The 461373-nt window shown below is 64.5% G+C and carries 434 protein-coding genes, 8 tRNA genes, 3 rRNA genes, 7 pseudogenes and 4 riboswitches (2 of these 456 only partly in view); of the genes and pseudogenes, 293 read left to right on the forward strand and 159 right to left on the reverse strand.

Going from position 1 to position 461373, the window contains the following annotated elements:
* The 4 genes from WJ542_RS03555 to WJ542_RS03570 all read right to left on the reverse strand — a co-directional run.
* Positions 1–130 carry the 5' portion of an Ac45/VOA1 transmembrane domain-containing protein gene (locus WJ542_RS03555; protein ID WP_411187892.1) on the reverse strand. Its footprint begins 35 nt before the window's first position, so 130 of the gene's 165 nt are visible here — the first part of the coding sequence; the start codon lies at positions 128–130; the stop codon falls past the left edge of the window.
* 64 nt (positions 131–194) lie between these two features.
* Positions 195–356: a hypothetical protein gene (locus WJ542_RS03560; protein ID WP_027793128.1), complete on the reverse strand. Its 162-nt coding sequence runs from the start codon at positions 354–356 to the stop codon at positions 195–197.
* 169 nt (positions 357–525) lie between these two features.
* The gene (locus tag WJ542_RS03565; RefSeq protein ID WP_411187894.1) at positions 526–1152 is read right to left on the reverse strand and encodes a LysE family translocator; all 627 of its coding nucleotides are present in this window, start codon (positions 1150–1152) and stop codon (positions 526–528) included.
* A gap of 242 nt (positions 1153–1394) precedes the next feature.
* Positions 1395–1670 carry a hypothetical protein gene (locus WJ542_RS03570; RefSeq protein WP_411187896.1) on the reverse strand — a complete coding sequence of 92 codons (276 nt, stop codon included), beginning with the start codon at positions 1668–1670 and terminating at the stop codon, positions 1395–1397.
* Between WJ542_RS03570 and sap1 the strand changes: the two genes are divergently transcribed.
* Together sap1 and WJ542_RS03580 are read left to right on the forward strand one after the other, a co-directional pair.
* The gene (gene sap1 / locus WJ542_RS03575) at positions 1669–2010 is read left to right on the forward strand and encodes a surface attachment protein Sap1 (RefSeq protein WP_411187898.1); all 342 of its coding nucleotides are present in this window, start codon (positions 1669–1671) and stop codon (positions 2008–2010) included. The genes WJ542_RS03570 and sap1 overlap by 2 nt on opposite strands.
* 235 nt (positions 2011–2245) lie before the next feature.
* Positions 2246–2800, forward strand: a complete 555-nt coding sequence (locus tag WJ542_RS03580; RefSeq protein ID WP_411187900.1) for a YaeQ family protein — start codon at positions 2246–2248, stop codon at positions 2798–2800.
* A gap of 24 nt (positions 2801–2824) precedes the next feature.
* Here the strand turns inward: WJ542_RS03580 and WJ542_RS03585 are convergent, their stop codons facing one another.
* Complete coding sequence (locus WJ542_RS03585; RefSeq protein ID WP_411187902.1) at positions 2825–3235, reverse strand: VOC family protein; 411 nt, start codon at positions 3233–3235, stop codon at positions 2825–2827.
* 474 nt (positions 3236–3709) lie between these two features.
* Here WJ542_RS03585 and ada point away from each other — a divergent pair, with 474 nt between their 5' ends.
* The 4 genes from ada (at position 3710) to WJ542_RS03605 (ending at position 8340) form a co-directional block, all read left to right on the forward strand.
* Entirely contained in the window at positions 3710–4891 is a 1182-nt protein-coding gene (gene ada, locus WJ542_RS03590; RefSeq protein WP_411187904.1) for a bifunctional DNA-binding transcriptional regulator/O6-methylguanine-DNA methyltransferase Ada, read from the forward strand.
* On the forward strand, positions 4888–5883 hold the full coding sequence (locus tag WJ542_RS03595) for a DNA-3-methyladenine glycosylase family protein (protein ID WP_411187906.1): 996 nt from the start codon (positions 4888–4890) through the stop codon (positions 5881–5883). The genes ada and WJ542_RS03595 overlap by 4 nt, the downstream gene beginning before the upstream one ends.
* A 233-nt stretch (positions 5884–6116) precedes the next feature.
* Positions 6117–7739, forward strand: a complete 1623-nt coding sequence (gene gshA, locus WJ542_RS03600; RefSeq protein ID WP_411187908.1) for a glutamate--cysteine ligase — start codon at positions 6117–6119, stop codon at positions 7737–7739.
* A 142-nt stretch (positions 7740–7881) separates the two neighbouring features.
* A complete protein-coding gene (locus WJ542_RS03605; protein ID WP_411187910.1) occupies positions 7882–8340 on the forward strand; it encodes a hypothetical protein in 459 nt (152 codons plus the stop codon).
* A 44-nt stretch (positions 8341–8384) separates the two neighbouring features.
* Here WJ542_RS03605 and WJ542_RS03610 read toward each other — a convergent pair whose 3' ends face one another.
* Complete coding sequence (locus WJ542_RS03610) at positions 8385–9947, reverse strand: DHA2 family efflux MFS transporter permease subunit (protein ID WP_411187912.1); 1563 nt, start codon at positions 9945–9947, stop codon at positions 8385–8387.
* Between the two features lie 149 nt (positions 9948–10096).
* Complete coding sequence (locus WJ542_RS03615; RefSeq protein WP_411187914.1) at positions 10097–10615, reverse strand: MarR family winged helix-turn-helix transcriptional regulator; 519 nt, start codon at positions 10613–10615, stop codon at positions 10097–10099.
* A gap of 15 nt (positions 10616–10630) precedes the next feature.
* On the opposite strand from WJ542_RS03615, the gene WJ542_RS03620 reads away from it, so the two are divergent.
* Together WJ542_RS03620 and WJ542_RS03625 are read left to right on the forward strand one after the other, a co-directional pair.
* Complete coding sequence (locus WJ542_RS03620) at positions 10631–11188, forward strand: hypothetical protein (RefSeq protein WP_411187916.1); 558 nt, start codon at positions 10631–10633, stop codon at positions 11186–11188.
* 179 nt (positions 11189–11367) lie between these two features.
* Positions 11368–12906, forward strand: coding sequence for an efflux transporter outer membrane subunit (locus WJ542_RS03625; protein WP_411187918.1), 1539 nt, complete (start codon positions 11368–11370; stop codon positions 12904–12906).
* Between the two features lie 39 nt (positions 12907–12945).
* Here the strand turns inward: WJ542_RS03625 and WJ542_RS03630 are convergent, their stop codons facing one another.
* The 8 genes from WJ542_RS03630 to gspG are packed head-to-tail and all read right to left on the reverse strand — an operon-like array spanning position 12946 to position 18949.
* Positions 12946–13725, reverse strand: a complete 780-nt coding sequence (locus tag WJ542_RS03630) for a type II secretion system protein N (RefSeq protein WP_411187920.1) — start codon at positions 13723–13725, stop codon at positions 12946–12948.
* A 38-nt stretch (positions 13726–13763) separates the two neighbouring features.
* Entirely contained in the window at positions 13764–14270 is a 507-nt protein-coding gene (locus tag WJ542_RS03635; RefSeq protein ID WP_411187922.1) for a type II secretion system protein M, read from the reverse strand.
* Positions 14267–15667: a type II secretion system protein GspL gene (gspL, locus tag WJ542_RS03640; protein WP_411187924.1), complete on the reverse strand. Its 1401-nt coding sequence runs from the start codon at positions 15665–15667 to the stop codon at positions 14267–14269. Before gspL ends, WJ542_RS03635 begins: the two co-directional genes overlap by 4 nt.
* 34 nt (positions 15668–15701) lie before the next feature.
* Positions 15702–16847 carry a type II secretion system minor pseudopilin GspK gene (gene gspK / locus WJ542_RS03645; protein ID WP_411187926.1) on the reverse strand — a complete coding sequence of 382 codons (1146 nt, stop codon included), beginning with the start codon at positions 16845–16847 and terminating at the stop codon, positions 15702–15704.
* Positions 16844–17542, reverse strand: a complete 699-nt coding sequence (locus WJ542_RS03650; RefSeq protein WP_411187928.1) for a PulJ/GspJ family protein — start codon at positions 17540–17542, stop codon at positions 16844–16846. Before WJ542_RS03650 ends, gspK begins: the two co-directional genes overlap by 4 nt.
* Positions 17520–17924: a type II secretion system minor pseudopilin GspI gene (gene gspI / locus WJ542_RS03655; RefSeq protein ID WP_411187930.1), complete on the reverse strand. Its 405-nt coding sequence runs from the start codon at positions 17922–17924 to the stop codon at positions 17520–17522. The genes WJ542_RS03650 and gspI overlap by 23 nt, the downstream gene beginning before the upstream one ends.
* Before the next feature lies 1 nt (position 17925).
* On the reverse strand, positions 17926–18444 hold the full coding sequence (locus tag WJ542_RS03660) for a GspH/FimT family pseudopilin (RefSeq protein WP_411187932.1): 519 nt from the start codon (positions 18442–18444) through the stop codon (positions 17926–17928).
* Positions 18445–18460: 16 nt separating this feature from the next.
* Positions 18461–18949 (reverse strand): type II secretion system major pseudopilin GspG, encoded by a 489-nt coding sequence (gene gspG / locus WJ542_RS03665; protein ID WP_411187934.1) that lies wholly within the window; start codon positions 18947–18949, stop codon positions 18461–18463.
* Between the two features lie 170 nt (positions 18950–19119).
* Here gspG and WJ542_RS03670 point away from each other — a divergent pair, with 170 nt between their 5' ends.
* The gene (locus WJ542_RS03670) at positions 19120–19533 is read left to right on the forward strand and encodes a hypothetical protein (RefSeq protein ID WP_411187936.1); all 414 of its coding nucleotides are present in this window, start codon (positions 19120–19122) and stop codon (positions 19531–19533) included.
* A gap of 20 nt (positions 19534–19553) precedes the next feature.
* Here the strand turns inward: WJ542_RS03670 and gspF are convergent, their stop codons facing one another.
* The 3 genes from gspF to gspD are packed head-to-tail and all read right to left on the reverse strand — an operon-like array spanning position 19554 to position 24732.
* Entirely contained in the window at positions 19554–20771 is a 1218-nt protein-coding gene (gspF, locus tag WJ542_RS03675; RefSeq protein WP_411187938.1) for a type II secretion system inner membrane protein GspF, read from the reverse strand.
* A gap of 44 nt (positions 20772–20815) precedes the next feature.
* The gene (gspE, locus tag WJ542_RS03680; protein ID WP_411187940.1) at positions 20816–22339 is read right to left on the reverse strand and encodes a type II secretion system ATPase GspE; all 1524 of its coding nucleotides are present in this window, start codon (positions 22337–22339) and stop codon (positions 20816–20818) included.
* Positions 22336–24732, reverse strand: a complete 2397-nt coding sequence (gspD, locus tag WJ542_RS03685; protein WP_411187942.1) for a type II secretion system secretin GspD — start codon at positions 24730–24732, stop codon at positions 22336–22338. Before gspD ends, gspE begins: the two co-directional genes overlap by 4 nt.
* Positions 24733–25176: 444 nt before the next feature.
* Between gspD and WJ542_RS03690 the strand changes: the two genes are divergently transcribed.
* Both WJ542_RS03690 and zigA read left to right on the forward strand, forming a co-directional pair.
* Positions 25177–25626, forward strand: a complete 450-nt coding sequence (locus tag WJ542_RS03690) for a lytic transglycosylase domain-containing protein (protein WP_411187944.1) — start codon at positions 25177–25179, stop codon at positions 25624–25626.
* A 124-nt stretch (positions 25627–25750) separates the two neighbouring features.
* The gene (gene zigA / locus WJ542_RS03695) at positions 25751–27013 is read left to right on the forward strand and encodes a zinc metallochaperone GTPase ZigA (protein WP_411187946.1); all 1263 of its coding nucleotides are present in this window, start codon (positions 25751–25753) and stop codon (positions 27011–27013) included.
* A 63-nt stretch (positions 27014–27076) separates the two neighbouring features.
* Here zigA and WJ542_RS03700 read toward each other — a convergent pair whose 3' ends face one another.
* Complete coding sequence (locus WJ542_RS03700) at positions 27077–27370, reverse strand: HU family DNA-binding protein (RefSeq protein ID WP_462880602.1); 294 nt, start codon at positions 27368–27370, stop codon at positions 27077–27079.
* Between the two features lie 445 nt (positions 27371–27815).
* On the opposite strand from WJ542_RS03700, the gene mnmC reads away from it, so the two are divergent.
* From mnmC to WJ542_RS03735, 7 genes are all read left to right on the forward strand, one after another.
* Positions 27816–29777 (forward strand): bifunctional tRNA (5-methylaminomethyl-2-thiouridine)(34)-methyltransferase MnmC2/FAD-dependent 5-carboxymethylaminomethyl-2-thiouridine(34) oxidoreductase MnmC1, encoded by a 1962-nt coding sequence (mnmC, locus tag WJ542_RS03705; RefSeq protein ID WP_411187948.1) that lies wholly within the window; start codon positions 27816–27818, stop codon positions 29775–29777.
* Positions 29778–30740: 963 nt separating this feature from the next.
* Positions 30741–31946, forward strand: a complete 1206-nt coding sequence (locus tag WJ542_RS03710) for a cation:proton antiporter (RefSeq protein ID WP_411187950.1) — start codon at positions 30741–30743, stop codon at positions 31944–31946.
* Between the two features lie 100 nt (positions 31947–32046).
* Entirely contained in the window at positions 32047–33162 is a 1116-nt protein-coding gene (locus WJ542_RS03715; RefSeq protein WP_411187952.1) for a YbdK family carboxylate-amine ligase, read from the forward strand.
* A 668-nt stretch (positions 33163–33830) separates the two neighbouring features.
* The gene (locus WJ542_RS03720; RefSeq protein ID WP_411187954.1) at positions 33831–34469 is read left to right on the forward strand and encodes a MarR family winged helix-turn-helix transcriptional regulator; all 639 of its coding nucleotides are present in this window, start codon (positions 33831–33833) and stop codon (positions 34467–34469) included.
* Between the two features lie 129 nt (positions 34470–34598).
* Positions 34599–35330: a glutamine amidotransferase gene (locus tag WJ542_RS03725; RefSeq protein WP_411187956.1), complete on the forward strand. Its 732-nt coding sequence runs from the start codon at positions 34599–34601 to the stop codon at positions 35328–35330.
* A gap of 145 nt (positions 35331–35475) precedes the next feature.
* Entirely contained in the window at positions 35476–36588 is a 1113-nt protein-coding gene (locus WJ542_RS03730) for an NADH:flavin oxidoreductase/NADH oxidase (protein ID WP_411187958.1), read from the forward strand.
* A gap of 155 nt (positions 36589–36743) precedes the next feature.
* Positions 36744–37253: an SET domain-containing protein gene (locus tag WJ542_RS03735; protein ID WP_411187960.1), complete on the forward strand. Its 510-nt coding sequence runs from the start codon at positions 36744–36746 to the stop codon at positions 37251–37253.
* 107 nt (positions 37254–37360) lie between these two features.
* On the opposite strand, the gene WJ542_RS03740 is transcribed toward WJ542_RS03735, so the two are convergent.
* On the reverse strand, positions 37361–38896 hold the full coding sequence (locus WJ542_RS03740) for a sensor histidine kinase (protein WP_411187962.1): 1536 nt from the start codon (positions 38894–38896) through the stop codon (positions 37361–37363).
* Between the two features lie 203 nt (positions 38897–39099).
* Positions 39100–39786 (reverse strand): response regulator transcription factor, encoded by a 687-nt coding sequence (locus tag WJ542_RS03745; protein WP_027793094.1) that lies wholly within the window; start codon positions 39784–39786, stop codon positions 39100–39102.
* 127 nt (positions 39787–39913) lie between these two features.
* On the opposite strand from WJ542_RS03745, the gene WJ542_RS03750 reads away from it, so the two are divergent.
* The gene (locus WJ542_RS03750; protein WP_411187964.1) at positions 39914–40144 is read left to right on the forward strand and encodes a DUF3717 domain-containing protein; all 231 of its coding nucleotides are present in this window, start codon (positions 39914–39916) and stop codon (positions 40142–40144) included.
* Between the two features lie 73 nt (positions 40145–40217).
* Here the strand turns inward: WJ542_RS03750 and WJ542_RS03755 are convergent, their stop codons facing one another.
* Together WJ542_RS03755 and WJ542_RS03760 are read right to left on the reverse strand one after the other, a co-directional pair.
* Entirely contained in the window at positions 40218–40523 is a 306-nt protein-coding gene (locus WJ542_RS03755) for a 4a-hydroxytetrahydrobiopterin dehydratase (protein WP_027793092.1), read from the reverse strand.
* Positions 40524–40708: 185 nt separating this feature from the next.
* Positions 40709–41206, reverse strand: a pseudogene (locus WJ542_RS03760) (phenylalanine 4-monooxygenase); the annotation flags it as partial.
* Between the two features lie 119 nt (positions 41207–41325).
* Here WJ542_RS03760 and WJ542_RS03765 point away from each other — a divergent pair.
* On the forward strand, positions 41326–41817 hold the full coding sequence (locus tag WJ542_RS03765) for an Lrp/AsnC family transcriptional regulator (RefSeq protein WP_411190467.1): 492 nt from the start codon (positions 41326–41328) through the stop codon (positions 41815–41817).
* 54 nt (positions 41818–41871) lie between these two features.
* On the opposite strand, the gene WJ542_RS03770 is transcribed toward WJ542_RS03765, so the two are convergent.
* Both WJ542_RS03770 and WJ542_RS03775 read right to left on the reverse strand, forming a co-directional pair.
* Complete coding sequence (locus tag WJ542_RS03770) at positions 41872–42396, reverse strand: class IV adenylate cyclase (RefSeq protein WP_411187966.1); 525 nt, start codon at positions 42394–42396, stop codon at positions 41872–41874.
* A gap of 229 nt (positions 42397–42625) precedes the next feature.
* Positions 42626–43513 (reverse strand): LysR family transcriptional regulator, encoded by an 888-nt coding sequence (locus tag WJ542_RS03775; RefSeq protein ID WP_411187968.1) that lies wholly within the window; start codon positions 43511–43513, stop codon positions 42626–42628.
* A 148-nt stretch (positions 43514–43661) separates the two neighbouring features.
* Between WJ542_RS03775 and WJ542_RS03780 the strand changes: the two genes are divergently transcribed.
* The 26 genes from WJ542_RS03780 (at position 43662) to WJ542_RS03905 (ending at position 73540) form a co-directional block, all read left to right on the forward strand.
* Entirely contained in the window at positions 43662–45182 is a 1521-nt protein-coding gene (locus WJ542_RS03780; protein WP_411187970.1) for a CoA-acylating methylmalonate-semialdehyde dehydrogenase, read from the forward strand.
* Positions 45183–45220: 38 nt separating this feature from the next.
* Complete coding sequence (locus WJ542_RS03785) at positions 45221–46942, forward strand: GMC family oxidoreductase (RefSeq protein WP_411187972.1); 1722 nt, start codon at positions 45221–45223, stop codon at positions 46940–46942.
* Between the two features lie 385 nt (positions 46943–47327).
* Positions 47328–48107 carry an ABC transporter ATP-binding protein gene (locus WJ542_RS03790; protein WP_411187974.1) on the forward strand — a complete coding sequence of 260 codons (780 nt, stop codon included), beginning with the start codon at positions 47328–47330 and terminating at the stop codon, positions 48105–48107.
* Complete coding sequence (locus tag WJ542_RS03795; RefSeq protein WP_411187976.1) at positions 48104–48862, forward strand: ABC transporter ATP-binding protein; 759 nt, start codon at positions 48104–48106, stop codon at positions 48860–48862. Before WJ542_RS03790 ends, WJ542_RS03795 begins: the two co-directional genes overlap by 4 nt.
* 133 nt (positions 48863–48995) lie before the next feature.
* Positions 48996–50213, forward strand: coding sequence for an ABC transporter substrate-binding protein (locus WJ542_RS03800; protein ID WP_411187978.1), 1218 nt, complete (start codon positions 48996–48998; stop codon positions 50211–50213).
* Positions 50214–50332: 119 nt separating this feature from the next.
* On the forward strand, positions 50333–51217 hold the full coding sequence (locus WJ542_RS03805) for a branched-chain amino acid ABC transporter permease (protein WP_411187980.1): 885 nt from the start codon (positions 50333–50335) through the stop codon (positions 51215–51217).
* On the forward strand, positions 51217–52188 hold the full coding sequence (locus WJ542_RS03810) for a branched-chain amino acid ABC transporter permease (RefSeq protein WP_411187982.1): 972 nt from the start codon (positions 51217–51219) through the stop codon (positions 52186–52188). Before WJ542_RS03805 ends, WJ542_RS03810 begins: the two co-directional genes overlap by 1 nt.
* A 590-nt stretch (positions 52189–52778) precedes the next feature.
* Positions 52779–53945 carry an ABC transporter substrate-binding protein gene (locus WJ542_RS03815; RefSeq protein WP_411187984.1) on the forward strand — a complete coding sequence of 389 codons (1167 nt, stop codon included), beginning with the start codon at positions 52779–52781 and terminating at the stop codon, positions 53943–53945.
* 174 nt (positions 53946–54119) lie between these two features.
* Entirely contained in the window at positions 54120–55175 is a 1056-nt protein-coding gene (locus WJ542_RS03820) for a branched-chain amino acid ABC transporter permease (protein ID WP_411187986.1), read from the forward strand.
* A gap of 4 nt (positions 55176–55179) precedes the next feature.
* Entirely contained in the window at positions 55180–56967 is a 1788-nt protein-coding gene (locus tag WJ542_RS03825) for a branched-chain amino acid ABC transporter ATP-binding protein/permease (RefSeq protein WP_411187988.1), read from the forward strand.
* Complete coding sequence (locus WJ542_RS03830; protein WP_411187990.1) at positions 56967–57722, forward strand: ABC transporter ATP-binding protein; 756 nt, start codon at positions 56967–56969, stop codon at positions 57720–57722. The genes WJ542_RS03825 and WJ542_RS03830 overlap by 1 nt, the downstream gene beginning before the upstream one ends.
* Before the next feature lie 219 nt (positions 57723–57941).
* Complete coding sequence (gene mnmG, locus WJ542_RS03835; RefSeq protein ID WP_411187992.1) at positions 57942–59900, forward strand: tRNA uridine-5-carboxymethylaminomethyl(34) synthesis enzyme MnmG; 1959 nt, start codon at positions 57942–57944, stop codon at positions 59898–59900.
* Positions 59897–60586 (forward strand): 16S rRNA (guanine(527)-N(7))-methyltransferase RsmG, encoded by a 690-nt coding sequence (gene rsmG / locus WJ542_RS03840; protein WP_411187994.1) that lies wholly within the window; start codon positions 59897–59899, stop codon positions 60584–60586. The genes mnmG and rsmG overlap by 4 nt, the downstream gene beginning before the upstream one ends.
* A 65-nt stretch (positions 60587–60651) precedes the next feature.
* Entirely contained in the window at positions 60652–61422 is a 771-nt protein-coding gene (locus WJ542_RS03845) for a ParA family protein (RefSeq protein WP_411187996.1), read from the forward strand.
* A gap of 59 nt (positions 61423–61481) precedes the next feature.
* Complete coding sequence (locus tag WJ542_RS03850) at positions 61482–62369, forward strand: ParB/RepB/Spo0J family partition protein (RefSeq protein ID WP_411187998.1); 888 nt, start codon at positions 61482–61484, stop codon at positions 62367–62369.
* A gap of 34 nt (positions 62370–62403) precedes the next feature.
* Positions 62404–63543: an SLC13 family permease gene (locus WJ542_RS03855; protein ID WP_411188000.1), complete on the forward strand. Its 1140-nt coding sequence runs from the start codon at positions 62404–62406 to the stop codon at positions 63541–63543.
* A gap of 328 nt (positions 63544–63871) precedes the next feature.
* Positions 63872–64396, forward strand: coding sequence for an ATP synthase subunit I (locus WJ542_RS03860; protein WP_411188002.1), 525 nt, complete (start codon positions 63872–63874; stop codon positions 64394–64396).
* 110 nt (positions 64397–64506) lie between these two features.
* The gene (atpB, locus tag WJ542_RS03865) at positions 64507–65355 is read left to right on the forward strand and encodes a F0F1 ATP synthase subunit A (RefSeq protein WP_411188004.1); all 849 of its coding nucleotides are present in this window, start codon (positions 64507–64509) and stop codon (positions 65353–65355) included.
* A 114-nt stretch (positions 65356–65469) separates the two neighbouring features.
* Entirely contained in the window at positions 65470–65760 is a 291-nt protein-coding gene (gene atpE, locus WJ542_RS03870) for a F0F1 ATP synthase subunit C (protein ID WP_156954257.1), read from the forward strand.
* Between the two features lie 195 nt (positions 65761–65955).
* Positions 65956–66426, forward strand: a complete 471-nt coding sequence (locus WJ542_RS03875; RefSeq protein ID WP_411188006.1) for a F0F1 ATP synthase subunit B — start codon at positions 65956–65958, stop codon at positions 66424–66426.
* A 2-nt stretch (positions 66427–66428) separates the two neighbouring features.
* On the forward strand, positions 66429–66968 hold the full coding sequence (locus WJ542_RS03880) for a F0F1 ATP synthase subunit delta (RefSeq protein ID WP_411188008.1): 540 nt from the start codon (positions 66429–66431) through the stop codon (positions 66966–66968).
* A gap of 59 nt (positions 66969–67027) precedes the next feature.
* Positions 67028–68569 (forward strand): F0F1 ATP synthase subunit alpha, encoded by a 1542-nt coding sequence (gene atpA, locus WJ542_RS03885; RefSeq protein ID WP_411188010.1) that lies wholly within the window; start codon positions 67028–67030, stop codon positions 68567–68569.
* A gap of 84 nt (positions 68570–68653) precedes the next feature.
* Entirely contained in the window at positions 68654–69535 is an 882-nt protein-coding gene (atpG, locus tag WJ542_RS03890) for a F0F1 ATP synthase subunit gamma (protein WP_411188012.1), read from the forward strand.
* A gap of 70 nt (positions 69536–69605) precedes the next feature.
* Positions 69606–71000, forward strand: a complete 1395-nt coding sequence (gene atpD, locus WJ542_RS03895; RefSeq protein ID WP_411188013.1) for a F0F1 ATP synthase subunit beta — start codon at positions 69606–69608, stop codon at positions 70998–71000.
* An 87-nt stretch (positions 71001–71087) separates the two neighbouring features.
* A complete protein-coding gene (locus tag WJ542_RS03900; RefSeq protein ID WP_027793064.1) occupies positions 71088–71513 on the forward strand; it encodes a F0F1 ATP synthase subunit epsilon in 426 nt (141 codons plus the stop codon).
* 284 nt (positions 71514–71797) lie between these two features.
* Entirely contained in the window at positions 71798–73540 is a 1743-nt protein-coding gene (locus WJ542_RS03905; protein ID WP_411188015.1) for an AMP-binding protein, read from the forward strand.
* A gap of 756 nt (positions 73541–74296) precedes the next feature.
* On the opposite strand, the gene WJ542_RS03910 is transcribed toward WJ542_RS03905, so the two are convergent.
* Positions 74297–75064 (reverse strand): transporter substrate-binding domain-containing protein, encoded by a 768-nt coding sequence (locus WJ542_RS03910; RefSeq protein WP_411190468.1) that lies wholly within the window; start codon positions 75062–75064, stop codon positions 74297–74299.
* A gap of 241 nt (positions 75065–75305) precedes the next feature.
* Between WJ542_RS03910 and hemE the strand changes: the two genes are divergently transcribed.
* The 4 genes from hemE to WJ542_RS03930 all read left to right on the forward strand — a co-directional run bounded on the left by hemE (position 75306) and on the right by WJ542_RS03930 (position 84804).
* Positions 75306–76397, forward strand: coding sequence for a uroporphyrinogen decarboxylase (hemE, locus tag WJ542_RS03915; protein WP_411188017.1), 1092 nt, complete (start codon positions 75306–75308; stop codon positions 76395–76397).
* 478 nt (positions 76398–76875) lie between these two features.
* On the forward strand, positions 76876–79164 hold the full coding sequence (locus tag WJ542_RS03920) for a primosomal protein N' (protein ID WP_411188019.1): 2289 nt from the start codon (positions 76876–76878) through the stop codon (positions 79162–79164).
* Positions 79165–79598: 434 nt separating this feature from the next.
* On the forward strand, positions 79599–83555 hold the full coding sequence (putA, locus tag WJ542_RS03925; protein ID WP_411188021.1) for a trifunctional transcriptional regulator/proline dehydrogenase/L-glutamate gamma-semialdehyde dehydrogenase: 3957 nt from the start codon (positions 79599–79601) through the stop codon (positions 83553–83555).
* Between the two features lie 100 nt (positions 83556–83655).
* On the forward strand, positions 83656–84804 hold the full coding sequence (locus WJ542_RS03930; RefSeq protein ID WP_411188023.1) for a branched-chain amino acid ABC transporter substrate-binding protein: 1149 nt from the start codon (positions 83656–83658) through the stop codon (positions 84802–84804).
* Between the two features lie 157 nt (positions 84805–84961).
* On the opposite strand, the gene WJ542_RS03935 is transcribed toward WJ542_RS03930, so the two are convergent.
* From WJ542_RS03935 to WJ542_RS03970, 8 genes are all read right to left on the reverse strand, one after another.
* Positions 84962–86674, reverse strand: coding sequence for a thiamine pyrophosphate-binding protein (locus tag WJ542_RS03935; protein ID WP_411190470.1), 1713 nt, complete (start codon positions 86672–86674; stop codon positions 84962–84964).
* 55 nt (positions 86675–86729) lie between these two features.
* Positions 86730–88118 carry an L-serine ammonia-lyase gene (locus tag WJ542_RS03940; protein ID WP_411188025.1) on the reverse strand — a complete coding sequence of 463 codons (1389 nt, stop codon included), beginning with the start codon at positions 88116–88118 and terminating at the stop codon, positions 86730–86732.
* A 91-nt stretch (positions 88119–88209) separates the two neighbouring features.
* Complete coding sequence (locus WJ542_RS03945) at positions 88210–89265, reverse strand: alginate lyase family protein (protein ID WP_411188027.1); 1056 nt, start codon at positions 89263–89265, stop codon at positions 88210–88212.
* Between the two features lie 250 nt (positions 89266–89515).
* Complete coding sequence (gcvP, locus tag WJ542_RS03950) at positions 89516–92491, reverse strand: aminomethyl-transferring glycine dehydrogenase (RefSeq protein ID WP_411188029.1); 2976 nt, start codon at positions 92489–92491, stop codon at positions 89516–89518.
* Between the two features lie 73 nt (positions 92492–92564).
* Complete coding sequence (gene gcvH / locus WJ542_RS03955; RefSeq protein WP_411188031.1) at positions 92565–92945, reverse strand: glycine cleavage system protein GcvH; 381 nt, start codon at positions 92943–92945, stop codon at positions 92565–92567.
* Between the two features lie 102 nt (positions 92946–93047).
* Entirely contained in the window at positions 93048–94166 is a 1119-nt protein-coding gene (gene gcvT / locus WJ542_RS03960; protein ID WP_411188033.1) for a glycine cleavage system aminomethyltransferase GcvT, read from the reverse strand.
* Between the two features lie 79 nt (positions 94167–94245).
* Positions 94246–94394: riboswitch (glycine riboswitch) on the reverse strand.
* 57 nt (positions 94395–94451) lie between these two features.
* A riboswitch (glycine riboswitch) is annotated at positions 94452–94554 on the reverse strand.
* Positions 94555–94625: 71 nt separating this feature from the next.
* Positions 94626–94973 carry a hypothetical protein gene (locus WJ542_RS03965; RefSeq protein ID WP_411188035.1) on the reverse strand — a complete coding sequence of 116 codons (348 nt, stop codon included), beginning with the start codon at positions 94971–94973 and terminating at the stop codon, positions 94626–94628.
* A gap of 253 nt (positions 94974–95226) precedes the next feature.
* On the reverse strand, positions 95227–96276 hold the full coding sequence (locus tag WJ542_RS03970) for an oxidoreductase (protein ID WP_411188037.1): 1050 nt from the start codon (positions 96274–96276) through the stop codon (positions 95227–95229).
* Between the two features lie 152 nt (positions 96277–96428).
* Between WJ542_RS03970 and WJ542_RS03975 the strand changes: the two genes are divergently transcribed.
* Positions 96429–98519: a UvrD-helicase domain-containing protein gene (locus tag WJ542_RS03975; protein ID WP_411188039.1), complete on the forward strand. Its 2091-nt coding sequence runs from the start codon at positions 96429–96431 to the stop codon at positions 98517–98519.
* A gap of 125 nt (positions 98520–98644) precedes the next feature.
* On the opposite strand, the gene WJ542_RS03980 is transcribed toward WJ542_RS03975, so the two are convergent.
* Positions 98645–99568, reverse strand: coding sequence for a c-type cytochrome (locus WJ542_RS03980; protein ID WP_411188041.1), 924 nt, complete (start codon positions 99566–99568; stop codon positions 98645–98647).
* Between the two features lie 307 nt (positions 99569–99875).
* On the opposite strand from WJ542_RS03980, the gene WJ542_RS03985 reads away from it, so the two are divergent.
* Together WJ542_RS03985 and WJ542_RS03990 are read left to right on the forward strand one after the other, a co-directional pair.
* A tRNA-Arg gene (locus WJ542_RS03985) sits at positions 99876–99951 on the forward strand.
* A 51-nt stretch (positions 99952–100002) separates the two neighbouring features.
* Positions 100003–101004: a site-specific integrase gene (locus WJ542_RS03990; RefSeq protein ID WP_411188043.1), complete on the forward strand. Its 1002-nt coding sequence runs from the start codon at positions 100003–100005 to the stop codon at positions 101002–101004.
* A 57-nt stretch (positions 101005–101061) separates the two neighbouring features.
* Here WJ542_RS03990 and WJ542_RS03995 read toward each other — a convergent pair whose 3' ends face one another.
* The 9 genes from WJ542_RS03995 to WJ542_RS04035 all read right to left on the reverse strand — a co-directional run bounded on the left by WJ542_RS03995 (position 101062) and on the right by WJ542_RS04035 (position 108133).
* The gene (locus WJ542_RS03995; RefSeq protein WP_411188045.1) at positions 101062–101535 is read right to left on the reverse strand and encodes a hypothetical protein; all 474 of its coding nucleotides are present in this window, start codon (positions 101533–101535) and stop codon (positions 101062–101064) included.
* Between the two features lie 276 nt (positions 101536–101811).
* Positions 101812–102285 carry a hypothetical protein gene (locus WJ542_RS04000; protein WP_411188047.1) on the reverse strand — a complete coding sequence of 158 codons (474 nt, stop codon included), beginning with the start codon at positions 102283–102285 and terminating at the stop codon, positions 101812–101814.
* A gap of 10 nt (positions 102286–102295) precedes the next feature.
* On the reverse strand, positions 102296–102844 hold the full coding sequence (locus WJ542_RS04005) for a hypothetical protein (protein ID WP_411188049.1): 549 nt from the start codon (positions 102842–102844) through the stop codon (positions 102296–102298).
* Between the two features lie 3 nt (positions 102845–102847).
* The gene (locus tag WJ542_RS04010; protein ID WP_411188051.1) at positions 102848–103297 is read right to left on the reverse strand and encodes a hypothetical protein; all 450 of its coding nucleotides are present in this window, start codon (positions 103295–103297) and stop codon (positions 102848–102850) included.
* Positions 103298–104128: 831 nt separating this feature from the next.
* Positions 104129–105943, reverse strand: coding sequence for a VapE domain-containing protein (locus tag WJ542_RS04015; protein ID WP_411188053.1), 1815 nt, complete (start codon positions 105941–105943; stop codon positions 104129–104131).
* 105 nt (positions 105944–106048) lie between these two features.
* Positions 106049–106243, reverse strand: coding sequence for a hypothetical protein (locus WJ542_RS04020; RefSeq protein WP_411188055.1), 195 nt, complete (start codon positions 106241–106243; stop codon positions 106049–106051).
* Between the two features lie 150 nt (positions 106244–106393).
* The gene (locus WJ542_RS04025; protein WP_411188057.1) at positions 106394–106666 is read right to left on the reverse strand and encodes a hypothetical protein; all 273 of its coding nucleotides are present in this window, start codon (positions 106664–106666) and stop codon (positions 106394–106396) included.
* A 285-nt stretch (positions 106667–106951) separates the two neighbouring features.
* Complete coding sequence (locus tag WJ542_RS04030) at positions 106952–107155, reverse strand: hypothetical protein (protein WP_411188059.1); 204 nt, start codon at positions 107153–107155, stop codon at positions 106952–106954.
* 12 nt (positions 107156–107167) lie between these two features.
* Positions 107168–108133 carry a baseplate hub protein gene (locus WJ542_RS04035; RefSeq protein WP_411188061.1) on the reverse strand — a complete coding sequence of 322 codons (966 nt, stop codon included), beginning with the start codon at positions 108131–108133 and terminating at the stop codon, positions 107168–107170.
* A gap of 25 nt (positions 108134–108158) precedes the next feature.
* On the opposite strand from WJ542_RS04035, the gene WJ542_RS04040 reads away from it, so the two are divergent.
* The 13 genes from WJ542_RS04040 (at position 108159) to WJ542_RS04100 (ending at position 117352) form a co-directional block, all read left to right on the forward strand.
* On the forward strand, positions 108159–108755 hold the full coding sequence (locus WJ542_RS04040; protein WP_411188063.1) for a hypothetical protein: 597 nt from the start codon (positions 108159–108161) through the stop codon (positions 108753–108755).
* Between the two features lie 27 nt (positions 108756–108782).
* Complete coding sequence (locus WJ542_RS04045) at positions 108783–109064, forward strand: hypothetical protein (RefSeq protein WP_411188065.1); 282 nt, start codon at positions 108783–108785, stop codon at positions 109062–109064.
* Entirely contained in the window at positions 109064–109486 is a 423-nt protein-coding gene (locus WJ542_RS04050; RefSeq protein WP_411188067.1) for a hypothetical protein, read from the forward strand. The genes WJ542_RS04045 and WJ542_RS04050 overlap by 1 nt, the downstream gene beginning before the upstream one ends.
* Positions 109487–109491: 5 nt before the next feature.
* Complete coding sequence (locus WJ542_RS04055) at positions 109492–111594, forward strand: transglycosylase SLT domain-containing protein (RefSeq protein WP_411188069.1); 2103 nt, start codon at positions 109492–109494, stop codon at positions 111592–111594.
* 11 nt (positions 111595–111605) lie between these two features.
* Positions 111606–112139 carry a hypothetical protein gene (locus tag WJ542_RS04060; RefSeq protein ID WP_411188071.1) on the forward strand — a complete coding sequence of 178 codons (534 nt, stop codon included), beginning with the start codon at positions 111606–111608 and terminating at the stop codon, positions 112137–112139.
* Positions 112140–112241: 102 nt separating this feature from the next.
* Positions 112242–112535, forward strand: coding sequence for a hypothetical protein (locus tag WJ542_RS04065; protein ID WP_411188073.1), 294 nt, complete (start codon positions 112242–112244; stop codon positions 112533–112535).
* A gap of 7 nt (positions 112536–112542) precedes the next feature.
* Positions 112543–113091 (forward strand): hypothetical protein, encoded by a 549-nt coding sequence (locus WJ542_RS04070; RefSeq protein WP_411188075.1) that lies wholly within the window; start codon positions 112543–112545, stop codon positions 113089–113091.
* A gap of 170 nt (positions 113092–113261) precedes the next feature.
* Positions 113262–113714, forward strand: a complete 453-nt coding sequence (locus WJ542_RS04075; RefSeq protein WP_411188077.1) for a hypothetical protein — start codon at positions 113262–113264, stop codon at positions 113712–113714.
* Between the two features lie 27 nt (positions 113715–113741).
* Positions 113742–114200, forward strand: a complete 459-nt coding sequence (locus WJ542_RS04080) for a VOC family protein (protein WP_411188079.1) — start codon at positions 113742–113744, stop codon at positions 114198–114200.
* 353 nt (positions 114201–114553) lie between these two features.
* Positions 114554–114817 carry a hypothetical protein gene (locus tag WJ542_RS04085; RefSeq protein ID WP_411188081.1) on the forward strand — a complete coding sequence of 88 codons (264 nt, stop codon included), beginning with the start codon at positions 114554–114556 and terminating at the stop codon, positions 114815–114817.
* 141 nt (positions 114818–114958) lie between these two features.
* A complete protein-coding gene (locus tag WJ542_RS04090) occupies positions 114959–115357 on the forward strand; it encodes an H-NS histone family protein (RefSeq protein WP_411188083.1) in 399 nt (132 codons plus the stop codon).
* Positions 115354–115620: a hypothetical protein gene (locus WJ542_RS04095; RefSeq protein ID WP_411188085.1), complete on the forward strand. Its 267-nt coding sequence runs from the start codon at positions 115354–115356 to the stop codon at positions 115618–115620. The genes WJ542_RS04090 and WJ542_RS04095 overlap by 4 nt, the downstream gene beginning before the upstream one ends.
* 967 nt (positions 115621–116587) lie before the next feature.
* Entirely contained in the window at positions 116588–117352 is a 765-nt protein-coding gene (locus WJ542_RS04100; RefSeq protein ID WP_411188087.1) for a hypothetical protein, read from the forward strand.
* Positions 117353–118035: 683 nt separating this feature from the next.
* On the opposite strand, the gene WJ542_RS04105 is transcribed toward WJ542_RS04100, so the two are convergent.
* The 8 genes from WJ542_RS04105 to WJ542_RS04140 form a co-directional block, all read right to left on the reverse strand.
* On the reverse strand, positions 118036–118518 hold the full coding sequence (locus WJ542_RS04105; protein ID WP_411188089.1) for a hypothetical protein: 483 nt from the start codon (positions 118516–118518) through the stop codon (positions 118036–118038).
* Positions 118519–118617: 99 nt separating this feature from the next.
* Complete coding sequence (locus WJ542_RS04110; RefSeq protein ID WP_411188091.1) at positions 118618–119469, reverse strand: phytanoyl-CoA dioxygenase family protein; 852 nt, start codon at positions 119467–119469, stop codon at positions 118618–118620.
* 19 nt (positions 119470–119488) lie between these two features.
* Positions 119489–120211 (reverse strand): phytanoyl-CoA dioxygenase family protein, encoded by a 723-nt coding sequence (locus WJ542_RS04115; protein ID WP_411188093.1) that lies wholly within the window; start codon positions 120209–120211, stop codon positions 119489–119491.
* Between the two features lie 10 nt (positions 120212–120221).
* On the reverse strand, positions 120222–121172 hold the full coding sequence (locus WJ542_RS04120) for a glycoside hydrolase family protein (RefSeq protein WP_411188095.1): 951 nt from the start codon (positions 121170–121172) through the stop codon (positions 120222–120224).
* Positions 121173–121183: 11 nt separating this feature from the next.
* The gene (locus tag WJ542_RS04125; RefSeq protein WP_411188097.1) at positions 121184–121843 is read right to left on the reverse strand and encodes an acetyltransferase; all 660 of its coding nucleotides are present in this window, start codon (positions 121841–121843) and stop codon (positions 121184–121186) included.
* The gene (locus WJ542_RS04130) at positions 121843–122475 is read right to left on the reverse strand and encodes a class I SAM-dependent methyltransferase (protein WP_411188099.1); all 633 of its coding nucleotides are present in this window, start codon (positions 122473–122475) and stop codon (positions 121843–121845) included. The genes WJ542_RS04125 and WJ542_RS04130 overlap by 1 nt, the downstream gene beginning before the upstream one ends.
* Positions 122472–123182 carry a WbqC family protein gene (locus WJ542_RS04135; RefSeq protein WP_411188101.1) on the reverse strand — a complete coding sequence of 237 codons (711 nt, stop codon included), beginning with the start codon at positions 123180–123182 and terminating at the stop codon, positions 122472–122474. Before WJ542_RS04135 ends, WJ542_RS04130 begins: the two co-directional genes overlap by 4 nt.
* Positions 123172–124302: a DegT/DnrJ/EryC1/StrS family aminotransferase gene (locus WJ542_RS04140; protein ID WP_411188103.1), complete on the reverse strand. Its 1131-nt coding sequence runs from the start codon at positions 124300–124302 to the stop codon at positions 123172–123174. The genes WJ542_RS04135 and WJ542_RS04140 overlap by 11 nt, the downstream gene beginning before the upstream one ends.
* 366 nt (positions 124303–124668) lie before the next feature.
* Here WJ542_RS04140 and WJ542_RS04145 point away from each other — a divergent pair, with 366 nt between their 5' ends.
* Positions 124669–126399, forward strand: a complete 1731-nt coding sequence (locus WJ542_RS04145; protein WP_411188105.1) for a methyltransferase domain-containing protein — start codon at positions 124669–124671, stop codon at positions 126397–126399.
* 88 nt (positions 126400–126487) lie between these two features.
* Here the strand turns inward: WJ542_RS04145 and WJ542_RS04150 are convergent, their stop codons facing one another.
* Positions 126488–127306: a hypothetical protein gene (locus WJ542_RS04150; RefSeq protein ID WP_411188107.1), complete on the reverse strand. Its 819-nt coding sequence runs from the start codon at positions 127304–127306 to the stop codon at positions 126488–126490.
* 306 nt (positions 127307–127612) lie between these two features.
* Here WJ542_RS04150 and WJ542_RS04155 point away from each other — a divergent pair, with 306 nt between their 5' ends.
* Positions 127613–128944 (forward strand): ATP-grasp domain-containing protein, encoded by a 1332-nt coding sequence (locus WJ542_RS04155; protein ID WP_411188109.1) that lies wholly within the window; start codon positions 127613–127615, stop codon positions 128942–128944.
* 17 nt (positions 128945–128961) lie between these two features.
* On the opposite strand, the gene WJ542_RS04160 is transcribed toward WJ542_RS04155, so the two are convergent.
* From WJ542_RS04160 to WJ542_RS04185, 6 genes are all read right to left on the reverse strand, one after another.
* The gene (locus WJ542_RS04160) at positions 128962–130329 is read right to left on the reverse strand and encodes a sulfotransferase family protein (protein WP_411190471.1); all 1368 of its coding nucleotides are present in this window, start codon (positions 130327–130329) and stop codon (positions 128962–128964) included.
* Positions 130330–130350: 21 nt separating this feature from the next.
* Positions 130351–133191: a tetratricopeptide repeat protein gene (locus tag WJ542_RS04165; protein WP_411188111.1), complete on the reverse strand. Its 2841-nt coding sequence runs from the start codon at positions 133189–133191 to the stop codon at positions 130351–130353.
* Between the two features lie 187 nt (positions 133192–133378).
* Positions 133379–133702 (reverse strand): flagellar protein FliT, encoded by a 324-nt coding sequence (gene fliT / locus WJ542_RS04170; protein ID WP_411188113.1) that lies wholly within the window; start codon positions 133700–133702, stop codon positions 133379–133381.
* Positions 133703–133717: 15 nt separating this feature from the next.
* Complete coding sequence (gene fliD / locus WJ542_RS04175) at positions 133718–135292, reverse strand: flagellar filament capping protein FliD (RefSeq protein WP_411188115.1); 1575 nt, start codon at positions 135290–135292, stop codon at positions 133718–133720.
* A 118-nt stretch (positions 135293–135410) separates the two neighbouring features.
* Positions 135411–136910, reverse strand: a complete 1500-nt coding sequence (locus WJ542_RS04180; protein WP_411188117.1) for a flagellin N-terminal helical domain-containing protein — start codon at positions 136908–136910, stop codon at positions 135411–135413.
* Positions 136910–137314: a hypothetical protein gene (locus tag WJ542_RS04185; RefSeq protein WP_411188119.1), complete on the reverse strand. Its 405-nt coding sequence runs from the start codon at positions 137312–137314 to the stop codon at positions 136910–136912. The genes WJ542_RS04180 and WJ542_RS04185 overlap by 1 nt, the downstream gene beginning before the upstream one ends.
* Here WJ542_RS04185 and WJ542_RS04190 point away from each other — a divergent pair.
* The 3 genes from WJ542_RS04190 (at position 137305) to rpsU (ending at position 140793) form a co-directional block, all read left to right on the forward strand.
* Entirely contained in the window at positions 137305–139134 is a 1830-nt protein-coding gene (locus tag WJ542_RS04190; RefSeq protein WP_411188121.1) for a tetratricopeptide repeat protein, read from the forward strand. The genes WJ542_RS04185 and WJ542_RS04190 overlap by 10 nt on opposite strands.
* Positions 139135–139212: 78 nt before the next feature.
* On the forward strand, positions 139213–140154 hold the full coding sequence (locus WJ542_RS04195; protein ID WP_411188122.1) for an aldo/keto reductase: 942 nt from the start codon (positions 139213–139215) through the stop codon (positions 140152–140154).
* A gap of 426 nt (positions 140155–140580) precedes the next feature.
* On the forward strand, positions 140581–140793 hold the full coding sequence (gene rpsU / locus WJ542_RS04200) for a 30S ribosomal protein S21 (protein ID WP_006401410.1): 213 nt from the start codon (positions 140581–140583) through the stop codon (positions 140791–140793).
* A 148-nt stretch (positions 140794–140941) separates the two neighbouring features.
* Here the strand turns inward: rpsU and WJ542_RS04205 are convergent, their stop codons facing one another.
* Positions 140942–141538 (reverse strand): DNA-3-methyladenine glycosylase I, encoded by a 597-nt coding sequence (locus WJ542_RS04205; protein WP_411188125.1) that lies wholly within the window; start codon positions 141536–141538, stop codon positions 140942–140944.
* A gap of 178 nt (positions 141539–141716) precedes the next feature.
* On the opposite strand from WJ542_RS04205, the gene WJ542_RS04210 reads away from it, so the two are divergent.
* Together WJ542_RS04210 and WJ542_RS04215 are read left to right on the forward strand one after the other, a co-directional pair.
* Positions 141717–142610, forward strand: coding sequence for a glucosamine kinase nucleotide-binding domain-containing protein (locus tag WJ542_RS04210; protein WP_411188127.1), 894 nt, complete (start codon positions 141717–141719; stop codon positions 142608–142610).
* Positions 142611–142749: 139 nt separating this feature from the next.
* Entirely contained in the window at positions 142750–143571 is an 822-nt protein-coding gene (locus tag WJ542_RS04215; RefSeq protein ID WP_411188129.1) for a Cof-type HAD-IIB family hydrolase, read from the forward strand.
* Positions 143572–143584: 13 nt separating this feature from the next.
* Here WJ542_RS04215 and WJ542_RS04220 read toward each other — a convergent pair whose 3' ends face one another.
* Positions 143585–144268 (reverse strand): histidine phosphatase family protein, encoded by a 684-nt coding sequence (locus WJ542_RS04220; RefSeq protein ID WP_411188131.1) that lies wholly within the window; start codon positions 144266–144268, stop codon positions 143585–143587.
* Between the two features lie 69 nt (positions 144269–144337).
* The gene (gene aqpZ / locus WJ542_RS04225; RefSeq protein ID WP_411188133.1) at positions 144338–145081 is read right to left on the reverse strand and encodes an aquaporin Z; all 744 of its coding nucleotides are present in this window, start codon (positions 145079–145081) and stop codon (positions 144338–144340) included.
* Positions 145082–145360: 279 nt separating this feature from the next.
* Here aqpZ and WJ542_RS04230 point away from each other — a divergent pair, with 279 nt between their 5' ends.
* Positions 145361–145657: an H-NS histone family protein gene (locus tag WJ542_RS04230; RefSeq protein WP_411188135.1), complete on the forward strand. Its 297-nt coding sequence runs from the start codon at positions 145361–145363 to the stop codon at positions 145655–145657.
* A gap of 157 nt (positions 145658–145814) precedes the next feature.
* Here the strand turns inward: WJ542_RS04230 and WJ542_RS04235 are convergent, their stop codons facing one another.
* Positions 145815–146882, reverse strand: coding sequence for a glycosyltransferase family 4 protein (locus tag WJ542_RS04235; protein WP_411188137.1), 1068 nt, complete (start codon positions 146880–146882; stop codon positions 145815–145817).
* Positions 146883–147468: 586 nt separating this feature from the next.
* Here WJ542_RS04235 and flhD point away from each other — a divergent pair.
* The 17 genes and pseudogenes from flhD to flhA all read left to right on the forward strand — a co-directional run bounded on the left by flhD (position 147469) and on the right by flhA (position 166100).
* Positions 147469–147786 carry a flagellar transcriptional regulator FlhD gene (flhD, locus tag WJ542_RS04240; RefSeq protein WP_411188139.1) on the forward strand — a complete coding sequence of 106 codons (318 nt, stop codon included), beginning with the start codon at positions 147469–147471 and terminating at the stop codon, positions 147784–147786.
* A 105-nt stretch (positions 147787–147891) separates the two neighbouring features.
* Positions 147892–148434, forward strand: a complete 543-nt coding sequence (gene flhC, locus WJ542_RS04245; RefSeq protein WP_411188141.1) for a flagellar transcriptional regulator FlhC — start codon at positions 147892–147894, stop codon at positions 148432–148434.
* Positions 148435–148654: 220 nt separating this feature from the next.
* Positions 148655–149515: a flagellar motor stator protein MotA gene (gene motA / locus WJ542_RS04250; protein ID WP_027793026.1), complete on the forward strand. Its 861-nt coding sequence runs from the start codon at positions 148655–148657 to the stop codon at positions 149513–149515.
* Between the two features lie 21 nt (positions 149516–149536).
* Positions 149537–150616 carry a flagellar motor protein MotB gene (motB, locus tag WJ542_RS04255; RefSeq protein ID WP_411188143.1) on the forward strand — a complete coding sequence of 360 codons (1080 nt, stop codon included), beginning with the start codon at positions 149537–149539 and terminating at the stop codon, positions 150614–150616.
* Positions 150617–150655: 39 nt separating this feature from the next.
* Positions 150656–151030 (forward strand): response regulator, encoded by a 375-nt coding sequence (locus WJ542_RS04260; RefSeq protein ID WP_411188145.1) that lies wholly within the window; start codon positions 150656–150658, stop codon positions 151028–151030.
* A gap of 59 nt (positions 151031–151089) precedes the next feature.
* Positions 151090–153408 carry a chemotaxis protein CheA gene (gene cheA, locus WJ542_RS04265; RefSeq protein ID WP_411188147.1) on the forward strand — a complete coding sequence of 773 codons (2319 nt, stop codon included), beginning with the start codon at positions 151090–151092 and terminating at the stop codon, positions 153406–153408.
* A gap of 67 nt (positions 153409–153475) precedes the next feature.
* Entirely contained in the window at positions 153476–153991 is a 516-nt protein-coding gene (locus WJ542_RS04270; RefSeq protein WP_411188149.1) for a chemotaxis protein CheW, read from the forward strand.
* Between the two features lie 135 nt (positions 153992–154126).
* Positions 154127–156001 (forward strand): methyl-accepting chemotaxis protein, encoded by a 1875-nt coding sequence (locus WJ542_RS04275; protein WP_411188151.1) that lies wholly within the window; start codon positions 154127–154129, stop codon positions 155999–156001.
* A 157-nt stretch (positions 156002–156158) separates the two neighbouring features.
* Positions 156159–157160, forward strand: coding sequence for a CheR family methyltransferase (locus WJ542_RS04280; RefSeq protein WP_411188153.1), 1002 nt, complete (start codon positions 156159–156161; stop codon positions 157158–157160).
* Positions 157157–157939: a chemoreceptor glutamine deamidase CheD gene (gene cheD / locus WJ542_RS04285; RefSeq protein ID WP_411188155.1), complete on the forward strand. Its 783-nt coding sequence runs from the start codon at positions 157157–157159 to the stop codon at positions 157937–157939. Before WJ542_RS04280 ends, cheD begins: the two co-directional genes overlap by 4 nt.
* 5 nt (positions 157940–157944) lie before the next feature.
* On the forward strand, positions 157945–159072 hold the full coding sequence (locus WJ542_RS04290; protein ID WP_411190472.1) for a protein-glutamate methylesterase/protein-glutamine glutaminase: 1128 nt from the start codon (positions 157945–157947) through the stop codon (positions 159070–159072).
* Positions 159073–159234: 162 nt separating this feature from the next.
* Positions 159235–159630 (forward strand): chemotaxis response regulator CheY, encoded by a 396-nt coding sequence (gene cheY / locus WJ542_RS04295; protein ID WP_028227590.1) that lies wholly within the window; start codon positions 159235–159237, stop codon positions 159628–159630.
* Position 159631: 1 nt separating this feature from the next.
* Positions 159632–160333, forward strand: coding sequence for a protein phosphatase CheZ (gene cheZ, locus WJ542_RS04300; protein WP_411188157.1), 702 nt, complete (start codon positions 159632–159634; stop codon positions 160331–160333).
* 174 nt (positions 160334–160507) lie between these two features.
* On the forward strand, positions 160508–161083 hold the full coding sequence (locus tag WJ542_RS04305) for a DUF2844 domain-containing protein (RefSeq protein WP_411188158.1): 576 nt from the start codon (positions 160508–160510) through the stop codon (positions 161081–161083).
* Between the two features lie 55 nt (positions 161084–161138).
* Positions 161139–162428 (forward strand): DUF3443 domain-containing protein, encoded by a 1290-nt coding sequence (locus tag WJ542_RS04310; protein ID WP_411190473.1) that lies wholly within the window; start codon positions 161139–161141, stop codon positions 162426–162428.
* A gap of 232 nt (positions 162429–162660) precedes the next feature.
* Positions 162661–163848: pseudogene (gene flhB, locus WJ542_RS04315) on the forward strand (flagellar biosynthesis protein FlhB); the annotation flags it as partial.
* A gap of 152 nt (positions 163849–164000) precedes the next feature.
* A complete protein-coding gene (flhA, locus tag WJ542_RS04320; RefSeq protein ID WP_411188159.1) occupies positions 164001–166100 on the forward strand; it encodes a flagellar biosynthesis protein FlhA in 2100 nt (699 codons plus the stop codon).
* Positions 166101–166159: 59 nt separating this feature from the next.
* On the opposite strand, the gene WJ542_RS04325 is transcribed toward flhA, so the two are convergent.
* The 3 genes from WJ542_RS04325 to WJ542_RS04335 form a co-directional block, all read right to left on the reverse strand.
* The gene (locus WJ542_RS04325) at positions 166160–166450 is read right to left on the reverse strand and encodes a type II toxin-antitoxin system RelE family toxin (protein WP_411188160.1); all 291 of its coding nucleotides are present in this window, start codon (positions 166448–166450) and stop codon (positions 166160–166162) included.
* Complete coding sequence (locus WJ542_RS04330) at positions 166437–166679, reverse strand: type II toxin-antitoxin system Phd/YefM family antitoxin (protein ID WP_027793013.1); 243 nt, start codon at positions 166677–166679, stop codon at positions 166437–166439. The genes WJ542_RS04325 and WJ542_RS04330 overlap by 14 nt, the downstream gene beginning before the upstream one ends.
* Positions 166680–166763: 84 nt before the next feature.
* On the reverse strand, positions 166764–167048 hold the full coding sequence (locus WJ542_RS04335) for a hypothetical protein (protein WP_411188161.1): 285 nt from the start codon (positions 167046–167048) through the stop codon (positions 166764–166766).
* A gap of 18 nt (positions 167049–167066) precedes the next feature.
* Between WJ542_RS04335 and flhF the strand changes: the two genes are divergently transcribed.
* The 3 genes from flhF to WJ542_RS04350 are packed head-to-tail and all read left to right on the forward strand — an operon-like array spanning position 167067 to position 170793.
* Positions 167067–169070 (forward strand): flagellar biosynthesis GTPase FlhF, encoded by a 2004-nt coding sequence (gene flhF / locus WJ542_RS04340; RefSeq protein WP_411188162.1) that lies wholly within the window; start codon positions 167067–167069, stop codon positions 169068–169070.
* Positions 169063–170016, forward strand: coding sequence for a MinD/ParA family ATP-binding protein (locus WJ542_RS04345; RefSeq protein ID WP_411188163.1), 954 nt, complete (start codon positions 169063–169065; stop codon positions 170014–170016). Before flhF ends, WJ542_RS04345 begins: the two co-directional genes overlap by 8 nt.
* A 45-nt stretch (positions 170017–170061) precedes the next feature.
* Positions 170062–170793 carry an RNA polymerase sigma factor FliA gene (locus WJ542_RS04350; protein WP_411188164.1) on the forward strand — a complete coding sequence of 244 codons (732 nt, stop codon included), beginning with the start codon at positions 170062–170064 and terminating at the stop codon, positions 170791–170793.
* A gap of 140 nt (positions 170794–170933) precedes the next feature.
* Here WJ542_RS04350 and WJ542_RS04355 read toward each other — a convergent pair whose 3' ends face one another.
* The 3 genes from WJ542_RS04355 to flgA form a co-directional block, all read right to left on the reverse strand.
* On the reverse strand, positions 170934–171380 hold the full coding sequence (locus tag WJ542_RS04355) for a flagella synthesis protein FlgN (RefSeq protein ID WP_411188165.1): 447 nt from the start codon (positions 171378–171380) through the stop codon (positions 170934–170936).
* Positions 171381–171414: 34 nt separating this feature from the next.
* Positions 171415–171771, reverse strand: coding sequence for a flagellar biosynthesis anti-sigma factor FlgM (gene flgM / locus WJ542_RS04360; protein ID WP_411188166.1), 357 nt, complete (start codon positions 171769–171771; stop codon positions 171415–171417).
* A gap of 100 nt (positions 171772–171871) precedes the next feature.
* Positions 171872–173254 (reverse strand): flagellar basal body P-ring formation chaperone FlgA, encoded by a 1383-nt coding sequence (gene flgA / locus WJ542_RS04365; protein WP_411188167.1) that lies wholly within the window; start codon positions 173252–173254, stop codon positions 171872–171874.
* 215 nt (positions 173255–173469) lie between these two features.
* Here flgA and WJ542_RS04370 point away from each other — a divergent pair, with 215 nt between their 5' ends.
* From WJ542_RS04370 to flgL, 12 genes are all read left to right on the forward strand, one after another.
* Positions 173470–173985: a flagellar basal body protein gene (locus tag WJ542_RS04370; protein WP_411188168.1), complete on the forward strand. Its 516-nt coding sequence runs from the start codon at positions 173470–173472 to the stop codon at positions 173983–173985.
* Positions 173986–174069: 84 nt separating this feature from the next.
* Positions 174070–174495, forward strand: coding sequence for a flagellar basal body rod protein FlgC (gene flgC / locus WJ542_RS04375; RefSeq protein WP_411188169.1), 426 nt, complete (start codon positions 174070–174072; stop codon positions 174493–174495).
* Between the two features lie 82 nt (positions 174496–174577).
* A complete protein-coding gene (locus WJ542_RS04380) occupies positions 174578–175297 on the forward strand; it encodes a flagellar hook assembly protein FlgD (protein WP_411188170.1) in 720 nt (239 codons plus the stop codon).
* A 26-nt stretch (positions 175298–175323) separates the two neighbouring features.
* Positions 175324–176556, forward strand: coding sequence for a flagellar hook protein FlgE (gene flgE / locus WJ542_RS04385; RefSeq protein WP_411188171.1), 1233 nt, complete (start codon positions 175324–175326; stop codon positions 176554–176556).
* A gap of 46 nt (positions 176557–176602) precedes the next feature.
* A complete protein-coding gene (gene flgF, locus WJ542_RS04390; RefSeq protein ID WP_411188172.1) occupies positions 176603–177361 on the forward strand; it encodes a flagellar basal-body rod protein FlgF in 759 nt (252 codons plus the stop codon).
* 104 nt (positions 177362–177465) lie between these two features.
* Positions 177466–178254 (forward strand): flagellar basal-body rod protein FlgG, encoded by a 789-nt coding sequence (gene flgG / locus WJ542_RS04395; RefSeq protein WP_411188173.1) that lies wholly within the window; start codon positions 177466–177468, stop codon positions 178252–178254.
* Between the two features lie 31 nt (positions 178255–178285).
* Positions 178286–178978 (forward strand): flagellar basal body L-ring protein FlgH, encoded by a 693-nt coding sequence (locus tag WJ542_RS04400; protein WP_411188174.1) that lies wholly within the window; start codon positions 178286–178288, stop codon positions 178976–178978.
* Between the two features lie 41 nt (positions 178979–179019).
* Positions 179020–180174 (forward strand): flagellar basal body P-ring protein FlgI, encoded by a 1155-nt coding sequence (locus WJ542_RS04405; protein ID WP_411190474.1) that lies wholly within the window; start codon positions 179020–179022, stop codon positions 180172–180174.
* 9 nt (positions 180175–180183) lie between these two features.
* Positions 180184–181182 (forward strand): flagellar assembly peptidoglycan hydrolase FlgJ, encoded by a 999-nt coding sequence (gene flgJ, locus WJ542_RS04410; protein ID WP_411188175.1) that lies wholly within the window; start codon positions 180184–180186, stop codon positions 181180–181182.
* Between the two features lie 189 nt (positions 181183–181371).
* Positions 181372–182130 (forward strand): flagellar brake protein, encoded by a 759-nt coding sequence (locus WJ542_RS04415; RefSeq protein ID WP_411188176.1) that lies wholly within the window; start codon positions 181372–181374, stop codon positions 182128–182130.
* 200 nt (positions 182131–182330) lie between these two features.
* Positions 182331–184373, forward strand: a complete 2043-nt coding sequence (flgK, locus tag WJ542_RS04420) for a flagellar hook-associated protein FlgK (RefSeq protein WP_411188177.1) — start codon at positions 182331–182333, stop codon at positions 184371–184373.
* Between the two features lie 28 nt (positions 184374–184401).
* Positions 184402–185643 carry a flagellar hook-associated protein FlgL gene (gene flgL, locus WJ542_RS04425; protein ID WP_411188178.1) on the forward strand — a complete coding sequence of 414 codons (1242 nt, stop codon included), beginning with the start codon at positions 184402–184404 and terminating at the stop codon, positions 185641–185643.
* 57 nt (positions 185644–185700) lie between these two features.
* Here the strand turns inward: flgL and fliR are convergent, their stop codons facing one another.
* The 13 genes from fliR to fliF all read right to left on the reverse strand — a co-directional run bounded on the left by fliR (position 185701) and on the right by fliF (position 197653).
* The gene (gene fliR, locus WJ542_RS04430) at positions 185701–186492 is read right to left on the reverse strand and encodes a flagellar biosynthetic protein FliR (RefSeq protein WP_411188179.1); all 792 of its coding nucleotides are present in this window, start codon (positions 186490–186492) and stop codon (positions 185701–185703) included.
* A 43-nt stretch (positions 186493–186535) separates the two neighbouring features.
* Positions 186536–186805, reverse strand: a complete 270-nt coding sequence (gene fliQ / locus WJ542_RS04435) for a flagellar biosynthesis protein FliQ (protein ID WP_411188180.1) — start codon at positions 186803–186805, stop codon at positions 186536–186538.
* A 12-nt stretch (positions 186806–186817) separates the two neighbouring features.
* Positions 186818–187675, reverse strand: coding sequence for a flagellar type III secretion system pore protein FliP (fliP, locus tag WJ542_RS04440; RefSeq protein ID WP_411188181.1), 858 nt, complete (start codon positions 187673–187675; stop codon positions 186818–186820).
* Complete coding sequence (fliO, locus tag WJ542_RS04445; protein WP_411188182.1) at positions 187676–188269, reverse strand: flagellar biosynthetic protein FliO; 594 nt, start codon at positions 188267–188269, stop codon at positions 187676–187678.
* Positions 188266–188730 (reverse strand): flagellar motor switch protein FliN, encoded by a 465-nt coding sequence (gene fliN, locus WJ542_RS04450; protein WP_411188183.1) that lies wholly within the window; start codon positions 188728–188730, stop codon positions 188266–188268. Before fliN ends, fliO begins: the two co-directional genes overlap by 4 nt.
* On the reverse strand, positions 188723–189721 hold the full coding sequence (gene fliM / locus WJ542_RS04455; RefSeq protein ID WP_027792989.1) for a flagellar motor switch protein FliM: 999 nt from the start codon (positions 189719–189721) through the stop codon (positions 188723–188725). The genes fliN and fliM overlap by 8 nt, the downstream gene beginning before the upstream one ends.
* Before the next feature lie 108 nt (positions 189722–189829).
* Entirely contained in the window at positions 189830–190336 is a 507-nt protein-coding gene (gene fliL / locus WJ542_RS04460) for a flagellar basal body-associated protein FliL (protein ID WP_411188184.1), read from the reverse strand.
* Positions 190337–190588: 252 nt separating this feature from the next.
* The gene (locus WJ542_RS04465) at positions 190589–192100 is read right to left on the reverse strand and encodes a flagellar hook-length control protein FliK (RefSeq protein ID WP_411188185.1); all 1512 of its coding nucleotides are present in this window, start codon (positions 192098–192100) and stop codon (positions 190589–190591) included.
* Positions 192101–192124: 24 nt separating this feature from the next.
* The gene (gene fliJ / locus WJ542_RS04470; RefSeq protein ID WP_411188186.1) at positions 192125–192577 is read right to left on the reverse strand and encodes a flagellar export protein FliJ; all 453 of its coding nucleotides are present in this window, start codon (positions 192575–192577) and stop codon (positions 192125–192127) included.
* On the reverse strand, positions 192574–194202 hold the full coding sequence (gene fliI / locus WJ542_RS04475; RefSeq protein WP_411188187.1) for a flagellar protein export ATPase FliI: 1629 nt from the start codon (positions 194200–194202) through the stop codon (positions 192574–192576). Before fliI ends, fliJ begins: the two co-directional genes overlap by 4 nt.
* Positions 194196–194894: a flagellar assembly protein FliH gene (fliH, locus tag WJ542_RS04480; protein ID WP_411188188.1), complete on the reverse strand. Its 699-nt coding sequence runs from the start codon at positions 194892–194894 to the stop codon at positions 194196–194198. Before fliH ends, fliI begins: the two co-directional genes overlap by 7 nt.
* Positions 194887–195882, reverse strand: coding sequence for a flagellar motor switch protein FliG (fliG, locus tag WJ542_RS04485; RefSeq protein WP_411188189.1), 996 nt, complete (start codon positions 195880–195882; stop codon positions 194887–194889). Before fliG ends, fliH begins: the two co-directional genes overlap by 8 nt.
* Positions 195872–197653 carry a flagellar basal-body MS-ring/collar protein FliF gene (fliF, locus tag WJ542_RS04490; protein ID WP_411188190.1) on the reverse strand — a complete coding sequence of 594 codons (1782 nt, stop codon included), beginning with the start codon at positions 197651–197653 and terminating at the stop codon, positions 195872–195874. The genes fliG and fliF overlap by 11 nt, the downstream gene beginning before the upstream one ends.
* Positions 197654–197927: 274 nt before the next feature.
* On the opposite strand from fliF, the gene fliE reads away from it, so the two are divergent.
* The 5 genes from fliE (at position 197928) to WJ542_RS04515 (ending at position 201176) form a co-directional block, all read left to right on the forward strand.
* Positions 197928–198257, forward strand: coding sequence for a flagellar hook-basal body complex protein FliE (gene fliE / locus WJ542_RS04495; protein ID WP_027792981.1), 330 nt, complete (start codon positions 197928–197930; stop codon positions 198255–198257).
* Between the two features lie 133 nt (positions 198258–198390).
* Complete coding sequence (gene fliS, locus WJ542_RS04500) at positions 198391–198837, forward strand: flagellar export chaperone FliS (RefSeq protein WP_411188191.1); 447 nt, start codon at positions 198391–198393, stop codon at positions 198835–198837.
* The gene (locus tag WJ542_RS04505) at positions 198834–199166 is read left to right on the forward strand and encodes a flagellar protein FliT (protein ID WP_411188192.1); all 333 of its coding nucleotides are present in this window, start codon (positions 198834–198836) and stop codon (positions 199164–199166) included. The genes fliS and WJ542_RS04505 overlap by 4 nt, the downstream gene beginning before the upstream one ends.
* A 76-nt stretch (positions 199167–199242) precedes the next feature.
* Positions 199243–200772, forward strand: coding sequence for a flagellar hook-length control protein FliK (fliK, locus tag WJ542_RS04510; protein WP_411188193.1), 1530 nt, complete (start codon positions 199243–199245; stop codon positions 200770–200772).
* Positions 200772–201176, forward strand: a complete 405-nt coding sequence (locus WJ542_RS04515) for an EscU/YscU/HrcU family type III secretion system export apparatus switch protein (RefSeq protein ID WP_411188194.1) — start codon at positions 200772–200774, stop codon at positions 201174–201176. Before fliK ends, WJ542_RS04515 begins: the two co-directional genes overlap by 1 nt.
* On the opposite strand, the gene WJ542_RS04520 is transcribed toward WJ542_RS04515, so the two are convergent.
* Together WJ542_RS04520 and WJ542_RS04525 are read right to left on the reverse strand one after the other, a co-directional pair.
* Positions 201154–202638, reverse strand: a complete 1485-nt coding sequence (locus WJ542_RS04520) for a coniferyl aldehyde dehydrogenase (RefSeq protein WP_411188195.1) — start codon at positions 202636–202638, stop codon at positions 201154–201156. The genes WJ542_RS04515 and WJ542_RS04520 overlap by 23 nt on opposite strands.
* 78 nt (positions 202639–202716) lie before the next feature.
* Positions 202717–204396 carry an isovaleryl-CoA dehydrogenase gene (locus WJ542_RS04525; RefSeq protein WP_411188196.1) on the reverse strand — a complete coding sequence of 560 codons (1680 nt, stop codon included), beginning with the start codon at positions 204394–204396 and terminating at the stop codon, positions 202717–202719.
* A gap of 284 nt (positions 204397–204680) precedes the next feature.
* Between WJ542_RS04525 and WJ542_RS04530 the strand changes: the two genes are divergently transcribed.
* Both WJ542_RS04530 and WJ542_RS04535 read left to right on the forward strand, forming a co-directional pair.
* Positions 204681–206336 carry a GMC family oxidoreductase gene (locus WJ542_RS04530; RefSeq protein ID WP_411188197.1) on the forward strand — a complete coding sequence of 552 codons (1656 nt, stop codon included), beginning with the start codon at positions 204681–204683 and terminating at the stop codon, positions 206334–206336.
* A 238-nt stretch (positions 206337–206574) separates the two neighbouring features.
* On the forward strand, positions 206575–208314 hold the full coding sequence (locus tag WJ542_RS04535) for an OmpA family protein (RefSeq protein ID WP_411188198.1): 1740 nt from the start codon (positions 206575–206577) through the stop codon (positions 208312–208314).
* A 51-nt stretch (positions 208315–208365) separates the two neighbouring features.
* On the opposite strand, the gene WJ542_RS04540 is transcribed toward WJ542_RS04535, so the two are convergent.
* Positions 208366–209310: a LysR family transcriptional regulator gene (locus WJ542_RS04540; protein ID WP_411188199.1), complete on the reverse strand. Its 945-nt coding sequence runs from the start codon at positions 209308–209310 to the stop codon at positions 208366–208368.
* 112 nt (positions 209311–209422) lie between these two features.
* On the opposite strand from WJ542_RS04540, the gene WJ542_RS04545 reads away from it, so the two are divergent.
* From WJ542_RS04545 to WJ542_RS04595, 11 genes are all read left to right on the forward strand, one after another.
* Positions 209423–209887 (forward strand): CidA/LrgA family protein, encoded by a 465-nt coding sequence (locus WJ542_RS04545; protein WP_411188200.1) that lies wholly within the window; start codon positions 209423–209425, stop codon positions 209885–209887.
* 64 nt (positions 209888–209951) lie between these two features.
* A complete protein-coding gene (locus WJ542_RS04550; RefSeq protein WP_411188201.1) occupies positions 209952–210674 on the forward strand; it encodes an LrgB family protein in 723 nt (240 codons plus the stop codon).
* Positions 210675–210786: 112 nt separating this feature from the next.
* A riboswitch (S-adenosyl-L-homocysteine riboswitch) is annotated at positions 210787–210924 on the forward strand.
* Positions 210925–210958: 34 nt separating this feature from the next.
* Positions 210959–212377 carry an adenosylhomocysteinase gene (gene ahcY, locus WJ542_RS04555; RefSeq protein ID WP_411188202.1) on the forward strand — a complete coding sequence of 473 codons (1419 nt, stop codon included), beginning with the start codon at positions 210959–210961 and terminating at the stop codon, positions 212375–212377.
* A 116-nt stretch (positions 212378–212493) separates the two neighbouring features.
* Positions 212494–212844 carry a phage holin family protein gene (locus WJ542_RS04560; RefSeq protein WP_411188203.1) on the forward strand — a complete coding sequence of 117 codons (351 nt, stop codon included), beginning with the start codon at positions 212494–212496 and terminating at the stop codon, positions 212842–212844.
* Positions 212845–212866: 22 nt separating this feature from the next.
* Positions 212867–213697, forward strand: a complete 831-nt coding sequence (gene metF / locus WJ542_RS04565) for a methylenetetrahydrofolate reductase [NAD(P)H] (protein ID WP_411188204.1) — start codon at positions 212867–212869, stop codon at positions 213695–213697.
* 293 nt (positions 213698–213990) lie between these two features.
* The gene (locus WJ542_RS04570) at positions 213991–215622 is read left to right on the forward strand and encodes an ABC transporter substrate-binding protein (protein WP_411188205.1); all 1632 of its coding nucleotides are present in this window, start codon (positions 213991–213993) and stop codon (positions 215620–215622) included.
* A 154-nt stretch (positions 215623–215776) separates the two neighbouring features.
* A complete protein-coding gene (locus WJ542_RS04575) occupies positions 215777–216790 on the forward strand; it encodes an ABC transporter permease subunit (RefSeq protein ID WP_411188206.1) in 1014 nt (337 codons plus the stop codon).
* Between the two features lie 54 nt (positions 216791–216844).
* Positions 216845–217762, forward strand: coding sequence for an ABC transporter permease subunit (locus tag WJ542_RS04580; RefSeq protein WP_411188207.1), 918 nt, complete (start codon positions 216845–216847; stop codon positions 217760–217762).
* Between the two features lies 1 nt (position 217763).
* Positions 217764–218801 carry an ABC transporter ATP-binding protein gene (locus WJ542_RS04585; protein ID WP_411188208.1) on the forward strand — a complete coding sequence of 346 codons (1038 nt, stop codon included), beginning with the start codon at positions 217764–217766 and terminating at the stop codon, positions 218799–218801.
* Positions 218798–219853, forward strand: coding sequence for a peptide ABC transporter ATP-binding protein (locus tag WJ542_RS04590; RefSeq protein ID WP_411188209.1), 1056 nt, complete (start codon positions 218798–218800; stop codon positions 219851–219853). Before WJ542_RS04585 ends, WJ542_RS04590 begins: the two co-directional genes overlap by 4 nt.
* Positions 219831–221018, forward strand: coding sequence for a TraB/GumN family protein (locus WJ542_RS04595; protein ID WP_411188210.1), 1188 nt, complete (start codon positions 219831–219833; stop codon positions 221016–221018). The genes WJ542_RS04590 and WJ542_RS04595 overlap by 23 nt, the downstream gene beginning before the upstream one ends.
* A gap of 12 nt (positions 221019–221030) precedes the next feature.
* Here WJ542_RS04595 and WJ542_RS04600 read toward each other — a convergent pair whose 3' ends face one another.
* The 5 genes and pseudogenes from WJ542_RS04600 to pxpB all read right to left on the reverse strand — a co-directional run bounded on the left by WJ542_RS04600 (position 221031) and on the right by pxpB (position 225356).
* Positions 221031–221984 (reverse strand): DUF979 domain-containing protein, encoded by a 954-nt coding sequence (locus tag WJ542_RS04600; protein ID WP_411188211.1) that lies wholly within the window; start codon positions 221982–221984, stop codon positions 221031–221033.
* Positions 221981–222769, reverse strand: a pseudogene (locus WJ542_RS04605) (DUF969 domain-containing protein). Before WJ542_RS04605 ends, WJ542_RS04600 begins: the two are co-directional and overlap by 4 nt.
* A gap of 48 nt (positions 222770–222817) precedes the next feature.
* Positions 222818–223573 (reverse strand): 5-oxoprolinase subunit PxpA, encoded by a 756-nt coding sequence (gene pxpA / locus WJ542_RS04610; RefSeq protein WP_411188212.1) that lies wholly within the window; start codon positions 223571–223573, stop codon positions 222818–222820.
* 62 nt (positions 223574–223635) lie between these two features.
* Positions 223636–224700, reverse strand: coding sequence for a 5-oxoprolinase subunit C family protein (locus tag WJ542_RS04615; protein WP_411188213.1), 1065 nt, complete (start codon positions 224698–224700; stop codon positions 223636–223638).
* Positions 224697–225356 (reverse strand): 5-oxoprolinase subunit PxpB, encoded by a 660-nt coding sequence (gene pxpB, locus WJ542_RS04620; protein ID WP_411188214.1) that lies wholly within the window; start codon positions 225354–225356, stop codon positions 224697–224699. The genes WJ542_RS04615 and pxpB overlap by 4 nt, the downstream gene beginning before the upstream one ends.
* Positions 225357–225616: 260 nt before the next feature.
* Between pxpB and WJ542_RS04625 the strand changes: the two genes are divergently transcribed.
* Entirely contained in the window at positions 225617–226129 is a 513-nt protein-coding gene (locus tag WJ542_RS04625) for a winged helix DNA-binding protein (RefSeq protein WP_411188215.1), read from the forward strand.
* A 25-nt stretch (positions 226130–226154) separates the two neighbouring features.
* On the opposite strand, the gene WJ542_RS04630 is transcribed toward WJ542_RS04625, so the two are convergent.
* Positions 226155–226793, reverse strand: coding sequence for a 5-formyltetrahydrofolate cyclo-ligase (locus WJ542_RS04630; protein ID WP_411190476.1), 639 nt, complete (start codon positions 226791–226793; stop codon positions 226155–226157).
* Between the two features lie 8 nt (positions 226794–226801).
* Here WJ542_RS04630 and WJ542_RS04635 point away from each other — a divergent pair, with 8 nt between their 5' ends.
* The 4 genes from WJ542_RS04635 to WJ542_RS04650 are packed head-to-tail and all read left to right on the forward strand — an operon-like array spanning position 226802 to position 231685.
* A complete protein-coding gene (locus WJ542_RS04635; protein ID WP_411188216.1) occupies positions 226802–228775 on the forward strand; it encodes a lytic transglycosylase domain-containing protein in 1974 nt (657 codons plus the stop codon).
* 36 nt (positions 228776–228811) lie between these two features.
* Complete coding sequence (locus WJ542_RS04640) at positions 228812–229768, forward strand: complex I NDUFA9 subunit family protein (protein ID WP_411188217.1); 957 nt, start codon at positions 228812–228814, stop codon at positions 229766–229768.
* A 34-nt stretch (positions 229769–229802) separates the two neighbouring features.
* Positions 229803–230450, forward strand: coding sequence for a glutathione S-transferase family protein (locus WJ542_RS04645; RefSeq protein WP_411188218.1), 648 nt, complete (start codon positions 229803–229805; stop codon positions 230448–230450).
* On the forward strand, positions 230447–231685 hold the full coding sequence (locus WJ542_RS04650; protein WP_411188219.1) for a multifunctional CCA addition/repair protein: 1239 nt from the start codon (positions 230447–230449) through the stop codon (positions 231683–231685). Before WJ542_RS04645 ends, WJ542_RS04650 begins: the two co-directional genes overlap by 4 nt.
* Before the next feature lie 3 nt (positions 231686–231688).
* On the opposite strand, the gene WJ542_RS04655 is transcribed toward WJ542_RS04650, so the two are convergent.
* Together WJ542_RS04655 and WJ542_RS04660 are read right to left on the reverse strand one after the other, a co-directional pair.
* A complete protein-coding gene (locus WJ542_RS04655; protein WP_411188220.1) occupies positions 231689–231883 on the reverse strand; it encodes a DUF2905 domain-containing protein in 195 nt (64 codons plus the stop codon).
* A gap of 16 nt (positions 231884–231899) precedes the next feature.
* Positions 231900–233102 (reverse strand): class I SAM-dependent methyltransferase, encoded by a 1203-nt coding sequence (locus WJ542_RS04660; RefSeq protein ID WP_411188221.1) that lies wholly within the window; start codon positions 233100–233102, stop codon positions 231900–231902.
* Positions 233103–233115: 13 nt separating this feature from the next.
* Between WJ542_RS04660 and WJ542_RS04665 the strand changes: the two genes are divergently transcribed.
* From WJ542_RS04665 to WJ542_RS04690, 6 genes are all read left to right on the forward strand, one after another.
* Entirely contained in the window at positions 233116–233979 is an 864-nt protein-coding gene (locus WJ542_RS04665; protein WP_411188222.1) for an SDR family oxidoreductase, read from the forward strand.
* A gap of 51 nt (positions 233980–234030) precedes the next feature.
* Positions 234031–234426, forward strand: coding sequence for a dihydroneopterin aldolase (locus tag WJ542_RS04670; RefSeq protein ID WP_027792947.1), 396 nt, complete (start codon positions 234031–234033; stop codon positions 234424–234426).
* A gap of 3 nt (positions 234427–234429) precedes the next feature.
* Entirely contained in the window at positions 234430–235428 is a 999-nt protein-coding gene (gene ttcA / locus WJ542_RS04675) for a tRNA 2-thiocytidine(32) synthetase TtcA (RefSeq protein WP_411188223.1), read from the forward strand.
* A 175-nt stretch (positions 235429–235603) separates the two neighbouring features.
* Complete coding sequence (glmU, locus tag WJ542_RS04680; RefSeq protein ID WP_411188224.1) at positions 235604–236965, forward strand: bifunctional UDP-N-acetylglucosamine diphosphorylase/glucosamine-1-phosphate N-acetyltransferase GlmU; 1362 nt, start codon at positions 235604–235606, stop codon at positions 236963–236965.
* Positions 236966–237037: 72 nt separating this feature from the next.
* Positions 237038–238858, forward strand: coding sequence for a glutamine--fructose-6-phosphate transaminase (isomerizing) (gene glmS, locus WJ542_RS04685; protein ID WP_411188225.1), 1821 nt, complete (start codon positions 237038–237040; stop codon positions 238856–238858).
* A 188-nt stretch (positions 238859–239046) separates the two neighbouring features.
* Positions 239047–239799 (forward strand): SIR2 family NAD-dependent protein deacylase, encoded by a 753-nt coding sequence (locus tag WJ542_RS04690; RefSeq protein ID WP_411188226.1) that lies wholly within the window; start codon positions 239047–239049, stop codon positions 239797–239799.
* Between the two features lie 391 nt (positions 239800–240190).
* Here WJ542_RS04690 and WJ542_RS04695 read toward each other — a convergent pair whose 3' ends face one another.
* The 3 genes from WJ542_RS04695 to WJ542_RS04705 form a co-directional block, all read right to left on the reverse strand.
* On the reverse strand, positions 240191–241117 hold the full coding sequence (locus WJ542_RS04695; protein WP_411190477.1) for a DMT family transporter: 927 nt from the start codon (positions 241115–241117) through the stop codon (positions 240191–240193).
* Positions 241118–241386: 269 nt separating this feature from the next.
* Positions 241387–241671, reverse strand: a complete 285-nt coding sequence (locus tag WJ542_RS04700) for a hypothetical protein (protein ID WP_411188227.1) — start codon at positions 241669–241671, stop codon at positions 241387–241389.
* A gap of 113 nt (positions 241672–241784) precedes the next feature.
* Entirely contained in the window at positions 241785–242555 is a 771-nt protein-coding gene (locus WJ542_RS04705; protein WP_411188228.1) for a Mut7-C RNAse domain-containing protein, read from the reverse strand.
* 99 nt (positions 242556–242654) lie between these two features.
* Here WJ542_RS04705 and WJ542_RS04710 point away from each other — a divergent pair, with 99 nt between their 5' ends.
* Complete coding sequence (locus WJ542_RS04710) at positions 242655–243527, forward strand: NAD(P)-dependent oxidoreductase (RefSeq protein ID WP_411188229.1); 873 nt, start codon at positions 242655–242657, stop codon at positions 243525–243527.
* A 38-nt stretch (positions 243528–243565) separates the two neighbouring features.
* Here WJ542_RS04710 and WJ542_RS04715 read toward each other — a convergent pair whose 3' ends face one another.
* Positions 243566–244861 carry an MFS transporter gene (locus tag WJ542_RS04715; RefSeq protein ID WP_411188230.1) on the reverse strand — a complete coding sequence of 432 codons (1296 nt, stop codon included), beginning with the start codon at positions 244859–244861 and terminating at the stop codon, positions 243566–243568.
* Positions 244862–244955: 94 nt separating this feature from the next.
* Here WJ542_RS04715 and WJ542_RS04720 point away from each other — a divergent pair, with 94 nt between their 5' ends.
* Positions 244956–245864: a LysR family transcriptional regulator gene (locus WJ542_RS04720; RefSeq protein ID WP_411188231.1), complete on the forward strand. Its 909-nt coding sequence runs from the start codon at positions 244956–244958 to the stop codon at positions 245862–245864.
* Between the two features lie 159 nt (positions 245865–246023).
* Complete coding sequence (locus WJ542_RS04725; protein ID WP_411188232.1) at positions 246024–246389, forward strand: response regulator; 366 nt, start codon at positions 246024–246026, stop codon at positions 246387–246389.
* A gap of 270 nt (positions 246390–246659) precedes the next feature.
* Here the strand turns inward: WJ542_RS04725 and argC are convergent, their stop codons facing one another.
* Together argC and WJ542_RS04735 are read right to left on the reverse strand one after the other, a co-directional pair.
* Positions 246660–247607, reverse strand: a complete 948-nt coding sequence (gene argC / locus WJ542_RS04730; RefSeq protein WP_411188233.1) for an N-acetyl-gamma-glutamyl-phosphate reductase — start codon at positions 247605–247607, stop codon at positions 246660–246662.
* Between the two features lie 276 nt (positions 247608–247883).
* On the reverse strand, positions 247884–248432 hold the full coding sequence (locus WJ542_RS04735; RefSeq protein ID WP_411190478.1) for a YbhB/YbcL family Raf kinase inhibitor-like protein: 549 nt from the start codon (positions 248430–248432) through the stop codon (positions 247884–247886).
* Between the two features lie 343 nt (positions 248433–248775).
* Between WJ542_RS04735 and WJ542_RS04740 the strand changes: the two genes are divergently transcribed.
* Entirely contained in the window at positions 248776–249474 is a 699-nt protein-coding gene (locus WJ542_RS04740) for a response regulator (protein WP_411188234.1), read from the forward strand.
* Between the two features lie 116 nt (positions 249475–249590).
* Here WJ542_RS04740 and WJ542_RS04745 read toward each other — a convergent pair whose 3' ends face one another.
* The gene (locus WJ542_RS04745; RefSeq protein WP_411188235.1) at positions 249591–250277 is read right to left on the reverse strand and encodes an orotate phosphoribosyltransferase; all 687 of its coding nucleotides are present in this window, start codon (positions 250275–250277) and stop codon (positions 249591–249593) included.
* 392 nt (positions 250278–250669) lie between these two features.
* Between WJ542_RS04745 and WJ542_RS04750 the strand changes: the two genes are divergently transcribed.
* Both WJ542_RS04750 and WJ542_RS04755 read left to right on the forward strand, forming a co-directional pair.
* Complete coding sequence (locus tag WJ542_RS04750) at positions 250670–251917, forward strand: MFS transporter (protein WP_411188236.1); 1248 nt, start codon at positions 250670–250672, stop codon at positions 251915–251917.
* 284 nt (positions 251918–252201) lie between these two features.
* On the forward strand, positions 252202–254487 hold the full coding sequence (locus WJ542_RS04755) for an NADP-dependent malic enzyme (RefSeq protein ID WP_411188237.1): 2286 nt from the start codon (positions 252202–252204) through the stop codon (positions 254485–254487).
* A gap of 135 nt (positions 254488–254622) precedes the next feature.
* On the opposite strand, the gene WJ542_RS04760 is transcribed toward WJ542_RS04755, so the two are convergent.
* Positions 254623–258231 (reverse strand): indolepyruvate ferredoxin oxidoreductase family protein, encoded by a 3609-nt coding sequence (locus WJ542_RS04760; protein WP_411188238.1) that lies wholly within the window; start codon positions 258229–258231, stop codon positions 254623–254625.
* A 387-nt stretch (positions 258232–258618) separates the two neighbouring features.
* On the opposite strand from WJ542_RS04760, the gene WJ542_RS04765 reads away from it, so the two are divergent.
* Positions 258619–258807: a hypothetical protein gene (locus tag WJ542_RS04765; RefSeq protein WP_411188239.1), complete on the forward strand. Its 189-nt coding sequence runs from the start codon at positions 258619–258621 to the stop codon at positions 258805–258807.
* A 149-nt stretch (positions 258808–258956) separates the two neighbouring features.
* Here the strand turns inward: WJ542_RS04765 and hppD are convergent, their stop codons facing one another.
* Positions 258957–260054 (reverse strand): 4-hydroxyphenylpyruvate dioxygenase, encoded by a 1098-nt coding sequence (hppD, locus tag WJ542_RS04770; protein WP_411188240.1) that lies wholly within the window; start codon positions 260052–260054, stop codon positions 258957–258959.
* Between the two features lie 198 nt (positions 260055–260252).
* On the opposite strand from hppD, the gene WJ542_RS04775 reads away from it, so the two are divergent.
* Positions 260253–260747: an Lrp/AsnC family transcriptional regulator gene (locus WJ542_RS04775; RefSeq protein ID WP_411188241.1), complete on the forward strand. Its 495-nt coding sequence runs from the start codon at positions 260253–260255 to the stop codon at positions 260745–260747.
* A gap of 92 nt (positions 260748–260839) precedes the next feature.
* On the opposite strand, the gene WJ542_RS04780 is transcribed toward WJ542_RS04775, so the two are convergent.
* The 8 genes from WJ542_RS04780 to paaA form a co-directional block, all read right to left on the reverse strand.
* Complete coding sequence (locus tag WJ542_RS04780) at positions 260840–261505, reverse strand: GNAT family N-acetyltransferase (RefSeq protein ID WP_411188242.1); 666 nt, start codon at positions 261503–261505, stop codon at positions 260840–260842.
* Between the two features lie 244 nt (positions 261506–261749).
* Positions 261750–262352: a TetR/AcrR family transcriptional regulator gene (locus tag WJ542_RS04785; protein ID WP_411188243.1), complete on the reverse strand. Its 603-nt coding sequence runs from the start codon at positions 262350–262352 to the stop codon at positions 261750–261752.
* Between the two features lie 13 nt (positions 262353–262365).
* On the reverse strand, positions 262366–263166 hold the full coding sequence (locus WJ542_RS04790; protein ID WP_411188244.1) for a DUF1835 domain-containing protein: 801 nt from the start codon (positions 263164–263166) through the stop codon (positions 262366–262368).
* A gap of 138 nt (positions 263167–263304) precedes the next feature.
* Entirely contained in the window at positions 263305–264393 is a 1089-nt protein-coding gene (paaE, locus tag WJ542_RS04795; protein WP_411188245.1) for a 1,2-phenylacetyl-CoA epoxidase subunit PaaE, read from the reverse strand.
* 1 nt (position 264394) lies between these two features.
* Positions 264395–264925 carry a 1,2-phenylacetyl-CoA epoxidase subunit PaaD gene (gene paaD, locus WJ542_RS04800; protein ID WP_411188246.1) on the reverse strand — a complete coding sequence of 177 codons (531 nt, stop codon included), beginning with the start codon at positions 264923–264925 and terminating at the stop codon, positions 264395–264397.
* Between the two features lie 37 nt (positions 264926–264962).
* Positions 264963–265769, reverse strand: coding sequence for a 1,2-phenylacetyl-CoA epoxidase subunit PaaC (gene paaC, locus WJ542_RS04805; RefSeq protein ID WP_411188247.1), 807 nt, complete (start codon positions 265767–265769; stop codon positions 264963–264965).
* 10 nt (positions 265770–265779) lie between these two features.
* The gene (gene paaB / locus WJ542_RS04810) at positions 265780–266064 is read right to left on the reverse strand and encodes a 1,2-phenylacetyl-CoA epoxidase subunit PaaB (RefSeq protein ID WP_010092957.1); all 285 of its coding nucleotides are present in this window, start codon (positions 266062–266064) and stop codon (positions 265780–265782) included.
* Positions 266065–266143: 79 nt separating this feature from the next.
* Positions 266144–267142: a 1,2-phenylacetyl-CoA epoxidase subunit PaaA gene (paaA, locus tag WJ542_RS04815; RefSeq protein WP_411188248.1), complete on the reverse strand. Its 999-nt coding sequence runs from the start codon at positions 267140–267142 to the stop codon at positions 266144–266146.
* A 255-nt stretch (positions 267143–267397) separates the two neighbouring features.
* Between paaA and WJ542_RS04820 the strand changes: the two genes are divergently transcribed.
* The 56 genes from WJ542_RS04820 (at position 267398) to dsbD (ending at position 313284) form a co-directional block, all read left to right on the forward strand.
* The gene (locus WJ542_RS04820; protein WP_411188249.1) at positions 267398–268657 is read left to right on the forward strand and encodes an SGNH/GDSL hydrolase family protein; all 1260 of its coding nucleotides are present in this window, start codon (positions 267398–267400) and stop codon (positions 268655–268657) included.
* Between the two features lie 454 nt (positions 268658–269111).
* Positions 269112–270642 (forward strand): 16S ribosomal RNA (locus WJ542_RS04825).
* Positions 270643–270708: 66 nt separating this feature from the next.
* Positions 270709–270785, forward strand: a tRNA-Ile gene (locus WJ542_RS04830).
* 37 nt (positions 270786–270822) lie between these two features.
* Positions 270823–270898 (forward strand) — tRNA-Ala (locus tag WJ542_RS04835).
* 300 nt (positions 270899–271198) lie between these two features.
* Positions 271199–274079, forward strand: a 23S ribosomal RNA gene (locus WJ542_RS04840).
* 156 nt (positions 274080–274235) lie between these two features.
* Positions 274236–274349, forward strand: a 5S ribosomal RNA gene (gene rrf / locus WJ542_RS04845).
* The 16S, 23S and 5S rRNA genes sit together here with 5 tRNA genes alongside, the layout of an rRNA operon.
* A gap of 143 nt (positions 274350–274492) precedes the next feature.
* A tRNA-Tyr gene (locus tag WJ542_RS04850) sits at positions 274493–274578 on the forward strand.
* Between the two features lie 57 nt (positions 274579–274635).
* Positions 274636–274709, forward strand: a tRNA-Gly gene (locus WJ542_RS04855).
* Between the two features lie 16 nt (positions 274710–274725).
* A tRNA-Thr gene (locus WJ542_RS04860) sits at positions 274726–274800 on the forward strand.
* A 92-nt stretch (positions 274801–274892) separates the two neighbouring features.
* Positions 274893–276083 carry an elongation factor Tu gene (gene tuf / locus WJ542_RS04865; RefSeq protein WP_411188250.1) on the forward strand — a complete coding sequence of 397 codons (1191 nt, stop codon included), beginning with the start codon at positions 274893–274895 and terminating at the stop codon, positions 276081–276083.
* Between the two features lie 63 nt (positions 276084–276146).
* A tRNA-Trp gene (locus tag WJ542_RS04870) sits at positions 276147–276222 on the forward strand.
* 38 nt (positions 276223–276260) lie between these two features.
* Positions 276261–276641 carry a preprotein translocase subunit SecE gene (secE, locus tag WJ542_RS04875; protein WP_411188251.1) on the forward strand — a complete coding sequence of 127 codons (381 nt, stop codon included), beginning with the start codon at positions 276261–276263 and terminating at the stop codon, positions 276639–276641.
* Position 276642: 1 nt separating this feature from the next.
* Positions 276643–277200, forward strand: a complete 558-nt coding sequence (nusG, locus tag WJ542_RS04880; protein WP_027797944.1) for a transcription termination/antitermination protein NusG — start codon at positions 276643–276645, stop codon at positions 277198–277200.
* A 165-nt stretch (positions 277201–277365) separates the two neighbouring features.
* Entirely contained in the window at positions 277366–277797 is a 432-nt protein-coding gene (gene rplK, locus WJ542_RS04885; protein ID WP_027797945.1) for a 50S ribosomal protein L11, read from the forward strand.
* A complete protein-coding gene (gene rplA / locus WJ542_RS04890) occupies positions 277798–278493 on the forward strand; it encodes a 50S ribosomal protein L1 (RefSeq protein WP_411188252.1) in 696 nt (231 codons plus the stop codon).
* A gap of 312 nt (positions 278494–278805) precedes the next feature.
* Positions 278806–279303: a 50S ribosomal protein L10 gene (gene rplJ, locus WJ542_RS04895; RefSeq protein WP_028229635.1), complete on the forward strand. Its 498-nt coding sequence runs from the start codon at positions 278806–278808 to the stop codon at positions 279301–279303.
* A 78-nt stretch (positions 279304–279381) separates the two neighbouring features.
* Complete coding sequence (rplL, locus tag WJ542_RS04900) at positions 279382–279759, forward strand: 50S ribosomal protein L7/L12 (protein ID WP_027797948.1); 378 nt, start codon at positions 279382–279384, stop codon at positions 279757–279759.
* A gap of 376 nt (positions 279760–280135) precedes the next feature.
* On the forward strand, positions 280136–284242 hold the full coding sequence (rpoB, locus tag WJ542_RS04905) for a DNA-directed RNA polymerase subunit beta (protein ID WP_411188253.1): 4107 nt from the start codon (positions 280136–280138) through the stop codon (positions 284240–284242).
* Between the two features lie 21 nt (positions 284243–284263).
* Complete coding sequence (gene rpoC, locus WJ542_RS04910) at positions 284264–288514, forward strand: DNA-directed RNA polymerase subunit beta' (protein ID WP_411188254.1); 4251 nt, start codon at positions 284264–284266, stop codon at positions 288512–288514.
* A 270-nt stretch (positions 288515–288784) separates the two neighbouring features.
* Positions 288785–289111 (forward strand): hypothetical protein, encoded by a 327-nt coding sequence (locus tag WJ542_RS04915; protein ID WP_411188255.1) that lies wholly within the window; start codon positions 288785–288787, stop codon positions 289109–289111.
* A gap of 152 nt (positions 289112–289263) precedes the next feature.
* A complete protein-coding gene (gene recQ / locus WJ542_RS04920; protein ID WP_411188256.1) occupies positions 289264–291111 on the forward strand; it encodes a DNA helicase RecQ in 1848 nt (615 codons plus the stop codon).
* Between the two features lie 245 nt (positions 291112–291356).
* Positions 291357–291737 (forward strand): 30S ribosomal protein S12, encoded by a 381-nt coding sequence (gene rpsL, locus WJ542_RS04925; protein WP_027797953.1) that lies wholly within the window; start codon positions 291357–291359, stop codon positions 291735–291737.
* Between the two features lie 191 nt (positions 291738–291928).
* Entirely contained in the window at positions 291929–292399 is a 471-nt protein-coding gene (gene rpsG, locus WJ542_RS04930; protein ID WP_006053291.1) for a 30S ribosomal protein S7, read from the forward strand.
* A gap of 134 nt (positions 292400–292533) precedes the next feature.
* Positions 292534–294636: an elongation factor G gene (gene fusA / locus WJ542_RS04935; protein WP_411188257.1), complete on the forward strand. Its 2103-nt coding sequence runs from the start codon at positions 292534–292536 to the stop codon at positions 294634–294636.
* 83 nt (positions 294637–294719) lie between these two features.
* The gene (gene tuf / locus WJ542_RS04940; RefSeq protein WP_411188250.1) at positions 294720–295910 is read left to right on the forward strand and encodes an elongation factor Tu; all 1191 of its coding nucleotides are present in this window, start codon (positions 294720–294722) and stop codon (positions 295908–295910) included.
* A gap of 127 nt (positions 295911–296037) precedes the next feature.
* A complete protein-coding gene (gene rpsJ / locus WJ542_RS04945) occupies positions 296038–296349 on the forward strand; it encodes a 30S ribosomal protein S10 (protein ID WP_017777154.1) in 312 nt (103 codons plus the stop codon).
* Between the two features lie 223 nt (positions 296350–296572).
* Positions 296573–297232 (forward strand): 50S ribosomal protein L3, encoded by a 660-nt coding sequence (rplC, locus tag WJ542_RS04950; RefSeq protein ID WP_027797282.1) that lies wholly within the window; start codon positions 296573–296575, stop codon positions 297230–297232.
* Positions 297232–297852 carry a 50S ribosomal protein L4 gene (gene rplD / locus WJ542_RS04955; RefSeq protein WP_027797283.1) on the forward strand — a complete coding sequence of 207 codons (621 nt, stop codon included), beginning with the start codon at positions 297232–297234 and terminating at the stop codon, positions 297850–297852. Before rplC ends, rplD begins: the two co-directional genes overlap by 1 nt.
* Positions 297849–298163 (forward strand): 50S ribosomal protein L23, encoded by a 315-nt coding sequence (gene rplW, locus WJ542_RS04960; protein ID WP_027797284.1) that lies wholly within the window; start codon positions 297849–297851, stop codon positions 298161–298163. The genes rplD and rplW overlap by 4 nt, the downstream gene beginning before the upstream one ends.
* Positions 298164–298165: 2 nt before the next feature.
* Positions 298166–298993, forward strand: coding sequence for a 50S ribosomal protein L2 (gene rplB, locus WJ542_RS04965; RefSeq protein ID WP_411188258.1), 828 nt, complete (start codon positions 298166–298168; stop codon positions 298991–298993).
* Positions 298994–299003: 10 nt separating this feature from the next.
* Complete coding sequence (rpsS, locus tag WJ542_RS04970; RefSeq protein WP_027797286.1) at positions 299004–299279, forward strand: 30S ribosomal protein S19; 276 nt, start codon at positions 299004–299006, stop codon at positions 299277–299279.
* Between the two features lie 12 nt (positions 299280–299291).
* Entirely contained in the window at positions 299292–299621 is a 330-nt protein-coding gene (gene rplV / locus WJ542_RS04975; RefSeq protein ID WP_004199272.1) for a 50S ribosomal protein L22, read from the forward strand.
* Between the two features lie 11 nt (positions 299622–299632).
* Positions 299633–300424 (forward strand): 30S ribosomal protein S3, encoded by a 792-nt coding sequence (gene rpsC, locus WJ542_RS04980; RefSeq protein ID WP_027797287.1) that lies wholly within the window; start codon positions 299633–299635, stop codon positions 300422–300424.
* 2 nt (positions 300425–300426) lie between these two features.
* On the forward strand, positions 300427–300843 hold the full coding sequence (gene rplP, locus WJ542_RS04985; protein ID WP_027797288.1) for a 50S ribosomal protein L16: 417 nt from the start codon (positions 300427–300429) through the stop codon (positions 300841–300843).
* A 10-nt stretch (positions 300844–300853) separates the two neighbouring features.
* Positions 300854–301048: a 50S ribosomal protein L29 gene (gene rpmC / locus WJ542_RS04990; protein WP_007180130.1), complete on the forward strand. Its 195-nt coding sequence runs from the start codon at positions 300854–300856 to the stop codon at positions 301046–301048.
* Positions 301045–301317 carry a 30S ribosomal protein S17 gene (gene rpsQ / locus WJ542_RS04995; protein WP_028213346.1) on the forward strand — a complete coding sequence of 91 codons (273 nt, stop codon included), beginning with the start codon at positions 301045–301047 and terminating at the stop codon, positions 301315–301317. Before rpmC ends, rpsQ begins: the two co-directional genes overlap by 4 nt.
* Before the next feature lie 360 nt (positions 301318–301677).
* Complete coding sequence (gene rplN / locus WJ542_RS05000; protein WP_027797290.1) at positions 301678–302046, forward strand: 50S ribosomal protein L14; 369 nt, start codon at positions 301678–301680, stop codon at positions 302044–302046.
* A 9-nt stretch (positions 302047–302055) separates the two neighbouring features.
* Complete coding sequence (gene rplX, locus WJ542_RS05005) at positions 302056–302364, forward strand: 50S ribosomal protein L24 (RefSeq protein WP_411188259.1); 309 nt, start codon at positions 302056–302058, stop codon at positions 302362–302364.
* Between the two features lie 16 nt (positions 302365–302380).
* Positions 302381–302920: a 50S ribosomal protein L5 gene (gene rplE, locus WJ542_RS05010; RefSeq protein WP_411188260.1), complete on the forward strand. Its 540-nt coding sequence runs from the start codon at positions 302381–302383 to the stop codon at positions 302918–302920.
* A 7-nt stretch (positions 302921–302927) separates the two neighbouring features.
* Positions 302928–303233 carry a 30S ribosomal protein S14 gene (rpsN, locus tag WJ542_RS05015; RefSeq protein WP_028228152.1) on the forward strand — a complete coding sequence of 102 codons (306 nt, stop codon included), beginning with the start codon at positions 302928–302930 and terminating at the stop codon, positions 303231–303233.
* Between the two features lie 14 nt (positions 303234–303247).
* Complete coding sequence (gene rpsH / locus WJ542_RS05020; RefSeq protein ID WP_411188261.1) at positions 303248–303643, forward strand: 30S ribosomal protein S8; 396 nt, start codon at positions 303248–303250, stop codon at positions 303641–303643.
* Between the two features lie 18 nt (positions 303644–303661).
* Positions 303662–304192: a 50S ribosomal protein L6 gene (gene rplF / locus WJ542_RS05025; RefSeq protein ID WP_411188262.1), complete on the forward strand. Its 531-nt coding sequence runs from the start codon at positions 303662–303664 to the stop codon at positions 304190–304192.
* A 12-nt stretch (positions 304193–304204) separates the two neighbouring features.
* Entirely contained in the window at positions 304205–304570 is a 366-nt protein-coding gene (rplR, locus tag WJ542_RS05030; RefSeq protein WP_042269746.1) for a 50S ribosomal protein L18, read from the forward strand.
* 14 nt (positions 304571–304584) lie between these two features.
* The gene (rpsE, locus tag WJ542_RS05035; RefSeq protein ID WP_027797297.1) at positions 304585–305103 is read left to right on the forward strand and encodes a 30S ribosomal protein S5; all 519 of its coding nucleotides are present in this window, start codon (positions 304585–304587) and stop codon (positions 305101–305103) included.
* Positions 305104–305114: 11 nt separating this feature from the next.
* A complete protein-coding gene (gene rpmD, locus WJ542_RS05040; RefSeq protein ID WP_004202755.1) occupies positions 305115–305297 on the forward strand; it encodes a 50S ribosomal protein L30 in 183 nt (60 codons plus the stop codon).
* Positions 305298–305326: 29 nt separating this feature from the next.
* Positions 305327–305761, forward strand: coding sequence for a 50S ribosomal protein L15 (gene rplO, locus WJ542_RS05045; protein WP_411188263.1), 435 nt, complete (start codon positions 305327–305329; stop codon positions 305759–305761).
* 59 nt (positions 305762–305820) lie between these two features.
* Positions 305821–307167 carry a preprotein translocase subunit SecY gene (gene secY / locus WJ542_RS05050; RefSeq protein WP_411188264.1) on the forward strand — a complete coding sequence of 449 codons (1347 nt, stop codon included), beginning with the start codon at positions 305821–305823 and terminating at the stop codon, positions 307165–307167.
* 8 nt (positions 307168–307175) lie between these two features.
* Entirely contained in the window at positions 307176–307394 is a 219-nt protein-coding gene (infA, locus tag WJ542_RS05055; RefSeq protein WP_004521905.1) for a translation initiation factor IF-1, read from the forward strand.
* Positions 307395–307414: 20 nt separating this feature from the next.
* Complete coding sequence (gene rpmJ, locus WJ542_RS05060; protein ID WP_027797300.1) at positions 307415–307531, forward strand: 50S ribosomal protein L36; 117 nt, start codon at positions 307415–307417, stop codon at positions 307529–307531.
* Between the two features lie 35 nt (positions 307532–307566).
* A complete protein-coding gene (rpsM, locus tag WJ542_RS05065; protein WP_027797301.1) occupies positions 307567–307932 on the forward strand; it encodes a 30S ribosomal protein S13 in 366 nt (121 codons plus the stop codon).
* 28 nt (positions 307933–307960) lie between these two features.
* Positions 307961–308365 carry a 30S ribosomal protein S11 gene (gene rpsK / locus WJ542_RS05070; protein WP_017777173.1) on the forward strand — a complete coding sequence of 135 codons (405 nt, stop codon included), beginning with the start codon at positions 307961–307963 and terminating at the stop codon, positions 308363–308365.
* Positions 308366–308517: 152 nt separating this feature from the next.
* Positions 308518–309141, forward strand: a complete 624-nt coding sequence (gene rpsD / locus WJ542_RS05075) for a 30S ribosomal protein S4 (RefSeq protein ID WP_411188265.1) — start codon at positions 308518–308520, stop codon at positions 309139–309141.
* Positions 309142–309265: 124 nt separating this feature from the next.
* A complete protein-coding gene (locus tag WJ542_RS05080; RefSeq protein WP_411188266.1) occupies positions 309266–310243 on the forward strand; it encodes a DNA-directed RNA polymerase subunit alpha in 978 nt (325 codons plus the stop codon).
* A gap of 143 nt (positions 310244–310386) precedes the next feature.
* Positions 310387–310779 (forward strand): 50S ribosomal protein L17, encoded by a 393-nt coding sequence (gene rplQ / locus WJ542_RS05085; RefSeq protein WP_027797304.1) that lies wholly within the window; start codon positions 310387–310389, stop codon positions 310777–310779.
* Positions 310780–311033: 254 nt separating this feature from the next.
* Positions 311034–311345 carry a divalent-cation tolerance protein CutA gene (gene cutA / locus WJ542_RS05090; RefSeq protein ID WP_411190479.1) on the forward strand — a complete coding sequence of 104 codons (312 nt, stop codon included), beginning with the start codon at positions 311034–311036 and terminating at the stop codon, positions 311343–311345.
* Positions 311338–313284, forward strand: coding sequence for a protein-disulfide reductase DsbD (gene dsbD, locus WJ542_RS05095; RefSeq protein ID WP_411188267.1), 1947 nt, complete (start codon positions 311338–311340; stop codon positions 313282–313284). Before cutA ends, dsbD begins: the two co-directional genes overlap by 8 nt.
* Positions 313285–313398: 114 nt before the next feature.
* Here the strand turns inward: dsbD and hemB are convergent, their stop codons facing one another.
* Positions 313399–314397, reverse strand: a complete 999-nt coding sequence (hemB, locus tag WJ542_RS05100) for a porphobilinogen synthase (RefSeq protein WP_411188268.1) — start codon at positions 314395–314397, stop codon at positions 313399–313401.
* Positions 314398–314720: 323 nt separating this feature from the next.
* On the reverse strand, positions 314721–315392 hold the full coding sequence (gene yihA, locus WJ542_RS05105) for a ribosome biogenesis GTP-binding protein YihA/YsxC (RefSeq protein ID WP_411188269.1): 672 nt from the start codon (positions 315390–315392) through the stop codon (positions 314721–314723).
* A 247-nt stretch (positions 315393–315639) separates the two neighbouring features.
* Here yihA and WJ542_RS05110 point away from each other — a divergent pair, with 247 nt between their 5' ends.
* From WJ542_RS05110 to WJ542_RS05150, 9 genes are all read left to right on the forward strand, one after another.
* Positions 315640–316299 (forward strand): c-type cytochrome, encoded by a 660-nt coding sequence (locus WJ542_RS05110; RefSeq protein ID WP_411188270.1) that lies wholly within the window; start codon positions 315640–315642, stop codon positions 316297–316299.
* 109 nt (positions 316300–316408) lie between these two features.
* A complete protein-coding gene (locus WJ542_RS05115) occupies positions 316409–318676 on the forward strand; it encodes a cytochrome c biogenesis protein ResB (protein ID WP_411188271.1) in 2268 nt (755 codons plus the stop codon).
* Positions 318677–318680: 4 nt separating this feature from the next.
* On the forward strand, positions 318681–319913 hold the full coding sequence (gene ccsB, locus WJ542_RS05120; protein ID WP_411188272.1) for a c-type cytochrome biogenesis protein CcsB: 1233 nt from the start codon (positions 318681–318683) through the stop codon (positions 319911–319913).
* 124 nt (positions 319914–320037) lie between these two features.
* Entirely contained in the window at positions 320038–321039 is a 1002-nt protein-coding gene (msrP, locus tag WJ542_RS05125; protein ID WP_411188273.1) for a protein-methionine-sulfoxide reductase catalytic subunit MsrP, read from the forward strand.
* A gap of 14 nt (positions 321040–321053) precedes the next feature.
* Positions 321054–321785, forward strand: coding sequence for a protein-methionine-sulfoxide reductase heme-binding subunit MsrQ (gene msrQ, locus WJ542_RS05130; protein ID WP_411188274.1), 732 nt, complete (start codon positions 321054–321056; stop codon positions 321783–321785).
* A 196-nt stretch (positions 321786–321981) separates the two neighbouring features.
* Complete coding sequence (locus tag WJ542_RS05135) at positions 321982–322515, forward strand: DUF6431 domain-containing protein (RefSeq protein ID WP_411188275.1); 534 nt, start codon at positions 321982–321984, stop codon at positions 322513–322515.
* Positions 322516–322644: 129 nt separating this feature from the next.
* Entirely contained in the window at positions 322645–323967 is a 1323-nt protein-coding gene (locus tag WJ542_RS05140) for a DDE-type integrase/transposase/recombinase (RefSeq protein WP_411188276.1), read from the forward strand.
* 3 nt (positions 323968–323970) lie between these two features.
* Positions 323971–324765, forward strand: coding sequence for an ExeA family protein (locus WJ542_RS05145; RefSeq protein ID WP_411188277.1), 795 nt, complete (start codon positions 323971–323973; stop codon positions 324763–324765).
* Entirely contained in the window at positions 324762–324986 is a 225-nt protein-coding gene (locus tag WJ542_RS05150) for a hypothetical protein (RefSeq protein ID WP_411188278.1), read from the forward strand. Before WJ542_RS05145 ends, WJ542_RS05150 begins: the two co-directional genes overlap by 4 nt.
* Before the next feature lie 264 nt (positions 324987–325250).
* Here WJ542_RS05150 and lysA read toward each other — a convergent pair whose 3' ends face one another.
* Together lysA and lptM are read right to left on the reverse strand one after the other, a co-directional pair.
* The gene (gene lysA / locus WJ542_RS05155) at positions 325251–326522 is read right to left on the reverse strand and encodes a diaminopimelate decarboxylase (protein ID WP_411188279.1); all 1272 of its coding nucleotides are present in this window, start codon (positions 326520–326522) and stop codon (positions 325251–325253) included.
* 9 nt (positions 326523–326531) lie between these two features.
* On the reverse strand, positions 326532–326864 hold the full coding sequence (gene lptM / locus WJ542_RS05160; RefSeq protein WP_411188280.1) for an LPS translocon maturation chaperone LptM: 333 nt from the start codon (positions 326862–326864) through the stop codon (positions 326532–326534).
* A 35-nt stretch (positions 326865–326899) separates the two neighbouring features.
* Here lptM and cyaY point away from each other — a divergent pair, with 35 nt between their 5' ends.
* Positions 326900–327217, forward strand: coding sequence for an iron donor protein CyaY (cyaY, locus tag WJ542_RS05165; protein WP_411188281.1), 318 nt, complete (start codon positions 326900–326902; stop codon positions 327215–327217).
* Between the two features lie 38 nt (positions 327218–327255).
* On the opposite strand, the gene WJ542_RS05170 is transcribed toward cyaY, so the two are convergent.
* Entirely contained in the window at positions 327256–329709 is a 2454-nt protein-coding gene (locus tag WJ542_RS05170) for a penicillin-binding protein 1A (RefSeq protein WP_411188282.1), read from the reverse strand.
* Positions 329710–329975: 266 nt separating this feature from the next.
* Between WJ542_RS05170 and pilM the strand changes: the two genes are divergently transcribed.
* The 8 genes from pilM (at position 329976) to ugpQ (ending at position 337867) form a co-directional block, all read left to right on the forward strand.
* The gene (pilM, locus tag WJ542_RS05175) at positions 329976–330944 is read left to right on the forward strand and encodes a pilus assembly protein PilM (RefSeq protein WP_411188283.1); all 969 of its coding nucleotides are present in this window, start codon (positions 329976–329978) and stop codon (positions 330942–330944) included.
* A 35-nt stretch (positions 330945–330979) separates the two neighbouring features.
* Positions 330980–331609, forward strand: coding sequence for a hypothetical protein (locus tag WJ542_RS05180; RefSeq protein ID WP_411188284.1), 630 nt, complete (start codon positions 330980–330982; stop codon positions 331607–331609).
* Positions 331610–331938: 329 nt separating this feature from the next.
* Positions 331939–332472: a hypothetical protein gene (locus WJ542_RS05185; RefSeq protein WP_411188285.1), complete on the forward strand. Its 534-nt coding sequence runs from the start codon at positions 331939–331941 to the stop codon at positions 332470–332472.
* A 44-nt stretch (positions 332473–332516) separates the two neighbouring features.
* Positions 332517–334076, forward strand: coding sequence for a type IV pilus secretin PilQ (locus WJ542_RS05190; protein WP_411188286.1), 1560 nt, complete (start codon positions 332517–332519; stop codon positions 334074–334076).
* A 107-nt stretch (positions 334077–334183) separates the two neighbouring features.
* On the forward strand, positions 334184–334735 hold the full coding sequence (gene aroK / locus WJ542_RS05195) for a shikimate kinase AroK (protein ID WP_027797319.1): 552 nt from the start codon (positions 334184–334186) through the stop codon (positions 334733–334735).
* Between the two features lie 25 nt (positions 334736–334760).
* Positions 334761–335843 (forward strand): 3-dehydroquinate synthase, encoded by a 1083-nt coding sequence (aroB, locus tag WJ542_RS05200; RefSeq protein ID WP_411190480.1) that lies wholly within the window; start codon positions 334761–334763, stop codon positions 335841–335843.
* Positions 335844–335967: 124 nt separating this feature from the next.
* The gene (locus WJ542_RS05205; protein ID WP_411190481.1) at positions 335968–337086 is read left to right on the forward strand and encodes a deoxyguanosinetriphosphate triphosphohydrolase; all 1119 of its coding nucleotides are present in this window, start codon (positions 335968–335970) and stop codon (positions 337084–337086) included.
* A gap of 34 nt (positions 337087–337120) precedes the next feature.
* Positions 337121–337867, forward strand: coding sequence for a glycerophosphodiester phosphodiesterase (gene ugpQ, locus WJ542_RS05210; RefSeq protein ID WP_411188287.1), 747 nt, complete (start codon positions 337121–337123; stop codon positions 337865–337867).
* 54 nt (positions 337868–337921) lie between these two features.
* Here ugpQ and WJ542_RS05215 read toward each other — a convergent pair whose 3' ends face one another.
* Both WJ542_RS05215 and WJ542_RS05220 read right to left on the reverse strand, forming a co-directional pair.
* Positions 337922–338299 carry an ElaB/YgaM/YqjD family protein gene (locus WJ542_RS05215; protein ID WP_411188288.1) on the reverse strand — a complete coding sequence of 126 codons (378 nt, stop codon included), beginning with the start codon at positions 338297–338299 and terminating at the stop codon, positions 337922–337924.
* A 331-nt stretch (positions 338300–338630) separates the two neighbouring features.
* Complete coding sequence (locus WJ542_RS05220; protein ID WP_411188289.1) at positions 338631–339356, reverse strand: OmpW/AlkL family protein; 726 nt, start codon at positions 339354–339356, stop codon at positions 338631–338633.
* Positions 339357–339546: 190 nt separating this feature from the next.
* On the opposite strand from WJ542_RS05220, the pseudogene WJ542_RS05225 reads away from it, so the two are divergent.
* From WJ542_RS05225 to thpR, 4 genes and pseudogenes are all read left to right on the forward strand, one after another.
* Positions 339547–340248 (forward strand): annotated as a pseudogene (locus tag WJ542_RS05225) (transposase); the annotation flags it as partial.
* Positions 340249–340786: 538 nt separating this feature from the next.
* The gene (locus tag WJ542_RS05230) at positions 340787–345487 is read left to right on the forward strand and encodes a glutamate synthase-related protein (protein ID WP_411188290.1); all 4701 of its coding nucleotides are present in this window, start codon (positions 340787–340789) and stop codon (positions 345485–345487) included.
* 108 nt (positions 345488–345595) lie between these two features.
* On the forward strand, positions 345596–347062 hold the full coding sequence (locus WJ542_RS05235; protein WP_411188291.1) for a glutamate synthase subunit beta: 1467 nt from the start codon (positions 345596–345598) through the stop codon (positions 347060–347062).
* 121 nt (positions 347063–347183) lie between these two features.
* Complete coding sequence (thpR, locus tag WJ542_RS05240) at positions 347184–347732, forward strand: RNA 2',3'-cyclic phosphodiesterase (RefSeq protein WP_411188292.1); 549 nt, start codon at positions 347184–347186, stop codon at positions 347730–347732.
* A 30-nt stretch (positions 347733–347762) separates the two neighbouring features.
* Here thpR and WJ542_RS05245 read toward each other — a convergent pair whose 3' ends face one another.
* The 3 genes from WJ542_RS05245 to WJ542_RS05255 all read right to left on the reverse strand — a co-directional run bounded on the left by WJ542_RS05245 (position 347763) and on the right by WJ542_RS05255 (position 352379).
* Positions 347763–349121, reverse strand: a complete 1359-nt coding sequence (locus WJ542_RS05245) for a D-amino acid dehydrogenase (RefSeq protein ID WP_411188293.1) — start codon at positions 349119–349121, stop codon at positions 347763–347765.
* Between the two features lie 46 nt (positions 349122–349167).
* Complete coding sequence (locus WJ542_RS05250) at positions 349168–350427, reverse strand: MFS transporter (protein ID WP_411188294.1); 1260 nt, start codon at positions 350425–350427, stop codon at positions 349168–349170.
* A gap of 200 nt (positions 350428–350627) precedes the next feature.
* Positions 350628–352379, reverse strand: coding sequence for an ABC transporter ATP-binding protein/permease (locus WJ542_RS05255; protein ID WP_411188295.1), 1752 nt, complete (start codon positions 352377–352379; stop codon positions 350628–350630).
* Between the two features lie 363 nt (positions 352380–352742).
* A riboswitch (TPP riboswitch) is annotated at positions 352743–352856 on the forward strand.
* A gap of 253 nt (positions 352857–353109) precedes the next feature.
* On the opposite strand from WJ542_RS05255, the gene WJ542_RS05260 reads away from it, so the two are divergent.
* From WJ542_RS05260 to tatC, 28 genes are all read left to right on the forward strand, one after another.
* Positions 353110–354252, forward strand: a complete 1143-nt coding sequence (locus WJ542_RS05260) for an FAD-dependent oxidoreductase (RefSeq protein ID WP_411188296.1) — start codon at positions 353110–353112, stop codon at positions 354250–354252.
* Between the two features lie 65 nt (positions 354253–354317).
* Positions 354318–354515, forward strand: coding sequence for a sulfur carrier protein ThiS (gene thiS, locus WJ542_RS05265; RefSeq protein WP_411190482.1), 198 nt, complete (start codon positions 354318–354320; stop codon positions 354513–354515).
* An 89-nt stretch (positions 354516–354604) separates the two neighbouring features.
* The gene (locus WJ542_RS05270) at positions 354605–355420 is read left to right on the forward strand and encodes a thiazole synthase (RefSeq protein WP_411188297.1); all 816 of its coding nucleotides are present in this window, start codon (positions 354605–354607) and stop codon (positions 355418–355420) included.
* Positions 355417–356529, forward strand: a complete 1113-nt coding sequence (thiE, locus tag WJ542_RS05275; protein ID WP_411188298.1) for a thiamine phosphate synthase — start codon at positions 355417–355419, stop codon at positions 356527–356529. The genes WJ542_RS05270 and thiE overlap by 4 nt, the downstream gene beginning before the upstream one ends.
* Positions 356530–356697: 168 nt before the next feature.
* Entirely contained in the window at positions 356698–357519 is an 822-nt protein-coding gene (locus WJ542_RS05280; RefSeq protein ID WP_411188299.1) for an ABC transporter ATP-binding protein, read from the forward strand.
* Entirely contained in the window at positions 357516–358292 is a 777-nt protein-coding gene (gene mlaE / locus WJ542_RS05285) for a lipid asymmetry maintenance ABC transporter permease subunit MlaE (protein ID WP_411188300.1), read from the forward strand. The genes WJ542_RS05280 and mlaE overlap by 4 nt, the downstream gene beginning before the upstream one ends.
* A 113-nt stretch (positions 358293–358405) precedes the next feature.
* Positions 358406–358936 (forward strand): outer membrane lipid asymmetry maintenance protein MlaD, encoded by a 531-nt coding sequence (gene mlaD, locus WJ542_RS05290; RefSeq protein ID WP_411188301.1) that lies wholly within the window; start codon positions 358406–358408, stop codon positions 358934–358936.
* Between the two features lie 14 nt (positions 358937–358950).
* On the forward strand, positions 358951–359925 hold the full coding sequence (locus tag WJ542_RS05295; protein WP_411188302.1) for an MlaA family lipoprotein: 975 nt from the start codon (positions 358951–358953) through the stop codon (positions 359923–359925).
* Between the two features lie 156 nt (positions 359926–360081).
* Entirely contained in the window at positions 360082–360711 is a 630-nt protein-coding gene (locus tag WJ542_RS05300; RefSeq protein WP_027797339.1) for an MlaC/ttg2D family ABC transporter substrate-binding protein, read from the forward strand.
* Entirely contained in the window at positions 360708–360980 is a 273-nt protein-coding gene (locus WJ542_RS05305) for an STAS domain-containing protein (RefSeq protein ID WP_411188303.1), read from the forward strand. Before WJ542_RS05300 ends, WJ542_RS05305 begins: the two co-directional genes overlap by 4 nt.
* 251 nt (positions 360981–361231) lie before the next feature.
* A complete protein-coding gene (locus tag WJ542_RS05310; RefSeq protein WP_411188304.1) occupies positions 361232–362158 on the forward strand; it encodes an ABC transporter ATP-binding protein in 927 nt (308 codons plus the stop codon).
* On the forward strand, positions 362155–362919 hold the full coding sequence (locus WJ542_RS05315) for an ABC transporter permease (RefSeq protein WP_411188305.1): 765 nt from the start codon (positions 362155–362157) through the stop codon (positions 362917–362919). Before WJ542_RS05310 ends, WJ542_RS05315 begins: the two co-directional genes overlap by 4 nt.
* Before the next feature lie 21 nt (positions 362920–362940).
* Entirely contained in the window at positions 362941–363180 is a 240-nt protein-coding gene (locus WJ542_RS05320) for a BolA family protein (protein WP_322015307.1), read from the forward strand.
* A gap of 114 nt (positions 363181–363294) precedes the next feature.
* Positions 363295–364557 carry a UDP-N-acetylglucosamine 1-carboxyvinyltransferase gene (murA, locus tag WJ542_RS05325; RefSeq protein ID WP_411188306.1) on the forward strand — a complete coding sequence of 421 codons (1263 nt, stop codon included), beginning with the start codon at positions 363295–363297 and terminating at the stop codon, positions 364555–364557.
* Positions 364554–365261, forward strand: coding sequence for an ATP phosphoribosyltransferase (gene hisG, locus WJ542_RS05330; protein WP_411188307.1), 708 nt, complete (start codon positions 364554–364556; stop codon positions 365259–365261). The genes murA and hisG overlap by 4 nt, the downstream gene beginning before the upstream one ends.
* 83 nt (positions 365262–365344) lie before the next feature.
* The gene (gene hisD, locus WJ542_RS05335) at positions 365345–366664 is read left to right on the forward strand and encodes a histidinol dehydrogenase (RefSeq protein WP_411188308.1); all 1320 of its coding nucleotides are present in this window, start codon (positions 365345–365347) and stop codon (positions 366662–366664) included.
* A gap of 187 nt (positions 366665–366851) precedes the next feature.
* Positions 366852–367928 (forward strand): histidinol-phosphate transaminase, encoded by a 1077-nt coding sequence (hisC, locus tag WJ542_RS05340; protein WP_411188309.1) that lies wholly within the window; start codon positions 366852–366854, stop codon positions 367926–367928.
* Between the two features lie 48 nt (positions 367929–367976).
* Positions 367977–368564, forward strand: coding sequence for an imidazoleglycerol-phosphate dehydratase HisB (gene hisB, locus WJ542_RS05345; protein WP_027797348.1), 588 nt, complete (start codon positions 367977–367979; stop codon positions 368562–368564).
* 273 nt (positions 368565–368837) lie between these two features.
* Positions 368838–369479 carry an imidazole glycerol phosphate synthase subunit HisH gene (gene hisH, locus WJ542_RS05350; RefSeq protein ID WP_411188310.1) on the forward strand — a complete coding sequence of 214 codons (642 nt, stop codon included), beginning with the start codon at positions 368838–368840 and terminating at the stop codon, positions 369477–369479.
* A 183-nt stretch (positions 369480–369662) separates the two neighbouring features.
* Positions 369663–370415, forward strand: coding sequence for a 1-(5-phosphoribosyl)-5-[(5-phosphoribosylamino)methylideneamino]imidazole-4-carboxamide isomerase (hisA, locus tag WJ542_RS05355; protein ID WP_411188311.1), 753 nt, complete (start codon positions 369663–369665; stop codon positions 370413–370415).
* 49 nt (positions 370416–370464) lie between these two features.
* Positions 370465–371238, forward strand: a complete 774-nt coding sequence (hisF, locus tag WJ542_RS05360) for an imidazole glycerol phosphate synthase subunit HisF (protein WP_411188312.1) — start codon at positions 370465–370467, stop codon at positions 371236–371238.
* Position 371239: 1 nt separating this feature from the next.
* Complete coding sequence (gene hisI, locus WJ542_RS05365) at positions 371240–371656, forward strand: phosphoribosyl-AMP cyclohydrolase (protein ID WP_411188313.1); 417 nt, start codon at positions 371240–371242, stop codon at positions 371654–371656.
* Entirely contained in the window at positions 371653–372021 is a 369-nt protein-coding gene (locus WJ542_RS05370) for a phosphoribosyl-ATP diphosphatase (RefSeq protein WP_411188314.1), read from the forward strand. Before hisI ends, WJ542_RS05370 begins: the two co-directional genes overlap by 4 nt.
* Before the next feature lie 166 nt (positions 372022–372187).
* On the forward strand, positions 372188–372580 hold the full coding sequence (locus WJ542_RS05375; protein WP_411188315.1) for a DUF4870 family protein: 393 nt from the start codon (positions 372188–372190) through the stop codon (positions 372578–372580).
* 49 nt (positions 372581–372629) lie between these two features.
* Positions 372630–372998, forward strand: a complete 369-nt coding sequence (locus WJ542_RS05380) for a histidine triad nucleotide-binding protein (RefSeq protein ID WP_411188316.1) — start codon at positions 372630–372632, stop codon at positions 372996–372998.
* A gap of 168 nt (positions 372999–373166) precedes the next feature.
* Entirely contained in the window at positions 373167–373406 is a 240-nt protein-coding gene (gene tatA / locus WJ542_RS05385; protein ID WP_027797356.1) for a Sec-independent protein translocase subunit TatA, read from the forward strand.
* Between the two features lie 43 nt (positions 373407–373449).
* A complete protein-coding gene (gene tatB / locus WJ542_RS05390) occupies positions 373450–374010 on the forward strand; it encodes a Sec-independent protein translocase protein TatB (RefSeq protein ID WP_411188317.1) in 561 nt (186 codons plus the stop codon).
* Between the two features lie 40 nt (positions 374011–374050).
* A complete protein-coding gene (gene tatC / locus WJ542_RS05395; protein ID WP_411188318.1) occupies positions 374051–374836 on the forward strand; it encodes a twin-arginine translocase subunit TatC in 786 nt (261 codons plus the stop codon).
* A gap of 112 nt (positions 374837–374948) precedes the next feature.
* Here tatC and WJ542_RS05400 read toward each other — a convergent pair whose 3' ends face one another.
* Positions 374949–376172, reverse strand: a complete 1224-nt coding sequence (locus WJ542_RS05400; RefSeq protein ID WP_411188319.1) for a Do family serine endopeptidase — start codon at positions 376170–376172, stop codon at positions 374949–374951.
* 19 nt (positions 376173–376191) lie between these two features.
* Between WJ542_RS05400 and WJ542_RS05405 the strand changes: the two genes are divergently transcribed.
* The 17 genes and pseudogenes from WJ542_RS05405 to WJ542_RS05485 all read left to right on the forward strand — a co-directional run.
* A complete protein-coding gene (locus tag WJ542_RS05405) occupies positions 376192–376938 on the forward strand; it encodes a Nif3-like dinuclear metal center hexameric protein (RefSeq protein ID WP_411188320.1) in 747 nt (248 codons plus the stop codon).
* A gap of 241 nt (positions 376939–377179) precedes the next feature.
* A complete protein-coding gene (gene petA / locus WJ542_RS05410; protein WP_027797361.1) occupies positions 377180–377800 on the forward strand; it encodes a ubiquinol-cytochrome c reductase iron-sulfur subunit in 621 nt (206 codons plus the stop codon).
* On the forward strand, positions 377800–379185 hold the full coding sequence (locus WJ542_RS05415; RefSeq protein ID WP_411188321.1) for a cytochrome b: 1386 nt from the start codon (positions 377800–377802) through the stop codon (positions 379183–379185). The genes petA and WJ542_RS05415 overlap by 1 nt, the downstream gene beginning before the upstream one ends.
* 18 nt (positions 379186–379203) lie before the next feature.
* Complete coding sequence (locus tag WJ542_RS05420) at positions 379204–379989, forward strand: cytochrome c1 (RefSeq protein WP_411188322.1); 786 nt, start codon at positions 379204–379206, stop codon at positions 379987–379989.
* Positions 379990–380096: 107 nt separating this feature from the next.
* Positions 380097–380708, forward strand: coding sequence for a glutathione S-transferase N-terminal domain-containing protein (locus WJ542_RS05425; protein WP_027797364.1), 612 nt, complete (start codon positions 380097–380099; stop codon positions 380706–380708).
* 83 nt (positions 380709–380791) lie between these two features.
* On the forward strand, positions 380792–381271 hold the full coding sequence (locus WJ542_RS05430; protein ID WP_411188323.1) for a ClpXP protease specificity-enhancing factor: 480 nt from the start codon (positions 380792–380794) through the stop codon (positions 381269–381271).
* Positions 381272–381289: 18 nt separating this feature from the next.
* Positions 381290–381365 (forward strand) — tRNA-Thr (locus WJ542_RS05435).
* A 196-nt stretch (positions 381366–381561) separates the two neighbouring features.
* The gene (locus WJ542_RS05440; protein ID WP_411188324.1) at positions 381562–382761 is read left to right on the forward strand and encodes a tyrosine-type recombinase/integrase; all 1200 of its coding nucleotides are present in this window, start codon (positions 381562–381564) and stop codon (positions 382759–382761) included.
* Between the two features lie 92 nt (positions 382762–382853).
* On the forward strand, positions 382854–383714 hold the full coding sequence (locus WJ542_RS05445; protein WP_411188325.1) for a hypothetical protein: 861 nt from the start codon (positions 382854–382856) through the stop codon (positions 383712–383714).
* Between the two features lie 844 nt (positions 383715–384558).
* Positions 384559–384888 (forward strand): hypothetical protein, encoded by a 330-nt coding sequence (locus WJ542_RS05450; protein ID WP_411188326.1) that lies wholly within the window; start codon positions 384559–384561, stop codon positions 384886–384888.
* Positions 384885–386288, forward strand: a complete 1404-nt coding sequence (locus tag WJ542_RS05455; RefSeq protein ID WP_411188327.1) for a DUF3987 domain-containing protein — start codon at positions 384885–384887, stop codon at positions 386286–386288. Before WJ542_RS05450 ends, WJ542_RS05455 begins: the two co-directional genes overlap by 4 nt.
* A 93-nt stretch (positions 386289–386381) precedes the next feature.
* Positions 386382–387575 (forward strand): hypothetical protein, encoded by a 1194-nt coding sequence (locus WJ542_RS05460; protein WP_411188328.1) that lies wholly within the window; start codon positions 386382–386384, stop codon positions 387573–387575.
* A gap of 809 nt (positions 387576–388384) precedes the next feature.
* Positions 388385–389581, forward strand: coding sequence for a YagK/YfjJ domain-containing protein (locus WJ542_RS05465; RefSeq protein ID WP_411188329.1), 1197 nt, complete (start codon positions 388385–388387; stop codon positions 389579–389581).
* A 681-nt stretch (positions 389582–390262) separates the two neighbouring features.
* Positions 390263–390796, forward strand: a complete 534-nt coding sequence (locus WJ542_RS05470) for a Spy/CpxP family protein refolding chaperone (protein ID WP_411188330.1) — start codon at positions 390263–390265, stop codon at positions 390794–390796.
* 555 nt (positions 390797–391351) lie between these two features.
* Complete coding sequence (locus WJ542_RS05475) at positions 391352–393244, forward strand: SAM-dependent methyltransferase (protein ID WP_411188331.1); 1893 nt, start codon at positions 391352–391354, stop codon at positions 393242–393244.
* A 327-nt stretch (positions 393245–393571) separates the two neighbouring features.
* On the forward strand, positions 393572–395011 hold the full coding sequence (locus WJ542_RS05480; RefSeq protein ID WP_411188332.1) for an AlkA N-terminal domain-containing protein: 1440 nt from the start codon (positions 393572–393574) through the stop codon (positions 395009–395011).
* A gap of 195 nt (positions 395012–395206) precedes the next feature.
* Positions 395207–395611: pseudogene (locus tag WJ542_RS05485) on the forward strand (EamA family transporter); the annotation flags it as partial.
* A gap of 33 nt (positions 395612–395644) precedes the next feature.
* Here WJ542_RS05485 and WJ542_RS05490 read toward each other — a convergent pair.
* On the reverse strand, positions 395645–396925 hold the full coding sequence (locus tag WJ542_RS05490; RefSeq protein WP_411188333.1) for an IS256 family transposase: 1281 nt from the start codon (positions 396923–396925) through the stop codon (positions 395645–395647).
* 23 nt (positions 396926–396948) lie between these two features.
* Here WJ542_RS05490 and WJ542_RS05495 point away from each other — a divergent pair, with 23 nt between their 5' ends.
* From WJ542_RS05495 to WJ542_RS05540, 10 genes are all read left to right on the forward strand, one after another.
* Entirely contained in the window at positions 396949–397524 is a 576-nt protein-coding gene (locus WJ542_RS05495) for a DMT family transporter (protein ID WP_411188334.1), read from the forward strand.
* 264 nt (positions 397525–397788) lie between these two features.
* Positions 397789–398358: a hypothetical protein gene (locus WJ542_RS05500; RefSeq protein ID WP_411188335.1), complete on the forward strand. Its 570-nt coding sequence runs from the start codon at positions 397789–397791 to the stop codon at positions 398356–398358.
* A gap of 158 nt (positions 398359–398516) precedes the next feature.
* Complete coding sequence (locus WJ542_RS05505) at positions 398517–400394, forward strand: DUF262 domain-containing protein (RefSeq protein ID WP_411188336.1); 1878 nt, start codon at positions 398517–398519, stop codon at positions 400392–400394.
* Positions 400395–400772: 378 nt separating this feature from the next.
* Entirely contained in the window at positions 400773–401327 is a 555-nt protein-coding gene (locus tag WJ542_RS05510; RefSeq protein ID WP_411188337.1) for a DUF3455 domain-containing protein, read from the forward strand.
* A gap of 269 nt (positions 401328–401596) precedes the next feature.
* On the forward strand, positions 401597–402310 hold the full coding sequence (locus WJ542_RS05515; protein WP_411188338.1) for a hypothetical protein: 714 nt from the start codon (positions 401597–401599) through the stop codon (positions 402308–402310).
* Between the two features lie 364 nt (positions 402311–402674).
* Positions 402675–403100: a hypothetical protein gene (locus WJ542_RS05520; RefSeq protein ID WP_411188339.1), complete on the forward strand. Its 426-nt coding sequence runs from the start codon at positions 402675–402677 to the stop codon at positions 403098–403100.
* Between the two features lie 349 nt (positions 403101–403449).
* Positions 403450–405975 (forward strand): type VI secretion system Vgr family protein, encoded by a 2526-nt coding sequence (locus WJ542_RS05525; RefSeq protein WP_411188340.1) that lies wholly within the window; start codon positions 403450–403452, stop codon positions 405973–405975.
* A gap of 71 nt (positions 405976–406046) precedes the next feature.
* Positions 406047–408935, forward strand: a complete 2889-nt coding sequence (locus tag WJ542_RS05530) for a hypothetical protein (RefSeq protein ID WP_411188341.1) — start codon at positions 406047–406049, stop codon at positions 408933–408935.
* A 497-nt stretch (positions 408936–409432) separates the two neighbouring features.
* Entirely contained in the window at positions 409433–409888 is a 456-nt protein-coding gene (locus WJ542_RS05535; protein ID WP_411188342.1) for an SH3 domain-containing protein, read from the forward strand.
* 99 nt (positions 409889–409987) lie between these two features.
* Positions 409988–410275, forward strand: coding sequence for a PAAR domain-containing protein (locus WJ542_RS05540; protein ID WP_411188343.1), 288 nt, complete (start codon positions 409988–409990; stop codon positions 410273–410275).
* Between the two features lie 181 nt (positions 410276–410456).
* Here WJ542_RS05540 and WJ542_RS05545 read toward each other — a convergent pair whose 3' ends face one another.
* Both WJ542_RS05545 and WJ542_RS05550 read right to left on the reverse strand, forming a co-directional pair.
* Positions 410457–412268, reverse strand: a complete 1812-nt coding sequence (locus WJ542_RS05545; protein ID WP_411188344.1) for a hypothetical protein — start codon at positions 412266–412268, stop codon at positions 410457–410459.
* 70 nt (positions 412269–412338) lie between these two features.
* Positions 412339–412482: a GntR family transcriptional regulator gene (locus tag WJ542_RS05550; RefSeq protein ID WP_411190483.1), complete on the reverse strand. Its 144-nt coding sequence runs from the start codon at positions 412480–412482 to the stop codon at positions 412339–412341.
* On the opposite strand from WJ542_RS05550, the gene WJ542_RS05555 reads away from it, so the two are divergent.
* On the forward strand, positions 412441–412587 hold the full coding sequence (locus tag WJ542_RS05555) for a hypothetical protein (RefSeq protein WP_411190598.1): 147 nt from the start codon (positions 412441–412443) through the stop codon (positions 412585–412587). The genes WJ542_RS05550 and WJ542_RS05555 overlap by 42 nt on opposite strands.
* 118 nt (positions 412588–412705) lie before the next feature.
* Here WJ542_RS05555 and WJ542_RS05560 read toward each other — a convergent pair whose 3' ends face one another.
* Positions 412706–413395, reverse strand: a complete 690-nt coding sequence (locus WJ542_RS05560) for a hypothetical protein (RefSeq protein ID WP_411188345.1) — start codon at positions 413393–413395, stop codon at positions 412706–412708.
* Positions 413396–413442: 47 nt separating this feature from the next.
* The gene (locus tag WJ542_RS05565; protein ID WP_411188346.1) at positions 413443–413883 is read right to left on the reverse strand and encodes a hypothetical protein; all 441 of its coding nucleotides are present in this window, start codon (positions 413881–413883) and stop codon (positions 413443–413445) included.
* Between the two features lie 641 nt (positions 413884–414524).
* On the opposite strand from WJ542_RS05565, the gene WJ542_RS05570 reads away from it, so the two are divergent.
* A complete protein-coding gene (locus tag WJ542_RS05570) occupies positions 414525–414854 on the forward strand; it encodes a helix-turn-helix domain-containing protein (RefSeq protein ID WP_411188347.1) in 330 nt (109 codons plus the stop codon).
* Here the strand turns inward: WJ542_RS05570 and WJ542_RS05575 are convergent.
* The 15 genes and pseudogenes from WJ542_RS05575 to WJ542_RS05645 all read right to left on the reverse strand — a co-directional run bounded on the left by WJ542_RS05575 (position 414832) and on the right by WJ542_RS05645 (position 428439).
* A complete protein-coding gene (locus WJ542_RS05575; RefSeq protein WP_411188348.1) occupies positions 414832–415470 on the reverse strand; it encodes a hypothetical protein in 639 nt (212 codons plus the stop codon). The genes WJ542_RS05570 and WJ542_RS05575 overlap by 23 nt on opposite strands.
* Before the next feature lie 5 nt (positions 415471–415475).
* The gene (locus WJ542_RS05580) at positions 415476–415772 is read right to left on the reverse strand and encodes a hypothetical protein (RefSeq protein WP_411188349.1); all 297 of its coding nucleotides are present in this window, start codon (positions 415770–415772) and stop codon (positions 415476–415478) included.
* Positions 415773–415884: 112 nt separating this feature from the next.
* Positions 415885–416691: a DUF4942 domain-containing protein gene (locus tag WJ542_RS05585; RefSeq protein WP_411188350.1), complete on the reverse strand. Its 807-nt coding sequence runs from the start codon at positions 416689–416691 to the stop codon at positions 415885–415887.
* Positions 416692–416792: 101 nt separating this feature from the next.
* Entirely contained in the window at positions 416793–417473 is a 681-nt protein-coding gene (locus WJ542_RS05590; protein WP_411188351.1) for a hypothetical protein, read from the reverse strand.
* Positions 417474–417510: 37 nt separating this feature from the next.
* Positions 417511–417735, reverse strand: coding sequence for a hypothetical protein (locus WJ542_RS05595; RefSeq protein ID WP_411188278.1), 225 nt, complete (start codon positions 417733–417735; stop codon positions 417511–417513).
* Positions 417732–418526: an ExeA family protein gene (locus WJ542_RS05600; RefSeq protein ID WP_411188277.1), complete on the reverse strand. Its 795-nt coding sequence runs from the start codon at positions 418524–418526 to the stop codon at positions 417732–417734. The genes WJ542_RS05595 and WJ542_RS05600 overlap by 4 nt, the downstream gene beginning before the upstream one ends.
* 3 nt (positions 418527–418529) lie before the next feature.
* Positions 418530–419852, reverse strand: a complete 1323-nt coding sequence (locus WJ542_RS05605; RefSeq protein ID WP_411188276.1) for a DDE-type integrase/transposase/recombinase — start codon at positions 419850–419852, stop codon at positions 418530–418532.
* A 129-nt stretch (positions 419853–419981) separates the two neighbouring features.
* Positions 419982–420515 carry a DUF6431 domain-containing protein gene (locus WJ542_RS05610; RefSeq protein ID WP_411188275.1) on the reverse strand — a complete coding sequence of 178 codons (534 nt, stop codon included), beginning with the start codon at positions 420513–420515 and terminating at the stop codon, positions 419982–419984.
* Between the two features lie 180 nt (positions 420516–420695).
* A pseudogene (locus tag WJ542_RS05615) lies at positions 420696–421223 on the reverse strand (hypothetical protein); the annotation flags it as partial.
* A 91-nt stretch (positions 421224–421314) separates the two neighbouring features.
* On the reverse strand, positions 421315–421737 hold the full coding sequence (locus WJ542_RS05620; RefSeq protein WP_411188352.1) for a hypothetical protein: 423 nt from the start codon (positions 421735–421737) through the stop codon (positions 421315–421317).
* A complete protein-coding gene (locus WJ542_RS05625; protein WP_411188353.1) occupies positions 421734–422699 on the reverse strand; it encodes a recombination directionality factor in 966 nt (321 codons plus the stop codon). Before WJ542_RS05625 ends, WJ542_RS05620 begins: the two co-directional genes overlap by 4 nt.
* Before the next feature lie 41 nt (positions 422700–422740).
* Positions 422741–423736, reverse strand: a complete 996-nt coding sequence (locus WJ542_RS05630; RefSeq protein ID WP_411190484.1) for a YqaJ viral recombinase family nuclease — start codon at positions 423734–423736, stop codon at positions 422741–422743.
* 76 nt (positions 423737–423812) lie between these two features.
* On the reverse strand, positions 423813–424784 hold the full coding sequence (locus tag WJ542_RS05635) for a DUF932 domain-containing protein (protein ID WP_411188354.1): 972 nt from the start codon (positions 424782–424784) through the stop codon (positions 423813–423815).
* 108 nt (positions 424785–424892) lie between these two features.
* On the reverse strand, positions 424893–425234 hold the full coding sequence (locus WJ542_RS05640) for a hypothetical protein (protein ID WP_411188355.1): 342 nt from the start codon (positions 425232–425234) through the stop codon (positions 424893–424895).
* A 376-nt stretch (positions 425235–425610) separates the two neighbouring features.
* The gene (locus tag WJ542_RS05645; RefSeq protein ID WP_411188356.1) at positions 425611–428439 is read right to left on the reverse strand and encodes a type IIG restriction enzyme/methyltransferase; all 2829 of its coding nucleotides are present in this window, start codon (positions 428437–428439) and stop codon (positions 425611–425613) included.
* A gap of 199 nt (positions 428440–428638) precedes the next feature.
* On the opposite strand from WJ542_RS05645, the gene WJ542_RS05650 reads away from it, so the two are divergent.
* Entirely contained in the window at positions 428639–429772 is a 1134-nt protein-coding gene (locus tag WJ542_RS05650; protein WP_411188357.1) for a methyltransferase, read from the forward strand.
* Positions 429773–429847: 75 nt separating this feature from the next.
* Here WJ542_RS05650 and WJ542_RS05655 read toward each other — a convergent pair whose 3' ends face one another.
* Entirely contained in the window at positions 429848–430168 is a 321-nt protein-coding gene (locus WJ542_RS05655) for a DNA-binding protein (protein ID WP_411188358.1), read from the reverse strand.
* A 366-nt stretch (positions 430169–430534) separates the two neighbouring features.
* On the opposite strand from WJ542_RS05655, the gene WJ542_RS05660 reads away from it, so the two are divergent.
* Positions 430535–431413 carry a class I SAM-dependent methyltransferase gene (locus WJ542_RS05660; protein WP_411188359.1) on the forward strand — a complete coding sequence of 293 codons (879 nt, stop codon included), beginning with the start codon at positions 430535–430537 and terminating at the stop codon, positions 431411–431413.
* On the opposite strand, the gene WJ542_RS05665 is transcribed toward WJ542_RS05660, so the two are convergent.
* Both WJ542_RS05665 and WJ542_RS05670 read right to left on the reverse strand, forming a co-directional pair.
* A complete protein-coding gene (locus WJ542_RS05665) occupies positions 431410–431994 on the reverse strand; it encodes a DUF1415 domain-containing protein (protein WP_411188360.1) in 585 nt (194 codons plus the stop codon). The two genes, WJ542_RS05660 and WJ542_RS05665, sit on opposite strands and share 4 nt — an antisense overlap.
* A gap of 49 nt (positions 431995–432043) precedes the next feature.
* A complete protein-coding gene (locus tag WJ542_RS05670; protein WP_411188361.1) occupies positions 432044–432703 on the reverse strand; it encodes a TetR/AcrR family transcriptional regulator in 660 nt (219 codons plus the stop codon).
* 155 nt (positions 432704–432858) lie between these two features.
* Here WJ542_RS05670 and WJ542_RS05675 point away from each other — a divergent pair, with 155 nt between their 5' ends.
* From WJ542_RS05675 to WJ542_RS05685, 3 genes are all read left to right on the forward strand, one after another.
* Positions 432859–434142 carry an MFS transporter gene (locus WJ542_RS05675; protein ID WP_411188362.1) on the forward strand — a complete coding sequence of 428 codons (1284 nt, stop codon included), beginning with the start codon at positions 432859–432861 and terminating at the stop codon, positions 434140–434142.
* Positions 434143–434246: 104 nt separating this feature from the next.
* On the forward strand, positions 434247–434849 hold the full coding sequence (locus WJ542_RS05680) for a nitroreductase family protein (protein WP_411188363.1): 603 nt from the start codon (positions 434247–434249) through the stop codon (positions 434847–434849).
* 222 nt (positions 434850–435071) lie between these two features.
* The gene (locus WJ542_RS05685) at positions 435072–436346 is read left to right on the forward strand and encodes an Hsp70 family protein (protein ID WP_411188364.1); all 1275 of its coding nucleotides are present in this window, start codon (positions 435072–435074) and stop codon (positions 436344–436346) included.
* Between the two features lie 109 nt (positions 436347–436455).
* Here the strand turns inward: WJ542_RS05685 and WJ542_RS05690 are convergent, their stop codons facing one another.
* Positions 436456–436659 carry a cold-shock protein gene (locus WJ542_RS05690; protein ID WP_027797379.1) on the reverse strand — a complete coding sequence of 68 codons (204 nt, stop codon included), beginning with the start codon at positions 436657–436659 and terminating at the stop codon, positions 436456–436458.
* A gap of 433 nt (positions 436660–437092) precedes the next feature.
* On the opposite strand from WJ542_RS05690, the gene WJ542_RS05695 reads away from it, so the two are divergent.
* A complete protein-coding gene (locus WJ542_RS05695; RefSeq protein ID WP_411188365.1) occupies positions 437093–438688 on the forward strand; it encodes an APC family permease in 1596 nt (531 codons plus the stop codon).
* Between the two features lie 105 nt (positions 438689–438793).
* On the opposite strand, the gene WJ542_RS05700 is transcribed toward WJ542_RS05695, so the two are convergent.
* The 7 genes and pseudogenes from WJ542_RS05700 to WJ542_RS05730 all read right to left on the reverse strand — a co-directional run bounded on the left by WJ542_RS05700 (position 438794) and on the right by WJ542_RS05730 (position 445092).
* Complete coding sequence (locus tag WJ542_RS05700; RefSeq protein ID WP_411188366.1) at positions 438794–439591, reverse strand: DODA-type extradiol aromatic ring-opening family dioxygenase; 798 nt, start codon at positions 439589–439591, stop codon at positions 438794–438796.
* A gap of 146 nt (positions 439592–439737) precedes the next feature.
* Positions 439738–440352 (reverse strand): UbiX family flavin prenyltransferase, encoded by a 615-nt coding sequence (locus WJ542_RS05705; RefSeq protein ID WP_411188367.1) that lies wholly within the window; start codon positions 440350–440352, stop codon positions 439738–439740.
* A gap of 60 nt (positions 440353–440412) precedes the next feature.
* Entirely contained in the window at positions 440413–440724 is a 312-nt protein-coding gene (gene grxD / locus WJ542_RS05710; protein ID WP_411188368.1) for a Grx4 family monothiol glutaredoxin, read from the reverse strand.
* 138 nt (positions 440725–440862) lie between these two features.
* A complete protein-coding gene (gene prmC, locus WJ542_RS05715; RefSeq protein WP_411188369.1) occupies positions 440863–441714 on the reverse strand; it encodes a peptide chain release factor N(5)-glutamine methyltransferase in 852 nt (283 codons plus the stop codon).
* 24 nt (positions 441715–441738) lie between these two features.
* The gene (prfA, locus tag WJ542_RS05720) at positions 441739–442821 is read right to left on the reverse strand and encodes a peptide chain release factor 1 (protein WP_027797887.1); all 1083 of its coding nucleotides are present in this window, start codon (positions 442819–442821) and stop codon (positions 441739–441741) included.
* Positions 442822–443037: 216 nt separating this feature from the next.
* A pseudogene (gene hemA, locus WJ542_RS05725) lies at positions 443038–444303 on the reverse strand (glutamyl-tRNA reductase); the annotation flags it as partial.
* 27 nt (positions 444304–444330) lie between these two features.
* The gene (locus WJ542_RS05730) at positions 444331–445092 is read right to left on the reverse strand and encodes a response regulator transcription factor (RefSeq protein WP_411188370.1); all 762 of its coding nucleotides are present in this window, start codon (positions 445090–445092) and stop codon (positions 444331–444333) included.
* Positions 445093–445279: 187 nt separating this feature from the next.
* Here WJ542_RS05730 and WJ542_RS05735 point away from each other — a divergent pair, with 187 nt between their 5' ends.
* From WJ542_RS05735 to WJ542_RS05745, 3 genes are read left to right on the forward strand one after another with little or no spacing between them, the layout of a single operon-like run.
* Entirely contained in the window at positions 445280–445534 is a 255-nt protein-coding gene (locus WJ542_RS05735; RefSeq protein ID WP_411188371.1) for a hypothetical protein, read from the forward strand.
* A gap of 37 nt (positions 445535–445571) precedes the next feature.
* Positions 445572–447386 (forward strand): aminopeptidase P family protein, encoded by a 1815-nt coding sequence (locus WJ542_RS05740; protein ID WP_411188372.1) that lies wholly within the window; start codon positions 445572–445574, stop codon positions 447384–447386.
* A gap of 23 nt (positions 447387–447409) precedes the next feature.
* Positions 447410–448033, forward strand: a complete 624-nt coding sequence (locus WJ542_RS05745; protein ID WP_411188373.1) for an HAD family hydrolase — start codon at positions 447410–447412, stop codon at positions 448031–448033.
* Between the two features lie 22 nt (positions 448034–448055).
* Here WJ542_RS05745 and WJ542_RS05750 read toward each other — a convergent pair whose 3' ends face one another.
* Both WJ542_RS05750 and ettA read right to left on the reverse strand, forming a co-directional pair.
* The gene (locus WJ542_RS05750; protein ID WP_411188374.1) at positions 448056–449225 is read right to left on the reverse strand and encodes a DUF748 domain-containing protein; all 1170 of its coding nucleotides are present in this window, start codon (positions 449223–449225) and stop codon (positions 448056–448058) included.
* 202 nt (positions 449226–449427) lie between these two features.
* Entirely contained in the window at positions 449428–451092 is a 1665-nt protein-coding gene (ettA, locus tag WJ542_RS05755; protein WP_027797892.1) for an energy-dependent translational throttle protein EttA, read from the reverse strand.
* A gap of 279 nt (positions 451093–451371) precedes the next feature.
* On the opposite strand from ettA, the gene WJ542_RS05760 reads away from it, so the two are divergent.
* A complete protein-coding gene (locus WJ542_RS05760) occupies positions 451372–451644 on the forward strand; it encodes a type II toxin-antitoxin system TacA family antitoxin (protein WP_411188375.1) in 273 nt (90 codons plus the stop codon).
* The gene (locus WJ542_RS05765) at positions 451641–452132 is read left to right on the forward strand and encodes a GNAT family N-acetyltransferase (RefSeq protein WP_411188376.1); all 492 of its coding nucleotides are present in this window, start codon (positions 451641–451643) and stop codon (positions 452130–452132) included. Before WJ542_RS05760 ends, WJ542_RS05765 begins: the two co-directional genes overlap by 4 nt.
* Before the next feature lie 104 nt (positions 452133–452236).
* Here the strand turns inward: WJ542_RS05765 and ychF are convergent, their stop codons facing one another.
* Positions 452237–453331 carry a redox-regulated ATPase YchF gene (gene ychF, locus WJ542_RS05770; RefSeq protein WP_411188377.1) on the reverse strand — a complete coding sequence of 365 codons (1095 nt, stop codon included), beginning with the start codon at positions 453329–453331 and terminating at the stop codon, positions 452237–452239.
* A 209-nt stretch (positions 453332–453540) separates the two neighbouring features.
* On the opposite strand from ychF, the gene WJ542_RS05775 reads away from it, so the two are divergent.
* The 4 genes from WJ542_RS05775 to WJ542_RS05790 all read left to right on the forward strand — a co-directional run bounded on the left by WJ542_RS05775 (position 453541) and on the right by WJ542_RS05790 (position 458343).
* Positions 453541–454713 carry a UbiH/UbiF family hydroxylase gene (locus WJ542_RS05775; protein WP_411188378.1) on the forward strand — a complete coding sequence of 391 codons (1173 nt, stop codon included), beginning with the start codon at positions 453541–453543 and terminating at the stop codon, positions 454711–454713.
* Between the two features lie 225 nt (positions 454714–454938).
* Positions 454939–455667: a DsbC family protein gene (locus WJ542_RS05780; RefSeq protein ID WP_411188379.1), complete on the forward strand. Its 729-nt coding sequence runs from the start codon at positions 454939–454941 to the stop codon at positions 455665–455667.
* A gap of 106 nt (positions 455668–455773) precedes the next feature.
* On the forward strand, positions 455774–457564 hold the full coding sequence (locus tag WJ542_RS05785) for a M61 family metallopeptidase (protein ID WP_411188380.1): 1791 nt from the start codon (positions 455774–455776) through the stop codon (positions 457562–457564).
* 182 nt (positions 457565–457746) lie between these two features.
* Positions 457747–458343, forward strand: coding sequence for an FMN-dependent NADH-azoreductase (locus tag WJ542_RS05790; RefSeq protein ID WP_411188381.1), 597 nt, complete (start codon positions 457747–457749; stop codon positions 458341–458343).
* 111 nt (positions 458344–458454) lie between these two features.
* On the opposite strand, the gene WJ542_RS05795 is transcribed toward WJ542_RS05790, so the two are convergent.
* The 4 genes from WJ542_RS05795 to trpD form a co-directional block, all read right to left on the reverse strand.
* On the reverse strand, positions 458455–459198 hold the full coding sequence (locus tag WJ542_RS05795; RefSeq protein WP_411190485.1) for a uracil-DNA glycosylase: 744 nt from the start codon (positions 459196–459198) through the stop codon (positions 458455–458457).
* 273 nt (positions 459199–459471) lie between these two features.
* Positions 459472–460098, reverse strand: coding sequence for a CYTH domain-containing protein (locus WJ542_RS05800; RefSeq protein WP_411188382.1), 627 nt, complete (start codon positions 460096–460098; stop codon positions 459472–459474).
* Positions 460099–460113: 15 nt separating this feature from the next.
* A complete protein-coding gene (trpC, locus tag WJ542_RS05805; protein ID WP_411188383.1) occupies positions 460114–460899 on the reverse strand; it encodes an indole-3-glycerol phosphate synthase TrpC in 786 nt (261 codons plus the stop codon).
* A gap of 25 nt (positions 460900–460924) precedes the next feature.
* Positions 460925–461373, reverse strand: the end of a protein-coding gene (gene trpD / locus WJ542_RS05810) for an anthranilate phosphoribosyltransferase (RefSeq protein ID WP_411190486.1). Its footprint extends 583 nt past the window's final position; only the last 449 of its 1032 coding nucleotides appear in the window; the start codon falls outside the window, past its right edge; it ends in the stop codon at positions 460925–460927.

The raw sequence follows: 461373 nt of genomic DNA on the forward strand, positions 1-461373 counted from the left end.
CGCCCTCATCCGACGCATCCGGACCGTACCGGCGGCCGCGAGACGGCGAAAGCAGACTCAAGGCGATCGACAGCACCACCAGCACGAAGAGCGAGACGAAGTACGTCATCCAGGGGAACTCGGCTTCCACGAGTGCCTCCTCGGTTCAACGCGTCATCGTGTCTCCGGGGTGCGTCGTGCCCGGACGGCATCCTTCAGTGATGAAGGATGCTGCGCAGCGGATGGCGCCAGTCGATATGCGTTGCTCCCGCTTCCACGCGTTGCCTGTGCTCCTCAAGAATCTCGTCCGAAAACAGAAAGACGACGATCACAAGGGGGATCACCAGAAACGCACCCAGTATTACGTGTTCGATCACGATAACCTCCTGGTTGTCAAGCGGTTGCGATTCTATTGTAGCCGTTACGCGACAGCTTGCACTGTTTGCGAGCACTCACTTGCATTGCGACCCGCGCATCCGCTTTAACGATGGGAGCCGCAGAACGTGTGCCTGCCGTACCTGGCGCCGCTTGCCGGTATTCCGAACCTCAGGCGGCGGCTTTTTTCCACGCCGCGGCGAACAGTCCGGCGCCAATCAGCAATGACCCGCCCGTGCGATTGACGGCGCGCTGTACGCGCGGGTTGCGCACCGCCTTGCGCGCGGCGGCGGCCAGCATGGCATAGCCAAATACGTTGAGCGTCGCGAGCGCGAGAAACGTCGCCTCGAAGACGACGATCTGGGGCAGTGCCGCCGTATGGGGATCGATGAACTGCGGCACGAACGCCACGAAGAAGATGATGCTCTTCGGGTTCAGCGCCGTGACCGCGTAGGCGTGCGCGACGATGCGGCCGGTGCGCGTTTCGGACGTGTCGGGGGCATCGGCGTCCATCACGGGCGCGCGCCAGAGCTTGATGCCCAGATAGATCAGGTAGGCCGCGCCGATCCACTTGAGCATCGAAAAGAGTGCCGCGGAGGCCGCGAGGATCACGCCGAGCCCGAGCATCGAGGCCGTCATCGCCGTGAAGTCGCCCAGCGCGACGCCGGCCGTGGTCGCGAGCGCATAGCGTCGGCCGTGCCCTAGCGCGTAGGAGACGACCAGCAGGACGGTAGGTCCGGGAATGGCGACAAGGATGGCCGAGGCGATCGCGAACGGCAGCCAGTGTGCGAGAGTCATGGGGGTTCTCCAGAAGGAGCTCCGATTTATCCATGAAGTGCCGCAGCGCGCAAGCGATCCCGGTGGCAATCGTCTCTCGGGCAGCGCGGCGCTAATGCCGTGAGCTGGCATCGATTTTGTTTTGCGGTCGACGGATTAATCGCCCATTTTGCAATCGGATCGATTGCGACCTTATGTGCGCCGCGTCATTGGCTCGCGGCGTTGTATTAAACGGTTTAATTCGTCGGCGATTTCCCGGTCGATTAATTCACCTGAATGTAGTGTGCCTTGCCAGACAGGGTCGGCAGCCTGATCGAACGTTTCGGATTGCTCGCTATTCCCGCGGCAAGCGCCGCCAAACCGGCCAACTTCCCCACTGGGGCGTGTCGCTCGCCGTCTGCGGCAATCCGCCGCTGTTGCAGTCGCACACGAGTTGTTCTTGAAGTCTCATCGCGTTCTTCTAGATTGAAAAACGCGTGTTCGAGGTGGAAGTTAAATACATAGCTAACCTGAGTAATTTCACGCAGGAGGCAGAACATGAAAATGCTATCCGCGGTAGCTATCGCCACGGCAGGTTTGTTGTGCACCGCATCCGCACTCGCTCAGGACGCCACCGTCAAGCCGCAGCAAACCGTGCAGTTCAAGCCGGGCTCGTACGGCTGCCTGTCGAAGGACAACCTCGACGCTGTCGCTCAGCACGAGCAGGCAGGCGAGCAGCAGCAGATGCAGGAATATTTCTCCGGCTTCCAGTGCATCTCGACACCCGATAACCAGTCGTTCCGCATCGTGCGCGTGGTCGGTCACGACGTCGAATTCGTGAACGCCGCCAATACCGACCAGCAAGGCCTCTGGACCAGCGATCGCTTCATCAGGCAGTAACCACGCGCGTCCTGCGCGACGCACCCTGATGGGCTTGGCGCATGCTCGCCGGGCTACAGCATTTTCAGGCCTGCGAACGAAGCGGGCGAAGGCCACTCCCCCCCGCTGTCAAACCGCCGTCACCTTCCCGACCCATTATCCGCCTGAGCACGGTACGCCCGCGCGCGTTCGGCATGCCACTTGCTCGCTGAAACTTCGCTATCATGTGCGGCTTTTGCGCAGCCCGGGAATCGGCATGGCACTCAAATCGACCATCTTCAAGGCGGAACTGCAGATTGCGGACATGGACCGGCACTATTACGCCGACCATGCGCTGACGATCGCCTGCCACCCGTCCGAAACCGACGAGCGGATGATGGTCCGCCTCGCCGCCTTCGTGCTGTTCGCACATGAGCGTCTGGAGTTCTGCAAGGGACTCTCCGATACCGACGAACCGGATCTCTGGCGCAAGGACTATACGGGCGCGATCGAAACGTGGATCGAAGTCGGTCAGCCGGACGAACGGCGCATCGCGAAAGCCAGCGGGCGCGCCGAAGAGGTCATCGTGATCGCCTACGGCGGCCGCGGCTCGGACATCTGGTGGCAAGGCGTGCGCGGCAAGGTCGAGCGCTTGCGCAATGTGACCGTCTGGACGCTCGCGGAAGGCGTGGCCGAGGCACTCGGCAAGCTCACCGAGCGCACCATGCGCCTGCAGTGCACGGTGCAGGACGGCACCGCGTGGATCGGCAACGGCAGCAGCGAGCCCGTAGCCGTGGAGTGGGCCGTGCTCAAGGCGCCCGAGAAAGTCTGAAACGAAGCTCGTCCGGCCCGAGGTTCAGGGGGAAGCCGGCGGCCCTTTCAACTCCACCATGTTGCCTTCGGGATCGAACAGATAAAGCGAAGGCCCCAGACCTTCCGCGCCGTAGCGCTCCACCACGTCACCCGGCCGCGCGCCGAACGATTCCAGATGGGCCTTGAGCGCGTCGCCGTCGAACGGCTCGACGCGCAGGCACAGATGATCCATGTTCCGGCCCGCCGGATCGCCTCTGCCGGACTCGCGATCGAGCGGGCCGCCAATTGCCGCCAGATCGATCAGCGAGCGCCCGGCGCGCAACTGCACGAGCCCCAGCTCGCGCTGTTCGCGCTCCACCCGGCAGCCCAGTGCATCGCAATAGAAACGCGTAAGCGCCGCAAGATCCGCGGCGCGGATAACGACGTGATCGATTTCGCGGATCTGGATCTGCATGATGCGCCCCTCCCGACCGGACGACGGCGATGATGATGGCGGTTCCGACTGCATCGTACACAAGCAGGTCGGTGTGCGTGCCGCGAGCAGCGCGGGTGCGAAAAGAGGCGGAAAATCGAGAAAGAATGGCGATGGAAAATCGCTGGACGAAAAAAAGCCCGCTACTGTGAGCGGGCTTAATCCATATCAGGAGGAGACATGGAGGAGACAGGAACCACTATACACAGCCGCCTGACGCGACGCAACAACTTTTTAAGGGAAAACCCGCAATGATGCCATTTTGTCGCATCAATGCCGGGCACAGCTCCCCGAGGCCAAAATGAGGGGCAAAGCGTGAGGAGCAAAGCGGGCTTCAAATCGTGGCGCGGCAGACCGGGCGGGCGCCGGAATGACAGAGCAAGATCCGGCGCGCCGCGGCAGCGCCCTGCGGCTACAGTGGGAACCGTCGAAACTGTTCATTCCTGGAGTCAAGCCATGACCGCCGCTTCGTCCCCGCTTCATGCCCCGGCATCCTCCTTCGCCACCGACGCCGCACGCTGGGAAGCCGTCGCCACGCACGATGCGAGTGCCGACGGCGCGTTCTTCTACGGCGTCCGGACGACCGGCGTGTTCTGCCGGCCCTCGTGCGCGTCGCGGCTGCCGCGCCGCGAAAACGTCCTCTTCTTCGACAGTGCCGACGCCGCCCGCGCCGCCGGCCTGCGCGAATGCAAGCGCTGCCGTCCGGGCGGGCTGCCGCGCGAGCTGGAGATCGTGCGGCGCGCGTGCGCCGCGCTCGACGCCGATCCGCAGGCGCGCCTGACGCTCGCCGAGCTGGGCGACGCGGTGCACCTGAGCCCGTTTCACCTGCAACGCCTCTTCAAGCGCGTGCTTGGCGTTTCGCCGCGCCAATACCAGGCGGCTCGCCGGGGCGCGGCCCTGCGAGAGGCCCTTACCCAAGGCGCGGGCGTCACGCGTGCGAGTGCCGATGCGGGCTTCGGCTCGTCCTCGCGGCTTTACGAGAGCGTACCGGCCGAGCTCGGCATGGCGCCGTCGGCATATCGCCGCAAAGGCGCGGGCCTGACGATCCGCTACGCAAGCGCGCCAACGCCGCTCGGCATCGTGCTCGTCGCCGCCACGGGCCGCGGTATCTGCCGGATCGCGTTCGGCGACGATGCGGCCACGCTCGCCGTCGGCCTCGCTGCCGACTTCGCGAATGCCGACCGCATCGAAGACACCGCAGCCGTCGCGCCGTTCATCGCGCAGATCGATGCCTACCTGCACGGCCGCCGCGACCGCTTCGACCTGCCGCTCGACGTCGCGCCAACGGCGTTCCAGCAGCGCGTATGGGAAGCGCTCCAGCGCATTCCGTACGGCGAGACGCGCAGCTATACGCAGATCGCCGAAAGCCTCGGTGCGCCGCGCGCGGTGCGGGCGGTGGCAAGCGCTTGCGCGTCGAATCCCGTGGCGCTCGCGATTCCGTGCCATCGCGTCGTGCAAAAAGGCGGCTCGCTCGCGGGCTATCGCTGGGGGCTGGCCCGCAAGGCCGCGTTGATCGACGCCGAAGCGAAGGGCCGCGCGGAACACGGCGCCGGGCCGTCGACCGGTGAAACGACCGCGGCCCGAACGCGCGATGGCCGGCGCCCTGCCCGCATAAACGCGCCGGAGACCGCGGCTTGAGCAACGCCAAACCGCGAATCGGCGCACGGGAGCAGGCTAGGGTCGAGGCCAGCGCCACGCTCGAATTGCCGTTCCGGGCCCCCTACGACTGGCCGCGCCTGCTGCGCTTTTTCTCCGGGCGCGCAACGCCGGGCGTCGAAAGCGTCGAGGACGGCACGTGGCGCCGCGCCATCGACTTCCTCGGCGCAAGCGGCACGCTCGCGGTGCGCCGCCATCCGCGGCGGCGCTGTCTCGTCGTCGAGGTCGAAGGTCCGGCGAGCGCGCATGCGGCCGCACTCGCCGCGCCGCTCGCGCGCATGTTCGACGTACAAGCCGACCCCGCTGCCATCGCTGCGCACTTCGCCGCGGATCCGTGGCTCGCGCCGCTCGTCGGCGCCGCGCCCGGCCTGCGCGTGCCGGGTGCGTGGTCGGGCTTCGAGCTCGTGGTGCGCGCGATCGTCGGCCAGCAGGTCAGCGTGAAGGCTGCCACGACGATCGTCGGACGCCTCGTGCAGCGCGTCGGCAAGCCTATCGACGGTCATCCGCATACCGGCACCGCGTGGCGCTTTCCGGCGCCCGCCGACCTCGCCGCCGCCGACCTCGCGGGCATCGGCATGCCGGGCAAGCGCGTCGCGGCGCTGCAGGGCTTCGCCGCGGCCGTGGCGAGCGGCGCGGTGGTGATCGAACGAGGCCCGGAGAAAACGAACCCACCGCAAGGCACAGCCGCAGACACCTCTCCCGACCTCGACGCAATGCGCGAAGCCCTCCTCGCCCTGCCCGGCATCGGCCCCTGGACCGTCGAATACGTCGCAATGCGCGCATGGCGCGACGCGAATGCCTGGCCCGCCACCGACCTCGTGCTGATGCAGGCCATCGCCGCGCGCGACCCCGCGCTCGTGCGCGCCACCCAGCAGCGTGCGCGCAGCGACGCATGGCGTCCGTGGCGCGCGTATGCGGCCATGCATCTGTGGAACGAAATCGCCGATCGCGCAGGCGCCGCACGCGGCGGTTGAGCCGCCAGCGGTATGACGAAACCGGCCAGGCGCGGCCGGGTCACGGGATGCGAACGAGGTACCAGCGGGGTGCCAACGGCACGCTGCGGCCGCCGGATTCACCCTGCGGAGCGGGCCGAATCGACCGCAAGCAGGTCTTACGGCGAGATGTTAAAGTGCCCGCTAACGAAAATATTCAGGCTGGCGCGCGCAGGGGAACATGACGCCGCCGGCTTGCGCCCCGACCTGCCTCAATGCCAGACACGACCTCTACAAGCACGCACGACGTTCTCGCACAGCGCCTTTCCGTGCTGAGTGCCGGGCCGCACCGCGACGCGCTCGCGCGCGGTCTGCGCGGCATCGAAAAAGAAAGCCTGCGGGTGACGCGCGACGGGCAGCTCGCGATGACGCCGCATCCGGCCGCGCTCGGTTCGGCGCTCACGCATCCGTCGCTCACGACCGACTATTCCGAGGCGCTGCTCGAGATCATCACGCCCGCGGAGCACGATCCGTCCATCACGCTCGCACGCCTCGACGAACTGCATCGCTACGTCTACGCCGTGCTCGCGCGCGATGGCGAAGTCCTCTGGAACGAATCGATGCCGGGCCTGCTACCCGCCGCCGACGAGGGCATTCCGATCGCCGAATACGGCGCCTCGAACATCGGGCGCCTCAAGCACGTCTACCGCCTCGGCCTCGCGCTGCGCTACGGCCGCACGATGCAATGCATCGCCGGCATTCACTACAACTATTCGCTCAGCGAAGACGTCTGGCAGGCGCTGCATGCGCATGAGCGGTCGTCGTCCACGCCCGTCGACTATCAGTCGGAACGCTACCTCGCGCTGATCCGCAACTTCCGCCGCACGAGCTGGCTGCTGATGTACCTGTTCGGCGCCTCGCCTTCGCTCGACGCGCGATTTCTGCGTGGCCAGCCGCACAGGCTCGAAACACTGGACAACGAAACACTCTACCTGCCGTACGCGACGAGCCTGCGCATGAGCGACCTCGGCTACTCGAATACGGCGGGCCAGTCCGCGCTGCATGCCGACTACGACACCCTCCCCGGCTATCTCGAGGCGCTGGCCGACGCGGTGAGCCAACCCTATCCGCCGTATGAGGCGATCGGCACGCACCGCGACGGCGAGTGGGTGCAGATCAACACGAACGTGCTGCAGATCGAGAACGAGTTCTACTCGACGATCCGGCCCAAGCGCGTGACGTATCCCGGCGAGCGCCCGCTGCATGCGCTCTCTGCGCGCGGCGTGCAGTACGTCGAGGTGCGCTGCATGGACATCGATCCGTTCGAGCCCACCGGCATCGCGCTCGAGACGACGCGCTTTCTCGACGCCTATCTGCTCGCCTGCGCGCTCGACGAAAGCCCGCTCCTGCCCGCGGCAGCCGGCACCGAAGCCAACGAAAACTTCGGTCTGGTCACGAAAGAAGGTCGGCGCCCGGGCCTCTCGCTCAAGCGCGACGGCAAGGACGTGCCCTTTCAGGAGTGGGCCGAGGAACTCTTCGCGCGCATCGAGCGCACCGCCGCCGCACTCGACGCGCTGCGCGGCGGCGACGAACACGCGCGCGCCGTAGCGGCACAGCGCGCGAAACTGGCCGATGCCTCGCTCACGCCCTCGGCCCGTGTGCTGCAAACGCTGCGCGACGAAAAGCAGACCTTCCTGCAGTTCGCGCTCGCGCAAAGCCGCCACCACGCCGACTACTTTCTCTCGCGCCCGCTCGATGCCGGAACGACTGCGCATTTCGAAGGGCTCGCACGCGCATCGCTCGACGAGCAGGCAAAGCTCGAACGCGAGGAAGTCGGCTCGTTCGATGCCTTCGTCGCGGCCTATCGCGCCTATACGCTCAATCGCTACAGTGTCTGAGCGCTGATTGACGGACATGGCGGGCATGTCGCTTGCTCGAAACGAACGCGCGCCTGCGCGGTCCAATACTTATACCCATGATCGTCGTGCCGGCAGCCACGCAAGGCGCCGCGCGCGGCGCCTGAAGGGAGGACTCCATACCATGAAACGAATCCTGCTGATGCTGCTCTGCGTAACGGCAGCGGCCTGCTCCACGCGCGGCCAGGTGAACCCGGACGTCATGCAGATCGCGACCGCACCGCTCACGTGCCCGGACAAGACACAGTGCGATCTGTGGTGGCAACGTGCGCAGGACTGGGTGCGCACCCATTCGAAGTACGAAGTTCAGACTGTGACCGACACGCTGATCCAGACGTCGGGCCCGGGCGGCGGCAGGCGGCTGCTTGCGTACGAGATCACGAAGACGGCCAACCCCGACGGCACCGCGACGATCGGCTTCGCGGCGCACTGTGACAGTTCGCTCGGCTGCAAGCCCAACCCGTGGGAAGCCGGCGCGGCATTCAAGCAATTCGTGCGCACGGGTGTCGAGACGACCGTTCCCGGCGACGACGCCGACGAAGCGGCAACGACGGGCGGCGCACAACCCTCCACGTCCCCCTGACTTCGGTTCACCGGCGCCAACTTCGCCGGCCCCGCGCGGAACCGTCAATGCCCCATCGACGGTCCGCCGCCTTTCTTCGGTTTCGTGATCCAGACCAGCACCGCCAGTACGAGAAACATCACGCACGAGATGCGGAAGAAGTCGTTGGTCGCCATCATGTAGCCTTGCTGCGTGACGATTTCGTTCAATTGCGCGGTCACGCTCTGGCCCGCGAAGCCGAGGCTCGTCAGCGTGTCGCTATATGAATTGGTGTTCTGCGAATACTGGCTCACCGACTCCGAGAGCACCGCGTGGTGGTAGATCGCGTCGTCTTCCCAGAACGTCGTGCTCACCGCGGTCCCGATCGCGCCCGAGAGCGTGCGTAGAAAATTCGACAGTCCCGAGGCACTCGCGAGCCGTTCGTCGGAGATGCTCGATAGCGTGATGGTCGTCATCGGCACGAAGAAGCACGCGACGCCAATCCCCTGCACGAGACGCGGCTGGATCACGTGACTGAAGGGCACGTCGAGCGTGAAGGTCGAATTCCAGATCGAGACGAACGCAAAAATAAGGAATGCGAAACTTGCGACCATCCTCAGGTCGAGTTTGTGCATGTTGCGCCCGATGAGCGGCGAGAGCACGAGCGCAAGCAGTCCGACCGGGGCCGTTGCGAGACCCGCGATGCCGGCCGTGTAGCCCATCACTGTCTGCAACCAGAGCGGAAAGATCACCACCGAGCCGAAGAACGCCATGAAGCCGAACGAGATGATCAGCGCGCCCAGCGCGAAGTTGCGGTCGCGGAACAGCGATAGGTCGACGACGGGTTCCTTTTCCGTGGCCTCCCAGACCAGCATGAAGGCAATCGACACCGTGGCGACGATGGCGAGCGTGACGATGAACTTCGAGTTGAACCAGTCGCGGTCCTTGCCGAGATCGAGCATCATCTGCAGGCACGACACGCCGATCACGAGCAGCGCAAGACCGACCGCGTCGATGCGCTGTTTCGTGGTTTTCGTCTCGCGTCCGCGCAGCAGCAGGTACGCGCAGGCGCCCGAGAAAAGGCCGATTGGCACGTTGATGTAGAAGATCCACGGCCACGTGTAGTTGTCGGTGATCCAGCCGCCCATCACGGGGCCGAAGATCGGCGCGACGATGACCGTCATCGCCCACAGGCCCAATGCAAGGCCGCGCTTTTCCAGGGGATACGTACGGATCAGGATGGTCTGCGAAAGCGGCACCATCGGCCCGGAGACGAGACCCTGCACGAGACGGAAAAAGATCAGCGTCTCGAAGTTCGACGCAAAGCCGCAAGCCGCCGACGCGAACGTGAACAGCACGACGGAAAGCGTGAAGAGCCGCACTTCGCCCACGCGGCGCGCGAGCCAGCCGGTGAGCGGCACCGCAATCGCGGACGCCACCGAATACGACGAGATCACCCACGTGCCTTCGCTGTTGGCAACGCCCAAGTTGCCGGAGATGGTGGGTACCGCAACGTTCGCGATCGAGGTGTCGAGCACCTCCATGAACGTGCCGAGCGCGAGGCCGACGGTGAGCAGCGCGAGCGTGCCGCCGTGCAGCGGCGCGGGCTCGGCGGCTGCGGCGTCGGGCGCCGTGGTGGAAGCGTTCATCGGTCCTGGATCCTTGTTCGTCGAACCGTCGGCGCCGCTTGCTGCCCAGCGTCTCCAGCTCTTCTATCGATGCCCCGGCATTTTCTGCCCAGACAGTTATTGGCCCGCACAAAGGGCGCTGCTCAGGCGCGCGCCGCCCGTTACGGGGTTCAGCCTTCCGGATGCAACGCCTGCGCCGCCGGGCAGGCGAGTTCTTCGCTGCAAAGCGGGTCGGTAGCCGGATCGTTGGCAATGAAGCGCTGCAACAGGCGCACGAGCGTCGCGACTTCGTCGGCGGCAAAGCCGCGAAGCTGTTCGCTGAGCACCTGCGAGATCAGATCCGGCAGTTGCTGCGCCGCGTCACGGCCAAGCGGTGTCAGCGTCAGTTCGACCACGCGCCGGTCCGCAAGGCTGCGCTGGCGCACGAGGAAGCTTTTCTTCTCCAGCCGGTCCAGCATGCGCGTCATCGATCCCGTGTCGTACGAAAGCACGCGCGACATCTCGTTCGGCGTGCGTGCGCGCTCGAACCACAGCAGCAGGATCACGCCGATCTGCGAGGACGTGAGCCCGAGCGGCGCGACCGCGCGGTCCATTCGCGCGGCCAGCACGTTGCGCGCCGTCGAAAGGAAGTAGCCGAGGCTCGAATCCACACCGGGCTTCGTAGGGACGAAAGGGGCTTCGCTCGTCATGACGCGGGAATCCAGATGCATAGAGGCAATCGGCGTATTTTAGCTGCTCAGGCAGATACGTCAATCAGGAAAGAAGAAGTCATCGCCTGGACAAAAAACAACAGGAAGATTGGTGCAGTGCAAATAAGTTTGTTATTTGATTGCTTAGTCAATATTATGTCAGGCAATCACTTCAACGCCATCACGCCTCATTACGCCTCGGATCGCACCATGCCGTACCTGAAAAATGCGCTCGGCGGCTTTGGCCGCTCCGTTACCGACACCGCCCGGCTCGCGCTCGCGCAAGCCAGCGCGGCGGGTTGGCGCAAGCTCGCGGTCTATGCGGCGGTGTTTGCTTTGCCGGGCGGCTCCCTCGCGGTCCTGCTGTTCATGTGGGCGCAACGCCGGCGGGCAAAGCGCGCCGTGTCGTCCACGCAGGCAGCCCGGGCTATCGTCGCGGCGCCGCTTTGCGCGGACCGCCGGGCCGCGTGCCGCGCGGCTTGCGCCCAGGCGCGCGCGGGCTACACGCCGCGCACGCGGGCGGGCGCCTACGCGCTCGACGCCCTGCGCCGCTGGCGCCGTAACCGCGCGTAATCTGCGCGGCATCGGTCGTAACACACCGCAAGGCAACCCTGCATTAACCTTACGCGTTCCGCGCGGCGCGTGCGCTACCATTCCCGCGACACGACAAACCCGCTGCGTGCCCCCGCGACCGGCCATCCGCTGCGCCTCGCGCGCCTGATGACTCCGGCCGCCTCGACAGGATTGCTTGCATGCCGCGTTCTTCCCACCACGCTGTCCGTCTGCCCGGATTCCCGAAGCGCCGCGCACTCGCCTGCGCCGCGGCCCTGGTCGTAGTCGCGTTCCAGTTGGCCGGCTGCGCGGTCGGCCCGAACTATCAGCGGCCGTCCACGGGCGCCATGCCGGCTTCGTTCAAGGAAGCGCCCGAAGGCTGGAAAGTCGCGCAGCCCTCCGATGCCGCCGACCGCGGCGACTGGTGGACGATCTACAACGACGCCCAGCTCAACGCGCTGGAAGACCAGCTCGACGCGCACAACCAGACCATCGCGCAATATGCCGCCGCGTACCGGCAGGCGCGCGCGCTCGTTGGCGAGGCCCGGGCCGCGTATTTCCCGGTCGTCAGCGCATCGGCCGCCGGTACGCGTTCGCGCACGCCCACGCGCGTGAGCAACGCGAGCGGCAGCTTCCCGAGCGGCACGATCGACAACAACTTCAATCTCGGCCTCGACGCGACCTGGGAGCCCGATCTGTGGGGCAAAGTGAGCCGCACGGTGAGCTCGCAGGAGGCCAGCCAGCAGGGCGCCGCCGCCGATCTGGCCAACGCGCGCCTTTCCGCGCAAGGCACGCTCGCGCAGACCTGGTTCACGCTGCGCTCGCTCGACGCCCAGCAGAAGCTGCTCGACGACACCGTCGTCGCGTATCAAAAGACGCTCGATCTCACGCAAAACCAGTACGCGCAGGGCGTGGCGGGCCGTGCCGACGTGGTCCAGGCGCAGGCGCAACTGCAGTCGGCGCAGGCCTCGGCGATCGACAACGGCGTCGCGCGCGCGCAGAACGAGCACGCGATCGCCGTGCTGGTCGGCCAGCCTGCCTCGACGTTCTCGATCCCGCCGTCGCCCCTCGCGGCCACGCCGCCCACTGTGCCGCTCTCGATGCCTTCGGCACTGCTCGAGCGGCGCCCCGACATTGCTTCGGCAGAGCGCAAGGCCGCGGCGGCGAACGAGCAGATCGGCGTGGCGATGTCGGCGTTCTTCCCGTCGCTCACGATTTCGGCGTCGGGCGGTTTCGAGAGTTCGGTGCTGTCGCAGTTGCTGCAGATGCCGTCGCGCTTCTGGACGCTCGGGCCGTCGCTCGCCGGCACGATCTTCGACGGCGGCCTGCGCAGCGCGCAGACCGAAGCGGCCCGCGCCGCCTACGACCAGCAGGTCGCCACCTACCGCGGCACCGTGCTGGCCGCCTTCCAGGACGTCGAGGACAACCTCGCTTCGCAACGCATCCTCGCGCAGGAAGTCGGCGTGCAGCAGCAAGCCGTGGAGTCGGCGAAGCGTGCGCTCGACATCGTCGTCAACGAATACAAGGTGGGCACGACCGACTACCAGAACGTGCTGTCCGCGCAGACCACGGCGTTCCAGGCCCAGCAGAAGCTGGCGAACCTTGCCGGCGAGCGCATGGTGTCGTCGGTTGGGCTCGTGAAGGCGCTCGGCGGCGGCTGGAGCGTCGCGCAGATGGATCGCGAAACCGGCGCGATGAGCGAAACGGCCAAAGCGGGCGAGGCCGCCAGGGCGGACTAATGCCCTAACGCCCGAACACCCGCCGCAGCGCGGGCCGGTTCAGCGCACGAAGGTCAGCGCGACCGTGCCTGGACCGGTGGGTCGCCCGAGCAGGTTCAAGAGGCCCGCAAGGTTGTCGCGCTGATCGGGCGCCGCGCTCGCGGTGCCTTCGAACGACGTCGACGCGCGCGAGAACACGCCGCGGCCGTTCAGCATTAGCGGACCTTTGCGCGTGGAGAGATCGAGCGTCGACGACGCCCCCTGTGCCTGGATCACCGCCTCGTACGAGCCGAGCGGCTTGACGAGCGAGACCCGCGAACTCATGTCGGCGAGCGAAACGGTGAGCCGGCCGAAGGCGTCGTTGCCGAACGTGCGCCACGGGGTCCACGTCAGACGCACGCTACCGTCGAAATCGAGCGTGTTGAACGGCGCACCCAGCCCCGCGAGCAGCGAGGCGGGCACCGCGATCGAGCCGGCCGTCACGGTGGCGCTCCTCGGCGTGGCTTCGACCACGACGGGGTCGGGCATCGCCTGGGTCTGGCGCATTTGCATGCGCACGCGGCCCGTCAAGAGCGGCCAGAACGCCGTCCGCCATTCGATGCGGCCGGGCAGCAGGGTCGCTCCGGTGTCGTCCTGGCCCGCCGCGAGCATCAGCGTGGCGGAGCCTTGCCAAAGCGAGCCGGCGGGATCGACGAGATTCACGTGGCCCTGCGTCGCGCGCGCGAATTGCGGCGCGATCCAGGCGGCCGGCAGACGGGCGAGCAGCACCATGCCGCTCGACAGCGCGCCCACCAGAAGCCACGGCAACGCGGCGCGCACGCGCCGCATCCAGTACGTCATGCGAGGGTCTCCGGTCCCATACCAGGCGGTCGGCGCATTTACCGCGCGCTCGCCGGCTGCAGCGAGGCGGTCAGGTCGACCTGGCCGTCGGTCTTCAGCGCGCTCATATGCGCTTCGACCACCTGTACCTTGTACTGCTTGCGCGCATCGTCGAGCCAGTTCGTAAAGGCCGGGAACGAGGCGTTCTTCATCTGCACCTGCACCGTCGCGCCGATCAACTGCACCTGCGCACCCTGCAGGCCGTGATCGGCCAACGACGCCGTCAGCGCGTCCTTGAGCGCCTGGCCGTCCGGCGCGACGCTCGCCGCCGCGCCCGAAAGCCCGCGGGCTTCGTTAGCCTCAGCCGTCATTTGCGCGAGCTGCCGCTGCAGTCCCGGCAGGCTCTCGTGCAGACGCGCGCGGCCGTCGGAGGCGGGCGCCCACAGCACCGACCAGCCGATCGCCACGGCCAGCAAGGCGCCGCCCCACGTCAGCATGGTCTGCTCGCGCGGCGAACGCGCCTCCCAGAATTCGGCCCATGCCTCGGTCAAAGCCGTTGTATTCACGATGCGCTCCTGATGGTCCACTTGCCGCTGCTGCTGTCCTGCGTGCCTTCGAGGCCGTTGCGCGCGAGCCGCGCAGCGAGGCCGGCGTCGACGTTCGCGCCTGGCTTGAACGTCACGTCGAGGCGCCGGTCGTGATAGTCGAGCGCGGCGATGCTGTTCGGCGGCACCGGGCCCAGCGCGCGCGCAAAGCCGTCGGAGAGCGCGAGGAAGTCGTCGGCCGAGGGCTCGCCGGCCGCGACACGCAACTGCTGCAACTGGCGCGCCATCTGGCCAGCGGGATCGAGCACGACCGTCGTCTTCGGGAAGGTGTTGAGCAGAAGCTCCGTCATCTGCGTTTCCATCGCGTCGCGCTGGCGCGAAAGCATCAGCCATTGCAGGTTCGCGCCGACGATCGCGATAACGAGCGAGGCCGCGAGGAGCGCGATCGGCAACCGCAGGCGGCGCAGTGTCGCGCGGTCCAGACGCCACGGCTGCGAGGCGAATTCGAACTGGCAGAGGTCGAAGCGGCAAGTCAGTGCGCGGCGCGCAAGCGCTTCGAATGTGAGCGGCTGCGCGCCGGGCAGCCGCGCGATCCCTGCCTTCGATGCGTTGCCCGCCGGTTCGCCCGGCAGGCCGGTCAGCGCGTAGAGCGTCACCGGCGTGTCGCCGGCCAGCGCCTCGATGGTGGCGGCCACGCTCGCCGCGGGCACGGCGAAACCCTGCGCCGTCGCGCCGCGCACGATCGCAAGCTCGAGCGCGACGCCCGGCGCCGAGAGCGCAAGATCGGGCGCGGTGCCCGCAAGCAGTGCAGGCGCGGTCGACATGACCGGGCCGAACACGCAGGCCGTCACCGGCTCGGCAGGCAAGGGCGCGGAAGGCGCAGTTGCAGCCGATCCGGCGGATTCGGCCGTTTTCGCCGCCTCGGGCGGTTCAGCAGTCCCGGTGGTTTCAGCGGTTTTTGCGGTCCCGGCCGTCTCGGGCAGCGGGAGGCACCGCGCGACAGGCACCGCGCGCAAGTTGCGATGGCCGGCGGCAGCGAAACCCTCGACGAGAAAGCGGAACCAGCCGCGATCGATCGCCGCGACCACCTGCCGGTCGTCCGGCAGCGCCTGCGAGTCGAGCGCGAGGTGACAGGTCTGCGGGTCCTGGATCAGTTGATCCTCGACGACGTTCGGCAGTGCCTGGCGCAGCCGCGGCCCCTTGAGCGGCGGCACGGCGGCCGGAATCGTCAGCAGGTCGCGCGCGGCGACGAGCAGGATCGTGGCAGACCCGCGCGGCAGGAGCGCCAGCGCCGCGCGACCCGCGCGCTGGGTGCGGCCCGTCTTGTCGAGCAGCACGAACGGCAGTTCCGGCAACTGCCATTCCTGCGAGTGGACCGCCGGGTCTCGCGGCGGCATCAGGACGATCAGCGTGCTCAAAGGCACCTCGTTTCGATGTTGGACTGAAGCGGTTTCATGGGTCGTCGCTCACGCGCACGACGCGCGTCGTATGGGTGAGCGAGTCGCGCCAGACAAGCGTGGTGCGGTCCAGTTCGGCGCGCTCGTGTTCGACGCGCCCATGAACCAGAAAATAGCTCGTGTTGACGTCGCACAGCGACGTATCGATCGCGGCCTGCGGCACGCCAACACCTTGAAGCGCGAGCTGCACGTCGCCCACGTTGCGGAAGAACACGCTCTGGCGCCGCGCCACGAGCGCCTGCGCGCTCGACAGGCTCATGCCCGGCATGATGGCCGCGATCACCTCGGCGCTTGCCGTGTTCATGTTGACGGGCGTCGTGGTGGGCAGGATCGTCACGAAGGGCCGCAGGCGCGCGAGCACGTCGGGCGTGAAGCCCGGCACGTCGAGCAGTCCGTCCACGCTCGTCATCACGATCGGGGCGGTGGCGCTGCTGTTTTCGGTGTCGTCGAGGCCCGGATTGTCGCTGAACGTCGCGCCGCCCGCGGCGCCTCCCACGACCTGCGGCGTCGTGGTCGGGGCGCCGGGGACCGTGGCGGTCTGAAAGCGCGTCGCGGAATAGGCGAGGCCCGAGCGCAGATAGACCGCCGTGCTCTGCGCGAGCTGGCCGTTGAGGCCGAGCAGTTGCAGGAGTCGCGCGAACGCCTGGATCTGCGTGAGGTCCAGTTGCAGGGCGCCGGGCGCGGGACTCGACACCAGGTTGCGCAGATTGAAGCGCGCTTCGGCGTCCTCGATGGAACCCGAAAGGTAAGTCGTCGCGCCCTGGGCGGAGCGCACGTCGCCGATCTGGCCGAGGAAGTCCGAGAGGCGCGTGCGCGCGAGCGGCACGCCCCAGGTGCCGCCGAGATAGGTGATGCCCGCCGTGGTATCGGCCTCCGAGCGCAGCACGAGACGGGTCCAGTCGAGCGCGCCGCGCGCGATCCACTGCGCCTGCGCGATGAGCCGCTGGTTTTCGATGCGGCGTAGCTGCACCTGCTGGCGCCACAGGATCCCCGAAACGAGAATGGCCGACAGCGCGACCACGAGCAACGCGGTGATGATCGCCGCGCCGCGCTGGCTATGCCGATCCCGCCGGTTAACGAGGCAGGTGGGACGGGCGGGGCGGCGCGGACGGGCCGCAGGAAGGGGCGCGCGCAGGTTCATTCGCCCACCAGAAAAACCCGCGTGACGGGCGACTGCAGCGACGTGGCGCCCACGCGTATCTGGAGCCCCGTCACGGAGCGCGGCATGGGCGCGTTGCCGAGCTGCGGCACCCTCATGCTGTTGATGTTGGCGGTGAGTTGCGCGCGCACGTCCTGCATGTTCGAGGTCCAGCCGACCTTCGGCACGTAGAGGTCCGCGTTGATCGAACCCACGCCGCTCATCATCGGCAGCGCGCTCCAGTTGTCGCCTTCGCCGCCGCGCGTCGCGCGCCGCAGCTCGCCGAGGTTGGCGATGGGCGGCGAGGCATAGCGCACCACGCGGCCCTCGCTCACGCGATAGCGCACGACCTGCAGCCGCGGCGCCGCGCCGGGCGGCACGGCGAACGCGCGCACGATCTGCAGCACGCCGCCGTCGAGCGAGATCGCGGGCGCGCCGGCTTCGTCGTCGGAGGCGGCGCGCTGGCAGTCGATACGCATCTGGTCGAACATCTGCGCGAACACGCGCTCGTCGGCCATCTCGCGCGAGATCGTCTCGCGGCCGCGCATGATCTGGTCGAGCCCGCGCCACGACAGGATCGCCACCACGGCGAGGATCGCAATGGCGACGAGCAGTTCGATCAGCGTGAAGCCGCGCGCACCGGTGCCGCGCGAGGCGCGTGCGGCACGCGCACGGTCACAGCGAGCGGTTCGTCTCATTGGCGACCACCGTGACGAGTTGCGCGAGATTGCCGGCGCGGCCCGGCGTCATGACCGACACCTCCACGCGGCGAAAGACCGGATTGGGCGTGGTGCTCACAGTCTGCACGCAAGTGAGCTCGAGATTGCCCTGCGAGCATTCGAAGCGGCTCTCGCCCACGTCGGGCCACGCGTGCGCGAGATGCAGCTGCGCGAGGGCATTGTCGGCGCTCCAGCCGGCGAGCAGGCGGTCGTGCAGATCGGCTTCGCTCGCGGCGAGGCTGCCCACCGCGCGCATGGAAGCGGCAAGCGCGATGGCGACGATCGCCAGCGCGACCAGCACCTCGATCATCGTGAAACCGCGCGCCGCTCGCGCGCGGGGCAGGCGTCGTGCTTGCCGCATGTCAGCGCACCTCGTAGCGGCCGCTGCCGGTGCCGACGATCGTCGCGCGCCCGGCTGCGGAAAAGAGCGTGACCTCGACCGGCACGTCGACGGCCTCGGTGCCGAACACGAGTCGGCTGGCTCCGTTGTCGTCGTCGCCGCCCGGATAGCTGATCGCAACGCCCGTCACGCCGCCTTCCCACTGGCGCGGACCGAGCAGGTCGTCGCGCAGCGGGCGCCAGCCATCGTCGGTGCGCACGTCGAAGCGAAATCCGCCCTCGACCGGCTGCCAGGCGATGGGGCGTGCGCGCACTTGCGCTTCGTCGCCGGCCGATTCGAACAGGAGCGCAAGGCGCTGGGCCTCTTCGTTGAGGTCGGTGCGCGGATTGCGCGAGAGCGACAGCGACGCGAGCGAAACCAGGATCCCCGCGATCAGCAGCACCACGAGCATTTCGAGCAGCGTGAAACCGCCCGCGCGGCCGCGCGCGAAGGCGCGCGGCGTCGAGCGGGCGGCGTGACGAAGCGGGAAGGGCTGGCGCATGCCTCGCGAGAATCCGCTACTGCCAGGAGCCGATGTCGGCGTCGTTCCCTTCGCCGCCAGGCTTGCCGTCGGCGCCGTAGCTGAACACGTCGATCTCGCCGTGCACGCCCGGATTCAGGTACTGGTACGGATTGCCCCAGGGATCGCTCGGCAGGCGTTCGAGATAGCCGCCGTCCTTCCAGTTATTCGGAACCGGATCGGTGGTCGGCTTCTGGATCAGCGCCTGGAGGCCCTGATCCTGGGTCGGATAGCGGCCGTTGTCGAGACGATAGAGCTTGAGCGCCTGCATGACCGTGCCGATGTCCTGGCGCGCGGCGACGCGCCGCGCTTCGTCGGGACGGCTCATGATCTTCGGCACGATCAGCGCGGCGAGAATGCCGAGAATCGCGATCACGACCATGATTTCGATCAGCGTGAAACCGCGTTGGCGGCGAGCGCGCAGCCCTTCGATTCCGGCACGGTGCTGGTCCCGGCGCTGGTCCCACTTGGTGGCCCACATGGACATGGCTTGCTTCCCTCCTGGCGATGATTTCCCGCGGCGCCCGTCCTGGCGCCGCATCCGACCCTGCGTGTCATGAGGACACGTGGCGGGTCATTGTAATGTCACGCGGTGACGGCTTCCGGGCATACCCGCACGCCGTCGAAAAATTCACAATACTCCGTACAATGGAACGCATGAACGCACTGCAAATCCGACTCGTCTCCCTCGCCGCCTTCGCGGTGCTCTGCGCCACGGCAACGTGGTGGGGTATCACGCTGGCCACGAGCCGCGCGGCACCGATCGTTGCCGCCGCCGCGCACGCGCCCGTTTCGCTCGACGAGGCCTCGACGCTGTTCGGCGGCAAGCTCGACCGCAGCGCGGTGCAGGACATCCACCTCTTCGGCATCCTCGCGCTCCAGCACGGCGCGGCCGCCATCGTCAGCATCGGCGGCGATCCGGCCAGGGCCGTCTCGCTCGGCGGTCCGATCGGCCAGGACGCCACGCTCGCCGAAGTGCGCCCCCGCTCGATCGTCGTCGACCGCCACGGCGTGCACTCCGAAGTCTTCCTGCCGGCCAACGCCGCCGGCCCCACCATCTACGTTCGCTGACGCCGCCTCTGCCGTTATCGCTACTGCACGAGGTTGTTCAGCTCGATGATCGGCAGCATCACCGCGAGCACGATCACGAGCACCACGCCGCCCATCGCCAGAATCAGCAGCGGCTCCAGCAGACTCGTGAGGAACATCGTGCGGCGCTCGAGCTCGCGCGCCTCGCCTTCGGCGGCACGGTCGAGCATCGTCGTCACGTCGCCGGTCGCCTCACCCGACCGGATCAGGTGCACGAGCACCGGCGGAAACGTCTTCGTGTTGCCGAGCGCCCGTGAGAGCGACGTGCCTTCGCGCACGCGCACGATGGCCTCGTCCACGTTCGTGCGCATCGCGCGGTTCGAGAGCGTCTCGCCCGCCGCCTGCAGCGCGCGCAGGATCGGCACGCCGGCCGCGGAAAGAATCCCGAGCGTGCTCGCAAAGCGCACCGTGTTGTAGCCGCGCACGAGCTTGCCCGCGAGCGGCGCGGTGAGCACCCAGCGGTCGAACGAAAGACGCGGCCCCGGCTGGCGCAAAATCGCGCGCACCGTCCACGCAAGTATCGCCACGACGATCAGCACGGCCCACCACCAATGCCTCACGAAGCCGGAGAGCGCCATCATGACGATGGTGAGAATCGGCAACTGCTGCTTCGTGCTCGCGAACACGTTCACCACCTGCGGCACCACGTAGCTCAGCAGGAACGTCACGATGCCGAACGCGATGATCGTGACGATCGTCGGGTAGGTGAACGCCAGCACGATCTTCTGCTTGAGCGCGTTGCGCTGCTCGATGTAGTCGGCAAGACGCGAGAGCACGATGCCGAGCTTGCCCGTATGCTCGCCGGCCGCCACCAGTGCGCGGTAGATGTCGGGAAAGTCGCGCGGATGCTGCGCGAGCGCGTTGGCGAACGAATGGCCGCCCAGCACCTCGGCGCGGATCGCCGCCATCAGCTCGCGAATGTAGTCGCGCTCGGCCTGCTCGGTGAGCACCGCGAGCGCCTCGCCGAGCGGCAGCCCCGCCACCAGCAGGCTCGCGAGCTGGCGCGTGAGGATGGCCTGCTCGCGCTGCGACAGGCGCCGCCCGAGCGCCAGGCGCTGCTGGCGCTCGCCGCGCGTGCGGCTGGCCGCCGGCTCGACGACGAGCGGCGTGAGCCCCTGGCCGCGCAACTGCGTGCGGGCGCTGCGCGCGCTGTCGGCCTCCAGTACGCCTTTTTGCGCCTTGCCCGCGGCGTCGATCGCTTCGAAACGGAATGCCGGCATCTTGCTTAACGCCCTTGCTTAGTGACAAGCCATCGGACGGCCCATCATGCGCCGCCCGTAACGCGCAGCACTTCTTCGAGCGAAGTCGTGCCCGCCTCGAGCCAGCGATCGCCGTCCTCGCGCAGCGTGCGCATGCCCTGCTCACGGCCAGCCTGGAAGACCTCGGCGTCCGCGGCATTGCGGTGGATCAGGGCGCGGATCGGTTCGTCGATGAGCAGCAGCTCGTACACGCCGCGACGGCCCGCGTAGCCCGACTGGCCGCAGCGCTCGCAGCCCACCGGATGCCAGCGCCGGTCGCCATTTTCTTCGGTGCGCTCGTCCTTGCAGTGCGGACACAACTGGCGCACGAGGCGCTGCGCCAGCACGCCGAGCAGCGATGAAGCCAGCAGGTACGGCTCGACACCCATATCGGTCAGACGCGTGACGGCCGAAGCCGCGTCGTTGGTGTGCAGCGTGGCGAGCACGAGGTGGCCCGTGAGCGAGGCTTGCACGGCGATCTGCGCGGTCTCCAGATCGCGGATTTCGCCGATCATGATGATGTCGGGATCCTGACGCAGGATCGAGCGCAGCGCACGCGCGAACGTCATGCCGATACGTTCGTTCACCTGGGTCTGGCCGATGCCCGAAAGGTCGTATTCGATCGGGTCTTCCACGGTCATGATGTTGGTCGTGGCCGTTTCGAGCCGCGACATCGACGCGTAGAGCGTGGTCGTCTTGCCCGAACCGGTCGGCCCGGTCACGAGCACGATGCCGTGCGGCTTCGCGATGAGCTGGTCGAACTTCGCGAGCGTGTCGGTGGCCATGCCGAGCGCCTGGAGATTCAGGCGCTGCGCATCCTTTTCCAGCAGACGCAGCACGGCGCGCTCGCCGTGGCCCGTAGGCAGCGTCGAGACGCGCACGTCCACGGGGCGCCCGCCCACGCGCAGCGTGATGCGGCCGTCCTGCGGCAGCCGCTTTTCGGCGATGTCGAGCTGCGCCATGATCTTGATCCGCGAGATCAGCGCGCCGTGCAGCGCCTTCTTCGGCCGCACGACGTCGCGCAGCGTGCCGTCCACGCGAAAGCGCACCACCGAAGCGTTCTCGAACGGTTCGATGTGAATGTCGGAGGCCTGCTCGCGCGCGGCCTGCGTGAGAAGCGCATTGATCATGCGGATGATCGGCGCATCGTCTTCGGACTCCAGAAGATCTTCCACTTCCGGAATGTCCTGCATCAGCCGCGACAGATCGACTTCGCCTTCCACCTCGCCCACCACTTGCGCGGCGCTGCCGTCGTGGCGCGCGTACGCCTGGTTGATCGCCAGCGCGAGTTCGTCGGCGGGGATGCGCACGAAACGCACGGCGCCGAAATTGCGCGCGACCTCGGCGATCGCCGCGCCGTTCGTGCGCTCGCCGATCCACACTTCGAGGCCGTCGGCGTGCTGCTGCGCAACGAGAATCTGGCCGCTCTTCGCGAAGCCGTAGGGCAGGAGTCGCGCCGCGAGCGGCGAGGGCGCCTCGCGCGGCGCCGCCGCATGCGGGGCGCCCGCCGTGGCCCGCGACTCGCTACCCGGCGTTCGCGGCGTGCTCACTGTTGCACTCCCGGCGTAGTCAGCAAAGGTTGCGCGGGCAACGTCTGGACGGGCACGGCGGGCTGGGACGGCGCCGCGCCGTTGGTGGGCACGGCGTAGCTGCTCGCGCCGCCCGCCGTACCGGCACCGCTCGTGCTGTTCGTGCTGTTCGTGCCGTTCGCCCCGCTGGCAGCGGCGGGCGCCGCGGGCAACATTCGCGTGGCCTGCTCGCGCCGCATCTTGTCGAGATCGAACAGGTTCAGCGCCGATCCGCCTTCGTTGGGACCGACCGGCATCGGCGGCACCACCGGATCGTCATTGTCCTTGATCAGGTTGTTATCGGACTTGTAGGCGCCCGTCATGCCCTGGATGTAGTCGTAGCGGTTCGACGTCACCGCACGCGCCGTGTCGCTGTCGCCGATGATCACCGGACGCAGGAACACCATCAGGTTGGTCTTCGTGCGCGTCTTGTTTTCCGAGCGGAACAACTGGCCGATCCAGGGAATGTCGCCAAGCAGCGGCACCTTGCTGTTGCTGACCTGGTAGTTGTCCTGCATCAGGCCGCCGAGCACGATGATCTCGCCGTTGTCGGCCAGCACGGTCGACTGGATCGAACGCTTGGTGAAATCGGGACCGGCGGGATTGGTCGTCACGTTGGTCGTGCCGGTCACGATCGCCGAGTCCTCGGTGTACAGCGTCAGCTTCAGGATCCCGCCTTCGGTGATCTGCGGCTTGATGTGCAGCGTCAGACCGACGTCGACGCGATCGTAGGTGTTGAACGCCGAGCTCGCCGTGCTGCTCGTGAGGTTCGAATACGAGCCCGTCTGGATCGGCACGTTCGTACCGACGACGATCTTCGCTTCCTGGTTGTCGAGCGTGACGAGGTTAGGCGTGGACAGCACGTTGGCGTCGCTCGTCTGCGACAGCGCCTGCAGCAACGCGCCGAGCCCCTGCACGCCGAACAGATTGTGGACCCAACCTACGTTCAACCCCTGCTGGAGGGTGCTGTTGGCGAGCGCGCCGGCCAGGCCCCCGGTAGCGCCGGCGGCGAGTGCTGCCGACGTCAGGTTGATGATGCTGTTGCCGCCGCCGGTGGCAAGATTGGTGCCGGCCAGCACGTTGCCGCTGCCGATCTGCCACTGGATACCGAGGTTGGCGTTCGTGTCCGAGTTCAGCTCGACGATCAGCGCCTCGATATAGACCTGGGCGCGCCGCGCGTCGAGCTGGTTGATCACGGAGCGCAGGTTGCGGTACACCGCGTCCGGCGCCGTGATGATCAGCGAGTTGGTGGCCGGGTCGGCCTGGATCATGCCGCCCGCCGGGTTGTCGTCGCCCTTGTCCTTGTTGTCGCCGAGGAATGGCGCATCGTCGTTGCCGTTGGCCGAACCGCCGCCCGTCATCGGGTTGCTCGACGACGTACTGCCGCCGCCGAGCGAGCTGCCCGGCAATGGCGGCGTGCCCGACGTGCCGGTCGAGCTGTTGCTGCCGTTGCTGCCGCCGCCCGTGTTCTGGTTGAACGAGTTCGCATTGTTGCCGGACGACGAGTCGTTCCCGCCTTTGCCCATCATCCCGCGCAGCGTCTTGGCAAGCTCCACGGCGTCGGCGTTGCGCAGCCGAACCACGTGGATGTTGCCCGGCATGCTCGTGGGCGCGTCGAGCTGCTTCGCCAGTTGGGTCGCGGCGGCGAGGCGCTGCACGTTCGAGGCGCGCAGCATCAGCGAGTTGGTGCGCGGGTCGGGAACGACCGAGACCTTCAGCGTGGGATCCGAAGCGCCGATCGCGCCCGGATCGAGCATCTTCGAAATGAGCGGCGCGATGTCGAGCGCGTTGGCGTTGTGCAGCGGCACGACCTGGACCTGCTGGCCGGCGGCCGTATCCACACCCGCGATAATCGCGGCGATGCGGCGCACGTTGTCGGCGTAGTCGGTGACGACGAGCGTGTTGTTCGACGGGTAGGCCGCAATCGTGTTGTTCGGCGAGATGAGCGGGCGCAGCACCGGCAGCAGGTTGTTCGCCGACTCGTTCCTCAGTACGAACACCTGCGTGACCACCTGGTCGCCGCGCGCCACCGGCGTGTTGCCGACATAGGTGGGCACGCCCTGCAGCTTGGCGTCGGCCTCGGGCACGACCTTCAGCACGCCATGATCCTGCACGAGCGCGAAGCCCTGCATGCGCAACGCCGACTGCAGCGTCTTGAGCGCCTGGTCCTCGGGAACGGGGTTCTCCGAAACGAGGTTGAGCTGCCCTTTCACGCGCGGGTCGACAATGATGGTTTTGCCGGTCGCGGCGCCAATCGCTTTCGCCACCTGGTCGATGTCGGCATTGACGAAATTAAGCGTCACCTGAGCGTGCGCGACCTGCGCCGAGATGATTCCGCTCACGAGTAGCGCCGTGGCAACGCGGCGCAAAGCCATACGATTTCTTCTCATGGATGTCATATCGAAGCCGATGGCGGGCGTCACCGGCTGTTCGTGCGGAATGAGCGAGCGGCGGTGAGCGCGTGGCGGGCCTGCGCGCCTGCCTGCCTCCACCGGCCGATCCGGGCAGCCGCCTCTCTCGTCCCCTCGGCCACCAATGATCTACAAAAAAACGCAACAGTAGCAGCTTTTCGTGTCGAATTTGTCACAAGGTTAGGCAGTCCGTGGATTTCTTCTACTCTCCTCTACTCGTTTCGCAGACTTAAAAGCATTTTGTAAGCCATTGGGCCGCGTGATCCGCGTTTATCCTTACCGTTCCTTACCGTCTTTTCGGCGGGACCGTGTTTGCCGGGCCTCATCCGGATGGGACAGGCGGCTTGACGCGTCATAAGCGGCCGGTATCATACGGGCGATCCGGATGCCCATATTGCTTGCCCTGCCATGAAGAAGGCCTGGTCCCGCCCGATTGCCCTTGCTGCCGCCGCGCTCGCGCTGGCCGGCGTCAGCACGCTCGCGCGCGCCGACTGCTTCGATGCGGCCGCCCATTATCAGCAGGTCAATCCGCTGATCCTGCGCGCAATCGCATGGCAGGAATCGCATAATCATCCCGACGCAGTACACAGGAATGCTAACGGATCGACCGATTACGGCGTCATGCAGATCAATTCCGTGCACCTCCCCACGCTCGCGCAGTACGGCATCTCGCAGAGCACGCTGATGGAACCCTGCAAGAACGTCTATATCGCCGCGTGGCATCTGCGCCAGCAGATGAACAAATACGGCAACACGTGGGCCGCGGTCGGCGCCTACCATTCGGAAACGCCGACGCAGCGCGACCGCTACGCGCAGCAGATCGCCGCTATTCTTCGGCAGTGGCATTTCCTCAAGTAAGCCGCAACGCCTGCCCGGTCTGAAAGACAGGGCCGATCAGCGCAGGGCGCGCACATGATGCACAATGCGTTCTAGCGCCGCATTCGTGCGGCCCGTCTTTCGTCCTTCTGATTGCCACACTGCGATGAACCAGCCGCCACTGCCCGTCACCGTGCTCGCCGGGTTCCTGGGCGCGGGCAAGACCACGCTGCTCAACCACATCCTCGCGAATCGCGCCGGCCTGCGCGTCGCCGTGATCGTCAACGACCTCGCGGCCGTCAATATCGACGCCGCGCTCGTGCGCGATGCCTCGGCGCTTTCGCACGTCGAGGAAAAGCTCGTCGAAATGTCGAACGGCTGCATTTGCTGCACGCTGCGCGACGATCTGCTCACCGAGATCCGCCGTCTCGCGCAGGAACAGCGATTCGACGCGATCCTGATCGAATCCACGGGTATCGCCGAACCCATGCCGATCGCCGAGACCTTCACTTTCGTCGACGACGACGGCACTTCCCTTGCCGACATCGCACGCCTCGACACGATGGTGACCGTGGTGGACGCGTTCAACTTCCTGCGCGATTACGCCTGCGCCGACGCACTTGCCGAACGCGGTCTCGCCGCCACAGAAGAAGACGACCGCACGCTCGTCGAGCTGCTGATCGAACAGGTGGAGTTCTGCGACGTGCTCGTCGTGAACAAGGCCGACCTCGTGAGCGACGACGAACTCGCGCACCTGCAGCACATTCTTGCGCGCATCAATCCGCGTGCCATCCAGGTCGTGAGCCGTTTCGGCACCGTGCCGCCCGGCGAGGTGCTGAACACAGGGCGCTTCGATTTCGACGCGGCCTCGAGTGCTCCCGGCTGGCTCGCGTCGCTCAACGATCACGATCACCACCACGGCGAAGCCGACGAATTCGGCATTGGCAACTTCGTCTATCGCGCGCGGCGGCCGTTTCATCCCGAGCGCCTGTGGGCGCTGCTGCACGAAGAATGGAAGGGCGTGCTGCGCACCAAAGGCTTTTTCTGGCTCGCGACGCGCAACGACGTGGCCGGTTCGCTTTCGCAGGCGGGCGGCACGTGCCGGCATGGGCCGGCCGGCACATGGTGGGCGGCGCAGCCGCGCGAAACCTGGCCGCAGGACGCGGAGCTCGAACAGGAAATCGCCCACGACTGGTACGGCGACGCGAACGACGCAAGCATCGGCGACCGGCGCCAGGAACTCGTCATGATCGGCGTGGATCTGGATCGCGCAGCGTGGCAGGAGAGGCTCGACGCCTGCCTCTTGTCCGATGCCGAATTCGCGGCCGGCGCACCGGCATGGAGCGCTTTCGCCGATCCGTTTCCGTCTTGGGACCTCGAAGACGATCACGAAGGCGGCGAGAGCGAAATCGTTCACCGACCGGAATAACGCTAAAAACGCGGACGAAAAAAACCCGCCAGGGGGCGGGTGTCAACTTAAAGCGGCAGTACCTTAGCGCTTGTTGACGGCGTCCTTGAACGCCTTGCCAGCCGTGAACTTGACCGTCTTGGCTGCCGGAATCTTGATGGTTTCGCCCGTCTTCGGGTTGCGGCCCGTACGCGCTGCACGCTTGCCCGAACCGAAGCTGCCGAAGCCGATCAGCTGCACGGCGTCACCCTTCGCCACAGCCTTCTTGACCACTTCGAGGAGCGTGTCCAGCGTCTCGCCGGTTTGCGCCTTGCTTGCGCCCGTCTGTGCTGCAACGGCGTCGATCAGTTCCTGTTTATTCATTGAGAAAGTCCTTATCAGTTTAGGTTGACACGAACAGCGCGAACGCGCCGATTATACGGACGCGTGCCGCGCCGTCGAGCAGCGACGGTTCCGGAGCACCCCGGCGTTTTTCGTTGCGGCGCAGAGCGTAGCGCCTCACCGCAACGGCCGTGCTGCCGCTTCCCTGGGCGGCGCTTGCTATGATAGCGCAGCGCAAACCCAATAACGACAAGGGTTTCGAAGATTTGCAGTGGGATTCTCCCGAATTCGCGCTAACGCCTGCATTTTTTGGCCGCAATCCCTCGAAAAGGCCGCTGCATTGACGATTTCTAACAGTCGTGCGTTGCGTCCGGCCAACGCCCCGATGCCGCAAAACCAGGCTGGACGGGGGTTTTGAGAAGTCGAGCCAGGTCTTTGCCGCGCCCTGGTCTCTGGCGCCAGCGCGTTTTTCACTGCACGTTCCAGCCCGTTCGCGTTCCTTATGACCGCCATCCTGACTCCCGCCACACTCGCTTTTCGCGAGGACGGTACGCCGTTTTCTCCCGCATTCGGCGACATTTATCACAGCGCATCCGGGGCATTCGCCCAGTCCGAAGCTGTCTTTCTGCATGGCAACGGCTTGCCCGAACGCTGGCAGGGCCGCCGCATTTTCACCGTGCTGGAAACAGGCTTCGGCATGGGCGTGAACTTCCTCGCCACCTGGTCGGCATGGCGCAACGATCCCGCACGTTGCGAGCGGTTGCATTTCGTTTCGGTGGAAAAGCACCCATTTACATGCGGCGATCTGCGTGCCGTGCTCAATGCGATCGTTGCTCACGCACCTCTTTCGGCGCTCGCGCACGAACTCGCCAACGCCTGGCCGATGCTCGTGCCGGGCACCCATCGGCTCGAATTCGAAGGCGGACGCGTCACGTTGACGCTCGTTTTTGGCGACGCGTCCGAGGTGCTTCCCAAAATGTGGTTACGTGCGGATGCTTTCTATCTCGACGGCTTCGCACCGGCGAAGAATCCCGATCTGTGGTCGCCGGCGCTTTTCAAGGCGCTGGCCCGCGTGGCCGGCGACGACGCAACGTTCTCGACCTGGAGCAGCGCCGGCGAGGTCAAGCGCGCGCTCGAGGCGAGCGGCTTCGAGTACCGCAAGGTCGAGGGCTTCGGGTCGAAACGCGCGATGCTCGTGGGCCGCTTCGCACCACGCTGGCGCGTGCGGCGTTATGAACCGCCGCTGCCGGCCGCGGTGCGCGAGCGCCATGCGGTCGTGATCGGCGCGGGGCTCGCAGGCTGTGCGCTCGTGGAGCGGCTCGCGGCCCGCGGCTGGCGCGTGACCCTCGTCGAACGCCGTGCCGCGCCGGCGCGCGAAGCGTCGGGCAATCCCGCAGGCGTCTTCCATCCGCTGATCTCGCGCGACGACAGCAGCGCGTCGCGCATCACGCGCGCGGGCTTCCTCTACGCACTGCAGCGCTGGGCCGCGCTCGACGCGGCAGGCGAGGGACCCGTGCGCTCGAATTCCGGACTCCTTCATCTCGCCACCGACGACGAATCGCGCGCCGTGGCCGCGGCCCTCGGTTCGTTCGGTTATCCCAACGAATACGCTCATGCGGTTTCGCGTCAGGAAGCCGCGCGAATCGCAGGCATCGAACTCGCTTACGACGGCTGGTTCTATCCGCTCGGCGGCGCAATCGATCCGGCTTCGTTGTGCCGCGCACAATGCGCGGCGGCGGGCACGCTGCTCGACGCGCGTTTCGGCACGAACGCGGCGCGCGTCGAGCGCACGGCAAACGGCTGGGACGTCTTCGACGAAACCGGTGCGCTCATCGCCCAGGCCGAGGTCGTGATCTTTGCGAACGCGCACGACGCCGCGCGCGCGGCGACGCTCGATTACGCCCCGACACGCCTCGTGCGCGGCCAGCTCACGCTCGTCGCGCCCAGCCCGATCGCGCCGCTGCGCGTGCCCGTGATCGGCGACGGCTACGCGGTGCCGCTCGCGAACGACGTCACGCTCGCGGGCGCCACCTACGAAGTCGACGACGCAGGGACCGAGCTACGCGCGGCGGGACACGTGGAGAACCTCGAACGCGTTGCCCGGATGCTGCCCGGGCTCGATGCCGCGCTCGCGTCCGGTCGCGCCGGCGAGCTGGACGGGCGCACCGCATTTCGCTGCGTGACGAGCGACCGGTTGCCGATGATCGGCCAGCTCGGCGACGAGGCCGAGGCGCGGCGCTCTGCAGAGCGTCTCGCCGGCGCGTGGCCGCTCGACCTGCCACGCGTGCCGGGCCTCTACGGCGCTTTTGCCTACGGATCCCGCGGCCTCGTATGGTCGGCGCTGGGCGCCGAACTGATCGCCTCGCAGCTCGAAGGCGAGCCGTGGCCGCTCGAACGCGAGCTCGCGGAACAGCTCGATCCCGCGCGCTTCTTGCAACGCGCGTTGCGCCAACGGAATCTCTAGACATGTTCGATACGCCATCGCGTACCGCGCCAAGGTTATCCACGCCATGTTGTGGATAACCGCGCGGATTGCAGGTGAAGCACGTGTGGAATCGATGTGGACGTAAACGGGGTAACTCGCGGCTCCGCCCAGATGGCCAAAAAGTTGCTCCACGATCCCAGACCACACCTCACATGCTTTGCGACCGGTTGTGCGAGCGCCAAGTCACTGATCTTTTGGAGCTATCCACAGTTGTCCACAGGAAAGAGGCCCCTTTGTTAACTTCTACTATGTATACATACGGTAAACCATAAATTCAAAGCTGACGCCATCGCTATCGGCCGTCATTCCTTTTGTACGGTTTGCTTCGAGATCCCCGTATAGCGGTCAAAATTTCCATCTGTGCCATCAGTCAGACGTAATTACCGCTCCGACAGCCGGCTGCGGCCAGTGGGGACAATTGCAAAAAAGCTATGGCACAATCGCCGTTCTCCCTGCGTCGCGTGCCGTATCTGACGGCCGACGCATCCATGGAACGGATGTCGCTTGTCCTGACTCTTAGTGCTCAGGAGAAGCGGCGGCGTTCGTTCATCCAACGCGGGCGCCGCCATCCACACGTACGCGCCCGCACCGGTTGTCTGCCACTTCCGGCACGCCGGCGCTGTGCTTTCCCGTAGTTGCGCAGTTGAACCCCGCCCGGCGGGGCGCGCACCGTCCGTGGAATTTCGGCCTTGTATTCTGGCCGGCTGCGCCACGCGCCGAATGACGGAAGCCCGGGCTGAGCGCCCCGGTGCGGCACGCGGCTTGCCTGTATTGGCCCGTGCGTGAGCCGTTGTCGATCACCCGCAGTTGGTCGCCTGCAGTCGGTCACCTGCTGTTGATCACCGTCGGACAGCCGGACCGTCTTCCGTGTCGACCCGAGTTGGCGCTCGAGCGCCTCGCTCCGGTCCCATGCAAGACGTTGCACAAGGAGAAGCCACCACGATGAAGTCGGCGTTTTCGTTCTTTCCTGCCTGGCCGCTGCAGCTCGACGGCATTTTCTGGGCGGGCCTCGCATTGCTGGCCGCCGGGCTATGCGGCGAACTCTGCTACCGCGCCTGGCGTTTGCCGCGCATTTCGGGGTATGCCGTCATCGGTCTCATTGCGGGCTCGGCGGGCTTCGGCGTCATCGATGCCGACGTTGCGCGAGCCGCGCGGCCGCTCCTCGACGTTGCGCTCGGCCTGTTGCTGTTCGAGCTTGGAAGCCGGCTCGACCTGCGCTGGATCCGCCGCAATCCCTGGCTGATCCTGTCGAGCCTCGCGGAAGCGACGTTCACGTTCGTGCTCGTGCTGATCGTGCTGCTGTTCCTCAAGGTGCCGCTGATGGTGACGCTCGTGGTCGCGTCGATCGCGATGGCCACGTCGCCCGCCATGGTCATTCAGCTCAAGACCGAGTTGCGCGCCGAAGGCCAGGTCACGCAGCGGCTTCTCACGCTCACCGGGCTCAACAGCATGTACGCGGTGGTGGTGGAAAAACTCGCTTCGGGCTGGTTGCATCAGGAGATCTACGGCAACGTGATCGCGACGATCCTGCAACCGCTTTATCTGCTGGTCGGATCGCTGATCCTCGCGTATCTGCTCGCACGCGCCTGCACCTTGTTCTACCGGCGGCTCAGCCCGCAGGACGAGCATTCGTTCGTCGCGCTGTTCGGCCTCGTGCTGCTCGCTATCGGCATCGCGCATGTGTTCAAGCTATCGACGATTCTGAGCCTGCTCGCAGCCGGCATCATCGTGAAGAACCTCGAAGCGCGGCCGCAATTGTGGCCGCAGCATTTCGGCACGGCCGGCTGGCTGCTCACCGTGATCCTGTTCGTTCTCACACTGACGACTTTCGAGTGGCACGACATTCTCGTTGGCGGCGCGGCCGCGGCCGGACTGATCGTCGCGCGGTTCGTCGGGAAACTGGTCGGTGTGCTGATTTTCGCCAAGCCGAGCGGCCTCGAATGGAAGCAGGGCGCGGCGCTTGGGGTCGCGCTGACGCCGATGTCGGCGCTTGCCTTGCTGCTCATGCAGGACACCTACGAACTCTATCCGAACTTCGATCCGCGGCTGCGCGCGATCGTGATGTGCGCGGTCGTCGCGCTGCAACTGCTCGGACCGTGGCTCGTCTATCGCGCGCTTGCACTAGTGGGCGAGCGGGGCGAAGAATGAAACCGGCGGCGCTGCGGCCACGCCGCGCGCCGCCGCAAGTGGAACACTGCGCACCTCGCCCGCTGCCATCCGGGGCGATGCGCCTGCACTAGGGGACGCCATGTCACTGGAATCATTTGTCGACTCGAAACCGTTCACGTTCGGTATCGAACTCGAAATGCAGATCGTCAACACGCACGACTACGATCTGACGAAGGCCGGCAGCGACCTGATGCGCCTCGTGAAGGATCAGGAGATTCCGGGCAACATCACGCCCGAAATCACCGAAAGCATGATCGAGCTCTCCACGGGCATCTGCACGACGCACGAACAGGCCGTGACCGACCTGCGCAAAATCCGCGACACGCTCGTTGCCGCGGCCGACCGGCTCAACGTGGGTTTGTGCGGCGGGGGCACGCATGCTTTTCAGCAATGGAGCGACCGCCGCATCGTCGATACGCCCCGATTTCAATACCTTTCGGAACTCTACGGATACCTCGCGAAGCAGTTCACCGTGTTCGGCCAGCACGTTCACATCGGCTGCCCCGACGCGGACAGCGCGTTGTTCCTGCTGCACTCGCTCTCGCGTTTCATTCCGCACTTCATCGCGCTTTCGGCGTCGTCGCCGTACGTGCAGGGCGTCGATACCGGATTTCACTCGGCACGCCTGAATTCCGTGTTCGCGTTCCCGCTGTCCGGACGCGCACCGTTCGTGCTGAGCTGGGAGGCGTTCAAGGGATACTTCTCGAAGATGGTGCACACCGGTGTTGTCAACAGCATGAAAGACTTCTACTGGGACATCCGGCCGAAGCCAGGCTTCGGGACCATCGAGGTGCGCGTGATGGACACGCCGCTTTCAGTCGAGCGGGCGGCAGCCATTGCCTGCTACATCCAGACCCTCGCCCGCCATTTGCTCACCGACCGGCCGATCATGCCGCTCGAAGACGATTACCTCGTCTACACCTTCAACCGCTTTCAGGCATGCCGCTTCGGGCTTGCCGGCACCTGTGTCGATCCGCAGACGGGCGAGCGGCGCACGATCTCGGAGGACATCCTGGCGACGCTCGAGCGCATCGCGCCGCACGGCGAGGCACTGGCTTCGACCCGGGCGTTGACCGAGATCGGCACGATCGCCCGCGGCCAGGCCAACGACGCCACCTGGCTGCGCAGCGTGGTGGCCGAGGAAAAATCGCTGCACGAGGCCGTGCGTCAGCAATGTCTGCGCTGGCGCGCTTGAACCGGGAACTGGTCCTGCCAAGAATGGCGGAAGGAGGGCAGCCTGCAGGCTGCCCTTTGCATTTGAACAATCCGATGTCCAAGTCCCGCAACACTATTTTTCGCGGCGTTACGGTTCATTTCGATGTCCTCCAGGATTTTGCTTAGCGTAATGTTTAGGTTTTCGATGCAATCGAAATCGACAAAAGCGGGGGACGTGTCGCCGGCAAGCGAGAAAATGCCTGAAAACTCAAGGGATTACGCTAATGCCGGGAGCGTGAAGCAGTGCGACAACCGTGTAGATTCCAGTTGCGTTTGCGCGAAAAATACGGGATAACCTGCGAAGGTCTGATCAGCGCGCAGGTGTTATCAAGAGCTTACCCACATACTATCCCTGCGCTTATCAACTGGTTATCCACAAACTGCGCGGGATAACTTAGCTGTACGATTTGCTACTCTCGCATAGAATGTCGGTTTGTTGCGGAGGGGCAGGGCAGAAACGATGTCCGAAGCCTCAGCGGCGAGAGAAAAACGACTGTACGAAGCCAGCCGGAGCACGGCGAAGCAAGGCAGGGGTGGTTTGAGATAGTATGCGGTCCGGAATACTGGACGCAGGGTTCCCACAAGGCCGTCGCATTGCGCGGCGGCTGACGATGCAGCGCAAGCTGCCAATAACACCAGCGAAAGACTATGAGCGAAGGCGTATACGGAGAGCAAGCAGCCGGGCGAGTGACCCATAGCCTGCTGCGACTCAGCACGGCGATGCGGAGCCAGGCATGGGACTGGGCCGAAGGGGCGGGACTCACGCCGACCCAGGGCGAAATTCTCGTGCTGCTGATGCAGCGGAAGGGGCCGATGCGCCTCGGCGAAATTGCGCGGGAAACGGCACTGACCGCCGCGACGACCAGCGACGCGGTGAGCACGCTCGAAACCAAGGGGCTCGTCGAAAAGCGTCGCGCACTCGATGACGGTCGCGCCCTCGCGGTGCGCCTCACGTCGCGCGGCCGCACGGCAGCAAAGAAGGCGGCGCAGTGGCCGGACTTCCTGGCCAAGGCCGTCGGCACGCTGCGCGGCGACGAGCAGGCGGGGTTCTACCGCACGCTGCTGAAAACCGTCTATCAGCTCGAAGTTCAGGAAGCCATTCCGCAGCACCGGATGTGCCTGACCTGCTCGAATTTCGAGGTCAGCAAGAACCCGAAGAAGGCGCCGCATCACTGCCGCCTGCTCGGGATCGACATGTCGGACACCGATCTGCGGCTCGATTGCTCGGTGTACGAACAAGCCGATGCGACGACCCAGAAGAAAAACTGGAAGATCTTCGCGGCGTAACACCTGCGGTTTCTGGTCGACTGCGCAGGCCGGCTGCGGGCCGCTTCGATGAGTGGTCCCGCCGTGCGCCGGCGGCTTACGGCTGCCGGCCCGCCTGTTTTTAGCGTGACACGCCCTATGAATCAGCCGATGAATCGCGAAGTATTGGCCGTGCGCCATGTCTATTTCGAGGACCTCGGCAGTTTCGAGCGCGTGCTCGGCGAGCGCGGCCGGCTCGTCCGTTACCTGGACGTGGGCTTTGCGCGCGTCGGTGCGCTCAATCCGGTATCGGCTTCGCTGATGGTGATACTCGGCGGCCCGATCAATGCCTGCGACGACGCACGTTATCCGACACTGGGTGCGCTCGCGGGGTTGATCGAAAAGCGCATCAGCGCGGGCCTGCCCACGCTCGGCATCTGCCTCGGCGCACAACTGATCGCGCGGGTGCTCGGCGCGCGGGTCTACGCGGCGGCGCAGGCCGAGATCGGCTGGACGCCGCTCACGCTCACCGACGCCGGCCGCGCGTCGCCCATACGTCATCTGGACGGCGAAACAACGTCCATGCTGCACTGGCATGGCGATACCTTCGATCTGCCGCAAGGCGCCACGCGTCTTGCCTCAACACCGCTTTGCGAGAACCAGGCGTTTGCGTGGGGCAAGCATGTGCTCGGGCTGCAGTGCCATCCCGAAGTGCGCGCCGACCGCTTCGAGCCCTGGCTGATCGGTCACGCGGCCGAGATCGCGCAGGCGGGTGTCGACGTCAACGCGCTGCGCGCCGATACGGCAAACTTCGCTCCCCGGCTGGAAGCCCAGGCGAGCCGCATGTTCGGCGAATGGCTCGATACCGTCGATGTGACGGATGTCGCGGTGAAGCGCCCCTGAGCGACAGGTAGCCGCACCGTCTCTACCGGTTTGCGAATCGCCTTCCTGCCGGTATTGCCGCCGCGGGATGTCCTGGTTGCGCGTCTGCGCGCGAAAAGTCGGCGTGCTATTCTCAAACGCTCCTTTTTTCGTTCGCGATTTCCTCATGAGCCCGCTCTTCACACCGTTGGCGCTGCGTGGCATGACGCTCGCCAATCGCATCGTCGTCTCCCCGATGTGCCAGTATTCCGCCGACCGCGGCGAAGCCACCGACTGGCATCTGATCCATCTGGGGCATCTCGCGCTTTCGGGAGCGGGGATGCTTTGCATCGAGGCCACCGCGGTGGAGCCGGACGGGCGTATCACGCCGGCCGATCTCGGCTTGTGGGACGACGTGACCGAAGCGGCGCTCGTGCCGGTGCTCGCTGCCATTCGCCGCCATTCGCCGATCCGCGTGGCCATGCAGCTCTCGCATGCGGGGCGCAAGGCATCGAGCCATGTGCCCTGGGAGGGCGGGCAGTTGATTCCGGTGGCCGAAGGCGGCTGGTTGCCTTGCGCACCCTCCGAGCTGCCTCACAAGGACGACGAAACGCCGCCGCTCGCGCTCGACGTCGCGGGCCTGAACCGCGTGCGCGAAGCGTTCGGGGCATCGGCACGGCGTGCGGCGCGGCTTGGCATCGACGCCATCGAAGTGCACGCGGCGCACGGCTATCTGCTGCACCAGTTTCTTTCTCCGCTCGCGAATCAGCGCAGCGACGAGTATGGCGGTTCACGCGAGAACCGCATGCGCTTCCCGCTCGAAGTCTTCGACGTCGTACGCGCCGAGTTTCCCGGCGATCGCCCGGTGGGTGTGCGCGTATCGGCAACCGATTGGGTGGAAGGGGGCTGGACGCCCGACGATACCGTCGCGTTTGCCGAGGCCCTCAAACAGCGCGGTGCGGACTGGATCGACGTATCGTCGGGCGGCGTTTCGCCGTTGCAGAAGATTCCGCTTGAGCCCGGCTACCAGGTGCCGTTCGCGCGCAAGGTGAAGGCGGCAACGGGCTTGCCGACCATCGCGGTCGGGCTTATCACCGATCCGCTGCAGGCGCACCAGGTGATTGCGGACGGCGATGCCGACATGGTGGCCATGGCGCGCGCAATGCTCTACGATCCGCGCTGGCCATGGCATGCCGCGGCGCAGTTCGGTGCGAGCGTGAGCGCGCCGCCACAGTATTGGCGCTCGCAGCCGCGCGATCAGAAGAGCCTCTTTGGCGAGACCACGCTCGGGCAGCGTTGAGGCACGCCGCACGCGTGCGCGCGATGGCTTGAACGAAAACGCTGCGAACGTGTACGATTCCAGTTGTGGCGCGCCTTTAGCGTGGCACGCGCGCGGCGCCTCTTCGGCGCCGCGTTTGCGTGAAGCCTCCCCAGTACTTCACAAGGATTCAATCAATGAGTGTACGCAAGATCGTGGTGCGCCAGTCCGGCGTGCACGGTAAGGGCGTGTTTGCGGCGGTGTCGCTCGAAGCGGGCACGCGCCTGATCGAATACAAGGGCGAGCGCATCTCCTGGAAGGAAGCGTTGCGGCGTCATCCGCACAATCCGGACGAGCCGAATCACACGTTCTATTTCGCGCTCGACGAGGGCGGCGTGATCGACGGCAAGGTGGACGGCAACAACGCACGCTGGATCAATCACTCGTGCGCGCCGAACTGCGAAGCGGAAGAAATCGAGGGGCACGTGTATATCCACGCGCTGCGCGATATCGAAGCCGGCGAGGAGCTGTTCTACGATTACGGCCTCGTGATCGACGCCAGACAGACCAACAAGCTCAAGCGCGAATACGAATGCCGCTGCGGCGCACGCAAGTGCCGCGGCACGATGCTCGCGCCGCCCGAGAAAGACAAGGACAAGAAATCCGGTAAGTCCGGCAAGGCCGCGAAGGGCAAAAAGAAGAAATAAGCGCGGGCGTCAAGCCCGTTAAGCCTGTTGAGCCTGAAACGAACAAGGGCCGCATAAGCGGCCCTTGTTGCATTCGCGTGATGCGCGAGCGGCGCCAGGAGCATGCGTCAGGAGTCGACAGGCGCCTGGTTCGTGGTCCTCTTCGATGACGCGGCCGTCCGCTGTTCGTGTTTTTCGACCGCGGGCGCAACCGGGTTCGTTTCGGCATTCGGGCCTGGGCGGCCCGAGAGCGGTACACGCACGATGAAACGTGCACCGCCTTCCGCAGCGTCTTCGTAATGCACGCTGCCGCGATGGAGCGCCATGATGTCGTGGACGATCGCGAGACCGAGACCCGCGCCGCTATCGACGCCGCTTTCGGTTTGACCGTCGCCGCGGAAGAAGCGCTTGAACAGATCGGCCTGCTGCGCGAGCGGCACACCGCCCCCGTTGTCCTCGACGATGATCTCGGCCATCGACACGTCGTCGTCGACGGTCTGCGTCACCGTCACCGTGATGCGGCCGCCGTCGAGACGGGCGGGCGGTACGTATTTGAGCGCATTGTCGAGCAGGTTCGCGATGACCTCGTGCAGCAGCACCGGGTTGCCGCGCACCATCAACGGCCGGTCGTTCTCGGGCGCATCGAGTCGCTGGAAGCCGAGGTCGACGTGGCTCGCGAGCGCGCGCGGTACCCATTCCGCACCGGTCTCGAACGCGAGCGCGGCCATGTCGATATCGACGAAGCGCGCCGCCTGCTCGCCCGGTTCGGCACGCGCGAGCGAAAGTAGCTGATTCGACAAGCGCACGGCGCGATCGGCGGCCGCGCGCAACTCACGGACCGCATTGTTGACCTGCTGGGGTTCGCGCGCGTTGGCGGCCTGCTCCGCGTGCAGCTTCACGGCCGTGAGCGGCGTACGGAGCTGATGCGCGGCATCGGCGATGAATTTGCGCTGGGCGTCGAGCGCGGTCTTCAGGCGCCCGAGCAGCGCGTTCAGCGCGCCGGTGAGCGGGCGGATTTCGACGGGCACATAGGTCTCGTCCACGGGCTCGAGCGAAGTGTGGGTCTGGCGATTCAGCGAATCGGCGAGGTCCGTGAGCGGGTTGAGCTGCTGGTTCACGACGCGCCACACGATGACCCAGCCCGCGAGCAGCAGGAGCAAAAGCGGCATCATGATCGCGACGAGAAATTCGGCGGCGATCCGCAGGCGGTGATGCACCGGCTGACCGACTTCGATGACGATCGGATTGCCCGAGGGCTGCGGCACGCGCACCTGGGCCACGCGCACCGTTACGCCCTTGTACACGGTTTCGAACACGTAGGCGTAGTGCATGCGGCGCACGTTCGTGCCCTGCAGCGGCAGGTCGTGGTCGCCGGCAATCTCCGCATCTCCGTTGCTGATGCGATAGATGAGGTCCTCGACCGGGTCGGAGAACATGGCTTGCGCAAGCGGCGGCACGGTGATGGGCGCGTCGGGGCCGGCGATCTGGATCTGCTTGGAGATGGCCGTGGCGAGGTCGGCAAGCGAGCGGTCCACGACGTGCTGGGTGTACTGCCACGCGAGCCAGTAGGCGATCAGGCCGCTCATCAGCGCGAGCAGCGACAGCGGGGCGGCCAGGCGGCGCAGCAGCGTACGGCGCAGACTGTTAGCGGCCGGATGAGGCATGGTGGATTCGGGTCATGAATGAATCGAGTGCGCCGGGGTAAACGACACGGCACACCGCACGGCATGCCGTGCGGTAAGAATCCATTCATTGTACGCGGGCGGCCACCCGCGCGGCAGAGGAGGAGGGATTGGGCTGCGCCGCGCCGCAGCATGGCGGCGCGGTGGGGGCAGAGTAGTGGAGCGACAACCCCGCAGCCGCCGCGTCAGGCTGCCTGGCGGATTTCCTGCAGCAGGTAGCCGAAGCCGCGCACCGTGACGATTTCGACACGGCAGTTTTCGAGCTTCTTGCGCACGCGGTGCACATAGACTTCGATCGCCGTGTCGCCGAGATCTCCGCCGAAGTGCGTGAGGTGGTCTTGCAACTGCGCCTTGCTGACGACGCGGCCATGACGCAGCAGCAGCATTTCGAGCACCGCGAATTCGCGCGGCGAGAGCTCGAGCGGCTTGTCGTCGTTGAAGATGCGGCGGTCGACGCCCGAGAGGCGCACGCCGCCCAGCGAGACTTCGGGGCGCGGCACGTCGCCGTGCGGGCCGCTGCGGCGCATCACGGCACGGATGCGCGCTTCGAGTTCGGCAGGCTCGAACGGTTTGAGCATGTAGTCGTCGGCGCCCGAATTCAGGCCCTGAACACGGTCGTTCAGTTCGTCGCGTGCGGTGAGCACGATGACGGGGGTGTGGCGGTTGCTTTGACGGAAGCGCGACAGCAGCGTCATACCGTCGATGCCCGGCAGGCCGAGGTCGAGAATCACGAGTTCATGGCGGTTCTGCGCGAGGGCTTGCTCGGCGAAAATACCGTCGTGGACCATGTCGACCGTAAAGCCGGCTTGTTCGAGGCTGGACTGGATGCCGCGTGCGATGGGGCGGTCGTCTTCGATCAGAAGGAGTCGCATGGGATTCGCTCAAGTACAATGGGTTTAGCGTTTCAGGCACGCAGTTCGCGAAGCGCCGCTCATCTCACCTGATTCGCACAGCGGCTAAACGGCGCCGCGTGCGAGGGTTGCGCGAGTCACGACCAACATGTCCGATATTTCGATTACCGAACTCGAAGCCGCGATCAACTTCTGGCGCAACCGCTCGCCATCGAGCGGCGACGAACTCGCGTTGTGCAAGGAGGCTAGCGCGCTCTCCAAGCCGTATGCGCTGCTGATTGTACAGCGTCAGAACGCCATATCACCTGAACGTTTGGACACGTTGGCGCGAGCGGCCTGGGAATCTTACGTATCCCTCAAGAACGGCCTTCAGCCCTGAAGGTTTGAGCGACTGACGTCCTTCATTATGCTTTCATTTCCGGCTTTTCGCCGCGTTCTTGCCGCGTATTCATTCAAACGCTGAGCGGCCCGGGGGCGATCGAGTCGATAAAACGCGCGAGTGCGATATCGCGCGACGTGAGGCCATTGGCCTCGTGGGTGGAAAGCGTGATCTCGACGCGGTTGTAGACGTTGAACCACTCGGGATGGTGGTCCATCTCCTGGGCCTTGATGGCCACACGCGTCATGAAGCCGAAGGCTTCGTTGAAATCGGCGAAACGGAAAGTGCGCTGGATTGCGTCGCGGCCGGCCACGGCCTGCCAGCCATGCAGTTCGGCGAGCTGCGAGACGCGTTCTTCGGATGTGAGTCGATTGATCATTTCTGCACCTGTCATGAAGCGGGCCCGGCGCGCGCGCGGCGCGGCGGCCGGTCAGGAAGCCGCGGAAACCGGCGTGACGAGTCTGCACGCGGCGCTGTCATCGGCGGCTAATCAGACATTCTTTCACGGATGGCCGTAGGGTGCGAGCTATCCGGGCGGCGCTATTGACGTGAGGGCGAGGCGCTTCAGACGTCGCCTTCGTCGAGCCAGCCCGCGCCCGTGCCGCGCGTGAGGACGGGGTCTTCCGCGAGTACTTCGCTCGCGCCGAACGGCTTGGCGTCCAGCAGCGACGCCGGATCGGCGAGGCGCGCTGCGACGCCCGCGCCTGGCGCGTCGAATAGTTGCTCGAACGAATCGATCACGAAATAGGTCTTCTGGAACGTATCGATGCGGTAGCGCGTGCGCAGTACCCGGTCGAGATCGAAGGCGACGCGATTAGGCGCCGCGCTCTCTACGCTGTAGATCGACTCGCCCCTGCTCGACACGATGCCCGCGCCGTAGATCGTTACGCCGCCGGGCGCGCCGGCATCACGCATCAGCCCGAACTCCACCGTGTACCAGTAGAGGCGCGCAAGCGGCGTGAGCGCGCGCGGATCGCGTGCGTGCGCGGCCAGCGCTGTCTGGCCATAGGCCTCGATGGCATCGGCGAACACGGCGTTGGTGAGCAGCGGCACATGGCCGTACGGTTGCGAAGACGCAAGTGTAGAGCGAGCCGCACGCGGAATGCGCGCGTATTGGGCGTTATATCTTATGAATATGCAATAATCGCGCATCGATTAACGAATCAATGCGAAATCCCTTCATGCTCGAACTCGATCACTTCGATCTCGCGCTGCTCGACGTGTTGCAGCGCTATGGCCGCGCCACCCACCAGCAACTCGGCGAGCAGGTGCCCCTGTCGCCTTCGCAGATCGGCAGGCGGCTGCAGCGCCTCGAAGCGTCGGAGGTGATCGACGGCTATCGCGTCGTGCTGCGGCCCGAGAAGCTGGGCCTTGGTGTCACGGCGTTCACGAGCCTGAAGCTCAAACATCATGGCGATTCGATCATCGAGCAGTTCCAGCAGCAGATCGACGTGCTGCCCGAAGTGCTCGAATGCCATGCGGTGGTGGGCGACGCCGATTATCTGCTGCGGATCGTGGCGCCGGATCTGAACGCGCTGTCGTCGTTCGTGATGAAGAAGCTGATGCGCGTGCCCGGCGTGGACAGCGTGCGCTCGAACATCGTGCTCACGACGTTCAAGCGCAACGGGCCGCTGCCGCTCTCTCACCTGGAGCCGGGCGCGGGTTCGCCCTGACTCCGCGCTTCGATTTCGCGCTTTGGCCCCGAGTCTGGGGCCAAAGCACGCGGCTTACGCGCTAACCGGCGCGTTCAGCAGATCGACGTAGGCCACGGCCACGAGATCGCTTTCATCCACGCCGAGCTTCTTGAACATCGCGTGGGCTTCGGCTTCGCCACCCTGTTCGTCGTCTTCCGGGCCGAGCACGACCTCGAGCTCGACGAAATCGCCCAGGCCGTCCACGCGGTCCAGATGAATGCGCGTGCGGCCCGCCAGATAAACGTGGCGCTCCTTCGAGACGATGCCGCGCGTGGTCAGCGCCGTCGCCAGCAGCGAGTGCATGGCTTCCGCATTGGTGACCGGGCTGCGCGTGTAATACGAGGCCTTCGGGCCGTCGCGGTCGTCGCGCTGATAGAAGATCAGCTCGGGCGGCGTGCCGTCGTCGAACTGGCGCAGCTTCAGGCGCCCGCGCGGGACGTCGTAGAAGAAGTCCTGCTGGCGAAAGATCAGCGGAGCGTCGGTGGCGATCTGGGCGGCGCGCTCGCGCAGCGCGTCGAATTCGCGGGCACGGGCTTTGATTTCGATGTTGCGGGCCATGCAAAGCTCCTGTCGAACGAGAAAAAACGGGAAAAAAACAGGGGAAACGATGAGCGAGAGTCCAGGCTCGCCGCGCGGCTCGCGCGAGGTCGGCAGCGTAGCCGACTGTACGGTGCCAGGCTGGTTTCGCGTGGGCGAAAGCTCAATCTAGCAAATCTTGTGTGACGCTGCTGTTACACCGTGCCACCAGAAGGGACGTTGTGTGCGGCGGCGCCCTCATGAGCGGCGCTCATATCGCCCACTGCGTTTCGATCGCCTTGAGCGCGGCGGCAATGGCGGGCTCGTCGCGGCGCGAGGCGAGGGTGATGAACGTGAGCTCGGTGGGCACCGTCACGCCTTCGACGATGGTGAGCGCGTGGGCGTGCGCCTCCGCAAGGGCGATGGAGTCGCGCGCCAGCGTGAGCCCGACCCCCGACTTCACGAGGTCGAGCATCGACGGTTCCTGGTCCACTTCGGCAACCTTCACCGGTCTCGCGTCCGCGGCTTCGAACAGGCGCGTGAGCAGCCGGTTGTGGGCGGAAGCGGGCGGCGTCCAGATCCACGGGAAGGCGGCCAGCGCGCGCCAGTCGCCGGCGCCTTTCATGCGGTCTTTCCAGCCGGGGGGCGCGAGCACGCGGTACTGGAAGCGCGTGAGGGTGATCGCGTGGAAGCTGGCCGCATCCGGGCCGGGCTGGCCGATGTAATAACCCACGTCGAGTTCGCTCGCACGCACCTGATCGAGTACCCAGCCCGACATGCCATGGCGCAGCGCCGTTTCGATCTGCGGCCAGGTCTCCACGAGCTGCCGCAGAAAGCCGCCCAGGCGCAGGAACGCGGGATCGAGAATCGTGCCGATGCGCAGCCGGCCGCGCACTTCGTGACGCAATGCAGCAGCGGCGCGCTGCACGTCGCCCGCGGCCGCTAGCGCGCGCTCGGCGTGCGGCAGCAGCGCCTGGCCGTCGCGCGTGAGCGCAAGGCCGTGCGAGGCGCGCGTGAAGAGCGTCACGCCCAGCGCTTCCTGCAGATGCTTGATCTGCAGGCTCACGGCGGGCTGCGTCAGATGCAGGTGCCCGGCCGCGCGCGTCAGGTTGCCCTCGCGCGCGACCGTGACGAAGGCGCGGAGCAGGGTCAGGTCCATATCCTGATATTAACGCGTCTTATATCGCAATTGAGCATTAATCATTGGATCGCGATGCGCCCTCGCGATTACGCTTCCTGAATATCCCCGCGGGGCCGCGTGTTCGTAGCTTGCCGGCGCCGCCCACTCATCGACGGCAGAGGGACACATGGGCGAGACACATCTGAACGAAGCGGGCGTCCGCACGCTGACGCACTATGTCAATGGCAAGCCGCAAGGCGGCGCGAGCGAGCGCTACGGCGACGTCTTCAACCCGGCAACCGGCAAGGTCGCCGCGCGCGTGCCCCTCGCGACCGTGGCCGAGGTGGATGCGGCCGTCGTCGCGGCGAACGCCGCATTCTTGGCATGGAGCGAGATGGCGCCCATCAAGCGCGCGCGCATTCTGTTCAAGTTCAAGGATCTGCTCGACCAGCATCACGACGAACTGGCCGAACTCATCACGCGCGAGCACGGCAAGGTGTTTTCGGACGCGAAGGGCGAGGTGATGCGCGGCATCGAGATCGTCGAATTCGCGTGCGGCATTCCGAATCTGCTGAAAACCGACTTCACCGACCAGATCGGCGGCGGCATCGACAACTGGAACCTGCGCCAGCCGCTCGGCGTCGTGGCCGGCATCACGCCGTTCAACTTCCCGATGATGGTGCCGTGCTGGATGTTTCCGGTTGCGCTGGCTTGCGGCAACACGTTCGTGCTGAAGCCTTCCGAACGCGATCCGTCCGCGTCGCTGCGCCTCGCTGAACTGCTCAAAGAGGCCGGCCTGCCCGACGGCGTCTTCAACGTCGTGCACGGCGACAAGGTGGCGGTGGATGCGCTGCTCGCGCATCCCGACGTCACGGCGCTCTCGTTCGTCGGCTCGACGCCGATTGCCGAATACATCTACACGGAAGGCACGAAGCACGGCAAGCGCGTGCAGGCGCTGGGCGGGGCGAAGAATCATCTCGTCGTGATGCCCGACGCCGACCTCGACCAGGCCGTCGACGCGCTGATCGGCGCGGCTTACGGTTCGGCGGGCGAGCGCTGCATGGCGATTTCGGTGGCGGTGGCCGTGGGACACATCGCCGACGAGCTCGTCGAGCGCCTCACGCCGCGCGTGAAAGCGCTGAAGATCGGCAACGGCATGGACAGTGCGTCCGAGATGGGGCCGCTCGTCACGGGCGCGCATCGCACGAAAGTGAGGGGCTATATCGACGCCGGCGTGGCCGCGGGCGCGAAGCTCGTGGTCGACGGCCGCACGCACGCGGTCGATGGCCAGGACGGCTTCTTCCTCGGCGGCACGCTGTTCGACAACGTGCAGACCGACATGACGATCTACAAGGAAGAGATCTTCGGCCCCGTGCTTTCGGTGGTGCGCGTGCCCGATTTCGCGAGCGCGGTGGCGCTCATCAACCGTCACGAGTTCGCGAACGGCGTGTCGCTCTTCACGTCCGACGGCGGTGTGGCGCGTGCCTTCTCGCGGCAGATCAAGGTGGGCATGGTGGGCATCAACGTGCCGATTCCGGTGCCCATGGCGTGGCATTCGTTCGGCGGCTGGAAGCGTTCGCTGTTCGGCGATCATCATGCTTACGGCGAAGAGGGCGTGCGTTTCTACACGCGCTACAAGAGCATCATGCAGCGCTGGCCGGACAGCATCGCGAAGGGTGCCGAATTCACGATGCCGGTCGCGAAGTAGGTTCGCGTGCCGCATCGGACAAGAACCGGGAGACACAGATGCCCACCACGATGGAATCCTCAGGAGGACGTACGTCCTCGCGTCGCCTCGAAGGCGATTTCGACTATGTGATCGTCGGCGCCGGCACGGCGGGCTGCGTGCTCGCCAATCGCCTCACCGAAGATCCGGATGTTTCGGTGCTGCTCCTCGAAGCGGGCGGCCAGGACGATTACCACTGGATTCACATTCCCGTCGGCTATCTGTACTGCATCGGCAATCCGCGTACCGACTGGCTCTACAAGACCGAGGCCGAAGCGGGCCTGAATGGCCGCGCACTGTCGTATCCGCGCGGGCGCGTGCTGGGCGGATCGTCGTCGATCAACGGCATGATCTATATGCGCGGCCAACGTGAGGACTACGATGAGTGGGCGCGCGTGACCGGCGACGCGGCGTGGTCGTGGGACGCCGTGCTGCCCGTGTTCCGGCGCAGCGAGGACTATCACGGCGGCGCGAACGCGTTTCACGGCGCCGGCGGCGAATGGCGCGTCGAGAAGCAGCGGCTCAGCTGGAAGATTCTCGAAACGTTCGCGCAGGCGGCGCAAGAGCAGGGCATCGCCGCCACCGACGACTTCAATCGCGGCGACAACAGCGGCGTGGGCTACTTCGACGTGAACCAGAAGCGCGGCGTGCGATGGAATGCGTCGAAGGCGTTTCTGCGCGCGGCGATGAAGCGGCCGAATCTCACCACCATTACCGGCGCGCTCACGCAACGCGTGATCCTCGAAGGCAAGCGCTGCGTGGGCGTGGAGTATCGCGGCGGCGACGTCGACTACGTGGCGCGCGCGCGCGGCGAAGTGATCCTCAGCGCGGGCGCGGTGAATTCGCCGCAACTGCTGGAGCTATCCGGCATTGGCGACGCGCGCAGGCTCGCGAATCTCGGCATCGGCGTCGTGCAGGATTTGCGCGGCGTGGGCGAGAACCTCCAGGACCATCTGCAACTGCGCATGGCGTATCGCGTGAGCGGCGTGCGCACGCTCAATACGGCCTCCGCGCACTGGTGGGGCAAGCTCATGATCGGCCTGCAATATGCGCTTCTCCAGAGCGGGCCGATGTCGATGGCACCTTCGCAGCTTGGCGCTTTCGCGAAGTCCGATCCGAACGATCCCGCGCTCACGCGGCCCGACCTCCAGTATCACGTGCAGCCACTCTCGCTCGATCGGTTCGGCGAGCCGCTGCATCGCTTCAATGCCTTCACGGCGTCGGTGTGCAATTTGCGGCCGACTTCGCGCGGCAGCATTCATATCGTTTCCGGCGATCCCGCGGCGGCGCCTTCGATCGCGCCCAACTATCTGTCGACCGAGCACGATCGCCGCGTGGCCGCAAACGCCCTGCGCCTCACGCGGCGCATTGCGGCGTCGCAGGCGCTGGCACGCTACCGGCCCGAAGAGATCCTGCCGGGCACGGCGTTCCAGACCGAGGCGCAACTGCACGAAGCGGCGGGCAACGTCGGCACGACGATCTTCCATCCGGTGGGCACCTGCCGCATGGGCCGCGCCGACGACCCCGATGCCGTGGTCGATGCGCGCCTGCGCGTGCGTGGGGTAGAGGGACTGCGCGTGGTCGACGCTTCGGTGATGCCGTTCATCACCTCGGGCAATACGAACTCGCCGACGCTCATGATTGCGGAGCGTGCCGCCGCGATGATGCGCGCGGATCGTCGCGAGGGCGCCGGCGCGCGCACCAATGTGGAGGCCTCCGCACCGCTGACGACGACAGCCTGAGCGCCTGCGCGGTGCACTATCCAGGACGTACACCGGAATGTTCCGGTGCGCGCGCCGCTGCCTGTCCTGACTACCTGGGTGCGTTTTTTCGCATCGCGAATTCGCATGAAATGTGTCGCGATCATGAGGTCATCGTGCGCGTATCTCGCGTCATTCTTGCAAAGTCGATCCGGTCTGGCGGCACGCTTTACCCTAAGTGCAAATCCCAATGATTGCGCTGCATCATTGGCGAGACAATGCGCGAGAACGGGGGCGCGCAACATGCGCCGGTAGCGGACTTCAAGCGCCTTACAACTGGCGCGGCTTCATTGCTTCATCGGCATTCGTGCGGCGGCTCGCGCGAACAACGTGCAGAGTTACGCCATTACTTCGCGTGGAAGGGGACATGATTCTCGGCGACACGATTCTGGAGACGCGCGGTCTCACGCGTCAATTCAAAGGCTTCACCGCCGTGAACGGCGTCAACTTGCGCGTGTGCCGCGGCACGATCCACGCGCTGATCGGGCCCAATGGCGCGGGCAAGACCACCTGCTTCAATCTGCTAACCAAATTTCTCGAACCGAGCGCCGGGCGCATCGTGTTCAACGGCGTGGACATCACGCACGAGCGGCCCGCGCAGATCGCGCGGCGCGGCATCATCCGTTCGTTCCAGATCTCGGCGGTGTTTCCGCATCTCACGGCGCTGCAGAACGTGCGCATCGGCTTGCAGCGCTCGCTCGGCACCGCGTATCACTTCTGGAAGAGCGAACGCACGCTCGCCGAACTCGATGATCGCGCGATGGATCTGCTCACGCAGGTTGGTCTCACCGACTTCGCGGACGTGCCGACCGTCGAGCTCGCATACGGGCGCAAGCGCGCGCTCGAGATCGCGACCACGTTGTCGATGGAACCCGAACTGATGCTGCTCGACGAGCCGACCCAGGGGATGGGCCACGAGGACGTGGACCGCGTGACGGCGCTCATCAAGAAAGTGTCGAGCGGGCGCACGATCCTGATGGTCGAACACAACATGAACGTCATTGCGGGCATTTCCGACACGATCACGGTCCTGCAGCGCGGCGAGGTGCTCGCCGAAGGCAGCTACGCGGAAGTGTCGAAGAATCCGCTCGTGGCCGAGGCTTACATGGGCAGTGCGGACGCGGCCCTTGCCGGAGCCCACCCATGAACACGGTGACGGAAGTCGAACGCGCGGCGGCGGGCGCCGCGGCGCAGGGCGAGCCTGCGCTGGAGATCGCGGGTCTGCAGACGTGGTATGGCGAGTCGCACATTCTGCACGGCGTCGATCTCACGGTCGCGCGCGGCGAAGTCGTCACACTGCTGGGGCGCAACGGCGCGGGACGCACCACGACGCTGCGCGCCATCATGGGTCTCACGGGACGCCGCACGGGATCGATCCGCATTGGCGGGTGCGAGACCATCCAGATGCCCACGTACCGCATCGCGCATTGCGGCGTCGGCTACTGCCCCGAAGAGCGCGGCATCTTCGCGAGCCTGTCCTGCGAGGAAAACCTGCTGCTGCCGCCGTCGGTGAACCCGAACGCCGAGAGCATGTCGCTCGACGAAATCTATGCCATGTTCCCGAATCTCGCGGAGCGCCGCCACAGCCAGGGCACGCGCCTCTCCGGCGGCGAGCAGCAGATGCTGGCCGTCGCGCGCATCCTGCGCACGGGCGCTAACCTGCTGCTGCTCGACGAGATCTCCGAAGGCCTTGCGCCCGTGATCGTGCAGGCGCTCGCACGCATGATCGTCACGCTCAAGTCGCGCGGCTACACGATCGTCATGGTGGAGCAGAACTTCCGCTTCGCCGCGCCGCTTGCCGACCGGTTCTACGTCATGGAGCACGGCCACATCGTCGAGCATTTCGGCGTGGCCGAACTCGATGCCAAGATGCCCGTGCTTCACGATCTGCTTGGCGTTTAGCTTCATTAGCCTGCATGTTGGGGCCGGCCCGGCCGGAGGTGACTTGCCGTGCCGCTCGCAACGTGTCTGCCGTGAATTGTTGTCTCGCCGTATTGCTTCGATAACAACGCAACCAGAAAAGAAGGAGACTGTCATGAAGAAAACGACGTTCGCGCGGCTCGCCACCCTCGTTGCCGCAGTGGCCGCAGCGACGGCGCTCGGCGCGGGGAATGCGCAGGCCGCCGACGATGCGGTGAAGATCGGTTTCATCACCGATATGTCGGGCCTCTATGCCGACGACGACGGCCAGGGCGGCCTCGTCGCCGTCAAGATGGCGGTGGCGGACTTTGGCGGCAAGGTGCTCGGCAAGCCGATCGAGGTCATGTATGCCGACCACCAGAATAAAGCCGACATCGCGGCTTCGAAGGCACGCGAGTGGATGGACCGCGACGGGCTCGACATGCTGCTCGGCGGCACGAACTCGGCCACCGCGCTCTCCATGAATCAGGTCGCGCTCGAGAAGAAGCGCGTGTACTTCAACACCGGCGCGGGCACGGATGCGCTGACGAACGAGCAGTGCACGCCGTACACGGTCCACTACGGTTACGACACGGTTGCGCTGGCGAAGGGCACGGGCCTCGCCGTGGTCAAGCAGGGCGGCAAGACGTGGTTCTTCCTGACCGCCGACTACGCATTCGGCAAATCGCTCGAAAAGAACACCGCCGACGTCGTGAAGGCGAACGGCGGCCAGGTGCTCGGCGAAGTCCGGCATCCGCTTTCGGCTTCGGACTTCTCGTCGTTCCTGCTGCAGGCGCAGGCGTCGAAGGCACAGATCCTCGGCCTCGCGAACGCGGGCGGCGACACGGTCAATTCGATCAAGGCCGCGAAGGAATTCGGCATCACGAAGACGATGAAGATCGCGGCGCTGCTGATGTTCCTGCCGGACGTGAACAGCCTCGGGCTCGAAACGACGCAGGGCCTCGAGCTGACGACCGGCTGGTACTGGGATCAGAACGACGCGTCGCGCAAGTGGGCGCAGCGCTATTACGACCAGACGAAGAAGATGCCGTCCGAACTGCAGGCCGCCGACTATTCGTCGGTGATGACGTATCTGAAAGCGGTGCAGGCGGCCGGTACGACCGATTCGGACAAGGTGATGGCCGAGCTCAAGAAGACGAAGATCGACGACTTCTACACGAAGGGCGGCTATATCCGCGCGGACGGCGTGCTGATTCACGACATGTACCTGGTCGAGGTGAAGAAGCCGTCCGAGTCGAAGCGGCCGTGGGACTACTACAAGGTGCTGGAGACGATCCCGGGCGAGCAGGCGTACACGACGAAGCAGGAATCGCGCTGCGCCTTGTGGAAGTAAGCGTACCAGGTGCAATTGAGCGCAACTGAGCGCGGCGGTGTTTTCGTGGCGCGCGGTACGGCTTTGCCGTGCCGCGTCGCGTACCGCACGAATGCGATCTTGAGGAGATGGCGGCTTTCATGACGATCTTTGGCATTCCGCTGCCGGCTGTGCTGAGCCAGTTGCTGCTCGGGCTCGTGAACGGCTCGTTCTATGCGATTCTGAGTCTTGGCCTCGCGGTGATTTTCGGCATGCTCAACGTGATCAATTTCACGCACGGCGCGTTGTTCATGCTGGGTGCGATGCTCACGTGGATGGGGCTTGCCTACTTCGGCCTGCCGTACTGGGCGATGCTCGTCATCGCGCCGGTGGTGGTGGGGCTGTTCGGCATGGTGATCGAGCGCACGATGCTGCGCTGGATTTACCGGCTCGACCATCTGTACGGACTCCTGTTGACTTTCGGTTTGACGCTCACGATCGAGGGGGTGTTCCGCGCGATCTACGGTTCGTCGGGGCAGCCCTACGACGTCCCCGAGGCGCTTTCGGGCGCGACCGATCTCGGCTTCATGTATCTGCCTAACTATCGCGCATGGGTGGTGGTCGCGTCGCTGGTCGTGTGCTTCGCAACCTGGTTCGTGATCGAGAAGACGCGCATTGGCGCCTATCTGCGTGCCGGTACCGAGAACCCCAAGCTCGTCGAGGCGTTCGGCATCAACGTGCCGCTCATGGTCACGCTGACCTATGGCTTTGGCGTTGCGCTCGCGGCATTCGCGGGCGTGCTGGCCGCGCCCGTGATCCAGGTCTCGCCCCTCATGGGCCAGCCCCTCATCATCACGGTGTTCGCCGTGGTCGTGATCGGCGGCATGGGGTCGATCATGGGGTCGATCGTGACCGGCCTCGTACTGGGCGTGATCGAGGGCTTTACGCGCGTGTTCTGGCCCGAGGCGTCGGCCACGGTGGTGTTCGTGATCATGGCGATCGTGCTGCTGATTCGCCCCGCAGGCCTCTTCGGCAAGGAAAGGTGATGCAAAGAAAAGCGCTTTATGGACTGCTGCTGGTCGCCCTGCTGCTCGCGCCGCTCGCAGGGGTGTATCCGCTCTTCGTGATGAAGGTGCTGTGCTTCGGGCTTTTCGCCGTGGCGTTCAACCTGCTGATCGGTTACACGGGGCTGCTCTCGTTCGGGCACGCGATGTTTCTCTCGACGGCCGGCTACCTCACCGGCTACACGATGCAGTCGCTCAACTTCACGCCCGAGCTCGGCGTGCTGACGGGCACTCTGGCGGCGACGCTGCTGGGTCTCGTAACCGGCATCTTCGCGATCCGCCGCCAGGGCATCTACTTCGCGATGGTGACGCTCGCGCTCGCGCAGATGATCTACTTCGTCTACCTGCAGGCGCCGTTCACGCATGGCGAAGACGGATTGCAGGCGGTGCCGCGCGGCAAGCTGTTCGGCCTCGTGTCGCTTTCGTCGGATCTCGTGCTGTATTACGTCGTGCTTTTCGTCATGGCGCTCGCGTTCCTGTTCATCGTTCGGGTCGTGCACTCGCCGTTCGGACAGGTGCTTGCCGCGATCAAGGAGAACGAGCCGCGCGCCATTTCTCTCGGCTACGACACCGACCGCTTCAAGCTGCTCGCGTACGTGCTCTCCGCAGGCCTCGCGGGCCTTGCGGGGTCGCTCAAGGTGCTCGTGCTCGGCTTCGAGACGCTGGGCGACGCCTACTGGACCATGTCCGGCCTCGTGATCCTGATGACGCTCGTGGGCGGCATGGGCACGCTGTTCGGGCCACTGCTGGGCGCGGCGCTGATCGTTTCGCTCGAGGACCGGCTGGGCGATATCGGCGGCGCGCTGGCCTCGCTGACGGGCGTGAGCTGGTTCAACTCGCTCGGTGAGTCCGCAACGATCGTCACGGGCCTCATCTTCATTGCGTGCGTGCTGGCCTTCCGGCGCGGCATCGTGGGCGAGATCGTCGCGCGCGTGAAGCCCTTGCGAGCGTGACGTGGCGGGCCTGAGCGGCGGACCTGATGGCGGACGCGACGACTGCGGGCTGCGCTGCAGACGAGCGAATTCTCGTGTACGCTTGCGGCCGTTCATCAGCGCTTTTTCCCTAAGACAAAATGGTGTCGGCGCGCCCCAATTCGGTGCTGCGCTGCACCACTAGGGTAAATGCTAGTTGTAGGCCAGGGGCCCGAAGTTTAAAGTCTCTCCTAGTTCTGATGCACCTAATTTGCAGGTGGAGAACGAGGAGACAACTGAGGCACAAAGTGCCCGGACAAGGAAGCGCTGTTGGACAGGAGTCCAACAGCGCTTTTTATTTTAGCCGACGATTTTCCATCCCGGCGGCACTGCGAAACAGCAGTACCCGCGATCGCGAATCCGGCCCGCAGCAGCATCGCCAGAAAGGCACGATGGTTTTCCGTCGTGCCTTTTTTGTTGCGTGCGCAAGCAAGACGCGCACAGGCAGGGAAAACCATGCGTTACACGCGCGATGCCGGTTACTACACTCAAGGGCCGACGCCAATTTACGAAGATATTAGTGATTGGCGCGGGGTCAATCGACACGCAAACCAGGCGTTTGGAGACGCGTAATGAAAACGAAGTGGGCATTGAAGGCGATGAGCGCCGGACTCGCAATGGCGCTGATGGGGAGCGCCGGCGTGGCGCTTGCGCAGGTGAAGATCGGGGTGACGCTTTCGGCAACGGGGCCGGCGGCGTCGCTCGGCATTCCCGAGAAGAACACGATTGCGCTGCTGCCGAAGGAGATCGCGGGCAAGAGCGTGCAATACATTGTGCTCGACGACGCGTCGGACACGAGCAAGGCCGTGCAGAACACGCACAAGCTGATCGACGATGATCACGTGGACGCGATCATCGGTTCGTCGGTGACGCCGAATTCGCTGGCGATGCTCGACGTGGTCGCGCAGGGCAAGACGCCGATGATTTCGCTCGCGGCTTCGACGGCGATCATCCAGCCGATGGACGACAAGCGCAAATGGGCCTTCAAGCCGCCGCAGAACGACAGCCTGATGGCGGATGCGATTGCCGGCTACATGCAGAAGCACGGCGTGAAGACGGTGGGCTTCATCGGCTTCACGGACGCCTACGGCGATAGCTGGCTCAAGGAATTCAGCGCGGCGGCGGCGAAGCACAACCTCAAGATCGTCGAGACCGAGCGCTTCAACCGCACCGATTCGTCGGTGACGGGGCAGGCGCTCAAGCTCATGTCGGCGAATCCGGACGCGGTGCTGATCGCCGGGTCGGGCACGCCTTCGGCGCTGCCCGCGACGACGCTGAAAGACCGCGGCTACAAGGGCAAGATCTATCAGACGCATGGTGTAGCGAACAACGACTTCCTGCGCGTCTGCGGCAAGGACTGCGACGGCGAATTGCTGCCCGCCGGCCCGATCCTGGTGGCCGACCAGTTGCCGGATTCGAATCCGGTCAAAAAGTCGGCGTTGGCCTACAAGGCGGCCTACGAGAAGGCCTACGGCGCCGGTTCCGTCGCGACCTTCGGCGGTCACGCGTGGGATGCCGGGCAGATGCTCGAACGCGCGATTCCGGTTGCGCTGAAATCGGGTCAGCCCGGCACCGAAGCGTTCCGCGTCGCGCTGCGCGATGCGCTCGAAAACATCAAGGAACTGCCGCTCTCGCACGGCATCATGAACACGACGCCTACCGATCACAACGGTCTCGACGACCGCGCCCGCGTGATCGTCGAGGTCGTCGACGGCAAGTGGAAGCTGCAGGGCGACTGATGTCGCTTCCCGCGTGAAAAAGGGGCCGCCCGCGAAGCGGACGGCCCGCCGTGAACGCGCGTTTGCCGCCGCAGGCTGCCGCATCCCGCCGGATGGCGCGTTCGTGCCGTCCTGTTGTTTCGCCTGTCCGTTGCTCGACGTTCCAGGCTGACTGGGTTCCAGGAAGAGGGGTGTATGGATTTATCGATCGCCGCGATCCTCGCGCAGGACGGCATCACCACGGGCGCCATCTACGCGCTGCTCGCGCTTGCGCTGGTGCTGGTGTTTTCCGTTACGCGGGTGATCTTCATTCCGCAAGGCGAGTTCGTCTCCTATGGCGCACTCACGCTCGCGGCATTGCAGTCGCAGAAGTTTCCGGCCACTTGCTGGCTGCTCGTGGCGCTTGGCGCGGCCTGCTTCGTCGTGGAAGCCGCGGGGCTCGTGCGGCACGCCGAGCGGCGGCGGTACGCGGCGCGCACGCTCGTGACGCTCGCGGGCAAGTACCTGCTGTTTCCCATCGCGCTCTACGCGCTGACGCGCAGCGTGGCTGCCGGGCCGCTGCCGATGCTCGTGCAGATCGCGCTCACGCTCGCGATCGTCGTGCCGATGGGGCCGTTCATTTACCGGCTGGCCTACGAGCCCATCGCGGAGGCGACCACGCTGCTGCTGCTCATCGTCGCGGTGGCGGTGCACTTCGTCATGGTCGGGCTCGGCCTCGTGATGTTCGGGGCCGAAGGCTCGCGCACCAATGCGTTTTCCGACGCCACGTTCAACATCGGCAGTCTTTCGATCTCGGGGCAAAGCCTCTGGGTGATCGGCACGGCCGCCGTACTGATCGTTGCGCTGTACGTCTACTTCGACCGCACGATTTCGGGCAAGGCGCTGCGCGCCACGGCCGTGAACCGGCTTGGCGCGCGGCTTGTCGGCATCGGCACGACGCAGGCCGGGCGGCTTGCGTTCACCCTTGCTGCGGGGCTGGGCGCGCTGTGCGGCATTCTCGTCGCGCCGCTCACCACGATCTATTACGACTCAGGCTTCCTGATCGGCCTGAAGGGCTTCGTGGGCGCGATCATCGGCGGGCTCGTGAGCTATCCGCTGGCCGCCGCGGGGTCTGTGTTCGTCGGTCTGCTCGAATCGTATTCGTCGTTCTGGGCCAGCTCCTGGAAGGAAGTGATCGTGTTCACGCTCATCATCCCCGTGCTGCTGTGGCGCAGTTTCGCGACGCCGCACACCGAAGAAGAGGAGGAGTGAGGCGATGAAACGAATCATTCTGCGCAACCGCTTCTTCTGGCTGTTTCTGATCGTCATGTTCGCGCTGCCGGTGCTGCCTGGTCCCGTGCACATGCCGGAATACTGGATCACGCTGCTGAACTACATCGGCCTCTATGCGATCGTCGCTATCGGGCTTGTGCTCCTGACCGGCATCGGCGGGATGACGAGCTTCGGGCAAGCCGCGTTTGTCGGAATCGGCGCTTATGCAACGGCGTATCTCACGACCCAGTACGGCATCTCGCCGTGGTTCGCACTGATCGCGGGCGTAGTGCTGACGGCGCTCGTGGCGCTCGTGCTGGGACTCGTGACGATGCGGCTCTCCGGGCACTTCCTGCCGCTCGGGACGATCGCCTGGGGTCTGGCGCTGTACTTCCTGTTCGGCAATCTCGACGCGCTCGGCAAGTACGACGGCATCAACGGCATTCCGGCGCTCAATGTGTTCGGCATCGAGCTCGATTCGGGGCGCCATATCTATTACCTGATCTGGGTTGTCGTGCTGCTGTCGGTCGTCTCGGTTCAAAATCTGCTGAATAGCCGCGCCGGGCGGGCCATTCGCGCGCTGCGCGGCGGCGGCCTGATGGCCGAGGCGATGGGCGTCAACACGGCGTGGATGCGCGTCGTCATCTTCGTCTATGCGGCCGTGCTCGCGGCCGTTTCCGGCTTCCTGTACGCCCATTTGCAGCGAGCCGTGAACCCGACGCCGTTCGGCCTGAACCACGGCATCGAGTATCTGTTCATGGCGGTGGTGGGCGGCGTGGCGCACGTTTGGGGTGCGGTGCTGGGCGCGGCGATTCTGACCGTGCTGCAGGACTGGCTGCAGACCATCCTGCCGAAACTGCTGGGCGAGAACGGCAACTTCGAGATCATCGTGTTCGGCATTCTGATGGTGCTGCTGCTGCAATATGCGCGACGCGGTGTCTGGCCATTCGTCGCACGATTCTTTCCGCGCGGCTCGCAGGCCCATGTGCCCGATCATGCCGATCCTTTGCCGCAGCGCAGCAAACCCGCCGCCGGCGAGTTGCTGCTCACGGTCGACAAGGCGCGCAAGCAGTTCGGCGGTCTGGTCGCCGTCAACGACGTGAGCTTCGAGGTGCGCGCCGGCCAGATCATCGGCCTGATCGGCCCGAACGGGGCAGGCAAATCGACCACGTTCAACCTGGTGACCGGCGTGCTGCAGCCGACGAGCGGCGAGATCACGTTCCGCGGCGAGCGCATCGACCGGCTGACTTCACGTGAAATCGTCGCGCGCGGAATCGGCCGTACGTTTCAGCACGTCAAGCTGCTACCGACGATGACGGTGCTGGAGAACGTCGCGATCGGTGCGCATCTGCGCGGCCACGCGGGCGTGCTGCGCAGCGTCGCGAAGCTCAACGCTGCGGAGGAAGGGCGGCTCATGGGCGAGGCGGCGAGGCAGCTCCGTCGCGTTGGCCTCGATCAGCATATGTACGAAGAGGCCGGCAGTCTCGCGCTTGGCCAGCAGCGAATTCTGGAGATCGCGCGCGCACTCTGCTGCGACCCGACCTTGCTGCTGCTCGATGAACCGGCGGCCGGCCTGCGTTACCAGGAGAAGCAGCAACTGGCCGTACTGCTGCGCAAGCTGAAAGAAGAGGGGATGAGCGTGCTGCTGGTGGAACACGATATGGATTTCGTGATGAACCTCACCGACCGGCTGGTCGTGATGGAGTTTGGCACGCGGATCGCGGAGGGGCTGCCTGAGGAAGTGCAGAAGGACCCGGCGGTGCTCGAAGCTTACCTGGGCGGGGTGGAGTGATGAAAGCGCCAGTGACTCCTGTACTGGAAGTCTCCCGCCTCTCGGTTCGCTACGGCAAGATCGAGGCGCTGCACCAGGCCGCGATCACGGTGGGCGCCGGGCAGATCGTCTCCGTGATCGGGCCGAACGGCGCCGGCAAGTCCACCTTGCTCAACGCCATCATGGGCGCGCTGCCCGCCACCGGTCATGCGGGCGGGCGGATCGCTTATCTGGGCGAAGAGGTGGGCGCGCTACCGATCGAGGAGCGCGTTGCCCGCGGCATGTGTCTCGTGCCGGAAAAGCGCGAACTGTTCGCGACGATGACCGTCGAGGACAATCTCGTGCTGGGCGCGTATCGGCGCAAGCGGGCGGGCGAGCGCAACTTCCTCGATCAACTCGATCACGTATTCGATCTGTTTCCGCGGCTCAAGGAACGGCGAGCTCAGGCGGCCGGGACGCTCTCGGGCGGCGAACGGCAGATGCTGGCCGTCGGCCGGGCGCTCATGGGCAAGCCCGATCTGCTCATGCTCGACGAGCCGAGCCTCGGCCTGGCGCCGCTGATCGTGAAGGAGATCTTCCATATCATCAGTGCGCTGCGGCAGACCGGCGTGGCGACCTTGCTGATCGAGCAGAACGCGCGCGCGGCGCTGCAGATTTCGGACTACGGCTACGTGCTGGAGACCGGCGATCTGGCACTGGAAGGGCCGGCGAACGAGCTGGCGCAGAATCCCCGCGTTATCGAAACGTATCTCGGCCTGGCGAAAAAGACGGCCTGACGACTCTGTATGTTGTTCACGAAGCGGTGTGTTTCACGTGAAACACACCGTTTTTTTTCGCCCTGGCCTTGCTTGGGCCAGAAGTAAGAGGGCCGAGGCCTTAACTCAGGCCGACAAAAATTCGGGCGTGAGCGGCTCAAAACGCTAAACCGTTATAATTCGCCCATCCCACTTTTTCTGAGAAGGCTCACGCAGGTTCGCCGTGCGTGAGGTCCGGCCATGTTTTATCCCACAGAGTTTGACATAATCGTCGTCGGCGGCGGTCACGCCGGCACCGAGGCCGCGCTTGCCGCCGCCCGCATGGGCGTCAAGACGCTCCTGCTCACGCACAACATCGAGACGCTTGGCCAGATGAGCTGCAATCCGTCGATTGGCGGTATTGGCAAAGGCCATCTGGTGAAGGAAGTCGATGCCCTGGGCGGCGCGATGGCGGCTGCTACCGACGAAGGCGGCATTCAATTCCGTATCCTGAATTCGTCGAAGGGGCCGGCAGTGCGCGCGACGCGCGCGCAGGCCGATCGCATCCTGTACAAGGCCGCGATCCGTCGGCGCCTGGAAAACCAGCCGAATCTCTGGCTGTTCCAGCAGGCGGTCGAAGACCTGATGGTCGAGGGCGACCGCGTGGTCGGAGCGGTGACGCAGGTTGGCATCCGCTTCCGCAGCCGGGCAGTCGTGCTGACGGCGGGGACGTTCCTCGACGGCAAGATTCACGTGGGTCTCAACAACTACACGGGCGGCCGCGCCGGCGATCCGGCAGCGGTGACGCTGTCGGCGCGCCTGAAGGAATTGAAGCTCCCGCAGGGCCGCCTGAAGACGGGTACACCGCCGCGCATCGACGGCCGCACGATCGATTTTTCGGTACTGGAAGAGCAGCCGGGCGACCTTGATCCGGTGCCGGTGTTCTCGTTCCTGGGCCGCGCCGAACAGCATCCGCGCCAGATTCCGTGCTGGGTCACGCATACGAATGAGCGTACGCACGACATCATTCGCGGCGGTCTCGATCGCTCGCCGATGTATACGGGCGTGATCGAAGGGGTGGGGCCGCGCTACTGCCCGTCGATCGAGGACAAGATTCACCGCTTCGCCTCGAAGGAATCGCACCAGATTTTCCTTGAGCCGGAAGGACTGACGACCAACGAGTTCTACCCGAACGGAATCTCGACGAGCCTGCCGTTCGACGTCCAACTGGAGCTTGTGCATTCGATGCGCGGCCTTGAGCACGCGCATATCCTGCGTCCGGGTTACGCAATCGAGTACGACTATTTCGATCCTCGCGGCCTGAAGGCGTCGCTGGAGGCGAAGGTGATCCAGGGTCTGTTTTTTGCGGGCCAGATCAATGGCACGACCGGCTATGAAGAAGCCGCGGCACAGGGTCTGCTCGCCGGGATCAACGCGGGTCTGCAGGTGCAGGGCAAGGACGCGTGGTGCCCGCGCCGCGACGAAGCCTACTTGGGGGTGCTGGTCGACGATCTGGTAACGCGCGGTGTTTCGGAGCCGTATCGCATGTTCACGAGCCGTGCCGAGTACCGCTTGAGCCTTCGCGAAGACAATGCGGATATGCGCCTGACGGAGATTGGCCGCGAGCTGGGCGTCGTCGACGATGTGCGCTGGGAAGCATTCAGCCGCAAGCGCGACGCTGTTTCACGTGAAACAGAGCGCCTGAAGTCGACGTGGGTGAATCCGAAAAGCCTGCCGGCCGAAGAGGCGACGGCGCTGCTCGGCAAGCCGATCGATCGCGAGTACAACCTCGCGGATCTGCTGCGCCGCCCGGGCGTTAGCTACGACGGCGTGTGCGGTTTGCGCGAAGGTGCATGCAGCCCCGAAACGCCGCTGGCCGGCGACGAGATCCTGCTCGCGCAGATCAAGGAACAGATCGAGATTGGCATCAAATATCAGGGTTATATCGATCGTCAGGCCGACGAAATCGAGCGCAACGGCGCGCAGGAGAACACGCGCCTGCCGGAGGGTATCGACTACGCCGAGGTGCGAGGCCTCTCGTTCGAAGTGCGCCAGAAGCTGACGCAGCATCGACCCGAAACTATTGGCCAGGCGTCGCGTATCCAGGGCGTGACGCCGGCCGCGATCTCGCTGTTGATGGTGCACCTCAAGCGCGGCCTTGGCCGTCGGCGTCAGAATCCGGCCGATTCCGGCTCGGACAACACGCCGGTGGCGCAATGACGGGCCGCGCGCGGCAACCCGGCGTCGCGGATCGCGAGGCCTTGGCCCGAATGCTGGAGGAGGGCGTCCAGACGCTTGGCATCGAACTGAGCGAGCGGCAGCATGGGCAATTGCTCGACTACGTTGCGCTACTGGCGAAATGGAACGCGGTCTACAACCTGACCGCGATCCGCGACCCGCGCCAGATGCTGATTCAGCACATTCTCGATTCCCTCTCGATCCTGCCGCATTTGCCTTTGCGCGAGAGTGCCGCGGTGCTGGATGTGGGCTCCGGCGGCGGCTTGCCGGGTATCGTGCTGGCGATCGCGCGGCCGGGCTGGTCCGTGACGCTGAACGACATTGTCCACAAGAAGACAGCATTCCAGTCTCAGGCGAAGGCCGAACTGGGTCTCGCGAACCTGTCCGTGATCACCGGGCGTGTCGAGTCGCTGCGCCCTGGGGTCGAAGTGCCGAAAAAATTCGATCTGATCGTGTCGCGGGCATTCGCGGAGCTCGCCGATTTCGTTACACTGGCCCGGCATCTGGTTGCCGATGGCGGCGCGATCTGGGCGATGAAGGGCGTGCGCCCGGACGGCGAAGTCGAGCGCTTGCCGGACGGTGCGCAAGTGGTGCAGACGATTCGCCTCGATGTACCGATGCTGGACGCCGAGCGGCATCTCCTCGAAGTGACGGTCGAACCGGCGTGACAGCGGCAGTGCAGGCGCGATAACGTAAGCAAACTATCCAAGGCAGTAAAAGGGACACTCGAAAGATGGCAAAAATCTTCTGCGTTGCGAACCAGAAGGGCGGCGTCGGCAAGACGACGACAACGGTCAATCTCGCCGCGAGCCTCGCATCGCAGGGACAGCGTGTCCTTCTCATCGATCTCGACCCGCAAGGCAACGCCACGATGGGCAGCGGCATCAACAAGGCCGCGTGCGAGAACACGGTGTATGAAGTACTGGTCGACGGCGTGACGGTGCTCGATGCGCGCACGCGCCCCGAAGCCGTGGGCTACGACGTGCTGCCGGCCAATCGCGAACTGGCCGGCGCCGAAGTCGAGCTCGTCTCCATGGAGCAGCGCGAGCGCCGCTTGAGGAACGCGCTCGAGCAGGTCGAGGCCGAGTACGACTTTGTGCTGATCGATTGCCCCCCGGCGCTCTCGCTGCTCACGCTCAACGGGCTGTGCGCGGCGCATGGCGTCGTGATCCCGATGCAGTGCGAGTACTTCGCGCTCGAAGGGCTGTCCGATCTCGTCAACACGATCAAGCAGGTCCACGCGAACATGAACCGCGACCTGAAGGTGATCGGCCTTTTGCGCGTGATGTTCGATCCGCGCATCACGTTGCAGCAGCAGGTGTCGGAGCAGTTGAAGGAGCACTTCGGCGACAAGGTGTTCGACGCGGTGATCCCGCGCAACGTGCGCCTCGCGGAGGCGCCCAGCTATGGGCTGCCGGGCGTGGTGTTCGATCGCGCGTCGCGCGGCGCCCAGGCGTATGTGCAGTTCGGTGCGGAAATGATCGAGCGGGTGCGCGCGCTTTGACGCCGTTTTTGACATCGCTTTTGACACACCTCGCGGTCAATGCAGACTGAGGGAGCACGATGAACGCAGTAGCACGGAAGAAAGGACTGGGCCGCGGACTGGAGGCGCTGCTTGGCGGCAGCGCGGACATTACCGAGGCGGTGAAGATCGACAGCGCGCCCAACACGCTGCCGCTTACGAAGATGCAGGCGGGCAAATACCAGCCGCGTACGCGCATGGACGAAGGCGCCTTGCAGGAACTGGCGGCGAGCATTCGCGCGCAGGGCCTGATGCAGCCCATCCTCGTGCGCCCGATCGACACCGACCGTTACGAGATCATCGCGGGCGAGCGGCGATTCCGCGCGGCGCACATTGCGGGTCTGACCGAGGTGCCGGTGCTCGTGAAGGACGTTCCGGATCAGGCCGCGGCCGCCATGGCGCTGATCGAGAATATCCAGCGCGAAGACCTCAATCCGCTCGAAGAGGCGCAGGGCATCCAGCGCCTGCTCGACGAGTTTCGTTTCACGCACGAGCAGGCGGCGGAATCCGTCGGCCGTTCGCGCAGCGCCGTGTCCAACTTGCTGCGTCTCCTGAATCTGGCCGCGCCGGTGCAGACCATGCTGCTCGCGGGCGACCTCGACATGGGCCACGCCCGCGCGCTGCTCGCCGTGGACGCGGCGACGCAGATCACGCTCGCCAACCAGGTCGTCAACAAACGGATGTCGGTGCGCGAGACCGAGAAGCTCGTGACGGCCACGACGAAGGCCACGCCCGTGCTGAAGGCGAAGGCGCCCCATGACGGCGGCCGCGATACCCGGCGCCTCGAAGAGGAGCTCTCCGACCTGCTGTCCGCCACGGTGAAGATCAAGCTGGGCAGGCGAGGGCGCGGGCAGTTGACAGTCGACTTCGGCGACCTCGACGCGCTCGACGGCATCCTGCTGCGCCTGCGCGGCGAAACGGCGGCCTGAGTTCGCTGCCGCAGACGTGCGCGACGGCCAACCCTTGCCTGAAACCCGGCACGCTGCGCGCGGACTCCTGCGCCGTATCGGCGCGCTCGCCGTTTCGGAGCCGGTGCTCGCCATCCTGGTTGCGGCATTCGTGCTGCTCCAGGTGTTCGCCCCGCGCGCCTGGGCCTCGCTGCCCGCGCTGGTCGACTGGCAGACGGTCATGACGCTCGCGGGCCTGCTGATTCTGACGAAGGCGATCGAATATTCAGGATTGCTGACGTGGATGGCCCACCGCCTCGTGCGGCGCATTCATTCCGAGCGCGCGCTGGCCCTGTTCCTGATCGCCCTGGCCGCGGCGCTCGCAACGATCGTGACGAATGACGTAGCGCTGTTCGTGGTCGTGCCGCTCATGCTCTCGCTGCACCGGCTCACCCCGTTGCCTCTCAGACAGCTCGTGATCATGGTTGCGCTCGCGGTGAACGCGGGCTCGGTGCTGACACCGCTCGGCAATCCGCAGAACCTGTTTCTCTGGCAACTGAGCGGCGTTTCGTTCGGCCGCTTCGTTGCGGCTTTGGCGCCGCTATGCGCCATGCTGATGACGATGCTGCTCGTCCTCGCCGTGTTCTCTTTCAAATCCCGGCCGCTCGATCTTTCGACCGACACCGATCCGCACCCGGTCGATCGCCCGCTTGCGAGTGTTGCCGGGGTGCTCTTCGTCGCGTTCGTGCTGCTAGCCGATGCGCATCACGCCGGCATCGCGCTCGCGGGCGTTGCCGCAGGCTTTCTGGTGTGGCGCCCGCGCATCGTGTTGAAGATCGACTGGCTGCTGCTCTGCATCTTCGTGCTGATGTTCATTGTCTTGCGCAGTGCGGCCGCGCTACCGTGGATTCACGGTTTGCTCGGCAGTCTCGCTTTGGAGGCTCCGCTGCGCGGATATGTCGCAGGAGCCGTGCTGTCGCAGATCATCAGTAATGTTCCGGCCGCCATCGTGCTCGCAGGGTTCACGCACGACTGGCGCGCATTGGCTTTCGGGGTGAGCGTCGGCGGCTTCGGATTCGCGATCGGTTCGCTCGCCAACCTGATTGCGGTGCGCCTCGCCGGAGAGCGTGGCATGTGGCTGCCGTTTCACCTTTATTCCATCCCGTTCTGGCTGCTCGCCGGCGCAACGGGCGGCTGGCTGCTGCTGCATCTTTGATCCGGTGTTCCGGGGCGTTGCTCCAGCGTTTTTCCGCCGAGTGGATGAGTGTCGCGCTCTGCGGCAATAGCCACCTCGACGTCCGCTTTAACAATTCGCCTCGCCATTGATCCGCGTCGCATTTTCAGGCGCACGCGAGAACCTTACAGTCGTCGTTTATTCCCCTCGAAAAGGCCGCTTTTTCGCATCATGATGCGCTGTTTCACAGGCGTTACAGAGCGACCTAAAATCTTGAATCACCTGCCACTATCGCTTACAATCTGGCCGGATTGACAGTTTGATGCGCCTGAAGGCCTTGTGTAAGGCGTAGGCCGGACCAAGGATCTGCATGATGCGCAAATCGCCTGACCTGTCGCCGTCTGAGGCGTCAGCTCCGCGGGGGGCGCAGCAGCGCTCCAACGATCGGACATCATCCCCTCGGGATGATTGGGACATCGAGCAAGAAAATACAATTACTCCACTTACGCGGGATGAAGCCAGGAAGTTGTTCGGCCCGAAAGTGGATCGTCCGTCGCGTGTAACGCCGCTGCGGGTCGTGGCAGCACAAATAGCTTTGTCGTTGTTGGTGGCGCTAATTGTCTGGCTGTTTTTTGACCGGTCCATGCATGCCGTCCTGTCGGCCTTGCTTGGCGGCGCCGTGTGCTGGGTTCCGGGCGGCCTGTTCGCGCTGTACCTGAAGCGCTCAGGAGGCCGCTCCAGGATGGCATTGGTGGCGGGCGAAGCGTTCAAGGCCGGCATCACGCTGGCGCTCTTCGTCGCTATCGGCGAGACGTATCATGAGGTGCGCTGGCTGCCGATGTTGGCGGCCTACCTGGTGGGGCTCAAGGCGTATTGGGTCGCACTGGCGTTTTGATCAGTGTCTGTCGAGTTCGGTAATCGTGCGCGCGCCCTGGCGGCCGGCGTGCCGATGAACCGAGGGCGGCAGGCCGAACGTATTTTAATATTGCTAAGGTGTCTGAAAAAATGGCAGCAAGCGAATCGCACCTGCTCGAACCTGCGGAATACATCACGCACCACCTGACGTTCTTCTCGAGCAAGCCGCAATCGAGCGTCGTCGACTTCTCCATCATCAATTACGACACGCTGTTCTGGTCGATCCTGACTGGCCTGGCGACCATTCTCATTCTGTGGCTGGCCGCACGCAAGGCTACGTCGGGCGTGCCGTCGCGCTTTCAATGCGCGATCGAGTGGCTGGTCGAGATGGTCGAGGATCAGGCCAAGAGCATGATCCACGGCAGCCGCACCTTTATTGCACCGCTGGCATTGACCGTGTTCATCTGGGTTGCCCTGATGAATTCGCTCGACCTCTTGCCGGTCGATCTGGCCGGCCGTGTCATTGGTCTGCTTGGCCTTTCCTCGGCGATTCCGCACCAGCGGATCGTGCCGACCGCCGACGTCAACGCGACCTTCGGGATGGCGCTCGGCATCTTCATTCTGATGCTCTACTACAGCATCAAGATCAAGGGCCTGGGCGGCTGGCTGCACGAGCTGATCACGGCGCCGTTCGGCGCCCATCCGCTGCTCTGGATTCCCAATCTCGCGCTGAACATTATCGAATACGTGGCCAAGACGGTTTCGCTCGGGATGCGGTTGTTCGGCAACATGTATGCGGGCGAACTGCTGTTCCTGCTGATCGCGCTTCTGGGCGGCATGTGGGGCTTCGGCCTGGATTTCGGTGTGCTTGGCTTTATCGGGCACGTGATCGCGGGCAGCGTCTGGGCAATCTTCCACATCCTGATCGTGCTGCTGCAGGCGTTCATTTTCATGATGCTGACGCTGGTTTATCTCGGCCAGGCGCACGACAAGCACTAAGGCCGCGCTGCCCGTAGCATCAGGTTGTGGTTTGGGTCTCGCTTTACCGGTTTCTTTAACTGGCTTTCCGGTTTTTTTAAATCAAGTAATCAAGTCTTTTTCAGAGGAATAATCATGCAAGATTTGCTCGCCAACATCCACGCTCTGACCGCTCTCATTCAAGGGCCGACCGCCATCGGTATCGGCATCATCATCGGTCTGGGCGCTTGTGGCGCATGTATCGGTATCGGCATGATGGGCGGCAAGTACATCGAGGCCTGCGCACGTCAGCCCGAATTGATGAACCCGCTGCAAACGAAGATGTTCCTGCTGGTTGGCCTGATCGACGCTGCATTCCTGATCGGTGTGGGTATCGCCATGCTGTTCGCGTTCGCCAACCCGCTGTTGTCGAAGATCGCGGGATAAGTTTCCCTGGATGACCGCGTCTCGCCCATACTGAGATTGGCCGCGAATATTGCACGCGACTCCGGCGTGGAGTTTGCCAAACTGAGTCGGGCCCGGCGCGGGGCCAGTGACGGGATGCCCGGCCGGGGTGGCGATCCACTGGATCCGGCCACCGGTTGCCGGGCATCTCTATAGCAACGTTTGGAAGGAAACACCGTGAATCTCAACGCAACCCTGTTTGCGCAATTGATCGTGTTCCTGATCCTCGCGTGGTTCACGATGAAGTTCGTGTGGCCGCCGATGGTCAACGCCCTCGATGAGCGCTCGAAGAAGATTGCCGACGGTCTGTCGGCAGCCGAAAAGGGGCAAGAGGAACTGGCGGCGGCGCACAAGCGCGTCGAGCAGGATCTCGCGCAGGCCCGTGTTGAAGGCCAGCACCGGATCGCCGAAGCCGAAAAGCGCGCGCAGGCGCTCGCCGAAGAAATCAAGGGCCAGGCGCACGCGGAAGCGGCGCGCATCGTCGCCCAGGCGAAAGCCGACGCCGAGCAGCAGGTCATCAAGGCGCGTGAAGGACTGCGCGCGGAAGTCGCCGCACTCGCCGTCCACGGTGCCGAGCAGATCCTGAAGCGCGAAGTCGACCAGACGGCTCATGCCGACCTGCTGAATCAACTGAAAGCCGAGCTCTGATCATGGCCGAACTTGCAACCATCGCCCGCCCGTACGCAGAAGCCCTGTTCGCCGTGGCCGAAGCGGGTGACGTCGCAGCCTGGTCCTCGCTCGTCGCCGAGCTGGCGCAGGTTGCGGCTTTGCCCGAGGTGCTGTCGATCGCGTCGAGCCCGAAAGTGAGCCACGCCCAGGTCGTCGATCTGCTGCTGTCGGCGGTGAAGTCGCCGCTCAAGGACAGCGCCGAGGCGAAGAACCTCGTGCAGATGCTGGTTGCGGGCCATCGCCTGGAACTGCTGCCGCAAATTCACGAGCAGTTCGAATCGCTCAAGAACGCCAAAGAGGGCGCAGCCGACGCGTTGATCGTCAGCGCGTTTCCGCTCGAAGGCGCACAGTTGAACGACCTCGTCGCCAGTCTCGAACACAAGTTCAAACGCAAGCTGAAGCCTTCCGTCGAAGTCGACGAGTCGCTCATCGGTGGCGTGCGCGTCACGGTCGGCGACGAAGTGCTCGATACCTCGGTCCGCGCGCGGCTCGCCAGGATGCAAGCGGTACTGGCCGCCTGAGCATCGATTGCACGCAGCAGCGGCTGGCACGCAACAGAATTGAACATCAGGAGCGAATAATGCAACTCAATCCCTCTGAGATCAGCGAGCTGATCAAGAGCCGGATCCAGGGCCTTGAAGCGAGCGCAGACGTTCGCAACCAGGGCACCGTGATCTCCGTGACCGACGGTATCGTGCGCATCCACGGCCTTTCGGACGTGATGCAGGGTGAAATGCTCGAATTTCCGGGCAACACCTTCGGCCTCGCGCTGAACCTCGAGCGCGACTCGGTCGGCGCGGTGATTCTGGGCGAGTGGGAACACATCTCGGAAGGCAACATCGTCAAGACGACGGGTCGCATTCTGGAAGTGCCGGTGGGCCCGGAACTGATCGGCCGCGTGGTCGATCCTCTCGGCAACCCGATCGACGGCAAGGGCCCGGTCAACGCGAAGTTGACCGACGCGGTCGAAAAGATCGCCCCGGGCGTGATCTGGCGTGAAGGCGTGTCGCAGCCGGTGCAGACGGGCCTCAAGTCGATCGACTCGATGGTGCCGATCGGCCGTGGCCAGCGCGAGCTGATCATCGGCGACCGTCAGTGCGGCAAGACCGCGGTGGCCGTCGACACGATCATCAACCAGAAGGGCAAGAACCTCATCTGTATCTACGTCGCGATCGGCCAGAAGGCTTCGTCGATCCAGAACGTGGTGCGCAAGCTCGAAGAAACGGGCGCGATGGAGTACACGATCGTCGTGGCCGCCTCGGCTTCGGAATCGGCCGCGCTGCAGTATCTCGCGCCGTACTCGGGCTGCACGATGGGCGAATACTTCCGTGACCGCGGCCAGGACGCGCTGATCATTTATGACGATCTGACCAAGCAAGCCTGGGCCTATCGCCAGATCTCGCTGCTGCTGCGCCGCCCGCCGGGCCGTGAAGCTTACCCCGGCGACGTGTTCTATCTGCACTCGCGTCTGCTCGAGCGCGCCGCGCGCGTTTCGGCCGACTACGTCGAGAAGTTCACGAACGGCGAAGTGAAGGGCAAGACGGGTTCGCTCACCGCCCTGCCGATCATCGAAACGCAGGCCGGCGACGTGACCGCGTTCGTTCCGACGAACGTGATCTCGATTACCGACGGCCAGATCTTCCTCGAAACCGACCTCTTCAACGCGGGTATCCGCCCGGCTATCAACGCCGGCGTGTCGGTGTCGCGCGTCGGTGGCGCAGCGCAGACGAAGATCGTCAAGAAGCTGTCGGGCGGTATCCGTACCGACCTCGCGCAGTATCGCGAACTGGCCGCATTCGCCCAGTTCGCCTCGGATCTCGACGAAGCCACCCGCAAGCAGCTCGAGCGCGGCCGCCGCGTGACGGAACTGCTCAAGCAGCCGCAATACCAGCCGCTGCAGGTGTGGGAGCTGGCTGTCGCGCTCTTCTCGGCGAACAACGGCTACCTCGACGACCTCGAGGTGAAGGACGTTCTGCCGTTCGAAAAGGGCCTGCGCGAGTACCTGAAGACGAGCCACGCCGACCTCGTGAAGCGTATCGAGGACACGAAGGATCTGTCGAAGGACGACGAGAACGCGCTGCATGCGGCTATCAAGGACTTCAAGAAGTCCGGCGCATACTGATCCGTCCGGGAATCAAACACGATAAACGGACTGGGACCCGAGTAAGCGCTAAAGCGCTAACTTGGGTCGACAAAGGAGCAAGTTATGGCTGGAATGAAGGAAATTCGCGGCAAGATCAAGAGCGTGCAGAACACGCGCAAGATCACCAAGGCGATGGAGATGGTGGCCGCATCGAAGATGCGCCGCGCCCAGGAGCGCATGCGCGCGGCTCGCCCGTATGCCGACAAGGTCCGTGCCATCGCCGCGCACATGAGCCGTGCAAACCTGGAGTACCGCCATCCGTTCATGATGGTGAACGAAGGCGCCGGGGCTGCGGGTCTCATCCTCGTTACGACCGACAAGGGTCTGTGCGGCGGTATGAATACCAACGTGCTGCGCGCGACACTGCAGAAGTTCAAGGAGCTGGACGAGAAGGGCGTGAAGATCGAAGCCACCGCAATCGGTAGCAAGGGTCTCGGTTTCCTGAATCGTTTCGGCGCGAAGGTGGTGTCGCAGTCGGTGCAGCTCGGCGACACGCCGCACCTCGAAAAGCTGATCGGTGCCGTGAAGGCGCAGCTCGACATGTATTCGGAAGGCAAGCTGTCGGCCGTCTATCTCGCCTACACGCGCTTCGTCAACACGATGAAGCAGGAGGCGGTGATCGAGCAGCTACTGCCGCTGTCGGCGGAGGACTTCGACGCCAGCGCCGACGACGGCACGCCGAAAGCGTCGTGGGATTACATCTACGAGCCGGATGCGCAGTTGGTCGTGGACGAGTTGCTCGTGCGTTACGTTGAAGCGCTGGTGTACCAGGCGGTCGCGGAAAACATGGCGTCGGAACAGTCGGCGCGCATGGTTGCGATGAAGGCCGCCTCGGACAACGCGAAGACGGTGATCAGCGAACTGCAGCTGTCGTACAACAAGAGCCGGCAGGCCGCGATCACGAAGGAATTGTCGGAGATCGTCAGCGGCGCCGCCGCTGTGTAAGCGGACCGGAACTTGGCTCGAGAGTGCGCCTTTGCGCGACTGAAGAATTCAGGTATTGAAAGGAAAATCGATGAGTACAACTGCTTTGCCGGAAGGCAAGATCGTACAGTGCATCGGCGCCGTGATCGACGTGGAGTTCCCGCGTGAGCACATGCCGAAGATCTACGACGCACTGATTCTCGAAGGCACGGAACTGACCCTCGAAGTGCAGCAGCAGCTTGGCGACGGCGTCGTGCGCACCATTTGTCTGGGTGCGTCGGACGGTCTGCGCCGCGGCACCGTGGTGAAGAACACGGGCAAGCCCATTAGCGTGCCGGTCGGCAAGCCGACGCTCGGCCGCATCATGGACGTGCTCGGCCGCCCGATCGACGAAGCGGGCCCGATCGTCAGCGAAACGACGCGCGCGATCCACCAGAACGCCCCGGCGTTCGACGAGCTCTCGCCTTCGGCGGAACTGCTCGAAACCGGCATCAAGGTGATCGACCTGATCTGCCCGTTCGCCAAGGGCGGCAAGGTGGGTCTGTTCGGTGGCGCGGGCGTGGGCAAGACCGTCAACATGATGGAGCTCATCAACAACATCGCGAAGGAGCACGGCGGTTACTCCGTGTTCGCGGGCGTGGGCGAGCGTACCCGTGAGGGCAACGACTTCTACCACGAAATGAAGGACTCGAACGTTCTGGACAAGGTCGCGCTGGTGTACGGCCAGATGAACGAGCCGCCGGGCAACCGTCTGCGCGTCGCGCTGACCGGTCTGACGATGGCCGAGTACTTCCGTGACGAAGGCCTCGACGTGCTGTTCTTCGTCGACAACATCTACCGTTTCACGCTGGCCGGTACCGAAGTGTCGGCACTGCTCGGCCGGATGCCGTCGGCAGTGGGTTATCAGCCGACGCTGGCTGAAGAAATGGGCAAGCTGCAAGAGCGCATCACGTCGACCAAGAAGGGCTCGATTACCTCGGTTCAGGCCGTGTACGTCCCTGCGGACGACTTGACGGACCCGTCACCGGCCACGACCTTCGGCCACCTCGACGCAACCGTCGTGCTCTCGCGTGACATCGCTTCGCTCGGCATCTACCCCGCCGTGGACCCGCTCGATTCGACCTCGCGTCAGATCGACCCGAACGTGATTGGCGAAGAGCACTACTCGATCACGCGTGGCGTGCAGCAGACGCTCCAGCGCTACAAGGAACTGCGCGACATCATCGCGATTCTGGGCATGGACGAACTGTCGCCGGAAGACAAGCTGGCCGTCGCCCGCGCACGCAAGATCCAGCGTTTCCTCTCGCAGCCGTTCCATGTCGCGGAAGTCTTCACGGGCTCGCCGGGCAAGTACGTGCCGCTCAAGGAAACCATCCGCGGCTTCAAGATGATCGTCGACGGCGAGTGCGATCATCTGCCGGAGCAGGCGTTCTACATGGTCGGCACGATCGACGAAGCCTTCGAGAAGGCCAAGAAGATCCAGTAAAGGTTGAGTTGCTGAAAAAGGGGCGCGGTGCTTCGTTCGCGAGGCGCCACGCCCACGCAACTTACTCAGGATCAGGAGTCGACATATATGGCAGCAACCATCAAGGTAGACGTCGTCAGCGCCGAAGAGAGCATCTTCGCGGGCCGGGCGAAGTTCATCGCGCTACCGGGCGAGGCGGGCGAGTTGGGCATTCTGCCGGGTCATACGCCGCTCATCACGCGTATCCGTCCGGGTGCCGTGCGCATCGTCGCTGAAAACGACGAGGAAGAGTTCGTGTTCGTCGCCGGTGGCATTCTCGAAATCCAGCCGGGCGTCGTGACGGTGCTGGCCGACACGGCGATCCGCGGCGCGGATCTCGACGAAGCGAAGGCCGACGAAGCGCGTAAGCGCGCTGAAGAGGTACTGCAGAACGCCGGCTCGAACCTCGAGTACGCGACGGCGCAGGCTGAACTGGCCTACGCGGTGGCGCAGCTCGCGGCGATCCAGCGCCTGCGCAAGATGAACCAGCATTGAGCTGGCGTACGCGCGCATCAGGCTGGTGCCATCAGGTACCGCGTAGTGCGAAGTGAAATGGGCTCCCAACGGGGCCCATTTTTTTTGCTCGTACTCCCCACTTGACGTTTACGGAAAGGTAATGCGAAATCATGCCTTCGGGAGCGGCGAGGGTGCGTGCCTCGGGACCCGGACGCAGCGTATGCGCTGCGGGTAAAACTTGATGCCGGCGCCTGCGGGCCCGGCGCACAATGTTTTTCAAACGGATTTCAATCGGGATCGAGACTCCCGGGGAGACGGCCATCATGGCAATCGACGCACCCGATGCGCGCGAAGCGCTCATCGCGCCGAAAGACGGGCTTTCCTATGTACGCGGCACGACCGCCGTACCGCTTTCCAATGCCACCCTCGGGGCCTTTCTGCAGGACACCGCGGCGCGGGTACCGGAGCGGCCCGCGGTCGTGTTTCGCGAGCAGGGCATCCGCTGGAACTGGCGTGAATTTGCCGAAGAGGTCGACGTGCTCGCTGCGGGTTTGCTCGCGATCGGCATTCGTAAGGGCGACCGTGTCGGCATCTGGTCGCCCAACCGCGTCGAGTGGCTTCTCACCCAGTTCGCCACCGCGCGCGTTGGCGCCGTGCTCGTCAACATCAATCCGGCTTACCGCCTGGCCGAGCTCGAATACGCGCTGAACAAGGTGGGCTGCAAGGCGATTGTCGCCGCCGAGAGCTTCAAGACATCGAAGTACCTCGACATGCTGCAAACGCTTGCGCCCGAGCTCGCGAGCGCGACCCCGGGCGATCTGCATGCGGCGAAGCTGCCGGAACTGCGCGCGGTGATCCGCATGGGCGACACCGAAACGCCGGGGATGCTGAATTTTAGCGAATTGATCGAAGACGGCCGCGAGCGGCTCGAACGGGGTGGCAAGGTCGAGCTCGATGCGATCGGCGCCACGCTGAATGCCGACGATCCCATCAACATCCAGTTCACGAGCGGTACGACCGGCAATCCGAAGGGCGCGACGCTCACGCATCGCAACGTTGTGAATAACGGCCGCTTCATCGCCATGGCGATGCGTCTTACCGAGGCGGATTCGCTTTGCATCCCGGTGCCGCTCTATCACTGCTTCGGCATGGTGCTCGCGGTGCTCGCCTGCGTTTCGGTGGGGGCGAACATGGTGTTCCCCGGCGAAGCGTTCGATCCGCGCGCGACGCTCGAAGCCGTTTCAGAGGAGCAATGCACGGCCCTGCATGGCGTTCCCACGATGTTCATTGCCGAACTCGATCACCCGGACTTTGCGCGCTTCGACCTCTCGCGCCTGCGCACCGGCATCATGGCCGGCTCGCCTTGCCCGATCGAGACAATGAAGCGCGTGGTCTCGCAAATGCATCTGGCGGAGATCACGATCGCTTACGGCATGACGGAGACGAGCCCGGTGTCGTTCCAGAGTTCGACCACGGATCCGCTCGACAAGCGCACGACGACGGTGGGGCAGATCCAGCCTCATCTCGAGGTGAAGATCGTGGATCCGTTCGGTAGCGTCGTGCCCGTCGGCGAGACGGGCGAGCTGTGCACGAAGGGTTATTCGGTGATGCTCGGCTACTGGGGCGACGAGGCGAAGACGGCCGAAGCGATCGTCGACGGCTGGATGCACACGGGGGATCTGGCGACGCTCGACGCCGACGGTTATTGCAACATCGTCGGGCGTCTGAAAGACATGCTGATTCGCGGCGGGGAAAACATCTATCCACGCGAGATCGAAGAATTCCTGTTTCGGCATCCGAAGGTGCAAACCGTGCAGGTGTTCGGCGTGCCCGACGCGAAATACGGCGAGGAGGTATGTGCCTGGATCGTGCTGCGTTCGGGCGAAGCGGTCAGCGCCGAAGAGATTCAGGCATTCTGCCAGGGGCAGATTGCGCACTACAAGATCCCGAAGTACATCCGCTTCGTGGACGAGTTGCCGATGACCGTGACGGGCAAGGCGCAGAAGTTCGTGATGCGCGCACGCATGATCGAAGAGCTGAAACTCGACGAGCAGAAGACGGCGTGAGCGCCCGCCATATCAATTTGCGACACATGGCCCGCGTTAAAATAGCGAGCCGCGTAGCGGGCCATTGTGTGGCAATGATCGGGAAACCGAAGGATGGGTAACGAACGGAAGCCGTCGGCAACACGCGTCGATCCGGAATGGATGAGAAAAGCGCAGACGAAAAAAAAGCGGGCCTGGAGCCCGCTAAAAACCACACGCTACGGGGTTAGCGCGAGGAGACCAAAGAAGGAGCCGGATAGCTACGTACCGCTGGTGTAACGCCGGTACGGCTCCAACAAGGATGCCCCTTGGAAGGGCTTCGGCAAACTGCCGACCGGCTGGTGGTTCATGTCCGCTCACACTGACACCAAGCCACATCCGTGTTGAAACCGTTGAAGGCATTGTGGGCGAATTGATGGGGGTTCGCGGTAACAAAGTGTTTCAGGTTGTAACGCCCGCCAGGTAAGGCTTCGAGGGATTTTTTGCCATCCTGAATGTTTTTTCGAAGTCATTTTTACCGGCGTGTAGTGTGGCGCACAGACACTCAAATGGGCCGTCGATCTCCTGAATTCACGGTGCATAGACAAACGTCCGTCCCGTGGACATTTGGATGCATTGATCTAAGCAAAGCATGCATGCCATGCACGGATGCGAACCGCATCGCCGTCTTTCGACAACTTTCCATCGACTCGGCACACGCCGTGCTCTGCAATGGTCCGTTGCAACTCTTCGTGCGATTTAATGCCCGGTGAGTCGCGCATCAGAGGGCAAAGCGGCTTACTTGAGCCACTTGTCGTAGATAACCTGGTATTCGCCGCTCGCGCGCAGCAGATGCAGCCACTGATCGACGTACTGCTGGAAGATCACGTCGCCGCGCGGCACCATCCATGCCTTTTCGCCGTACTGGAACGGCTGGTCCGGATGCACGGAGCACAGTCCCGGATTCAGCTTTTGCTGCAGCAATGTCTCCGATGCGTCGGTGACCATCACGTCGGCCTTGCCCGCCAGGATCTGCTTGAAGATCGTCACGTTGTCCGGGTAGACCGTCAGCGTCGCATGCGGGAAGAACTGCCGTGCGAAGCGCTCGTTCGTGCCGCCAGGGTTCACGATCACGCGCGTCGACGCCTGGTCGATCTGCGCCACCGTCTGATACCTGGCAACGTCGCCGCAGCGGACGATCGGTGTCTTGCCGTCCACCTGATACGGCTCGGTGAAGAAGGCGCGCTTCTGGCGTTCGAGCGAGGTCGAAACGCCGCCCACTGCCACGTCGCACTTCGCGAGAAAGTCGCTCGTCAGGTTAGACCACGTTGTCCTGACGAACTCGGTTTTCACACCCAGCGATTTCGCCAGCGACTCCGTCATGTCGATGTCGATGCCTTCGAACGCGCCGTCCGGCCGATAGTACGAATAAGGCTTGTAGTCGCCGGTCGTGCAGGCGCGCAGCGTGCCGCGCGCGATCACTTCGTCGAGCCGGGAGGGCGCGGCGGCGCTTTGCGCCCATGCGGGCACGGCGCAGGCGTTGGTGCAAAGGAGGGTGAACGTCACGAACGTGCGGATAACGGCTCCTTTCTTCTTCACGGAGTCTCCTCGATAGCAATAGGGCGAATGGCCAGCGGGTTCGGAAAGCCGCTCGATGATAGCCCGCGCGTGCGCCACGGGTAAGCGTTGGCCGATCCGAGCGCGCCGGTGTCCCGGTTATGCCGCCCATCACCGCCATCCCGGCACGGCCGCTCCGGTAAAATGACCGCTTGCTCCTGAATCCTGAAGCGCACCAGCGCCCCCGCCCGTGGCTCATACCCTTCTGAACGACACCTTTCTGCGCGCGCTGTTGCGGCAGCCGACCGAGTACACACCGATCTGGCTGATGCGCCAGGCGGGCCGTTATCTGCCGGAGTACAACGCCACGCGCAGCCGCGCCGGCAGTTTTCTGGGCCTCGCCAAGAACCCGGACTACGCAACCGAAGTCACGCTGCAGCCGCTCGAACGCTTTCCGCTCGACGCCGCCATCCTGTTTTCCGACATCCTGACGATTCCCGACGCGATGGGCCTCGGCCTCGACTTCCAGGCGGGCGAGGGGCCGAAGTTCGCGCATCCGGTGCGAACGGAAGCCGATGTCGCGAAGCTCGCGGTGCCGGACATCGGCGCGACGCTCGGCTATGTCACGGACGCCGTGCGCGAGATCCGCCGAGCGCTCACCGACGCACAGGGGCGCCAGCGCGTGCCGCTGATCGGCTTTTCGGGCAGCCCGTGGACGCTCGCGTGCTACATGGTCGAAGGCGGCGGTTCGGACGACTTCCGCACGGTCAAGTCGATGCTGTACGCGAGGCCCGATCTGATGCAGCGCATTCTCGAAGTGAATGCGCAGGCGGTCGCCGCTTATCTGAATGCGCAGATCGAGGCAGGCGCACAGGCCGTCATGATCTTCGACACCTGGGGCGGTGCATTGGCGGACGGCACCTACCAGCGTTTCTCGCTGAACTACATCGCTCAGGTGGTGGCGGCGCTCAAGCGCGAGCATGACGGCGAGCGCGTGCCCGTCATCACGTTCACGAAGGGAGGCGGTCTCTGGCTGGACGAGATTGCGGCGACCGGCGTGGATGCCGTCGGTGTCGACTGGACGGTGAATCTCGGCCGCGCGCGCGAACGCGTGGGCGGGCGCGTCGCGTTACAGGGCAATCTCGATCCGACGGTGCTGTTTGCTCCGCCCGCGGCGATACGCGAGCAGGCGCGCGCAGTCCTCGACAGCTTCGGCCCCCATCCGGGCCACGTCTTCAATCTCGGCCACGGCATTTCGCAATTCACGCCGCCCGAGCATGTCGCCGAACTGGTGGACGAGGTGCATCGTCATAGCCGGACGATTCATACTGGCGCGCATTGACCGTGTATTGACCACGCATTGACCATGGATTGGCCGATTTATTGCCACGGATTCGGTGCGGCGAATTTGATGCAGCGCAATGTACTGGGCTCTGGGCGTCAGGGTGCGGATGGGCCTAAACGGCCAGCGGGAAGCGCTTCCGCCGAAGTCAAGACTTGACTTATGCACACTTTTCTCGTTGCGGCGCGCAAGAGGTAGAAATTGCCGCAGCCGCGCATCCTGACCAGCATCTGGACAATCAGACCCTTGACAGACAAGGCTTTCGCCGCTCCACGGCGATTTGTGCGCTGTCCCACGTAATGGCCCGGCGACGGCCTTTCCGGTGTGCGAGCGGTGAGTTCTCAACAAAGTTATCCACAGGCACAGGGATGAGGGCATGATTGTTCTGCGGAATCCAAAACTTAGCGCTGAATGTGAAGTTTTACTTTAAGTGCGGCCGAATATGCGGTGGCGCACAGATAGCTCTTGGGAGAAACCCGTGACGGCCCGCTTCGTGCGCGTGGCGCTCGATCATCCGTTGCAGGTGCTCTACGACTATCGCTATCCCGAACACGCCCCCGAGCCGCAGCCGGGCATGCTGGTGCGCGTGCCGTTCGGCCGCCGCGACGTCGTGGGTCTCGTCTGTGAAGTGAGCGCTCACAGCGAGGTTCCGCCCGAGAAGCTCCGCGACGTCGGTGCCGTGTGTGCCGCCTGTCCGCCGCTTTCCGCGCCGTGGATCGAGCTGGCGGAGTTCGCTGCCGATTATTACCAGCGTGGGTTGGGCGAGGTCGCGCTACCCGCGTTGCCGCAGGCGTTGCGTGATCCTTCGCGCTGGGACCGCCTGCTGGCGCCGGAGGAGCGCTACCGGCTGCTGCCGGCGGGCCGCGAGGCGCTGCCCGAGGCGCTGCCAGCACGGGCGCAGGCGTTACGGCGGCTGGCGCAGGCGCTCGCCGAACGGGGCGAGCTCGACTTTGCCGATGCACGCGCGCTTCACCCGAAGGCCGCGGCGGCGCTGGAAGGCTGGCGCGAGGCGGGCTGGGTGGAATACGAGCGCGTCGAGTTCGGCATGCGGTCCGCCGGGGGCGCTGCGGTCGCTGCCGTCGATCGAGACCGTACGGCCAGCGTCGCCGCCGAACTGGCCGTACCGGTTCCGACGCTCAGCGACGAGCAGTCGGAGGCCGTCGAAGCGATCGCGGCCGCCCGTGGCTTCACGCCGTTTTTGCTGTTCGGCGTGACGGGCAGCGGCAAAACCGAGGTCTACCTGCGCGCGCTCGCGGCGCTGCTCGAACGCGAGCCCGCCGCCCAGGCGCTCGTGCTCGTCCCCGAGATCAATCTCACGCCGCAGTTCGAGGCGGCATTCCGCACGCGCTTCGCGGCCACGCTCGCCGACGACGCCATCGTCACGCTCCACAGCGGTCTGGCCGAAGGCGAGCGCGCGCGCAACTGGCTCGCCGCGCATGCGGGCCGCGCGCGCATCGTGCTCGGCACGCGCCTCGCGGTGCTGGCTTCGCTGCCGCGTCTCGCGATGGTGGTCGTGGACGAGGAGCACGAGCCCGCCTACAAGCAGCAGGAGGGCCTGCGCTACTCGGCGCGCGACCTCGCCGTATGGCGCGCGAAGCAGCTTGGCGTGCCGGTGGTGCTCGGCTCGGCGACCCCGTCGCTGGAAAGCTGGTGGCAGGCGGAGCGGGGCCGCTATACGCGCCTGACGCTCGCGCGGCGCGCGGTGGCCGACGCTGCGTTGCCCGCCGTGCGCCTGATCGATCTGGAAGAGGAACGGCGGCGCGGGAGAGCGTCGTTCGAAGGGCTCTCGGGGCCGCTGGTCGCAGCCATGAAGGCGCGGCTCGAGCGCGGCGAGCAAAGTCTCGTATTCCTGAACCGGCGCGGCTATGCCCCGGTGCTCTCGTGCGACGCCTGCGGCTGGGTTGCCGGCTGTCCGCGCTGCAGCGCCTACGTCGTGCTGCACAAGCCCGAGCACGCGCTGCGCTGCCACCACTGCGGCTGGGAGTCGCGCATCCCGCGTTCGTGCCCGGAGTGCGGCAACGTCGACATCGCGCCGATGGGGCGCGGCACGCAACGCATCGAGGAAGCACTGGCGAGCGCGGTGCCGGGCGCGCGGGTGCTGCGCATCGACGCCGACAGCACGCGCCGCAAGGGCAGCGCGCAGGCGCTCTTGTCGGACGTGCATGCGGGCGACGTCGACATCCTCGTCGGCACGCAGATGATCGCGAAGGGGCACGACTTCCAGCGCGTTTCCCTGGTGGGCGTGCTGAACGCCGACAATGCGCTTTTCTCGCACGACTTCCGCGCGAGCGAGCGCCTCTTCGCCCAGCTCATGCAGGTGAGCGGCCGCGCCGGCCGCGGGGGCTTGCCCGGCGAGGTGCTGGTGCAGACGCGCTATCCGCGCCATGCGCTTTATCACGCGCTGGCGCGTCATGACTACGTGGGATTTGCGAACGCGCAGCTCGCGGAACGGCGCGACGCGCACCTGCCGCCGTTCGTCTACCAGGCGCTGCTGCGTGCCGAGGGCCGCACGCTGGAGGCGGCGCTTGCATTTCTCGGCGAGGCCGCCGGCGCGCTGTCCGCCATCCCGGACGCGGAACGCGTGACCATCTACGATGCCGTGCCGATGACCATCGTGAAGGTCATGAACGTCCACCGTGCGCAACTGCTCGTCGAGAGCCAGTCGCGCGCGGCGCTTCAGGCCACGCTGCGCGCATGGCTACCGGTGCTGAGGTCGCTGCGCGGCGTCCTGCGCTGGAATCTGGAAGTCGATCCGCTCGATATCTAGCCGCGGTGCCTGGCGCGAGCGCGTCTATCGCTTTCTTTCATATCGCACTCGCTGCATTGCAGGCGCCGACGCGCCTCGAATGAACAGCACTGCGCAAAACGCACACATGATCCAGATTCCCGCCACCACCATGAACTTTTCCATTCCAGGCCTCAACGCTTCCAGTACTTGTTGCTTTCCCCCGTCTTGCTACCTGTATAACGGCGGGAATGCGTTTCGGTGAAGGGCGTCAAAAAAAGTTTGGGTCAGGGAAAATACTGAGTACTACCGGCTTGCCCCGGCTGGCGGGCATTTGCCGCAAACCCAGGCGCTACAAGGGATCGCGAGCGGTGCAACCATCTCTTTGGATGGTTGCACCTTTTTATTTGGAAGGTTACGATGCGCCAACTTTTTGGTCATTGGCCGGTGCGGGTCAGCCGGCAAACGAAGGAATCATGGCTAGCACCACTCTTGGCGTCAAAGTCGACGACCTCCTGCGCTCCCGTCTGAAAGACGCCGCCACGCGCCTCGAGCGCACGCCCCACTGGCTCATCAAGCAAGCCATCTTCGCCTACCTCGAAAAGATCGAGCACGGTCAACTGCCGCCCGAGCTGAACGGGCACGTGGGCGCCACCGATCTGGCGGACGGCGCCACCACCGACGCCGAAGACGACGCGGCGTCGCACCCGTTCCTCGAATTCGCGCAAAACGTGCAACCGCAGTCGGTGCTGCGCGCGGCGATTACGGCCGCGTACCGCCGTCCCGAGCCGGAATGCGTGCCGTTCCTGATCGGCGAGGCGCGTCTGCCCGCCAATCTCACGGGCGACGTCACGAAGCTCGCCACGCGCCTCGTCGAGACGCTGCGCGCGAAGCGCACGGGCGGCGGCGTAGAAGGGCTAATCCACGAGTTCTCACTGTCCAGCCAGGAAGGCGTGGCGCTCATGTGTCTGGCCGAAGCGCTCCTGCGCATTCCCGACCGCGCCACGCGCGACGCGCTGATCCGCGACAAGATCAGCAAGGGCGACTGGAAATCCCACGTGGGCCACGCGCCGTCGCTGTTCGTGAACGCGGCCACCTGGGGCCTCATGATCACCGGCAAGCTTGTCACGACGAACAGCGAGACAGGCCTTTCGTCGGCGCTCACGCGCATGATCGGCAAGGGCGGCGAGCCGCTGATCCGCAAGGGCGTGGACATGGCGATGCGCCTGATGGGCGAGCAGTTCGTCACGGGCGAGAACATCTCCGAGGCGCTCGCCAACAGCCGCAAGTACGAGGCGCGCGGCTTCCGCTACTCGTACGACATGCTCGGCGAAGCGGCCACGACCGAAGCCGACGCGCAGCGCTACTACGCTTCCTATGAGCAGGCGATCCACGCGATAGGCAAGGCGGCGGGCGGCCGCGGCATCTACGAAGGCCCGGGCATTTCGATCAAGCTCTCGGCACTGCATGCCCGCTACTCGCGCGCGCAGCAGGAACGCACGATGAGCGAGCTGCTGCCGCGCGTGCGTGCGCTCGCCGTGCTCGCGCGCCGCTACGACATCGGTCTGAACATCGACGCCGAAGAAGCCGACCGCCTCGAAATTTCGCTCGACCTGCTCGAAGCGCTGTGCTTCGATCCCGAGCTGGCGGGCTGGAACGGCATCGGCTTCGTGGTGCAGGCGTACCAGAAGCGCTGCCCGTTCGTGATCGACTACATCGTCGATCTCGCGCGCCGCAGCCGTCACCGCATCATGGTGCGCCTCGTGAAAGGCGCGTACTGGGACACGGAAATCAAGCGCGCCCAGGTGGACGGCCTCGAAGGCTATCCGGTCTACACGCGCAAGATCTACACCGACGTTTCGTACCTCGCGTGCGCGAAGAAGCTGCTCGGCGCGCCCGACGCCGTGTATCCGCAATTCGCCACGCACAACGCGCACACGCTGTCGGCGATCTATCACCTTGCAGGCAACAACTACTATCCCGGCCAGTACGAGTTCCAGTGCCTGCACGGCATGGGCGAGCCGCTCTACGAAGAGGTCACGGGGCCGCTTGCGGCCGGCAAGCTCAACCGTCCGTGCCGCGTCTACGCGCCGGTCGGCACGCACGAGACGCTGCTCGCGTACCTCGTGCGCCGCCTGCTGGAGAACGGCGCGAACACGTCGTTCGTGAACCGCATTGCCGACGAAACGGTGCCGGTGAGCGAGCTCGTGGCGAACCCCGTCGACGAAGCCGCCAGAGTCGTGCCGCCCGGCGCGCCGCACACGAAGATCCCGCTGCCGCGCGATCTCTACGGCGGCGAGCGCCTCAATTCGATGGGCCTCGATCTTTCGAACGAGCATCGCCTTGCGTCGCTCTCTTCGGCGCTGCTCGCGAGCGCGCATCATCACTGGCGCGCGATGCCCATGCTCGAAGGCAACGAGATTGCCGTGGGCGAGGCGCGCGAAGTGCGCAACCCGGCCGATCATCGCGACCTCGTGGGCACCGTGGTCGAGGCGACGCCGGCGCACGTGAGCGCCGCGCTCGCGCACGCCGTGGCCGCCGCGCCGATCTGGCAGGCCACGCCCGCGGAGGAGCGCGCGGACTGTCTCGCGCGCGCCGCCGACCTGCTCGAAGCGCAGATGCACACGCTCATGGGCCTGATCGTGCGCGAGGCGGGCAAGTCGCTGCCGAACGCCGTGTCGGAAATCCGCGAGGCCGTCGATTTTCTGCGCTACTACTCCACGCAGATCCGCGAGGAGTTCTCGAACGACACGCATCGCCCGCTCGGCCCCGTGGTCTGCATCAGCCCGTGGAACTTCCCGCTCGCGATCTTCATGGGCCAGGTGGCCGCGGCGCTGGCCGCCGGCAACACGGTGCTCGCGAAGCCCGCCGAGCAGACGCCGCTGATCGCCGCCCAGGCCGTGCGCATTCTGCGCGAGGCCGGCGTGCCGGCCGGTGCCGTGCAACTGCTGCCGGGCGACGGCGAGACCGTGGGCGCGGCGCTCGTTGCCGATGCACGCACGAGCGCCGTGATGTTCACGGGCTCGACCGAAGTCGCGCGCCTCATCAACAAGAAGCTCGCGGAGCGCCTCGATTCCGACGGCCGCCCGATCCCGCTGATAGCCGAAACCGGCGGCCAGAACGCGATGATCGTCGATTCGTCGGCGCTCGCGGAGCAGGTGGTGGCCGACGTGCTGCAAAGCGCGTTCGATTCGGCGGGCCAGCGCTGCTCGGCGCTGCGCGTGCTGTGCCTGCAGGACGACGTGGCGGAACGCACGCTCGAAATGCTCACAGGCGCGATGAAGGAGCTTTCGATTGGCAATCCTGATCGTCTCTCGGCCGACGTCGGCCCCGTGATCGACATGGAGGCGCGGCGCGGCATCGACGGGCATATCGCCGCGATGCGCGAAAAGGGCCGCAAGGTCACGCAGATGCCGCTGCCCGAAGGCTGCGCCGCGGGCACCTTCGTGCCGCCGACGCTCATCGAGATCGACAGCCTGGACGAGCTCAAGCGCGAAGTGTTCGGCCCGGTCCTGCACGTGATCCGCTATCGCCGCAGCCAGCTCGACCGTCTGCTCGAACAGATTCGCGCCACCGGTTATGGGCTCACGCTCGGGATCCATACGCGCATCGACGAAACCATCGCGCACGTGGTCGGCCGCGCGCATGTGGGCAACATCTACGTGAACCGCAACGTGATCGGCGCTGTGGTGGGCGTGCAGCCGTTCGGCGGCGAAGGCCTTTCGGGCACCGGTCCGAAGGCGGGCGGCGCGCTCTATCTCTCGCGTCTGCTGGCCAAGCGTCCGGCCGGTCTGCCGCAGTCGCTCGTCCGCTCGCTGGTGGTCGACGCGCCGCAAAGCGAGAGCGGCGAGCGTCCGCAGTCGGCGCCGCAGTCCGCACATTCGGCGCTCGCCGCGCTGCGCGACTGGCTCATCGCCGAGCGCGAGCCGGCACTGGCCGCCCGCTGCGACGGCTACCTCGAATACGTGCTGGCGGGAGCGACCGCCGTGCTGCCGGGGCCGACGGGCGAGCGCAACACCTACACGCTTTCGGCGCGCGGCACGGTGCTGTGCGTGCCTTCCACGGCGACGGGCGCCCGCGCGCAGCTCGCCGTGGTGCTGGCGACGGGCAACCGTGCGCTCTTCGCGGGCGCGGCGGGCGAGGCGCTCGCGAATGCGCTGCCGGCGTCGCTCAAAGCGCATGTGGGAGTACAAAAGGGTGCCGACGCGCAGTACGATGCCGTCCTCTTCGAAGGCGACAGCGACGAACTGCTCGCCCTCGTGAAGGAAGTGGCCAAGCGTGGCGGGCCGATCGTTTCGGTGCAGGGCGTCGCGGCCCACGCGCTGGCGAACGGCGACGAAGACTACGCCCTCGAGCGTCTCCTCACGGAGCGTTCGGTGAGCGTGAACACGGCCGCGGCGGGCGGCAATGCAAATCTGATGACGATCGGTTAAGCAGAGATCGCTATACTCTGCATCGGTCGTCACAGGACAAGGAAGCGGCAAAGCCTTGGGCCCAAGCCGCTCCATCCATACCTGGTACCAAGGAGAAGCTATGCAACACACCATGAAGCAGCTGGCAGGCGCCGCGATCGTCGCGGGCATGTCGCTGGCGGGGACCGCGCACGCGCAGCAAGTCGAGGACGTGAAGATCGGTTTCGCCGGCCCGATGACGGGCGCCCAAGCCCACTACGGCAAGGACTTCCAGAACGGCATCGTGCTCGCCGTGGAAGACATGAACGCCACGAAGCCCGTGATCGGCGGTAAGGCGGTCCATTTCGTGCTGGATTCGGCCGATGACCAGGCCGACCCGCGCACCGGCACGACCGTCGCGCAGAAGCTCGTCGACGACGGCATCAAGGGCATGCTCGGCCACTTCAACTCGGGTACGACGATTCCCGCTTCGCGCATCTACGCGAACGCCGGCATTCCCGAAATCGCCATGGCCACGGCGCCGGAGTACACGCAGCAAGGTTTCAACACCACGTTCCGCATGATGACCTCGGACACGCAGCAGGGTTCGGTGGCCGGCACGTTCGCGGTGAAGAACCTCGGCATGAAGAAGATCGCCGTGGTTGACGATCGCACGGCCTACGGCCAGGGTCTTGCCGACCAGTTCTCGAAGGCGGCGAAGGCGTCGGGCGGCACGATCATCGACCGCGAGTACACGAACGACAAGGCCGTGGACTTCAAGTCGATCCTGACCAAGATCAAGGCCGAGAACCCGGACCTGATCTATTACGGTGGCGCCGACGCGCAAGCCGCGCCGATGGTCAAGCAGATGAAGTCGCTTGGCATCAAGGCCCCGCTGATGGGCGGCGAGATGGTTCACACGCCGACCTTCCTGCAAATCGCGGGCGACGCCGCGAATGGCACGGTGGCATCGCTCGCGGGCCTGCCGCTCGACCAAATGCCGGGCGGCAACGCTTACGTCGAGAAGTACAAGAAGCGCTTTGGCGAGGACGTCCAGACCTACTCGCCGTATGCGTATGACGGCGCGATGGCGATGTTCGCGGCAATGAAGGCGGCGAATTCGACGGATCCGGCGAAGTACCTGCCGTACCTAGCGAAGACCAGCATGCCGGCCGTGACGACGAAGGATCTCGCGTACGACTCGCACGGCGACCTGAAGAACGGTGGCATCACGCTGTACAAGGTCGTGGACGGCAAGTGGACGACGCTGCAAAGCGTGGGCGGCAAGTAATGCGCCTCGCGGCGTGAAGCGCGGGCGGTTTTTGCCGTCTGCCTTTTGCGCCACTGGAAGTCATAAAAAAGCCCTGCAGGGATGTGTTCCTGCAGGGCTTTGTTTTGTCTGGCCGCAACCGTGGCCGTTCGTGGCCTCGAACCCAGATGAAGCGCGCCTAGCCTTGCGCCTTCAAGGCCGTCTCGCGAATTTGCTCAAGCGTCGCGGCGGGCGTGCTCGCATCCTTCGGAATGCGAATTTCGATCAGCGCCGGACCGCCCGCATTGAGGGCTCGCTCCAGCGCGGGCAGAAACGCACCCGTCGATTCGACCGTCTCGCCGTGCGCGCCGAACGATTTCGCGAAGGCCGCGAAATCCGGATTCGTGAGCTGCGTACCATGCACGCGCCCCGGATAGTGGCGCTCCTGATGCATGCGAATCGTGCCGTAATGCCCGTTGTTCACGACGATGAACACCACGGCGAGCCCGTACTGCATTGCGGTCGCGAGTTCTTGCGCGGACATCATGAAGCAGCCGTCCCCGGCGAGCGCGACCACCGTGCGCGACGGATAGAGCGACTTCGCGGCGATGGCAGCAGGCACGCCGTAGCCCATCGCGCCGCTCGTGGGCGCAAGCTGCGAGCGGAAGTGGCGGTACGCGTAGTGCCGGTGCAGCCACGTTGCGTAATTGCCCGCGCCGTTCGTGACGATCGCATCGTCGGGCAGACGCGCGCGCAACTGCTGCATCACTTCGCCCAACTGAACATCGCCAGGCATCGGGCGCGGCTCGCGCCACGCGAGATATGCGTGGTGGGCCTCTTCGGCGGCGCCGTCCCATACGGGCTGCGCCGGTGCTTCGAGCGCCGCGAGCATCGACACGATCTCGGGCAGGCCCGAAACGATCGGCAGATCGGCCGCATAGACGCGTCCCAGTTCCTCTGCGCCCTGGTGCACGTGGATCAGCGTCTGCTTCGTCTTCGGGATGTCGAGCAGCGCGTAGCCGCCTGTTGTCGCTTCGCCAAGACGTGGCCCGAGTACGAGCAGCACGTCCGCTTCGCGGATGCGCTGCCCAAGCGCCGGATTCACGCCGAGGCCCACGTCGCCCGCGTAGTTCGGGTGATCGTTGTTCAGCGTGTCCTGGAAGCGGAATGCGAGGCTGATGGGCAGGCGCCAGTTCTCGACGAAGCGCTGCAGATCGGCGCACGCAGCCGGCGTCCAGCCGTGGCCGCCCGCGATCACGAAGGGCTTCTTCGCATTCGCGAGCAGCGTGCGCAGCCGCTCGATCTGCGCGGCCGAAGGCGACGCCTGCACGCGCTGAGCGGCGGGTGCGACCGCTTGCGCCTGCGAGGCCGGGAACGGCTCGCTCAGCATGTCTTCGGGCAGCGCGAGCACAACCGGGCCGGGACGGCCCGACGTCGCGACGTGGAACGCGTGGCTCAGGTACTCGGGCACGCGGCGCGGATCGTCGATCTGCGCGACCCACTTTGCCATCTGGCCGAACATGCGCCGGTAGTCGATTTCCTGAAACGCTTCGCGGTCCATCTGCTCGCGTGCTACTTGACCGATCAGCAGGATCATCGGCGTCGAGTCCTGGAATGCCGTATGCACGCCGATCGACGCATGCGTCGCACCCGGTCCGCGCGTGACGAATGCGATGCCGGGCTTGCCGGTGAGCTTGCCGGCTGCCTCCGCCATATTGGCGGCGCCCGCTTCATGGCGGCACACGATCGTCTCGATCTGGCCGGTCACGTCGTGCAGCGCGTCGAGCACAGCGAGATAGCTTTCGCCGGGCACGCAGAACACGCGCGTCACATCGTTCGCGACGAGCGCGTCGACGAGCAGGCGCGCGCCCGTGGTGGTTGCGGAAGAAACGGTTTCGTTCGGCTGCGTCATCTCGATCATGTCTCCAGATGTGTGTCGCTATGAAAGGCGTGACGCGCGTAGCGCATCAGCACTCGACGATGTTCACCGCGAGTCCGCCGCGCGACGTCTCCTTGTACTTGGTCTTCATGTCGGCGCCGGTCTCGCGCATGGTCTTGATGACCGAGTCGAGCGAGACGTAATGGGCACCGTCGCCGCGCAGCGCCATGCGTGCGGCGTTCACGGCCTTCACCGAAGCCATGGCGTTGCGCTCGATGCAGGGGATTTGCACCATGCCGCCGACGGGGTCGCAGGTGAGGCCGAGGTTGTGTTCCATGCCGATTTCGGCGGCGTTCTCCACCTGCTGCGGCGTGCCGCCGAGGACGGCGGCGAGCGCGCCCGCGGCCATCGAGCACGCCACGCCCACTTCGCCTTGGCAACCGACTTCGGCGCCCGAGATCGAGGCATTGAGCTTGTAGAGGATGCCGATGGCGGCGGCCGTGAGCAGGAAGTCGATCACGCCCTGCTCGTTCGCGCCCGGCGTGAAGCGCACGTAGTAATGCAGCACGGCGGGGATGATGCCCGCGGCGCCATTGGTGGGTGCGGTGACGACGCGGCCGCCGGCCGCGTTCTCTTCGTTCACGGCGATCGCGTAGAGATTGATCCAGTCGATCATCGAGAGCGGGTCCTGCAGCGCGCGCTCGGGGTTGCCGGTGAGCGCGCGATAGAGCTGCGCGGCGCGGCGCTTCACGTTGAAGGGTCCCGGCAGCGTGCCGTCGGCGTCCGGATTGCCGATGCCGCAGCCGCGCGCCACGCACGACTGCATCACGCCCCAGATGCGCAGCAGGCCCGCGCGGATTTCTTCGTCGCTGCGCCAGACGCGCTCGTTTTCCAGCATCAGCTGCGCGACGCTCTTGCCGGTCGAGGCGCACAGTGCGAGCATCTCGGCGCCGGTGCGGAACATATGCGGCAGTTGCTCGACGGCGGCCAGCACCTTCGTGTTGGGGGCGCCGGCCGTCACGACGAAGCCGCCGCCCACGGACAGATACGTGCTCTCGCGCAGCGTCTCGCCGTTGGCGTCGAGCGCGCGCAGCTTCATGCCGTTCGGGTGCTCGGGCAGCGCCTGGCGATAGAACGCGATGTGCTCTTTCTGCACGAACGGGATCGTGTGGCGCCCGAGCAGCGCGAGCAGGCGCGAGGTGCGCACGGCTTCGAGACGCTCGACGATGGTGTCCGGGTCGACCGTGTCCGGGGCGTCGCCCATCAGGCCCAGCATTACGCCGCGGTCGGTGCCGTGGCCCTTGCCGGTCGCGCCAAGGGAGCCGTACAACTCGACCTTGACCGAGGCAGTGGACGCGAGCAGGCTGTCGCGCTCGAGTCCTTCGGCGAACATCAGCGCCGCGCGCATCGGTCCGACTGTGTGCGAACTGGACGGCCCGATGCCGATTTTGAAGAGATCGAAAACGCTGACTGCCATGATGAGTACTGCTCCTGCTTCAAAAGCTGAAAAACTGTTTCAAACGATCGCGCAATAACCGTGCGCGAGGCGCCGCGTCATCAACGCAACATCAACGCGCGGGCAGCGGCAGGCACACGGCTAGCCACGCGGGTGGCGTGGGCGCGAGCCTGAGCGCGATCGGCGTATAGCGGCCGTCCAGTCGGGCGGCCAGGTGATACAGCTCGGCGGCGTTCTGCGGGTCCCATGCGCCGGCATAGCCGGGCAGGCCCGCTTCGCGCCGCCGCGCGTCGAACGGCACCGTCGAGTGCACGAATTCCTCGTGGGTCTTCTCGCCGAGCGCATAGGGCGTGAGCCAGTCGAGCGCCTTCGCCAGCGTCGCGCCGTTGGCGGCCTTTTCCGGCAGCCAGTTGCGGTTGTGGCGGCGCGCGGCGAGCGCGGCCGTCACGAGCGGCTGCAGGTCGTAGGTCACGTAGTGCAGCGCGTCGCGCTCGCCGAAGTCGAGCGTCGAGCCGTCGGGCGCGACGTTGTCGCCGATGTGCTCGACGAACAGGCGCTGCGCCGCCGCGATCATCTTGCGGTTGTCGAGCGTGAACGCGATCATCGCAATCAGTTTGACCCGATGACTCTGCCAGTTGTTCGCGAACGTGCCTTTCAGCGGCCGCGGCTGCGCGTCCACCTGCGCGATATAGCCGCTGCCCATGCGGTTCAGGAACGCCATCGTCGCGTTGCGCGTCTTCACGGAAAGCGCGCTCGCGGTCATGTCGTACGCGAGGATCAGCGCTTCGAAGTGCGTTTCGTCGATGGGGTTGAAGCTCGGCTGGTAGGTGGCGACCCAGGCGGCGAGGAAACGGTCGACGAGCTTCAGATAGCGGTCGTTGCTCGTGGCTCGCCACGCGAGCGCGGCGTCGCGCATGAGGTCGAGCTCTTTCTCCGCCTCCACGCTCTGGTCGTAGATGCCCTCGTGCGGCAGCGTGCCTTCGGTGTGCAGTTTCGCGAGCGGATGGGGCGCGTCGTTCACGTGCGCCTGCACTTCGGCCACCAGCGCCTTGACGCCGGGATCCGCGCTCGTGCGCTCGCTCGTCTGCAGCGCGGGGGCCGCGCAGAAGTTCATCGCGGCGTGTGCGGTGGAGGTGGCGGCAAGCCAGCAGCATGCCGCAGCCAGCATGGCGGCCAGCCTCACTGGCCTCGCCGGTGCGCAGCCGCGCACCGGCCGGGCCGAGATTCGGGTTGAGACCGGGGCAAAGACCCGGGTTGAGATCCCGATTGAGACCGTTAGCACCTTCCGCGCCATGCGGGACTCCCTGGTTCAAGGCTGACAGGTGTGTGATGGTAACGGTTTGCGGCGCCGAATGTGAGGGCGATGGCTGCCGCCGGCGTCAACTTCCCGCGACGCGCGGCGGCCGTCAAAGCGACGCTCAGGCCTCGTTGGCCTCTTGCGCGGCCTCTGCTGCTTCTGCGTCGCCGTACTCGGCGATCGGCACGCACGAGCAGAACAGGTTGCGGTCGCCATAGACGTTGTCCGCGCGGCCGACCGGCGGCCAGTACTTGCGCGCCACCAGCGAGCGCACCGGGTAGGCCGCCTGTTCGCGCGAGTAGGCGTGCTGCCAGTCGTCGGCGACCACCACGGCCGCGGTGTGCGGCGCGTGGCGCAGCGGGTTGTCTTCCTTGTCCGCGCGGCCGTCTTCCACGGCGCGGATTTCCTCGCGGATCGCGATCATGGCCTCGACGAAGCGGTCGAGTTCTTCCTTCGATTCCGATTCGGTCGGCTCGACCATCAGCGTCCCCGGCACCGGGAAGCTCATGGTCGGCGCGTGGAAGCCGTAGTCCATCAGGCGCTTGGCGACGTCGTCGACGGTGATGCCGCTCGCGTCCTTGATGGGGCGCAGGTCGAGAATGCACTCGTGCGCGACGAGCCCGCCCGGGCCGCTGTAGAGCACCGGAAAATGCGGCGCGAGCTGGTTCGCGACGTAGTTCGCGTTGAGGATCGCGGTTTCCGTGGCGGCCGTGAGGTTGGCCGCGCCCATCATGGCGATGTACATCCACGAGATCGGCAGGATCGAGGCCGAGCCGTAAGGCGCCGCGCTCACCGCGCCGATGCCGTTTTCATCGCGGCGGTAGCCCGTCGAAAGCTGGTTCGGCAGGAACTGCGCGAGGTGCGCGCCCACGGCGACCGGACCGACGCCCGGGCCGCCGCCGCCGTGCGGAATGCAGAAGGTCTTGTGCAGGTTCAGGTGCGAGACGTCGCCGCCGAACTGGCCCGGGGCCGCGAGGCCGACCATCGCGTTCATGTTCGCGCCGTCCACGTACACCTGGCCGCCGTGCGCGTGCACGATCTCGCAGACTTCGCGCACGTTCTCTTCGAACACGCCGTGCGTCGAGGGGTAGGTGATCATGATCGCCGCGAGCTTCGCGGCGTGCTGCCCAGCCTTGGCCTTCAGGTCGGCGAGATCGACGTTGCCCTTCGCGTCGCAGGCCACGACCACCACCTGCAGGCCGGCCATTTGCGCCGAAGCCGGGTTGGTGCCGTGCGCCGATGCGGGGATCAGGCAGACGTTGCGATGCGCTTCGCCGCGCGAGGCGTGGTACGCCTGGATGATGAGCAGACCCGCGTACTCGCCCTGCGAGCCGGCGTTCGGCTGCAGCGAGACGGCGGCGTAGCCCGTGGCGGCCACGAGCATCTGCTCGAGCTGATCGACCATCTCGCGATAGCCGACCGTCTGCTCGGCCGGCGCGAACGGATGGATGCGGCCGAATTCGGGCCACGTGACCGGCAGCATTTCCGAGGTCGCGTTGAGCTTCATCGTGCACGAGCCGAGCGGGATCATCGAACGGTCGAGCGCGAGGTCCTTGTCGGAGAGGCTGCGCAGGTAGCGCAGCATTTCCGTTTCCGAATGGTGGCGGTTGAATACCGGGTGCGTGAGGTACGCGCTTTCGCGTGCGAGCGCGGTCGGGAACGAAGTCGTGCCGGCCTTTGCCAGGGAAGCGTCGAGGGTATCGACCGAGGGCGTTTCGCTCGCGAACGCGGCTTGCGCGAACACGGCGAGCAGATCGGCGAGGTCGGCGCGCGTGGTGGTTTCATCCACCGACACGCCGACGCGCGTTTCGCTCACTCGGCGCAGGTTCATGCCGCGCGCGAGCGCCGCGTCGTGCAGCGCCTGGGTGCGGGCGCCCGATTCGAACGTGAGCGTGTCGAAGAACGATTCGTTCACGAGCGTGTAGCCCAGTTGCTTCGCGCCGGCGGCGAGGATGGCCGCGACGCGGTTCACGCGCAGCGCGATCGTCTTCAGGCCCTGCGGGCCGTGATAGACCGCGTACATGCTCGCCATGATCGCGAGCAGCGCCTGCGCCGTGCAGACGTTCGAGGTCGCCTTCTCGCGGCGGATGTGCTGTTCGCGCGTTTGCAGCGCGAGGCGCAGCGCCGGGTTGCCCTGCGCGTCGACGGTCACGCCGACGAGACGCCCCGGCATCTGGCGCTTGAAGTCGTCCTTCACCGCAAGATACGCGGCGTGCGGGCCGCCAAAGCCCATCGGCACGCCGAAGCGCTGCGAGTTGCCCACGGCCACGTCCGCGCCCCATTCGCCCGGCGGCACGAGCACGGTGAGCGCGAGCAGGTCGGCGGCGGCGATCACGGCGCCGCCCGTTGCGTGGATCGCGGCAGCGAGTTCGCGGTAATCGTGCACGTCGCCGTTCACGCCGGGGTATTGCAGCAGCACGCCAAAGGCGTTGGCCTGCGCGGCGTCAGCGGCCGGACCGACCTTCACCTCGATGCCGATCGGCTTCGCGCGCGTCTTCACGACTTCGAGCGTTTGCGGCAGCACGTCGTCGGCCACGTAGAACACGTTCGACTTCGACTTGCCGGTGCGCTGCACGAGCGTCATCGCCTCGGCGGCGGCCGTGGCCTCGTCGAGCAGCGACGCGTTCGAGATCGCGAGGCCCGTCAGGTCGGTGATCATCTGCTGGAAGTTCAGCAGGGCTTCGAGGCGGCCCTGCGAGATTTCCGGCTGGTACGGCGTGTACGCGGTGTACCACGCCGGGTTTTCGAGCACGTTGCGCAGGATGACGGCCGGCGTGTGCGTGTCGTAGTAGCCCTGCCCGATATAGGAGCGGAACACCTCGTTCTTGTCGGCGAGCGCGCGCAGGCCCGCGAGCGCCTCGGCTTCCGTGCGCGGCGCGCTGAACGGGCCGAGCGGCAGCGTTTCCTGGCGGCGGATCGCGGCTGGAATCACCGCTTCGATCAGCGCGGTGCGCGAGGCGAAGCCGAGCGTGCCGAGCATCGCCTGCTGGTCAGCCGTGTCGGGCCCGATGTGGCGGCCGGCGAAGGCTTCGTGCGTCTCGAGCGCCGCGAGGGTGAGAGAAGTGTTCATCAGACGATCCGGGTGTTCGAGCTTCATGGGCGTTCCTGCGGGCGCGGCGGCCGGGCTGGTACCGCCGCGCGGGTGCGTTGTGCTAAAGGCGCTGGGGGTATCAGGCGCCGATCGCCTTTTCGTAGGCGGCGGCGTCGATCAGGCGGTCGAGCGAGGCGTCCGCAGCCGGCTTGATCTTGAAGAGCCACGATTCGTAGGGCGCGCCGTTCACCTGGTCGGGCGTGTCGACGAGCGTGCTGTTCGAATCGACGATCTCGCCGGCCACCGGCGCGTAGATGTCCGAGGCGGCCTTGACCGACTCGATCACGGCAACGGCGTCGCCCGCGCCGACCGTGCGGCCCGCTTCGGGCAGTTCGAGAAAGACGATGTCGCCGAGCGCTTCCTGCGCGTGGTCGGTGATGCCGACGGTCAGCGTGCCGTCGGTTTCGGTGCGAACCCATTCGTGCGATTCGGTGTATTTCAGATCGGCCGGGATGCTCATAGGATGCTCCAGTGTGTGGTTCGCGGTTGCTTGCAAATGCTTCGGAAGAGGGGAGCGTGCGCGCCGGTCAGGCGACCTGCCAGACGACCCGACGCACGGCGTTCAGGCGGCCAGCACCTTGCCGTTGCGCACGAACGGCAGTTTTACCACGCTTGCGGGAAGGGCTTTGTCGCGGATCTGCACCTGCACGACGTCGCCCGGCTGCACGCCCTGCGGCACGCGCGCGAAGGCGATGGATTCCTGCATGGTCGGCGAGAACGTGCCGCTCGTGATCTCGCCCTCGCCGTGCGGCGTGAGTACTTTCTGGTGGGCGCGCAGCACGCCGCCCGCCTTGCCGTTTTCCTTCTGCAGGATCAGGCCGACGAAGGCCATGCGCGAACCGTTTTTCTCCAGCACGGCGCGGCCGACGAAGTCGCGCGGCTCTTTCATGTCGACGGTCCAGGCGAGGCCCGCGTCGAGCGGCGAGACGTTGTCGTCCATGTCCTGGCCGTACAGGTTCATGCCGGCTTCGAGGCGCAGCGTGTCGCGCGCGCCGAGGCCGCAGGGCTTCACGCCCTGGTTTTGCAGCGCACTCCACAGTTCGCAGACGGCGGCGACGGGCACGATCACTTCGAAGCCGTCTTCGCCGGTGTAGCCGGTGCGCGCGATCGTCAGCTCGCCGAACGGCGTGCCTTCGATCTTCGCGGCGTTGAAGGGCTTGAGCGTTTCGGTGCAACTGCGCGAGGAGGGTGCCACGCACCAGACCCGCTCGCGTGCGTTCGGGCCTTGCACGGCGACGATCGCCAGATCGTTGCGCGGCGTGATGGCGAGGCCGTAGCCGCCTTCGGCGTTGAGCTTTTCGAACCAGGAGATGTCTTTTTCGGCCGTGCCCGCGTTGACGACGGCGCGGAACTCGTCGTCGGCGAAGTAGTAGACGATCAGGTCGTCGATCACGCCGCCTTCGGGGTTCAGCATGCACGAGTAGAGCGCCTTGCCCGGCGTGGCAAGCTTCGCAACGTTGTTGGCGAGCGCGCGGGAGAAGAACTCACGCGCCTTCGGGCCCGCGAAATCGACCACGCGCATGTGCGAGACGTCGAACATGCCGGCGTCGGTGCGCACGGCGTGGTGCTCGTCGATCTGCGAGCCGTAGTTGACGGGCATGTCCCAGCCGCCGAAGTCGACCATGCGGGCATTGAGCGCACGGTGGGTGGCGTTGAGCGGGGTACGTTTCAGTTCGGTCATGGGGCGGCCTCGGCACGGTCGAAAACGAAAAAGGCCATGCATGAGGCTCCGCAGGCCCTGTGCCTGTGGACGCTTCATGCATGGCCCCTCTGTCCTCGGTACCTGAGAGATTGCGCCGCGCGCTGAGTTGAGTGGGTCAGCGTCCGGGCGGCGCGCGCCCCTTCGGTGGGCAGTCTGAACGCGGCCTGTCTTGCCGCCGTTCTGCTGCCGCTCTCCAGAGTGCGGACCTTTTTGCCTTTCCGTATGCCGCGCGCACGGTGGCGCAAGGCTGGCGCAAAGGCGGTCCGGCGCGCACGGTCCTTTTGCCTGAGAGTTTGTGGGTTGCCCCTTCGGCGGCGCCGGCTGCGCTGGAAAGCTGTCAACCGGCGCGCTCTCCCGGCGCGCGCAGCGATTGTGCGCGAGGCGCACAGGGCGTGTCAATCCAGAAAAATTTTGACACGCCCCGCGTACTTCGGGGAATTACTCGCCGATCGCGTGCGCGGCCTGGTCGAGTTCCTGGTTCAGGACGCGCTGCTCGTCGGGCGAGATGCCGCCGCCGTGCTGCGAGGCCATGTTATGCGCTTCGCCGCGAATGTCGTCGAGGCGGTGATGCAGCGCGTTGCCTTGCGGCGGCGGGTAGTAGCCCTGATTCACGTGCGCGTCGATGCGGCGGCCCAGATTGTCGATGCGGCCATCCACCTGATGCAGGCGCTCGACGGCAATCTGGTGCGGCGTCGGGCCGGGCGGGGGCGGCGGCTGGTTGACGACGCAGGCGGCCAGCGTCGAGACGAGGGCGCTTGCAGCAAGCGCACGTGCAATACGGGACATGTAAGACTCCTTTGGTCGTTGTCGCTCTTTTTGGCGTTGTCCGAACGAGCAACGTTTCAGGCGTTTATTGAGATGACAGATTCGCGCGCCAGGACTTGTAACCGTTTGTATTCATCTTTCATCCGTGTCGGAACAATGAAAGGTATGCAGCGGGTCCGCCGGGATATTCGACGATGAGGCCAAGGCGTCTCAAACCCCGACAATGACGCGGGCAAGCCCGCGCCAGCGACGCTTGAGCGCCGCGGTCGGGCTTTCAGTTTCCTCGTGCAAACGGTAGCGTGCGCCCCTCGGCGGCGCTTTGGGTGGCCAGCTCGATTAGGGTCATGACGTCGATGGCGTCCTGCGGACTCACCGGGAAGGGCACGCCCTCGCGGATCGCTGCGGCCAGCGCACGATAGAGGCCGGTGTAGTCGCCGTTCAGCGTGGGCAGGCTGCGTTCGTTTTCGCTGCCGTCCGCGAGCAGCCCAAGCAGCCGCCCCGCCTCGTTGCCCGCGCCAAAGCCTGGCTGGCCCGGACGCAGCCCCGCTTTCAACTGATCCTCCTGAGTGTCGAGCCCGTTCTTCAAATAGCTGCCGCCCGTACCGGTGATCACGAAGCGCGGCGAGAAGGCCGCCAGCGCGCTCGCGTGCAGCACGGCTTCGTGCTGTGCGTAGCCGAGCACGAGATGGGCGTAGTCGGGCGCCGTGGCGTTGTCGCGGCGCGTGCGCACGAAGGCCGTCACCGTTTCGGGCGTGCCGAAGAGCGCGAGCGTCTGGTCGATCAGATGCGGCCCGAGATCGTAGAGCAGGCCGCCGCCGCGCGAGGCGTCTTCGCGCCAGCGCTGGCGCACGAGCGGCCGGAAGCGGTCGAAATGCGATTCGAAGTGCGCGACCCGGCCCAGCTCGCCGCTTTCGAGGAGCGTGCGTACGGTGAGGAAATCGCCGTCCCAGCGGCGATTGTGGAACGGCGCGAACACGAGTCCGCGCTCGGCCGCGAGCGCGGCGAGCGTACGCGCCTCGGCCGAAGTGAGCGTGACCGGCTTGTCGACGAGCACGTGCTTGCCGCGCTCCAGCGTGCGGCGGGCGAGGTCGAAGTGCGTGTCGTTGGGCGTGGCGATCACCACGCATTCCACGTCGGCGAGTGCGAGCAGGGCGTCGAGGTCGGGAACGATCGCGGCTTCGGGAAAGTCGGCGTGGGCGCGCTCCGGCTGGCCGGTGGCGATAGCGGCCAGCTCGACCGCGGGGCAATGCGCGATCACCGGTGCGTGGAAGGTCTGGCCGGCAAAGCCATAGCCCATCAGGCCGAGTTTCAGCGGGGAAGTCATGGGGCAATTCCTGCAAGAGGCGGCGCGGCGGTACGGAACTGCGGCCACGGCCGCGGTGGGCGGGAGGCCGTTATTGTGGCACGCGGCCGTGTTAACATCGCACCTCCCGCGCGGCGCCCGGCCGTCCCACCCGTTTTTCCCATCCAGCAACGATGTCCGCAGGCCTGAATCCCGCCCAAAGTGAAGCGGTGCGCTATCTCGACGGTCCCTGTCTCGTGCTCGCCGGCGCGGGCAGCGGCAAGACGCGCGTGATCACGCAGAAAATCGCGCACCTGATCGAAGCGAAAGGCTTCGAGCCGCGCCATATCGCGGCCGTCACCTTCACCAACAAGGCCGCCGCCGAAATGCGCGAGCGCGTGGGCAAGCTGCTGGAAGGCAAGACGCTCACCACGCCCGGCAAGGAAGGTCGCAAGGTGCCGACCAACCAGCTCACGGTCTGCACGTTTCACTCGCTGGGCGTGCAGATCCTGCGCCAGGAAGCCGAGCATCTGGGGCTCAAGCCCCAGTTCTCGATCATGGATTCGGACGACTGCTTCGCCATGATCCAGGAACAAGTGGGATCGACGGATAAAGGCTTCATCCGCAAGATCCAGTCGATCATCTCGCTCTGGAAGAACGGCCTCGTGATGCCCGAGGAAGCGCTTGCCACCGCTTCGAACGAGGACGAGCACCAGGCGGCCATCGTCTACCGCAACTACGTAGCGACGCTGCACGCCTACCAGGCCGTGGATTTCGACGATCTGATCCGCCTGCCCACCGAGCTGTTCGCGAAGAACGAGCCCGTGCGCGAACGCTGGCAGAACAAGCTGCGCTATCTGCTGATCGACGAGTACCAGGACACCAACACCTGCCAGTACGAGCTGCTCAAGCTGCTGGCGGGCCCGCGCGCCGCGTTCACGGCCGTGGGCGACGACGACCAGGCCATCTACGGCTGGCGCGGCGCCACGATTGAAAATCTGGCACAGCTCGGCAAGGACTATCCGAAGCTGCACGTCATCAAGCTGGAGCAGAACTACCGCTCGACGGTGCGCATTCTCACGGCGGCGAACAACGTCATCGCGAACAACCCGAAGCTCTTCGAGAAAAAGCTCTGGTCCGAGCACGGCATGGGCGACACGATCACGGTCACGCCCTGCAATGACGAAGAGCACGAGGCCGAGTCGGTGGTGTTCCGCCTTTCCGCGCACAAGTTCGAGCGGCGGGCGCAGTTCCGCGACTACGCGATTCTTTACCGCGGCAACTTCCAGGCGCGCATCTTCGAACAGGTGCTGCGCCGCGAGCGCATCCCCTACGTGCTCTCGGGCGGCCAGTCGTTCTTCGACAAGGCCGAGATCAAGGACCTCTGCGCGTACCTGCGCCTGATCGCCAACCACGACGACGATCCCGCCTTCATCCGCGCGATCACCACGCCGCGGCGCGGCGTGGGCAACACCACGCTCGAAGCGCTCGGCTCGTTCGCGGGGCAGGCCAAGGTGTCGCTGTTCGAGGCCGTGTACATGGGCGGCATCGAGGCGCGGCTTTCCGCGCGCCAGGTCGAGCCGATGCGCGTGTTCTGCGACTTCATGCAGCGCCTTGCCGAGCGCGCCGAGAAGGAGCCGGCGACGGTCGTGCTGGACGACCTCATGGAAGCGATCCACTACGAGGCCTACCTGTACGACGCTTTCGACGAACGCCAGGCGCAGTCGAAGTGGCAGAACGTACTGGAATTCCTGGAGTGGCTCAAACGCAAGGGCACGAAACCCGAGCAGGAAATCGGTGAGGATAGCGAGGCCACGGGCTACGACAATGCCGACGGCCTCGCCGACACCGGCAAGAACCTCATGGGCCTGATCCAGACCGTGGCGCTGATGTCGATGCTCGAAGGCAAGGACGAGGACCCCGATGCGGTGCGCCTCTCGACCGTGCACGCCTCGAAGGGGCTGGAGTATCCGCACGTGTTCCTGGTGGGCGTGGAGGAGGGCATCATGCCCCACCGCGGCGGCTCGGAAGACGACGTGATCGACGACGCGCGCATCGAGGAAGAGCGGCGCCTGATGTACGTGGCGATCACGCGCGCGCAGCGCAGCCTGCACCTGAACTGGTGCAAGAAGCGCAAGCGGGCGCGCGAGACGGTGGTGTGCGAAGCGTCGCGCTTCATCCCGGAGATGGGCCTGGACGACGCGCCACCGCCCACGGCGGAAGAAGCGCCGATGACGCCGAAAGACCGGCTGGCGAGCTTGAAGGCGCTGTTGCAGAAGGGCTGAACGCTGCTCGCGGTTGCGGTGCTTGACTACGACGGCAAGGACGCGGTGAAAACGAAAAGGGCTGCATCGTGAGATGCAGCCCTTTGTCTTGGGCTCTCGTGCGCGTGCAGTACGCGAGTGGGCGCTTACTTCGCAGCGCTCACCATGTAATCGACGGCGGCTTTCACGTCGGCGTCCGAGGCGTTCGAGCCGCCCTTCGGCGGCATCTGGCCCTTGCCGTGCAGCGCGTAGTTGTAGATGGTATCCATCGGATCCTTCAGGCGCGGCGCCCAGTCGCCCTTGTTGCCGAACTTCGGCGCACCCAGCACGCCCGCCGCGTGGCAGGCCTGGCAGACCTGCTGATAGAGCGCCTTGCCGGCCTGTGACGCGTCGGCGCTTTGTTCGGCGCTGCCTGCCGCGGGCGCGGAAGCGGGTTGTGGAATAGCCGCGATTGCTGCTGCGGCGGCTGAAGCCTGGCCAGCACTGGCCTCGGCGCCCGACGTAGCGGGGGCACCTGAAGCCGGCGCGGCCGCTGCCGCACCCGATGCACCCTGTGCGGTGCCGGGTGCGGGCATGGGCGGATTCGGGAAGTTCGCGCCGGCGTGATTCGCCATGTAGGCGACGGCGAGGCCGATTTCGTAATCGCTGTAATCGTCGGGGCTCGTGCCGCCGCGCGGCGGCATGGCGCCCTTGCCGGTGAGGGCCGTGTGCCACAGCGTGTCGTAGCCTTGCGCGATGCGCGGCGCCCAGTCGCCCGAGTTGCCGAACTTCGGCGCGCCCGCCGCGCCCGTGGCGTGGCAGGCCGAGCAGACCGCCTGAAAGACCTGCTCGCCGGTCTTGTAGACGCGCGGCGCGTTGGCGTCGCGTACCGAGACCTGCGCGACGGGCGCGATGCGTGCGGTGATTTGCTGGGCGGAAAGCTCATCGGTGCCGGCACCGGTGCGCGTCGTGCTGTCGACGTAGTAGGCGAGCATGATGCAGCAGACGATGGGGATGGCAAACCCGGCGACGATGGCGGCGATCAGCTGGCCGGGCGTTTTGATCGGGGCTCCGTGGGGTGCTTCGCTCATGCTTGTCTCGTCTCCCGTTGGTATTGTGGTGAGCGGTACAACCTGGCGATGGATCAAACACCGACGATTATAGACGCAAGGTTTTGCGGCTGGTGGGCGGCAGCGGGGGTCTTCAGCGGGCGTTTACCCGGAGCGGCGGGGCCGGATGGGTGGGGTTCTGGCGATGCGGCCCTGATTGCAGGACGCGTTGACCGGCCAACCCCCGTGCGGTGGACGGTTTAACCGAAACCGGGTATTCTCTCGGTCTCACTGCGGCGCCGCTTTCCTTCTGTTTTTTCGCGATTGGTGGCAGCGCCAGCGTCTCAATGCGCCCGTAGCTCAATGGATAGAGTACTGCCCTCCGAAGGCAGGGGTTGCTGGTTCGATCCCAGCCGGGCGCGCCATCCTCTTCAAGTGCCTTTCTGTGTCCGTAGGACTTATACGGGACTCAGAAAATGGCGACTTTCACAAAGCGCACCGACTCACGCGGTAACGTCCGTTATCAGGCGAAATGTCGAAGGCGCGACCGCCCGACCCTCAGCAAGACCTTTGTAAGCCTCTCCGACGCGAAGAAGTGGGCGCGTGAGATGGAGCGCGGTTGGGACAACGGTGAAGTTTTCGACGCGAAGCCGCAGGATGACTCGACGCTGGCCGATCTGCTGCGGCGATACCGGGAGGAAGTCTGCCCGACCCTACGCGCTGGCGACCTGACCGTTATGCGGATTAACTTGTGGCTCCGGGAATCGTGGACGAAGATTCCGGTGCGCGATCTAACGCCCGCCATCTTGGCGAAGTATCGGGATGACCGGCTTAAGCAGGTGAAGCCCGGAACGGTCCTGCGTGAGCTAAATATTCTCCGGGCCGCGCTGAACCGGGCGAAGCTCGAATGGGGCATCGACGTTCCAGAGTGTCGGATCACACGCCCGAAGGCTCCGGCACCGCGAGACAGGCGGCTGCAACCCGGCGAGTTCGAACGGCTACGGAAGGGCTGCGAGCAATCGCGGATTCAGCACTTGTGGCCCGCTATCGAACTGGCCGTGGAGACTGCCGCGCGGCAGGGCGAGTTGCTGGCGTTGCGATGGGACAACGTGGACCTTGATCGCAAGATTGCTCGCTTCCCGATGACGAAGAATGGCCGCCCGCGAACGATCCCACTATCGAACCGTGCAGTGGAGATTCTTTCCGGCCTGATTCGGAAGAAGGGCGAGCCACGCGTGCTGTGGGCGTTTGGTAAGGATCAACGATGCTCGCTCAAACACGCGTTCGTGCGGCTGTGCAAGCGCGTTGAGATCGAAGGTCTTCACTATCACGACCTGCGACGCGAGTCGATCAGCCGCATGATCGAGCGTGGCCTGAGCGTCGCGGAGATTCAGGTGTGCTCTGGTCACCGGACGCTCTCACAACTGGCCGTGTACTCCGCGCCCGATCCGGTCGCGATTGCGGCGAAGCTGGGCTGATAGTCCCTTAGAAGTCGCGCGGTGGGTCTCAGCGGCTCGCCGCGCTCTGCATGACGATTAACCGGCAATCCCGCAGATGTATTTCGCCGTTCGATACGTGACTGAGGTTGGGTCCAGCACCTCCATACTCTTCAACGACCATACAGGCTTGCTCTCGTCCCATTCACCAGTCGTTGCAGATAGCGGCGTTACATTCTTGTCGAAGTCCATCCCAGCTACCACGCCGTAGCTCATGTTGCGGCAATTGACCTCGATCTTCTCGATTGTGAATGCTGTATCCGAACCGGAAAACGGATCATGGACGGGTGGCGAGTAAACATCCTTCAAGAATGCTTCGCGACTTCCATCTCCGAGCACTTTGATGCTTGATGGTAGGACGTACTCCACATGCAACCCGGCTTCCGGTCCACTGCCTTCCTGTCCTGATGACGTCTGCAACCACACGCCCTTCGCTACTGCGACAGATGATATTCCGGCAAGTGCGATAGCAGTCGCGACTCGCCGTGACCTTCCCGTTATCTTGAATCGCATTAGACGGTCTTCCTTGTTGTTTTGAAGGAGCCTGATTATCTGGCAATTCCATCTATTGTTGAATCGCGTTCAGTAACGTTACTCCCTCATATCGGGAGTCGCGGGCTGTTGGGCTATGGGAAGAGTGAAGCGCGGGACGGGAGAGGGGCGCGGACGAAGAAAAGCCCGGTGTCCGCTTTTGGCAAACACCGGGCGATTTCCCCTCAACTCACTCCCACGCACCGAACACGCCAACCGTCGAGAAAGCGTGAACAGTGTCGATATTGTACGGATGCGTTATGTACGCCCTGCGTCAAGCGACACGATCCACGCGAACATCGACCACGCGCGGGCTTCCTGTCGCTCACGTTTGGCAGCGCGATTTGCCGCGCTCGTCCGGCCTTCGCCGCGAGCAGCGCGATGGGTCGATAGCTCATACAGACCGTCATCGCGCACGCCGGATCGTGGCCGCATGGCATGTTCGATGCGCTCGCGGCTGGTCGGCTGTACAGGGTTGCCAGCAACGCATGCAACGTCTGCCTGCCGCGCGGCTTGCGCCCGTCCGATCACATCGGCGCGCTCGATGGTCTGTTGGAGTTCCAGCGACGGATCGTAGTTGATGGTGCCTTCATCTTCGCGCCACTTGCGCTGGTCGATTCCCGTTGTGCCGCTGCCCGATGACTCGAAACCGTCGAAGAACCCGGCTGCGGGCTTCTCGTCTGCTTGTTCGGTGTCCTTGGACTTCGCTAGTCTGCTCTTCAAGGTTGCCATGGTTCGCCTCTTACTTCATTTTGCGGATGCGGGTCACTTGCTCTTTCGCTACTTGGCCAAGGTGCGCTGGCGGGTTCGGATCGGGCCAGCGTCGATCACGATTGCGGAGAAGGTAAAGCGCCACAAGGTCGGATTCCGTGAGCGAGTAAACGAAGTTCGCCCATTCCTGCTCGCCGCGCTGCTCAAGTTCTTCCGCGACCGTGCGTAGTTCGTCGTCCGTCTTGTGGGCAAGCGACAGCATCCACCGGCGTGTCGGTGCATCCGACGCGTTCCACCAATCTGTCAGGTTGTTGTCCTTCATCACCCTCCTAGCGGCAATGACCCACGGATTGGAGGCGTAGAACGCGAACCATCCGCACGGATCAAAGTCATTAGCCGGGTTACTTTCGCGTGATCGTTCGTCTTCGGGCAGGTCGCGCTCGTTGCCATAGCACGCGTAGAACATGGACAGATCGGTTGATCCGCGCTCGTCCTTCGACATAGACGAGTAGGCGACGCGGTTTGCGACGCGCCGCCCATGCTCCGCTAGATGGCTTTGATACTCTTCTGTGCCGATCATGGCTTAGTGAGGCTTCGATTCCGAAGGCTTCGCGATGAGGCGTTGGAAGTCCGCGAACGAGTGGCCGATGCGAGTGTTGCCCTTGTCGTCAATGATCGTGATGCCGAACAGCACGTTGAGTTCCTTCGCTGCCGCGATGCGTTCCGCGCGCTTCGCAGATTCGTCCGTGGCGATGGAGAAGAGAACGCGGGCTGCTCGCTGCGCGTCCCAGATGGGGTTGTCTTTCTTGTCTGCGACTGCCGCGACCAGAGTGCGCTTGTACGCGTCCGACGTTTCGATGAGGTTGATGTAAGCGAACGGGTTCATGGTCATGGCGTACTCGTGACCGAAAGCACCCGTCAACGCCGCGATGCTGGTGTGACCATCGGCGCGAAGTTTGACGTAACGCAGCAGCGCTTCCTTGTGAAAGTGCGCGATGAACTCGTTGCTGAATGTGTCGATGTCCGCGACCATGTCTATTGATCCAATGTACTAGGTGTTACGCGAGTTTGACGGGCGCTAGTGTCGTGGTCTAGCTGGCCTTGCAGGAGCCGTTCGCGGGTCGTTCGGGTAGGGTTGTGTGGGCCGGGTCGATGCAGGCGCGTAGGACACGGTTTTCGCTGGGCGCTGCGTGTTCTGCGGTCTTTCGGGCGGGCGGATCGACGCCGGAATATCGCCGCCCGTCCCGCTCGCGTCCCGGCGCTTCGTCACCTCATATCGGGCGTGTGCGCGACAGCCTTATTCGGGCAGGGTGCGCGATTCGGCGTGGGCTGGCGCGCCGTCCCTGTTCGGTCGCCGGGTATGGCCGCGTGCTGATTGGCGCTTGTGGTGAAGGCCGCACGGCCTGAGTGCCCTAGCTGCTGGCCGCAGGACAGAAGCGCACGGAGTGCTGATGCTTGCCGCAGGCCGGTTCCAGTTCGGTTCCCGATAGTTCCAGCCGCAGGCAAATTGGAACTGGTGTCGAAGTCTTATGCTGCAAGGGGTTTCGGTTCTCTAGTTCCAATAGTTCCAATAGTTCCAATAGATAAAGAAGAGTTAGGGTGCAAGTGTGTTGGCCGGGTAGTTAGGGAAACTGTGATTCGACTGGAACTCTGGAACTGAAAACCACGGAACCCAAGCCCCGCTTGCGTTTGCAGGCAGTTCCGGCCTGGAACTAGACTGCCCCGGAACTGGAACTACGGAACTGGAATGGCACCAGAATGAACATAGGCGTCGCCAATCCAGCGACGAACAAAGCAAAAAGGGCCACGAACCGAAGCCTGCGACCCTCGAACAACTCACACCCATTAACAGCAACGTGCGGACTCAAAACGGCTCATGCCTCGCATCGGCCTGATCCGCAGCGGCTTTCGACCCATCATCGTCGGTGAACTTCTTCTTCAGCTTGGCAATCGCCTCATCGCCAGTGAACAGGCTATTCGAGCCATCGTCAGCGATCAACTGATCGACGGCTTCGGCGCGGCCACCACGTTTCTTAACTGAAGTCGTATCCTTGCCGACGCAGAACAGCACGCCCGCTCTTTTCCCGGAGAACTTGCCGATGATGCCGCCGTTCAACTCCGCGAAAGCAAACAGCGCAGCCTTCGTTCGCTCCGAAGTCACCTTTTGCTTCCCGACAACACGGTCCATCGTCTGGATGAACGTGTCAGCGTACACGATGACCCCTTGCGGCACGTCATAAAACTGAGTCTTTTTCTCGGTGCCGGGAATGCTGCACGCCACGCCAGTTTCACGCCAAACCATCGGTGTCGCGGCGAACGCATTCGTGAAAAAGGTCTCAACAACCGGGTCGGAGATGCCGCCGTTGCCCTTCGCCTTCACTTTCTCGTTTGCGGCATTTACTTGCTGGACAACTTCCGACACGAACGCTTCATACTTTTTCTCGCCGTTGTCCGCGAACCAGCGTTGGCACTCTGCCATGATCTGCCACACTTCGTTTTCCAAAGAGTCCCAATGGTTCTGGGCCACTTTGAAATCAGGGTCGTAGGCGATCTTGCCCTGCTCATCCTCCTGCCGACCGCATACCCACAGGATGATGCGCCGCTCGCCGGTATCGTCGCGAAACACACCGTCCAACTTGTTCCCGTCCATCACGGTGATCCACTGGCGCGGTTGTTGCAGCTCACCCTCATACTTGAAGTTAAGGCTGTCCGACTGGCGCGTAATGAAGTCTTTGATCTTGTTAAGGTCGCCGCGCGTAAAGCCGGTCATTTCGCCAGCGTTTGCGATGATCGACTGTCCGGTGATCGCGCGCAGGAAGTGAAGCGGTTCGCCGGCCATGTTAAGCGGTGTCGTGTCGGCTTCCGGGTCGCACATGATGATCTTGCAAAGGGTCTGCGTGAAGCGCGACTTACCGCACCCTTGCGGCCCGAATATCGACAGCATCATCGGCGCGAGCGAACCCGGATACATCACACGCGCATACAGCGACAGCCAGAAGTACTGCGAGCATTTGCGGTGAAATTCAGAAGCAACCTCACCGAACAACTCAATCAGCTTCGTCTCCATGCGTCGCGTCTCGTCCCACTTCGGGATGCGATCCCTCACTTTGTCGATCAGGTCGTTGCGCTCGTCGGGCAGCGCATATTCCTTGATGACCTTTCGCGCAGATTCCAGCGTTACACCCTTCAGCCCGCCAGCGCTAAACGCTTCGACCCAGCGCGTTACCGGATAGAACTCGTCAATCACCTTGCCATTGTGATCCACAATGCGCCCACGGAAGTGATCGCGGTGCGGCTTTGCACGCTCGCCATCGAACAGCGCATTCAGCACGACCAGTTTGTTCTCGTCCGTCATCAGCGGCTGCGTGATGAATGAATCACCTTGCCGAACCTTCTTGACGTCCTTGAAGGCAATCTGCTGCGACTCGAACAGCTTCTTGGCCCGCTTCACAATATCCGGCTCCTTGCGAAGCTCTGCAACAGCAGCTTCGTTCGCCGCTTCGTTCGCAATCAGGCGTGCCCGACTTTGCTCCAATTCTTTATCGGCTTGTTCAAGTGCGCCTTCCATAGCTTCATCGAATCCGTCATACACCTTGCCGATGTTCGCTGACGTGCCTTGATCCGAAAGGGAATTTTCTTCGTGGCTGTTGCCACGGTCATTATTTTCAGCGATACTCATCGTTAAGGACTCCTGTCATTTGATCCGGCTGGTAACCGAATCGTTGTAAGTGATTGGACTCGAAATCTTCAAAGCCGCTCAGGCCCACGCCTCAGCGGCTTTCTTTTATGCAGCCTGCGGAAATCCGCCCTGTTTGCGCATACCGCTCCGGGCGGCCAGTTCGGGCTTCTCCTTGAGGACGTGCATCGTCGCCAAGCGCACGAACTCGCTGGGGGTGATTCCCTTCTCAGCCGCAGCGGCGATCACCTGCGCCCGCAATTCGGACGAGGTGACGAAGGTAAGTTTTGCTTCGCCTTTCATCGGAATCTCCTTGCCTCGAAGTAAGAAGTTGATCCGATTATCTCCGCGCCCAACGTGTTCACTTACGCCACTGTCGAGACACCGCGAGCGAACAAAGGCCCGCAGCACGAAGCCACGAGCCGCCATTGGGCTGTGCGGACGCTTCCCGAATTACGCAGCGACCATCTCAAACCGCACACTGGGCGCGGCCAAGCCGCACGAGTGAAGCGACTCCATCGCGGACGAAACGGCACCGATGATCCTTGAATAGAATTCAGCGCCACGGCACACAATCTGGACGCTTCCGTCTTCCGCCGCGTGATACATCGTGAATGCAAGCGGCTTGCCGTCCAGACTCTCGCACGGCTCATCAGTTTTCAAGTTGATGATCGGAAGGTTTGCTGCGTTCAGCGCCTGAATAATTGCGAACTCGGCTACGTTCATGGTCTTGCTCCGAATTGTGAATATCGAGCGCGCACGAACGCGAGCCGTGCAGCGCGGCGATTAAAGTCAATAGGTGAGTTGTTCGCCACGAGCCATTTGGACCGCGTTGCGCGATCCGGGCGAACTAGACTGGTTTCTGTAGGACAGACGGCGGGGTGTGCCGGTGCTCTCGGAGCAGCGCTAATACTAGATCAGCAATGCTCGCGTCGCAATCTGGCACCATTTAATAAAGTGCTGGAGTAGGTCACTCTTTTGCGCTAACAACACGGACGCCAGCCAGCGCCACTACGCCTCATCGTCATCAAGCAGCGCGTCCGGGTGATCGCCCGACAGCGCCTTTTCTGCTGCGGCTGGTCGTTGTAGCTCTCGAATGCTGTAATGCGCGCGGTCGCATTCCGCTCCGTTCATGCGCGGCTTATCGAACGCGCCAGATACCTTTCCTGAAGACACAAGTTTGCCGCCTACATAGACGCGGGATACATAAGCCATTTTCGCTGTACCTCACTGAACAGAAGCGTTAGCAGGCAGCGCCGCGCCCACGTGCGTGTAGAACGGCTCACCACGGCTCGTCAGGTCGTTCTCGATGCGGTACGGGACGTAATTGCCGTTGAGCGACGGGTTGAGCAAGGATTGGATCGCGACCGCCGTGTGCATACGAATGTCGGTGCGAAAGAGCGTGGTGAAGTCGCACCCGAACTCGTTCCAGTTCGGCATTCCGATGAACTCGTTGACGGCCAGCGGCGTGGAGCCGTCAGCAATCGCATTGCGGTCGCGCACGTAGAGCGTGCCGCTGTCGATGAAAACGTCCACAGGGTTGTTCGCCGGGGCGAGATACATCAGCATCTTCGGCAATTGCCCGACGTTCGTGGCCGTGATGAACGGGTTCGTGATGGTGACGGAGTTGCACGAAGCGGTGCATTGAAGCTGGAGTCCCGCCTGCGCTGCGGCGTACTGCGCTGCGGCAAGGAACGTCATCTGCGCGGCGGGAAGGGCGGCGGGAATTGCCGTCTTGTCCACCTGACGCGTCGCGGCCATGATCTGAATTCCGATATTCGGCGGGCCGCTGAGAAGGCGCGATGAGTACGCTTCGCCGGTGAAAATCTGCGTGCTGTTGTTGCTGGCGGGTTGCGATGAGGGTGCTGCTGAGCTATATCCCGCCATGATCGTGACCGGGACGAACGGCTTGCCGCTGCCGCTCGATTGCGTCAGGTGGTTTTGGTACTCGTTGATGCGCGAGAGGATTTGCAGACGAAGCTGCTCCGACAGGTTGTAAACCTGAATCGAAGCGTGCGCCTGAATGCCGAGTGCTACGGATTGCGTCTGTACGCGCAGGTCCAAGGTCTCGTCCAGCGTTACCACATTGCCGTTGCTCATCGTAAGCTGAACCTGTAATACGCGCTGGCCTAGCATTGATAGGACTCCAATACGTGTGATGCCGCGAGCGTACCCCGACACGAAGGCGTACACCTAACCGAACTCGTTACAGCGTTCGATGCGTGTCGGTTGGACACCGGGATGGCGGACGATACGAACTCGTAACAACGTTCTATCCACCAATCGATTCGGTATCCATATCACTATGAACAGTATTATCGACCGTATCAAGATCACCACGAACGCGTACAACAACACGCTTCTGCCGGAAGACTTCGCATCGCGCAACGTGGCGCGCGCACTGTTCACGCCGCACGAGCGGCACGTTCACGCTTCGCTCCGGGCCATCGGTTACGGCGCGTTCGAATCCTTCGCGGCAGTCTTCGGAAAGCACCTGATCGCCACGCCCGAAGCGCTCGACGCTGCGGCCCGCGTATACGAATCCACGAACGCGTTCCAGCGCGAAGTCGCGGAGATTGTCGTGGCGCTTGGCGAGAAGCGCGACGCGGAATTGAATGCGCGCGTGGCAGAACTGACCCATCACGCGGCAGACGCTGCCCGCGCCATCAGCATGAAAGTTTCCGACCGCATCCACGATCAAGGCCAGCATCGCCAGCCGACCGATTTCGTGATCCTTGGCGGCATCCTCGAAAAGCGCGAGAAGGAAATCAAGTATCAGTCTGACGAAACCCCGCACTACGACAAAGGAGAGTAAGACGTGAGTGACGAACTCATCCAGCGTATGCCCGCCATCATCGCTCGCGCTTCCGCAAACATGACGCACGCGCGGGATACCGGCGAGCTAGTGGTGACGGGCCGTGCCATCCGCGACGCGGCAAAGGCCATCGGCTTCGATCAGGCCATCTCGCCGCGAGCGTTGCGCGCCGCCATGATCGCGTCCGGCGCCACCTTCCACAATCGCGGCCCCGCCTGCGCCAAGTACATCTTCAAGGGCTGTCTTCGCCCGACCGAAGCGATGGACCGCGCGACAGCCAACGTCAAAACCATCAAGGATTCGAAATAATGGAAACGTCCATCCTCAACACGGTCACTCTCGAAGACGGGCGCGAAGCTGTTCTGGGCGCGTTCAACGCTCTGGACGGGTACGAAATCAAGTACAAGTTCATCGACGCGTATGACTCGAAAGATTATGCGTTCAAGCGCGCTCTACTCGTCCAGGTGCTCTCGCACGTCACGCTCGACGGGAAGCCGCTCAACAGCGAGACCGCGATAAACGCGCTGTGCAGCGATTGGCGCGTCGCGTTGAGCCTGTATGACGCCGCGCTCGCGCACAACGGCATCACGTTCGATTTGTTCCTGCGCGAGAAGAAGCCGGAATATGAGGCCATCGGCGCAGACCTTGGCGCGGGCTTCGTGTCGGAAGTCGTGCGGCTGTACGGCCCGATGCTCGAATTGGCCGCAGCGAACGCGAAGAAAGGGGAGTAAGAAAAATGGCCGAAGACCTTGACCGCTTCACTTTGATGTACCAAGTTGACCTAAAGGATTCGATCAGTCGCCTCCAAAAGCTGCAAGAGTCGATGGAGAAGACTTCGAAGGGTCACGAAAAATCCGTGGCGGGCGTGAAGGAGATGGTCTCGCATTTCCAAGGCGTCAGTAAGACGCTCGACACGGCCACAGGCGCGTTCGGCAAGTTCCTTGGCGCGGCTGGCCCGGTTGCTGGCGCGATGACCGCTATCGGCCTCGCGGTGAAGTTCGCCGCAGATCAGGTGCAGGAGTACAACGCCAATCTCAAGCTCGCCTATGGTACTGGCATCGATCTGACGAGCCTTGAAGGTGTCCGGCGCTCCCTTACCGCAAGCGGCAACGTAGATCGCGCGACGGTCGATCAGAGCCTGGGCAACATCGCGGGCATGGTTCGCTCCGCGCGCATCGACCCGACCGGCGCGGACGCGTACAAGCTGCGCATGATGGGCGGCAATCCGTTCGGCTCCGTTCAAGACAACATGAGTTCCATCGGCGCGAACTTCCAAGGTATGAGCCGCGAGCAGGCGGAAGCACTCGGCATGTCGTATGGCGGTCTCGATCCGCGCATGGTGGATGAACTGCGCCGCGCTGGCAGCGATGCCGGCAAAGTGCAGATGAGTGATGAGGACATAGCCAACATCGCACAGTACAACGAGAATCTGAAGACGCTGAACGAGACGTTCAACAAGGGCAAGAGCGCCATCAAAGAGTTCTCCGTTGACGCGTCCGCCGATCTCATCAACTTCTTCAAGGCTCTGCCCGAAGCGGTCGGCAGCGCACTGAGCCCGTCGAAGAACGGTGGCTGGCTCGCGTGGCTAAAGAAGATGGGCGACAGCGCCATGATGGCTGATGGCGCGGGCATGTTCGATGACAACAACTCTGTCGCTCAGGATACGAAGAAGGCGCTGGCGGATGCCGACCAGAAGCGCCAGAAGCTCGTCGCGAAGGCAAAGAGCGACGCGACCCAGCAGCATCAAATTTTCGACGCGGGCACGATGTACATGCGCGCGGCTTCGCTCTTTGCCGCCAGCGTGAATTCGTTCACGCACACGATTGGCGAGCAGGAGATGAATGCGCTTCTCGCGGGCGAAGCTGGCGCGGCATCGGGCGCGGGTGGTTCGCCTTCGAGCGTTAACGGCGCGAGCAACGGTGGCGGTTCCACGTTCGTTCCGGGCGGCTCCGGCACGTGGCAATCGAGCCAGTATGCGCAGCATATTAAGGCCGCAGCGGATAAGACCGGCCTTGACCCGCAACTGATCTATGCAGTGATGCAGACCGAATCGCACGGTGTGAACGGCCAATACAGCGAGACCGGCGCTGGCGGCTTGATGCAAGTCACGCGCGGCAACTGGAAGAAGCTCGGCAACGGCTCGAACGTCATGGACCCGGCAGCAAACATCATGGTCGGTGCGGGCATCTTGAAGGAGCAGATTGGCATCAACAAGGGCAATCTTGAAGCCGGTCTGCGCGGATACAACGGCAATTCCGATCCGAACTATGTGTCGAAGGTGCTGGCGGCCTTTGGTGGCAGCGCAATCGGTACGGGCCATTGGGTTGCGACGCCCGGTAAGTCGTTCAATCTCGCAGGCGGCAATAGTCTCGACCGGCAGCGCGTCCTCAGCGCGGCGGATGCTATTGCCGCAGGGCTGCATGTCAGCGGTGTAACGGGTGCGGGCATCCTCCAAGGCCAGTTCTCGCGCGGCGATGTGGACTTGGGCTATCAGCGTGCGCTCACGTCTGAGAAGGCCAGCGTGTACAAGGCATATCAAGCTGCATATGCGCCCGGTCTGAATGCGTTCCAGCGGAAATCTGCGATGACCGAATTTCAGCAGGCCGCGATCAGCGAGCGGTCGCTGGAGAATTACAGCGCACAGATTCTTGGCCGCGCTCGTGCTGGCGGTCAGGAACTCACTTCGGGTCAGACCGTGAACATCGACGCGTCGAACATCTCGATCAACGTCACAGGTGGCATTCCCGATCAAGCTCAGTTCAAGCGCCGCGTCACGCAGATTCTCCACGAAAGCGTTCAGCAAGCTCTCAACGAGCAAGTCGATAGCGTAAAGGGTTAAGGAGCACGCCCATGTCGAGAAAGCTCAAAGAGTTCGAAGTGTTCGGCATGAAGTTTCGCACGCTTCAGGCCGGTGCAGTTGCGGCTTTTGCCGAAGTGAATCGCACCGGCCCGCTCGATCCGATGGCCGTCTTGCCGCTGATCGAAGTGTTGGACGAACACGAACATTGGGTCGCATTAGACTCTAAACAACGTTCGAACGAGTATATCCGCGAGCGCACCGGGTTCGTCCCGGCACACGTTGTACTCGAATCGGTGCTTGCCGCGTGGAGTGAGGTGAACGTCGGATTTTTGCGCGACTGGAAGCCGATCAAGGTTCCCAGCTACCTGCGTAGCGAACGTGAACCACGACAGGCACGCGGCATTGATCCGATCCTCGCAAGCATCATCAACTCGAAGCAAGCAACGCTGAGGGACTTGGAAGAGTTCTACAGCGGCGAAGATGCGATCAACTTGTTCGACGTGAGCATGGCCGCGAAGCTGGACGAAGCCGATGCGCAGTATCAGGCGCACAAGGAGTCGAAGGCAAAGGCCAGATCGCGCTAATCATTTACTCAAGACTCTTCGTAGTCCTACTCAAAAGGAGAAATCATGGCAGATCAAGCAGAGCAAACCGCAGCCGCAGCGCAAGCAGCGGCGGACGCGCAGGTGCAGGCGCAAACCGCAGCGGACGCGCAATCGGCAGCGGACGCGCAGGCAGCAGCGCAATCGGCAGCGGACGCGCAATCGGCAGAGATCATGGCCAATCAGGAAAATCGCGCAGCCGCAGAAGCGCAGGCAAAGATCGCAGCGCATGCAGCGCTCGAAACACTCGTCCACTCGTATGCGGGCGGCCAGAAGGCATCGCAATTCGGTGGCGGCGGAGTTGACCACACGCCGCGTACCGCACCGGCAGATCAACAGCAATCGGCCAACAACGGCCAGATGCTCACCAAGGAGTAATCACATCATGACGACCATCGTTCGCAACACCAAAATCCCGAACAACCCGCGCATCGTGAAGGGCCAGAAGCGTCGCGCGGCACTCGATGCTGTCACCCCTTCTGTGAAGGGACTCGCCCAACGTGCTGCCGTTCTGCACGCTGGAATCGCAACCATCAAAGCCGCGCGTGACGTCGCGGAGAAGACCGGCAATACGGAACTCGCCGCGCTCGCCAACAACCCCAAGCTCAACAAAGCCATCGACGCTGCGATCAAGCGTCTGGGCCGTGACGCTGCGTCGATCCTGCGCACGCAACTCGCGAATTCGAACGACGATCCCGAAGACCTCGATCACACCGACACGGCCAACACGCCGACCGAAGGCGACCCGAACGCCATCACCGGCCAGGACGCCGCGCAAATCCGGCAGATTCGCCACGCCCGATTCTCCACGGCAGCGGATCAGGCCGCAGCGCTCGGCGCATACAACCCCGCACGAGTCGCGCTCGGCCTGCCGGACGAAGTGCCCGATGACGTTTACGCGTTTATTGGCGACGTGTCGAAGGACAGTAAGTAACGCACCAGAGTCATCAGCCTCTTCGGAGCGGATGACGCCGCGCCCGCATCAGGTGGGCGCGGCTGTCGATATTCATCAGGGTAACCAATATGTCAATCCACAGAGCTATCGCGTCGAAGCTGTTCAAGGCGCAAATGTTCCGGCTCGTCGCTACTGACGGTGCAAACAGGGTGGAACTCGATCACAACGAGTTCTTCATCATCCCGTCAGCCACACGGAATAGCGACCGCGACATCGTGGCGTTTCAAGGCGTGTTTTGCCGAAACGACGGCTTCACAGCCAACGCCTTCGTTCTCTCGTTCACCAAGACGGCAAGAGGCGTGCGCTGCACACCGGCACAGTTCGCGTGCGCCGGTCTCGTCAAATCGGAAACGCGATTGCTCGGGCTGGTCAGCGTTCTGGACTTCATGATCGCTGCTGGCTGCTATCTGCCGCCCGACTCTTCGGACCTTAACGGTCACATCAGCTACATGACGCGCGCTGGAAGACTTGCCAGCCGCTCTTCGATCATCGCGGACTACCCGGAGTTCAGGAAGCGCGCCGCAAAGATGCTCGATTACGACGATTCGCTGGTCGTGCTGGAAGACATGGCGGCGCGCGAAGCGGAACACATCGCTGCATGACGATCAGGCGCGGCGTTGTGCTCGCACTTGCAGCAGCGTACTTCGCCGCGCGAATCACGGCGGCAATCTTTTACGTGTTTGATTGGAGAAGAAGTAATGAGAGGCATTGACAGTCCCGACCTGCTGATCAAGATGCGCTACGAAATTGACGACCTGCTGATCAAGATGTACGGGGAAATCGCGCAGAACCCGGACGCGCCTCCCGAAATGCGACACGACGCGCTTCAACACATCGCCCTTCGCGTCGGCGCTATCACCGCGTTCCGCGACTCGCATGGTGCGCGGCACGTCACGCGGCGGATGATGTACCACGAGACGGTGAAACAGCTTCTGGAATGGGAGCAGGAAGACGGCGAAATCTATTTGCCGCAGCACGTCGCCCGTCCGATGAAGGTCAAGCCTGAACCGCAGCCGATGAAGGTCAGGGGGCGTCCGGGAACCGGAGCGCTCAAGGGCGCACGGATCGGCAGACGAAAGCCGCGCTAACCCGTGCTAGGACGGCTCCGCGAGGGCCGTCCGGTCCTTCTCCTTCCTCTCCCGTCCCGTCCGCGTCCTGCGGCTCGCCTTCCCATCTCCCGTACACACCCGGACCGCTTCGAGCGGGCAGTAACCCAGCCGCGATCCGCTCGACGGACTTTATATGTGTCCATCCGGGCGGCAGCGCGGACACCGCTCGTTTACCAATTATTCATATAAATCAGATGGTTACGCAATCCTTAGCACGTTAATGTCCAAAACGCAAGAATTTTGTATCCAAAATATGCCGTTGGCGTAAACTTCGGTTTCGTAGTTAAGCGTTTGCTGAATACCGAACCGCCAGCCAGAGAAAGGAGCCATAAATGACCAAGAAGACCGCAGCGAAGGAAGTCACCAAGATCGAAGCCGCGTCCGCCACAAAGCCGCGCGTCGCGCTCTCCGTTCGCATCAAGGGCCAACGCAGCCGCGCGGCTCTGTACGCGGGCATCGACGCGGCGGTGCGTGACCTCAAGATCGAGTCCGGCCCGTCCGTGCTCAAGCGCATCCGCATGGCAGTGAAGCATGGCGATACCGTGGAAGCGGAGTTCAACGGCAAGACGTTCGTATTTAGCGCAGCAACCATTTAACTCAATCGGAGCAAGCCCGACAGCGCGCGTACTGGAGCAACCCGGTGCAACGTCAGTAGGCAGCAAGCCGACCGCCGCGCGGCTTCGTTTCGCGGCGACCATAAGTAGTCATCATAGAAAGACAGAGAAAGGAGCAGAAAGATGGAACTGAGCAACCTAAGTTACCGCGAACTTCTCGCGGAGTCGGAGCGCATCGCTGAGAGGATCAAGGAGCAGTACGCCATCGAGCGCGACGCGGCGATCAGGACGTGCGCCGCGCTGGTGAAGGAGTTTGACCTTACCGGGCTGGAAGTCGGCACCGTCCGCGTGCAATCCCTTCCCTCGAAGCGTCAGCCGAAAGCCGCAAGGACATTCTCCCCGGCGTTGCCAAAGCGGACGCTCCCGGCGCTCTACCGCGACCCAGAGACCGGGCGCACGTGGTCCGGTCGCGGCCACCAGCCGCAATGGATCACAGGCGACAAAGCTGACTACCTCATCGAACGCGCGGACGAGAAGCACGTGCGCGTGACGCAAAACAACCGCTACTTGAGGTCGGCATGAGCGAAAACTACGAACACCTGCGCGACGCTGTGCTGGGCTATGACGACACGTATCGCTCGACCGAAGGGGACCGTGTGCGCTACTTCGTGCTTTGGAACGCCGTGGACGCACGGCTGGGCATGGTGATCGACATGATCCACGACCGCAAGGTCATCGCCCGCGATCCGCGACACGACGGAGAGCGCGTAGCTGCGGACCTGACGCGAGCCGCCATAGTCGATGCGATGGAGCGCGCGAAGAGGGGAGGAAGGCCCGCGAACTGATCTAGACCCATCTGAGTAGTCACCTCAGCCCCGTTCGGTTGCAGCCGTTCGGGGCTTCTTCATTTCCGGCCTTCCAGTCTTCGATTCTAAGCTGTTCTCGCTGGTCGCGGCGACCCTTCGCACCCTTCCGCCTGACTCTACTAGCGGCGAGCCGCCCTGCGCCGTTTTCGCCACGCCGGAACACGTCCCATAAAGTGGCGTATCCTCTCCGGTCCAGAGCCGACCGGCCTGGTACAACCTCTCCGAAGGACGCGGAAGGGACGCGCACCGTCTGATTTAAATTAGGGACGGCTCGCAAAGCACCGTAGAATGTGGCGCACGGATCAGTTACGTAACTCCGAAGGCAGGGGTTGCTGGTTCGATCCCAGCCGGGCGCGCCAAGATATTCTTTGGAATCAATAGGTTGTGGCAATAACCGCCAACCTGTTCCGATCCTCAGCACACGCCGCGCGTCCTATACGAGTCTGACGATTTCTGCTTGATTGCCCTGAGCAGGATTGCTCGGGTGCCGTTATTTTACTCTGCCGGACTCCGGTAGGCAGTTCTACTTTAGCGAGGACGGCCCCTCCGTCACCGCTGCAATCGCCGGCCAGCCACGATTTAGACTCGTAAGTTCGTCCTGCCGCAGACTATGCCGAGCCTCGCATCCCTGCCAGTCATCCGAAAAAACGCTGGTATTTATCTCTTGGCAGGGCGCAACTGAACCGACACAGGTACGTCGACCTTTACGTCTGAACTATCTGTTTGCCAATCTGCATGAACAAAGCGAATGTCCCAATGCGATGGCTTCTGAAGCCTATCGCCTGCGTTTGACGCCTCTCGGCCCCGCCTTGCTGACGTATTTTTCGCAAATAATCGTCTTGAGGTGCGGGGTATGTGCCGTAAATAAATACTTTATGTGGCGTATGAGTGTGGCGAGCGGAGAAAATTGAGTGTACACTGCGCGCATTGTATGAGGAGAAATCCCATGAGTGACGTGCGCAAGAAGAGTCCGCGAGCCCCGACATTGGCTCTGCCGGATGCGCTAGAACGCGTGGAGAAGGTGTACTCGGTAGAAGGCCGTCATGCGACGCCTACCGAGATTGTGGCGCAGGCGCTCGGGTACAAAAGTGCAACGAACGGTTCCGCCGCACAAACGATCGCGTCGCTGCGCTACTACGGCCTGCTTGAGCGCCCGAAAGAGGGTTTTCTGGCCGTGAGCAAGGACTACGAGAATTACAAGTTCAGCCCGGAGGAAACACAGAAACAGGCACTGATTATCGGGTGGCTGCGTACTCCCTCCATCTTTTCGACCTTGCTCGAAAAATACGATGGTCGTCTGCCGTCCGATGCGAATATTCGCTTCGACCTGATCAGCTTGGGATTCATTCCTGGAGGCGCCGACGCGTATGTGAGCGTGTTCCGGCGCTCCGTAGAGTTCGCCCGCTTCTACGAACATGCCGCATTTCAGTCAGAGGACGATCCGCTCTCGCAACCGACTACCCCGGAGCAGCCCACAGGACAACCGCCCGAAGCACTGCAACCGCTGCAAGCGGCACCGCAGGCGGCGCACGTAGTCCACCCTGCTGCTCCGGTTGCGGCGCATAACCCGGACGTAATTCGTGTGCCGGTACGTCTGCCGAAGGAGCGCATGGCGTGGCTGGAATTGCCAATTCCCTTCTACGAGGCCGATAAAGAGCGGTTGAAGGCGTATATCGATATGCAGCTTGCGGACGATCCAGATGACGAATAGGACTCCGCAAATAAAAAGCCTTACGCAGTTGCAGCTGCGTAAGGCTCTTCATCTCCCTGTGACAATGGATCCGTCGGTAAGGGAGGCTGGGAACAATCCCCATTGTGGAAGCCCATTATTGGGTGGTGGGTTGCCGGTGTCAAGTGGAGCCGCTGGTATGGAGTTCCTATTATGGAAACCACCAACCGCCCCGCCCCTCCGGGTTATCGCTGGGTTTGCTGCAAGTGCTTCAAGCACTGGCGTACCGGCAAACTTGTCTACCCGAAGACGGCGGACTGCTTCATGTTCCTTGTCCGGGCACGGTAAATAGTCGCGCCGCGACAAAGAAGATGACCCTGTAACCCTAATTCCCCGGTGGTCCTGAGGTCCGCCGGGGTGTCGCTTTAGGTCTACTTGCGTGTAGAAAGTCTGAGAATGCGTACACGAAATTACTGGCAGCCGGCTAAGGGTTCGGGCGACAAAGTGTGGTCGAGGCGTCCGCGCGTGATCTAGTGTACTTTGCACGGCGAAGTAAGTACGGCCTGCAACTCTCGCCGCGCAGCAGCGCGCGTGAGCTTGTTCCCGTTCGGGAAAGCCGCCGTCTGTTCCAGCGCGACAATCGCTCGGTCGTGGCTCCAGATTTGATCGAACTGGCCGCTGCCCCAGAGCGCGTCAAACTCCTCTCGCGTCATTTTCATTCTCCGTCACGCCGCTGCGACAACTGCGCTCATTGCTTCGGCAGATAGACCGCTGTACTTGTGGAACGCAAGCACTTCAAGCGACACGTCATACGGCAAATCCTTCGCCGCCCGTTCGCAAAAATCCTCATACTCGACGACTATCTCCGCGCGATCCTTCTGCACGCCGCCAGCGGTAATCCGTTCGACGTGCGTGCGCAACGAGCCGCTCGGCAATTCGCGGACGCTCTCTAGATAGCCGATGACCGACAGGAACATCAGGACACGCTCGCGCTTCGTGACGCGGCATCCGATAGCGAGCTGGTCCAACGCAGCGGCAACCTTTTCCGTCGCGTTCGGCGTGAAGGAAATGACGATGGGGAGCGTCGGGTGGCCCTTTGCGTTTTCGAACGTGGCCGATGCTAGCCCGATCGAGCGCATCGAGTCGTCGCTGGAAACGCGCCTCGCGGTACTCATTGCGAAGCCGGTAAAGGCCGGCAGCGAGTTCAAGGAAAAGGGGCGTCTCGTTCTCAAGACTTGTCGGTGATCGACGAGAGCAGAGGTCTTCAATTCCAGCAATGATCCGAGCCTCCCGTCCCCTCATCACCACTACGCCTCCTGATACCCCACCCGCCCCCCACCATACGCCGCCACCGTCGGTTTCAAGAAATCGTGCCCGGCTTTCATATCGGTACGGTCGTACTCGTCGCGCGGGGGCAGCGAGCAGTAGCCGAACACCGCCTTTTCGTCGTCGGTCAGCGCTTCATAGATGTGCTGCGGCAGCGTACCGGTCATGTCGTAGTTCTGCTTCATCCACCAGCGCACGAACGTGGCGATCAGCGACCACCGGCTCTTGCCGGTCGTATTGCCGAGCGCGCCGTGCCAGATGCGGCTGTCCCAGATCACGATGTCACCGGCTTTCGCCCTGATCGGTATCGCGTCGGCCATCGCGGACTGGTCCGCGTAGTTGTCCGAACGGTGTGAGCCCGGCACGAGTACCGTGCAGCCGCGCTCGGGTGTCTGGTCTTCGAGCACGATGGCGACCTGACAGGCGATGCAGAGCTTGCCGCTGCTCGGCACGAACGAATCGATGTGCAGCGGCATCGCGCGTTCGCCGCTGCTGCGCCCAATCAACGAGCGCAAGATGAAATTCGGCTGGTCCTGCGGAATCTGCTTGTACCAGGTATCGTTCAGAAGGCCGCGCAGGAGCGTCATCACGAGCGGGTTGCCCGTGAAGATGCGCGCGTACGTCACGTCCTCGCGCTGAAGGTTGTAGAGAACATCGTGGCCGCGGTTGAGGAACGGCTGATCGGCAAGCTCGACTTCGGCGAGCTTCGCACTGCGCTCGCGCATCGCTTGCAGAAGGGACGCGACGGCATCGGGCGGCATGCCTTGCTCGATGATGGTGTACCCGTCGGTGGCTAGCGCCTCGAGATGCGCGTCTGCTGGCTGGCTGGTCATGGTAGGGGCTCGGTCTCTTTCAGGTTGTGGCTTGCGCAGGGTTCGACAAGTAAGCTTGCCGGTCCACTGCCGTTCTGTACGCGCTGACGAAATTGCGGCGGTCCCACTCTTCGCAGCCGAAATCGTCGAAACGGCACGACAGTGACAGCTTCCAGTCGTGCGTCAAGGAGGTTCGGGTCTTGTGAACGAGGAACGGCGACATGAACAGGATTTGACCGGCTTCGATCTCCACGTCCACGTAGCCGTCGATCTCCTGCTGCTCGAGCACGTACCCGCCGTCGGTTTGCGTGCCGAGCCAGAGTCCGCGCAGATGGCTGCCGGGAACGATGCGCAGGCCGGGGCCGCTCACGCCGATGTCTGTGATCGAGGTCCAGGCGATCACGCCTCGCGTCGATGTGCCCATGCTTGGCCAATCCTGATGATACGGAAGACCGTAGTTGTTGCCAGTCGCGTTGCTCGCCGTGTAATGCGTGACGATAGGGCCGGTCTGCACCGGCTCGGAGATCTTGAGGTGCTCGCTTAGCACGCTCACGATATGGGCGGAACAAAAGAAGCGCTTGGTCTCGATGTCTTCCGCGAGCAGTTTGATCACATTGCGATTGCGCTGCGCGTCGTCATGGAATTTCGCAAGGAACCGGCTTTCGAACCGGCTCCGTATCGACTGCATCTGTGCCTGCAATGCGGGCGACGAAGCAATCAGGTAGCCCTGCTTCTCGAAGTCTCCGGCGATCAGGTTCATCATGCCGTTCTCTCTATGCTTCGCGCACGGCCTCGGCATAGCCGAAGCCGCTGGCTCCGAAGCCGTTGCCGTTATAAAAGAGGAGGAGTCGCCCGCCTGCTTCGACGGCCTCGGGATAGGCGAGCATGAACGAGTCCCATCCCGCCGCGCCGATTTCGATGCCCGCGCGATCGTCGAGGCGCTGCCAGGCGATGCCGTCCGACGACTCGGCGTAGCCGATGCGGTAGCTGCTCGCCCGGTTCTCGCGGTAGTCCGCGTAGCCGCGGTAGCAATACCACATGCGGTAGGTGTGGCCGTCCTTGTAGACGGAGGCGCGTGCGATCGCGCCTTCGTCGGCGTTTGCGTAGTCGATCGCGATCGTGCCGTGGCGTTCCCAATGGATGCCATCGCGCGATTCGGCGTACTTGAGGTGGTAGCGCGGCTCCGCCTTGCCATCAACCGTTTTCCAACCCGTGCACGAGAGGTACCAGTTGCGCCAGATGCCGTTTTCGATGCGCACGCAGGTCGTCGCGCAGAAGTACGGTTCCTGGGCGGTGCGGTCCATGATCGGGCCTTCGTAGAGGCGCCGGTAGCTTGCGCCGCCGTCGTCGCTGATCGCGAGGCCGACCGAGTTGTGATACGGCACCGTGTTGCGCACGTTCCAGCCGATGTAATAGAGGTACTGCACGCCGTCGTGCTCGATCACCGAGGAGGGCATCATTCCGCAATCGTCGAACGTCCCCGGTTTGCCGAGCGGCAGAACGGGGTCGGCCGCCACGGAGACAATCTTGCCCGGCGCATCGGCGCGCACCTGGAGCTTCGCGATCAGGCTGCGATTCTGGGGTGTGCGGCTGCTGAAGAGCAGCGTCAGCGCGCCGTCCTGCAAGCCGGCGAAGGTCGGAATCTGCGCATGCGTGCTGGCCCATGGCAGCCGCTCGTCGACCGTATAGATCAGACCGCGTTTTTCCCAGCGTATGGCGGACATCGGAGCGGCTCCTAGAACCTGAGGTCCTTGCTCGACATCGAGAGCTTTTCTGCGGGATTGCCCTTGTACACGGACCACGGCTCGGTGCTTTTCATGATCGCCGAGGCCATTGCAATGAAGCTGCCTTCGCCAATCCTGATACCGTCGCGCAGCGTCGCGTTCACGCCGAGGAAGCTATAGGCTCCGATCTCGCAATGGCCGGACATAACGACGTGCGAGGTCATCGTCACGTGGTCGCGGATCGCGCCGTGGTGACCGACGTGATTGCCGCTCCAGAGCACGACGTTGTCGCCGATCGTCGTGAACGGCTGGATCGTATTGTCCTCGAGGATGAAGCAGTTTTCGCCGATCTCATTGTCGAAGGTCGTGGCTTTCGAGCTCACATAACTGACGAGCCGGTAGCCCTTGCCCTTGATCTCCTGAAAGACGCGCTCGCGGTCCGCATTCATGCGCTTCGGCGACATCGGCGCGAAGAACTGGTAGTCGGACGCGGGATGGGTCTCGGCGACGTCTTCGAACGCGACGACTTCAAGCCCTTTGAAGCGTCGCTCTTCTGGCAGATACGCGCGGTTCACGCAAAACCCGGCGACCTCATGAGGCGAATCGTGTTCGAGATAATAGTGAGCGAGTTCGGCATAGTCATGCAGGCCGAAAATGAGCACCTTGGCCATCAGTTATGCTCCTTGTACACGTACACGGTGTATTCGTAGAGTCCGTAGTCGTTGCGCACGATGTAATGGCGCGAGAGCGAGCGCGCGAGGAAATCGGTCAGCATGCCGATGGGCATGTGAAACAGGTCGTCGCGTTCCCAATCGACTTGCTTGGACATCACGTTGAAGGCCATGCCGCAGCGTACCTTGGCGAACACGCACTCCAGTATGCAGCGCATGTAGTCGAACATTTCATCGAACGAGAGCTCGCGCTTTTCCGTAAAGACGCCGTTCATGACGACATAGTCAAACTCGCCCAGCGATTCGGGCGCCTGCAGGACGTCCGCGCAGATGTATTCGTTGTCCGGATACTTCTGCTTCGACAGTGCGCAGAACTTCTCCGACGCGTCGAGGCCGGCATATCGCACGCCCTGAACGTTCTGTTCAAGCATGTACTGGAAGAGATGCGACGCGCCGCAGCCGAAGTCGAGCAGCGTGCATGGCTGGGCACCCGGACGAATGAGGTCGAGCATGACCTGGTAGCGCTTCAGCGCGTCCGCCGGGTTGGGCCAATCTACGCCTTTGTGGGTGTCGCCGAATCTCGCGAGACACGCTTCGTAATGCTCAATGATGGCGTGATAGTGTCGAGTCATGACAGCGTTCCCGCATGAAGCAGATCGGCGGTGGCGTCCGGGTCGTTGTGCATCAGGACATCGACAATGGAAAGTCCGGGCAGAAAGGGGCTGCCTTTGCTCGCATAGGGCGTCAGGACCGGATTCAGGAACCGCAGTGCGATGCCCTGTTCCGAGAACACCGTGCGATCGTAAAGCTCGGTTCCGCCGATCGAATTGATGTAGGTATCGGCGTGTTCTTTGCGGCAGATGTCGATAATGCGTGCCTGCGCCTTCAGATGAGCGTTGTCGTAGCAACGTGACGTCGCGACGATATGCGTATTCAATGCACAGTGATCGCGCAGCGTTGTCAGGCTATGGAGCACGTACTCCGCGAGGTTGCGCGCTGGGTATTCGACAATCTTTTCCAGCAGCGGCATGACGCGGGGAAACTGGCTCGCCCGCGAATAGGCCTGGCGGATCGACTTGAGCAGCCGGCTGCGCCAGGCGTCGTCCTCGCTGATTTCGATGTCGCAGATGAGCCGGTTTTGGCTGGCCTGTCGCAGCGGGACGGTGAACAGGTGCGCGTCGCCGTTGACATTGATCCGGTTGCGATTGATCCAGCCGCGGTTGATGAAGTTGACGTCGTCGTAGGCGACGAACGCGTCCGCTTTCGCCATCAACTGAAAATAGCCGAGGTAGGGCAGAAAATACGGCTGCATGATAACCAGCTTGCGTTCAGCTTGCATGCTGCCCCAGCCCAGCCGCTTTCAGCACGATATTGACGATCCGGTCCTGCGTGCGCGCGTCGAGCGCGGGATAAATGGGCAGACACAGGATCTGCTGCGATACCTCCGTGGCCACGGGCAGATTTGCCCGCGACGCCGACGGCAGCGCACGGTACGTGGGGAACTCGCTGATCAGGGGGTAAAAGTAACGTCTTGCCCATACGTTGCTGCGACGCAATTCGTCATAGAGTTCGTCCCGCGTAATCGGGAACTCGCGCGTCACCCGCACCGGAAAATACGAATTGTTCGGCGTGCTGTGGCTGGGGATGTCGTGCAGCACCAGCCCTTTGACATTGCGAAACGCGCTGCGGTAGCGCTCGGCGATTTGCGCGCGCGCGGACTTGATTTTGCCGATATGGCGAAGCTGCAACAAGCCGAACGCGGCCTGCAACTCGTTCATCTTGCCGTTGATGCCGGGCGCAACGACCGTGACCTCGTCAACGAAGCCGAAGTTCTTGAGATTGTCGATACGGCGTTTGGTCTTGATGTCCCGGCATATGATCGCGCCGCCTTCAAACGTATTGAAGATCTTCGTGCCGTGAAAGCTCAAGACGGACATGTCGCCGAATTCCAGGATCGATCGGCCGTGCTTGCGCACATCGAACGCATGGGCGGCGTCGTACAGCACGCGCAATCCGTAGGTGTCGGCAATCCGCTCGATCGCCTCCACTTCGCACGGGTTGCCGTAGACGTGGACGGGCAATATCGCGGTGGTTTGCGGCGTGATGGCCGCTTCGATCTTGCCCGGGTCGAGATTCATGCTCACCGGGTCGATATCGACGAAGACGGGGCGAATGCCGTTCCAATGCAGCGCGTGCGTTGTCGCCACGAAGCTAAATGGTGTAGTGATGACTTCGCCGCTGATCTTCATCGCCTGCAACGCCGTGATCAGGGCGAGCGTGCCGTTGGAGAAAAGGCAGATGTGCTCGATGCCCAGGTATTCGCACAGGGCGCTTTCGAGCTGGGCGTGAAAGGGGCCGCCATTGGTCACCACCTTGCTGCCCCAGATTTGCTCGAGAAATGGGAGAAATTCTTCCAGCGGAGGAAGGTACGGCTGCGTGACGGGGATGAGCTTGTCCATAGGGGGCGCAGGTCTGCGTGACGGTCTGCCGGGGTCTGCCTGGTCGGGCCGCCGGCCCTGACGACGGCACTCTGCAGCAGAGTGTGGCATCGGCCTCCCGCGGCTGATCGATCAATCAGGCGCCAGAAGTACGGTCAATTCGTGCGAATAGCGTTCATGGGTAGCGTGAACGCGCGGCCAATTTGGCCGGTTTATTACGCCTTGTTCGGGTATTTGAGTGCGCATGGACGCGGTTAAGCTCTGTCGAGATGGCCGCTGCCGCGTGGGGTTTGCGCGCGCCAGGGGATCGCCAGCCTTGCACAACCGCCGCGAGTCGCGCATTGAGTCGAGCCGCGCGGGTTCATTTCGATAAGGGAATATCCCCCTATGGCTGAAGTCAGCATTCTTATCCCCGCATTTCGCCCCGACTTCCTGCTGAAAGCGCTGGCCAGTGCACATGCGCAGACGTTCAAGGACATCGAGATTCTGGTCGGCGACGACACGGCTGACGGCCGGTTGCGCGACGTCGTCGCACAAGTCGAGGATCGGCGTATTCAGTATTTCCACCACGGGTTCGGGAACGGCCTGCGCAACTGCCAGACCCTGTGGCAACGAGCGACTGGCCGGTACGTCAAGTGGCTGTATGACGACGACCTGCTGATGCCGACTTCCGTCGAGGTCCTGGTCCAGGCTCTGCGCGCCCACCCGCAGGCCGCACTGGCATTCCATGATCGCGTGCTGATCGACCAGCACGACCAGATCGTGCACACACCGCAACCGCTCATCAACAGCGGTGACATGGCCTTGCTCGATCGCCGCTTTCTCGTCCAGCACATGATCGCCCCGCTCAATAACTTCATTGGCGAGCCGAGCAACGTGATGCTGGTGCGGGACCGGCTGGACATCGCGACCGCGATGTCGTACCGCTCAGAGGAACTCGATTTTCTCACCGACGTCGCGACGTTCCTGAACAGTGCCGAAGCGGGCCCGGTTGTGGCGGTGCGCGGCTACCACAGTTGCTTCCGTCGCCACAGCGGGCAGAACTCCAGCGGGCAAAGCCCGTTCGCGAGCGCGGGCTTCTATGAATGGGAAATCTTCGTTCGCGGCGAGGCGGCGGCGGGGCAGTTCACACCGGAACAACTGGAAGGCGCGAAGCAAAAGCTCTTGCAGTTCTACCTTCACGCACTGGGCAACCTCAAGCTCGCGGAGATCCAGCCCCTGCTTCTCAACCTGAGTGACCTGACCGAGATCCCCCCGCAACAGTTGTTCGATTCGCCGAAATTTCAGGCCAATATCGCGCATGCGCGCTCTGTGGTCGCGGCGCGCAGGAAGGCCGGGAGCGCGCCGAATGTGTGCTCGGTGTGCGATTGCCAGGTTGGCGAATGGCAGGCCCATCCGCAGGCGAACAGCATCGACCTGGAATTTCTCGCTCAGGTCGAAAGCGTGGGTTCGCGGCTGGACAAGCACCTCTGCCCGGCATGCCACTGCAACGATCGCGACCGGCACTTGTGGTTGTATCTCAAGCGCGCGGGACTGCTCGACGGCCTGAGCGGCAAGCGTGTTCTTCACATTGCGCCCGAAGGGCGGATCGAACCACGCATTCGCGCGCTGGAGCCACTCGAATATGTGACGGGCGATCTGCACCCGCGGCTTCCTCACCATGTGAGGATCAACGTCGAAGCGCTCGATTTCCCGGACCACCATTTCGACCTGATCGTATGCAACCACGTGCTGGAACACGTGGATGCACCCGAAGCCGCACTCGCCGAATTCAAGCGCTGCCTCGCGCCGAATGGGCACCTTGTGGCCCAGACGCCTTATTCGCCGCTGCTCAAGCACACCTTCGAATTGAACCGGCGCGCGACTGGGGCATTTGCCACTCGCTATTTCGGTCAGGACGATCACGTTCGGCTGTTCGGAGCGGATATCGTGAACCGGTTCCGCGTCGCCGGTCTGAATGGGGATCTTTACGCGCACGAGACAGTGCTGCCAGGTGTTGACGCAGACCGTTACGGCGTCAACGCGAAAGAGCCGTTTTTCCTGTTCGCGAATGGACCGGCGCCGCAGTTCGTGCAAGCGAGTCAGGACGAGGTCGAGAAGGCAATACCGGTCGTCTGATACGGGAAGAAGCGCCGCCGCCGCGGCGGCGCGCATAGTGCCTGTGTACCGGCCGAATTGATTTCGGCGCCGCTCAGGCAGCCAGCCCTCAGACACTCATCGTCTTAAGCCGCTCATTAAGCACATGCCGCCTGCTCAGATAGGCAACGAAATACTGCGGAGACCCGGTCTCTCTCGCCATGTATTTCAGCGCATCGAGTACCAGCAGATCCTCGCCGAACTTGCCCAGCGCCTTGCTTGCTATGGGCAAGGTCACCGGGTTGTAGGCGCGCACCTTCCAATGGGACTGCGTGCTGATAAGCAGCGAAGCCATGCGCTCAATAATGAAAGTCTTGGCAGGTCCGCGCTGATTCTCGTACCGTACGTCGCCATTGAGCTGCTGCCCCAGTTCCGTGTCGCCCGCTTCCGCCACCGCGAAAATGCGCTCGCATGTCTCCAGCCACTGTTGCCAGAACGCCGGCTTGGCGACCAGATAATTGCAGAACACGGATTGCACCGAACTCATCACGGTTTCGCCGACGTTCAGCCCGGGTGCGACGAGTTGAATCACGCTTTGGATCACAGGGCCGATGCCGGGGTGGCACGCCGCCGCGTGTTCAAAAACATTGAGGAAGAACGCTGCTTGATCGAAAAACGGCGAAAACGTCACGACGTCCACGTCATCAGGCACGGTTTCGAGGAACGCATTGACCTTTGCGGCCGTCAAGCCCGTTTTCTCGAAGAACTTCGGTGACAGGAAGCCGTAGCGGCTTTCCGGATCCAGAGCGTTTTCGCCCAGGAAACGCCGCATTGGCCAATACTCGTACCAGTCCGGACGCTGTCCGGTGTTGTCGAGCGGCAGGAACCCCGGGTCGATCTGGGCGTGCGTCGCGTCGGAATAATAGATCTGGTAAATATGATTTTTCATGGCGCATCGAGCCTGCGGCGGTAGACGAGTCGGTGAGGAGGTCGACTAGTGACTCGTCCGGACCATCGCAGTATAGGAGCGCAGGGAACACTACTGATCGGCTGAGAAGACGCGCCTTTCGGGCTCAATTCGGGAATAGATTGCGATAGCGCCGATGTACCCTGCTATCTCTGCGGTGAGGCCGGTGTGAGCCCGGTGTGAGCCCGATACTCGCCCGTCCAGGATCTGGGAATCACTATGGCTTCGCCTTCACCCCCCCGTACCGGCGCAGATGCCGCCGAGATGTCCGATGGCACATCCCCTGCCATGCTCGTCCAGCTGAGCCGCCAGCTCGACGCCGATCCCGCCAACGCTGCGCTGCACGACGCGTTCTCGAACGCGTTGCAGGCCATCGGCAACGACACGGGCGCGCAGGCGCATCGCATCGCCGTCGAAACCTTCAAAATGCTCGCGGACATGGGTCGCGAAGCGCCCGGAATCGCGCTCTACAACGTGGCCACGGTGTATTACATGAAGGGCAACAATGCGGCCGCGCTGCACTGGTTCAGACACACGCTTGCCTTCGCGCCGAACTTCGCGATGGCTCACCAGAACCTGGCTGCCGTGCTCGACCGGCTTGGCCACGCGGCCGAATCCGACGCGCGCCGGCGCCACGCCTACGCGCTGCAGCGCATCTACGTCGAGCCGTTCGAGGGAGCGCCGCGGCGCGTACTGATTCTCTGCTCGGGACAGGTGTCGGGCAACGTGCCGTTCGACACGCTGCTGCCGCCGCAGACGAGCTACCGCATCAAATACGCAATCGATTTTGCGGAAGAGAGCGAAGACGCCACGCTGCCGCCCTACGATCTCGTGTTCAATGCGATCGGCGAGCCGGACATCGCCGTGCCGATCACGGCGCGTGTCGAGGCGTTCGCGCGGCATTGTGGCCGCCCGTTTCTCAATCGCCCATCGGCCGTCGCCGCGACGCAGCGGCATCGTCTGCCGGAACTGCTGGCCGGTATCGACAATGCGACGACGGCGCTTTGCCTGCGGCTCGACGAGCTGCCCGCATCGGCCAGGGAGCTTGCGCTGCGGCTCGCCGCGGCGTCGTTCCGCTTCCCGCTGCTGATGCGGCCGTTATCGACGCATGGCGGTGACGGGCTCGTGCTGCATGCATCGATGGATACGCTCTGGCCAGCGCTGCAAGCGCACGCCGCGCCGTGCTATCTGACGATGTTCGAGGATTTTCGCAGTGCGGACAGCTACTACCGCAAATATCGCGTCGTGTTCGTCGATGGGCGGCCGTACCCCTATCACCTTGCCATTTCCCGGCACTGGATGGTCCATTACTTCTCGGCAGAGATGACGGGAGAGGCGCGGAAGCTCGAAGAAGAACGGCGGTTTCTCGAAGACATGGGCGTGGCGCTCGGCGAGCGCGCGCTGCGCGCCATCGAGGCGATTGGACAGCGCCTCGCACTCGACTACGGCGGCATCGACTTCACGCTGCTGCCGGACGGGCGGGTACTTGTCTTCGAAGCGAACGCGACCATGCTGGTGCATCGCGAGGCGAGCGGCGGCCCGCTCGCGCACAAGAACGTCTACGTGCAGCGCATTCTGGATGCGTTCGAGCGTATGCAGGCTTCGCGCATGGTCGCCTAGTTTTCCTGCTTATTAAACTATTGCACCGTCGCAGCCAGCTCGGGCCCCAGACCTTCGAGCAGCGGCCGCAACACCCGCAGGTCCGGTCGCCAGCGGCGGATCGAAGTGCGATAAATCGGCTTGCGCACCTGCGCCGCGCTGGCCGTCGTCACCGAGCGCTTCGTCCGGTAGAACTCCAGGCAGCGTGCGTCCCATTCCATGCCGCAATGCGCGAGCAGGCGGCGCGCCTCGCCTTCGGTGTCGGCCACCAGTTCCTCATAGGACACTTCCAGCATGACGTCTTCGGGCAGTACGGTGCGCCAGTGGGCCATCAGGGTGTCGTAGGCACGGTAGTAGCGGCCCAACTCGCCGAGGTCATAGCCGAACGGAACGTCGTGGAACCAGCGCGAATAAATGGAGAGGCAGGTGTCGAGCGGCGAGCGGCGCACGTGGATGATGCGCGCGTTCGGCAAGGCCAGATGGATCAGGCCCGCGTGGATGAAGTTGTACTGGTACTTGTTCACCACGCGCGCGGGGCCGGCCTCGCCGCTGGCATGGACTGCCTGGGCGAGACGCTGCAGATAGTTGGAGCCGAGTCCGTGCAACTGAGCCGGCGTTGCTTCGGAGAGCTTGTCGAGGCTGAATGCGCCCGTCGGCTGTGCCCGGCTCGTCGAGAGCAACCACGACAGCGCATTATCAAAGTCCGTGCGCTCGCCGACTCCGCCTATTTGCGGATGGCTTGCGAGGATCTGCTCCACGAGCGTCGATCCCGAACGCGGCATGCCGATCACGAACACCGGTATTTCCGATGGGTCGCCAAGACCTCGCTTCTCGCGCATCACGTCCCGCGTAAACAGCTTCGGTAATTGCGCGGAAACACTGAGCACGGTGTTTTCGTCGTAGGTGAAGGTGGGCCGATAAACGGCGTTGGCGCGCAGGATCTGCGCAAAACCGAACTCGTGCTCCCCTTGTTCCGCGAGCGTTTGCCCATAGGCGAAAAACAGATCGGCTTGCGCGCTGGCGGGCAGGCGCGCGGCCTGCCGGATCTGGGCTTCGAGCGACTCGAAGCAGGGATCGTCGGGCGCGAGTGCCTTCGACTGCACGAGATTGCGGTAGTACATCGAGCAGCCGGGGGCCAACTGGATGGCCGTGCGCCACGCGGCGTACGCCTCGTCGAAGTGGCCCAATGCGTTCAGGCAGTTGCCGAGGTTGTTGTACGAGCCGTCCGCGAGCGGTTTGAACTGCACGGCCCTGCTATAGCAGGTCACGGCTTCTTCGAGCTCTCCGCGCGCTTCGTGTTCCCAGCCGAGTTTATGCCAGGCTTCGGCGTCGTGCGGTGCGTTCGCAATCGCCTGCTTTGCCTGCAAGATAGCTTGCGCCTGGACGGGGGCCGGATTTTCGGGCATGGCTGACACGTTCGATTTCCTTTACGGCTTGTCGCTCGGCTCGACCTCGAACGACTCGGCGGGCAGGTTCGCGCACCAGCGGCGCCACATGGTGCGCAGCGCGCGGCTCACGCTCTCCGCGATCCGCTCGGGCTGGAACATCGGCGTGCCGGCACAGCGCTCGCGCATGCCGGTGCGCAGCGCGGCGAGCGCCGGCAGATCCGATGCGAGCGCAACGGCCTTGCGCACGTAGTCGTCCTCGTCGATGGCGACGCATTGGGTCAGGCCCGCGTGCGACATCGCGGTCAGGCCGCTGCGGCCCGGCACGGTGTGCGACGGCAGCGTCACGGTGGGCAGGCCCATCCAGAGCGAATGCAGCGCCGTGGTGAGGCCCGAGAACGGGAAACTGTCGAGACAGATGTCGACGAAATGGTGCTGCTGCAGGAACACGGGAACGCTCGAGCGCGGCTTGTAGTCGATGCGCTCGCTCGCGATGCCTTCCTCCGCGAACCACTCGGCCAGCTTGCCGGTGCTGCCGTCGGTCGGCATGGCGCCGACCACGAGCCGGGCGTCGGGCAAGGCGCGCAGCAGCTTCGCCCACAGGGCGATCACGTCGCGGCGCAGCTTGTCGAGGCGGTTGAAGCTGCCGAAGGTCACGTAGCCGTTGTGCAGGGCCGGCAGCAGGTTGACGGGCGGTGACAGCCGCTCGGGTTCGAAGGGGGCGAGCGCCGGGAGGTAGACGATCTGTTCGGTGAACTGATCACGGAACTGGGCGGGCGGCACCCAGAAGCGGTCGGCGAGAAAATAATCGACGGCGTCGAGGCCGGTCGTGCCCGGATAACCAATCCAGCAGGCCTGGATGGGCGCCGGCTTGTGGGCGAGCGCGAGCAGACTGTTATTGGCCGTGTGGCCGGCCAGATCGATCAGGATGTCGATGCCGTCGGTACGGATCTGCTCGGCCACCCTGCGATTGTCCATGCCGACGATGTCGGTCCACGTCGAGAACTGCGGGCGCAGCCGGGGCGTGACCTCGTCGATGATGCTGGTGTTCGAGTAGGCGTGCAGCGACAGGCCGGGATCGCGGCCGAGCGGGCCGAGCACGGGCTCGATGAAACTGGCCACGGCGTGATGGCAAAAATCGCCGGAGATGAAGCCGATCCGCAGCGGACGTTCGGGGTCGCGGCTGTTGCCGTGCGGTTGCCAGTGCGGCTTGAGCGGCGCCTCGAAGTGCGCGGAGAAGCGCCGATGGACGGCGAATATTTCCTGCGGCGTGAGCTTCTCGTTGTGCGTCGAGCAGAACGCGAAATTGTGGTAGGGGAGCGGTACGTCGGGATCGAGTTCGCTGCTGCGGCGGAACAATTCTCCGGCTTCGTCGAGCCTGCCTTGCTTCATCAGCGCCACGCCGAGCGAGTTGTAAGCGAGCGAGGAGGGCTGGATGTCGATTGCGAGGCGGCCCAGACGTTCGGCTTCGTCGAGTTCGCCGAGATCGACCTTGATCACGCCCATCAGCCGCAGCGCTTCGCTGTTTCCCGGCGCCAGCTTCACCAGCCGCTCGCAGTGGCGGGCCGCTTCGCGCATGTTGTGGCGCACCTGATACAAGCCGGCGACGATAAGCAGTACCTGGGGGTCGTCGGGCGAGAGTTCGAGCGTCTTCAGTCCGTTCTCGAGCGCGACATCGTACTGGCCGAGGCGGTGGTAGGTCAGTGTCAGGACTTTCCCCGGGAAGGGATGCCGCGGAAGACGGCGCGCAACGACTTGCGCCTGCTTCAACACGGTCTCCATGTCGCCGGCGTTATACAGCTTCACAAGCTCGTGCAGGTGCTGTTCGTCCTCGGGCGTCAAACGCAGATCGGCCTCTACGGGCGTAGTTTGCGTCGCGGCTTCGTCCGAACCGGCCGGGGCGTCGGCCGCCGCGCTTGCGCCTGCGGCGGCGATCGGGCGCGGGACCTTGAGTAGCTGCCCGGTGGACACGAAGGTCATGAGGCTGATCAGCTTGTCGATCTGCGGGCCGGTCAGTCCTCGCTTCTGCGCCATGTTCAGCGCCAGCCAGGCGGCGTTCAGGCGGTCGGCCTGAAGCAGGGCGTCGATGTAGTGCGCCCAGTACTGCAGATTATTGGGGTTGACGCCGATGGCCTTCTCGATCAGCGGGATGGCGTCCTCGGGGTGACACAGATGAATCGCCATGGCGCCGAGGCGGTGGTTCGCGTCGGGGTGATCGGGATACGTGTCGACCACGGCCTGAAAGCGCTTCGCGGCCTCCGCGTATTCGCGACAGGCTTCGAGCGCCAGTCCGTCGTGCATGGCCCGCGCGGCGTAGCGGTGGCGGTCGAGTTCCGCGTCGTCCGGCAGGCGCTTCGCGGCTTCTTCCAGCGGTGCCAGTGCCCTGGCAAGATCGCCGCGCCGCAATTGCGCGTAGGCCAGCGTTTTCCATGCGAGCGCGTCGTCCGGGTCGTTTTCGACCCGTTGCCGGGCCAGCGCCTCGGCTTCGTCGTGCCGGCCTTGCTGCGTCAGCGTTTCGAGGGGCTCCGGGCTTTCCGGCGCTGCGGCAGGCGCGGCAACGCCCGCCGTGCCGATGACGAAGCCGTGCGCCCTGGCGGCTTCGCTTGCGCGCTGCGCCTCTTCCTGCCGCCCGCTCAGGGTCAGCACGTTGACGTAGTTGACCCAGAAATTGCGCCGCTCCGGCGCGGCCGAAACGGCGGCCTGCAAATGACTCAGGCCTCCCGTGACATCGCCCTTCTGCAGCAGGAGAACGCCGAAATTGTGGTTCGCGTCCGGATGGTCGGGTTCGGACGAGAGGATGGCGTGATAGAGCTGCCCGGCCTGCTCGATCCGGTTGGCATGGTGGTGAGCGATGGCCTGTTGCAGCTCGGCTTCGATGGTCATGGGTTTCCCTCGGCTTGCGTGTCGGCGGCGTGGCGCGAGCGCCCGCATTCTTCCTGCATACAGTCTATGCGGGACGCCAGGACGTCGATTGGTCAAGCAGAAGGGGGATCGGCCTCCTGTTCGCCGCCCGCGGCGAGGCGGGGGCGGGGAGGTCCGGCGAAGCGGCAGCGAGGGACGGCGCGGCGGACTAGAAAAACCGGGCTACGCGCTGATATTGCCGCGCGGCACCCACGGAGGCCTTGGCCTGATCGTATGAGCGGGCCAGCGCTTCCCGCGCCGCGCGTACCGTTTCGACTCTTGCCGCATCGAGGGCCTGGACGGCGCGGATCAGCGCGAGCGCCGGAGGGGACTGGACGGCCGTGATCGCATGCACCATCGGCGAGCGTTCGAGCGCGAGTCGCGCCGCACGCTGCCAGTCGGACAGTTGTACCGCTGTCTCGATCTCGAGCGTCAGCTCGTAGACCTGGTTGACCAACTGGGTCTGATCGGCATGAGCGTGCGATTCGGCCATGGTGTCCTTCCCCCGTTACTTCGACGAGCTGCTGGAGTACGCGCCCGCACTGTTCGAGTTGCCGAACAGCGAAGTCAGATATTGCTCGCTCTGGTTCGAGCTGGTCATCAGCACATCCAGCGCCGTGAACTGCGATTCGTACTGCGAGGTGAGTTCGTTCGAGTAGGCGGTCAGGCTGTTGGTCTGCGAGGTCAGGCTGTCGAGGTTGCTCGTCAGCCCGCTGACGCTGGAGTCGATCAGGCCGTCGGTCTGCGTGTACGGCGTGATCGTCTTGTTGAGCTGCGCCCCGAAGCCGTTCGACAGGTTGAACAACGACTGCACCATGGAGGGATTGCTGGCGACGGTGGAATCCAGCGTACTCGTGTCGAGTGACAGCGTGCCATCGTTGTTCAGCGTGATGCCGAGCGACGCAAGCGTGCCCTTCGTGCCGCTGCTCGACACGCTGCTGCCCACGATGTTGCCGAGCGCGTTGCGCAGCGAGGTGATGAGCGCGTTGCCGATCAGCGGGCCGCTGGTCGAGCTCGAACTCGACGTCGAGCTCGAGGGGCTGTACGAGGTTAGCGTGCTGATCGTGCTGACGAGCGAGTTATATGCCGTCACGAAGTTGCTGATGTCCGAGATCTCGGTCGCGGTGTCGGCCGTGACGGTGAGCGTCTGCGTCCCGGTGCCGCTCTTGCTCGTGTCCACGGCCGCCGCGGTCAGGTTCAGCGTCACGCCCGTGATGACGCCCGTGACCGCGTTGCTTGCGCTGGTTGCGGCGACGCCGTTCACCGTGAGGTCGGCGTCCTGCGCGGCGGACGTCTGGGTCCACATCGTCGAGCTCGATGAACCCGTCGAGCTTGCCGGCGGGTACTGGAGGCTCTGGAGCCCGGAGCTCGCACCCGCGCCGGGCGTAATCGTGATCGTATTGGCCGCGCCCGTGGAGTCGGCCGTGAGCACGAGATACTGGCCATTGGCGCCGGTAACGACCGAAGCCGTGAGTCCCGGATTGTTGTCGGCCGTGTTGATCGCCGACGCAATGCCGCTCAGGCTTTCGTCCGACGACGTGATGTTGACCGTCATCGAGCTGCTGCCCACCCCGACCGTCAGGCTACCCGTGCCGACATCGGCGGCAGCCGACGTGGTGAAGGCGCTCGAGGTGAGGCTCTGCGCGGTGGCGAGTTGCGTGACGTCGACCGAATACGTGCCTGCGACGGCGCTGATGCCCGCCGTGGCCGTGATGCCGGTGCCGCTCGTCGTGGCCGAGTAGGCCGTCAGCATCGCGCCGCTGTAGAGCGGCAGGATGGCGGTCTGCAGGTTCGAGAGCGAGGACTGCAACTGACCGAACGCGGAAATCTGTGCGTTGTCGGTGGCTTCCTGCGCGCTCAGTTCGGCCGTCTGCCCGGCGACCTTCGAGGTGACGAGCGCCGAGACGAGCGTCGAGACGTCCAGCGAACTGTCGCCGGTTCCCTGGCCGATGATCGACTCGGCCGCGGTCTTGAGCGCGGCGGCGGCGGCGGCCTGGGCCGATGCGGCGGCCTGCGCGGCAGTCGTGGTGGTGCCGGAACTGGTGCTGGAGGTGGACGAGGTGGTTCCGCTGATGGTGGTCATGGAGAAACTCCGTACTGGCGCTCGACGATACGACCAGCATGTTGGCCGAATAAAACGACAAGGGCGCGCCGCGTGAATGCTCCGCGGCGCGCCTGATACTACATGCTACGACTGCCTGTTACAGGTTCTGCAGCAGCGAGAGCACTTGTTGCGGCTGCGAGTTTGCCTGCGCGAGCACCGAGATACCCGCTTGCTGCGCGACCGATGCGGCCGTGTAGTTCGCCGTTTCCTGAGCGTAGTTCGCGTCGATGATCTGCGAGTTCGCGCTCGACAGGTCGGTCGACTCTGCTTGCTGCGACGTCGAGATGTCGGTCAGACGGTTCTGCACTGCGCCGAGCGTAGCCTGGATGTTGTTGATCGAGGCCAGCGCGTTGTTGACCGATTCGATCGCGAGGTTCGCACCCATCGTCGTGCTGACGTCGACGTTGGCGATCGACGACGGCTGGTTCAGGTAGTTGATCGACTGCAGCGACGTCGGATCGGTGGCGCTGGCCGTCGACGTGCCGCCGCCCGTGGAGGCGCTACCGTAGATCGTGCTGTACGGGGTGGCGCCGTTGAACGCAAGTGCGGTCGACGTGGATGCCGTTGCCGTGCTGCCGAAAATGGCGCTTGCAGCCGTGCTGCTGAGCTGGTTGCCGTTCTGGTCGAAGAACGAGTAGCCGCCCGCACCGTTGGATTCGACCGTGATCGAGGTGATGGCATTGGCCGTGCCGGCCGAGGCCGTGCTGCCCGTGGTCGGATTGATATCGAGACCCGACAGCGTGCCGTACACCGTGCCAGCCGTCGTCGGGAGTCCCGCGGCGCTGCCGGTTGCGGCGTTGATGGCGCCCAGTTCGTTGTTGAGGCTCAGACCGTTGCTGGTGCTCGACGACAGGCTGATGGTCGAAATGCCGTTCGGCGAACCCGTGACCGTGAACAACGTGGCGGCCACCGAGCTGCTGATCGCCTGGTTGTTCTGGTCGGTGTACGTGAAGCCGCCCGTGCCGTTCGCCACGATGTTGATCGACGTGATCGCGCCCGCGCCGCCGGACGAGTTTGCCGCGCCCGTCGAGGTCAGGTCGAGGCCGCTCACCGAGCCCACCACGGTACCCGACGACACAGCGCCGCTACCGATCGAAGCTGCCGAAACGCCCTGGCTCAGGTTGATCGAGATCGTCTGGCCGACGTCCGCGCCGATCTGCACCGAAACGTTGCCGGCCGTGCCGTTCAGCAGGTTGATGCCGTTGTACGTGGTTTGCGAGGAGAGGCGGTTGATTTCGTCGACCTGCTGCGCCACTTCCTGTTGCAGCGCGGCCTGGTTGGTCGACGACAGCGTGCCGGCAGCCGATTCGTCGGCGAGCTGGCCGATCGTTTGCAGGCTGGTCGTGATCTGGCTCAGGCCCGTGCTGGCCGTTTCGACCATCGACACCGCGTCGTTCGCGTTCGACACGCCTTGCGTCAGACCGTTGATCGACGATTGCAGCGTGGTGGAGATGGCGAGACCTGCGGGATCGTCTGCTGCGCTGTTGATGCGCTTGCCCGACGACAGGCGCGTGATGGCCTGGGTCAGCGCGCTACCCGAGCTGTTCAGGTTTTCCTGAGCGATCAGCGAATTGACGTTGCTGCTAATGGTGAGCATTACTCTCTCCCGGATGGGTACAGAATCATCATGTTGAACAGGGCAGAAACGCGGGCGTGTTGTCTGCCGCTTTCCTGGTTGTCGGCGTACCGGCCGGAAAACTTGAGGAAAATATTGATCGGACGTTTATCGGAGGGCGCCGCGGCGGACGTTCCCGCGCGCGTCAATGCGTAGTGCATGGCGGCTGGCTCGCGCAGGGTCGTTGCCCCGCCTTTGGCGGTTGCCCATGGCTCGCCGCTGCCGGAATCGTTCGAATTGGCGCGCGGATTTCGCCCTTTTCCGCCCATGGCCCAGCGCGGCGCTGTCGTATCCTTCGTCGTGGGCTCGCCTCGCCGCGCGGGGTGCCGGCAAGGCGGCGCGCCCAGGCAATGGATCAACCCGCCGCCCAGCTTCCGTGCTTCCAACGTCCGATCTTCCCCTTCCCGAGCGCCAGCAGCAGGCGCTGACGCTCTGCTTCGCCGGCCGGTTCGCCGACGCCCTCGCGCTGCTTCAGCCGGTACTCGACGCCCCTCGGGACGCCACGCCAGACGGGCTCGCCCAGGCGTTGAACGTCGCGGCCGTCGCCGCGCTGGGTCTCGACCGTCAAGACGACGCACTGGCCTGGTGGCGGCAGTGCGTGGAGATCAAGCCCGATTTCGCCGATGCGCACCATCATCTCGGCATCCTGCTCAAAGCGCGGGGGCACACCGCGGAGGCGGAGGGGGCCTGGCGCCAGGTGCTCGCGATCTCGCCGCATCATGTCGAAGCGCTGAATCAGCTTGGCGATATCCTGCGAGCGACGGGCCGCCTCGCAGAGGCCGAGCGGACCTACCGGCTGGCCGCGACGCTGCGCCCGGACCATGCCGGAGTCCACGGCAGCCTGGGCGTGGTGCTCGCCGCGCTCAAGCGTTTCCCCGAGGCCGAGTGCTCGTACCGCCAGGTGCTCGGGATGCACCCGGACCACGCTCAGACGCATTACCGCCTCGGCACGGCGCTGCAGGCGCAGAACCGTCTGTCCGAGGCCGCGAACGCCTATGGGGAGGCCTTGCGGTACCGGCCGGACTTCGTTGAGGCGCACAACAATATCGGCTGCGTGCTGCACGCCCTTAATCGTTATGAGGAGGCGGCCGACGCGTTTCGCCGGGCGATCGAGCTGCGTCCGGATCTGGCCGAAGCCTGGCACAACTTCGGCAGCGTGATGAAGGAGCTGGGCAGGATTTCCGCAGCCGAGATCGCGTCGCGCGCGGCGCTGACGCTGAATCCCAACTACGGCGACGCCCGTTTCGGCCTGGCCGTGCTGCTGCTGGCCACCGGGCGCTTCGAGGAGGGCTGGCCGCTCTACGAGGCGCGCTACGAGCGGCCCGGCTTCATCCATCACGCGAGCGGCAAGATGCTGAAATGCCCGCAATGGCGAGGCGAGCCGCTCGCGGGCCGTACCCTGTTGATCTGGCAGGAGGACGGGCTTGGCGACATGCTGCAATTCGGCCGCTACCTGCCGCTGCTCAAGGCAAGCGGCGCGGCGCGCATCGAGGTCGGCTGCCGCGGCGAACTGCACCGGATCTTTGCTGCGCACGAATCGGTCGATGGCGTGATGGATCACAGCGAAGCCCTGGAGAAGTCAGCCGGATTCGATTGCTGGACGAGCCTCATGAGCGTCCCGTTGCATGTGGGCACGACCCTCGACACCATTCCCGACGCGGTCTGGCTCAAGCCCGAGCCGGCGTTGCAGGCGCGCTGGCGCGAGCGGCTCGACACGCTGCCGCCGGGGCCCCGCATCGGTTTCGTGTGGAAGGGCAATCCGCGCCATCACAACGACGCGTACCGGTCGGCGCCGTCGCTCGCCGCGTTCGCGCGGCTCTGGACCGTGCCGGGTCTCAACTTCGTGAGCCTGCAGAAGGGGCAGGGCGAAGAGGAGGCGCAGTCGCCTCCCGCGAACCAGCCGCTGCTGCATCTCGGCGCGGAATTGCAGGACTTCGCCGATACGGTGGCGGTGGTTTCGCAGCTCGATCTCGTCATCTGCGTCGATACGTCCACAGCGCATGTTGCCGGCGCGCTCGGCAAGCGCTGCTGGGTGATGCTGCCCGGGCACGACGTGGACTGGCGCTGGCTGCAAGGGCGCGACGATTCCCCGTGGTATCCCGGCACGGTGCGCGTGTTCCGGCAAACGCAGGCCGGCGGCTGGCCGGCGCTCGTCGGGGCGGTGCGCAAGGCGTGTGTCGAAACGTTCGGAGCGGGCGGCACGTAGCATCCGGGCGTCCTGCACGCGAGGCAGGTCCGGCGTATGCTCCATAGCTTCAATCTTGCCCCAGTCATTGGAGAAATCATGGAACTACGCAGGATCGGCACGTCGGCCTTGCAGGTCGCGCCCCTCATGTTCGGCGGCAATGTGTTCGGCTGGACCGCCGACGAAGCCACCTCGTTCTCGATCCTCGACGCCTTCACCGACGCCGGCCTCAATTTCATCGATACGGCCGACGTCTATTCGGCGTGGGTGCCGGGCAACCAGGGCGGCGAATCGGAAACGATCATCGGCAAGTGGCTCGCGAAAAGCGGCAAGCGCGAGAAAGTGGTGATCGCAACGAAGGTGGCGAAGGATCCGCGCCGGCCGGGCCTGAAAGCCGCCAATATTACGGTGGCGGTGGAGGATTCGCTGCGCCGTCTGCAGACCGATTACATCGACGTGTATTTCTCGCACGAGGACGACCAGAAGGCGCCGCTCGACGAGACGCTGACCGCCTACCAGCGGCTCATCGAGGCCGGCAAGGTGCGCGTGATCGGTGCGTCGAACTACAGCGGCGCCCGCCTCGAAGAAGCCCTTGCGGTGTCGCGCAAGTCGGGGCTGCCGGCCTATCAGATCATTCAGCCGGAATACAACCTGTATGACCGCGCGCACTACGAGGCCGACATCGAGCCGGTGGCGCTCGCCCAGCAGATCGCGGTCGTGCCTTATTACAGCCTCGCGAGCGGCTTCCTTTCCGGCAAGTACCGCTCGCGCGAGGATCTGACGAAGAGCGCGCGCGGCTCGCGGGTGGAGAAGTACCTGGATCACCGCGGCGTGCGCATCCTCGCGGCGCTCGATCACGTTGCGCAGCGACACGGCGCGACGCTGGCGGCGGTGGCGCTGGCGTGGCTCATCGCGCGGCCGAGCATCACCGCGCCTATCGCCAGCGCGACCTCGCTCGAACAGGTGCAGAGCCTCGTGGCCGCCGTGCACCTGAAGCTCGATCCGGCCGACATCCAGGCACTCAACGACGCCAGTGCCTGATGCGCGATGGCGCGCAATGTTGCGCAACACGGGCGGCTGCGGCATGCGGTAGCCGCCCGCCGATATCCGCGGATAAATAGCTCCGGAACGCTGCGTATGGGTTCAGGCGCGCAAGTGCCTGAGAAGAATCAAGAAAATGTGGTCGGCAAGATCGTTTCCTGATATCATTGAGAGTGAATTGAGATCTTTGCCTGTTTTGTTGCCGTGTTCGTTACTGTTGGCGGCCGCAAACCGGCGGTCAGGCGTGAAGCTGCAAGGTAAGCCTGGTCGCGTTCCGCAGTGAACCCCCTACTTCTCTTTTCCGGCCTCCGTGGCCGCCTTGCCTTTCGTTACGCCCCCCCATGCGGCGAACGACCGGAGGGCCGGTGCGCGAGCGATTGACGCTTGCGCCTTTGAACCGTATCAAATGATTGAGTTAGGAAATACATGACGACGATTCTTCTGAAGGAAAACGAGCCGTTTGAAGTGGCCATCCGCCGCTTCCGCCGTGCAATCGAAAAGAATGGCCTGATCGCCGAGCTGCGTGAGCGTCAGTCTTACGAAAAGCCGACGGCCGTTCGCAAGCGCAAGAAGGCTGCTGCTGTGAAGCGCCTGCACAAGCGCCTGCGCAGCCAGATGCTGCCGAAGAAGCTCCACTAAGCTTCTTTCGCGCTTTTCTGCCAGACGGCGGCGCATGCTTCGCATGAAGCTGCGCCGCCGTTTGCGTTTTGCGCTGCCGCTTTTCGATTGCCGCGCTCTATTGCGGCTTCTCGGCGGCATTGGACGATTCGCCCGGTGCCCGGCGTGTTCAGGTCTTGCTTGTCGCCCGCCGCTTCTTGCCTTGAGCGGCGCATCCCGCGCGGCACATGCAGTCGCGTTCATGGTCGTTGACCATACCCACTGCCTGCATGAACGCATAGCAAATCGTCGTTCCCACGAACTTGCAGCCGTATTGCTTCAGCGCCTTGCTGAGCGCGTCCGAGACTTCGGTGGAAGCCGGCGCGTCGCGATACGACGGCCAGTCGTTCTGAATGGGCGTGTCGTCCACGAACGACCAGATGAACTTCGCGAGCGAACCGTGCTCGGCCTGAATCTGCTGCACGGCGCGCGCATTAAGTATCGCCGACTCGATCTTGGCCCGGTTGCGCACGATCGACGCGTCCTGCATGAGCGTTTCGACCTGCTTTGGCGTGAAACGCGCAACCTTCCCGATCTCGAAGCCCGCAAACGCGCGCCGGTATCCTTCGCGCTTGTTGAGGATCGTGGACCATGACAGGCCGGCCTGCGCGCCCTCCAGCACGAGCATTTCGTAGAGGTGCTGGTCGTCGCGCGAGGGCACGCCCCATTCGGTGTCGTGGTAGTGCGCGAGCGATTCGGTCGTCGCCCAGTTGCAGCGGTGTGTCACGGCTCTCTCCTTGCCTTGGGTTCCGTCCATCCAGTTCGGTCGGGCCCCGCCAGCATAGCGGATAGTGGGTGCGCCGCCACCTGGCCTTCCGGCCAATTGTGCGAATGCCCCAGACCCGTTAGTCTCTGCGGCACGATCCATCATCACCCGTCGCGCGTACGGCGCGGCGCTCATCATCATGCAGACATCGACCTGGCTCATTGGCGTGGACGGCGGCGGCACCGGCACGCGTGTCGCGCTCGGCGACGCGAACGGTGTGGAACTGGCGCGCGCCGCTGCGGGCCCGTCCGGGCTCGGCCTTGGCATCGCACGCGCCTGGGCGTCCATCGAAGCCGGATGCCGCGCCGCTTTCGAAGAAGCGGGGCTCGCGTTCGACTGGTCGCACTGCGTTCTCGGCTGCGGGCTGGCGGGCGCGAACAATCCCGACTGGCTCGCGCCGTTTCGCGGGCAGGCACCGCCGGTGGCAGGCCTCGCGGTAGAGAGCGATGCGTACACGACGCTGCTCGGCGCGCACGGCGGCGAAGCGGGGGTGGTCGTCGCACTCGGTACCGGCAGCGTAGCGGCGGTGCTCGATGCGGCGGGCGCCTGCCGCATTGCGGGCGGCTTCGGCTTTCCCTCCGGTGACGAAGCGAGTGGCGCCTGGTTCGGCCTGCGCGCCATCACCTGGGCGCAGATGGCGCTCGACGGCCGCGCGCCGTTAGACGTTTTTGCTCAGGCTTTGCTCGCGCACGCCGGTGCAACGGACCGCGACAGCCTCATCGCCTGGCTATGCGCGGCCAATCAAACCGCCTATGCGAGCCTGGCGCCGGTGGTGCTCGCCCATCGCGAGCATCCTTTCGTTGCAAAGCTGCTGGCCGAGGCGGGCGAAGCCGTCGCGCAACTCATCCTCGCGCTCGATTCCACCGCCACACTGCCGGCCGCGTTGTCGGGCGGGCTTGGCCAGCCGTTGCGCGAATGGGTGCCGCAGGCCGTGCGCGGGCGCCTTCGTGCGCCGCTGGCCGACTCTACCAGCGGTGCGCTCACGCTGGCCCGGCGCGAGGCCGCACGGCTCGCGGCGGCGGGTTGTGGCTAGTCGTAGCTAGTCACGATTGTCCAGGTAGGGCCTGATTTCGCGCACCAGCCGGCTAATTTCCCACGGCGGTTCGCGGCGCAGTGTCCGCGCGCAGATGCTACGATTTGGCGTTTCTTGTTCCGCTGTTCGCCTTTGTCCCATGTACCAGGTCATCGCAACCGATCTAGACGGCACGCTGCTCAATTCGGATCACCAGCTCGATCCTTTCACGGTTGCCACGCTCAGCCGGCTCGACGCTCAGGGTTTGCAGTTCGTCATTGCGACGGGTCGCCACTATTGCGACGTCGCGGGGATTCGCGACGTGCTGGGAATCCGCCCGTATCTGATCACCTCGAACGGCGCACGCGTGCATGCGCCCGACGACACGCTGATTCACGCCCGCAATCTGCCCGAGCCGGTCATTCAACGCCTCGTCTCGCCGGAGGTGACGGGCGAGCATGGCCGCGTCATCGTCAGCCTGTTCTCCGACGATGCCTGGCTTATCGACCGCGACGCGCCGGAACTGCTCGCCTTCCACCAGGATTCGGGCTTTGCATACCACGTCACCAACCTGCACGCGCACGACGGCGTGGGTATCGCCAAGGCGCTCTATATCGGCGATCCGGCTGACCTCGCGCACATCTCGCAACGTCTCGAAGCGGAGTTCGGCGACGCGCTCTACATCACCTATTCGCTGCCCGACTGTCTGGAGGTGATGAGCGCCGGCGTTTCGAAGGGCCGTGCGCTGAACGTCGTGCTCGATCGGCTCGGTGTGGCCGCGGCGGGGTGCGTCGCGTTCGGCGACAACATGAACGACATCGACCTGCTCGAAACAGCAGGCCATCCGTTCATGATGAACAATGCGAATCCCGATCTCATCGCCCGCCTGCCTTCCGTGCCGCGCATCGGCAACAACTTCGAGGCGGGTGTCGCGCATCATCTGCGCAAGCTCTTCGCGCTCGGCGACGAACTCGGGTCGTAAGCTCGCGCCGCCGTTACTGCGTGCCGGGCAAGGTCGCGCACGGGCAATCGTTGGAGCGGCCGTCGAGGCCCTCGCGCTCGCGCGTGAAGCGCACGCGCGGTGCGGCGCTGCTCCAGTCGATGCGCAGCACGTAGATGCTGTCGAAGTCGGCGCTTTTCCACTTCGGCACGTCGGCTGCGTCGCCGCCGTGCGCCACCACGATCTGGCGCACGAGCGTCTCGATTTCGCGGTGCTCCCAGGCAACCAGTACGGTGCGGTCGCGCCATTTCGGATCGACGAGTGCGTTGCCTAGCTTGTCGATCTGCGAGTAGCCGTACGGCGTCTCCACCGGCAGGCCGAACTGGATCGCCGTGGGCTCGATGGTTGCGAGCGGGCGCACGTAGTAGTACGGCTTGCCGCTGTCGTTCTTTTGCTCGCCCGGATCGGGCGCATAGATGGCGTCGGGCTTGCCGTATTTCGCCGCGATCACGGCCGGCAGTGCCAACGCCCGGTTCAGGCCTTTGCAGCTGAGTTGACCGAGGCCGGCCGCCGGCTTTTCGCCGTGGCGCACGAACACCAGTGTTTCGAGATTGTTCGTGGCCACCGTAGCCGCAGCCGTCGTTGCCGTCGGGGTGGAGTTGTCGGCCGCGTGCGCGCAGGCGCTCACCAGTGCGAGGCTCGACGCCATGCGAGCAAGCCAGATTCGTGAACGCTTCATGGGGCGGACCGTGAACGGTAGAGGTCGATAGGTCGCCCGATTCTAGCAGCGCGGCCGGACTGTTCCGCCCTACGCTTGCAGCGAGGCTTCGCCAGCCGTTCGTTTGGGAGCACCTGCGATAGCCGGATAAACGATGCCCGCGATGATGGCGCCCACGATCGGCGCGAGCCAGAAGAGCCAGAGTTGCGAGACGGCTTCGCCGCCGACGAACAGCGCCGGCCCCGTCGAGCGAGCGGGATTGACCGAGGTGTTGGTGACCGGGATCGAGATCAGGTGGATCAGCGTGAGGCACAGGCCGATTGCGATCGGTGCGAAGCCGGCGGGCACGCGTTCGTCGGTAGCGCCAAGAATCACGAAGAGGAAGAAGCCGGTCATCACGACTTCGCACAGGAACGCCGCCGCCATCGAATAGTGGCCCGGCGAGTGTTCGCCATAGCCGTTCGTCGCGAAGCCGCTCGCCACGAGATCGAAACCGGGTTTGCCCGTGGCGATCTGGGCCAGCACGAATGCCGCAATGATGGCGCCGACCACTTGCGCGACGATATACGGCAGCAGGTCACGCGCCGGGAACCGGCCGGCGACCGTGAGGCCCACGCTCACGGCGGGATTCAGATGGCAGCCCGAAATATGGCCGATGGCGTACGCCATGGTCAGCACGGTCAGGCCGAATGCAAGCGCCACCCCGACGAAGCCGATGCCGAGCCCGTGAACCGGGCCCGCGAAGCTGGCTGCCAGCACGGCGCTGCCGCAGCCGCCCAGCACGAGCCAGAAAGTGCCGAACATTTCGGCAATGAGTCGTTTGGATAAGTGCATCTTCTGACACCTCGAAAAGTCGATTTGAAGTAGCGGGAAAAAAGTCCGGCTTTGCCACGCGCCAGATTCTAGGCAGTCGACTGATGGGCGGGTGTGAAGAATTGTCAATTCCGATGCTATTGACCGAATTATTGCGCGCTATGGATGAGGGATTTCACAGTAGATGACAATCGCTAAATACTGGATTGTCCCGATAAAGAAGTATTAACGGCGATTGCTAATTCCCATATTTACGTCTAATCTCTTCTCGAACTGGAACGTTCGATAAAAGGGGGAAGAATGTCGCAATATTCAGAACTTAAAGCTCAGATCGCGAAGCTTCAGGCCCAGGCTGAAGATGCGCGGCGCACTGAACTCGCGGATGTGATCAACACGATCCGCGAGAAGATTGCCGAGTACGGGCTCACTGCTCAGGATCTCGGGTTCGCGGCGGGCGCCCGACGCGGACGTCCGCCCAAGAAGGCGCCGCTGCCGCCGCGTTATCAGGACCCCAAGACCGGGGCAACCTGGAGCGGGCGTGGCAAGCCGCCCAAGTGGATTGCAGGGAAGAATCGAGAGCGCTATCAGATTGCCTGACGCGCGAATTGCGACAGGAAGCAAAAGAGCCGCGTGACGCCACGCGGCTCTTTTTTAAGCGCATCCCGTAATTGCGCCAATAGCGTGCGCGCAAACGATACACAGGGTGCATTCGTCGGCTTTTATCGAAAATTTGTGCCGACCGCCGGCAGGCGGACTAACCGCCTGCGGCAACGCGACGCAGCACCGGACGGCGTTCCGCTTCGATCAGCGCCGTATAGGTATCGACGTAATTGCGGGCCATCGTATGCGAAGTGAAGCGACTTTCGAATCGCGCGCGAATCGTTTCGCGTGAAAGCGAATTGATATTTTGCAGCGCCCCGACCGCGCCTTGCACGTCTTCCACGATAAAACCCGTTACGCCCGGCTCGATCACTTCGGGTACCGATCCGCGGTTGAAGGCGATGACCGGCGTGCCGCAGGCCATGGCCTCGATCATCACGAGGCCGAACGGCTCCGACCAGTCGATCGGGAAGAGCAGGGCTTTCGCGCCCGAAAGAAATTCGGGCTTCTGCGCTTCGTCGATCTCGCCGACGAACTCGACGTGAGCCTCGGAAAGCAGCGGCTCGATTTCGGTCCTGAAGTAGTCGCGGTCCACCTTGTCCACCTTGGCGGCGATCTTCAGCGGCAGGCCGGCGAGCGCGGCGATGCGGATGGCGGAGTCCACGCGCTTTTCCGGGCAGATGCGGCCGAGGAACGCGAGGTACTCGGGCTTGCGGTCCCGTTGCGGCGTGAGCAGCCGCTCGGGCAAGCCGTGGTAGATCGTGTTCTGCCAGTTGGCCTGCTTGAGCGGTTGGCGCTGCGAATCCGAAATCGAGATCACCGGCGCTTCCGGGAACGAGTCGAACACGGGCTGCAGTTCCGGCAGGTCGAGCCGGCCATGCAGCGTGGTGACGAACGGCGTGTCCAGCGTCGAGAAGAGCGGGAACGGCAGATAGTCGAGGTGGAAGTGCAGCACGTCGAACTCGTGCGCCATGCGGCGCACGCGCTCCAGCAGCACGACGTGAGGCGCCAGTGCGTCGCGTACGGTCGGGTCGAGTCTGAGCGCGCGCGGCCAGGCCGCTTCGAGCGTCGCCGAGGTGACCGAATCGCCGCTCGCGAACAACGTCACGTCGTGACCGAGGTCGACGAGCGCTTCGGTCAGATAGGACACGACGCGTTCCGTGCCGCCGTAAAGCTTCGGCGGGACTGCTTCGTACAGAGGCGCAATTTGTGCGATTCGCATTGGTTCGATCTCCTGTCGACCCGCGTTGGTGCCGGGCACTTACGCGGGTCGCATACAAGGTTGGCAAGCACGCGTGCAATACGGATGGGCGCGCGGCACCGGGTTATCCCTGACTTCGATTATGAAGATCTGACTCGCCATGACGAGATCTTTTTCAATCGCTTAAGCGTTGTTACAGCGGGAAACATGCGTGTACCGGGACTTCTCGGCCCGCGCACCGGGTCGGGATGGCGGGCATGCGCAAACGGCGTGCCTGCCGCGGCGCGGCGAACACGGACGTATTACAGGGAAATGAAAACATCTTATAATTCGGGCGCGACGAGGTTGCCTATGCGAAATGCATAGTAAATCCGCTCGCCCCTCCTTCCATCCCTCCGTTGTCAGAAAAATTCCTACACGGTTGCGAGGCAATGTCCTGCAAATCGTCGCGGTGTCCGTCCAATTTCCAGTTGCGCCCGGCCTGGCCACAATGCGGTGATGACCACAAAACGGGTCGTTCGCCCAGATTCGCCACAGTTTTCTGGATGCGACCGAGCAAACGTTTCCGTAACCGGCCTGACCAGCCGATTCGAATTCGGGGGAATCCATGAGCGCGACGACGCATAGCGACATGCTCAGCGAGATCAAGGAAGTGAACCTGTCGTACCTGTTGCTCGCGCAACGCCTGCTGCGCGACGACAAATCGACGGGCATGTTCCGCATGGGGATCTCGGAGCAGCTCGCCGAGGTCCTCGCCAATCTGACACTGGCGCAAACCGTCCGGCTCGCCGCCTCGAACCAGGTGCTGTGCCGCTTCCGGTTCGACGATCACGCCATCCTCAGCGCGCTGGCCGACAAGGGCAAGTCCGCGCAAACGCATACCGCCATCCTGATGGCGGGCCAGCCCGTCGCACAGGTCGACTGACACGGCCGCTGCCCTGCCGCGCCCCGCGCGCGCAGCTCGCGGCGACTTTACCCATGCCCGGTCCGCGCGCCGGGCGGGATCATTTCCGGCAACGATCGGGGGGCTATGGCAACAAAGAGCGTGGTGCACGAGGTCAAGGAGATCGCGCTGGCGATCGAACTGATCGAGCTAGGCGCACGGCTGCAACTGCTCGAAGCGGAAACCTCGCTCTCGCGCGACCGGTTGATCCGGCTTTACAAGGAAGTGAAGGGGGAGTCGCCGCCGAAGGGCATGCTGCCGTTCTCGACGGACTGGTTCATGACCTGGCAGCCCAACATCCACTCCTCGCTGTTCTACAACACGTTTCTGTTCATGAGCCGGCAGGCGCGCTGCCAGAGCGTCCATGCGATCGTGAAGAGCTACCGGCTCTATCTCGAGCATCTGCAACTGCAGGGCGAAGAGCCCGCGCTCAGTCTCACGCGCGCCTGGACGCTCGTGCGCTATTTCGCCTCAGGCCTTCTGCAGCTCACGCCGTGCAGTCGTTGCGGGGGCCACTTCGTCGCGCATGCGCACGACCCGCAGCGCGGCTTCGTCTGCGGGCTGTGCCAGCCGCCATCGCGCGCGGGCCGCACCCGCCGCAGCAGCGAAGCCGTAGCGGCGGCGGGCTGAGCGGTGGCTTCGGCGGTTTCGGCGGCTCGCCGGCCTGGCCAACCATCGCCGTCTCTTGCGATCGAGCCCCGAATGCGGGGCGCCGTCACGGCGCTTCGCCCCAACCCAGGCGCTCCCCTGGGCAGGCCCCCCAATCCCAAAGTTTTCCAGACCGATGCCGTAAACCAGCTAAGGACGCGGGCCGATGGCGGCTCGCGGCACTTTTAGTGAGGACCCAGCCGTGCTGATTTTCGTGGGAGTACTCGTGACGATTCTGTCCGTCTTCGGCGGTTATGCGCTCGAAGGCGGCCATCTCGGGGCCATGATGCAGCCGATGGAACTGCTGATGATCGGCGGTGCGGGCCTCGGCGCGTTCATCCTCGGCAACGGCATCAAGACGATCAAGTCGACCCTGCGCGTCGTCCCGACGCTCTTCAAGGGCTCGAAATACAACAAGGACGTGTACATGGAGCTGCTCGCGCTCCTCTACGTCCTGCTCGCGAAGGCGCGCAAGGAAGGCACGCTCACGCTCGAGGCCGACATCGACGATCCGATGAAGAGCCCGCTTTTCACACAGTATCCGAAGATTCTCGCCGACAAGCACATCGTCGAATTCCTCACCGATTACCTGCGCCTCATGGTGGGCGGCAACATGAACGCTTTCGAGATCGAAAGCCTCATGGACGAGGAAATCGAAACGCATCACCACGAGGGCGAGGCCCCCGCGCATGCGCTCTCCAAGGTGGGCGACGCGATGCCGGCGTTCGGCATCGTGGCCGCCGTGATGGGCGTCGTCCACACCATGGCCTCGGCCGACAAGCCGCCCGCGATTCTCGGCGAGATGATCGCCCAGGCGCTCGTCGGCACGTTCCTCGGGATTCTGCTGTCGTACGGTCTCATCAGCCCGCTCGCGAGCGTCGCGGAACAGCGCGTGGCCGAATCGACCAAGATGTTCCAGTGCATCAAGGTGACGATCCTCGCGAGCCTGAACGGCTATGCGCCCGCCATCGCCGTGGAGTTCGGCCGCAAGGTGCTGTTCTCGACCGAGCGTCCGTCGTTCTCCGAGCTCGAAGAGCACGTGCGCCGCGTGAAGGCGAAGTAAGGCACCGGCAAGGAACGCGCGATGAGCAAGGACAAGGACCGCACGATCGTCGTCAAGAAGGCCGCGCCTGCGAAGGGCGGCCATCACGGCGGTGCGTGGAAGCTCGCCTACGCGGACTTCATGACCGCGATGATGGCGTTCTTCCTGCTGATGTGGCTCCTCTCCTCGGCGTCCACGACGCAGTTGCACGGCATTGCCGAGTATTTCAACCAGCCGCTCAAGGTCACGCTCTGGGGCGGCGACCGCAGCTCGACGGACTCGAGCATCGTGAAGGGCGGCGGGCGCGACATCTCCACCGACCAGGACGGCGTCACGCGCCAGACCGACGGCTCCACCGCGCGTGCCGAGCACACCGCCTCGAAGAACGAAGATGACTCGATGAAGCAGTTGAAGGGCTCGCTCGAGCGTCAGGAGCAGGCGCGCCTGCACGATCTGCAGATCAAGCTGATGGCGGCGATCGAGGCGAACCCGGTGCTGCGCCAGTACAAGCAGCAGATCCGCATCGATTCGACGCTCACGGGCCTGCGCATCGAGATCGTGGATTCGCAGAAGCGCCCGATGTTCGCGACCGCACGCGACGTGGTCGAGCCGTACATGCGCGACATCCTGCAGGCCATCGGCAGTACGCTCAACGGCGTGCCGAACCGCATCATCGTGCAGGGCCATACCGACGCCGTGCCGTACGCCGGCGGCGAGAAGGGCTACAGCAACTGGGAGCTTTCGGCCGACCGCGCGAACGCGTCGCGCCGCGAGCTGATCGCGGGCGGCATGGACGAAGCGAAGGTGATGCGCGTGATCGGCCTCGCGTCGACGCAGAACCTGAACAAGGAAGATCCGCTCGACCCGGAGAACCGGCGCATCAGCATCATCGTGCTGAACAAGAAGTCGGAAGACGCGCTGATGCACGACGACTCGACCACCACGACGCTGTCCGACGACGCGGCCGGTTCGGGCAAGCCGCTCTTGCCGATGCTGGCGCCGGGCACGGCGACACCGGCGAAGCTGCCGCCGGCCGGCGTGAGCGCGCCGGTGCGGATCACGCCCGTGGCGGCGTCGGTGGGGGGGACGGGCCCGGCGCAGACAACGCAGACGGCGCACTAAAGACGCGGCGGCAACAGAAACAGCGCGAGAGAGGAGCGGATGATCAGGAACATTCTGGCGATCGACGATTCGGCGTCCATGCGGGAGATCCTGCAGGCGGCGCTGGGCGGGGCGGGTTACGAAGTGACACTGGCGAACGACGGCGAAGACGGGCTGGAGCATGCGCTCGCGCAGTGCTTCGACCTCGTGCTTACCGACCTTCACATGCCGCGCATGAGCGGGCTGGATCTGATCCGCAAGCTGCGCGCGAATCCTTCGTACCTCGAAACGCCCATCCTCGTGCTGACCACGGAATCGGACGAAACCTTCAAGGTGGCCCTGCGCGACGCTGGCGCGACGGGCTGGCTGGAAAAACCGGTGGACCCGGAGCTGCTCGTCGATCTGACGAGCGCGCTAGGCGAAGCGCGCGCTTGACGTACGCATGACACGGCAGCATCGGCACCCAAACAGGCAAATATCGCGGTGACAGAGGCATGACACTCGACATCACTCAGTTCTACCAGACGTTTTTCGACGAAGCGGACGAGCTGCTCGCGCAGATGGAGCAGCTTCTGCTGAATCTGAACGTCGGCCGTCCCGATCCCGAGGATCTCGCGGCGATCTTTCGCGCGGCGCATTCGATCAAGGGCGGCGCGGCGACGTTCGGCTTTACGGCGCTGACCGAAACCACGCACATCCTCGAATCGCTGCTCGACCGCGCGCGCAACAACGAACTCGTGCTGCGCAAGGACATGATCGACACGTTCCTCGAAACGAAGGACGTGCTGTCGGGCCAGTTGGCCGACTACCGCGCGAGCGCCGAGCCCGATGCGGCCGTCGCGGCGGCCATGCGCGCCAAGCTGGAGCAGCTCTACGCGGAAAGCCGCGGCCTGGCGGCGCCCGTACCCGCTCCCGCGCCGGCCCCCGTGGCGGCGCCCGCGCCTGTCGCGGCAAGCGCGGCCGAGCCCGACTCCGAGGCCGACCTCGAAGCCGCCTTCGAAGCGAACCTGCCCTCGGCCCGGGCCGCGGCTTCGGGCGCGCCGGAGCACGTCGTCGACGAGGCCATCGCGGCCGCGCCGGGACAAGACGCAAGCAATGCAAACGGCGTGGGCGGAGCAGGCGGCGCGGCGGAAGGGCCGCATCTGCGCATCACGCTGCGTCGCGTCGATGCGAAGGATCAGGATCTGCTGCTCGAAGAGCTCGGCAACCTGGGCCGCGTGCTGGGCCAGGTGAAGACCGGCGACGACATCACGCTCTGGCTCGAAACCGACGTGCCGTCGGACGACATCATCGCCGTGTGCTGCTTCGTGATCGACGAAAGCCAGATCTCGATCGGCCGTGGCGCGGCGCCGCAAGGCGGGGCCGAAGCCGCGCCGGCCGCGGTGCAGCCCGCACCGATGGTCGAGGCCGCTCCGCCTGCGCCACCCGCACCGGCCCCGGTTGCCGCAGCAGCGCCGGCTCCGGCGGCTGTCGCTCCCATCGCGCCCGTCCCCGAAGCGCCTCCGGCCGTTGCCGCAACGCCGCCGCAAGCCCATGCCCCGGCCGCGGAGACCGAACGCAAGCAGCGCCCGGCGGCCGCGGCCGCCGCGGGCGAAGGCAGCTCGATTCGCGTGGGCGTGGAGAAGGTGGACCAGCTGATCAACCTCGTGGGCGAGCTCGTCATCACCCAGGCCATGCTCGCGGAAACCACGAGCACGTTCGATCCCGCGCTGCATGACCGCCTCTTCAACGGCATGGCGCAGCTCGAGCGCAACGCCCGCGACCTGCAGGAATCGGTGATGTCCATCCGCATGATGCCGATGGACTACGTGTTCAGCCGCTTCCCGCGTCTTGTGCGCGACCTCGCCGCGAAGCTCGGCAAGGAAGTGGAGCTCGTGACGTTCGGTCAGGCCACCGAGCTCGACAAGAGCCTCATCGAACGCATCATCGACCCGCTCACGCACCTCGTGCGCAACTCGCTCGACCACGGCATCGAAACCGTGGAAGCGCGCCGCGCCGCAGGCAAGGACGCCACGGGCCAGCTCGTGCTGTCCGCCGCGCACCACGGCGGCAACATCGTCATTGAAGTGAGCGACGACGGCGCGGGCCTGCGCCGCGACAAGATTCTCGCGAAGGCGGCCAAGCAGGGCATGCAGGTCAGCGACAGCATGACCGACGACGAAGTGTGGAACCTCATCTTCCTGCCGGGCTTCTCGACTGCCGAGCAGGTGACCGACGTCTCGGGCCGCGGCGTGGGCATGGACGTGGTGAAGCGCAACATCCAGGCGATGGGCGGCCACGTGGAGATCACTTCGCACGCGGGCAAAGGCAGCACGACCCGTATCGTGCTGCCGCTCACGCTGGCGATTCTCGACGGCATGTCGGTGAAGGTCGGCAACGAGGTGTTCATCCTGCCGCTGAACTTCGTGATGGAGTCGCTGCAGCCGCGCCACGAAGACATCTACACGGTCACCAACGGCGACCGCGTGGTGCGCGTGCGCGGCGAATACCTGCCGCTCGTCGCGCTGCACGGCGCGTTCAACGTGGAAGGCGCGCGCACGGACCCGACGCAGGGCATCGTCACCATCATGGAAACCGAAGGACGACGCTTCGCCATGCTGATCGACGAGCTGGTCGGCCAGCAGCAGGTGGTGGTGAAGAATCTCGAAACGAACTATCGCAAGGTGCACGGCATTTCGGCGGCGACCATCCTGGGCGACGGCAGCGTCGCGCTGATCGTCGACGTGGCCGCGCTGAACCGCGAAACGCGCGCAACGCATGGCGTCGCCTCGAGCGCGAGCCATGCGGCGGGCGCCTTCGCCGAATTCGCATGACCGCATGACCGTATGAAGCTCAAGCAGCGCTGTATTCCAACCCTCTCCCAACTGTTCAGGGGCTAACGTGGCAGAAGTCCAATCCATTCATGGCGCCGGCGCGCACCGCCGCGACGCGCAGCAGGCCGACGCGGGCGGTGCGGAATTCCTCGTCTTTACGCTCGGCGCGGAAGAGTACGGCATCGACATCCTCAAGGTGCAGGAAATCCGCGGCTACGAAAGCGTGACGCGCATCGCCAATGCGCCCGAGTTCATCAAGGGCGTCATCAATCTGCGCGGCATCATCGTCCCGATCGTGGACATGCGCATCAAGTTCCACCTCGGCCGCGTGGAGTACGACCACCAGACCGTCGTGATCATCCTGAACGTCGCGCACCGCGTCGTCGGCATGGTGGTGGACGGCGTTTCGGACGTGCTCACGCTGCAGATGGACCAGATCATGCCGGCGCCCGAATTCGGCGCGACGCTCACGACCGAGTACCTCACGGGCCTCGGCACCGTGGAAGGCCGCATGCTGATTCTGATGGACATCGAAAAGCTGATGACGAGCCGCGAAATGGCGCTCATCGAGGCGCTCGGATAACGATCGCGAACGGTTATCGGGGGTGGTCCTTCGCGTGAAGGGCCCAGCGCGGGAGAGCGGAAAGCCGCCGTCAAGAGCGGCAAAGCCGCCTTGCGGGCCCCGCCGGTGACCAGGTACAGGACAGGAGCAATCGAGATGCTGCACAAGTGGTCGATCCGCGCCACGCTCACGGGCGTCGGGGTCATTCTGGTTGCGCTGACCATCGTGGTCGGCGCGCTCGGGCTCGTCGCGCTCGGCAACGCAAGCGACTCGCTCGGCACGATCGCGCGCGGCGACCTCGTCGCGATGCGCTCGCTCAACGACGCTTCGTCGTATCTGCTGCGCTCGCGCGTTTCGCTCGAACGGGCCAGCGCGCTCGCCGCGGCGAACCAGGCCGACGATGCGAAGAAGGCGCTCGACCGCGCCGACGAATTGCTGGCGAAGAGCAACGACGCCTGGAAGGCCTTCCAGGCAGTGCCGAAGAACGGCCGCGACGCCGCTTCGCTCGACGCGCTCGCGCAAAAACGCGCGACGCTCCTGCAGGACGGCGTGCAGCCCGAGTTCGCGGCGCTGCGCGGCAACGACCTCACGGCCTATCACGCCGTTGCCGACACGAAGATCAGCCCGATGTTCGTCGACTACGACAACGTTGCCGCGCCGCTCGCGCAGGCGATGCAGGACGGCGCCGAGGCGCGCGAAGAAGACGCGCGCTCGCAGATCGCGTTCATGCGCATGCTGATCGGCGGCCTGGTCGTGATCGCGCTGCTGATGATCGTCGTGATCCGCTTCGCGCTGCGCGGCCTCATCGTGCAGCCGCTCAACGACGCCACGGCCTGCTTCGAGCGCATCGCGCAGGGCGACCTCGCGCAGCCGATCGAGGTCTACAGCAAGAACGAAATCGGGCATCTCTTCGCCGGCATCAAGCGCATGCAGGAGAGCCTCGTGAAGCTCGTGAGCGCGGTGAACACGGGCGCGAGTTCGATCGACGTCGGCGCGCGCGAAATCGCCATGGGCAACACCGACCTCTCGCAGCGCACCGAGCAGCAGGCCGCGTCGCTGCAGGAAACCGCGTCGAGCATGGAGCAGCTCACGGGCACCGTGAAGCAGAACGCCGACAATGCGCGCCAGGCGAGCCAGCTCGCCGTGAACGCCTCGGACATCGCCACGCGCGGCGGCGAGGTGGTGGGCGAAGTCGTGCACACGATGCAGGACATCGCGGCCAGCTCGGCGAAGGTGGTCGACATCATCAGCGTGATCGAGGGCATTGCGTTCCAGACCAACATCCTTGCGCTCAACGCCGCGGTGGAAGCGGCCCGCGCGGGCGAGCAGGGCCGCGGTTTCGCGGTGGTGGCGGGCGAGGTGCGCAGCCTCGCGCAGCGCAGCGCGAGCGCCGCGAAGGAGATCAAGGAGCTCATCAACGACTCGGCGCAGAAGGTGCAGAGCGGCACGGGCCTCGTTGGCCGCGCGGGCACCACGATGGACGAGATTCTCCAGGCCGTGCGCCGCGTGACGGACATCATGGGCGAGATCAGCGCGGCCTCCGAGGAGCAGTCGAGCGGCATCGAGCAGGTCAACCGCGCCGTCACGCAGATGGACACCGTCACGCAGCAGAATGCGGCGCTCGTGGAAGAGGCCGCGGCTGCCGCCGCCTCGCTCGAGGAGCAGACACGCCAGCTGCAGTCGGTGCTCGGCATCTGGCGCACGGGTGGCGCGAGCGGCGCGGCGGCGCGACCGGCGGCATTGCCGTCCGCGGGGGCGAGCGCGGTTCATGCCGTCTCGGCCACCGCGGCAGTGGCCGTCAAGCGCGCGCCGGCCGCTCTTGCCGCGCCCGCCAGGGCGGCTGCGGAACCGGCCCGCGCGGCGGTTGCGGCCACGCCGGCCAGCGCGGCGAAAGCGGCCAAACTGACCAGCGCGACCAGTGCGACCGGCGCAGCAAGGCCGGCGGCAGCGGTGCCGAAGGCGGCCGCGGCGCGCGTGGAACCGGTGGTGTCGTCGACGTCTTCGGACGATGCCGACTGGGAAACGTTCTAGTACCGACGAACTGACGAGTCATCGCAATGCACACTAGCGCACAAGAACGGATTGAGTCGTTCCGCGCGGCCGCCCGGGAGTTGGCCGCCGCGCCCGCCGCGCTGCACGCATTGCGCACCGGCACGCGTGCGGCCGGGCACGAGGGGGGCGCAGAATCATGAAGGGCCTGCGTTTTTCCCGTCAGGGGCGCGGCGATCGCGCCGGGCAGCAGCCGGGTGCCGCCGAGGCGGGCGGCCTGCCCGGCCTGCCCGGCGAGAGCAACCGCGACTTCGAATTCACGACAGCGGACTTCGAGCGTATCCGCGCGCTGATTCACCGCCGCGCGGGCATCTCGCTCTCGGACCACAAGCGCGACATGGCGTACAGCCGTCTTGCGCGGCGCCTGCGTGCGCTAGGTCTCGACAGCTTCCGCGACTACCTCGACCAGCTCGAATCGCGCAACGATACCGAAGAGTGGGAAGCGTTCACGAACGCGCTCACCACGAACCTCACGGCGTTCTTCCGCGAGGCGCACCACTTTCCGATTCTTGCGGACTTCGTGAAGCGCCGGGGCTCACCGGGTTCGCAGCCGGTTTCGGTCTGGTGCTCGGCGGCCTCGACGGGCGAGGAGCCGTATTCGATCGCGATGACGCTGATCGAAGCGCTGGGCGATCGCGGCGCGCGCGAGGCGCGCGTGCTCGCCACCGATCTGGACACCCAGGTGCTGGCCAAGGCCGAAGCGGGCATCTATTCGTACGACCAGGTGAAGCACCTGACGCCGGAGCGCCTGAAGCGCTTCTTCCTGAAGGGCACGGGCGGCCACGCGGGTCTCGTGAAGGTGCGCCCGGAGCTGCGCGCCATGATCCGCTTCGAACAGCTCAATCTCACCGACGCCGACTACGGCCTGCGCCAGACGTTCGACGCGATCTTCTGCCGCAACGTGATGATCTACTTCGACAAGCCGACCCAGGCGCAGGTGCTCTCGCGCTTCGAGCCGCTGATGAAACCGGACGGCCTGCTGTTCGCAGGCCATTCGGAGAACTTCACGTATGTCACGCAGGCTTTCAGGCTGCGCGGCCAGACGGTGTACGAGCTGACGCGCGGCAGCCGCCGCGTGGACGGCAACAGCGACGGCGGCGGCGCACGCCGCGTCGACGACACGATCGGAGCGACCGCATGAGCGCCAGCCTCCCGATTGCGACGAATCGCTACTTCGACACGCACTTCGACCGCCCCGGCGTGAAGCTGCTGCCCAACGAGTTCTTCACGACGAACGAGGACATGGTGCTCGTGACCGTGCTGGGCTCGTGCGTGGCCGCGTGCATCCAGGATCGCACGGCCGGCATTGGCGGCATGAATCACTTCATGCTGCCCGACGACGGCGCCGACGTTGCCCAGGCGGCCTCCGACGCCATGCGCTACGGCGCCTACGCCATGGAAGTGCTCATCAACGAACTCATCAAGGCGGGCGGGCGGCGCGAGCGCTTCGAGGCGAAGGTGTTCGGCGGCGCGGCCGTGCTGGCGGGCATGACGACGATGAATATCGGCGACCGCAATTCGGCCTTCGTGCGCCGCTATCTCGCGCTGGAGAACATCCGCATCGTCGCCGAGGATCTGCAGGGCTCGCACCCGCGCAAGGTGGCGTTCCTGCCGCGCACGGGCCAGGTGATGGTGAAGAAGCTGCGGCTTTCGCAGGAGGCGAGCGTGACCGAACGCGAGCAGGCGCTCGCGCGGCAGACCCCCGAGGCGCGTGCCGAACGGCTCGCGAAGGCGCGCGAGCGCGTCGAGCTGTTCGGCCTCACGCCGGGGCCGGGACGCGCCGCCGGGCCAGGGCAGGCCGGCACGTCGCCAGCCTCGCAGCCCGCGCCGGCGCGCAGCCGCATCGAGCTCTTCGGCGCGAGCGGCCAGCCGCGGCCCACAACGAATCAAGACAACGCCAGGACAGTGGAGGAGGCGTGAACGCTGTGCAAAAAATCAAGGTTCTCTGCGTCGACGATTCGGCGCTGATTCGCAGTCTGATGACGGAAATCATCAACAGCCAGCCGGACATGACGGTCGTTGCGACCGCGCCCGATCCGCTCGTGGCGCGCGAACTCATCAAGCAGCACAACCCCGACGTGCTGACGCTCGACGTGGAAATGCCGCGCATGGACGGGCTCGACTTCCTCGAGAAGCTCATGCGCCTGCGGCCCATGCCGGTCGTGATGGTGTCGTCGCTGACCGAGCGCGGCAACGAAATCACGCTGCGCGCGCTGGAGCTCGGCGCCGTCGACTTCGTGACGAAGCCAAAGGTCGGCATCCGCGACGGCATGCTCGAATACGCGGAAAAGCTCGCCGACAAGGTGCGCGCCGCCGCGCGCGCCCGCGTGCGCGCGCATCACGCGCCCCCGGCGCCGGCCCCCGGCGCGGCAGCGGCCGCCGGCACGGCAGCGGGCGGCGCCCACGCCGCGCCCGCCGGTGCGGTCCAGGCCCCCATGCTCAACAACCCGCTGCTTTCGACCGAGAAGCTGATCATCGTCGGCGCCTCGACGGGCGGCACGGAAGCGATCCGCGAAGTGCTCACGCCGCTGCCGCCCGACGCGCCCGCGGTGCTGATCGCGCAGCACATGCCGCCCGGTTTCACGAAGTCGTTCGCGCAGCGCCTGAACGGCCTGTGCCGCATCACCGTGAAGGAAGCGGAGCACGGCGAGCGCGTGCTGCCGGGCCATGCGTACATCGCGCCGGGCCACGCGCACCTGCTGCTCGCGCGCAGCGGCGCGAACTACATCGCGCATCTCTCCGACGAGCCGCCGGTGAACCGGCATCGCCCGTCGGTGGACGTGCTGTTCCGTTCGGCGGCGACGCACGCGGGCAAGAACGCAATCGGCGTGATCCTCACGGGCATGGGGCGCGACGGCGCCGCGGGCCTGCTGGAGATGCGCCGCGCGGGCGCTCACACGTTCGCGCAGGACGAGGCGAGTTGCATCGTCTTCGGCATGCCGCGCGAAGCGATTGCGCTGGGCGCCGCCGACGACATCTCGCCGCTCGCCGACATGAGCCGCCGCGTGATGGCGCGACTCGCCATGATGGGCGAGCGCGTCCAGCGCGTGTAAGAAAGAAGGGCGGGGCGCAGCGGGAGCGCACCGCCGGAATCCCGATTCGAGAGATCGTGGCGACGTAAAACGTTGGCGCGATCGATCGCGATTAATTTATCTGGATAGGCGTCGCGCTTGTCTGGATAATTGCCCGGGTTTAGCCTGGAGGAATGAAACGAGATGGACAAGGGAATGAAGATTCTGGTGGTGGACGACTTTCCGACGATGCGCCGGATCGTCCGCAACCTGCTCAAGGAACTGGGCTACTCGAACGTCGACGAAGCCGAAGACGGCGCGGCGGGCCTCGCGCGTCTGCGCAGCGGCAGCTATGACTTCGTGATCTCCGACTGGAACATGCCGAATCTCGACGGCCTCGCGATGCTCAAGGAAATCCGCGCCGACGCGAGCCTCACGCACCTGCCGGTGCTGATGGTGACGGCGGAGTCGAAGAAGGAGAACATCATCGCGGCGGCCCAGGCCGGCGCGAGCGGCTACGTGGTGAAGCCGTTCACGGCCGCGACGCTCGACGAAAAGCTGAACAAGATCCTCGAGAAGATGGCCAAAGCCGGGAGCTGACGTGAACGAGCCCATCAGCGCAGAGGCGGGCGGCGTGCACGCCGACGAGTACGCCAGCAGCGACCGCATCCTCGCGCGCATCGGCCACGTAACGCGCACGCTGCGCGATTCGATGCGCGAGCTCGGCCTCGACAAACACGTGGAGCGCGCGGCGGAAGCCGTGCCCGACGCGCGCGACCGTCTGCGCTACGTCGCGAACATGACCGAGCAGGCCGCCGAGCGCGTGCTTTCGGCGATCGAGCTCGCCAAGCCGATGCAGGAGCAGCTCGAACGCGACGCGAAGACGCTGTCGGAGCGCTGGTCGACGTGGTACGACGCGCCGATCGGCCGCGAGGAAGTGCGCGCGCTGATGGACGACACGCGCGCGTTTCTGGGCGGCGTGCCCGAGGCCACCACGGCCACGAACCAGCACCTGCTGGAGATCATGCTGGCCCAGGACTTCCAGGATCTCACCGGCCAGGTGATCAAGAAGATCATGGACGTCGTGTACCTGATCGAGCAGCAACTGCTCGGCGTGCTGGTCGAGAACATCGTGCCGGAGCGGCGCGAGCAGGTTGCGGCGGCGGTCGCGTCGCTTGCCGTTTCTGCGACCGGCAGCCCCGAATCGCTCCTGAACGGCCCGCAGATCAATCCCGAAGGCAAGACCGACGTCATGCAGGACCAGGGGCAGGTGGACGATCTGCTCGCGAGCCTCGGCTTTTAGCCCAGCGCAACGGAATGCAACCGGGCGGACGGGCATCGAGCTTGCTGTAATCCTGGGCTGGCATACTGGCGCCGGCGGACCAGGGCGGCAGCGGCGATCGTTTGTGCTGCGCCGCGACATCCGCCGCTTCCCGCGGTGCGGTTGCCGCGGAGCCAGCTACCGATCGGGAGGAGTATGGCTGCCTTTGGTTCGAACGCTTCGTTCAACGTTGCGCGGGCTGCCGGCGCGCGGCTCGCCGCGCTGACGCTGACCGGCGCCATCGCGCTTGTCTGCGCCCAGCCGGCCGTGGCCGGCCTCGGCAGCGCGCCCATGACGACGCCTGCGGGCGCCACCGTCAACACCCTGAGCAACGCCGCCGCGCAGGCCGGCGCCGCCGGCAGCGTGGCGCGGCAGGCCGTCGAGGCCAGCGCTACGGGATCTTCCGCCGCATCCGCTTCTTATACGGTCCGCCAGACCACGCTCGCCAACGGCACGGTCGTGCGGGAGTATGTCTCGCAGGCGGGCAGCGTGTTCGGCGTCGCCTGGAGCGGCCCGCAGATGCCCAATCTGTCCGAACTGCTCGGCAGCTATTTTCCGCAGTATGTGGCGGGCGTGAAGGCGAACCGCGCGGCGGGCTTCATGCGCGGCCCGGGCGTGGTCGAGCAGTCGGGCCTCGTCGTGCACTCCGGCGGGCATATGGGCGCCTTCTCGGGGCAAGCCTGGCTGCCGGCCAGCCTGCCGTCTGGCGTCAGCGCCAGCGACATCCAGTGACCCAGGGAGACGGCGCGTGATCACGTTCGCACAACGATTCCGGTTCTCCTTCCTTTTGGGGCTGCGGCGCGGCGCCCTGCTTCCGCTCCTCGCGCTGACCGTTTGTCTCGCGGCTTGTGGTGGCGGCGGCGGTGGCGGAGGGGGGAGCAGCAGCAATAGCAGCAGTAGCAGCAGCGGGGGCGGCAGCAGTACGGGCGTCGACACCTCCTCGCTGCCGCCCCTGCCGAGCGAGCAGCCCATCGCGGCAACGGCCTCGAACACCGTGCCTGTCAGCGTGAACAGCGGGGTGGCGGGCGTGCCGAACATTCCGACGGTGAGCGTCACGATCTGCGTGAGCGGCACCAGCAACTGCACGGTCGTGAACAACATCCAGGTGGATACGGCATCGTACGGACTACGCATCGTGTCGTCGGCGCTGGGGGCGTTGCTGAACACGCTGCCCTTGAATACGGCCAGCGGCGGCACGCTTGCCGAATGCACGGCGTTCGCGGACGGCTACACCTGGGGCACCGTGCGCAGCGCCGACGTCAAGGTCGGCGGCGAGACCGCGAGCAACATCCCGATCCAGGTGATCGGCGACCTCGGCTCCTCCAGCGTGCCGTCGAGCTGCGCCGGCAACGGCGCCCAGCAGAGCACGGCGAGCGACCTCGGCGCGAACGGCATCCTCGGCATCGGCGTCTCGCCCTGGGATTGCGGCTCGACTTGCGAGAGCGCCAGCGGGAGCTTCTACTATTCGTGCCCGAGCGGATCGAGTTGCAGCGCCGTGGGAGTCACGACGAGCCAGCAGGTGGCCAACCCGGTGCCGCACTTCGCCGTCGACAACAACGGCGTCATCGTGGAGATGGCGCCCGTCTCGTACAGCGGGGCGACCTCGGGCGCCGGGACGCTCGTGTTCGGCATCGGCACGCAGTCGAACAATGTCCTGAACGCGTCGCAGCGCTTCCAGACCAATTCGTCGGGCGACATCGTGGGCAGCTTCAACGGCCGCACGCTGACCACCTTCATCGATTCGGGGTCAAATGCGCTGTTCTTCAACGACAGCGCGCTGCCCCAGTGCGGCGGCGCGCTCGGCACGTTCTACTGCCCGTCGAGCTCGCAGACGTTCAGCGCGGGGCTGACGGGCACCGACGGTTCCAGCGGCAGCGTGAACTTCGGCGTGGTCAGCGCGGCGACGCTTCTCGGCACGAACGGCAACAACGGCAATTACGCTCTCAACGATCTTGCAGGGCAGTTTGGCAACTTGCCGGATCTCGATTTCGGCCTGCCGTTCTTCTACGGCCGGTACATTTACGTGGGTCAGGATATGACGGCGACGGGCGGCACCCAGCCTTACGTCGCCTTCTAGCCCCCCGGTCTTTCCGCCTTCCCGCTTCGCCACCCGCCGCCCGCCCGGCGGGTGGCGCCGCTTCTCTCCGCGCTTTCCCCCGCGCCGGGCTGCCCGCCCATTCCCCTGAAATACCCCCGTTTCTCCGCCTTACTCCGTCAATCGGCGCTGGCGTGGCGCGGCAATAATCGCTGTCACTGAAAATGGGTGCGCGGCGCAATGCCTGCGCCGCACGCCACCGACCGGAGCATCCGTGGCAGAGGAAAGCGACCTCGAAAAAACCGAATCCGCCACTCCCAAGCGCCTGCAGAAGGCGCGGGAGGAGGGGCAGGTTGCGCGTTCGCGGGAGCTTTCCACCTTCGCGCTGCTCTCGGCCGGCTTCTACGGTGCGTGGATGCTCTCGGACATGATCGGCGGCCATCTGCTGACCATGCTGCGGGAGGCGTTTACCTTCAACCATGCGGCGGTCTTCGATACCAACCGCATGCTGAGCGGCGCCGGCGTCGCCGCGCGCGAGGGGCTTTACGCGGTCGCGCCCGTGCTGGCGTTCACCGGCGTGGCCGCGCTGCTCGCCCCCATGGCGCTGGGTGGCTGGCTCTTCTCCACGACGTCGCTCGAACCGAACTTCAACCGCCTGAATCCCGTGACGGGTCTTGGCCGGATCTTCTCGGTGAACGGCCCGATCCAGCTTGGCATGTCGTTCGCAAAGGCGGTCGTGGTGGGCGGCATCGGCGGACTGGCCGTCTGGAGCCATCGCGAGGAAGTGTTGGGCCTCGCCATGCAGCCCCTGTCGCGGGCTTTCTCGGACGCGTTTCATCTCGTCGCCGTCTGCTGCGGTATGACCGTGGCGGGCATGTTCGTGGTCGCGGGGCTCGACGTGCCGTATCAACTCTGGCAGTACCACCGCAAGCTGCGCATGACGAAGGAAGAGGTCAAGCGCGAGCACCGCGAGAACGAGGGCGATCCCAAGGTGAAGGGGCGCATCCGTCAGCAGCAGCGCGCGATGGCGCGCCGCCGGATGATGACCCAGGTGCCGAAGGCCGACGTGGTCGTGACCAACCCGACGCACTTCGCCGTCGCGCTCCAGTACGCCGACGGCCAGATGGGCGCGCCCAAGGTCATCGCGAAGGGCGTGAACCTCGTGGCGGCGCGCATTCGCGAGATCGCCGCCGAGCATGGCGTGCCCCTCCTCGAAGCACCGCCGCTCGCCCGCGCGCTTTACCACAACGTCGATCTGAACCGGGAGATTCCGGGGCCGCTCTATGGCGCGGTCGCGCAGGTGCTCGCGTGGGTGTACCAGCTCAAGCGTTTTCGCGAGCAGGGCGGCGACGTGCCGATGGCGCCGACCGATCTCGACGTGCCGCCCGACCTCGACAAGGGCGCGATGAGCGACGAGGACGCCGCCGAGGAGGCGGAAGACGCCCTCGGCGCCGAAGCCGCGGCGGCCAACAAGGTCAATCCGGCCAATGCAGCGGCCAACGCCGCAGACGCAAGAACCGCGGGGCCGGCCGGCACGGCCGCCAGCGCCGCAGGCAGTGACAGCGCCCGTAGCTCGCCGAATGCGGCGCGCCGCGGCAACGAAGGAGCCTCTGAATGAACGCCCCCACCGGTTTTCTCGCGCGCCGCCCGGACGTGCTGCAAGGCACGAACCTGCGCGCCCTCGCGGGGCCGATCCTGATCTGCATGATCCTCGGCATGATGATCCTGCCGTTGCCGCCGTTCCTGCTGGATCTGCTGTTCACGTTCAACATCGCGCTTTCCGTGGTCGTGCTGCTCGTCAGCATGTACACGATGAAGCCGCTCGACTTCGCGGCGTTTCCGAGCGTGCTGCTCTTCTCCACGCTGCTGCGGCTCTCGCTGAACGTGGCGTCCACGCGGATCGTGCTGCTCGAAGGCCACACCGGCCCGGGCGCGGCGGGCCAGGTGATCGAGTCGTTCGGCCACTTCCTCGTGGGCGGCAACTTCGCCGTGGGTATCGTCGTGTTCGCGATCCTGATGGTCATCAACTTCATGGTGATCACGAAGGGCGCGGGCCGGATCGCCGAAGTGGCGGCGCGCTTCACCCTCGACGCGATGCCCGGCAAGCAGATGGCAATCGACGCCGACCTGAACGCCGGCCTCATCAACGAAGAGGTCGCGCGCAAGCGCCGCGGCGAGATCGCCCAGGAGGCCGAGTTCTACGGGTCGATGGACGGCGCGAGCAAGTTCGTGCGCGGCGACGCCATCGCGGGCCTGATCATCATGGTGGTCAACATCGTGGGCGGGCTGATCGTCGGCGTCGTGCAGCACGGCATGGACTTCGCCTCGGCGGGCAAGACCTACACGCTGCTCACCATTGGCGACGGCCTCGTCGCGCAGATTCCGTCGCTCGTGATCTCGACGGCGGCCGGCGTGATCGTCTCGCGCGTGGCGACCAACGAGGACATCGGCAGCCAGCTCACCAACCAGCTTTTCACGAATCCGCGCGTGCTGATGATCACCGGCTCGATCATCGGGATGATGGGCCTGATTCCCGGCATGCCTCACTTCGCGTTTCTGCTGCTGGGCGGCGGCTCGATCCAGCTGGGCCGCATGCTGAAGAAGAGCGCCGAGGCGAAGAAGGCGAGCGCCGTGCTGGTCGACGCCGTGCCCACCGCGCTCGCGCCGACCGAGAACACCGAGGCGAGCTGGGACGATGTCGCGCTCATCGATACGCTGGGCCTCGAAGTAGGCTACCGCCTGATTCCGCTCGTCGACAGGAACACCGACGGCGAACTGCTCAAGCGCATCAAGAGCATCCGCAAGAAGTTCGCGCAGGAAATCGGCTTCCTGCCGCCCGTCATCCATATTCGCGACAACCTCGAACTGCGGCCGAACGCCTATCGCATCACGCTCAAGGGCGTGGAGGTGGGTTCGGGCGAGGCGTACCCGGGCCAGTGGCTCGCGATCAATCCCGGCCAGGTGAGCGCGGTGCTGCCCGGCACGCCGACCTCGGATCCCGCGTTCGGCCTGCCCGCCATCTGGATCGACACGAACCTGCGCGAGCAGGCGCAGGTGTTCGGCTACACGGTCGTCGATTCGAGCACGGTGGTCGCCACGCACCTGAACCACCTCGTCGTGACGCACGCCTCGGAACTGCTCGGCCGCCGCGAAGTGCAGGCGCTCATGGAGCGCGTGCAGAAGGACACGCCCTCGCTCGTCGACGATCTCGTGCCGAAGGCGCTGCCCGTCACGACGCTGCAGAAGGTGCTGCAGAACCTGCTGGAAGAGGGCGTGCCGATCCGCGACATGCGCACGATCATGGAGTCGCTCGCCGAGCACGCGCCGCGCGTCACGGATCCGCACGAGCTCACGGCGGCGGTGCGCATCGCGCTGGGCCGCGCGATCACGCAGCAGTGGTTCCCGGGCAGCGGCGACATGCAGGTGATGGGGCTCGACGCGAATCTCGAGCGCGTGCTTTCGCAGACGCTCACGTCGGGGCCCAACCCGGGGCTCGAACCGGGTCTCGCGCATACGTTGCTCACGCAGACCGAGAGCGCCATGTCGCGTCAGCAGACCCTCGGGCTCGCGCCGGTGCTGCTCGTGCAGCACGCGCTGCGGCCCATGCTTTCGCGCTTCTTGCGCCGCAGCCTGCCGCAGTTGAAGGTGCTGTCGTACGCCGAAGTGCCGGATACGCGCAACGTGAAGGTGGTGAACGTGGTGGGCGGCGGCTGAGAAGGGCGCCGTAGCGCGATCGGGGGAAGAGGGGCCCGCTTCGGCGGGCCTTCGTGTTTTTATTGCAGCCGCTGCGAGGCGGCGTGATAGACCCGGCCCGCCTCGCGCTTGCCGACCGCGATCACGGTCACGACGAATTCGCCGTCGATCACGCGATACACGAGGCGATAGCCCAACGCCGCGAGCTTGATCTTGTAGCAGTCGGGCATGCCATGTAGCCGCGCCGATGCGACATGCGGATGTTCGAGCCGCTCGGCAAGCTTCTTTTTGAACTGCATGCGAACGGTGGCGTCGAGACGCTGCCACTCCTTCAGCGCAGACTCCAGGAATTTCAGTTCATAGGTCTTCAAGCTTGACGCTCACGGCTTTTTCGCCGGCACGTTCCTTGACGATCTTCGCCAGTTCGAGGTCTTCCAGGCGCTCGCAGATCGCTTCCCAGGCGGCGGCCGGAATCAGGTACGCGACGGGCTTGTTTCGGTTGAGCACCGCGACGGGACCACGCGCCTTTTCGATCGCCGCCGTAGGGTTGGTCTTCAGTTCGCTGATGCCGATGGATGCTCGGGCAAGAATGTTTTCCATTGTGCTGATCCTCGCGGGGAGGCGGCTTGCGCGCCGTCAACCCTGCTCAATTCATGACTGATTAGAGGGCTAATAATAGGTCATTTAATTGGTCTTGTAAAATTGCGGCGACAGGATGCCGGCCAATCTTTCGAGCTTGCCCGCCGATTGACGCGCCCCGTCCAGCCCTTCCCCCTGTCTGTTACCCATCCCACGAATTGCCCGCATTTCTCCGGCTTGATCCATCGATCGTGACAGGGCCGCGTTGGAAATAATTCCATCATCGGAAAAGGTCCTGCGCGCGGCGCGTCGAAGTTGACGCGCGCGGCCCGCAAGGATCGTCAACGCACGAGACCAGCAGCAAACGAAGGCGGCAAGCGTGCCGCTCACCTCTACCGGGGGCCCAGCTTGAACATTCGCAAATTCATCGGCGGTACCAGCCGCGACGCGTTGCGCCTCGTGCGCGAAGCGCTGGGTGCCGACGCCGTGGTGCTGTCGAACCGCACGCTCGACGACGGCACCGTCGAAATCGTCGCGCTCGCGGACAGCGATCTCGCGGCGATCGCACCCGCCGATGCCGCGGCAACCGCCGTTGCCGCACAAGCGGCAGCCGTCTCGAAGTCCGGGCGCCAGGCGCCGGCAGCGACGGCCGGCCTGGGCGCTGCGAATCCTTACGCCGGCGGGGTGCCGGACGTGTTCTCGTCGGTTTTCGGCGCAAGCCCCGAGGTGGGCGCGACGCCGGGCGCCGCAACGGCTTCGTCCGGCCTGTCGGGCTATGCCGGCTACAACGACAGCGGCGACGATAGCGACGATGACGGCGACGACGCCGATGTCTCGGTCGCGCTGAGGGGCGTGCAGAAACCCGACGTGTACGGCACGCCCGCGCAGACCGGTTCCGCGGGGATGCCGGGCGCGCCGGGCGAGACGCTGCCGGGCAGCCGCGCAAACGTTGCGGTGAACACCGCCGGCCAGGCGCCTGCGCCGAACGCCCAGGGCTCCGCGCGCGCCGCGCAACGGCCGTTTGCCGCGCGCGATGCCGCTGCGATGCTGGAGCAGGCCGCCGCGCATTCGATCCTTCCCGATTCGCCCGTCGCGGCGCGGGAGGCGCGCACGATGGCCGAGTCGAACCCCTGGCTCATCGACCACGCGCGCCGCATTGCGAACCAGCAGGAGGCCGTGCGCGCCGCCGGCATCTCGCCGGCCGATGCGATGGCGAAGGGCCTCGGCATGCCCGCCGATCCGGTGCGGCCGGCCGGCGTGGACACCAGCACGCCCGAATGGGCGCGCGAAGCCGCCGAAGTCGCGGCACGCCGCGCCGCCGCGCGTCTTGGCCACGGTCCCGAGGCCGTGGGCCCGGCGCCAACCGCCGCTGCCGAGGCTGCGGGCGCAGCGCAAGGCGTGAGCGAAGCGATCCGTTCTCGCATCGAGCAAGTGGTCAACGAGACCGTGATGAACGAGCTCGCGTCGATGCGCGGCATGATGGAAGAGCAGTTCGCGGGCCTCCTGTGGGGCGAGCGCCAGCGCCGCAGCCCGCTCCAGGGTTTGCTCACGAAGCAGCTCTTCGCGGCCGGCTTCTCGGCTCAGCTCGTGAAGATGATGATCGACCGCCTGCCCGCGGTGGAAACGGAAGAGGCCGGCATGGAGTGGATCCAGTCGGTGCTCGAATCGAATCTGCCGGTGCTGGAAAACGAAGATGCGCTGATGGAGCGTGGCGGCGTGTTCGCGCTGATGGGGCCGACGGGCGTCGGCAAGACCACGACCACGGCCAAGCTCGCGGCGCGCTGCGTGATGCGCTTCGGCGCGAGCCGCGTGGCACTCCTCACCACCGACAGCTACCGGATCGGCGGCCACGAGCAGCTGCGCATCTTCGGCAAGATCCTCGGCGTTTCGGTGCACGCGGTGCGCGACGGCGCGGACCTGCAGCTCGCGCTCACCGAACTGAAGAACAAACACATCGTGCTGATCGACACGATCGGCATGAGCCAGCGCGACCGCGCCGTGGCCGACCAGATCGCCATGCTGTGCGGCGCGGGCCGCCCCGTACAGCGGCTCCTGCTGCTGTCCGCGACGAGCCACGGCGACACGCTCAACGAAGTCGTGCAGGCTTACCAGAGCTCGCCCGACAAGGCGCCGCTCACGGGCTGCATTCTTACCAAGCTCGACGAGGCGACCAATCTGGGCAGCGCGCTCGACACGGTGCTGCGCTACAAGCTGCCCGTGCACTACGTTTCGACGGGCCAGAAGGTGCCCGAGAACCTGTACGTGGCCACGCGCCGCTTCCTGATTCGCAGCGCGTTCTGCGTGCCGCGCGAACACTCGCCGTTCGTGCCGCACGAGGACGACATTCCCGCGCTGCTTTCCGCGCTCTCGCTGCGCACGGGTTCGCAGGCCCACGAGGTTCAGTTTGGATAAGTTCGTGATCGATCAGGCCGAAGGGCTGCGGCGGCTGCTGGCGCGCGTCGGTTCGCGCGTGGTCGCCGTCACGGGCGGCCCGGGAGAGCCGGGGCGCACCACCACCGTGGTCAATCTCGCCGCCGCGCTCACGGAGCAGGGCAAGGACGTGCTCGTGATCGACGAGTGCCTCGGGCCGCGCTCGGTGTGCACGATGCTCGGCGGCGTGCGCGGCGCCGGCAACTTTGCCGCCGTGATGAGCGGCGAGCTGACGCTGGCCGACGCCGTGGGGCGTCATCCGTTCGGCTTCGGCGTGCTGGCCGCCTCGCGCGACAACCGCGCGGGCTACACCGGCGCGCAACTCCAGAAGGTGCTGTCGGGGCCCGCCGACGTCGTGCTGATCGATGCCCAGCTCGACGCCGAAGGCGCCCTGTCACCGCTCGCCCTGCACGCGCACGACGTGCTGATCGTGATGCGCGTCTGCGCGCAGTCGATCACCGACACCTATGCCTGCGTGAAGCGTCTGCATTTCGCGCACGCCATCGGGCAGTTCCGCGTGCTGGCCAACCAGGTGGCGAGCGTGGAAGAAGCGCAGTCCGCTCTCGACAACCTCGCGGGCGTGGCGAGCCGCTACCTGAGCGTCGCGCTGGAAAGCGCGGGCTGTGTGGCCTTCGACCCGCACATGGCGCGCGCGGTGCAGCTTTCGCGCTCCATCGTCGACGCCTTTCCGTCGACGGCGGCCGCACGCGATTTTCGCCATCTCGCCGGCGCATTGCCGCACTGGCCCATGCGGCCGGCGGTGTCGTCGCGCTTGCCGGGCGCGTCGCGCCTTCCGGGCGCCGCGGCAGCCGCTGCCGCGGACGCATTCGTTTCGACCGTTACCGGCGTTCCATCCGGGCCCGAACCGGCCCATGCGGGCTGGCGGGCCGACCCGCCCGCCCAGCGGCCTTCGACACAGCCCGCGTGAGCGGCACCGGGGAACGTTGCAGAGGACATGATGCAGGAGAGCACGATGTACAACGCTCAAGGAAAAATCTCGCAGGCCGACGTGCTCGCGAAATATGCGCCGCTCGTCCGGCGGCTCGGGCTGCAGCTCGTCGCCAAGATGCCCGCTAGCGTTGACCTCGACGATCTGATCCAGGCCGGCATGATCGGCCTCCTCGACGCCGCCAACCGCTACAAGGAAGATCAGGGCGCGCAGTTCGAAACCTATGCGAGCCAGCGCATTCGCGGCGCGATGCTCGACGAGCTGCGCAGCAACGACTGGCTGCCGCGCAGCCTGCGGCGCACCTCGCGCGAGGTGGAGTCGGCGGTCCATCAGGTCGAGCAGCGCCTCGGGCGCGCGGCGAGCGAAACCGAAATCGCCGACCACCTGAGCATGCCGCTCGACGAATACCAGTCGATGCTGCAGGACCTGCACGGCAGCCAGCTCATCTACTACGAGGACTTCGACCGCTCCGCCGAGGACGAGCCGTTCCTCGACCGCTACTGCGTCGATCATTCGGATCCGCTCTCGGCGCTGCTCGACGACAGCCTGCGCGGCGCGCTGATCGAGGCGATCGACCGGCTGCCCGAGCGCGAAAAGCTGCTGATGTCGCTCTACTACGAGCGCGGCATGAATCTGCGCGAGATCGGCGCGGTGATGGAGGTGAGCGAGTCGCGCGTGTGCCAGTTGCACAGCCAGGCCGTGGCGCGGTTGCGCACGCGGCTGCGCGAAATGGCGTGGGCGGGGACGGAGAACTGAAGAGGGCGCGTTTTCTCCAGACCACCCGAAGCCACACGGAAACTAAAAAGCCGAAGCGCAAAACGCTTCGGCTTTTTTTGTTCAGCGCCCGTTCGGGGCAGCCCGCCTCGGACGAATCCCGGAGCCCGTCAGGGCCCCTCTCAAAGCCCGAATGCCGGCAAACGCCCGTCCGGGCCATACAGCATCGGCGTGGAATTGCCCGTGTCGCCGCGCAGGATCGCCAGCGCGCGGCGGTTATGCTCCATGCGCGTGCGGATCATCATGCCGATCGTGAGGTTGCTGCGGCGCGCCCGCTCGGTCGAGCCTTTGAGCAGCGCCCACTGGCCCGCAATGCGTTCGTCGTTCCTGCTCGCCAGTTCGAGCCCCTTCGGGCCCGCCGGCAGGCCGAGGCCCGCGAGTTCGGCGTCGCGCACCTTTTCCAGACCCGCGAGGCGCTGCGTGAGCGTCGTTTTCTGCTCGACGATCTGCGGCAGCGAGCCGATGCCGCCCAAGGTCGTGAGCGCCTTCTGCTCGACGGCGAGTAGCGAGGCGAAGGCCTCCACCGTGGCATGTTCGTCGATCAACGTGGCTAGCAGGGCGTCTTTCATCGTTGCGCTGTAAAAAACGGTAAGGGTACGGGTCTTAATTTCCCGAGGCCGGCTGGAGCAGGTCGCGCGCGGTTTGCAGCACGCCGTCCGCGATCTTGCCGGTGTCGATCTGCAGGGTGCCGTTGCGGATCGCGCTCTTGATCGACTCGACCTGCGCCGTGTCGATGTCGGCGGAACCGCTCGCGGCGAGCGAACGCAGCGACGACGACAGCCCGGACAGGCTCACGTTCGCATCGTCGCCGGCGCTGCCCGACGAAGCCTGCGCCGGTGCAGCCGATGCGCCGCCGGCGCTGGTCGTGCTCGTGGTGCCGGCAGCTTCGCTTTGCTGCGTACGCGCCGCGCTGTCCTGCAGCGGGAGCGTGCCATTGCTGGTGGTGGAGTCGATTTTCACGATGGGCCTTCCTGATCGATTTGATCGTGATATCGGCAAACGGCGGCCCGAACTTTAGCGCGAATCTCCTGCCGTTACATGCTGTTACGTGTGCTGGCGCTCATATCTGGATCTGGACGGTGTTCGCGTCTTTCACGACGCCCGTAATGATCTGGCCCTCAGCCGTACGCACGCGCACCAGCTGGCCGGGCGCGGCGTTGTTGAGCACGCTGCCTTCGGCCGAGATGGTGAAGTTGGCGCCGACTGCGATCACCTTGACCGTCTGGCCGATCATCACCGAGGACGCGCTGCGCAGCATGTCGGTGCGCAGCGGCAGGCCCGCCGAGATGCGCAGCAGCGCGAGGGCGCCGGTAGCCTGCGACGGGTCGGTGACGACGGTGCGCGGCAGGCTCGCGAGGTCGGCCTCGCGCGGCACGAGATCGGCGACGGAGAGCGTCTCGCCCGGCTCGATCTGGCGCCCGGCGACGTAATAGGTGACGTCCACGGCAACCCGCGCGGCGACATAGAGCGTCCACGGCCGCGCGCCAATGCAGCGCACGCCCACCGTCGTGCGGCCCCAGGTGCGCGCACCGGGCGGCATGAACGCTTCGAGCGAATCGCACGCGGCCAGGCCGCGCGGGAACACGGGCGAGACGGTGACGGCGACATTGCCGGGCAAGCCGACCGACTGCTGCTGGAGGAAGGCGAGCGCGGTCTTGCGGATCGTTTCGCCGTCTTCTTGCCCCGCCGGGACCGGCTGGGCAGGCGCCATGGCGACGTTCTGGGGAGGCGGCGCGGCGCGCGCACCGGACGCACCGGACGCGGCGGGATTCGCGTTCGCGACCGCGGCGGCATAGCGCTGCACGGCGGCGGCGCGCGCGTTGGCGGCTTCGTAGGCGGCATTGCTCGCAGCGGGTGCGCTCGTGCCCGACGCTTCGACGACGACCGGCGCCACGCGCGTTGCCGCCGTGCCCACGTTCACGCGAGGCAGCGCGTTCGCGCCGTAGCGCGCGCCGACGGCCGGCGCCGGGGTGGGCATGGCGGTGCCGGGCGCGGGGATCGTGACGACCTGCGGCGCGTCGGCGGCGCTGGCGCCGGCTCGTTCGCCCGGACCCGGAATCGTGATCGTGCCGTTCTGCGCTTCGTCGCTCGCGCTCGATGGAGTCGCCGGGCGTGCGAGCGCCGCGGGGTTCGTTTGCGGGTAGGCCGGGTATGCAGTCGGGTGTGCAGCCGGATAAGCGGCCGGATTGCCGCCCGCATTCGTCGCTGCCGCGGCGCTGCCGGGCGCCGCGAGCATTGCGCTCATGCGAGCCGCATCGGCGCCGCTGCGATCGCCTGGCCCCGCGATATAGATCTGTCCGTCCGCCGACTGCGCCTGCGCGAGCGCAGCGCACGCGAGGCCGCAGCACAGCGCGAGAAGCCGCGCGAGGCTGCCGAACGCACGGCCGCGCGAGCGCCGGTCCATGCCGGCGCGCGGCGCACGGAAAGGGGCAGTCTGCGGCATCGTCGTTCTCCCTCTAATGCATTGACACGCATCGCATTCTAGGCGGCGCTCCTCGCGCGCTTGCGTCGAATAGAGGGGCGCTTTACCGGCTATTCGTCCGATTGGTTCTTGCCAGCCGCACCTAACATTCCTCTCCATGCGAAAAGGTCTGCGCGTTCCGCACGTGCGCCGGCCGCGCCTTTCATTTCGTGCATTTCGTGCAACGGAGGACGCCGATGCTGGACAAACTCGACGCCGAATTCGCCTTCGGCCGCGAAGCGCTCGACGTGCGCGCCACTCGCCAGGCGCTGCTGTCGGCAAACATCGCGAACGCCGATACGCCGGGCTATCTCGCGCGCGACGTCGATTTTTCCGCGTCGCTCGCAGGCGCCCTCAGACAGGCGGGCGCGACGACCCCGGCCGGCATGGCGGCGCCGGAAAGCGGCGGCGCCGCGCCGCTCGCGATGGCGCAGCCGGCGGGCGTGACGAGCGGCATGGCGATGGCGGCCGACGAGTCGGGCCACATGATGGGCAACGCAAAGCTGATCCCGACGGGCGGCCCGACCACGCAGTACTCGAGCCCGCTGATGTACCGCAACCCCGTGCAGCCCGCGCTCGACGGCAACACCGTCGATCTCGACACCGAGCGCGTGCAGTTCGCCGACAACGCGCTGCACTTCGAAACGGGCATGACGGTGCTCTCGGGGCAGATCAAGACCATGATCTCGGCGATCACGTCGGGTTCGAGCTAAGGATGAAGCGCAACGACAGCGCACGACGAGCGGGCGCGCCGCGCCCGGGATACGAGTTCGCATTGCAGTGAGGTCAACGAAACCATGCCATCCCTGATGAATATTTTCAGCGTTGCCGGCTCTGCCATGACGGCCGAGTCGCAGCGCCTGAACGTGACGGCGTCCAATCTCGCCAACGCCGATTCCACCACGGGCCCCGACGGCCAGCCGTACAAGGCGAAGCAGGTGGTGTTCGGGGTCGACCCGCTCGGCGGCGCGCGCACGGCCTCGGGCCAGCAGGTGGGCGGCGTGAAGGTGACGGGCGTAATCGACGACCCGACGCCGATGAAGCAGACCTACGACCCGAGCAACCCGTCCGCGGACGCCAACGGCTACGTGACGATGCCGAACGTCGATCCGGTGCAGGAGATGGTGAACATGATTTCGGCGTCGCGCTCGTATCAGGCCAACGTCGAAACGCTGAACACCGCCAAGCAGCTCATGCTCAAGACCCTGACGATCGGCACCTGAGCGGGGCTCGGGCTGCCCGGTCGGGCAAACGTTACGCAAGATCACACGCAACGAAAGACGAAACGCATCCCAGGAGAACGCGTTGACCACCAATACCACCATCGGCGGCAGCTCCGCCACCGTATCGCAGCAATTGCTCGACACGATGAACGGCACGAGCGCGTCGAGCTCCGTCAGCGGCACGAGTGCGAGCGACCTGCAGCAGACCTTCCTGCAACTGCTCGTCACCCAGTTGCAGAACCAGGACCCGACCGACCCGATGGACAGCTCGCAGATGACCTCGCAGCTTGCGCAGATCGACACGGTGTCGGGCATCAGCCAGCTCAACACGTCGCTCACGTCGCTCTCGACGCAGCTCTCCGCGAGCCAGAACGCGCAGGCCGCGCTGCTGGTGGGTTCGACCGTGCTCGCTTCGGGCAGCAGCTTCGCGGTCACGGCCGCGAGCTCGGGCTCCGGCGACACGGCGGCGCAGATCGGCGTGTCGCTGCCGGCGGCGGTTTCGGACGCGAAGCTCACGATCACCAATTCGGCGGGCCAGGTCGTCAACACGATCGACCTCGGCGCGCAGGCGGCGGGCACGGTGCCGGTCAGTTGGACGCCGACCGATTCGACGGGCGCCGCGCTGCCGGCCGGCACCTACACGATCAGCGCCTCGGCCACGACCAACGGCCAGTCCGCCACGGCCACCGCGCTCGTCGCGAGCCAGGTGACGGGCGTGGTTCAGCAGGCGAGCGGCGCGGCGGCTCTCGAACTCGCCAACGGCAATACGGTCGCGCTGTCGAGCGTGGCCGGCATCGAATGATCACGACATAACGCGGAGCAGAAAACATGGGCTACCAGCAAGGTTTGAGCGGTCTCGCTGCGGCGTCGAACGATCTCGACGTGATCGGCAACAACATCGCGAACGCGGACACCGTGGGCTTCAAGCAGAGCACGGCGGAGTTCGCGGACGTCTACGCCAATACGCTCGCGACTTCGGTGAACAACCAGATCGGTCTCGGCGCGGCGCTGGCGAACGTGCAGCAGGACTTCGCGCAGGGTACGATCGACACGACGGGCCAGGCGCTCGACGTGGCGATCAACGGCAACGGCTTCTACCAGATGTCGAACAACGGTACGCTCACCTACACGCGCAACGGCGTGTTCCAGCTCAATTCGAGCGGCTACATCACCGATTCCGCGGGTAACGAGCTGATGGGCTATGCCGCGAACTCGGCCGGCGTGATCAACACCGCGCAGACCGTGCCGCTACAGGTGCCGACCACCAACATCGCACCGCTCGCCACGACCTCGGTCTCGGCGCAGGTGAACCTGGACGCCCAGGCCTCGGCGCCGACCGTCACCCCGTTCGACCCCACGAATTCGAGCAGCTACAGCTACTCCACCTCGATCACGGGCTACGACTCGCTCGGCGGCACGCAGACGGTCAATCTGTACTACGTGCAGTCGGCCACCGGCTCGGCCGAAGTCTATGCGGTGAACAACGGCACGACGACGGACCTCGGCACGATGACCTTCAACTCGTCGGGCACGCTCTCGGGCACGACGACGGGCGGCGTCGCCACGGCCACCTCCGGCGTCTTCAACCTGAAGATCAACCCGACCGACGGCGCGGCCACCGGCCAGAGCATCGCGATCGACGTCAACGGCACGACCCAGTACGGCAGCGCGAACGGCGTGAACAACCTCACGCAGAACGGCTACGCGAGCGGCACGCTCTCGAACTTCACGATCGGCACGGACGGCACCATCACGGGCAACTACTCGAACGGCCAGACCATGGCGCTCGGCCAGATCGTGGTCGCCAACTTCAACAACCCGAACGGCCTCGTGAACCTGGGCGGCAACCAGTTCCAGGAAACGGCGGCTTCGGGCGTGGCGCAGGTCTCGACGCCGGGCAGCACGAACCACGGCACGCTCACGGGCGGCTCGGTGGAAGAGTCGAACGTGGACCTGACGAACCAGCTCGTCGACCTGATCACCGCGCAGCGCAACTATCAGGCGAACGCGCAGACCATCAAGACGCAGCAGACCGTCGACCAGACGCTGCTGCAGATGTAAGCCAGCGATCGACCACCCATCGGGCACCTGAGGAAACGGGCGAATCATGGACCGACTGATCTATACAGCGATGACGGGCGCCGGCCAGGCGCTCGAGCAGCAGGCCACCGTGGCGAACAACCTGGCGAACGTCTCGACCACGGGTTTTCGCGCGCAGCTCGCCAACTTTCGCGACGTGCCGATGTCGTACGGCGACGGCTCGACCGTAAACGACGACACGACGCGCACCTTCGTGCTGTCGTCCACGCCCGGCTCGGACATGACGCCCGGCGCGATCACGAAAACGGGCAATCCGCTCGACATCGCGATCCAGGGCCAGGGCTTCATGGCCGTGCAGACCCCCGACGGCAACGAGGCGTACACGCGCGCGGGCGACCTGCACGTCGACGAGAACGGCCAGCTCGTGACCGCCAACAACTATCAGGTGATCGGCAGCGGCGGTCCGATCGCGGTTCCGCCGGGTTCCGAGGTGACGATCGGCCAGGACGGCACCGTCTCGGCCATCGCGCCGGGCAGCCCGCCCTACGCGATTGCGGTGATCGACCAGATCAAGTTCGTCAATCCGCCCGCGGGTTCGCTCACGCGCGGCGACGACGGCCTCTTTCGCACGGCCGACGGCAACCCCGCCGACGCGGACCAGACGGTCCAGATCGCGCCGGAGTCGCTCGAAGGCAGCAACGTCAATCCGGTGGCCGCGATGGTTTCGATGATCACCAACGCGCGCCAGTTCCAGATGCAGACAAAGCTGATGACGACCGCCGACCAGAACGACCAGACGGCCGACCAACTGCTGCAGTTCAGCTAGGCATTCAACCAGGCACCTGCCAGGCACCTACCAGGCACCTACACGCCCCATTCGGGCCGCGCCGCGCGCGGCCCGAATGGGGCTAAAACGGGGAGAAACACACCGTGAACCGATCGCTCTACATCGCCGCCACCGGCATGAATGCGCAGCAGGCGCAGATGGACGTGATCTCGAACAATCTCGCGAACGTGAGCACCAACGGCTTCAAGGGCTCGCGCGCCGTGTTCGAAGACCTGATGTATCAGACGCTGCGCCAGCCGGGCGCGAACTCCACGCAGGAGACCGAGCTGCCCTCGGGCAGCCAGGTCGGCACCGGCGTGCAGCAGGTCGCGACCGAGCGCCTCTACACGCAGGGCAACCTGCAGCAGACCGGCAACTCGAAGGACGTTGCGATCAACGGCGCCGGCTTCTTCCAGGTGCAGATGCCGGACGGCACGACGGCCTACACGCGCGACGGCTCGTTTCAGACCAACGAGCAGGGCCAGCTCGTCACCTCCAGCGGCTACCAGGTGATTCCGGCCATCACGATTCCGCCCAACGCCACCTCGCTCACGATCGGCACCGACGGCGTGGTCACCGTCACGACGCCGGGCTCGTCGAACAACACGACCATCGGCTCGCTGCAGCTCGCCATGTTCATCAACCCGGCCGGCCTGCAGTCGAACGGCGAGAACCTGCTGTCGGAAACGGCTTCGTCGGGCGCGCCGATCGTTTCGACGCCGGGCCTGAACGGCTCGGGCACGCTCAACCAGGGCTATGTGGAAGCCTCGAACGTGAATGTGGTGCAGGAGCTCGTGAACATGATCGAGACCCAGCGCGCGTACGAAATCAACAGCAAGGCGGTCACCACGTCCGACCAGATGCTGCAGACCCTGAGCCAGATGTCGATCTGATGTCGGGCATGGAATCGAGGCGGTAAAGAGCATGGCGGTACCTACCCATCTTCGCAGACGCGCGGCGGCCCTTCTGGCCGGCGCGGCCTTCATGGCGCTCGCCGGCTGCGCGTATTACCCGAAGCGGGAGCCGATCACGCAGCAGCCGATGACGGCCGTGCCGCCGCCGCCGCCGCCCAACAGCTCGCCCGGCGCGATCTTCAACCCGGGCTATGCGGGTCGGCCGCTGTTCGAGGATCAGCGTCCGCGCAACATCGGCGACATCCTGACGATCATCATTTCGGAAAACATCAACGCCACCAAGTCGTCGGGCGCCAACACGAACCGTTCGTCCACCACGCAGTTCGGGACCACGAGCTCGGGCTTCCTGAACGGCCTGTTCGGCAAGATGAACATGAATTCCACGGGCTCCAACGTGTTCGCGGGCACCGGCGGTGCCGCCGCGTCCAACACGTTCACGGGCGTCCTCACCGTGACCGTGACGAACGTGCTGCCCAACGGCAACCTCGTCGTGTCCGGCGAAAAGCAGATGCTCATCAATCAGGGCAACGAATTCGTGCGCTTTTCCGGCGTGGTCAATCCCAACACCGTTGCCGGAGACAACTCCGTGCTTTCCACCGACGTCGCCGACGCGAAGATCGAATACTCCGCGAAGGGCGTGATCGACGAAGCCGAGACCATGGGCTGGCTGCAACGCTTTTTCCTGAACGTCGCGCCATGGTGAAGATCCGCTTCCAGCAGGCGCGCCGCTCGCGCGTGAAAGACATGCTCGCCGCCCTCGGCGTGGCGCTGGGCGTCGCGTTCGCGTGCGGGGCGCTGCTCGCCTTCTCCACGCCCGCGCGCGCCGAGCGCGTGAAAGATCTCGTGCAGTTCCAGGGCGTGCGCGACAACCCGCTGATCGGCTACGGCCTCGTGGTGGGCCTCGACGGCACCGGCGACCAGACCACCCAGGCGCCGTTCACGATGCAGACGCTCTCGAACATGCTCGCGAACCTCGGCATCTCGATCAACAACACCTCGAACAGCGCCACCGTGAACGCCCAGGCGCTGGCCAGCATGCAGTTGAAGAACGTCGCCTCGGTGATGGTGACGGCCGTGCTGCCGCCGTTCGCGCGGCCCGGCGAGCAGATCGACGTGACGGTGTCCTCGCTCGCGAACGCCAAGAGCATCCGCGGCGGCACGCTGCTGCTCACGCCGCTCAAGGGCGCGGACGGCCAGGTCTACGCGATGGCGCAGGGCAACGTGGCGGTGGGCGGCGCGGGCGCCTCGGCCAACGGCAGCAAGGTGCAGGTGAACCAGCTCGACTCGGGCCGCATTCCGGCCGGCGCGATCGTGGAGCGCGCGGTGCCTTCGCCCGTGGCGCAGCAGGGCGGCATCCTGCAGATGGAAGTCAACGACATGGACTACGACACGACGCAGCGCATCGTGTCGGCGATCAACAACATGTTCGGCCAGGGCACGGCCATGCCGCTCGACGGCCGCACGATCCAGGTGCGCGGCCCGGCCGACCCCGCCGCGCAGGTGGGCTTCATCGCGCAGATCCAGGATCTCAACGTGACGCCGGCCCAGCCGGAGGCGAAGGTGATCCTCAACGCGCGCACCGGTTCGATCGTCATGAACCAGATGGTGACGCTGCAGAACTGCGCCGTGGCGCACGGCAATCTCTCGGTGGTGGTGAACACGCAGACGGTGGTGAGCCAGCCGAACGCGTTCTCGAACGGCAATACGGTGGCGGCGCGGCAGTCGCAGATCCAGTTGAAGCAGGACAACGGATCGCTCAAGCTCGTGACGGCGGGCGCCAATCTCGCGGACGTCGTGAAGGCGCTCAACGCGCTCGGCGCGACGCCGGCGGACCTCATGTCGATCCTGCAGGCGATGAAAGCGGCGGGCGCACTGCGCGCCGACCTCGAAATCATCTAAGGAACCCGGATGGACAACTCGAAGATCGGCAGCAGCCTCGACCTCACGAACCGCTTCGCGCTGGACGTGCAGGGCTTCGACGCGATGCGCGCGGCGGCCAACGCCTCGCCGCAGCAGGGCGTGAAGGCGGCGGCGAAGCAGTTCGACGCAGTGTTCACGCAAATGATGCTCAAGAGCATGCGCGAAGCAACGCCCGACGACGGCCCGCTCGACTCGAAAGACGGCGACAACTTCGTCTCGATGCTCGACCAGCAGCTTTCGCAGCAGATGTCCGACAAGGGCATCGGCGTCGCCAACGCCATGCTCAAGCAGCTCATGCGGACCATGGGCGGCGCCGAGGGCGCGGACGCAGCGGGCGGCGCAGCCGACGCGCTCACGGGTCTCGCCGGCCAGGGCGCGGGAATGACGGGCGTGGCGGGCGGCAGCGAGGGCAACCTCGCGATGCTCAACGCGCTCGGGCGCGCCTACGGCAACGCTTCGGCCAACGGCTCGCTCGGCAATGGCTCGGGCTACGGCCCGAACGGCGCGCTCGTGCCCGCCGGCGCGAGCGGCGACGCCTCGGTGGACGGCTTCGTGGACAAGCTCGCCAGCGCCGCGCAGCAGGCCAGCTCGGCAACGGGCATTCCGGCGCGCTTCATCATCGGCCAGGCGGCGCTCGAATCGGGCTGGGGCAAGCGCGAGATCAAGAAGGCCGACGGCACGACGAGCCACAACGTTTTCGGCATCAAGGCCTCGAAGGACTGGACCGGCAAGACGGTGTCGACCGTCACGACCGAATATGTGAACGGCCAGCCGCATCGCGTGGTGGAGAAGTTCCGCGCCTACGACTCCTACGACGATGCGATGGCCGACTACGCGGGCATGCTCAAGAACAACCCGCGCTACGCCTCCGTCATCAACAGCGCGCACAGCGCGGAAGGCTTCGCGCAGGGCATGCAGCGCGCGGGCTACGCAACGGACCCGCACTACGCGAAGAAGCTGCTGTCGATCATGAAGCTGATGGCTTGAGGACCGCGCCTGGCTGCCGCGGCAAGCCGGGCGTAAATATCACGGCCTGTAATATTTTTGTGCTGCACCCTAAATTTTCGCGCGACTTTGCCGCTAAAGCTGGCGAGATGGGAAAGAAAGGGTGGCGCATGCCGCCCGGAAGGTACGCGCCGGCCGCGTGCCTCAGGTCCACGAAATTCCGGCAGGCCCATGAATACCGTTCACTCGAATCACACTGACCAGGCTGGGGACGAAGACGAGATCCCCGATTTCGGTCGCCGCAATCCGCTCGAGGTAGGCGTCCAGTTGCGCAATCTCGCCAATCGCGGCGATTTCCTCACCCTGCAATACCGAGGCGGCCAGCTCGTCACGCGCATCCTCGACGTCAACACGCGCACGCTCACCTTCGTGTTCGACTGGGGCGGCGTAGCGGACCAGAACACCGGCGTGCTCGATACGCCGCAATGCCAGTTCCATGCGTCGCCGGACGGCGTGCGCGTGGAGTTCAACACGCCCACGCCGCGCCGTACCGATTTCGAAGGGCGGCCTGCGTTCGAGGCGTCGTTCCCCGAGGTGCTTTTCTACGTGCAGCGCCGCGAGTATTTTCGCGTCGACACGCCCGTGCTCGAGCCTTGCCTGTGCCGCGGCACGCTGCCCGACGGCGAGCGCTTCGCGTTCGAGGTGCATGACGTGTCGCTCGGCGGCGTGGGTCTGCGCACGAGCGACGAGCGCGCCGGCACGATCGGCATGGGCGCGTACCTGCCCGACGTCGAGCTCGACCTGCGCGCGTACGGCAAGCTGCGCGTCGATCTCGCGCTCGTCGTGCTGCGCTTCATCGACCTGCCCAACGGCGAGCGCCGCTATCACCTCGGCATGCGTTTCGAGGCGCTGCCGGGTTCGACCGAAAACAGCCTGCAGCGCTATATCACCCAGCTCGAAATGAAGCGCCGCTCGCTCGCGCGGGCCTGAGCGAACCCGCTGCGTCCGGGCCGGGCCGTGCGGGCCCGCAATGGCGGTCCGCACGGCGCCGCCGCGGTTGCGGCAAACGTTTCCCGCGCGGCTTGCTGCGCGCGCCGGCACTCAATTTTCGTCGCGCGCTGCCGTTATAAGAGGGAGTCCACCCAACGCGGCCGCCTCCGGCGGATGGACGTTCACGAGGATCACGACGGATGACCACGAATATCTTCTCGATCGGTTTGAGCGGTTTGCAGGCGGCCCAGATCGGTATCGCGACTGCGGGCGAGAACATCAGCAACTCGAGCACCGCGGGTTACGACGTCGAATCGGCGGACTACACCGAGGCCACCGGCCAGAACTCGGGTTCGGGCTATATCGGCAACGGCGTGACCACCGCGACGATCACGCGCGCGTACAGCCAGTACCTGACCACGTCGCTCAACAACGCCCAGTCCACCAACAGCTCGCTCACGGCCTCCTACAATCTCGCGACGCAGCTCTCGAATCTCGTGGGCAGCCCGACCTCCGGCATCGCCTCGTCGATTACCGCGTTTTTCACGGGCATGCAGACGGCCGCGAACTCGCCCTCGGACACGTCGACGCTCCAGACCGCGCTTTCCGACGCGCAGACGCTCGCGGCCGAGATCAACGAGACGGGCCAGCAATACGACGCCATGCGTCAGAGCGTGAATACGCAGCTTTCGAACGCGGTGTCGCAGGTCAACACCTATTCGCAGCAGATCGCGCAGCTCAATACGCAGATCGCTTCGGCGACCACGGCGGGCCAGCAGCCGAACCAGTTGCTCGACGAGCGCGACCAGGCCGTGGCGAGCCTCTCGCAACTGGTGGGCGTGCAGGTCGTGCAGAGCAACAACGGCAGCTACAGCGTCTTTCTCGGCAACGGTCAACCGCTCGTGACGGGCGCCCAGAGCTACAGCCTCACCACGCAGCCGTCGAGCACCAACTCGTCCGAATTCACCGTGGCCTGGAGCGGCCTCACGGGCTCGACCACGACGCCGCAGCCGCTTTCGTCGGCCGCGCTGCAAGGCGGCACGGTGGGCGGCCTCGTGTCGTTCGTCACGCAGACGCTCGACCCGGCCCAGGCGCAGCTCGGCGCGATCGCCACGAGCTTCGCGGCCCAGGTCAACGCGCAGAACGAAGCGGGCTATACGGCCAGCGGCGCGGCGGGCGGGGCGCTCTTCTCGGTGAGCCCGGCGCTCGTCACCGGCAACACGAACAACACGGGCAGCGCCTCCGTGGCGGTGACGCTGACCGACCCGACGCAGCCGCCCACCGACAACTACGCGCTTTCGTACTCGACCGCGAGCGGCACCGGCACCTGGACGCTCACCGACACGACGACCAACGCGGTCGTCGGCTCGACCACGACCCAGCCCAGCACGGCCAACCCGTTCCTCGCGGGCGGCATGAGCATCACGTCGACCGGCACGATGAACAGCGGCGACTCGTACTCGATCCAGCCGACGGCCAATGCGCTCGACAGCTTCGGCGTCGCGACCACGGACGCGAGCGCGATCGCCACCTCCTCGCCCGTGCTGGTCGCGGCGAGCAGCACGAACACCGGCTCGGCCACGATCACGCAGTACTCGACCACGGCCGGCTTCACGGTGCCGAGCAGCCCTGTCGCGCTCACGTACACGGCGCCCACGGCCCCGGCGACGAGCGGCACGCTCTCGGGCTTCCCGACCGGTACGACCGTGAGCGTCACGACTCCCGGCTCCAGCACGCCCACGACGGTGACGATCGGCTCCGGCACGCCGCCCGCCACCGGCGTGAGCTACGACCCCAGCACGGGCGCGACGATCACGATCACGGGCCCGGCAGCGGACGGCCTGAACAACGTGAGCTTCACGATGACGGGCACGCCCGCGACCAACGACACCTTCACGATTTCGGCGAATACGGGCGGCACCCAGGACGGCAGCAACGCGCTGGCGATCGCGAACCTCGCGTCGAGCACGGCGTTCACGGGTACGACCACGCTCACGAGCGCGTACGCCAGCTACGTGAATTCGGTCGGCAACACGGCGACCCAGCTCGACGCATCCAGCACTTCGCAACAGTCGCTCGTCACGCAGCTCACGTCGCAGCAGCAGTCGGTGGAGGGCGTGAACATGGACGAAGAGGCGGCCAACCTGGAGCAGTACCAGCAGCTCTATCAGGCCAACGCCAAGGTGATCCAGACCGCGGCGACGATGTTCCAGACCCTGATCGGCATTTTCGCAGGCGCTTGACCGGCATTTTTTATTGAGGCGTTGACCCATGCGTATCGCGACTTCCGAGCTCTACACCTCCAGCCTCATGAACATGGAGAACCAGCAGGCCCAACTGCTGCAGATCGAGCAAGAGGTGTCGTCGGGCCAGGCGATCACGAGCCCGGCGGAAGACCCGGTGGGCGCAGCCCAGGCCGTGCAGCTCTCGGCCACGAGCGCCACCCTTTCGCAGTACACGGCGAACCAGAGCACGGCGCTCTCGTCGCTGCAAACGGAAGGCACGGCACTCACGAGCATCACGACCACGCTGCAGAGCGCCAATTCGGCCATGCAGTCGGCCATGAGCGGCACGATGAACAACGCGGATCTCTCGGCGCTCGCCCAGCAACTGGAGGGCTACCGCAGCGAGCTGATGTCGTATGCCAACACCACGGACGGCTCGGGCAACGCCATCTTCTCGGGCTTCCAGAGCACGTCGTCGGTGTTTACGAACAACGCCAGCGGTATCGGCGTGACCTATAACGGCGACGCGGGCCAGCGCATGATCCAGGTGTCCGGCTCGAGCCAGATCGCCGTTGCCGACCCGGGCAGCTCGGTGTTCATGAGCGTGCCCTCGGTGGGTTCGGCGGCCGTGCCTGCGGGCAACGCAAGCAACTCGGGCACCGGCACGATCAGCGCGGTCACGGTGACCAACGCTTCGGCGTCCACCAACAACGACGACTACTCGATCGCGTTCAGCACCGACCCGACGACCGGCGCGCTTGCCTACACGGTGACCGACAGCACGGCCGGCACCAGCGTGGGCCCCACGGACTATACGGCCGGTTCGGCGATCCCGCTCGGCAGCGGCATGAACGTGACGATCTCGGGCACGCCGGCCGTCGGCGATTCGTTCTCGGTGCAGCCGGGCACTTCCTCGGCCTACAGCGACGTGTTCGCCACGCTCGACAACGTCATTGCCGCGCTCAACACGCCGTCGCAGAACAACACCTCGGCGAGCGCGAACCTCGACAACGCGCTCACGACCGGCATGACCGCGCTCAGCAATTCGCTGTCGAACGTCACCACGATCCAGGCCTCGGTGGGGGGCCGCGAGCAGGAAGTCGAGGCACTGCAGACGGTGACCTCGACGAATTCGCTGCAGGTCTCGACCAACCTCTCGAACCTCACGAGCACCGACATGACCTCGGCGATCACCCAGTACACGGAAGTGGAGAACGCGCTGACGGCCTCGCAGAAGACCTTCGCGGCAACCCAGAGTCTTTCGCTCTTCAACTACATCAACCCCTGAACTGCCGGCCTGAGTCAGCGCTTCGGCACTGACTCAGGCCCCTTCTGCTACCACCCGCTACCTCGCCGAACCCAACGCCGTCGCCACACGCCCCATCTGGTCGATGCCGGCATCGAAGAGCCGCGCGAAGAACGGGATCAGGTTCGGCACCATCATCAGCGCGATCAGCATCCCCACCAGCGTCGTCAGCGCGAAACCCACCTGGAAGATACCGATCTGCGGCGCGGCGCGGTTCAGGATGCCGAGGCACAGATTCGAGATCAGCAGCGCGACGATCACGGGCAGCGCGAGCAGGGCGCCCGTGGCGAACAGGACCGAGCCCCAGTCCGCGATCTGGCGCCAGCCCGCCGCGCCCAGCACGTTCGCGGCAATCGGCACCGACTGGAACGAGTCCACGAGCGCGGCGATCATCTGCAGATGGCCGTCGAGCACGAGGAACGTGAGCATCGCGATGGTGTTGAGCAGGCTCGAGACCGCCGACGCGTTGGTGTCCGCCTGCGGATCGAAGAAGCTGGCGAAGCCGAGTCCCATGCCGAGCCCCATGAGGTCGCCCGCCGTCATGACGATGCCGAAGACGATCTGCATGATGAAGCCGAGCGCCACGCCGATCAGGAACTGGTTTGCGAGGATCCACACGCCGTCGGCCGAAAACACCGTGGCCTGCGGCATGGGCCCGAGCGTGGGCGCGACGATGAGCGTCGTGAACGCGGCGAGGCCGATCTTCACGCGCGCCTGCAGCGACGCGTTGCCCAGCACCGGCGCGGCGGCGATCAGCGCGAGGATGCGCGCGAACGGCCACAGGAATGCGGTGAGCCAGGCGTTCATCTGGGCGTAGGTGACCGTGAACATCGTGCGCGAGTCGTGCGGAAAACCCGGGTGGCGGCGCGCCGCGCTAGCCCGCTAGCGTGGGAATGCTCGCGAATATGCGGTGCATATAGTCGACGAGTGTCGTGAGCATCCACGGCCCGGCGATCACGAGCGTCACCGCAATGGCGATGAGCTTGGGAATGAACGTGAGCGTGGTTTCGTTGATCTGCGTGGCGGCCTGGAAGAGGCTCACCGTCAGGCCGACCACGAGCGACACGAGCAGGAGCGGCGCGGCGAGCAGCATCGCGATGTACATCGCCTCGTGGGCGAGGGTCATGACCATTTCGGGCGTCATGGGCGGGTCTCCTCAGGTGAAGCTCTGCGCGAGCGAGCCGATCAGGAGCTGCCAGCCGTCCACGAGCACGAACAGCATGAGCTTGAACGGCAGCGAGATCGTCGTGGGCGAGACCATCATCATGCCCATCGACATCAGCACGCTCGCCACCACGAGGTCGATGATGAGGAACGGGATGAAGATCGTGAAACCGATCTGGAAGCCCGTCTTCAGCTCGCTCGTGACGAAGGCCGGCACGAGCAGCGTGAGCGGCACGTCTTCGGGCCCCTGCATGGGCCCCGCGTGCGAGATGCGTGCGAAGAGCGCGAGATCCGACTCGCGCGTCTGCCGCAGCATGAAGGTCTTGAAGGGCGCGACGCCGCGCGAGACCGCCTCGTCCATGGGCAGCGTGCCGGCCGAGAAGGGCTTGTAGCCGTCGTTGTACGCCTTGTCGATCACGGGCGACATGACGAACAGCGTGAGAAAGAGCGCGAGGCCCACGAGCACCTGGTTGGGCGGCGTCGTGGTCGTGCCGAGCGCCTGGCGCAGCAGCGAGAGCACGATGATGATGCGCGTGAAGCTCGTCATCATCAGCACCATCGCCGGCAGGAACGACAGCATCGTGAGCAGCAGCATCGTCTGCACGCTCAGCGAGTACGTCGTGCCGCCGCCCGGGCCCGGGCTCGTGTTGAAGGCGGGCAGGCCCATGGGCTGGGCGGCCTGCGCGAGCGCCGCATGCGGCAGCGCGAGCGCGAGCGCCGCGGCGCCGAAGGTCAGCAACGCTGCCAGCCTCGTTGCCAGCCTCGCGGGCGGCACGCCGGACAACCGGGCCCGCGCCCGCGAGACGATGCGCGCGCGGTGCGGCGCGGCGGGGAGGGAACGGCTGTGCATTTACTGCGCTCCGGCGTCGTGACGCCTGAATCGTTTGCCGGCTTCGCTCTTCAGCGCGTCGCGAAAGCGTTGCCCGAAGCTGCCCGATAGCGGGGCGAGGGCCGTGGCGGCCGCCGTCTGCGGCGCGGCGCCGGCCGGCATGGTGTGGAGAAGGCGCACGTTGCCGGGCGCGGCGCCGAGTACGAGCCAGGTATCGCCGATCTCGACGACGGCCACGCGCTCCTTGCCGCCGAGCGAGGTGCCGCCGACGGTCTTCACGAGCGCATTGCGCTGGCCACCCTGCACTCCCAGGCGCCGCGCGAGCCACGCGCAGCCGAACACCACGGCGATCACGAGCGCGAGGCCGAACACGGTTTGCAGCACGGCGCCAAAGCCGAGCGCGGGAACGGCGCTGCCCGCGCCGAGCGTCGCGGCGCCCGAGGCCGCGGATGCGCCGGAAGCGGAGAGGGCGGCGGCATTCACCGCCTTGAGATCGGCCGCGTGCGCGGCGAGAGGGACGGCCGCACCCGACAACGCGATTGCGCTGCCGGCCAGCCCGAGGAGACGCCAGGCGGCGTGCGCCGCCCGGCCGCCGCGTGCTGCCAGCGGTTTCATCGGTTGAGCTTCCGGATCCGCTCGGCGGGCGTGATGATGTCGGTGAGGCGGATGCCGAACTTGTCGTTCACGACCACCACTTCGCCCTGGGCAATCAGGCAGCCGTTCACGAGCACGTCCATCGGCTCGCCCGCGAGGCCGTCCAGCTCCACCACGGAGCCCTGCGCGAGTTGCAGCAGGTTGCGGATCGCGATCTTGGTGCGCCCGAGCTCGACCGTCATCTGGACCGGAATGTCCAGGATCATGTCGATGTCGTTGCGCGTGTTGGTCGGGCTCACCTTCGAAAGCGGCTGGAACACGCCCGCGGACGTTGCCGGCTGCGTGTCCAGCTCATGGCCGTTCTGTTCGGCGAGCGCGCTCGCCCAGTCGTCCAGCGCGTCGTCCTGCGTGGCCGCTGCGGCGGCGTCGGCGCCGCTTTCGTGGACCGGTTCGTCAGCGGGCGTGGCGTTCACGTCACTCATATCCACCTTCCTTCATCGTGTCGGCTGCGCTGATCATCTTCTGGACCCGCAACGCGTATTGACCATTGAAAATTCCGTAGCCGCATTCCATCACCGGCACGCCGTCCACCTTGGCGACGATGTGCTCGGGGATGTTGAGCGGCAGCACGTCGCCCTTCTGCATGTTCAGGATCTGCTCGAAGGTGACTTTCGCCTGGGCGAGATCGGCGGTGAGCTCCACTTCCGCGGCCTGCACCTGCTGCGAGAGCACGCGCACCCAGCGGCGGTCCACGTCGAGCGCTTCGCCCTGGATGGGCGAGGCGAGTATGTCGCGGATCGGCTCGATCATCGAGTACGGCATGCAGATGTGCAGCGTGCCGCCCGTCGGCCCGAACTCGATCGAGAACTGCGTGACGATCACGATCTCGTTGGGCGTGGCGACGTTGGCGAACTGCGTGTGCATTTCGGAGCGCACGAATTCGAACTGCAGCGGGCGCACGCTCTTCCACGCCGTGGTGTAGTGCTCGAACACGAGATTGAGCAGCTTGCCGATGATGCGCTGCTCGGTCTGCGTGAAGTCGCGGCCTTCCACGCGCGTGTGAAAGCGCCCGTCGCCGCCGAACAGGTTGTCCACCACGAAGAACACGAGGTTCGGGTCGAACACGAACAGCGACGTGCCGCGCAGGGGCTTCACGTGCACGAGGTTCAGGTTCGTCGGGATGGGCAGGTTGCGCGTGAATTCGCTGTACTTCTGCACGCGCACGGGCCCGACCGAAATTTCGGCGGTGCGGCGCATGAAGTTGAAGATGCCCACGCGCAAGAGGCGCGCAAAACGCTCGTTGATGATTTCGAGGCCGGGCATCCGGCCGCGGACGATGCGTTCCTGCGTCGCGATGTTGTAGGGGCGGACGCCCTTGTTCTCGGACTGATCCTGGTCCGAGTCGACTTCGCCGGTGACGCCCTTGAGGAGGGCATCGACCTCCTCCTGGGACATGAACTCGCTGTGGTTCATGCTCATGATGCGTAGCTCTCCCCGCCTGGGACGCGGCGCGCGCGCGCCGTACGTGAGCTGTGCGGCGGCGTGCGTGGTTGCGATGCGCGCTGGGTCATGGGTGTTCGCTCACTGCACGACGAATTCGGTGAACAGCACGTCTTCGACGTGCGCGGGCGTGCCGTGCGGCTCGGTCGGCTGGGCGATCAGCGCGGCCAGCTCGGCGGCGAGCGCGTGCTTGCCGTCGAGCGTGGCGAGGTCTTCGGGATGCTTGTTCGAGAGCGCGAGCAGCACGCGGCTGCGAATCTCGGGCATGCGGTCGCGCAGGGCGTCCTGGGTCGCGAGCGTGTCGAGCTTCAGCGTGAGGCCGATGCGCAGATAGTGCGTTTCGCCGTCGTCGGACTGCAGGTTCACCGTCATCGGGTCGAGCGCGAAGTACACCGGCACGGCCGGAACCGGCGCGCTCGGGGTCGCGGCGGGGGCGCTGGCCTCGTGCCGCTGCATCACGAACCAGGTCGCGCCGGCTGCCGCGCCGGCGGCAAGGAGCGCGATCAGGGCGATCACGATGAGGCGCTTCATCGGGCCGGGTTTCGCGCTCTGGGGAGCGGCTTGCTGGTTTGCGGTCGTGGTGGCCATGTGCGTTGTGAGCCTTGCGTACGGGCTGGGATGCGGGCTTGCGGGCCGTTAATCCCGGGAGCTTGCATTGTTCTGGCTTTTGGCTTGCAGCGATGGGAGGAATAGAAGGGGGATTTCCGGCTATCTCGTGCTTTTGTTGCGCGGGCCGCGCAAGGCCCGCGCAAGGCCTCGCAACGCATGCGGCGGCGCGGGCGCGGCCTGAATGCGCCGCGCCTTGTCTCGTCCCGCGGACCGGTTAAAGGGGAGAAGCGCTCAGGCGAAGGTGTCGATCAGGCCGACGCTGCGCTGCGTTGCCGTGGAGGCCGTCACCGTGCCGGTGTCGTCGCCGGAGCTGGCGCCGCCACTGCCGCTGCCGCCGCGGCTCGCCGAGCGCGAACCGTTGCCGCCGTCCTGCTGCCCCTGCTGGTTCATCTGCCGCGCGAAGCCGTCGCTCACGCTGGCGCTGCCAAGGCCGATGCCGTTCTGCTCCATCGCCTCGCGCAGCTTGGGCAGCGCGGCCTCCACAGCGTCGCGCACCTGCTGGTGCTGCGAGACGAAGAGCGCATGGGCATGGCTTTCGGAGACCTGCAGCACGACCTGAAGCGGGCCGAGATCCTTCGGATTGAGCGTCAGTTCGGCCGAGGACTGGTTCGCGTTCGAGAGGAACACGACCTTCTGGCTCAGCTCGTCCTCCCAGTCGGAGGTGCCCACCTGCGGGCTCAGCGCGGCGGCGTTCGCGCCGGCCGCGGCAGCCGCGGTCGGCGCCTGGGCCACGGCCTGGGCCTGGGCGGCCGCCGCAGCGGCGGCCTGGGTCGCGGCGAGCGCATCCGCGGCGGCCTGGTTCGTGCCGCCTCCGGCCGTCTGGGTCGATCCTTGCTGCGTCGTCGCCGCGGCGGCGAGGGCGTCGGCCGCGGCCTGGGCGGGACTCGCGCCCGCGCTCGCGCCGGAGGCCAGCGTACTGCCATTGGCGGTGCCGGTCGTGCCCGCATCCTTCCCCGCGCCGTGGGCGGCGAGGTGAGCGGCGAAGCCGTCCGCCGAGCCGCCGGCGCTCGCGGCACCGCTGGCGCCGGCCGTCGCACCCGCGGCGGCGTTGCCCGCCGCGGCGCCCATCGAAGCGAAGCGCGCCGAAACGGCGCCTTGACCGCCGCGCGCCGCCGAAAGCGCGGCCTCCAGCGCGTCGTGGACCGACTTCGCGCCGCCGGAAGCGCCGCCGCTGTCCGAAGCGGTATCGCTCGCGCCGTTGGCCAGCGCGCCGGCCGTGGCGCTCGATGCGAGGCTCTGCAGCGTGGCGTCCGACTGGCCGTTGGCGCTGGCCGTCGCGCCCTGGGCTTGCGCCTGGGCCTGCATGGCCGCGGCGGCGGCCTGCGCACCGGCGGCATCGGCCTGCTGCTGCGTGGGTGAGTTGCCGCTGCGATGCTGTCCGCTGCCCCACGTGTGCTGCGTCCCCGACGACTGCGAGCTGCCGTCCGGGGCGCTGGCGTCTTGCTGGCTCCCGCTGCCCTGCGCGCCGCCGGTCGCGGCCGATTGTGCGGATTGCGCGGCCTGGGACGACTGCTGACCCTGCGACGCGGACGCCGTGGCCGAGCCCTGCTGCGACGACTGGGCCGCTTGCGAGGACGGGTTGTTCTGCCATGCCGGCGGCGTGTTTTGCTGCTGGGCGCCGATGCTCTGCTGCAGCGTTTGCGCGAAGGCCTGGCTACCCTGGGTCGCCTGGCTGGTGGAGCTGCTGGACAACGCGTCGTCTACGGCGTCGAGCAGTGAACTGGCAATGGCAAGGATCGGCATGGCGATTCCTTCGGATACCTACGGTTAAGGGTGTTGCGGCGCACGCATGCGCAGGATGCGCGCGGCGTACTCGTCGGAGTCGCGTTGTTCGCGGCGCGCTTCCTTGCGGGCGGCCACATCGTCCTGGCGCGCCTGCAGCACTTCGTATGAACCGAGCTTCTGCTTGCAGCGCTGCCATTCCGGCTTCGCGGCCTCGAGGCGCGCGCTGGCCTGGTCCAGCATGCGCCGCTGCTGCTCGATGGCGGTATCGAGCGTATCGATGAACGCCTGGAAATTACGCACGTTGCCGGCCGCCATCCCCTGGCGCGCCGACTCGGTGAAGCGCGTGTGGTACTCCGCGCGATAGTTGATGAGCGCCTCGAGCTGGGTCTCGATCTCGTTCTTCTCGCGCTGCATGCGCCCGAGCCGCTGCGCGGCGGCGTCGACGTCGTCCTGCGCGAGTCCGATCAAGGTTTGCAGCGGGGAGTGTTGCGTCATGTCCTGGCTCCTGGGGAGGTCTGGCCGATGAGCGCGCCGAGCGCTTCGAGGCTGGACGGGTAGCTGGCGGTCTCGCGAAAGCCCTGTTGCAGGAACGCCTCGATGCGCGGATACAGCGCGATCGCGCGGTCGAGCACCGCGTCGCGTCCGCTCACGTAAGCGCCCACGTTGATGAGGTCGCGGTTGCGCTGGTAGCGCGAAAGCATCTGCTTGAGCGCGCGCGTGCGGTTCAGGTGCTGGTCGTCGATCAGCGCGGTCATCGCGCGGCTGATCGAGGCTTCGATGTCGATGGCCGGATAGTGGCCCGCTTCCGCGAGGGCGCGCGAGAGCACGATATGGCCGTCGAGAATCGCGCGCGCCGAGTCGGCAATGGGGTCCTGCTGGTCGTCGCCTTCGGTGAGCACGGTGTAGAACGCCGTGATCGAGCCGCCGCCCTCGGGGCCGTTGCCGGTGCGCTCGACGAGCGCGGGCAGGCGCGCGAATACCGAAGGCGGGTAGCCCTTGGTCGCGGGCGGCTCGCCGATGGCGAGCGCGATCTCGCGCTGCGCCATCGCGTAGCGCGTGAGCGAGTCCATCAGCAGCAGCACGTGCTTGCCCTGGTCGCGGAAATATTCGGCGAGCGTCGTGGCGTAGGCGGCGCCCTGCATGCGCAGCAGCGGCGAGACGTCCGCCGGCGCGGCCACCACGACCGAGCGCGCGAGCCCGTCGGGCCCGAGGATCTGCTCGATGAATTCCTTCACTTCGCGGCCCCGCTCGCCGATCAGGCCGATCACGATCACCTCGGCGCTCGTCGCGCGCGCCATGGTGCCGAGCAGCACCGACTTGCCGACGCCCGAGCCCGCGAAGAGGCCCATGCGCTGGCCGCGCCCGACCGTGAGCAGGGCGTTGATCGCGCGCACGCCGACGTCGAGCACCTTGTGGATCGGCTCGCGGTTGAGCGGATTGATCGACGGCGCGGTGAGCGGCGCGTCGGCTTCGGCCGCGAGCGGCCCGAGCCCGTCGAGCGGCTTGCCGGAGGCGTCCACCACGCGGCCGAGCATGCCCCAGCCCACTGGCAGGCGCTTCGCGCCCGCCATGGGATTGGCGATCGGCGCGGCTTCGAGCGGCCAGACGCGCGCGCCGGGCAAGAGGCCCGCGACCTCGGTCGTGGGCATGAGGAAAAGCTTGTCGCCCGAGAAGCCCACCACCTCGGCTTCGGCCATCGCCAGCGTGGCGCCGGGCGGCAGTTCGATCATCACTTCGGCGCCCACCGCGAGGCGCAGGCCCACCGCTTCGAGCACGAGGCCGGCGGCGCGCGTGAGGCGGCCGCAGGCGCGCAGCGGCTTTGCCAGAACGTTGCGCTGGCGCACGCCCGAAAGGAACGCGTTCCAGGACTGCAAATGAGGATTCGCGGGATCGAAATGAGGCGGCGGCGTGTAGGGCGGGACTGCCGCGGCGCTGCCGGCAACGCCCGCGTGCGGGCCGCCGGCCGCGGCGGCAGGGGCTGCGTGGACGTCGCCGCCCACCAGCATGGCGGCCTGCTCCGCGTCGTGCGCGCCGGGCCCGAACGAAGCGAGCGCGAGCTCCTGCTCGAGCGGCGTCAGGTCGCTCGTGTGGATCGTTCCGGCGGGCGGCGGCGTCACCATGGCCGGACCTTGCCGAGCGCGGCGGACACGCGCTCCCAGCGCGAGGCGACGTTCGCGTCGACCTCGCCGGTGGCGGCCTGCGCGCGGCAGCCGCCGCGCTCGAGCGCCGGATCGGTGCGCACGGTCCAGCCGCGCGCTTCGAGTTCTTCCTGCAGATAGGCCTCGACCACGGGCAGGTCGGCGGGGCTTACCACGAGCTGCGGCGAGCCTGCGAGCGCGGGTTCGGCGGCGAGCACCTCGCGGGCCACCGCGACGAGCGCGGTCGGGTCGTGCTGGACGTGCTGGCGCACGACCTGCTGGGCAATGTCGAGCGCGAGCTCGACGAGCGTTTCGGCCACGCCCGCCTCGACGGTCGTGAGCGCGTCGGAAAAGCGCTGCGCGATCTGCGCGAGCTGGCGCGCCTGGGCGCGCGCATCGGCGAGCCCCTGCTCGAAGCCCTGCTTGTGGCCCTGGTCGTAGCCGGCCTGGTAGCCGAGCGCCTGGCCCGCGACGTGGCCCGAGGCCACGCCTTGCGCATGCGCGTCGTCGCGCAGCCGCTGGAGCTCGGCCTCGAAGGCCGCCTCTTCGTCGGGCGAAGGCGGCGGGGGCGGGGGCGGCGGCGGGTCGAACGACGCCATCTCCCAGCGCTGGTACGCCGAGGTTCTGGCTTGGGCCTTCGCCATGTTGGCTTCGGCCGTCGTCTCGTCAGACATACGCATCTTCCGCCTTGCCGCCGATCACGATCTGGCCGCTTTCGGCCAGATTTCGCACGATCTGCAGGATACGCCGCTGCTGCGCTTCGACTTCCGAAACGCGCACGGGGCCGCGCGCGTCGAGGTCTTCGGCGAGCAGTTCGGCCGCGCGCTGCGACATATTGGAGAGGAACTTCTGGCGCAGCGCGGGCGGCGCGCCCTTGAGCGAGATGATGAGCGACTCCGACTCCACTTCCTTGAGCAGCAGCTGGATCGCGCGGTCTTCGAGATCGAGCAGGTTCTCGAACACGAACATCTGGTCGACGATCTTCTGCGCGAGCTCGGCGTCGTACTGGCGCACGCTTTCCAGCACGCCTTCTTCGTGCTGACTCGTCATGAAGTTGAGGATTTCGGCCGCCGTGCGGATGCCGCCCATCGGGCTGCGCTTGAGGTTGTCGCTGCCCGAGAGCAGGCCCGTGAGCACGTCGTCGAGCTCGCGCAGCGCGGCCGGCTGGATGCCGTCGAGCGTCGCGATCCGCAGCAGCACGTCGTTGCGCAGGCGTTCGGTGAAGCACGAGGCGATTTCGGAGGCCTGATCGCGGTCGAGGTGCACGAGGATGGTCGCGATGATCTGCGGGTGCTCGTTCTTGATGAGCTCGGCCACCGACCCCGAGTCCATCCACTTGAGCCCTTCGATGCCGCTCGTGTCGCCGCCCTGCAGGATGCGGTCGATGATGGCGCCGGCCTTATCCTCGCCGAGCGCCTTGTTGAGCACGTTGCGGATGTAGTCGTTGGAGTCGAGCGAGAAGGCGGTGTGCTGCTCCGCCTCCTTCACGAACTCCTGCAGGATGACTTCGATCTCTTCGCGCTTGACGTTCTTCAGCGTGGCCATGGCCGTGCCGATCTTCTGCACTTCGCGCGGGCCGAGGAACTTGAAGACCTCCGCGGCCTCCTCCTCGCCGATCGACATCAGCAGCAGTGCACTCTTGACAGCCCCTTCAGCGCTCATCGTTCACCCAGGTCTTCACGACGGTTGCAACGATCTTCGGATCCTGGCGCGCGATCGTGCGCGCATATTCCAGGTTCCGCTCGAATTTGTGCTTCTCGCTCTCGAAGGAGAGCAGGGCGGCTTCGCTGTCGTGGTCCTCGGCCTTTTTCTCGGCGTGGGGCAGGCCGTCGAGCAGCAGCGGCTCGGCGTCGTCGCTGCCGGCCAGCGCGGGCGCGGCCGGCTCCGGCGGCGGGAACGCGCGGCGCAGCGCCGGCTTCACCATCGCGAAGTAGAGGAACAGCGCCACGGCGCCGATGCCGAGCCACGTCGCGATCTGCTTCGCGAGCGCGATGATGTCGGGCTGGCGCCACCACGGCAGGTTCGCGTCCGGGTCGACTTCCTGCTGGAACGCCGCGTTCACGACGTTCACGGAGTCGCCGCGCTTCGCGTCGTAGCCCATCGCGTCCTTCACGAGCTGGTCGATCTGGGCGAGCTTCTGGGCGTCGAGCGGCTGCATCGTCGCATGGCCTTTCGCGTCCACCTTGGGCTGATAGTTGACGATCACGGCGACCGAAAGCCGCTTGATCCCGCCCGGCGACTGCTGAAAGTCGCGCACGGTCTTGTCGAGCTCGTAGTTGGTCGTGGTGTCGCGATGGTCGGAGATCGGCGTCGTGGCCGGCGCGCCGCTCGCGCCCGCCGGCGCGGTGATGGGCGCGGAGGCCGGCTGCGGCGGTTGATTCGAAAGCGCACCCGGCACGCCCGAGGCGCCGCCCTGCTGCATTTCCGTGTCGATGCTCTGCTGCTGGCTGCGGATCGAGCTTTGCTGCGGGCTGCCATTCGGGCCGTAGTCTTCGGAAGTCTGCTCGAGCTTCGAGAAGTCGATGTCGGCGCTCACCTGCGAGCGTGCGTTGCCCGCGCCGAAGAGCGGGGCGAGGATGGCGTCGATGCGCGCCTGCGTGTCGTGCTCGACCTGGTGCACGTACTTGAGCTGCGAGGCGTCGAGGCCGGCGCCCGAGCTGCTCTGCGTGAGCAGGTTGCCGTCCTGGTCCACCACGGTCACGTTGCGCACCGGCAGGTCGGGCACCGCGGCCGCCACCATATGGGTGATGGCGGCCACCTGGCCGTCGTCGAGCACGCGGCCCGGATAGAGGTTCACGAGCACCGAGGCGGTGGGCGCTTCGCGCTCGCGCACGAACACGGTGGGCTTCGGGATGGCCAGATGCACGCGCGCCGACTTCACGCTCGCGATCGACTCGATCGTCTGCTCGAGCTCGCCTTCCAGCGCGCGCTGGTAGTTCACCTGCTCGGCGAACTGGCTGATGCCGAACTTCTGGTTGTCCATCAGCTCGAAGCCGACCGAGCCGTTCTTCGGCAGGCCCTGGGAAGCGAGGCGCAGGCGCATTTCGTTGACCTGGTCGGAAGGCACGAGAATCGCGCCGTTGCCGTCCGAAAACTTGTAGGGAACGTTTGCGGCCTGGAGCGCAGTAATGATGGCGCCGCCGTCGCGGTCCGAAAGATTGCTGTACAGCACCTTGTAGTCGGGCGCGCGCGACCAGAGCACGAGCGCCGCCACGACCGCGACGAATATCGCAACGGCCACGATGAGCGGCGCGCGCGGGTTGCCGCGCATGCCCCGCAGCGACGACAGCGAGCCGAGGCGCTGCGCGAAGCCGCCTGCGCCGCCGCCGAAGTCGTCGGCGGCGCCGGGCGTCGCCGCGCCCGCTGCGGCAGCGCCCGTGGCGAGGCCCAGGCGGGCGTCGGGGTTGATCAAAGAGTTGGCTGACGAATCCATGCGTCGGGGTTCTCCGGGAGTCCTGCTGCGTCCCGCCGGCGGCGCCGCGCGCGCACGGCCGGGACTTTCACACCGGAGAATTATCCGGGGGGCGGGGCAAGCCGATTGCGGGAATAGAGCCGGGTTTTCCCCCTAGTTTCGGCGCTCCCGCAAAGGGCCCGCTGCTATGCTCTCCACCAGACTCGGCGCCCTTGTCCGCTCAGGCTGCGGCGGGTACCGGGCGATTGCGGCCGCGCGAGCGGCGCGCCATTCCTTCCAGATTCGTGGAGTCACCATGACCATATCCCCGCTCACCTCCGCACTCGCGCAAATGCAATCGATGGCGGCGCAGGCGGCCGGCGGCACGACCGCCGCCGACGAGTCGTCGGGCGCGGCGACGGCGGGCGGGTTCGCCGCGGCGCTCAAGGCCTCGCTCGACAAGATCAGCGACGACCAGCAAAAGGCGGTGGGCGAGTCGCAGGCGTTCGAATTGGGGTCGAACAACGTGTCGATCAACGACGTCATGGTGGACATGCAGAAAGCCAACGTCGGCTTTCAGTTCGGGCTCCAGGTGCGCAACAAGCTGGTCTCCGCCTACACCGACCTCATGCAGATCCAGGTCTGATCGCGTCGCACTGACGTCGCACTAAAGCTTCTCCCGCTTCGTTCCGATAACCCGGTTACAAGCTGCCTGACGCGCCGTGCGCGCCGGGTGCCTACACCGTAACCACCGCAGCACGTATCGAGGAGAAGCGCCGATGTTTTCCCCTGCCCATTCCGGAGCCAATGCTTACGCACGCGTGGGGGTTCAGACAGGGGTCATGGGCGCGAGTCCGCACAAGCTGATCGTGCTCCTGTACCAGGGGGCGCGCAAAGCGGTCGCACAGGCACGCTTGCATTTGCAGATGGGCAATGTCGGGCCGCGTTGCGAAGCGATCAGCAAGGCGATCCGGATTGTCGAAAGTGGGCTCCAGTTGTCGCTGAACGCGGAGGCGGGCGGGGAAATCGCGCAGCGCCTGAATACGCTGTACGGCTATATGACACGGCGGCTGCTGGAAGCCAATATTGAACAGAGCGAGTCCAAGCTGGTCGAGGTCGACCGGCTGCTGGCAACGCTCGAGGAAGCATGGCTGGGAATCGCGCCGGAAGCCGAGCAGCCGGGCGCATTGCCAGCCGCTCCGGGGTCCGGTCCATTGACGAGATGAGTTCGAAAGCAGACTACTTCGCCCGCTACGAAGCGATTGCGGCAGTCTCGGGGCAGATGCTCTGCGCGGCACGCGATTCGCACTGGAATGCGCTGATCGGTCTCCAGGAGGAGTACCGCTCACTCGTCGATGCGCTCAAGGCCGCCGACGGCGGCGTACGGCTCACCGGTGCCGAACGCGCGCGCAAGTTCGAGTTGATCCGCCAGATCCTTGCCGACGATGCGGCCATCCGCGATCTCGCGAGTCCCTGCATGGCGCGTTTGTCGGCGCTGTTCGCGGGGACGGCGCAGCCTTCCAGGGTCCTGAAAGAACTGTATGGCGCGCGCTGAAAGCGCCGGCTGATATCGATATTGACAGACGGGCACTGCGCCGCGAGCGCCGCGACCCGGCGGCTTCGGGGAGCGCATGAACGGAATCGACACGGGCAGCGCCGCGCTGCTGGCGGGCGGCGTGAGCGGGCTCAGTCCGGTGGGCTCGCAGGGCAGCGCCGGCGCCGCGCAGACGGGGGTCTCCGCCCTCGCCACGGGCGGCGCCGCCGCGCTTGCCGACTCGCAAACCGGCACCGCCCCGCAGGCTTCGGCGCTGACCGTACTCTCCGCCGTTGCGCTCGCGCTCGATGCCATCATCCGCTCCGGCGGCGAAGCGACGCCCGCCGTGGTCGGCGAAGCGCCGGTCTGGAGCGATCCCGATGCGGCCACGCCCGGCGACGCTTCCCTGCCGCTGCCCGGCATGCCTGCCACGGCCGCCCCTGCGGCCACTGGGGTCACCACCGGCGCCGCGGCGGCCGATCTGGCGGCGCTCGAAGCCGCGCTGATCGCCGACACGGACGCCGCGCTCGCGCAAGGCGCGGCGAATCCCGCCTCCGCTTTCACCGATAGCGCCGCGACGGCCAATGCCGCCGCGGTCGCTTTGGCGGCAGAGGACGCTGCCGCCGCCGGGCAGGCCGCTGGCGCTGGCGCGACCGCTCAGGCCGCCGCCGCGCAGTCGGGCCCGGTCGCTGCGCTCGCTGCCGCGCTACAGCAGACCGTGACCGGCAGCGGTCTTTTCTACGAATCGCACCTCGCGCAATGGCTGCTTGGCCAGCGTACGCCCGCTTCGCTCGCGGACGAGCCGCAGAACCGGCTCGTCGATGCCTCGGCGCAATTGCCGCTCGACTGGGCGCTCGCCTCCGACGAAGCCGACGACGTGCTCTGGGCCGAAGCGGGCGCGCGTGACGCGATGCCCGGCGGCGCGCGCGGCGATGGCACGAATGCGTCGCAGGCGGCCAACCTGGGGCCGGAGACCGGCGCGGCCTTGCTTGCTTCGAACCCGGCCGGCGCGGCATTCGTGCGCACGAACGGCCTGCTGGCCGAGGCGACGCTCCTGCCCGCATCGCAGAACGAGGCGCAGAGCCAGGCGGTGCACGCCGCCGTGATTCCGCTCGTGCGCCAGCAGCTCGACCTGCTCGCTACCGGCGAATTCCGCTGGACCGGCGAGGCATGGCCCGGCGTGCGATTCGACTGGAGCCTCCAGCAGGAGCGCTTCGATCCGCGCGACGGGCGTCATGGGGCGGGCGGCGATCCGGCCGATGCGCCGTGGCGCACGCGGCTCACGCTCTCGCTGCCGACACTCGGCACCGTGGACGCCGAGCTCACCCTGGCGGGCGAGGCGCTGGCCGTGCGCGTGCAGGCAAATCCGGGCGGCGCGGTGCGATTGATTGCGGGCGGCGATGCGCTGCGCGGCCGGCTCGAAGCCTTGGGCCTCGCGCTGACCTCGCTCTCGATCCGCGAGGTGGGGGGCGCACCGGCTCCCGCCGAAGCGTCGAAGGCGGCCAGTGCCTATGCGCGCGCCGCTGCGGCAGCGGCCGCCGCCGCCGCGCAGGACGCGCAAGTCCATGCGCAAGCGCCTACCCCTGCGCCGGACGGCGCCGCCGCCGACTTCGACTGGGAGCTCTGATGAGCCGCATGCACCGCAAGACAGCCGCGGCGCTCGCCTACGACACGCCCACCGCCGAAGGCGTGCCGCGCGTCGTGGCGAAGGGCTACGGCATCGTCGCCGACATGATCGTCCAGCGCGCGAAGGAGGCCGGGCTGTACGTGCATCAGTCGCCCGAAATGGTGTCGCTGCTGATGCAGGTGGATCTCGATGCGAAGATTCCGCCAAGGCTCTATCAGGCCGTCGCGGAACTGCTCGCGTGGCTGCACCAGCTCGAAGCTGTGCAGCCGGAGAAGGCAGCCGGAAGCGATGCGGCAGCCGGCGCCGCGAAAGCCGCGCTCACATCGATGCAGCCGATGCAGCCGGCGCGGCCCATGCAGCCGGCCGCGTTGCCCGCGCCGCTCAGAACTTCATCATCAAGCTGATCAGCGCGTTGAAGAGCCGCCCGTAGGGCGGCGCGATGAGCCCGCGCCCGTTCAGGCGCGACTGCGTGAACACGGGCTTCATCTGCGAGAACGTCGCGAAGCCTTCATAGCCGTGGTACGCACCCATGCCGCTCGCCCCGACGCCGCCGAACGGCAGGCCTTCCGCGGCGATGTGCATGAGCGTGTCGTTCACCGACATGCCGCCCGCCACCGTCTCGTGCGTCACGCGCTCGACCGTGCGCGCGTCGTCGGCATAGAGGTAGAGCGCGAGCGGACGCGCGCGCGTATTTACGTAGCGCAGCGCTTCGTCGAGCGTGTCGTAGGGCACGAGCGGCAATAGCGGCCCGAAAATCTCCTCCCGCATGAGCGTCGTGTCCTCGGGCGCGCCCGTCACGATCACGGGCGCGAGGCGGCGCGCCGCCGCGTCATGGCCGCCGAGCGGATGCAGTTGCGCGCCGGCGTCCTGTGCTTCGTCGGCAAGCCGCAGCAGGCGCTCGAAATGGCGCGCCGAGATGATCGAGGTGTAGTCGCCGTTGTGCAGGAAGTCCGGGTAGAGCTGCGCAAAGCGCATGCGCGCGCGTTCGATGAAGGCCGCCTCCTTGCCGCGCGGCAGCAGCACGTAGTCGGGGGCGATGCAGGTCTGCCCCGCGTTGAGCGTCTTGCCGAGCAGCAGGCTGTCGACCGCGTAGTCGAAGCGCGCCGCTTCGCCTACGATCGCGGGCGACTTGCCGCCCAGTTCGAGCGTGACGGGCGTGAGATTGGCCGCCGCCGCGCGCATGACTTCGTGGCCGACGCGCGTCGAGCCCGTGAACAGCAGATGGTCGAAGGGCAGCGCCGTGAAGGCGGCGCCCACCGAGGCGTCGCCGTTCACCACGGCCACGTGGTCGCGCGCGAAGGTCTTGCCGATCAGCTCCTCGACGAGCGCCGACGTGCGCGGCGTGAGCTCCGACATCTTGATCATCGCGCGGTTGCCGGCCGCGAGCGCGCACACGAGCGGCCCCGCGCCGAGCAGCAGCGGATAGTTCCACGGCACGACGATGCCGGCCACGCCGAGCGGCTGGGGCACCACTTTCGCGTGTGCCGGGCGCAGCCATCTGCCCACGCCGCGCCGCTGCGGCTTCATCCAGCGTTCGCCGTGCCTGAGCGCCGAGTCGATCTCCTGCTTCAGCGTCACGAATTCGGCCAGCGTGATTTCCGCTTTCGAGCGCTGGCCGAAGTCGGCGTTCATCGCTTCGGCCAGCGCGTCGCGGTTGTCCATCACCATCGCGCGCAAGGCCTTGAGATGGCGCGCGCGCGTTTCCCAGGCGGGGAAGGGTTCGCGCAGGAAGGCTTCGCGCTGCGCGGCGAGCAAGGTGAGGAGGCCGTGGTGCGATTCGCGGGAATCAGACGAATCGGGCGAATCGGGCGAATCGGGCGAATCGGGCGAATCGGGCGAAAGGGCCTCGGGCAGGTCGTGCTTCATGGTCGGTCCTCGGGACTGGAATGTATTGTGGTTCTCGATGCGGGATTCCGCGCTTCAAAGCCTCTTTCGCCGCTCCGTTCACGGCGCCGGAAAGGCGCGCGCGACGAGCGCCGCATGGTCGAAGCGCGCAGGCAGCGTGCCGAACACGCGGCCGCAATCGGCGCTGTGCTCGTCGAGACGCGTGGCGATGAAGGCGTCGGCGACTTCGGCCGGACCTTCGCGCAGCACCACGGCCTGCGCGATCAGTACGAGCTGCTGGGCGATGTGCCGTGCGTTCGCTTCGCGCGTGCCGGGCGCACCGTTCAGCAGTGCAGACAATCGATCGAGCGCCGCTTCGAGTCCCGGATGCCCGTGCGCGTCGCGCCGCCAGGCGAGGAAGAGGGCCTGCGCGACGTCGGCTTCGCGCTCCAGCGCGCGCAGCACGTCGAGGCACATGACGTTGCCCGACCCTTCCCAGATCGAGTTGACGGGCGCCTCGCGATAAAAGCGTGCCATCGGCCCTTCCTCGACATAGCCGTTGCCGCCCCAGACCTCCATCGCCTCGCCGGTGAACGCGAGCGCGCGCTTGCAGACCCAGAATTTCGCGGCGGGCGTGATGACGCGGCGCCACGCGCGCGCGGCAAGCGAATCGGCGCTTTCCTCGAAGGCCTGCGCGAGCCGCATGAAGAGCACCGTCGCGGCCTCGGATTCGAGCGCGAGATCGGCGAGCACGTTCTGCATGAGCGGCTGTTCGGCGAGAAGACGCCCGAACGCGCTGCGGTGCCGCGCGTGATGGATCGCCTGCACGAGCGCCGCCCGCATGAGCGCCGCACTGCCGATCACGCAGTCGAGCCGCGTGTAATTCGCCATTTCGATGATGGTGGGCACGCCCCGGCCTTCCTCGCCGATCATCACGCCGTACGCGTCGAAGAATTCGACTTCGCTGCTCGCGTTCGAGCGATTGCCGAGCTTGTTCTTCAGGCGCTGCACGTTCACGGTGTTCTTCGTGCCGTCGGGCGCGTAGCGCGGCACGAAGAAGCACGAGAGCGCGTCTTCTTCGCCCGTGCGCGCGAGCACGAGGTGTGCGTCGCACTGCGGCGCCGAGAAAAACCACTTGTGGCCGGTGAGCCGGTATTGCGCGCCGCGGCCGCTCGCGGCGCTGGCAGGGCACGCTTCGGTGCGGTTGCTGCGGACGTCGGAGCCGCCCTGCTTCTCGGTCATCCCCATGCCGATCATCATCGACGACTTTTGCGGCCACGGCAGATCGCGCGGGTCGTGCTTGCGCGCATAGAGGCGCTCGCGCAGCGACTCGAAGAGCGCGGGCTCGCGTTGCAGCACGGGGATGCTCGCGAAGGTCATCGTTATCGGGCAGAGCGACCCCGATTCGATCTGGGCGTGCAGGAAATAGCCCGCGCTGCGGGCGGCCATCGCGCCGTGCTGCGGGTTCGAAAACGGCAGCGCGTGCAGGCCTTCGGCGCGCAGCAGGGCGAGCAGGCGATGCCAGGCCGGATGGAATTCGAGTGCGTCGATACGCTCGCCGCGCGGGCTGTGCGTGAAGAGTTCGGGCTCGTGGCGGTTGGCGAGATCCGCGAGTGCGATCGTCTCGGCCGTGCCGAGCTGCCCGCCGTCGCGCATGAGGGCTTCGCGATGCCAGCCGGCGCCGGCGCGCTCGAGGGCTTCGGCGAGCGCCGCGTCGGTGGCGAACAGGTTGTAGTCCGCAAGCGGCGGCGCCTGGTTCGTCACTTCATGGGTCGTGCCGGGGCGACGTGCTGTGTCCATCTGCCTGCCTCCTTGGGACGGGCTCTTCTGGCCCATTGATCGTTCCAGCGCTCCCTGACTGCTTGCCGGAACCTTTCATCGGTGGCGTCTGCCGCGCCCTTCATGTTAGGCGCGGCGGCGTCCTACGGTTTAGAGGAAACTCTCTGACATAAATTGCAGCGCTCGCACGTGACGCTTTCTACAATGCGCGAAAAAGAATTATCGAACGAGCGTGCGCTGAGCGCCAATCGTGGGCAAACCCGGTGGGCAAACCCGGCGCGGCGCGAAGAACCTGGGAGGAGGCGATGGCATACGACTACATCATCGTAGGTGGCGGCTCGGGCGGCGCATCGCTCGCCGGGCGGCTGGCCGCGAACTGTCCCGACGCGACCGTCGCGCTCATCGAAGCCGGGCCGCACACGCGACGCAATTGGCTCGTCAACATGCCGATGGGCGTCGCGGGGCTCGTGCCGCGCCGCATGAAGAACAACTACGGCTATGAAACCGTGCCGCAGCCGGGGCTGGCGGGCCGGCGCGGCTACCAGCCGCGCGGCCGCGGCTTCGGCGGGTCGAGCGCGATCAACGCGATGATCTACACGCGCGGCCATCCGCTCGACTACGACGAGTGGGCGCAACTGGGTTGCACGGGCTGGGCCTGGCGCGACGTGCTGCCGTACTTCGTGCGCGCCGAGGACAACTCGCGCGGCGCGAGCGCGCTGCATGGCGCGGGCGGCCCGCTCGGCGTTTCCGACCTGTGCGAGCGCAATCCGGTGGCCGGGCGCTTCGTGCGCGCGGCGCTGGAGGCGGGCTTTCGCGCCAACGACGACTTCAACGGACCCGATCAGGAAGGCGTGGGCTTTTACCAGGTGACGCAGCGCGGCGGCGAACGCTGTACCGTCGCACGCGCGTATCTGTATGACAAAACGCCTGGGCAAGAACGGCCGAACCTGCACCTGATCGCCGACGCGACCGTGCTGCGCGTCACCTTCGACGGTGCGCGCGCGAGCGGCGTGGAGGTGGCGCGCGGCGGCCGGATCGAAACGCTGGAGGCGTGCGCGGAAGTGATCCTCGCGGCCGGGGCGTTCAACACGCCGCAACTCCTGATGTGCTCGGGCATCGGCCCGGCCGAGGCGCTGCGCGAGCACGGCATTGCCGTGCTGCACGACGCGCCGGAGGTAGGCCGCAACCTGATCGACCATATCGACTTCACGTACAACAAGCGCGTCCATTCGAGCGAAACCATCGGCTATTCGCTGCGCGGCGTCGCGAAGATGCTGCCGGGGCTTGCGCGCTACGTGGGTGCGCGGCGCGGCATGTTCACGACCAACGTGGCGGAGGCGGGTGGCTTTCTGAAGAGCCGCGCCGATCTCGATCGGCCCGATCTGCAACTGCACTTCTGCACGGCGCTCGTGGACGATCACAGCCGCCGCCTGCATTGGGGGCATGGCTATTCGCTGCCCGTTTGCGTGCTGCGGCCGTTCAGCCGCGGCACCGTGACGCTTGCGAGCGCCGATGCGCGCGTTGCACCCGTAATCGATCCGCGCTTTCTGTCAGATACGCGCGACATGGACCTGCTCGTGGAGGGCACGCGCCTCGCGCGGCGCATCATCGATGCGGCACCGCTCGCGCAACTGGGCGGCCGCGAACTCTACACGCATGCGGGACAATCCGAAGCCGAATTGCGCGCGACCATCGCCGCGCATGCCGACACGATCTATCACCCGGTCTCGACCTGCCGCATGGGCAGCGACGCGCAGTCGGTGGTGGACCCGCAACTGCGCGTGCGCGGCGTGAGCGGACTGCGCATCGCCGACGCCTCGGTCATGCCGACGCTGATTGGCGGCAACACGAACGCGCCGACGGTCATGATCGGCGAGCGGGCGGCCGACTTCATGACGCAGGCGCGCCGCACCCACGGCGATGCGCACGACGATACGAGCCGTGCAGGCATGGCGGTCTGACGCAGGCCTTTCCTCCGGCTTCATCCGACCCGCGCGCATGCCGCTCCCCGTAAAACGGGGCGGCTCGCGCGTTTCCCCATGAACGTGCATTGACGAAAAGCACGTGCGGCAGGTGGTTTTCGTTAAATACTGTACGGTGCGTCGCTCGCACCCATTTTCGAGATTTCGCACTCCCTATAATCGCGCCCGCAGTGGGGCGTGTCAGTTGGCGCGTCCGCGAACCGGAGGAGCCGCGTCGATGAGTATCAACGTCTTTCAATTATTGGAAACGGTCCTGAGCGACGATGTCGTCAAAACCTTGTCCACCCGTTTCGGCCTCACACCTGAATACACCCGCCGGATCACCGGCGCCGCCGCGCCCGCGCTCGTCGCGGCCGTCATGCACCGGGGCAGCACGGCCGAGGGCGCGCGCAATCTTTTTGCGGCCATCATGTCGCCCGCGGCGAACGCCCAGATCGGCAAGCAACTGCCCAGCCTGCTCTCGAACACGGCGAGCCTTTCCGCGCTCGAAGCGGGGGGCCGCGAACTGATCCAGAAGGCGACCGGCACGAACGTCGGCGCACTGTCCGATGCCGTGGCCGAGCATACGGGTGCGCCGCAATCGACGGCTTTCGCGCTGTGCGGCGTGGTCGGCGCAACGCTGATGGGCATTCTGAAGCAGCATTTCACGCAATCGCAGGGTTCTGTAGGACAACTGCCTACCTTGCTTGGCCATCAATTGCCGGCGGTCAGCGCGCACCTCACCGACCGGATTGCGAGCGCGATCGGTCTCGGCAGCGCGGCGGCCTTTGGTGCGGCAATTCTTGCGAAGCTCAAGGACGTATCGGCGCATCTCGCGCATCCGCATCCGCAGCCGCCGTCGCAGCCGGTGGCGAACTCGTGGCCGCCGCAGACCCTCGACCGCGAACCCGCGCCGCCGAGTCAGCGCAGCCATGCGTGGATCGTGTGGCTGCTCGCGCTGCTGGTCCTCGCCATCGCCTTTTTCGCGCTGCGCTCGTGCCAGCGTGACGAATCCGCCGACTCGGCCGCGCAGCCCGAGCCGGCCGCGAGCGCGGTACCGGCCGCGGTGCCGGCAGCCGAACCGGCCTCCGAGGTTTCGGCGCCTGTCGTCGCGTCCGGGGCCTCGGCTGCCGTTGCTGCAACGGCAGCAAGCGATACGGCCTCGGCTCCCGCGGCACCCGCACCGACACAGGATGCGCACCTGTCGTTCACGGTGAGCAACGCCGGCGTACCGACGATTGCGGCGACGGTCGGCAGCGAAGCCGAGAAAGCGCAACTCCTCGACGTGCTGACGAAGAAGTTCGGAGCGGGAAAGTTCGCAGTCAACGTGACGATCGACCCGGCGACGAAGCCGGCTGGATGGCTCGCGCACCTCGACGGTCTCCTGCCGCTGATGGCGCTGCCGGGCGCTGAAGTGAAGATCGACGGTACGCACGTCGAACTGAGCGGCGCGGCGGCGGATGCGAAGGCGGGCTGGCTCGACAAGCTCAAGGCGTTGTTCGGCTCGGCCTTCGACGTCAGCGCGTTCAACGCGCAGCAAGCCGTGGCGAGCGCGACGCAGTCCTTCCGCGATGCGATCAAGGGCCTCTTCGGCGCCGACGCTTCGTGCGCGGCCGACGACGTATCGAAAGTGCTGAACCTGCAGGTCGTGAACTTCGCGACGGGCAGCTCGGCCGTGCCGGCAACGGCAGCCGACGACCTGCGCCAGTCGGCGAAGGTGCTCGATACGTGCGCGAAGAACGGCAAGCCGGTGGCGCTGGAAGTGGCGGGCTATTCGGACAACGTGGGCGACGCGGCAGCCAACCTCGCGCTTTCGAAGCAGCGCGCGCTGGCCGTGCGTAGCTACCTCGTAGCGCAGGGCACGCCGCTCGGCACGCTGAGCGCGCAAGGCTATGGCGATGCGAAACCCGTCGACAGCAACGATACCGAAAGCGGCCGGTTCCACAACCGTCGCATCGAGTTCGTGCCGCAGCAGTAGGCGGGTGGGGATGGCTTGAAGGAGGCCGCCCGGCGCGAACCGGGCGGTTTTTCATTGGCTGCGGGCGCCCCCCTCCAACCCCGGCGGCCGCACGAAATCGTCGAGAAACGACGAGGGCTTGCCGAACTCCTCGCGCGCCACGTCGAGCCACGCGCGCGCCGCATGCGACAGATAGGCGTTGCGCTTCCAGCCGATCGCCATGTCCCACGCGATCTCCGGTTCGCTCACCGGCAGGCAGGTGAAGCGCGCCGAATCGAGCCGCCGCACGTAAGGCGCGGGCAGAAGTGCGATCCCCACGCCCGCGAGTACCAGCGCCGCCATCAGATCCCAGTGCCCGCTGCGCCCCACGATCTGCGGCACGTAGCCGGCCGCGCGGCAGGCGTGCAGCACGACGTCGTTGAGCGCGAGACTTTCGCCATAGAACACGAACGGTTCGGCGGCGAGGTCGGCGAGCGGCACGGTCGCGGCGCCGTCCCAGCGCGAGCCTTTCGGCGCGACGAGCCACAGCACCTCGTGCGAGATCGGCAACACGTCGATGGCCGCCGGATCGACGGGCTGCAGGACGCCGCCCAGTTCCAGTTCGCCCGAAATCAGCGCCGCTTCGATCGCGCGCGAACCCTGCTCGAAAAGCTTCAACTCGATCCTCGGGTAGCGCTGACGGAACGCCGCGATGGCCGGCGTGAACAGCGACCCGCCCATCGGCGGAATGCCGATGGTCAGCTCGCCGCGGCCCAGCGTGGCCAGATCGGCAAGCTCGGCTTCCAGCTGCGCCTGCGCCGCGAGCACGTCCTGGCCGCGTTGCCAGACGACGCGGCCCGCGTCGGTGAGCACCATCTGGCGGGCATCGCGCAGCAGCAACTGGGTGCCGGTTTCATCCTCCAGCGCCTTGACCATCTTGCTGATGGTCGGCTGGGTGACGTGCATGGCCTCGGCGGCAGCGGTGAAGCTCTGCTGCCGGACCACCTCGATGAAATAGCGAAGCGCGCGCAGTTCCACGGTCGTGACCTTTAATTCCAGATTGGAATGACTTCGATAAATCTAAGTCATTTTATTTATGTTGCGGTGCAACCTATACTGACTTCCATCGAAACGCCAGCCAGGGTTTGCCATGATCGCTCCGACCTCTCCCTCCTCCCGCAACGCTCCGCAAGACGCGGGCGGACTGGCGCGCGTGGGCCGGATCGCCGCTCAGTCGGCGTTGCTGGCCGGCGTCTGGTTTGCCGCCGACGCGCTCGTGCGCGTCACGCACCTGCCGGTGCCGTCGGGCGTGGTCGGTCTCGTGGCGCTGCTCGCGCTGCTTTTTTGCGGCGGCGTTGCGCCGCGCTGGGTGAAGGCCGGCGCCGACTGGCTGCTCTCCGACATGCTGCTCTTTTTCATTCCGGCCGCCGTGGCGGCGGTTCAGTACGGCGGCCTGTTTCGCGCCGACGGATGGCGCCTCGCGCTCGTGGTGATGGGCGGCACGCTGATGGTGATGGTGGCGGTGGCGATTGCCGTGGAGCAGGCCGCGCGGCTCGAACGGCGCCTCGCGCTGCGCCGGGTGCAGCACGCGCGTCTTCAGCATGCGCGCGCCTGACCTGGCGATCCGCGCCTTGTTTCGCATCGCAGCCTGACCGATCGCTTTCCAGGATGAACCCGTCATGAACACGCTTCTTTCCTCCCTGTTCGCCGACGACGCCGCACGCCTGATCGCCGCCGCCTGCTTCATCGCCACGGTCGCGCTCTATTTCGCCTCCAAGTCGCTCTACGCGCGCTTTCACTCGCCGTGGCTCACGCCGCTCGTCGCGGTGCCCGTCGTGCTGGGTGCGATCGTGCTCGCGCTGCACATTCCGTATCCCGTCTACTTTGCCGATACGCGCTGGCTCATGTGGCTGCTCGGGCCCGCGACGGTCGCGTTCGCCGTGCCGATCTACGAGTACCGCGAGCTCATCAAGCGTCACTGGATCTCGCTGACGGTGGGCGTGACGGTGGGCATCGTCGTCGCGGTGGGCGGCTCGCTCGCGCTCGCGAAGCTGCTGCATCTCGCGCCCGATCTGCAGCGCAGCCTGATGACGCGCTCGATCTCGACGCCGTTCGCGCTCGCGGTGTCCGACAAGATTCACGCGCCGCGCGACCTCACCGCGCTCTTCGTGATTGCCACGGGTGTGTGCGGGATGCTGTTCGGCGAACTCGTGCTGGCGTGCGTGCCGCTGCGCACGCGCCTCGCGCGCGGTGCGCTGTTCGGCGCGGCCGCACACGGCGTGGGCACCGCGAAGGCGCGCGAACTCGGCAGCGAGGAAGGCGTGGTGGCGAGCCTCACGATGATGATCGCGGGCGTGGCCATGGTGCTGCTCGCACCGGCGCTGGGATTCCTGCCGATCTGATCCGGCAGCGGCGACTGGCGATCTCGCGTCGGCCCGGCGCGTCAAACACCGGCGCCGCGCGGCGCCAGGCCGCTCGCGCGGCCGTCATCCCGATTTGCTACAATCACGCCTCGACTCCGAGGAGCGCTGCGACGGGTTCGCCCCGCCAGGCTCGGAGACGCTCAATCCGGCACTCTGTTTTCGCAAATATCCCGAGGTATCCCGTGGATTTCGCGATGCGAATGCCGCATCGAAACGGCGCTCACGTCTTTAATTTCTAGGTCAATTTTAGAAAGGAGGGCGTGATGAACGCCGCAATTCCGCAAGATCAAGCCAAGGATTTCGTCGTCGCCGACATGTCGCTTGCCGCCTGGGGCCGCAAGGAACTCGACATCGCCGAAACCGAAATGCCCGGTCTCGTGCAAACGCGCGAAGAATACAAGGCGCAGCAGCCGCTGAAGGGTGCGCGCATCGCGGGTTCGCTGCACATGACGATCCAGACAGGCGTGCTGATCGAGACGCTGACGGCGCTGGGCGCCGACGTGCGCTGGGCCTCGTGCAACATCTTCTCGACCCAGGATCACGCTGCCGCTGCCATCGCCGCGGGTGGCACGCCGGTGTTCGCATTCAAGGGCGAATCGCTCGACGAATACTGGGAATTCTCGCACCGCATCTTCGAATGGCCGAATGGCGAGTTCGCCAACATGATCCTCGACGACGGCGGCGACGCCACGCTGCTGCTGATCCTCGGCTCGAAGGCTGAGAAGGACCGCTCGGTCATCGCCAAGCCGACGAACGAGGAAGAAGTCGCGCTGTACAAGTCGATCGCTGCGCACCTCGACATCGATCCGGCGTGGTACTCGAAGCGCCTCGCGCACATCAAGGGCGTGACGGAAGAAACCACGACGGGCGTGCACCGCCTGTACCAGATGGAAAAGGAAGGGCGTCTGCCGTTCCCGGCCATCAACGTGAACGACTCGGTCACGAAGTCGAAGTTCGACAACCTGTACGGCTGCCGCGAATCGCTCGTCGACGGCATCAAGCGCGCGACCGATGTGATGATCGCGGGCAAGATCGCCGTCGTGGCCGGTTACGGCGACGTGGGCAAGGGCTGCGCGCAGTCGCTGCGCGGCCTGGGCGCCACCGTGTGGGTGACCGAAATCGATCCGATCTGCGCGCTGCAGGCGGCGATGGAAGGCTACCGCGTCGTGACGATGGAATACGCCGCCGACAAGGCCGACATCTTCGTGACGGCCACCGGCAACTACCACGTGCTGAACCACGATCACCTGAAGGCGATGCGCCACAACGCGATCGTCTGCAACATCGGCCACTTCGACTCGGAAATCGACGTCGCTTCCACGCGTCAGTATCAGTGGGACAACATCAAGCCGCAGGTCGACCACATCATCTTCCCGGACGGCAAGCGCATCATCCTGCTGGCCGAAGGCCGCCTCGTGAACCTCGGCTGCGCCACGGGCCACCCGTCGTTCGTGATGTCGAACTCGTTCACGAACCAGACGCTCGCGCAGATCGAACTGTTCACGCAAGGGCAGAAGTACGAGAACAAGGTGTACGTGCTGCCGAAGCATCTCGACGAGAAGGTCGCGCGCCTGCACCTCGCGCGCATCGGCGCGAACCTGACCGTGCTGTCCGACGACCAGGCTTCGTACATCGGCGTGGACAAGAACGGCCCGTTCAAGCCGAACCACTACCGCTACTGATCCAGGCTTAAGCCGGGTTTAAGTCGTTGGCGGGATGCTGGGGCGTCGACCGTGCAATTCGCACGGTCGACGCCCCTTCGGCCACCTGCCATACCGTCAAGAACAAGGAGCTAACCATGACCGTGCTGCTGACCTGGGTGATCAACGCGCTTGCGCTGCTGATCATCACCTGGCTCGTGCCGTCGATTCACATTCGCAGCTTCGGCACCGCGCTGATCATCGCGCTCGTGCTCGGCCTCATCAACGCCGTGCTGCGCCCGGTGCTGATCCTGCTCACGCTGCCCGTGACGATCGTCACGCTCGGCCTCTTCATCCTCGTGGTGAACGCGCTGTGCTTCTGGCTCGCGGCTTCGCTGCTCAAAGGCTTCGAAGTGTCGGGCTTCTGGTCGGCGTTCTTCGGCTCGATCCTCTACAGCATCGTGTCGTGGCTGCTGTCCGCCCTGATTTTCGGCAACCGCAGCCTCTGAGGCGCCGCAGCGGCAACCCATCATGAAACCGATCGAACTTTCATTCGAATTTTTCCCGCCCAAGACGCCGGACGGCGTGGAGAAGCTGCGCGCCACGCGCGCGGAGCTCGCCACGCTCAAGCCCAAGTTCGTCTCGGTGACGTTCGGCGCGGGCGGCTCGACGCAACAGGGCACGCTCGACACCGTGGTCGACATCGCGAAGGAAGGCATCGAGGCGGCGCCGCACCTTTCGTGCATCGGCGCCTCGAGGGATAGCCTGCGCGAGATCCTCGCGGCTTATCGTTCGCACGGCATCCGCCATATCGTCGCGCTGCGCGGCGACCTGCCTTCGGGCATGGGCGAAATGGGCGAGTTGCGCTATGCCTCGGACCTCGTTGCGTTCATCCGCGCGGAGACCGGCGACGCGTTCAACATCGAAGTGGCCGCGTATCCCGAGTACCATCCGCAAGCGCGCTCGCCGCGCCACGATCTGGACGCGTTCGCGCAGAAGGTGAAGGCGGGTGCGGATTCGGCGATCACGCAGTACTTCTTCAATGCCGACGCGTACTTCCGTTTCGTCGAGGACGCCCGCAAGCTCGGCGTGGACGTGCCGATCGTGCCCGGCATCATGCCGATCACGAATTACTCGCAGCTGATGCGTTTCTCCGAGATGTGCGGCGCGGAAGTGCCGCGCTGGATCGCGAAGCGTCTGGAAAGCTTCGGCGACGACCGCGAGTCGATCCGCGCGTTCGGCCTCGACGTGGTGACGGAGCTGTGCCGCCGCCTCACCGAAGCGGGCGTGCCGGGCCTGCACTTCTACACGCTCAATAGCGCTGCGGCCACCAAGGCCGTTTGCGAGCGCCTCGGCTTCTGAGGCGCAGGCGGCGCGCGAACGCCGCGACGAACTCGATCGACAGACCGCGCGGCTCCTGTCACATGGCAGGGCCGCGCGGTTTTTTATGCACGCTCGAATCCATTCGAGTTGCGTATCAAATACCATCTGGATTGACGGCCATCATACGTCTGCGCTGGAGGGGCGGCGACAATAGAAAGTTATGCGTTTTGCGCGTGTTTTGCATACGCATCACGCCGCTTGCTCGTGACCGCAGCATGGTCTCGGGCAAGATGCGCCAAGCCGGTTCCGGCCGGCACAGAACTGGAGGAAACATGAACGAAAATAAACTGTTGCGCGCTGCACGACGGTCCTCTTGCCTCGTGCTTGCGGCCGCAACGATGGCTGGAGCCCCTCTCGCGCAGGCCGAAAGCATTCCGAACAAAACGCTCGTCTACTGCTCGGAAGGCAGCCCCGCCGGCTTCGATCCCGCGCAATACACGACGAGCGTCGACTTCAACGCGAACACGTTCACGGTCTACAACCGCCTCGTCGAATTCGAGCGCGGCGGCACGAAGGTCGAGCCCGGTCTCGCGCAGTCGTGGGACGTTTCCGCCGACGGCAAGACCTACACCTTCCATCTGCGCCACGGCGTGAAGTTCCAGACCACGGCGTTCTTCAAACCCACGCGCGAGTTCAATGCCGACGACGTGGTGTTCACGTTCCAGCGCATGCTGGATCCGAACCAGCCGTTCCGCAAGGCGTACCCGGCGTCGTTCCCGTACTTCACCGACATGGGCCTCGACAAGCTGATCGCCAGGGTCGAAAAGGTCGATCCGTACACGGTGAAGTTCACGCTGAACGAGCCGAACGCGCCGTTCATCCAGAACATGGCGATGGAGTTCGCCTCGATCCTCTCGGCCGAGTATGCCGATCAACTGTTGAAGGCCGGCAAGGCCGCCGACATCAACCAGTATCCGGTGGGCACGGGACCGTTCGCTTTCAAGAGCTACACGAAGGACGCGACCATCCGCTTCGAAGGCAATCCCGACTACTGGAAGCCGGGCGCGGTGAAGATCTCGAAGCTGATCTTCTCGATTACACCGGACGCGAGCGTGCGCGTGCAGAAACTCAAGCGCGACGAATGCCAGGTGATGAGCTATCCGCGTCCCGCCGACATCGCCCCGCTCAAGCTGGAACCGAATATCGCCATGCCGTCGCAGCCGGGCTTCAACCTGGGCTATCTCTCGTACAACGTCGAACACAAGCCGCTCGACAAGGTCGAGGTGCGCGAGGCGCTGGACATGGCGATCAACAAGAAGGCAATCATCGATTCGGTGTACCAGGGAGCGGGTCAGCCCGCCACCAACCCGATGCCGCCCACGCAGTGGTCGTACGACAAGAGCCTGAAGGCCAATCCGTACGATCCGGCGAAGGCCCGCGCGCTGCTCGCGAAGGCCGGTTTGCCGAACGGCTTCGAGATCACGCTGTGGGCGATGCCGGTGCAGCGCGCGTATAACCCGAACGCACGCCTGATGGCCGAGATGATCCAGGCCGACTGGGCAAAGATCGGCGTGAAGGCGAAGATCGTCACGTACGAATGGGGCGAGTACATCAAGCGCGCGCACGCGGGCGAGGACGACGCGATGCTGATAGGCTGGACGGGTGACAACGGCGACCCCGACAACTGGCTCGGCACGCTGCTGGGCTGCGAGGCCGTTAACGGCAACAACTTCGGCAAGTGGTGCTACAAGCCGTTCGACGATCTGGTCCAGAAAGGCCGCGTGACGTCGGATCAGGCGCAGCGCACGAAGTACTATACCGAGGCGCAGCAGATCTTCGCCCAGCAACTGCCGTTCTCGCCCATCGCGCACTCGACCGTCTATCAGCCGGTCAGCAAGAAGGTGATCGACATGCGCATCGAGCCGCTGGGCTACGCGCGCTTCGACGGTGTGAGCGTGCAGTAACATCGGGCGAGTGGTCGTTCGGCCCGTCGGCCCTGCAACCAGGACGACTGGCCGGATCAGGTCCGGCGACCGGGGTCACGAGCCCCCGTCGCCGGTCGCGCTTTATTGTCAAACTCGTCTTCAGACTCACTTCAAGCTTTGGGGGGAGCACAACATGTTCCGCTTCGTGTTGCGCCGGGTCGGCATGGTGATACCCACCTTCATCGGCATCACCATGCTGGCGTTCGCGCTCATCCACCTGATTCCGGGCGATCCCATCGAAGTGATGATGGGCGAGCGCGGCGTCGACCCGCAGATGCATGCGGAGGCGATGCATCGCCTCGGGCTCGACGAACCGCTGCCGCTTCAGTATCTGCACTACGTCGGCCATGCGCTGCAGGGCAATCTCGGCACGTCGATCATCACCAATACGAGCGTGATGGGCGAGTTCCTCGCGCGCTTTCCCGCCACCGTCGAGCTCTCGATCTGCGCGCTTCTCTTCGCGCTCGTGATCGGCCTGCCCGCGGGCGTGTTCGCGGCGCTCAAGCGCGGCACGCTCGTCGATCACGGCGTGATGGGCACCGCGCTCACCGGCTACTCCATGCCGATCTTCTGGTGGGGCCTCATTCTCATCATGGTGTTCTCGGCGAAGCTGGGCTGGACGCCGGTTTCGGGGCGCATCGCCGTGGAGTACGACATTCCGCACGTGACCGGCTTCATGCTGATCGACTCGCTCTTGCCCGGCACCGACGAAGGCTCGTTCCGCTCCGCGCTTTCGCATCTGATCCTGCCCGCCATCGTGCTCGGCACGATCCCGCTCGCGGTGGTCGCGCGCATGACGCGGTCTTCGATGCTCGAAGTGCTGCGCGAGGACTACATTCGCACCGCGCGCGCGAAGGGGCTTTCGCCCGCGCGCGTGATCGTCGTGCACGCGCTGCGCAACGCGCTGATCCCCGTCGTCACCGTGATCGGCCTGCAGGTCGGCACGCTGCTGGCGGGCGCGGTGCTCACCGAAACGCTGTTCTCCTGGCCCGGCATCGGCAAATGGCTCATCGACGCGATTGCGCGCCGCGATTATCCGGTGGTGCAGGGCGGCATCCTCATGATCGCGACGCTCGTGATCCTCGTGAATCTCTTCGTCGATCTTCTGTACGGCGTGCTCAATCCGCGCATCCGCCATACGAGGTAATCGCGCCATGACGATGCCAACCCCACAATACCTGAAACGAAACGAGGAGGCGTGATGGCCGACATTCAGAACGCCGCGCCCAAAACGCTCGCGCCGCCCTCGGGCCGCCTGCTCGTGCTGCGCGAATTCTGGGCGAACTTCGCGCAGAACAAAGGCGCCGTGGGTGCCGGCGTCATCGTGCTCGTGCTGGTCTTCGTCGCGATCTTCGCACCGTGGATCGCGCCGCACAGTCCCATCGAGCAATACCGCGACTACGTGAAGATTCCACCCGCCTGGCTCGACGGCGGCAACGCGAAGTTCCTGCTCGGCACCGACGAAGCGGGCCGCGACATCCTCTCGCGCCTCATGTACGGCGCGCGCCTTTCGCTCTGGATCGGCTGTGTTTCGGTGGTGCTCGCGCTGATTCCGGGCGTCGTGCTCGGGCTCGTCGCCGCGTTCTTCGAGAAGTGGGCCGACACGCCCATCATGCGTCTCATGGACGTGCTGCTCGCCTTGCCGTCGCTGCTGCTGGCGGTGGCCGTGGTCGCGATCATCGGTCCGGGCCTCACCAACACGATGCTCGCGATCGCGATCGTCGCGCTGCCGGGCTATGTGCGTCTCACGCGCGGCTCCGCGCTCGGCGAGTTGCACAAGGAGTACGTCACGGCCTCGCGCGTGGCCGGCGCGGGCACGCTGCGGCTGATGTTTTCGCAGGTGCTGCCCAACTGCACGGCGCCGCTCATCGTGCAGGCGACGCTCGGCTTTTCCTCGGCGATTCTCGACGCCGCCGCGCTCGGCTTCCTCGGCCTCGGCGTGCAGCCGCCGCGGGCGGAGTGGGGCGCGATGCTCGCCTCGGCACGCGACTATATCGACAGCGCATGGTGGATCGTCACGATGCCCGGCCTTTCGATCCTGATTTCGGTGCTTGCGATCAACCTGCTCGGCGACGGGCTGCGCGACGCGCTCGATCCCAAGCTGAAACGGATGGCCTGAGATGAACGATCAGAGCAATATCCAGACGAATGCGCTGCTGAGCGTCCGCAATCTGGCGGTGAACTTCAACGGCCTGCCTGCCGTGGACCGCGTGAATCTTTCCGTGGCGCCCGGCGAGGTGCTCGGCATCGTCGGCGAATCGGGCTCGGGCAAGAGCGTGACGATGATGGCGCTGATGGGCCTCGTCGACGCGCCCGGCAAGGTGAGCGCCGACTCCATCGCATTCGACGGCCGCGACCTGCTCAGCGCCACGGGCAGGGAGCGCCGCAGGATCGTGGGCAAGGACATCGCCATGGTGTTCCAGGACGCGCTCACGAGCCTCAATCCGAGCTACACCGTCGGCTTCCAGATCAAGGAAGTGCTGAAGCTGCACGAGGGCCTGCGCGGCGCCGCGCTGCACGCACGCGCGCTCGAACTGCTCGACCAGGTGGGCATACCCGACGCGAAGAACCGCATCGACAACTTTCCGCACCAGATGTCGGGCGGCATGAACCAGCGCGTGATGATCGCGATGGCCGTGGCCTGCAACCCGAAGCTCCTGATCGCCGACGAACCCACCACGGCGCTCGACGTGACGATCCAGGCGCAGATCATGGAACTGCTCGTGCATCTGCAGAAGGAACGCGGCATGGCGCTCGTGCTGATTTCGCACGATCTCGCCGTGGTGTCCGAGGTCGCGCAGCGCGTGGCCGTGATGTACGCGGGCGAGATCATCGAGACGAACCGGGTGTCCGACATTTTCGCGCGGCCGCATCACCCCTACACCGAGGCGCTGCTCGCCGCGATTCCCGAGCACAACAAGGGCGCGAAGCGCCTCGCGGCGCTGCCGGGCATGGTGCCGGGTCGCGACGACCGGCCCGGCGGCTGTCTCTTCGCGCCGCGCTGCCGGTATGCGGTGGACGATTGCCGGAAGGCGCGTCCCGCGCTCGGGCCGCTGCCGGGCAGCATGACCGACGTGGGCGCAGCGTCGCTCGCGCAGGTTCGCTGCATCAAGCCGCTCAATCTAGCGGCAACCCAGACGAACGGAGGCGCGCAATGAACGCGGTTCCCCACCCCACGCCCCACACGCCTCAAACGCCCCGCGATGCGGGCCGCGACGACGATCGCGTGCTCGTCGCCGAGGATCTGAAGAAGTACTACACCGTTCGGCGCGGTCTGTTCGGCGAGAGCACGGTCAAGGCGCTCAACGGCGTTTCGTTCTCGCTCGCGCGCGGCCGCACGCTTGCCGTGGTCGGCGAATCGGGCTGCGGCAAGTCCACGCTCGCGCGCCAGCTCACGATGATCGAGCCGCCCACGGCGGGCCGCCTTGTGATCGACGGCGAGGACGTCGCGCGCGCGAGCGGAGAGAAAGCCGCCGCACTGCGCCGCCGCGTGCAGATGGTGTTCCAGAACCCGTACGCCTCGCTCAACCCGCGCAAGACCGTGGAAGAGACGCTGGGCGAGCCGCTCGCGATCAACACGAAGCTGACGGCCGGCGAACGCGCGGACCGCATCGCGCACATGATGCGTATCGTCGGCCTGCGGCCCGAGCATGCGAGTCGCTATCCGCATATGTTTTCGGGCGGGCAGCGCCAGCGCGTGGCGATCGCGCGCGCGATGATCCTCGATCCGCAGATCGTCGTGGCCGACGAACCCGTCTCCGCGCTCGACGTGTCGATCCAGGCGCAGATCCTGAACCTGTTCATGGACCTGCAGGAACAGTTCCGCACGAGCTACGTCTTCATCTCGCACAACCTTTCGGTGGTGGAGCACGTGGCCGACGACGTGATGGTCATGTACCTCGGCGGCATTGCCGAGCTGGGCGACCGGAGGACCGTGATCGGGCAGCCGCGCCACCCTTATACGCGGGCGCTGCTCTCCGCCACGCCCGCGATCTTCGCGGCCGACCGGCGCGTGAAGATCCAGCTCGAAGGCGAGCTGCCTTCGCCGCTCCATCCGCCCTCGGGCTGCACGTTTCATCAGCGCTGCCCGTATGCGATCGAGCGGTGCCGCAAGGAGGTTCCGGGGCTTCGCGAAGTGGACGGTCGTCAGGTATCCTGCCATCGTGCTGAGGAGGTGGGGGAACAGGATGGGCGGCCCATGCCGGCCTGATGAGACAGCGGCGCGTTGCGCGACGCGCCGCCTGCGTACAGCCGGTGGCCGTATCGCTTCGGTCCTGCGTGCGCTATGGCGTATGCCGAAGCGTACTGCCGCGCGTGTAGCCGTGGGCGCGTCGCTCGCGCTGGCGGTCGCGTTCGGGCCTTCGTTCGTGCCTGCGGCGCTCGCGGGCGGCTCCGCCGGCAATACGCCCGGCATCCGGCCGCCCATGCCGGTGCCGGGTGCGCCCTCGACGGGCGCGGGCATCCCCGGCTTCCACGCGCCGCCCGCGGTGCCGAGCTACGCCTCGGGCACGACCGCCGGCGGTCCCGTGCGCGTGCAGCCGGCGCGCATGCCGTACTACGTCGCCACGCGCGGCACGACCACCATCTACGTGCTCGGCACGCTGCACGTGGGCGATCCGGCCGACTATCCGCCGAACCAGCCGTTCCGCCCGTCGATCCTCGCGGCGCTCAACGCCTCGCCCACGCTCGCCCTCGAACTCTCGCCCGACGATCTGCTCGTCTCGCAGGACGACGTCTCGAAATATGGCGTGTGCTCGCGGCCCTGCCTGCCGCAACTGCTGCCCGATCCGCTATGGCAGAAGCTGGAGGCGCGCCTGCGCGGCAATCCCGAGGCGCTCGCCGAAATCCGCCGGATGCGACCGTGGCTCGCATCGCTGCTCGTGGAGACCTACGATTCGCTGAGCGCGGGCCTGCAGACCGAGTACGGCACCGAGGCGCAGTTGCAGAACGTCTTTCTGCGGCTCAAGGGCCGCCGCATCGTGGGGCTGGAGACGCTTTCCGAGCAGATGCGCGCGTTCACGCGCCTCACGCTGGCCCAGCAGCGCGAGATGCTGGCCCAGGATCTCGCGCAGACGCCGGCGCAGAACGCCGCCGACGTGCAGACCTTGCTGCACCTGTGGCGCGTGGGCGATGCCGACGCGATTGCCGCGTGGGAGAGCGCGCGTTCGGAGAAGCTGGCGCACGACCCGCGCGTTTCCGATTCGATCGACGAACGTATCCTCTACGCGCGCAATCGGCGCTTCGTCTCGCGCATGCTGCAGATCGCCGCGCCCAACAAGCCGCTCTTCGTTGCCATCGGCTCGCTGCACCTGGGCGGCCCCAAGGGGGTGCTGGCGCTGCTGCGCCAGCACGGCTTCAATGTCGATCCGGGGTGAGCGCCGCGCGCCTCAAAACCCGAGCAGATTCAGCAGCACGATATTGCAGACGAGAATGCCCAGTGCGGTCGGCACCTGCACGCGGATCACCGCGTTCTTGTCCGGCAGTTCGAGCAGCGCGGCGGGCACGATGTTGAAGTTCGCCGCCATCGGCGTCATGAGCGTGCCGCAGTAGCCCGAGAACATGCCGATGGCGGCCATCATTGCCGGGTTCACATGGAACACGCCCACGAGCACCGGCACGCCCACGCCGCCCGTCATCACCGGGAACGCCGCGAAGCCGTTGCCCATGATGACCGTGAAGAGCGCCATGCCCACGCAGTAGACCGCCACCGCGACGAAGCGCAGGTCCATGTCGATGTACGACGTCGTGACGTGCGCGACCGCCTTGCCCACGCCCGCGTCCGAGAACACGAGCCCGAGCATGCCGAGCATCTGCGGCAGCACCGCCGCCCACGAGAGCGCGTCGACGAGCCGGCGGGTCTCCTGCATCGACTGGCCGACGCTGTCGCGCGTGATGAGGCAGGCGATGGCGAGCGCGATCACGCAGCCCACGCCGAAGCCCACCAGCGTGACGTTCTTCGGTTCGAAGAGCGGCGTGCCGCCGAACACGAGGTGGCTCGCGGCAAGCGTGACGAGGACGGTGACGAACGGGATCGTCAGCGCGGGTACGAAGAGGCGGTTGCCGAGGCGCTTCGCGCTCGCCATGCGCGCTTCGAGCGACAAGACCTTCGGCTTCGCGGCCGTCACCCCGCCGAAGCCGGCGATCAGCGCCATCGCGATCACGAGCGCACCCACGACCTCGGCGGGCAGCTTGTCGCCGGCGAGGAAGATCAGCGCGTAGAGCAGCCAGAAGCCGCCGGCCGTGAAGCGCCGCGGATGCGCGCGGTCCGCGACGATCATGCCGCCCACGATCAGGAGCACGATGCCGAGCAGCCAGAACAGGTAGTCGATAGTGAGCGTCATGCCTCGTCTCCCTGTCCCATGCCGCGCTGTCGATCCGGCGTTGGGGCTTCGGCGCCGGCTCCGGTTCCGTCCAGAGCGGCACCGCCGTCCTTGCGCGCACCGCCCAGCTCGCGCTCCAGCCGGCGGTCGAGCAGCCAGAGCCGCGTGGCGTGGATCGCGAACGCGCAGAGCGCTGTCGGGATACCCCAGAGCGCGACATGCATCGGCTCCGCGCTCACGCCCGCCTCCTTGAGCAGCGTGGTCATCAGCACGACCGCGCCGAAGGCGACGAAGATGTCCTCGCCGAAGAAGAGGCCCACGTTGTCGGCGGAGGCCGCATAAGCGCGCAGCGTGTAGCGCACGGAGTCGGCGAGCTTGCCGAAGCGGTTTTCGGCGGCGCCTTCGGCCATGGGCGCGATGAGCGGACGCACCATCTGCGGGTGGCCGCCGAGCCCCGTCAGCCCGACTGCGGCCGTGATCTCGCGCACGAACAGGTAGACGATCAGGAGGCGTCCCGCGGTAGCCGCCTGGATGTTGCCGATCTAGATCTGCGCGCGCTCGCGCAGCCCGTGGCGCTCGGAGAGGCCGATCACCGCGAGCGGCAGCAGGATGATGAGCGGAATGTTGCGGGTCTTGATGAAGCCGGTGCCGATGGCGGCGAGTATCTTGCCGGGCGGGAACCCGGCGGCGAGGCCTGTGGCAATGGCGGCGGCGGCCACGATCAGCATCGGATTGAAGCGCAATATGAACCCGACGATGATCACGGCCACCCCGATGAGGGGCCACAGGCTGACGGTGGTGGGCATCTCGATCTCCTCCGGATAATTGGTGTTTTCGTGAGTGCCGCTTCTTGTTCAGTCGCCTGCCGTGTCCAGGGGGCGCACGCCGATGCCCGCCTCGTCGAGCGCCGCGCGGATGCGCCGCGCGAACGCCAGCGCATGCGGCCCGTCGCCGTGCAGGCAGATGGTCTGCGCATTGAGCGGCACCCATGCGCCATCCACGGCCTGCACGCGCTGTTCGCGGATCATCGCGAGCGTGCGCGCGAGCACGGTCTCTTCGTCGTCGAGCAGCGCGCCCGGCTCGCTGCGCGGCACGAGCGAGCCGTCCGCGCGGTAGCCGCGATCGGCGAACACTTCCTCCACGGCAGCGAGCCCCGCGTTGCGCGCGGCCGTCACGAGGCCGCTGCCCGCGAGCGCGAACACCGCCACCGAGGGGTCGAAGTCGTGCACGGCGGAGACGATCGCATCCGCGATTTCCGCGTCGCGCGCCGCCTGGTTGTAGAGCGCGCCGTGCGGCTTCACGTGGGCGATGCGCCCGCCCTCGGCCTGGGCGATCGCCGAAAGCGCGCCGAGCTGGTAGAGCACGCCCGCGTAGATTTCCCCGGCCGGAAGGTGCATCTCCTTGCGGCCGAAATTTTCCGGATCGTTGAAGCTCGGGTGGGCGCCGATCGACACGCCCTTGCCGACGGCCCAGCGCACGCATTCCCGCATCGCGTTGGCGCCGCCCGCATGCCAGCCGCACGCGATGTTGGCGGAGCTGACGAGATCGAGCAGCGCTTCGTCGGAGCCGCAGCCCTCGCCGAGATCGGCGTTCAGATCGATGGTGGTCATGGTGTTCCTCCTGGCGCTGTTGCCCTGGGTTGTCCTGCTTGTCCGGTGTCGCTGCTGCTGGGCTACGCGCGTGGCGCCGCCGCCCGGCGGCTCGCGTAGCGTTCGTCGTGCATGGCGATCGCGATGTCGATCTGCCGCAGGTAGGTCTGTTCCTCTTCGAGCGCCTTGCGGGCCGCCGCGGGCGTCGTCTCCACGAAGCGCACGCCGCCGTTCAGGCGGACCTGCGCGAGCTTCCAGAGGTCGGCGCGGATCACCGAGCCGATCTTCGGATAGCCGCCGGTGGTCTGCGCGTCGCTCATCAGCACGATCGGCTGGCCGTTCGGCGGCACCTGGATCGTGCCCGGCAGCACCGCGTGCGAGAGCAGGTCCACGCCGCTCTCGCGTTCGAGCGCCGTGCCCGAAAGGCGGTAGCCCATGCGGTTGCTGTTCGGCGTAACGAGCCATTCGTCCGACCAGAACGTGCGATGCGCTTCGGGAGCGAAGCTGTCGTATTCCGGGCCGCGCAGCACGCGCACCGGCACCGCCCATGGGAGGCCGTCGGGATGGCGCCCGCGCCGGTGAGGGGCTTCGCCGGTGAGCACCCAGTTGCACAGCGCCGGCGCCTTGACGCCGAATGGCGGCGCGCCGGTTGCGAGCGACGCGCGCTCGCCGCCGGGCGCGGCGCTGGCGCCGGTCGCGAGCCGGTCGCCGTCCTTGAGCGCGCGGCCGGCGAGGCCGCCGAAGCCGGCGGAAAGATCGGTGCTGCGCGAGCCGAGCATCGGCAGCACGTCGATGCCGCCCGCCACGCACACATAGGCGCGCATGCCGCGTTTCGCGCCGCCTAGCACGAGCTCTTCGCCCACGGCGACGGGCAGGCTCCACCACGACCAGACGGGGCGGCCGCCGAGCGTCGCGCCGAACTCGGTGCCGGTGATGGCGATGCGCGTCGCGCGCGCGAAGCGCAGCGCGACGGGGCCGAAGGTGACTTCGATGCCGGCGGCGTCGGACCGGTTGCCGACGAGCCGGTTGCCGACTTCGAGCGCGAGCGGATCGAGCGCGCCGCCCGTCGCGATGCCCAGATGCCGGTAGCCCGGCCGGCCCAGATCCTGGATCGTGGTGAGGGGGCCTGAGCGGAGCACTTCGATCACGCGAGGAGCTCCGCAATGGTGAAGCGCACGCGGTCGCCGGGCATGAGCAGCGCAGGCGGCGTGCGCGCGGGGTCGAAGAGCGCGAGCGAGGTGCGGCCGATCAGTTGCCAGCCGCCCGGCGACCGCGCGGGATAGATGCCCGTCTGCTCGCCGCCGATGCCCACCGATCCGGCCGGCACGGCAAGCCGCGGCTCGCGGCGGCGCGGGGTGTGGAGCGCGGCGTCGAGTCCGCCCATATAGGCGAAGCCGGGCTGGAAGCCGAGGAAGAACACGACATAGACGCCCGCGGCGTGGCGCGCGGCCACGTCGGCGGCGGCGAGGCCCGTGTGACGCGCGACGACTTCGAGGTCGGGACCGCCCTCGCCGCCGTACGAGACGGGAATCTCGACGTCGCGGCCCGCGTACGGCGCGGCATCCGCGTCGCGCCAGGCGGCTTCGAGCCACCCTGCGAGCTCGTCGGCGTCCGCCTCGAGCGGGTCGAAGATGACGGTCAGGTTGTTCATGCCGGGCACGACCTCGCGCACGGGCGCCCAGTCTCGCGCGAGCGCGGCGACGGCCCAGACGCGGCGCTGGACTTCGAGCGTGGCGGGCGGCGGCGCTTCGCAGACGAGCGCCACGTCACCAAGCGGAAAGATGCGTGGAGTAGGGTTCGGCATGGCGGTTAAAGGATGCGGTTCCTCACAGGATTGTGCCTCGCCGCGGCGCGGGCCGCGCGAATCGTCGCGGCGGCTCGCTGTGCGTAAGGGTGGGAGCGTTGCGCGTAAGGGCGGGAGGCCAGAGCGGCCGCCTTTCCTTGTTTGGGACACATTGTCGATAAATTACCTACAATATCTCAATAAGAGTTTTCGCCAGGCGCTGGCTCCCTCGCGCACCACTACACTCTCGACACGATCCTTTCCGACCACGGGTTCTCCTCATGTCGCGCCAGCCGACCAAGATCGTTTCGTCCGAGCATCTCGTCTCCGAATCGAGCGCCGAGCTTTCCGAACTCGAATACGCCCTCATCATGGCCAGCAACGCGTTCAACCGCTGGATGGTGCGCTGCATGTCGGCGGCGGGCGTGAAGGACATGACGGCCGTCGAAGTGTCGCTGCTGCATCACGTGGGACATCGCGATCGACGCAAGAAGCTCGCCGACATCTGCTTCGTGCTCAACATCGAGGACACGCACGTCGCCACCTATGCGCTGAAGAAGCTCGTTGCCAGAGGGTATGTAAAAAGCGAGAAGAGCGGCAAGGAAGTGTTCTTTTCGGTTACGCCCGAGGGGCGCGACCTGTGCCTGCGCTACCGCGACGTGCGCGAAAGCTGCCTGATCGCCACGCTCAAGGAAAGCGGCCTCAGCAACGAGCAGATTGGCGACGCCGCACAGATCATGCGCAACGCGTCGGGACTCTACGACACCGCGGCGCGCGCGGCGGCTTCGCTTTAAGTTGCGCGCCGCGTGTGGGTGTGTGTCAGGGCGCGCCGAGGCGCGAATCCAGTCGCGGCGTGAGATGCGTCGCGGCGTCGGTGACGATGGCGTCGAGCGGCAAGTCGTGCGCTTCGCGCTCGGGCACGCCCTCGTCGATACGGCACGCTTCCCAGGCGACGCCCACGGTAATCGGCAGGCGCTCGCCCGGCCACGCGGCGAGCGTGCGATCGTAATAGCCGCCGCCGTAGCCAAGGCGGTAGCCTTGTGCGTCGAAGCCCACGCAGGGCACGAGCAGCAATTCTGGTACCACGCGCTCCTGCGATGCCGGTTCGGGGATGCCGTGATGACCTTCGCGCAGGAGTGCCTCGGGGATCCACGCATAGAACGCGAGCGGCGCGTGACGCTCGGGAATGCCGGGCAGCGCCGCGCTGCGCGACGACCCGTCGCGTAGCCAGGCGGCGATCCACGTACGCGCGTCGAACTCGCCGCGCAAGGGCCAGTAAAAGCCGATCGAGCGCGGCGCGAGACGTTCGACGAGCAAGCCAAGACGCTGCTCCAGCGCAGCGCTGAGCGCCACGTCCGACGCGGCTTCGAGACGTGTTGCAGCGAGTGTTGCGCGCCACGTCTTTTTGGATTGAGCGCGGGGGTTGCGTGCTATGCTTGGGCTCACCTCGTGCTCCAGAAATAACGATGTCCAAACGCCTTGTCCGAGTATATCGCGCGGCCGGTTTCGCGCTGGCCGCCGCGGCACTCGTCGCGTGCAGCACGGCGTCGGCCGTGCGTCCCGTTGCGCTTCCCCTCGACGCCCAGCTTTCCCCGGACGACCAGACGTTCATCCAGCTTCGCGAAGCCGCGCGCAACAACGACCCGGCGCGCGCCGCGCAACTCGCCGCGATGATTCCGGACTATCCGGCGCCCTCGTATCTGGAGTACTTCCAGCTCAAGCCGCAGCTTTTCGATTCGCAGGGCCACGCGCGCACCGACGCGCCCGATGCGCCCGTGCTGTCGTTCCTGCAGCGCCACGACGGCGAGGCCATTGCCGACCGGCTGCGCAACGACTATCTGCTCGTGCTCGGCGCGCGCCACGACTGGGCGAACTTCGATCAGCAATACCCGCGCTTCGTGCTCAACGACGACACGCAGGTGAAGTGCTACGCGCTCGAATCGCGCGCGGCGCACGGCGAGAACGTCGCGAACGACGCGCGTGCGCTGCTCACCGATCCGCGCTACTACGGCGACGGCTGCGTGGACCTCGTGACCGCGCTCGCGATCAAAGGCCAGTTGACGAGCGACGACGTCTGGCAGCAAATCCGTCTCGCCTACGAACAGAACCAGACCGGCACGGGCTTCAAGCTGCTTGGCGGCCTCGCCACGCAGCCCGATGCGGCCGCGTTCTCGCAGGCCGTGAACACGCCGCCCATCACGCTGGCGGCCGGCGTGAGCGCGGACCCGCTGTCGCATCAGCTCGCGCTGCTCGCCGTCACGGTGATGGCGCGCAACGATCCGGCGATGGCGGCCGCGACCTTCGCGGCGGTGGCGCCGTCGCTGGCCTTGCCCGAGCGCGGGATCGGCTGGGGCACGATCGGCTATGAGGCCGCGCAGAAGCGCATGCCGGGCGCCCTCGACTGGTATCGCCTCTCGGCCAACGCGCCGCTCTCGAATCCCGCTTACGAGTGGCGCGTGCGCGCTGCGCTGCTGGGCGGCGACTGGACCATGGTGCGCTGGTCGATCGAGCAGATGCCCGCGGCGCTGCGCGCGCAGCCTTCGTGGGTCTACTGGCACGCCCGCGCGCTCAAGCAGGCGGGCGACGTGGCCGGCGCCAACCAGGAATTCACGCAGATCTCGCAGGGCTACAACTTCTACGGGCAACTGGCGCTCGAGGAGCTTGGCCAGAAGATCACGATTCCGCCGAAGACCACGGTCACCGACGCCGAAATCGCGCAGGCCGCGCAAACGCCCGGCTTCGCCCTCGCGCAGCGCTTCTACGCACTGAACCTGCGGCTTGAAGGCAATCGCGAATGGAACTGGCCGCTGCGCAACATGACGGACCGTCAATTGCTCGCCGCCGCCGAATACGCGAAGCGCATCCAGTTGCTCGACCGCACCGTCAACACGGCCGACCGCACCGTGAGCGAGCACGACTTCTCGCTGCGCTATCTCGCGCCGTATCGCGACATTGTCGACCGTGACGCGCAAACGACCGGCCTCGACGTCGAATGGGCCTACGGCCTCATGCGCCAGGAGTCGCGCTTCATCATGAACGCGCGTTCGGGCGTGGGCGCGAGCGGCCTCATGCAGATCATGCCGGCCACGGCGCAGATGGTGGCGAGGAAGATCGGCCTCGGCCCGCTGTCGCGCGACCAGCTCAACGACATCGACACGAACATCCTGCTCGGCACCAACTATCTGTCGATGATCTACAATCAGTTCGACGGTTCCGCCGTGCTCGCCACCGCGGGCTACAACGCCGGACCGGGCCGCCCGAGCACATGGCGGCAGTCGTTGCAGCAGCCCGTTGAGGGCGCCATCTTCGCGGAATCCATTCCGTTCCAGGAAACCCGCGATTACGTGAAAAACGTGTTGTCGAACACGGTCTACTATGCGGCGCTGTTCGAGGGCCGCCCGCAATCGCTGAAGGCGCGTCTCGGTTACATCGCGCCCTAGGCGGCCGCGCCGCCGCCTGCACCAGGGAGGTCGGAGATGCGACATCAAACCATCGCAGTGATCGGCGGTTCGGGGTTCATCGGCAGTCATCTCGTCAACGCGCTCGTCGAGGCGGGCAAGACCGTGCGCATCGCCACGCGGCGGCGCTACAGCGCCCGCCATCTGACGCTGCTTCCCATCGACGTGATCGAGACCGACGTCTTCGATCCCGTTGCGCTCGCGAGCTTCGTGGAAGGCGCCGACGCCGTCATCAATCTCGTCGGCACGCTCAACGGCGGGCGCGGCGATCCTTACGGAGCCGGCTTCGCGAAGCTGCACGTCGAGCTGCCGACGAAGATCGTCGCCGTCTGCGAAGGCAAGGGCGTACATCGGCTCGTTCACGTGAGCGCGATCGGCGCCGATCCGCGCGCGCCCAGCATGTACCTGCGCTCGAAGGGCGACGGCGAGAAGGCCGTGCATGCGTCGGCGTCGCTGGCCGCGACGATCTTTCGGCCTTCCGTGGTGTTCGGCCCCGACGACCTGTTTCTCAACCGCTTCGCGCTCCTGCAAAAGCTCTTTCCCGCGATTCCGCTCGCGATGCCCGACGCGAAGTTCCAGCCCGTCTACGTGGGCGACGTGTCGAAGGCGATCGTCAACGTGCTCGATCTCGACGCCGCCAGCGGGCACACTTACGAACTCGGCGGCCCGAGCGTCTACACACTCGAACAGCTGGTCGCGTATTGCGGCGAGGTGGTGGGCCGCCATGCGCGCATCATGCGCCTGCCCGAAGCGTTTGCGCGGCTGCAGGCGCTCTCGTTCGAGATCGCGCCTGGCGAGCCGATGCTCACGCGCGACAATCTCGATTCGATGAAAGTCGACAGCGTGTTGTCGGGGCCGCTTGCGCCGGAGCTCGGCATCGAGCCGGCGAGCATCGAAGCCGTCGCGCCGCTGTATCTCGGCGACGCCTCGCAGCGTTCGCGGCTCAACCTGTTCCGCACGCACGCGGGGCGCTAGCCGCATCTTTCCAACCCTACACTTCAAGCCTGTGATGAAACTCGTAATCGGAGACAAGAACTATTCGTCGTGGTCGATGCGGCCGTGGCTGCTGCTCACGCATTTCGGCATTCCGTTCGAAGAAGTGCTGATCGAACTCGACGAGCCGGGCACCAAGGCCGCGATCCTCGCCTACTCGTCCTCGGGCAAGGTGCCGTGCCTCGTGTCCGACGACGGCTTCGCCGTGTGGGACTCGCTCGCGATCGCGGAAACGCTGGCCGACCGCTATCCGCAGCACGCGCTCTGGCCGCGCGAGCCCAATGCGCGCGCTCGCGCGCGCAGCATCAGCGCCGAAATGCACTCGGCCTTCGGCGCCGTGCGCAACGCGATGCCGATGAACATCCGCCTCACGCGTCCCGGCGTGGGCACGGAGCCGGACGTGCTCGCCGACATCGCGCGCATCGACGCGCTCTGGCGCGAATGCCTGGCGGCGAGCGGCGGACCGTTCCTGTTCGGCGAGTTCGGCATTGCCGACGCGATGTATGCGCCGGTCGCGATGCGCTTCAACAGCTATCAGCCGAAGCTCTCGCCCGAAGCGGCTGCCTACGTGCAACGGGTGACGGCGCTGCCGGCCGTGGCCGCGTGGATCGAGGCGGCGCGCCGCGAGACCCACATCGTGGCGGACGACGAACTCGCTCCATGAAAATCTATGTCGTGGGCGGAGCGATCCGCGACGAGATGCTCGGGCTGCCGGTGCGCGACCGCGATTACGTGGTGGTGGGCGCGACGCCCGAGCAGATGGCGGCGCAGGGCTATCGTCCCGTGGGCAAGGACTTTCCGGTGTTCCTGCATCCGCAGACGAACGAGGAATACGCGCTCGCGCGCACCGAGCGCAAGACCGCAGCCGGCTACCACGGCTTTCAGTTCTTCTATGCCCCCGACGTGACGCTCGAAGAGGATCTCGCCCGCCGCGATCTCACGATCAATGCGATGGCGCGCGAAATGCTGCCGGGCGACGTGATGAGCGGGCCGGTGATCGATCCGTTCGACGGCGCGGGCGATCTGCGCGCGCGCGTGTTCCGCCACGTGAGCGACGCCTTTCTCGAAGACCCGGTGCGCATTCTGCGTGTCGCGCGCTTCGCGGCGCGTTTCGCGGATTTCACCGTCGCGCCCGAAACCATGGCGCTGATGCGCCGCATGGTCGAAGCGGGCGAAGCCGATGCGCTCGTGCCGGAACGCGTGTGGCAGGAAGTGGCGCGTGGCCTCATGGAGGACAAGCCCTCGCGCATGTTCGAGGTGCTGCGCGAGTGCGGCGCGCTCGCGCGCGTGCTGCCCGAAGTGGACAGCCTCTATGGCGTGCCGCAGCGCGCCGACTACCATCCGGAAGTCGATACGGGCGTGCACGTGATGATGGTGATCGACTACGCGGCGGCGCAGGGCTACGCGCTGCCGGTGCGCTTTGCGGCGCTCACGCACGACCTCGGCAAGGCGACCACGCCCGAGGACGTGCTGCCGCGCCATATCGGCCACGAAGGGCGCAGCGTCGATTTGCTCAAGCCGTTGTGCGATCGCCTGCGCGTACCCAACGAATGCCGCGACCTGGCCATGCTCGTTGCGCGCGAACACGGCAACGTGCATCGCGTGATGGACATGGGCGGGGCGGCGCTCGTGCGGATGCTCGAACGCGGCGACGCGCTGCGCAAGCCGGCGCGTTTCGCGGAAGCGCTGCAGGCCTGCGAGGCGGATCTGCGCGGGCGCCTCGGCTGGGAGAACGCGCCGTATCCGCAGGCCGAACGGTTGCGCGTGGCGCTGGTGGCGGCACGCGCGGTGGACGCGGGCGCCATCGCGCGGGATTGCGGCGGCGGTGCGGAGCAGATCAAGGAAGCGGTGCACCGCGCGCGTGTCAAGGCGGTGGAGGACGCGCTCGCGGCCGCGTGAGCGTTACAGCACGCGCACGAGCAGCGAAAGCGCCATCGAAAGCACGAGCGTCGACATGAATGGCAGCGGATACTCGCGGCCGAAAAGGCGCAGCGTGATATCGCCGGGCAGCCTGCCGATGCCGAGCTTGCTCAGCCAGGGCTGCGCGCTCGACAGTATCGCAACGGCGATGAAGGTGGTCAGGAACCAGCGGATCATGGCGTTGCGCGCCTCGTCATAACGTATGACTGCGGTCGCCGCGCGCGAACGCCGTGAGCGTAGTGTCGATGCCGCGCGAGAACGCGATCACCTTGAAGAGCTCGCCCATCTCCGACTCGGAGACCAGCTTCTGCACGGCGTTCGCGGCGGGCAGGAAACGCTGGACATCGCGTGGATCGATCTCCGAAAGCACTTCGGTGATGCCCGCGTTCATCAGGAAGCGCGCCTGCGACGCATAGCCGAGCACTTCCGCGCCGGACTCGACGGCCGCTTCCGCGATGCCCGTGAATTCGACGTGCGCCGTGATGTCCTGGAGGCCGGGGTACAGGAAAGGATCGCCGTGCGCGCGGTGCCGGTAGTGGCACATGAGCGTGCCCTGCGCGCGCTGCGGGTGATAGTACTCGCGGCGCGGGAACCCGTAGTCGATGAAAAACGCCGCGCCGCGCACGAGCATCGTGCAGACCGTGCGCGTGAACGCGAGCGCCGCCTCGTGGGTTTCGGTCAGGTAGTCTTCGCTGCCCTCGACGCCCGCGAGCACGCCTTCGGGCCAGTGCGCGTCGAGCCCGCTCATGGCGGGGCGGTCGGAGAAAACGAACGCGCCTTGCGCGCCGACGGTCACGCCGCGCTCGTGCCAGACCGCATCCTTGCGTGCGAACAGACGCACCGGCATTGCGTCGAGCACTTCGTTGCCGACCACCACGCCTTCGAACTGCGCCGGCAACGCGTCGAGCCAGGTCACGCGCGGCGCGAGATGCGGCGCGAGCGCTTCGATCGTCGCGCGCTGGCGCGCGCGCAACTCGCCGGACAGGTCGACGATTGCATAGGAATCGAAGTCGACGCCGAGCGCATCGAGCGCGAGCAGGATGCCGGCTGCGAGCTTGCCGGTGCCCGCGCCGAACTCCATCAGCGCGCGCGTGCCGCTCGCGGCGAGCGCTTCGGCCAGCGCGCGCGCGAGCGTCGCGGCGAAAAGCGGCGAGAGCTCCGGCGCCGTCACGAAGTCGCTGCCGTCGCGGGCATCGAAGCCGAACTTGCGCGCGCCGCCGCCGTAGTAGCCGAGGCCCGGCGCGTAGAGCGCACGCTCCATATAGCGGTCGAACGGCAGCCAGCCGTCCGCCGCCGCGATCTGCGCGCGCAGCGTCGCGGCGAGCGCCTCGGACTGCGCGAGCGCGATCGGCTCGGGAACAGGTAAACTATCGGGCTCGTGAGCTTTCGGATTCATCCCGGCATTGTAAATGAGCGCTACTTCCGGCATCCGCCCGGCTTCCGGCTTCTCCGCGGCGGCCCCAGTATCCGGCCCCGATTTTTCGGGAGCGCCGGCCGCTGCACGCGTGGTGCTGGTGACGGGCGGCGCGCGCCGGATCGGGCGGGAGCTGGCGGTGGGCTTTGCGGCGCATGGCTGGGACGTGGCGGTGCATTTCGGCGAATCGCGCGCGGCAGCCGATGAAGTCGTCGCCCAGATCGAGGCGCTGGGCCGCCGCGCGGTGGCGCTGCAGGCCGATCTCGCCGACGAAAGCGAGGTCGCGCGGCTCGTCCCGGCCTGCACGGCGGCGCTGGGGCGTCCCGCGTGCGTGCTGAACAACGCTTCGCGCTTCGAGGAAGATTCGGCGCTCGACGTCGGCTACGAAAAGCTGCTGCAGCTCATGGCGATCAACGTCGGCGCGCCGCTCGTGCTGGCGCGCACGCTTTACGAGGCGACGCCCGAGGCCGCGGCAACCGACGAGTCGCTGCGCACGTGTGTCATCAACGTGCTCGACCAGAAGCTGTACAACATGAATCCGGACTATCTCTCGTACACGCTGACGAAGGCCGCGCTCGCGAACGCCACCGTCGCGCTCGCCCAGGCGCTCGCGCCGAAGGTGCGCGTGGTCGGGCTCGCGCCGGGCCTCACGCTGCAGTCGGGCGACCAGACGCCGGAAAGCTTCGCGGCCGCGCACCAGATGACGCCGCTCAAGCGTGCGTCGCGGCCCGCGGATCTCGTGGCGGCCGCGCTGTATCTGGCGAGCGCGTCCGGCGTGACGGGCACGACGCTCGTCGTGGACGGCGGCCAGCACCTCGTGCCGCTGCCGCGCGACGTGATGTTTTTGACCGGCGCCTGAGCGGCGCCGCCCGTGCCGCGAAGGCACGGTTTTTTATCGACTGGAACGACTATGTCCGCCGTCTTGCTGCACCCCCGGCTCGCCGATTGCCGCCGGCTCTTTTTGCGCAACTACGAAGTGAACATCAATATCGGCGTGCACGACTTCGAAAAGCGCGGCGAACAGCGCGTCGTCATCAACGTCGACCTGTTCGTGCCGCTCGCGCAGACCACGCCGCGCGAGGACAAGCTGCGCGAAGTGGTCGACTACGACTACATGCGCGCGACCGTGGCCGCGCGCGTGGGCCAGGGCCACATCCATCTGCAGGAAACCCTCTGCGACGATCTCGCGACGGCCCTGCTCGCGCACCCGCTCGTGCGCGCGGTGCGCCTGTCGACCGAAAAGCCCGACGTTTATCCGGACTGCGACGCGGTGGGCGTCGAGGTCTTTCGCATCAAAGAGGACTGATTCATGAACGCCCCCGAAACCCTCCCGGTAGAGGACCGCGGCCCGCTCGAAGGGGCCGCGCCGGAGACCGAAGCCGAAGGCCGCCGCGCGCTCACGCGCCGCGAGCAGAAGGAAGCGTACGAGAACAACAAGCTCTTCAAGCGGCTCGCGCGCCAGGTCGGCCAGGCGATCGGCGACTACAACATGATCGAGGACGGCGACAAGGTGATGGTATGCCTTTCGGGCGGCAAGGACAGCTACGCGATGCTCGACGTCCTGCTGCGCCTGCGCGAGCGCGCGCCGATCGACTTCGGGATCGTGGCCGTGAACCTCGACCAGAAGCAGCCGGGCTTTCCCGAGCACGTGCTGCCCGAGTACCTGACGCAGATCGGCGTGCCGTTCCATATCGAGAATCAGGACACCTACAGCATCGTCAAGCGCCTCGTGCCCGAGGGCAAGACCACCTGCTCGCTGTGCTCGCGGCTGCGCCGCGGCATTCTGTACCGCGTGGCGGGCGAGCTGGGCGCGACGAAGATCGCGCTCGGCCACCATCGCGACGACATCCTGCAAACGCTGCTCCTGAACCTGTTCTACGGCGGCAAGCTCAAGGGCATGCCGCCCAAGCTGCAGTCCGACGACGGCAAGAACATCGTGATCCGCCCGCTCGCCTACGTGAAGGAAGTCGATCTCGAAAAGTACGCCCAGTTGCGCGAATTCCCGATCATTCCGTGCAATCTCTGCGGCAGCCAGCCGAACCTCAAGCGCGCCGAAATGAAGGCGCTGATCCGCGAATGGGACAAGCGTTTCCCGGGCCGCGTGGAGAACATGTTCAACGCGCTCGGCAACGTGGTGCCGTCGCACCTGATGGACGCGTCGCTGTTCGGTTTCAAGGACCTGCGCGCGACGGGCGAGGCCGATCCGCAGGGCGATATCGCCTTCGACGAGGAGCCGTGCTCGACGGATACGCCGTCGCCCTCCGCGGAAGGCACGCCGATCTCGTTTACGAAGTTCGACGATCTTTAACGTTTGCCTGCCGCCGGATGCCGGGTTTTGACCCCGTCCGGCGGCGCCGCTGCGCAGGCTCCCCGGCCCGCGCACAAAGCCTTGTCAAACAAGGCTTAACTGACCGCTGCGGCGCGTTTTCCGGACAAACCCGCATGCTAGAATCGGCAGCTTCAAATTCCTGTTCGCCGATGCCATGAACATCGTGATTCTGGCTGCGGGCATGGGCAAGCGCATGCACTCCGCGCTGCCCAAAGTCCTGCACCCGCTGGCCGGCCGGCCGCTTCTCTCGCACGTCATCGATACCGCCCGCATGCTTGAGCCCACGCGACTCGTCGTCGTGATCGGCCATGGCGGCGACGCGGTGCGCGCAGCCGTCGCCGCGCCCGACGTCCAGTTCGCGGTCCAGCACGAGCAGCGCGGCACGGGCCACGCTCTCCAGCAGGCGCTGCCGTTCATCGACACGAGCGTGCCCACGCTCGTGTTGTACGGCGACGTGCCGCTCACGCGCGCCTCGACGCTCGAACGCCTTGCCGCAGCAGCAGGCAAGGACGGCTACGGCGTGCTGACCGTCACGCTCGACGATCCCACCGGTTACGGGCGCATCGTGCGCGACGCGGCGGGCCAGGTCGTGCGCATCGTCGAGCAGAAGGATGCGAGCGAGGCCGAGCGCCGAATCGCCGAAATCAATACGGGCATCGTCATTACGCCGAGCGCGCCGCTTGCGGGCTGGCTCGCCGCGCTCAAGAACGACAACGCGCAGGGCGAGTTCTATCTCACCGACGTCGTCGAGCAGGCCATCGCGGCGGGACACCCGGTCGTCACGGCTCAGCCCGACGAAGAGTGGGAAACGCTCGGCGTCAACAGCAAGCAGCAGCTCGCCGAACTCGAACGTGTGCACCAGCGCAACGTCGCCGAGGCGCTGCTCGTGGCGGGCGTCACGCTCGCGGACCCGGCGCGCATCGACGTGCGCGGCACGCTCCAGTGCGGGCGCGACGTGTCGATCGACGTGAACTGCGTGTTCGAAGGCAACGTGACGCTGGCGGACAACGTCACGGTCGGTCCGAACTGCGTGATCCGCAACGCCGCGATCGGCGCGGGCACGCGCATCGACGCCTACACGCATATCGAAGACGCGACGGTCGGCGAAGCGGCCGTGCTTGGGCCGTATGCCCGTCTGCGCCCCGGCGCGAAGCTGGCCAACGAGGTTCATGTGGGCAACTTCGTCGAGGTGAAGAATGCGAACATCGGCACGGGCTCGAAGGCCAATCACCTGAGCTATGTGGGCGATGCGGACGTGGGCGCCGGCGTGAACATCGGCGCGGGCACCATCACCTGCAACTACGACGGCGCCAACAAACATCGCACGGTGATCGGCGACAACGTCTTCGTCGGCTCCGACACGCAGTTCGTGGCACCGGTGCGCGTAGGTAGCGGCGTGACCGTCGCGGCCGGCACGACGGTGTGGAAGGACGTGGCCAACGACATGCTCGTGCTCAACGGCAAGACCCAGGTCGAGAAGGCCGGCTACGTGCGGCCCGTCAAGAAAAAGAAGTAATGAATTGCAGCAGCCGGTAGCGCGCCATCGCAGCGCAACCGTACAGCCTCTCTTTGCAAAGGATCGAAATCCATGTGCGGCATCGTCGGTGCAGTAGCGCAACGTAACATCGTGCCCGTTCTGATCGAAGGACTGCGGCGCCTCGAATATCGCGGCTACGATTCGTGCGGCGTGGCGATCGTCACGTCGGCCGGACCTCAGCGCGTGCGCAGCGTCGCACGCGTGGCCGAGCTCGACGAGCAGGTGCGCGAAGCGCGCTTCGAAGGCGTGACCGGCATTGCCCACACGCGCTGGGCCACGCACGGCGCGCCGACCGTGAACAACGCGCACCCGATCTTCTCGCACGAAGCGCTGGCGCTCGTGCACAACGGCATCATCGAGAACTACGAAGTGTTGCGCGAGGCGCTGCGCGCGAAGGGCTACGAGTTCATCACGCAGACCGACACCGAGGTGATCGCGCATCTGATCCACAGCCTCTACAAGGGCGATCTGTTCGCCGCCGTGCGCGAGGCCGTGCGGCAGCTTGCGGGCGCCTATGCGATCGGCGTCGTGCACAAGGACCAGCCGCATACCGTGGTGGGCGCGCGCGCGGGCTCGCCGCTCGTGGTGGGCTACGGCGAGGCGGGCGAGAATTTCATCGCCTCGGACGCGCTCGCCATTGCCGGCAGCGCGAACCGCATCAGCTATCTGGAAGAGGGCGACGTTTGCGAGATCACGCTCGAAGGCGTGCGCATTGCCGACCGCGAAGGCCATATCGTGATGCGCGAGGCGCGCGAGGTGCAGGCTTACGGCGCCGCCGTCGAGCTCGGCCCGTATCGCCACTACATGCAGAAGGAAATTTTCGAGCAGCCGCGTGCCATCGGCGACACCATTCCGGCCGCTGAGTCGTTCGAACCGGAACTGTTCGGCGAGAACGCGCGCGAGGTGTTCCAAGGCATCGACAGCATCCTGATCCTCGCGTGCGGCACGAGCTATTACTCGGGCCTCACGGCCAAATACTGGCTGGAGTCGGTGGCGAAAATCCGCACCGAGGTCGAGATCGCGAGCGAGTACCGCTACCGCGAGTCGGTGCCCAATCCGCGCGCGCTCGTCGTGACAATTTCTCAGTCGGGCGAAACCGCCGACACGCTCGCCGCGCTCAAGCACGCGCAGTCGCTGGGCATGCAGCACACGCTCGCGGTGTGCAACGTGGCCACGAGCGCGATGGTGCGCCTCACCGAATTCAGCTTCCTTACGCACGCGGGCCGCGAGATCGGCGTGGCTTCGACGAAGGCGTTCACGACGCAGCTCGTGGGCCTGTTCATTCTCGCGGTGACGCTCGGCAAGCTGCGCGGCCATGTGAGCGCCGAGCAGGAAGCGCAGTACCTCAAGCTGCTGCGCCATCTGCCGGCCGCGCTCAACGGCGTGCTCGCGCTGGAGCCGCAGATCATCGCGTGGTCGGAGGAATTCGCGCGCAAGGAGAATGCGCTGTTCCTCGGCCGCGGGCTGCACTATCCGATCGCCCTGGAAGGCGCGCTCAAGCTCAAGGAAATCTCGTACATCCACGCGGAGGCCTATCCGGCCGGCGAGCTCAAGCACGGGCCGCTTGCGCTCGTGACGGAGGCCATGCCGGTGGTGACGGTGGCGCCGAACGACACGCTGCTCGAGAAACTCAAGTCGAACATGCAGGAAGTGCGCGCGCGCGGCGGCCAGCTCTATGTGTTCGCCGATGCCGACACGCACATCACGAGCGAAGACGGCATTCACGTGATCCGCATGCCGGAGCACTATGGGCTGCTCTCGCCGATCCTGCATGTCGTGCCGCTGCAGATGCTCGCGTATCACACGGCCTGTGCGCGGGGCACCGACGTGGACAAGCCGCGTAACCTCGCGAAGTCGGTGACGGTGGAGTGAGTTGGGTTCTTGGTCGGCGATGAGTGTCGATAGGTGGTAGCCAGAAAGGGCGCTGAAGCAGTCTTCAGCGCCCTTCGTGTTTCTGGGTTGCCTCAGGGTGTAGCGCCGCGTGCGAAGGCTGCCCGAGGCGCGAGGCGCGAGGCGCGAGGCGCGAGGCGGCATCATAATGGCGCCGATCAGGCAAGGAGATGAAATTGGCCGAACAGCAGCGAGAACGGGCGCCGCGCCTGTATGTGTTTTCCGGAGCGGGACTTTCCGCGGAGAGCGGCATTTCCACGTTCCGCACGGGCGATGGCATCTGGTCGCACGCCAACCTCGACGAGGTGTGCAACTACCTGACGTGGCGTCGTAACCGGCCGGCGGTATTCCGCTTCTACAACCAGCGCATCAGCGAATGCGCGGGCGCGCGTCCCAACGACGCGCACCGGCTGCTCGCCCAATGGCAGGACACCTGGGGCACGGAGCGCGTGCATCTCGTCACGCAGAACATCGACAACCTATTGGAGCAGGCGGGCGCGCGCCAGGTCACGCACCTGCACGGCGACATGATCTCGCTGCTTTGCACCGACTGCGACTATCGTTTCCCGGCGAGCGGCCCGGGGCTGGATCCGAAGGCGGCCTGTCCGGCGTGTGGCGAAGTCGAGGGCGTGAAGCCCGGCGTGGTGTTCTTCAATGAAGCCGCGCCCGAATACGAGACGCTTTGGCGCATCCAGGAGGCCATGACGCCCGACGACCTGTTCATCGCCGTGGGCACCGCGTTCGAGGTGATTCCACCCGAGCGGCTATTGCCGCGCGAACGGCTTGGCGAGCACCCGCGCAATTTCGTCGTCGACCCGGCGCCGCGCCGGACGGAATGCTTTGGCGTGGTGGAGCGCAATCCGGCCACGCTCGGCCTGCGCAACCTTGCCGATACCGTCGAGCGCATGATGGCGGGCGGCTAGAACGAACAGCCCGGGGTTTCTTCTTCATCGACGCTGCGCAGGTGTGCAGCACAGGCACGCAGCCAATGCCGCGCGCGTTATGGGTTTGTATACCCATCTATATGTATACGTAGTAACAGTTAACAAAGCGGGGCATTTACTGTGGACAACGTCCGAAATACCTGCCGGTTCAAAACGATGCCGAACGAATAGCCATGCGGACAAACTCTGAATGTCGCGCGGGCTTCAGGGATAACTTTTGGGCATCTCTCGTGAGTGCGGCAGTTATCAAGAAGTCCTCCACAGGACGTTCGCCAGGTCATCCCCAGCTTGTCCAGAAGGTGCCGTGGATAACCCCGCCTGATCCGCCCGTGCGCGACGGTCGATGCGTGCGTTACGAACCTGCGGACGATCAGGCCGGTTCCGCCGGCTGCGGTTGCGTTGCCGGGTGCTTCTCGTGCGCTTCTTTGTCAGTTTCGGGCTGGCGGGACGGCAGCAACTGGCAGACGAGCAGACCGGTCAGCATCAGCGCACAGCCTGCGAGTGCACGCGACGTGAGCGTTTCGCCGAGCGCGATCCATCCCGCGAGGGCCGCGAATACGCCTTCCATGCTGAAGATCACCGCCGCGTGGGCGGGTGCGGCGTCGCGCTGCGCGACGACCTGGATCGTGTAGCCGACGCCCACGGAAAGCGCGCCGCCGTAGAGGATGGCCGGCGCGGCGCGTACGAGGCTCGCGAGCGGGAGCGGTTCGCAGGCGAGGCCGACGAGCAGGCAGGCCGCACCGCAGGCCACGAACTGCACGACGGAAAGCACGAGCGGATCGTGACGCGGCGCGTAGTGGCCCACGAGCATCACCTGAATCGAAATGATGATCGCGCAGCCAAGCTGGTACGAGTCGCCATACATCACCGAAAAGTGATCGTTGATGCTCAGGAAATAGAGCCCGACTGCGGCCAGCCCGGCGCCGATCCAGGTGCCGGGGCCGGTGCGATGACGCAGCAGCACGCCCAGCAGCGGCACGATCACGACATAGAGCGAGCTGATGAAGCCGGCATTGGCGATCTTCGTATAGCGCAGGCCGATCTGCTGGAGCGAGATGGCCACGGCCAGCATGAGCCCGAGCAGGCAGCCCGAACGCAGCAACCGGGCATCGAAGAGCGCTGGCGGCGCGGTCATGGTGCGTCGCGCCGTGGTGCGGCGCTGCGCGAGCACGAGCGCCGACACGACGGCGGCGCCCAGCAGAAAGCGCAGACCGGTGAAGAGGAATGGTCCGATGGCGTCGAGGCTCAGTCGCTGGGCGACGAACGCCGAGCCCCAGATCATGGCGGCGGCCAGCATGAGCAGGTTGGCGCGCAGGTGTTGGCGGGAAGCGGATTTCAGGCGGGATTTCAAGCGGGTTTCTCGTTCTGCGAAGACGGCTGCGGGACCGCTCCCGGTGGCGGGAGCAACGGTCCGTATGCGATTTGCCGGGAAGACGAATCCAGATCGTATCCGAACTGAAAGCCAATTGTCTTCCGCCAGGCATCGCGCAAAAAAAAGCCAGAGCAACGCTCTGGCTTTTTTCGCAGCCGCGTCTTGCCGGCGCGACCGGATTGCTGCGATGACGCTCAGGACGCGTCGTGCGCGAGGCCTGCTTCCAGCAGCTCGGTCAGCAGCCCGTTCAGGCCGCCCGGATGGCTCTCGGCACGCGACTTCAACTGCGCGACCAGATCGGCGTTGAGCTTGCAGGCGAACGGCACAAGCCCTTGCGCCTGGTCGAGCTTGCGGCGCTCGCGGCGGTCCAGCTCGGCCGGCGCCGAGCCCTTGCCGAAGCGATCGGGCCCCGCCTGCTTCGTCGATTGCATCAGTTTCAGCGCCTTGTTCTTCTCAAGGTCGGTTTTCTTCATCGCCATGTTTGCGGCTCCGGTATTGGGCAGTGGCGCGCATTGTACGCATTCGCGCGACAGCGTCCATCGCTATGTTCATTGCCGTCGCCGCCCAAGGATGTCGGCAAATCAGGGGCAAGTCAGGGGCGGGAAACGACGGACGCGGCGTGTCCGTCAGCCGCGAGGCCGTCCATCAGTGCGCGCATGCGCCGCCAGTGCGAACCTTCCCAGAACACGCGCCGGCAGACGTCGCAGGTGACGAAGCGCGTCTGGCGCTCGAATACGCCCTCCGGCACGCGCTCGCGGGCCTCGTCGCGATCGATGGCATGCAGCGGCGCGTTGCACGACAGGCAGAGCCGGAATGGGCGCGCGCTGGCGGCAAGGTCGAGCCGCTCGAAGATCTCGCGCAACTGTATCTGGGGCTTGAGCGCGCGCACGTAGCAGCCGTGCGTGATCGTGCGGCGCTTGAGCAGTTCGCGGTCGCGGGTGAGGACGATGCGATGTTGCGCGGCGGCCAGCGCCTCGATCTCGTCGTCGGGGTAGTTGTTGTCGTACAGCGTGTCGAAGCCCGCCAGCCGCAGCAATTGGGCCAGACCGCCCAGATGCGCGTCGGCGACGAAGGACGGTTCGCGCAGCGGCGCGGCCCGCACGCGCAGCAACGGACGGATGTCGAACGCCTCGAACTTCGGGTAGACGGCAACGCGGTCGCCATCGGCGAGCGGATGGTCGAAGCCCACGGATTCGCCGTTCACGAGGATCAGCTCCACTTCGGTATGCGGTACGCCAAGCGCCTCGATCATGTGCTTGGCCGAGGCGGCGCGCGCGCACTGCCAACTGAACGAGCGCTGGCGCAGCGGCCGCGCAAGGAAATCGTTCAGCTCCTCGTAGAAGCGAAAGGTGGCGGTGACCATGCGGTGAGTATCGCACCGACCATCGGCGTCCGGGCGGCCGTCTGCAGCGCGCGGACGCCTATGCTTTACTTGCGCGTTCCCAACATGAAGGAGGATGTAATGGATATCGGATTCATCGGTCTTGGTGAAATGGGCAGCGCGATCGTCGCGAATCTGCTGAAGGCGGGGCACCGGGTGCGAGTCTGGAACCGCACGCCGGAGCGCGCGCGGCCGCTCGCCGAGGCGGGCGCGCAGATCGTCGCCACGCCGGCCGAGGCTTTTTCGGGCGACGCTGCTTTTTCGATGCTCGCCGACGACGCGGCGCTGCGCGAGGTGTTCGGCGCGGCGTTGCTGGACGCGGCGCCGCGCGGTCTCGTACACGTCAACATGGCGACGATTTCCGTCGCGCTGGCCGGGGAGCTGGCGCGCGAGCATGCCGAGCGGGGGTTGCGTTACGTGGCGGCGCCGGTGATGGGCCGCCCCGACGTCGCGAGGGCGGCAAAGCTGACGATCATCGCGGCCGGCGACGCCGAGGCGGTCGACCGCGTGCAGCCGCTCTTCGACGCCGTGGGGCAGAGGACCTGCCGCATCGGCTCGCTGCCGCAGCAGGCGAACGTGATGAAGCTCGCGGCGAACTTCATGCTGGGGGCTGCGGTGGAGACGCTCGGCGAGGCGGCGGCCCTGCTCGCGGGGCATGGCGTGGCGATGCGCGACTTTCTCGACATGATTACGGGCGGCCCGTTTCCGGGACCGGTTTACGCGGGCTACGGAGCCATGATTGCGGAGGATCGTTACGAGCCCGCGATGTTCAAGGCCCGACTCGGTCTCAAGGACGTCCGGCTCGCGCTGGCGGCGGCGGATGCGGTGTCCACGCCGATGCCGGTGGCGAGCGTCGTGCGTGACAGCTTGATCGAAGCCGTTGCACACGGCGACGGGGAGCGCGACTTTGCGGTGCTCGGTAAGGTGGCGGCGCGGCGCGCAGGGCGGGCGTGAGGCCCGCCGTCTGGCGCTGAGCGGTATTGAGCATGCCGCTACGTCCCGACCCGGTTGGTTCGCCCCACGATGCCATACAGGAACGCCCCCCCGGCAAACGCCGCGCCCACGGCGCACACGCCGGGCCATTGCGCGAGGGCCCAGCCGACGCCTGAAAGCGCGGCGCCCAGCGCGCCGCCAACGAAAAACACACCGACGAACAATCCGTTCAGCCGCCCGCGCGCGGCGGGATTCATGAGATTGACGGCGCGCCGGCCCAGCGTTTGATCGATCACGACGCCGGCGTCGAGCGCTGCGCCGCCGATCACGAGCGCGGCGAGCGCGAGGCGCGGGTGCGCATGGGGCGAAAATCCGAATCCGCCCGCTCCGGCCACGGCGACCAGCACGAGCGCAGCCAGCATCAGCAGATGCGCGAGGCACAGGGCGGCGCGACCGTGCCCGTGGTCGCCGGCCCGCCCGGCGAGCGGCGTGACAATGGCGCCGCTCGCGCCGGCGAGCGCGAACAGCGCCACACCGTGCAGGCCGAAGCCGAACGGCGCCTGGGCAAGCCGCAGGCCAATCGACGCCCAGAACACGCTGAACGCGCCCATCGCGAGGCCGGCCGAGATCGCGCGCCGTTGCAGGACGGGCTCGGTGGCGAGCAGCGTCCAGAGCGAGCGCAGCAACCCGGTATAACGCGTATGGGCGTGCGGCGTGCGCAGCGGCAGGCGCAGCGCGAGCACGGCGGCGAGCAGCGCGTCGATGAGTGCGGCCGCACCGTAAAACGCACGCCAGCCCATCGATCCGGCGATCAAGCTCGCGAGCGGCCGCGAAAGCAGGATGCCGAGCATGAGCCCGCTCATGACATTGCCGACCGCGCGGCCGCGCTGCGCTTCCGGCGCCATCGAGGCGGCCATCGGCACGAGCATCTGGATCACGCTGGACGTGGCGCCTGCGAGAAATAGCGCGGCGAGGCACGCCCAGGCGGAATGCGCGAAAAGCGGCACGGCGAGCAGTGCGGCACAGGCGAGGAGCGTGCGCACGATCAGGCGGCGGTTCTCGATCAGATCGGACAGCGGAACGAGCAGGACGAGGCCGGCGGCATAGCCGAGCTGCGGCAGCATCGAGATCAGGCCGGTCAGTGCGTGCGGGACCTGCAGCGAAGCGGCGATAGGCCCGGTGAGCGGCTGCGCGGCGAACAGATTGATGACGATGAAGCCCACGGTCGCGCTGAAGAACAGCGTCATCGCCGTGGTCAGCTGGCCGGCGTGGAGTTCGTCTTGCTGATCGGCGTGCGGTTTGTCGGTGGCGACGACGGCACAGGAAGGGGACGAAAGCTCGGCGAGGCGAGTCATGTTGGCGCTCCGGATGAGACGGTTTCGCCTATCCTAGAAGCCGGAAGGTTATGCGACAATTGAAATATCTTGATATTAATTATGCGAGATTGTTTTGAACACGCGTGATCTGCAAGCCTTCGTGGCTGTGGTGGAAAGCGGCTCGATTGTCGGCGCCGCCGAAAGGCTTCATCTCACCCAGCCCGGGCTGACGCGCCGCGTCCAGAGTCTGGAAAGCACGCTGGGTCTCGCGCTGCTCGACCGCCAGGCCAAGCCGCTCAAGCCCACCGCCGCAGGCCGCGAGGTGTACCGTCTCGCGCGCAACGTGCTGGGTGCCGTGGACGAACTGCTGGCCGTCGCGTCGCCCGAAAGCGAGCCGGCCGGCGAACTGCGCATCGGCGTGCCGCCGTTTCTCTCCGACCTCGCGCTCGAACAGCCGCTCGACCGCCTGCGCGGCGCTTTTGCGAAGCTCACGCTGCGCGTGACGGCGGGCTGGTCGCCGGGATTGCTGCAGTCGGTCGAGCGGGCCGAAATCGACACCGCCGTCGTGCTGATGCCGGGCGACAGCGCGCTGCCGGAATCGCTCGAACGCACACGCCTCGCCTTCATGCCGACAACGGTGGTCGCGTCGCGCGCGCTGGGTTTGCCCAGCGATCCGGTCACGCTGGAAGATCTGGCGTTGCATCCGTGGGTGCTCAACCAGGACGGCTGCGGCATGCGCTCGGCGCTCTCGCGCTCGCTCGCGCGGGCCGGGCTGCCGTTCAACGTGGCCGTCGAGGCATTCGGTTCCGATCTGCAGCTTTCGCTCGTGGCGCGCCAGCTCGGCATCGGCATCGTGTCGCCGCACGTGCTGGCGCGCAGTCCGTTTCGCGATGCGCTGCAGGCGATCGACGTGGTCGATTTCGATACCGGCGTCGACGCCTGGCTCGTGCATCATGCGCTGCCGGGGCGGCTTGTGCGGGCCGTCGCGCTATTGCGCGATTCGCTCGTCGAAGTGCTGGCGGCGACCGGGGTGCCGACGTAACAATCCTCATATGACTGCGCGTTGACGCACGATGCGCATCGAAGCGGGCGGCCACAATGACCATAGTGGAGGCGTTGGGCGCCGCGCCGGACGGCCTGAACAGGCCGGCATGACAAAGACACAGAGCGCGACAGTTCTGCATGGGATGGGAGACGGGGGATGGACAAGCGCATCCTGATCGCCGACAACGACGAACAATCGCTGACGGAGCTAGGTACGTTGTTGACCGATCTCGGCTACGCGACCTATGCCGCGCGCACGCTCGACGATACGCTGCTGGCTGCCGCGCGCTTCACGCCCGACGTGGTCATCGTCGCGCTTTCCTTGCTGGAGGAGGAGCCGGCAACCCTCGTACGGCGCCTTCGCGACGCCTGTGGTGCCTGCGCGCCGCTTTTGATCGCGCTGACCGGATGGCCCGACTCGCGCCACCGCGACGAGGCGCTCGCAGTGGGCTTCGACGTGCATCTGGTGCGCCCGGTGGGGCTCGATCAGCTGACCTTTATTCTTTCGATGATCGGCAGCTAGACGAATGTTGTAAATTTACAACAAATACGGGGCGTACTAGGGTGCGTACTACTTTACATGTTGCATTGCATCACCTAGGCGGCTATACTTGTTTCTGTCTCCTCCATGTCTCCTCTGATATGGATTAAGCCCGCCTCTTTGGCGGGCTTTTTTTCGTCCCTGCATTTTGCTTGCTTTGCGCGCCAGGCCGAGACAGGCATAAAAAAACCGGAGCGCGAGGCTCCGGTTTTGCGTGGTGCCCGCCGCATCAGGCGAGCGGTGGCGTGTCGCTCATCCCTTGAGGCCGGCGTCTTCCGCTGCGCCTACCGCGAGATTCATACACTGGATCGCCGCGCCCGAAGCGCCCTTGCCGAGGTTGTCGAGGCGCGCGACCGTCACGAATTGCTCGTCGTTGCCGAACACGAAGAGATCCACCCGGTTCGTGTCGTTGTTCGCCTGAACGTCGAAGGCGCCGCCATCGAGGTTTTCCTCGGCGTTGAACAGCGCCACGCGCACGAACGCCTCACCCGCGTAGTACTCGGCGTAAAGCGCCAGCACGTCCTCGGGCTTCGCGCCGCGCGTGAGCTGCTTCGGCGAGAAGTAGGTCGTGACCGCGAGGCCCTTGTAGAACGGGCCGACTACCGGCGTGAACACGGGCGTGGACGAAAGTCCGCCGTGCGACTTCATCTCCGGCAGGTGCTTGTGCGTGAGGCCGAGCGCGTAGGGGCGCGGGCTCATCAGCTTCGGGTTGCCGCCTGCTTCGTACTCCGCAATCATTTTTTTGCCGCCGCCGCTGTAGCCGGTCAGCGAGTAGGCGTGCGCCGCGAAATCGGGACCGACGAGGCCGGCCTCGACGAGCGGACGCATCGCCAGCACGAATGCCGACGCGTGGCAGCCCGGCACCGCAATGCGCTTCGACGTGCGCACGCGCTCGCGCTGCTGGCGGGTGAGTTCGGGCAGGCCGTAGGCCCAGTCGGAGCTCGTGCGGAACGCCGTGCTCGCGTCGATCAGCACGGTGCGGTCGTTCTCCACCAGCGAAGCCGATTCGCGCGAGGCGACATCCGGCAGGCAGAGGAACGTCACGTCGGAGGCGTTGATGAGACGGCGGCGTTCTTCGACGTCCTTGCGCTTCGCTTCGTCGATCCGCAGGATTTCGACGTCGGCGCGCGCTGACAGGTATTCGAAAATCTTCAGGCCGGTCGTGCCTTCCTGTCCGTCGACAAAAACTTTCGTGCTCATCTCGATCTCTCTGAACGCGGGGTGCGCAGTTAAATGGGCCCGGGGCGCGCGTGGACAACGGGGGATCCGCCCAGCGCCGGAACGTTATTCTAAGACTTCGGACGCGCCACCGTGCGTGCCGGCGGGAAAAAAAATCGGGAGTAACCCGTACGGGCGGGAACCGCCGCGGCTCACGGCTTTGCCGGAGCCCGCAACGAGATGATGCGGCCGTCGTGTGACGGTTATGCGGTGGCGTTTTTGCTGGCGGGCAGCCTGGCCCGGCCCGCGTCGTCATGCTCAGCGGCCGTAGCTGACGGTGAGCTGCGCGCGGCCGAGCGCAGCGCCGTCTATCTCGTGATCGAACATCTCAGCCGGACGTCCCTGTTCGAGCCCCGCTATTTTGTCGGTGCCGATGGCGTAGACCGTGATCACGTACCGGTGCGGCTTGCCGGGCGGCGGGCAGGGACCGCCATAGCCGCCGGTGTTGAAATCGTTGCGCGCTTCCACTGCGCCGAGCTTCGCCAATGCGCCGGACCCGCTCGCGTTTTCCGGCAAGGCCTTCACGCGGGCCGGGAGGTTCGCGACGGCCCAATGCCACCAGCCGCGGCCCGGAGCGTCGGGGTCGAACATCGTGATTGCGAAACTGCGTGTGCCTTCGGGCGCATTGCGCCACGAGAGCTGCGGCGAGCGGTTACCGCCTTCACAGCCTTCCGCGTTGAAGACTTGCGCGGTGGCGACACTGCCGCCGTTCCCGAAGGTTGTGCTGGAAACCGAAAACGCACCTTCGGCATGCGCCATGCCGGCGGTATGCAGGGCAGCGACGAGCAGGACCAAACCGCGCGCCATGCCATGCCGGCGACGGGCGAGCGGGACCGTGATCGCGACATACGGGCAAGCCATCGGATGGTTTCCTGTATTTTTTCGAGCCGTCCAGGCATTTCCTGCGAGGCCGATTCGAATTGTGCTCCGAATTGAACTCGATCAAATATAGCGGCATTTCAGGGCGAGGCTTCGCCACATCGGTCGTTGTGGGGTAGAGGACATCGGCTATAGTCGCGTGCGCCCTCGTCTGCCGGTGAGGATCGCGGGCAGTGTCGGGCAGAGGCCTGCTGCATGTCCGTGAGGGTACGCCAGAACAAAACAAGCAGGCTTGCCCGAAAGGAGCACAGGCCTGCCGAGAGGAGGGTGAATGCAGCAGCCAATCAGGATCGTAGTCGCGGACGATCATCCTGTTATCTTGTTCGGCGCGGAACAAGCGCTCCTCAAATTTCCGGGTGTCCAGGTCGTCGCGCGCGCACGCCAGTCCACCGAGCTGATCAAGGCGCTGCTGACGACTCCGTGCGACGTGCTCGTGACCGACCTCGCCATGCCCGGCGGGCAGTTTGGCGACGGCTTGCCGCTGATCGGTTATTTGCGCCGCAATTTTCCCGATATTCCCATCGTCGTCTTGACGATGCTCGAGAATGCCGCCCTGCTCAAACGACTCGGAGAGCTGGGCGTGATCGCCGTCGTTCACAAGTCCGACGACCTGGGCCACATTGGCCTCGCGGTGCAACAGGTGAGCCGCGGCATCGAATACATGAGCCCGCAGGTGAGGGCGGCGCTCGAATCGCTGCGCCTGAACAGCGGCGGCAAGACCGACGAAGTGCTCTTGTCGAGGCGCGAACTGGAGGTCGTGCGGCTTTTCGTGTCGGGCATGACCATCAAGGAGATCTCGGAAAAGCTCAACCGCAGCATCAAGACCATCAGCACGCAAAAGAACACGGCCATGCGCAAGCTCGGGCTCGACCGCGACTCGGAGCTGTTTCAGTACGCGCAGAGCAATGGCTTGCTGAACCTCTCTTCGCATGTGCCAGACACGCACCACGGTGTCGAAGCTTCGCATTGACGCAGCGTTGCGCCGCCCGGTAACACGCCCGTGGCGCCTGCGGCGCCCATGAAAAAAGGCCATCGCCCGGCGGGCAGATGGCCTGTTGCTTGGGCGCGATGCCTGGCGTTGCGTACTTACTGCGGTGCCGCCGTTGCGCCGCCATGCGCCGCGGACCATTCGGCCGGAGCGTGCAGGAATTTCTCGACTTCGTCGAGCGTCTTCGCTTCGAAGTAGCCCGACGCCTTCGCGACGCGCAGCACGTCCCACCACGTGGCGAGCGCATGCAGGTCCACGTCGATGTCCTTGAGGACCGACACGCTCTCCTTGAAGATGTTGTAGTGGAACAGCACGAAGCAGTGGTTCACCGTCGCGCCGGCCGTGCGCAGCGCGTTGATGAAGTTGATCTTGCTGCGGCTGTCGGTGGTCAGATCCTCGACGAGCAGCACGCGCTGGCCTTCGGTGAGGAGACCCTCGATCTGCGCGTTGCGGCCGAAACCCTTCGGCTTCTTGCGCACGTACTGCATCGGCACCATCAGGCGGTCCGAGAGCCATGCGGCGAACGGAATGCCCGCGGTTTCGCCGCCGGCCACGGCGTCGATCTGCTCGTAGCCGACGTCGCGCAGGATCGTGGCTTCGGCCATTTCCATCAGGCCGCGGCGCACGCGCGGATACGAAATCAGCTTGCGGCAGTCGATGTAGACCGGGCTCGCCCAGCCGGAGGTGAAGATGAAGGGCTTTTCGGCGTTGAAGTGCACGGCCTTCACTTCGAGCAGCATCTTGGCGGTCGTGTCCGAGATCGTCTGGCGATCGTAGCCTGTCATGGGCGAATCCTTGGATATGAGAGCGAGGGAGGGTGGGCGTCAAGCCCGGTGGCGCTGGCACGGCGGACCCGGCAGTACCGCTGGGGTCTCTGGCGTGCGCGGCCCGAAGGCGCGGGGCAGTATTCACCCGCTCGGTTCGGACGGCTTCTCTTGCGCGCGTAGGCCGGTATTTTACCCGACTTGAACTTTTGAGACGAGTTGGCTGGTGGGGCTGGTTCGCGCAACGTGTAACGCGGTCCGGGCGGTATTTGGGGGATCGATCATTTCTCGGCCGATGTGGCTTTCGCGCTTTTCTTTCACGGTTGTGACCGCGCGAGCTCACCATTACACTCTCGCGGGTTTATCCGGGCGGACACCCGATACCCGACACCCGGCTTGTACAGGAAGTCTCCATGACCGTCGTTTCTCCTCCCGCTGCCTCCGTCGAAACGACGCGCGGCCACGCCTTGCGCGCGCTCGTCGCTTCCGTGCTCGGCTATGCGATGGACGGCTTCGATCTGCTCATGCTCGGCTTCATGCTGCCGGCCATCAGCGCCGAGCTGCATCTCTCCACCGCCCAGGCCGGCTCGCTCGTCACGTGGACGCTCGTCGGCGCCGTGGCCGGCGGCATCGCGTTCGGGCTTCTCGCCGACCGCTACGGCCGCGTGCGCGTTCTTACCTGGACGATCCTGCTGTTCGCCGTCTTTACTGGCCTTTGTGCGCTTGCGCGCGGCTATGCGGATCTGCTCGTCTACCGGACGATCGCCGGTATCGGTCTGGGCGGCGAGTTCGGCATTGGCATGGCGCTCGTCGCCGAGGCGTGGCCGGCGCATCTGCGCGCGCGGGCGTCGTCGTATGTCGGGCTCGGCTGGCAGCTCGGCGTGCTCGCCGCCGCGCTCCTTACGCCGTGGCTCTTGCCCGTGATCGGCTGGCGCGGCATGTTCGCGCTCGGTCTCCTGCCGGCTGTCGTGTCGTTCGTGGTGCGCCGCCGCGTGGAGGAGCCGGCACTCTTCGTCGCCCATGCGTCGCGCGTGGAGCAGGCGGTACGGGGCGAGCGTCCCGGCGCGCTGCGCCTGCTCGTGGCCGACGCTCGCACCGCGCGTGCGAGCCTGGGTGTCGTCGTTCTCTGTTCGGTGCAGAATTTCGGCTATTACGGGCTCATGATCTGGCTGCCCGCCTATCTGTCGCGGTCCTTCGGCTACTCGCTGACGAAGTCCGGGCTCTGGACGGCGGCGACCGTCGCCGGCATGGCGCTCGGTATCTGGCTCTTCGGCCTTGCCGCCGACCGTTTCGGGCGCAAGCCCGCATTCCTGTTCTATCAGGCCGGGGCCGTCGCGATGGTGTTCGCCTACGCGCATCTCGCGACGCCGATCGCGCTGCTCGTGGGCGGCGCGGCCATGGGCGTGTTCGTGAACGGCATGATTGGCGGGTACGGCGCGCTCATCTCCGAGCTTTATCCCACGGCTGCGCGCGCCACCGCCCAGAACGTGCTCTTCAACATCGGGCGGGCCGTGGGCGGCTTCGGGCCGCTGGCCGTCGGCGCGCTGGCGGCGCGGTTTTCGTTCGGCGCGGCGCTCGCGATGCTGGCCTCGATCTACCTGCTCGACATACTCGCGACGCTGTTCCTGATCCCGGAACGGCGCGGCGCCGCTCTGGAGTAGCGGCCCCCACAGACCCCTCTCCATTCCGCCGTTTCACCCGTGGACAGTTCATGTCCGCGCTATCCCGGGTATCAGTCCTCACCCCGAGTTCCTGCGCTGTGCCCGGGGTGTACACTAGTTCCCCCCGCCAATTCGCCCTCGCCGCTTCGCCGGCCGCAAGAGGTGGCTTCGCCGCGGGTCCGGCCACAGGCCTGACGCAATCGAAGCCCTGAGCGTGCCATGCGGGACGGCGGGTTCATGACCATAAAACCTCTCACGTCTCTCACGTCCAGGCAGGCCCGAAAATGGATGAACAACTGAAGCAAAGCGCGCTGGCGTATCACCAGAATCCCAAGCCCGGCAAGATTTCGGTCACGCCTACCAAACCGCTGTCGAACCAGCTCGACCTCTCGCTCGCCTATTCGCCCGGCGTCGCCGCCGCGTGCGAAGCGATCCACGCGGATCCGCTCGACGCGCAGAAGTACACGTCGCGCGGCAACCTCGTCGGCGTCGTGACCAACGGCACCGCGGTGCTGGGCCTTGGCAATATCGGCCCGCTCGCGGCCAAGCCGGTGATGGAAGGCAAGGGCTGTCTCTTCAAGAAGTTCGCCGGCATCGACGTGTTCGACATCGAGCTTTCCGAGTCGGATCCGGACAAGCTCGTCGACGCCATTGCCATGCTTGAACCAACGCTCGGCGGTATCAACCTCGAGGACATCAAGGCGCCCGAGTGCTTCTACATCGAGCAGAAGCTGCGCGAGCGCATGAAGATCCCCGTCTTCCACGACGACCAGCACGGCACGGCCATCATCGCCTCCGCGGCGATCCTGAACGGCCTGAAGGTCGTGGGCAAGGAACTGGGCAGCGTGAAGCTCGTGTGCTCGGGTGCGGGCGCGGCGGCCATCGCGTGTCTGGACCTGCTCGTGAAGCTCGGCCTGAAGAAGGAGAACACGCTCGTCGTCGACTCGAAGGGCGTGATCTACGAAGGCCGCGGCAATCTCGATCCGTCGAAGGCGCGCTATGCGGCGAACACCGGCGCGCGCACGCTCGGCGACGCCATCAAGGGCGCGGACGTGTTCCTCGGTTGTTCGAGCGCCGGCGTGCTCAAGCCCGAGATGGTCGTGGACATGGCCAACACGCCGCTGATCCTCGCGCTGGCGAACCCGGAACCGGAAATCCGTCCGGAAGAAGCGAAGAAAGTGCGCCCGGACGCGATCATCGCCACGGGCCGTTCGGACTATCCGAACCAGGTCAACAACGTGCTGTGCTTCCCGTTCATCTTCCGCGGCGCGCTGGACGTGGGCGCCACGACCATCACGGAAGAGATGAAGCTCGCGTGCGTGCGCGCGATCGCGGAACTCGCCGAGGAAACCGACCAGGGCGACGAAGTGGCGAAGGCCTATGAAGGCCACACGCTCGAATTCGGCCCGGAATACCTGATTCCGAAGCCCTTCGACCCGCGTCTCATCATCAAGATCGCGCCGGCCGTGGCGCAAGCCGCGATGGACTCGGGCGTCGCCACGCGCCCGATCGCCGACATGGACGCGTACCGCGAGCAGCTTGGCGCGACCGTCTACCGCTCGGGCATGGTGATGCGCCCGGTGTTCGCGGCGGCGAAGGCCAACTGCGCGCGCATCGTGTTCGCGGAGGGCGAGGACGAGCGCGTGCTGCGCGCCGCGCAGTTCGTGCTCAACGAGAAGATCGCGAAGCCCATCATCGTCGGCCGTCCGTCGGTGGTGGAAATGCGTCTGAAGAAAATGGGATCGAAGCTGCGTCCGGGCACCGACTTCGAGATCGTCGATCCGGAAGACGATCCGCGCTTCCAGAAGAGCTGGCAGGCCTACCATGACCTGGGTGCGCGCCAGGGCATCACGCCCGAGGTCGCGAAGGCGTCGATGCGCAAGTTCAACACGCTGATCGGCGCGATCCTCGTGCATCTGGGCGACGCCGACGGCATGATCTGCGGCCTGCTCAACAGCTTCGACTATCACCTGAAGTTCGTCGAGCAGGTGTTCGGCAAGGCAAAGGAGGCCGAGAACTACGCGGCCATGAACCTGCTGATGCTGCCGGGCCGCAACCTGTTCATCTCCGACACCTACGTGAACGAAGTGCCGAGCGCCGAGCAGATCGCCGACATGACGATCCTCGCCGCGCGCGAGATCGAGAAGTTCGGCATCGTGCCGAAGGTCGCGCTGCTGTCGAGCTCGAACTTCGGCAGCGTGCGTTCGTCGACGGCGCAGCGCATGCAGGCGGCGCGCGAGCTGATCGCGCAGCGCGCGCCGCAGCTCGAAGTGGACGGCGAAATGCACGGCGACGCGGCGCTTTCGGAGTTGATCCGCAAGCAGTCGTTCCCGGGCACGACGCTCGCGGGCGAGGCGAACCTGCTGATCATGCCGAACGTGGAAGCGGCGAACATCGCGTACAACCTGCTGAAAGTGATCGGCGGCGAAGGCGTGACGGTCGGTCCGTTCCTGCTGGGTGCAGCGAAGCCGGTGCACATCCTCACGCCGGCAGCAACCGTGCGACGCATCATCAACATGACGGCGGTGGCTTCGGCGAACGCGGCGAACGCGAAGGCGGCGGCGCGCTGAGCGCGTGATGCGAATGCCGGCGTGCGTGCGACGCGCGCCGGCGTTGTCCCCGATTCAGATGCTCAATAGAAAAGGGCGCTCCGTTTTCACGGAGCGCCCTTCGTCTTTACGGCAGGGCTACTGCCTCACGGCGTATCACGCAGCATGACGCGCCGCGCCGCCTTGCGGCGAGCGCCACTTGTCCAGCAGTGTCGCCCACTTCGCCCGCACGGCCTTGAGGTTGTTCTCCTTCACGTGACCGTAGCCGCGGATGCCGTCCGGCAGGCTTGCCAATTCCACCGCAAGCGCGAGATTTTCCGCGTTCGCGCCACTCGCCAGTTCGCGCACCAGCGCCTCGTACTCGCCGATCAGCGCGCGCTCGTGACGCCGCTCCTCAGTGCGGCCGAACGGATCGAACGCCGTACCGCGCAGGAACTTGAGCTTCGCAAGCAGGCGCATCGCCGTGAGCATGCTCGGGCCGTACTGCTTCTTCACCAGGTGGCCCTTGCCGTCGTGCTTCGCGAAGGTCGGCGGCGCGAGATGGAAGTTCAGCTTCCAGTCGCCCTCGAAGCTCGCCTTCAGCTTCTCGATGAACGCCGGGTCGGCGTAGAGGCGCGCCACTTCGTACTCGTCCTTGTACGCCATCAGCTTGTGCAGATTCTTCGCGACGGCTTCGGTCAGCGCGAACTGACCGTCGGGACGCTCGATCTTGCCTTCCGCCGCGCGCACGTCGGCAACCAGCGCGCGGTAGCGCGACGCCCAGGCGTCGTTCTGATACGCGGCGAGGTACTGCGCGCGCTTGTCGATCAGCGCGTCGAGCGCCTTCGGCGTGTGCAGCGAGACGATCTTCGCGCCGGCGCTGGTGTCCGCAGCTTCGGTGTTCTGCCCGGCAGACGGCTTCTTGACGAGCGTATCCACGGCAGCACGATCGTGCGCGACGCGGCGGCCCCACTCGAACGCCGCCAGATTTTTCTCCACCTGCACGGCGTTCAGCTCGATCGCGCGCGTGAGCGACTCGTGCGTGAGCGGCAACCAGCCGCGCTGCCACGCATAGCCGAGGACGAACGGGTTCGTGTAGATCGCGTCGCCGAGCAGCGCGAGCGCGTAGCGGTTCGCGTCGACGGCGGAGACGTTGTCGGTGCCCGCCGCCGCGCGCACGTCGGCCTCGGTGTTCGAGCCCGGGAACTGCCAGCTCGGGTTCTTGATGAACTCGGCCGTGGGTGTGGGCGCACTGTTGAGCACCACATGCGTCTGCCCGGCCTGCATGCGCGAGACGCAGTCGTCGCTGGCGGTCACGATGGCGTCGCAGCCGATCACGAGCTTCGCCTCGCCCATGGCGATGCGGGTGGAGTGGATGTCGGCGGGCTGGTTCGCGATCTGCACGTGGCTCATCACGGCGCCGCCCTTCTGCGCGAGGCCGGTCACGTCGAGCACGGTCACGCCCTTGTTCTCCAGGTGCGCGGCCATGCCGAGCAGCGCGCCGATCGTCACGACGCCGGTGCCGCCCACGCCCGTCACGAGCACGCCGTACGGCTGCGCAAGGCCGGGGAGGTCGGGCGTCGGCACGGCCGGCATCGTTTCATTTGCTACGCTGCTCGCCTTCGGCTTGCGCAACTGGCCGCCTTCAACGGTGACGAAGCTCGGGCAGAAGCCATTCACGCACGAGAAGTCCTTGTTGCAGGTGGACTGGTTGATCTGGCGCTTCGTGCCGTACTCGGTGTCGAGCGGCTCCACGGAGAGGCAGTTCGACTGCACCGAGCAGTCGCCGCAGCCCTCGCAGACAGCCTCGTTGATGACGACGCGCTTCGCCGGGTCCGGATACGTGCCGCGCTTGCGGCGACGGCGTTTTTCGGTGGCGCAGGTCTGGTCGTAGATCAGGATCGTGGTGCCGGGGATCTCGCGCAGTTCGCGCTGCATCGTGTCGAGCTGGTCACGGTGATGAATGGTGACGCCCGGTGCGAGCGAGGTCACGCCCTGATACTTCTCTGGCTCGTCGGTGACGATCACGATCTTCGCCGCGCCCTCGGCCGCGAGCTGATGCGTGATCTGGGGCACGGTGAGCACGCCGTCCACGGGTTGGCCGCCCGTCATCGCGACGGCGTCGTTATAGAGGATCTTGTAGGTGATGTTCGCCTTCGAGGCGATCGCCGCGCGGATCGCGAGCAGTCCCGAGTGGAAGTAGGTGCCGTCGCCGAGGTTCGCGAACACGTGCTTGTCGTTCGTGAACGGCGCCTGGCCGACCCACGCCACGCCTTCGCCGCCCATCTGGCTGAACGTGCTCGTGCTGCGGTCCATCCACACGGTCATGTAGTGGCAGCCGATGCCGGCCATCGCGCGCGAGCCTTCCGGCACGTTCGTCGAGGTATTGTGCGGGCAGCCCGAGCAGAACCACGGCTTGCGTTCCACCTGCACGCGCGGCTTCGCGAGCGCCTTCTCCTTCGCTTCGATCACGGCGATGCGCGTGGCGATGCGCGCGCGCACGTCGGAAGGAAGGTCGAATTTCTCGAGACGCGTGGCAATCGCCTTCGCGATGATCGCGGGCGAGAGCTCGTAATGGGCGGGCAGGAGCCAGTTGCCCATTGGCACCGACCATTCGCCGCCGGCGCCGTCCTTTTCGTCGAACTTGCCGTACACGCGCGGACGCTGCGCGTCGGGCCAGTTGTACAACTCTTCCTTTATCGCGTATTCGAGGATCTGACGCTTTTCCTCGACCACGAGAATCTCTTCGAGCCCACGCGCGAACGCCTGCGCGCCTTGCGCTTCGAGCGGCCACACGCAGCCCACCTTGTAGAGCCGCACGCCGATGCGCGAGCAGGTCTCGTCGTCGAGGCCGAGGTCGGTGAGGGCCTGGCGCACGTCCAGATAGGCCTTGCCGCCGGTCATGATGCCGAAGCGCGCATGCGGCGAGTCGATCTCGACGCGGTCGAGCTTGTTCGCCCGCACATAAGCGAGCCCGGCATACCACTTGTAGTCGAGCAGACGCGCTTCCTGCACGAGCGGCGGGTCCGGCCAGCGGATATTGAGTCCGCCGTCGGGCACGAGGAAATCTTCCGGCAGGACGATCTGGGTGCGATGCGGGTCGATCTCGACCGAGGCCGACGATTCCACCACGTCGGTCACGCACTTCATGGCGACCCAGAGGCCCGAGTAGCGGCTCATGGCCCAGCCGTGCAGGCCGAAGTCGAGGTATTCCTGCACGTTCGACGGGAACAGCACCGGCAGGCCGCAGGCCTTGAAGATGTGCTCCGACTGATGCGCAAGCGTGGACGACTTGGCCGCGTGGTCGTCGCCGGCGAGCACGAGCACGCCGCCGTGACGCGACGAGCCGGCCGAGTTGCCGTGCTTGAACACGTCGCCGCAGCGGTCCACGCCGGGGCCCTTGCCGTACCACATGGAAAACACGCCGTCGTACTTTGCGGACGGGTACAGGTTCACCTGCTGCGAGCCCCAGACGGCCGTGGCCGCGAGATCTTCGTTCACACCAGTCTGGAACACGATCTGATGGCCGGCGAGATGCTGCTTCGCCTTCCAGAGCGACTGATCGAGACCGCCGAGCGGCGAACCGCGATAGCCGGAAATGAATCCCGCAGTATTGAGACCGGCAGCCTTGTCGCGTTCCTGTTGCAGCATCGGCAGACGCACCAGCGCCTGGATGCCGCTCATGTACGCGCGGCCGCGATCGAGGGTGTATTTGTCGTCGAGCGTGACGGAAGCTAGCGCGGCTTCGAGCGAAGCACGCTGACCAGCGTCTAGCGGGGCATTCATTGTGGGTACTCCTCCATCCACCATTAGTCTTGGGATCACCAGAACTTCAGTGCCTCGGCATCTTGTGGATGCTCCGGCCCGGGGCGCCATATTGGCGTGTTTTTACCGATGGTAGCACTGGGGCAAACCCGCCGCTCGGCGCAAGAAAGCACGATTGCGCGGGGGAAGCCCGACTTCGCGGCGGCGTGCCGTGCGTTAAACCCGGGGAAGCCGTGTAACAGAGGATGTATCCGAATGCTGCGCGGCGTAACAGCGTGTAAAAACTACACGAATCCGGAACCAGTCTTGATATTTCTGTCTAATCCCCCACCTGTGCAAACCGCGCAGCGCCCCAGGCAGCAAATAGGGGTACTACCGCAACAGGCAGTCTGAAAAAAGGAGTACAGCATGAACAATCGGCATATCCAGACCTTCTTGACGGTCTCGGCCGCGTTCTTCGCCATGAGCGCGCCGCTGCATTCGAACGCGAGCAGCAACGGCTCGTCGAATGCGTTCGTCCGCACGGCGCAGTACACGCAGTGCGCGAAGGCTGATATCGGTGTTACCGGGGCCACGAAGGCCGAACGCCAATCCTGATGATTTCCGTAATGCCGCGTTGATCCGCGCGGCATTCCATTCACCGGGGCGCCTGCCGGGTGTGCGGCGGTGGCTCCAGAAAGACAAAAAGGGCGAAGATCTTGCGGTCTTCGCCCTTTTTTCATGGCCGCACTGCGGCCAGGCCTGGGTCAGGCCTTGTCCTGCACCACGCCGCGGCGAATCTGGTCGAGCTCGATCGACTCGAACAGCGCCTTGAAGTTGCCTTCACCGAAGCCCTGATTGCCCTTGCGCTGGATGATCTCGAAGAAGATCGGCCCGATCTGGTTCTCGGTGAAGATTTGCAGCAGCAGGTCTTCGGGGGCGCCGTCGATCAGGATCTTGCGCTTCTTCAGTTCCGCGAGCGGCTCGCTGTGGTTCGGGATGCGGCGGTTCACGAGTTCGTAGTACGTGTCGATCGTGTCGAGCAGCGCGATCTCGGACGCGCGCAGGCCATCGACCGTCCCGTAGATGTCGTTCGTACCGAGCGCGATGTGCTGGATGCCTTCGCCGTGATAGGCGTCGAGGTATTCCTGGATCTGGCCGGCCGTCTCCGAGCCTTCCTCGTTGATCGGAATACGGATCTTGCCGCACGGCGAGGTCATCGCCTTCGACTTCACGCCTGTCACCTTGCCTTCGATGTCGAAGTAGCGGATTTCGCGGAAGTTGAAGAGGCGCTCGTAGAACTCCGCCCACTCGTTCATGCGGCCGCGGTGAACGTTGTGCGTCAGGTGGTCGATGTAGGTGAGCCCGTGGCCCTTCGGATTCTGCTCGGCGCCGGGGATCGGCTCGAAATCGACGTCGTAGATGCTAATGTCGCCGATGCTGCCGGGCGCCGCGCTGTTCTTGCCGCGCCAGCGGTCTACGAAGTAGATCAGCGAATCGCCGATGCCCTTGATGGCCGGAATGTTCAGCTCCATCGGACCGGTTTTGTTGTCGAAGCCCCAGGCGCCGCGCTCGAGCGCGTGCTGGTAGGCCTTCGCGGCGTCCTGCACGCGGAACGCGATGGCGCAGATCGACGGGCCGTGCAGGCGCGCGAAGCGCTGCGCGAACGAGTCGGGCTCGGCGTTCACGATGAAGTTGATGTCGCCCTGGCGGTACAGGGTGACGTCCTTGTGGCGGTGACGGGCGACGGCCGTGAAGCCCATCCGCTCGAACAGCTTGCCGAGCGCCTTGGGGTCCGGCGCGGTGTATTCGATGAACTCGAAGCCGTCGGTGCCGACGGGGTTATCCCAGGTGGGGACCTGCATGGTTGTCTCCTGTGTCGACCCGAGTTAGCGCTTTAGCGCTTACTCGGGGCCCACGCCCGTAAGAGCGATCGAAGTTGAACGTCCGAATTTCGTGCAGGCAGTGTAGTCGTTCAATTCGGAAGGAAGCTTGCGATATGGGGCTTGGAATCGCCAGATTGAGCTATAAAATGCCATCGATACATTATTGAGTGGCAGAAAATGGCTGATCTGGAATTGGACGCGATCGACCGGCGGATTCTGGCGATTCTTCAGGAGAATGGCCGGCTTTCGAATCAGGAGATCGCGGAGCGCGTGAACCTCTCGCCGAGCCCGTGCCTGCGGCGCATCCGCCGGCTGGAGGAGACCGGGGTGATCCGCGGTTACGTGGCGCTGCTCGATGCGCAGAAGCTGGGGCTCGACCTGCTGGCCTACGTCAGCGTGCGGCTGGAGAAGCGCGGCCCGACGGCGGCGGGACGGGAGGGTGTCACGCATGCGGAGCTGTTTCGCGCGGCAGTGCAGACCTGGCCGGAAGTCGTGGCCTGCCACGCCATGACCGGCGACATGGATTTCCTGCTGCGTGTGCAGGTGGAGGACATGGCGCACTTCTCGCGCTTCGTGCAGGACCAGTTGCTGCACCATCCTTCGGTGATCGACGTGCGGTCGAGCTTCTCGCTCCAGACGTACAAGGAGACGACGGCGCTGCCGATCCGTTGATCCGTTGAAATGCCGGCGGCGGCGCAGGAATGGAGCAGGAATGAAAAAAGCGGCCGAAGCCGCTTTTTTCATTCAAGCCGATGAGTCAGGATTCAGGCTGCGATAGCCTGCGGCAGAATCGACTCGATCAGCTTCGACGCCTGGCGTGCCTGGCGCTTGAGCGCATAGTCGAACACGGCAGCCTGCTCCTGCAGCATTTCCGCGATGATGCTGCTCTGGTCGGCCGGTGCGAGCGAGAGGTAAGCATCGGCTTCGCCGTAGGCGTACTCGATCTTCATGCCCGACTTCTTGGCGATGTGCATCATCGTGGCGTTGCGCGACAGGCAGTGCATGTAGAGCGTCGTGACATGCGTGTTGCGGCTGCGGATCGCGGCCCGCTCGAACAGCTTCGAGCCGATGCCCTGGCCGCGCGCGCTTTCCAGCACCGAAACGCCGAATTCGGCCGTGCGGCCATTGCCGTCCGCGGGGAGGTAGGCGAGATGGCCTACGCCGACCAGTTGCAGCTGATGGTCGAACACGCCGAACACCGTGTCGCGCGTGAAGTCCATCGAACGGACGTAGTTCTCGATCACATGGTCGGGTGCAGCCTGGCCGAAGCGCAGCAGGCGATCGTCCTGGTCGAGTGCGAGAAAGTGCTTGAGCAGGCGCTCGCGGTCGGCCGAAGTGAGGACGCGCACCATGGCGGGCGAACGACCGGACGTCAGCGTGCGGCCGGACGGCAGGATCGGCGCGGCGGCTTGGGTCGAAAGCTTGTTCATGGGTCGGTTCTCCTTAAAATTCATGCGGCATGATGCGCCGCAAAACGAATTCTAGCGAAAACCCTGGGGTGGGGCTAGGGAAAACCCGTATTTTCGATTTGAGTGTTGCGCCTAATTAAGAGTCGGATTCGCGCAAGCCATTGATTTTTATGAGATTGATTTTTGGGGCCGCATAAGGGTCCGAAGTGTTGCGGAAGAGCGTCATGCTGCGATGCAGTGCAACTGCTCGGTCAGCACATCGTGCTCAAGCCCCTTGCAAGCCGTGATCGATCACGGCGATCGCCTGCTCGGCGAAGTCCCGGTAGGCCATCCGTCCGCCCGGCTTGAGCCAGGTAAAGGTCCAGTTGATCATGCCGAACACCATCATTGTCAGCGCCGTCTGGTTTTCCGGGGTGACGCGCCCGGGGTAGGCGCGCGCGAGCTGGCGTGTGAAAGCCGCCACGACGTCGCGCTGCCGGTTCAGGATGATCTCGCGCTGCGCGTCGACGAGGTATTTGACGTCGTTGAGCAGTGCGACGTGGCGGCTGTGCGACGTCTCGTATTCGGCGAGGAACGCGCGGATCAGCTCGGCAAAGGTTTCCCGCTCGTCAAGGCCGCGTCGTTGGCTCGTCCCTTCCACCTCGGCGATGATCAGCATCAGCCGCTTCGTGTACCGGTCGAGCAGGTCGAAGAGAATCGCTTCTTTGCTCTCGTAGTAGTGGTAGAGACGCGCCTTCGAGGTGCCGCTCGCCGCGGCGAGATCGGACATCGACGTGCTCGGGTAGCTCGTCTGCGCGAATTTCGCGGCGGCGAGTTCGAGAATCTGGTCGCGTTGGGTCTCGTGGTCGGGCGCTCGGGTACGGGCCATGTTTGATTTTTTGTCAGCGGGGAAGGGGAGGCTGCGTTGCCGTATGAAGCGTGGCGGTGCGGGGCTGCGGCTCGATGTTCGCCGGCGCCGCGTGCATGTCGTCGCGCAGGCGCAGTTCGCCGGCTGCCGCCAGTTCGCGCAGGCGCCACAGCACGACGGGTTCGGCCACCGGCGCGCGCGCTCCCGCGCGCGGCAGGGCCGCCGCGATTGCGTCCGGAGCGAGCCACGGCGTGCGGGCCGCGCTCAGGGTATCGAGGATCAACTGGTCCAGATCCGCCCAGGTGCCGCTCGTGAACGTATTGTCGCGCCAGCGGCGCGTCTCGCCGTTCGCGAACTTCGCCTCCTGCCATTCGAGTGCGAGCCGCGTGATGCGCAGCACGGAAATCGGCGCGGCGTCCGGCAGGCGGGCCGCGAGGCGCGCCGCCGCGGTTTCGCCCGCGACTTCGTCCGGTGCGAGACGCACTTCGTTCAGGCGCTGCGGCACGTTGCGCAGCCGATAGCAGATGCGGCGCAGCGTCAACTGATTGGCGGCGTCGTTCGTGTGCCAGATCACCACGTTGGCATCGTCGGCTTCGAGAGCGTCGAGCGCCGCGCAGTCGTGGGCCGTCAGCGTCTCGGGCACGCCGCCCAGGCGCTGCCAGAACGCGGCGCGTTGGTCGGCGGCCGGGTCGGCGGGCTCGTCGATGTCGCGCAGCGGGCCGACTGTCAGGTCGTCGGGCAGCGCGATCACGCGTTCGGTCCGCCCTTCCGCTTCGAGGGCCTGGCGCAGTGCGGCCGCTGCCGGCTCGCTGTGAGTGAGGTGGATCGTGGTCATCGGGAATGCCAGAACAAAAAGGACCACCCGCGTTCCGGCACCATGCCGGTTGCGGGCGGCCCCTAGTGTAAGCGGATCGCTTGAGCGCCGAAAGCGCACTGTTGCGCGAGCGCCCCGTCAGCCTGGCGTCAGCCGCCTCTAGCGTTCGTCGTAGCTCACCACCACGCGCTCGCTCACCGGATGGCATTGGCAGGTCAGCACGAAGCCGTCTTTCACTTCCTGCTCCTCGAGCGTGTAGTTCTTGTCCATCTTCACCTCTCCCTCGATCACCTTTGCGCGGCAGGTGCAGCACACACCGCCCTTGCACGCGTAGGGGAGCGCGAGGCCCGCGCGCAGACCCACGTCGAGCAGGCTCACGCCCTCGTACGGCAGGCGCAGCTTGCGCTTCTTGCCGTCGAGCACGATTTCGAGATCGGCGGCCGGGGTGTTTTCGGTGATCTCGACGGGCGGCACGCCGGCCTGCGGCAGCGGCGTGCCGAAGCGCTCCACGTGCACCTTCCCGGACGGCACGCCCGCGACCTTGAGCGCGGCTTCGGCGGCATCCATCATGGGCGCCGGGCCGCAGATGAACGCTTCGTCGATTCCGGCAGCCGGCAGCAACGATTCGAGGAACGACGCGCACTTCGCCTGATCGAGCACGCCGTTGAAGAGCTCGACGTCCTGGATGTCGTCGGAGAGCACGTGGTAGAGCATGAAGCGGTTCATGAACCGGTTCTTCAGGTCCTCCAGTTCCTCGGCGAACATGATCTGGTCCACGCTGCGGTTGCCGTACACGAGCGTGAACGCGCTGCGCGGCTCCGTTTCGAGCGTCGTCTTGATGATCGCGAGCACCGGCGTGATGCCCGAGCCGCCGGAGAACGCCACGTAGTGCTTGCCGTGTTCGGCGTTCAGGTGCGTGAAGAAGCGGCCGTCGGGCGTCATCACGTCGATTTCGTGGCCCGGCTTGAGCTGGTCGAACGCGAAGTTCGAGAAGCGCCCGCCACGCACACGCTTGATGCCGATGCGCAGTTCGCCGTCGCGGTCGTAGTCGGTCACGCCGACACAGATCGAGTACGAACGGCGCGTTTCCTCGCCGTCGATGTGGGTCTTGAGCGTGACGAACTGCCCCTGGGTGAAGCGATACGCCTCGCGGAGCTCGGGCGGAATCTCGAAGGCGACGGAGACCGCGTCCGCGGTTTCGGGCCGCACCTCGCGGATGCGCAGCGAATGGAATTGCGGAGTGGCCATATCAGTAGGGTTTGAAGTAGTCGAAGGGTTCGCGGCAGTCGAGGCAGCGGTACAGCGCTTTGCAGGCGGTCGAGCCGAACTGCGCGAGGCGCTCGGTATGCTGCGAACCGCAGTGCGGGCAAGCGGGCGCGGGCAGCGGCCGCGGCATGAACGTGATGGGCTGTTCGCCGGCGGTGGCGGCGCCCGAACCGCACTGGCCCGTGGGCGGTGCGATGCCGTAGGCGCGCAGCTTCTCGCGCGCTGCGTCGGTCATCCAGTCCGTGGTCCACGCGGGGGTCAGGGTGGTCGCGATGCGGTACGGCGCAAGTTCGGCGCTATCGAGCGCGTGTGCGACGTCTTCGGCGATCTGCGACATCGCCGGGCAGCCCGAATAGGTGGGCGTGATGACCACTTCGAGCTGGCCGTCGGCGGCACGTCGCACGTCGCGCAGGATCCCGAGCTCGCGGATCGACACGACCGGAATCTCCGGATCGGGTACCGATTCCAGCACCTCCCAGGCGCGCTCGAGTGCGTGATCTGCCATGGCTTGCATCGTGACTTCCTTGATTGGCTGCGTGGGCGGGTCCGGCTTACCAGCGCGCGCCCGGATGCTGGCGGGCGAGGCTCTGCATCTCGGCGAGGACGTAGCCCATATGTTCCGAGTGCTCGCCCAGCTTGCCGGTCGTAACATGCTTGACGGCTTCCGGCAGCGTGAGCGTGGCTTCTTCGAGCGCGGCTTCCACTTCGGCGCGCCACGCGGCTTCGAACTGCGCGGTGAGGGGCGCGATGCCGGCCTCGGCTACGGCGGTTTCCACCGCGTCGGTGCTGAAGAATTCGCGCGTGTACGGCATCAGCCAGTCGAGTGCCGCCTGCGCGCGGCGATGGGACTCCTCGGTGCCGTCGCCGAAGCGGATCAGCCACTCGCGCGCGTGGTGCACGTGATAGCGCGTTTCCTTGATCGAGCGCTCGGCGATCGCGGCCAGTTGCGGATCGGCGGAGCGCAGGAGCGCGGTCCACAGATGCGCCATCAGCGAGGCGTAGAGGAAGTTGCGCACGATCGTCACGGCATAATCGTTGGCCGAATGCGTCGTGCCGGCGAGCGGGCCAAAGTGCGGTAGCTCGGCGAGCGTGTAGTTCGCGAATTCGCGCTCGGCGCGGAAGTAGGCGTAGTCGTCCTCGGTTAGCTCGCGGCCGGTGAGCGTCTTGTCGAGCGTCGCGGCATGCGTGTAGAGCAGGCGCGCCTGGCCGATCAGGTCGAGGCTCATGTTGGCGAGCGCGATGTCCTCTTCGAGGATCGGGCCGTGGCCGCACCATTCCGTGTTGCGCTGACCGAGGATCAGCGCCGTATCGGCGAGGCGCAGCACGTACGCCAGGTGTTCTTGCGTGGGCGTCGTCATGTTGGTGCTCTTACATGTGATTGACTTCGTCGGGCAGCGTATAGAACGTCGGGTGGCGATAGATCTTGTCGCCGGCCGGTTCGAAGAGCTCGGCCTTCTCGTTCGGATCCGACGCCGTGATCGCCGACGACGGCACCACCCAGATGCTCACGCCTTCCTGGCGGCGCGTGTAGACGTCTCGCGCCATGCGCAGCGCCATCGAGGCGTCGGCGGCGTGGAGGCTGCCGCAATGCTTGTGGTCGAGGCCCTGTTTGCTGCGCACGAACACTTCCCAGATCGGCCATTCCTTGTTCATCACTGATCTCCTTCCAGATTCCTGTGTCGGCCGGAACGGGCGCTTCGACGCCGACTCCGGCCCCATGTTTTGCGCCAGGTCAGGCGGCCTGCTTCGCGGCGCGCTGGCGTTGCTTCTCCGCATGGGCAAGCGCGGCTTCGCGCACCCATGCGCCCTCGTTGTGCGCCTTGACGCGCGTGCCAAGGCGTTCGCGATTGCACGGGCCGTCGCCGTTCACGACGCGCCAGAATTCGTCCCAGTCGATCGTGCCGTAGTCGTAGTGGCCGCGCGCCTCGTTCCATTTCAGATCCGGGTCGGGCAGCGTCACGCCCAGCACCTTGGCCTGTTCGACGGTCGCATCGACGAACTTCTGGCGCAGGTCGTCGTTCGAGATGCGCTTGATCCCCCATTTGGCCGACTGGTTGCTGTGGACCGAATCGGCATCGCTTGGGCCGAACATCATCAGCACCGGCCACCACCAGCGGTTCACGGCCTGCTGGACGAGCTCGCGCTGGGCGTCGGTGCCTTGCATCATCGCGAGCAGGGCGTCGAAGCCCTGGCGCTGATGGAACGACTCTTCCTTGCAGATGCGGATCATGGCGCGCGCGTAAGGGCCATAGGTGCAGCGGCACAGCGGGATCTGGTTCATGATCGCGGCGCCGTCCACGAGCCAGCCGATCACGCCGACGTCCGCCCAGGTGGGCGTCGGGTAGTTGAAAATGCTGGAGTATTTGGCCTTGCCGGCGTGCAGGGCATCGACCAACTGATCGCGCGAGACACCGAGCGTTTCCGCCGCGCTATAGAGGTAGAGGCCGTGGCCCGCTTCGTCCTGCACCTTGGCGAGCAGGATCGCCTTGCGCTTGAGGCTTGGCGCGCGCGAAATCCAGTTGCCTTCCGGCAGCATGCCCACCACTTCCGAATGCGCGTGCTGCGAAATCTGGCGCACGAGCGTCTTGCGGTAGGCTTCGGGCATCCAGTCCTGCGGCTCGATCTTGCCGTCGGCGGCCATCACGGCATCGAACCGGGCCTGCTCCGGCGAGGCGGCGTCCGCGTCGAGCGGGGCGACGTTGCCGGGGATGTCGAGGGATTGCGTGTACATGGCGAACGCTCTCTTCGAGGTTAGGTATGGTGCGCAGTATAAACCAACCGACCGGTCGGTAAATAAATTTTTGCGATGGAGCAAAAAAGAGCGGGCCGAACCCGCTTATTGAGTTTTAGCGGATCGGATGCGAATCGCCAGCGGTGTGCCCCGATCGCGGATCGAAGAGGGATCTTCGTCGTGTCAGCAGGTTGGAAGGTCGATGTTGCGGGGCATCGGGCACAATGGGCGTTTTGTTCTCCCATGCTCTTCCGGATGAAGATTGCTCTTTCGCGCGTTGCGGCCGGCGCCGCTTTTCTTGCTTCGCTGGCCGTTAGCGGGCCTTCGTTTGCCGATCAACCTTCGGCCTCCTGGGTGACGAGCTGGGCGACGGCGCTGCAGTCGATTCCTGCGCTCGTGGCACCACCGCCCCTTTATCGGGCGCCGGCCGTCGCGGGGCGCACGGTTCGGCAGATCGTCTATCCGACGTTGGGCGGCCAGGTCGCTCGCGTGCATATCAGCAATGAGTACGGGCGCGCGCCGCTCGTCATCGAGGCGATGGGAATCGCGCCGTCGTCGGGCGAGGCGGCGGCCAGCGAAGCGGGCGCCGCACGGGTGACGTTCGGCGGACAGCCGGGTGTGGCGGTGCCGCCTGGCGGGGCTGTGGACAGCGATCCGGTGCGCATCGACATACGCGCGGGCTCGGCGTACGCGATCAGCTCCTATATGGGATCCGGGCAAACGATGGTCGCCTGGCATAGGGTGGCGAGCCAGGTGAACTACGTCTCGCGGCCGGGCGATCACGTCGCCGACGCATCGGGCGCGGCCTTCTCGCAGCGCTTCACGCAGTATGCGTGGGTGACGGGGCTTGCCGTCGAGGCGCCCGGTGCGGCGACCGTCGCGGCGATCGGTGATTCGATCACGGACGGCATGCGGTCATCGCTGAACCAGAACCGCCGCTGGCCGGATGCACTGGCCAGACGGCTTGCGCGCGAGCAAAGGCCGGGTCTGGCCGTGATCGACCTCGGGATCAGTGGCAACCGGCTGTTGAGCGACTCGCCCTGCTACGGCGACGCGCTGGAGCGCCGCTTCGAACGTGATGCACTCGGCCATCCCGGTGTGAAAACGGCTGTGCTGCTCATCGGCATCAACGACATCAACTTTCAGGCAATGCCGCCGCGTGGCGGTCTCGACTGCGACGCGCCGCATACGCGCGTGAACGCGGAGGATCTGATTGCGGGGTACAAGCGGGTGATTGCACAGGCCCACGCGCACGACGTGCGTATTGTCGGGGCGACGCTGACTCCGGCCTCGTTGCCGCCGGAACGCGAGGCGATTCGCCAGGCAGTGAATAAATGGATCCGGACTAGCCACGCGTTCGACGACGTCGCGGATTTCGATGCCGTGCTGCGCGATCCGGCCGATCCGGTGCGACTGCGCCGCGAATACGACAGCGGCGACCACATCCATCCAAGCGATACGGGCTATGCGGCGATGGCTGAGGCGGTGCCGCTGGCAGCGTTGGCCGGGAGGTAAGCCGAGTTTTTCTCGTTCCCCCTTGCGTAGTGCTGTGGAGGGGCGGTAAGATTCGCCCCCTTCGCAGTTCAGATGTACGGGCAGCGGGGCCGCCGGAGGGAAACGGGCGGCGGTGGAGTTGACAGCTTTCAAGCGGAAGCGCAAAAAAGGTGTTGACGAAGCGAAAGAGACGCTTCATAATCTCGTTTCTCTGCTGCAGACGCAGCGACGCAGGAAGAAGCCGGCAGTTGATGAGTTTTAGCGGCGTTTTTGCGAACGATCTTTAAAAATTTACAGCCGACAGGTGTGGGCGCTTGATGCGGTGGGCGGGCCGGTGGATTCTTCGGAGTCTGTCGGAAAGCACAAGTATCAAGAGTCTCACACCAAAGTAAGTCAGGTTTTTGAATTTATTCAGAACCTGTCAGCTTTGAGTGAGCGACCTGTTCCGAGAGGGACAGAAAACAGTAACAGGTTTGAACTGAAGAGTTTGATCCTGGCTCAGATTGAACGCTGGCGGCATGCCTTACACATGCAAGTCGAACGGCAGCGCGGGAGCAATCCTGGCGGCGAGTGGCGAACGGGTGAGTAATACATCGGAACGTGTCCTGGAGTGGGGGATAGCCCGGCGAAAGCCGGATTAATACCGCATACGCTCTGAGGAGGAAAGCGGGGGATCTTCGGACCTCGCGCTCAAGGGGCGGCCGATGGCAGATTAGGTAGTTGGTGGGGTAAAGGCCTACCAAGCCGACGATCTGTAGCTGGTCTGAGAGGACGACCACCCACACTGGGACTGAGACACGGCCCAGACTCCTACGGGAGGCAGCAGTGGGGAATTTTGGACAATGGGGGCAACCCTGATCCAGCAATGCCGCGTGTGTGAAGAAGGCCTTCGGGTTGTAAAGCACTTTTGTCCGGGAAGAAATCCTCTTCGATAATACCGGGGGGGGATGACGGTACCGGAAGAATAAGCACCGGCTAACTACGTGCCAGCAGCCGCGGTAATACGTAGGGTGCGAGCGTTAATCGGAATTACTGGGCGTAAAGCGTGCGCAGGCGGTGATGTAAGACCGATGTGAAATCCCCGGGCTTAACCTGGGAACTGCATTGGTGACTGCATCGCTGGAGTATGGCAGAGGGGGGTAGAATTCCACGTGTAGCAGTGAAATGCGTAGAGATGTGGAGGAATACCGATGGCGAAGGCAGCCCCCTGGGCCAATACTGACGCTCATGCACGAAAGCGTGGGGAGCAAACAGGATTAGATACCCTGGTAGTCCACGCCCTAAACGATGTCAACTGGTTGTCGGGCCTTCATTGGCTTGGTAACGTAGCTAACGCGTGAAGTTGACCGCCTGGGGAGTACGGTCGCAAGATTAAAACTCAAAGGAATTGACGGGGACCCGCACAAGCGGTGGATGATGTGGATTAATTCGATGCAACGCGAAAAACCTTACCTACCCTTGACATGGATGGAAGTCTGCCGAGAGGTGGATGTGCCCGAAAGGGAGCCATCACACAGGTGCTGCATGGCTGTCGTCAGCTCGTGTCGTGAGATGTTGGGTTAAGTCCCGCAACGAGCGCAACCCTTGTCCCCAGTTGCTACGCAAGAGCACTCCGGGGAGACTGCCGGTGACAAACCGGAGGAAGGTGGGGATGACGTCAAGTCCTCATGGCCCTTATGGGTAGGGCTTCACACGTCATACAATGGTCGGAACAGAGGGTTGCCAAGCCGCGAGGTGGAGCCAATCCCAGAAAACCGATCGTAGTCCGGATCGCAGTCTGCAACTCGACTGCGTGAAGCTGGAATCGCTAGTAATCGCGGATCAGCATGCCGCGGTGAATACGTTCCCGGGTCTTGTACACACCGCCCGTCACACCATGGGAGTGGGTTTTGCCAGAAGTGGCTAGTCTAACCGCAAGGAGGACGGTCACCACGGCAGGATTCATGACTGGGGTGAAGTCGTAACAAGGTAGCCGTATCGGAAGGTGCGGCTGGATCACCTCCTTTCCAGAGCTTTCTGCTCACTGCGTGTTAAGCGCTCACACTTGTCGGCTGTAGAAAAGACAGACTCAGGGGTCTGTAGCTCAGTCGGTTAGAGCACCGTCTTGATAAGGCGGGGGTCGATGGTTCGAATCCATCCAGACCCACCACTGTCTGTGGACGGGCAGATCCCTTGAGAATGTGACTGGGGGATTAGCTCAGCTGGGAGAGCACCTGCTTTGCAAGCAGGGGGTCGTCGGTTCGATCCCGTCATCCTCCACCAATCCTTAATGCCTAGTGTCCGGTTTGAACACAAACCGGGTATTACGCATTGGCGATTGAGCCAGTCAGAGCGGTACGTAAAGTATCGGCTGTCGTTCTTTAACAATCAGGAAGAAGTAGTAAAGAGATTCATCTGAACGCGTCTAGAGATGGGCGTCAGTAAGTGAATCAGGGTTGTGATTGTATCGAAGTATTTTTTAAGTGATCGAAAGATTGCTTTGGAATACGGCACAACGCGAAAACTCAGCCTGTAGCGAGTGAGTCCGGACGTGGCAACACGAAAGAGACACACCCGTTATAGGGTCAAGCGAACAAGTGCATGTGGTGGATGCCTTGGCGATCACAGGCGATGAAGGACGCGGTAGCCTGCGAAAAGCCCCGGGGAGCTGGCAAACAAGCTTTGATCCGGGGATGTCCGAATGGGGAAACCCACTCCGTATGGAGTATCCGTAGCTGAATCCATAGGCTACGTGAAGCGAACGCGGCGAACTGAAACATCTAAGTAGCCGCAGGAAAAGAAATCAACCGAGATTCCCAGAGTAGTGGCGAGCGAAATGGGATCAGCCTGTACTCTTTATCTGAACTGTTAGCCAAACACTCTGGAAAGTGTGGCCATAGCGGGTGATAGCCCCGTAGGCGAAAACAGATTGGAAGAACTGGGTGTACGACAAGTAGGGCGGGACACGTGAAATCCTGTCTGAAGATGGGGGGACCATCCTCCAAGGCTAAATACTCGTGATCGACCGATAGTGAACCAGTACCGTGAGGGAAAGGCGAAAAGAACCCCGGGAGGGGAGTGAAACAGATCCTGAAACCGCATGCATACAAACAGTCGGAGCCTCGCAAGGGGTGACGGCGTACCTTTTGTATAATGGGTCAGCGACTTACATTCAGTGGCGAGCTTAACCGGATAGGGCAGGCGTAGCGAAAGCGAGTCCGAACAGGGCGATTAGTCGCTGGGTGTAGACCCGAAACCAGGTGATCTATCCATGGCCAGGTTGAAGGCACGGTAACACGTGCTGGAGGACCGAACCCACTAACGTTGAAAAGTTAGGGGATGAGCTGTGGATAGGGGTGAAAGGCTAAACAAACCTGGAAATAGCTGGTTCTCTCCGAAAACTATTTAGGTAGTGCCTCGTGTCTCACCTTCGGGGGTAGAGCACTGTCATGGTTGAAGGGTCCATTGCGGATTACTTCGCCATAGCAAACTCCGAATACCGAAGAGTGCAATCACGGGAGACAGACATCGGGTGCTAACGTCCGGTGTCAAGAGGGAAACAACCCAGACCGCCAGCTAAGGTCCCCAAATATGGCTAAGTGGGAAACGAAGTGGGAAGGCTAAAACAGTCAGGAGGTTGGCTTAGAAGCAGCCACCCTTTAAAGAAAGCGTAATAGCTCACTGATCGAGTCGTCCTGCGCGGAAGATGTAACGGGGCTAAGCCATATACCGAAGCTGCGGATGCACATTTATGTGCATGGTAGGAGAGCGTTCTGTAAGCCTGCGAAGGTGCACCGGAAGGTGTGCTGGAGGTATCAGAAGTGCGAATGCTGACATGAGTAGCGATAAAGGGGGTGAAAGGCCCCCTCGCCGTAAGCCCAAGGTTTCCTACGCAACGTTCATCGGCGTAGGGTGAGTCGGCCCCTAAGGCGAGGCAGAAATGCGTAGCTGATGGGAAGCAGGTCAATATTCCTGCACCGGCGTGAAATGCGATGGGGGGACGGATCGCGGAAGGTTGTCCGGGTGTTGGAAGTCCCGGTCGCTGCATTGGAGAAGGCGCTTTGGCAAATCCGGGCGCAGGATTCAAGGGTGTGGCGCGAGCTTCTTCGGAAGCGAAGCAACTGGAAGGGGTTCCAGGAAAAGCCTCTAAGCTTCAGTTTCACGTTGACCGTACCGCAAACCGACACAGGTGGGCGAGATGAGTATTCTAAGGCGCTTGAGAGAACTCGGGAGAAGGAACTCGGCAAATTGGTACCGTAACTTCGGGATAAGGTACGCCCTGGTAGCTTGACCGGCCTGCGCCGGAAGGGTGAAGGGGTTGCAATAAACTGGTGGCTGCGACTGTTTAATAAAAACACAGCACTCTGCAAACACGAAAGTGGACGTATAGGGTGTGACGCCTGCCCGGTGCCGGAAGATTAAATGATGGGGTGCAAGCTCTTGATTGAAGTCCCGGTAAACGGCGGCCGTAACTATAACGGTCCTAAGGTAGCGAAATTCCTTGTCGGGTAAGTTCCGACCTGCACGAATGGCGTAACGATGGCCACACTGTCTCCTCCCGAGACTCAGCGAAGTTGAAGTGTTTGTGATGATGCAATCTCCCCGCGGCTAGACGGAAAGACCCCATGAACCTTTACTGCAGCTTTGCATTGGACTTTGAACCGGTTTGTGTAGGATAGGTGGGAGGCTGTGAAGCGGGAACGCCAGTTCTCGTGGAGCCGTCCTTGAAATACCACCCTGATCTGTTTGAGGTTCTAACCCTGGTCCGTGAATCCGGATCGGGGACAGTGCATGGCAGGCAGTTTGACTGGGGCGGTCTCCTCCCAAAGGGTAACGGAGGAGTACGAAGGTACGCTAGGTACGGTCGGAAATCGTGCTGATAGTGCAATGGCATAAGCGTGCTTGACTGTGAGACTGACAAGTCGAACAGGTGCGAAAGCAGGTCATAGTGATCCGGTGGTTCTGTATGGAAGGGCCATCGCTCAACGGATAAAAGGTACTCTGGGGATAACAGGCTGATACCGCCCAAGAGTTCATATCGACGGCGGTGTTTGGCACCTCGATGTCGGCTCATCTCATCCTGGGGCTGTAGCCGGTCCCAAGGGTATGGCTGTTCGCCATTTAAAGAGGTACGTGAGCTGGGTTTAAAACGTCGTGAGACAGTTTGGTCCCTATCTGCCGTGGGCGCTGGAAGTTTGAGGGGGCCTGCTCCTAGTACGAGAGGACCGGAGTGGACGAACCTCTGGTGTACCGGTTGTCACGCCAGTGGCATTGCCGGGTAGCTATGTTCGGAAGAGATAACCGCTGAAAGCATCTAAGCGGGAAACTCGCCTCAAGATGAGACTTCCCCGGAGCTTCGAGCTCCTTGAAGGGTCGTTCGAGACCAGGACGTTGATAGGTCAGGTGTGGAAGCGCAGTAATGCGTTAAGCTAACTGATACTAATTGCCCGTAAGGCTTGATCCTATAACAGGTGTGCCTCGCTCCCGACGTGGAGTGAAGTGCGCACAGGTTGAGAGATCGGTGTTGTGCCACAAACAACACAACCCCAACAAGAAACCTCTTTACGCTTCTTCCCGACTGGCTGTGGCGCAGGAAACTGCGACGCAGCAACCCGTCATGCCTGATGACCATAGCGAGCTGGTCCCACCCCTTCCCATCCCGAACAGGACCGTGAAACAGCTCCACGCCGATGATAGTGCGGATTGCCCGTGTGAAAGTAGGTAATCGTCAGGCTCCTTATCCAGCAGAACCCCGGCCCTCACAAGCCGGGGTTTTTGCTTTTGTTCTAGCCCTATAAGTGAGAGCGTTGTGGGTTCTGCTCCGAACAAAGTGCTTGACACTTAGCGGATGTTCCCCCATAATCATCAGCTCTCTGCGGAGGGGTGCCCGAGTGGCTAAAGGGGGCAGACTGTAAATCTGTTGGCTTACGCCTACGTTGGTTCGAATCCAACCTCCTCCACCAGAATTCAGCTGAAGTAGTGTCGGGAATCGGCGTTAGCCGACAAAATCGGCGAACCTCGCGGGTGTAGCTCAATGGTAGAGCAGAAGCCTTCCAAGCTTACGACGAGGGTTCGATTCCCTTCACCCGCTCCAGCAAAGTGAAGTAAATGCCCATGTGGCTCAGTGGTAGAGCACTCCCTTGGTAAGGGAGAGGTCGGCAGTTCGATCCTGCCCATGGGCACCAGTTGGACACAGCGGTATCAGTCTGCACCAGCAAGACCAGTGATTGTTTGCGCGCCCCGCGCAACGTACGGAAAATCCTCTTAGGAGTCGAATATGGCCAAGGGTAAGTTTGAGCGGACGAAGCCGCACGTGAACGTGGGCACGATCGGTCACGTTGACCACGGCAAGACCACGCTGACGGCAGCGATCACGACGGTTCTGACCAAGAAGTTCGGTGGCGAAGCCAAGGCGTACGACCAGATCGACGCGGCGCCGGAAGAAAAGGCCCGTGGTATTACCATCAACACGGCGCACGTCGAGTACGAAACGGCGAACCGCCACTACGCGCACGTTGACTGCCCGGGCCACGCCGACTATGTGAAGAACATGATCACGGGTGCCGCGCAGATGGACGGCGCGATCCTGGTGTGCTCGGCCGCCGACGGCCCGATGCCGCAGACGCGTGAGCACATCCTGCTGGCCCGCCAGGTTGGCGTGCCGTACATCATCGTGTTCCTGAACAAGTGCGACATGGTGGACGACGCGGAGCTGCTCGAGCTGGTCGAAATGGAAGTGCGCGAACTTCTGTCGAAGTACGACTTCCCGGGCGACGACACGCCGATCATCAAGGGTTCGGCGAAGCTGGCGCTGGAAGGCGACACGGGCGAGCTGGGCGAAGTGGCGATCATGAACCTGGCCGACGCGCTGGACACGTACATCCCGACGCCGGAGCGCGCGGTTGACGGTGCGTTCCTGATGCCGGTGGAAGACGTGTTCTCGATCTCGGGTCGCGGCACGGTGGTGACGGGTCGTATCGAGCGCGGCGTGGTGAAGGTTGGCGAGGAAATCGAGATTGTCGGTATCAAGCCGACGGTGAAGACGACCTGCACGGGCGTGGAAATGTTCCGCAAGCTGCTCGACCAGGGTCAGGCGGGCGACAACGTGGGTATCCTGCTGCGCGGCACGAAGCGTGAAGACGTGGAGCGTGGCCAGGTGCTGGCGAAGCCGGGTTCGATCACGCCGCACACGCACTTCACGGCCGAAGTGTACGTGCTGAGCAAGGACGAAGGCGGCCGTCACACGCCGTTCTTCAACAACTACCGTCCGCAGTTCTACTTCCGTACGACGGACGTGACGGGCTCGATCGAGCTGCCGAAGGACAAGGAAATGGTGATGCCGGGCGACAACGTGTCGATCACGGTGAAGCTGATTGCGCCGATCGCGATGGAAGAAGGTCTGCGCTTCGCGATCCGCGAAGGTGGCCGTACCGTCGGCGCAGGTGTCGTCGCCAAGGTTATCGAGTAAGCCAGTTAGCTCGTTGACCGGTTGTTTCCGGGGTTGGCGAAGCCGCCAACCCCAAAATGGTTTAGGGGTATAGCTCAACTGGCAGAGCGTCGGTCTCCAAAACCGAAGGTTGGGGGTTCGATTCCCTCTGCCCCTGCCAACGTATCGCGCCTTAAGCGCGTTGTTCTTTAAGGTGTTATGGCGAATCCTTCCGTCGAAACTGTTAATACTTCCAGCGACAAGCTGATGCTTGCGGCGGGCGTATTGTTGGTGTTGGCCGGGTTCGTAGGGTTCTACTGGCTCGGTAGCCAGGAGTGGTATGTCCGCGGTGCCGTACTGGCAGTTGGCGTCATCGCGGGGGTGGTAGTCGGTCTTCTCTCGGCGCCCGGCAAGAGCTTCATCGCGTTTGCCAAAGACTCGTACAAAGAAGTTCGCAAGGTCGTCTGGCCGACCCGCAAAGAGGCCACGCAGACAACGCTTGTGGTCTTCGGCTTTGTGCTGGCCATGGCCATCTTTCTGTGGATTTGCGACAAATCCATCGAATGGGTGATTTTCTCGGCGATTCTGGGTTGGAAATGATATGAGCGATACACCGGCATCCCCGAGCGGAAAACGTTGGTACGTCGTGCACGCCTACTCCGGCATGGAGAAGAGCGTGCAACGTGCGCTTCAAGAGCGCATCGACCGTGCCGGCATGCAGGACAAGTTTGGCCAGATCCTCGTCCCGACTGAAGAAGTCGTCGAGGTAAAGGGTGGTCACAAATCGGTGACCGAACGTCGTTTCTTCCCGGGCTATGTTCTGGTCGAGATGGAAATGACGGACGAAACGTGGCACCTCGTGAAGAACACGGCGAAGGTGACCGGTTTCGTCGGCGGGGCACGTAATCGCCCGAGCCCGATTTCGCCGCGCGAAGTCGAAAAGATCATGTCGCAGATGCAGGAGGGCGTGGAGAAGCCGCGTCCCAAGACCCTGTTTGAAGTCGGCGAGATGGTTCGTGTGAAGGACGGTCCGTTCACGGACTTCAATGGCAGCGTCGAAGAAGTGAACTACGAAAAATCGCGCGTTCGGGTTTCCGTCACCATTTTCGGTCGTGCCACACCGGTCGAACTCGAATTCGGCCAGGTCGAAAAGCTGTAAATCGAATTCCAACGGGTCGCGTCTACGGATGCGGCCCGTTCTTTCGCGCTTACGGTCCGCGTTATGGCCGTAGAGGAGCGTCAGTAGTCCAGCAGCGGTAGTACGCCGGACGAAAGCGCGCTATCACTCACCTGAACGCTTACGCGTTCCAACGAGGTTTTCAACATGGCAAAGAAAATCATCGGCTTTATCAAGCTGCAGATTCCTGCAGGTAAAGCCAACCCGTCGCCGCCGGTCGGTCCCGCACTGGGCCAGCGCGGTCTGAACATCATGGAGTTCTGCAAGGCGTTCAACGCGCAGACTCAAGCGATGGAGCCGGGGCTGCCGGTGCCGGTCGTTATCACGGCATTCGCGGACAAGAGCTTCACGTTCATCCTGAAGACGCCGCCGGCTACGGTTCTGATCAAGAAGGCAGCGAAGGTCGACAAGGGTTCGGCCAAGCCGCACACCGACAAGGTCGCCACGATCACGCGCGCTCAGGCTGAAGAAATCGCCAAGACCAAGATGCCGGATCTTACGGCAGCGGATATGGACGCAGCGGTCCGCACGATCGCTGGTAGCGCCCGCTCGATGGGCATCGTCGTGGAGGGCGTGTAAATGGCTAAGGTTTCGAAGCGTCAAAAGGCACTCGCTGCCAAGGTCGACAGCCAGAAGCTGTACCCGATCGCCGACGCACTGTCGCTCGTGAAGGAATGCGCCACGGCGAAGTTCGACGAGTCGGTCGACGTCGCGGTCCAGCTCGGCATCGATGCGAAGAAGTCGGACCAGGTCGTTCGCGGCTCGGTCGTGCTGCCCGCAGGCACCGGCAAGTCGGTTCGCGTTGCCGTGTTCGCGCAAGGTGAAAAGGCTGAACAAGCTCGCGCAGCCGGCGCCGAAATCGTCGGCATGGAAGACCTCGCCGAGCAGATCAAGGGTGGCAATCTGAACTTCGACATCGTGATCGCTTCGCCGGACACGATGCGCGTCGTCGGTACGCTCGGTCAAATCCTCGGCCCGCGCGGCCTGATGCCGAACCCGAAGGTCGGCACCGTGACGCCGGACGTCGCCACCGCGGTCAAGAACGCGAAGGCGGGTCAGGTGCAGTTCCGTGTCGACAAGGCCGGTATCATCCACGCGACCATTGGCCGTGCATCGTTTGAGCCGGCAGCGCTGCGCAGCAACCTGGACGCGCTCCTCGACGCCCTGACCAAGGCAAAGCCGGCGACGAGCAAGGGCGTGTACCTGCGCAAGATCGCAGTTTCGAGCACGATGGGCGTCGGCGTTCGCGTCGATCAGTCGTCGCTCGCAGCGTAATAGTTTTGCCGCGCTGCGGTCCCAAAAGGGTCGCAGCGCGGATTTAAAGGGCTTTGGGCGGTTGTGCGCTGGCAGTCTCGCATCGTGCAACCGGTTGTCAAAGACCGTTGGCGGAAATGCAGCAGTTGGGTGTTTCCTTAATGCAAAGCCAACGCAGATGGCGAACCCGAAAAGGTTTTGAAGTGCTGTAGCGAGCGGGAGCGGGCGGCAACGTCCACAAACGCAAACTGAGTTACTCCGGACTGGTCGGTCGCCGTTGTTGAATGCGGCATCTGGCGTGAAAGCGTTGGGTGTCGAATCTGGAGGTTAACCGTGCCACTGAACAAAGAAGGTAAGCAGGCCGTCGTCGCTGAAGTCTCCGCGCAAGTCGCGAAGGCTCAGACCGTCGTGTTGGCCGAGTATCGTGGAATCGCGGTTGGCGATCTGACCAAGCTGCGCGCGAAAGCGCGCGAGCAGCAGGTGTACCTCCGCGTGTTGAAGAACACGCTGGCGCGTCGCGCCGTTGAAGGTACCCCGTTTGCTCCGCTGGCAGAGCAGATGACTGGTCCCCTGATCTACGGCATCTCGGAAGATGCCATTGCTGCAGCGAAGGTCGTCAATGACTTCGCCAAAGGCAATGACAAGTTGATCATCAAGGCCGGTTCCTACGAAGGCAAGGTGATGGACAAGGCAGGCGTGCAAGCGCTGGCCAGCATCCCGAGCCGCGAAGAACTGCTCTCGAAGCTGCTGTTCGTTATGCAAGCTCCGGTTTCCGGTATGGCGCGCGCCCTGGCCGCGCTGGCGGAAAAGAAGCAAGCAGAAGCTGCCTGATTTCAGGTCAGCGAACGAACACAGGCAAGCGAGAAGGATCGCTAGCTGTTTCCGAATTCAAATCTGGAGTAATTTCAAATGGCAATCGCAAAAGAAGACATCCTCGAAGCCGTTGGCTCGATGTCGGTTCTCGAACTGAACGAACTGGTCAAGGCTTTCGAAGAGAAGTTTGGCGTGTCGGCAGCTGCTGTGGCAGTCGCTGGCCCGGCAGGCGGCGCTGGTGCAGCTGCAGCTGCTGAAGAGCAGACCGAATTCACGGTCAACCTGCTTGAAGCAGGCGCAAACAAGGTGTCGGTCATCAAGGCCGTTCGCGAACTGACGGGTCTCGGCCTGAAGGAAGCGAAGGATCTGGTCGACGGTGCACCGAAGCCCGTGAAGGAAGCGGTGCCCAAGGCCGCTGCTGAAGAAGCGAAGAAGAAGCTGGAAGAAGCCGGCGCGAAGGCTGAAATCAAGTAAGTTTCAGCGCGCTGTGCGAAGGCTGGCGGTTTTTACACCGCCGGCCTTTTTGTGCTTTGTGGATTCTGCGTTTTTGTGTTCGATTTTTCAGGAGTCGGAGGCAGGATGCGGAACCCAGAAGCCAAAGAAAAACGTCTTTCGCCGGGTGCAAGCTGCAAGGGCACTATCCAGGCGCACGACGCTTCTCTTTGTCTTCTGAAGCGACTGCAGAAGGCAAGTTTGGTCGGGCAGCGGGCAAGTTATGACAAGCCGAAATCCGTTGCCGTCAGCCAGCGGTTGGTAGAGGCCAACCACCAAGCTTCCAGGGCTCGCGCAGCCATCGGGTCTCAGTCGGTGAACACTCGGGTCGTCCTACCCGCCGTGATTCGGAGATCGTATGCAATATTCCTTCACCGAGAAGAAGCGTATTCGCAAGAGTTTCGCGAAGCGCCCCATCGTTCACCAGGTTCCTTTCCTGCTGGCTACCCAGCTTGAATCATTCAGCACGTTTCTGCAAGCAGAAACGCCGACCGTACAACGCAAACCGGAAGGTCTGCAGGCTGCGTTTACGTCCGTTTTTCCTATTGTTTCCCATAACGGCTTTGCTCGTCTAGAGTTCGTCAGCTACATGCTGTCGCCGCCGGCATTCAACATCAAGGAATGCCAGCAGCGTGGCCTGACGTACTGCTCGGCGCTGCGCGCCAAGGTGCGTCTCGTCCTGCTCGACAAGGAATCGCCGAGCAAGCCGGTCGTCAAGGAAGTGAAGGAGCAGGAAGTGTACATGGGCGAAATTCCGCTTATGACGCCGACGGGCTCGTTCGTCATCAACGGTACCGAGCGTGTCATCGTCTCGCAGCTACACCGTTCGCCTGGCGTGTTCTTCGAACACGACAAGGGCAAGACGCACAGCTCGGGCAAGCTGCTCTTCTCGGCCCGTATCATTCCTTACCGCGGCTCGTGGCTCGATTTCGAGTTCGATCCGAAGGACGTGCTGTACTTCCGCGTCGACCGTCGCCGCAAGATGCCGGTCACGATCCTGCTGAAGGCCATCGGCCTCACGCCGGAACAGATCCTCGCGAACTTCTTCGTGTTCGACAACTTCACGCTGATGCCGGAAGGCGCGCAGATGGAGTTCGTGCCGGAGCGTCTGCGCGGCGAAGTTGCGCGCTTCGACATTAGCGATCGCGAAGGCAAGGTCATCGTCCAGAAGGACAAGCGGATCAACGCGAAGCACATCCGCGACCTCGAAAACGCGAAGACGACGTTCATTTCGGTCCCCGAAGATTATCTGCTCGGCCGCGTTCTCGCGAAGAACGTCGTCGACGGCGACACGGGCGAAGTGATCGCGAACGCGAACGACGAAATCACCGAAAGCGTGCTCGACAAGCTGCGCGAAGCGAAGATCAAGGACATCCAGACGCTCTACACGAACGATCTGGACCAGGGGCCGTACATCTCGTCGACGCTGCGTATCGATGAAACCGCCGATCAAACGGCTGCGCGCATCGCGATCTACCGCATGATGCGTCCGGGCGAGCCGCCGACCGAAGAAGCGGTCGAGGCCCTGTTCAATCGTCTGTTCTACAGCGAAGAAGCGTACGACCTCTCGAAGGTGGGTCGTATGAAGTTCAACCGCCGTGTCGGCCGCGACGAAATCGTCGGCCCGATGACGCTGCAGGATGACGACATTCTCGCGACGATCAAGATCCTCGTCGAACTGCGCAACGGCAAGGGCGAAGTGGACGACATCGACCACCTCGGCAACCGTCGTGTGCGTTGCGTGGGCGAACTCGCGGAAAATCAGTTCCGCGCGGGTCTCGTGCGTGTCGAGCGTGCAGTGAAGGAACGCCTCGGCCAGGCCGAAAGCGAAAACCTGATGCCGCACGACCTGATCAACTCGAAGCCGATTTCGTCGGCGATTCGCGAGTTCTTCGGTTCGTCGCAGCTCTCGCAGTTCATGGACCAGACCAACCCGCTCTCGGAAATCACGCACAAGCGTCGTGTTTCCGCACTGGGCCCGGGCGGTCTGACGCGTGAGCGCGCAGGCTTCGAAGTCCGCGACGTGCACCCGACCCACTATGGCCGTGTGTGCCCGATCGAGACGCCGGAAGGTCCGAACATTGGTCTGATCAACTCGCTCGCTCTGTACGCTCACCTGAACGAATACGGCTTCCTCGAAACGCCGTATCGCAAGGTCGCGGACGGCAAGGTGACCGACCAGATCGACTATCTGTCGGCAATCGAAGAAGGCCGTTACGTGATCGCTCAGGCGAACGCGGCAGTGGCCGACGACGGTACGCTGACCGACGAACTCGTCTCGTCGCGTGAAGCCGGCGAAACGCTGATGGTCACGCCGGACCGCATCCAGTACATGGACGTGGCGCCGTCGCAGATCGTCTCGGTTGCAGCTTCGCTGATTCCGTTCCTCGAGCACGACGACGCGAACCGTGCACTGATGGGTTCGAACATGCAGCGTCAGGCCGTGCCTTGCCTGCGTCCGGAAAAGCCGGTCGTCGGTACGGGCATCGAGCGTACGGTTGCGGTTGACTCGGGCACGACGGTTCAGGCGCTGCGTGGTGGCGTGGTCGATTACGTCGACGCAGGCCGTATCGTGATTCGCGTGAACGATGATGAAGCCGTCGCCGGTGAAGTCGGCGTGGACATTTACAACCTCATCAAGTACACGCGTTCGAACCAGAACACGAACATCAACCAGCGTCCGATCGTGAAGATGGGCGACAAGGTTGCGCGCGGCGACGTGCTGGCTGACGGCGCATCGACCGATCTGGGCGAGCTCGCGCTCGGCCAGAACATGCTGATCGCGTTCATGCCGTGGAATGGCTACAACTTCGAAGACTCGATCCTGATCTCGGAGAAGGTGGTTGCGGACGATCGCTACACGTCGATCCACATCGAAGAACTGAATGTCGTTGCGCGCGACACGAAGCTCGGACCGGAAGAAATCACGCGCGACATTTCGAACCTCGCGGAAGTGCAGCTTGGCCGTCTCGACGAGTCGGGCATCGTGTACATCGGCGCGGAAGTCGAAGCGGGCGACGTGCTCGTGGGCAAGGTCACGCCGAAGGGCGAAACCCAGCTCACGCCGGAAGAAAAGCTGCTGCGAGCGATCTTTGGCGAGAAGGCTTCGGACGTGAAGGATACGTCGCTGCGCGTGCCCTCGGGCATGAGCGGCACGGTCATCGACGTGCAGGTGTTCACGCGTGAAGGCATCCAGCGCGACAAGCGTGCGCAACAGATCATCGACGATGAACTGAAGCGCTATCGCCTCGACCTGAACGACCAGTTGCGCATCGTGGAAGGCGACGCGTTCCAGCGTCTCGCGCGCATGCTCGACGGCAAGGTGGCGAACGGCGGTCCGAAGAAGCTCGCGAAGGGCACGAAGATCGATCAGGCTTATCTGAGCGATCTCGACCACTACCACTGGTTCGACATCCGCCTCGCCGACGAAGAAGCCGCGGCCCAGCTTGAAGCGATCAAGAACTCGATCGAAGAGAAGCGCCACCAGTTCGACCTCGCGTTCGAAGAGAAGCGCAAGAAGCTCACGCAAGGCGACGAACTGCCGCCGGGCGTGCTGAAGATGGTCAAGGTGTACCTCGCGGTGAAGCGCCGTCTGCAGCCTGGCGACAAGATGGCCGGCCGTCACGGTAACAAGGGTGTCGTGTCGAAGATCGTTCCGATCGAAGACATGCCGTACATGGCTGATGGCCGTCCGGCCGACGTCGTGCTGAACCCGCTCGGCGTGCCGTCACGGATGAACGTGGGTCAGGTTCTCGAAGTGCATCTCGGCTGGGCCGCGAAGGGTCTTGGCTGGCGTATCGGCGAAATGCTGCAGCGTCAGACGAAGATCGCGGAAGTGCGCGCGTTCCTCACGAAGATCTACAACGAGTCGGGTCACGCGGAAGATCTGGACAGCTTCAGCGACGACGAGATTCTCGAACTCGCGCGGAATCTGCGTGAAGGCGTGCCGTTCGCGACGCCGGTGTTCGACGGTGCGACCGAAGAAGAAATGTCGAAGATGCTCGATCTCGCCTATCCGGACGATATCGCGCAGAACCTCGGCATGACGAAGTCGAAGAACCAGGTGCGTCTGTACGACGGCCGCACGGGTGAAGCCTTCGAGCGTACGGTCACCGTGGGCTACATGCACTACCTGAAGCTGCACCACCTTGTCGACGACAAGATGCACGCGCGTTCGACGGGTCCGTACTCGCTCGTCACGCAGCAGCCGCTGGGTGGTAAGGCGCAGTTCGGTGGCCAGCGTTTCGGTGAAATGGAAGTGTGGGCGCTCGAAGCGTATGGCGCTTCGTATGTGCTGCAGGAAATGTTGACGGTGAAGTCCGACGACGTGACGGGCCGGACGAAGGTGTACGAGAACCTTGTCAAGGGCGACCACGTGATCGACGCGGGCATGCCGGAATCCTTCAATGTGCTGGTGAAGGAAATCCGCTCGCTCGGTATCGACATCGACCTCGACCGCAACTAATCGGACTACGGAGAGAAGGCAATGAAAGCTCTGCTCGATCTATTCAAGCAAGTCCAACAAGAAGAAGTTTTCGACGCGATCAAGATCGGTCTGGCCTCGCCGGACAAGATCCGCTCGTGGTCGTTCGGTGAAGTGAAGAAGCCGGAGACCATCAACTACCGGACGTTCAAGCCGGAACGCGATGGTCTGTTCTGCGCGAAGATCTTCGGGCCGATCAAGGACTACGAGTGCCTGTGCGGCAAGTACAAGCGCCTGAAGCACCGTGGCGTGATCTGCGAGAAGTGCGGCGTGGAAGTCACGCTGGCGAAGGTGCGCCGCGAACGCATGGGCCACATCGAACTGGCCTCGCCGGTCGCGCACATCTGGTTCCTGAAGTCGCTGCCGTCGCGTCTGGGCATGGTGCTCGACATGACGCTGCGCGACATCGAGCGCGTGCTGTACTTCGAAGCGTACGTGGTGATCGAACCGGGCATGACGCCGCTGAAGGCGCGTCAGATCATGACCGAAGAGGATTACTACAACAAGGTCGAGGAATACGGCGACGAATTCCGTGCCGAAATGGGCGCGGAAGGCGTGCGCGAGCTGCTGCGCGCGATCAACATCGACGAGCAGGTCGAGACGCTGCGCACGGAGCTGAAGAACACCGGCTCGGAAGCGAAGATCAAGAAGTACGCGAAGCGCCTGAAGGTGCTCGAGGCCTTCCAGCGTTCGGGCATCAAGCCCGAATGGATGGTGCTCGAAGTGCTGCCGGTGCTGCCGCCGGAACTGCGTCCGCTCGTGCCGCTCGACGGCGGCCGTTTCGCGACCTCGGACCTGAACGATCTGTATCGCCGCGTCATCAACCGCAACAACCGTCTGAAGCGTCTGCTCGAGCTCAAGGCGCCGGAGATCATCGTCCGCAACGAAAAGCGGATGCTCCAGGAAGCGGTTGACTCGCTGCTCGACAACGGTCGTCGCGGCAAGGCGATGACGGGCGCGAACAAGCGTCCGCTCAAGTCGCTCGCCGACATGATCAAGGGTAAGGGCGGCCGCTTCCGCCAGAACCTGCTGGGCAAGCGCGTGGACTACTCGGGCCGTTCGGTCATCGTGGTGGGTCCGACGCTCAAGCTGCACCAGTGCGGTCTGCCGAAGCTGATGGCGCTCGAACTCTTCAAGCCGTTCATCTTCAACAAGCTGGAAACGATGGGTGTTGCCACGACCATCAAGGCGGCGAAGAAGGAAGTCGAGAACCAGACGGCGGTGGTGTGGGACATCCTCGAAGAGGTGATCCGCGAGCATCCGGTCATGCTGAACCGTGCGCCTACTCTTCACCGTCTCGGTATCCAGGCTTTCGAGCCGGTGCTGATCGAAGGTAAGGCAATCCAGCTGCACCCGCTCGTTTGCGCGGCGTTCAACGCCGACTTCGACGGTGACCAGATGGCCGTTCACGTTCCGCTGTCGCTCGAAGCGCAGATGGAAGCGCGCACGCTCATGCTTGCGTCGAACAACGTCCTGTTCCCGGCCAACGGCGATCCGTCGATCGTGCCGTCGCAGGATATCGTGCTGGGCCTGTACTACGCCACGCGTGAAGCGGTCAACGGCAAGGGCGAAGGCATGACGTTCACGGGCGTGTCGGAAGTGCTCCGCGCGTACGAGAACAAGGAAGTCGAGCTGGCTTCGCGCGTCAACGTGCGTATTACCGAAATGGTCCACAACGAGGACAAGTCGGAAGGCGCACCCGCGTTCGTGCCGAAGATCTCGCTGTATGCGACCACGGTCGGCCGCTCGATCCTGTCGGAAATCCTGCCGCCGGGCCTGCCGTTCACGGTGCTGAACAAGCCGCTGAAGAAGAAGGAAATCTCGCGTCTGATCAACACCGCGTTCCGCAAGTGCGGTCTGCGCGAAACGGTGATCTTCGCCGACCAGCTGATGCAGTCGGGCTTCCGTCTTGCTACGCGCGCCGGTATTTCGATCTGCGTGGACGACATGCTCGTGCCGCCGCAGAAGGAAACCATTGTCGGCGACGCCGCAAAGAAGGTGAAGGAGTACGACCGTCAGTACATGTCGGGTCTCGTCACCGCGCAGGAACGCTACAACAACGTGGTCGACATCTGGTCGGCAACGTCGGAAGCGGTCGGCAAGGCGATGATGGAGCAGCTCGCGACGGAACCGGTGGTGGACCGCGACGGCAAGGAAACGCGTCAGGAATCGTTCAACTCGATCTACATGATGGCCGACTCGGGCGCGCGGGGTTCCGCGGTCCAGATCCGTCAGTTGGCGGGTATGCGTGGCCTGATGGCGAAGCCGGACGGCTCGATTATCGAAACGCCGATTACCGCGAACTTCCGCGAAGGTTTGAACGTGTTGCAGTACTTCATCTCGACCCACGGCGCACGTAAGGGTCTGGCTGATACGGCACTGAAGACCGCGAACTCGGGTTACCTGACGCGTCGTCTCGTCGACGTGACGCAGGATCTCGTGGTCGTCGAGGACGATTGCGGCACGTCGAACGGCGTGGCGATGAAGGCGCTCGTGGAAGGCGGTGAAGTCGTCGAAGCGCTGCGCGACCGTATTCTCGGCCGCGTCGCGGTGGCGGACGTCGTCAATCCGGAAACGCAGGAAACGCTGTACGAAGCGGGCTCGCTGCTGGACGAAGATTCGGTCGAAGAGATCGAGCGTCTCGGCATCGACGAAGTGCGCGTGCGCACGCCGCTCACCTGCGAAACGCGCTATGGCCTGTGCGCAGCGTGCTACGGCCGCGACCTCGGCCGCGGCTCGCGCGTGAACGTCGGCGAAGCCGTCGGCGTGATCGCGGCACAGTCGATCGGCGAACCGGGCACGCAGCTCACGATGCGTACGTTCCACATCGGTGGCGCGGCGTCGCGTGCGGCGGTGGCTTCGTCGGTGGAAGCCAAGTCGAACGGTACGGTCCGCTTCACGGTGACGATGCGTTACGTCACGAATGCGAAGGGCGAGCAGATCGTCATCTCGCGTTCGGGCGAAGCCATCATTGCCGACGATCACGGCCGCGAGCGCGAGCGTCACAAGGTGCCGTACGGCGCGACGCTGCTGCAGCTCGACGGTGCGCAGATCAAGGCCGGCGCGCAGCTCGCAACGTGGGATCCGCTCACGCGTCCGATCATCACCGAGTACGGTGGCACGGTGAAGTTCGAAAACGTCGAGGAAGGCGTGACCGTGGCGAAGCAGATCGACGACGTCACGGGTCTGTCGACCCTCGTCGTGATCGACGTGAAGCGCCGCGGTTCGCAGGCTTCGAAGAGCGTGCGTCCGCAGGTCAAGCTGATCGACGCGAACGGCGACGAAGTGAAGATTCCGGGCACGGAGCATTCGGTGCAGATCGGCTTCCAGGTGGGCGCGCTGATCACCGTGAAGGACGGTCAGCAGGTTCAGGTGGGTGAAGTGCTCGCACGTATCCCGACCGAAGCGCAGAAGACGCGTGACATTACCGGTGGTCTGCCGCGTGTGGCGGAACTGTTCGAAGCACGTTCGCCGAAGGACGCAGGTATCCTGGCGGAAGTCACGGGTACGACGTCGTTCGGCAAGGACACGAAGGGCAAGCAGCGTCTCGTCATCACGGACCTCGAAGGCAATCAGCACGAGTTCCTGATCGCGAAGGAAAAGCAGGTGCTGGTCCACGACGGTCAGGTCGTCAACAAGGGCGAAATGATCGTGGACGGCCCGGCCGATCCGCACGACATCCTGCGTCTGCAGGGTATCGAGGCGCTGTCGCGCTACATCGTGGACGAAGTGCAGGACGTGTACCGTCTGCAGGGCGTGAAGATCAACGACAAGCACATCGAAGTGATCGTGCGTCAGATGCTGCGCCGCGTGCAGATCACCGACAACGGCGATACGCGTTTCATTCCTGGCGAACAGGTCGAGCGGTCGGACATGCTCGACGAAAACGACAAGATGAACGCGGAAGACAAGCGTCCGGCAACGTACGAGAACGTGCTGCTCGGTATCACGAAGGCTTCGCTCTCGACCGACTCGTTCATCTCGGCGGCGTCGTTCCAGGAAACGACCCGCGTGCTGACCGAAGCGGCGATCATGGGCAAGCGCGACGATCTGCGTGGCCTGAAGGAAAACGTGATCGTCGGCCGTCTGATTCCGGCCGGTACGGGTCTCGCGTTCCACAAGGCGCGCCGTGCGAAGGAATCGTCGGATCGCGAGCGTTTCGACCAGATCGCAGCGGAAGAAGCGTTCGACTTCGGCACGCCGGAAACCCCGGCTGTCGAGGAGCCGCAGCAGCCGCATACGACGGACGAGTAAGCAGCGGGGCGGCGTCAGCCGCCTCTTGCCGAAACTTCGCCGCGATGGCGTCGCAAAGCCGTCTGGTTTCGACCGGACGGCTTTTTTATTTGGCGCTGGCGCGCCGGCGGTGCGGTACATGTTGCGCTCGCGCCTGCGGCCTCGTGCCGCAGTGTCGGCGCGGCGCGCTGCGTGCCGGAGTGCAGCGTGCTAACGTAGCGCGCCACGTCTGCGCTCGTGCGGATTTCCGTATGGCATGGGCGGTGTTATCTGAATCTGGAGGCGGTAATCATGTGGTTGGTCGGGACCGGTCTCATCCTGAATCTGGTGGCGTGCGTCGCCATCTTTTCGCATCTGCTGCATAACGTCGGGGCGCAGTCGGCCGCGATGTTCTTCGCGACGTTTCTCGTCCTCTGGGCGTTTCTGATCATCGGCTTCATCATGCAGCTCGCCGGCAAGGTGAAGATGGGCGCCGCACTTCTCGCGCTCGGCTCGCTCCTGCTCGTGGCCGGTAGTGTCGTGCTGCTGCCGGTCGGGTTGCTTGTGGTCGTCGCCGTCGTTGCCGGTATCGTGACGATCGTCGGTGCGCTTCAGCGTGCGGGCCGGCGCGGATTTTAAGGCCGGGGCGCTCGTTTTCCTCGCTTTCCTCCCGTATTTCCCAGGCCGAACGGCCAATCTTCGCGGTCACGGCGGTCAAGGCGCGCCCGGGTTGGTAAAATCCGGTCCACTGCCTTTGCTTCGCGCTTTTCTACCGATCCGTCGCCGCCTTCATGTCCCGCTCCCTCGAAATTCTCAACGAAGTCTTCGGTTATCCCGCCTTTAGAGGGCAGCAAGCCGAGATCGTCGAGCATGTCGCGGCTGGCGGGGACTCATTGGTGCTCATGCCCACCGGCGGCGGCAAGTCGCTCTGCTACCAGATCCCGGCGCTCGTGCGCCACGAGGCCGGTCATGGCGCCGGCATCGTCGTTTCTCCGCTCATCGCACTCATGCAGGACCAGGTGGCGGCGCTCACCGAAGTGGGCGTACGTGCCGCCTACCTCAACTCGACGCTCTCCGGCTCCGAGGCCGCTGCCACGGAGCGCGCGCTGCGCGAAGGCGACATCGATCTGCTCTATGTCGCGCCGGAGCGGCTCATGACGCCGCGTTTTCTCGATCTGCTCGAACGCGCGCGCATCGGCCTGTTCGCCATCGACGAGGCACATTGCGTGTCCCAATGGGGACACGATTTCCGGCCCGAGTACATTCAGCTCTCGGTGCTGCACGAGCGGTTCCCGAACGTTCCGCGCATTGCGCTCACCGCGACTGCGGACGCCATCACGCGCGACGAGATCGTGCACCGCCTCGCGCTCGACGACGCCCGTATTTTCGTGTCGAGCTTCGACAGGCCGAACATCCGCTACCGCATTGTCGAAAAGGACAACGCGCGCGCGCAGCTGCTGGATTTCATCCGCGCCGAGCACACGCGCGCCGACGGCACGACGGACGCCGGCGTCGTCTATTGCCTCTCGCGCCGAAAGGTCGAGGAGACCGCGGAATGGCTGAAGGGGCAGGGCGTTCGCGCGTTGCCCTATCACGCCGGCATGGAGTTCGAAGTACGCCAGCAGCATCAGGAGATGTTCCAGCGCGAGGAGGGCGTCGTGATGTGCGCGACTATCGCTTTCGGTATGGGCATCGACAAACCTGACGTGCGCTTCGTGGCGCACCTCGATCTGCCCAAGAGCGTGGAAGGTTATTACCAGGAAACCGGCCGCGCGGGCCGTGACGGGCTGGCGGCGAACGCATGGATGGCCTATGGCCTCGGCGACGTCGTTCAGCAGCGCAAGATGATCGACGAATCCGATGCGGACGAGGCCCACAAGCGCGTGCAGACCGGCAAGCTCGACGCGCTGCTCGGCCTGTGCGAAACCGCGTCGTGCCGCCGCGTGCGGCTGCTTGCCTACTTCGGCGAAGAGAGCAAGCCCTGCGGCAACTGCGATACGTGCCTTGAGCCGCCCGACACCTGGGATGCCACGCGCGAGGCGCAGATGGCGCTTTCGTGCGTGTTCCGCGCGCAGCGTGCCAGCGGCTTCAATTTCGGCGCGGGCCATCTGATCGACATCCTGCGCGGCAACCGCAACGAAAAGATCTTGCAGCGCGGGCACGAGAAGATTTCGACGTTCGGCATCGGCGCGGCGCTCGCTGAAGCCGAGTGGCGAGCAATCTTCCGGCAGCTCGTGGCGTTCGGTTTTCTCGCCGTCGATCACGACGGCTTCGGTTCGCTCGTGCTCACGGAGGCGAGCAAGCCCGTCCTTAAGGGCGAGCAGAAGGTGACGATGCGCCGCTACGTCAAGCCGCAGCGCACGCGCCAGTCGTCCGGCCGCACGAGCGAGCGCGCCGATCCGACCCTTGGCATGAGCCCGCGCCAGCGATCGCGCTGGGACCGCCTGCGTCTATGGCGTACCGAAACGGCGAAGAGCGAGGGCGTGCCGGCTTATGTCATCTTCCACGACGCCACGCTGGCTGAGATCGCCCGTAACGGCCCCGAGTCCGTCGACGAGCTGCGCGAGATTCCCGGCATTGGCGCGCGCAAGCTCGAACGCTTCGGCGAGGAGCTCGTCGAGGTGGTCGGCGACGAATAAGCGGTTTCCGTTATCGCCCGTTGCGAAGGGCCAAGTCTCCGAAAGTCGCAAGCCGTTGACTTGCTTGGCATTTTCGGAATATCATGCTGGGTTCCGGTTCTTGGGATGTTTGCGCTCGCCGTCCGAATGGTGGGAAACAAACGTCCGTGGGGACTCCCCATTACGGGTTCCGGATCGATTGCGCATGGTTTTCCGCTTTGCCCGGGAATAAATGCGCCGATTTTGTTCAATTTCAGGAATAAACAATGCCAACCATCAATCAACTGGTTCGCAAAGGCCGCGCTTCGGAAGCTACGAAGAGCAAGAGCCCGGCCCTGCAGGACTGCCCGCAGCGTCGCGGCGTGTGCACCCGCGTGTACACGACGACGCCGAAGAAGCCGAACTCGGCACTCCGTAAGGTCGCCAAGGTTCGCCTCACGAACGGCTTCGAAGTCATTTCGTACATCGGTGGTGAAGGCCACAACCTGCAGGAACACTCGGTCGTGCTGATCCGCGGCGGCCGTGTGAAGGACTTGCCGGGTGTGCGTTACCACATGGTTCGTGGCTCGCTGGATACCCAGGGCGTCAAGGATCGTAAGCAGGCTCGTTCGAAGTATGGCGCAAAGCGCGCCAAGGCTGCGAAGTAAGCATTACAGAAGGGTCGTCCGTGCTTGTCGAAAGCGCGAGGCGATACAGGCGGTGGTGCCGGATTCGCCGGTGCTGTCGAGTAAGTGGTCACCCGACCAGGCTGGTAAGTCGTGAGATGAATCGGGTTAGTTGGTGGCCGCGGAGCGTTGGGTTCTCTCCACGCTTCAACTGAAAAGTTAAAGGAAGAAACATGCCGCGTCGTCGCGAAGTCCCCAAGCGGGAAGTGTTGCCGGATCCGAAGTTCGGCAACGTTGATGTAGCCAAGTTCATGAACGTGCTGATGCTCTCCGGCAAGAAGTCGGTTGCCGAGCGTATCGTGTACGGCGCTTTCGAACAGATCCAGACCAAGGGTGGCAAGGACCCGCTGGAAGTGTTCACTGTCGCGCTCAACAACGTGAAGCCGGTGGTGGAAGTGAAGAGCCGCCGCGTTGGTGGTGCGAACTATCAGGTTCCGGTCGAAGTGCGCCCCTCGCGTCGTATGGCATTGGCGATGCGTTGGCTGCGTGAAGCCGCGAAGAAGCGCAGCGAGAAGTCGATGGCCCTGCGTCTGGCAGGTGAACTCTCCGAAGCGGCCGAAGGCCGTGGCGGCGCGATGAAGAAGCGCGACGAAGTTCACCGGATGGCAGAAGCGAACAAGGCGTTCTCGCACTTCCGCTTCTAAGAGAAAACCCCAACTGGGGTTTGCTCCAAAAGCGGAAAAAATTCCGGGCGGGTGCGCTTATCCAGCGCCTCGCCCGTTTGTGTTCAGGCGCGTCGGGATCGAACCCGGCGCGCACCTCCCCATAGAGGATCAAAGTGGCTCGCAAGACTCCTATCGAGCGCTACCGCAACATCGGTATTAGCGCTCACATCGACGCCGGCAAGACGACGACGACCGAGCGCATTCTGTTCTACACCGGCGTGAACCACAAGATTGGTGAAGTTCACGACGGCGCCGCCACCATGGACTGGATGGAGCAGGAGCAGGAGCGTGGCATCACGATTACCTCCGCTGCTACCACGGCCTTCTGGAAGGGCATGGGCGGCAACTATCCGGAACACCGCATCAACATCATCGACACCCCGGGCCACGTCGACTTCACGATTGAAGTCGAGCGCTCGATGCGCGTGCTCGACGGCGCATGCATGGTCTACTGCGCGGTGGGTGGTGTGCAGCCGCAGTCGGAAACGGTGTGGCGCCAGGCGAACAAGTACAAGGTTCCCCGTCTCGCGTTCGTCAACAAGATGGACCGTACCGGCGCGAACTTCTTCAAGGTCTACGACCAGCTGAAGACCCGCCTGAAGGCGAATCCGGTTCCCGTCGTGGTGCCGATCGGCTCGGAAGAAACCTTCAAGGGCGTCGTCGACCTCCTGAAGATGAAGGCCATCATTTGGGACGAAGCGTCGCAAGGTACGAAGTTCGACTACGTCGACATCCCGGCCGAACTCGTTGACACGTGCAACGAGTGGCGCGAGAAGATGATCGAGTCGGCAGCCGAAGCCAGCGAAGAGCTGATGGAAAAGTACCTCGGCGGCGAAGAGCTCTCGGAAGCCGAAGTCGTCAAGGCGCTGCGCGACCGTACGATCGCGTGCGAAATCCAGCCGATGCTGTGCGGCACCGCGTTCAAGAACAAGGGCGTGCAGCGCATGCTCGACGCCGTGATCGACTTCCTGCCGTCGCCGGTGGACATTCCCCCGGTCAAGGGCGAGCTCGAAAACGGTGAAACGGCAGAGCGCCGCGCAGCCGACGACGAGAAGTTCTCGGCACTCGCGTTCAAGATCATGACCGACCCGTTCGTCGGCCAGCTGATCTTCTTCCGCGCGTACTCGGGCGTCGTCAACTCGGGCGACACGGTGCTGAACTCGACGAAGGGCAAGAAGGAACGCCTCGGTCGTATTCTGCAGATGCACGCGAACAACCGTGAAGAAATCAAGGAAGTTCGTGCAGGCGACATTGCTGCGGCTGTCGGCCTGAAGGAAGCGACCACGGGTGACACGCTGTGCGACCCGGCGAACCCGATCGTTCTGGAGCGCATGGTGTTCCCGGAGCCGGTGATTTCGCAGGCCGTCGAGCCGAAGACGAAGCCGGACCAGGAAAAGATGGGCCTCGCGCTCAACCGCCTGGCACAGGAAGATCCGTCGTTCCGCGTCCAGACGGACGAGGAATCGGGCCAGACCATTATTTCGGGCATGGGCGAGCTCCACCTCGAAATTCTGGTCGACCGTATGAAGCGCGAATTCGGCGTGGAAGCGACCGTCGGCAAGCCGCAGGTTGCCTACCGCGAAACGATTCGCGCCATCGCGAAGGACGTCGAAGGCAAGTTCGTCAAGCAGTCGGGTGGTCGCGGCCAGTACGGTCACGCGGTCATTACGCTTGAGCCGAACGAGCAGGGCAAGGGCTACGAGTTCCTGGACGAGATCAAGGGCGGTGTGATTCCGCGCGAATACATTCCGGCGGTGGACAAGGGTATTGCCGATACGCTGAAGTCGGGCGTGCTGGCGGGCTTCCCGGTCGTCGACGTGAAGGTTCACCTGACGTTCGGTTCGTACCACGACGTTGACTCGAACGAAAACGCGTTCCGCATGGCCGGTTCGATGGCGTTCAAGGAAGCGATGCGCAAGGCTCAGCCGGTCATCCTCGAACCGATGATGGCCGTCGAAGTCGAAACGCCGGAAGACTACATGGGCAACGTGATGGGCGACCTGTCGGGCCGTCGCGGTATCGTCCAGGGCATGGAAGACATGGTTGGCGGCGGCAAGATCGTTCGCGCCGAAGTGCCGCTGTCGGAAATGTTCGGCTACTCGACGTCGCTGCGCTCGCTCACGCAGGGGCGCGCCACGTACACGATGGAATTCAAGCACTACGCAGAGGCACCGCGTAACGTGGCCGACGCGATCATCAGCGCGAAGGCGAAGTAAGCATCGGCACGGAGCGAACCAGGCATGGGCCCGGTTCGCAACGAACAGTCACCGGTTCACCACTTTTTTGAAAGAAGAGAAACATGGCAAAAGGTAAATTCGAACGGACGAAGCCGCACGTGAACGTGGGCACGATCGGTCACGTTGACCACGGCAAGACCACGCTGACGGCAGCGATCACGACGGTTCTGACCAAGAAGTTCGGTGGCGAAGCCAAGGCGTACGACCAGATCGACGCGGCGCCGGAAGAAAAGGCCCGTGGTATTACCATCAACACGGCGCACGTCGAGTACGAAACGGCGAACCGCCACTACGCGCACGTTGACTGCCCGGGCCACGCCGACTATGTGAAGAACATGATCACGGGTGCCGCGCAGATGGACGGCGCGATCCTGGTGTGCTCGGCCGCCGACGGCCCGATGCCGCAGACGCGTGAGCACATCCTGCTGGCCCGCCAGGTTGGCGTGCCGTACATCATCGTGTTCCTGAACAAGTGCGACATGGTGGACGACGCGGAGCTGCTCGAGCTGGTCGAAATGGAAGTGCGCGAACTTCTGTCGAAGTACGACTTCCCGGGCGACGACACGCCGATCATCAAGGGTTCGGCGAAGCTGGCGCTGGAAGGCGACACGGGCGAGCTGGGCGAAGTGGCGATCATGAACCTGGCCGACGCGCTGGACACGTACATCCCGACGCCGGAGCGCGCGGTTGACGGTGCGTTCCTGATGCCGGTGGAAGACGTGTTCTCGATCTCGGGTCGCGGCACGGTGGTGACGGGTCGTATCGAGCGCGGCGTGGTGAAGGTTGGCGAGGAAATCGAGATTGTCGGTATCAAGCCGACGGTGAAGACGACCTGCACGGGCGTGGAAATGTTCCGCAAGCTGCTCGACCAGGGTCAGGCGGGCGACAACGTGGGTATCCTGCTGCGCGGCACGAAGCGTGAAGACGTGGAGCGTGGCCAGGTGCTGGCGAAGCCGGGTTCGATCACGCCGCACACGCACTTCACGGCCGAAGTGTACGTGCTGAGCAAGGACGAAGGCGGCCGTCACACGCCGTTCTTCAACAACTACCGTCCGCAGTTCTACTTCCGTACGACGGACGTGACGGGCTCGATCGAGCTGCCGAAGGACAAGGAAATGGTGATGCCGGGCGACAACGTGTCGATCACGGTGAAGCTGATTGCGCCGATCGCGATGGAAGAAGGTCTGCGCTTCGCGATCCGCGAAGGTGGCCGTACCGTCGGCGCAGGTGTCGTCGCCAAGGTTATCGAGTAAAATTGATAGCTTGCTGTAGAAGTTGATGTACCCGGGATCGGGGCGCGGCTCTCCGTCGCACCCCGATCCTTCGCTCTTTATCTAGTCTGGCGGAGCAAGTCCGCCTCGCTCTTTTCAAGGAATTGTCATGCAGAACCAGAAAATCCGTATTCGCCTGAAGGCTTTCGACTATCGCCTGATCGACCAGTCGGCTGCCGAGATCGTCGACACGGCGAAGCGGACGGGTGCAATCGTTCGTGGCCCGGTGCCGCTGCCGACGCGCATCCAGCGTTTCGACATCCTGCGTTCGCCGCACGTCAACAAGACGTCGCGCGATCAGCTCGAAATCCGCACCCACCTGCGCCTGATGGACATCGTCGACCCGACGGACAAGACCGTCGACGCACTGATGAAGCTGGACCTGCCGGCTGGTGTGGACGTCGAAATCAAGCTGCAGTAAGGCCTCTGAACGCTGCCTGGATTGCCGGTCAGCGGGTCTTCCCTCTGTAAGTCTTTGATTGCTTGCGGAAAACGAGAAAGGACGTTATACTTGACGTCTTTTCGCGCATTTGCGCAAAAAATCGGTGCGTCCCATTGGGGTTGTCTTGTCAAAAGCGCCCTGAAAAAGCACCGGTACTTTGTAAATTAGCCCCGACCAATCGCAGTCGGGAATGGAGAAAACGATGAGCCTTGGACTCGTAGGTCGCAAGGTTGGCATGACCCGTATCTTCACGGCCGATGGGGACTCGATTCCCGTTACCGTGCTGGACGTGTCCGACAACCGCGTGACGCAGATCAAGACTGTTGAAACCGACGGCTACACGGCCGTTCAGGTTGCGTTCGGTACGCGTCGTGCATCGCGCGTGACGAAGCCGCTCGCAGGTCATCTTGCCAAAGCTGGCGTTCAAGCCGGTGAAATCCTCAAGGAATTCCAGATCGACGCCGCCAAGGCTGCCGAACTGTCGAATGGCGCGGTGATCGGTGTGGATCTCTTCTCGGAAGGCCAGAAGGTCGACGTGCAAGGCACCTCGATCGGTAAGGGCTACGCCGGTACCATCAAGCGTTACAACTTCGCATCCGGCCGTGCTTCGCACGGTAACTCGCGCTCGCACAACGTGCCGGGTTCGATCGGTATGGCGCAGGATCCGGGCCGCGTGTTCCCGGGCAAGCGCATGACCGGTCACATGGGTGACGAAACCGTGACGGTGCAAAACCTCGAAATCGCACGTATCGACGCAGAGCGCAAGCTGCTGCTCGTGAAGGGTGCTGTTCCGGGCGCGAAGGGCGGTAAGGTTTTCGTGACGCCGGCGGTCAAGGCTCGCGTGAAGAAAGGAGCGGAATAATGGAACTGAAGCTCCTGAACGCCAATGGTCAGGAAGGTGCTGCCGTTAACGCGTCGGATGTCGTGTTCGGCCGTGACTATAACGAAGCCCTGATTCACCAGATCGTCGTCGCCTATCAGGCGAACGCACGTAGCGGCAACCGCGCGCAGAAGGATCGCGAGCAGGTCAAGCACACCACCAAGAAGCCGTGGCGCCAGAAGGGTACGGGCCGTGCTCGTGCCGGTATGTCGTCGAGCCCGCTGTGGCGCGGCGGTGGTCGCATTTTCCCGAACTCGCCGGAAGAAAACTTCTCGCACAAGGTCAACAAGAAGATGCATCGCGCAGGTCTCTGCTCGATCTTCTCGCAGTTGGCCCGCGAAGGCCGCATCTCGGTCGTCGAAGAGCTGTCGCTCGAAGCGCCGAAGACGAAGCTGCTGGCCGACAAGTTCAAGGCCATGGGTCTCGAGTCCGTGCTGGTCATCACCGACACGGTTGACGAGAACCTGTATCTCGCGTCGCGCAACCTGCCCCACGTGGCAGTCGTTGAGCCGCGTTTCGCCGACCCGCTCTCGCTGATCTACTTCAAGAAGATTCTGATCACGAAGGCTGCGGTCGCCCAGATCGAGGAGTTGCTGTCATGAGCGAGATTCGCAAGAACGATCATCGTTTGATGCAGGTCCTGCTCGCGCCGGTGATCTCCGAAAAGGCGACGCTGGTGGCGGACAAGAACGAACAAGTTGTGTTCGAAGTCGCGCCGGACGCGACCAAGCAGGAAGTCAAGGCTGCTGTCGAGCTGCTGTTCAAGGTGGAAGTCGATTCCGTCAACGTGCTGGTCCAGAAGGGCAAAAACAAGCGTTTTGGCCGCTTCGTTGGCAAGCGCAAGGACGTGAAGAAGGCGTACGTCTGCCTGAAGCCCGGCCAGGAAATCAACTTTGAAGCGGAGGCCAAGTAATCATGGCAATCGTGAAAGTTAAGCCGACTTCGCCCGGTCGCCGCGCGATGGTGAAGATCGTCAACAAGGAACTGCACAAGGGCGCGCCGCATGCGGCACTGCTCGAAAAGCAGTCCTCGAAGGCGGGTCGCAACAACAATGGTCACATCACGACGCGTCACCAGGGTGGCGGTCACAAGCAGCACTACCGTGTGATCGATTTCCGTCGCAACAAGGACGGCATTCCGGCAAAGATCGAGCGTCTCGAGTACGACCCGAACCGTAGCGCGAACATCGCGCTGGTTCTGTACGCAGACGGCGAGCGCCGCTACATCATCGCTCCGAAGGGCGCGACGGTGGGTCAGGCGTTGATGTCGGGTTCGGAAGCGCCGATCCGCTCGGGCAACGCCCTGCCGATCCGCAACATCCCGGTCGGTACGACGATCCACTGCATCGAAATGCTGCCGGGCAAGGGCGCGCAAATGGCGCGTTCGGCGGGTACGTCGGCGATGCTGCTGGCCCGTGAAGGCGTCTACGCGCAGGTTCGTCTGCGTTCGGGCGAAATCCGCCGCGTGCACGTCGAGTGCCGCGCGACGATCGGTGAAGTCGGCAACGAAGAGCACAGCCTCCGTCAGATCGGTAAGGCTGGCGCGAACCGCTGGCGCGGTATCCGCCCGACGGTCCGTGGCGTTGCAATGAACCCGGTCGATCACCCGCACGGTGGTGGTGAGGGCAAGACCGCTGCAGGTCGCGATCCGGTGAGCCCGTGGGGCACGCCGACGAAGGGCTACCGTACCCGCAGCAACAAGCGCACGACGAGCATGATCGTCCAGCGCCGTCACAAGCGTTAAGGAGTAGGCAATGGCACGTTCTATCAAGAAAGGTCCGTTCTGCGACGCCCATTTGCTGAAGAAGGTTGAGGCGGCTGCAGCTACGCGCGACAAGAAACCGATCAAGACCTGGTCGCGTCGTTCGACGATCCTGCCGGACTTCATCGGCCTGACGATCGCCGTTCACAACGGCCGTCAACACGTTCCGGTGTATGTCACGGAAAACATGGTCGGCCACAAGCTTGGCGAGTTCGCACTGACCCGTACGTTCAAGGGTCACGCGGCCGACAAGAAGGCCAAGAAATAAGGGGCAATCAAGATGGAAGTGAAGGCAATTCATCGCGGTGCCCGCATCTCGGCGCAGAAGACGCGCCTTGTGGCTGACCAGATCCGCGGTCTGCCGGTCGACAAGGCGCTGAACGTTCTGACGTTCTCGCCGAAGAAAGCGGCTGGCATCGTGAAAAAGGTTGTGCTCTCGGCGATCGCCAATGCGGAGCACAACGAGGGCGCCGACATCGACGAGCTCAAGATCAAGAGCATCTACGTCGACAAGGCTGCTTCGCTGAAGCGTTTCACCGCACGCGCAAAGGGTCGCGGTAACCGCATCGAGAAGCAATCCTGTCACATCACTGTGACGGTCGGGAATTAAGGAGCCATACGATGGGACAGAAAATTCATCCGACTGGCTTCCGTTTGGCCGTCAGCCGCAATTGGGCTTCGCGCTGGTACGCGAACAACAACAATTTCGCGGCGATGTTGAAGGAAGACATCGGTGTTCGTGAATACCTGAAGAAGAAGCTGAAGAACGCTTCGGTGGGCCGTGTTGTGATCGAGCGTCCGGCAAAGAACGCTCGCATCACGATTTACAGCTCGCGTCCGGGTGTGGTGATCGGCAAGAAGGGCGAGGACATCGAACTCCTCAAGGCCGAACTGCAAAAGCGCATGGGCGTGCCTGTGCACGTGAACATCGAAGAAATCCGCAAGCCGGAAACCGATGCGCAACTGATCGCCGACTCGATCACGCAACAGCTCGAGCGCCGCATCATGTTCCGCCGCGCGATGAAGCGTGCGATGCAGAACGCGATGCGTCTGGGCGCCCAGGGCATCAAGATCATGAGCGCCGGCCGTCTGAACGGTATCGAAATCGCGCGTACCGAGTGGTACCGCGAAGGTCGAGTGCCGCTTCACACGCTGCGCGCCGACATCGACTACGCAACCTCGGAAGCGAAGACGACGTACGGCATCATCGGCGTGAAGGTTTGGGTCTACAAGGGCGACACGCTCGGCCGCAACGACGCACCGGTGGTGGAAGAAGTCGCCGAAGAAAAGCGTCCGCGCCGCAACGCGCGCCCGGGCGATCGTCGTCCGCGCCGTGATGGCGAAGGCGCACCGGGTGCCCGTCGTGGCGCACCGCGCCGTGGCGCCGGCGGTGACGGCAAGAGTGGAGAATAACGATGCTGCAACCGAAACGCAGGAAGTATCGCAAAGAGCAGAAGGGTCGTAACACCGGTGTCGCAACCCGCGGCAATGCAGTTTCGTTCGGTGAATACGGTCTGAAGGCTATCGGTCGTGGTCGCCTGACCGCGCGTCAGATTGAAGCGGCGCGTCGTGCAATGACGCGTCACATCAAGCGTGGCGGCCGCATCTGGATCCGGATCTTCCCGGACAAGCCGATCTCGCAAAAGCCGGCGGAAGTACGTATGGGTAACGGTAAGGGTAACCCGGAGTACTACGTCGCCGAGATTCAGCCGGGCAAGATGCTGTACGAAATGGATGGTGTGTCCGAAGAACTGGCCCGTGAAGCCTTCCGTCTGGCTGCAGCCAAGCTGCCGCTGAAGACGGTCTTCATGGTTCGCCAGCTCGGCGCCTAAGGAGTGAATGATGAAGGCATCCGAACTTCACCAGAAAGACCAGGCCGCGCTCAACAAGGAGCTGTCGGACCTGCTTAAGGCGCAATTCGGCCTGCGCATGCAACTCGCGACCCAGCAGCTCACGAACACGAGCCAGCTGAAGAAGGTTCGTCGCGACATCGCACGTGTGCGGACCGTCCTGACTGAGAAGGCGAACCAGAAATGAACGAAAGCGTGAAAACCTCGCTTAAGCGGACGCTGGTCGGCAAAGTCGTCAGCAACAAGATGGACAAGACGGTCACCGTTCTGGTCGAGCGCCGCGTCAAGCACCCGATCTACGGCAAGTACGTCGTGCAGTCGAAGAAGTACCACGCGCACGACGAGTCGAACACGTACAACGAGGGTGACCTCGTGGAAATCCAGGAAACTCGTCCCGTTTCGAAGACGAAGGCCTGGACCGTGTCGAAGCTGATCGAAGCAGCACGCGTCATCTAACACGTGACGCAACACCAGCCCGGGGCCTCGGTTGATCCAACCCCGGGTTGGAGAAGTAGTTGAAATCGCTAAAGATTTCGCTTGCGAGACCAAGATTATCGAGTTATAGTCTTGGTCTTCCCTCTTTATGAGGCTTGCTGTTGGCAAAGCAGCAGGCGGATGCGGGTGGGAGAGCAAAATCCGGGCGCCAGTCCGGATCTGCAAGATTCACCGGAATGCGATGGCCGGTTTCGTTTGCCGTCGCTGCTGTTCTAACCCAAGCAGCTGAGCGGTCGTTTTAGTGGCGGCGCGGCTGACGGGACCAAGACTGACCGGATGTGCCATGGTGGCGCGACCGGATTAAGTTGGGAAAGATAAACCATGATCCAGACCGAATCTCGGCTTGAAGTAGCCGACAACACGGGTGCACGTGAAGTCATGTGCATCAAGGTGCTCGGCGGCTCGAAGCGTCGTTATGCCAGCATTGGCGACATCATCAAGGTGAGCGTCAAGGAAGCAACGCCGCGTGGGCGCGTGAAGAAAGGCGAAATCTACAACGCCGTCGTGGTTCGCACCGCGAAGGGCGTGCGCCGTCAAGACGGCTCGCTGATCAAGTTCGATGGCAACGCCGCCGTGCTTTTGAATACCAAGCTTGAGCCGATCGGCACCCGTATTTTCGGGCCGGTGACGCGTGAGCTGCGTAGCGAACGATTCATGAAGATCGTTTCGCTCGCGCCGGAAGTGCTGTAAGGAGTCGCGATGAACAAGATTCGCAAGGGTGACGAAGTCATCGTCATCACCGGCAAAGACAAGGGCAAGCGCGGCGTCGTGCTGGCTGTGGGCGAAGAGCGTGTGACCGTTGAAGGCATCAACATTGCGAAGAAGCATGTGAAGCCGAACCCCATGAAGGGTACGACGGGCGGCGTGGAAGCCAAGGCAATGCCGCTGAACATCTCGAACGTCGCGCTGGTCGACGCGAACGGCAAGCCGTCGCGTGTGGGCATCAAGGTCGAAGGGGACAAGAAGGTTCGTTTCCTGAAGACGACCGGTGCTGTCCTGAGCGCCTGACGCTGCGGAGAAAAAAATGGCACGTTTGCAAGAATTTTATAAAGAGAAGGTCGTTCCCGGCCTGATCGAGAAGTTCGGTTACAAGTCGGTCATGGAAGTGCCGCGCATCACCAAGATCACCGTGAACATGGGTCTTGGCGAAGCCGTCGCTGACAAGAAGATCATCGAAAACGCCGTTGGCGACCTGACGAAGATCGCCGGCCAGAAGCCGGTTATCACGAAGGCTCGCAAGGCAATCGCTGGCTTCAAGATCCGTCAGGGTTACCCGATCGGTGCGATGGTCACGTTGCGTGGCCAGGCGATGTACGAATTCCTGGACCGTTTCGTGACGGTTGCGCTGCCCCGCGTGCGCGACTTCCGTGGCGTGTCGGGCAAGGCATTCGACGGTCGTGGCAACTACAACATCGGTGTGAAAGAGCAGATCATTTTCCCCGAAATCGACTACGACAAGATCGACGCGCTGCGTGGGCTGAACATCAGCATCACGACGACTGCGAAGACCGACGACGAAGCAAAGGCACTGCTCGCCAGCTTCAAGTTCCCGTTCAGAAACTGAGGTTACCGTGGCTAAACTGGCACTGATCGAACGTGAAAAGAAGCGCGCTCGTCTGGCAGCGAAATTTGCGCCGAAGCGCGCAGCGCTGAAGGCGATCATCGACGACCAAAGCAAGTCGGAAGAAGAGCGCTACGCAGCTCGCCTCGAACTGCAACAACTGCCGCGCAACTCGAACCCGACCCGCAAGCGTAATCGCTGCGCGATCACGGGTCGTCCGCGTGGTACGTTCCGCAAATTTGGTCTCGCACGTAACAAGATTCGTGAGATCGCGTTCCGTGGTGAGATCCCTGGCGTCACCAAGGCGAGCTGGTAATAGGAGAAACATAAATGAGCATGAGTGATCCTATCGCTGATATGCTGACTCGCATCCGCAATGCGCAGATGGTCGAGAAGGTTTCGGTTGCTATGCCCTCGTCGAAAGTGAAGATTGCGATTGCGCAAGTTCTGAAGGACGAAGGTTATATCGACGACTTCGCGGTGAAGACCGAAGGTGCGAAGTCGGAATTGAACATCGCGTTGAAGTACTACGCTGGCCGTCCCGTTATCGAGCGCCTCGAGCGCGTCTCGAAGCCGGGTCTGCGCGTGTACCGCGGCCGCAACGACATCCCGCAGGTCATGAATGGCCTCGGCGTTGCGATCGTGTCGACGCCCAAGGGTGTGATGACGGACCGCAAGGCTCGCGCCAATGGCGTGGGCGGCGAAGTCATCTGCTACGTCGCTTAACGCCGAAGGAGAAGAGACATGTCTCGAGTAGGTAAGAGCCCGATCGCGCTGCAAGGCGCCGAGGCGACGCTCAGCGACGAGAAGATTACCGTCAAGGGCCCGCTGGGTACGATTTCGCAGGCAGCGAACCGCCTCGTGAAGGTGGCGAACGACAACGGCACGCTGAAGTTCGAGCCGATCGACGAAAGCCGCGAAGCGAATGCGATGTCGGGCACGATGCGCGCGATCGTCGCGAACATGGTGCAAGGCGTGACGAAGGGTTTCGAGCGCAAGCTGACGCTGGTTGGCGTCGGTTACCGTGCTCAGTCGCAAGGCGACAAGCTGAACCTGTCGCTGGGTTTCTCGCACCCCGTGGTGCACCAGATGCCGGAAGGCGTCAAGGCTGAAACCCCGTCGCAAACGGAAATCGTGATCAAGGGGATCGACAAGCAGAAAGTCGGCCAAACCGCTGCCGAAGTGCGCGGTTATCGCCCGCCTGAGCCCTATAAGGGCAAGGGTGTGCGCTACGCCGACGAGGTCGTGATCCTCAAAGAAACGAAGAAGAAGTAAGGGTGCGCAATCATGGATAAGACTCAATCTCGCCTGCGCCGCGCTCGTCAGACGCGTCTCAAGATCGCTGAGCTGCAGGTCGCGCGCCTGGCCGTGCATCGCACGAACACGCACATCTATGCGCAAGTGTTCTCGCCCTGCGGCACCAAGGTGCTCGCCAGCGCGTCGACGCTCGAAGCCGAAGTGCGTGCGCAACTGGCTGACCAGTCGGGCAAGGGCGGCAACGTCGCCGCTGCCACGCTGATCGGCAAGCGTATCGCAGAAAAGGCCAAGGCCGCCGGCATCGAATCCGTCGCCTTTGACCGCTCGGGTTTCCGCTATCACGGCCGCGTCAAGGCGCTGGCTGATGCTGCGCGCGAAGCCGGGCTCAAGTTCTAAGGAAGGAATTCGTCATGGCAAAGATGCAAGCGAAAGTTCAGGCTGACGAACGCGACGACGGCCTTCGCGAAAAAATGATTTCGGTCAACCGCGTGACCAAGGTCGTGAAGGGTGGCCGGATTCTCGGCTTCGCCGCACTGACCGTGGTTGGCGACGGTGATGGCCGCGTCGGTATGGGCAAGGGCAAGGCTAAGGAAGTGCCGGTCGCTGTCCAGAAGGCGATGGAACAAGCTCGCCGCAACATGTTCAAGGTGCCCCTGAAGAACGGCACCCTGCAACACGAAGTGCACGGCAAGCACGGCGCATCGGTGGTCCTCCTCGCTCCGGCGAAGGCAGGTACCGGCGTGATCGCCGGCGGCCCGATGCGCGCCGTGTTCGACGTGATGGGCGTGCAGAACGTCGTGGCCAAGAGCCACGGTTCGACGAACCCGTACAACCTCGTTCGTGCGACGCTGGACGGCCTGCGCAAGCAGTCGACCCCGGCCGACATCGCGGCGAAGCGCGGCAAGTCCGTCGAAGACATTCTGGGCTAAGGGTGGGTACCATGTCTGAAAAAACTGTCAAGGTTCAGCTCGTCAAGAGCCTGATTGGGACCCGCGAATCGCACCGCGCCACCGTGCGCGGCCTCGGCCTGCGCCGCCTGAACTCGGTTTCCGAGCTGCAGGACACGCCGGCTGTGCGCGGCATGATCAACAAGGTCTCGTACCTCGTCAAGGTCATCGGCTAAGCGGTCGACCAGGACTCCAGGAGTTGAAAATGGAATTGAATAACCTGAAGCCGGCAGAAGGCGCGAAGCACGCAAAGCGTCGCGTCGGTCGCGGCATCGGCTCCGGCCTCGGCAAGACCGCTGGCCGCGGTCACAAGGGTCAGAAATCGCGTTCGGGCGGCTTTCACAAGGTCGGCTTCGAAGGCGGTCAGATGCCTCTGCAGCGTCGTCTGCCGAAGCGCGGCTTCACCTCGCTGACGAAGGAATTCGTCGGTGAAGTGCGTCTCGCCGACATCGAGAAGCTGCCGGTCGACGAAATCGATCTGCTGGCTCTCAAGCAGGCAGGCCTCGTGGGCGAACTGACCCGTAGCGCGAAGATCATCGCCACCGGCGAGATCAAGCGCAAGGTCGTCGTCAAGGGTCTGGGTGCGACGAAGAGCGCGCGTGCTGCGATCGAAGCAGCAGGCGGTTCTTTCGCCGAGTAATTGTGAGGGTTGCGTGCGGGTTCGCCCGCCGTCACTAGCATCTGCATCGGAGAAGCTACTTGGCTACTAGCCCGAGTCTCGCAAAAACCGGTCGCAGCGCACCGAAGTTCGGCGACCTGCGCCGGCGTGCAGTGTTCCTGCTGCTGGCGCTGGTCGTTTATCGCATCGGCGCGCACATTCCGGTTCCGGGCATTGACCCGGACCAGTTGGCGAAGCTCTTTCAGAGCCAGTCGGGCGGCATCCTTGGCATGTTCAACATGTTCTCGGGTGGTGCCTTGTCGCGGTTCACGATCTTCGCGCTGGGGGTGATGCCGTATATCTCGGCGTCGATCATCCTGCAGCTGATGGCGATTGTTTCGCCGCAGCTGGAAGCGCTGAAGAAGGAAGGGCAGGCAGGACAACGCAAGATTACGCAGTACACGCGGGTCTTCACGGTGGTGCTGGCGACGTTTCAGGCGTTCGGCATTGCGGTCGCGCTGGAAAACCAGCCCGGCCTCGTGGTGGATCCGGGCATGGTGTTCCGCCTGACGACGGTCGTGACGCTCGTGACCGGCACGATGTTCCTGATGTGGCTGGGTGAGCAGATCACGGAACGCGGCCTTGGCAACGGCATCTCGATCATCATCTTCGGCGGGATCGCGGCGGGCTTCCCGAATGCGATCAGCGGCCTCTTCTCGCTGGTGCAGACCGGCTCGATGGGTCCGTTCTCCGCCATCATCGTGGTCGCGTTGATCGCGGCTGTGACGTACCTGGTGGTGTTCATCGAACGCGGCCAGCGCAAGATCCTCGTGAACTATGCGAAGCGTCAGGTCGGCAACAAGATTTACGGCGGGCAGTCGTCCCACCTGCCGCTGAAGTTGAACATGTCGGGCGTGATTCCGCCGATCTTCGCATCGTCGATCATCCTGTTCCCGGCAACCATCCTGAACTGGTTCAGTTCGGGGTCGCGAAACAGCTGGTTCGCGGACACGTTGCACAATGTGGCCGAAGCCCTGAAGCCCGGTCAACCCGTGTACGTGTTGCTGTACGCGTTGGCGATCGTGTTCTTCTGCTTCTTCTACACCGCACTGGTGTTCAACAGCAGGGAAACGGCTGACAACCTGAAAAAGAGTGGTGCGTTCGTACCGGGCATTCGTCCTGGCGATCAAACGGCCCGTTATATCGACCGCATCCTCACGCGTCTGACGCTGGCCGGTGCGATCTATATCGTGTTCGTTTGTCTGCTGCCTGAATTTCTGGTGCTGCGCTGGAATGTGCCGTTTTATTTTGGTGGAACGTCGCTGCTGATCATTGTCGTCGTCACAATGGACTTCATGGCGCAGGTGCAGTCGTACGTGATGTCGCAACAATATGAGTCGTTGCTCAAGAAGGCTAACTTCAAGGGCGGCGGCGTCCCGATGCGTTAAAAGGACCTATGGCCAAAGACGATGTAATCCAGATGCAGGGTGAGGTTATCGAAAACCTCCCCAACGCTACCTTCCGGGTGAAGCTGGAGAACGGCCATGTCGTGCTGGGACATATTTCCGGAAAGATGCGGATGCACTACATCCGCATTCTCCCGGGCGACAAGGTGACGGTTGAGTTGACGCCTTACGATCTGTCGCGTGCGCGGATCGTGTTCCGGGCGAAGTGATTTAGAAAAAGGGTAATATCATGAAAGTGATGGCATCGGTAAAGCGCATGTGCCGCAACTGCAAAATCATCAAGCGCAACGGCGTCGTTCGCGTGATCTGCAGCACGGACCCGCGCCACAAGCAGCGTCAAGGCTGATTAGCGCGCTTGCGCTTTTTGTTTGAGGAAAAACAATGGCTCGTATCGCAGGGGTTAACATCCCGAACCACCAGCACACTGAAATTGGCCTGACGGCGATCTTCGGTGTTGGCCGCACGCGCTCGCGCAACATTTGCGTTGCCGCTGGTGTCCCGTTTGACAAGAAGGTCAAGGACCTGAACGACGCGGATCTTGAAAAGCTGCGTGAGGAAGTGGGCAAGTTTGTCGTCGAAGGCGATCTGCGCCGTGAAGTGACGATGAACATCAAGCGCCTGATGGACCTCGGCTGCTACCGCGGCGTGCGCCATCGCAAGGGCCTGCCCCTGCGTGGCCAGCGTACGCGTACCAATGCGCGCACGCGCAAGGGTCCGCGCCGCGCAGCACAGTCGCTGAAGAAGTAAGCGGAACTGACAGTTACAGGAAAACGTAATGGCTAAGGCTTCGAACAACACCGCGGCGCAACGCGTTCGCAAGAAGGTTAAGAAGAACGTCGCCGAGGGCGTGGTTCACGTTCACGCGTCGTTCAACAACACCATCATCACGATCACCGACCGCCAGGGCAACGCGCTTGCCTGGGCAACCTCGGGCGGTCAGGGCTTCAAGGGTTCGCGCAAGTCGACCCCGTTCGCAGCTCAGGTCGCAGCCGAGTCGGCTGGCCGCGTGGCGATGGAATACGGCGTGAAGAACCTCGAAGTGCGTATCAAGGGCCCCGGTCCTGGCCGCGAATCGGCGGTGCGCGCGCTGCATGGTCTTGGCATCAAGATCACCGCGATCTCCGACGTGACGCCGGTTCCGCACAACGGCTGCCGTCCGCCGAAGCGCCGCCGCATCTAAGGTGTCGCTTTTGCCGTGTGCCTGTGCCGCCGGTAACGGCGCCCGCAGGCTCTCGGCGTTATTGAATTGACTAAGCCCACCGTTCGGTTCAAAGAGCCGGACTAGCGCGAAACCGGCAGGTTTTGCGTGATTAATTATCGAAGGAAAGCAACGTGGCACGTTATATCGGCCCGAAGGCCAAGCTGTCCCGCCGTGAAGGCACCGACCTCTTCCTGAAGAGCGCGCGCCGCTCGCTCGCCGACAAGTGCAAGCTCGACAGCAAGCCGGGTCAGCACGGCCGCACTTCGGGCGCCCGCACGTCGGATTACGGCACCCAGCTGCGCGAGAAGCAGAAGGTCAAGCGCATCTATGGCGTGCTCGAGCGCCAGTTCCGCCGCTACTTCGCGGAAGCGGACCGTCGCAAGGGCAACACCGGCGAAAACCTGCTGCAACTGCTCGAATCGCGTCTCGACAACGTCGTGTACCGCATGGGCTTCGCTTCGACCCGCGCTGAAGCGCGTCAGCTCGTGAGCCACAAGGCTCTCACGCTGAACGGCGTCGTTGCGAACATCCCGTCGATGCAAGTGAAGGCTGGCGACGTCGTTGCCATCCGCGAAAAGGCCAGGAAGCAGGCTCGTATCGTTGAAGCCCTGTCGCTGGCTGAGCAAGGCGGCATGGCGAGCTGGGTCGCTGTCGATGCGAAGAAGTTCGAAGGCACCTTCAAGGGCATGCCGGAGCGCAGCGACATCGCTGGCGACATCAACGAAAGCCTGATCGTCGAATTGTATTCGCGTTAATCGGATTGACGGCCGGGGTCACCTCTGTGCTTCGCGCAGGAGGCTGCCTCGGCTGTTTTTTTCAGGTTGTTGCCATCTCAGCCTTATCGGTGTAACGAGCCGAGGGTATTGAAAAGGAAAACCTATGCAAACCAGTTTGTTGAAACCCAAGATCATCGCTGTGGAATCGCTCGGCGACAACCATGCGAAAGTGGTCATGGAGCCGTTTGAACGCGGTTATGGCCACACCTTGGGTAACGCGCTTCGGCGCGTGCTGCTGTCGTCGATGATCGGCTATGCGCCGACCGAGGTGACGATCGCAGGCGTCGTGCATGAGTATTCGACGCTCGACGGTGTGCAAGAGGACGTGGTCAACCTGCTGTTGAACCTGAAGGGCGTGGTGTTCAAGCTGCATAACCGTGACGAAGTGACGGTTACGCTGCGCAAGGAAGCCGAAGGCGTCGTGACGGCGGGCGACATCGAACTGTCGCACGACTGCGAAGTCATCAATCCCGACCACGTGATCGCGCATCTGACGAAGGGCGGCAAGCTCGACGTGCAGATCAAGGTCGAAAAGGGCCGCGGCTATGTGCCGGGCAACGTGCGCCGCTACGGCGACGAGTCGGCCAAGATTATCGGCCGCATCGTGCTGGACGCTTCGTTCTCGCCGGTTCGCCGCGTGAGCTACGCCGTGGAAAGCGCGCGTGTCGAACAGCGTACCGACCTCGACAAGCTCGTGATGAACATCGAAACCAATGGCGTGATCTCGCCCGAGGAAGCGATCCGCCAGTCGGCCCGCATCCTCGTGGATCAGCTGTCGGTGTTCGCAGCGCTGGAAGGCACGGAAACGGCGGCGGAAGCCCCGTCGCGCGCACCGCAGATCGACCCGATCCTGCTGCGTCCGGTGGACGATCTCGAACTCACGGTTCGCTCGGCGAACTGCCTGAAGGCCGAGAACATCTACTACATCGGCGACCTGATCCAGCGTACCGAGAACGAGCTGCTCAAGACCCCGAACCTGGGTCGCAAGTCGCTCAACGAGATCAAGGAAGTGCTCGCTTCGCGCGGTCTCACGCTCGGCATGAAGCTCGAAAACTGGCCGCCGGCTGGTCTGGACAAGTAAGCAAGTCTGGCACGGACGCGGATTTTCCTTTAAAATCCGCGTCTTGCTTTTTTCACGTACCGGCCCGTGCTTTGGTTGTGGGGTGTCAAACCCGCTGAGGCGATAGAAGAGCTGGACCAAAACTTTGTTTCAAGGAAACTGAAATGCGTCACCGTCATGGTCTGCGGAAACTGAACCGCACGAGCAGCCACCGTCTGGCAATGCTCCGTAACATGTCCAACTCGCTCATCGAGCACGAAGTCATCAAGACCACGCTGCCGAAGGCGAAGGAACTCCGTAAGGTTGTCGAGCCCCTCATCACGCTCGGCAAGAAGCCGTCGCTGGCAAACCGCCGTCTGGCGTTCAATCGCCTGCGCGATCGTGACTCGGTCACGAAGCTGTTCGACGTGCTCGGTCCGCGTTTCGCGAACCGTCCGGGCGGCTACCTGCGCATCCTGAAGTTCGGTTTCCGCGTCGGCGACAACGCACCGATGGCGCTCGTCGAACTGCTCGACCGTCCGGAAGTTGCGGAAGAGAACGTGCAAGAAGCGGAATAAGCTTCCTGCGGTGCTCCAGCCGTTATGAAAAAAAGCCAGGCTTGCCTGGCTTTTTTGTTTTCGGGCCAGAGGAATAAACGCGGCGCGCCGGTGTTTACCGTGTGAAGTCGCCTGGCGATGCCCGTGTTCCTGCCTTGGCGTCCCCGCCTTCGAGCAGGCTGGCCACGGCCGGAAGGCCTTGGCCGCCGGTGGTACGATAACGTCCTGTCTGAAGTTTCGCGCCGGAGTTCGCCGTGACCCTCAATGTGACCTTGATGCTGACCACGGTGCCCGACGCCGCGACTGCCGACCGGTTGGCCGCGGACGCGCTTGCGCAGCGTTTGGCGGCGTGCGTCACGCGGCTGGGCGCGGTTCATTCGCAGTATCACTGGCAAGGCCAGATCGAATCCGCCGACGAGATTCAACTGCTTTTCAAGACGAGCACGGCCCGCGCGGCCGACCTCGAACAGTTCATCCAGACCCGGCATCCCTATGACACGCCCGAGATCCTCTCCTGGCAGGTCACGGCGTCGAACGCTTACGGGCAGTGGGTCAATGCCGAAACCCAGCGTCCCATCCATGTTTAACCGCTTCGAACGGCGCCTGCGCGCCGGCTTGTCTCTTCTTCTGCTTCTTTGCTGCACGCTCTCGATGTTCGCGGCGGCGCCGCTCGCCCACGCGGACGACGATTTCCTGCCGCCTGATCAGGCGTTCGGCTTCAGCGCGGTGGAACAGCCGGGCGAAGTCGACGTGCATTTCAAGATTGCTGATGGCTACTACATGTACCGGGAGCGCTTCGCTTTCGCGACGCGCAATGGTACGGCGACATTGGGCACCGCGGATATTCCTCCGGGTCATGTCAAGTTCGATCCCACCTTCCAGAAGAACGTTGAAACCTATCGCGGCGAACTGACGATCCGCGTTCCGGTGAAGAGCGCTAGCGGCCCGTTCGATCTGGCCGTGACGTCGCAGGGCTGCGCCGATGCCGGCGTGTGCTATCCGCCGGCGGAGCATGTGTATCACGTGAGCGGGGCCGCGCTGCAGTCGGCGGGACCGGGCGCGGCGGCGAGTGTGACGGCGAGCGTGGCGACCGGAGCGGCAACAAACGCCGCGCAGAGCCCCCCCCCACCGGCATCGGACAGCGCCGGCGAGCCCTGGTACGAGCGTGCCACGAGCGCCGACTACGCGCAGTCGCTGCTGCAAGGCGGAGGCTTCTTCGCCGTGGTGGGCCTCTATTTCGTCGCAGGCATGGTGTTGAGTCTCCTGCCGTGCTCGTATCCGATGATTCCGATTCTCTCGGCGATCATCGTGGGCGAAGGGGCGCGCGTGACGCGCGCGCGCGGCTTCACGCTGTCGTTCGTCTATGTGCTTGGGATGGCGCTCGTCTACACCGTGCTCGGCATCGCGGCCGCGCTCGTCGGTCAGAGTCTCGGTGCCTGGCTGCAGAATCCCTGGGTGCTCGGCGCCTTCGCACTGCTGCTCACCGCGTTTGCGCTCACCTTGATCGCGGGCTATGACATCGCCTTGCCGCAACGCTGGCAGGACGGCGCCTCGCGTGCCTCGCAGGGCCGCTCGGGCGGCAAGTTCGCCGCCGTCGCGGTGATGGGGGCGCTCTCGGCGCTCGTCGTCGGCGCGTGCATGACCGCGCCGCTTTTCGCCGTGCTCGCGTTCATCGCGCACACCGGGAGCGCGGTCCTCGGCGGTGCCGCGCTCTTCGCGATGGGGATCGGTCTTGGTGTGCCGCTCATGATCATCGGGTTCGGCGCCGGCACGCTGTTGCCGCGCGCGGGTAGCTGGATGGACGGCGTGAAGGTGTTTTTTGGCGTCGTTTTGCTGGCTGCCGCGCTCTGGATCGTGTGGCCGGTGCTCGGCGCAGCGGCGCAGATGCTGCTTGCCGCACTGTGGCTGCTCTTTGCCGCTGCCACTTTGGGGCTCTTCTCGCCCAACGCGGGTGGCCCGAGCGTCTGGCGGCGCCTCGGCCGCGGCCTTGGAGCGGCATTTGCCATCTGGGCCGCAACGCTGCTGGTCGGTCTGGCGGCGGGCTCGACCGATCCGCTGCGCCCGCTAGCTGTGCTCGCTTTGCGCATGGATGGCGTGAGCGCGACGGCGGCCACGGCCGGGGCGTCCGCAAATACTTCTGCGGCAGACAATCTGGCGTTTGCCCCGGTCGCTTCGCCGGCACAACTCGACGCGGCGCTCGGCGCCTCGGGCAAACCGGCGATGCTCGACTTCTATGCGGACTGGTGCGTGAGCTGCAAGGAGATGGAGAAGTTCACGTTCAGCGACCCGCGCGTGCAGGCGCGGCTCAAGGAGCTCGATCTGCTACGCGCCGACGTCACTGCGAACAATGTCGGCGACCAGGCGCTGCTCAAGCGCTTTGGCCTGTTCGGACCGCCCGGCATCATCTTCTTCGACGACAAGGGCCACGAAGTGTTGCGCGTCGTGGGCTACGAGCCTGCCGACCGCTTCCTCGCGCGGCTCGATCAATTGGCTGCGCCGATGGCGTCGCCTGCACCGCAGTCCTGATCGAACCTGTCGGGCTCAAAGGAGAAGGGGCACGTCGATTTCGACGTGCCCCTTCTCCTTGCCAGTCACCTGGGTCAACTAAACTGAGCCGAGCGCCGCCCGACTCCGGGGACTTTACTTCTGGGCGCGCAGAATCCGCGCGGCGTCGAGCGCGAAATACGTGAGGATGCCGTCCGCGCCCGCGCGCTTGAATGCCAGCAGCGACTCCATCATCACCTTGTCGTGGTCGAGCCAGCCGTTCTGTGCGGCGGCCTTGAGCATCGCGTATTCGCCGCTCACCTGGTACACATAGGTCGGAAAGCGGAATTCGTCCTTCACGCGGCGCACGATGTCGAGATACGGCATGCCGGGCTTGACCATCACCATGTCTGCGCCTTCCTCGATATCGAGGCGGACTTCGCGCAGCGCTTCGTCGGTATTGGCCGGGTCCATCTGGTAGGTCATTTTGTTGCCCTTGCCCAGGTTCGACGCCGAACCCACCGCGTCGCGGAACGGTCCGTAGAAAGCCGAAGCATATTTGGCGGAATACGCCATGATCTTCGTATGGATGTGGTTCTCGCTCTCCAGCATTTCGCGAATCGCGCCGATGCGGCCATCCATCATGTCGGACGGCGCGACGATGTCGACGCCGGCTTCGGCCTGGGTGCGGGCCTGAGCGACGAGAATCTCGACGGTCTCGTCATTGATGACGTAGCCATTCTCGTCGAGTACGCCGTCCTGGCCGTGGCTCGTGTACGGGTCGAGTGCGACGTCGCACAGCACGCCCAGGTCGGGAAAGCGCTTCTTCAGTTCGCGCACGGCACGCGGGATCAGGCCGTCGGGGTTCGTGGCTTCGATGCCGTCGGGTGTTTTGAGCGCGGGATCGATGGCCGGGAAGAGCGACAGCACCGGCACGCCGAGCTCGACACATTGCTCGGCGACCCCCATCAGGAGATCGATCGATACGCGATCGACGCCGGGCATCGACGGCACGGCTTCGCGCACGTTGTCGCCCGCGACGACGAACACGGGATAGATCAGATCGTTCGTGGTAAGAAGGTTTTCGCGCATCAGGCGGCGCGAGAAGTCGTCACGGCGCATGCGGCGCGGACGATGATGCGGATAGAAGCTCATGACGGCAATGGGATGGTTCGAACTGCGCGTGAATCGAACGGCGTTTCCGGGCCCCCGGAAACTTTTCGGGACAATGGTATATCATACCGATCGAGCGAGGCGCCCTGCGCCGAGCTCCCCGCTTCTCCTCCCTGAGCGGGTGCCTGTCGTTTTTCGATAAGGCTGTTTAGCCCGCCGGCACTTACGGCGGGTTTTTTTATGTGCGGCGCGAATGTGCAGGGCACGCGCGAACCGGCCCTCGGCATCTGCCGTGCGGGTCCTCGAAAAAAGGAATGCGCGCCCCGGCCGGCATCGACCGCCGCACGCGCATGCGTAGAAGATCGTTACGGGGCGGGACTTGCCGGGGTTTCGTCTGAGGTACCGGCGTCGGCCGGCGGCACGAGCCAGCTCTCGATCAGCGCGTGCGCTTCGTCGAGCCCCACGCGCTTGAGCGCCGAGAACAGCTGCGCGCTCAGCGCGCCCTCGTAGCCCTGCTGACGATATTCGTCGAAGCCTTTCTTCGCCGTACGCAGCGCGAGCGTGCATTCCTGCCGCGTCAACTTGTCACACTTGGTCAGCAGCGCGTGAATCGGTTTGCCGGTGGGCGCAAACCACTCGATCATGCGGCGGTCGAGTTCCGTGAGCGGGCGGCGCGCGTCCATCATCAGGATCAGGCCGCGCAGTTGCGCGCGCGTTTTCAGATACTGGGACAGCAGTGCCTCCCAGTGCGCCTTCGACGCTTCCGGCACTTCGGCATAGCCGTAGCCGGGCAAGTCGACCAGATAGCCCGCGGGATCGTCCGCCGGGCCCACGTCGAAGTAGTTGATGTGCTGTGTGCGTCCCGGCGTCTTCGAGGCGAAGGCGAGCCGCTTCTGATTGCACAGCAGATTGATCGCGGTGGACTTGCCGGCATTCGAGCGCCCGGCGAACGCGATTTCCGGCCGCGCCGTAGCGGGCAGGTCGCGCAGGTGATTCACCGTTGTGAAGAAGCGGGCTTGATGCAGCAGAAAGGCCATCTGGGAAACCACAATGTGTGAGACAAGCTGACGGCCTCAGGCCACCTGGTCAGCAGGCCCGGAAGCGGCCGGGAACGATTAAGGGACATCGGGGCGAGGCCCGACTGGCGCGGTTGCGTCCACCGCGCTATTGTACAATGCGATGGTTTACTGAATACCCGTGAGGCCGGCGCGGGCCTTCGAGGTAGATCGGTCGCCGTCGTACTTTGCAGAACCTGATTCCCACAATACGAAACAAGGTGCGCGAATGAATCGACTGTGCAAGTCCTTGAAGTTCCTCGTATTTGCGATAACGGCAGGTCTTACGGCAGGTTCCTCGATGATGTTGGCGCACGCGGCGGCGCAGCCCGCCAAGCCGGATCTCGCCCGGGGGCAGGCCGTCGCCACGCAGGTGTGCGCAGCCTGTCACGGCGCCGACGGCAACAGCTCGGGGGGCGCCTATCCCAAACTCGCGGGTCAGCACGCCGAGTATCTCGTCAAACAGCTCAAAGACTTCAAACCGCAGGGTGGCAAGCCCCCTGCGCGTAATAACGCGATTATGGCCGGCATGGCCTCGGCGCTTTCGGATCAGGATATGATCAACGTCGCCGCGTGGTTCGCCTCGCAGGCACCCAAGCCCGGCTATGCGCACGATGCGAATACGGTGCCGCTTGGCCAGAAGATCTGGCGTGCGGGTATTGCCGACCGTGGCGTGCCGGCCTGCGCGGCGTGTCACGGCCCGAACGGGCAGGGCATTCCGATCCAGTATCCGCGGCTCTCGGGGCAGTGGTCGGAGTACATCGTCGCGCAGCTCGATGCCTTCCAGCAGGGCACGCGCAACAACAACGAGGCGATGCACACGATCGCGCACCGTCTTTCGGATGACGAGATCAAGGCTGTCGCCGACTACGCGGCCGGCCTGCACTGAAAGGCCGGCGCATGCCGGCTGGAGAACAAGAAAAGGGTGAGGGCGCTGACAGCCCTGCACCCTTTTTTGCTGTCTGGCGAGTTGAGTCGCCGTTAGAAGCGGAGTTTGAATGAGCGTCACCACATCGGGTCTGCAGTTGAACGTACGCCAGAAGGCGGTGAGAAGCGGCGTCGAGCTGTTGAGCTCCATGCGTTTCGCCATCGCGCTGCTCGTGGTGCTTGCCATTGCGAGCATCATCGGCACGGTCCTCACGCAGGACGACCCCTACCCCAATTACGTCAACCAGTTCGGTCCGTTCTGGGCCGATATCTTCCGGTCGCTGAGCCTCTACACGGTCTATAGCGCCTGGTGGTTCATGACGATCCTCGGCTTTCTCGTCACGTCGATCTCGCTGTGCGTGATCCGTAACGGCCCGAAGATGATCGCCGACATGAAGAGCTGGAAGGACAAGGTCCGCGAAAGCAGCCTGCGCGCGTTCCACCACAAAGGCGAATTCACCGTTGCCGGCGCATCGCGCGAGGAGGCTGCCGCGGCGCTCGGCAAGCTTGCGCAGCGGCTTGGCTATCGTTTCGTCACGCGCGAGTCCGAAGGCGCCACGCTGATCGCGGCCAAGCGCGGCGCGCTCACGAGAGTCGGCTACATCTTCGCGCACGTCGCGATCGTGGTGATCTGCATCGGCGGCCTGCTCGACAGCAACCTGCCGATCAAGCTCCAGATGTGGCTCTTCGACAAGACGCCGATCCGCAGCAATGCCGTCATCAACGACATTCCGCCCGAGCACCGGCTTTCCACGTCGAACCCGACGTTCCGCGGCTATGCCTGGGTTCCGGAGGGGCAATACGTCTCCACGGCGATCCTCAACGAGCCGGACGGCTCGCTGATCCAGGATCTGCCGTTTTCGATCCAGTTGAACAAGTTCATCGTCGACTACTACTCGACCGGTATGCCGAAGCTCTTCGCGAGCGATATCGTCGTGATCGACCACAAGACCGGCCAGCGCATTCCGGCTCGTATCGAGGTGAACAAGCCGTTCGAATACGACGGCGTGTCGATCTACCAGTCGAGCTTCCAGGACGGCGGCTCGCAGCTTTCGATGACGGCCTGGCCTATGGTCGGCGCGAGCGCGAAGGGCTTCTCCGTAGGCGGCACGGTCGGCAATACTTCGCCGCTGAAGCTCCCGGCGGGCGAGACCGTGCCGGGCGTGGACGGCCAGACCATCGAGTTCGCCGATTTCCGCGCGATCAACGTCGAAAACATCTCGAATGGCAGCGGGGCGAACGACGTGCGCGGAGTCGCGCACCAGTCGCTCAAGGAGGCGTTCGACGAGCGCCTCGGTTCGGGGGCGAAGTCGTCGAAGCCGCTCGACCTGCACAACGTCGGGCCGTCGGTACAGTACAAGATCCGCGACAAGGACGGCCAGGCGCGCGAGTACAACAACTACATGCTGCCCGTCGACGTGAGCGGCGCGCGCATGTTCCTCGCGGGCATGCGCGAGAACCCCGACGATCCGTTCCGCTACGTGCGCATTCCCGCCGACAGCGGCGGCACGCCGAAGGAGTGGGTGATGCTGCGTGCGGCGTACGAGGACCCGGCGCTGCGCGCCGGGGCGGCGCATCGCTTCGCACTGCGCTCGGTCCCTGACTCGAACAAGGAGCTCCAGCAGCATCTGGAGGACAGTGCCCTGCGCGTGCTGACCCTTTTTGCGGGCACGGGCCAGTCCGCCGCGAAGTCTGCGGACCCGCAGGACGCAGGCGGTTTCCAGGCGGTGGCGGCGTTCATCGACAAGTCGGTGCCGAAGGATCAGCAGGAGAAGGCTGCGGGCCTCCTGCTGCGCATGCTGGAGGGGGCGACGTGGGACCTCTGGCAGATCGCGCGCGAACAGGCCGGTGAGCCCGACCTCAAGCCCGACGCGGACTCGGCGCGTTTCGTGCAGGATTCGATCAACGCGGTTTCGGACAGCTTCCTGTACGGCGCGCCGGTCTATCTACAGCTCGATTCATTCAGGCAGGTGCAAGCTTCGGTATTTCAGTTGACGCGCGCGCCGGGCAAAAAAGTCGTGTATCTTGGCAGCCTGCTCCTCGTACTTGGCATCTTCTCCATGTTCTACGTGCGCGAACGGCGGCTGTGGTTCTGGCTGAAGGATGCCGGCAGGGATCAGGACCAGCAGGACCATCACGGCGTGGACGTGATCATGGCGATGTCGACCGCACGCCGGACCCTGGACTTCGAAAAGGAATTTGCCCGCACCCGCGACGCGGTTGGCCGCGCGCTCGGAGTAGCGCCCCGGGCCACACCGGAAAGTGACGGGGGCGAGGGTGGCGAAAGCGGGCCGGACCGTGCGCCTCGATCCACGGATTCTCATGATCAACGGCGGTAAGCCCATGGACTTGACCCAGGTTTCTTCTTCTGCCAATGCCCGCCGCGCCAGCCGCGCGGCGGCTGCGGGCGCCGCGCGCGAGGGTGCGCACGGCTTGCCCGATGACGCGCTGTTCGACGAGCGCCCCTTCCTGCGCCGCCTTTCGGTGGTGGACTGGTTGTTCGCCTTGGCGCTCGTGGCCGGCGCGGGTTTCGCGCTGGACCGCTATCACGCGCACATGAACTACTACGACAAGCTGGTGCTGTGCGGCGTGGTGCCGGCGCTCGTCGTGCTCGGCTGGCGCTGGAAGCCGTCGCGCCTTCTGATGGCTGCGATCGCCGTGATCTCGATCGGGGCGATCCAGCTCTACCAGGGCGACCTCTCGCGCGCCGATTCGGCCTTCTTCCTCAAGTACTTCCTGTCGAGCCAGTCGGCCATCCTCTGGATGAGCGCGCTCTTCGTGCTTGCCACGTTCTTCTACTGGATCGGCCTCCTTTCGCGCTCGGAAACGGGCGGCGCGATTGGCACACGGCTTACGTGGGCGGCCGTGCTGATGGGCTTCGTCGGCATGATGGTGCGCTGGTACGAGTCGTACCTGATCGGCGCGGACGTCGGCCACATTCCCATCTCGAACCTCTACGAAGTGTTCGTGCTGTTCAGCCTCATCACGGCGCTCTTCTATCTGTATTACGAAAAGCACTACAACACGCGCGCGCTCGGGGCCTTCGTGCTGCTCGTGATCAGTGCGGCCGTCGGTTTCCTGATGTGGTACTCGATCTCGCGCGACGCCCAGCAGATCCAGCCGCTCGTGCCCGCGCTGCAGAGCTGGTGGATGAAGATCCACGTGCCGGCGAACTTCATCGGCTACGGCAGCTTCGCGCTGGCGGCCATGGTCGGCGTCTCTTATCTGCTGAAGGAGCGCGGCGTGCTGGCGGACCGCCTGCCCGCGCTCGAGGTGCTCGACGACGTCATGTACAAGTCGATCGCCGTCGGCTTCGCTTTCTTCACGATCGCGACGATCCTCGGCGCGCTCTGGGCCGCACAGGCCTGGGGCGGTTACTGGAGCTGGGACCCGAAGGAGACCTGGGCCCTGATCGTCTGGCTCAACTACGCGGCGTGGCTGCACATGCGGCTCATGAAGGGCCTGCGCGGCGGCATTGCCGCCTGGTGGGCGCTCACGGGCCTGCTCGTGACCACCTTCGCCTTCCTGGGCGTGAACATGTTCCTCTCGGGTCTGCATAGTTACGGCAAGCTGTAACTTTCTCCGCCCGCAGGACGAACTAACCGTCGGATGCTTCGCACCGGCGGTTTTTTTTCGTTCCCGGGGAAGATTCGTCCGATGCGCGTGTTAGTGGTGATGTGGACGACATAGGAGCAGCAACATGTTGATCAGGCGTAGCAGCAGGATCCTCCTCAACGGTGACGACATCCCGGCGAGCGAGATTACGCCTCAAAAGGTGTTCGAACAGCGCAGACGTTTGCTGCAGGCGGCGGGTGCGCTCGCGCTGGGCGGCATCGCGGGGACGTTCGGCGCGACGCGCGCCCATGCGGAGTACGCGTCGCCCGATCCGAAGGCGCAGAAACTTCCCGCGAAGACCGACGCGAAGTTTGTCGTGCCCGACAAGGTCACGCCGTACAAGGACGTGACCACGTACAACAATTTCTACGAGTTCGGCACCGACAAGGGCGATCCGGCCGAGAACGCCCATACGTTGCGGCCGCGTCCGTGGCGCGTGAGCGTGGAGGGCGAGGTCAGGAATCCGAAAGTTTACGATATCGACGAGATCCTCAAGCTCGCGCCGTTCGAAGAGCGCGTGTACCGGCACCGCTGCGTGGAGGCCTGGTCGATGGTGATTCCCTGGGTTGGCGTGCCGCTCTCGGAGCTGATTCGCCGCGCCCAGCCCACCGGCAATGCGCGCTATGTCCAGTTCATCACGCTGGCGGATCCTTCGCAGATGCCCGGCATCTCCGATCCCGTCCTCAACTGGCCGTATTCGGAAGGGCTGCGCATGGATGAGGCCATGAATCCGCTGACGCTGCTCACGGTGGGGCTCTACGGCCAGGTGCTGCCGAACCAGAATGGCGCGCCCGTGCGCATCGTCGTGCCGTGGAAGTATGGCTTCAAGAGTGCGAAGTCGATCGTCAAGATCCGCTTCGTCGAGGCGCAGCCGCCGACGAGCTGGAACACCTACGCGCCGAACGAGTACGGCTTCTATTCGAACGTGAACCCGAACGTCGATCACCCGCGCTGGAGCCAAGCCACGGAGCGGCGTATTGGCGAGGATGGATTCTTCACGCCCAAGCGCAAGACGCTGATGTTTAACGGCTATGGCGATCTGGTGGCGTCGATGTATCAGGGCATGGATCTGCGCAAGAACTTCTGAGGTTCGAGGCAGCAATGGAGCAACCGATGGAATCGACGACGACAGCCGGCACCGCGCCCGCAGCGGCGCCGCGCGCGGCCGCGAAGAACGCCGCGGCGAAACGTGCCGCCGCGAAAGTGCCGGCCGGTCCGCGCTGGCTGCCCTGGGTCAAGGCCGCCGTCTTCGTGGCGGCGTGGTATCCGCTGGCGCGCATCGTTCTTTTCGGCATAACCGGGCAGATCGGCGCGAATCCGATCGAGTTCATCACGCGCTCGACGGGCCTCTGGACGCTCGTGTTTCTTTGCATCACGCTGGCCGTCACGCCGCTGCGCCGGCTCACGGGATGGAACACGCTGATCCGCTTTCGCCGCATGCTTGGCCTTTACGCGTTCTTCTACGCTGCGCTGCATTTCACGACTTACATCTGGTTCGACAAGTGGTTCGACGTGATGGCGATGTTCAAGGATGTCGGCAAGCGGCCCTTCATCACGGTCGGCTTCGCAGCTTTCGTGCTGCTGATTCCGCTCGCCGTGACCTCGACGCGCGGCATGGCGCGTCGGCTCGGACGCCGCTGGCAGACGCTGCATCGGCTCATCTATCCGATAGGCGTGCTGGCGATCCTGCATTTCTGGTGGATGAAGGCGGGCAAGCACGACCTCGCACAGCCCAAGCTCTATGCGGCGATCCTGATCGTGCTGCTCGGCTGGCGGATTGGCGTCTGGCTGCTTGCGCGGTATCGGTCGGGGAGCGCCGTGCGGGCCACGTAGGCACTTGCGCTCCAGCTGTTACGGCTCGGGCTATTTGAGTTTGGGCGGGGGGTATTTGTCTCGCGTTCGTCCAGGGCGATTTCCTGAATTTCAGCGTGAGCATCGTGCGATGCGGTGGACATGAGATAGGCCGGTACTCCTCTGTTATCGTGAGACGGCTCTCACACCAGCCCACGAACGCAGAACAGCCCGGCCTATGCTTCGGATCGTACATTCCTTTCTCACGCTCGAACAGCATCTTCGCTCCATCGTCACCACGCCCCAGTCCTATCATCCCGGCCGCTGCCCGCACTGCGGCCGCACGTGCCTGTGGGCGCACGGCTTCTATGAACGCAAGGCCGACCGAAGCGTCACCGGCGCGCTCAATCCGGTGCCCGTGCCACGCTATTGCTGTGCCGCCTGCCGACGTACCTGTTCGCGCCTGCCGCTGTGCATCTGCCCGCTGCGCTGGTACGGCTGGGCGTTGCAGCAACTCGTGCTCTGCCTGATCCTCTCTGGCCTGTCGCTGCGCCGCATCGCAGCCCTGGTCGGCATCGATCGCCACACCGTGCGCCGCTGGTGGCGATGGCTCATGCGCTGCAGTGAGGACTTTGCCTTCGCCCTGCGAAGCCGCTTGCCCGAACTGGGCCGCGCAGCCGACACGGCGACCTTCTGGCGCCCCTGCTTCGCGCTCATGTCGCTGTCGCGTGCGATGGCCTGGCTTGATCTGGATGGCCTCGATGTCCCGTGATCGGCTGAACGCAATTCCACACGAGACGCACTGCCGGACGCGGTAACGGGCAACCCACAGGGTCTGCCCACTGCCGCCTGCACGGCATCAGGCGTTTCATGAGGTCTCTTCCACTTCAACGGAGACTTCATGAACGACATCGACCCCGTGGCGCTGTTCCGGCTGTCCGTGCTCGGCCCCATCGTGAGCCGCGAGCGACTCGAACGCGGCGAGCTGCTACAGCTGTTGCGTCAGCTCGCCCTCAAGGAGTACGCGATCCCGGGCTCGCGCCGGCGTCACATCAGCGAGCGCACGTTGCAGACGTGGTACTACGCCTGGCGACGCGAAGGCATCGCAGGGCTCGCCATCCGGCCGCGCACCGACACGGGTCGCTCGAAGCTGCCCGAGGTCGTGCAGGCTGCGGTGCTCGCCGCCAAACGCGAGAACCCCAGCCGCTCGGTGCGCCAGATCCGGCTGTTGCTGGAGGCCACCGGCATCGTGGCGCGCGGCACACTCTCACGCTGCGCCGTGCACCGCCTGCTCAAGTCTCACGACCTCTCGCGTATCGCCAGCCCTACAGTCGTTGCCCAGGAGAAGCGCAGCTTCGTGGCCGAGTACGCTGGCTCCATCTGGTACGGTGACGTCATGCACGGCCCGACGTTCTCGTTTGGCGGGGCGCGCCGCAAGACCTATCTCGTCTCGCTCATGGACGATGCCTCGCGCCTCGTTGCACACAGCGCCTTCTGTCTGTCCGAGACGGCCCTCGAGATCGAGGGCGTGCTCAAGCAGGCGCTCTTGCGTCGCGGAATTCCAAAGATGCTCGTCGTCGATAACGGCGCGGCCTATCGCGCCGCGAGCCTGCAGACCATCTGCGCAGACCTGGGCGTGCGTCTCGTGCATTGCCAGCCTTACCAGCCCACAAGCAAGGGCAAGCTCGAACGCTGGCACCGTACCGTACGCGAGCAGTTCCTCTCCGAACTGGACACCACACACATCCGCGAGCTGACTGACCTGAACGCGCGGCTGTGGGCGTGGCTCGAACAGGTCTACCACTGCGAGCCACACAGCGCGCTGGGCGAGAACGTGACGCCGCTCTCGCGCTACCGGCAGGACCTGCCGCGCATCCGCGCGCTCGGCTCGCTTGCCCCCAGGCTCGATGAGCTGTTCCTGCACCGCGTCGAGCGACGCGTGCGCCGCGACGGCACCGTCTCGTACGAAGGCGCCGTCTTCGAGGTGCCCTATGAACTCAGCGGCCACTACGTCGTGCTCGTCGTCGATCCGCACGCCGGTACGGTCGTGCGTGTCCAGAGCAGGCAGGGCGCTCCACTGGGCGCGGCCACCGCGCTTGATGCGCTGGCCAACAGCCGGCGCCGGCGCAGCAGGACGCCCGCCGTTGCCGCGACTGCAGCGCCCGCTGCCACAGCCAACCTCATCGAACTCGTCCATCAACATCATTACCGTCGCGAGGACTGACACATGTACCGCCAACACTTCGGCCTGCGTTGCGCGCCGCTGGACACCGACGGCACCGATCTGTGGGACGATGGCGCGCTCGCGCGCCTGTCCGAACGCTTCCAGTGGCTGCTCGACAGCCCCGGCATCGGCCTGCTCACCGGGGAGCCCGGCGTGGGCAAGACCGCCATGCTGCGCCACCTCACGCGCAACCTCAATCCGCACCGCTACCAGACCATCTATCTGTCCGAGACCGAGTTCGGGCGCATCGACCTGTACCGCTCGCTGGCCCGCGAACTCGGGCTCGAACCCAGCTACCGGCGCGCGGACCTGTGGCGCGACATCAAGCAGCGCATCACCGAGCTGGCCAACGGCAAGCAGGTCCTGCCGGTGTGGATCATCGATGAGGCGCAGAACCTGCCGCCGGAGTTCTTCCGCGACTTCCCCTCGTTCCTGAACTTCGCCTTCGACGCCCGCAGTCTCATCACCGTGTGGCTTGCCGGCCATCCGGAGCTGGCCCCGATGCTCGAGCGCAACGCTTACGCCGCGCTCTACAGCCGCATCCAGACCCGCGTGCAACTGCAGCCCGTCACCGAGCACGCCCGCTTCGCACAGCTCATCGCCCACGCGCTCAAGGCCGCCGGCTGCAACCACACGCTGATCTCCGAAACCGGGCTCGAACTGCTGCGCCAGGCTTCGCGCGGATTGCCGCGCAATGCCGGGCGTATCCTGCGCACCGCCATGCAGCTGGCTGTGCCCAAAGGGCTGAACCATCTGCCCGACGAGCTGTTGCAGCAGGCGATTGGGGAAATGCGATGAGCCGCCGCCCTCAGCAGCCAGGTCAGTCACGCACACCGTCCACGCGTATCGGGCCACGACCGCCGCCGCTACCCGCGCTCACCGACGAGGCGGCGGCCCAGATCCAGCAACTGTTGTGCGACTGGCTGCTGTGGTTCAGCAGCGCATACGCAGAGCAGATCCAGCGCAGCAGGCAACCATGGTCCGCCCCGGTGCGGCATCACATCGACGATCCGTTCTGAGCGACGGCCCCGGGCGAGCATCCCGGGGCCGTTGCTCTTGCAGCGCGCGACAACATTGCGCCGGGTGTCGATCTACGTCTCGCGTTCGACTGCGGTTCATTCATTCTCGCTGAGCGCGAGACATCCGCCACTGTCTCAACGCCAAATATCTCGCACTACAGAATACCGTTTAGATCGCGACGGAACATCCAGCGCGTTCTGCATAACAAAAAAGCGACGCCTCGAAAGAGGTGTCGCTTTTTTTGAGGCTGTGCCGTTGCCGGCTTAGTCCGGCAGGATCCGCTCGCCGGCCAGCAACTGCGCGACCGTCTCGCGTTCGCGCGCGACGTGCACGCGCGTGCCGTCCACCATGACCTCGGCGGCGCGCGGACGCGTGTTGTAGTTCGAGCTCATCACGAAGCCGTACGCACCCGCGGAGCGGATTGCGAGCAGATCGTCCGGTTCGATCGCGAGCGTGCGTGCGCGGCCGAGCCAGTCGCCGCTTTCGCAGACGGGGCCGACCACGTCGTAAGTCTGGGCGGGCGCGTTGCGTTCCACGACTGGCTCGATCGCATGGTACGCGTCGTACATCGCCGGACGGGCGAGGTCGTTCATCGCCGCATCGACGATGGCGAAGTTCTTCTCCGCGCCCGGCTTCAGGAACTCCACGCGCGTGAGCAGTACACCTGCGTTACCGACCAGCGAACGGCCCGGCTCGAAGAACACTTCGCGCGCCTTGCCGTCCTTCGCGCCGCGCGCCTCGATGCGGTCGAGCACCGTGCGCACGAATGCGCCGATCTCGGGCGGCGTCTCGTCGTTGTAGCGGATGCCGAGGCCGCCGCCCACGTCGATGTGACGGATCTCCACGCCGTCGGCCTCGATCTGGCCGACGAGTTCGAGCAGCTTGTCGATGGCGTCGAGGTAAGGCGCGATTTCGGTGATCTGCGAGCCGATATGGCAGTCGATGCCCACGACGTCGAGATGCGGCATGGCGGCCGCCGCGCGATAGGTGGCGCGCGCGTCGTCGAACGCGACGCCGAACTTGTTTGCCTTCAGGCCCGTCGAGATGTAGGGATGCGTCTTCGGATCGACGTCCGGGTTCACGCGCAGCGAGACCGGCGCCGTCTTGCCGAGGGCACCCGCCACCGCGTTCAGGCGGTCGAGTTCGGGAATCGATTCGACGTTGAAGCATTTCACGCCTGCTTCGAGCGCGACACGCATGTCGTCGGCGGTCTTGCCGACGCCCGAGAACACGACGTTTTCCGCCTTGCCGCCCGCGGCCAGCACGCGCGCAAGTTCGCCGCCCGACACGATGTCGAAGCCGGCGCCAAGGCGCGCGAACAGGTTCAGCACCGCGAGGTTGCTGTTCGCCTTGACCGCCACGTGGATCGAGGCGCGCCGGCCGGCGCACGCGTCGGCGTAGGCATGCCATGCGGCGGTGAGCGCCGCGCGCGAGTACACGTAGAGCGGTGTGCCGAACTGCGCGGCGAGATCGGTGGCGCTGACGCCCTCGACGTAGAACGTACCGTCGATGCGGTGGAAAGCGGGTTGGGTCATGCGAGCGTCTTATTGGGTTGGCGTGGCGCTGGAAGCCGGCTGCGGGCTGGCGGGCGCCGTTGGGGTCGTGCCGAGTTCGGTGTCGGGGGACAGGGTGAGCGGCGTGCCGGACGTGTCGGGAATCGAGCCTGCTTCAACACCCGAAGCGCTCGAAGCCGCGGACGCGGCTTCAGGCGCTGTCGTTCCGGTGTCTTGCGTTTCGAAATTGGGCTTGGGCGGAAGCGGCGGCACGGTGGGCATGTAGAGCGCGCCGCGCTGGCCGCAGCCGACGAGTGCAAAGACTGCCGAAATGGCTAAAATTGCGCCGGGCGCCGCTGCGCGCATCCTGGAAATGACACGCATAATTGTCCCTGAATGAATAACCGGTGGAGTTTAGCATGACCGACAGTGACTACCTGGGCCGCGCGGAAGCCGTGCTGGCAGCGGTGGAGCGCGCTGTGGACGAGGCCGATGCCGATATCGAACTCGAGCGCAGCGGCAATGTTTTGACACTCGAATTCGAGAACCGGACCAAGATCATCGTGAACCTGCAGCCGCCGATGAGCGAGATCTGGATTGCCGCGAAGGCGGGCGGTTTTCACTACCGCTTTATCGACGGTGAATGGCGCGATACGCGAAGCGGCACGGAGTTCTTTTCCTCGCTCTCGGCTTATGCGACGGAGCAGGCCGGCGAGCCGGTCAGCTTTACGCCCTGACCAGGGTTGAGCCGCCTGGCTGCGCCAGCGCTGCCTGTTCAGTGCCCGCGGAACAGGTTCATGATGTCTTCCTTCTCCTTTGCGTTCACCTGCTCGGGCTCCGGCGCCTCCCCGGCGCCGGCCGCGCCCGCTGCTCCGCTCGCATCCGATGCGCCGCTCGCCGCCGCATCGAGCGCCGCCTGGCTGATACCCACCGTCGAGACGAAGCCGTTCCCCGGCGTCATGTCGGCGTAGTACAGCTCGTCGCCTAGCGTCACGACGCCATCGGGCATCGGCATCCTGTACTCCGGCACGCCGTTGAGCGCTCGGGCCATGTAGTCGATCCACACGGGTAGTGCGAGGCCGCCGCCCGTTTCCTTGTCGCCGAGACTGCGCGGGTTGTCGTAGCCGATCCATGCGATCGCGGTGAGCGTGTGCTGATAACCCGCGAACCACGCGTCGCGCGAGTCGTTGGTCGTGCCCGTCTTGCCGCCCAGGTCGGTGCGCTTGAGGACGTTCGACTTCGCGCCCGTGCCGCGCTGCGCGACGCTCTGCAAGAGGCTGTTCATGATGTACGCGTTGCGCGGGTCGATGGCGCGCGGCGCGTTCTGCTGCGCGACGAGCGGCTGCGCCTGCGCGACCACCATGCCGCGCTGGTCCGTGACTTCGGCAATCAGATAGGGATTGACGCGGTAGCCGCCGTTGGCGAATACCGAATAGCCCGCCGCCATCTGCAGCGGCGTGACGAGACCCGCGCCGAGCGCCATGGGCAGATAGGCCGGATGGCGGTCGGCGTCGAACCCGAAGTGCGTGATGTACTGCTGCGCGTATTTCGTGCCGATGTGGCTGAGGATGCGGATCGACACGAGGTTCTTCGATTTCATGAGCGCGGTGCGCATGGTCATCGGGCCGTCGAAGCCGCCGCCGTAGTTTTTCGGCTCCCACGCCTGGCCGCCCGTTTCGGCGGCGCTGAAGAAGAGCGGGGCGTCGTTGATGATGGTGGCCGGCCCGAGCCCTTTGTCCAGCGAGGCCGAATAGATGAACGGCTTGAAGCTGGAGCCCGGCTGGCGCCACGCCTGCGTGACGTGGTTGAACTTGTTCTTGTTGAAGTCGAACCCGCCCACGAGCGCGCGGATCGCGCCGTCCTGCGGCACGACCGAAACAAAGGCGCCCTCGATCTGCGGCAATTGCGTGATCGACCAGTCTCCCGCGTCGTTGCGCACGACGCGGATGATCGCGCCGGGCCGGATGCGCTGGCTGGGCTGCGCGCGCGGGCCGAGCGCGAACTGCGCGAAGCGCAGGCCGTCGCCCTGGAGGGTAGCGGCATTGCCGTCGATGAAGGTGGCCTCGACCTCTTTCGGGCTCGCGGATGTCACGACCGCCGCGATGAGTTCGCCGTTGTCCGGGTGTTCGAGGAGCGCGTCGTCGATGGCCTGCTCGCGGTCATCGGTGTCTTCGGGCAGATCGATGAATGCCTCGGGGCCGCGATAGCCGTGACGCCGTTCGTAGTCCATGAGGCCCTTGCGCAACGCACGATACGCCACATCCTGGTCGGCCGAATCGAGAGTCGTCAGGACGTTCAGCCCGCGCGTGTAGGCCTCTTCGTGATACTGCGCGACCATCATCTGGCGGACCATTTCGGCGACATATTCCGCATGGACGCTGTATTCCCTGGTCGCGCTCTTGACGATGAGCGGCTGCTTCACCGCCTCGTCGTACTGGTCCTGCGTGATGTAGCGCAGCTCCAGCATGCGCTCCAGTATGTACTCCTGACGAACCTTCGCCCGTTTCGGGTTGACCACGGGATTGTAGGCCGACGGCGCTTTCGGCAGACCGGCCAGCATCGCGCATTCGGCGAGCGTGAGGTTCTTCAGGTCCTTGCCGAAATACACCCGGGCCGCGCTCGCGAAGCCGTACGCGCGCTGCCCGAGGTAGATCTGGTTCATGTAGACCTCGAGAATCTGGTCCTTCGAGAGCTTCGATTCGATCTTGTACGCGAGCAGCATCTCGTAGATCTTGCGCGTGTAGGTCTTCTCGCTCGACAGGAAGAAGTTGCGCGCGACCTGCATGGTGATCGTGCTCGCGCCCTGCGTGGCGTGGCCGTTAGTGAGGGCGACGATGCCGGCGCGCGCGATGCCCGTGAGGTCCACGCCGCCATGGTCGTAGAAGCGCGCGTCCTCGATCGCGAGCACGGCTTTCTTGAGATCGTCCGGCACGTCCTGAATGTGCACGATGTCGCGCCGTTCTTCGCCAAATTCGCCGATCAGCACGTGGTCGCGCGTGTAGATACGCAGCGGGACCTTGGGCCGGTAGTCGGTGAGCGCGTCGATCGACGGCAGGTTCGGTGTCGCGACGATCAACGCGTAGCCGAGCACGAGCGCCGCGCAGGCCACGCCCGCCACGATCAGGCCGGCGAAGCCGATGAGCAGCTTGAACCACCACGGCCGCCGGCGTTTGGGCGGCGCGGGCGGTGTAGGCGGTGGAACGGGCGACGGCGACGAGATCTCTTGCATACGGATACCGAAAAAACAGTCCCGCGATTATAGCCGTCCGGCACCGGATGCTTTCGGGATGCTTACGTTGACGATGAGAGCCGGCAGACGCATGCCTTCACTGTAGACGCGCCCCTCACGCCTGAATAGCGGCGGTGGCCCGGATTGGCCGTTCGGACGAATATTCGGAGCGGTGCGGGGTTTGCACAATGCTTCCTGACGCAAACGCCCGAACGGTTCGTGGCGAGCGAAGCCAATGAGGGACTGCAATGGGGTTTGGGAGGCCGATGTTGTTGGGTGCGCGCCGCTTTGCCGCAGGTGTCGATGTCGCGGCGCGCGGAGTCACGCTGGCCGTGCTGAGCCGGCGCCTTTTTGGCGCGGGCCCGGTGCGCGTCGAATGGCTGGCGAGTGAGCCGCTCGCGCGGGAGGCGATGGCGGGTGCGGACATTGTCGATCGCCCCGCGGTCGTGCAAGCGCTGCGCAGCGTGTTCAGCCGGCTGCCGCGCGTGTGCGCGGCGGCTTCGATGCGCTGCGCGATGGCGCTGCCCACGAATGCCACGCTCGTCGCGACCGTGCCGCTCGCGCATCTCGCGCCGGCCGGCTGTCATGCGGACGAGTCGCAGATTTATGCCGAGCTGGAGCCGTTCGTGCTGGCGGAAGCGGAACGCGTGGCGGGCGTCGAGCGTCACGAACTCGCCGTCGACTGGCGGGTGGCGCCCTGGAGCGGAACGGTGCCTCGCGGGGCGCAGGTCACGATTGCCGCGACGGCGCGTGCACATCTGGAGGCGCGCATCGAGTGCGCGGCCATGGCGGGTATCACGTTGTGCGCCGTGGACGACGAGGCTCACGCCGCACTGCGCGCGTTGCGCCATGCGGCGGTGTTCGAGTTGCCGCCGCATGAACCGTATGTGGCGTTATGGATTGGTTCCGAGGGCGTGCGCGGCTGGGCCGTGGCCGACGATGCCATCGCACGCGAAATGCGCTTTCCCGCGCTCGAGTACGCGGACCTCGTCGAAGCGCTTCGTGATCTCGTGCAGGAGGAGCCGCCGGGCTGTGCCGTCGTGGCCGGCGACCTCGCCTTGCTGAGTGGTGTGCACTTCACGCTGGCGGATATCGGCAGCGTGCTTGGCTGTCCTGCCTTGCCGTTCGAATGCGCGACGCTTGCTGACCCGGAGCGGCCGCTTGCGGCGGGGCTGGCGCACGATCCGTCGTGCGCGGTGGCCTTCGGTCTGGCACTGCGGGGAGTGAGTGAATGAGGCGCGGGGGTAGCGGCAGCGCACAGAGCGTCGCAATGCGCATCGGATTCAACCTGCTGCCGTGGCGGCAGCGCGAAATGCGCCGGTTGCTGTGGCGGCGGATGTTCGAGTGGTGTGCCGCGGCGCTTCTGGGCTGTGCCTGTGTCGCGCCGCTCGTCGGTTGGCAACTGTGGACGCGTGGCCGGGCCGATGCGCGGCGTGAGGTCGTCGAGCAGGCCGTGCAACGGTTGCGCTTGCCGCTTGCCGAGGCAGGCCGGCTCGCAAGCGAGGCGGCTGCGCAGCACGCCGCAGCGGAACTGGCGCAGCAGCACGCGAAGCCGTTGAAGCGCCTGATGGCGTTGTTCGATGGGCTGGCCAGCGCGGGCATCGCGGGCGTCGCGCTGCAACAGGTAGTGCAGCGCGGCGACGAAGCGGAACTGCAAGCTGCGGCGGTTGACGAGTCCACGGTGGCCGAGTGGCTCGGGCACCTGCGCGCCCTGCCCGAAGCGGCTGAGGTGAGCGTACGCGAGCTGAAGCGGGCACCGCCTGCGGCAGGTGCGAAAGAAGCGACGGCCGGCAACGAGCCGATCCACGTGATGGTGCGAGTCGTTTGGCAGGGCGCGTATTCGGGACCGGCGAAGCGGGCGACCGAAAGCCATGAAGACAGATTGAGGAATCCGAAATGAGTAGCGTGCTCGTTGACCGAGCCGATTCGCTCGCAAATATGAATGGTGCCGCGTTGCGCCGCCGGGCGGCACTGCATGCGTGGGGCTGGCGGCAGAGGTTGAGCGTTTTCGTGGCAACGGCAGTACTCGCTGCATCGTTGGCGGGTTTTGCCTGCACGGTGGGAGATCTTGCTGGGCTGCGCGCGTCGGAAGCGCGATTGAACGATGCGCAGCGTGAGTTCGCGCAAGCCCGGCGGACCGTGGCACGCCTGCCCGCACTCCGGGCGGCGGCTGCGTCAATAGAGGGGCAGCGTGCGCACGCGGACACGACAGCCGAGGATATCCGCAACATGTCCGGGCTGGCGTCGAGATCGGGGCTCTCCTTGCAATCGCTCGAACCGGCCGCGGCTGGCGGAGCAGGTCTCGCAACATTCCGCACGCTCAAGCTCGTTGCGCGGGGCGGCTTTGCCGAGCTGCATGGCTTTCTCGCCGGGCTGGGCGCGGCACCCGGGTTTGCCGTGCCGGTCGACATTGCGATCAGGCGTGCCAGCGGAGAGGGTCTCTCGATTGCCGCGACCCTGCAGGTCTTCGACCGCCTGCCCGCGTTGCTGCTAGCCGATGGGGTCGCCGGGAACGACGGCCCGACATTCGACCCATTTTCGGACCGCTTTGCGGCAAGGACGAGCGAAGGCAGGCGGCTGGCGGGCATCATGCTGGACCGCAAGGCTATCGTCGCGCTGATCGAAACGCCCGAGGGCACTCAGGCCGTGACGGCGGGACAGTCGTTCGGGAACGGTCGCGTCGAACGTATTGCGCCTTCGCACGTGGTTCTGTCCTCCGGCGGAGCGAGCGAGACGCTGGGCTGGACGGAGGAGGCCGAATGAGGCACCTTCGCGCGGTCCTCGCAACTTTGGCCGGTTTCAGCGCTATGTCTGGTGCGGCCCTTGCGATTCCACCGCCCCTGCCGGAACCGGGAGCCGCCGCGCAAGCGGTCGTGCGGCAGTCGGTGCCGCCGCTACCCGAAGGCGCCGGTACGGACGAAATAACGGGCTGGGCTGCGAATCCGTTTGCAGGCGCGGCAGGTGGCGAACCTGCCGGCAGCGAGGATTCCAATCCCGATGCGAAGCAGGCCAGCGGAGCGAACGGTGCGGCTGACGATTTGCATGCCGGCCCCGGGCCGAGCGGTACGCCCGCCGGCGAATCGCTCGAAGGCCCGCCGGTCCCGCTACGCGCTCCGCAGCGGCTGAGCGATCCGGCTTCGAAATCCGACGGTTTGCCGCCCAATCGCCCGATCACGCTGAATTTCCAGCACGCGGAGCTTGCCGCCGTGCTCCATGCATTCGCGGAGTTCACGAAGCTCAATATTGTGGCGAGTGAGCGCGTGCGCGGCCAGGTGACGCTGCGGCTCGAACAGGTGCCGTGGCGCGTGGCCTTCGATCTGCTGCTGGAGGTGAATGGCCTCGCGATGGAGCGTGCGGGCGACGTGATCTGGGTGGCTCCTGCGGCCGAACTGGCGGCGCGCGAGCGGCAACGCTTCGAAGCGCATGCGCGGGCCGCCGAGCTGGAACCGTTGGCGAGCCGCGCATTCGAACTGCACTACGCGCGAGCCGAAGACGTCCAGCGCCTCCTGAGCGGCTCGGGCACGCAGCGCGCGTTGTCCAAACGCGGCGCGGCCGTGGCCGACGCGCGCACGAATTTGCTCTTCGTGACCGATCTGCCGGCGCGCCTCGACCAGATCGCCGATCTGATCGATCTGCTCGACGCGCCGGCGCGGCAGGTGCTGATCGAGGCGCGCATCGTCGAGGGCGACGAGGGGTTGTCGCACGAACTCGGCGTGCGGCTCGGCGTGACACCGGTTCAGGGTGACGGCGCCGCGCGCGGCGTGCAGGGCGGCAAGGACGGCGTGGTCTTCGACCTGGCCGCAGGGCCGCTGGCGGGCTTCGATGCCGCGCAGGCCGGCATTTCGCTGCTCGCCGCCCACGCCACGCGCCTGCTCGACGTTCAGTTGAGCGCCATCGAGGCCGAGGGGCGCGGACGCGTGGTGTCGAGCCCGCGCGTCGTCACCGCCGACCGCACGCGGGCCGTCGTCGAACAGGGGACCGAACTGCCCTACCAGGCGAAGGTCGGGCAGGGCGTATCGGGCGTGCAGTTTCGCCGCGCCAGCCTGAAACTGGAGGTCGAGCCGCAGATCACACCCGATGGCCATGTGATCCTGGACCTCGACGTCGCCAAGGACAGCGTCGGCGAGCAGACCGCCGCGGGGCCGGCGATCAACACCAAGCACGTGCGGACGCGGGTCGAGATCGAGGACGGCGGAACAGTGTCGATAGGGGGTATCGACGCGTCCGACGATCGCGACGATGTGACGCGTGTGCCGCTCCTGGGCAAAATACCCCTTTTGGGCGCGCTTTTTTCGCATCGGGCGCACCGCGATCAGCGCAGCGAACTGGTGGTGTTCATTACACCGCGCGTCGTCGGAGCGAATTGACCCCTGATTTTCGCTTCGACGGCAGGCAGGCGTCGAAGCGCGGGCCGCAGGCTCGACAACCCCGCCGCTTTGCCAGTAAGCTGCGGCACCAACCTAAACAGGAAACGCTGCAAGTGCGGGACGCAAACGCCAATGTTTTTTTCGTAGGGCTCATGGGCGCCGGCAAGACGACCGTGGGCCGGGCGGTCGCGCGCCGGCTGGAGCGTGAGTTTTTCGACTCCGACCATGAGATCGAGGCCCGCACGGGCGCTCGCATTCCCGTGATCTTCGAGCTGGAAGGCGAGTCGGGCTTTCGCGAGCGCGAGGCCCACGTGATCGACGAGCTGACTGGCCGCGAGGGCATCGTCCTCGCGACCGGCGGCGGTGCCGTGCTGCGGCCCGAGAACCGCCTCGCGCTCAAGGAGCGCGGCTTTGTCGTCTATCTGCGCGCGAATCCGCACGATCTGTGGCTGCGCACGCGGCGCGACAAGAATCGCCCGCTCTTGCAGACCGAAGACCCGAAGGCGCGTCTGGAAGCGCTCTACGAGGTGCGCGACCCGCTCTACCGCGAGATCGCCGACTTCGTCATCGAAACCGGCCGGCCTTCCGTCAACGGGCTCGTCAACATGGTGCTGATGCAGCTCGACATGGCCGGCGTCGCGCGAACCCCGGCGCGCTGAAGGCGCGTCAGTCATAATGGCCAGCATGATTACCGTCAACGTCGAACTGGGCGACCGCGCCTACCCCATCCACATCGGCACGGGCCTCCTCGGCCAGACCGAACTGTTTGCGCCGCATATCGCCGGCCAGTCGGTGACGATCGTCACGAACACCGTCGTCGATCCGCTTTACGGCGAAGCCCTGCGCGCGGCCCTTGCGCCGCTCGGCAAGGACGTCCGCACGGTCGTGCTGCCCGATGGCGAGGCGTACAAGAACTGGGAAACCCTGAACCAGATCTTCGATGCGCTCCTCACCGCGCGTGCGGATCGCAAGACCACGCTGATCGCCCTCGGCGGCGGCGTGACCGGCGACATGACCGGTTTTGCGGCGGCCTGCTATATGCGCGGTGTGCCGTTCATCCAGGTGCCGACTACGCTACTGTCGCAGGTCGACTCGTCGGTCGGCGGCAAGACGGGGATCAATCATCCGCTCGGCAAGAACATGATCGGCGCGTTTTACCAGCCGCAGGCCGTGATCGCCGATATCGGCGTGCTGCGCACGCTGCCCGAGCGCGAGCTGGCGGCCGGCATTGCCGAGGTGATCAAGACCGGCGCCATCGCCGACGCGGCGTTTTTCGGCTGGATCGAAGCCAACGTCGAGGCGCTCAACCGCTGCGACCCGCAGGCGCTCGCGCACGCCGTCAAGCGCTCCTGCGAGATCAAGGCGTCCGTGGTGGCCGCCGACGAACGCGAAGGCGGCCTGCGCGCGATCCTCAATTTCGGCCACACGTTCGGCCACGCCATCGAAGCGGGACTGGGTTACGGCGAGTGGCTGCACGGCGAGGCGGTCGGTTGCGGCATGGTGATGGCGGCCGATCTTTCGGTGCGGCTCGGCCATCTGGACGAGGCTTCGCGCGAGCGGCTCGTGCAGGTCGTGGCGGCCGCGAAGCTGCCGGTGCGCGCGCCGGCGCTCGGCGCCAGTCGCTATGTCGAGCTGATGCAGGTCGACAAGAAGGCCGAAGGCGGTGCGATCAAATTCATCTTGCTGAATCGCTTCGGCGACACGCTGATCACCCTCGCGCCGGACGAAGCCGTTCAGGCCACGCTTGCCGTCACGACGAAGGATTGAGCGCCGCCGGCCCACATACCTTGCGGAGGAACCGGTGAGCGATAGTCGCAGTGCAGTTTCAGCAGGCCAGCCGGGCGCGGTTCCCGGCGTTGGCGCATCGTCCTTTGCAGCCTCGCTCGAGGCCGTGCTCGCGCCGTACGCGGCACATGCCTCCCGGTCGCGCGGGCGACGCCACCCGGAGCCACTGCCCGCAGCGCGCAGCGAATTTCAGCGCGACCGCGACCGTATCGTCCACTCCACGGCGTTCCGGCGGCTCGAATACAAGACCCAGGTGTTCGTGAACCACGAGGGCGATCTCTTTCGCACGCGGCTCACGCACAGCCTCGAAGTGGCGCAGATCGCGCGTTCGGTCGCGCGCAACCTGCGCGTGAACGAGGATCTCGTCGAAGCGATCTCGCTCGCGCACGATCTTGGCCATACGCCTTTCGGTCATGCTGGCCAGGACGCGCTCAACGACTGCATGCGCGAGCACGGCGGCTTCGAGCACAATCTGCAAAGCCTCGCCGTGGTGGACGAGCTCGAGGAGTACTATGGCGCTTTCAATGGCCTCAATCTCTGTTTCGAGACGCGCGAAGGCATCCTTAAACACTGCTCGCGCGAGAATGCGCGGCGGCTTGGCGACCTGGGCGAACGCTTCCTGCTCGGGCGTCAGCCGTCGATCGAGGCGCAGATCGCGAATATCGCGGACGAGATCGCCTACAACAATCACGACGTGGACGATGGCCTGCGTTCGGGCCTGATCACCATCGAGCAACTGGCCGAAGTCGAACTCTGGCGGACGCACTACGAAGCCGCCCGCGCCGAGTTTCCCCAGATCGAGGGCCGCCGGCTGATTCACGAGACGGTACGCCGCATCATCAATACGCTGATCGTCGATCTGATCGAAGAAACCAGCCGGAATCTGGCGAAGCACGCCCCGCAGTCGATTGACGAGGTGCGCAGCGCGCCGCCGCTCGTGGCGCACAGCGCGGCCGTGGCGGCCCAGGCGGCGACGCTCAAGCGGTTCCTCTACCGCAATCTGTACCGGCACTACCGCGTGATGCGCATGGCGAACAAGGCACAGCGGGTCGTGACGGGCCTGTTCGCCGCGTTCACGGAGGATCCGCGCCTCCTGCCGCCCGCCTACCAGTCGCCCGATCCGTCGGCGCAGCCGCGCCTGATCGCGCACTATATCGCCGGCATGACCGATCGTTACGCGTTGAAGGAATACCGCCGCCTTTTCGTCGTCGACGACGACGTCTGATTGCGGCTTGCCAATGCACCCGGGAGCCCACGGAATGAGAGCCTGGCCGTATCCGCGCGTCTGCGCACACCGCGGCGGCGGCACGCTCGCACCGGAGAACACGCTGGCGGCCCTGCGCACGGGTGCCCGCTACGGGCACACGATGGTCGAGTTCGACGCGAAGCTCTCGGCCGACGACGTCGTCTTCCTGCTCCACGACGACACCGTCGAGCGCACGTCGAACGGCCACGGCGCGGCGGCGCGGCTGCGCTACGACGAACTGGCCGCGTTCGACGCCGGCAGTTGGCGCGATGCGCGTTTTGCGGATGAGCGCATGCCGACGCTCGCGCAGGTGGCCGCGTGCTGCCGCGAAGAGGGCCTTGCAGCCAACGTGGAAATCAAGCCGTGCCCGCACCGGGACGTGGAGACGGGATGCCTCGTCGCGCAGGAGGCCGCGCGGCTGTGGCGCGGCGAGACACCGGCGCCGCTGTTGTCGTCGTTTTCATTCGAGGCGCTCGCGATGGCTCGCGAGGCTGCGCCCGAACTGCCGCGCGGACTGCTGTTCGAGCACGTGCCGGCGGATTGGCGCGAGCAGACGGCCGATCTCGAATGCGTATCGCTGCATGCGAGCCATCGCTACCTGGACGAGGCGCTGGTCGCACGTATCAAGTCGGCCGGGCTACGCCTGCTCGTCTATACGGTGAACGATCTCGAGCGCGCCCGTCTGCTGGTGCGCTGGGGTGTCGACACGATCTGCACCGACCGCATCGACCTGATCGGGCCACACGCCCTCGACGGCTGAACGGGCGCGCAGCCGGCGAGCCTTCTTGTCGCGCCGTCGCCGGTCATGGATGTTTCAGCGGCTGCGCGCGATCAGTGCGCCGGCGATCAGCGCGACGCCGCCCACAATGGCGATGGCCTGCCAGGGGTTGGTGCGGACGTAGTCGTCGGCCTGGGCAAAGGCCTCGTCCGCGCGCTCGCGCGTTGCCGCGCGCGCCGCTTCGAGGCGCTCGCGCGCTACGTCGAGGCGTTTCCTCAGATCCGCGCGCAGCTCGGCGGCGTCGGCCTGGGTACCCTCGCCGAGGGACTTTTCGAGTTCGGCCAGCAGTTCGCGCAGTTCGTCGGCGATATCGGCTGCGGCACTGCGCCCGCGGCGCGCAATGCGTCGCGCACGGTGACCTGTCCTCGTCCAGGATTCCCCGAGGGCGTCTCGCGTGTTGGGAAATGCGCTCATGAATGGCTCCGTGGTTGAAAAGCAAAGATGACGTTCGTTTCGCCCCCGAAAATCGGGCGCCATGAGGCAGAGTATTGCGCAAATCCGGTACCCGGCACCCGAAGGTGTACAAGGCAGCTTGCCGTGGCGGCCCGCCGGACGGGGCTTTGCGGCCGGACGCCGCATTAGGTGATTACGGGGACAGCACGGTTTTTCCCAGAGGCATAGAATCAGGGAAAGCCTGCTTGTGTGTGGTGAAGACCGGATGCGGGAAGGTGGGGATGCCGCCCGCCGCCGGGGGCCGCGAGGGCTGGCGGAGGGCGGTGAACCGGGCGGTAGCCCGGCGCGGCAGTTAGAACATGTAACCGACCTTCAGGTAAGTGACGATCGGATTCAGGTGGATCTTGGCTTCCGCGCGTTGCGACAGGACACCGACCTGTGTTTGCTTTTGCGTGTCGAGGGTGGCGGTCACGTTGATCGGAATGTAGGACACCGAGAAGCCCGCGAACCAGTGCTTGGTGAAGTTGTAGTTGAAGCCCGCGTTAAACACCGGCGCCCAGGAACGATCTGTCGAAACGCTGGTCGGACCCCCAAGGGCCGCGCTCTGTTCGAAGGCGCCGTTGGTGATGTGGTCGTCGGTAAACCAGGCGTAGGTCACGCCGATGCCGGCATACGGGCGGAACTTGGCGTCGGGCTTGTTGAAGTAGTACTTGAAGAGGAGCGCCGGGCTCCAGAGCTTCGCCGAACCCAGCTTGCCGTACGGGCTCAGTTCGCCTTCGCCGTTCAGATCGAAGGTCGGCGGGATGCCCAGCTCGAGTTCCGTGGAGATGTGGTCGGTGATGAAGTAGCCGAAGCTGAGGCCGAGCGTATCGGCCGAACCGACTCCGGCACCGGTGCCCGGGAACGACATGTTGACTGGAGAACCGCCAACGCTGTCGATTTTGAGGGGGTCACTGCCGTCCTGAGGGGCGAAGTGGAACCACCCTGTCGTAACGTAGAACGTGTTGGCTGATTGAGCGTGTGCTGCCGAAAAACTGGCGAGCGCGGCGATACCTGCCAGCGCCTGTTTTAATTTCATATATGTGCTCCTCCATAAAAGGCCCGCTCATTATGAACACAACGTTTGCAACAAACCATACGCCACGGTTAGAGGCTTCTCCCTAAGCGCCGCGACGTTTCCGCTTCAAGCCGTATGCCTTGCGCACCGAGCGCTGGCGCGGCCTGGCGGGTCTGCGGGTATTCACCAACGGACTAATGGAAAATCGAGCATGGCACGGCTTGCACGTCTATATGTACCCGATCAGCCGCAGCACGTGATCCTGCGCGGACTCGACCAGCAGCCCGCATTCGTCGACGACCAGGACTACGAGCTTTTCATCGATTGCCTGAAGGCGGCGGCGCGCGATCATCATCTGGCGGTTCACGCATGGGTGCTGATGCCCGGCGCGGTGCAACTGCTCGCCACCCCTTCCGACGAGGCGAGCCTGCCGAAGGCCATGCAGGCCGTCGGCAGGCGCTACGTGGCGCACTTCAACCGCCGCTATGCGCGGCGCGGCACGCTGTGGGAAGGTCGTTACCGGGCCACGGTGATCGAGGCCGAGCGGTTCTTCCTGCTCGCGAGCCGGGTGGTCGAACTGGCGCCGGCGCGCGGTCATCTCGTCGCGGTACCCGAGGACTACCGGTGGTCGAGCTACCGGCATCACATCGGGCTCACCGTCGACAGTCTCATCACCGACCATCCGCTGTACTGGGCGCTCGGCAACACGCCGTTCGAGCGTCAGCGCGCCTACCGCGAACTGTGCGAGCAGCCGCTGGACGAGCGCGAGACCTCGCAACTGATGCAGGCCACTCTCAAAGGCTGGGTGCTCGGCAGCGAGAGCTGGCGCGATTGGGCCTCGCGCTCGGCGAACCGCCGCGTCTCGCCGCTGCCGCGCGGCCGGCCGCGCAAGGTGCGCGAGGCGCCTTCGCCGGCGGCCGCTGGTTCATCAGGGTCAAATCAACCGGGCGCTACGCCGCCCTCATCCACGAACTCGCCTGGCGGACACGGTAGTGGTCAGCCGACAACACATCCGGCGGGTCATCCGGGTAGCCAGCCGGCCGGTTCGGAGGGGCATGCGCCCGGTTCGTCCCCAACGGGGAGCACCGCGCCGGCCAGTTCGCCGTCCACGCACGAGGAGCGAAAGCCGGGCACTGGCACGCATTGATCTTTTTTAAATCAATGGTTTACTCAGAAAGGCGGCATCTTTCGATGCCGCTTTCTTTTGCCCGCTTTTGATAAGTCCCCAATAAAAAGTTGTGCGGATGCACCATCTTGATAATTGGGGTTATATCATGCACTTTTATTTGCATGCCCTTGATTCGTCGCGTATATTCGCCTTTCGGCTCTCCTTGGCGCACAACGCGGGAAGCCCGCATCGCCCGCGCAACGCCGTACAGCGGTCGCGCAAGCGGCGGGAACAAAAAAGTACGGAATCAACGGCCAGCCCTGGCCATTCTTGGACGGTCCCCATGAACGATCACCTGCAGCGCGCCGCGGTGCCCGCCGCGCAAGGTCTGTATGACCCGCAAAACGAACACGACGCATGCGGCGTCGGCTTCGTCGCCCATATCAAGGGCAAGAAGAGCCACGAAATCATTCAGCAAGGCTTGAAGATTCTCGAGAACCTCGATCACCGGGGCGCCGTGGGCGCCGATCCGCTGATGGGCGACGGCGCGGGCATCCTGATCCAGATTCCGGACGCCTTCTATCGCGAGGAAATGGCCAAGCAGGGCGTGACGCTGCCGCCGAATGGCGAGTACGGCGTCGGCATGATTTTCCTGCCGAAGGAACACGCCTCGCGCCTCGCCTGCGAACAGGAACTCGAGCGCACGGTGCGCGCCGAGGGCCAGGTCGTGCTCGGCTGGCGCGACGTGCCGGTCGACCACGCCATGCCGATCTCGCCCACTGTGAAGGCGAGCGAGCCGCTGATCCGCCAGATCTTCATCGGCCGCGGCAAGGACGTAATGGTTACGGACGCGCTCGAGCGCAAGCTGTACGTGATCCGCAAGACCGCGAGCCACCGCATCCAGGCGCTCAAGCTCAAGCACGGCAAGGAATACTTCGTGCCGTCGTGCTCGGCGCGCACGGTCGTCTACAAGGGTCTGCTGCTGGCGGGCCAAGTGGGCGTGTACTACCGCGACCTGCAGGACGAGCGCGTCGTCTCGGCGCTCGCGCTCGTGCACCAGCGCTTCTCGACGAACACGTTCCCGGCGTGGGAGCTGGCTCACCCGTACCGCATGATCGCCCACAACGGTGAGATCAACACCGTGAAGGGCAACGTGAACTGGCTGAACGCCCGTACCGGCGCGATCGCCTCGCACGTGCTTGGCGACGATCTGCCGAAGCTCTGGCCGCTGATCTACCCGGGCCAGTCGGACACGGCGTCGTTCGACAACTGCCTCGAACTGCTGGTGATGGCGGGTTATCCGCTCGTCCACGCGATGATGATGATGATCCCGGAAGCTTGGGAACAGCACACGCTGATGGACGAGAACCGCAAGGCGTTCTACGAGTACCACGCCGCGATGATGGAGCCGTGGGACGGCCCCGCCGCGATCGCCTTCACCGACGGCCGCCAGATCGGCGCGACGCTCGACCGTAACGGTCTGCGTCCGGCGCGCTATGTCGTCACCGACGACGACCTCGTCATCATGGCCTCGGAAGCCGGCACGCTGCCGATCCCCGAATCGAAGATCGTCAAGAAGTGGCGCCTGCAGCCGGGCAAGATGTTCCTGATCGACATGGAGCACGGCCGCATCATCGACGACAAGGAACTGAAGGACAACCTCGCCAACGCCAAGCCCTACAAGAGCTGGATCGACGCCGTGCGCATCAAGCTCGACGAGATCGAGCCGAAGGCGGAAGACGTCGCGACCGCGCGTGCCGAAGCCGCCGTGCTGCTCGACCGTCAGCAAGCGTTTGGCTACACGCAGGAAGACCTCAAGTTCCTGATGGCGCCGATGGCGATGTCGGGTGAAGAGGCCGTCGGCTCGATGGGCAACGACTCGCCGCTGGCGGTCATGTCCAACAAGAACAAGACGCTCTTCAACTACTTCAAGCAGTTGTTCGCGCAGGTCACGAACCCGCCGATCGACCCGATCCGCGAAAACATGGTGATGTCGCTCGTGTCGTTCATCGGCCCGAAGCCGAACCTGCTCGACACGAACAACATCAACCCGCCGATGCGTCTCGAAGTGTCGCAGCCGGTGCTCGACTTCAAGGACATCGCGAAGATCCGCGCGATCGAGCAGTACACGGGCGGCAAGTTCAGCTCCTACGAACTGAACATCTGCTACCCGGTGGCCTGGGGCAAGGAAGGCATCGAGGCGCGCCTCGCGTCGCTGTGCGCGGAAGCGGTGGATGCGGTCAAGTCGGGCTACAACATCCTGATCGTCTCGGACCGCCGCGCGGATCGCGACAACGTCGCGATCCCGGCGCTGCTCGCCACTTCGGCGATCCATTCGCACCTCGTCGAGCACGGTCTGCGCACGAGTACGGGTCTCGTCGTGGAAACGGGCTCGGCGCGCGAAACGCACCACTTCGCGCTGCTCGCGGGCTTCGGCGCGGAAGCCGTGCACCCGTACCTCGCTATGGAAACGCTCGCACAGATGGCGCAGGGCCTCAAGGGCGATCTGTCGCCGGAGAAGGCCGTCTACAACTTCACCAAGGCGGTGGGCAAGGGCCTGCTCAAGGTGATGTCGAAGATGGGCATCTCCACGTACATGTCGTACACGGGCGCGCAGATTTTCGAAGCGGTCGGTCTTGCCGACGACCTCGTGCAGAAGTACTTCAAGGGCACGGCTTCGAAGGTGGGTGGCATCGGCCTGTTCGAAGTGGCGGAAGAAGCGATCCGTCTGCATCACGACGCATTCGGCGACAACCCGGTTCTCGCGAACATGCTCGACGCGGGCGGCGAGTATGCCTACCGCGTGCGTGGCGAAGACCACATGTGGACACCCGACGCGATCGCCAAGCTCCAGCACTCGGCGCGCAGCAATTCGTACCAGACATACAAGGAATACGCGCACCTGATCAACGATCAGACGAAGCGCCACATGACCTTCCGCGGCCTCTTCGAGTTCCGCATCGACCCGGCGCGCGCGATCTCGATCGACGACGTCGAGCCGGCCAAGGAAATCGTGAAGCGCTTCGCCACGGGCGCGATGTCGCTCGGCTCGATCAGCACGGAAGCGCACGCCACGCTGGCGGTCGCGATGAACCGCATCGGCGGCAAGTCGAACACGGGCGAAGGCGGCGAAGACGAGAAGCGCTACCGGAACGAGTTGCGCGGTATTCCGATCAAGAACGGCGACACGATGCAGTCGATCATCGGGCCGGAAGTCGTGAAGGACATCCCGCTGAAGGATGGCGACTCGCTGCGTTCGAAGATCAAGCAGGTCGCGTCGGGCCGCTTCGGCGTGTCGGCGGAGTATCTGTCGTCGGCGGACCAGATCCAGATCAAGATGGCGCAGGGCGCGAAGCCGGGCGAAGGCGGCCAGTTGCCGGGCCACAAGGTGTCGGAGTACATCGGCAAGCTGCGTTATTCGGTGCCGGGCGTGGGCCTCATCTCGCCGCCGCCGCACCACGACATCTACTCGATCGAAGATCTGGCGCAGCTCATTCACGATCTGAAGAACGTGAACCCAGTGTCGTCGATCTCGGTGAAGCTGGTGTCGGAAGTGGGCGTGGGCACGGTGGCCGCGGGTGTCGCGAAGGCGAAGGCCGATCACGTCGTGATCGCCGGCCATGATGGCGGTACGGGCGCCTCGCCGCTCTCGTCGCTCAAGCACGCCGGCACGCCGTGGGAACTCGGCCTCGCCGAAACCCAGCAAACGCTCGTGCTGAACCAGTTGCGCGGCCGCATTCGCGTGCAGGCCGACGGCCAGATGAAGACGGGCCGCGACGTGGTGATCGGCGCGCTGCTCGGCGCGGACGAATTCGGCTTCGCGACGGCGCCGCTCGTCGTCCAGGGCTGCATCATGATGCGCAAGTGCCACCTGAACACCTGCCCGGTCGGCGTCGCGACGCAAGATCCGGTGCTGCGCGCGAAGTTCTCGGGCCAGCCCGAGCACGTCGTCAACTTCTTCTTCTTCATCGCCGAGGAAGTGCGCGAAATCATGGCGCAACTGGGCATCCGCAAGTTCGACGACCTGGTCGGTCGCGCGGATCTGCTCGATACGCGCAAGGGCGTCGAGCACTGGAAGGCGAAGGGCCTCGACTTCTCGCGCGTGTTCTATCAGCCGCAAGTTGGCGAGGAAGTCGCACGCAAGCACGTCGACACCCAGGACCACGGTCTCGACCGCGCGCTCGATCACACGCTGATCGAGAAGGCAAAGGCCGCGATCGAAACGGGCGAGCACGTCTCGTTCATCCAGCCGGTGCGCAACGTGAACCGCACGGTGGGCGCGATGCTCTCGGGCATGATCGCCAAGAAGTACGGCCACAACGGTCTGGACGACGACGCGATCCATATCCAGTTGAAGGGCACGGCGGGCCAGAGTTTCGGCGCGTTCCTCGCACGCGGCATTACGCTCGACCTCGTGGGCGACGGCAACGACTATGTCGGCAAGGGCCTCTCGGGCGGCCGCATCATCATCCGTCCGACCAACGACTTCCGCGGCAAGTCCGAAGAAAACATCATCTGCGGCAACACGGTGATGTACGGCGCGCTCGAAGGCGAAGCCTTCCTGCGCGGCGTGGCGGGCGAGCGCTTCGCGGTGCGTAACTCGGGCGCAACGGCGATTGTCGAAGGCACGGGCGACCACGGCTGCGAATACATGACGGGCGGCACGGTGGTCGTGCTCGGCGAGACGGGCCGCAACTTCGCGGCCGGCATGTCGGGCGGCGTGGCCTACGTCTACGATCCGGACGGCATGTTCGCCGGCAAGTGCAACCGCGCGATGGTCGCGCTCGATCCGGTGCTGCAGCAGGCCGAACAGGAACGCACCGTGGACCGCGCGCTGTGGCACGCGGGCCAGACCGACGAAGCGCTGCTCAAGGGACTCGTCGAGCGTCACTTCCAGTTCACCGGCTCGCCGCGTGCGAAGGTGCTGCTCGAGAACTGGGACGCGTCGCGCCGTCAGTTCGTGAAGGTGTTCCCCACGGAATACAAGCGCGCGCTGGGCGAGATCGGCGCGAAGAAGGCGAACCAGGAAGTGCTGGCCGCCTGAAGCCGCGACACCACGACGTACAGACGAAGGAGCGCTTGCCGCTGCGCGTGAAGCGCGCGGCGGCAGGCGCCGACCCCCTCACCGAATACATGGATGGACGAGAGCCAAATGGGTAAGGCAACCGGTTTTCTCGAATACGAGCGCCAGCATGAGGCGTACGAAGCACCGCTCACGCGCGTGAAGCATTACAAGGAGTTCGTTTCGGCACTTGCCGACTCGGACGCGAAGATCCAGGGCGCGCGCTGCATGGACTGCGGCATTCCGTTCTGCAACAACGGCTGCCCGGTGAACAACATCATCCCCGACTTCAACGACCTGGTGTTCCGCCAGGACTGGAAGTCGGCGATCGACGTGCTGCACTCGACCAACAACTTCCCCGAGTTCACGGGCCGCATCTGCCCGGCGCCGTGCGAAGCGGCGTGCACGCTCGGCATCAACGACGATCCCGTCGGCATCAAGTCGATCGAGCACGCGATCATCGACAAGGCCTGGGCCGAAGGCTGGGTCGCACCGCAGATCGCGAAGCACAAGACCGGCAAGAAGGTGGCCGTGGTGGGTTCGGGCCCCGCGGGTCTCGCCGCCGCGCAGCAGCTCGCGCGCGCCGGGCACGACGTGACGGTGTTCGAAAAGAACGACCGCATCGGCGGTCTCCTGCGCTACGGCATTCCCGACTTCAAGCTGGAGAAGTGGCTGATCGACCGCCGCATGCGCCAGATGGAAGCCGAAGGCGTGACGTTCCGCACCAATGTCTTCATTGGCAAGGGCGAACTGCCGGCATTTATCGGCAGCACGGCGAAGGAAACCATCACGCCGGACCAGTTGAAGGAGCAGTTCGACGCCGTGGTGATCGCGGGCGGTTCGGAAACGCCGCGCGACCTGCCGGTGCCTGGGCGCGAACTGCAGGGCATCTACTACGCGATGGAATTCCTGCCGCAGCAGAACAAGGTCAACGCGGGCGACAAGCTGGCCGATCAGCTCGTGGCGAAGGGCAAGCACGTCGTGGTGATCGGCGGCGGCGATACGGGCTCCGACTGCGTGGGGACGTCGAACCGCCATGGCGCGAAGAGCATCACGCAGTTCGAACTGCTGCCGCAGCCGCCCGAAGAGGAGAACAAGCCGCTCGTCTGGCCGTACTGGCCGATCAAGCTGCGCACCTCGTCGTCGCATGAGGAAGGCTGCTCGCGCGACTGGGCGGTGGCCACGAAGCGTCTGGAAGGCAAGAACGGCAAGATCGAAAAGCTCGTCGCCGCTCGCGTGGAGTGGAAGGACGGCAAGATGGTCGAAGTGCCCGGTTCGGAGTTCGAAATGAAGGCCGATCTCGTGCTGCTCGCCATGGGCTTCACGCAGCCGGTTTCGCCGGTGCTCGAAGCGTTCGGCGTCGACAAGGATGCGCGCGGCAATGTGCGTGCCTCGACCGAAGGCGAGAAGGCGTACTACACGTCGGTCGACAAGGTCTTCGCCGCCGGCGACATGCGCCGCGGCCAGTCGCTCGTCGTCTGGGCGATCCGCGAGGGCCGTCAATGCGCGCGCTCGGTTGACGCTTATTTGATGGGGCGCACGGAGCTGCCGCGATAAGGCACTCACTTCCGGCCGATATCGAAGCCGGGCACCCGGGAAGGGTGTCCGGCTTTTTTACGTTCTGGCGCGCGCACGTTACCATGACGCGATTGCCCGACCCACTTGACGGCCACCGATTATGTCCGAAGCCCGCGAGACCGATCAATGGCGGCGCTGCTTCGTCGCGCTCGCGCCCGATGCGGCGTCGCGCGACGCGCTAGCCGCGCTCGACGTGCCGCCCAACGTGCGGCGCGTGCCGTATGCGCAGTTGCATCTGACGGTGGCGTTCATCGGCGCGATGTCGTTCGATCAGGGCGAGATGCTCTCGCAGCGGCTGGCCGGGCAAGCGCTGCCGGTTCCGCCTGCGCCTGTGACGAAAATCGAATGCTGGCCCAGCCGCGCGCAGCCGCGGCTGATCGTGGCTGCGCTGGCGATGTCGGACGCGTTGACGGCGCTCGACTGGCGCGTGCGGTCCCTGATGGGCGAGGTGGGGTTGCCGCTCGATGCGCGCGCATTTCGCCCGCATGTGACGCTCGCACGGTTTGCGCGCGATGCGGCAGCGGGGCCCGCCGCGATGAACGGCGAAGCGCTGCCGCCATTGCGATTCGAGTCGCTCGTGCTGTATTCGAGTACGCTCGCCCGCCAGGGGGCGCGCTACGATGCGCTGGCCAGCGTGGCGCTGGCGTGAGGGGCAAGCAGGGTATTCGGGTGACGCGCCTCAGTGTCCGTTGCGCCGGTAGCGCGCCAGCGTGAGCCCATCGAGATCGATTTCGGGCGTGCGCTGCGTGACGAGATCGGCGACCACGCGCCCGGAGCCCATCGACATCGCCCAGCCTGTCGAACCATGCCCGACGTTGAGCCAGAGTCCCTCGACGCCGGAAGCGCCAAGCAGCGGCGCGCCGTCCGGCACCATGGGCCGCCGTCCGACCCAGAACTGCGCCGACGAGGGCGTGGCCGCATGCGGGAACCAGTCGTCGAGCACTTTCATGAGCGTTTGCAGCGCCTGTTCGCGCAGCGTCGCGCGATGGTCGCCCAGCTCCGCCGTGCCCGCGACGCGCAGATACGGGCCGAAGCGCGTGATCGCCGTCTTGAGCGATTCGTCCATGAGCGCGGCGCGCGGGGCTTTTTGCTCGTCGACGACGGGCAGCGTCGCCGAGTAGCCCTTCACGGGATAGAGGGGCACGCGCACGCCGAGCGGCGCCACGAGTGCTGCGCTCTCCACGCCCAGCGCGACGATCACCGCGTCGGCGGCGAGCGTTCGCGGCGCCGCGTCCGGCGCTTCGGGCGCGCTCGCGGACGGGCTCAGCACCTCGGCCGGCGCGCGGCGCTGCTCGCGGCGGTTGAGCTTGCCGCGGCCGGCGCGCACGCGCACGCCGCTCACCTTGCCGCCTTCGGCCTGCAGAGCCTCCGCTTCGGTATCGAGCAGAAAGCGCACGCCCCTGGCTTCGCACACGGCGCGCAGCTCGCGCGTGAAGCGCGCGCAGTCGCCCGCTTCGTCGTCGGGAAGGTAGATGCCCGCAACCGGCTTGATATGCGACCACGCGAGCCCCGGCTCGATCTGCGTGCATCCCGCGGCGTCGAGTTCGCGCCAGGCGATGCCCGCATCGCGCAGCACGTCGAGCGCTGGTTGCGCGAGTGCCAGGTCGTAGTCGCTGCGAAAGAGCTGCAAATAGCCCTGGCTGCGCCCGTATTCGAACGCATGCGTTTCGCGGAACGCGTGCAGGCAGGTGCGGCTGTAGCAGGCAATGCGCTGCATCCGCTGTTTATTCAGACGAAAGCGTTCGAGGTCGCATTCGCGCAGCCAGCGCGCGATCCAGCGCCATTGGGAGGGGGCGAGCGTGGGCCGGAAGATGAGCGGGGAAGTGGGCTTGAACAGATATTTGAGGAGCTTCGCGGGCATGCCGGGCGCCGCCCACGGCGTGACGTAGCCAGGCGCGATCACGCCCGCGTTGCCGAAGCTCGTGCCGAGCGCGACGCCGGGTTCGCGCTCGACGACCGTGACGTCGCAGCCCCGCTCGCTCAGATAATACGCAGTAGCGACGCCGATCACACCGGCGCCGAGGACGATCGTTTTCATGCCGGTCGACTCGGGTGGGACGGGAGGTATTGCAGCACGTTCGGACTCATCGTGCAGCGGATCGAGCAGCGAGCGCCTTGCCCTTCGTTTCGGGCAGGCAGAGAGCGGAGACGATCACCAGCAGATAGCCGGCGCCGGCCACGCCGCCGATCGCCTTCACGAGCGATATGGACTGCGCGAGCATGCCGACGAGAATCGGGAACAGCGAGCCGAGACCGCGCCCGAGGTTGTAGCAAAAGCCCTGACCGGAGCCGCGGATCGCATTCGGATAAAGCTCGGAGAGATAGGCGCCGATGCCCGCGAAGATCCCCTGCACCACGACGCCGAGCGGAAAGCCGAGCAGCAGCATGGCGCCATTGGTGATGGGCAGCATGGTGTAGGCCATGCCGAGCGCGAACGAGCCGAGCGCGAACAGGATGAACGAGGCGCGCCGGCCGATGCGGTCGCAGAGGATCGCGCCGACGATATAGCCCACAAACGAACCGACGATCAGCACGAACAGGTAGCCGCTCGTGTTGAACACGGAGAGATGGCGCACGGTTTTCAGGTACGTGGGCAGCCAGGTGGTGATGGCGTAGTAGCCGCCGAGCATGCCGGTGCAGAGCGCGCTGCCGAGCAGCGTGGTGGCGAGATGCGCGCGCGAGAAGATCTGCAGGAAATGCGCACGCGCGGCGCCGCTGTCACGCTCGCGCCGCGTTTGCACGAAGACGTCGGGGTCGCTCACGTTGCGGCGCACATAGAGGATCCAGAGCGCCGGCACGATGCCGATCCAGAAGCAGGCGCGCCAGGCGAGCGCCTCGGGCAGGGCGGCGAAGAAGGCCCAGTAGAGGATCGCGGCGGCTGCCCAGCCGAACGACCAGCTGCTCTGCAGGGTGCCCACCGCCTTGGCGCGGTGCTGCGGCGAGCGGATGGTCTCCGCCATCATGATCGTGACCACCGACCATTCGCCGCCGAAGCCGAAGCCCTGCAGCGTGCGCGTGGCGAGCAACTGCCAGAACGAGTTCGTGAATCCGGAGAGACAGGTGAAGATCGCGAACGTCGCAATCGTCCACTGCAGCACGCGCACGCGGCCGTAGCGGTCGGCCAGCACGCCCGCGAGCCAGCCGCCGAGCGCCGACGAGATCAGCGAGCTCGTCGCGATCATGCCGGCTTCGCTCTTGCTCATGCCCCAGGCGGCGATCAGCGTGGGGATCAGGAACGAGTAGATCATGAAATCGAACGCGTCGACGGCGTAGCCGCCGAAGCCGGCGTAGAGCGTTCGACGCTCGCGCCCGTTCAGTTCCGTGAACCACTGGAACGATCCCATCGCGTGTCTTCCCCCAATTGTTGTGTGCGCCACCATTTGTCATGCCGTATGCGGCATGAATGCTGGAGCGGGGGCTATTTTACGGCGCGACGGAACAGGCAGGCGAGCGTTTCGTTTGCATTTCCGTTAGCCAGGACGCGGTTGAAGGACTCGATGCCGGAGCGTCGGCGAGCGGTGCGACGCGCCCGCCGGCCCCAAGTTTAAGCGGCGATCCGCTCTTCGGGCATGCGCTCGATGTCGAGCGTCTCGTCGTGGAAGGCCGCAAGCGACTCGCGATGCGCGACGCTCACGATCGCCGCTTTCGGCAGACGCTCGTTGAAGAGCTTGTAGAGACGGCCTTCGTTGTCGGAATCGAGGGCGCTCGTCGCTTCGTCGAGGAACAGGTAGTCGGGCTTGTGCAGCAGCACGCGCGCACCGGCCAGCCGTTGCTGCTCGCCAGGCGAGAGCACGCGCGTCCAGTGCGCCGATTCGGCGAGGCGGTCCGCGTAGTCTTCGAGACGGCAGGCGCGCAGCGCCTCGCGGCAGTCTTCGTCGCTGTAGTCGTCGGCCGGCGACGGGTAGGTGAGCGCCGCCTTGAGCGTGCCGATCGGCAGATAGCTTTGCTGCGGGATGAACATCATGCGCGCGTCCACGGGCGCGTCGATCGAGCCTTCGCCGAACGGCCAGAGGCCCGCGAGCGCGCGCATCAGCGTGCTCTTGCCCGCACCCGAAGGGCCGCGCACGAGCCAGCGCGAGCCCGGCTTGATGGCGACGTCGCGGACTTCCGAAAGCGGCACGCCGTTAGGCAGGGCGAGCTTCAGGTGGTCGGTGGAGAGCACATTCGCGTCGACGAAGTGCAGGTTGATGCCGCCGTGCTCGGTGGCGGGCGAGACGGTTTCCTTCAGGCGCGGCGAGTGGACCACGCGCACGAATTCACGCAGACGGTTGACGGTGGCGCGCCAGTCGACCAGCGTCGAGTAACTGTTGATGAACCACGAGAACGAGTCGCTCACGGTGCCGAACGCCTGCGAGATCTGCATCAGCACGCCGAAGGTGAACGCTCCGGCGAAATAACGCGGCGCGGCGACGACGAGCGGGAAGATGATGGCGATCTGGCCGTAGAAGCTCAGCACGAAAGTGAGGCGCTTCGTGTACTTCATCACGCGCCACCAGTTGTCGCGGATGTGCTGGAAGAGGCCTTGCGCGCTGCCGCGCTCGGTGTCCATGCCGTCGTAGAAGGCGATCTGCTCGGCGTTTTCGCGCAGGCGGATGAGGCCGAAGCGGAAGTCCGCCTCCACTTTCTGCTGCTGGTAGTTGATCGACACGAGCGGATGGCCCACCTTCTGGATCACGATCGAACCGAGCACGGCGTAGAGCGCGGCGGCCCACACCATGTAGCCCGGAATCGCGAGCGGGTGGCCGCCCAGCGTGATCGAGAGTGCGCCCGCGAGCGTCCAGAGAATCGTCACGAAGGAGATCAACGTAACGACCGTGGAGAGCAGGTCCAGTGTGAGCGCGAGCGTACTGGTCGCGAACGACTGGAGGTCGTCGCTGATCCGCTGGTCCGGGTTGTCGGCCAGCCGGTCGCGCTCGATGCGATAGAACGCGCCCTTGCCGAGCCACTCGTCGAGAAAGCGCGTGGTGAGCCACTGGCGCCAGCGGAAGCCGAGCATCTGACGCAGATAGCGCCCGTACACCGCGAGGATGATGAAGGCGAACGCGAGCACCGTGAAGATCATCAGGAGGTGCGGGAACTGCTTGACGTCCTTGCCCTGCAGCGCGTTGTAGAAGTCGGCGTTCCAGCTGTTGAGCCGCACGTTGATCCACACGACCAGCAGGTTGATGACGACGATCGCGATGAGCAGCCCCCAGGCGATCCATCGCTCCTCGGACACCCAGTAGGGCTTGATCAGGCTCCAGGCCGTGATCTTTTCGGGCTGATCCGGCGTGGCGCGGGAAGAAAGGTTGGTCATGTGCGTCCTGATATAGACCCGGCCCGAGGCCGGAAAAGGCAAGCGTGCGGCGCGGCACGGCGGTGCCGGGATTCTGTCGCGAACCGCTTAAGCCGGGCTTAACCGCCGTTCAATCGACGTGTAAGCGCGCGGCCCATTGTCTCACCGGCGGCTGGTGGCGGGCGGAACCGGGCGTTGCGGGCATTGTGCCAGAGCGCAGGCGCCTCCCGGCAAATGCCCGGTGCCGGTGCGCCGGGCGGGTGAGGGTGCGTGGCGTTCGGCATGAGCGGTCGCGGAACCACGGCGCGAACCCGAGGGAAGCGGGCCGCGGCGCCAGCGCCGGCGCGGTTTGCGGGCCCCGCGCCTTTTGTGGTCTAATGTCCGCTGACGAAACAGGGGTGCTTCGCCGGCATGCCGTGCATGTCGCTGTGAGGCTGAGAGAGACCCTTCGCACCCGATCCGGGTAATACCGGCGCGGGAAGTTTCCGGAAAGTCTTGCTGGAGCCAGTTCCAGTTTCCCGCCGGGCAAGCGCGCATGGGACCCGTGTCCCATTGCCCCTCGCGCCTGTCCGGCCGGCCTTGCCAGCCGGTTTCGTCCTTGGGTACGTCTGCTGTTGCCGTACGGAAAGGATACGATGACCGCCTATTCCTCAGTCCATTTAGTTTATTGGGCCCGCGCGCTGGTCAGCATTTCGATCAGCACTTTGGCCTGCTCCGGCATACGCGTGTTTGCGCGCTGCGGAGTCGCGTCATGAACGACGTCCGCTCTGCTGCAGCCATGCCGGACTTCGCCGTTCTCGGCGGCGGGCTCTCCGGGCGCCTCGTCGCCTGGCGGCTCGCCGGCATGGGCCACCGCGTGGCGCTCTACGAGCGCGGCGGTCCCGAAGGCGCCGACGCGGCCGCATGGGTCGCGGCCGCGATGCTTGCGCCGCTGGCCGAGGCCGCCGTCGCCGAACTGCTCATCACCGAACTTGGGGTCGCGTCGCTCGAGACCTGGCCGCAGATTCTCGCGGAACTGCCCGAGCCGGTCTTCTTCCAGCACAACGGCACGCTCGTGGTCTGGCATCACGCCGACCGCACCGAGGCGCCGCTGTTCGAGCGCCGCGTGCGCGCGAATGCACCTCACTGGCTCGCCAATGAGGGTTTTGTCGCGCTTGCGGGCAAGGAACTGGACGCGGCCGAGCCCGCGCTTGCCGGGCGCTTCGCGCGCGGCTGGCTGCTGCCTGGCGAAGGACAGCTCGACAACCGCCAGGTGCTCGGTGCGCTGGCGGCGGGGCTCGCGCAACGGGGCGTCGAAACGCACTGGCACACGAGCGTGAACGACGCCGATCTGCCGCGTGCCCGCGTGACGATCGATTGCCGGGGCCTGGGCGCCAAGCCCGCGTTGCCCGCGTTGCGCGGAATCCGCGGCGAGGTGGCGCGCGTGCATGCACCGGGCATCGGGCTCTCGCGGCCCGTGCGCCTCCTGCATCCGCGTTATCCGCTCTATATCGCGCCGAAGCAGAACGACCTCTACGTGATCGGCGCCACCGAGATCGAAGGCGAGGACATGTCGCCGGTGAGCGTGCGCTCGGCGCTCGAATTGCTGAGCGCCGCGTTCGCCGTGCATCCGGCCTTCGGCGAGGCACGCATCCTCGAACTCAATTCGCAGTGCCGTCCAACGCTGCCCGATCATCGTCCGGCGCTGATCTGGGACGGCGCACAAACCTTGCGCGTGAATGGCCTTTACCGGCACGGTTTCATGATCGCGCCCGCCGTGGCCGACGAAGCGGTCCGCTGCGCGCGGGCGCTGCTCGACCAGCGCGTGGCCGATCAGGACGCCTTCGAAACGCTGCGCCGCGACTCGCGCTGGAGCGCGATGCTGCATGTGCAGGGCGCGCGGGAGACGGCCTGACGCGCAGCGGCAGGGCTGCACGAGGGGTGTTTCCAGTAACAGGACTTGTAGTGAACCGAATCGACATGGACATACAGATCAACCAGAAGCCGCTCACGCTGCCCGAAGGGGCGACCGTCGCCGACGCGCTCACCGCGTTCGGCGCACGGCCGCCTTATGCGGTCGCGCTGAACGGCGATTTCGTCGCGCGCGGCCAGCATGGCGCGCGCACGCTCCAGGCGGGCGACCGCCTCGACGTCGTGAGCCCGGTGGCGGGCGGCTGAGCCGTCTCGCCCGTTCGCGTGCTTTTGCGTCCGCTTTTGCGCTCCTCCGACGCCTCGACCCGATGCCACCGCGCAAGGATTCTTCCGCCATGACCACCCCTTCCACCGCCGACGCGCTCACGCTCTACGGCGAAACCTTCGCGAGCCGCGTGCTGCTCGGCTCGTCGCGCTATCCGTCGCTGCAGTCGCTGTCCGATTCGATCGGTGCGGCGCGGCCCGGCATGATCACCGTGGCGCTGCGCCGCCAGATGAACGACGGCACCGCCGAAGCGGGCTTCTTCGACCTGCTCAAGCGCCACGGCGTGCCGCTCCTGCCGAACACGGCGGGCTGCCTCACCGTCAACGAAGCCGTGACGACGGCCCACATGGCGCGCGAAGTCTTCGATACCGACTGGATCAAGCTCGAACTGATCGGCGACGACTACACGCTGCAGCCCGACCCGGTCGGCCTGATCGAGGCCGCGTCGCGCCTCGTGCGGGACGGCTTCAAGGTGCTGCCTTACTGCACCGAAGACCTCGTGATCGGCCGGCGTTTGCTCGACGCGGGCTGCGAGGCGCTGATGCCTTGGGGCGCGCCGATCGGCACCGGCAAAGGCGTGATCAATCCCTATGGCCTGCGCGTGCTGCGCGAACGGTTGCCGGACGTGCCGCTGATCGTCGACGCGGGCCTTGGCGTGCCCTCGCACGCGGCGCAGGTGATGGAATGGGGTTTCGACGGCGTGCTGCTGAACACGGCGGTCTCGCAGGCGACGCACCCGGACGCGATGGCGCGCGCGTTCGCGCTGGGCGTGGAGGCGGGCCGCGCCGCGTATCTTGCCGGGCCGATGGCCGAGCGCGAGGCGGCCGTGGCGAGCACGCCCGTCGTGGGCATGCCGTTCTGGCATCAGGATGGAGGCCAGCAATGACCGAGATGCTGCGACCGCAGGACCGCGAGCTGTTCTGGCCGCCGGCCGACGAACTGACCACCACCGCAGAGCGCATCCGCGCGCGCCTTGGAGACTGGCCGCCGACGCACGCGCCCTGGCGCATCTGCCTCACGCCGCCGGACGCGCCGAACGGCGGCGACCTGATCATGCTGACCGACGCGACGCCGCACCTCGCGAACATCGCGCGCTGGATGACCGAAGGCGCAGGCGTGATCGAAGCGGCCGGCGACGCTCCCAAAGCGGGCCGTGTGACGCTGCATCTGGGTGGCGAGCGCTATGCGCTGGAAGGCGAGCTGGCCGAAGACTGGGTGCCGGCGCTGGCGGCTTTCCTCGACTGCGGCTTCGACCCGCACGACGCGCTCGTGCTGGCGCTGGCCTGGCGCGACGGGGACGAGGCTGGCGAGGACGCGTGGCCGGTCGACTTCGCGCGCTTTCCGCGCGTGCTGGACTTGCCGGCCGCGCCGGCCCAACCGTTCGCGCCGTGCCCGGCGAAGCTCGGCCTGTACCCGGTGCTGCCGACGGCCGACTGGGTCGAGCGCGTGCTCGACTACGGCGCAAAGACGGCGCAGTTGCGCAGCAAGCAGCCGAAATCGCCGCAATTGGTGGCGGAAATAGAACGCTGTGTTGCGGCGGGCCGCCGGCACGATGCCCGCGTGTTCATCAACGACCACTGGCGGGAGGCGCTGGCGGCCGGCGCTTACGGCGTACACCTTGGCCAGGAGGATCTGCGCGACGCGGATCTCGGCGCCATCGCAGCGGCGGGCGTGCGTCTCGGCCTCTCGACGCACGGCTACTTCGAGATGCTCACGGCGCTGCACTTCCGCCCAAGCTATATCGCGCTCGGCGCCGTGTTCCCGACCACGACCAAGGCGATGCCGACCGCGCCGCAGGGGCTCAAGCGTCTCGTGCGCTACGTGCAGCTTCTCGAGGGCGTGGTTCCGCTGGTGGCGATCGGCGGCATCGACGGCGCCGTGCTGCCGCAGGTGCTCGCGACGGGCGTCGGCTGCGCAGCCGTCGTGCGGGCGGTGACCGAGGCCGCCGACCCGGCTGGAGCTGTTGCTGCGTTGCAGAACGCGTTTACGCAATAATGGCCCGCTGACGGAAGGTCGGACGTTGTGTCCGGCCATGCCGTCGGGGGGCCGGTCGACGTCGGGTTGACGTCCTTTACCGGCTGGATCGGCGACGGGGCGCGTCACGGCAGCTTTTTCATGATGGCCCTATAATCCCGCCTTCGTGTAAATGGACTGTCAGCTTACGTGCCATCCTCATCTGAATCCCTGCTGGAGCTGCGCGACGTCGATTTCGGCTACGGCGACCGGCTCGTCCTGTCCGGCCTGAACATGCGCTTTGGGCGCGGCCAGGTCGTGGCGGTCATGGGCGGCTCCGGCGGCGGCAAGACGACGGTGCTGCGTCTGATCGGCGGTCTCGTGCGCGCCCGGCGCGGCCAGGTGCTGTTTCATGGCGAAGACGTCGGCGCCCAGTCGCGCGAAGGCCTCTACGCCCTGCGGCGCAGGATGGGCATGCTGTTTCAGTTCGGCGCGCTCTTCACCGACATGTCGGTGTTCGAGAATGTCGCCTTCGCCCTGCGCGAACACACCGACCTCCCCGAAGAGCTGGTCCGCGACCTCGTGCTGATGAAGCTCAACGCCGTGGGCTTGCGCGGCGCACGCGATCTCGCGCCGTCGGAGATTTCGGGCGGCATGGCCCGGCGCGTCGCGCTGGCGCGCGCCATTGCGCTCGACCCCGAACTCATGATGTACGACGAGCCGTTCGCGGGCCTCGACCCGATCTCGCTCGGCATCACGGCGAACCTGATCCGCACGCTCAACAACGCGCTCGGCGCGACCTCGATCCTCGTCACGCACGACGTGCCCGAGTCGTTCGCCATCGCCGACTACGTGTACTTTCTCGCCAACGGCGGCGTGCACGCGCAGGGCACGCCTGCCGAGCTGCGCGCCTCCACCGACCCGACGGTGCGCCAGTTCATCGACGGCGCGCCGGACGGCCCGTTCCGTTTTCACTACCCGGCGGACGTGCCGCTCGCCGCGGATTTCGGCATCGGCGGAGACCGCTCATGATCGGCGCCATCAGCTCGCTCGGGCGCTCGGTCATCGAACAGATCACGCGCGCCGGTCACGCGGCCCGCTTCTTCGTGCGCCTCGTGCTCGAATTTTTTCCGCTCCTGCGGCGACCGCGCCTTGTCACGAAGCAGATCCACTTCGTCGGTAATTATTCGCTGCTGATCATTGCCGTCTCGGGGCTCTTCGTCGGCTTCGTGCTGGGCCTGCAGGGCTATTACACGCTCAACCGCTACGGTTCCGAACAGGCGCTCGGCCTGCTGGTGGCGCTTTCGCTCGTGCGCGAACTCGGGCCGGTCGTCACGGCGCTGCTGTTCGCGGGCCGCGCGGGCACCTCGCTCACGGCGGAAATCGGCCTCATGAAGGCCGGCGAGCAACTGACCGCGATGGAGATGATGGCGGTCGATCCCGTGCGGATCGTGGTCGCGCCGCGCATGTGGGCGGGCGTGATCGCCATGCCGATCCTCGCGGCGATCTTCAGCGCGGTCGGCATACTCGGCGGCTACGTGGTGGGCGTGCTGCTGATCGGCGTCGATGCGGGCGCTTTCTGGTCGCAGATGCAGGGCGGCGTGGACGTCTGGACCGACGTGGGCAACGGTGTGATCAAGAGTCTCGTGTTCGGCTTCGCCGTGACGTTCACCGCGCTTTACCAGGGCTACGAAGCCAGGCCGACGCCCGAGGGCGTGTCGCGCGCGACCACGAAGACGGTCGTGTACGCGTCGCTCGCCGTGCTGGGTCTCGACTTCCTGCTCACCGCACTGATGTTCAGCTAAGGTCGCACGCTGTGAGTGGCCGGGTCGCGCAGACTGCGCAGCCCCGCCTCGGCGGTTCCACCTGAAGACGGCAGGCGTTGGCGCCGCCGCAACGGATTCTGATTGGGATGACGATGAAAAAGAATGCTCTCGACTTCTGGGTCGGTCTGTTCGTGGTGCTGGGCTTCATCGCGCTGTTGTTTCTCGCGCTGAAGGCCGGCAACATGAGCTCGCTGTCGTTCCAGACGACCTATCCGGTCAAGCTCAAGTTCGACAACATCGGCGGGCTCAAACCGCGCGCGCCTGTGAAGAGCGCGGGCGTGACCGTGGGCCGGGTGGCGTCGATCGGCTTCGACACGAACACGTACCAGGCGCTCGTGACGATCAACATCGACCAGCAATACCAGTTCCCGAAGGATACGTCGGCGAAAATCCTGACCTCGGGCCTGCTCGGCGAGCAGTACATCGGCCTGGAGCCGGGCGGCGACAGCGAAATGCTCAAGGCGGGCGACACCATTGCCATGACGCAGTCGGCGATCGTTCTCGAGAACCTGATCGGTCAGTTCCTCTACAGCAAAGCCGCCGATTCGGGGGCGGCGAAACCAGGCGCCTCGGCACCGGCTCCGGCGCCGGCCGAGGCCGGCTCGGGCGCGGCAGGCAAGTGAGAAGGAGAAGAACAATGTTCACGATGCGCATGCGCGCAGCCGCGATGGGTGTCGCGGTGCTGGCGATCTCGGGGTGCGCGACGGTGCAGACGCCGTCGAAGGACGACCCGTGGGAAGGTTTCAACCGTTCGATCTTCACGTTCAACGACAAGGTGGACCAATACGCGCTCAAGCCCGTGGCCAAGGGCTACGTGTGGGCGACGCCGCAGCCGGTGCGTGACAGCGTCACGAACTTCTTCTCGAATATCGGCGACGTCTACAACGCGGCGAACAACCTCCTGCAGTTGAAGATCACCGACGGCGTGGAAGACATCATGCGGATCGTGATCAACACGGTTTTCGGTGTCGGCGGTCTGTTCGACGTGGCGACGCTCGCGAAGCTGCCCAAGCACGACCAGGATCTGGGCCTCACGCTCGGGCATTACGGCGTGCCGGCCGGACCGTACCTCGTGCTGCCGTTCCTTGGCCCGAGCACGGTCCGCGACGCCGTGGGCTCGGCCGGCAACTATTTCATTAACCCGCTGACGTACGTCAATCCGGCGGCGGTGAGCTGGGGGCTGTACGGCCTGAACATCGTCAGCACCCGGGCCAACCTGCTGGGCGCGAGCGACCTGCTCGAGGGGGCGGCGATCGACAAGTACTCGTTCGTGCGTAACGGCTACCTCCAGCGCCGCGCCTATCAGTTGTCCGACGGCAAGGGCAACGCGTCGTCGAACCTGCCCGACTACGGCGAAGGCGCGCCGCCGCCGAAGTACGAGGACGTCGACCAGGGCGCGGCCGCGCCTGCGGCTGCCGCTTCCGGTGCGCAAGGGACCAGCACGTCGAATGCCGCCGGCACGGCGCCCGCATTGCCGGCTGGCGGCCCTGCGCCGCTGTCGGGCCCGAACGGAGCGGCTGCGGCCACGGGCGCGTCGGACACGACCGTGCCGGCCGACCAGATGGTGCCGCCCGCGCGTATCGGCTATCCGTCGATGCTGCGTCTGCACTGAGCGGCGGCTCCGCCCGATTTGTCAGACGTAAGCCGCTGAGTAACATGAAGAAACGGTTGTCGCAGAATCTTCGCAGTTTAACGATGGAGCCCGATAGAACTCGCGTGATATTGTTGGCTCCAACGGGGTGCTTCTCCCCATCACGCAGGACTTGATATGAAAAAATTCTTTCTGTTGCCGCTTTTCGCCATGTTTTTTGCGATGACGGGCGTGGCGTCCGCACAAACGGTGGACACCAGCAACCCGGATACGATGGTCCAGCAGGTCACCCAGCAGGTGATCGACCAGATCCGCGGCGACAAGTCGATCCAGGCGGGCGACATCAACAAGATCACGCAGCTCGTCAACGAGAAGATCCTGCCGTACATGGACTTCCGCCGTACGACGCAACTGGCGATGGGCCGCAACTGGCGCACGGCCACGCCGGATCAGCAGGCGCAGGTCATCGAGCAGTTCAAGACCCTCCTGATCCGCACGTACTCGGGCGCGCTCGCCCAGGTGCGCGACCAGCAGATCCAGTACAGGCCGTTCCGCGCGAACCCGGACGACACCGACGTCGTGGTGCGTTCGATGGTCATGAACAATGGCCAGCAGATCGAGCTCGACTACCGTCTGTACAAGACGCCGCAAGGCTGGCGCGTGTACGACATCAACGTGCTCGGCGCGTGGCTGATCCAGGCGTACCAGCAGCAGTTCCAGGAAAAGATCCAGCAAGGCGGCGTGGATGGCCTGATCCAGTTCCTCACGCAGCGCAACCAGCAGCTCGCCGCGGGCAAGACTTCGTGAGCACGAGCTTCGATACCGGTGCGGCGCTGACCCACGAGAGCGCGAAAGCCGCGCTCTCGGCGGGCCTGGCGCGCATCGCGCAGGGTGCAACCGCCGTCGACTGCGCGCCCCTCACGCAATTCGATTCGTCGGCGCTGGCCGTGCTGATCGCCTGGCAGCGCGCCGCGCGCGAGCGCGGCACGACGCTCGACGTCCTCAATCTGCCTTCCAAGCTCGCGAGCCTCGCGCACGCCTACGGCGTCGATTCGCTCCTCCACGAGCGACATTGACGCGCGGCGGCCCCCGGTCCCCGGTTCTGCCGGCGGGCTGGGCGGGTTCGCCGCGATTCCCTCCTCTGCGTCTCTTCGGGCCAGGTCGGGTGTAGCGACTTTGCCCTATAATCAACCGTTTTTTGGGCGTTGCCGCCGGATTTTCGGCGGCACGGATGGCGCTACGGGCTGTCCCCCCATTTCCCGGTCTTCCCCCGCAGCATTGATGCACTTTACAGCCGCACCGCCACGAGACGGGCGGCGTTCGAGTCATGCCAGCCATAGAAATTCGTAACGTCAAGAAGCGCTACAAGGAGCTCCAGGCGCTCAAGGGCGTCAGCTTTACGGTCGAGGAGGGTGAGTTCTTCGGGCTGCTCGGCCCGAATGGTGCGGGCAAGACGACGCTCATCAGCATTCTTGCGGGCCTCGCGCGCGCCGATGAAGGCTCGATTGCCGTGCGCGGCCACGACGTCGTGAACGACTACCGCAATGCGCGCCGTAGCCTTGGCGTCGTGCCGCAGGAACTCGTGTTCGATCCGTTCTTCACGGTGCGCGAGACGCTGCGCATCCAGTCCGGCTACTTCGGCCTGCGCAACAACGACGCGTGGATCGACGAGGTCATGGCCAACCTCGACCTCACCGAAAAAGCCGACGTCAACATGCGCGCGCTCTCGGGCGGCATGAAGCGCCGCGTGCTGGTGGCGCAGGCGCTCGTGCATCGTCCGCCTGTGATCGTGCTCGACGAGCCGACTGCCGGCGTGGACGTCGAGTTGCGCCAGACACTCTGGAAATTCATCGCGCGCCTGAATCGCGAAGGCCACACGATCGTGCTCACCACGCACTACCTGGAGGAAGCCGAGGAACTGTGCGATCGCATCGCGATGCTGCGCCGCGGCGAGGTCGTGGCGCTCGAGCGCACGAGCACGCTCCTGCAGCGCTTCGCGGGCACGCAACTGTTCCTGCGTTTCTCGGAGGGCGTGCTGCCTGCCGAGCTGCGCACGCTCGAAGTCGATCCGTCGAACGTCAACACGCGCCAACACCTGCTGCGTCTTGCCAACTACGACGAGGTCGAGCGTATCCTCGCGCTGTGCCGCGCGAATGGCTGCAAGCTCGAAGAGGTGGAGGTCCGCAAGGCCGATCTGGAGGATGTCTTCGTGCAGGTGATGAGCGGTCCGGAAGTGATCGAGGGGCTGGCATGAGCGGTTATAGCGGATTCAGTACGCTGTTCTACAAGGAAGTGCTGCGTTTCTGGAAGGTCGCCTTCCAGACCGTGCTCGCGCCCGTCATCACCGCGCTGCTCTATCTGACGATTTTCGGCCACGCGCTGCGCGGTCACGTGCAGGTGTATCCGGGCGTCGAGTACACGAGTTTCCTGATTCCCGGCCTCGTGATGATGAGCGTGCTGCAGAACGCGTTCGCGAACAGCTCGTCGTCGTTGATCCAGTCGAAGATCACGGGCAATCTCGTATTTGTCCTCTTGCCGCCGCTCGCCGCCTGGGAGATGTTTGGGGCTTACGTGCTCGCGTCCATCGTACGCGGGCTCGCGGTCGGCGCGGGCGTGTTCGTGGTGACGATCTGGTTCATTCCGGTGAGCTTCGCCGCGCCGCTCTACATCGTGGCGTTCGCGGTGCTCGGCTCGGCCATTCTTGGCACGCTCGGCCTCATCGCCGGCATCTGGGCCGAGAAGTTCGACCAGCTCGCCGCGTTCCAGAACTTCCTCATCATGCCGCTCACGTTCCTCTCGGGCGTGTTCTACTCGACGCATACGTTGCCGCCCGTGTGGCGCGAAGTGTCGCGGCTCAACCCGTTTTTCTACATGATCGACGGTTTTCGCTATGGGTTCTTCGGCTTGTCCGACGTGAATCCGTTTGCGAGCTTCGCGGTCGTTTTCGTTTTTTTCGTGGCGCTCGCCGCGCTCGCGATGCGTCTGCTCGCGAGCGGCTACAAGCTGCGCCACTAAGCAGGACAGGAGCTTCTCACCATGTTGCCGACACCGGAGCAGGTCAAGCAGTACATCTCGGCAGGGCTCGCGTGCGAGCACCTCGAAGTGGAGGGCGACGGCCAGCACTTCTTCGCGACCATCGTTTCGCCGTCCTTCGAAGGCAAGCGCCTGATCCAGCGTCATCAGTTGGTCTACGCCGCGCTTGGCGATCGCATGCGCGAGGAAATCCACGCGCTCAGCATGAAGACGCTCACGCCCGCCGAATGGCAGAACGCATAATCTGGAATATCAGTGCGAATCACCCAGGATAAAGACGGCGCCGTCAATGGCGCCTCGCCCCAAGCGAAAGACGCGGCCCAGCAGGCAGGCCGCACGGATCAGGAAACCTCAGGCATGGACAAACTCGTCATCGTCGGCGGGCAGAAGCTCGCAGGGGAAGTGGCCGTTTCCGGCGCGAAGAATGCCGCGCTGCCCATTCTGTGCGCGAGCCTTCTGACGGCGGAGCCGGTCCATCTGGAGAACGTGCCCGACCTGCAGGACGTGCGTACCACGCTCAAGCTGCTCGGCCAGATGGGTGTGCGTACCGAGCAGTCGGGCAGCCGCGTGCAGCTCGACGCTTCGAACCTGACCCATCTCGTCGCGCCGTACGAGCTCGTGAAGACCATGCGTGCCTCGATCCTCGTGCTCGGGCCGCTCGTCGCGCGCTTCGGCGAGGCGAAGGTGTCGCTGCCCGGCGGCTGCGCGATCGGCGCGCGCCCCGTGGACCAGCACATCAAGGGCCTGCAGGCGATGGGCGCCGAGATCACGATCGAGCACGGCTTCATCGAGGCACGGGCGAAGCGCCTGAAGGGTGCGCGCATCGTCACCGACATGATCACCGTGACCGGCACGGAAAACCTGCTGATGGCCGCGGTGCTGGCCGAGGGCGAAACGGTGATCGAGAACGCCGCGCGCGAGCCCGAAGTGGCCGACCTCGCGAACCTGCTCGTCGCGATGGGCGCGAAGATCGAGGGCATCGGCACGGACCGCATCGTGATCCAGGGCGTCGACAAGCTGCACGGCGCGAAGCACACGGTCATTCCCGACCGTATCGAAGCCGGCACGTTCCTGTGCGCCGTGGCGGCCGCCGGTGGCGACGTCACGCTGCGCCACGTGCGCCCGGGCATCCTCGACGCCGTCACCGAGAAGCTGTGCGAAGCCGGCGTGACGATCGAAGAGGGCGACGACTGGATGCGCGTGCGCATGAGCGGCCGTGCGCGCGCCGTCAACGTGCGCACCTCCGAATATCCGGCCTTCCCTACCGACATGCAGGCGCAGTTCATGGCGCTCAATGCGCTGGCGGACGGCACCTCGCAGGTCGTGGAAACGATCTTCGAGAACCGCTTCATGCACGTGCAGGAGCTGAACCGCCTGGGCGCGAGCATCACCATCGACGGCAACACGGCGCTCGTGGCGGGCGTCGAGAAGCTCTCGGGCGCGAAGGTCATGGCAACCGACCTGCGCGCTTCGGCGAGCCTCGTGATCGCGGGCCTGTGCGCCGACGGCGAGACGCTGATCGACCGTATCTATCACCTCGACCGCGGCTACGACCGCATGGAAGAGAAGCTGACGAAGATCGGCGCGAACGTGAGGCGCATCAAGGGGAGCGCGGCATGAGCACCGTCCAGACGCCGGCTGCGGCGGCAGGCGCGCCGCTTACGCTCGCGCTCTCGAAGGGCCGCATCTTCGAAGAGACGATGCCGCTCCTCGCCGCCGCGGGCGTGCAGGTGGCGGAAGACCCCGAGACCTCGCGCAAGCTGATCCTGCCGACCACCGATGCCAACCTGCGCGTGATCATCGTGCGCGCGACCGACGTGCCGACCTACGTGGAATACGGCGCCGCGGATTTCGGCGTGGCCGGCAAGGACGTACTGCTGGAGCACGGCGGCAGCGGCCTCTACCAGCCGATCGACCTCGACATCGCGCGTTGCCGCATGTCGGTGGCCGTGAAGGCGGGCTTCGACTACGCGAACGCGGTGCGCCAGGGCGCGCGCCTGCGCGTCGCGACGAAATACACGGAAACCGCGCGGCAGCACTTCGCGGCGAAGGGCGTGCACGTCGACCTGATCAAGCTGTACGGCTCGATGGAGCTGGCGCCGCTCGTCGGCCTCGCCGATGCGATCGTCGACCTCGTCAGCTCGGGCGGTACGCTGCGCGCGAACAATCTGGTCGAGGTCGAGGAGATCATGCCGATCTCGTCACGCCTCGTCGTGAACCAGGCGGCGCTCAAGTTGAAGCGCGCCGCGCTGCGGCCTTTCATCGACGCGTTCGAACGCGCGTCGCGTCGCGGCGCCAACGCGGCTGCTGCCACGGCTGGCTAAGGCCAGCTTAGGCAGGCGTCGTTCGCACGAGGGGGCCGGCTCAGGGCGCCCTCGCGCACAAACCGTTACGGATGGGTATCAGCATGGCTATCACGATTCGCAAACTCGACTCCAGCGCCGAAGGTTTCAAGAAGGCGCTGCACGCGGTGCTCGCGTTCGAGGCGAGCGAAGACGAGGCGATCGAGCGCTCGGTGGCGCAGATCCTTGCCGACGTGAAAGCGCGCGGCGACGCCGCCGTGCTCGACTACACGAACCGCTTCGACCGTCTTTCGGCCAACAGCGTCGCGGCGCTGGAGCTGCCCATGAGCGAACTCGAAGCGGCGCTGGAGAGCCTCGAGCCCAAGCAGCGCGCGGCGCTCGAAGCGGCGGCGGCGCGCGTGCGCGGCTACCACGAGAAGCAGCGCATCGAGTGCGGCTCGCATAGCTGGCAATACACCGAAGCGGACGGCACCGTGCTCGGCCAGAAGGTCACGCCGCTCGACCGCGTGGGCCTCTACGTGCCGGGTGGCAAGGCCGCGTATCCGTCGTCGGTGCTGATGAACGCGATTCCCGCGCGCGTAGCGGGCGTGCGCGAGATCGTCATGGTCGTGCCCACGCCCGACGGCGTGAAGAATCCGCTCGTGCTCGCCGCCGCGCTGCTTGGCGGCGTGGACCGCGTGTTCACGATCGGCGGGGCGCAGGCCGTGGCGGCGCTCGCTTACGGCACGGACACGATTCCGCCCGTCGACAAGATCTGCGGCCCCGGCAATGCCTATGTGGCGTCGGCCAAGCGCCGCGTGTTCGGCACGGTCGGCATCGACATGATCGCGGGCCCCTCGGAAATCCTCGTGCTCTGCGACGGCACCACGGACCCGCGCTGGGTCGCGATGGACCTGTTCTCGCAGGCCGAGCACGACGAGCTTGCGCAGTCGATCCTGCTGTGCCCGGACGCGGCGTTCATCGCGCGCGTGGAAGAGGCGATCGGCGAGCTGCTGCCCAGCATGCCGCGTGCGGAAGTCATTGCCACGTCGCTCACGAACCGCGGCGCGCTCGTGAAGGTGCGCGACATGGCCGAAGCCTGCGCCATCGCCAACGAGATCGCGCCCGAGCACCTGGAGATCTCCGCGCTGGACCCGCAGAAGTGGGGTACCGAAATCCGCCATGCCGGCGCGATCTTCCTCGGCCGCTACACGAGCGAGAGCCTCGGCGACTACTGCGCGGGGCCGAATCACGTGCTGCCTACGTCGCGTACCGCACGTTTCTCGTCGCCGCTCGGCGTTTATGATTTCCTCAAGCGCTCGAGCCTCATCGAGGTCAGCGCGGAAGGCGCGCAGACGCTCGGCGAAATCGCCGCCGAACTGGCCTATGGCGAGGGCCTGCAGGCTCACGCCCGCAGCGCCGAATACCGGATGAAGCAGGGCTGACCGCACCTGGCGGCCCGGTGCCGGGCTACCCTGCCGTGCGATCCATGGCAGGCTGGCCCGGTTGTGCAACGTTCTGCAGGCGCATGGAACGGCAAGACCCGTTTGCGAGAACCTTACGATAACCAGGGCGGCTCCGAAGCCGTCCGATAGAGGGCTGGCCGCCATCGCGCGCGTCCGCCCGCCCAACATGACGACACCACAAGACATCCTCCGCCCCGATGTGCTCGCGATGACGAGCTATCCGGTGCCCGACGCGACCGGCTTCGTGAAGCTGGACGCCATGGAAAACCCGTTCACGCTGCCCGGCGATCTTGCGGCGCGACTGGGCGAGCATCTGACGGAGGTCGCGCTGAACCGCTATCCGGCGCCGCGTCCCGAGGCGCTGATCGCGAAGCTCAAGGCCGTCATGCGCGCGCCGGCCGAGTGCGACGTGCTGCTTGGCAACGGCTCGGACGAAATCATCAGCATGATCACGATGGCGTGCGCGAAAGCGGGCGCGAAGGTGCTTGCGCCGGTGCCCGGCTTCGTGATGTACGCCATGTCGGCGAAGTTCGCGCAGGTGGAGTTCGTGGGCGTGCCGCTCAATGCGGATTTCACGCTCGATACGGATGCCATGCTCGCGGCGATCGCCGAACATCGTCCCGCCGTGATCTGGCTTGCGTACCCGAACAACCCGACCGGCACGCTATTCGACGACGCCGATATCGAGCGCATCATCGCGGCAGCCCAGGCCGCGCAGGGTCTCGTCGTGATCGACGAGGCTTACCAGCCGTTCGCGCAGAAAAGCTGGATGCCGCGCGCGGGCGAGTTCGACAACGTCGTAGTGATGCGCACGATGTCGAAGCTCGGGCTGGCGGGTATCCGCCTCGGCTACCTGGCGGGCCGCCCCTCGTGGCTCAACGAATTCGACAAGGTGAGGCCGCCGTACAACGTCAACGTGCTGACCCAGGCCGCCGCGAATTTCCTGCTCGATCACGTGGACGTGCTCGACGCGCAGGCCGCGCAGTTGCGCACCGGGCGCGCGGTGCTCGCGGCCGAAGTGGCGAAACTGCCGGGCGCCGAAGTGTTCGAGAGCGCCGGCAATTTCCTGCTGGTGCGCGTGCCGGACGCCGCCGCGGTGTTCGATACGCTGCTCACGGCGCGGGTTTTGATCAAAAACGTGAGTAAAATGCACCCATTGCTGGCGAATTGTGTTCGCCTCACCGTCGGGACACCCGACGAAAACGCGCAGCTCCTCGCCGCGCTGAAGCTCGTGCTGAAGTGAGCTTCGTTCTCTAACTCTCCTGTTACGGGTTGTTTGAAGGAAATTGCCATGCGCGTCGCGCAAGTCGTTCGCAACACCAGCGAAACGCAAATCCGCGTCAAGATCAATCTGGACGGCACCGGCGAGCAGAAGCTCGCGACCGGCGTGCCGTTTCTCGACCACATGCTCGACCAGATCGCACGACACGGTCTGATCGACCTGGAAATCGAGGCGCATGGCGATACGCATATCGACGATCACCATACGGTCGAGGACGTCGGCATCACGCTCGGCCAGGCGGTGGCGCAGGCTATCGGCGACAAGAAGGGCATTCGCCGCTACGGCCATGCCTACGTGCCGCTCGACGAGGCGCTTTCGCGCGTCGTGATCGACTTCTCCGGCCGTCCGGGCCTCGAATTTCACGTGCCGTTCACGCGCGCGCGCATCGGCACGTTCGACGTCGATCTGTCGATCGAGTTTTTCCGCGGCTTCGTCAACCATGCGGGCGTGACCCTGCACATCGACAATCTGCGCGGGCTGAATGCTCACCATCAGATGGAAACCGTGTTCAAGGCCTTCGGGCGGGCGCTGCGCCAGGCTTCCGAGCTGGATGAGCGCGCGGCGGGCCGGATTCCGTCGACGAAGGGCAGCCTTTAACGACCTACACCGTACACGACGAGCGGCGCACGCAGGCCCGACGCACTCCGGTTAGCACGCCGCGCCCTTTGCGCGGTGGCGCAGGCGTGCCGGTTGCGCAGTGCGGCCAGGTCCGCGCGCGGCTTGCCGCACCGGCGATCTGCCGCTTCGTGCCGGCGATACCGGATTGCCGTCGCCGCAAGGTGATGAGGATTGGACGGCATGCGAAGGGCGCGTACGCATTGCTTCCGCCAGATCAAGCCAGGAGCCAGGGCCCACGCGGCCTGATTCGAGATGAAGACTTCAATTGCGATTGTGGATTATGGGATGGGCAACCTGCGTTCGGTGGCCCAGGCGCTGAAACAGGCGGCGCCCGAAGCCGACGTAGCCATCGTCGATCGCCCCGAGGCGATCCGCGCGGCCGACCGCGTCGTGCTGCCGGGCCAGGGCGCGATGCCCGACTGCATGCGCTCGCTCGCCGAATCGGGCCTGCAGGAGGCCGTGATCGAGGCGTCGCGTACGAAGCCGCTGATGGGCGTGTGCGTGGGCGAGCAGATGCTGTTCGACTGGAGCGCCGAGGGCGACACGAAGGGCCTCGGGCTGTTGCCCGGCAAGGTCGTGCGCTTCGAGCTGGAAGGGCAACTGCAGGACGACGGCTCCCGCTTCAAGGTGCCGCAGATGGGCTGGAACGTCGTGCGCCAGACGCGCGCGCATGCGCTCTGGGAAGGCGTGCCCGACGGCAGCCACTTCTACTTCGTGCACAGCTACTACGTCGTGCCCGACGACACGGCTCACACGGTGGGCGAGACGCCTTACGGCGCCGCCTTTACCTCGGCGGTGGCGCGGGATAACATCTTCGCCACTCAATTTCACCCGGAAAAGAGCGCGGCGACGGGTTTGCGCGTCTATCGCAACTTCGTCCACTGGAACCCGTGATGGCCCGGACGGGCTCGCGCGGCGCGGGCATCGGCCGTTCGGCCAGTGCGACCGCCAACCCGATTTGCGTCAGCAAGACGGCCGAAAGACTTGTACTAAACTAGCGAAACGGCGTCGGATCGGCCTTTTTCTCGACCGGCGCCGGCTGTATTCAACCTTCTTCCCAGATAACACGCGATAGCTATGCTGCTGATTCCGGCCATCGATCTCAAAGACGGTCACTGCGTACGCCTCAAGCAAGGCGATATGGACCAGGCGACGATTTTCTCCGAAGAGCCGGGGGCCATGGCCCGACACTGGCTCGAGCGCGGCGCGCGGCGCCTGCACCTCGTCGACCTGAACGGTGCCTTCGCAGGCAAGCCGAAGAACGAAGACGCGATCCGCGAGATCATTGCGGAAGTGGGCGACCGGATTCCCGTGCAGCTCGGCGGCGGCATTCGCGACCTCGACACGATCGAGCGCTATCTGGACGACGGCCTCTCGTACGTGATCATCGGCACGGCCGCGGTCAAGAACCCGGGCTTTCTGCAGGAAGCCTGTACGGCATTCGGGGGCCATATCATCGTCGGTCTCGACGCGAAGGACGGCAAGGTCGCCACCGACGGCTGGAGCAAGCTCACGGGCCACGAAGTCGTGGATCTCGCGCGCAAGTTCGAAGACTACGGCGTCGAGTCGATCATCTACACCGACATCGGCCGTGACGGCATGCTCCAGGGCATCAACATCGAGGCAACAGTGCGCCTTGCGCGCGCGGTGAAGATTCCCATCATCGCGAGCGGCGGCCTCTCGAACCTGGCCGACATCGACGCACTCTGCGAAGTGGAAGACGAAGGCGTCGAAGGCGTGATCTGCGGCCGCGCCATCTATTCGGGCGATCTGGATTTCACCCAGGCCCAGACCCGTGCAGACAGCCTGCGCGAATCGGACGACGCCTGATAACGTCAAGCGCCACGCGGCTCAATCGACTGGCAACATCGGCAAGATCATGGCTCTACCCAAACGCATCATCCCCTGTCTCGACGTGACCGCCGGGCGGGTCGTCAAGGGCGTCAACTTCGTCGAACTGCGCGACGCCGGCGATCCCGTCGAAATCGCGCGCCGCTACGACGAGCAGGGCGCCGACGAACTCACGTTTCTCGATATCACCGCGACCTCCGACCAGCGCGACCTGATCCTGCCGATCATCGAAGCGGTGGCCTCGCAGGTGTTCATTCCGCTGACGGTCGGCGGCGGCGTGCGCGCCGTCGAGGACGTGCGCCGTCTGCTCAACGCGGGCGCGGACAAGATCAGCATGAACTCCTCGGCGGTGGCCAATCCGCAACTCGTGCGCGACGCCGCCGACAAGTACGGCTCGCAGTGCATCGTCGTCGCCGTTGACGCGAAGCGCACTTCGGCGCCCGGCGAGCCCGCGCGCTGGGAGGTGTTCACGCACGGCGGGCGCAAGGCGACCGGCATCGACGCGGTCGAGTGGGCGCGCAAGATGGCCGAGCTCGGCGCGGGCGAGATCCTGCTCACGAGCATGGACCGCGACGGCACGAAAAGCGGCTTCGACCTCGATCTCACGCGTGCCGTTTCCGACGCTGTGCCGATCCCCGTGATCGCCTCGGGCGGCGTGGGCGGCCTGCAGGATCTCTCGGACGGCATCGTGAAGGGTCATGCCGACGCGGTGCTGGCGGCGAGCATCTTCCACTATGGCGAGCACACGGTTGGCGAGGCGAAGCGCTTCATGGCCGATCAGGGCATCTCGGTGAGGTTGTGACGTGACGACGAACGCTATCGAAAAATCGGCCTGGCTCGACAAGGTCAACTGGGACGCCAACGGCCTCGTGCCCGTGATCGCGCAGGAAGCGACGACGGGCGACGTGCTGATGTTCGCGTGGATGAACCGCGAGGCCCTCGCGAAGACGGTCGAAACGGGCCGTGCCGTGTACTTTTCGCGCTCGCGCCAGCGTCTGTGGTTCAAGGGCGAGGAATCGGGCCACGTGCAGCACGTGCGCGACGTCCGCCTCGACTGCGACGAGGACGTCGTGCTGCTCAAGGTCGAGCAGGTTTCGGGCATTGCGTGCCATACGGGCCGCCATTCGTGCTTCTTCCAGCAATTCGAAGGCACCGTCGACGAGGGCCGCTGGGTCGCCGTCGATCCCGTGCTGAAAGACCCCGAACACATCTACAAATGACGCAACTCAGCACCAACGACACCCTGCTGCGCCTCGCGGCGGTGATCGACAGCCGCAAGGGCGGCGATCCGGACGCTTCTTACGTCGCGCGCCTTTTCCACAAGGGCGACGACGCGGTGCTCAAGAAGGTCGGCGAAGAGGCGACCGAGGTCGTGCTCGCGGCGAAGGATCTGCGCCAGGGCGGCGCGCCGACGGCGCTCGTCGGCGAAATGGCCGATCTGTGGTTTCATTGCCTTGTGGCGCTCTCGCATTTCGACCTGAGTCCCGCCGACGTACTGGCGGAGCTGGAACGTCGCGAGGGCCTTTCGGGTCTCGAGGAAAAGGCACTGCGCAAGAGCCGCGAGCGCGAGCAGAACGGCGACTGAACCGTGCCGGCGAGGCGGGCGGCCGACAGCTAAAGCACTTACTCCGGATCGACAGCTCTGCATGGGACCGGAGTAAGAGCTTTGCATGGGGCCGAAGTAAGTGCTAAAGCACTAACTCCGGCCGACAGCTAAAGCACTAACTCCGGATCGACAGGAGACGAGCAGCATGTCCATGCCCGGCGGATATCCGCCTCCCACCGTTCGCGATCCGGTCGAAGCGGATCGTCTGCGCAGCCTGCGCACCCTGACGCACGTGCTCTACGCGCTTTATGCCGTGTACTGGCTCACCGGCGGCATCTCGATACTCATCGCGATCATCCTGAACTACCTCAAACGCGACGAGGCGCTCGGCACGCCCTACGAGCAGCATTTCACCTGGCAGATCCGCACCTTCTGGCTCGCGCTGGCCGGGCACCTCATCGGCGTCGCCCTCATCATCGTGCTGGTCGGCGTTCCGGTCCTGTGGGCTGTCGCAATCTGGACGTTGTACCGTATCATCAAAGGCTGGTTGTATCTGTACGACAACAAGCCGCTGGCCGACCCGCGCGGGTGGGTCTGAGTACCCCGGCATCCGGGCGTCTATCGCGTGCCATTGACCTTGGAGCACCATGAGTCACGATCGCAGCACCTGCCTCTTCTGCAAGATTGCCGACGGGCTGATTCCGAGCACCCGGGTCTACGAGGACGACGAATTCGTCGCTTTTCGCGATATTCGCCCCGCAGCGCAAACGCACATACTCGTCATTCCGCGCCAGCATATTTCTACCCTTTCGGATTGCGGCGAAAACGACGCTCCGCTGCTTGGTAGAATGTTTGTACTGGTCGCGCGGCTTGCGAAGGAGCTTGGCGTGTCGTACACCGGCGGCGATACCGGGTTTCGCACCGTCGTGAATACGGGGCCCGGCGGCGGGCAGGAGGTCTATCACCTGCACGCCCATCTGCTTGCCGGACCGCGACCGTGGCATCGCATGGGTTAACGCTGCCACGCGAACGCCACACTGCGGCCACACTACACCGGCACTATTTTCGGGTTACGCCGCCCCGTTTCGATGGGCGGCGTCAATACGCAGGCGCGCCGACGGCACGCTGCGATTTTCCCGCCGCATGGACGAAGCGCGACGGCGGGGTCAAGGAGAATTGGGATCATGGGTTCGTTGAGCATCTGGCACTGGCTGATCGTCTTGCTGATCGTGGCGCTCGTCTTCGGCACGAAGAAACTGCGCAATATCGGCAGCGACCTGGGCGGTGCCGTGAAGGGTTTCAAGGAAGGCATGCGTGACAGCGAGGCCGCCGGCGCCGACGCGCAGAAGCGCGAGCTGCCGTCCAATGGCGGCACGGTCGATGTCGAGGCCAAGGACAAGAGCGAACGTACGGACTACCGCTAAGGCGGTCGTCCGTCCCACCGCAGGCTGACGGAAGCTTCCACTCATGCTCGATCTGGGTCTTACCAAGATGGCGCTGATCGGCGTCGTCGCGCTGGTCGTGCTCGGACCGGAACGGTTGCCGCGTGTGGCGCGCACGGCCGGCGCCCTGTTCGGCCGCGCGCAGCGCTACATCAACGACGTCAAGGCGGAAGTCACACGCGAGATCGAACTCGACGAGCTGCGCCGCATGAAGACCGAGTTCGAGCAGGCGGCGACCAACGTCGAAAAGACCGTCCACGACAACCTGCGCAAGCAGGAAGCCGAACTGAACGACGCGTGGAGCGCCGGGACTTCGGTGTCGCCGAGCATCGCGGGCGGGGCTGATCACGCCGCTATAACAGCCGAAAGCGTCGCGGGCGTCACCGCGGACGCGGGGGCATCATCCTGGCGCAGCGGCAACGCCGGCGCCGTGCCGGCCAGGCGCAAGAACTGGCGCGTGAAGCAGGCCACCACGCCCGTCTGGTACAAGCGTGCCACGCTGCGGCGCACACGCGTGCAGTCGGGTGCGGCGCGTGTCGCGCAGCATACGCCGGCCAGCCTGCGCCGGCCGGTGCGCTTCTTCTGATGCCGATCTTGCGTACGTCCATCTTCAATCGAGGGCCGGTGTGAGCGACCCCCAGCTAAAACAGGATGAAGGTGCCGAAGAGACCTTCATTTCCCATCTCGTCGAACTGCGAGACCGCATCATCCGCGCGGGCATTGCGGTCATCGTCGTGTTCGTCGGGCTCGTGTACTGGGCGCCGGACATCTTCCGGCTGCTCGCGCGTCCGCTCATGCAGAACCTGCCGCGCGACGGCAAGATGATTGTCACCGACGTCACCGGCTCGTTCTTCGTGCCGATGAAAGTCACGATGCTCGTCGCGTTCGTGATCGCGCTGCCAGTCGTGCTCTACCAGATCTGGGCGTTCGTCGCGCCCGGCCTCTACCAGCACGAGAAGAAGCTCGTCGCGCCGCTGGTTGCGAGCAGTTACACGCTGTTCCTGTGCGGGATGTCGTTCGCGTACTTTGTCGTGTTCCCGACCATCTTCCGCGTGATGGCGCACTACAACGCGCCGCTTGGCGCGGAGATGACGACCGATATCGACAATTACCTGAGCTTCGTGCTCACCATGTTCATCGCGTTTGGCGTGACCTTCGAGGTGCCCATCGTCGTGGTGCTGCTCGTGCGCATGAACCTTCTTACGGTGAAGAAGCTCAAGGAGATCCGTCCGTACGTGATCGTCGGCGCGTTTATCGTCGCGGCCGTTGTCACGCCGCCGGACGTGTTCTCGCAGCTCATCCTCGCGCTGCCGCTGATCGTGCTCTACGAGGCCGGGATCATCGCCGCGCGCGTGTTCGTCGGCACCGGCGAGAAGAAGGCCGCCGACGAGGAGCAGGCGGCCAGCAGCTAGGCTGACCCCGTGTCGCCCCCGCACGCAGCGTGCCGCAGGGACAAAAAAGGCCGCGAACGGCAAGTTCGCGGCCTTTTTGCTTTTTCCGGTATCTGGCGGTCCTGGGTGAGGGTTAGCCGCCGTTGTCGTCGTCCTCGCCGTCTTCCTGTTCCGGCTGCTTGGGCGGCGGCGGGCGCTTGCCGATCAGCACGTCGAGATCCATGTCCTTGTTCTTGCGCTCAAGGTGGATCTTCGCGTCCGTGCCGGGCTTGATCTGCGCGATCACGTTCAGAAGACGCGTCGTATCGGTGATTTCCTCGCCGTTCACGGAAAGCAGGATGTCGCCGGGCTTGATGCCGGCCTTGTCGGCCGGGCCGCCTTGCAGCACGCCCGCGACGATCGCCCCCGACTTCTGGTTCAGCCCGAACGATTCGGCGATCTCGGGCGTCACGTCCTGCGGTTCGACGCCGATCCAGCCGCGTGTGACCGAGCCCGTCGTGATGATGCTCTCCAGCACGCTGCGCGCCGTGGAAACGGGAATCGCGAAACCAATCCCGAGCGAGCCGCCCGAGCGCGAGTAAATGGCCGTATTGATGCCGAGCAGGTTGCCGTGCACGTCCACGAGCGCGCCGCCGGAGTTGCCGGGATTGATGGGCGCATCGGTCTGGATGAAGTTTTCGAACGTATTGATGCCGAGGTGATTGCGCCCCAACGCGCTGATGATGCCCATCGTGACCGTCTGGCCCACACCGAACGGATTGCCGATGGCGAGCACCACGTCGCCCACGCGCGCCTGATCCATGCGTCCGAGCGTGATGGTGGGCAGGTTCGGCAGATTGATCTTGAGTACCGCGAGATCGGTCTCCGGGTCGGCGCCGACGACCTTCGCGGTCGTGGTGCGGCCGTCCGAGAGCGCGATTTCGATTTGATCGGCGCCGTCGATGACGTGCTGGTTCGTTAGAATGTAACCGTCCGGACTGACAATGACACCCGAGCCGAGGTTCGCGGCAGGCTGATCCTGCTGCTTGTGATTGTTGTTGGGATTGCCGAAAAAGTAGCGAAACAGCGGGTCGTTCTGGCGCGGGTCGGGCGGGAGCGATCCGTCCTTGCTCGAGAACACGTTGACGACCGCGGGCATCGCTTTCTGGGCGGCGTCCGCATAGGAGCCCTGCGCCGGGCCGCCGCCGATGCCAATGCTGGGCGCCACCTCCCGCAGCGCCACGATTGGCTCGGCAAGCTGCTTGCCCAATTGCCCCTGATGCTGCAGCCACTGTGGCTTGAGCGTTGCGACGATGAACATCAACGCGAGCAGGACCGTCACCGCCTGGGCGAAGAACAGCCAAAAGCGTCTAAGCATCTGAGGATTAGAGGATTATATGGATCGGATCGAACTGGAATTGTATCTGAACAATCTTCTCGAAGCCGCGCGCTTCAAGGACTATTGCCCCAATGGCCTGCAGGTGGAAGGGCGCCGCCGGGTGGAGAAGATCGCGACGGGTGTGACCGCTTCGCTCGCGTTCCTCGAAGCCGCGCTGGAATGGGGTGCCGATGCCGTGCTGGTCCATCACGGCTACTTCTGGAAGAATGAGGCGCCGCAAATCACGGGCCGCAAGTACCGGCGCCTGAAGACGCTGCTACAGCACGACCTGAGCCTCTTTGCCTACCACCTGCCGCTCGATAGCCACCCGGAACTGGGCAACAACGCCCAACTGGGCGCCCGCCTTGGCTGGATCGGCGAGCAGCGCTTCGGCGAGCAGGACCTCGGCTGGATGGCGACGCTGCCCATGCCGATCACGCTTGCGCACTTTACGGCGCAGGTCGAGCAAACGCTCGGCCGCGCTCCGCTCGTGATCGGCGATCCCGACTGGGAGCTGCGTCGCGTGGCCTGGTGCACCGGCGCGGCACAGGGGCTCTTCGAGGCGGCGATCGATGCCGGTGCCGACGTCTACCTCACCGGCGAGATTTCCGAGCCGACCTTCCATATTTCGGCCGAAAGCGGCGTGGCGTTTCTCGCAGCAGGCCATCACGCGACCGAGCGTTTCGGCGTGCAGGCGGTGGGCTCGCATCTGGCAGACACTTTCGGCATCGAGCATCTCTTCATCGACATTCACAATCCGGTCTGAGTGGATTGGCGGGTGTCCTGCACGAGGTGTCATCGCACCGGATTTATTCAGAAAGCGTTTACAACGGCCAACCAGGAATCTCCTTTTTCGTGCGGGAAAACCCCGACATATCAAGGACTTCGCGCGCTTTTTGGAGGTCGCCCCTTGTAAATGCCGACTCCATTCGCGCAAACTAGCGTTCGGCAGTACGCGGGTAAGCACGGCGTGACGGATAAATCCAACTCAGAAGTGGGGCGATGTGATGCGAGACAATGAAAATGACCGCGTCGATGGCAGCCGCCGAACCTGGCTGATTGCGACGTCCGTAGCAGGTGGCATAGGAGGCGTCGCCACCGTCGTACCGTTCGTAGCTTCGTTTGCACCATCCGAAAAGGCCCGCGCCGCCGGCGCGCCCGTCGAAGTCGACATCACCGGCCTCGAGCCCGGCAGCATGATGACGGTGGCCTGGCGCGGCAAGCCGGTCTGGATCCTGAACCGCACCGACCGCATGATGGCCGATGTCGTGAAGGCCGATCCCGAGCTGGCGGATCCGAACTCCGAGCATCCGTTCTCCATGCCGATGCCGGAATACTGCAAGAACGAATACCGCTCGCGTCCCGAGCACAAGAACATTCTCGTGGCGGTTGCCGTCTGCACCCACCTGGGCTGCACGCCGACGCCGCGCTTCCAGGAGGGCCCGCAGCCCAATTTGCCCGACGACTGGCCCGGCGGCTTCCTGTGCCCGTGCCACGGCTCCACCTACGATCTGGCCGGGCGCGTGTTCAAGAACAAGCCCGCGCCGCAGAACCTTGACATCCCCCGGTACATGTTCACGTCCCCGACGCAGATCGTGATCGGCAAGGACGAACAAGGAGAAGCGTGATGGCGACGGGAACCGACAACAAGGTGGAGACGACGGGCCTCCTCGGCTGGATCGACAGGCGCTTCCCGCTCACCGCGACGTGGCGCGCGCATGTGTCCGAGTACTACGCGCCGAAGAACTTCAACTTCTGGTACTTCTTCGGCTCGCTGGCCTTGCTCGTTCTGGTGAACCAGATCGTCACCGGCATTTTCCTCACCATGAACTACAAGCCCGATTCGACGCTCGCGTTCGCGTCGGTCGAGTACATCATGCGCGAGGTGCCGTGGGGCTGGCTCATCCGCTACATGCATTCCACGGGCGCCTCGATGTTCTTCGTGGTCGTTTATCTGCACATGTTCCGCGGGCTTCTGTACGGTTCTTACCGCAAGCCGCGCGAACTCGTCTGGATTTTCGGCTGTGCGATCTTCCTGTGTCTGATGGCCGAAGCCTTCTTCGGCTATCTGCTCCCTTGGGGCCAGATGTCGTTCTGGGGCGCGCAGGTGATCGTGAACCTGTTTTCGGCGATTCCGTTTATCGGCCCGGACCTTTCGTTGTGGATCCGCGGCGACTATGTCGTTTCGGACATCACGCTCAACCGCTTCTTTGCGTTCCATGTGATCGCGATTCCGCTCGTGCTGATCGGCCTCGTCGTCGCGCATATCGTCGCGCTGCACGAAGTGGGGTCGAACAACCCCGATGGCATCGAGATCAAGGAGAAAAAGGACGCGGACGGCATTCCGCTCGACGGCATTCCGTTCCATCCGTATTACTCCGTGCACGACTTCATGGGCGTGTGCATCTTCCTGATGATCTTCGCGGCGATCGTGTTCTTCGCGCCGGAAATGGGCGGCTACTTCCTCGAAGCGAACAACTTCATCCCGGCCAACCCGCTGCAGACGCCGCCCGAAATCGCGCCGGTGTGGTACTTCACGGCGTTCTACGCGATGCTGCGCGCCACCACCGACCCCTTCAAGATCGTGCTGATGATCGTGATCGCGCTGCTCGGACTGCTCTCGCTCGTGCGGGCGCGCGGCAAATGGCGCGTGGGGCTGCCCGTGCTGGCCATCCTCGTGATCCTCGCGATGTATTTCACCGAGTCGAAGTTCTGGGGCGTGGTGGTGATGGGATCGGCGGTGATTTCGCTGTTCTTCCTGCCGTGGCTCGACCGGGCGCCAGTGAAGTCGATCCGCTACCGGCCGACATTCCACAAGGTTTTCCTCGGGATTTTCGTTATCGCCTTCCTGACGCTGGCATTTTTGGGGACAAAACCACCATCGCCAGCGGCGACGCTGATCGCCCAGGTTTGCGCGCTCGTCTACTTCGCGTTTTTCCTCGGCATGCCGGTCTGGACGCCGCTTGGCACGTTCAAGCAGCCGCCCGAGCGCGTGCGGTTCAAGCCCCATTAACCCGTGAGCGAGGAAAACATGACGACAAAATCCCTCTATGCGGCGCTCACGCGGGCGGGCGCCGGGTTCGGCGTGGCCGCGCTGGCGCTGGTCTGCGCGCTTGCCACGGGGCCGGTGCGAGCCCAGGAAAACATTCCGCTCGACCGCGCGCCCGATAACAGCGAAAATCTTGCCTCGCTGCAACATGGCGCGCAATTGTTTGTAAACTACTGCCTGAACTGCCACAGTGCGAATCTGATGCGCTACAGCGCATTGCAGGAAATCGGCATTCCGCAGAAGCAGATCGAGGACAATCTCCTGTTCACGACCGACAAGGTCGGCAACACGATGTCGATCGCCATGCGGCCGGACGACGCGAAATCGTGGTTCGGCGTGGCGCCGCCGGACCTCTCCGTGGAGGCGCGCGCGCGCGGACGAGACTGGCTGTACACGTACCTGCGCAGCTTTTACCGCGACGACACGCGGCCGACGGGCTGGAACAACCTCGTGTATCCGAACGTGAGCATGCCGAATGTGCTCTGGCAACTGCAGGGCATACGCAACGCGAAGTTCGAGGACGTGACGGACCTGGAAAGCGGGGAAAAGACGCACCGCTTTGCGGGGTACGATCAGGTTACGCCCGGGAAGCTCTCGCCGGTGGATTATGATGCCGCCGTGGGCGATCTGGTGGCGTACCTGGACTGGATGGCGGAACCGGAACAGAAGACCCGCAAGCAGCTTGGCGTGTGGGTACTGCTGTTCCTTGGCATTCTGAGCTTTTTTGCCTGGCGGCTGAACGCCGCGTACTGGAAAGATATCAAATAGTCACGTCCTGACCGACGTGGGGCCGGCGCCGCGAGCAAACCGTCTGGAAGCCGTCTGACGGAGTGATCGCCCGCTGGCCTTTTGGGTTTATTGAGGAAATGTAAATCATGATGGTTCTGTACTCCGGCACTACCTGCCCGTTCTCCCAGCGTTGCCGGCTGGTGTTGTTCGAAAAGGGCATGGACTTCGAAATCCGCGACGTCGACCTGTTCAACAAACCGGAAGACATCGCCGTGATGAATCCTTACGGTCAGGTGCCGATTCTGGTCGAGCGCGACCTGATCCTGTACGAGTCGAACATCATCAACGAGTACATCGACGAACGCTTTCCGCATCCGCAACTGATGCCGGCCGACCCGGTACAGCGCGCCCGCGCGCGCCTGTTCCTGCTCAACTTCGAGAAGGAACTGTTCGTGCACGTGAGCACGCTCGAAAACGAGAAGGGCAAGGCCGCCGAGAAGAACCACGAGAAGGCGCGCCTCGCGATTCGCGACCGCCTCACGCAACTCGCGCCGATCTTCCTGAAGAACAAGTACATGCTGGGCGAAGAGTTTTCGATGCTCGACGTCGCGATCGCGCCGCTGCTGTGGCGTCTGGATCACTACGGCATCGAACTGTCGAAGAATGCGGCGCCTTTGATGAAGTACGCCGAGCGTATTTTCAGCCGTCCGGCCTATATCGAAGCGCTGACGCCGTCGGAAAAGGTGATGCGCCGCTAAGTTCCTGCGGACCTTCCTGCAGGCAATCAGGGGCGGTGCGCGGCGTTTTCGGTGCGGCGTGCAGCCCCGGCAAAGGATCGTTGATGCAAGAGATTTCCACGAAGCCGTATCTGCTTCGAGCGCTGTACGAGTGGTGCACCGATAACGGTTTTACGCCGCATATCGCGGTGCGGGTCGATAACCGGACGCGTGTGCCGCGCCAGTTCGTGCGCGACGGCGAGATCGTGCTGAACATCAGCTTCGAGGCCACGAGCCAGTTGCAGATGGGCAACGAGGCGATCGAGTTCAATGCCCGGTTTTCCGGCAAGTCGCACAAGATCGAGGTACCCGTGGCGAACGTGCTCGCGATCTACGCGCGCGAGAACGGACAGGGCATGGCGTTCCCGGTCGAAGCGGCGGCGGGGGATGCCGGTGACGTGCTGCCCTCCGAGCGGGACGAGCATGAAGAAGGGACTGTGGCCGGGTTGCCCGCAGAGCCCGTCGATGTTCCCGAAGCCGCCGCGCCCGAAAAGGGCGACGACGGGGCGAAAGCCGGCAAGGGTCACCTCAAGATCGTGAAATGAAGTAGAATTGCGGGCTACGCCGGCTTAGCTCATCTGGTAGAGCAGTTGATTTGTAATCATCAGGTGGCGGGTTCGAGTCCTGCAGCCGGCACCAATTACCCATCCGAGGTTGTCCTCGGAAATCCAGAAACCCGTGATAGCATAAGGCTTAGCGGGTTTTTTTATTCCGATGTTGTCCGACGGTGCCCGCCTGAATCCGGGGGCATGTGGGGGCACCACCGGGGGAGTCTCTGCAATATCGCAAATGCCCCCGGGAAAAGTGCCCCCTAGCGCTGTAAGGTAAATGCCTTATGCCGTTGACTGATATCGCGATTCGCAAAGCCGCTCCCCGTGAAAAGCCATACCGCCTTGCTGATAGCGGCGGCATGTACCTTGAGATTTCGCCGTCTGGCGGAAAATACTGGCGGCTCAAATACCGTTTTCTAGGCAAGGAGAAGCGACTTGCCTTGGGCGTCTACCCAGACGTGCCGTTAGCTGTTGCTCGGGAAAAGCGTGACGATGCCCGGAAGAAGCTTGCTGTGGGTATTGATCCCGGCGAGGCGAAGAAAGCCGATAAGCGGGCGGCTCACCTCGCAGCGACCAATTCCTTCGAGGCAGTCGCGCTTGGCTGGATGGCGGAACTCAAACCGTATGTTACGGCTGGCTCGATGGCGAAGACCAAGGCCCGCTTCGAGAAGGATGTCTTTCCGTGGATTGGAAAGCGGCCAGTGGCCGAAATCGATGCGCCTGAAGTCTTGACGGTGCTGAAGCGGATTGATAGTCGTGGCGCTCGTTTTACGGCTCACAAGGTTCGTGGAGAGATTAGCCGTGCATTCCGCTACGGAATCAAGGAAGGCTATTGTAAGCATGACCCGGCTCGTGATCTGGTCAATGCGATACCACCGGCGCAAACGACGCACTTTGCTTCTATCACTGATCCGGATAAGGTAGGCGCGATGCTGCGGGCTTTCGATGGCTTTTCTGGGACGTTTCCGGTTCTGTGTGCGCTTAAGCTCGCCCCCATGTTGTTCACGCGGCCCGGGGAACTACGCAAAGCTGAATGGACACAGTTTGATCTGGATAAGAGCGAGTGGCGATACCTTGTCACGAAGACTAAGACCGAGCATTTAGTTCCGCTTGCAACTCAAGCGGTCCAGATTCTGCGCGAGCTTCACGCGTTGACCGGAGATGGCCGTTACGTATTTCCGGGGGCGCGTTCAACCCAGCGCCCGATGAGCGATGCAGCCATCAATGCTGCTCTTCGGCGCTTGGGTTACGACACCCGCAGCGAAATTACCGGTCACGGCTTTCGGGCGATGGCACGCACGATTTTGCACGAAGAGTTGGAACAAAAACCAGAAGTTATTGAGCACCAGCTTGCTCACACGGTTCCCGATGCACTCGGCAAAGCGTATAACCGCACAAAATTCATCAAGGAGCGTCGGGCTATGATGCAGAAATGGGCTGATTACTTGGGAACACTTAAGGCGAATGCTGGTATGGAAGGATGATGATTCGCTGCGGAAGTATTGATGTTTGGTAGTTTGTATGCGGCATTGGAAAAATATATTGATAGGCGTTGATTTAACGAGGCCGAATAGATGTGAAGATCGAAAAACCTAATTCTGCGCTGAAAGTCGAGATGAGCTTCAAGGAAGCGGGGAATCTTCTCAAACGTCTCTTTAAAAAGAAAGGCGTGACTAAGATTAGTCTGAAATTTGAGCTGTATCGAGAGCACGAGAAAAAGCCGCTTGTAATCACGACGGTTCATACTCGGGCGGATGCCGGCAAGTGGAATGTACAGGTTCTACCAAGCCCACGTTCTAACCCTCTTGAGTCTAGTGACGAGTTGCAGAACAAGCTAGATGCAATTAAAGCGTCAGTTGAAAATTATATTTCAAAAAACTCGCTAAACGATACGTGGCTAGATTGGGTTGTCACACTTAAAGATGAAATGAGATCAGGCCGTTCAACTGAAGATCTAGAGCTTCGAGGTTTATTATTCAAGCAGGCTATCACTGGCATTGGATATTCCGCTCATTTTGCGGCACCGATTTTGGCGATTGCCCATGTTATTGAGGGAACCGAAGCATTGGCGAGGAATGACCTAGAGCAGGCATCGCGCAATGTTAAGTGGGGTACTTATTGGTCGGGCGAAGGGATGTTCATTCCTGACCCAACGAGGCGATTCGAGGCTCGCGCGCGTACGGGGGGCAGAGGCAAAGCAGCTCGCAATGAAGAGGTAAAAAAGAAGGTCGCCGAGCTTCTTCTACAAAGTCCGAGTCCTGAAGGATGGAATTCCACCAGTCAAGCTGTTGATGAGGTCGCGGATGAACTGACTGGGGAGTATTCCCAGTTTGTCGAAAACCACGGGCTGAAGTGCGAAAACCTTGCGAGAACAATCGGCGGCTGGCTGGAAGAATCACCGGACAGATTTCCGCATTCTGTCAAACTCCAAGAGTGATCATCCTGATCGTACCCTATAACCCCTCCAGTTGAGGGGTTTTTTGTGCCCGAAATTTTATTTTTAGCAGACGTCTGTCGGTACTGGCGTCACTTTCCTAACATATGTCCATCGATCTGTGCCGCGAAGAGCCGCACAGATCGATGCAGGTAGGTTAGGTGTGGTTCATTGGCCACGTTCTATCTTGACAATCAACGCAGCATTACCGAAGTACTCTCGCGGGGTCCTTTGCTGCAGTTCTTATGAATAAAAGGTGTCGTATGACGTTGAATGAAATTCCCCCGGTTCTTAGTGTGAAGCAATTTTGTTCAATCATAGCTAAGTCGAAGTCGTGGGCTTATGCGGAGTGGAAACGTGAGGGCAGTGACCTCCCAAAGCCATTCAAGATTGGCAACGCGACACGCATCTTGGGTGAAGCGACGGCCAATTATCTAGCCAAAAAATCCAGTGCCGAAAAGGAGTAGGCGAAGGATGGCGATATGGCTCCAATAATGGATTGAGGTTTGGCCATGTAATTCCGGATCAACAGTCAAACGAAGAGGCCATTCGGTGGAAAAGTGACCGCTACCCCGATAGAGGGCGTTTGTTGCGAGAGGTCGAATGCAACTGTCATGCAGTTCGCGAAAGTAGGCGCTATGGATCGAGTTCGCATCGTAATGACTGTAGTGTGATGCAACTGGCTGGGTCGGTCAAAGCAACGGGGGAGCGGGGCTAGTAGGTAAGCTTTGCTGCCAACGTGAGGTTCGTAGCGAGAGATACGTGGTTGGCAATCTTCCTATCTATAAATTTAGGATTGCATATGAAATTAGTTGAGAGAGGGAAGCTCATGATGAAGAGACAGGGTATGAAATCCGAAAAGAGAACACCGGACGTGGTTGGCGCACTTCAAGCGATCCGCTTGAAGAAGTCGCGCGAGCAGATCAAGTCCGCGCGCTTGCATCCGTTCGTTCCGGTGATCGATGAGGCTTTGGCGCATGGCTGGAAATGGTCGCCGATTGTCACGTTGATTCGCGAAAGCGGGGGCCCGTGCTTAACGAAGCGTGAGGCTGAGCTGTTGTACGCGGAGCTCAAAGAGCAAGTCGTCAGGAACGGTTCTGGGAATGACTACGACAAACCGATTGACCAACCTGCAAATTCGATGCCTAAGAGCGGGAATGAAGAGGTCGTTGCATGATGAACGCCACGGTCCACAACGGTGGCAGGGGCTTCGTTCCCTCGCAAAATCGCATCTGCGTGTCGCGGGAGGTGAGCCATCTGCCGACAGGCTATTATCCGCCGAAGGTCCAGCGAGCCATCAGTGCGTTGACCCCTGGCATGTATCGCGCGGCTCATGAGTGCCATGCGATCCATGGCGCGGGGTACGGTGCCACCCTCGCCAACATCCTCGGCAAAGTCTCTTTTGCCGTTGCGGGCAATTTCCGTATTCGTGATCGCAACGGCCATTCGATGCCGCTCGGCTTGCATATCTTGTTCGCTGGTGCGCGGTTGAGTGGCAAGTCGAAGGCACATGACCGCTTCAATGCGCCTGTCGAGGAGGCGATGAAAGGCTGGAGAAAGCGTTGGCTGTTCGACAACGTGACGCTTCCCGCTCTGTTGCGCAAGATTCGCGGCGGTAGCATCTGGTCGATGCTCAGTATGCCGGAGGGGCGTGGTTATCTCGGGAGCCAGCTTGGCCGTTCATTCCATGACTTGAGCGACCTGTATGACAGCAACATACCGTCGTTTGATCGTGCCGACGACGGGGACGACATCGCCGAGCATGTCCCGGACAGCACAATTTTTGTCACGTGCATCAATGTGCAGGATGACGCGCATCGTGCTTGGCTCGACAAGCATGCGCAGGATGCAATCGCTTCGGGTTATCTGTTCCGCCTGCTGATGATGGAGACCGACGAGTTGTCTCATGAGGGCGCGGGGGCCACGCAATCGGAATCGGCTTTGCTCGACTACGATCAGCGCATCGTGGAATTGATCACGGGCGCGAGCATCAAGCTCAACACGATGTCAGTAAGCCAGTTACCGCTTATCGAGGTCAGTTCGGAGGCGGAGCAGATACTGCGGCGTGCCCAAGAACACTTCCAGTACATGGCAAGCGCCGCTTTGGACGAGAGAGACGAGATCGTCTTTGCCGTACGCTTGGCCACAAATGCTCGTCGGATTGCTGGCTGCATGCACGTGTTCGAGCGTTACGAAGGCACTGTCTCGTTCGACACGATGGATCGCGCCGTGACGATCGCCGAATTCTTCGGGGCTCAGTGGCTTACGGCGGTATTTCCGCCAAAGCCGATACCTGAGGTGGCACAACGCGCTCAACGCCTGCTGGACTATCTTTACGACCGCCAGTACAGATGGCGAGAGGTGAGTTGGCGGAAATCCGACATCGAGGAACTGGCGCCCAACTTCGGTTGGAACAGGGCCGAAATGAAAGAGGCCATCACGTCGATCTGCGGTGAGGGGTTGGCCCACGTCATCCCGCGAACCGAAAACGGGCGACGCGTCGTCAAGTTAGAACTGGACTCCTATCCTTTCGCACCTCGGTCAGCCTGTCGGGGCAAACTGTCCCACATCGGCTGATCGCACGAGTGGCTCTTCCGTTCACCTCACGGTGGATGGACGAGTAGCTTGCGAGACTATGCCGACCCGGATCGCACTATACAGAGCAGCGCAATGACGCCACCAGAATATATCCCTCCCATTCTTCCCTGGAACAACGTGGGACTAGCCACGCATGTCGATCGCCATCTGGCATTTCGTATTGATCCGGACACGATTCTGGACGGCCCCGAAATGTCTCGGGCGCTAAGGCTTGAGCAATTCGTCTGCCTCGCGCTTGAAGCCACTACCGCCCCCTTTCATGCTGGTTCTGACCCCCGCAAGTTCGTTTACACGCAGAATCAGTTCGACAGCGCGGCCCGAAAGCTGGCAGCCATGCTTCCATTCCTCATGGCCGATATAACGATACTCAATCCGTCAGGCCCGTACGCAAATCAATTCCTGTTTGCCCCGCATCTGCGACTACTGGGGGAGGTATTTTTCAGCAGCGACATCTCCGGCTACCGGGGAGACGCAAAATGCCAAAGTGTTGAGTACTTGGATTCCTCGATTGCGGAAAGTTACAACGACTTCGTTGCCAGTTTTCGGCAGATCATGCATGCCCGAAAGCTACTGCGGCGCGAGCTTCACAACTGGAGCTTGGGGAGTTGCGAGAACGTGGCGAACCTGAACACCTACCTTCAGGATTTCTTCTCCCAGCATGATAGCGTGACGGTGCTTCATCTCCGTCTGTCGCACGTCAAGGCGACGGCCGGTTGGGTCGCAGTACCGATGGACGATCAACGGCGCGATCTCGAATTGCTCCGTAAATCCCGCGCGCTCTTTTTTGATCGCCTGAGACGCAAGCCAGCCCTCTTTACCGCCGCACCGGGGTACGTCTGGGCGATCATCCCGACAGTTGACGGCTGCTATGAGTTACACCTTACGTTGTTGTTCAGCAGTGCTGCCTTGCAGAAGGTGCTTGATGACATAGACAGTGAAGCGGCCCAGAGGGGTGGGGCCAGTGAGGATCACGCGGATCTGATCGGAGCGTACTGGGTTCGGATAGCGACTGACGGGCGGGGAACCTATCGTCGCGGAGACTGGATTGGCCGACTGTACGACCCCAGGCAGTGGGTGCATGGTGACGTTCGCGCCGATGACGTTTGCGGGCGTGAAAAGCTCCGGGAAACGCTCGGCTACTTCGCTTGCCGACGAGCGCTGGTGCGTCTCGAAAACGAACCCGCAGGGGAGTATTTTGGCATCCCGGAGCGCAAGACCCGAGGCGCACGACGGTCGGTCAGGGGGCGTGTTGGCTGCACTGAATGATCGTGTAGCCACATGGGCGTGTAGCCCAAAAACGGCATCCAAAACACTTAACCTATTGATTTTGCTAAGCTAATGATCTTCCGGTTTGGGGTGGGGGCCACCCCCACGTTTTCCGGGAGCAGATGTGAACGTCCGGTCAGGCGAGTGCTTTATCGTGCAAAATTTCACAGAAGATTCACGAGAAAGCGCACGGACTTCATCAAAATTTTTTTCACTAATTTTTTGAAATTCCCGCAGAATCTCGTTTTCCAAAACGTGTACGACAACACATACGGACTTCGATTGCAATTTTCGTCGAACCATTCGTGGCGCGAAGCCGAATAGAGGATTCGGTTGCCTGCTTTCGAATTGTGGAGCATGAATTCTACATGTTCTTGAGATCATGCCGTGTTCAGGAAGCTCATCGCCAGCGCAGACGTGCAGTGGTTCTTAATTGCGTGCGTATCTATGTATATGACAGAAGCGAACGATAGGTAAGTCCTCTTCACGCCAGTGGGGTGAGTCGATGCGTTGATCATGTTTTCTGGGCTGTATCCAATTTTGCTTCATATGGAATGCGAAATAATGAAGGATTGTTATATGAAAAATACAGAGCAATTTATAGCAGTAAACAAGAGGGTGAATGATGGATGAGAATGATAGATCCATCTTCGATGAAATCGGACATCGATCAATCTGCAAAAAAAAACGTCTCCAGCTTACTAACGTTGCTTGCTGCGTAACGCTCCAGCTACTTTGATGACTCGAAGCATAGGAGGCAGACTGTTCACCACTGTCGCTATGCTCTGCGACGACATTACGAAGCAATCATGCACCAGATCACGGAAGACCAGGGAGAACTGGAGACCATCGCTCGCCTTGACGAACGCATAAACGTTGAAGAAGGAAATGTCAGAGAAAGGAGAGCGACGATCATCCACAAGGGCTATGGCTCACAATATCTTCTCGGTATCGAAAAGTTCGTAAAGGACATCGAGAAACGTTGGAAGGGAGGCTTTGTTGATGAAACAACACGTTACGCTCAGGTTAGCAAGATTCGCGAGCTATACCTTGGCAAGAAGTACTACCGTCGCATGAACGAATGGCTGAAGCGATACTCCGACATGTACCGCTACTCGACACGCGTCGAAGTCTTCTACGATGCCTGCAAGGAATTGAGACTACTCAGTCCAGATCCGTTCTGTCTCGGAGAGCCGGGTGACACGTGCGGTGCAGATGGCATGCGTTGTATGGACCTGTTCAATGCGCTGATTGATCGGGTTCGTGAGCGTTGTCAGTCGCGCGAGTTCACGGAGCGTGAGCGTCTGAGACTGGTGAACGCCGAAAAAAATAAGCAGAGCGTGCTGGTGTTGGAGGAGGCGATGTTCTCGAAGGAGACAGGAAGATCTCGCTGGCTGGTGCTCTCGCTGACGTTGCGCTACAAGCCGAAATTCCGTTGCGGGACTACATACGAGACAGTCCAGCAGCACCGCGACCGCTTCTTCGCTGCACGGCGCTTCAATCGGCTGATGTCAGGTATTAGGAACTATGTATGGGCAATCGAGCAGGGGGAAGACACGGGATTGCACCTGCACGTGATTCTCTTCTATTCGGCGGAGCACAACCGCGACGAGTTCATCGCGAAGCAGATCGGTGAATATTGGGTTGATGCCATCACGGAAGGCAAGGGCGAATACTGGAACAGCAACGCCGAGCGGCTCAAGCGGAAGTATAAGGAGCGTGGTCACGGCGTTGGTGTCGGACAGATCAACTGGAACGATACCGAGAGGCGGGAGGCCTTACGAAGGAATCTCGTGTACCTCGCCAAGGCGGAGCAGTACCTCATGATCAAGTGCGCGGAGCGCGTTCGCACGTTCGGCATGGGAAAGGCGCCGGAGAAGGTGAAGGCTGGTCGTCCTCGTGTTGATGTCGACGCGAATAACGCCACTGAAAATTTGATCGACGGCGAGTCGTCTGATGGAGCGGATGGGAATGTGGTGTCGCCTGATGAAGATTGGACCGATTGAATCGAGCCATAACGGGCACGGTGTCAGTGACCGGACCTGCGGCACTCGCCGTGTCTGGCGCGACGTGTTGATGTCAGGTTATCCGAAGCCGCCGCTGCTGATAACTGTATAACGACCTTCTTCGAATATACGCGTAGACTTTTTGATGACGCGTCAATACCGGTCCGTCGTATCATCCGGAATTCATCCAACGCCAGGAGTCTTGAGCCGATGATCCTGATTTCCCGTACTTCCCTACGTCGCTGGTCTGCGATGGCGACAATCGCCATCGTTGCAGCGACATCGGCGCTACCCGCGCAAGCCCAACACGATCGACGTGGTGGTGGCGGTTACGGCCGACCCGAGTATCGCGGTGGCGGGTATCACGGCGGCGGCGGGTATCACGGCGGCGGCGGGTATCACGGCGGTGGCGGGTATGGTGGTGGCGACCTGGTCGGTGGCCTGGTTGTGGGCGCGCTCCTTGGCGCTGTCGCTGGCGCGGCCATTTCGAACGCGACGCAGGCACCGCCAGCCGATGTCTATTCCGCGCCCCCGCCCCCACCGCCCCCGGGCGCCTACTACTATCCAAACAGTTACCCAGCCGGTTACTAAAATACGTGCCATGGCGCGGCACCAACACATGGAACGTCAGAGCGACGCACAGTTGTTGCCTGCAGCCCATCTATCAGCGAGCATCCAGCCATGAAAAAATTGGTCCGTAAGACTGTTGTTCCCACCTTGTTCGTCCTTGCCTTCTGCACCACTTCCGCGTGGGCGCAAACGACGGCGGCAAGTAGTCCGGTCGCCGCATCTTCCGCTGTTGCACATCAAGCGCAGAAGCATGGCGACTTCGTGGAGCAACGGATTGACCAACTCCATTCCGAATTGAAGATCACCGCCCAGCAGTCGCAGCAGTGGGATGCGTATGCACAGGTCATGCGCGACAACGCTCATAGCACCGACGCTGCAATACGGGATCGTGCTCAAAAACTGGAGTCGTTGAGTGCCGACGACGCGATGAAGTCTTATGCATCGCTGGCTCAGTTGCATGCCGACAACATGCAGAAGCTCGCGACCGCATTCAGTGCGCTCTACGCCTCGCTGTCCAACGATCAGAAGGCGGTTGCCGACAAGTTGTTCCGCAACCAGCATGGGCGCCCGCACATAAAACATTCCTGGCACAAGCCGGCTGCATCTTCTGGCGCAGCTTCGGCTCCGGTCCCGGCATCGAACTGACCGTTCGCCGTAGGGTTCTCAGTCGGGGGCGAAGCCTTATCACGCCAGCGGATTGCCCAATTCGCGCAGCATCCGCATCCCGATTGCGGAAAAGGCCATCGACATCCCGCCAGTTCCTGTCGATCCCTGGACCATAGAGCAGTTCCCGACGCCTGCCGCTTCATCAATCCGCGCGTATTCCTGCCGACGCTCGTGCTGGACGACGGCACGGTGCTCGGCGAAACGCCCGTCATCATGATGTGCTACCTCGCCACTGGCGGTAGCCGGCCACCTGCCGGCTATTTGACCCGAAAAGCTGAAGGGCTCTTCCGGGTCGTCTCACACCTGTTGCATTAAGCGTGCGCCCGAAGCGATCGTTGTACTTGGTCGTGGGGCATAGCACGGCCGGAACCGGTCAGTCGACACCAAGGGCCAGATTGCCAACAATCGAAATCCTGTATCGTTTAAGGCTCTTGAGTTTTGGGCGCGCTCCCAGCACGCACACAAACCCGTCGATTTCACTTGCACCTGACGCTACGTCAGCTTCTATGGTTGACACCAACGACTGGGAACGCAATGCGACTAAAGATCGGCGAACTGGCGAAGAAGGTGGGATTGAGTGTCCGGGCCCTGCACCACTACGATTCAATCGGGCTACTGTCGCCGTCGCAGCGCACCGACGGGGGGGCGCGCCTATATGGGCGGGACGATCTCATCCGGCTGCATCGTATTGAGGCCCTGAAACGGTTCGGGTATTCGCTGCCGGACATCAAGGCCAGCCTCGATGCTCGACCGGCCGACGTTCCGCGACAGCTTCTGCAGCGTCAGATCACGGAGCTCAACGCGCAGGCACTGCGTGCGCAGCGTCTCAGTCGTCACTTGCAATACATCGTTGACGTGACCGCCGCCGGTAGCGAGATAGCGGCGACCGACTGGCTGAATGCTCTGGAGTTGATGAACATGTACCAAAAGCACCTTGATGACGACGAACTCGATACGCTGCTGGCATCCGGGCCGGATACTGTGCCACCGACGGATCCGTCGTGGACCGGGCTCATTGACGAGGTTCGCGTTGCTGTGCAGCAGGCACTGCCGACCGAAAGTGATGCCGCTCAGGCACTGGCCTGGCGCTGGATCAGGCTCGTGATCCGAATGACCCGCAACGACCCGGCGCTCGCTACCAAGCTGATGGCGATGCAACTCGGTGAACCACGCGCCCGGCAAATCGTCGGCATTACGATGGAGATGCTGGAATGGATCGACGAAGCATTCACGCACGCGCGCTGCGTACTGTTCGCCAAGTACCTCAATCCAGAGCAGGCCGACGAGGTGCGGCGTCGCCAGTTCGCCACCGCGAAAAGTCAAGCATGGCCGGCGCTGGTAGTCGCACTGAGGGCACAGATGGAAGCGGGCGTCGACGCCGGGGCAGCACCGGTTCAGGAGATCGTCAAGCGCTGGCAGCAACTATTTCTCGACAGCTTTTGCGGAGACGACGCAGTCCTGGAAGCGCGCGTGCGCGATGCCTTGATGCGCGAGCCGGATCTGCAACTGGGCATCGGCCTCGACGATTCGCTGTTGGCCTATCTGCACAAGGCGCATATTGTCGGTCATGACATGACACCGCTCAACGCCGGCCCCAAGCCGAGCGCGTTGATGGTGGCGACGCAGCGGGCCGCGCATCAACTCCTTGATCGGCCGTTGGTACTTGACGATCCTGTTGCTCTAACGGTCCTCGGCGCAGCCGAGGCACAGACACTGCGTGACAACATCGACAGGTTCCGCCATCCGACCTCGGTGGGGATGCGTAGCTCGGTGATCGTACGCAGCCGGCTTGCCGACGATGTGTGGGGCGAGGCTGTCGAACGCGGCATTCGCCAGTATGTGGTTCTCGGGGCGGGGCTCGATACCAGCGCGTACCGGCATCCCGATGCGGCAGCTCGTATCTTCGAGGTTGACCTGCTGCCAATGCAAGAGTGGAAGCGGGCCCGCCTGAGCGAGGCAGACATCGTGGTGCCGCCGTCGTTGCATTTTGTGCCAGTTGACTTCGAGGGCGTCGGTCTGGCAGAGGAGTTGGCGCGTGCCGGTTTCGATGCTAATGCGCCGGCCATTTTCAGTTGGCTCGGCGTGACGATGTATCTCGATGAGGCCGCGGTCATTGAGACGTTACGCTTCATCGCCAGTTGCGCCAAAGGCAGCGCGGTCCTGTTCGAATACGCGATGCCGCTTTCGAGTTTGCCACCGATCATGCGTATGGCGATGGAGCAGTTGACGGCGCAATTCGCCGAGCGCGGTGAACCATGGAAGACCTTCTTTGAGCCGACCGTCCTGGCCGAGACGTTGACTGAATTGGGTTTCAGCCATAGCAACACATGGACTCCGGACGCGTTGAACCAGCGTTATCTCGAAAATCGAACCGACGGATTGCATATCGGTGCGACACCTACGCGTCTGGTTCTGGCAACGGTCTGAAAGTGCTTTCCGGGTGGGGCTATTCATAGCCAGATCGAGGTAAGCCTGGCTTGCGCTTCGACCACATGCTGATCTCCAGCGTCTCCTTCGGGGAACATTGAAGGACCGGTATGGGTCGCCCCTGTCCAACCTCGTCGGGCAGTGGCCGGCCAGTTTCGGCCGTTCGCCCGTACGAGCAGGATCGTCAACAATTGGTCATGACCTACGGCGTTCCACTCGGCAAGAAGCGATGCTGCTTCAGCACGTCGGGCCTCAGCTCACAGGCGATCAAATACTCATGTCCGAATCTGGCCAGAGTCACGCGCTGGTTTCCGCTAAAGTTTGAGCATGAACCTCGACCCTGACACCTGCTACCAGACATTGCTTTCGCGAGATCGCCGCTTTGATGGCTGGTTCTTCGTCGGTGTCACATCGACCGGAATTTACTGTCGACCGGTTTGTCCCGTCCGGACCCCAAAGCAGCGGAACTGTAGATTTTTCCCTAACATGGCAGCGGCCGAGAAAGCTGGGTTTCGCCCCTGTCTGCGCTGCCGCCCGGAGTTGGCACCCGGAAACGGACTACTTGATGCGTCGGCCCGACTAGCGCAGGCGGCCGCGACACTCATCGAAGAGGGTTTTCTGAACACGGCAAGTCTCGCAGAGCTTGCGGCGCGCATTGGCGTTACCGACCGGCACCTCCGGCGGATTTTCGTTGCCGAATACGGCGTATCGATGATCGAATTCGCTCAGACGCAAAGGTTGCTGCTGGCAAAGCGCCTCCTGACTGAAACGCGTTTGCCAGTCACCATAGTGGCATTGACAGCAGGGTTCGGCAGCGTCCGGAGGTTGAATGACCTGTTCCTGAAACAATATGGTTTGAATCCACTTCGGTTCCGGAAGGAGATCGACTCTCATCCGCAGGAAACCATCACCTTTTCGCTCGGATACAGACCGCCTTTTTCCTGGTCAGGCGTGCTTGCATTTCTCGCGCACCGGCAAATCGCCGGTGTTGAGCACATTGGCGACGACTCCTATACCAGAGTCATCGAGCTAAAGCGGGGCACCCAGAACATAGCGGGATGGATCGGCGTAACGCATGCACCACACCGGTATGCGATCGACGTTAAGGTCTCCATCTCCCTGACGCCAGTCATCGCACCCGTTATCGGCCGAGTCCGACGGATGTTCGACCTTTCCGCCCGCCCTGACCTGATCGATATGCATCTGGGCGACCTGGCCGCCGAGTTACCGGGTATGCGGGTTCCTGGCACCTTTGATGGTTTCGAGGTTGCGGCCCGTGCGATTGTCGGACAGCAAATCTCCGTTTCAAATGCGCGAGCGATCTTATCGCGGATAGCTGACCGTTTTGGGACGAAGCTCGCTGGCCCCTTCGACTTGTCGACGACGTTTCCTTCGGCAACGGTGTTCGCCGACATCCCGGCCACAGCACTTCAGGAGGCAGGCATCACACGCATCCGGGCAGAAACAATCATTGCCCTCGCGAGGGAAGTATCCACCGGTCGGATTGTTTTGGAACCGTTGGCACCTCTGGACGAGACGCTCGCCGCGCTAAGGAGTATCCGGGGAATTGGCGAATGGACGGTCCAGTACATCGCTATGCGCGCGCTGGCATGGCCCAATGCATTCCCCGACAGCGATGCCGTGCTGAAGAAGCAACTAGGCTATTCGAGCGCACCAGCACTTAACCAACACGCCCAACGATGGCAGCCGTGGCGAGCCTATGCAACGTTGCACGTTTGGCGTCGCCACCAAGCGCAACGCGAATAGCCCCGGTCTGTCGAGCTTAGGCGCGTAGAGCGACGTTGTCTCGGATTTTCCGGGTGGAGTGATTTTTAACGTCCCCGATCCCCATCGCGACCAAGCATTGTCGCGCGGGTCGCTCGTGCACCCGCCACTCCCAGCCTTGCAAAAGTGAGGGACGCAAGCGCCTATTACTATTCAAACACTGGATCAACATACTCAATGAACGTAATCGAACTGTTCGCGCTTGCTGCTATCTGGGGTGCATCGTTTCTTTTCATGCGTGTGGCGGCACCGGTACTCGGACCGATCCCTTTAATCGCGCTGCGCGTCACAATCGCAGCAGCCATTCTGGCGCCAGTGCTTCGATCAGCAACAGCACGTAGCCAGTTTAGATCCAAAGCGTGGCCTTTGATTGTCGTAGGCGTAACTAACTCGGCCGTACCGTTTTGTCTGCTCGCATATTCGACTCTCTACGTGAACGCGGGAGTTGATTCGATCTTAAACGCGACGACGCCACTCTGGGCTGCGCTAATTGCGGTCGCTAGTTTCGGAGGATCAATGCGACCTGGGCAAGCTGTCGGGTTGATGCTTGGGCTTGGGGGCGTCGTGATTCTGGCGAGCAATCGTCAATAGTGGTGTACGGGCGGGACGGCATGATCAGGCGGCCAGCGCTTGAGGAGCCGGTGTGCTTTCAATCACCGGGTTTCCGTCTTTGAACGGAACGCCCTTCAGAAGCTGATCAATTTTCTCGGCGCTGCGAATCTTCCTCCAGGTCTGCCCGGCCGCTTCAATCAGCTTGAACGCCATCGCCAGGAAGGTCGCGCGCGACAGACAGTTGCGCGTGCGGCTCGTGCGATGGCGTACCGTCGCAAACGTCGATTCGATCGGATTCGTGGTCCGCACATGCTGCCAGTGCTCCGCAGGGACATCGTAGAACGTGAGCAGTGCGTCTCGATCCTTCGTGAGCTTCTCGACAGCCTTCGGGTACTTGGCCGCGTACACGTCGACGAACTGATTGAACGCAACAATCGCATCGGCGCGCGTCGCGGCATTCCAGATCTCTGCGAGCGCCGCCTTGGCCTTGCCGTGCTGCGATTTGGGCATCGCGTTGAGGATATTTCCGACCTTATGAAACCAGCAGCGCTGATGTCGCGTTTGCGGGAACACCTCATCGAGTGCCGCCCATAGTCCCATCGCGCCGTCACCAACCGCGAGCAGTGGCGGCGCCTGCAGGCCGCGCGCTTTCAGATCGAGCAGCAGTTCAATCCACGACTGTTTCGACTCGCGGTAACCGTCGCTGAGCGCAACGCGCTCCTTGCCGCCGTCCGGTTTCACGCCGATGATCACGAGCAGGCACTGCCCGTCCGAATCCTCTGTGCGGGCTTGAGTATGGATGCCGTCGGCCCACCAGTAGACCCAGCGCGAGGCGGACAGGTCGCGCTTGTTCCACTTCTCGTACTCTTCTGACCATGCGGCCTTCAGGCGGCTCACGACGCTCGCTGACAGCCCTTTAGCCTGCTCGCCGAGCAGCTCGGACAGTGCGTCGCCCATGTCGCCGGTTGAGACGCCTCGCAGGTACAGCCACGGCAGCGACGATGACACGCGCGGCGACTTGCGCACATAGGGCGGCACGATCGTCGAATTGAACTTGATGCCGGAGCTCGAGCGGTCGCGAACCTTCGGTACCTTGACCGGCACCGGGCCTACCGCCGTGACGATCTCGCGCTCTGGCAGGTAGCCGTTGCGCACGACCGCGCGCCGGCCGTCCATCGTCTTCACATTCGAATATTGCTCGAGCATCGCCGCCAGTTCCGCCTCGATTGCCTGCTGGATGATCCGCCGCGCCCCTTGCTGGATCAGATCGTCCAGGCCGGGTGCGCCCTCAAATTGCGGTTCTGCTGTTTGACTGCTGCTCGTTTCCTGCGTATGTTTCGCCATGGTGGTGGAGTTCGATTGAGGAAGTGTTACCGTGGAAAGCAACATTCTCCATCAATCGCCACCGCCTTCTCCTGCCTCCTCCCTACGCCGCATACACCACTTCCGACGATAACTCGATTCTGGCTTGGGGCACCCTCATCGGCGGTGCCAGCAATCTCCCGCTCGCAATCGGTGCTGCGCTGCTCGCGACTCTGTTCTACGGGTTTGCGGTCAACTATTCCAAACGTCATCTGGCGGGCGTGGATCCGTTCGTTGTCGCTTTTGGCAGTCAACTGTTTGCCTCAACCTTGCTGATCCCACTCGCGCTGTTCTTCTGGCCGAAGCACGGCGTCGCGCCGTCGACCTGGGCATGCGTCGCAGCACTCGGCGTGGTGTGTACGGGCTTTGCGTACGTGTTGTTTTTCAGGCTCGTTGAGCGCGTCGGTGCCACATACGCTGCGTCTGTCACATTTCTTATCCCTGTCTTTGGAATGATTTGGGGCGCAGCTTTCCTAAGGGAGGCGATCACATTGGTGATGATCGCTGGATGCGCGATCGTGCTCTTTGGAACGGCTTTAGCGAGCGGAAAGCTAGGGTGGATACTGGCCCGCAAAGCCTGACCGTCCGCTCTGGAGAGCGGCGTAGGGCCGCTGTGGGTCGGTTTGGTGCGTTCGCCGTCGGCCCGGATTTGGCTACCAACGGCCGGTCGCAAACGCTTTCATGTGGATGTTCAGATGTCAGTTCCGCCCCAGACAGCGGACCTTCTTGCCTGAAAGGCGTGGGCAGGAAACTCAAGGTTTTAATCAGGTAGCCGATAACCAGCTACCCAATCTAGTTTTCCAGGATCGGGAGATTACACATATCACATCGATCAAAGCGCGCCCATGTGCCAAATCGCTCCCCTGTATCCGAATGTCACGGAACGTTCGCTTCGACTGGCCAGTCTCCTCTTCCCTATTCTGGTCGAATGCGCGAAGCAAGGAAAGCTCATCAGCTATGGCGTTCTAATTGAACGAGCTCGGGCGATATACCCCGACAACAGCGAAATTCGGCGTGCCATCCCGCGGTCGTCGGGCAGAATTCTTGACGTGATCCGTACGTTTTGCCTGCGCCGTGGCGTTCCGGATCTTGCCAGTATCGTAGTTCAGCGGGGAACGACCGTGCCCGGTCCAAACTACGTGGGGCTTGCTCAGGCAAGCGAGCTTCAGAAAGAGGCGTTCGCCTTCAATTGGGAAGTCGATGTCGTTGTATTCGAAGCGGAAGTGGTCGAGGCCATACGTATCAGCAAGCGAACGCCGCTTTCGGAAGTTGCGGCTCGAGACGTGCTCTTCGCCTACTTCAAGGAAAACGAGGCACGACTTCCCGCCTCTATTCGTAACCACAGGGAGAAAATTCTGGCGCTCCTCATGGAGGGTTTTGACGCGCAAGAAGCATTCGAAATGGCGTTGGCATAGTCGTTCCCGTCGAACGAAGGCTTTATCCGATATTGCCTCCCTTCAACTGAGGGACGTGCAATTGAACCACCGAGGCGTATCTACGGGAACGCACGGACTATTGAATAGAACGTGCCGATGTCGACGTGCATTGAAAAAGGATTTGGAGAAACACACAAATGGCAGGCCAATTCGAAAAGCCGATCTCGATTCGTCAGGCGCTACGGAACATTGATGATCGAACATTCTTGCTACCAGCGATTCAGCGCAATTTCGTCTGGTCGACGCAGCAGATTTGCGTCCTGTTCGACTCGCTGATGCGAGGATACCCGATCAGCACCTTCATGATGTGGGACGTCACAAGCACGGCGATCAAGAACCATTACCGCTTTTACGATTTTTTGACTCACTACTGCCAGCGATTCAAGGAATCTAATGATCATGTTCCCACTCATGGGGATTTCAAAGATTTCAAGGCGGTGATCGATGGCCAGCAACGGTTGACATCGATCTATATCGGATTGAAGGGCACGTATGCCTATAAGCGCCCTCGCGTCTGGTGGCCCAACACACGAAACGATGAGATATTGCCACCGCGACGCCTGTTCCTGAACTTGACGAAGGGCTTGGAGGGACAGGAAAACGAGTCGATGACACAGTACGACTTCCGCTTCCTGGCTGAGAGCCAGGTTGAACAGTACGCGGAAGACCCTTCTTCTCACTGGTTCGAAGTGGGTCAAGTGTTAAGACTGCCGGAAGTGGCTTCGTTGGACCAGATTCGACCCAAAGTGGTGTTGCCTTATCTCAGGCAGCACTCCCTGGCGGACAACGAGTATGCGCGCAATACATTAACCCGCCTGTACTACGTCATTCGGCATCAAGAGGTGATCCACTACTACAACGAGGAAAGCCAGGACATCGATCACGTCCTGGACGTGTTCATCCGGACAAATAGCGGGGGCACGCCGCTTGCTTTCTCAGATCTGCTCATGTCGATCGCGATCGCCAATTGGGAGGGCGACGCTCGCACGGATATCGATGATCTCGTGGTCGAAGTACGGCAAAGTTCGGCTATGAACTTCTCGATAGGCCGCGACTGGGTGCTGAAAACGTGTCTCATGCTGACTGAGGCCGACGTGAAGTTCAAAGTCAAGAACTTTGACACCAACCAGGTCAGCAAGATTCAGGAGCAGTGGAAAGGGATCAGGGCGTGCGTGATCGAAACGTTCAAACTGCTTCGCCGCTTCGGGCTTAACGACCAGTCTTTGAGAGCCAAAAACGCGGTTATCCCATTGGCCTACTATCTCTACCGCCAGTCTTATGCCGGCGAGCCGCTCTATTTGAGCATCAACAACCTCAATCACCTTCGTGACGAGCGGGCGGACCTGTCGCGCTGGCTCAATATGGCTCTTCTGCGCGGGGTGTTCGGCGGACAGGCGGATGGCGTGCTGACACGAATGAGGAATGTCGTCACGTCCAACAGGTCCAAGGGCGCCTTCCCGTTGAAGGAAATCATCGACGCCTTCAAAACCACCAACAAGGATTTGCGTTTCGACGAGGATTACCTGAAAAGTCTGCTGGATATTCAGTACGGGGATCCGCGTTGTCGCCTGGTGTTGAATCTCCTTTTCCCTGAAGTCAACGAACATCTGCTTCTGGACATCGATCACCTGCATCCGGCAAGCGCTTTTGACAAGGCGGCGCTCGCATCGGCATCGTTTCTCCAGGACGCGCCCGATCGCCTTAATTTCTACAGTGACCCTGTCAACTGGAACTCGATCGCGAACTTGCATCTTCTGCATACATCGCAGAACCGGTCGAAGCAGGATATGGCGCTGGTCGACTGGATGGCAGAGCCCCATACTGGCTTCAAAGCTGCAGACCTGCTGCTCACCGGAGAAGACAGCTTGTGCTTCGCAGATTTCGAAGCCTTCTGTTGCAAGAGGCGTGAGGCATTGCTTCGACGCTTGCGCGACAACGTCGAAGTCACCACGTCACTGCTGGTACCCCAGGAAGTGCTAGACGAGGAAGAGGAAATGGCCACGTCCGCCGCGTAAGGGGCGATAACGGGCGCGACATGTTTCCTTCGTCGTTCGCGGCGGAATAACGGCGCACCGAATCCAGGATCCATAAAATTTCGGTACCGAACGGACGTTGAAATCGTGCGTAGCGAGCGTCCGATGGGGATCGTCTCCGGCGAATGTGCCCGCTCCTCACACCAAAGCCGTCATTTGATCGGCTCATCGCGAACTACCGCTCCGGGTCGGAATGCGTCAGTAGCATGAAGTGCACACCTGATCAACCGATGTCGTGGATTACGCGCGCGGGCCCGTTGTACACGACCCGAAGTGACGGCGCGGCGGCACCCGCGTCTCGCAGCGGTTTCCCGGTATGATCGGCAGGTACGCTGAGACATTCATCGAGGGACAACGCGCATGACCCAATCGATTCGTAGAGGCGGCCGTGACGTCCGCCGGGCAACGCGGCGCGCTTTTGCGATCGCGACGGCGCTGGCTGGCAGCGTGGCGCCTTCGTTGGCCCAAGCCCAGACGCCGGTGCCCGACGTTCTGCAGCCCGCCGGCGCGACGCACGTGGTGGCCTCGCTAGAGGCATCGGGCGTGCAGATCTACGTGTGCAGGCGCGACGCCGCGAATCAACTGGCGTGGACCTTCCAGGCGCCGCAAGCCGATCTCTACGACGCCTCCGGCCAGCTCGTCGTCAGGCACAGCGCGGGACCGTCGTGGGAAGCGCCGGACGGCAGCCGGATCACCGGCAAGCTGCTGCAGCACGCCGCCAATCCCGACGACGGCGCGGCGATCCCAATGCTGCTCCTCTCATCCACCAATGCGGGCGGTCTGGGTCTCCTGAGCACGGTGCGCTACGTGCAGCGGCTTGCCACGCACGGCGGCGCGGCTCCCGCGCAAGCCTGTGTGCGCGAGGGCGAGGAAGGGCGGAGCCCCTATCTAGCGGAGTACGTGTTCCTCGAATGACCGTGGTGCGAGCGCACGTGTACCGTGTGGCCGCGCCACGGCACGTGTGCTGCTGGCGCAGTCGTCGTCCTGAAAGCCGAATCGTACGCGGCGCTGTTCGATTGATAGTCCACATTGAGGTGCACTGAGGGAGTGCACTGAATCTATCTTGGGTCGGAGCGTCGGTAGCCGGCCAGTTACTGTCGGTCGCTGATGTCGCCTTTCGGGCAGTACTACTTTTAAGCTACGATCTTCGTCCGATTTAATGTTAGCGTCCGCAAGGAGGACCAATGACGACTTTGAGCTTCGCCAACCGAGATATGCTTTATTCGCTATCGTGGTACATGTCCGCAAGACAGACTGCGCTGCGCGCCGCGCTCTCGTTCCGCACCCAACTCTCCGTCACTGATCAGATGGACATGAGAGTTCATTACTCCGGCTACTTTTTGAATCTTCTGGCAGCGACCGAACTCTTCCGTGAAACGACTACGCTGCAGCCAAACACTTTTGAAACGCAGTTGTATTCGCGCTTAGTATTTGATGGATTTCAGGACGGTGAGGCGAACTACTCCTACATTCGTGAGCTGCGCAATGCAGTCGTTCACCGCGGGCTGAATATCACGTCTGCTGCGCACATTGACGGTAACTTCCCGATGGTCCTTGCGGAGCCGAAAGTTCAAAACCAGAGTCGGAAAAAGACATTCGTCGCATTTGACAAATATTTGCTACATGTCATCGAAAAGTGCGAATCGGTGGTTGGTTCGGTGATGCTTGATTGCTTGAACGCCGCAGGAATTTTTGAAGCCACCATCGATGCAGAGGCTACCGCTGCCGAGTACCGCGACGCCATTGAGCAGTCCCACGCCATGCCGGACTTCGCTAAGGCAATGGCACTAGCAACGGAATTCAAGCCAGAATGGGCTGCGGCCGCCCACAGCTCTGCAATGACGAAGCTGCGCGAAGCGTTGGCACCGTGCAATGCCACCAAGCCCTCGGTGTCCTAGAACCATTGAGCGCTCGAAAAAACGGGTTTCGGCGGGTCGGAGAGATCTCCGCCGCGGCCTGTGCAGGATGTCTGCTTCCGGGCGGCGAGATTCGTAGCCTGAATGCCGCAAACGGGTCGGTTACAGAAGTTCGATGGCTAAATCGAGCGAGTCATTCTTCGCCACCAGGGTCGCGACTACCGAATTGCGAACCCCGGCGGACGCAATGTGCGCGCTGATCTTCGCAAGGGGAGCCAGAACGATCTTCAGACAAGAACACAAACCAGGTATTGTCCTTGCCTGATCGATATGTTGGCATTATCGAAGAAATCTTTAACGGCCCCGTACTATGACCAGACGGCAGCAGCGAAGGACACGGCAACCGATGACGAAGGAGATGTTATTGCCCATTCCGGTGTCGGTCGCCCGCAGAAAATCGATCGAACACCATATGGCTTACCATATGCTCGTGACGGGTCAAGGTAATTTATCGATCATCGGCCAGCTATTCAGCGCGATCTATTGCGCATACTTTGTTGACGACGTAACTCAGGGCCGGTCTGATCCCGATATGTTTCGACTCGCGGAAACTGCGTTGCACGAATGTGCGGTTCGCGGTAAAGCCGAGGGACGATTCGAGGGATCATCTGAAGGGATGATTGCAATCCAGCGGGTGCTGTCCCTCCGCGATCAACAATTTCTGAGTGCTCCCGCTTACATCATTGCCGACGCCCAGACGCGGCTCGCTAGGTTTCTGGCCAGTGACGACATATCACCGTTCGCGCCTGAGAGGAGGTCGCCGGTTCGGTGACCCCCGACCTCGCTGGATTGACCGGGTTGGTGGCTGTGTCGCTGTCGTCTGTAACACGATTCCTGCATGTATGACTCGACAAGGTATCGAGCATGCAGATTGAATACGATTATCAGATGCCGGCTATGCTGCCGTTGGGTGCAGTGCTGGTGTAATACGGCTCACGCCTCCGCATTTCAGGTTCCAGATTAAGTTCGGGTTATCTTTCAGGCGGGTTTTACAATCCATGATTATCTTACGGTTGACGAGGCATATTCCTGAAACCTAAAATCGGCCGGCTATACAGTCGGGGCCGTTCCGTTGAGAACGAAAGCTGTCGGCCTGCAACGCACAAGAATATGGAATACGCATGAATTCGACCGAACTGGCCCAGATAATCCGTGGCGGATTGATCCAGCAGGACCGTTTGATCAAGACGGATATTCCGTCTTTACCGAATAATGCGCTTGTGCCGCGCCGGGCGGTAACTTGTTCCGAGCTGGGCCGGGATTTCAGCGTCACCCTTGATATGGTGTCTAGCGCGGGCGATGTCCAGCTCAAGACGCTCATTGCCCAGCCGATGACGCTGTGGATTCAGCAGGCCGACAAATCCTGCCTGCCGATCAATGGCTATATTCACACGGCGAGAAGGCTGGGCAGCGATGGGAGTCTGTCCAGTTATCAACTGGTTTATGCATCATGGATGCACTTCCTGCGCTTCCGCCGTGACATGCGGTACTGGCAGGACAAGACTGCCGACGCCATCATCACCGATGTCTTCAACATGCATCCGCAGGCGCAGGGCCAGTTTCAGTTCGTCCTGCGCAAGCCGTTGCCCCAACGCTCCTATTGCCGCCAGAGCGAGACGGACTGGAATTTTGTGCAGCGGCTGATGGAGGAGGAGGGCCTGTTCGGCTTCTGGCGCCATGCCGGGGACGGCAAGTCGCATACGCTGGTCGTGACCGATGACATCTATTCGCTTGATGAAGCGTCGACAAATCCGCTCAGTTTCTATCGGTCGGGTACGGGCAGCGAAACGGATGCCTTCACGCAATGGTCGGGTACGCGCACCCTGCAGAGCACCACCTATACGACGCGTACGTTCGACTACAAGGCACCATCGTCTTCCGTCCGCCCCAAGGGCACTTCGCTGCCGACGATGCCTGGACAGGGGAATCTGCCGGAACAGGCGGAAGTCTACGAATACACTGGCGCCTACACGTATCTGACCCAGGACCGCGGCGAGCAGCTTTCGAAAGTTCATCTGGAAGAATGGGAGTCGCGGGCCAAGCGATTCTTTGGCACGGGTAGTGTCCGGGGCATCGATGCCGGTCGACGCTTCGAGCTGAGCGGTCATCCAGAGCATGACCGCGATGCGGCCAGTCAGTGCGAGTTTGCGGCGATCAAGGTGCGACGGTATATCGAGAACAACCTGCCGCTGTCGAATCAGGAGGCGAGCTTTCCGCATAGCTTGCAGAGCGAACTGGCGCAGGCAAAGGCCGAGCATACTGGGGAAACCGTTACCCATGCGGACGGTTCAGCCGGTTTCTTTCTGGCCGAAGTCGAGGCGCAGCGCGTTACGGTTCCGTACCGTAGCCCGTTCGAGCACAAGAAGCCGGAGATGCATCTGGAGACGGCCGTTGTCGTCGGACCGAAGGGCGAGGAGGTCTATACGGACGAGCTGAACCGGGTGAAGGTGATGTTCATCTGGGACCGGCAGAATCCGGGGGATGCGGGTGCATCGTGCTGGGTGAGAGTTGCGCAGTCGGATACGGGCGGCGGCTACGGGAGCGTCCACGTTCCCCGGGTCGGCGAAGAAGTCCTCATCGGTTATGTTGGCGGAGATTGCGACAGACCGATCGTGCTCCACCGCGTCTACAACGGGAGCGTCCAGCCGCAATGGCATAGCGACGGCATCCTGTCGGGGTTTCGGTCGAAGGAATACTCGGGTTCCGGTTATAACCAGATGGTCCTCGACGATGCAACCGGACAGAACCGTATGCAGTTGATGAGCAGCAGCGGGAACAGCATGCTGCATCTCGGGTACCTGATCGACCAGAGCGGCAACACGCGCGGTTCATACCTTGGCTCAGGATTTGCGTTGACTACGGGTTCGTACGGTGCAGTGAGTGCTGCACAGGGGATGTACGTCACGACGTATCCGAAGGCGGCGAACAGCCAGCAGATGGACGTGCGCGAGGCGCAGCAGCAACTCGTCAGTTCCGAAAGCACCATGGAGGCGATGTCGCAAGCCAGCCAGCAGCATCAGGCGGAAAGTCTGGATACCGGTCACGACGCGCTGAAGAGCTTCACGGATGCGACGCAGGGCAGCGTACAGGGCTCGCAGTCGGGAGGCAGGACGGCGGGCGGGGGCACGGGCAGCGCGAACGCGTTCAAGGAACCCGTGATGCTGCTTGCAAGCCCATCCGGCATTGCGCTATCAACGCAGCAGTCGGTGCATATCGCGAGCGGGCAGCAGACCAATGTGGTGAGCGGCCAGAGTACGTTCATCGCGAGCGGGAAATCGCTGGTGGCGAGCGTGGCTGAGAAGATCAGCCTGTTTGTGCAGAACGCGGGGATGAAGCTGTTTGCGGCGAAGGGGAAGGTCGAAGTTCAGGCGCAGAGCGATAACATCGAATTGACGGCGCAGAAAACGGTGAAGGTGCTCTCGGCGACGGAGAATATCGTGGCAGCTGCAAAGCAGGAAATCCTGCTGACTTCCGGCGGCGCGTATATCCGGATCAAGGATGGCAACATCGAGATTCACGCCCCCGGCAAGATCGATATCAAGGGGGCGACACATAACTTCTCGGGACCGACGCGGCTCGATACGACGTTCCCGTCATGGGTAGCCGCAGATGGCAAGCCGAAGCGTTCGACATCGTTTTCGGGATAAGCGCGTAGCGAAGCAGCAGGGTGCCGGGGAGCACGCGGCGCTTTTATGAGAACAATCAGGAAACATACTGCATGGCAGCTGACAATGGCGATACGTTGACCCCGGTTTCTCAATGGGCCTATCCATTTCCACAAAAAAATGCGACTGGCACGGTGAACCCCGACGCCTACCTGGCCGCCCTCCAAGGGAGCGATGGCTCCTTCCCTCTAGGCTTGAACGGTCTATGGCATGGCGGGATTCACCTCGATCAGACTGGCACATCATCGACGGTCACGGATAGCGAGATGGACCGCAGTAGTGGCGTTCGCTGCATTGCCGATGGTGAGGTCGTCGCTTACCGGCTCGATAGCGACTACCAGCATTTGTCTTATCCCGACAAATCGACGGTGTTATATTCGCGAAGCTTCACATTGGTCAAGCACAAGCTGACCTTGCCTGCGGTGCCGGCAAATAACTCTCCGACGCAACCGTCAACGGTAGCACCTGCCAAGAATGAACCGAACAAGCTAAGTACGGACCCGGCGGATTCGCTGGTCTTTTTCAGCCTGTATATGCATTTGGCCCCCTGCACGGTGTATCAGCACTCGGAACAGGACAAGAACAAGAAAACCTGGCCCAGCTACTACAATGCCGAGCCGATTTATACGGTCAACGCCCAGCGCGCCAAGGATAAACAGGAGGATGTCAAGACCGGGGAACCGGTCATGGGTTCACATGTGCATCGTGACAACAAGGGTCATGCAGGCGAGAGCATCGGTATTTTGCGTTCGGGCAGCAAAGTCAGGATGCAACGTTTGGCACATGCTCCAAAGCACTGGGGGCGCATTGCGAGCGTCATCTCCGGTGAGATAGTTCCGATTCAGCCGGGGAAACCGGTGCCGCCGGACGCTTCGCATGGCTGGGTGTTTCTTGACTGGCTCGATAGCGAGATCAATCCCGCGGCCCTCGACAGTGTCTACGTGCTGCCTGAGCCCGTTCGCATCAGTGCCGGTGACGTGGTGGGTTATCTGGGCGAATATCAAAATGCCGAACATGCTTCGCCGTTGCCGCCCACTCCGCAGCGGGCATTGCTGCATGTCGAGGTGTTCGCCGGTGACGATTTGCAGGCGTTTCTGGCGCGCAGCCGGGCACGTGCGGCGCAATTGACGCAAGAGCCGAAGACGCAACTGGTACTGTCAAAAGGCGCAAATCTGTACGGCTATAAAAGCGCCGGTGATTTGACGCTGCCCGCGAATACCGCAGTGACGCTTGCTCAGGACGCATCGCAGACAGGCATGTGGACCAAGGTGCAGGTCAAGGCCCCCGGGGCGACCAGCGCAACGAATTACTGGATTGCACGCAGCGAACTGGCGAGCACAGACACGCGGCGCGCGTGGAATTCGTTTCCGCTATCGTTATCGGCTGCACCGTCCGGAACGAGCGACTATACCCGTGTCGTCAATATCGCGGGTCTGACCGGGCACATGGACGACCAGAAGCATACCTGGTACGAGGTCGACGCGGGCGACGCCAATATGAACACGGTCGATGGCTTCGTCTGCGCATCAGGCCAGCCGAATGTCTCGTTGCAGAACAAATGGGCGTGGGCTGGTTTCGAGCTACTGTCGTCGAGTTTGGCGACGGTCGACCTTTACAGGCGTTATCTCTATCTGAAAGGCGATAAGGCTACGTCAGAAGAACAGAGCGCTTTCGAAGCCGGTTTCAATGTGGCGAAAAGCAATCCACTGATCGAGAAGCTGGATGAGATTCTGACGCCCAAAACCCAACCACACGGCAGGGTCCAGGGTCAGGATTTGCTCTCCGCATTGAATCTGAAATGGCGCGCGAGCCGGGTCGATCATCTGGTGGTGAAATATGAAAGCGAGTGGGGCGGGAAGATGACCAAATGGGATGCGCTCGACCCCTTTATGCACGATGGCCTGCCGTATTGGACGACAGAGAAAGAGCGAATCCAGCAATTGCAGATGTGGGATGCGTGCAAAGAGGTATTGAAACCGGTGTCGACACCGAGTGTCTATCACTTGCATCCCGTTGGTATCGTGGGGAATTTTTTTGATCCTGACGCTTGTGCTTGCGGTTGTTGCCTCAATAAAAAAATTCAGGTCGTGCGCTGGAATGGACACTATGGTCCGTGTTATTGGGGCTCTATGACACTCGCAAATGCGCCCGCACTTCAGGCAATGCAGCTTAATGGTGAGATGACTGCAAGTGAGAGTCGCATCATCGCGGCTATGGCGCCAAACGAAGGTAAGCTCGACACGGTTCAGTCTTACGACGATCAAGTTATTACTGCTGGCGCTATGCAAAAGACCATGCGCCCAAGTGATGGTGGAGGAGAGTTTGCCCAGCAAGTCGCGGATTTCCGTGCAGAAAGCGAGTCGGGCTATCAAGAACTCTTTGCTAAATGTGGATGGACGGTGGTGGGCGCAGGTGATGGCGCACGCCTTTCGTTTGCACATCCAGAGGTTACAGGAGGTCAACTAATGACCGGAGCGAATCTGCGAGAGAGGATTAGGGACGGTTGTGACAAGCAGACTAACCATCAGTATTTGCCCAATCCAGCAGTCGCAGCAATCGCGCACGCAATATCTGATTTGCGGTTTCAGAAGTTGCAGATCAAGGATTTCGTCAGTCGTCTGCGCAAGTGTTTAGCCTCCCGTCCGACCGACTATGACTATTCGGTTGGCGAGTATTTTCAGGGAGACCTTGGCCGAGCAACGGTGCTTGACCAGAGCGTAAATCGGCCCGCTTTTGTAGATGATGACCTCGCGACGTCGCTCAATCACTTGTATGCTACTCATCCTACCGCGCCCCGCAATCCAAACAACTGGGGACCAGCACGTGCGGAGCTAGAGCAAGCTTTGGCTGATCAATACGGCACGACACGCCGCATGGCGATCTCGAATGGAGTTTCCGTTGCGCCGGGTCGTTACAATAATCTCAAATCGACATTGCAATGAACATCCGAATCGCAGCCCAAATCGCTTCGCTTGCTTGCATAGCGATCGCCGCGCACGACGTACAGTGCGCCGAAAATACTTCTATTGTCGATTTTTCTAACCACTCGCGGTTGGTCCTGTCTGAGCCGGTTCCCTCGCAGCTGCTTCGAATATTCGGCGCTGGCTGGACACGTCTAACATTTATACGCCCTGACGGAACTGCACTACCTATCGTACCGAACGAATCACTGACGGCGGAAGGGGGGGTCATCTTTTCTCATCCAGTCGAGCATGCTTTGTCGTCTGACGGTCGATACATCGTGCTCAACTGGACACGGAACGGAGTCGTTAGTACTGAGGAGGGAAAGCCCGCCTTAGAGAGCCGACAGTTTTGCCCGATCCTTGACACGGCCACTGGTTGTGTTTTCCGCGACGATTCAGGCGGCGTGTGCGGTGGCACGTGGGACGCGAAGAATGACTCATGGGACGACACTTTGGGTTCTGGCGAGACGCAGACCATGGACAAGCTTGCAAAGCCTACGGCGCAGGGTCTGTGGGCACAGTACAGCGGCTCGCCAGGTAGCAACATCAAGGATAACTTGAACGCCGCCCTCGGTCTCACTAACCTCAAAGCATGCGATCCTCCTAGCGCCACAAACGCGAGCTACTACGCCAAGATCGAAGCTGCACTAGGACCGGCTGCAGAGGCGGCAGCTAAACCTGCACCATCGGTCAGTGGAGAATTGTCGCAGGATGCGACAACGAACGAACAAGCAGTATGGGTCGTAAAGCCTGATAGAGCATGGCTGTATGCGCAGCCGTCTGTGGGCAGCAGTCACCGCGGTTATCTGATCCACGGCGATCGCGTCACGGTGATCCGCAAGGGAGATGACGGTTGGCTGCAAATCCATTACGAACGTGTGGGCAAGCAGCCCATTGAGGCGTGGCTCCAAGCTGGGGATTTGACCCGCTAACGTGCAGGTGCTTTAGCTGGCTCGTGGCGGCAACTGTTAAAGCTGCGGTGATCGTCATTTCTCGTTTGATTGTCCATCGATTGGACTACAGAAACAACAATGAAGCGTTGCTTAATTCTTAACGACGACAAGACCACCGCGAACGGGACGGTAGTCGCTACGCCTACGACGATCCAGTTCATGGGCCGCGATGTCGCCCACGAGGGCGACGACGTGCAATGCCCTGTGTGCCATACGACGGGGAAAATCAAGTGCGATGGTCCGCGTCAGGTGATGACCGCGCCCGATGGTCGCCATGCCGCATTGAACGACGATCTTTGTATCTGCAAGTGCGAGCCGCCGCCGAAGCTCGTTGCTTCGCAGCAGTCGATGTCGGTCGACGCCTGATAATCTGAGCGCGCAGTCCGTATGACAGTTGTTGATGATCGTATTGCAAGGATTCGCGCCTGTCTCGCGGCCGAAGAGGGGTTCACCCTGCTGGATGAGAAGTGGTCCGGTGCATTTAGCCAGTACAGCAAGACTGGTACAGCCCGAGGGCTGTACCAGTCTTGCCGGGAAAGCGCTGGCTTTACGGGTTCTGCTGCATGCCGATCGTGGCGGCTGCGGCGCGCATGGATGTCGCAATGGTGTTCGTCAGGGCGGCCGGAACCTGCAGTACCGTCGTTGGTGAAGTGGCCGGAACCATATAGCCGCTGACGAGCTTGCCGTTCATCAGGGCAATGACGAGCGAACCACCTGCATTGATCGTGTTCTTGATCGTGTCGTCGATTGGCACGTCGGGCGCACCGACTGCCTTCGGCAGGGAAATCGTGATGACGTCCGGATTGCGGGGATAGACCGACCAGCTGCCCGTGACCGGGAAACCAAGCGGTTCATTGCCATAGTTGCAGCCATGGGCACCGCTTTCGACGATCTGCGCAACGCCGTTTGCCTCGATATCCAGAAGGAGGCAACTGCCCCCGATAGCGATCTGCGTTCCGGCGACTTGCTGCACGGACGTATAGGTTTGCGACGCGCTCCCGAGACCCGATACTGTCAGCCCATTCGGGAAGGCGGTCAGCCCCGTGAGCGGGATGGCAGCGATTGACGTAAATGCACCATTGAGCCAGGGTATACCGATTCCGTTGGCCGTCAGCATGATCTGGTCATTCGCATGCTGCATCGTCGCCAGATAAGCTGTCGTCCCCGCCGGGAAGCTGCCTGTCATCGAGCTGCGTACCGGATTGCGGTAGTCGATCTGCAATGCCGTCGAAAGGGGCTCTCCCGATACATCGGTTGTACGGTACGAAACCGTGACCGTATCGCCCGTGTTCGGGTCGGTGCCGACAAGATTATTACCGGTCTGCGAGAGCGTATACGCCGGATGAAGCTGGTCGTTGGTGAGCCAGTTCGTCCACGACCCGTCCGTCTTCATCAGATAGGCCCCTTCGCCGGAGGTCAACGAAATGAAATTGCCGCTGAACATTGCGTCATAGCTGCCCACAGGTGACACGGGTGACCATTTGCCGTTGCTCTGGACCTCCTGGGTGACGCTAAGCGTCTGGCCGGAAAGTGTCCAGTTCTCCCGCACCGGCGAGACGCTGGTAGACCAGACACTGTCAGGCACCTGCTGCAACATGTCCCCGTCCACGGTGTAAAGCGGACCAGCCAGCGCCGTCGTCGCGGCAACCGCCTGGCTGAATGCCGGGTTGGTTAGCTGGGCGTCGACATCGGACTGCCCGACGCCGTCGACGGTGCCCTTCGACACGTACGCATTCAGCGTAGCCTGCACCAGCGACCAGGAAACCGGCCCCTGACCGGCAAGCGTCGTCATGTGGCTGACCATGTCGGCAGAGATCGCGGCGGTGGCGGTATCGCCGCTGGCAATGTAATCGGCATTCGGGTCGACCTGGCTGCCGACGAGCTGCTGGACGGACTGCGTGGCCTGCTGCTGGCTCTGGCCGGCGTTCATCTGTGCGACGACCATCGTCGTGAGCGGCGTCACGTTCTGCGTGGAACCCGAGACGACCGCAGACAGCGTAAACCCGTTCTGGAGCGTCGTGCCCGAGGTCACGTCCGTCGCGCCGGCCGGCACGATCGCGAGCAGTTTCTTTCCGGTCATGTCGCCGGCAACCTTGAACGAATAGCTGCCGGTGTTGTCGGTCGTGGCGGTCGGCTGAGAGTTGTCGCAAGCGCTCTGACCGTTATCCAGGCAGACGGTGACGCCGGATATGTAGCCGTCGATCACCTTGCCGCTGATCTGGGTCTGGCTGCTGGAACCATTGCCGGATGTGCCGGCCGCCGAATTGCTGCCTCCACCGCCGCCTCCGCAGGCGGTGAGTATGGCGGTCATGGACGCGCACAGTGCGAACCGTGCGATTCCCGTGTTGGCGTTCTTCATCTTTCTCTGGACCTCGTTGTAGTAGGTGGGTACTGCCGGAGTGAGCTTTTACAGCGCACACATGGACCGTTCATGGCCCTGGGCGGCCGATGACAGTGGTGCCGCGACCGCGACTCGCAGTGATCAACCCTTCCCGTGCGGCTTGTTTCATCGCGCGATTAAGGGTGTTGGGATGAATACCCATGAAATCAGCCATCAAGCGCTGCGGTGGCAATACATCGCCGATGCATACCTGCCCGTTCCGTATGGCGGTCTCAAGTGCGTCAAGCGCGACGCGCCATACGGTGCCGTGCTTGCGTTCTATCCTGCAAATCCATGAATTCATTGGGGCTCATTGGGCGTTTTCCTCCTGAAGATGACCGGGTCCGACAGACCGGTTTCTCCTTCTATATGTGAGAAATAATCAAGGAAGATCAGGGCCCGGTACGCATGATCGACTATTGGGCGATTTGCCAGCCATTGTCGGTCTTGATCATACGGATTTCGAACGAATCGGCTGTCATCGTTACATCGTCAGTGAAATCATCTATTTCAAGCGGCTTGCTTCCATTTCTGGATGAGAATAACTGGTCGAAAACCTGATGAGGTGTGTTGGGGCAATCTTTTTCCAAAGTCATTTCGACTTGAAAGAGCCCATACTCTTTAATTTGCGAGTCAATTTGCTGAGGAGTGTACGAGTATAATTGAAGTGCCCGATTATATTTTAAATGATCCTCCTGGTTTTCCATCATGTAATCGTCAGCGGTCTTGCCGGGGTTGGCTGCAACCCAGGCATCCTGAGCCTGCTTCCAGTTGTCGACTGTCTTTTTTGCATCAGCCACACTTTCTTTGGTGGTTTGCGCATATTGGGGATATGTATTCTTGATGAATGACTTGACGTCATCAGGTGGTGTGAGATCGAGCGTATAACTTACCTGGACGACGTAGCTACCGTCCTGCTGACGAATGCCATTGATTCTCTTGAAATCCTGAACATCAATGTACTGGCAGTCTCCCAGAGCAGTTTTGACGGCCTGCTTTGCTTCGGATTTGCCTGGCTTGTCAGACTCCGAACAGGCAGCCAGAAAGCTGGTCATCACGAAAATGACAACGAGCGACAGCAATGATTTAAATTTTTCGGTTTTCAATTTTAAAGCCTTTTATAAATTTGTTATGATAATCTGGGGGGTGAAGGTCAACCTTGGATCAATGCGCGAACCATAAGCTCACAGAATATTGCGATTCCCAGCCAGACCCAAAAAATCACCCTGGACTGCTGAAAGGCACTGCAGCGTCTCCAGAGGTAAACGGGGATGATAAAAGACAGTTTGCCGAACTGTTTCGTGTTGATCTGGTGCTTCTTTAATTGAAGGTAGTCAATCAGTGTCAGGCCATAATTGCAAATGACTGCAACCCACCAATAATGAGCATGGGAAAAAGAATATGCCATGTAATCGTCGAACTGGTCATCTTCGATTCCACTGATTCCAGCGTTCAACCCGATTAGCATCGAACGGATCACGAGACTGATCAAGGGCGCGAAAGCTAAAAGCCAGAGAATTATTTTTTCATGCCTGCTACCGAGGTACTGGTTGCTAAAAATGACACTGCTGTCAATATCGGATTGATTTTTCATGGTGACTTCCTGTGGTTCGAGGTGAATAAAATTCGTCATGACTTGATTGGCCTTTTTCGAACCTCGCATAAGGTGACAAGGTACGAGTTAAAAATGCTCCCGTGGCACCGCTTGCGTTTCTGGGTGGCACGTCATCGATGTCCGGCAACACCCTGACTTACCGGTAATGCCCCATCGTGATTGCCATGGAGGCCGCCAATTCCGGCATGTTTTCGAAGAGGGCCGGATGTCAGCTGATGCCCGGCAACCATCGCGGTGATGGCGGGCGGGAAGACGAAGAACCTGACGACGATATGACTGATGCGGAAGCCTTGTCAGGCCGGTGACGTGTCGGGCTTGTCTGCAAGCTCCGCAGGGGCAGGTGCGTGCCAGTCGTCGCTTCTCCCTTCCAGATCCGGGTGCTGGACAATTGAATCGCTGGCTTTTTCTTTTGGTACTGCCACGTGCACATTGCTTCATTCCCCGATGTAATATTTGACGTGTTTACACTACAGAAACGCGTGCAGCGAACCTGCGGCTGCGATTGAGACCAGTCAAGGCTCGCGATCCCATCAGGCAGTGTTATTTGTAGAGTATATGCTACTATAATTGAAGTGTTTATAGCGTCGTGAATTGGTCTTCTGGCGGGCATTCTGCTTGCCATGACTATCAGGCGTTCAACTTCTTCCGCTACGCATCCTGCCCCGATCTCGATTGCCCTCGGCAAGCGGATCAAGGCATGCCGGCATGAAGCGGAGAAATCCCAGGAAACGCTCGCTTTCGAGGCGCACGTTGACCGCACGTACATCTCGGCCATCGAGCGCGGTATCGCCAATCCGTCTGTTGAGACGCTGGCGAATATCTGCTACGCACTGAACGTGACGCTGGCCGAGCTGTTCGCGCCGTTGAACAACGTGTCGTTGAAGCCGACGGGCGAGCGCCGCGCGAACGCGGCGACGCCACCGGAGATCAGGCGTCAGCGCTTGCGCTGACCAACGGGCGCATCGAGACGGCGCCCTCGATCGTGACGACCTGTCGGGCGCGGCAGGAGCGATAACGTATCGACTCCGGCTCATGCCAGTCGAGCCGGGCGTTAAAGCCAGCCATTCCGGGTTCGTCGCCAGCGGGATCGACCAGGAGCAGCGCGTTCGGCAGGAACGTGCGCTCATCCCGCCGTCCCTCGACGCCGACCGCCAGTGCTGCATGCCAGCGGACTGGCCGTGACTGCCGCCAGCCGACGATAGCCGGTCGCCCGCGCGACAATTCCCTGGAGATGAAGCGCAGGATCCCGGACGCCGGACCCGGGCAGACGACCGGCTGCACTCCCAGATTCAGCTCGGCGATGAAGCTCGCCAGTTCCGCGAGCGTCAGGCCGTGCAGGTAGTGAGGCCAGACGCGATCCCATACGCGCCGTTCGTTGCCGCCCGCGTGATACGGCAGCGCGACCGGATCGGCAAGCTTGTCGAGCAGGGCAAGCCCCATCGCGACGCAATGCAGGGTGCTCCCGCCGTCCCAATGGCCCTGCCGGCTGAAGAGCGGCGTGCCGGACCCGGCGACCGTCAATTGCTGGCCGGGCCGGATACCGGCATGAAATTGCTGGATCAGCATGTCAGTCATCGCCCGGCAACAGGACGATCGTAGCCGGGCGATCTTCCATCCGTGCTGAGCCAGACGGTTTGCCCGCCGGTGAAGACATGGCTGGACAGGATGCGATGGCCGGTCGCAATCGCCTGTTTGTTCTGCTGGCGATCGGGTTCAGCCAGTTCGCCGAAGTCGCCCCGCCCGTGACGGCACAACGGATCGATGATCGAGACTTTTGCATCGGTGAGGACCGCCACGGCGGCAGGCGTGGCGAGGATACGGCCAGGCCTGAAGTGCGGGCCAGCGTGCTGGGTCGAAAGCAGATTCATGATGGACTTCTCCAGTCAGAGAGCGGACACCGGTTTCCGGCCGAACCGGATGCGGGGTCGCAGAAACAGAGGGAAAGGTCGGACGCGAAATGCGTCTGACGGTGAAGAGGCACTACTGCGCTTCTGAAGCGAGCGCGTTCGGGTAGTGCTTCGCGAGGATCTGGTTGATCCGGTCGACGAGTTCAGGCCGCCTGAAGGTCAGATGTCCATTGCCGTTCTTGAACCAGCGCAGATGGAAATAGTCGTTTTCAGCTTCTGTCTGCCGTGCCTGCCGCGCGTCCGAGACGAGGACATAGGCGCCGTGCCGGTGGTCTGGCTCGGGCTTGCCGTCGAGTACGCAGAACACGCGGATCAGGTCGTCCAGTTCGTCGATGACCCGGTGATTCGGGGAACCGGAGCTGAGCAGAGACGTCACGATGATCCGCCTGCCGAACCTGAATGGCTGATTGGTTTTGTAGTCCCACGACAGCCGCTGGAAGCATTGAATGACCCCGCGCTCGAACATGTCGCCACGCACGCCGTAGAGCTGCGCGAACGTGGCTTCGATATTGGCGGCGGTGAGCTCCGGGACGTCGCCATCGGCAAGCTGCCGGTCCCACTGCCCGCGCGCCTGTGCATCCATGAAGGTGCGCAGCCCCGATTCGGACAGCAGGTAGTTCCAGCCGCGCGAGTCGATCACGCTGACGATGGCGGCTTTTGCCTCGTCGCGCTTCGCGTAGTCTCCGGTAACGCCCGGCCTGCCGCGACAGGCATAGGCGTCATCGAGTACGAGGCGGGGAAAGCCGAGGTGTGCCGCTCTGGCGAGCTGTTCGGCTTCGGCGAGCAGGTCGAGCGCGGCGCGGACGCGTTCGACGACCGCGGCACGCTGGTTGGCGAGATTGGTGATGCTGATGCTTTTGACAAGGTCGGTGGTCTCCACGGGATGCTCCAGAAAAGGGCGAGCGAGGGCCTCCGGACGGGCCGGACACGCAACGCAAGTGCGGGAGTGGAAAAAACTGGATCGCCGGGCGCAGGCCCGGCTTATGCCGTCGGGGTGAGGGTGGCGAGCTGGCGGCGCAGCGCAAGGGCGCGGGCCTGCGAACAGCCCAGATGCAGGCGGATGTCGGCGACCGTTGGCCGGACGCGACCGGCGGCAACGTCGCGCGCGAGCTGCATGACGTCGTCGCCGGCTAACCCGGTGCGCGGCAACGCCGCCATGTCAGTGTCAGACGGCACGTGACTGCCGGTAGCGGTTTCACGACTGGCAACCTCACTGGTGTGACCCGTCGTGACTGCCGGGAGAGTGGCCTTGTTGGCGGCGGGGACGACAGCCGTCGCGGGTGATGCAGGTGACGACGGCGGCGGCCGGAGCGCGACTGTCCACAGCAGGCACGCGACGCCTTCGAGTACGGCGGCGAATGCCAGTCCGGAGAGCAGATCGACGCGTGCGGTACTGACGCCCAGTAATGCCGCGAGTCGCGACGTGACGGGATCGGCCCGTAATGCGTCACGCCGGGTCGCGGCCCGGTCACGTTCGGCCTCGTCTCGCCGGATGTCATCGGCTTGGGCGTTTGTTCCGTCGCGATCTAAACGGTATTCTGTAGTGCGAGATATTTGGCGTTGAGACAGTGGCGGATGTCTCGCGCTCAGCGAGAATGAATGAACCGCAGTCGAACGCGAGACGTAGATCGACACCCGGCGCAATGTTGTCGCGCGCTGCAAGAGCAACGGCCCCGGGATGCTCGCCCGGGGCCGTCGCTCAGAACGGATCGTCGATGTGATGCCGCACCGGGGCGGACCATGGTTGCCTGCTGCGCTGGATCTGCTCTGCGTATGCGCTGCTGAACCACAGCAGCCAGTCGCACAACAGTTGCTGGATCTGGGCCGCCGCCTCGTCGGTGAGCGCGGGTAGCGGCGGCGGTCGTGGCCCGATACGCGTGGACGGTGTGCGTGACTGACCTGGCTGCTGAGGGCGGCGGCTCATCGCATTTCCCCAATCGCCTGCTGCAACAGCTCGTCGGGCAGATGGTTCAGCCCTTTGGGCACAGCCAGCTGCATGGCGGTGCGCAGGATACGCCCGGCATTGCGCGGCAATCCGCGCGAAGCCTGGCGCAGCAGTTCGAGCCCGGTTTCGGAGATCAGCGTGTGGTTGCAGCCGGCGGCCTTGAGCGCGTGGGCGATGAGCTGTGCGAAGCGGGCGTGCTCGGTGACGGGCTGCAGTTGCACGCGGGTCTGGATGCGGCTGTAGAGCGCGGCGTAAGCGTTGCGCTCGAGCATCGGGGCCAGCTCCGGATGGCCGGCAAGCCACACGGTGATGAGACTGCGGGCGTCGAAGGCGAAGTTCAGGAACGAGGGGAAGTCGCGGAAGAACTCCGGCGGCAGGTTCTGCGCCTCATCGATGATCCACACCGGCAGGACCTGCTTGCCGTTGGCCAGCTCGGTGATGCGCTGCTTGATGTCGCGCCACAGGTCCGCGCGCCGGTAGCTGGGTTCGAGCCCGAGTTCGCGGGCCAGCGAGCGGTACAGGTCGATGCGCCCGAACTCGGTCTCGGACAGATAGATGGTCTGGTAGCGGTGCGGATTGAGGTTGCGCGTGAGGTGGCGCAGCATGGCGGTCTTGCCCACGCCGGGCTCCCCGGTGAGCAGGCCGATGCCGGGGCTGTCGAGCAGCCACTGGAAGCGTTCGGACAGGCGCGCGAGCGCGCCATCGTCCCACAGATCGGTGCCGTCGGTGTCCAGCGGCGCGCAACGCAGGCCGAAGTGTTGGCGGTACATGTGTCAGTCCTCGCGACGGTAATGATGTTGATGGACGAGTTCGATGAGGTTGGCTGTGGCAGCGGGCGCTGCAGTCGCGGCAACGGCGGGCGTCCTGCTGCGCCGGCGCCGGCTGTTGGCCAGCGCATCAAGCGCGGTGGCCGCGCCCAGTGGAGCGCCCTGCCTGCTCTGGACACGCACGACCGTACCGGCGTGCGGATCGACGACGAGCACGACGTAGTGGCCGCTGAGTTCATAGGGCACCTCGAAGACGGCGCCTTCGTACGAGACGGTGCCGTCGCGGCGCACGCGTCGCTCGACGCGGTGCAGGAACAGCTCATCGAGCCTGGGGGCAAGCGAGCCGAGCGCGCGGATGCGCGGCAGGTCCTGCCGGTAGCGCGAGAGCGGCGTCACGTTCTCGCCCAGCGCGCTGTGTGGCTCGCAGTGGTAGACCTGTTCGAGCCACGCCCACAGCCGCGCGTTCAGGTCAGTCAGCTCGCGGATGTGTGTGGTGTCCAGTTCGGAGAGGAACTGCTCGCGTACGGTACGGTGCCAGCGTTCGAGCTTGCCCTTGCTTGTGGGCTGGTAAGGCTGGCAATGCACGAGACGCACGCCCAGGTCTGCGCAGATGGTCTGCAGGCTCGCGGCGCGATAGGCCGCGCCGTTATCGACGACGAGCATCTTTGGAATTCCGCGACGCAAGAGCGCCTGCTTGAGCACGCCCTCGATCTCGAGGGCCGTCTCGGACAGACAGAAGGCGCTGTGTGCAACGAGGCGCGAGGCATCGTCCATGAGCGAGACGAGATAGGTCTTGCGGCGCGCCCCGCCAAACGAGAACGTCGGGCCGTGCATGACGTCACCGTACCAGATGGAGCCAGCGTACTCGGCCACGAAGCTGCGCTTCTCCTGGGCAACGACTGTAGGGCTGGCGATACGCGAGAGGTCGTGAGACTTGAGCAGGCGGTGCACGGCGCAGCGTGAGAGTGTGCCGCGCGCCACGATGCCGGTGGCCTCCAGCAACAGCCGGATCTGGCGCACCGAGCGGCTGGGGTTCTCGCGTTTGGCGGCGAGCACCGCAGCCTGCACGACCTCGGGCAGCTTCGAGCGACCCGTGTCGGTGCGCGGCCGGATGGCGAGCCCTGCGATGCCTTCGCGTCGCCAGGCGTAGTACCACGTCTGCAACGTGCGCTCGCTGATGTGACGCCGGCGCGAGCCCGGGATCGCGTACTCCTTGAGGGCGAGCTGACGCAACAGCTGTAGCAGCTCGCCGCGTTCGAGTCGCTCGCGGCTCACGATGGGGCCGAGCACGGACAGCCGGAACAGCGCCACGGGGTCGATGTCGTTCATGAAGTCTCCGTTGAAGTGGAAGAGACCTCATGAAACGCCTGATGCCGTGCAGGCGGCAGTGGGCAGACCCTGTGGGTTGCCCGTTACCGCGTCCGGCAGTGCGTCTCGTGTGGAATTGCGTTCAGCCGATCACGGGACATCGAGGCCATCCAGATCAAGCCAGGCCATCGCACGCGACAGCGACATGAGCGCGAAGCAGGGGCGCCAGAAGGTCGCCGTGTCGGCTGCGCGGCCCAGTTCGGGCAAGCGGCTTCGCAGGGCGAAGGCAAAGTCCTCACTGCAGCGCATGAGCCATCGCCACCAGCGGCGCACGGTGTGGCGATCGATGCCGACCAGGGCTGCGATGCGGCGCAGCGACAGGCCAGAGAGGATCAGGCAGAGCACGAGTTGCTGCAACGCCCAGCCGTACCAGCGCAGCGGGCAGATGCACAGCGGCAGGCGCGAACAGGTACGTCGGCAGGCGGCACAGCAATAGCGTGGCACGGGCACCGGATTGAGCGCGCCGGTGACGCTTCGGTCGGCCTTGCGTTCATAGAAGCCGTGCGCCCACAGGCACGTGCGGCCGCAGTGCGGGCAGCGGCCGGGATGATAGGACTGGGGCGTGGTGACGATGGAGCGAAGATGCTGTTCGAGCGTGAGAAAGGAATGTACGATCCGAAGCATAGGCCGGGCTGTTCTGCGTTCGTGGGCTGGTGTGAGAGCCGTCTCACGATAACAGAGGAGTACCGGCCTATCTCATGTCCACCGCATCGCACGATGCTCACGCTGAAATTCAGGAAATCGCCCTGGACGAACGCGAGACAAATACCCCCCGCCCAAACTCAAATAGCCCGAGCCGTAACAGGCGTTCAGCGCGTCGAGCTTCGCGGTGAGCGTGGCGCGCCGGACATCGAGGACCGTGCAGTCACGGGCACAGCGACGTGCCTGGGCGAGCGCGAGCTGATGCGTGACGCTCGCCCGTTCGTCCATGACGGCTGCCAGGGGGCGAGCAGGACGTGCCACGATATCCGCGATGCCCGAGGCTGCGGCGGACACGCGGGCATCTCCGGCATGCTGCTGGGCGAACACGAAAAAGATCACATGGCCGTAGCAGGCGGTGACCATGCAGGTTCCCCATAGCAGGGTACCTGCGAGCCGGATCGTGACGGGCGAGCCGCGTATGAGCGATGGCAGCAGATGGGCACTAACGACGAGGACGATGCCGACTGCAATCCATACGCTCCGCTCGGGCAACGTGCCGCCGCGCTGCCAGCCAGCCAGAACCGACAGGCAGAGCGCGGTGGTCGTCGCGAGCGTCGCGACCCAGAAAGGGATACGGGCCGGTGGTCGCAGCAGCCGGAAACGGGTTTCGACGTTGGGTTGGTTTTCCATAGGTGATATGTCTCCGGGACGCGTTGAAGGCGTCCGGTGAACGGAATGAGAGAAAGAAGCCGGAGAGAGAAACCGGGCGGGGAGGCGTTGGCTACGTGCGCTGACCGGCAACGAATACCGACCAGTCGTCGAAGTACCGGCCATCGAAGACGATCAGGTCGTGCGCGATCGCCAGTGCCGCATCGGTGCAGCACGTACGCACCCCGGTCGCCAGGTTCGTGATGAACCCGGTATCGGGGAAATACCGTGCGGCTGTCTGCCCGTCGACGAAACGCAGCGTCACATCGGATGCATAGGTCGTATGGACGTATTCGAGCGGCCCGATGACCGGCCCGTCGAACCCCCAGTCGTCCATACCGGTATCGGGATCGTTGCGCCCATGAAACAGCGCGAGATACAGTCCCGGCGGAAGATCGGTCAGTTGATCGTGACAGCGGGGCAGGAGCCGTCCGTCACGACAGACGAACGGCATGCACACGGCTGCGTTCTGGCTGCGGATGTCGTCAGTGTTCATGCTGCGTTGCCGCCGAGAAGCGCCGTTTTGCGTTCGAGCTTCTGGCGCAGCGATGACGACTCCGGCCGCGAGGTCGTGGCCGGCTCGCCGCTGGTGTCCTCCCTGCCGGCGTCTGCGTTTGTACCCGGCCCTGCACCCTCCGTCTGGCCGGCATCGGGATAGAACTCGTCGACGACCGCAGCACCATCCTCGATACTGTCCTCGAAGGCACCGTTGCTGAAACCGGCGTGTGCGGCGGTGTCCAGCGCCTGCTGGTCGAAACCCGCCGCCCTGCGCCGCGCATCCAGTTCGCGCGCCCCGGTGATCGCGGCTTCCAGCGTACTGCCAGATCGCACGGCGAGATCCACGTAATAGATCGCCGAGCGATAGCTCTGCGTGGTGGACTTGCCGCGCAGCTTCAGTTCCAGTGGCAGGCACGCGAGCAGGTTGCCCGAGACTGCGCTGAAGTAATGCAGACGGGCGGCGAGCGTACGGATCGAGTTGTACGAGGTCGTGCGGAAGATGAACGAACCCAGCTCGTCCTCGTCGCCGATCGTAACGTTGAGTCGCCCGTAAGGCTTGCAGTTACCGGCGCGACCGAATGCGCAGCCGTCTGGCGACGGGCAGGGCAGTTCCTCGATGCCGGTGTCGCCCGCGCGCCGGCAGGTTTCGCCATTGCCGACGCACACGGGGCGGCCCGTGTCGCGGTCGAACAGCGAGTACCCGGCGCGCAGGTTGAGGTCCGGATCGTTGAAGAGGAACCGGACCGGAATCGCGCGCAGCTTGCCGGCGGGTTTGCCCGATTCGGCCTTGCGCAGCGATTCGTTGAGTGGATGCAGCATCCATCCGTCCCGGTTCTGGACCTGCGTGGTGATCGTGAACTGGTCGTCCTTTTCCGGCAGGCGCTTGCCGTTCTTCTCGACAACGCGACCGATGGAGATGCGCCCGATGACGGGCGGCGTGATGGAAAGTCCCTTGAGCATTTTGATACTCCTGTAAAGGAAGGAAAGCAGGGAAAGGAAGTTCAGGTGGAGACGAGAAACCTGCGTGAACCCGGTTTTGTCAGGGTGTATTGCGAGGCGAAGTCCGGGTGATCGGCGAGCAGCCGCTTGAGGTCGACACCCGTACCGTCGCGGCTGCGCCTGAACGACACCGAACCCGTCTCGAAGATGGCCCGGTCCGCTTCGCCCATTGCCTGCTGGATGGTCTGTTTGAGCAACGCTTCCTGCGTCTGGCGTTGTTCGATGTCAGCGCGCAGTGCAACGAGATCGGCGAACACCGACGACTGGTGACGATCGTCCGTAAAGTCGACCGTGCCGCCCGTACCGGGATACAGGCAGCGCAACGCACGATCGGCTGAATCAGACCCGTCAGCCGGAGGTGGCGTATCGGTTTCCACGAATCGCCAGAACGCCGCTTCGAGCGAAATGAGCCGTGCGATCAGATCGTCGTCACGCTCGATCCGGTGGACCTCAAGCTTCTGGCCACAGAGCAGTACGGCGACATCGGCCGCCTGCTTGCCCGTAACCGCGAGCTGGTGCTGGACCTGGACCTGCACATACTCCGGTACGCCTTCGCGCCAGAGTCGCGCACCGAATTCGCCTGCCGTCTTGCACTCAAGGATCTGCACGCCGGGCGTGCCAATCACCTCGCGGTCGATGTTGGCGAGCAGGAAGGGAATCGCGGGATGCCGGAGCACGGCATTGACACGCCGCACGCGGTTTCCGGTCTGCTTTGTGTAGGACGCCGCGACGATCGGCTCCAGCAACGAGCCCCAGTAGACCGGCTCCGTTGTGTCGTCCGGATCGGGGCGAGCCAGATTCGCGTCGCGCCCGGTCTTGATGAGCCAGAGTTCCAGTGGGCTCATGTACGGATTCAGCCCGACCGCAGCGGCTGCGTCCGAACCACCGATACCGTTTTTCCTCACCTCAAGCCAGTCTTCACGCGGCATGTCCTTTGTTTCCACCAGACGCAGGGCCGGGCGCCTGCGGCTGTTCCCGGCGGCTTCAGGCTGTGACATGGGAACCTCCTGAAAAGAGAAACGCCCGGCGGGAGCAATCCGGCCGGGCGTGTATGACGTGATGAAGGGATGGGACTCATGCGACAAGCTTCATGGCCTCGTCCCACGCTTTCTGCTTGATCGTGGCGCCCGCACCGAACCAGGCCGCGTCGCGCCGGTGGTCCTCGCTGCGCGCGCGACGCTGGTGATCGACAAACTCGGTAATGCTGTTGAGCAGCCCCCAGGCGGTTCCGGCTGCCGAGGCCAGATCGGCCCCTTTGCCCTGGCCACCAAACAGTGTCTGTACAGCTTTGACGGCACTATCATTGGTGGCCGAAACGGGTCGATCGGACGTACTGCCTGCGTTGTAGGTCAGCACGCGGCGGAAATAGGCTTCGGCAGTTTCGTCGCTCACCCTGCGTTCAGACAGGGCTTTCATACGCGCCATAAACCCGTCCCAGGACGAGATAGCGATGCCGAGTTGGCGCTTGACGGCCTGGGCGTCGAACTGGCTGCGGTGGGGCACCTTGACAGCGCTGGTACTGTCGCCGAGTGCGATTGCCAACGTGTTGTTGCACACGACGCGTACGGACGTGAACTGGGCGGTGGTTGCGAGTGTGCCGTCGCAGGCGGTGGCAAGCAGGAGGTAGCCGTTCACCCGGTCGCGTCCCCTGAGGGTTGCACTCTGGCCGGTTTTGGCGAGGGCCCAGAGCTTCCTGCCTTCCTTGAGGACGCCAGCCGTTTCGAGTTCGAAGCCACCCGCTTCGGTCAGGTCACGATAGAACTCCAGTATGTCGGCGGGCTGGACGACCTGATAGCGTGACGACACGACAGATAGCGGAGCCTTCGTGTCGGACCGGTAGAGAACCTTCTGTTCAGGAAAGGCGTGGATCGAGCCGAGGCTGGAACCGGCATTGCCGGAGACGAAGCGCACTTCGGCTTCCTCGATGCGCCAGTCCATGCCGGCCTGCCGCGCCCAGACTTCGAGCGGCTGGCGAGGCGCGAGCGGATTGCCGAGACCATGCCACGGGGTGTCGCCGACGTAGGCCATGGATTGAACGAGATGCATGGTGAACTCCTGATAGATAGCGGAAAACAGAATGCGAAGATGCCTGCCGCCCCGAAGGGCGGCAGGCATCCCGGCACGAAAGGGGGAAAGCGAAAGCGCCGTCAGGCGTCAGGACGAGTGCGGTTGGCCGAAAACATGGCCGCACGCCTGGCACTCGTAGTTGTCGAGCACATGGGTGTCGAGTTGTTGGCCAACCGCGGAGCCCGCGGCACAACCTGCGGCGCCGCCGAACAATGCGCCCATGAGCGCACCGGCCAGGCCACCGAAGAGCGAGCCGACCGGACCGGCGACCATGCCGAGGGCCGCGCCGGCTTCAGCGCCGCCGAGCGCGGCAGCAGCACTACCGGCTGCGCCGACCGACGCGCCGACGACACCACCGGCCTTGCGACCGTAATCCCGCGTAGTGATACGGGTGGAACTGCAGCGGGGGCAGGAAAGTGAATGGTTCATGTATCAACCTCATGGAGAGTCGGGGCAAACGGCGTTGCCCAAGCATTCCGGGGGGATGCTCAATGAGGTGATATAGGCGTGAGATGTTTTACGATCGGCCGACCGTCACCGATGTTGTCGGGCTGGGGGCGTCAAATTCAGGTTGCGGCGCCCAGCGCCGTGCAGTACGTTAAGACGGCATGCACAATCGCTAGCTGCTGCGAATGCCGCGTCAACCATTGAAGGCACTGACCTGAATCGGTGTGCCACTCGAATTTGGGGGCACTTCTGGGGGCATGAATGGAGCTTTGGATTTCATCTGTCCTTGTCTGGTGGGTGTTGCGTAGATTTGTTACATTCCTGCAGCCACCAAACAAAGCAAGGGGTTACGTGAAAATCACGTAACCCCTTGTGCTTTCCGGGTGCCGAAATCCGGGGACGAAAGTTTGCCCATCGTTGTCGGCAAGCAGGCCGACATTCGCTCGACTTCCTCCGCGGACAGCCCAAAAGCCCCATACAGCACTCGATCGATTTCCCGGGCCGCTGCCACAGCTTCAATTGCGCGCCCCGCGCGGTCGAGCGCCAGCAATTCATCAACCAGCCTGACCACCGCGTTCCGAACCTCGATCTCTCCCGGCACCGGCACCGAATCGATCATCGCCTTGGTGTACGCAATGCCGCCGTTATAGCTGGCGGACGGGTAACGCGCTCGCAAAAAGAACGCAGAAAGCGGGCAGTTCAGCACCGCTGCCGCGAACTTCAGCAGACCGTCGTCGTGGGAACGCAGGATCAGCGTCGTTTTTCCCGGGATCGTGTCACCGTCGAGGTCCAGTGTGGCGTCGAGTCGTGTGAGTCCCTTCACGATCACCTTTTTCGCGTCGGCTCGCTCCCGGTACGCGTTGGCGAATTCCGCCGTGAAGCGCGCCCGCTCGACCACGGGTTCCCTGTATCGCTCGCCGAGATAGGTCATCGGCTTGACGCCCCAGCGCGATACGAACTGGCCCAGCGTTCCGGTATTCATCACCCGGAACTGACGTTGCGCGCAGAACCCACCGTTTGCTTCTTCGATGAGCGGTTTGAGCCGATACGCGTCCGATGTCGCGCATGCGTTCTCGCAACGCAGCAGCGAACCGAGTGCAGGGTGCGAGCGCTCGATTTGCCGCACGAACGTGTAGTGCGGCGAAAGCAGAGCATCGAGTCTCCACGGTGCGCCCAGTTCAGCCTTCGGCGTATGCGCGAGCGGCGTGACTGCGTCGCCTTCGAGCCGGGCCGTCGAAACGATAGCGGTGCCCTCCTGCGCGTAGACCGTGACGATCGAATCGACCAGCGCCTGCTCGAACACATTGCGGCCCAGCGCGACGATGCGTTCGATCTTGTCCAGGTGGCGCGCGCGGAACGCGTCGCCGAACGGCTTCGAGAGCCACTTGTCCGGAGTGAGGCACGCCATCGCCCCCGCGGGCGCGAGCAAAGCGAGCCCAAGTTCCATGAACACGACGTAGAGGTCCCAGTTGCCCTTCGCCGCCGGCCAGCGTTGCGCGAGGTGCTCGCGCAAGTCCTGTTGGCCGTCGTTGGCCATGCGCTCGGAGTCAATGTACGGCGGATTGGCGACGACGGCGTCGAAGCCGCGGAATGTGCCGTCGTCATCGAGCACTTCCGGGAATCCGGTTCGCCATTCGAAAGCGCTTTCGAGGATGCGCGACGACGCGCGCAATGCTTGCAGGGGGGCCGGGCGCAGCGTCGACAGCAGAGCCGCGTGTGTCTGCGCGATCCTGTCCCTGGTGCTTCGCCGTTGCGTGTGATTCGTGTATGCCGCGGCACGGTATTGTGAAACCGCGTCGCGATAATTCCGAACGACCTCGATCTTCTCTGGCGGCGTGCCATGCATCGGTGCGTCGAGGGCAAACCGGCTGATCGTTGCGTTGCCGACGCGGAGATTGACGTCAAGGTTCGGCAGCGTCGAGAACTCGCCATTCGCGTCGTAAGCGGCGTGTGCCAGCAGTTCCATCCAGAGTCGCAGCCGCGCCATTCTCACCGCATCGGGATTGATGTCCACGCCGAAGAGGCCGTTCTCGACGATTGCCCGTTTTTCTTTGAACAATGCCGCGTCGAGCCGGCGGCGCTCTTCTTTTCCGTCCGCGCCGTGCAGCGGGTCGTCGTTAGTCCGTTTCACAACGAGACGGTCCGACGCGACCTCGAATCGATAACCTGCAAGCGGGCGGCCCTCGGTATCGGTCAGCAGTCCAAGCCGCGATTTCAGCGCAATCCGGGCATTGAGCGCCGAAACGAGCAGATGGCCGGAACCCACCGCCGGGTCGCAGATGCGCAGACCGTCCACGATTGCACGCGCTTCGTCGCGATCCGTGATTGCCTGGCATAACTGATCGATGGTTTCGCAGTGCCAACCCTTGCGTTCGTTGAACCGGCGGACCGTGGCCGATTCGATTGCCGCCTGGCACAGGTGCATGGCGACACGCCCCGGCGTGAACCACGCGCCGTCGCGGTAGCCGTTGAACTTCTCGAAGATCAGACCGAGCGTTGCCGTATCGACCTTCGGTTTGCCCGCATTGCCCGGCAGCGGTGCTTCGCTTGCGAAAGCGTGAGCATCGAGAAAATCGAGCAGATAGGCAACGGGACAGAGCGGGCCCTCCGCGTGGGGGAGGGTCGTTTCGGCGTAGACAGGCAATGGCGGCGCGTCGGCGAGCGCACCGAGCGGGATCGCGACACCTTGCAGATCGTGTGGCGCAAAGAGCGAACCGTCGAAGCGGGGGATCGGCGAAAGCGGAGGGATCCGCGTGCAGGTTCCGGCGGCCGCATCGGCGAGCACGTTGCGACACAAGGCGTCGAGTTCGCCGAAGGAGCGAATGCGGTTCGCGCGCAGAAACGCGTAAGCCGGGTCGTTGTCGTGTAGCGCGAGGAGCCGCGTTTCGAGCTGCTTGAGGAACACGAGACGGCTGAGCCACGCGACGCACAACCGCACCACCATGCCGAATCGTTCCTCCTGCACATCCGCTGAACCGGCTGCTCCATCGCGCGCCTCGATGCGGGCCAGCGCATTTTCGACGAGCGATCCGTGCATTCTCGCGTGCACGGGGTGCCGCGCGATGGCCGGCTTGCCCTTCTCGACGGTCTCGCACAGGCCCGCAATATGCAGCAGTTCGGCGTAGAAACGCTCGTCGAGCGCCGTGCGGCGTGCACGCACGCGTCTTTTTCTGTCGGTCTCGGGCATGATTTTTCTTGGGAGTCGTCCGCCGATGCTCGTAAAGCGCCGGGCGCCGCTCATTTTAAGCGCGAGCTCCCCGTACGGGTCGACGCTCGCGCGCGAAGAGGCGATGATCGTGGCAGGTGGCGAGAGCCCGTGCCGCACGTCACGTCGCTCTGCTATATGATGGCGCCGCCGCGGCCGCGCCGTTTTGCCTACGACTACCATGACCGACATCTTCACCCTTAGTTGGCCCGATACCGATGGCCCGCGCACCGTCCGCTGGCGCTCCGAGGCGGGCGTGCCGCCGCCCAAGCGCGTGGTGCTCGCCGACGACCGCACGACGGCGGATGCCGCCTACCGTCTCGCCTGCGAGGGTACGGCGCTGCTTTGGCGAGGCGACTACCAGAACGCGCGTCAGTTGCTGCAGGCCATGGCGCGACGCGCCGACCGCAAGCCGCGCAAAGCGCCCGCTTCGCCGCTCGATGCGTTCAATCTGCACCGGCAGGCGCAGTCGCAACGGGCACGCACGCTGGGCATGGTGCTGATCCCCCTGGAAGGCGATTACACGATTTCGCTGCGTCGCGCACCCGATGCGCGGCTCGCCTGCGAGGAAGCGTGGGGGCCGGCGACGGGGGAGGTGTCGGCAGTTTCGTTGCGCGAACTGCTGGGCTTGATCGGCGCGCACGAATGGCACAAGAAGGGCGTGGAAATTCCGGCGCTGGGCAACGCGCGCATTCATCCGCACTACGGCGTGTTTTCGCCGGTGCGTGGGGAATATGTCGATCTCGTCGCGCGCACGCCGCTGCCGTCGCTCGAGAAGGCGTTCGACATCGGGACCGGTACCGGCGTGCTCGCTGCCGTGCTTGCCGCGCGCGGCGTGAAGACGGTCGTCGCCACCGATCAGGATCCGCGCGCCCTGGCATGCGCCCGCGAGAATCTCGGGCGCATGGGCCATGGGGACCGCGTCGAGGTGGTCGAAGCGGACCTGTTCCCGCCGGGCCGGGCGCCGCTGGTCGTCTGCAATCCGCCGTGGGTGCCCGCGCGGCCCGCTTCGCCCATCGAATACGCCGTCTTCGATCCGGATAGCCGCATGCTGCGCGGTTTCCTCGATGGCCTGAAAGACCATCTGGAACCGGGCGGCGAGGGCTGGCTGATCCTCTCCGACTTTGCCGAGCATCTCGGCCTGCGCACACGCGAAGCGCTCACGGAGATGATCGCGAGCGCCGGCCTCACGGTGATGGGACGCGAGGATATCCGCGCGCGTCACCCGAAGGCCGCGGATCGCACCGACCCGCTATACGAAGCGCGCGCGAAGGAAGTGACCTCGCTTTGGCGCCTGAAAGTTCGGCCGGCGTGAGCACGGGCAAAAGCCGGTCCGCCGAAGCGCACGACACGGCGCCTGCGCTTCGGGGCTCGAGCGCGGCAAAGCCCGCTAGCCGGGATAGGCCTCGTCGACTTTCAATCCCGCGAGCTTGAAGATCACGCGCAACGTCTGCGGCTTGATGTCCCGGCGAGCGGCCAGCGCCGACATCACGAAGTCGAGAACCTTTGCATACTTCAGCAGAATCAGGCAGGTTTCGAGATCGCTTGCGCCGTCGCGCATTTCTTCGGCAATCCGCAGCATTTCCACCGAGATATCGCGCGCCATTTCCAGCTCCAGTTGCTGCTTTTCGGTCCACTCGGGAACGACGAGCAGTTTCGCGAGCAATTCCTGGAATTTCTGCTCGGCATCTCCGTCCGGTTTCGTATTCATTGCGAGCCTCGTACAAGGACGTGCAGCGTCGTGCGTCCGCTACGCATCGACAGACTGCGACGTGCCTGATCCGTCGCCGCCGGAACGACCGGTGCGACCTCCCATGCGCTCCGTCCGGTGCATGGCCGGATGGTTGCGCTCCCATTGGTCCCTTCTGGACATCGGGGACGAATGTCCGCCGTGTCTTTTCTAATCAACCCCCTCCCTGCCGTCCGGACGTGGGGGGCAGCGTTCCGGACGCTTCGGGCCGCTCGATTTGCGTGGCGGCCTTGCCCTGCTTTTTTCGTAAAATGGCAGGTAAATCTTCTCCGTTCCGTCATCTGTCGCACGTAACGCGGCAAAAGATACCTCTCCAGTTCCCGACCGATGTCCAGCAAGACTTACGAAATCCGTCCGAACCAGTCGATCGAGCTCCTCAAGGAGCTTCATATCCTCACGCGCGACGGCAAGATGAATCAGGATAGCCGCCGCAAGCTCAAGCAGGTCTATCACCTGTTCCAGTTCATCGAGCCCCTGCTCAAGGACGTGAAGCAGGACGGCCGCGACGTCACGCTCGTCGATCACGGCGCAGGCAAGTCCTACCTTGGTTTTATCCTCTACGACCTGTTTTTCAAGGAACTGCACGACAAGTCGCGCATCATCGGCATCGAGACTCGCGACGAGCTCGTGCGCCGCTCGCGCGAACTCGCGCAGCGGCTGGGCTTCGAGGGCATGTCGTTTCTGAATCTGTCCGTCGCGGACTCGATCACGTCGAGCGAACTGCCGCCCGAGGTCGATGTCGTGACCGCGCTGCACGCCTGCGACACCGCTACCGACGACGCGCTACGTTTCGCGCTCAAAAAGCGCGCGCGCCATATCGTGGTCGTGCCGTGCTGTCAGGCCGAAGTGGCGGGCGTGCTGCGGCGCAATAAGGGCAAGTCGCTCGGCCAGGCGTTGACGGAGATCTGGCGTCATCCGCTGCATACGCGCGAGTTCGGCAGCCAGATCACCAATGTGCTGCGCTGCCTGCAACTCGAGGCGCACGGCTACCAGGTGAGCGTGACGGAGCTCGTGGGATGGGAGCACTCGATGAAGAACGAACTCATCGTGGCGCAGTACAAGAACCTGTCGCGGCGCCGGCCCGCGGAGCGGCTTGCCGAGATCCTCGACACGTTGGGCCTTGCCGAACTCAACGAGCGCTTCTTTACCGACGATGGCGGCGCGGACCCCGCGCCCGAGCCAGTCACCGGGACGGTCCCTTCTTAATCTCCGGCTTCGTTGCCGGGCTGGTTCATCCAGTCGCGCCAGCCTTGCAGGCCAAGGCGGCGCAGTGTCGCCTGGTTGCGTTCGTAGATATCCGCGGCGTCCGGGAACGCCTCGACCGCGCGTTCGATGCTCGTCTCGCGCAGCAGGTGCAGGACCGGCCAGGGGGCGCGGTTCGTGTAGTTCTCGATATCGTCGGGCTCGGTGCCTTCGAACTGGTAGTGCGGATGAAAGCTCGCAATCTGCAGCCGGCCTTCCAGGTGCAATTGCGCGATCAGTTGATCGGCGAAAACCAGGGCGTCGTTGAAATCGAGGAAGTCGGCGAGCGCGTGGGGCAGGATCAACAGCGTTGTGTCGATCTGCTCGGGATCGGCTGCATCGAGTGCCTTCAGCTCCGTTTCGAGATCGGTGAGCACGCCCGCAAGATCGCTCGCCTCGCTGATCGCATAGCGAATCTGCTTTTTCACGTGCACGCTCTTTGCGAACGGGCAGAGGTTCAGGCCGATCACCGCGCGCGTGAGCCAGTGGCGGGTGGTGGCGAGAATCTCGGCGTGGTCGGGGCGAGGGGCGGCGGTATCGGTCATCGCGTCATTTTACCGGCGGCATGCGACCGAGCCCGCGCGGTCTCGCGTCTCAGCCGGCGTTCGAGGGTGTTGCGTCCAGCGGGGCCCGGCAGGCGGCTTCGATCAATAGCTTCGCCATGCGCGGCGCCGCAAGGATCGGCCCGCAACCCGGGCCGTAGGTCTGGCTCGCCGCGTAAATCCCTTCGACCAGCAGCGCCAGTTCGTTGGCAAGCGCGGCGGGATCGGCGGCGCGCGCGGCTTCGGCCAGCTCGGTCAACCGCGCAATCAGCTTCGCTTTGTTGTCGGCCACGGAATGACGCGCCGGATGCGATGTATCCGGAAATTCGGCGGCGATGTTCACGAACGGGCAGCCGCGGTAATCGGGGACCGAGGCGCGCTGCGTCAGATCGTCGAAATACTGGAACAGTTGCTTGACGGGCTCGCCCGGATGCTTCGCGACGCTCGCTTCGAGGCGCTCGAAAAAGCGTTTGTCGCAGCGTTTCAGGTACGCGACAACCAGATCGTCCTTCGATGAAAATTGCCGGTACAGGCTCATCTTGTTGACGCCCGCGCGTTCCACGACAGCCTCGATGCCTACCGCGCGCACGCCTTCCCGATAAAACAGTTCGTCCGCCGCGAGCAGCAGATGCTCCTGCGCGCGCGGCCCTGCCATCTGCATGCGCTGCTTGCCCGGGGTGCGGGCGTTGGAAGCGGGGGCGTGTTCGGTCATGAGTTTCTCGCCGATGGGATCTGCTTGACATGTTACCGACTGGTCACTACTATCGCAACACACTTGTGACTGGTCGGTAACAAACTGTTGCCGCGACGTACATGCTGGAAGATGGCAGGACGGACACGGCTCTGCACGGAGCGACAGGAGCGAGGATGAACTGGGCGGCAAAAATGGTGGGCGGGCGTTTCCACTACGGGTGGCTCGTCGTGGCGGTGGTGTTTCTGGTGCTGCTTTCGGCGGCGGGCACGCGGGCGACGCCCAGCGTGATGATGGTGCCGCTCGAGCACCAGTTCGGCTGGAGCCGCGCGACGATCTCGCTCGCGATCTCCGTGAACATCGCGCTGTACGGCTTGATGGGGCCGTTCGCGGCGGCGGCGATGCAGCGTTTCGGCGTGCGGCCGACGCTGCTCGTCGCGCTCGGCTCGATGGCAGCCGGCGTGGCGCTGTCGGCGCTGATGACGCGTCCGTGGCAGATGGTGCTGATCTGGGGCGTGATGGTGGGCGGCGCGACGGGCGTGGCCGCGCTTTCGCTTTCGGCAACGGTGGTCACGCGCTGGTTCACGACGCACCGCGGCCTCGCCATGGGGGTTCTCACGGCCAGCTCGGCTACGGGCCAGCTCGTATTTCTGCCCTTTCTTGCGGCCATCGCGCAGAAATACGGCTGGCAGCCCGTGGTGCTCGTGGTGGCGGTTGCTGCGGCCGCGGTGATTCCGCTGGTCGCGCTCCTGCTGCCGGAGCGGCCCGCCGACATGGCGCTGCGCCCCTACGGCGAGGATCACGACACGCCCGTCGAGCCGCCGGCGCCGCAACAGAATCCGCTGAAGATCGCGTTCGGCGCACTGACGTCGGCCAGCCGCTCCCGCGACTTCTGGCTTCTGTTCTTCAGCTTCTTTATTTGCGGCGCGAGCACGAACGGCTATGTCGGCACGCACCTGATCGCGATGTGCGGCGACTATGGCCTGAGCGAAGTACAGGGCGCGTCGCTGCTCGCGACGATGGGTATCTTCGACCTGTTCGGCACGACGCTCTCGGGCTGGCTCTCGGACCGCTTCAACAGCCGCGTGCTGCTCTTCTGGTACTACGGGTTGCGCGGGCTCTCGCTCATCTATCTGCCGCACGCGTTCGGCATCGACTTCTTCGGTCTGCCGATCTTCGCCGTGTTCTACGGTCTCGACTGGATCGCCACCGTGCCGCCGACGGTGCGTCTTGCCACCGACGTTTTCGGCAAGGAACGCGCGCCTGTGGTGTTCGGCTGGGTCGTGGCCGGTCACCAACTGGGTGCGGCCTTCGCGGCCTTCGGCGCGGGGCTGCTGCGTTCGAGCCTTGGCACGTACACCGTCGCTTCGATGATTTCGGGCGGCCTGTGTCTCGTCGCCTCGTTCCTCGTGCTGCGGATCAACCGCGGCTCGCGTGCGGTGGGCGTGCAGGCGGTCTGAGCGGCGGGGCGCCCGGGCTTTCGAGGGCACGCGAGCGCGAAATGCGCGCTCCGGTTATCCTGATGGCCCCCGGGCGAGCGCCCTCACTGAAGGACAGACAAGGCATGACGAAGCACAAACCCGCACCGACAGCCGTGCCCATCCATGAACTGATCGCCGGCCGCTGGAGCCCGCGCGCGTATTCGAACGAACCGGTGAGCCGCGAGGCGCTGCATGCGGTGATCGAGGCGGCGCGCTGGGCGCCTTCGGGCTACAACATGCAGCCGTGGCGCTTCATCGTGTTCGACCGCGCGGCCGACGAGGCTGCGTTCAAGCGCGCGTTCGCAACGCTCGTGCCGTTCAACCAGCAGTGGAACGCGCCGGCGCCGGTGCTGATCGCGGTGACGGCGCAGACGCTCAACACGAAGGGCGAAGTGAATCGCACGGCGCAATACGACGCCGGTGCGGCGGCGATGTCGCTCGTCCTGCAGGCCCATGCGCTCGGGCTCGCGGCGCACCAGATGAGCGGCTTCGACGTTCAGGCCTTCCGCACCGAGTTCGCACTGCCGAACGACGTGGAACCGCTTGCGTTCATCTCGATTGGCCACTATGGCGACGCCGAGAAGCTCGAACCCGTGCTGCGCGACCGCGAGAAGGCGGAGCGCACGCGCGCGGCGGTGGGGGAAATCGCTTACGCGAACGCGTGGAAAAAGCCGTTCAAGGGCTGATTCGAGCGCTCGGGCGCACCGCAAAGGCGCGCCGTCGGACCCCTGTTGGACAAAAAACGCGCGGCCTTCCCGCGCGTTTTTCTTTGCCGCCACTGCGGCGCTGCAACATGGCGCCGCAGTGGCCCCAAGGTTGCCCGCCATCTGGCTTTCGTGATAAAAAGCCCGTCCTTCCCAGCCCTTCCTGACGTGCGCGAGCGACTTTGCGCGGCACGCTTTCCTGCCATGACCACGTTCTGCGCGATTGACTTCGGAACCTCCAATTCGGCGGTGGCGCTGCCTTCATCCGGCCCGTCCGACGCGTCCGGCAGCGCCATGCGGCTCGCGCCCGTGGAAGATGCGCACGTCACGCTGCCCACCGCCGTGTTCTTCAATACCGACGAACACACCCGCGAATTCGGCCGGGCGGCGCTGGCCGCCTATATCGACGGTTTCGACGGGCGCCTGATGCGCTCAATGAAGAGCATCCTCGGCTCGCCGCTGGCGGAGAGCACGACGGATCTCGGCGACGGCAGCGCCATGCGCTATACGGACATCATCGCGATTTTCGTCGATCACCTCAAACGCAGCGCCGAGGCCTGCGCCGGGGAGCCGATCGAGCGGGCCGTGCTGGGCCGGCCGGTCTTCTTCGTCGACGAGGATCCGCGCGCCGACAAGCTTGCGCAGGACCAGCTCGAAGCGGCCGCGCGCGCGGTGGGATTCCGCGAGATTCAGTTCCAGTACGAACCCATTGCGGCCGCGTTCGACTACGAATCGCGGCTGACGGAAGAGGGGCTCGTGCTGGTGGCGGATATTGGCGGCGGCACGTCGGACTTCTCGCTCGTGCGCGTGGGGCCGGCGCGCGTGCAGCGGCTCGAACGCAAGGGCGATGTCCTCGCGCACCATGGCGTCCATGTTGCGGGCACCGATTTCGACCGCCGTGTCGAACTGGCGACGATCCTGCGCGAACTGGGTTATCAGTCGCTTGACCCGGAAGGCCGCGAGATACCGAATCGCGTGTACTTCGACCTCGCGACGTGGCATCTGATCAATACGGTCTATACCCCGAAGCGTGCCGCCGACCTCAAGCTGATGCGTCACCTGTATCGCGACGCGCGGCATCACGACCGCCTGATGCGCGTGGTCGAGCAGCGTCTGGGTCACGCGCTGGCGGCGCGCGGCGAGGAGGCGAAGATCGGCGTGTCGGCGGGCGGCGAGACCCTGATCGATCTGGAGGCCGTGGAGCCGGATCTGCGGCTCGCCTTCGACAACGCCGAACTAATCGAGGCGGGCCGCGAAGAAACGCGCCGCATCGTGGAGGCCGCGCGCGAGACGGTGCAGGCGGCAGGCGTGAGGACTGCCGACGTGGGCGCGCTCTATTTCACGGGCGGTTCCACGGGCCTCCTGTTCCTGACCGAGGCGCTTGCTGAGGCGTTCCCGCAGGCGCGCCCGGTGTTCGGCGATCGCCTCGCGAGCGTGGCGACGGGTCTTGGCATTCACGCGCAGCGCCTGTTCGGCTGAAGCGCGGATAAGAAAAACCCCACCTTCCGGAAGAAGCATGGGGTTTTTCGGTAAGCTTGCCATCAGGATCCCGTTGGCGGGATCCTGACGGATGCTGAAAACAGCGCGCTTAGACCGGCTTGATGTTCGCAGCTTGCTTGCCCTTCGGGCCCGTGCGAACTTCGAACTGCACCTTTTGGTTTTCTTGCAGCGTCTTGAAGCCGTCGACTTTGATTTCCGAGAAGTGCGCGAAGAGATCTTCGCCGCCGCCGTCCGGCGTGATGAAGCCAAAGCCCTTAGCGTCGTTGAACCACTTGACGGTACCGGTTTCCATATTACTTTCCTAAAGATGAATTGAGGCCGAAGCCAGAGAGGTGCACGAAAATCAAGGAAGGGGTATGGGACCAGCCGGAGTACCGTTGATGGGCGAACTACGAAAGACCTATTCACACTCGCCGCTTGAAATCCTGCCCGAACTTTATACGGCTAATTGCCCCGAAGGTCAACAGAAAGTCCAGAATCTCAATGTTTTTTTACGTTAGGGTCGAAACGAGAGCTTACAAACCTTGCTCGATCACCGTTTTTTTGTAGGGGGTCTGCAGATTTTTGACGTGTTTTGGCAGTGCAACCGTTAAACTACGCGCCGCGCAAAGGTTGCGCCTTTGGGTGCAATCGATGCATTGCGCGCAGTTGCGATATCTATAAAAAACCGCCCGTACAACAGACGGGGCTCCCGGTGTCGAACTGCTCTTGAAACAGGAGAAGACGTGAAAAGTTCTATTCAACGGAACATCGGCCCGTTTGCGCTGATGTTTACGGGCCTCGGCTCGATCATCGGTTCGGGCTGGCTGTTCGGCGCGTGGAAGGCGGCGAAGATTGCGGGTCCCGCGGCCATCTGCGCCTGGGTGATCGGCGCCGTGGTCATTCTGGCCATCGCGCTCACCTACGCCGAACTCGGCGCGATGTTCCCGGAGTCGGGCGGCATGGTGCGCTACGCCCGCTACTCTCACGGCGCGCTGGTGGGCTTCATCAGCGCCTGGGCCAACTGGATCGCCATCGTCTCGGTGATCCCCATCGAAGCTGAAGCCTCGATCCAGTATATGAGCACCTGGCCCTACGACTGGGCACACGCGCTCTTCGTCGACGGGTCATTAACCCATTCGGGGCTGGGACTCGCAGCGCTGCTCGTGATCGTGTACTTCATGCTCAACTACTGGGGCGTGACGCTCTTCGCGCGCGCCAACAGCGCCATCACGATCTTCAAGTTCATCATCCCGGGCCTGACCATCATCGGTCTGATGACGACGGGCTTCCACCACGAGAACTTCGGCCAGTCGACCGACTTCGCGCCCTACGGCTGGTCGGCGGTGTTCACGGCGGTCGCGACGAGCGGCATCGTGTTCGCGTTCAACGGCTTCCAGAGCCCGATCAACCTCGCGGGTGAAGCGCGCAATCCGTCGAAGAGCATTCCGTTCGCGGTGATCGGCTCGATCGTCTGCGCGCTCGTGATCTACGTGCTGCTGCAGATCGCCTACATCGGCGCGGTCAACCCCGCCGACGTGCTCAAAGGCTGGAACACGTTCGCCTTCAAGTCGCCGTTCGCGGAACTCGCGATCGCGCTGAACCTGAACTGGCTGGCGATCCTGCTGTACGTGGACGCGTTCGTGAGCCCGAGCGGCACCGGCACGACCTACATGGCGACGACTTCGCGCATGATCTACGCGATGGAGCGCAACAACACGATGCCGAAGATGTTCGGCAACGTGCACCCGTTCTACGGCGTGCCGCGCAACGCGATGTGGTTCAACCTGCTCGTGTCGTTCATCTTCATGTTCTTCTTCCGCGGCTGGAGTTCGCTGGCGGCGGTGATCTCGGTGGCGACGGTCATCTCGTACCTCACCGGTCCGATCAGCCTGATGGCGCTCAAGCGTGCCGCGCCGGACCTCGATCGTCCGCTCTCGGTGCCGTTCATGAAGGTGATCGCGCCATTCGCATTTGTTTGCGCGTCGATGATCCTGTACTGGGCGAAGTGGCCGCTGACGGGCGAAATCATTCTGCTGATGATCGTGGCGCTGCCGGTGTACTTCTACTTCCAGGGCAAGAAGGGCTGGGGCGGCTGGGGCCAGGACCTGAAGGCGGCGTGGTGGCTGTGCGCCTACCTGCCGACGATGGCGGTGCTTTCGCTGATCGGCAGCAAGCAGTTCGGCGGCAGCAACGTGATTCCCTACGGCTGGGACATGCTGGTGGTGGCGTTGTTCTCGCTGGTGTTCTACTTCTGGGGCGTTCACTCGGGTTATCGCTCGCCGTACCTGAAGGAGCGCGACGAGGAGGACGAGGTGCTCGAGGGCATCGGCGCGCACTGATCGCCGGTCCTCTTTGGGCGGCGTTCGTGCCGCCAGGAACAGCAAGGCCCGCCTGGAGAGATTCAGGCGGGCTTTTTTTCGTGCGGTTGTGCGGTGTGCTGTCGATCAGTGGGCGGAGCCGAATACGTAATTCGTCATCGCAAGTGCCCGCTGGTAGGTGCCCAGCGACTGGACGCCGAACGTGTAGTCGTCGTCCGCGGCGCCGAGTGCCGTGAAGACCGGCAGCAGATGCTCGTCGGTCGGGTGCATCAACTGCGCGTGCGGTGCGCGGCGGCGGTAGTCGAGCAGGGCGTCGATGTCGCGCGCGGCCAGATGCGCTTCGAACCAGTCCGTGAACTCGGCCACGCGCGGGTCGGCGTCTTCCGGCCGCGCCGAGAAGTCCGCCGCACGCAGGTTATGCGTGATCTGGCCCGAGCCGATCACCATCACGCCGTCTTCGCGCAGGGCGCGCAGCGCGCGGCCAAGCGCGTAGTGGTGCGCGGCGTCGGCGCGCGGCTGGATCGACAACTGGGCGACAGGCACGTCCGCTTCGGGGAACATCAGCAGCATCGGCACCCAGGCGCCGTGGTCGAGGCCGTGCGGCTCCTCGCCCACGGCCGCGCCCTGTTCGCGCAGCAGCGCGGCGGCACGCTGCGCGATATCGGGCGCACCTGGCGCCGGATACTGGATTTCGTAGAGCGCGCGCGGGAAGCCGTAGAAGTCGTGGATCGTCTCCGGCTGTGCCGCGGTGCTCACGACGGGCTGGAGCGTGCCCCAGTGCGCCGAGAGCATCAGCACGGCCTCGGGACGCGGCAATTGCGAGGCGAGCGCGGTGAAGCCGCCGGAGGGCAGCGAGGGGTCGATCGGCAGTGTCGGGGCGCCGTGCGACAGGAACAGGGTGGGCAGTCGGGTAGCGGTGGTCATGATCGAAGGCTGCAGTAAGGCAGCCTGTAGAGACTAGGTTGCGATCAATATAAGTGCCTACTGCAGCGAATTAAACGGGGCGAAAGGGAATTGATTGTGTCGCCGCTGTTGGTAATCGCGAAGCGTGGCGTCCGCGCTCGCGCCGCTCAGTCGGCGGTGGCGCCGCGCAATCCCTGCCAGGCCGGCGAGAGCGCCGGGCCGAGTGCGAACAGGTCGAGCACGCGCGCGACCGTATCGTCGACCATCTCGTCGATCGAGGCGGGCTGATTGTAGAAGGCGGGCAGCGGCGGGAAGATCACGCCGCCCATTTCGGTCACGGCCGTCATGTTGCGCAGATGCGCGAGGTTGAATGGCGTTTCGCGCACGAGCAGCACGAGGCGGCGGCGCTCCTTGAGCGTGACGTCGGCGGCGCGCGCGATCAGGTTGTCGGAGAGGCCGTGCGCCACGCTCGCGAGCGTCTTCATCGAGCAGGGCGCGACGATCATGCCGTCGGTGGCGAACGAACCCGAGGCAATGCTGGCGCCGACGTCCCGCACCGAATGCACGACGTCGGCGCGCGCGTGGAGATCGTCCTTGGCGAGTTGCAGCTCGTGCTGGATGTTGAGCCAGCCGGCCGACGAGATCAGCAGATGGGTCTCGACGCCGCCGAGTTTGCGCAGCATGTCGAGGATGCGCACGCCGTAAATCGCGCCGGTCGCGCCAGTGATGGCGACGATCAGTCTGCGCGGGGCGGCGGAGGGGGCGACGCCGGAAGCGTTCACGAAAAGGCGGGGTCGGGCACGAAGCAGGGCGGCAGGCGCGTAGCCGCCGTCCCCCGGTGCTTACGCCTGGGCGAACAGATGTTGCAGTTCGCCGTTCTGGTACATCTCCATCATGATGTCCGAGCCGCCGACGAATTCGCCCTTCACGTAAAGCTGCGGAATGGTCGGCCAGTTCGAGAATTCCTTGATGCCCTGGCGGATCGCTTCGTCCTCGAGCACGTTGACGGTCTTGAACTGATCGACGCCGCAGGCCTTGAGGATTTGCACCGCGCGGCCCGAGAAGCCGCACATCGGAAACTGCGCGTTGCCCTTCATGAAGAGGACGACGGCGTTTTCATCGACGATTTGCTTGATGCGTTGTTGGGTGTCCATGACTGACCTTGCAATGTATTGATGCGGAACAGGGTGAAATGATAGCGGATTTCGCCTGCGCGGGCCGGGCGCCAAAGGCGACCCGAAGCGTGGCCCAAAGCGCGGCCGGAAGTCTGCCCCGCCGCGCCGTTGCGCCGTTCAGCCCGCGAGCCGGCCGCCGCTGATCCGTTCGATGCCGGCGAGATCCTTTTCCGAGCGTACCTCGCTGAATCCTTGCCCTTCCAGCAGCGCGCGCACGGCCTCGGCCTGGTCGTAGCCGTGCTCCATCCAGAGCACGCCGCGCGGCGCGAGGTACGCGCTCGCGCCGGCCACGATGGCGCGCAGGGCCGTGAGACCGTCGGCTTCGTCGGTGAGCGCGCCGCGCGGCTCGAAGCGCAGGTCGCCCTCGTCGAGATGGGGATCGCCGCTCGCGATGTAGGGCGGATTGCTCACGATCGCCTCGAAGCGCAGCGCCGGGTCGAGCGCGTCGTACCAGTTGGCGGCGACGAAGGTCATCGCGCCGCCCGGGCGGCGGGCGTCGAGCAGGCGCTGCGCGTTGCGTGCGGCGACGCCGAGTGCGGCCGCCGACCGGTCCACGGCCCAGACGCGCGCATCGGGCCGCGCCGAAGCAATCGCTACCGCGATGGCGCCGCTGCCGGTGCCGAGATCGAGCACGCGCGGCCGCGCAAGCCCTTCGATGGCGGCCAGCGCCGTTTCGACCAGCAGCTCGGTCTCGGGGCGCGGAATCAGCACGTCGGGCGTGATTTCGAAGTCGAGGCCGTAGAACTCGCGCGCGCCCACCAGTTGCGCGATGGGCTCGCCGCGCGCGCGGCGTGCTTCGAGTGCGCGATACGCGTCGCCGCGCGCGGGGTCGAGCGCTTCGTCGCCGCGCGTGATGAGCTCGGTGCGGCGCCAGCCCAGCACGCGCATGAGCAGGATGCGTGCTTCGAGCGCGGGCAGCGGCGAGGCGCGCAGCAGGGTGTCGGCGGTGACGGCGCTTTCGTTCTTCACGTCTGGCTCACGTGGGTCGCGGCGTCAGTCCGCATCGCCGAGCGAGGCGAGCTGCTCGGCCTGATGCTCCGAGACGAGCGCGCCGATCAGTTCGTCGAGCTCGCCGTCCATGATGGATTCGAGGCGGTAGAGCGTGAGGTTGATGCGGTGGTCGGTGAGACGCCCTTGCGGGAAGTTATAGGTGCGAATGCGCTCCGAGCGGTCGCCCGAGCCGACGAGGCTCTTGCGCGTCGCCGCTTCCTTGGCGTGCTGCTCCTGGTACTGCTTGTCCTTGATGCGCGCCGCGAGCACCTTGAGCGCCCGATCCTTGTTCTTGTGCTGCGAGCGGTCGTCCTGGCACTCGACGACGATGCCGGTCGGCATGTGCGTGACGCGCACCGCCGAATCGGTCTTGTTGATGTGCTGCCCACCCGCGCCCGAGGCGCGGAAGGTGTCGATACGCAGATCGGCGGGATTGATCTCGACCTCGCCAATTTCGTCGGCTTCGGGCATCACCGCGACCGTGCAGGCGGACGTATGGATGCGGCCCTGCGTTTCGGTGGCCGGCACGCGCTGCACGCGATGGCCGCCCGACTCGAACTTGAGCTTCGAGTACGCGGCTTCGCCCGCAATGCGCACGATCACTTCCTTGTAGCCGCCGAGGTCCGACTCGCTCGCCGACATCATCTCGATCTGCCAGCGGCTGCGCTCCGCGAAGCGCAGGTACATGCGCAGCAGGTCGCCCGCAAACAGGGCCGACTCGTCTCCGCCCGTGCCCGCGCGGATTTCGAGAAAGACGTTGCGCTCGTCGTTGGGGTCTTTCGGCAGCAGCATTTTCTGCAATTCAAGTTGCAACTGCGCCATGCGTTCACGCGCGCTTTTCACCTCGTCTTCGGCGAATTCGCGCATCGAGGCGTCGGCGAGCAGGTCTTTCGCCGCCGCCTCGTCGTCTCTCGCCTGGCGCCAATGCGCGTACTGCTCGACCACCGGCCCCAGTTCCGAATGCTCGCGCGTGAGCTTGCGGTACTGGTCGCGGTTGGACGTCACGTCGGGACGGCTCAACAGGTCGTTCAGCTCGGCCAGGCGTGTCGTCAGCTGGTCGAGCTTGGATTGCATGCTCGTTTTCATCGGGGCGGGTCGGAGCGGCTCCGGGTAGGGCTGCGGGAGAAAAAGGCGTAGCGGGCGGCGTGCCCGGGCGTGCGGCGTGGGCTGACGCCGCCTTAGCGGTTCACGCCGCTAACGGTCCGAAGAACCGGACGATTCGGAAGACGTGTCGTCCGCCGACGACGCGGACGGGGCCGCCTGCGCGTCGCGCGCGCCACGGCCCGGCTGGCCGGACTGGCCATGCCGGTAGAACCCGCTCATCAGTTCGATGAGCGAGTCACGGTTTTCGCCGCTCGCGCTGTTGAGCGCGTGCGTTGGGCCGTGAATCAGCTTGTTGGTGAGCGCCTGCGAGAGCGCTTCGAGCACGGCGGACGGATCGTCGCCGCGCGCGAGCATCTTGCGCGCGCGTTCCAGTTCGGCGCGGCGCAGCGTGTCGGCCTGGGTATGCATGTGGCGGATCACCGGCACGATGCTGCGCGCGTCGAGCCACTGCATGAAGTTCGCGACACGCGTCTCGATGATCGTCTCGGCCTGCGCGACGGCGGCCTGGCGCGAGGCGTTGCCTTCACGCACGATCGTGCCGAGGTCGTCGACGGTGTAGAGGAACACGTCTTCGAGCTGACCGACTTCGGGTTCGATGTCGCGCGGCACCGCGAGGTCGACCATGAAGATTGGCCGGTGGCGGCGCGCCTTCACCGCGCGTTCGACGGCGCCAAGGCCGATGATCGGCAGCGTGGAGGCCGTGCACGACACGATGATGTCGAACTCGTGCATGCGCGTAGGCAGGTCGGAGAGCGGAATGGCGTGGCCACCGAAGCGCTCGGCAACATAGCGGCCGCGCTCGGCGGTGCGGTTCGCCACCACGAGCTCGCGCGGCTGCTGTGCGGCGAAGTGCGCGGCGCACAGTTCGACCATCTCGCCCGCGCCGATGAACAGCACGCGCTGGTTGGCGATCTTGTCGAAAATGCGCTGCGCGAGACGCACGGCCGCGGCAGCCATCGACACCGATTGCGCCCCGATTTCCGTCGTGCCGCGCACTTCTTTCGCGACGGCGAAGGTGCGCTGGAACAACTGGTTCAGATAGGTGCCGAGCGCGCCGGCTTCGGTGGCCGTGCGTACCGCGGTCTTCATCTGGCCGAGGATCTGCGTTTCGCCGAGCACCATCGAATCGAGCCCCGATGCCACCCGGAACGCATGGCGCACGGCTTCCGACTGCGGCAGCGCATAGACGTGCGGCGCCAGTTCTTCCTCGCGGATGCCGTGATACTGCGAGAGCCAGTGGACGGCGGCGTCGCGCGAGGCGTGGTCGTCAGTCGCGCAGTAGAGTTCGGTGCGGTTGCAGGTGGACAGGATGGCGGCTTCCGGCGCGTTGAGCGCGCGGCGGCTCGACCAGGCGTCCTTGAACAGGGCGAGTGCAGGCTTGATCTGTTCGAGCGGAAACGCCACGCGTTCGCGCAAGGCGACAGGCGCGGTGTGGTGGTTGATTCCGATCGTTAGAAGCTGCATACCATGGGGGCAAGATTTAGGCGGATATTATAACTTTTCCTCGCTTCCGACATGGCCGCCGGCAGAGTCCGGGTATTCCGCGCTGGACATTGCCGCCTTGGCCACCGGCAGTCTTTCAAGTTGGTAGCCGAATCCGTACAGCGTTGTGAGGCGCCAGCCGTGCTCCGGGGCGATCTGTAGCTTGCTGCGCAAGCGCGAGGCGTGCGTGTCGAGCGTGCGCGACCTTACGTCGCGGTTCAGATTCCAGACCGTTTCGAGGATGCGCGCCCGGGAAACGGGGCGCGATGCGTTCGTGAAGAGCAGCAGCGCGAAACGGAATTCTTTCGGCGTGAGGGTCACGGTCTGGCCCCGGAACGAGACCGCATAGTTCCCCGAATCGAACAGGTAAGCACCAAAGCCGTGGTGCGCGCGATTGTGCGGCCGCCGCACGCCGGCGCGGCGCAGCAGCGCGTCGATGCGCGCCAGCATCTCCGGGCCGCGCACCGGCTTGGCTATGCAGTCGTCGGCGCCGGCGTGCAGCGCGGAGACGATCTCGCTTTCGTGCGGCGACGCCATCAGCACGATCACGGGCAAGCCGGGCAACGTGTGGCGGGCGCGCGGCATCAGGTCGTCGGCACCCGCGTCGCCGCACCACCAGGCGGCCAGCATGAGATCGAACGCGTCGTTCTCGAGGGCGCAGAGGAGGGAGGCGCAGTCGGGGAAGCGCTGACACGCGTGCCCGCCTGCAATGAGCAGGCGCAGGATGATTTCAGCCTGACTCGCATCGGGCTCGACAAGAGCGATTCGCATGGGGATTCCGGCCGCTGCGGCCGGATGCGCTTGCCTTGCGCGATGCCGCCCCCTACACTCATTCGCTCACGGGGCGCGCCGAGCCGACCGGCTTTCAGTGAAAATCAGCTAAATGAGAAAAAATGTTAGTCAGCGCGGGGCGACATCCCTATCAGATAAGTCTGAAAGTGCTTAGGGCGGGTTCTTGATGGGCTGGTCAGGTATCGCCGTGCTTGGCATTGTGGTCGGTTTCGCGGGCTGGTGGCTGCATCCTTTGCGCCGCCGGACGCATAGCGGCCTCGTTCTGGCGCTCGTCGCGGGCGCGCTCGGCGCCGCGTTGGCCCGGGCGGGCGGTCGCGCGACCGGTCTCTTCTACGATGGCGAGCTCCTCGAGTGGCCCGTCTGCACCGCTTTCGCACTCGCTTTCGCGGCGCTTGTCGTCACGCTGCGTCTGCGGCGTTGATCCATGCCCCGTTCGAATATTTCCCGCAGGTGAAACCATGAACGCCCGACTTCCCGACCCCTCCACGATTCCCGAACGGATCTCAGCCCTGCGCGCCGAAATGGCGCGCGCAGGCGTCGACGCCATGCTCGTGCCGTCCGCCGACCCGCATCTTTCCGAGTATCTGCCGCCACGCTGGCAAGGGCGGCAGTGGCTCTCGGGCTTCACGGGGTCGGTGGGGACGCTGGTCGTGACGAAGGATTTCGCGGGCGTGTGGGTGGACAGCCGCTACTGGACGCAGGCCGAGAACCAGCTCGCGGCTACGGGCATCCAGCTGATGAAGATGACGGGCGGCCAGCAGACCGCGCCGCACATCGAGTGGCTCGCGCAGAACGTGGCGGCGGGCGGTACGGTTGCCGTGGACGGTGCGGTGCTGGGCGTGGCCACGGCGCGCGTGCTCTCCGGCATGCTGACCGCGCACGGCGTGAAGCTGCGCACGGATCTCGACCTGCTCGACGAAGTGTGGCCCGCGCGCCCCGCGCTGCCGCACGAACTCGTTTACGAACACGCCGCCCCGCACGCCGACGCGAGCCGTGCCGGCAAGCTCGCCCAGGTGCACCGCGCCATGCAGGAGAAGGGCGCGCAGTGGCACTTCATTTCGACGCTCGACGATCTCGCCTGGATCTTCAATCTGCGCGGCACCGACGTGAGCTACAACCCGGTGTTCGTCGCGCACGCGCTGATCGGGCCGGACGCCGCGACGCTCTTCATCGCCGACGGCAAGGTGCCGGTGGCGCTCGCCCAGTCGCTCGCGCGCGATAACGTGCGCATCGAGCCCTACGCCGAGGCGCCGGCGGCGCTCGCCGCGCTGCCGGCGGGCGAGTCGCTGCTCGTGGATCCGCGGCGCGTGACGTTCGGTCTGCTGCAGTCACTGTCGGCGGGCGTGAAGCTCGTCGAGTCGATCAATCCGAGCACGTTCTTCAAGTCGCGCAAGACCGCCGCCGAGGCCGAGCACGTGCGCAAGACGATGGAGCAGGACGGCGCCGCGCTCGCCGAATTCTTCGCGTGGTTCGAAGCCGCGCAAGGTCGCGAGACGATCACCGAGCTCACCATCGACGAAAAGCTCACCGCCGCGCGCGAGCGTCAGTCGGGCTACGTGTCGCCCTCGTTCGCGACGATCGCCGGCTTCAACGCGAACGGCGCGATGCCGCATTACCGCGCGACGCCCGAATCGCATAGCGTGATCGAAGGCGACGGCCTGCTCCTGATCGACTCGGGCGGCCAGTACCTGGACGGCACGACCGACATCACGCGCGTCGTGCCCGTCGGCACGCCGAGCGACGAGCAGAAGCGCGATTTCACGATCGTGCTGAAGGGCATGATGGCCCTTTCGCGCGTGCAGTTCCCGCGCGGCATCCGCTCGCCGATGCTCGACGCCGTCGCGCGCGCGCCGATCTGGGCCGCTGGCGCGGACTACGGCCACGGCACGGGGCACGGCGTGGGCTACTTCCTGAACGTGCACGAGGGCCCGCAGGTGATTTCGCATTACGCGCCTGCCGAGCCGTGGACGGCCATGGAAGAAGGCATGATCACCTCGGTCGAGCCGGGCATCTATCGGCCCGGCAAGTGGGGCGTGCGCATCGAGAACCTCGTGCTGAACCAGTCCGCGCAGAAGACCGAGTTTGGCGACTTCCTGATGTTCGAAACGCTCACGCTCTGCCCGATCGACACGCGCTGTATCGACATGTCGCTCCTGCGCGACGACGAGCGCGAATGGCTCAACGATTACCACCGGACGGCGCGGTTGCGCGTGTCGCCGCTTCTTTCCGGCGATGCGCTGGCGTGGCTCGAAGCCCGCACGCAACCGATCTGAGCGGAACGCCAGGGAAAGCGGCGATGACGATCAAGGCAGTCGTATTCGACTTCGGCGGCGTGCTTGTGGACTGGAGTCCCGAGTATCTGTATCGCGAGCTGATTCCGGACGAAAGCGAGCGCCGCTGGTTCTTCACCCACGTCTGCACGATGGACTGGGTGGTGCGCCAGGACGGCGGCCAGCCGATCGCCGAGGGCACGGCGGAGCTCGTGGCGAAGTTTCCGGAACACGAGGCGCTGATTCGCGCGTTCTACGAACGCTGGCACGAGATGATCGGCGGCCTGCTCGAAGGCGGCGTCGCGACCTTCGAGCGGCTGGAGGCGGCGGGTGTGCCGCTTTTCGGCCTGACGAACTGGTCCGCGGAGACTTTCCCCTGGGCCTGGGAGCGCTTCGACGTGCTGCGGCGCTGCCGTGACATCGTGGTGTCCGGGCGCGTGCAGCTCGTGAAGCCCGATGCGGCGATCTTCCACGAAATGTTTCGCCGCATCGACGCGCAACTGCCGGGCGTGCGGCCCGAAGAACTCGTCTTCATCGACGACAATCGCCACAACGCCGAAGCCGCCACGGCGCTCGGCTGGCACGGCGTGCATCACATCAGCAACGCCGCCACCGACGCCCGGCTGCGCGAACTGGGCCTACCCATCTGACGCTCGCAGCGGACCGCCGCGTTCACTTCGACGGCTGCGTACTTCCTCCGCCCAGCAGGTTGCGCAACGCATCGGCGAGACCCTTCGCGGTCTGGCCGGCGCCTTGCACCACGCCCTCCGCACTCACCCCGAGCACCTTTGCAAAGCCGGTGCGCAACTGCATCGTCAGGTTTTCGTCGAGGCGGAACTTCGGATCGTGCAGATTCCCGTCGAGCACGAAATGCAGCGTGATGTCGCCGTTGTGCGCCTTGAGCGCGGCGATGGCGGCACGCGTCGGGATCGCGAGGAAGGTGTCGAGCGGGTCGCCGCTGGTTGCGAGTTGCAGGTGATGCAGCGTGATCGTGCCGGGCGCGTGCAGGCGATAAGCGCTCACCGTCGAGGTGATATCGAGGTCCAGCGTGCCGCCCGTGACCTGCGCCTTCGTACTGGCTTTGCGGAGCAGGTAAGGATCGAGCGTCGAGATGTCGACGCCGCGCAGCGTCGTGGTGGTTTGCGAATCCTTGCTCGCGATGCGTATCCATCCGCCGAACGAGACCTGCCCGGTATGCTGCGGACCCTTGATCGAGCCCGTCACCGACACCTGGGTCGGCTCCGCGAGCGCGGGCAGATGGATGCGATCGACCGTCGCATTGGCATCGCTCACGATGACCCGGTACGGTGGATCGCTCACCGAGCGGTCGTAGAAGACGAACGCGCCGTGCTCGAAGGCGACATGGTCGATGAGCTTTTCGGACGGCATGGCCTGGCCGGCCGGTGCGCCGGCGGCGGGCGCCACCGCTTCGCTTTGCATGGCTTCGCGCAGGTTCGGCAGGATCTGGATCGAGCCGTTGGCGCCGCGCACGACGTTCATCGTGAAATCGCGCACCGTGATGTCGCGAACATGCACACGGTGCGCAAGGAATGCGCGCAGGTCGGGGGTGACGATGATGTGCCCGGCGTGCAGCGCGTCGGCAGCCGGCCAGCCGGGCGGCGCCTTGATGTGGACGTCGGACAGCTCGACCGAATTCAGCGTGAACGCGACGTCGATGCGGCCCGCGCTGCCGATGGGCGCGAGCGCCTCAGCCACGCGCGATTTCACCGCATGCTGCAGGGCGTAGAGGCCGCCGAGCGCGCCCAGCACGAGCACCGCCAATACGATCGCGGCGACGGCGGCAAAGCGTGGGACGCGGCGGTGGGAAATCGGCTTTGCCATGCGGGGCACCTCGCGCAGAAGGGCCGGGCACCGTCTCGAACGCAACCCGGCCCGGCGTGGAACATCGGAAGCAGCGTAGCGGGTTTCGAGCAACCGCCATGCCGCGCGTGCCAGAAAAAACGGCAGCCCGAAGACTGCCGTAGCTGCCGTCGCCTTCGGCGGTTCGGCTGAACCGCTGAAGGCCGGTCCGATCCCGCGCCGTTTAGCGGCTGATCGGCTTGTAGCGCAGACGCTTCGGGCGCGCGGCTTCTTCGCCGAGGCGCTTGATCTTGTCGGCCTCGTATTCCTGGTAGTTGCCGTCGAAGAACGTGACCTGCGAGTCGCCTTCGAACGCCAGGATATGCGTGGCGATACGGTCGAGGAACCAGCGATCGTGCGAAATCACCATCACCGAGCCCGCGAATTCGAGCAGCGCGTCTTCAAGCGCGCGCAGCGTTTCGACGTCCAGATCGTTCGACGGTTCGTCGAGGAGCAACACGTTGCCGCCCGAAATGAGCGTCTTGGCCAGATGCAGACGGCCGCGCTCGCCGCCCGACAGGTTGCCGACGATCTTCTGCTGGTCGCCGCCCTTGAAGTTGAAGCGGCCGATGTAGGCGCGCGACGGCGTTTCGTACTTGCCCACCGTCAGCACGTCCGCGCCGCCCGAGATTTCCTCGAACACGGTCTTGTCGGAGGCCAGCGCGTCGCGGCTCTGGTCGACGTAGGCGAGCTTGACGGTCGGGCCTTGCACGATTTCGCCCGAATCCGGCTGCTCCTTGCCCGTGAGCATGCGGAACAGCGTCGACTTGCCGGCGCCGTTCGGTCCGATGATGCCGACGATCGCGCCCGCCGGAATCTTGAAGCTGAGGTTGTCGATCAGGAGACGGTCGCCATAGGACTTGCTGACGTTCTTGAACTCAATGACTTCGCTGCCCAGACGCTCGCCCGCCGGAATGAAGATTTCCTGCGTTTCGTTGCGCTTCTGGTAGTCCTGGCTCGACAGTTCCTCGAAGCGCGCGATACGCGCCTTCGACTTGGCCTGACGGCCCTTCGGGTTCTGGCGCACCCACTCCAGTTCCTTCTTGATGGCCTTCTGGCGTGCCGATTCGGTGGCTTCTTCCTGCTTCAGGCGCTCTTCCTTCTGGTCGAGCCAGCTGGAGTAATTGCCCTTCCAGGGAATGCCGTGGCCGCGGTCGAGTTCGAGAATCCACTCGGCGGCGTTGTCGAGGAAGTAGCGGTCGTGGGTCACGGCGACGACGGTGCCCGGGAAGCGCGTGAGGAACTGCTCCAGCCACTCGACCGATTCGGCGTCCAGGTGGTTGGTCGGCTCATCCAGCAGCAGCATGTCGGGCTTTTCGAGCAGCAGCTTGCACAGCGCGACGCGGCGCTTTTCACCGCCCGAGAGATTGCCGATCTTCGCGTCCCATGCCGGCAGACGCAACGCGTCGGCAGCGATTTCGATCTGCTGTTCCGCGCTGCCGTCCGTCGTGGCGAGGATTGCTTCGTATTTCGCCTGTTCGGCGGCGAGCGCGTCGAAGTCGGCGTCCGGTTCCGCGTAGGCGGCGTAGATTTCATCGAGCTTCTTCTGCGCGTTGAACACGTCGCCCAGACCTTCCTCGACCGCTTCGCGCACGGTCTTTTCCGGATCCAGCTGCGGCTCCTGCGGCAGATAGCCGATGTTGAGGTTCGGCATGGGCGTGGCTTCGCCTTCGATGTCCTTGTCGACGCCGGCCATGATCTTGATGAGCGTGGACTTGCCCGAACCGTTCAGGCCGAGCAGGCCGATCTTCGCGCCCGGGAAGAACGACAGCGAGATGTCTTTCAGGATCTGGCGCTTGGGCGGCACGATCTTGCCGACCCGGTTCATGGTGAAGACGTATTGGGCCATGAGAGTGTCTTTGGAAACGGGAGAAAAGGGGGCGGGACGCGGGTTATGCGCTTGCAGGCGACGCGTCGGACCGCGAATTGGGGTGTCGCGCAAACCGCTATTGTACGGGGCGCGGACGATGGGGGCGTGAATCCGGGTGGCCTCGATGGCGCGCGCCGCAAGTCCTGTTGCGATTCCCGCTGCGATTCCTTCAAGCGGCGAATCCCGCGTCTTGTGTTGACAATAGCTATACGTCAACGTACGATGTGTAGCTGTTGTGTATACGCGAAAGGAAGTCCCATGCGCGACGCTTCCATCAATCTACGCGCGCTGCCCGAGCAGCGCGATCTGATCGACCATGCCGCCGATCTGCTGGGCAAGAACCGCTCGGACTTCATGCTGGAAGCCGCGTGCGAGCGTGCGAAAGCCGTTGTGCTGGATCAGGTCTTTTTCGGCCTGGATGCGGACAAATTTCGGCAGTTCACGGCGCTGCTGGACGAGCCGCAAGACAGCAATCGAGGCCTCAAGCGTCTGATGGCCGTCAAGGCTCCGTGGGACACGGACAAGGCGTGAAAGTACGGCTTTCGGCGCCGCAGTCGCTCGCCGCCACGCATCGGCTCGATGAGTTCCGTTGCGGCGAGCCGTCTCTCGACAGCTGGCTCAAACAGCGCGCATTGACCAACCACCTGAACGGGGCCAGTCGTACTTTCGTCGTGGCCGATCCCGACCAGTGCGTGCTGGGGTATTACGCGCTCGCGGCGGGCGCCGTCGCCCATTCGGATGCTCCCGGGCCCATCCGGCGCAATATGCCCGACCCGGTGCCGGTCATGGTGCTCGCGAGGCTTGCCGTCGATGTTCGCGCCCAAGGCAACAAGCTTGGTGCGGCTTTGCTCCAGGATGCCGTCATACGCGTGTATTCGGTTGCGGAAAACGCCGGTGTCCGGGCCTTGCTCGTTCATGCGTTGAACGAGCATGCGAAACGGTTCTACGAGTACTACGGTTTTCGGGAGTCGCCGGTGCACCCGATGATCTTGATGCTTCCGCTCAAACGACACCCGTAGCGCTCTCGATAAAGAAAAACCCCACGCCTCGGAAAAGCGTGGGGTTTTTCTGTGGCCTGAGCCCGCTCGTAGCGGGCCTTGGCGATGGCAGCGTGCAGGGCGCGTTAAACGTTGAACAGGAAGTTCATCACGTCGCCGTCGTGCACGACATATTCCTTGCCTTCCGCGCGCATCTTGCCGGCTTCCTTCGCGCCGGTTTCGCCCTTGTACTGGATGAAGTCGTTAAAGGCGATGGTCTGCGCGCGGATGAAGCCGCGCTCGAAGTCGGTGTGGATCACGCCGGCGGCCTGCGGGGCGGTATCGCCGATGTGGATCGTCCACGCGCGCACTTCCTTCACGCCCGCCGTGAAGTATGTCTGCAGGCCGAGCAGCTTGAAACCCGCGCGGATCACGCGGTCGAGGCCCGGTTCTTCCATGCCCATGTCGGCGAGGAAGGCGGACTTGTCTTCGTCGTCCAGATCGGCGATTTCGGCCTCGATCGCCGCGCAAACCGCCACGACCGGCGCGTTTTCGGCTTCGGCGTACTTGCGCACGGCTTCGAGGTGCGGATTGTTTTCGAAGCCGTCGTCCTTCACGTTCGCCACGTACATCGTCTTCTTCGCGGTGATCAGGCAGAACGGCTTGATGAGCGCCTGCTCGTCCTCGTTCAGGCTGAGCGCCCGCACGGGCTTTGCCTGGTCGAGCTGTGCACGCACCTTTTCCAGCACGGCGACGAGCTTTGCCGCTTCCTTGTCGTTGCCCGACTTCGCGGCTTTCGAATAGCGCGTGAGCGCTTTCTCGACGGTGCCGAGGTCGGCGAGCGCGAGTTCGGTGTTGATCACCTCGATGTCGGCGAGCGGATCGATCTTGCCCGCGACGTGGATTACGTTGTCGTCCTCGAAGCAGCGCACGACGTGCGTGATGGCGTCCGTTTCGCGGATGTTCGCGAGGAACTGGTTGCCGAGGCCTTCGCCCTTGCTGGCGCCCGCGACGAGGCCCGCAATGTCGACGAACTCGACCACGGCCGGCAAGACGCGCTCGGGCTTGACGATTTCGGCAAGCGCCTTCAGGCGCTGATCCGGCACTTCGACCACACCGACGTTCGGCTCGATCGTGCAGAACGGATAGTTTTCGGCGGCGATGCCCGCTTTGGTCAGCGCGTTGAAGAGGGTGGACTTGCCGACGTTAGGCAAGCCGACGATGCCGCATTGGAGGCTCATGTAAATCTCTGCTTGTCACCCAAAACCATAATTGTAACCTCCTCCGGGCGCGGGTTCGCCCTGCGCGGGGGATTGCGGGATGCACCCGCCCCGGAGGCGAAGCCGCCTGCGCGCAGGCTGGATCTGCGGCAATGGGCCACGTGCTCATACACCGTAACGGCGCACCCGTCCGACCCTTTCAGGACGTGCCCCGCGGCTATAATGCGCGGATGACTGCAACCAACCAGACTTTCGACGTCGTCGTGATCGGCGGCGGGCTCGTCGGCAAGTCGGCGGCGCTCGCGCTGACCCAGGGTGGCCTGCGCGTGGCGCTGCTCGCGCAGCCCTGTGTACCGCTGCCCGCCGACGCGGTGTTCGACGCACGCGTCTACGCGTTCTCGCGCAGCTCCCATGCACTATTCGAGCGGCTGCGAGTCTGGCAGGCCATCGACCCCGCGCGCCTCACGCCCGTCTACGACATGCGCGTGTTCGGCGACGCGGCCGCCGAGCTGCATTTTTCGGCCTGGCAGGCCTCGGTGGCGCAGCTTGCGTGGATCGCCGAATCGTCGGTGGTGGAGCGCGCGCTCGACGCCGCGCTGCATTTCCAGCCCAACCTCACGTGGATCGATTCGCGCGCCCAGACGCTCGACATCAAGCCGTACGCGGCCGAGATCGGTCTCGCCAACGGCCGCACGCTGCAAGCCGACCTCGCGATCGGCGCCGACGGCGCGCATTCGTGGGTACGCGCCCAGATCGGCTCGACGGTGGCGCGACGCGAGTATCGCCAGACCGGAGTGGTCGCGAATTTCCGCGCCTCGCGTCCGCACGGCGAGACCGCCTTCCAGTGGTTTCGGGACGGTGAGATCGTCGCGCTTTTGCCACTGCCGGATCAGCACGTGTCGCTCGTCTGGTCGGCGCAGACGGAGCATGCCGAAGCGCTGCTGCAACTCGACCCGCAGCAACTTGCCGCTGAAGTCGAGCGCGTGACGCTGGAGCAGGTGGGAACGCTCGAATGCGTGACGCCTGCGCGCGGTTTCCCGCTTTCGCTCCAGACCGTCGACCGGCTGATCGCGCCCCGCGTGGCGCTCGTGGGCGACGCCGCGCACCTGATCCACCCGCTCGCAGGCCAGGGCGTGAACCTCGGCCTGCGCGACGTGGCGGCGCTCGTCGACGTGATCACGCAGAAAGAGTCGTTCCGCGACCTCGGCGACACCGTGCTCCTGCGCCGCTACGAGCGCGGCCGCCGCGAGGACATTCGCAAGCTCGTCGTCGCCACCGACGGCCTGCAACGGCTGTTCTCGATTCCCGGTACGATTGCGCAGGCCGTGCGTAATACCGGCATGGCGTTCGTGGGCGCGCAGCCGCTCCTCAAACGCTGGCTGGTTGCTGCGGCGCTAGGCTGACGGTACGGCCGCGCGGCGGGAATAGCGGTTGCTGTCCCCGCCTTGCAGCGTCAGAATGGCTGAAGCCGCCGGGGCCGACGGCAGGGTGCAGGCACAACGGCCTGACCGCCAGAGCCCCGAGCAGGTGGGGTCGAACCGGGCCGTTTTGCCCTCTTGGTCCTCTTTGCCATCCACACCGAACACCGGCGCGCGAGTCGCGCGCCAGACAGAATCAGGAAGCAAGTCATGCAAAAGCGAATCCGGATTGCCGCGCTCGTCCTGGCGGCGATGACCGCCGTGCTCGGCTGCTCGGCCCAGGCCGACCAGGTCACCGACAAGCTGAAGGCCACGTTGCAGGCGCGCCTTGGCTCGGACACCGACATCAAGGGCATCACGAAGGCGCCGGTGGCGGGTCTCTACGAGGTGAACCTCGGCTCGCAGATCATCTATAGCGACGCGAACGGCGATTACGTGCTGATCGGCGACCTCGTCGACACGAAGACGCGCACCAATCTCACCGACGCACGCCTTGCGGACCTGAACCGCGTCAACTTCGCGAACCTGCCGTTCGCGAACGCCGTGAAGGTGGTGAAGGGCAACGGCAGCCGCAAGATGGCGGTTTTCTCGGACCCGAATTGCCCGTACTGCCATCAGCTCGAAAACACGCTGAAGTCGATCGATAACGTCACGGTCTACACCTTCCTGTACCCGGTCCTTTCTCCCGATTCCGAGGTGAAGGCCAAGTCGATCTGGTGTTCGTCGGATCGCGCGAAGGCGTGGGAATCGTGGATGCTGAATCGCGAGGCGCCCTCGGCCGCCGGCACCTGCAATACCGCCGCGATCGACAGCAACCTCGCGCTCGGCGCGAAGATGAACGTGACCGGCACGCCCACCGTGATCCTCGCCGACGGCCGCCGCCTGCCAGGCGCCGTTTCGGCGGACCGGCTCGAGCGCGAGCTGAACGACGCGCACTGAATCCCGCAGGACGACACCGGCCGCTTTGAGCGGCCGGTCTTTTTTTGCCCGCCGTGGCCGGCCCTTTCGATTCGCTGAATTCCGCCCCCCGTCACCGATCCCGCCGATGAAGCCGATCCGATACACCCTCATCCCGAAGAACCCCGCCGCGCACCTGTTCGAGGTGACGCTCACCGTCGAGGATCCCGCGCCGGACGGCCAGCGGGTCATGCTCCCGGTGTGGATTCCGGGCAGCTACATGATCCGCGAATTCGCGCGCAACATCGTCACGCTGCGCGCGTTCAACGACGCCGGCCGCAAGGTGCGCGTGAGCAAGACCGACAAGCACACGTGGCAGGCGGCGCCCGTGAAAGGCGCGCTCACGCTGCGCTACGAGGTGTATGCGTGGGACCTCTCGGTGCGCGCGGCGCACCTGGACGACACGGTGGGCTTTTTCAACGGCACGAGCGTGTTTCTCGCGGTGCCGGGCCACGAGGACGCGCAATGCGTCGTCGACATCCAGCGTCCCGATGGCCATGCGTATCGCCACTGGCGCGTCGCCACCGCAATGGCCGAGGCGCGCGGCACCAAGCGCTACGGCTTCGGCGAATACGTGGCGTCGGACTATGACGAACTGATCGACCATCCGGTGACGCTCGGCGAGTTCACGCTGGCGAGCTTCAAGGCGCATGGCGTGCCGCACGACATCGTGATCGCGGGTCGTGTGATCGGACTCGATACCGAACGTCTCGCGGGCGATCTGAAGAAGATCTGCGAGGTCCAGATTGCGCTCTTCGAACCGCGCACGAAGCGCGCGCCGATGGAACGGTATGTGTTCATGACGCAGACCGTGAGTGACGGTTACGGCGGCCTCGAGCATCGCGCTTCCACCGCGCTGATCTGCAACCGCACCGACTTGCCCGTGAAGGGCAGGCCCGAGATGAGCGAGGGCTATCGCACTTACCTGGGTCTGTGCAGCCACGAATATTTCCACACGTGGAACGTCAAGCGCATCAAGCCCGCGGCGTTCGTGCCGTACGACCTCACCCGCGAGGACTACACCTCGCTGCTGTGGCTTTTCGAAGGCTTCACGTCGTATTACGACGATCTGATGCTCGTGCGCAGCGGTCTCATTGCCACCGACGATTACTTTGGCCTCCTCGGCAAAACGGTAGCTGGCGTGCTGCGCGGCGTGGGCCGCTTGAAGCAGAGCGTTGCGGAAAGCTCGTTCGACGCGTGGGTCAAGTACTACCGTCAGGACGAGAACGCCTCGAACGCGATCGTCAGCTACTACACGAAGGGCTCGCTCGTGGCGCTTGCGTTCGATCTCGCGATCCGCGCCGAAACGGGCGGGCGCAAGTCGCTCGACGACGTGATGCGTCTGTTGTGGCAGCGTTACGGACGCGACTTCTATCGCGGCAAGCCGGTGGGCGTGGGCGAGGAGGAAGTCGAGGCGCTGATTGCCGAGGCGACCGGCGTGTGGCTGGGCGGTCTTTTTGCCGATGCCGTGCGCGGCACGCGCGATCTGCCGCTTGCGACGCTCTTCGAGCCGTTCGGCGTGGCGCTCGACGGCGAGCCGGAGCGCGGCGCGAAGCCGTCGCTGGGTGCGCGCCTGCGCGGCGGTGCGGATGCGACGCTCGCCGTGGTGTTCGAGGGCGGCGCGGCACAGAAAGCCGGCCTTTCGGCCGGCGACGTGCTGGTCGCGCTCGACGGCCTGCGGGTGACGGGTTCGAACCTCGACAGCCTGCTCGGGCGCTATCAACCGGGCGCGAAGGTGGAGATTCATGCGTTCCGGCGCGACGAACTACGCGTGGCGCGCCTCACGCTCGATGCGCCCGACGTCGCGCGCTACAAACTCGCTATCACCGACAAGCGGCCCGCGTCGCGTGCGCTGCGCGAACGCTGGCTGGCGGGCTGAGCGGGCGCGCCGACACATAAGATCAGACGAAAGCGGCGCAGGGGTGCACCGCTTTTCCATGCCGGCGATTGTTCTATCGCTGCAACAATCCGTCATCGGCGAACCTCTTTTTCGGGGCGCGGCAAATAAACACAATGGCTTCACTCGCGCAACGCCGCGCACCCAAACCCGAAGGAGCCACCATGACCACGATCCTGCAAATCAACTCCGCCGCCCGCTCGCAAGGCGCCCAGTCGACGCTGCTCGTCAACGAATTGACGAGCAAGCTGCAACAGTCGCATCCCGGCGCGAAGGTTGTCGCGCGCAATCTGCAAGCCGAGCCGCTGCCGCACCTCGACGACACCGTTCTCGGCGCGTTCTTCACGCCGGCCGAGCAGCGTTCGCCGGAGCAGCAGGCCGTCGCCGCGCGCAGCGAAGCGCTGATCGCCGAACTGCAGGCCGCGGACGTCGTCGTGATCGGTGCGCCGATGTACAACTTCGGCATCTCGTCGCAGCTCAAGACCTACTTCGACTGGATCGCCCGCGCAGGCATTACTTTCCAGTACACGGCAAATGGCCCGGAAGGCCTCGTGAAGGGCAAGAAAGTGTTCGTGGTTTCGGCACGCGGCGGCAAATATCACGGCACGCCGAATGACAGCCAGACGCCGTACCTGAAGTCGTTCCTCGGTTTCCTCGGCATGACCGACGTGACCTTTATCTATGCCGAAGGCCTGAACATGGGGCCGGAAGCCGCTAGCGCCGCGCTCGCGGGCGCACGCGACGCCATCGCAGCGGCGTAAGTTCTGCGGCGGGCGTCGCCAGAGCCCGTCCGCCGTATCGACTAGCCGTAAAGCAAAACGCCACGAAAGCGATTTCGTGGCGTTTTTTTCGTTGCTACGTCCGCTCGCGGCTCAGGCAAGCACTTCGGCCTTCTCGGGCAGACGCCAGTCGATCGGCTTGCGGCCGTGCGCTTCGAGGTAAGCGTTGGCCTGCGCGAAATGCCCGCAGCCCAGAAAGCCGCGATGTGCCGAAAGCGGCGACGGATGCGGCGCCTCCAGCACGCAATGCGGTCGCGCTTCGACCAGCGCGCGCTTCGCCTGCGCGTGGGCACCCCACAGCATGAACACGAGATGCTCGTGACGTGTGGCGAGTTCGTGGATCAGGGTGTCGGTGCAGCGTTCCCAGCCGCGTTTGGCGTGGCTGGCCGCATTGGCCCGCTCGACGGTCAGCACGGTGTTGAGCAGCAGCACACCCTGGCGCGCCCATGCGTCGAGGCAGCCGTGGTCCGGCGCTTCGATCCCCAGGCTTGCCGCGATTTCCTTGAAGATATTGCGCAGTGACGGCGGCGGCCGCACGGCGGGTGGCACCGAAAACGCGAGGCCGTGTGCCTGCGGCGTTCCGCGATCTTCGCCGTGGTAGGGGTCCTGGCCGAGGATCACCACCTTCACGTCGTCGGGCGAGGTGAGGCGCAGGGCGCGGAACACATCGGCGGGATAGACGGTCTTGCCCGCGGCGCGCTCCTCGTCGACGAAGCGGCAGAGTGGCGGGTACGCGTCGCTGGCGGTGAACGGCTCCAGCAGCTTGCGCCAGGCGGCGGGCAGGGCGTCGAACTGGTCTTCGAGGCGCTGGTCAGGCGCTTGGGTGGCGTGGGGCATGATGGATACGGCCTGGTTGGCGGCTGGGGCGGCCGGCGAATCGTCATCGAGCAGCGAGAAGATCGAGATCTGGCGCGGATCGATTTCGGGGGCGGGAGGCTCGTCGAGCGTGTCCTGCGCGGTGGCCGGCAGGTCGTCGTCGAAGAGCGAGGCCTGCACCGGCTCCGCAGCGCGCGTGCGTTTCGTGGAAGTCATGGGCGGGAAGTTTCGCAGCAATCGCGCGGCGTTTCAATGCGGCGCACGCCCCGCCGTCCTGGCGTTCAGCCCTCGGGTTTAGCTTTCACGCAGCCGGTAGCCGCGCTGCGCCTTGCTGATGTCGTCGGGAGCGAGGCCCGGCAGCTCTGCCGAGAGTTGCGCGGCGAGCACGTGCAACGCGGCTTCGTCTCCGCCCTTCAGTTCCAGTTCGATTTCGCAGATCGGCGCGCGGCGCGTTTCGCCGTCCACTTCCGCCGTGATTTCGCCCTGGTCGATGGCGGCCTCGATTTGCACGCCTTCGACCGATAGCATCCACAGCGTGCGCGTGAAGTCGGTGCGAAAGAGGGCGATCAGCGCGGGCGCGGCTTCGGAGAGCGCCGTCGCGACACCGGCTTCGTTGCATTCGCGCAGAAGGCGGTCGGTTTCGAGCGCTTCGCCCGCCACCGGCATCTCCCATTCGTGCCGCGCATGCAGGCCGTTCCGGGCGACGCCGACCGTCTTGAACGTCTGCAGCCAGCCATCCGGCGTGCGGCGCAGCCGCAACGCGCTCTTTGCGCGCGCGAGCGTGAGGGCCGGCGTGTCGAAATAGACGTTTTCCAGCCGCACGGCGCGTCCCGCTGTGCCTGCGCGCTTTTCGAAAAACCGCAGCGCCGCGTCTACCTGGTTGCGTGGTAGTGCGAGCTTGATTTCCCGTTCGATGGCCATGGCTGCGTCCCGCTATCAGAAGAACATGCGCGCGAGTTCCGCGCCCGGATGTTCGGCGCGCATGAACGCCTCGCCCACGAGGAACGTGTGCACGGACAGCGCGCGCATCTTCTCGACGTCCGCGCGCGAGAGGATGCCCGACTCCGTCACGACGATGCGGTCTTCCGGCACGTCGTCGAGCATGTCGATGGTCGTTTGCAGCGTCGTTTCGAACGTGCGCAGATTGCGATTGTTGATCCCGATGAGCGGCGTCTTCAGCGTGAGCGCGTGCGTGAGCTCGTCGCGGTCGTGCACTTCCACGAGCACGGCGAGACCGAGCGAATGCGCGTAGGCCTCGAGTTCGCGCATCTGGCCCGGTTCGAGCGCGGCGGCGATCAGCAGGATCGCGTCGGCGCCCATCGCGCGGGCTTCGAGGATCTGGTACGGATCGACGATGAAGTCCTTGCGCAGCACCGGCAGCGCGCAGGCGGCGCGCGCGGCTTCGAGGTAGGCGGCACTGCCCTGGAAGAACTGCACGTCGGTCAGCACCGAGAGACAGGCCGCGCCATGTTCCGCGTACGAGCGTGCGATGTCGGCAGGGACGAAGTGCGCGCGCAGCACCCCTTTCGAGGGGCTGGCTTTCTTTACTTCGGCGATCACGGCCGCCTGGCCGTTCGCGTGCCTTGCGCGCACCGCGCCGACGAAGTCGCGCAGATCGCGCGACGCCGCCGCGAGCCGCAACTCTTCGAGCGGCGCGCTCGCTTCGGCGGCGCGCACTTCTTCGCGCTTGACCGCGATGATCTTTTCGAGAATGTCGCTCATGATGGTCTGCAAAAACAGTGTTCGATCAGCGTTTGAACTGTTGAGTGAAGCGTACCAGTTCGTCGACTTTGGCGCGCGCGCGGTCGCTCGCGATGGTCTCGCGCGCAAGCGCGATGCCGTCGGCGATCGAGTTCGCGACATTCGCCGAATAGAGCGCCGTGCCCGCATTGAGCGCGACGATCTCGCGCGCGACGCCAGGCTCGTTCGAGAGCGCGCCCAGCAGCATGGTTTTCGATTCTTCGGCGTTCTCGACCTTCAGCGTGCGGTTCGAAACCATCTGCATGCCGAAGTCTTCGGGATGGATCTCGTACTCGCGGATCTCGCCGTTCTTGAGCTCGCCGACCTGCGTTGCGGCGCCCAGCGACACCTCATCCATGCCGTCCTTGCCGTAGACGACGAGCACGTGCTTGGCGCCAAGGCGCTGCATCACACGCACCTGGATGCCGACGAGATCGGCGTGGAATACGCCCATCA

This window comes from Paraburkholderia yinzeri (genome assembly GCF_046581065.1).
Lineage (GTDB): Bacteria > Pseudomonadota > Gammaproteobacteria > Burkholderiales > Burkholderiaceae > Paraburkholderia.

Coding starts and splice junctions, on each gene's coding strand:
- WJ542_RS05535 (WP_411188342.1), top strand. CDS start 409,433: ATGGACAAGCTTGCAAAGCCTACGGCGCAGGGTCTGTGGGCACAGTAC.
- WJ542_RS05605 (WP_411188276.1), bottom strand. CDS start 419,852: ATGAACGACATCGACCCCGTGGCGCTGTTCCGGCTGTCCGTGCTCGGC.
- hisD (WP_411188308.1), top strand. CDS start 365,345: ATGGCTATCACGATTCGCAAACTCGACTCCAGCGCCGAAGGTTTCAAG.
- WJ542_RS04045 (WP_411188065.1), top strand. CDS start 108,783: ATGCCCGCCATCATCGCTCGCGCTTCCGCAAACATGACGCACGCGCGG.
- atpG (WP_411188012.1), top strand. CDS start 68,654: ATGGCTGGAATGAAGGAAATTCGCGGCAAGATCAAGAGCGTGCAGAAC.
- WJ542_RS05660 (WP_411188359.1), top strand. CDS start 430,535: ATGTCCAGCAAGACTTACGAAATCCGTCCGAACCAGTCGATCGAGCTC.
- WJ542_RS03800 (WP_411187978.1), top strand. CDS start 48,996: ATGAAGAAAACGACGTTCGCGCGGCTCGCCACCCTCGTTGCCGCAGTG.
- WJ542_RS04275 (WP_411188151.1), top strand. CDS start 154,127: ATGCTGCACAAGTGGTCGATCCGCGCCACGCTCACGGGCGTCGGGGTC.
- WJ542_RS03945 (WP_411188027.1), bottom strand. CDS start 89,265: ATGCTGGCTGCGGCATGCTGCTGGCTTGCCGCCACCTCCACCGCACAC.
- WJ542_RS04715 (WP_411188230.1), bottom strand. CDS start 244,861: ATGACTCGCCTCGCCGAGCTTTCGTCCCCTTCCTGTGCCGTCGTCGCC.
- putA (WP_411188021.1), top strand. CDS start 79,599: ATGGCTAGCACCACTCTTGGCGTCAAAGTCGACGACCTCCTGCGCTCC.
- WJ542_RS05470 (WP_411188330.1), top strand. CDS start 390,263: ATGAAAAAATTGGTCCGTAAGACTGTTGTTCCCACCTTGTTCGTCCTT.
- WJ542_RS05185 (WP_411188285.1), top strand. CDS start 331,939: ATGTCCGGGCTGGCGTCGAGATCGGGGCTCTCCTTGCAATCGCTCGAA.
- WJ542_RS05635 (WP_411188354.1), bottom strand. CDS start 424,784: ATGCATCTCGTTCAATCCATGGCCTACGTCGGCGACACCCCGTGGCAT.
- WJ542_RS05750 (WP_411188374.1), bottom strand. CDS start 449,225: ATGGCAAAGCCGATTTCCCACCGCCGCGTCCCACGCTTTGCCGCCGTC.
- rpsE (WP_027797297.1), top strand. CDS start 304,585: ATGGCAAAGATGCAAGCGAAAGTTCAGGCTGACGAACGCGACGACGGC.
- WJ542_RS05370 (WP_411188314.1), top strand. CDS start 371,653: ATGACGCAACTCAGCACCAACGACACCCTGCTGCGCCTCGCGGCGGTG.
- hisH (WP_411188310.1), top strand. CDS start 368,838: ATGAAGACTTCAATTGCGATTGTGGATTATGGGATGGGCAACCTGCGT.
- WJ542_RS03580 (WP_411187900.1), top strand. CDS start 2,246: ATGGCACTCAAATCGACCATCTTCAAGGCGGAACTGCAGATTGCGGAC.
- WJ542_RS05525 (WP_411188340.1), top strand. CDS start 403,450: ATGAATTCGACCGAACTGGCCCAGATAATCCGTGGCGGATTGATCCAG.
- ychF (WP_411188377.1), bottom strand. CDS start 453,331: ATGAGCCTCCAATGCGGCATCGTCGGCTTGCCTAACGTCGGCAAGTCC.
- pilM (WP_411188283.1), top strand. CDS start 329,976: ATGTTGTTGGGTGCGCGCCGCTTTGCCGCAGGTGTCGATGTCGCGGCG.
- WJ542_RS03850 (WP_411187998.1), top strand. CDS start 61,482: ATGAACGCAGTAGCACGGAAGAAAGGACTGGGCCGCGGACTGGAGGCG.
- WJ542_RS04095 (WP_411188085.1), top strand. CDS start 115,354: ATGAGCGAAAACTACGAACACCTGCGCGACGCTGTGCTGGGCTATGAC.
- flgE (WP_411188171.1), top strand. CDS start 175,324: ATGGGCTACCAGCAAGGTTTGAGCGGTCTCGCTGCGGCGTCGAACGAT.
- WJ542_RS04750 (WP_411188236.1), top strand. CDS start 250,670: ATGACCGTCGTTTCTCCTCCCGCTGCCTCCGTCGAAACGACGCGCGGC.
- WJ542_RS05575 (WP_411188348.1), bottom strand. CDS start 415,470: ATGCTGATCCAGCAATTTCATGCCGGTATCCGGCCCGGCCAGCAATTG.
- WJ542_RS04135 (WP_411188101.1), bottom strand. CDS start 123,182: ATGCAAGCTGAACGCAAGCTGGTTATCATGCAGCCGTATTTTCTGCCC.
- aqpZ (WP_411188133.1), bottom strand. CDS start 145,081: ATGCACTTATCCAAACGACTCATTGCCGAAATGTTCGGCACTTTCTGG.
- WJ542_RS04230 (WP_411188135.1), top strand. CDS start 145,361: ATGTCGCAATATTCAGAACTTAAAGCTCAGATCGCGAAGCTTCAGGCC.
- hppD (WP_411188240.1), bottom strand. CDS start 260,054: ATGCAGGTCCCCACCTGGGATAACCCCGTCGGCACCGACGGCTTCGAG.
- WJ542_RS05785 (WP_411188380.1), top strand. CDS start 455,774: ATGAAGCCGATCCGATACACCCTCATCCCGAAGAACCCCGCCGCGCAC.
- WJ542_RS03805 (WP_411187980.1), top strand. CDS start 50,333: ATGACGATCTTTGGCATTCCGCTGCCGGCTGTGCTGAGCCAGTTGCTG.
- WJ542_RS04765 (WP_411188239.1), top strand. CDS start 258,619: ATGAACAATCGGCATATCCAGACCTTCTTGACGGTCTCGGCCGCGTTC.
- rplW (WP_027797284.1), top strand. CDS start 297,849: ATGAGCGAGATTCGCAAGAACGATCATCGTTTGATGCAGGTCCTGCTC.
- WJ542_RS03720 (WP_411187954.1), top strand. CDS start 33,831: ATGAGCGAAGGCGTATACGGAGAGCAAGCAGCCGGGCGAGTGACCCAT.
- WJ542_RS04220 (WP_411188131.1), bottom strand. CDS start 144,268: ATGAAGCGTTCACGAATCTGGCTTGCTCGCATGGCGTCGAGCCTCGCA.
- hisG (WP_411188307.1), top strand. CDS start 364,554: ATGAGCACCGTCCAGACGCCGGCTGCGGCGGCAGGCGCGCCGCTTACG.
- glmS (WP_411188225.1), top strand. CDS start 237,038: ATGTGCGGCATCGTCGGTGCAGTAGCGCAACGTAACATCGTGCCCGTT.
- WJ542_RS04590 (WP_411188209.1), top strand. CDS start 218,798: ATGAACGCGGTTCCCCACCCCACGCCCCACACGCCTCAAACGCCCCGC.
- paaE (WP_411188245.1), bottom strand. CDS start 264,393: ATGGCCACTCCGCAATTCCATTCGCTGCGCATCCGCGAGGTGCGGCCC.
- WJ542_RS04735 (WP_411190478.1), bottom strand. CDS start 248,432: ATGGCGCGCGGTTTGGTCCTGCTCGTCGCTGCCCTGCATACCGCCGGC.
- atpE (WP_156954257.1), top strand. CDS start 65,470: ATGCAAGATTTGCTCGCCAACATCCACGCTCTGACCGCTCTCATTCAA.
- WJ542_RS03660 (WP_411187932.1), bottom strand. CDS start 18,444: ATGCGCCAGCCCTTCCCGCTTCGTCACGCCGCCCGCTCGACGCCGCGC.
- rplN (WP_027797290.1), top strand. CDS start 301,678: ATGATCCAGACCGAATCTCGGCTTGAAGTAGCCGACAACACGGGTGCA.
- WJ542_RS04465 (WP_411188185.1), bottom strand. CDS start 192,100: ATGCCGATCCTTGCCATTGCCAGTTCACTGCTCGACGCCGTAGACGAC.
- WJ542_RS03715 (WP_411187952.1), top strand. CDS start 32,047: ATGTCACTGGAATCATTTGTCGACTCGAAACCGTTCACGTTCGGTATC.
- rplC (WP_027797282.1), top strand. CDS start 296,573: ATGAGCCTTGGACTCGTAGGTCGCAAGGTTGGCATGACCCGTATCTTC.
- WJ542_RS04305 (WP_411188158.1), top strand. CDS start 160,508: ATGGCTGCCTTTGGTTCGAACGCTTCGTTCAACGTTGCGCGGGCTGCC.
- WJ542_RS04740 (WP_411188234.1), top strand. CDS start 248,776: ATGCAGCAGCCAATCAGGATCGTAGTCGCGGACGATCATCCTGTTATC.
- WJ542_RS05235 (WP_411188291.1), top strand. CDS start 345,596: ATGGGTAAGGCAACCGGTTTTCTCGAATACGAGCGCCAGCATGAGGCG.
- WJ542_RS05505 (WP_411188336.1), top strand. CDS start 398,517: ATGGCAGGCCAATTCGAAAAGCCGATCTCGATTCGTCAGGCGCTACGG.
- WJ542_RS04400 (WP_411188174.1), top strand. CDS start 178,286: ATGGCGGTACCTACCCATCTTCGCAGACGCGCGGCGGCCCTTCTGGCC.
- WJ542_RS03995 (WP_411188045.1), bottom strand. CDS start 101,535: ATGCGATTCAAGATAACGGGAAGGTCACGGCGAGTCGCGACTGCTATC.
- WJ542_RS03725 (WP_411187956.1), top strand. CDS start 34,599: ATGAATCGCGAAGTATTGGCCGTGCGCCATGTCTATTTCGAGGACCTC.
- WJ542_RS03975 (WP_411188039.1), top strand. CDS start 96,429: ATGTCCGCAGGCCTGAATCCCGCCCAAAGTGAAGCGGTGCGCTATCTC.
- WJ542_RS05740 (WP_411188372.1), top strand. CDS start 445,572: ATGAACGCCCGACTTCCCGACCCCTCCACGATTCCCGAACGGATCTCA.
- WJ542_RS03900 (WP_027793064.1), top strand. CDS start 71,088: ATGGCAGCAACCATCAAGGTAGACGTCGTCAGCGCCGAAGAGAGCATC.
- WJ542_RS04330 (WP_027793013.1), bottom strand. CDS start 166,679: ATGGAAAACATTCTTGCCCGAGCATCCATCGGCATCAGCGAACTGAAG.
- cheY (WP_028227590.1), top strand. CDS start 159,235: ATGGACAAGGGAATGAAGATTCTGGTGGTGGACGACTTTCCGACGATG.
- WJ542_RS05215 (WP_411188288.1), bottom strand. CDS start 338,299: ATGAGCGCATTTCCCAACACGCGAGACGCCCTCGGGGAATCCTGGACG.
- WJ542_RS03670 (WP_411187936.1), top strand. CDS start 19,120: ATGAACGCACTGCAAATCCGACTCGTCTCCCTCGCCGCCTTCGCGGTG.
- rpoB (WP_411188253.1), top strand. CDS start 280,136: ATGCAATATTCCTTCACCGAGAAGAAGCGTATTCGCAAGAGTTTCGCG.
- WJ542_RS04570 (WP_411188205.1), top strand. CDS start 213,991: ATGAACGAAAATAAACTGTTGCGCGCTGCACGACGGTCCTCTTGCCTC.
- WJ542_RS03815 (WP_411187984.1), top strand. CDS start 52,779: ATGAAAACGAAGTGGGCATTGAAGGCGATGAGCGCCGGACTCGCAATG.
- hemB (WP_411188268.1), bottom strand. CDS start 314,397: ATGAGCTTCTATCCGCATCATCGTCCGCGCCGCATGCGCCGTGACGAC.
- WJ542_RS05220 (WP_411188289.1), bottom strand. CDS start 339,356: ATGAAATTAAAACAGGCGCTGGCAGGTATCGCCGCGCTCGCCAGTTTT.
- WJ542_RS04655 (WP_411188220.1), bottom strand. CDS start 231,883: ATGATCCGCTGGTTCCTGACCACCTTCATCGCCGTTGCGATACTGTCG.
- WJ542_RS05140 (WP_411188276.1), top strand. CDS start 322,645: ATGAACGACATCGACCCCGTGGCGCTGTTCCGGCTGTCCGTGCTCGGC.
- fliE (WP_027792981.1), top strand. CDS start 197,928: ATGACCATATCCCCGCTCACCTCCGCACTCGCGCAAATGCAATCGATG.
- WJ542_RS03990 (WP_411188043.1), top strand. CDS start 100,003: ATGGCGACTTTCACAAAGCGCACCGACTCACGCGGTAACGTCCGTTAT.
- WJ542_RS05555 (WP_411190598.1), top strand. CDS start 412,441: ATGAATACCCATGAAATCAGCCATCAAGCGCTGCGGTGGCAATACATC.
- WJ542_RS04165 (WP_411188111.1), bottom strand. CDS start 133,191: ATGACCATCGAAGCCGAGCTGCAACAGGCCATCGCTCACCACCATGCC.
- WJ542_RS04120 (WP_411188095.1), bottom strand. CDS start 121,172: ATGTCCGCCATACGCTGGGAAAAACGCGGTCTGATCTATACGGTCGAC.
- rpsQ (WP_028213346.1), top strand. CDS start 301,045: ATGAACGAAAGCGTGAAAACCTCGCTTAAGCGGACGCTGGTCGGCAAA.
- WJ542_RS04785 (WP_411188243.1), bottom strand. CDS start 262,352: ATGGCCCGTACCCGAGCGCCCGACCACGAGACCCAACGCGACCAGATT.
- WJ542_RS05745 (WP_411188373.1), top strand. CDS start 447,410: ATGACGATCAAGGCAGTCGTATTCGACTTCGGCGGCGTGCTTGTGGAC.
- WJ542_RS05170 (WP_411188282.1), bottom strand. CDS start 329,709: ATGCAAGAGATCTCGTCGCCGTCGCCCGTTCCACCGCCTACACCGCCC.
- fliI (WP_411188187.1), bottom strand. CDS start 194,202: ATGGTGACGCCGCCGCCCGCCGGAACGATCCACACGAGCGACCTGACG.
- zigA (WP_411187946.1), top strand. CDS start 25,751: ATGAACCAGCCGCCACTGCCCGTCACCGTGCTCGCCGGGTTCCTGGGC.
- WJ542_RS03735 (WP_411187960.1), top strand. CDS start 36,744: ATGAGTGTACGCAAGATCGTGGTGCGCCAGTCCGGCGTGCACGGTAAG.
- WJ542_RS03905 (WP_411188015.1), top strand. CDS start 71,798: ATGGCAATCGACGCACCCGATGCGCGCGAAGCGCTCATCGCGCCGAAA.
- WJ542_RS05700 (WP_411188366.1), bottom strand. CDS start 439,591: ATGACCACCGCTACCCGACTGCCCACCCTGTTCCTGTCGCACGGCGCC.
- WJ542_RS04405 (WP_411190474.1), top strand. CDS start 179,020: ATGCTCGCCGCCCTCGGCGTGGCGCTGGGCGTCGCGTTCGCGTGCGGG.
- ccsB (WP_411188272.1), top strand. CDS start 318,681: ATGGACTTGACCCAGGTTTCTTCTTCTGCCAATGCCCGCCGCGCCAGC.
- msrQ (WP_411188274.1), top strand. CDS start 321,054: ATGGAGCAACCGATGGAATCGACGACGACAGCCGGCACCGCGCCCGCA.
- ada (WP_411187904.1), top strand. CDS start 3,710: ATGACCGCCGCTTCGTCCCCGCTTCATGCCCCGGCATCCTCCTTCGCC.
- WJ542_RS03630 (WP_411187920.1), bottom strand. CDS start 13,725: ATGACGTACTGGATGCGGCGCGTGCGCGCCGCGTTGCCGTGGCTTCTG.
- WJ542_RS05420 (WP_411188322.1), top strand. CDS start 379,204: ATGACGACAAAATCCCTCTATGCGGCGCTCACGCGGGCGGGCGCCGGG.
- WJ542_RS03830 (WP_411187990.1), top strand. CDS start 56,967: ATGAAAGCGCCAGTGACTCCTGTACTGGAAGTCTCCCGCCTCTCGGTT.
- fliG (WP_411188189.1), bottom strand. CDS start 195,882: ATGAGCGCTGAAGGGGCTGTCAAGAGTGCACTGCTGCTGATGTCGATC.
- fliS (WP_411188191.1), top strand. CDS start 198,391: ATGTTTTCCCCTGCCCATTCCGGAGCCAATGCTTACGCACGCGTGGGG.
- yihA (WP_411188269.1), bottom strand. CDS start 315,392: ATGGCCTTTCTGCTGCATCAAGCCCGCTTCTTCACAACGGTGAATCAC.
- WJ542_RS05450 (WP_411188326.1), top strand. CDS start 384,559: ATGAAATCCGAAAAGAGAACACCGGACGTGGTTGGCGCACTTCAAGCG.
- rpmD (WP_004202755.1), top strand. CDS start 305,115: ATGTCTGAAAAAACTGTCAAGGTTCAGCTCGTCAAGAGCCTGATTGGG.
- rplK (WP_027797945.1), top strand. CDS start 277,366: ATGGCAAAGAAAATCATCGGCTTTATCAAGCTGCAGATTCCTGCAGGT.
- WJ542_RS05315 (WP_411188305.1), top strand. CDS start 362,155: ATGAGCGGTTATAGCGGATTCAGTACGCTGTTCTACAAGGAAGTGCTG.
- WJ542_RS03780 (WP_411187970.1), top strand. CDS start 43,662: ATGGGCGAGACACATCTGAACGAAGCGGGCGTCCGCACGCTGACGCAC.
- WJ542_RS04560 (WP_411188203.1), top strand. CDS start 212,494: ATGACCGTGCTGCTGACCTGGGTGATCAACGCGCTTGCGCTGCTGATC.
- WJ542_RS05405 (WP_411188320.1), top strand. CDS start 376,192: ATGGATCGGATCGAACTGGAATTGTATCTGAACAATCTTCTCGAAGCC.
- WJ542_RS05760 (WP_411188375.1), top strand. CDS start 451,372: ATGCGCGACGCTTCCATCAATCTACGCGCGCTGCCCGAGCAGCGCGAT.
- WJ542_RS05500 (WP_411188335.1), top strand. CDS start 397,789: ATGTGCCAAATCGCTCCCCTGTATCCGAATGTCACGGAACGTTCGCTT.
- WJ542_RS05630 (WP_411190484.1), bottom strand. CDS start 423,736: ATGTCACAGCCTGAAGCCGCCGGGAACAGCCGCAGGCGCCCGGCCCTG.
- rpsG (WP_006053291.1), top strand. CDS start 291,929: ATGCCGCGTCGTCGCGAAGTCCCCAAGCGGGAAGTGTTGCCGGATCCG.
- tuf (WP_411188250.1), top strand. CDS start 294,720: ATGGCAAAAGGTAAATTCGAACGGACGAAGCCGCACGTGAACGTGGGC.
- WJ542_RS05595 (WP_411188278.1), bottom strand. CDS start 417,735: ATGAGCCGCCGCCCTCAGCAGCCAGGTCAGTCACGCACACCGTCCACG.
- WJ542_RS04235 (WP_411188137.1), bottom strand. CDS start 146,882: ATGCGAATCGCACAAATTGCGCCTCTGTACGAAGCAGTCCCGCCGAAG.
- WJ542_RS05730 (WP_411188370.1), bottom strand. CDS start 445,092: ATGCGAATCGCTCTTGTCGAGCCCGATGCGAGTCAGGCTGAAATCATC.
- WJ542_RS03750 (WP_411187964.1), top strand. CDS start 39,914: ATGTCCGATATTTCGATTACCGAACTCGAAGCCGCGATCAACTTCTGG.
- rpsL (WP_027797953.1), top strand. CDS start 291,357: ATGCCAACCATCAATCAACTGGTTCGCAAAGGCCGCGCTTCGGAAGCT.
- WJ542_RS04530 (WP_411188197.1), top strand. CDS start 204,681: ATGGCATACGACTACATCATCGTAGGTGGCGGCTCGGGCGGCGCATCG.
- rplV (WP_004199272.1), top strand. CDS start 299,292: ATGGAAGTGAAGGCAATTCATCGCGGTGCCCGCATCTCGGCGCAGAAG.
- hisB (WP_027797348.1), top strand. CDS start 367,977: ATGCGCGTCGCGCAAGTCGTTCGCAACACCAGCGAAACGCAAATCCGC.
- WJ542_RS05250 (WP_411188294.1), bottom strand. CDS start 350,427: ATGGGATCGTTCCAGTGGTTCACGGAACTGAACGGGCGCGAGCGTCGA.
- dsbD (WP_411188267.1), top strand. CDS start 311,338: ATGTTTAACCGCTTCGAACGGCGCCTGCGCGCCGGCTTGTCTCTTCTT.
- gspF (WP_411187938.1), bottom strand. CDS start 20,771: ATGCCGGCATTCCGTTTCGAAGCGATCGACGCCGCGGGCAAGGCGCAA.
- rpoC (WP_411188254.1), top strand. CDS start 284,264: ATGAAAGCTCTGCTCGATCTATTCAAGCAAGTCCAACAAGAAGAAGTT.
- WJ542_RS05440 (WP_411188324.1), top strand. CDS start 381,562: ATGCCGTTGACTGATATCGCGATTCGCAAAGCCGCTCCCCGTGAAAAG.
- fliH (WP_411188188.1), bottom strand. CDS start 194,894: ATGTCTGACGAGACGACGGCCGAAGCCAACATGGCGAAGGCCCAAGCC.
- WJ542_RS05645 (WP_411188356.1), bottom strand. CDS start 428,439: ATGCCCGAGACCGACAGAAAAAGACGCGTGCGTGCACGCCGCACGGCG.
- WJ542_RS05800 (WP_411188382.1), bottom strand. CDS start 460,098: ATGGCCATCGAACGGGAAATCAAGCTCGCACTACCACGCAACCAGGTA.
- fliT (WP_411188113.1), bottom strand. CDS start 133,702: ATGGCCGAATCGCACGCTCATGCCGATCAGACCCAGTTGGTCAACCAG.
- WJ542_RS03810 (WP_411187982.1), top strand. CDS start 51,217: ATGCAAAGAAAAGCGCTTTATGGACTGCTGCTGGTCGCCCTGCTGCTC.
- WJ542_RS03845 (WP_411187996.1), top strand. CDS start 60,652: ATGGCAAAAATCTTCTGCGTTGCGAACCAGAAGGGCGGCGTCGGCAAG.
- WJ542_RS04755 (WP_411188237.1), top strand. CDS start 252,202: ATGGATGAACAACTGAAGCAAAGCGCGCTGGCGTATCACCAGAATCCC.
- WJ542_RS03930 (WP_411188023.1), top strand. CDS start 83,656: ATGCAACACACCATGAAGCAGCTGGCAGGCGCCGCGATCGTCGCGGGC.
- rplF (WP_411188262.1), top strand. CDS start 303,662: ATGTCTCGAGTAGGTAAGAGCCCGATCGCGCTGCAAGGCGCCGAGGCG.
- WJ542_RS03610 (WP_411187912.1), bottom strand. CDS start 9,947: ATGAACGCTTCCACCACGGCGCCCGACGCCGCAGCCGCCGAGCCCGCG.
- WJ542_RS05675 (WP_411188362.1), top strand. CDS start 432,859: ATGAACTGGGCGGCAAAAATGGTGGGCGGGCGTTTCCACTACGGGTGG.
- WJ542_RS04130 (WP_411188099.1), bottom strand. CDS start 122,475: ATGACTCGACACTATCACGCCATCATTGAGCATTACGAAGCGTGTCTC.
- mlaE (WP_411188300.1), top strand. CDS start 357,516: ATGATCGGCGCCATCAGCTCGCTCGGGCGCTCGGTCATCGAACAGATC.
- flhC (WP_411188141.1), top strand. CDS start 147,892: ATGGCAACAAAGAGCGTGGTGCACGAGGTCAAGGAGATCGCGCTGGCG.
- WJ542_RS03980 (WP_411188041.1), bottom strand. CDS start 99,568: ATGAGCGAAGCACCCCACGGAGCCCCGATCAAAACGCCCGGCCAGCTG.
- rpsU (WP_006401410.1), top strand. CDS start 140,581: ATGACGACGATTCTTCTGAAGGAAAACGAGCCGTTTGAAGTGGCCATC.
- WJ542_RS04350 (WP_411188164.1), top strand. CDS start 170,062: ATGTACAACGCTCAAGGAAAAATCTCGCAGGCCGACGTGCTCGCGAAA.
- WJ542_RS03970 (WP_411188037.1), bottom strand. CDS start 96,276: ATGACTTCCCCGCTGAAACTCGGCCTGATGGGCTATGGCTTTGCCGGC.
- WJ542_RS05625 (WP_411188353.1), bottom strand. CDS start 422,699: ATGCTCAAGGGACTTTCCATCACGCCGCCCGTCATCGGGCGCATCTCC.
- WJ542_RS04580 (WP_411188207.1), top strand. CDS start 216,845: ATGGCCGACATTCAGAACGCCGCGCCCAAAACGCTCGCGCCGCCCTCG.
- rpsH (WP_411188261.1), top strand. CDS start 303,248: ATGAGCATGAGTGATCCTATCGCTGATATGCTGACTCGCATCCGCAAT.
- WJ542_RS04370 (WP_411188168.1), top strand. CDS start 173,470: ATGCTGGACAAACTCGACGCCGAATTCGCCTTCGGCCGCGAAGCGCTC.
- WJ542_RS05245 (WP_411188293.1), bottom strand. CDS start 349,121: ATGAAAACGATCGTCCTCGGCGCCGGTGTGATCGGCGTCGCTACTGCG.
- fliP (WP_411188181.1), bottom strand. CDS start 187,675: ATGCACAGCCGTTCCCTCCCCGCCGCGCCGCACCGCGCGCGCATCGTC.
- WJ542_RS04700 (WP_411188227.1), bottom strand. CDS start 241,671: ATGGCGATGAAGAAAACCGACCTTGAGAAGAACAAGGCGCTGAAACTG.
- WJ542_RS05620 (WP_411188352.1), bottom strand. CDS start 421,737: ATGAACACTGACGACATCCGCAGCCAGAACGCAGCCGTGTGCATGCCG.
- fliN (WP_411188183.1), bottom strand. CDS start 188,730: ATGAGTGACGTGAACGCCACGCCCGCTGACGAACCGGTCCACGAAAGC.
- rpsS (WP_027797286.1), top strand. CDS start 299,004: ATGGCACGTTCTATCAAGAAAGGTCCGTTCTGCGACGCCCATTTGCTG.
- WJ542_RS05455 (WP_411188327.1), top strand. CDS start 384,885: ATGATGAACGCCACGGTCCACAACGGTGGCAGGGGCTTCGTTCCCTCG.
- pxpB (WP_411188214.1), bottom strand. CDS start 225,356: ATGCCGAACCCTACTCCACGCATCTTTCCGCTTGGTGACGTGGCGCTC.
- WJ542_RS03740 (WP_411187962.1), bottom strand. CDS start 38,896: ATGCCTCATCCGGCCGCTAACAGTCTGCGCCGTACGCTGCTGCGCCGC.
- WJ542_RS05680 (WP_411188363.1), top strand. CDS start 434,247: ATGACGAAGCACAAACCCGCACCGACAGCCGTGCCCATCCATGAACTG.
- rpsK (WP_017777173.1), top strand. CDS start 307,961: ATGGCTAAGGCTTCGAACAACACCGCGGCGCAACGCGTTCGCAAGAAG.
- WJ542_RS05780 (WP_411188379.1), top strand. CDS start 454,939: ATGCAAAAGCGAATCCGGATTGCCGCGCTCGTCCTGGCGGCGATGACC.
- WJ542_RS04210 (WP_411188127.1), top strand. CDS start 141,717: ATGCAGACATCGACCTGGCTCATTGGCGTGGACGGCGGCGGCACCGGC.
- fliO (WP_411188182.1), bottom strand. CDS start 188,269: ATGAAACCGCTGGCAGCACGCGGCGGCCGGGCGGCGCACGCCGCCTGG.
- WJ542_RS04775 (WP_411188241.1), top strand. CDS start 260,253: ATGGCTGATCTGGAATTGGACGCGATCGACCGGCGGATTCTGGCGATT.
- WJ542_RS05300 (WP_027797339.1), top strand. CDS start 360,082: ATGAAAAAATTCTTTCTGTTGCCGCTTTTCGCCATGTTTTTTGCGATG.
- WJ542_RS04060 (WP_411188071.1), top strand. CDS start 111,606: ATGTCGAGAAAGCTCAAAGAGTTCGAAGTGTTCGGCATGAAGTTTCGC.
- WJ542_RS05610 (WP_411188275.1), bottom strand. CDS start 420,515: ATGCTTCGGATCGTACATTCCTTTCTCACGCTCGAACAGCATCTTCGC.
- WJ542_RS04635 (WP_411188216.1), top strand. CDS start 226,802: ATGTCCAAACGCCTTGTCCGAGTATATCGCGCGGCCGGTTTCGCGCTG.
- petA (WP_027797361.1), top strand. CDS start 377,180: ATGCGAGACAATGAAAATGACCGCGTCGATGGCAGCCGCCGAACCTGG.
- WJ542_RS05790 (WP_411188381.1), top strand. CDS start 457,747: ATGACCACGATCCTGCAAATCAACTCCGCCGCCCGCTCGCAAGGCGCC.
- thpR (WP_411188292.1), top strand. CDS start 347,184: ATGTCCGAAGCCCGCGAGACCGATCAATGGCGGCGCTGCTTCGTCGCG.
- WJ542_RS04280 (WP_411188153.1), top strand. CDS start 156,159: ATGAAGGGCCTGCGTTTTTCCCGTCAGGGGCGCGGCGATCGCGCCGGG.
- cutA (WP_411190479.1), top strand. CDS start 311,034: ATGCTGACCACGGTGCCCGACGCCGCGACTGCCGACCGGTTGGCCGCG.
- WJ542_RS04180 (WP_411188117.1), bottom strand. CDS start 136,910: ATGCTCACCATTAGCAGCAACGTCAATTCGCTGATCGCTCAGGAAAAC.
- WJ542_RS05430 (WP_411188323.1), top strand. CDS start 380,792: ATGCAAGAGATTTCCACGAAGCCGTATCTGCTTCGAGCGCTGTACGAG.
- WJ542_RS03880 (WP_411188008.1), top strand. CDS start 66,429: ATGGCCGAACTTGCAACCATCGCCCGCCCGTACGCAGAAGCCCTGTTC.
- WJ542_RS03940 (WP_411188025.1), bottom strand. CDS start 88,118: ATGGCAGTCAGCGTTTTCGATCTCTTCAAAATCGGCATCGGGCCGTCC.
- WJ542_RS04160 (WP_411190471.1), bottom strand. CDS start 130,329: ATGCCCGAAAATCCGGCCCCCGTCCAGGCGCAAGCTATCTTGCAGGCA.
- WJ542_RS03860 (WP_411188002.1), top strand. CDS start 63,872: ATGATGCGCAAATCGCCTGACCTGTCGCCGTCTGAGGCGTCAGCTCCG.
- cyaY (WP_411188281.1), top strand. CDS start 326,900: ATGACCGACAGTGACTACCTGGGCCGCGCGGAAGCCGTGCTGGCAGCG.
- WJ542_RS04820 (WP_411188249.1), top strand. CDS start 267,398: ATGAAGATTGCTCTTTCGCGCGTTGCGGCCGGCGCCGCTTTTCTTGCT.
- fliM (WP_027792989.1), bottom strand. CDS start 189,721: ATGAACCACAGCGAGTTCATGTCCCAGGAGGAGGTCGATGCCCTCCTC.
- rplD (WP_027797283.1), top strand. CDS start 297,232: ATGGAACTGAAGCTCCTGAACGCCAATGGTCAGGAAGGTGCTGCCGTT.
- WJ542_RS03790 (WP_411187974.1), top strand. CDS start 47,328: ATGATTCTCGGCGACACGATTCTGGAGACGCGCGGTCTCACGCGTCAA.
- flgK (WP_411188177.1), top strand. CDS start 182,331: ATGACCACGAATATCTTCTCGATCGGTTTGAGCGGTTTGCAGGCGGCC.
- WJ542_RS05520 (WP_411188339.1), top strand. CDS start 402,675: ATGACGAAGGAGATGTTATTGCCCATTCCGGTGTCGGTCGCCCGCAGA.
- WJ542_RS05150 (WP_411188278.1), top strand. CDS start 324,762: ATGAGCCGCCGCCCTCAGCAGCCAGGTCAGTCACGCACACCGTCCACG.
- WJ542_RS04000 (WP_411188047.1), bottom strand. CDS start 102,285: ATGGCAACCTTGAAGAGCAGACTAGCGAAGTCCAAGGACACCGAACAA.
- WJ542_RS05650 (WP_411188357.1), top strand. CDS start 428,639: ATGACCGACATCTTCACCCTTAGTTGGCCCGATACCGATGGCCCGCGC.
- flhA (WP_411188159.1), top strand. CDS start 164,001: ATGAACGCCCCCACCGGTTTTCTCGCGCGCCGCCCGGACGTGCTGCAA.
- WJ542_RS05735 (WP_411188371.1), top strand. CDS start 445,280: ATGGGCTGGTCAGGTATCGCCGTGCTTGGCATTGTGGTCGGTTTCGCG.
- atpB (WP_411188004.1), top strand. CDS start 64,507: ATGGCAGCAAGCGAATCGCACCTGCTCGAACCTGCGGAATACATCACG.
- WJ542_RS05460 (WP_411188328.1), top strand. CDS start 386,382: ATGACGCCACCAGAATATATCCCTCCCATTCTTCCCTGGAACAACGTG.
- rplR (WP_042269746.1), top strand. CDS start 304,205: ATGGATAAGACTCAATCTCGCCTGCGCCGCGCTCGTCAGACGCGTCTC.
- WJ542_RS04690 (WP_411188226.1), top strand. CDS start 239,047: ATGAAATTGGCCGAACAGCAGCGAGAACGGGCGCCGCGCCTGTATGTG.
- WJ542_RS05320 (WP_322015307.1), top strand. CDS start 362,941: ATGTTGCCGACACCGGAGCAGGTCAAGCAGTACATCTCGGCAGGGCTC.
- paaA (WP_411188248.1), bottom strand. CDS start 267,142: ATGTACACGCAATCCCTCGACATCCCCGGCAACGTCGCCCCGCTCGAC.
- mnmG (WP_411187992.1), top strand. CDS start 57,942: ATGTTTTATCCCACAGAGTTTGACATAATCGTCGTCGGCGGCGGTCAC.
- WJ542_RS05685 (WP_411188364.1), top strand. CDS start 435,072: ATGACCACGTTCTGCGCGATTGACTTCGGAACCTCCAATTCGGCGGTG.
- rpmJ (WP_027797300.1), top strand. CDS start 307,415: ATGAAAGTGATGGCATCGGTAAAGCGCATGTGCCGCAACTGCAAAATC.
- rplL (WP_027797948.1), top strand. CDS start 279,382: ATGGCAATCGCAAAAGAAGACATCCTCGAAGCCGTTGGCTCGATGTCG.
- gspK (WP_411187926.1), bottom strand. CDS start 16,847: ATGAACCTGCGCGCGCCCCTTCCTGCGGCCCGTCCGCGCCGCCCCGCC.
- WJ542_RS05260 (WP_411188296.1), top strand. CDS start 353,110: ATGAACGACGTCCGCTCTGCTGCAGCCATGCCGGACTTCGCCGTTCTC.
- sap1 (WP_411187898.1), top strand. CDS start 1,669: ATGAAAATGCTATCCGCGGTAGCTATCGCCACGGCAGGTTTGTTGTGC.
- WJ542_RS05145 (WP_411188277.1), top strand. CDS start 323,971: ATGTACCGCCAACACTTCGGCCTGCGTTGCGCGCCGCTGGACACCGAC.
- WJ542_RS05135 (WP_411188275.1), top strand. CDS start 321,982: ATGCTTCGGATCGTACATTCCTTTCTCACGCTCGAACAGCATCTTCGC.
- WJ542_RS04155 (WP_411188109.1), top strand. CDS start 127,613: ATGCTCGTCCAGCTGAGCCGCCAGCTCGACGCCGATCCCGCCAACGCT.
- WJ542_RS03585 (WP_411187902.1), bottom strand. CDS start 3,235: ATGCAGATCCAGATCCGCGAAATCGATCACGTCGTTATCCGCGCCGCG.
- WJ542_RS05490 (WP_411188333.1), bottom strand. CDS start 396,925: ATGGCGAAACATACGCAGGAAACGAGCAGCAGTCAAACAGCAGAACCG.
- thiS (WP_411190482.1), top strand. CDS start 354,318: ATGGACATACAGATCAACCAGAAGCCGCTCACGCTGCCCGAAGGGGCG.
- WJ542_RS03795 (WP_411187976.1), top strand. CDS start 48,104: ATGAACACGGTGACGGAAGTCGAACGCGCGGCGGCGGGCGCCGCGGCG.
- WJ542_RS04705 (WP_411188228.1), bottom strand. CDS start 242,555: ATGGTCACCGCCACCTTTCGCTTCTACGAGGAGCTGAACGATTTCCTT.
- hisF (WP_411188312.1), top strand. CDS start 370,465: ATGGCTCTACCCAAACGCATCATCCCCTGTCTCGACGTGACCGCCGGG.
- WJ542_RS04710 (WP_411188229.1), top strand. CDS start 242,655: ATGGATATCGGATTCATCGGTCTTGGTGAAATGGGCAGCGCGATCGTC.
- WJ542_RS05110 (WP_411188270.1), top strand. CDS start 315,640: ATGAATCGACTGTGCAAGTCCTTGAAGTTCCTCGTATTTGCGATAACG.
- WJ542_RS05580 (WP_411188349.1), bottom strand. CDS start 415,772: ATGAATCTGCTTTCGACCCAGCACGCTGGCCCGCACTTCAGGCCTGGC.
- ugpQ (WP_411188287.1), top strand. CDS start 337,121: ATGAGAGCCTGGCCGTATCCGCGCGTCTGCGCACACCGCGGCGGCGGC.
- WJ542_RS05480 (WP_411188332.1), top strand. CDS start 393,572: ATGAACCTCGACCCTGACACCTGCTACCAGACATTGCTTTCGCGAGAT.
- WJ542_RS05795 (WP_411190485.1), bottom strand. CDS start 459,198: ATGCCCCACGCCACCCAAGCGCCTGACCAGCGCCTCGAAGACCAGTTC.
- WJ542_RS05775 (WP_411188378.1), top strand. CDS start 453,541: ATGACTGCAACCAACCAGACTTTCGACGTCGTCGTGATCGGCGGCGGG.
- aroB (WP_411190480.1), top strand. CDS start 334,761: ATGATTACCGTCAACGTCGAACTGGGCGACCGCGCCTACCCCATCCAC.
- WJ542_RS05115 (WP_411188271.1), top strand. CDS start 316,409: ATGAGCGTCACCACATCGGGTCTGCAGTTGAACGTACGCCAGAAGGCG.
- WJ542_RS03775 (WP_411187968.1), bottom strand. CDS start 43,513: ATGGACCTGACCCTGCTCCGCGCCTTCGTCACGGTCGCGCGCGAGGGC.
- WJ542_RS04215 (WP_411188129.1), top strand. CDS start 142,750: ATGTACCAGGTCATCGCAACCGATCTAGACGGCACGCTGCTCAATTCG.
- rpsM (WP_027797301.1), top strand. CDS start 307,567: ATGGCTCGTATCGCAGGGGTTAACATCCCGAACCACCAGCACACTGAA.
- WJ542_RS04575 (WP_411188206.1), top strand. CDS start 215,777: ATGTTCCGCTTCGTGTTGCGCCGGGTCGGCATGGTGATACCCACCTTC.
- atpA (WP_411188010.1), top strand. CDS start 67,028: ATGCAACTCAATCCCTCTGAGATCAGCGAGCTGATCAAGAGCCGGATC.
- fliR (WP_411188179.1), bottom strand. CDS start 186,492: ATGTTCACGGTCACCTACGCCCAGATGAACGCCTGGCTCACCGCATTC.
- WJ542_RS04640 (WP_411188217.1), top strand. CDS start 228,812: ATGCGACATCAAACCATCGCAGTGATCGGCGGTTCGGGGTTCATCGGC.
- WJ542_RS04520 (WP_411188195.1), bottom strand. CDS start 202,638: ATGAAGCACGACCTGCCCGAGGCCCTTTCGCCCGATTCGCCCGATTCG.
- paaB (WP_010092957.1), bottom strand. CDS start 266,064: ATGAACAAGGAATGGCCGATCTGGGAAGTGTTCGTGCGCAGCAAACAG.
- WJ542_RS04645 (WP_411188218.1), top strand. CDS start 229,803: ATGAAACTCGTAATCGGAGACAAGAACTATTCGTCGTGGTCGATGCGG.
- tatB (WP_411188317.1), top strand. CDS start 373,450: ATGCTCGATCTGGGTCTTACCAAGATGGCGCTGATCGGCGTCGTCGCG.
- nusG (WP_027797944.1), top strand. CDS start 276,643: ATGAGCGATACACCGGCATCCCCGAGCGGAAAACGTTGGTACGTCGTG.
- WJ542_RS05295 (WP_411188302.1), top strand. CDS start 358,951: ATGTTCACGATGCGCATGCGCGCAGCCGCGATGGGTGTCGCGGTGCTG.
- hisA (WP_411188311.1), top strand. CDS start 369,663: ATGCTGCTGATTCCGGCCATCGATCTCAAAGACGGTCACTGCGTACGC.
- rplO (WP_411188263.1), top strand. CDS start 305,327: ATGGAATTGAATAACCTGAAGCCGGCAGAAGGCGCGAAGCACGCAAAG.
- WJ542_RS04660 (WP_411188221.1), bottom strand. CDS start 233,102: ATGAATCCGAAAGCTCACGAGCCCGATAGTTTACCTGTTCCCGAGCCG.
- WJ542_RS03965 (WP_411188035.1), bottom strand. CDS start 94,973: ATGTCCCGTATTGCACGTGCGCTTGCTGCAAGCGCCCTCGTCTCGACG.
- WJ542_RS04015 (WP_411188053.1), bottom strand. CDS start 105,943: ATGAGTATCGCTGAAAATAATGACCGTGGCAACAGCCACGAAGAAAAT.
- WJ542_RS04195 (WP_411188122.1), top strand. CDS start 139,213: ATGGAACTACGCAGGATCGGCACGTCGGCCTTGCAGGTCGCGCCCCTC.
- trpC (WP_411188383.1), bottom strand. CDS start 460,899: ATGAGCGACATTCTCGAAAAGATCATCGCGGTCAAGCGCGAAGAAGTG.
- WJ542_RS04030 (WP_411188059.1), bottom strand. CDS start 107,155: ATGGCTTATGTATCCCGCGTCTATGTAGGCGGCAAACTTGTGTCTTCA.
- fliQ (WP_411188180.1), bottom strand. CDS start 186,805: ATGACGCCCGAAATGGTCATGACCCTCGCCCACGAGGCGATGTACATC.
- gcvT (WP_411188033.1), bottom strand. CDS start 94,166: ATGACCGAACTGAAACGTACCCCGCTCAACGCCACCCACCGTGCGCTC.
- WJ542_RS03730 (WP_411187958.1), top strand. CDS start 35,476: ATGAGCCCGCTCTTCACACCGTTGGCGCTGCGTGGCATGACGCTCGCC.
- rplX (WP_411188259.1), top strand. CDS start 302,056: ATGAACAAGATTCGCAAGGGTGACGAAGTCATCGTCATCACCGGCAAA.
- WJ542_RS03820 (WP_411187986.1), top strand. CDS start 54,120: ATGGATTTATCGATCGCCGCGATCCTCGCGCAGGACGGCATCACCACG.
- WJ542_RS05545 (WP_411188344.1), bottom strand. CDS start 412,268: ATGAAGAACGCCAACACGGGAATCGCACGGTTCGCACTGTGCGCGTCC.
- WJ542_RS04695 (WP_411190477.1), bottom strand. CDS start 241,117: ATGCTGGCCGCCGCCATGATCTGGGGCTCGGCGTTCGTCGCCCAGCGA.
- WJ542_RS04025 (WP_411188057.1), bottom strand. CDS start 106,666: ATGAACGTAGCCGAGTTCGCAATTATTCAGGCGCTGAACGCAGCAAAC.
- WJ542_RS04090 (WP_411188083.1), top strand. CDS start 114,959: ATGGAACTGAGCAACCTAAGTTACCGCGAACTTCTCGCGGAGTCGGAG.
- fliJ (WP_411188186.1), bottom strand. CDS start 192,577: ATGACGCAACACTCCCCGCTGCAAACCTTGATCGGACTCGCGCAGGAC.
- ettA (WP_027797892.1), bottom strand. CDS start 451,092: ATGGCCCAATACGTCTTCACCATGAACCGGGTCGGCAAGATCGTGCCG.
- tuf (WP_411188250.1), top strand. CDS start 274,893: ATGGCCAAGGGTAAGTTTGAGCGGACGAAGCCGCACGTGAACGTGGGC.
- WJ542_RS04005 (WP_411188049.1), bottom strand. CDS start 102,844: ATGATCGGCACAGAAGAGTATCAAAGCCATCTAGCGGAGCATGGGCGG.
- pxpA (WP_411188212.1), bottom strand. CDS start 223,573: ATGACCACCATCGATCTGAACGCCGATCTCGGCGAGGGCTGCGGCTCC.
- WJ542_RS04600 (WP_411188211.1), bottom strand. CDS start 221,984: ATGACGCTCACTATCGACTACCTGTTCTGGCTGCTCGGCATCGTGCTC.
- gspD (WP_411187942.1), bottom strand. CDS start 24,732: ATGGCTTTGCGCCGCGTTGCCACGGCGCTACTCGTGAGCGGAATCATC.
- WJ542_RS04505 (WP_411188192.1), top strand. CDS start 198,834: ATGAGTTCGAAAGCAGACTACTTCGCCCGCTACGAAGCGATTGCGGCA.
- rpsJ (WP_017777154.1), top strand. CDS start 296,038: ATGCAGAACCAGAAAATCCGTATTCGCCTGAAGGCTTTCGACTATCGC.
- WJ542_RS03770 (WP_411187966.1), bottom strand. CDS start 42,396: ATGGCCCGCAACATCGAAATCAAAGCCCGTGCCCGCGAATTCGACGCG.
- gspI (WP_411187930.1), bottom strand. CDS start 17,924: ATGCGGCAAGCACGACGCCTGCCCCGCGCGCGAGCGGCGCGCGGTTTC.
- WJ542_RS03690 (WP_411187944.1), top strand. CDS start 25,177: ATGAAGAAGGCCTGGTCCCGCCCGATTGCCCTTGCTGCCGCCGCGCTC.
- cheA (WP_411188147.1), top strand. CDS start 151,090: ATGACACTCGACATCACTCAGTTCTACCAGACGTTTTTCGACGAAGCG.
- WJ542_RS05310 (WP_411188304.1), top strand. CDS start 361,232: ATGCCAGCCATAGAAATTCGTAACGTCAAGAAGCGCTACAAGGAGCTC.
- WJ542_RS04415 (WP_411188176.1), top strand. CDS start 181,372: ATGAATACCGTTCACTCGAATCACACTGACCAGGCTGGGGACGAAGAC.
- WJ542_RS04260 (WP_411188145.1), top strand. CDS start 150,656: ATGATCAGGAACATTCTGGCGATCGACGATTCGGCGTCCATGCGGGAG.
- WJ542_RS04650 (WP_411188219.1), top strand. CDS start 230,447: ATGAAAATCTATGTCGTGGGCGGAGCGATCCGCGACGAGATGCTCGGG.
- WJ542_RS05375 (WP_411188315.1), top strand. CDS start 372,188: ATGTCCATGCCCGGCGGATATCCGCCTCCCACCGTTCGCGATCCGGTC.
- flgJ (WP_411188175.1), top strand. CDS start 180,184: ATGGACAACTCGAAGATCGGCAGCAGCCTCGACCTCACGAACCGCTTC.
- WJ542_RS04515 (WP_411188194.1), top strand. CDS start 200,772: ATGAGCCGCATGCACCGCAAGACAGCCGCGGCGCTCGCCTACGACACG.
- murA (WP_411188306.1), top strand. CDS start 363,295: ATGGACAAACTCGTCATCGTCGGCGGGCAGAAGCTCGCAGGGGAAGTG.
- thiE (WP_411188298.1), top strand. CDS start 355,417: ATGACCGAGATGCTGCGACCGCAGGACCGCGAGCTGTTCTGGCCGCCG.
- WJ542_RS05425 (WP_027797364.1), top strand. CDS start 380,097: ATGATGGTTCTGTACTCCGGCACTACCTGCCCGTTCTCCCAGCGTTGC.
- WJ542_RS03765 (WP_411190467.1), top strand. CDS start 41,326: ATGCTCGAACTCGATCACTTCGATCTCGCGCTGCTCGACGTGTTGCAG.
- WJ542_RS05270 (WP_411188297.1), top strand. CDS start 354,605: ATGACCACCCCTTCCACCGCCGACGCGCTCACGCTCTACGGCGAAACC.
- WJ542_RS05600 (WP_411188277.1), bottom strand. CDS start 418,526: ATGTACCGCCAACACTTCGGCCTGCGTTGCGCGCCGCTGGACACCGAC.
- flhD (WP_411188139.1), top strand. CDS start 147,469: ATGAGCGCGACGACGCATAGCGACATGCTCAGCGAGATCAAGGAAGTG.
- WJ542_RS05655 (WP_411188358.1), bottom strand. CDS start 430,168: ATGAATACGAAACCGGACGGAGATGCCGAGCAGAAATTCCAGGAATTG.
- WJ542_RS05570 (WP_411188347.1), top strand. CDS start 414,525: ATGACTATCAGGCGTTCAACTTCTTCCGCTACGCATCCTGCCCCGATC.
- WJ542_RS05640 (WP_411188355.1), bottom strand. CDS start 425,234: ATGAACCATTCACTTTCCTGCCCCCGCTGCAGTTCCACCCGTATCACT.
- WJ542_RS05380 (WP_411188316.1), top strand. CDS start 372,630: ATGAGTCACGATCGCAGCACCTGCCTCTTCTGCAAGATTGCCGACGGG.
- flgL (WP_411188178.1), top strand. CDS start 184,402: ATGCGTATCGCGACTTCCGAGCTCTACACCTCCAGCCTCATGAACATG.
- rplQ (WP_027797304.1), top strand. CDS start 310,387: ATGCGTCACCGTCATGGTCTGCGGAAACTGAACCGCACGAGCAGCCAC.
- secE (WP_411188251.1), top strand. CDS start 276,261: ATGGCGAATCCTTCCGTCGAAACTGTTAATACTTCCAGCGACAAGCTG.
- lptM (WP_411188280.1), bottom strand. CDS start 326,864: ATGCGTGTCATTTCCAGGATGCGCGCAGCGGCGCCCGGCGCAATTTTA.
- rsmG (WP_411187994.1), top strand. CDS start 59,897: ATGACGGGCCGCGCGCGGCAACCCGGCGTCGCGGATCGCGAGGCCTTG.
- WJ542_RS04145 (WP_411188105.1), top strand. CDS start 124,669: ATGGCTGAAGTCAGCATTCTTATCCCCGCATTTCGCCCCGACTTCCTG.
- WJ542_RS04595 (WP_411188210.1), top strand. CDS start 219,831: ATGGGCGGCCCATGCCGGCCTGATGAGACAGCGGCGCGTTGCGCGACG.
- flgA (WP_411188167.1), bottom strand. CDS start 173,254: ATGCCGCAGACTGCCCCTTTCCGTGCGCCGCGCGCCGGCATGGACCGG.
- flgC (WP_411188169.1), top strand. CDS start 174,070: ATGCCATCCCTGATGAATATTTTCAGCGTTGCCGGCTCTGCCATGACG.
- WJ542_RS04110 (WP_411188091.1), bottom strand. CDS start 119,469: ATGACCAGCCAGCCAGCAGACGCGCATCTCGAGGCGCTAGCCACCGAC.
- rpmC (WP_007180130.1), top strand. CDS start 300,854: ATGAAGGCATCCGAACTTCACCAGAAAGACCAGGCCGCGCTCAACAAG.
- infA (WP_004521905.1), top strand. CDS start 307,176: ATGGCCAAAGACGATGTAATCCAGATGCAGGGTGAGGTTATCGAAAAC.
- ahcY (WP_411188202.1), top strand. CDS start 210,959: ATGAACGCCGCAATTCCGCAAGATCAAGCCAAGGATTTCGTCGTCGCC.
- WJ542_RS05510 (WP_411188337.1), top strand. CDS start 400,773: ATGACCCAATCGATTCGTAGAGGCGGCCGTGACGTCCGCCGGGCAACG.
- grxD (WP_411188368.1), bottom strand. CDS start 440,724: ATGGACACCCAACAACGCATCAAGCAAATCGTCGATGAAAACGCCGTC.
- rplE (WP_411188260.1), top strand. CDS start 302,381: ATGGCACGTTTGCAAGAATTTTATAAAGAGAAGGTCGTTCCCGGCCTG.
- hisC (WP_411188309.1), top strand. CDS start 366,852: ATGACGACACCACAAGACATCCTCCGCCCCGATGTGCTCGCGATGACG.
- WJ542_RS04150 (WP_411188107.1), bottom strand. CDS start 127,306: ATGAAAAATCATATTTACCAGATCTATTATTCCGACGCGACGCACGCC.
- atpD (WP_411188013.1), top strand. CDS start 69,606: ATGAGTACAACTGCTTTGCCGGAAGGCAAGATCGTACAGTGCATCGGC.
- WJ542_RS05515 (WP_411188338.1), top strand. CDS start 401,597: ATGACGACTTTGAGCTTCGCCAACCGAGATATGCTTTATTCGCTATCG.
- WJ542_RS05475 (WP_411188331.1), top strand. CDS start 391,352: ATGCGACTAAAGATCGGCGAACTGGCGAAGAAGGTGGGATTGAGTGTC.
- WJ542_RS04100 (WP_411188087.1), top strand. CDS start 116,588: ATGAGTGACGTGCGCAAGAAGAGTCCGCGAGCCCCGACATTGGCTCTG.
- WJ542_RS03710 (WP_411187950.1), top strand. CDS start 30,741: ATGAAGTCGGCGTTTTCGTTCTTTCCTGCCTGGCCGCTGCAGCTCGAC.
- fliD (WP_411188115.1), bottom strand. CDS start 135,292: ATGACCACCATCAGCGGAACCACCTCGTCCACCTCCAGCACCAGTTCC.
- WJ542_RS05415 (WP_411188321.1), top strand. CDS start 377,800: ATGGCGACGGGAACCGACAACAAGGTGGAGACGACGGGCCTCCTCGGC.
- WJ542_RS05565 (WP_411188346.1), bottom strand. CDS start 413,883: ATGAAAAATCAATCCGATATTGACAGCAGTGTCATTTTTAGCAACCAG.
- WJ542_RS03755 (WP_027793092.1), bottom strand. CDS start 40,523: ATGATCAATCGACTCACATCCGAAGAACGCGTCTCGCAGCTCGCCGAA.
- WJ542_RS04625 (WP_411188215.1), top strand. CDS start 225,617: ATGTCGCGCCAGCCGACCAAGATCGTTTCGTCCGAGCATCTCGTCTCC.
- WJ542_RS04525 (WP_411188196.1), bottom strand. CDS start 204,396: ATGGACACAGCACGTCGCCCCGGCACGACCCATGAAGTGACGAACCAG.
- tatA (WP_027797356.1), top strand. CDS start 373,167: ATGGGTTCGTTGAGCATCTGGCACTGGCTGATCGTCTTGCTGATCGTG.
- WJ542_RS04670 (WP_027792947.1), top strand. CDS start 234,031: ATGTCCGCCGTCTTGCTGCACCCCCGGCTCGCCGATTGCCGCCGGCTC.
- WJ542_RS04115 (WP_411188093.1), bottom strand. CDS start 120,211: ATGATGAACCTGATCGCCGGAGACTTCGAGAAGCAGGGCTACCTGATT.
- mnmC (WP_411187948.1), top strand. CDS start 27,816: ATGACCGCCATCCTGACTCCCGCCACACTCGCTTTTCGCGAGGACGGT.
- WJ542_RS04020 (WP_411188055.1), bottom strand. CDS start 106,243: ATGAAAGGCGAAGCAAAACTTACCTTCGTCACCTCGTCCGAATTGCGG.
- WJ542_RS04355 (WP_411188165.1), bottom strand. CDS start 171,380: ATGAAAGACGCCCTGCTAGCCACGTTGATCGACGAACATGCCACGGTG.
- lysA (WP_411188279.1), bottom strand. CDS start 326,522: ATGACCCAACCCGCTTTCCACCGCATCGACGGTACGTTCTACGTCGAG.
- WJ542_RS05255 (WP_411188295.1), bottom strand. CDS start 352,379: ATGACCAACCTTTCTTCCCGCGCCACGCCGGATCAGCCCGAAAAGATC.
- argC (WP_411188233.1), bottom strand. CDS start 247,607: ATGAGCACGAAAGTTTTTGTCGACGGACAGGAAGGCACGACCGGCCTG.
- WJ542_RS05690 (WP_027797379.1), bottom strand. CDS start 436,659: ATGGAAACCGGTACCGTCAAGTGGTTCAACGACGCTAAGGGCTTTGGC.
- WJ542_RS05230 (WP_411188290.1), top strand. CDS start 340,787: ATGAACGATCACCTGCAGCGCGCCGCGGTGCCCGCCGCGCAAGGTCTG.
- WJ542_RS04745 (WP_411188235.1), bottom strand. CDS start 250,277: ATGACAGGCTACGATCGCCAGACGATCTCGGACACGACCGCCAAGATG.
- WJ542_RS03935 (WP_411190470.1), bottom strand. CDS start 86,674: ATGACGCAGCCGAACGAAACCGTTTCTTCCGCAACCACCACGGGCGCG.
- WJ542_RS04040 (WP_411188063.1), top strand. CDS start 108,159: ATGCGTGTCGGTTGGACACCGGGATGGCGGACGATACGAACTCGTAAC.
- WJ542_RS03650 (WP_411187928.1), bottom strand. CDS start 17,542: ATGAGACGAACCGCTCGCTGTGACCGTGCGCGTGCCGCACGCGCCTCG.
- WJ542_RS04760 (WP_411188238.1), bottom strand. CDS start 258,231: ATGAATGCCCCGCTAGACGCTGGTCAGCGTGCTTCGCTCGAAGCCGCG.
- WJ542_RS04915 (WP_411188255.1), top strand. CDS start 288,785: ATGTGGTTGGTCGGGACCGGTCTCATCCTGAATCTGGTGGCGTGCGTC.
- WJ542_RS05400 (WP_411188319.1), bottom strand. CDS start 376,172: ATGCTTAGACGCTTTTGGCTGTTCTTCGCCCAGGCGGTGACGGTCCTG.
- metF (WP_411188204.1), top strand. CDS start 212,867: ATGAAACCGATCGAACTTTCATTCGAATTTTTCCCGCCCAAGACGCCG.
- WJ542_RS05080 (WP_411188266.1), top strand. CDS start 309,266: ATGCAAACCAGTTTGTTGAAACCCAAGATCATCGCTGTGGAATCGCTC.
- WJ542_RS04790 (WP_411188244.1), bottom strand. CDS start 263,166: ATGACCACGATCCACCTCACTCACAGCGAGCCGGCAGCGGCCGCACTG.
- WJ542_RS04780 (WP_411188242.1), bottom strand. CDS start 261,505: ATGAACAAGCTTTCGACCCAAGCCGCCGCGCCGATCCTGCCGTCCGGC.
- WJ542_RS05465 (WP_411188329.1), top strand. CDS start 388,385: ATGCACCAGATCACGGAAGACCAGGGAGAACTGGAGACCATCGCTCGC.
- WJ542_RS03825 (WP_411187988.1), top strand. CDS start 55,180: ATGAAACGAATCATTCTGCGCAACCGCTTCTTCTGGCTGTTTCTGATC.
- WJ542_RS03570 (WP_411187896.1), bottom strand. CDS start 1,670: ATGTTCTGCCTCCTGCGTGAAATTACTCAGGTTAGCTATGTATTTAAC.
- gspG (WP_411187934.1), bottom strand. CDS start 18,949: ATGTCCATGTGGGCCACCAAGTGGGACCAGCGCCGGGACCAGCACCGT.
- WJ542_RS04055 (WP_411188069.1), top strand. CDS start 109,492: ATGGCCGAAGACCTTGACCGCTTCACTTTGATGTACCAAGTTGACCTA.
- WJ542_RS04125 (WP_411188097.1), bottom strand. CDS start 121,843: ATGGCCAAGGTGCTCATTTTCGGCCTGCATGACTATGCCGAACTCGCT.
- glmU (WP_411188224.1), top strand. CDS start 235,604: ATGAACATCGTGATTCTGGCTGCGGGCATGGGCAAGCGCATGCACTCC.
- WJ542_RS04550 (WP_411188201.1), top strand. CDS start 209,952: ATGAACACGCTTCTTTCCTCCCTGTTCGCCGACGACGCCGCACGCCTG.
- WJ542_RS04070 (WP_411188075.1), top strand. CDS start 112,543: ATGACGACCATCGTTCGCAACACCAAAATCCCGAACAACCCGCGCATC.
- fliF (WP_411188190.1), bottom strand. CDS start 197,653: ATGGATTCGTCAGCCAACTCTTTGATCAACCCCGACGCCCGCCTGGGC.
- flgF (WP_411188172.1), top strand. CDS start 176,603: ATGGACCGACTGATCTATACAGCGATGACGGGCGCCGGCCAGGCGCTC.
- WJ542_RS05180 (WP_411188284.1), top strand. CDS start 330,980: ATGCGCATCGGATTCAACCTGCTGCCGTGGCGGCAGCGCGAAATGCGC.
- WJ542_RS04085 (WP_411188081.1), top strand. CDS start 114,554: ATGACCAAGAAGACCGCAGCGAAGGAAGTCACCAAGATCGAAGCCGCG.
- WJ542_RS04725 (WP_411188232.1), top strand. CDS start 246,024: ATGGACAAGCGCATCCTGATCGCCGACAACGACGAACAATCGCTGACG.
- ttcA (WP_411188223.1), top strand. CDS start 234,430: ATGAACGCCCCCGAAACCCTCCCGGTAGAGGACCGCGGCCCGCTCGAA.
- WJ542_RS04545 (WP_411188200.1), top strand. CDS start 209,423: ATGATCGCTCCGACCTCTCCCTCCTCCCGCAACGCTCCGCAAGACGCG.
- mlaD (WP_411188301.1), top strand. CDS start 358,406: ATGAAAAAGAATGCTCTCGACTTCTGGGTCGGTCTGTTCGTGGTGCTG.
- fliL (WP_411188184.1), bottom strand. CDS start 190,336: ATGGCCACCACGACCGCAAACCAGCAAGCCGCTCCCCAGAGCGCGAAA.
- WJ542_RS03745 (WP_027793094.1), bottom strand. CDS start 39,786: ATGCGACTCCTTCTGATCGAAGACGACCGCCCCATCGCACGCGGCATC.
- WJ542_RS03620 (WP_411187916.1), top strand. CDS start 10,631: ATGCATAGAGGCAATCGGCGTATTTTAGCTGCTCAGGCAGATACGTCA.
- rplA (WP_411188252.1), top strand. CDS start 277,798: ATGGCTAAGGTTTCGAAGCGTCAAAAGGCACTCGCTGCCAAGGTCGAC.
- WJ542_RS03625 (WP_411187918.1), top strand. CDS start 11,368: ATGCCGCGTTCTTCCCACCACGCTGTCCGTCTGCCCGGATTCCCGAAG.
- WJ542_RS05540 (WP_411188343.1), top strand. CDS start 409,988: ATGAAGCGTTGCTTAATTCTTAACGACGACAAGACCACCGCGAACGGG.
- gcvP (WP_411188029.1), bottom strand. CDS start 92,491: ATGAAGCTCGAACACCCGGATCGTCTGATGAACACTTCTCTCACCCTC.
- WJ542_RS04665 (WP_411188222.1), top strand. CDS start 233,116: ATGAGCGCTACTTCCGGCATCCGCCCGGCTTCCGGCTTCTCCGCGGCG.
- paaC (WP_411188247.1), bottom strand. CDS start 265,769: ATGACGACGCCCACGCAAGAACACCTGGCGTACGTGCTGCGCCTCGCC.
- WJ542_RS04050 (WP_411188067.1), top strand. CDS start 109,064: ATGGAAACGTCCATCCTCAACACGGTCACTCTCGAAGACGGGCGCGAA.
- WJ542_RS05670 (WP_411188361.1), bottom strand. CDS start 432,703: ATGACCGAACACGCCCCCGCTTCCAACGCCCGCACCCCGGGCAAGCAG.
- cheD (WP_411188155.1), top strand. CDS start 157,157: ATGAGCGCCAGCCTCCCGATTGCGACGAATCGCTACTTCGACACGCAC.
- rplB (WP_411188258.1), top strand. CDS start 298,166: ATGGCAATCGTGAAAGTTAAGCCGACTTCGCCCGGTCGCCGCGCGATG.
- WJ542_RS05530 (WP_411188341.1), top strand. CDS start 406,047: ATGGCAGCTGACAATGGCGATACGTTGACCCCGGTTTCTCAATGGGCC.
- gshA (WP_411187908.1), top strand. CDS start 6,117: ATGCCAGACACGACCTCTACAAGCACGCACGACGTTCTCGCACAGCGC.
- WJ542_RS04585 (WP_411188208.1), top strand. CDS start 217,764: ATGAACGATCAGAGCAATATCCAGACGAATGCGCTGCTGAGCGTCCGC.
- WJ542_RS04140 (WP_411188103.1), bottom strand. CDS start 124,302: ATGGACAAGCTCATCCCCGTCACGCAGCCGTACCTTCCTCCGCTGGAA.
- fliK (WP_411188193.1), top strand. CDS start 199,243: ATGAACGGAATCGACACGGGCAGCGCCGCGCTGCTGGCGGGCGGCGTG.
- WJ542_RS03565 (WP_411187894.1), bottom strand. CDS start 1,152: ATGACTCTCGCACACTGGCTGCCGTTCGCGATCGCCTCGGCCATCCTT.
- prfA (WP_027797887.1), bottom strand. CDS start 442,821: ATGAAAACGAGCATGCAATCCAAGCTCGACCAGCTGACGACACGCCTG.
- gcvH (WP_411188031.1), bottom strand. CDS start 92,945: ATGAGCATCCCGGCCGATCTGAAATACACCGAATCGCACGAATGGGTT.
- WJ542_RS05190 (WP_411188286.1), top strand. CDS start 332,517: ATGTCTGGTGCGGCCCTTGCGATTCCACCGCCCCTGCCGGAACCGGGA.
- WJ542_RS04535 (WP_411188198.1), top strand. CDS start 206,575: ATGAGTATCAACGTCTTTCAATTATTGGAAACGGTCCTGAGCGACGAT.
- paaD (WP_411188246.1), bottom strand. CDS start 264,925: ATGCAAGCCATGGCAGATCACGCACTCGAGCGCGCCTGGGAGGTGCTG.
- rpsC (WP_027797287.1), top strand. CDS start 299,633: ATGGGACAGAAAATTCATCCGACTGGCTTCCGTTTGGCCGTCAGCCGC.
- msrP (WP_411188273.1), top strand. CDS start 320,038: ATGTTGATCAGGCGTAGCAGCAGGATCCTCCTCAACGGTGACGACATC.
- WJ542_RS05665 (WP_411188360.1), bottom strand. CDS start 431,994: ATGACCGATACCGCCGCCCCTCGCCCCGACCACGCCGAGATTCTCGCC.
- recQ (WP_411188256.1), top strand. CDS start 289,264: ATGTCCCGCTCCCTCGAAATTCTCAACGAAGTCTTCGGTTATCCCGCC.
- WJ542_RS03785 (WP_411187972.1), top strand. CDS start 45,221: ATGCCCACCACGATGGAATCCTCAGGAGGACGTACGTCCTCGCGTCGC.
- WJ542_RS03605 (WP_411187910.1), top strand. CDS start 7,882: ATGAAACGAATCCTGCTGATGCTGCTCTGCGTAACGGCAGCGGCCTGC.
- motB (WP_411188143.1), top strand. CDS start 149,537: ATGAGCAAGGACAAGGACCGCACGATCGTCGTCAAGAAGGCCGCGCCT.
- rplP (WP_027797288.1), top strand. CDS start 300,427: ATGCTGCAACCGAAACGCAGGAAGTATCGCAAAGAGCAGAAGGGTCGT.
- WJ542_RS03615 (WP_411187914.1), bottom strand. CDS start 10,615: ATGACGAGCGAAGCCCCTTTCGTCCCTACGAAGCCCGGTGTGGATTCG.
- WJ542_RS04010 (WP_411188051.1), bottom strand. CDS start 103,297: ATGGTCGCGGACATCGACACATTCAGCAACGAGTTCATCGCGCACTTT.